General features: G+C 70.3%; 449 protein-coding genes, 11 tRNA genes, 2 other RNA genes and 5 pseudogenes (1 of these 467 cut by a window edge). 308 read left to right on the forward strand and 159 right to left on the reverse strand.

The window, feature by feature from the left end; translation table 11 throughout:
- On the reverse strand, positions 1–457 hold the 5' portion of the coding sequence (locus GB932_RS03800) for a sensor histidine kinase (RefSeq protein ID WP_231915986.1). 701 nt of this gene lie to the left of the window's left edge; 457 of the gene's 1158 nt are visible here — the first part of the coding sequence; its start codon is at positions 455–457; its stop codon lies off the left edge, out of view.
- A gap of 124 nt (positions 458–581) precedes the next feature.
- Here GB932_RS03800 and GB932_RS03805 point away from each other — a divergent pair, with 124 nt between their 5' ends.
- The 4 genes from GB932_RS03805 (at position 582) to ssrA (ending at position 3786) form a co-directional block, all read left to right on the forward strand.
- On the forward strand, positions 582–980 hold the full coding sequence (locus tag GB932_RS03805; RefSeq protein WP_156759377.1) for a hypothetical protein: 399 nt from the start codon (positions 582–584) through the stop codon (positions 978–980).
- Positions 977–2428, forward strand: coding sequence for a multicopper oxidase family protein (locus GB932_RS03810; protein WP_156759378.1), 1452 nt, complete (start codon positions 977–979; stop codon positions 2426–2428). The genes GB932_RS03805 and GB932_RS03810 overlap by 4 nt, the downstream gene beginning before the upstream one ends.
- 10 nt (positions 2429–2438) lie before the next feature.
- Positions 2439–3107 (forward strand): DNA alkylation repair protein, encoded by a 669-nt coding sequence (locus tag GB932_RS03815; protein WP_156759379.1) that lies wholly within the window; start codon positions 2439–2441, stop codon positions 3105–3107.
- A gap of 308 nt (positions 3108–3415) precedes the next feature.
- Positions 3416–3786, forward strand: a transfer-messenger RNA (tmRNA) gene (gene ssrA, locus GB932_RS03820).
- Positions 3787–3863: 77 nt separating this feature from the next.
- Here the strand turns inward: ssrA and GB932_RS03825 are convergent.
- The 3 genes from GB932_RS03825 to GB932_RS03835 form a co-directional block, all read right to left on the reverse strand.
- Positions 3864–4382 carry a hypothetical protein gene (locus GB932_RS03825; RefSeq protein ID WP_156759380.1) on the reverse strand — a complete coding sequence of 173 codons (519 nt, stop codon included), beginning with the start codon at positions 4380–4382 and terminating at the stop codon, positions 3864–3866.
- Positions 4379–5188, reverse strand: a complete 810-nt coding sequence (locus tag GB932_RS03830) for an inositol monophosphatase family protein (RefSeq protein ID WP_156759381.1) — start codon at positions 5186–5188, stop codon at positions 4379–4381. Before GB932_RS03830 ends, GB932_RS03825 begins: the two co-directional genes overlap by 4 nt.
- 134 nt (positions 5189–5322) lie before the next feature.
- A tRNA-Lys gene (locus GB932_RS03835) sits at positions 5323–5395 on the reverse strand.
- A 140-nt stretch (positions 5396–5535) separates the two neighbouring features.
- On the opposite strand from GB932_RS03835, the gene GB932_RS03840 reads away from it, so the two are divergent.
- The 4 genes from GB932_RS03840 (at position 5536) to araA (ending at position 10529) form a co-directional block, all read left to right on the forward strand.
- Positions 5536–6561: a LacI family DNA-binding transcriptional regulator gene (locus GB932_RS03840; RefSeq protein WP_156759382.1), complete on the forward strand. Its 1026-nt coding sequence runs from the start codon at positions 5536–5538 to the stop codon at positions 6559–6561.
- Between the two features lie 92 nt (positions 6562–6653).
- On the forward strand, positions 6654–8267 hold the full coding sequence (locus tag GB932_RS03845; protein ID WP_231915987.1) for an FGGY-family carbohydrate kinase: 1614 nt from the start codon (positions 6654–6656) through the stop codon (positions 8265–8267).
- 34 nt (positions 8268–8301) lie between these two features.
- Positions 8302–9000, forward strand: coding sequence for an L-ribulose-5-phosphate 4-epimerase (locus GB932_RS03850; RefSeq protein WP_156759384.1), 699 nt, complete (start codon positions 8302–8304; stop codon positions 8998–9000).
- A 23-nt stretch (positions 9001–9023) separates the two neighbouring features.
- Positions 9024–10529 (forward strand): L-arabinose isomerase, encoded by a 1506-nt coding sequence (gene araA, locus GB932_RS03855; protein WP_156759385.1) that lies wholly within the window; start codon positions 9024–9026, stop codon positions 10527–10529.
- A 61-nt stretch (positions 10530–10590) separates the two neighbouring features.
- Here the strand turns inward: araA and GB932_RS03860 are convergent, their stop codons facing one another.
- Genes GB932_RS03860 through GB932_RS03870 form a run of 3 tightly spaced genes read right to left on the reverse strand, consistent with a single transcriptional unit; the run spans position 10591 to position 14268 of the window.
- A complete protein-coding gene (locus GB932_RS03860; RefSeq protein ID WP_156759386.1) occupies positions 10591–11667 on the reverse strand; it encodes an ABC transporter ATP-binding protein in 1077 nt (358 codons plus the stop codon).
- Positions 11664–13214 carry an ABC transporter permease gene (locus tag GB932_RS03865; protein WP_197517292.1) on the reverse strand — a complete coding sequence of 517 codons (1551 nt, stop codon included), beginning with the start codon at positions 13212–13214 and terminating at the stop codon, positions 11664–11666. The genes GB932_RS03860 and GB932_RS03865 overlap by 4 nt, the downstream gene beginning before the upstream one ends.
- 1 nt (position 13215) lies before the next feature.
- Complete coding sequence (locus GB932_RS03870; protein ID WP_231915988.1) at positions 13216–14268, reverse strand: extracellular solute-binding protein; 1053 nt, start codon at positions 14266–14268, stop codon at positions 13216–13218.
- A gap of 273 nt (positions 14269–14541) precedes the next feature.
- Between GB932_RS03870 and GB932_RS03875 the strand changes: the two genes are divergently transcribed.
- From GB932_RS03875 to GB932_RS03900, 6 genes are all read left to right on the forward strand, one after another.
- Complete coding sequence (locus GB932_RS03875) at positions 14542–15882, forward strand: extracellular solute-binding protein (protein ID WP_156759388.1); 1341 nt, start codon at positions 14542–14544, stop codon at positions 15880–15882.
- Between the two features lie 59 nt (positions 15883–15941).
- On the forward strand, positions 15942–16862 hold the full coding sequence (locus tag GB932_RS03880; RefSeq protein ID WP_156759389.1) for a carbohydrate ABC transporter permease: 921 nt from the start codon (positions 15942–15944) through the stop codon (positions 16860–16862).
- On the forward strand, positions 16862–17788 hold the full coding sequence (locus tag GB932_RS03885) for a carbohydrate ABC transporter permease (RefSeq protein ID WP_156759390.1): 927 nt from the start codon (positions 16862–16864) through the stop codon (positions 17786–17788). Before GB932_RS03880 ends, GB932_RS03885 begins: the two co-directional genes overlap by 1 nt.
- 35 nt (positions 17789–17823) lie before the next feature.
- Positions 17824–19329, forward strand: a complete 1506-nt coding sequence (gene arfA, locus GB932_RS03890; protein ID WP_197517326.1) for an arabinosylfuranosidase ArfA — start codon at positions 17824–17826, stop codon at positions 19327–19329.
- An 84-nt stretch (positions 19330–19413) separates the two neighbouring features.
- On the forward strand, positions 19414–20670 hold the full coding sequence (locus tag GB932_RS03895; protein ID WP_197517293.1) for an FAD-binding protein: 1257 nt from the start codon (positions 19414–19416) through the stop codon (positions 20668–20670).
- Between the two features lie 13 nt (positions 20671–20683).
- Positions 20684–21688: a LacI family DNA-binding transcriptional regulator gene (locus GB932_RS03900; RefSeq protein WP_156759393.1), complete on the forward strand. Its 1005-nt coding sequence runs from the start codon at positions 20684–20686 to the stop codon at positions 21686–21688.
- A 20-nt stretch (positions 21689–21708) separates the two neighbouring features.
- On the opposite strand, the gene GB932_RS03905 is transcribed toward GB932_RS03900, so the two are convergent.
- Positions 21709–21966, reverse strand: a complete 258-nt coding sequence (locus GB932_RS03905) for a hypothetical protein (RefSeq protein WP_156759394.1) — start codon at positions 21964–21966, stop codon at positions 21709–21711.
- Between the two features lie 78 nt (positions 21967–22044).
- Here GB932_RS03905 and GB932_RS03910 point away from each other — a divergent pair, with 78 nt between their 5' ends.
- From GB932_RS03910 to ilvC, 6 genes are all read left to right on the forward strand, one after another.
- A complete protein-coding gene (locus GB932_RS03910; protein ID WP_156759395.1) occupies positions 22045–23463 on the forward strand; it encodes an alpha,alpha-trehalose-phosphate synthase (UDP-forming) in 1419 nt (472 codons plus the stop codon).
- Positions 23460–24260 (forward strand): trehalose-phosphatase, encoded by an 801-nt coding sequence (otsB, locus tag GB932_RS03915; RefSeq protein ID WP_231915989.1) that lies wholly within the window; start codon positions 23460–23462, stop codon positions 24258–24260. Before GB932_RS03910 ends, otsB begins: the two co-directional genes overlap by 4 nt.
- A gap of 144 nt (positions 24261–24404) precedes the next feature.
- Entirely contained in the window at positions 24405–26132 is a 1728-nt protein-coding gene (ilvD, locus tag GB932_RS03920; protein WP_231915990.1) for a dihydroxy-acid dehydratase, read from the forward strand.
- A gap of 44 nt (positions 26133–26176) precedes the next feature.
- Positions 26177–27982 carry an acetolactate synthase large subunit gene (locus GB932_RS03925; RefSeq protein WP_156759396.1) on the forward strand — a complete coding sequence of 602 codons (1806 nt, stop codon included), beginning with the start codon at positions 26177–26179 and terminating at the stop codon, positions 27980–27982.
- Positions 27983–27989: 7 nt separating this feature from the next.
- Positions 27990–28496 (forward strand): acetolactate synthase small subunit, encoded by a 507-nt coding sequence (gene ilvN / locus GB932_RS03930; RefSeq protein WP_156759397.1) that lies wholly within the window; start codon positions 27990–27992, stop codon positions 28494–28496.
- 42 nt (positions 28497–28538) lie between these two features.
- The gene (ilvC, locus tag GB932_RS03935; protein WP_156759398.1) at positions 28539–29564 is read left to right on the forward strand and encodes a ketol-acid reductoisomerase; all 1026 of its coding nucleotides are present in this window, start codon (positions 28539–28541) and stop codon (positions 29562–29564) included.
- Positions 29565–29627: 63 nt separating this feature from the next.
- Here the strand turns inward: ilvC and GB932_RS03940 are convergent, their stop codons facing one another.
- The gene (locus GB932_RS03940) at positions 29628–30401 is read right to left on the reverse strand and encodes a hypothetical protein (RefSeq protein ID WP_156759399.1); all 774 of its coding nucleotides are present in this window, start codon (positions 30399–30401) and stop codon (positions 29628–29630) included.
- A 52-nt stretch (positions 30402–30453) separates the two neighbouring features.
- Positions 30454–30843 (reverse strand): hypothetical protein, encoded by a 390-nt coding sequence (locus tag GB932_RS03945; protein WP_156759400.1) that lies wholly within the window; start codon positions 30841–30843, stop codon positions 30454–30456.
- A gap of 125 nt (positions 30844–30968) precedes the next feature.
- On the opposite strand from GB932_RS03945, the gene GB932_RS03950 reads away from it, so the two are divergent.
- The gene (locus GB932_RS03950) at positions 30969–31325 is read left to right on the forward strand and encodes a TraR/DksA family transcriptional regulator (RefSeq protein WP_156759401.1); all 357 of its coding nucleotides are present in this window, start codon (positions 30969–30971) and stop codon (positions 31323–31325) included.
- A 95-nt stretch (positions 31326–31420) separates the two neighbouring features.
- The gene (locus tag GB932_RS03955; RefSeq protein WP_156759402.1) at positions 31421–31879 is read left to right on the forward strand and encodes a hypothetical protein; all 459 of its coding nucleotides are present in this window, start codon (positions 31421–31423) and stop codon (positions 31877–31879) included.
- Positions 31880–31924: 45 nt separating this feature from the next.
- On the opposite strand, the gene GB932_RS03960 is transcribed toward GB932_RS03955, so the two are convergent.
- Positions 31925–32245, reverse strand: a complete 321-nt coding sequence (locus GB932_RS03960; protein ID WP_156759403.1) for a hypothetical protein — start codon at positions 32243–32245, stop codon at positions 31925–31927.
- Positions 32246–32346: 101 nt separating this feature from the next.
- Positions 32347–33651, reverse strand: a complete 1305-nt coding sequence (locus tag GB932_RS03965; RefSeq protein ID WP_156759404.1) for a DUF4190 domain-containing protein — start codon at positions 33649–33651, stop codon at positions 32347–32349.
- A gap of 419 nt (positions 33652–34070) precedes the next feature.
- Between GB932_RS03965 and rpsA the strand changes: the two genes are divergently transcribed.
- Positions 34071–35537: a 30S ribosomal protein S1 gene (gene rpsA / locus GB932_RS03970; RefSeq protein WP_156759405.1), complete on the forward strand. Its 1467-nt coding sequence runs from the start codon at positions 34071–34073 to the stop codon at positions 35535–35537.
- Between the two features lie 179 nt (positions 35538–35716).
- Here rpsA and GB932_RS03975 read toward each other — a convergent pair whose 3' ends face one another.
- Entirely contained in the window at positions 35717–39376 is a 3660-nt protein-coding gene (locus GB932_RS03975) for an RICIN domain-containing protein (protein WP_156759406.1), read from the reverse strand.
- Between the two features lie 319 nt (positions 39377–39695).
- Between GB932_RS03975 and GB932_RS03980 the strand changes: the two genes are divergently transcribed.
- Positions 39696–40190 carry a hypothetical protein gene (locus tag GB932_RS03980; protein WP_156759407.1) on the forward strand — a complete coding sequence of 165 codons (495 nt, stop codon included), beginning with the start codon at positions 39696–39698 and terminating at the stop codon, positions 40188–40190.
- Positions 40191–40195: 5 nt separating this feature from the next.
- Positions 40196–41098 (forward strand): hypothetical protein, encoded by a 903-nt coding sequence (locus GB932_RS03985; RefSeq protein WP_156759408.1) that lies wholly within the window; start codon positions 40196–40198, stop codon positions 41096–41098.
- 85 nt (positions 41099–41183) lie between these two features.
- Here the strand turns inward: GB932_RS03985 and GB932_RS03990 are convergent, their stop codons facing one another.
- On the reverse strand, positions 41184–43301 hold the full coding sequence (locus GB932_RS03990; protein ID WP_156759409.1) for an FAD/NAD(P)-binding protein: 2118 nt from the start codon (positions 43299–43301) through the stop codon (positions 41184–41186).
- Positions 43302–43367: 66 nt separating this feature from the next.
- Complete coding sequence (locus GB932_RS03995) at positions 43368–43871, reverse strand: hypothetical protein (protein ID WP_231915991.1); 504 nt, start codon at positions 43869–43871, stop codon at positions 43368–43370.
- 48 nt (positions 43872–43919) lie between these two features.
- Here GB932_RS03995 and coaE point away from each other — a divergent pair, with 48 nt between their 5' ends.
- The 18 genes from coaE to GB932_RS04085 all read left to right on the forward strand — a co-directional run bounded on the left by coaE (position 43920) and on the right by GB932_RS04085 (position 62566).
- Positions 43920–44537 carry a dephospho-CoA kinase gene (coaE, locus tag GB932_RS04000; RefSeq protein ID WP_156759410.1) on the forward strand — a complete coding sequence of 206 codons (618 nt, stop codon included), beginning with the start codon at positions 43920–43922 and terminating at the stop codon, positions 44535–44537.
- The gene (locus GB932_RS04005; RefSeq protein ID WP_231915992.1) at positions 44534–44857 is read left to right on the forward strand and encodes a cupin domain-containing protein; all 324 of its coding nucleotides are present in this window, start codon (positions 44534–44536) and stop codon (positions 44855–44857) included. The genes coaE and GB932_RS04005 overlap by 4 nt, the downstream gene beginning before the upstream one ends.
- 45 nt (positions 44858–44902) lie before the next feature.
- The gene (uvrB, locus tag GB932_RS04010; RefSeq protein ID WP_156759411.1) at positions 44903–46990 is read left to right on the forward strand and encodes an excinuclease ABC subunit UvrB; all 2088 of its coding nucleotides are present in this window, start codon (positions 44903–44905) and stop codon (positions 46988–46990) included.
- Between the two features lie 38 nt (positions 46991–47028).
- Positions 47029–47754, forward strand: a complete 726-nt coding sequence (locus GB932_RS04015; protein ID WP_156759412.1) for a DUF4129 domain-containing protein — start codon at positions 47029–47031, stop codon at positions 47752–47754.
- A complete protein-coding gene (locus GB932_RS04020; RefSeq protein ID WP_156759413.1) occupies positions 47751–48248 on the forward strand; it encodes a hypothetical protein in 498 nt (165 codons plus the stop codon). The genes GB932_RS04015 and GB932_RS04020 overlap by 4 nt, the downstream gene beginning before the upstream one ends.
- Positions 48245–49201, forward strand: coding sequence for an AAA family ATPase (locus GB932_RS04025; RefSeq protein WP_156759414.1), 957 nt, complete (start codon positions 48245–48247; stop codon positions 49199–49201). Before GB932_RS04020 ends, GB932_RS04025 begins: the two co-directional genes overlap by 4 nt.
- Positions 49198–50442 carry a DUF58 domain-containing protein gene (locus GB932_RS04030; RefSeq protein WP_156759415.1) on the forward strand — a complete coding sequence of 415 codons (1245 nt, stop codon included), beginning with the start codon at positions 49198–49200 and terminating at the stop codon, positions 50440–50442. Before GB932_RS04025 ends, GB932_RS04030 begins: the two co-directional genes overlap by 4 nt.
- Entirely contained in the window at positions 50439–50942 is a 504-nt protein-coding gene (locus GB932_RS04035) for a hypothetical protein (protein ID WP_156759416.1), read from the forward strand. The genes GB932_RS04030 and GB932_RS04035 overlap by 4 nt, the downstream gene beginning before the upstream one ends.
- Before the next feature lie 74 nt (positions 50943–51016).
- Positions 51017–53941 (forward strand): excinuclease ABC subunit UvrA, encoded by a 2925-nt coding sequence (gene uvrA / locus GB932_RS04040; RefSeq protein WP_156759417.1) that lies wholly within the window; start codon positions 51017–51019, stop codon positions 53939–53941.
- Between the two features lie 3 nt (positions 53942–53944).
- The gene (uvrC, locus tag GB932_RS04045; protein ID WP_156759418.1) at positions 53945–55852 is read left to right on the forward strand and encodes an excinuclease ABC subunit UvrC; all 1908 of its coding nucleotides are present in this window, start codon (positions 53945–53947) and stop codon (positions 55850–55852) included.
- Between the two features lie 33 nt (positions 55853–55885).
- Positions 55886–56764 carry an RNase adapter RapZ gene (gene rapZ / locus GB932_RS04050; RefSeq protein WP_156759419.1) on the forward strand — a complete coding sequence of 293 codons (879 nt, stop codon included), beginning with the start codon at positions 55886–55888 and terminating at the stop codon, positions 56762–56764.
- A gap of 132 nt (positions 56765–56896) precedes the next feature.
- A complete protein-coding gene (whiA, locus tag GB932_RS04055; RefSeq protein ID WP_156759420.1) occupies positions 56897–57877 on the forward strand; it encodes a DNA-binding protein WhiA in 981 nt (326 codons plus the stop codon).
- A 137-nt stretch (positions 57878–58014) separates the two neighbouring features.
- On the forward strand, positions 58015–58641 hold the full coding sequence (locus GB932_RS04060; RefSeq protein WP_156759421.1) for a superoxide dismutase: 627 nt from the start codon (positions 58015–58017) through the stop codon (positions 58639–58641).
- A 111-nt stretch (positions 58642–58752) separates the two neighbouring features.
- Positions 58753–59760: a type I glyceraldehyde-3-phosphate dehydrogenase gene (gene gap / locus GB932_RS04065; RefSeq protein WP_156759422.1), complete on the forward strand. Its 1008-nt coding sequence runs from the start codon at positions 58753–58755 to the stop codon at positions 59758–59760.
- A 103-nt stretch (positions 59761–59863) separates the two neighbouring features.
- Positions 59864–61078 (forward strand): phosphoglycerate kinase, encoded by a 1215-nt coding sequence (locus GB932_RS04070; RefSeq protein WP_156759423.1) that lies wholly within the window; start codon positions 59864–59866, stop codon positions 61076–61078.
- A complete protein-coding gene (gene tpiA, locus GB932_RS04075; RefSeq protein ID WP_156759424.1) occupies positions 61069–61857 on the forward strand; it encodes a triose-phosphate isomerase in 789 nt (262 codons plus the stop codon). Before GB932_RS04070 ends, tpiA begins: the two co-directional genes overlap by 10 nt.
- A 107-nt stretch (positions 61858–61964) precedes the next feature.
- Entirely contained in the window at positions 61965–62213 is a 249-nt protein-coding gene (gene secG / locus GB932_RS04080; protein ID WP_110589224.1) for a preprotein translocase subunit SecG, read from the forward strand.
- The gene (locus tag GB932_RS04085) at positions 62213–62566 is read left to right on the forward strand and encodes an RNA polymerase-binding protein RbpA (RefSeq protein WP_156759425.1); all 354 of its coding nucleotides are present in this window, start codon (positions 62213–62215) and stop codon (positions 62564–62566) included. The genes secG and GB932_RS04085 overlap by 1 nt, the downstream gene beginning before the upstream one ends.
- Before the next feature lie 72 nt (positions 62567–62638).
- Here the strand turns inward: GB932_RS04085 and pgl are convergent, their stop codons facing one another.
- The 5 genes from pgl to tkt all read right to left on the reverse strand — a co-directional run bounded on the left by pgl (position 62639) and on the right by tkt (position 69234).
- Positions 62639–63370 (reverse strand): 6-phosphogluconolactonase, encoded by a 732-nt coding sequence (gene pgl, locus GB932_RS04090; RefSeq protein WP_156759426.1) that lies wholly within the window; start codon positions 63368–63370, stop codon positions 62639–62641.
- Positions 63367–64371 carry a glucose-6-phosphate dehydrogenase assembly protein OpcA gene (locus GB932_RS04095; RefSeq protein ID WP_156759427.1) on the reverse strand — a complete coding sequence of 335 codons (1005 nt, stop codon included), beginning with the start codon at positions 64369–64371 and terminating at the stop codon, positions 63367–63369. Before GB932_RS04095 ends, pgl begins: the two co-directional genes overlap by 4 nt.
- A complete protein-coding gene (gene zwf / locus GB932_RS04100) occupies positions 64368–65915 on the reverse strand; it encodes a glucose-6-phosphate dehydrogenase (protein WP_156759428.1) in 1548 nt (515 codons plus the stop codon). The genes GB932_RS04095 and zwf overlap by 4 nt, the downstream gene beginning before the upstream one ends.
- A 119-nt stretch (positions 65916–66034) precedes the next feature.
- A complete protein-coding gene (gene tal, locus GB932_RS04105; protein WP_156759429.1) occupies positions 66035–67141 on the reverse strand; it encodes a transaldolase in 1107 nt (368 codons plus the stop codon).
- Positions 67138–69234 (reverse strand): transketolase, encoded by a 2097-nt coding sequence (tkt, locus tag GB932_RS04110; RefSeq protein WP_156759430.1) that lies wholly within the window; start codon positions 69232–69234, stop codon positions 67138–67140. The genes tal and tkt overlap by 4 nt, the downstream gene beginning before the upstream one ends.
- Positions 69235–69551: 317 nt before the next feature.
- Between tkt and GB932_RS04115 the strand changes: the two genes are divergently transcribed.
- From GB932_RS04115 to GB932_RS04125, 3 genes are read left to right on the forward strand one after another with little or no spacing between them, the layout of a single operon-like run.
- Positions 69552–70520, forward strand: coding sequence for a heme o synthase (locus GB932_RS04115; RefSeq protein WP_156759785.1), 969 nt, complete (start codon positions 69552–69554; stop codon positions 70518–70520).
- Between the two features lie 49 nt (positions 70521–70569).
- A complete protein-coding gene (locus tag GB932_RS04120) occupies positions 70570–72063 on the forward strand; it encodes an MFS transporter (protein WP_231915993.1) in 1494 nt (497 codons plus the stop codon).
- Positions 72060–73232 (forward strand): hypothetical protein, encoded by a 1173-nt coding sequence (locus GB932_RS04125; protein ID WP_156759431.1) that lies wholly within the window; start codon positions 72060–72062, stop codon positions 73230–73232. The genes GB932_RS04120 and GB932_RS04125 overlap by 4 nt, the downstream gene beginning before the upstream one ends.
- A gap of 60 nt (positions 73233–73292) precedes the next feature.
- Here GB932_RS04125 and GB932_RS19355 read toward each other — a convergent pair whose 3' ends face one another.
- On the reverse strand, positions 73293–74336 hold the full coding sequence (locus GB932_RS19355; RefSeq protein ID WP_231915994.1) for a COX15/CtaA family protein: 1044 nt from the start codon (positions 74334–74336) through the stop codon (positions 73293–73295).
- 228 nt (positions 74337–74564) lie between these two features.
- Here GB932_RS19355 and sufB point away from each other — a divergent pair, with 228 nt between their 5' ends.
- The 6 genes from sufB (at position 74565) to GB932_RS04160 (ending at position 79913) form a co-directional block, all read left to right on the forward strand.
- Positions 74565–75983 (forward strand): Fe-S cluster assembly protein SufB, encoded by a 1419-nt coding sequence (gene sufB, locus GB932_RS04135; RefSeq protein ID WP_156759432.1) that lies wholly within the window; start codon positions 74565–74567, stop codon positions 75981–75983.
- A 2-nt stretch (positions 75984–75985) separates the two neighbouring features.
- On the forward strand, positions 75986–77203 hold the full coding sequence (gene sufD, locus GB932_RS04140) for a Fe-S cluster assembly protein SufD (RefSeq protein WP_156759433.1): 1218 nt from the start codon (positions 75986–75988) through the stop codon (positions 77201–77203).
- Complete coding sequence (locus GB932_RS04145) at positions 77200–77526, forward strand: non-heme iron oxygenase ferredoxin subunit (protein WP_156759434.1); 327 nt, start codon at positions 77200–77202, stop codon at positions 77524–77526. The genes sufD and GB932_RS04145 overlap by 4 nt, the downstream gene beginning before the upstream one ends.
- 1 nt (position 77527) lies before the next feature.
- On the forward strand, positions 77528–78298 hold the full coding sequence (gene sufC / locus GB932_RS04150; protein ID WP_156759435.1) for a Fe-S cluster assembly ATPase SufC: 771 nt from the start codon (positions 77528–77530) through the stop codon (positions 78296–78298).
- Positions 78299–78308: 10 nt separating this feature from the next.
- On the forward strand, positions 78309–78638 hold the full coding sequence (locus GB932_RS04155) for a metal-sulfur cluster assembly factor (protein WP_156759436.1): 330 nt from the start codon (positions 78309–78311) through the stop codon (positions 78636–78638).
- Between the two features lie 126 nt (positions 78639–78764).
- The gene (locus GB932_RS04160) at positions 78765–79913 is read left to right on the forward strand and encodes a MalY/PatB family protein (RefSeq protein WP_231915995.1); all 1149 of its coding nucleotides are present in this window, start codon (positions 78765–78767) and stop codon (positions 79911–79913) included.
- Between the two features lie 18 nt (positions 79914–79931).
- Here GB932_RS04160 and GB932_RS04165 read toward each other — a convergent pair whose 3' ends face one another.
- Positions 79932–80459, reverse strand: coding sequence for a TetR family transcriptional regulator (locus GB932_RS04165; RefSeq protein WP_156759437.1), 528 nt, complete (start codon positions 80457–80459; stop codon positions 79932–79934).
- A gap of 53 nt (positions 80460–80512) precedes the next feature.
- On the opposite strand from GB932_RS04165, the gene GB932_RS19155 reads away from it, so the two are divergent.
- Genes GB932_RS19155 through GB932_RS04175 form a run of 3 tightly spaced genes read left to right on the forward strand, consistent with a single transcriptional unit; the run spans position 80513 to position 82388 of the window.
- The gene (locus GB932_RS19155; protein ID WP_197517294.1) at positions 80513–81109 is read left to right on the forward strand and encodes a biotin transporter BioY; all 597 of its coding nucleotides are present in this window, start codon (positions 80513–80515) and stop codon (positions 81107–81109) included.
- A complete protein-coding gene (locus tag GB932_RS19160) occupies positions 81106–81798 on the forward strand; it encodes an energy-coupling factor ABC transporter ATP-binding protein (protein ID WP_197517295.1) in 693 nt (230 codons plus the stop codon). The genes GB932_RS19155 and GB932_RS19160 overlap by 4 nt, the downstream gene beginning before the upstream one ends.
- On the forward strand, positions 81795–82388 hold the full coding sequence (locus GB932_RS04175; protein ID WP_156759439.1) for an energy-coupling factor transporter transmembrane component T: 594 nt from the start codon (positions 81795–81797) through the stop codon (positions 82386–82388). Before GB932_RS19160 ends, GB932_RS04175 begins: the two co-directional genes overlap by 4 nt.
- Before the next feature lie 12 nt (positions 82389–82400).
- On the opposite strand, the gene GB932_RS04180 is transcribed toward GB932_RS04175, so the two are convergent.
- From GB932_RS04180 to GB932_RS04190, 3 genes are read right to left on the reverse strand one after another with little or no spacing between them, the layout of a single operon-like run.
- Positions 82401–83414, reverse strand: a complete 1014-nt coding sequence (locus GB932_RS04180) for a glycosyltransferase family 2 protein (protein ID WP_156759440.1) — start codon at positions 83412–83414, stop codon at positions 82401–82403.
- A gap of 20 nt (positions 83415–83434) precedes the next feature.
- Positions 83435–84049 (reverse strand): hypothetical protein, encoded by a 615-nt coding sequence (locus tag GB932_RS04185; RefSeq protein WP_231915996.1) that lies wholly within the window; start codon positions 84047–84049, stop codon positions 83435–83437.
- A complete protein-coding gene (locus GB932_RS04190) occupies positions 84046–86511 on the reverse strand; it encodes a glycoside hydrolase family 3 C-terminal domain-containing protein (protein WP_231915997.1) in 2466 nt (821 codons plus the stop codon). The genes GB932_RS04185 and GB932_RS04190 overlap by 4 nt, the downstream gene beginning before the upstream one ends.
- Positions 86512–86688: 177 nt before the next feature.
- Here GB932_RS04190 and GB932_RS04195 point away from each other — a divergent pair, with 177 nt between their 5' ends.
- Together GB932_RS04195 and GB932_RS04200 are read left to right on the forward strand one after the other, a co-directional pair.
- Positions 86689–87438, forward strand: a complete 750-nt coding sequence (locus GB932_RS04195; protein ID WP_156759442.1) for a LytR/AlgR family response regulator transcription factor — start codon at positions 86689–86691, stop codon at positions 87436–87438.
- Positions 87435–88784, forward strand: coding sequence for a GHKL domain-containing protein (locus tag GB932_RS04200; RefSeq protein ID WP_156759443.1), 1350 nt, complete (start codon positions 87435–87437; stop codon positions 88782–88784). The genes GB932_RS04195 and GB932_RS04200 overlap by 4 nt, the downstream gene beginning before the upstream one ends.
- 64 nt (positions 88785–88848) lie before the next feature.
- On the opposite strand, the gene GB932_RS04205 is transcribed toward GB932_RS04200, so the two are convergent.
- The 3 genes from GB932_RS04205 to GB932_RS04215 form a co-directional block, all read right to left on the reverse strand.
- Complete coding sequence (locus GB932_RS04205) at positions 88849–89259, reverse strand: hypothetical protein (protein WP_156759444.1); 411 nt, start codon at positions 89257–89259, stop codon at positions 88849–88851.
- Positions 89260–89332: 73 nt separating this feature from the next.
- Positions 89333–91696, reverse strand: coding sequence for a glycoside hydrolase family 3 protein (locus GB932_RS04210; protein WP_156759445.1), 2364 nt, complete (start codon positions 91694–91696; stop codon positions 89333–89335).
- 281 nt (positions 91697–91977) lie between these two features.
- Positions 91978–94881 carry a glycoside hydrolase family 3 protein gene (locus tag GB932_RS04215; RefSeq protein WP_231915998.1) on the reverse strand — a complete coding sequence of 968 codons (2904 nt, stop codon included), beginning with the start codon at positions 94879–94881 and terminating at the stop codon, positions 91978–91980.
- 331 nt (positions 94882–95212) lie between these two features.
- Here GB932_RS04215 and GB932_RS04220 point away from each other — a divergent pair, with 331 nt between their 5' ends.
- Entirely contained in the window at positions 95213–96811 is a 1599-nt protein-coding gene (locus GB932_RS04220; RefSeq protein WP_156759789.1) for an ABC-F family ATP-binding cassette domain-containing protein, read from the forward strand.
- A 3-nt stretch (positions 96812–96814) separates the two neighbouring features.
- Here GB932_RS04220 and GB932_RS04225 read toward each other — a convergent pair whose 3' ends face one another.
- The 4 genes from GB932_RS04225 to GB932_RS04240 are packed head-to-tail and all read right to left on the reverse strand — an operon-like array spanning position 96815 to position 98847.
- The gene (locus GB932_RS04225; protein ID WP_197517332.1) at positions 96815–97669 is read right to left on the reverse strand and encodes an SURF1 family cytochrome oxidase biogenesis protein; all 855 of its coding nucleotides are present in this window, start codon (positions 97667–97669) and stop codon (positions 96815–96817) included.
- Positions 97666–97914, reverse strand: a complete 249-nt coding sequence (locus GB932_RS04230) for a hypothetical protein (protein ID WP_197517296.1) — start codon at positions 97912–97914, stop codon at positions 97666–97668. The genes GB932_RS04225 and GB932_RS04230 overlap by 4 nt, the downstream gene beginning before the upstream one ends.
- 8 nt (positions 97915–97922) lie before the next feature.
- A complete protein-coding gene (locus tag GB932_RS04235; RefSeq protein ID WP_156759449.1) occupies positions 97923–98288 on the reverse strand; it encodes a DUF3099 domain-containing protein in 366 nt (121 codons plus the stop codon).
- A gap of 43 nt (positions 98289–98331) precedes the next feature.
- Positions 98332–98847 carry a DUF4190 domain-containing protein gene (locus GB932_RS04240; RefSeq protein WP_156759450.1) on the reverse strand — a complete coding sequence of 172 codons (516 nt, stop codon included), beginning with the start codon at positions 98845–98847 and terminating at the stop codon, positions 98332–98334.
- Positions 98848–99008: 161 nt separating this feature from the next.
- Between GB932_RS04240 and fabG the strand changes: the two genes are divergently transcribed.
- Entirely contained in the window at positions 99009–99731 is a 723-nt protein-coding gene (gene fabG / locus GB932_RS04245; RefSeq protein WP_156759451.1) for a 3-oxoacyl-ACP reductase FabG, read from the forward strand.
- Between the two features lie 79 nt (positions 99732–99810).
- On the opposite strand, the gene serB is transcribed toward fabG, so the two are convergent.
- Entirely contained in the window at positions 99811–100449 is a 639-nt protein-coding gene (gene serB / locus GB932_RS04250) for a phosphoserine phosphatase SerB (protein ID WP_156759452.1), read from the reverse strand.
- Between the two features lie 96 nt (positions 100450–100545).
- Between serB and GB932_RS04255 the strand changes: the two genes are divergently transcribed.
- Together GB932_RS04255 and GB932_RS04260 are read left to right on the forward strand one after the other, a co-directional pair.
- Positions 100546–101343, forward strand: coding sequence for an ABC transporter ATP-binding protein (locus GB932_RS04255; protein WP_156759453.1), 798 nt, complete (start codon positions 100546–100548; stop codon positions 101341–101343).
- A gap of 108 nt (positions 101344–101451) precedes the next feature.
- Entirely contained in the window at positions 101452–101700 is a 249-nt protein-coding gene (locus GB932_RS04260; protein WP_156759454.1) for a type B 50S ribosomal protein L31, read from the forward strand.
- 62 nt (positions 101701–101762) lie between these two features.
- Here GB932_RS04260 and GB932_RS04265 read toward each other — a convergent pair whose 3' ends face one another.
- Positions 101763–102716 carry an exonuclease domain-containing protein gene (locus GB932_RS04265; protein WP_438616695.1) on the reverse strand — a complete coding sequence of 318 codons (954 nt, stop codon included), beginning with the start codon at positions 102714–102716 and terminating at the stop codon, positions 101763–101765.
- Between the two features lie 63 nt (positions 102717–102779).
- Here GB932_RS04265 and GB932_RS04270 point away from each other — a divergent pair, with 63 nt between their 5' ends.
- Complete coding sequence (locus GB932_RS04270) at positions 102780–103676, forward strand: alpha/beta fold hydrolase (RefSeq protein ID WP_156759455.1); 897 nt, start codon at positions 102780–102782, stop codon at positions 103674–103676.
- Here GB932_RS04270 and GB932_RS04275 read toward each other — a convergent pair whose 3' ends face one another.
- On the reverse strand, positions 103677–104138 hold the full coding sequence (locus GB932_RS04275) for an Lrp/AsnC family transcriptional regulator (protein WP_156759456.1): 462 nt from the start codon (positions 104136–104138) through the stop codon (positions 103677–103679).
- 72 nt (positions 104139–104210) lie between these two features.
- Here GB932_RS04275 and GB932_RS04280 point away from each other — a divergent pair, with 72 nt between their 5' ends.
- Positions 104211–105671, forward strand: a complete 1461-nt coding sequence (locus GB932_RS04280) for a DUF6421 family protein (RefSeq protein WP_156759457.1) — start codon at positions 104211–104213, stop codon at positions 105669–105671.
- Positions 105668–106735 carry a threonine aldolase family protein gene (locus GB932_RS04285; protein ID WP_156759458.1) on the forward strand — a complete coding sequence of 356 codons (1068 nt, stop codon included), beginning with the start codon at positions 105668–105670 and terminating at the stop codon, positions 106733–106735. Before GB932_RS04280 ends, GB932_RS04285 begins: the two co-directional genes overlap by 4 nt.
- Positions 106736–106742: 7 nt before the next feature.
- Here GB932_RS04285 and GB932_RS04290 read toward each other — a convergent pair whose 3' ends face one another.
- From GB932_RS04290 to GB932_RS04300, 3 genes are all read right to left on the reverse strand, one after another.
- Positions 106743–107222, reverse strand: a complete 480-nt coding sequence (locus GB932_RS04290; RefSeq protein ID WP_156759459.1) for an Lrp/AsnC family transcriptional regulator — start codon at positions 107220–107222, stop codon at positions 106743–106745.
- Between the two features lie 120 nt (positions 107223–107342).
- Entirely contained in the window at positions 107343–107906 is a 564-nt protein-coding gene (locus GB932_RS04295; RefSeq protein WP_197517297.1) for a histidine phosphatase family protein, read from the reverse strand.
- Between the two features lie 39 nt (positions 107907–107945).
- Positions 107946–108800 carry a Sir2 family NAD-dependent protein deacetylase gene (locus tag GB932_RS04300; protein ID WP_231915999.1) on the reverse strand — a complete coding sequence of 285 codons (855 nt, stop codon included), beginning with the start codon at positions 108798–108800 and terminating at the stop codon, positions 107946–107948.
- Between the two features lie 55 nt (positions 108801–108855).
- Between GB932_RS04300 and GB932_RS04305 the strand changes: the two genes are divergently transcribed.
- The 5 genes from GB932_RS04305 to GB932_RS04325 all read left to right on the forward strand — a co-directional run bounded on the left by GB932_RS04305 (position 108856) and on the right by GB932_RS04325 (position 113265).
- Positions 108856–109734, forward strand: a complete 879-nt coding sequence (locus GB932_RS04305) for a TrmH family RNA methyltransferase (protein WP_156759462.1) — start codon at positions 108856–108858, stop codon at positions 109732–109734.
- A gap of 41 nt (positions 109735–109775) precedes the next feature.
- Positions 109776–110690, forward strand: coding sequence for an FRG domain-containing protein (locus GB932_RS04310; RefSeq protein ID WP_156759463.1), 915 nt, complete (start codon positions 109776–109778; stop codon positions 110688–110690).
- A gap of 204 nt (positions 110691–110894) precedes the next feature.
- Positions 110895–111464, forward strand: coding sequence for a hypothetical protein (locus GB932_RS04315; protein WP_156759464.1), 570 nt, complete (start codon positions 110895–110897; stop codon positions 111462–111464).
- 129 nt (positions 111465–111593) lie between these two features.
- Positions 111594–111812 carry a hypothetical protein gene (locus GB932_RS04320; protein ID WP_156759465.1) on the forward strand — a complete coding sequence of 73 codons (219 nt, stop codon included), beginning with the start codon at positions 111594–111596 and terminating at the stop codon, positions 111810–111812.
- Between the two features lie 244 nt (positions 111813–112056).
- The gene (locus GB932_RS04325) at positions 112057–113265 is read left to right on the forward strand and encodes a hypothetical protein (protein ID WP_197517298.1); all 1209 of its coding nucleotides are present in this window, start codon (positions 112057–112059) and stop codon (positions 113263–113265) included.
- Here the strand turns inward: GB932_RS04325 and GB932_RS04330 are convergent.
- From GB932_RS04330 to GB932_RS04340, 3 genes are read right to left on the reverse strand one after another with little or no spacing between them, the layout of a single operon-like run.
- Positions 113237–113692, reverse strand: a complete 456-nt coding sequence (locus tag GB932_RS04330; RefSeq protein WP_156759466.1) for a hypothetical protein — start codon at positions 113690–113692, stop codon at positions 113237–113239. The two genes, GB932_RS04325 and GB932_RS04330, sit on opposite strands and share 29 nt — an antisense overlap.
- Positions 113689–114855 (reverse strand): hypothetical protein, encoded by a 1167-nt coding sequence (locus GB932_RS04335; RefSeq protein ID WP_156759467.1) that lies wholly within the window; start codon positions 114853–114855, stop codon positions 113689–113691. The genes GB932_RS04330 and GB932_RS04335 overlap by 4 nt, the downstream gene beginning before the upstream one ends.
- A gap of 32 nt (positions 114856–114887) precedes the next feature.
- On the reverse strand, positions 114888–115463 hold the full coding sequence (locus GB932_RS04340; RefSeq protein ID WP_156759468.1) for a recombinase family protein: 576 nt from the start codon (positions 115461–115463) through the stop codon (positions 114888–114890).
- A gap of 212 nt (positions 115464–115675) precedes the next feature.
- Here GB932_RS04340 and GB932_RS04345 point away from each other — a divergent pair.
- Positions 115676–116158: pseudogene (locus GB932_RS04345) on the forward strand (TrmH family RNA methyltransferase); the annotation flags it as partial.
- Here GB932_RS04345 and GB932_RS04350 read toward each other — a convergent pair.
- Positions 116131–116961 carry an SGNH/GDSL hydrolase family protein gene (locus tag GB932_RS04350; protein WP_156759470.1) on the reverse strand — a complete coding sequence of 277 codons (831 nt, stop codon included), beginning with the start codon at positions 116959–116961 and terminating at the stop codon, positions 116131–116133. The pseudogene GB932_RS04345 and the gene GB932_RS04350 overlap by 28 nt on opposite strands.
- Before the next feature lie 108 nt (positions 116962–117069).
- Between GB932_RS04350 and GB932_RS04355 the strand changes: the two genes are divergently transcribed.
- The 11 genes from GB932_RS04355 (at position 117070) to GB932_RS04405 (ending at position 130045) form a co-directional block, all read left to right on the forward strand.
- Positions 117070–118818, forward strand: coding sequence for a DEAD/DEAH box helicase (locus GB932_RS04355; protein WP_156759471.1), 1749 nt, complete (start codon positions 117070–117072; stop codon positions 118816–118818).
- A gap of 141 nt (positions 118819–118959) precedes the next feature.
- The gene (locus tag GB932_RS04360; RefSeq protein ID WP_156759472.1) at positions 118960–120054 is read left to right on the forward strand and encodes a VIT1/CCC1 transporter family protein; all 1095 of its coding nucleotides are present in this window, start codon (positions 118960–118962) and stop codon (positions 120052–120054) included.
- Between the two features lie 109 nt (positions 120055–120163).
- Positions 120164–120249, forward strand: a tRNA-Leu gene (locus GB932_RS04365).
- A gap of 262 nt (positions 120250–120511) precedes the next feature.
- Positions 120512–121630, forward strand: a complete 1119-nt coding sequence (pdhA, locus tag GB932_RS04370; protein WP_156759473.1) for a pyruvate dehydrogenase (acetyl-transferring) E1 component subunit alpha — start codon at positions 120512–120514, stop codon at positions 121628–121630.
- Positions 121627–122646, forward strand: a complete 1020-nt coding sequence (locus GB932_RS04375) for an alpha-ketoacid dehydrogenase subunit beta (protein WP_156759474.1) — start codon at positions 121627–121629, stop codon at positions 122644–122646. The genes pdhA and GB932_RS04375 overlap by 4 nt, the downstream gene beginning before the upstream one ends.
- Positions 122643–123896 carry a dihydrolipoamide acetyltransferase family protein gene (locus GB932_RS04380; protein ID WP_156759475.1) on the forward strand — a complete coding sequence of 418 codons (1254 nt, stop codon included), beginning with the start codon at positions 122643–122645 and terminating at the stop codon, positions 123894–123896. The genes GB932_RS04375 and GB932_RS04380 overlap by 4 nt, the downstream gene beginning before the upstream one ends.
- A 20-nt stretch (positions 123897–123916) precedes the next feature.
- Complete coding sequence (locus GB932_RS04385; protein ID WP_156759476.1) at positions 123917–125530, forward strand: carboxyl transferase domain-containing protein; 1614 nt, start codon at positions 123917–123919, stop codon at positions 125528–125530.
- A gap of 6 nt (positions 125531–125536) precedes the next feature.
- Entirely contained in the window at positions 125537–127495 is a 1959-nt protein-coding gene (locus GB932_RS04390) for an acetyl/propionyl/methylcrotonyl-CoA carboxylase subunit alpha (protein ID WP_156759477.1), read from the forward strand.
- A complete protein-coding gene (locus GB932_RS04395) occupies positions 127492–127998 on the forward strand; it encodes a MaoC family dehydratase (protein ID WP_156759478.1) in 507 nt (168 codons plus the stop codon). Before GB932_RS04390 ends, GB932_RS04395 begins: the two co-directional genes overlap by 4 nt.
- An 8-nt stretch (positions 127999–128006) precedes the next feature.
- Positions 128007–128822: an HpcH/HpaI aldolase/citrate lyase family protein gene (locus GB932_RS04400; RefSeq protein WP_156759791.1), complete on the forward strand. Its 816-nt coding sequence runs from the start codon at positions 128007–128009 to the stop codon at positions 128820–128822.
- A gap of 56 nt (positions 128823–128878) precedes the next feature.
- Entirely contained in the window at positions 128879–130045 is a 1167-nt protein-coding gene (locus GB932_RS04405) for an acyl-CoA dehydrogenase family protein (protein ID WP_156759792.1), read from the forward strand.
- A 67-nt stretch (positions 130046–130112) separates the two neighbouring features.
- Here GB932_RS04405 and GB932_RS04410 read toward each other — a convergent pair whose 3' ends face one another.
- Positions 130113–131450: a hypothetical protein gene (locus tag GB932_RS04410; protein WP_156759479.1), complete on the reverse strand. Its 1338-nt coding sequence runs from the start codon at positions 131448–131450 to the stop codon at positions 130113–130115.
- On the opposite strand from GB932_RS04410, the gene GB932_RS19560 reads away from it, so the two are divergent.
- The gene (locus GB932_RS19560; protein ID WP_306769929.1) at positions 131409–131741 is read left to right on the forward strand and encodes a ferredoxin reductase domain-containing protein; all 333 of its coding nucleotides are present in this window, start codon (positions 131409–131411) and stop codon (positions 131739–131741) included. The genes GB932_RS04410 and GB932_RS19560 overlap by 42 nt on opposite strands.
- A 15-nt stretch (positions 131742–131756) precedes the next feature.
- Here GB932_RS19560 and GB932_RS04420 read toward each other — a convergent pair whose 3' ends face one another.
- On the reverse strand, positions 131757–132413 hold the full coding sequence (locus tag GB932_RS04420; RefSeq protein WP_156759480.1) for a response regulator: 657 nt from the start codon (positions 132411–132413) through the stop codon (positions 131757–131759).
- Positions 132410–133540 (reverse strand): sensor histidine kinase, encoded by a 1131-nt coding sequence (locus GB932_RS04425; RefSeq protein WP_156759481.1) that lies wholly within the window; start codon positions 133538–133540, stop codon positions 132410–132412. The genes GB932_RS04420 and GB932_RS04425 overlap by 4 nt, the downstream gene beginning before the upstream one ends.
- A 142-nt stretch (positions 133541–133682) precedes the next feature.
- Here GB932_RS04425 and GB932_RS04430 point away from each other — a divergent pair, with 142 nt between their 5' ends.
- From GB932_RS04430 to GB932_RS04445, 4 genes are all read left to right on the forward strand, one after another.
- Complete coding sequence (locus GB932_RS04430) at positions 133683–134417, forward strand: ABC transporter ATP-binding protein (protein WP_156759482.1); 735 nt, start codon at positions 133683–133685, stop codon at positions 134415–134417.
- Positions 134414–135202: an ABC transporter permease gene (locus tag GB932_RS04435; RefSeq protein ID WP_156759483.1), complete on the forward strand. Its 789-nt coding sequence runs from the start codon at positions 134414–134416 to the stop codon at positions 135200–135202. The genes GB932_RS04430 and GB932_RS04435 overlap by 4 nt, the downstream gene beginning before the upstream one ends.
- An 88-nt stretch (positions 135203–135290) precedes the next feature.
- On the forward strand, positions 135291–136586 hold the full coding sequence (locus tag GB932_RS04440) for a M20/M25/M40 family metallo-hydrolase (RefSeq protein WP_156759484.1): 1296 nt from the start codon (positions 135291–135293) through the stop codon (positions 136584–136586).
- Positions 136587–136605: 19 nt separating this feature from the next.
- Positions 136606–137448, forward strand: coding sequence for an undecaprenyl-diphosphate phosphatase (locus GB932_RS04445; RefSeq protein ID WP_156759485.1), 843 nt, complete (start codon positions 136606–136608; stop codon positions 137446–137448).
- A gap of 313 nt (positions 137449–137761) precedes the next feature.
- Here the strand turns inward: GB932_RS04445 and GB932_RS04450 are convergent, their stop codons facing one another.
- The 6 genes and pseudogenes from GB932_RS04450 to GB932_RS04475 all read right to left on the reverse strand — a co-directional run bounded on the left by GB932_RS04450 (position 137762) and on the right by GB932_RS04475 (position 141114).
- On the reverse strand, positions 137762–138055 hold the full coding sequence (locus GB932_RS04450) for a hypothetical protein (protein ID WP_156759486.1): 294 nt from the start codon (positions 138053–138055) through the stop codon (positions 137762–137764).
- Positions 138056–138101: 46 nt separating this feature from the next.
- On the reverse strand, positions 138102–138458 hold the full coding sequence (locus GB932_RS04455; protein ID WP_156759487.1) for a hypothetical protein: 357 nt from the start codon (positions 138456–138458) through the stop codon (positions 138102–138104).
- On the reverse strand, positions 138455–138778 hold the full coding sequence (locus tag GB932_RS04460) for a hypothetical protein (protein ID WP_156759488.1): 324 nt from the start codon (positions 138776–138778) through the stop codon (positions 138455–138457). The genes GB932_RS04455 and GB932_RS04460 overlap by 4 nt, the downstream gene beginning before the upstream one ends.
- Before the next feature lie 266 nt (positions 138779–139044).
- Positions 139045–139857 carry a recombinase zinc ribbon domain-containing protein gene (locus tag GB932_RS04465; protein WP_306769935.1) on the reverse strand — a complete coding sequence of 271 codons (813 nt, stop codon included), beginning with the start codon at positions 139855–139857 and terminating at the stop codon, positions 139045–139047.
- A pseudogene (locus tag GB932_RS20640) lies at positions 139767–140057 on the reverse strand (integrase core domain-containing protein); the annotation flags it as partial. The gene GB932_RS04465 and the pseudogene GB932_RS20640, both read right to left, overlap by 91 nt.
- Positions 140058–140256: 199 nt before the next feature.
- A complete protein-coding gene (locus GB932_RS04475) occupies positions 140257–141114 on the reverse strand; it encodes a PAC2 family protein (RefSeq protein WP_156759490.1) in 858 nt (285 codons plus the stop codon).
- Positions 141115–141168: 54 nt separating this feature from the next.
- On the opposite strand from GB932_RS04475, the gene GB932_RS04480 reads away from it, so the two are divergent.
- The 10 genes from GB932_RS04480 (at position 141169) to GB932_RS04525 (ending at position 151303) form a co-directional block, all read left to right on the forward strand.
- Positions 141169–141867: an HAD family hydrolase gene (locus GB932_RS04480; protein WP_368732395.1), complete on the forward strand. Its 699-nt coding sequence runs from the start codon at positions 141169–141171 to the stop codon at positions 141865–141867.
- Positions 141864–142943 (forward strand): tRNA (adenine-N1)-methyltransferase, encoded by a 1080-nt coding sequence (locus GB932_RS04485; protein WP_156759491.1) that lies wholly within the window; start codon positions 141864–141866, stop codon positions 142941–142943. The genes GB932_RS04480 and GB932_RS04485 overlap by 4 nt, the downstream gene beginning before the upstream one ends.
- Before the next feature lie 9 nt (positions 142944–142952).
- Positions 142953–143903, forward strand: coding sequence for an FKBP-type peptidyl-prolyl cis-trans isomerase (locus GB932_RS04490; RefSeq protein ID WP_156759492.1), 951 nt, complete (start codon positions 142953–142955; stop codon positions 143901–143903).
- A gap of 41 nt (positions 143904–143944) precedes the next feature.
- Complete coding sequence (locus GB932_RS04495; protein ID WP_156759493.1) at positions 143945–145933, forward strand: helix-turn-helix transcriptional regulator; 1989 nt, start codon at positions 143945–143947, stop codon at positions 145931–145933.
- A gap of 32 nt (positions 145934–145965) precedes the next feature.
- Positions 145966–146226, forward strand: a complete 261-nt coding sequence (gene tatA, locus GB932_RS04500) for a twin-arginine translocase TatA/TatE family subunit (RefSeq protein ID WP_156759494.1) — start codon at positions 145966–145968, stop codon at positions 146224–146226.
- Positions 146227–146232: 6 nt separating this feature from the next.
- The gene (tatC, locus tag GB932_RS04505) at positions 146233–147060 is read left to right on the forward strand and encodes a twin-arginine translocase subunit TatC (RefSeq protein WP_156759495.1); all 828 of its coding nucleotides are present in this window, start codon (positions 146233–146235) and stop codon (positions 147058–147060) included.
- Positions 147061–147122: 62 nt separating this feature from the next.
- The gene (locus GB932_RS04510; protein WP_156759496.1) at positions 147123–148142 is read left to right on the forward strand and encodes a hypothetical protein; all 1020 of its coding nucleotides are present in this window, start codon (positions 147123–147125) and stop codon (positions 148140–148142) included.
- Between the two features lie 45 nt (positions 148143–148187).
- The gene (locus tag GB932_RS04515; protein ID WP_156759497.1) at positions 148188–150605 is read left to right on the forward strand and encodes a DEAD/DEAH box helicase; all 2418 of its coding nucleotides are present in this window, start codon (positions 148188–148190) and stop codon (positions 150603–150605) included.
- 54 nt (positions 150606–150659) lie between these two features.
- The gene (locus GB932_RS04520) at positions 150660–150917 is read left to right on the forward strand and encodes a type II toxin-antitoxin system Phd/YefM family antitoxin (RefSeq protein ID WP_156759498.1); all 258 of its coding nucleotides are present in this window, start codon (positions 150660–150662) and stop codon (positions 150915–150917) included.
- Positions 150902–151303 (forward strand): PIN domain-containing protein, encoded by a 402-nt coding sequence (locus tag GB932_RS04525; protein WP_156759499.1) that lies wholly within the window; start codon positions 150902–150904, stop codon positions 151301–151303. The genes GB932_RS04520 and GB932_RS04525 overlap by 16 nt, the downstream gene beginning before the upstream one ends.
- Positions 151304–151324: 21 nt before the next feature.
- Here GB932_RS04525 and GB932_RS04530 read toward each other — a convergent pair whose 3' ends face one another.
- Genes GB932_RS04530 through GB932_RS04540 form a run of 3 tightly spaced genes read right to left on the reverse strand, consistent with a single transcriptional unit; the run spans position 151325 to position 156373 of the window.
- Positions 151325–153403, reverse strand: coding sequence for a molybdopterin oxidoreductase family protein (locus GB932_RS04530; RefSeq protein ID WP_156759794.1), 2079 nt, complete (start codon positions 153401–153403; stop codon positions 151325–151327).
- Between the two features lie 5 nt (positions 153404–153408).
- Positions 153409–154953 carry an FAD-dependent oxidoreductase gene (locus GB932_RS04535; RefSeq protein WP_156759500.1) on the reverse strand — a complete coding sequence of 515 codons (1545 nt, stop codon included), beginning with the start codon at positions 154951–154953 and terminating at the stop codon, positions 153409–153411.
- Positions 154954–154981: 28 nt separating this feature from the next.
- Positions 154982–156373, reverse strand: a complete 1392-nt coding sequence (locus GB932_RS04540; RefSeq protein WP_156759501.1) for an MFS transporter — start codon at positions 156371–156373, stop codon at positions 154982–154984.
- A gap of 230 nt (positions 156374–156603) precedes the next feature.
- Between GB932_RS04540 and trmD the strand changes: the two genes are divergently transcribed.
- Genes trmD through GB932_RS04555 form a run of 3 tightly spaced genes read left to right on the forward strand, consistent with a single transcriptional unit; the run spans position 156604 to position 158286 of the window.
- Positions 156604–157293, forward strand: coding sequence for a tRNA (guanosine(37)-N1)-methyltransferase TrmD (gene trmD / locus GB932_RS04545; protein ID WP_156759502.1), 690 nt, complete (start codon positions 156604–156606; stop codon positions 157291–157293).
- On the forward strand, positions 157290–157865 hold the full coding sequence (locus tag GB932_RS04550) for a MogA/MoaB family molybdenum cofactor biosynthesis protein (protein ID WP_156759503.1): 576 nt from the start codon (positions 157290–157292) through the stop codon (positions 157863–157865). Before trmD ends, GB932_RS04550 begins: the two co-directional genes overlap by 4 nt.
- Entirely contained in the window at positions 157858–158286 is a 429-nt protein-coding gene (locus GB932_RS04555) for a molybdenum cofactor biosynthesis protein MoaE (protein WP_156759504.1), read from the forward strand. The genes GB932_RS04550 and GB932_RS04555 overlap by 8 nt, the downstream gene beginning before the upstream one ends.
- Positions 158287–158296: 10 nt before the next feature.
- Here GB932_RS04555 and GB932_RS04560 read toward each other — a convergent pair whose 3' ends face one another.
- From GB932_RS04560 to GB932_RS04580, 5 genes are all read right to left on the reverse strand, one after another.
- Complete coding sequence (locus tag GB932_RS04560; RefSeq protein ID WP_156759505.1) at positions 158297–158530, reverse strand: MoaD/ThiS family protein; 234 nt, start codon at positions 158528–158530, stop codon at positions 158297–158299.
- A complete protein-coding gene (locus tag GB932_RS04565) occupies positions 158527–158790 on the reverse strand; it encodes a DUF6457 domain-containing protein (RefSeq protein ID WP_156759506.1) in 264 nt (87 codons plus the stop codon). Before GB932_RS04565 ends, GB932_RS04560 begins: the two co-directional genes overlap by 4 nt.
- A gap of 143 nt (positions 158791–158933) precedes the next feature.
- Positions 158934–159416 carry a cyclic pyranopterin monophosphate synthase MoaC gene (moaC, locus tag GB932_RS04570; RefSeq protein WP_156759507.1) on the reverse strand — a complete coding sequence of 161 codons (483 nt, stop codon included), beginning with the start codon at positions 159414–159416 and terminating at the stop codon, positions 158934–158936.
- A 60-nt stretch (positions 159417–159476) separates the two neighbouring features.
- Positions 159477–160715, reverse strand: coding sequence for a molybdopterin molybdotransferase MoeA (locus GB932_RS04575; protein WP_156759508.1), 1239 nt, complete (start codon positions 160713–160715; stop codon positions 159477–159479).
- A gap of 30 nt (positions 160716–160745) precedes the next feature.
- A complete protein-coding gene (locus GB932_RS04580) occupies positions 160746–161999 on the reverse strand; it encodes a HesA/MoeB/ThiF family protein (protein WP_156759509.1) in 1254 nt (417 codons plus the stop codon).
- 149 nt (positions 162000–162148) lie between these two features.
- On the opposite strand from GB932_RS04580, the gene modA reads away from it, so the two are divergent.
- The 4 genes from modA to moaA are packed head-to-tail and all read left to right on the forward strand — an operon-like array spanning position 162149 to position 166005.
- Complete coding sequence (gene modA, locus GB932_RS04585) at positions 162149–162880, forward strand: molybdate ABC transporter substrate-binding protein (protein ID WP_156759510.1); 732 nt, start codon at positions 162149–162151, stop codon at positions 162878–162880.
- A gap of 49 nt (positions 162881–162929) precedes the next feature.
- Entirely contained in the window at positions 162930–163742 is an 813-nt protein-coding gene (locus GB932_RS04590; RefSeq protein ID WP_197517301.1) for an ABC transporter permease, read from the forward strand.
- Complete coding sequence (locus GB932_RS04595; RefSeq protein WP_156759511.1) at positions 163739–164875, forward strand: ABC transporter ATP-binding protein; 1137 nt, start codon at positions 163739–163741, stop codon at positions 164873–164875. Before GB932_RS04590 ends, GB932_RS04595 begins: the two co-directional genes overlap by 4 nt.
- A gap of 59 nt (positions 164876–164934) precedes the next feature.
- Positions 164935–166005: a GTP 3',8-cyclase MoaA gene (gene moaA, locus GB932_RS04600; protein WP_156759512.1), complete on the forward strand. Its 1071-nt coding sequence runs from the start codon at positions 164935–164937 to the stop codon at positions 166003–166005.
- Between the two features lie 998 nt (positions 166006–167003).
- Here moaA and GB932_RS04605 read toward each other — a convergent pair.
- The 6 genes from GB932_RS04605 to map all read right to left on the reverse strand — a co-directional run bounded on the left by GB932_RS04605 (position 167004) and on the right by map (position 174035).
- Positions 167004–167687: a sirohydrochlorin chelatase gene (locus GB932_RS04605; protein WP_156759513.1), complete on the reverse strand. Its 684-nt coding sequence runs from the start codon at positions 167685–167687 to the stop codon at positions 167004–167006.
- A complete protein-coding gene (locus GB932_RS04610) occupies positions 167687–168823 on the reverse strand; it encodes a uroporphyrinogen-III synthase (RefSeq protein ID WP_156759514.1) in 1137 nt (378 codons plus the stop codon). Before GB932_RS04610 ends, GB932_RS04605 begins: the two co-directional genes overlap by 1 nt.
- A complete protein-coding gene (gene cobA, locus GB932_RS04615) occupies positions 168820–170061 on the reverse strand; it encodes a uroporphyrinogen-III C-methyltransferase (protein WP_156759515.1) in 1242 nt (413 codons plus the stop codon). Before cobA ends, GB932_RS04610 begins: the two co-directional genes overlap by 4 nt.
- 1 nt (position 170062) lies before the next feature.
- Complete coding sequence (gene nirD, locus GB932_RS04620) at positions 170063–170452, reverse strand: nitrite reductase small subunit NirD (RefSeq protein ID WP_156759516.1); 390 nt, start codon at positions 170450–170452, stop codon at positions 170063–170065.
- A complete protein-coding gene (nirB, locus tag GB932_RS04625; protein ID WP_197517302.1) occupies positions 170449–173028 on the reverse strand; it encodes a nitrite reductase large subunit NirB in 2580 nt (859 codons plus the stop codon). The genes nirD and nirB overlap by 4 nt, the downstream gene beginning before the upstream one ends.
- Positions 173029–173252: 224 nt before the next feature.
- Positions 173253–174035 (reverse strand): type I methionyl aminopeptidase, encoded by a 783-nt coding sequence (gene map / locus GB932_RS04630; RefSeq protein WP_156759517.1) that lies wholly within the window; start codon positions 174033–174035, stop codon positions 173253–173255.
- A 251-nt stretch (positions 174036–174286) separates the two neighbouring features.
- Between map and rplS the strand changes: the two genes are divergently transcribed.
- The 6 genes from rplS to GB932_RS19370 all read left to right on the forward strand — a co-directional run bounded on the left by rplS (position 174287) and on the right by GB932_RS19370 (position 178591).
- Complete coding sequence (rplS, locus tag GB932_RS04635) at positions 174287–174637, forward strand: 50S ribosomal protein L19 (protein ID WP_156759518.1); 351 nt, start codon at positions 174287–174289, stop codon at positions 174635–174637.
- A 75-nt stretch (positions 174638–174712) separates the two neighbouring features.
- A complete protein-coding gene (gene lepB, locus GB932_RS04640; RefSeq protein ID WP_156759519.1) occupies positions 174713–175447 on the forward strand; it encodes a signal peptidase I in 735 nt (244 codons plus the stop codon).
- On the forward strand, positions 175444–176112 hold the full coding sequence (rnhB, locus tag GB932_RS04645) for a ribonuclease HII (protein WP_156759520.1): 669 nt from the start codon (positions 175444–175446) through the stop codon (positions 176110–176112). The genes lepB and rnhB overlap by 4 nt, the downstream gene beginning before the upstream one ends.
- Positions 176113–176145: 33 nt before the next feature.
- Positions 176146–176472 carry a DUF2469 family protein gene (locus GB932_RS04650; protein ID WP_156759521.1) on the forward strand — a complete coding sequence of 109 codons (327 nt, stop codon included), beginning with the start codon at positions 176146–176148 and terminating at the stop codon, positions 176470–176472.
- 134 nt (positions 176473–176606) lie between these two features.
- Positions 176607–176969: a YraN family protein gene (locus tag GB932_RS04655; RefSeq protein WP_156759522.1), complete on the forward strand. Its 363-nt coding sequence runs from the start codon at positions 176607–176609 to the stop codon at positions 176967–176969.
- Positions 176966–178591 carry a YifB family Mg chelatase-like AAA ATPase gene (locus GB932_RS19370; RefSeq protein WP_156759523.1) on the forward strand — a complete coding sequence of 542 codons (1626 nt, stop codon included), beginning with the start codon at positions 176966–176968 and terminating at the stop codon, positions 178589–178591. The genes GB932_RS04655 and GB932_RS19370 overlap by 4 nt, the downstream gene beginning before the upstream one ends.
- 119 nt (positions 178592–178710) lie before the next feature.
- Here the strand turns inward: GB932_RS19370 and GB932_RS20645 are convergent.
- Both GB932_RS20645 and GB932_RS04670 read right to left on the reverse strand, forming a co-directional pair.
- Positions 178711–179508 (reverse strand): annotated as a pseudogene (locus GB932_RS20645) (recombinase family protein); the annotation flags it as partial.
- Between the two features lie 239 nt (positions 179509–179747).
- The gene (locus GB932_RS04670; protein ID WP_156759524.1) at positions 179748–179993 is read right to left on the reverse strand and encodes a helix-turn-helix domain-containing protein; all 246 of its coding nucleotides are present in this window, start codon (positions 179991–179993) and stop codon (positions 179748–179750) included.
- A gap of 95 nt (positions 179994–180088) precedes the next feature.
- Between GB932_RS04670 and GB932_RS04675 the strand changes: the two genes are divergently transcribed.
- From GB932_RS04675 to GB932_RS04695, 6 genes are read left to right on the forward strand one after another with little or no spacing between them, the layout of a single operon-like run.
- Positions 180089–180319: a helix-turn-helix domain-containing protein gene (locus tag GB932_RS04675; RefSeq protein ID WP_156759525.1), complete on the forward strand. Its 231-nt coding sequence runs from the start codon at positions 180089–180091 to the stop codon at positions 180317–180319.
- Positions 180316–180444 (forward strand): hypothetical protein, encoded by a 129-nt coding sequence (locus GB932_RS19565; RefSeq protein WP_306769930.1) that lies wholly within the window; start codon positions 180316–180318, stop codon positions 180442–180444. Before GB932_RS04675 ends, GB932_RS19565 begins: the two co-directional genes overlap by 4 nt.
- Entirely contained in the window at positions 180441–180695 is a 255-nt protein-coding gene (locus tag GB932_RS04680; protein ID WP_156759526.1) for a hypothetical protein, read from the forward strand. Before GB932_RS19565 ends, GB932_RS04680 begins: the two co-directional genes overlap by 4 nt.
- Positions 180692–180961: a hypothetical protein gene (locus GB932_RS04685; protein ID WP_156759527.1), complete on the forward strand. Its 270-nt coding sequence runs from the start codon at positions 180692–180694 to the stop codon at positions 180959–180961. Before GB932_RS04680 ends, GB932_RS04685 begins: the two co-directional genes overlap by 4 nt.
- A gap of 46 nt (positions 180962–181007) precedes the next feature.
- A complete protein-coding gene (locus GB932_RS04690) occupies positions 181008–181667 on the forward strand; it encodes a hypothetical protein (protein WP_156759528.1) in 660 nt (219 codons plus the stop codon).
- Between the two features lie 19 nt (positions 181668–181686).
- A complete protein-coding gene (locus GB932_RS04695) occupies positions 181687–182412 on the forward strand; it encodes a hypothetical protein (RefSeq protein WP_156759529.1) in 726 nt (241 codons plus the stop codon).
- A gap of 140 nt (positions 182413–182552) precedes the next feature.
- Here GB932_RS04695 and GB932_RS04700 read toward each other — a convergent pair whose 3' ends face one another.
- Positions 182553–182801 carry a hypothetical protein gene (locus GB932_RS04700; RefSeq protein WP_156759530.1) on the reverse strand — a complete coding sequence of 83 codons (249 nt, stop codon included), beginning with the start codon at positions 182799–182801 and terminating at the stop codon, positions 182553–182555.
- Positions 182802–182911: 110 nt separating this feature from the next.
- Between GB932_RS04700 and GB932_RS04705 the strand changes: the two genes are divergently transcribed.
- From GB932_RS04705 to GB932_RS04935, 49 genes are all read left to right on the forward strand, one after another.
- Positions 182912–183334, forward strand: a complete 423-nt coding sequence (locus GB932_RS04705) for a hypothetical protein (RefSeq protein WP_156759531.1) — start codon at positions 182912–182914, stop codon at positions 183332–183334.
- The gene (locus tag GB932_RS04710) at positions 183331–183660 is read left to right on the forward strand and encodes a DUF3263 domain-containing protein (protein ID WP_156759532.1); all 330 of its coding nucleotides are present in this window, start codon (positions 183331–183333) and stop codon (positions 183658–183660) included. Before GB932_RS04705 ends, GB932_RS04710 begins: the two co-directional genes overlap by 4 nt.
- A gap of 72 nt (positions 183661–183732) precedes the next feature.
- Positions 183733–185235 (forward strand): ParB/RepB/Spo0J family partition protein, encoded by a 1503-nt coding sequence (locus tag GB932_RS04715; RefSeq protein ID WP_156759533.1) that lies wholly within the window; start codon positions 183733–183735, stop codon positions 185233–185235.
- A complete protein-coding gene (locus tag GB932_RS04720) occupies positions 185232–185495 on the forward strand; it encodes a hypothetical protein (RefSeq protein WP_156759534.1) in 264 nt (87 codons plus the stop codon). Before GB932_RS04715 ends, GB932_RS04720 begins: the two co-directional genes overlap by 4 nt.
- 145 nt (positions 185496–185640) lie before the next feature.
- Positions 185641–185880, forward strand: coding sequence for a hypothetical protein (locus GB932_RS04725; protein ID WP_156759535.1), 240 nt, complete (start codon positions 185641–185643; stop codon positions 185878–185880).
- Positions 185877–186911: an Lsr2 family protein gene (locus tag GB932_RS04730; protein WP_156759536.1), complete on the forward strand. Its 1035-nt coding sequence runs from the start codon at positions 185877–185879 to the stop codon at positions 186909–186911. The genes GB932_RS04725 and GB932_RS04730 overlap by 4 nt, the downstream gene beginning before the upstream one ends.
- Positions 186908–187621 (forward strand): hypothetical protein, encoded by a 714-nt coding sequence (locus GB932_RS04735; RefSeq protein ID WP_156759537.1) that lies wholly within the window; start codon positions 186908–186910, stop codon positions 187619–187621. Before GB932_RS04730 ends, GB932_RS04735 begins: the two co-directional genes overlap by 4 nt.
- A gap of 159 nt (positions 187622–187780) precedes the next feature.
- Positions 187781–188020: a hypothetical protein gene (locus tag GB932_RS04740; RefSeq protein WP_156759538.1), complete on the forward strand. Its 240-nt coding sequence runs from the start codon at positions 187781–187783 to the stop codon at positions 188018–188020.
- A 304-nt stretch (positions 188021–188324) separates the two neighbouring features.
- A complete protein-coding gene (locus tag GB932_RS04745) occupies positions 188325–188582 on the forward strand; it encodes a hypothetical protein (RefSeq protein ID WP_156759539.1) in 258 nt (85 codons plus the stop codon).
- Positions 188575–188766: a hypothetical protein gene (locus GB932_RS04750; RefSeq protein WP_156759540.1), complete on the forward strand. Its 192-nt coding sequence runs from the start codon at positions 188575–188577 to the stop codon at positions 188764–188766. Before GB932_RS04745 ends, GB932_RS04750 begins: the two co-directional genes overlap by 8 nt.
- Complete coding sequence (locus GB932_RS04755; protein WP_156759541.1) at positions 188759–189118, forward strand: hypothetical protein; 360 nt, start codon at positions 188759–188761, stop codon at positions 189116–189118. The genes GB932_RS04750 and GB932_RS04755 overlap by 8 nt, the downstream gene beginning before the upstream one ends.
- Positions 189111–189326 (forward strand): hypothetical protein, encoded by a 216-nt coding sequence (locus GB932_RS04760; RefSeq protein WP_156759542.1) that lies wholly within the window; start codon positions 189111–189113, stop codon positions 189324–189326. The genes GB932_RS04755 and GB932_RS04760 overlap by 8 nt, the downstream gene beginning before the upstream one ends.
- A complete protein-coding gene (locus GB932_RS04765) occupies positions 189323–189556 on the forward strand; it encodes a hypothetical protein (protein ID WP_156759543.1) in 234 nt (77 codons plus the stop codon). Before GB932_RS04760 ends, GB932_RS04765 begins: the two co-directional genes overlap by 4 nt.
- 581 nt (positions 189557–190137) lie before the next feature.
- The gene (locus tag GB932_RS04770; protein WP_156759544.1) at positions 190138–190482 is read left to right on the forward strand and encodes a hypothetical protein; all 345 of its coding nucleotides are present in this window, start codon (positions 190138–190140) and stop codon (positions 190480–190482) included.
- The gene (locus GB932_RS04775; RefSeq protein WP_156759545.1) at positions 190479–190640 is read left to right on the forward strand and encodes a hypothetical protein; all 162 of its coding nucleotides are present in this window, start codon (positions 190479–190481) and stop codon (positions 190638–190640) included. The genes GB932_RS04770 and GB932_RS04775 overlap by 4 nt, the downstream gene beginning before the upstream one ends.
- 354 nt (positions 190641–190994) lie before the next feature.
- The gene (locus GB932_RS04780; protein ID WP_197517304.1) at positions 190995–191774 is read left to right on the forward strand and encodes a hypothetical protein; all 780 of its coding nucleotides are present in this window, start codon (positions 190995–190997) and stop codon (positions 191772–191774) included.
- Positions 191775–191808: 34 nt separating this feature from the next.
- Complete coding sequence (locus tag GB932_RS04785) at positions 191809–192966, forward strand: hypothetical protein (protein WP_156759546.1); 1158 nt, start codon at positions 191809–191811, stop codon at positions 192964–192966.
- A 418-nt stretch (positions 192967–193384) separates the two neighbouring features.
- Complete coding sequence (locus GB932_RS04790) at positions 193385–193639, forward strand: hypothetical protein (protein WP_156759547.1); 255 nt, start codon at positions 193385–193387, stop codon at positions 193637–193639.
- Between the two features lie 2 nt (positions 193640–193641).
- Positions 193642–194106 (forward strand): hypothetical protein, encoded by a 465-nt coding sequence (locus GB932_RS04795; protein ID WP_156759548.1) that lies wholly within the window; start codon positions 193642–193644, stop codon positions 194104–194106.
- Positions 194081–195670, forward strand: coding sequence for a terminase large subunit domain-containing protein (locus GB932_RS04800; protein ID WP_156759549.1), 1590 nt, complete (start codon positions 194081–194083; stop codon positions 195668–195670). Before GB932_RS04795 ends, GB932_RS04800 begins: the two co-directional genes overlap by 26 nt.
- A 20-nt stretch (positions 195671–195690) precedes the next feature.
- A complete protein-coding gene (locus GB932_RS04805) occupies positions 195691–197061 on the forward strand; it encodes a phage portal protein family protein (RefSeq protein WP_197517305.1) in 1371 nt (456 codons plus the stop codon).
- Positions 197054–198268: a head maturation protease, ClpP-related gene (locus GB932_RS04810; RefSeq protein WP_156759550.1), complete on the forward strand. Its 1215-nt coding sequence runs from the start codon at positions 197054–197056 to the stop codon at positions 198266–198268. The genes GB932_RS04805 and GB932_RS04810 overlap by 8 nt, the downstream gene beginning before the upstream one ends.
- On the forward strand, positions 198268–198627 hold the full coding sequence (locus tag GB932_RS04815; protein ID WP_156759551.1) for a capsid cement protein: 360 nt from the start codon (positions 198268–198270) through the stop codon (positions 198625–198627). Before GB932_RS04810 ends, GB932_RS04815 begins: the two co-directional genes overlap by 1 nt.
- Positions 198628–198640: 13 nt before the next feature.
- Complete coding sequence (locus tag GB932_RS04820) at positions 198641–199558, forward strand: phage major capsid protein (RefSeq protein ID WP_156759552.1); 918 nt, start codon at positions 198641–198643, stop codon at positions 199556–199558.
- Positions 199558–199881 carry a hypothetical protein gene (locus GB932_RS04825; RefSeq protein ID WP_156759553.1) on the forward strand — a complete coding sequence of 108 codons (324 nt, stop codon included), beginning with the start codon at positions 199558–199560 and terminating at the stop codon, positions 199879–199881. The genes GB932_RS04820 and GB932_RS04825 overlap by 1 nt, the downstream gene beginning before the upstream one ends.
- Positions 199882–199892: 11 nt before the next feature.
- Positions 199893–200132, forward strand: coding sequence for a hypothetical protein (locus GB932_RS04830; protein WP_156759554.1), 240 nt, complete (start codon positions 199893–199895; stop codon positions 200130–200132).
- Positions 200133–200137: 5 nt separating this feature from the next.
- Positions 200138–200557 (forward strand): hypothetical protein, encoded by a 420-nt coding sequence (locus tag GB932_RS04835; protein ID WP_156759555.1) that lies wholly within the window; start codon positions 200138–200140, stop codon positions 200555–200557.
- Entirely contained in the window at positions 200557–200964 is a 408-nt protein-coding gene (locus tag GB932_RS04840; protein ID WP_156759556.1) for an AAA family ATPase, read from the forward strand. The genes GB932_RS04835 and GB932_RS04840 overlap by 1 nt, the downstream gene beginning before the upstream one ends.
- Before the next feature lie 9 nt (positions 200965–200973).
- Positions 200974–201477: a hypothetical protein gene (locus GB932_RS04845; RefSeq protein WP_156759557.1), complete on the forward strand. Its 504-nt coding sequence runs from the start codon at positions 200974–200976 to the stop codon at positions 201475–201477.
- Positions 201474–202007 carry a hypothetical protein gene (locus GB932_RS04850; protein ID WP_156759558.1) on the forward strand — a complete coding sequence of 178 codons (534 nt, stop codon included), beginning with the start codon at positions 201474–201476 and terminating at the stop codon, positions 202005–202007. The genes GB932_RS04845 and GB932_RS04850 overlap by 4 nt, the downstream gene beginning before the upstream one ends.
- A gap of 12 nt (positions 202008–202019) precedes the next feature.
- Positions 202020–203129, forward strand: a complete 1110-nt coding sequence (locus tag GB932_RS04855; protein WP_156759559.1) for a phage tail sheath subtilisin-like domain-containing protein — start codon at positions 202020–202022, stop codon at positions 203127–203129.
- 21 nt (positions 203130–203150) lie between these two features.
- On the forward strand, positions 203151–203558 hold the full coding sequence (locus GB932_RS04860) for a hypothetical protein (RefSeq protein WP_156759560.1): 408 nt from the start codon (positions 203151–203153) through the stop codon (positions 203556–203558).
- Positions 203555–204049, forward strand: coding sequence for a hypothetical protein (locus GB932_RS04865; protein WP_156759561.1), 495 nt, complete (start codon positions 203555–203557; stop codon positions 204047–204049). The genes GB932_RS04860 and GB932_RS04865 overlap by 4 nt, the downstream gene beginning before the upstream one ends.
- A gap of 29 nt (positions 204050–204078) precedes the next feature.
- On the forward strand, positions 204079–204300 hold the full coding sequence (locus tag GB932_RS04870) for a hypothetical protein (RefSeq protein ID WP_156759562.1): 222 nt from the start codon (positions 204079–204081) through the stop codon (positions 204298–204300).
- 15 nt (positions 204301–204315) lie between these two features.
- Positions 204316–207564, forward strand: a complete 3249-nt coding sequence (locus GB932_RS04875) for a phage tail tape measure protein (protein ID WP_156759563.1) — start codon at positions 204316–204318, stop codon at positions 207562–207564.
- Positions 207561–208055, forward strand: a complete 495-nt coding sequence (locus GB932_RS04880; protein WP_156759564.1) for a hypothetical protein — start codon at positions 207561–207563, stop codon at positions 208053–208055. The genes GB932_RS04875 and GB932_RS04880 overlap by 4 nt, the downstream gene beginning before the upstream one ends.
- 12 nt (positions 208056–208067) lie before the next feature.
- The gene (locus GB932_RS04885; protein WP_156759565.1) at positions 208068–208844 is read left to right on the forward strand and encodes a hypothetical protein; all 777 of its coding nucleotides are present in this window, start codon (positions 208068–208070) and stop codon (positions 208842–208844) included.
- Position 208845: 1 nt separating this feature from the next.
- Positions 208846–210033 carry a baseplate J/gp47 family protein gene (locus tag GB932_RS04890; protein WP_156759566.1) on the forward strand — a complete coding sequence of 396 codons (1188 nt, stop codon included), beginning with the start codon at positions 208846–208848 and terminating at the stop codon, positions 210031–210033.
- Positions 210030–210599, forward strand: a complete 570-nt coding sequence (locus GB932_RS04895; protein WP_156759567.1) for a hypothetical protein — start codon at positions 210030–210032, stop codon at positions 210597–210599. Before GB932_RS04890 ends, GB932_RS04895 begins: the two co-directional genes overlap by 4 nt.
- 4 nt (positions 210600–210603) lie before the next feature.
- Positions 210604–211053, forward strand: coding sequence for a hypothetical protein (locus GB932_RS04900; protein ID WP_156759568.1), 450 nt, complete (start codon positions 210604–210606; stop codon positions 211051–211053).
- A 1-nt stretch (position 211054) separates the two neighbouring features.
- On the forward strand, positions 211055–211297 hold the full coding sequence (locus tag GB932_RS04905; RefSeq protein WP_156759569.1) for a hypothetical protein: 243 nt from the start codon (positions 211055–211057) through the stop codon (positions 211295–211297).
- Between the two features lie 8 nt (positions 211298–211305).
- Complete coding sequence (locus GB932_RS04910) at positions 211306–211611, forward strand: GPW/gp25 family protein (RefSeq protein WP_197517306.1); 306 nt, start codon at positions 211306–211308, stop codon at positions 211609–211611.
- 11 nt (positions 211612–211622) lie between these two features.
- Entirely contained in the window at positions 211623–212015 is a 393-nt protein-coding gene (locus tag GB932_RS04915) for a hypothetical protein (RefSeq protein ID WP_156759571.1), read from the forward strand.
- Between the two features lie 65 nt (positions 212016–212080).
- A complete protein-coding gene (locus GB932_RS19570; protein WP_306769931.1) occupies positions 212081–212206 on the forward strand; it encodes a hypothetical protein in 126 nt (41 codons plus the stop codon).
- Positions 212206–213300 carry a peptidoglycan recognition protein family protein gene (locus GB932_RS04920; protein ID WP_156759572.1) on the forward strand — a complete coding sequence of 365 codons (1095 nt, stop codon included), beginning with the start codon at positions 212206–212208 and terminating at the stop codon, positions 213298–213300. Before GB932_RS19570 ends, GB932_RS04920 begins: the two co-directional genes overlap by 1 nt.
- Positions 213301–213311: 11 nt before the next feature.
- On the forward strand, positions 213312–213446 hold the full coding sequence (locus GB932_RS19575; protein WP_306769932.1) for a hypothetical protein: 135 nt from the start codon (positions 213312–213314) through the stop codon (positions 213444–213446).
- The gene (locus GB932_RS04925) at positions 213446–213853 is read left to right on the forward strand and encodes a hypothetical protein (RefSeq protein WP_156759573.1); all 408 of its coding nucleotides are present in this window, start codon (positions 213446–213448) and stop codon (positions 213851–213853) included. The genes GB932_RS19575 and GB932_RS04925 overlap by 1 nt, the downstream gene beginning before the upstream one ends.
- Positions 213837–214112 carry a hypothetical protein gene (locus GB932_RS04930; RefSeq protein ID WP_156759574.1) on the forward strand — a complete coding sequence of 92 codons (276 nt, stop codon included), beginning with the start codon at positions 213837–213839 and terminating at the stop codon, positions 214110–214112. Before GB932_RS04925 ends, GB932_RS04930 begins: the two co-directional genes overlap by 17 nt.
- A 510-nt stretch (positions 214113–214622) precedes the next feature.
- Positions 214623–215075 (forward strand): hypothetical protein, encoded by a 453-nt coding sequence (locus GB932_RS04935; protein WP_156759575.1) that lies wholly within the window; start codon positions 214623–214625, stop codon positions 215073–215075.
- 11 nt (positions 215076–215086) lie between these two features.
- Here the strand turns inward: GB932_RS04935 and GB932_RS04940 are convergent, their stop codons facing one another.
- The 3 genes from GB932_RS04940 to GB932_RS04950 are packed head-to-tail and all read right to left on the reverse strand — an operon-like array spanning position 215087 to position 216840.
- Entirely contained in the window at positions 215087–215377 is a 291-nt protein-coding gene (locus GB932_RS04940; RefSeq protein WP_156759576.1) for a hypothetical protein, read from the reverse strand.
- 29 nt (positions 215378–215406) lie between these two features.
- A complete protein-coding gene (locus tag GB932_RS04945; protein WP_156759577.1) occupies positions 215407–215565 on the reverse strand; it encodes a hypothetical protein in 159 nt (52 codons plus the stop codon).
- Positions 215566–215619: 54 nt separating this feature from the next.
- Positions 215620–216840: an HIRAN domain-containing protein gene (locus tag GB932_RS04950; protein ID WP_156759578.1), complete on the reverse strand. Its 1221-nt coding sequence runs from the start codon at positions 216838–216840 to the stop codon at positions 215620–215622.
- 65 nt (positions 216841–216905) lie between these two features.
- Between GB932_RS04950 and GB932_RS19580 the strand changes: the two are divergent.
- From GB932_RS19580 to GB932_RS04965, 4 genes and pseudogenes are all read left to right on the forward strand, one after another.
- Positions 216906–217013, forward strand: a pseudogene (locus GB932_RS19580) (ATP-binding protein); the annotation flags it as partial.
- Entirely contained in the window at positions 217011–217358 is a 348-nt protein-coding gene (locus GB932_RS04955; RefSeq protein ID WP_306769936.1) for a magnesium chelatase subunit ChlI family protein, read from the forward strand. The pseudogene GB932_RS19580 and the gene GB932_RS04955, both read left to right, overlap by 3 nt.
- On the forward strand, positions 217355–218500 hold the full coding sequence (dprA, locus tag GB932_RS04960; protein WP_156759580.1) for a DNA-processing protein DprA: 1146 nt from the start codon (positions 217355–217357) through the stop codon (positions 218498–218500). Before GB932_RS04955 ends, dprA begins: the two co-directional genes overlap by 4 nt.
- Positions 218501–218617: 117 nt before the next feature.
- Positions 218618–219520 (forward strand): tyrosine recombinase XerC, encoded by a 903-nt coding sequence (locus GB932_RS04965; protein WP_156759581.1) that lies wholly within the window; start codon positions 218618–218620, stop codon positions 219518–219520.
- Between the two features lie 168 nt (positions 219521–219688).
- On the opposite strand, the gene GB932_RS04970 is transcribed toward GB932_RS04965, so the two are convergent.
- A complete protein-coding gene (locus tag GB932_RS04970) occupies positions 219689–220192 on the reverse strand; it encodes a murein hydrolase activator EnvC family protein (protein ID WP_156759582.1) in 504 nt (167 codons plus the stop codon).
- Between the two features lie 321 nt (positions 220193–220513).
- On the opposite strand from GB932_RS04970, the gene rpsB reads away from it, so the two are divergent.
- From rpsB to GB932_RS05015, 9 genes are all read left to right on the forward strand, one after another.
- On the forward strand, positions 220514–221428 hold the full coding sequence (gene rpsB / locus GB932_RS04975; RefSeq protein WP_156759583.1) for a 30S ribosomal protein S2: 915 nt from the start codon (positions 220514–220516) through the stop codon (positions 221426–221428).
- A gap of 119 nt (positions 221429–221547) precedes the next feature.
- Positions 221548–222375, forward strand: a complete 828-nt coding sequence (gene tsf / locus GB932_RS04980; protein WP_156759584.1) for a translation elongation factor Ts — start codon at positions 221548–221550, stop codon at positions 222373–222375.
- 170 nt (positions 222376–222545) lie between these two features.
- Positions 222546–223268, forward strand: coding sequence for a UMP kinase (gene pyrH, locus GB932_RS04985; protein ID WP_156759585.1), 723 nt, complete (start codon positions 222546–222548; stop codon positions 223266–223268).
- 82 nt (positions 223269–223350) lie between these two features.
- The gene (frr, locus tag GB932_RS04990) at positions 223351–223905 is read left to right on the forward strand and encodes a ribosome recycling factor (RefSeq protein WP_156759586.1); all 555 of its coding nucleotides are present in this window, start codon (positions 223351–223353) and stop codon (positions 223903–223905) included.
- A complete protein-coding gene (locus tag GB932_RS04995; RefSeq protein WP_156759587.1) occupies positions 223905–224927 on the forward strand; it encodes a phosphatidate cytidylyltransferase in 1023 nt (340 codons plus the stop codon). The genes frr and GB932_RS04995 overlap by 1 nt, the downstream gene beginning before the upstream one ends.
- Positions 224924–225493: a DivIVA domain-containing protein gene (locus GB932_RS05000; RefSeq protein WP_156759588.1), complete on the forward strand. Its 570-nt coding sequence runs from the start codon at positions 224924–224926 to the stop codon at positions 225491–225493. Before GB932_RS04995 ends, GB932_RS05000 begins: the two co-directional genes overlap by 4 nt.
- A 100-nt stretch (positions 225494–225593) precedes the next feature.
- On the forward strand, positions 225594–226343 hold the full coding sequence (locus GB932_RS05005; protein WP_231916001.1) for an aggregation-promoting factor C-terminal-like domain-containing protein: 750 nt from the start codon (positions 225594–225596) through the stop codon (positions 226341–226343).
- A 6-nt stretch (positions 226344–226349) separates the two neighbouring features.
- Positions 226350–226643 (forward strand): Rv1322 family protein, encoded by a 294-nt coding sequence (locus GB932_RS05010; RefSeq protein WP_156759589.1) that lies wholly within the window; start codon positions 226350–226352, stop codon positions 226641–226643.
- A 13-nt stretch (positions 226644–226656) separates the two neighbouring features.
- Positions 226657–227370: an alpha/beta hydrolase gene (locus tag GB932_RS05015; RefSeq protein ID WP_156759590.1), complete on the forward strand. Its 714-nt coding sequence runs from the start codon at positions 226657–226659 to the stop codon at positions 227368–227370.
- A gap of 21 nt (positions 227371–227391) precedes the next feature.
- On the opposite strand, the gene GB932_RS05020 is transcribed toward GB932_RS05015, so the two are convergent.
- Positions 227392–228441, reverse strand: coding sequence for an AI-2E family transporter (locus tag GB932_RS05020; protein ID WP_156759591.1), 1050 nt, complete (start codon positions 228439–228441; stop codon positions 227392–227394).
- Between the two features lie 190 nt (positions 228442–228631).
- Here GB932_RS05020 and GB932_RS05025 point away from each other — a divergent pair, with 190 nt between their 5' ends.
- The 7 genes from GB932_RS05025 to GB932_RS05055 all read left to right on the forward strand — a co-directional run bounded on the left by GB932_RS05025 (position 228632) and on the right by GB932_RS05055 (position 239758).
- A complete protein-coding gene (locus tag GB932_RS05025) occupies positions 228632–230539 on the forward strand; it encodes a DUF8094 domain-containing protein (RefSeq protein WP_156759592.1) in 1908 nt (635 codons plus the stop codon).
- A 37-nt stretch (positions 230540–230576) separates the two neighbouring features.
- The gene (locus GB932_RS05030) at positions 230577–231530 is read left to right on the forward strand and encodes a co-chaperone YbbN (RefSeq protein WP_156759593.1); all 954 of its coding nucleotides are present in this window, start codon (positions 230577–230579) and stop codon (positions 231528–231530) included.
- Between the two features lie 7 nt (positions 231531–231537).
- Positions 231538–232710 (forward strand): cysteine desulfurase family protein, encoded by a 1173-nt coding sequence (locus tag GB932_RS05035; RefSeq protein ID WP_156759594.1) that lies wholly within the window; start codon positions 231538–231540, stop codon positions 232708–232710.
- An 18-nt stretch (positions 232711–232728) separates the two neighbouring features.
- Entirely contained in the window at positions 232729–233832 is a 1104-nt protein-coding gene (gene mnmA, locus GB932_RS05040) for a tRNA 2-thiouridine(34) synthase MnmA (RefSeq protein ID WP_156759595.1), read from the forward strand.
- Between the two features lie 42 nt (positions 233833–233874).
- The gene (gene ligA, locus GB932_RS05045) at positions 233875–236271 is read left to right on the forward strand and encodes an NAD-dependent DNA ligase LigA (protein ID WP_156759596.1); all 2397 of its coding nucleotides are present in this window, start codon (positions 233875–233877) and stop codon (positions 236269–236271) included.
- 169 nt (positions 236272–236440) lie between these two features.
- Positions 236441–237970, forward strand: a complete 1530-nt coding sequence (gene putP / locus GB932_RS05050; RefSeq protein ID WP_156759597.1) for a sodium/proline symporter PutP — start codon at positions 236441–236443, stop codon at positions 237968–237970.
- Between the two features lie 84 nt (positions 237971–238054).
- On the forward strand, positions 238055–239758 hold the full coding sequence (locus tag GB932_RS05055) for a long-chain-fatty-acid--CoA ligase (protein WP_156759598.1): 1704 nt from the start codon (positions 238055–238057) through the stop codon (positions 239756–239758).
- Positions 239759–239770: 12 nt separating this feature from the next.
- Here GB932_RS05055 and GB932_RS05060 read toward each other — a convergent pair whose 3' ends face one another.
- Positions 239771–240214, reverse strand: coding sequence for a MarR family winged helix-turn-helix transcriptional regulator (locus tag GB932_RS05060; RefSeq protein WP_156759599.1), 444 nt, complete (start codon positions 240212–240214; stop codon positions 239771–239773).
- A gap of 41 nt (positions 240215–240255) precedes the next feature.
- On the opposite strand from GB932_RS05060, the gene GB932_RS05065 reads away from it, so the two are divergent.
- The 6 genes from GB932_RS05065 to GB932_RS05090 are packed head-to-tail and all read left to right on the forward strand — an operon-like array spanning position 240256 to position 246539.
- A complete protein-coding gene (locus tag GB932_RS05065) occupies positions 240256–240459 on the forward strand; it encodes a hypothetical protein (RefSeq protein WP_156759600.1) in 204 nt (67 codons plus the stop codon).
- Positions 240460–240486: 27 nt separating this feature from the next.
- Complete coding sequence (gene gatC, locus GB932_RS05070; RefSeq protein ID WP_156759601.1) at positions 240487–240786, forward strand: Asp-tRNA(Asn)/Glu-tRNA(Gln) amidotransferase subunit GatC; 300 nt, start codon at positions 240487–240489, stop codon at positions 240784–240786.
- Positions 240786–242300 (forward strand): Asp-tRNA(Asn)/Glu-tRNA(Gln) amidotransferase subunit GatA, encoded by a 1515-nt coding sequence (gatA, locus tag GB932_RS05075; protein ID WP_156759602.1) that lies wholly within the window; start codon positions 240786–240788, stop codon positions 242298–242300. The genes gatC and gatA overlap by 1 nt, the downstream gene beginning before the upstream one ends.
- On the forward strand, positions 242300–243808 hold the full coding sequence (gene gatB / locus GB932_RS05080; protein ID WP_156759603.1) for an Asp-tRNA(Asn)/Glu-tRNA(Gln) amidotransferase subunit GatB: 1509 nt from the start codon (positions 242300–242302) through the stop codon (positions 243806–243808). Before gatA ends, gatB begins: the two co-directional genes overlap by 1 nt.
- A 21-nt stretch (positions 243809–243829) precedes the next feature.
- Positions 243830–245365 (forward strand): choline-sulfatase, encoded by a 1536-nt coding sequence (betC, locus tag GB932_RS05085; protein WP_156759604.1) that lies wholly within the window; start codon positions 243830–243832, stop codon positions 245363–245365.
- 7 nt (positions 245366–245372) lie between these two features.
- On the forward strand, positions 245373–246539 hold the full coding sequence (locus GB932_RS05090) for a glycoside hydrolase family 3 N-terminal domain-containing protein (RefSeq protein ID WP_231916002.1): 1167 nt from the start codon (positions 245373–245375) through the stop codon (positions 246537–246539).
- A 7-nt stretch (positions 246540–246546) separates the two neighbouring features.
- Here the strand turns inward: GB932_RS05090 and GB932_RS05095 are convergent, their stop codons facing one another.
- Entirely contained in the window at positions 246547–246753 is a 207-nt protein-coding gene (locus GB932_RS05095) for a methyltransferase (RefSeq protein ID WP_156759605.1), read from the reverse strand.
- 104 nt (positions 246754–246857) lie between these two features.
- Here GB932_RS05095 and dinB point away from each other — a divergent pair, with 104 nt between their 5' ends.
- From dinB to GB932_RS05110, 3 genes are all read left to right on the forward strand, one after another.
- Positions 246858–248120, forward strand: a complete 1263-nt coding sequence (dinB, locus tag GB932_RS05100) for a DNA polymerase IV (RefSeq protein ID WP_156759606.1) — start codon at positions 246858–246860, stop codon at positions 248118–248120.
- A 75-nt stretch (positions 248121–248195) separates the two neighbouring features.
- Complete coding sequence (locus tag GB932_RS05105) at positions 248196–248522, forward strand: hypothetical protein (protein ID WP_156759607.1); 327 nt, start codon at positions 248196–248198, stop codon at positions 248520–248522.
- Positions 248501–249079, forward strand: a complete 579-nt coding sequence (locus GB932_RS05110) for a nucleoside/nucleotide kinase family protein (RefSeq protein WP_156759608.1) — start codon at positions 248501–248503, stop codon at positions 249077–249079. The genes GB932_RS05105 and GB932_RS05110 overlap by 22 nt, the downstream gene beginning before the upstream one ends.
- A 7-nt stretch (positions 249080–249086) precedes the next feature.
- Here the strand turns inward: GB932_RS05110 and GB932_RS05115 are convergent, their stop codons facing one another.
- From GB932_RS05115 to GB932_RS05125, 3 genes are read right to left on the reverse strand one after another with little or no spacing between them, the layout of a single operon-like run.
- Complete coding sequence (locus GB932_RS05115; protein ID WP_156759609.1) at positions 249087–249572, reverse strand: DUF2017 family protein; 486 nt, start codon at positions 249570–249572, stop codon at positions 249087–249089.
- Positions 249569–249877: an ATP-dependent Clp protease adapter ClpS gene (gene clpS / locus GB932_RS05120; RefSeq protein WP_156759610.1), complete on the reverse strand. Its 309-nt coding sequence runs from the start codon at positions 249875–249877 to the stop codon at positions 249569–249571. Before clpS ends, GB932_RS05115 begins: the two co-directional genes overlap by 4 nt.
- Complete coding sequence (locus tag GB932_RS05125) at positions 249877–250218, reverse strand: metallopeptidase family protein (protein WP_156759611.1); 342 nt, start codon at positions 250216–250218, stop codon at positions 249877–249879. The genes clpS and GB932_RS05125 overlap by 1 nt, the downstream gene beginning before the upstream one ends.
- Positions 250219–250310: 92 nt before the next feature.
- Here GB932_RS05125 and GB932_RS05130 point away from each other — a divergent pair, with 92 nt between their 5' ends.
- A complete protein-coding gene (locus tag GB932_RS05130; RefSeq protein WP_156759612.1) occupies positions 250311–251519 on the forward strand; it encodes a DUF4232 domain-containing protein in 1209 nt (402 codons plus the stop codon).
- A gap of 58 nt (positions 251520–251577) precedes the next feature.
- Here GB932_RS05130 and GB932_RS05135 read toward each other — a convergent pair.
- The 4 genes from GB932_RS05135 to GB932_RS05150 form a co-directional block, all read right to left on the reverse strand.
- Positions 251578–251653 (reverse strand) — tRNA-His (locus GB932_RS05135).
- Positions 251654–251690: 37 nt separating this feature from the next.
- Positions 251691–252314 carry an oligoribonuclease gene (gene orn, locus GB932_RS05140; protein WP_156759613.1) on the reverse strand — a complete coding sequence of 208 codons (624 nt, stop codon included), beginning with the start codon at positions 252312–252314 and terminating at the stop codon, positions 251691–251693.
- Positions 252315–252344: 30 nt separating this feature from the next.
- Positions 252345–252417: transfer RNA gene (locus GB932_RS05145), tRNA-Arg, on the reverse strand.
- 40 nt (positions 252418–252457) lie between these two features.
- A complete protein-coding gene (locus GB932_RS05150) occupies positions 252458–252892 on the reverse strand; it encodes a hypothetical protein (RefSeq protein WP_156759614.1) in 435 nt (144 codons plus the stop codon).
- A gap of 219 nt (positions 252893–253111) precedes the next feature.
- Here GB932_RS05150 and msrA point away from each other — a divergent pair, with 219 nt between their 5' ends.
- The 4 genes from msrA to ettA all read left to right on the forward strand — a co-directional run bounded on the left by msrA (position 253112) and on the right by ettA (position 256575).
- Positions 253112–253657 (forward strand): peptide-methionine (S)-S-oxide reductase MsrA, encoded by a 546-nt coding sequence (gene msrA / locus GB932_RS05155; RefSeq protein WP_156759615.1) that lies wholly within the window; start codon positions 253112–253114, stop codon positions 253655–253657.
- Positions 253658–253806: 149 nt separating this feature from the next.
- Positions 253807–254331 carry a single-stranded DNA-binding protein gene (locus tag GB932_RS05160; RefSeq protein WP_156759616.1) on the forward strand — a complete coding sequence of 175 codons (525 nt, stop codon included), beginning with the start codon at positions 253807–253809 and terminating at the stop codon, positions 254329–254331.
- Positions 254332–254346: 15 nt separating this feature from the next.
- Complete coding sequence (locus GB932_RS05165; RefSeq protein WP_156759617.1) at positions 254347–254832, forward strand: DUF6993 domain-containing protein; 486 nt, start codon at positions 254347–254349, stop codon at positions 254830–254832.
- 60 nt (positions 254833–254892) lie between these two features.
- Entirely contained in the window at positions 254893–256575 is a 1683-nt protein-coding gene (ettA, locus tag GB932_RS05170) for an energy-dependent translational throttle protein EttA (RefSeq protein ID WP_156759618.1), read from the forward strand.
- Positions 256576–256710: 135 nt separating this feature from the next.
- Here the strand turns inward: ettA and GB932_RS05175 are convergent, their stop codons facing one another.
- From GB932_RS05175 to GB932_RS05195, 5 genes are all read right to left on the reverse strand, one after another.
- Positions 256711–257268, reverse strand: a complete 558-nt coding sequence (locus GB932_RS05175; protein WP_156759619.1) for a flavin reductase family protein — start codon at positions 257266–257268, stop codon at positions 256711–256713.
- A 19-nt stretch (positions 257269–257287) separates the two neighbouring features.
- Positions 257288–258313 carry a methionine synthase gene (locus GB932_RS05180; RefSeq protein ID WP_156759620.1) on the reverse strand — a complete coding sequence of 342 codons (1026 nt, stop codon included), beginning with the start codon at positions 258311–258313 and terminating at the stop codon, positions 257288–257290.
- A gap of 25 nt (positions 258314–258338) precedes the next feature.
- Positions 258339–259328: a putative oxygenase MesX gene (locus GB932_RS05185; RefSeq protein ID WP_156759621.1), complete on the reverse strand. Its 990-nt coding sequence runs from the start codon at positions 259326–259328 to the stop codon at positions 258339–258341.
- Between the two features lie 121 nt (positions 259329–259449).
- Positions 259450–260403 carry a LysR family transcriptional regulator gene (locus GB932_RS05190; RefSeq protein WP_156759622.1) on the reverse strand — a complete coding sequence of 318 codons (954 nt, stop codon included), beginning with the start codon at positions 260401–260403 and terminating at the stop codon, positions 259450–259452.
- A gap of 37 nt (positions 260404–260440) precedes the next feature.
- The gene (locus tag GB932_RS05195) at positions 260441–261349 is read right to left on the reverse strand and encodes a glycine betaine ABC transporter substrate-binding protein (protein ID WP_156759623.1); all 909 of its coding nucleotides are present in this window, start codon (positions 261347–261349) and stop codon (positions 260441–260443) included.
- Positions 261350–261454: 105 nt separating this feature from the next.
- Here GB932_RS05195 and GB932_RS05200 point away from each other — a divergent pair, with 105 nt between their 5' ends.
- Entirely contained in the window at positions 261455–262141 is a 687-nt protein-coding gene (locus GB932_RS05200) for a GntR family transcriptional regulator (protein ID WP_197517307.1), read from the forward strand.
- A 109-nt stretch (positions 262142–262250) separates the two neighbouring features.
- On the opposite strand, the gene GB932_RS05205 is transcribed toward GB932_RS05200, so the two are convergent.
- The 3 genes from GB932_RS05205 to GB932_RS05215 form a co-directional block, all read right to left on the reverse strand.
- The gene (locus GB932_RS05205) at positions 262251–263180 is read right to left on the reverse strand and encodes a glycine betaine ABC transporter substrate-binding protein (RefSeq protein WP_156759800.1); all 930 of its coding nucleotides are present in this window, start codon (positions 263178–263180) and stop codon (positions 262251–262253) included.
- Between the two features lie 118 nt (positions 263181–263298).
- Positions 263299–264261 (reverse strand): ABC transporter permease, encoded by a 963-nt coding sequence (locus GB932_RS05210; RefSeq protein WP_156759625.1) that lies wholly within the window; start codon positions 264259–264261, stop codon positions 263299–263301.
- A complete protein-coding gene (locus GB932_RS05215) occupies positions 264261–265577 on the reverse strand; it encodes a quaternary amine ABC transporter ATP-binding protein (RefSeq protein WP_197517308.1) in 1317 nt (438 codons plus the stop codon). The genes GB932_RS05210 and GB932_RS05215 overlap by 1 nt, the downstream gene beginning before the upstream one ends.
- A 419-nt stretch (positions 265578–265996) precedes the next feature.
- On the opposite strand from GB932_RS05215, the gene GB932_RS05220 reads away from it, so the two are divergent.
- Both GB932_RS05220 and sufU read left to right on the forward strand, forming a co-directional pair.
- The gene (locus tag GB932_RS05220) at positions 265997–267250 is read left to right on the forward strand and encodes a SufS family cysteine desulfurase (RefSeq protein WP_156759626.1); all 1254 of its coding nucleotides are present in this window, start codon (positions 265997–265999) and stop codon (positions 267248–267250) included.
- Positions 267247–267684, forward strand: a complete 438-nt coding sequence (sufU, locus tag GB932_RS05225; RefSeq protein ID WP_156759627.1) for a Fe-S cluster assembly sulfur transfer protein SufU — start codon at positions 267247–267249, stop codon at positions 267682–267684. Before GB932_RS05220 ends, sufU begins: the two co-directional genes overlap by 4 nt.
- Positions 267685–267690: 6 nt before the next feature.
- Here the strand turns inward: sufU and GB932_RS05230 are convergent, their stop codons facing one another.
- Positions 267691–268560 carry an acyl-CoA thioesterase gene (locus tag GB932_RS05230; protein WP_156759628.1) on the reverse strand — a complete coding sequence of 290 codons (870 nt, stop codon included), beginning with the start codon at positions 268558–268560 and terminating at the stop codon, positions 267691–267693.
- A 101-nt stretch (positions 268561–268661) separates the two neighbouring features.
- Between GB932_RS05230 and GB932_RS05235 the strand changes: the two genes are divergently transcribed.
- Positions 268662–269321 (forward strand): DUF8185 domain-containing protein, encoded by a 660-nt coding sequence (locus tag GB932_RS05235; RefSeq protein ID WP_156759629.1) that lies wholly within the window; start codon positions 268662–268664, stop codon positions 269319–269321.
- A 4-nt stretch (positions 269322–269325) separates the two neighbouring features.
- On the opposite strand, the gene GB932_RS05240 is transcribed toward GB932_RS05235, so the two are convergent.
- Together GB932_RS05240 and pepN are read right to left on the reverse strand one after the other, a co-directional pair.
- Positions 269326–269730, reverse strand: a complete 405-nt coding sequence (locus GB932_RS05240; protein WP_156759630.1) for a globin — start codon at positions 269728–269730, stop codon at positions 269326–269328.
- On the reverse strand, positions 269730–272294 hold the full coding sequence (pepN, locus tag GB932_RS05245) for an aminopeptidase N (RefSeq protein ID WP_156759802.1): 2565 nt from the start codon (positions 272292–272294) through the stop codon (positions 269730–269732). The genes GB932_RS05240 and pepN overlap by 1 nt, the downstream gene beginning before the upstream one ends.
- Before the next feature lie 142 nt (positions 272295–272436).
- Here pepN and GB932_RS05250 point away from each other — a divergent pair, with 142 nt between their 5' ends.
- The 4 genes from GB932_RS05250 to GB932_RS05265 are packed head-to-tail and all read left to right on the forward strand — an operon-like array spanning position 272437 to position 276708.
- On the forward strand, positions 272437–273663 hold the full coding sequence (locus GB932_RS05250; RefSeq protein ID WP_197517309.1) for a ferrochelatase: 1227 nt from the start codon (positions 272437–272439) through the stop codon (positions 273661–273663).
- Between the two features lie 23 nt (positions 273664–273686).
- Complete coding sequence (locus GB932_RS05255) at positions 273687–274184, forward strand: ribose-5-phosphate isomerase (protein WP_156759632.1); 498 nt, start codon at positions 273687–273689, stop codon at positions 274182–274184.
- The gene (locus GB932_RS05260) at positions 274184–275185 is read left to right on the forward strand and encodes an Fpg/Nei family DNA glycosylase (protein WP_156759633.1); all 1002 of its coding nucleotides are present in this window, start codon (positions 274184–274186) and stop codon (positions 275183–275185) included. The genes GB932_RS05255 and GB932_RS05260 overlap by 1 nt, the downstream gene beginning before the upstream one ends.
- A 14-nt stretch (positions 275186–275199) precedes the next feature.
- Complete coding sequence (locus GB932_RS05265) at positions 275200–276708, forward strand: amidohydrolase (protein ID WP_156759634.1); 1509 nt, start codon at positions 275200–275202, stop codon at positions 276706–276708.
- A gap of 61 nt (positions 276709–276769) precedes the next feature.
- Here the strand turns inward: GB932_RS05265 and GB932_RS05270 are convergent, their stop codons facing one another.
- From GB932_RS05270 to GB932_RS19175, 3 genes are all read right to left on the reverse strand, one after another.
- A complete protein-coding gene (locus tag GB932_RS05270; RefSeq protein ID WP_156759635.1) occupies positions 276770–277252 on the reverse strand; it encodes a Dps family protein in 483 nt (160 codons plus the stop codon).
- A gap of 149 nt (positions 277253–277401) precedes the next feature.
- Positions 277402–280230, reverse strand: coding sequence for an ATP-binding protein (locus tag GB932_RS05275; RefSeq protein ID WP_197517310.1), 2829 nt, complete (start codon positions 280228–280230; stop codon positions 277402–277404).
- A complete protein-coding gene (locus GB932_RS19175; protein ID WP_197517311.1) occupies positions 280227–280442 on the reverse strand; it encodes a hypothetical protein in 216 nt (71 codons plus the stop codon). Before GB932_RS19175 ends, GB932_RS05275 begins: the two co-directional genes overlap by 4 nt.
- 136 nt (positions 280443–280578) lie before the next feature.
- Here GB932_RS19175 and GB932_RS05280 point away from each other — a divergent pair, with 136 nt between their 5' ends.
- Together GB932_RS05280 and GB932_RS05285 are read left to right on the forward strand one after the other, a co-directional pair.
- Entirely contained in the window at positions 280579–281109 is a 531-nt protein-coding gene (locus GB932_RS05280) for a gamma carbonic anhydrase family protein (RefSeq protein ID WP_156759637.1), read from the forward strand.
- Positions 281110–281189: 80 nt separating this feature from the next.
- Positions 281190–281263 (forward strand) — tRNA-Gly (locus GB932_RS05285).
- 17 nt (positions 281264–281280) lie between these two features.
- Here GB932_RS05285 and GB932_RS05290 read toward each other — a convergent pair.
- Both GB932_RS05290 and GB932_RS19180 read right to left on the reverse strand, forming a co-directional pair.
- Entirely contained in the window at positions 281281–282537 is a 1257-nt protein-coding gene (locus GB932_RS05290) for a tyrosine-type recombinase/integrase (protein WP_197517312.1), read from the reverse strand.
- A 4-nt stretch (positions 282538–282541) separates the two neighbouring features.
- Positions 282542–283144: a hypothetical protein gene (locus GB932_RS19180; protein ID WP_197517313.1), complete on the reverse strand. Its 603-nt coding sequence runs from the start codon at positions 283142–283144 to the stop codon at positions 282542–282544.
- Positions 283145–283251: 107 nt separating this feature from the next.
- Here GB932_RS19180 and GB932_RS05295 point away from each other — a divergent pair, with 107 nt between their 5' ends.
- The 8 genes from GB932_RS05295 to GB932_RS05330 all read left to right on the forward strand — a co-directional run bounded on the left by GB932_RS05295 (position 283252) and on the right by GB932_RS05330 (position 286900).
- Positions 283252–283494 carry a helix-turn-helix domain-containing protein gene (locus GB932_RS05295; RefSeq protein WP_156759639.1) on the forward strand — a complete coding sequence of 81 codons (243 nt, stop codon included), beginning with the start codon at positions 283252–283254 and terminating at the stop codon, positions 283492–283494.
- On the forward strand, positions 283491–283808 hold the full coding sequence (locus GB932_RS05300) for a hypothetical protein (protein ID WP_156759640.1): 318 nt from the start codon (positions 283491–283493) through the stop codon (positions 283806–283808). Before GB932_RS05295 ends, GB932_RS05300 begins: the two co-directional genes overlap by 4 nt.
- On the forward strand, positions 283805–285049 hold the full coding sequence (locus GB932_RS05305; protein ID WP_197517314.1) for an AAA family ATPase: 1245 nt from the start codon (positions 283805–283807) through the stop codon (positions 285047–285049). Before GB932_RS05300 ends, GB932_RS05305 begins: the two co-directional genes overlap by 4 nt.
- A 65-nt stretch (positions 285050–285114) precedes the next feature.
- The gene (locus GB932_RS05310) at positions 285115–285264 is read left to right on the forward strand and encodes a hypothetical protein (protein ID WP_156759641.1); all 150 of its coding nucleotides are present in this window, start codon (positions 285115–285117) and stop codon (positions 285262–285264) included.
- Positions 285254–285508 (forward strand): hypothetical protein, encoded by a 255-nt coding sequence (locus GB932_RS05315; RefSeq protein ID WP_156759642.1) that lies wholly within the window; start codon positions 285254–285256, stop codon positions 285506–285508. Before GB932_RS05310 ends, GB932_RS05315 begins: the two co-directional genes overlap by 11 nt.
- Complete coding sequence (locus tag GB932_RS05320; protein WP_156759643.1) at positions 285505–285726, forward strand: hypothetical protein; 222 nt, start codon at positions 285505–285507, stop codon at positions 285724–285726. The genes GB932_RS05315 and GB932_RS05320 overlap by 4 nt, the downstream gene beginning before the upstream one ends.
- Positions 285723–285965: a hypothetical protein gene (locus tag GB932_RS05325; protein ID WP_156759644.1), complete on the forward strand. Its 243-nt coding sequence runs from the start codon at positions 285723–285725 to the stop codon at positions 285963–285965. The genes GB932_RS05320 and GB932_RS05325 overlap by 4 nt, the downstream gene beginning before the upstream one ends.
- On the forward strand, positions 285962–286900 hold the full coding sequence (locus tag GB932_RS05330; protein ID WP_156759645.1) for a hypothetical protein: 939 nt from the start codon (positions 285962–285964) through the stop codon (positions 286898–286900). The genes GB932_RS05325 and GB932_RS05330 overlap by 4 nt, the downstream gene beginning before the upstream one ends.
- 76 nt (positions 286901–286976) lie before the next feature.
- Here the strand turns inward: GB932_RS05330 and GB932_RS05335 are convergent, their stop codons facing one another.
- Together GB932_RS05335 and GB932_RS05340 are read right to left on the reverse strand one after the other, a co-directional pair.
- Positions 286977–287432, reverse strand: coding sequence for a hypothetical protein (locus tag GB932_RS05335; RefSeq protein ID WP_156759646.1), 456 nt, complete (start codon positions 287430–287432; stop codon positions 286977–286979).
- 51 nt (positions 287433–287483) lie between these two features.
- On the reverse strand, positions 287484–288143 hold the full coding sequence (locus GB932_RS05340; protein ID WP_156759647.1) for a hypothetical protein: 660 nt from the start codon (positions 288141–288143) through the stop codon (positions 287484–287486).
- A 273-nt stretch (positions 288144–288416) separates the two neighbouring features.
- Here GB932_RS05340 and GB932_RS05345 point away from each other — a divergent pair.
- The 6 genes from GB932_RS05345 to clpX all read left to right on the forward strand — a co-directional run bounded on the left by GB932_RS05345 (position 288417) and on the right by clpX (position 293139).
- Positions 288417–288485: transfer RNA gene (locus GB932_RS05345), tRNA-OTHER, on the forward strand.
- Positions 288486–288779: 294 nt separating this feature from the next.
- Positions 288780–288853 (forward strand) — tRNA-Pro (locus GB932_RS05350).
- Between the two features lie 74 nt (positions 288854–288927).
- Entirely contained in the window at positions 288928–290274 is a 1347-nt protein-coding gene (gene tig / locus GB932_RS05355) for a trigger factor (RefSeq protein ID WP_156759648.1), read from the forward strand.
- Positions 290275–290431: 157 nt separating this feature from the next.
- Positions 290432–291025 (forward strand): ATP-dependent Clp protease proteolytic subunit, encoded by a 594-nt coding sequence (locus tag GB932_RS05360; protein ID WP_197517315.1) that lies wholly within the window; start codon positions 290432–290434, stop codon positions 291023–291025.
- A gap of 23 nt (positions 291026–291048) precedes the next feature.
- Complete coding sequence (locus tag GB932_RS05365; protein WP_156759650.1) at positions 291049–291705, forward strand: ATP-dependent Clp protease proteolytic subunit; 657 nt, start codon at positions 291049–291051, stop codon at positions 291703–291705.
- A 162-nt stretch (positions 291706–291867) separates the two neighbouring features.
- Complete coding sequence (clpX, locus tag GB932_RS05370) at positions 291868–293139, forward strand: ATP-dependent Clp protease ATP-binding subunit ClpX (protein ID WP_156759651.1); 1272 nt, start codon at positions 291868–291870, stop codon at positions 293137–293139.
- A gap of 75 nt (positions 293140–293214) precedes the next feature.
- Here clpX and GB932_RS05375 read toward each other — a convergent pair whose 3' ends face one another.
- Positions 293215–293448: a hypothetical protein gene (locus GB932_RS05375; RefSeq protein ID WP_156759652.1), complete on the reverse strand. Its 234-nt coding sequence runs from the start codon at positions 293446–293448 to the stop codon at positions 293215–293217.
- Positions 293449–293450: 2 nt separating this feature from the next.
- Entirely contained in the window at positions 293451–296018 is a 2568-nt protein-coding gene (gene valS, locus GB932_RS05380) for a valine--tRNA ligase (protein ID WP_156759653.1), read from the reverse strand.
- Positions 296019–296152: 134 nt separating this feature from the next.
- Between valS and GB932_RS05385 the strand changes: the two genes are divergently transcribed.
- Together GB932_RS05385 and GB932_RS05390 are read left to right on the forward strand one after the other, a co-directional pair.
- Positions 296153–296497, forward strand: a complete 345-nt coding sequence (locus GB932_RS05385; RefSeq protein ID WP_156759654.1) for an ArsR/SmtB family transcription factor — start codon at positions 296153–296155, stop codon at positions 296495–296497.
- 2 nt (positions 296498–296499) lie between these two features.
- Positions 296500–297471: an SRPBCC family protein gene (locus GB932_RS05390; RefSeq protein ID WP_156759655.1), complete on the forward strand. Its 972-nt coding sequence runs from the start codon at positions 296500–296502 to the stop codon at positions 297469–297471.
- A 52-nt stretch (positions 297472–297523) separates the two neighbouring features.
- Here the strand turns inward: GB932_RS05390 and GB932_RS05395 are convergent, their stop codons facing one another.
- Positions 297524–298153 (reverse strand): pentapeptide repeat-containing protein, encoded by a 630-nt coding sequence (locus GB932_RS05395; RefSeq protein WP_156759656.1) that lies wholly within the window; start codon positions 298151–298153, stop codon positions 297524–297526.
- Between the two features lie 291 nt (positions 298154–298444).
- On the opposite strand from GB932_RS05395, the gene ileS reads away from it, so the two are divergent.
- Genes ileS through ndk form a run of 4 tightly spaced genes read left to right on the forward strand, consistent with a single transcriptional unit; the run spans position 298445 to position 303983 of the window.
- Positions 298445–301759 (forward strand): isoleucine--tRNA ligase, encoded by a 3315-nt coding sequence (gene ileS, locus GB932_RS05400; protein ID WP_156759657.1) that lies wholly within the window; start codon positions 298445–298447, stop codon positions 301757–301759.
- Positions 301756–303102: a bifunctional folylpolyglutamate synthase/dihydrofolate synthase gene (locus GB932_RS05405; RefSeq protein ID WP_156759658.1), complete on the forward strand. Its 1347-nt coding sequence runs from the start codon at positions 301756–301758 to the stop codon at positions 303100–303102. The genes ileS and GB932_RS05405 overlap by 4 nt, the downstream gene beginning before the upstream one ends.
- The gene (locus GB932_RS05410) at positions 303103–303513 is read left to right on the forward strand and encodes a DUF4233 domain-containing protein (RefSeq protein WP_156759659.1); all 411 of its coding nucleotides are present in this window, start codon (positions 303103–303105) and stop codon (positions 303511–303513) included.
- A gap of 53 nt (positions 303514–303566) precedes the next feature.
- Positions 303567–303983, forward strand: coding sequence for a nucleoside-diphosphate kinase (gene ndk / locus GB932_RS05415; RefSeq protein WP_156759660.1), 417 nt, complete (start codon positions 303567–303569; stop codon positions 303981–303983).
- A gap of 58 nt (positions 303984–304041) precedes the next feature.
- Here the strand turns inward: ndk and GB932_RS05420 are convergent, their stop codons facing one another.
- Positions 304042–304641 carry a vitamin K epoxide reductase family protein gene (locus GB932_RS05420; protein ID WP_156759661.1) on the reverse strand — a complete coding sequence of 200 codons (600 nt, stop codon included), beginning with the start codon at positions 304639–304641 and terminating at the stop codon, positions 304042–304044.
- A 275-nt stretch (positions 304642–304916) separates the two neighbouring features.
- Between GB932_RS05420 and GB932_RS05425 the strand changes: the two genes are divergently transcribed.
- Positions 304917–307298: an Rne/Rng family ribonuclease gene (locus tag GB932_RS05425; RefSeq protein ID WP_156759662.1), complete on the forward strand. Its 2382-nt coding sequence runs from the start codon at positions 304917–304919 to the stop codon at positions 307296–307298.
- A 40-nt stretch (positions 307299–307338) separates the two neighbouring features.
- On the opposite strand, the gene GB932_RS05430 is transcribed toward GB932_RS05425, so the two are convergent.
- A complete protein-coding gene (locus tag GB932_RS05430) occupies positions 307339–307614 on the reverse strand; it encodes a DUF4031 domain-containing protein (RefSeq protein ID WP_156759663.1) in 276 nt (91 codons plus the stop codon).
- 285 nt (positions 307615–307899) lie between these two features.
- On the opposite strand from GB932_RS05430, the gene rplU reads away from it, so the two are divergent.
- The 10 genes from rplU (at position 307900) to GB932_RS05480 (ending at position 314607) form a co-directional block, all read left to right on the forward strand.
- A complete protein-coding gene (rplU, locus tag GB932_RS05435) occupies positions 307900–308208 on the forward strand; it encodes a 50S ribosomal protein L21 (protein WP_156759664.1) in 309 nt (102 codons plus the stop codon).
- A gap of 15 nt (positions 308209–308223) precedes the next feature.
- On the forward strand, positions 308224–308481 hold the full coding sequence (rpmA, locus tag GB932_RS05440; protein ID WP_029149810.1) for a 50S ribosomal protein L27: 258 nt from the start codon (positions 308224–308226) through the stop codon (positions 308479–308481).
- Positions 308482–308612: 131 nt separating this feature from the next.
- Positions 308613–310133 carry a GTPase ObgE gene (gene obgE, locus GB932_RS05445; protein ID WP_156759665.1) on the forward strand — a complete coding sequence of 507 codons (1521 nt, stop codon included), beginning with the start codon at positions 308613–308615 and terminating at the stop codon, positions 310131–310133.
- Positions 310130–310981 (forward strand): glutamate 5-kinase, encoded by an 852-nt coding sequence (gene proB, locus GB932_RS05450; protein WP_156759666.1) that lies wholly within the window; start codon positions 310130–310132, stop codon positions 310979–310981. The genes obgE and proB overlap by 4 nt, the downstream gene beginning before the upstream one ends.
- Positions 310978–312234, forward strand: coding sequence for a glutamate-5-semialdehyde dehydrogenase (locus tag GB932_RS05455; RefSeq protein ID WP_156759667.1), 1257 nt, complete (start codon positions 310978–310980; stop codon positions 312232–312234). Before proB ends, GB932_RS05455 begins: the two co-directional genes overlap by 4 nt.
- Before the next feature lie 68 nt (positions 312235–312302).
- Positions 312303–312506, forward strand: a complete 204-nt coding sequence (locus tag GB932_RS05460) for a hypothetical protein (protein WP_156759668.1) — start codon at positions 312303–312305, stop codon at positions 312504–312506.
- The gene (nadD, locus tag GB932_RS05465; protein WP_156759669.1) at positions 312503–313102 is read left to right on the forward strand and encodes a nicotinate-nucleotide adenylyltransferase; all 600 of its coding nucleotides are present in this window, start codon (positions 312503–312505) and stop codon (positions 313100–313102) included. The genes GB932_RS05460 and nadD overlap by 4 nt, the downstream gene beginning before the upstream one ends.
- Complete coding sequence (locus tag GB932_RS05470; RefSeq protein ID WP_156759670.1) at positions 313099–314097, forward strand: hypothetical protein; 999 nt, start codon at positions 313099–313101, stop codon at positions 314095–314097. The genes nadD and GB932_RS05470 overlap by 4 nt, the downstream gene beginning before the upstream one ends.
- A 17-nt stretch (positions 314098–314114) precedes the next feature.
- Positions 314115–314477 carry a ribosome silencing factor gene (gene rsfS, locus GB932_RS05475; protein WP_156759804.1) on the forward strand — a complete coding sequence of 121 codons (363 nt, stop codon included), beginning with the start codon at positions 314115–314117 and terminating at the stop codon, positions 314475–314477.
- Between the two features lie 57 nt (positions 314478–314534).
- Positions 314535–314607 (forward strand) — tRNA-Ala (locus GB932_RS05480).
- Positions 314608–314673: 66 nt separating this feature from the next.
- On the opposite strand, the gene GB932_RS05485 is transcribed toward GB932_RS05480, so the two are convergent.
- Positions 314674–315606: an aldo/keto reductase gene (locus tag GB932_RS05485; RefSeq protein WP_156759671.1), complete on the reverse strand. Its 933-nt coding sequence runs from the start codon at positions 315604–315606 to the stop codon at positions 314674–314676.
- A 95-nt stretch (positions 315607–315701) separates the two neighbouring features.
- Here GB932_RS05485 and GB932_RS05490 point away from each other — a divergent pair, with 95 nt between their 5' ends.
- Positions 315702–316370, forward strand: coding sequence for a helix-turn-helix transcriptional regulator (locus GB932_RS05490; RefSeq protein ID WP_156759672.1), 669 nt, complete (start codon positions 315702–315704; stop codon positions 316368–316370).
- Between the two features lie 10 nt (positions 316371–316380).
- Here GB932_RS05490 and GB932_RS05495 read toward each other — a convergent pair whose 3' ends face one another.
- Positions 316381–316854, reverse strand: a complete 474-nt coding sequence (locus GB932_RS05495; RefSeq protein ID WP_156759673.1) for a tRNA (cytidine(34)-2'-O)-methyltransferase — start codon at positions 316852–316854, stop codon at positions 316381–316383.
- A 96-nt stretch (positions 316855–316950) separates the two neighbouring features.
- Here GB932_RS05495 and GB932_RS05500 point away from each other — a divergent pair, with 96 nt between their 5' ends.
- Genes GB932_RS05500 through fdhD form a run of 4 tightly spaced genes read left to right on the forward strand, consistent with a single transcriptional unit; the run spans position 316951 to position 321571 of the window.
- On the forward strand, positions 316951–318036 hold the full coding sequence (locus tag GB932_RS05500; protein WP_156759674.1) for a fatty acid desaturase family protein: 1086 nt from the start codon (positions 316951–316953) through the stop codon (positions 318034–318036).
- Between the two features lie 47 nt (positions 318037–318083).
- Entirely contained in the window at positions 318084–318365 is a 282-nt protein-coding gene (locus GB932_RS05505) for an Rdx family protein (protein WP_156759675.1), read from the forward strand.
- 46 nt (positions 318366–318411) lie between these two features.
- Positions 318412–320718 carry an FdhF/YdeP family oxidoreductase gene (locus tag GB932_RS05510; protein ID WP_156759676.1) on the forward strand — a complete coding sequence of 769 codons (2307 nt, stop codon included), beginning with the start codon at positions 318412–318414 and terminating at the stop codon, positions 320716–320718.
- Position 320719: 1 nt separating this feature from the next.
- Entirely contained in the window at positions 320720–321571 is an 852-nt protein-coding gene (gene fdhD, locus GB932_RS05515) for a formate dehydrogenase accessory sulfurtransferase FdhD (RefSeq protein WP_156759677.1), read from the forward strand.
- 77 nt (positions 321572–321648) lie between these two features.
- Here fdhD and GB932_RS05520 read toward each other — a convergent pair whose 3' ends face one another.
- On the reverse strand, positions 321649–322587 hold the full coding sequence (locus GB932_RS05520) for an epimerase (protein WP_156759678.1): 939 nt from the start codon (positions 322585–322587) through the stop codon (positions 321649–321651).
- Positions 322588–322731: 144 nt separating this feature from the next.
- Between GB932_RS05520 and GB932_RS05525 the strand changes: the two genes are divergently transcribed.
- From GB932_RS05525 to GB932_RS05565, 9 genes are all read left to right on the forward strand, one after another.
- A complete protein-coding gene (locus GB932_RS05525) occupies positions 322732–323652 on the forward strand; it encodes a hypothetical protein (protein ID WP_156759679.1) in 921 nt (306 codons plus the stop codon).
- A complete protein-coding gene (locus GB932_RS05530) occupies positions 323649–324839 on the forward strand; it encodes an acylneuraminate cytidylyltransferase (protein ID WP_231916005.1) in 1191 nt (396 codons plus the stop codon). Before GB932_RS05525 ends, GB932_RS05530 begins: the two co-directional genes overlap by 4 nt.
- Positions 324836–325708 (forward strand): N-acetylneuraminate synthase family protein, encoded by an 873-nt coding sequence (locus GB932_RS05535; RefSeq protein ID WP_156759680.1) that lies wholly within the window; start codon positions 324836–324838, stop codon positions 325706–325708. Before GB932_RS05530 ends, GB932_RS05535 begins: the two co-directional genes overlap by 4 nt.
- The gene (locus GB932_RS05540) at positions 325705–326943 is read left to right on the forward strand and encodes a DUF6716 putative glycosyltransferase (RefSeq protein WP_156759681.1); all 1239 of its coding nucleotides are present in this window, start codon (positions 325705–325707) and stop codon (positions 326941–326943) included. The genes GB932_RS05535 and GB932_RS05540 overlap by 4 nt, the downstream gene beginning before the upstream one ends.
- A gap of 245 nt (positions 326944–327188) precedes the next feature.
- Entirely contained in the window at positions 327189–330095 is a 2907-nt protein-coding gene (locus GB932_RS05545; RefSeq protein WP_156759682.1) for a LamG-like jellyroll fold domain-containing protein, read from the forward strand.
- A gap of 95 nt (positions 330096–330190) precedes the next feature.
- Positions 330191–336871 carry an RHS repeat-associated core domain-containing protein gene (locus tag GB932_RS05550; protein ID WP_156759683.1) on the forward strand — a complete coding sequence of 2227 codons (6681 nt, stop codon included), beginning with the start codon at positions 330191–330193 and terminating at the stop codon, positions 336869–336871.
- Entirely contained in the window at positions 336868–337272 is a 405-nt protein-coding gene (locus GB932_RS05555; protein ID WP_156759684.1) for a DUF6188 family protein, read from the forward strand. The genes GB932_RS05550 and GB932_RS05555 overlap by 4 nt, the downstream gene beginning before the upstream one ends.
- Positions 337273–337370: 98 nt before the next feature.
- Complete coding sequence (locus GB932_RS05560; protein ID WP_156759685.1) at positions 337371–337919, forward strand: hypothetical protein; 549 nt, start codon at positions 337371–337373, stop codon at positions 337917–337919.
- 57 nt (positions 337920–337976) lie between these two features.
- Positions 337977–338192, forward strand: coding sequence for a DUF2283 domain-containing protein (locus GB932_RS05565; protein WP_197517316.1), 216 nt, complete (start codon positions 337977–337979; stop codon positions 338190–338192).
- Positions 338193–338216: 24 nt separating this feature from the next.
- On the opposite strand, the gene GB932_RS05570 is transcribed toward GB932_RS05565, so the two are convergent.
- The 10 genes from GB932_RS05570 to GB932_RS05615 all read right to left on the reverse strand — a co-directional run bounded on the left by GB932_RS05570 (position 338217) and on the right by GB932_RS05615 (position 350265).
- Positions 338217–339068: a hypothetical protein gene (locus tag GB932_RS05570; RefSeq protein WP_156759686.1), complete on the reverse strand. Its 852-nt coding sequence runs from the start codon at positions 339066–339068 to the stop codon at positions 338217–338219.
- Between the two features lie 12 nt (positions 339069–339080).
- Positions 339081–339695: an NUDIX hydrolase gene (locus GB932_RS05575; protein WP_156759687.1), complete on the reverse strand. Its 615-nt coding sequence runs from the start codon at positions 339693–339695 to the stop codon at positions 339081–339083.
- 71 nt (positions 339696–339766) lie between these two features.
- Complete coding sequence (gene nagE, locus GB932_RS05580; RefSeq protein ID WP_156759688.1) at positions 339767–341704, reverse strand: N-acetylglucosamine-specific PTS transporter subunit IIBC; 1938 nt, start codon at positions 341702–341704, stop codon at positions 339767–339769.
- A 95-nt stretch (positions 341705–341799) separates the two neighbouring features.
- The gene (locus tag GB932_RS05585; RefSeq protein ID WP_156759689.1) at positions 341800–343443 is read right to left on the reverse strand and encodes an ABC transporter ATP-binding protein; all 1644 of its coding nucleotides are present in this window, start codon (positions 343441–343443) and stop codon (positions 341800–341802) included.
- Complete coding sequence (locus GB932_RS05590; RefSeq protein WP_156759690.1) at positions 343440–344390, reverse strand: ABC transporter permease; 951 nt, start codon at positions 344388–344390, stop codon at positions 343440–343442. The genes GB932_RS05585 and GB932_RS05590 overlap by 4 nt, the downstream gene beginning before the upstream one ends.
- 2 nt (positions 344391–344392) lie before the next feature.
- Positions 344393–345478, reverse strand: a complete 1086-nt coding sequence (locus tag GB932_RS05595; protein ID WP_156759691.1) for an ABC transporter permease — start codon at positions 345476–345478, stop codon at positions 344393–344395.
- 92 nt (positions 345479–345570) lie between these two features.
- Positions 345571–347187, reverse strand: coding sequence for an ABC transporter substrate-binding protein (locus tag GB932_RS05600; RefSeq protein ID WP_156759692.1), 1617 nt, complete (start codon positions 347185–347187; stop codon positions 345571–345573).
- A gap of 161 nt (positions 347188–347348) precedes the next feature.
- Complete coding sequence (locus tag GB932_RS05605) at positions 347349–348218, reverse strand: 3-methyladenine DNA glycosylase (RefSeq protein ID WP_156759693.1); 870 nt, start codon at positions 348216–348218, stop codon at positions 347349–347351.
- Positions 348219–348223: 5 nt separating this feature from the next.
- Positions 348224–349519 (reverse strand): M18 family aminopeptidase, encoded by a 1296-nt coding sequence (locus GB932_RS05610; RefSeq protein ID WP_156759694.1) that lies wholly within the window; start codon positions 349517–349519, stop codon positions 348224–348226.
- A gap of 32 nt (positions 349520–349551) precedes the next feature.
- Complete coding sequence (locus tag GB932_RS05615) at positions 349552–350265, reverse strand: SOS response-associated peptidase (RefSeq protein WP_156759695.1); 714 nt, start codon at positions 350263–350265, stop codon at positions 349552–349554.
- 390 nt (positions 350266–350655) lie between these two features.
- On the opposite strand from GB932_RS05615, the gene GB932_RS05620 reads away from it, so the two are divergent.
- The gene (locus GB932_RS05620) at positions 350656–351135 is read left to right on the forward strand and encodes a signal peptidase I (RefSeq protein WP_231916027.1); all 480 of its coding nucleotides are present in this window, start codon (positions 350656–350658) and stop codon (positions 351133–351135) included.
- Positions 351136–351150: 15 nt separating this feature from the next.
- On the opposite strand, the gene GB932_RS05625 is transcribed toward GB932_RS05620, so the two are convergent.
- From GB932_RS05625 to GB932_RS05640, 4 genes are all read right to left on the reverse strand, one after another.
- Entirely contained in the window at positions 351151–354576 is a 3426-nt protein-coding gene (locus tag GB932_RS05625) for an error-prone DNA polymerase (RefSeq protein ID WP_156759697.1), read from the reverse strand.
- Complete coding sequence (locus tag GB932_RS05630; protein ID WP_231916007.1) at positions 354576–356375, reverse strand: DNA polymerase Y family protein; 1800 nt, start codon at positions 356373–356375, stop codon at positions 354576–354578. The genes GB932_RS05625 and GB932_RS05630 overlap by 1 nt, the downstream gene beginning before the upstream one ends.
- Positions 356372–357085, reverse strand: a complete 714-nt coding sequence (gene imuA' / locus GB932_RS05635) for a DnaE2-dependent mutagenesis accessory factor ImuA' (protein WP_231916028.1) — start codon at positions 357083–357085, stop codon at positions 356372–356374. The genes GB932_RS05630 and imuA' overlap by 4 nt, the downstream gene beginning before the upstream one ends.
- A 285-nt stretch (positions 357086–357370) precedes the next feature.
- Positions 357371–358180: a putative endonuclease domain-containing protein gene (locus GB932_RS05640; protein WP_197517333.1), complete on the reverse strand. Its 810-nt coding sequence runs from the start codon at positions 358178–358180 to the stop codon at positions 357371–357373.
- On the opposite strand from GB932_RS05640, the gene GB932_RS05645 reads away from it, so the two are divergent.
- Positions 358094–358621 (forward strand): 2'-5' RNA ligase family protein, encoded by a 528-nt coding sequence (locus GB932_RS05645; RefSeq protein ID WP_156759699.1) that lies wholly within the window; start codon positions 358094–358096, stop codon positions 358619–358621. The two genes, GB932_RS05640 and GB932_RS05645, sit on opposite strands and share 87 nt — an antisense overlap.
- Positions 358622–358763: 142 nt before the next feature.
- Here GB932_RS05645 and GB932_RS05650 read toward each other — a convergent pair whose 3' ends face one another.
- Together GB932_RS05650 and GB932_RS05655 are read right to left on the reverse strand one after the other, a co-directional pair.
- Positions 358764–359801 carry an App1 family protein phosphatidate phosphatase gene (locus GB932_RS05650; protein WP_156759700.1) on the reverse strand — a complete coding sequence of 346 codons (1038 nt, stop codon included), beginning with the start codon at positions 359799–359801 and terminating at the stop codon, positions 358764–358766.
- Between the two features lie 6 nt (positions 359802–359807).
- Positions 359808–360446, reverse strand: coding sequence for a DedA family protein (locus GB932_RS05655; RefSeq protein ID WP_156759808.1), 639 nt, complete (start codon positions 360444–360446; stop codon positions 359808–359810).
- A 120-nt stretch (positions 360447–360566) separates the two neighbouring features.
- On the opposite strand from GB932_RS05655, the gene leuS reads away from it, so the two are divergent.
- Positions 360567–363134, forward strand: coding sequence for a leucine--tRNA ligase (leuS, locus tag GB932_RS05660; RefSeq protein ID WP_156759701.1), 2568 nt, complete (start codon positions 360567–360569; stop codon positions 363132–363134).
- A gap of 63 nt (positions 363135–363197) precedes the next feature.
- On the opposite strand, the gene GB932_RS05665 is transcribed toward leuS, so the two are convergent.
- Entirely contained in the window at positions 363198–365612 is a 2415-nt protein-coding gene (locus GB932_RS05665; protein ID WP_231916008.1) for a ComEC/Rec2 family competence protein, read from the reverse strand.
- Between the two features lie 2 nt (positions 365613–365614).
- Positions 365615–366226 carry a ComEA family DNA-binding protein gene (locus GB932_RS05670; RefSeq protein WP_156759702.1) on the reverse strand — a complete coding sequence of 204 codons (612 nt, stop codon included), beginning with the start codon at positions 366224–366226 and terminating at the stop codon, positions 365615–365617.
- A 154-nt stretch (positions 366227–366380) separates the two neighbouring features.
- On the opposite strand from GB932_RS05670, the gene holA reads away from it, so the two are divergent.
- Positions 366381–367415, forward strand: coding sequence for a DNA polymerase III subunit delta (holA, locus tag GB932_RS05675; protein WP_156759703.1), 1035 nt, complete (start codon positions 366381–366383; stop codon positions 367413–367415).
- Between the two features lie 56 nt (positions 367416–367471).
- Here holA and rpsT read toward each other — a convergent pair whose 3' ends face one another.
- From rpsT to GB932_RS05705, 6 genes are all read right to left on the reverse strand, one after another.
- Positions 367472–367732 carry a 30S ribosomal protein S20 gene (gene rpsT / locus GB932_RS05680; RefSeq protein ID WP_156759704.1) on the reverse strand — a complete coding sequence of 87 codons (261 nt, stop codon included), beginning with the start codon at positions 367730–367732 and terminating at the stop codon, positions 367472–367474.
- Positions 367733–367844: 112 nt separating this feature from the next.
- The gene (locus tag GB932_RS05685; protein WP_156759705.1) at positions 367845–368597 is read right to left on the reverse strand and encodes an alpha/beta fold hydrolase; all 753 of its coding nucleotides are present in this window, start codon (positions 368595–368597) and stop codon (positions 367845–367847) included.
- A 70-nt stretch (positions 368598–368667) separates the two neighbouring features.
- A complete protein-coding gene (locus tag GB932_RS05690; RefSeq protein WP_197517318.1) occupies positions 368668–370371 on the reverse strand; it encodes an ABC transporter family substrate-binding protein in 1704 nt (567 codons plus the stop codon).
- Positions 370372–370420: 49 nt separating this feature from the next.
- Positions 370421–372478, reverse strand: a complete 2058-nt coding sequence (locus GB932_RS05695; RefSeq protein WP_156759706.1) for an ABC transporter ATP-binding protein — start codon at positions 372476–372478, stop codon at positions 370421–370423.
- Positions 372475–373395, reverse strand: coding sequence for an ABC transporter permease (locus tag GB932_RS05700; protein ID WP_156759707.1), 921 nt, complete (start codon positions 373393–373395; stop codon positions 372475–372477). The genes GB932_RS05695 and GB932_RS05700 overlap by 4 nt, the downstream gene beginning before the upstream one ends.
- 1 nt (position 373396) lies before the next feature.
- Positions 373397–374380, reverse strand: coding sequence for an ABC transporter permease (locus GB932_RS05705; RefSeq protein WP_156759708.1), 984 nt, complete (start codon positions 374378–374380; stop codon positions 373397–373399).
- Positions 374381–374772: 392 nt separating this feature from the next.
- Between GB932_RS05705 and lepA the strand changes: the two genes are divergently transcribed.
- The 13 genes from lepA (at position 374773) to recO (ending at position 388486) form a co-directional block, all read left to right on the forward strand.
- The gene (gene lepA / locus GB932_RS05710; protein WP_156759709.1) at positions 374773–376623 is read left to right on the forward strand and encodes a translation elongation factor 4; all 1851 of its coding nucleotides are present in this window, start codon (positions 374773–374775) and stop codon (positions 376621–376623) included.
- Between the two features lie 42 nt (positions 376624–376665).
- On the forward strand, positions 376666–377307 hold the full coding sequence (locus GB932_RS05715; protein ID WP_156759710.1) for a DUF1990 domain-containing protein: 642 nt from the start codon (positions 376666–376668) through the stop codon (positions 377305–377307).
- Positions 377307–378527: a radical SAM family heme chaperone HemW gene (gene hemW, locus GB932_RS05720; protein ID WP_156759711.1), complete on the forward strand. Its 1221-nt coding sequence runs from the start codon at positions 377307–377309 to the stop codon at positions 378525–378527. The genes GB932_RS05715 and hemW overlap by 1 nt, the downstream gene beginning before the upstream one ends.
- Positions 378528–378594: 67 nt before the next feature.
- A complete protein-coding gene (gene hrcA / locus GB932_RS05725) occupies positions 378595–379632 on the forward strand; it encodes a heat-inducible transcriptional repressor HrcA (protein WP_156759712.1) in 1038 nt (345 codons plus the stop codon).
- A gap of 59 nt (positions 379633–379691) precedes the next feature.
- Positions 379692–380804 carry a molecular chaperone DnaJ gene (gene dnaJ / locus GB932_RS05730; RefSeq protein ID WP_156759713.1) on the forward strand — a complete coding sequence of 371 codons (1113 nt, stop codon included), beginning with the start codon at positions 379692–379694 and terminating at the stop codon, positions 380802–380804.
- On the forward strand, positions 380804–381532 hold the full coding sequence (locus tag GB932_RS05735) for a 16S rRNA (uracil(1498)-N(3))-methyltransferase (RefSeq protein WP_156759714.1): 729 nt from the start codon (positions 380804–380806) through the stop codon (positions 381530–381532). The genes dnaJ and GB932_RS05735 overlap by 1 nt, the downstream gene beginning before the upstream one ends.
- Before the next feature lie 28 nt (positions 381533–381560).
- Positions 381561–381908 (forward strand): HIT domain-containing protein, encoded by a 348-nt coding sequence (locus GB932_RS05740; RefSeq protein WP_156759715.1) that lies wholly within the window; start codon positions 381561–381563, stop codon positions 381906–381908.
- A gap of 46 nt (positions 381909–381954) precedes the next feature.
- Positions 381955–382971, forward strand: coding sequence for a PhoH family protein (locus tag GB932_RS05745; RefSeq protein ID WP_156759811.1), 1017 nt, complete (start codon positions 381955–381957; stop codon positions 382969–382971).
- The gene (ybeY, locus tag GB932_RS05750) at positions 382968–383435 is read left to right on the forward strand and encodes an rRNA maturation RNase YbeY (RefSeq protein ID WP_156759716.1); all 468 of its coding nucleotides are present in this window, start codon (positions 382968–382970) and stop codon (positions 383433–383435) included. The genes GB932_RS05745 and ybeY overlap by 4 nt, the downstream gene beginning before the upstream one ends.
- Positions 383432–384823 (forward strand): hemolysin family protein, encoded by a 1392-nt coding sequence (locus tag GB932_RS05755; protein ID WP_156759717.1) that lies wholly within the window; start codon positions 383432–383434, stop codon positions 384821–384823. The genes ybeY and GB932_RS05755 overlap by 4 nt, the downstream gene beginning before the upstream one ends.
- A complete protein-coding gene (gene era, locus GB932_RS05760) occupies positions 384816–385715 on the forward strand; it encodes a GTPase Era (protein WP_156759718.1) in 900 nt (299 codons plus the stop codon). Before GB932_RS05755 ends, era begins: the two co-directional genes overlap by 8 nt.
- A gap of 141 nt (positions 385716–385856) precedes the next feature.
- Complete coding sequence (gene leuA, locus GB932_RS05765; RefSeq protein WP_156759719.1) at positions 385857–387611, forward strand: 2-isopropylmalate synthase; 1755 nt, start codon at positions 385857–385859, stop codon at positions 387609–387611.
- 155 nt (positions 387612–387766) lie between these two features.
- Complete coding sequence (gene recO / locus GB932_RS05770; protein ID WP_156759720.1) at positions 387767–388486, forward strand: DNA repair protein RecO; 720 nt, start codon at positions 387767–387769, stop codon at positions 388484–388486.
- Between the two features lie 21 nt (positions 388487–388507).
- Here recO and GB932_RS05775 read toward each other — a convergent pair whose 3' ends face one another.
- Both GB932_RS05775 and GB932_RS05780 read right to left on the reverse strand, forming a co-directional pair.
- Positions 388508–389299 carry an isoprenyl transferase gene (locus GB932_RS05775; RefSeq protein WP_156759721.1) on the reverse strand — a complete coding sequence of 264 codons (792 nt, stop codon included), beginning with the start codon at positions 389297–389299 and terminating at the stop codon, positions 388508–388510.
- Between the two features lie 21 nt (positions 389300–389320).
- Positions 389321–389818, reverse strand: coding sequence for a glutathione peroxidase (locus tag GB932_RS05780; protein WP_156759722.1), 498 nt, complete (start codon positions 389816–389818; stop codon positions 389321–389323).
- 105 nt (positions 389819–389923) lie between these two features.
- On the opposite strand from GB932_RS05780, the gene dusB reads away from it, so the two are divergent.
- From dusB to GB932_RS05820, 8 genes are all read left to right on the forward strand, one after another.
- Positions 389924–391057, forward strand: a complete 1134-nt coding sequence (gene dusB, locus GB932_RS05785) for a tRNA dihydrouridine synthase DusB (protein WP_156759812.1) — start codon at positions 389924–389926, stop codon at positions 391055–391057.
- Between the two features lie 4 nt (positions 391058–391061).
- Positions 391062–392390: a deoxyguanosinetriphosphate triphosphohydrolase gene (locus GB932_RS05790; RefSeq protein WP_231916009.1), complete on the forward strand. Its 1329-nt coding sequence runs from the start codon at positions 391062–391064 to the stop codon at positions 392388–392390.
- Positions 392390–394234, forward strand: a complete 1845-nt coding sequence (gene dnaG / locus GB932_RS05795; protein WP_156759724.1) for a DNA primase — start codon at positions 392390–392392, stop codon at positions 394232–394234. The genes GB932_RS05790 and dnaG overlap by 1 nt, the downstream gene beginning before the upstream one ends.
- Positions 394235–394249: 15 nt before the next feature.
- On the forward strand, positions 394250–395032 hold the full coding sequence (locus GB932_RS05800; protein WP_156759725.1) for an ATP-binding cassette domain-containing protein: 783 nt from the start codon (positions 394250–394252) through the stop codon (positions 395030–395032).
- 97 nt (positions 395033–395129) lie between these two features.
- Positions 395130–395201: transfer RNA gene (locus GB932_RS05805), tRNA-Asn, on the forward strand.
- Between the two features lie 242 nt (positions 395202–395443).
- A complete protein-coding gene (gene speB / locus GB932_RS05810) occupies positions 395444–396391 on the forward strand; it encodes an agmatinase (RefSeq protein WP_156759726.1) in 948 nt (315 codons plus the stop codon).
- Positions 396388–396792 (forward strand): nuclear transport factor 2 family protein, encoded by a 405-nt coding sequence (locus tag GB932_RS05815; protein WP_156759727.1) that lies wholly within the window; start codon positions 396388–396390, stop codon positions 396790–396792. The genes speB and GB932_RS05815 overlap by 4 nt, the downstream gene beginning before the upstream one ends.
- 22 nt (positions 396793–396814) lie before the next feature.
- Positions 396815–398167, forward strand: coding sequence for a purine-cytosine permease family protein (locus tag GB932_RS05820; protein WP_306769933.1), 1353 nt, complete (start codon positions 396815–396817; stop codon positions 398165–398167).
- Between the two features lie 15 nt (positions 398168–398182).
- Here the strand turns inward: GB932_RS05820 and GB932_RS05825 are convergent, their stop codons facing one another.
- The 3 genes from GB932_RS05825 to def all read right to left on the reverse strand — a co-directional run bounded on the left by GB932_RS05825 (position 398183) and on the right by def (position 400412).
- Positions 398183–399076, reverse strand: coding sequence for an Lrp/AsnC family transcriptional regulator (locus GB932_RS05825; protein ID WP_156759729.1), 894 nt, complete (start codon positions 399074–399076; stop codon positions 398183–398185).
- Between the two features lie 124 nt (positions 399077–399200).
- Positions 399201–399737 carry a septum formation family protein gene (locus GB932_RS05830; protein ID WP_156759730.1) on the reverse strand — a complete coding sequence of 179 codons (537 nt, stop codon included), beginning with the start codon at positions 399735–399737 and terminating at the stop codon, positions 399201–399203.
- A gap of 108 nt (positions 399738–399845) precedes the next feature.
- Positions 399846–400412 carry a peptide deformylase gene (gene def / locus GB932_RS05835; RefSeq protein WP_156759731.1) on the reverse strand — a complete coding sequence of 189 codons (567 nt, stop codon included), beginning with the start codon at positions 400410–400412 and terminating at the stop codon, positions 399846–399848.
- A 131-nt stretch (positions 400413–400543) separates the two neighbouring features.
- Between def and GB932_RS05840 the strand changes: the two genes are divergently transcribed.
- The 3 genes from GB932_RS05840 (at position 400544) to GB932_RS05850 (ending at position 402323) form a co-directional block, all read left to right on the forward strand.
- Complete coding sequence (locus GB932_RS05840; protein ID WP_231916010.1) at positions 400544–401593, forward strand: DMT family transporter; 1050 nt, start codon at positions 400544–400546, stop codon at positions 401591–401593.
- A 13-nt stretch (positions 401594–401606) separates the two neighbouring features.
- Positions 401607–401681: transfer RNA gene (locus tag GB932_RS05845), tRNA-Ile, on the forward strand.
- A 144-nt stretch (positions 401682–401825) separates the two neighbouring features.
- Positions 401826–402323, forward strand: a complete 498-nt coding sequence (locus GB932_RS05850; RefSeq protein ID WP_156759732.1) for a DUF3145 domain-containing protein — start codon at positions 401826–401828, stop codon at positions 402321–402323.
- A 59-nt stretch (positions 402324–402382) separates the two neighbouring features.
- On the opposite strand, the gene GB932_RS05855 is transcribed toward GB932_RS05850, so the two are convergent.
- The 6 genes from GB932_RS05855 to aceE form a co-directional block, all read right to left on the reverse strand.
- A complete protein-coding gene (locus tag GB932_RS05855) occupies positions 402383–403624 on the reverse strand; it encodes a beta-ketoacyl-[acyl-carrier-protein] synthase family protein (RefSeq protein WP_156759733.1) in 1242 nt (413 codons plus the stop codon).
- A gap of 76 nt (positions 403625–403700) precedes the next feature.
- Positions 403701–403949 (reverse strand): acyl carrier protein, encoded by a 249-nt coding sequence (locus GB932_RS05860; protein WP_156759734.1) that lies wholly within the window; start codon positions 403947–403949, stop codon positions 403701–403703.
- An 81-nt stretch (positions 403950–404030) separates the two neighbouring features.
- Entirely contained in the window at positions 404031–405032 is a 1002-nt protein-coding gene (locus GB932_RS05865; protein ID WP_156759735.1) for a beta-ketoacyl-ACP synthase III, read from the reverse strand.
- Between the two features lie 34 nt (positions 405033–405066).
- Positions 405067–405990, reverse strand: a complete 924-nt coding sequence (locus GB932_RS05870; RefSeq protein ID WP_156759736.1) for an ACP S-malonyltransferase — start codon at positions 405988–405990, stop codon at positions 405067–405069.
- Positions 405991–406083: 93 nt separating this feature from the next.
- Complete coding sequence (locus GB932_RS05875) at positions 406084–407313, reverse strand: PucR family transcriptional regulator (RefSeq protein WP_231916011.1); 1230 nt, start codon at positions 407311–407313, stop codon at positions 406084–406086.
- Between the two features lie 72 nt (positions 407314–407385).
- A complete protein-coding gene (gene aceE / locus GB932_RS05880) occupies positions 407386–410115 on the reverse strand; it encodes a pyruvate dehydrogenase (acetyl-transferring), homodimeric type (protein ID WP_156759737.1) in 2730 nt (909 codons plus the stop codon).
- Positions 410116–410289: 174 nt separating this feature from the next.
- On the opposite strand from aceE, the gene GB932_RS05885 reads away from it, so the two are divergent.
- The 5 genes from GB932_RS05885 to rnpB all read left to right on the forward strand — a co-directional run bounded on the left by GB932_RS05885 (position 410290) and on the right by rnpB (position 413652).
- Positions 410290–410362: transfer RNA gene (locus GB932_RS05885), tRNA-Val, on the forward strand.
- Position 410363: 1 nt separating this feature from the next.
- Positions 410364–411095 carry a zinc ribbon domain-containing protein gene (locus tag GB932_RS05890; protein WP_156759738.1) on the forward strand — a complete coding sequence of 244 codons (732 nt, stop codon included), beginning with the start codon at positions 410364–410366 and terminating at the stop codon, positions 411093–411095.
- A complete protein-coding gene (locus tag GB932_RS05895) occupies positions 411092–411565 on the forward strand; it encodes a reverse transcriptase-like protein (RefSeq protein ID WP_231916012.1) in 474 nt (157 codons plus the stop codon). The genes GB932_RS05890 and GB932_RS05895 overlap by 4 nt, the downstream gene beginning before the upstream one ends.
- A complete protein-coding gene (locus GB932_RS05900) occupies positions 411531–413252 on the forward strand; it encodes a bifunctional 3'-5' exonuclease/DNA polymerase (RefSeq protein WP_156759740.1) in 1722 nt (573 codons plus the stop codon). Before GB932_RS05895 ends, GB932_RS05900 begins: the two co-directional genes overlap by 35 nt.
- 47 nt (positions 413253–413299) lie before the next feature.
- Positions 413300–413652, forward strand: an RNA gene (gene rnpB / locus GB932_RS05905) — RNase P RNA component class A.
- A 24-nt stretch (positions 413653–413676) separates the two neighbouring features.
- Here the strand turns inward: rnpB and ppgK are convergent.
- The 3 genes from ppgK to GB932_RS05920 form a co-directional block, all read right to left on the reverse strand.
- Complete coding sequence (gene ppgK / locus GB932_RS05910) at positions 413677–414432, reverse strand: polyphosphate--glucose phosphotransferase (RefSeq protein ID WP_156759741.1); 756 nt, start codon at positions 414430–414432, stop codon at positions 413677–413679.
- A 91-nt stretch (positions 414433–414523) separates the two neighbouring features.
- A complete protein-coding gene (locus GB932_RS05915) occupies positions 414524–414916 on the reverse strand; it encodes an RNA polymerase-binding protein RbpA (protein WP_156759742.1) in 393 nt (130 codons plus the stop codon).
- A gap of 197 nt (positions 414917–415113) precedes the next feature.
- Entirely contained in the window at positions 415114–415899 is a 786-nt protein-coding gene (locus tag GB932_RS05920; protein ID WP_156759743.1) for a glycerophosphodiester phosphodiesterase family protein, read from the reverse strand.
- 112 nt (positions 415900–416011) lie between these two features.
- Here GB932_RS05920 and GB932_RS05925 point away from each other — a divergent pair, with 112 nt between their 5' ends.
- The 5 genes from GB932_RS05925 to GB932_RS05945 all read left to right on the forward strand — a co-directional run bounded on the left by GB932_RS05925 (position 416012) and on the right by GB932_RS05945 (position 420939).
- The gene (locus tag GB932_RS05925; protein WP_156759744.1) at positions 416012–416782 is read left to right on the forward strand and encodes an SDR family oxidoreductase; all 771 of its coding nucleotides are present in this window, start codon (positions 416012–416014) and stop codon (positions 416780–416782) included.
- Between the two features lie 60 nt (positions 416783–416842).
- Positions 416843–418093 carry a sensor histidine kinase gene (locus GB932_RS05930; RefSeq protein ID WP_197517320.1) on the forward strand — a complete coding sequence of 417 codons (1251 nt, stop codon included), beginning with the start codon at positions 416843–416845 and terminating at the stop codon, positions 418091–418093.
- A complete protein-coding gene (locus GB932_RS05935) occupies positions 418090–418770 on the forward strand; it encodes a response regulator (RefSeq protein ID WP_306769934.1) in 681 nt (226 codons plus the stop codon). Before GB932_RS05930 ends, GB932_RS05935 begins: the two co-directional genes overlap by 4 nt.
- Positions 418771–418886: 116 nt before the next feature.
- Positions 418887–420200: an acyltransferase family protein gene (locus GB932_RS05940; RefSeq protein WP_156759746.1), complete on the forward strand. Its 1314-nt coding sequence runs from the start codon at positions 418887–418889 to the stop codon at positions 420198–420200.
- Positions 420201–420222: 22 nt separating this feature from the next.
- Positions 420223–420939, forward strand: coding sequence for a DedA family protein (locus GB932_RS05945; RefSeq protein WP_231916029.1), 717 nt, complete (start codon positions 420223–420225; stop codon positions 420937–420939).
- On the opposite strand, the gene GB932_RS05950 is transcribed toward GB932_RS05945, so the two are convergent.
- Positions 420840–421763: an AEC family transporter gene (locus GB932_RS05950; protein ID WP_156759748.1), complete on the reverse strand. Its 924-nt coding sequence runs from the start codon at positions 421761–421763 to the stop codon at positions 420840–420842. The two genes, GB932_RS05945 and GB932_RS05950, sit on opposite strands and share 100 nt — an antisense overlap.
- A gap of 74 nt (positions 421764–421837) precedes the next feature.
- On the opposite strand from GB932_RS05950, the gene GB932_RS05955 reads away from it, so the two are divergent.
- Positions 421838–424204 (forward strand): ATP-binding cassette domain-containing protein, encoded by a 2367-nt coding sequence (locus GB932_RS05955; protein ID WP_156759749.1) that lies wholly within the window; start codon positions 421838–421840, stop codon positions 424202–424204.
- A gap of 70 nt (positions 424205–424274) precedes the next feature.
- Positions 424275–425147, forward strand: coding sequence for an AraC family transcriptional regulator (locus GB932_RS05960; RefSeq protein WP_156759750.1), 873 nt, complete (start codon positions 424275–424277; stop codon positions 425145–425147).
- Here GB932_RS05960 and GB932_RS05965 read toward each other — a convergent pair whose 3' ends face one another.
- On the reverse strand, positions 425148–425579 hold the full coding sequence (locus GB932_RS05965; RefSeq protein ID WP_156759751.1) for a MarR family winged helix-turn-helix transcriptional regulator: 432 nt from the start codon (positions 425577–425579) through the stop codon (positions 425148–425150).
- 47 nt (positions 425580–425626) lie between these two features.
- Positions 425627–426526, reverse strand: coding sequence for a DUF2268 domain-containing putative Zn-dependent protease (locus GB932_RS05970; RefSeq protein ID WP_156759752.1), 900 nt, complete (start codon positions 426524–426526; stop codon positions 425627–425629).
- A gap of 133 nt (positions 426527–426659) precedes the next feature.
- On the opposite strand from GB932_RS05970, the gene GB932_RS05975 reads away from it, so the two are divergent.
- The 4 genes from GB932_RS05975 to GB932_RS05990 all read left to right on the forward strand — a co-directional run bounded on the left by GB932_RS05975 (position 426660) and on the right by GB932_RS05990 (position 428907).
- Positions 426660–427460, forward strand: coding sequence for a hypothetical protein (locus tag GB932_RS05975; RefSeq protein ID WP_231916014.1), 801 nt, complete (start codon positions 426660–426662; stop codon positions 427458–427460).
- The gene (locus GB932_RS05980) at positions 427457–427939 is read left to right on the forward strand and encodes a DUF1990 domain-containing protein (RefSeq protein WP_156759753.1); all 483 of its coding nucleotides are present in this window, start codon (positions 427457–427459) and stop codon (positions 427937–427939) included. The genes GB932_RS05975 and GB932_RS05980 overlap by 4 nt, the downstream gene beginning before the upstream one ends.
- 34 nt (positions 427940–427973) lie before the next feature.
- Positions 427974–428381, forward strand: coding sequence for a GNAT family N-acetyltransferase (locus GB932_RS05985; protein ID WP_156759754.1), 408 nt, complete (start codon positions 427974–427976; stop codon positions 428379–428381).
- A gap of 130 nt (positions 428382–428511) precedes the next feature.
- The gene (locus GB932_RS05990) at positions 428512–428907 is read left to right on the forward strand and encodes a hypothetical protein (RefSeq protein WP_197517321.1); all 396 of its coding nucleotides are present in this window, start codon (positions 428512–428514) and stop codon (positions 428905–428907) included.
- Between the two features lie 36 nt (positions 428908–428943).
- Here GB932_RS05990 and GB932_RS05995 read toward each other — a convergent pair whose 3' ends face one another.
- Complete coding sequence (locus tag GB932_RS05995; protein ID WP_156759756.1) at positions 428944–430206, reverse strand: GNAT family N-acetyltransferase; 1263 nt, start codon at positions 430204–430206, stop codon at positions 428944–428946.
- Between the two features lie 93 nt (positions 430207–430299).
- The gene (locus GB932_RS06000; protein ID WP_231916015.1) at positions 430300–430782 is read right to left on the reverse strand and encodes an HIT family protein; all 483 of its coding nucleotides are present in this window, start codon (positions 430780–430782) and stop codon (positions 430300–430302) included.
- Positions 430783–430855: 73 nt separating this feature from the next.
- On the opposite strand from GB932_RS06000, the gene GB932_RS06005 reads away from it, so the two are divergent.
- On the forward strand, positions 430856–431317 hold the full coding sequence (locus GB932_RS06005; RefSeq protein ID WP_156759758.1) for an NUDIX domain-containing protein: 462 nt from the start codon (positions 430856–430858) through the stop codon (positions 431315–431317).
- Positions 431318–431348: 31 nt separating this feature from the next.
- On the opposite strand, the gene GB932_RS06010 is transcribed toward GB932_RS06005, so the two are convergent.
- Positions 431349–431792, reverse strand: a complete 444-nt coding sequence (locus GB932_RS06010; RefSeq protein ID WP_156759759.1) for a GNAT family N-acetyltransferase — start codon at positions 431790–431792, stop codon at positions 431349–431351.
- Between the two features lie 160 nt (positions 431793–431952).
- Here GB932_RS06010 and GB932_RS06015 point away from each other — a divergent pair.
- A pseudogene (locus GB932_RS06015) lies at positions 431953–432552 on the forward strand (GrpB family protein).
- Here the strand turns inward: GB932_RS06015 and GB932_RS20650 are convergent.
- A complete protein-coding gene (locus GB932_RS20650) occupies positions 432454–432768 on the reverse strand; it encodes a PIN domain-containing protein (protein ID WP_368732397.1) in 315 nt (104 codons plus the stop codon). The pseudogene GB932_RS06015 and the gene GB932_RS20650 overlap by 99 nt on opposite strands.
- On the opposite strand from GB932_RS20650, the gene GB932_RS19375 reads away from it, so the two are divergent.
- The 6 genes from GB932_RS19375 (at position 432709) to GB932_RS06045 (ending at position 436565) form a co-directional block, all read left to right on the forward strand.
- Complete coding sequence (locus tag GB932_RS19375) at positions 432709–432879, forward strand: hypothetical protein (RefSeq protein WP_231916017.1); 171 nt, start codon at positions 432709–432711, stop codon at positions 432877–432879. The genes GB932_RS20650 and GB932_RS19375 overlap by 60 nt on opposite strands.
- 141 nt (positions 432880–433020) lie before the next feature.
- A complete protein-coding gene (gene trpS, locus GB932_RS06025; RefSeq protein WP_156759761.1) occupies positions 433021–434076 on the forward strand; it encodes a tryptophan--tRNA ligase in 1056 nt (351 codons plus the stop codon).
- A 50-nt stretch (positions 434077–434126) separates the two neighbouring features.
- Positions 434127–434663, forward strand: coding sequence for a putative immunity protein (locus tag GB932_RS06030; RefSeq protein WP_156759762.1), 537 nt, complete (start codon positions 434127–434129; stop codon positions 434661–434663).
- A 6-nt stretch (positions 434664–434669) separates the two neighbouring features.
- Complete coding sequence (locus tag GB932_RS06035; protein WP_156759763.1) at positions 434670–435512, forward strand: class I SAM-dependent methyltransferase; 843 nt, start codon at positions 434670–434672, stop codon at positions 435510–435512.
- A gap of 76 nt (positions 435513–435588) precedes the next feature.
- Positions 435589–435993 (forward strand): VOC family protein, encoded by a 405-nt coding sequence (locus GB932_RS06040; protein ID WP_156759764.1) that lies wholly within the window; start codon positions 435589–435591, stop codon positions 435991–435993.
- A gap of 74 nt (positions 435994–436067) precedes the next feature.
- Positions 436068–436565, forward strand: a complete 498-nt coding sequence (locus GB932_RS06045; protein WP_156759765.1) for a pyridoxamine 5'-phosphate oxidase family protein — start codon at positions 436068–436070, stop codon at positions 436563–436565.
- 9 nt (positions 436566–436574) lie between these two features.
- On the opposite strand, the gene GB932_RS06050 is transcribed toward GB932_RS06045, so the two are convergent.
- The 3 genes from GB932_RS06050 to GB932_RS06060 are packed head-to-tail and all read right to left on the reverse strand — an operon-like array spanning position 436575 to position 438311.
- The gene (locus GB932_RS06050; protein WP_156759766.1) at positions 436575–437264 is read right to left on the reverse strand and encodes an aspartate/glutamate racemase family protein; all 690 of its coding nucleotides are present in this window, start codon (positions 437262–437264) and stop codon (positions 436575–436577) included.
- Between the two features lie 22 nt (positions 437265–437286).
- Positions 437287–437784: a GNAT family N-acetyltransferase gene (locus tag GB932_RS06055; RefSeq protein WP_156759767.1), complete on the reverse strand. Its 498-nt coding sequence runs from the start codon at positions 437782–437784 to the stop codon at positions 437287–437289.
- Entirely contained in the window at positions 437781–438311 is a 531-nt protein-coding gene (locus tag GB932_RS06060; protein WP_197517322.1) for an NUDIX domain-containing protein, read from the reverse strand. The genes GB932_RS06055 and GB932_RS06060 overlap by 4 nt, the downstream gene beginning before the upstream one ends.
- A gap of 37 nt (positions 438312–438348) precedes the next feature.
- Between GB932_RS06060 and GB932_RS06065 the strand changes: the two genes are divergently transcribed.
- The 3 genes from GB932_RS06065 to GB932_RS06075 are packed head-to-tail and all read left to right on the forward strand — an operon-like array spanning position 438349 to position 439965.
- Positions 438349–438960: a GrpB family protein gene (locus tag GB932_RS06065; RefSeq protein WP_156759769.1), complete on the forward strand. Its 612-nt coding sequence runs from the start codon at positions 438349–438351 to the stop codon at positions 438958–438960.
- Positions 438953–439606 (forward strand): class I SAM-dependent methyltransferase, encoded by a 654-nt coding sequence (locus tag GB932_RS06070; protein ID WP_231916018.1) that lies wholly within the window; start codon positions 438953–438955, stop codon positions 439604–439606. The genes GB932_RS06065 and GB932_RS06070 overlap by 8 nt, the downstream gene beginning before the upstream one ends.
- Positions 439603–439965 carry an HAD family hydrolase gene (locus GB932_RS06075; protein ID WP_156759770.1) on the forward strand — a complete coding sequence of 121 codons (363 nt, stop codon included), beginning with the start codon at positions 439603–439605 and terminating at the stop codon, positions 439963–439965. The genes GB932_RS06070 and GB932_RS06075 overlap by 4 nt, the downstream gene beginning before the upstream one ends.
- Here the strand turns inward: GB932_RS06075 and GB932_RS06080 are convergent.
- The 3 genes from GB932_RS06080 to GB932_RS06090 form a co-directional block, all read right to left on the reverse strand.
- Positions 439882–440916 carry an alpha/beta hydrolase gene (locus tag GB932_RS06080; RefSeq protein ID WP_156759771.1) on the reverse strand — a complete coding sequence of 345 codons (1035 nt, stop codon included), beginning with the start codon at positions 440914–440916 and terminating at the stop codon, positions 439882–439884. The two genes, GB932_RS06075 and GB932_RS06080, sit on opposite strands and share 84 nt — an antisense overlap.
- Before the next feature lie 282 nt (positions 440917–441198).
- The gene (locus GB932_RS06085) at positions 441199–441684 is read right to left on the reverse strand and encodes a tetratricopeptide repeat protein (protein WP_156759772.1); all 486 of its coding nucleotides are present in this window, start codon (positions 441682–441684) and stop codon (positions 441199–441201) included.
- 165 nt (positions 441685–441849) lie between these two features.
- On the reverse strand, positions 441850–442997 hold a 1148-nt coding region (locus GB932_RS06090), incomplete at its 5' end, for an HNH endonuclease signature motif containing protein (RefSeq protein WP_231916019.1).

Raw genomic sequence — 442997 nt, forward strand, 5'->3', positions numbered from 1 at the left:
TCGCGACGCCCAGCGAGACCGCGGCCGCGACGAGCGCGACGTTCGTGAGCAGCTCGTAGCCGAGCAGGTAGTTCGCCCCCTGCCCCTCGCTGACGCGGAAGTACGCGGCCACGCCGACGAGGACGCCGCCCGCGCCGATGGCGAACCACGTGCGACCGACCTCGGCGCACGAGTAGAGCGCGGCCACCGCGGGAAGTGTGATCCCGATCGGCGCGAATCCGAGCGCGTAGTAGACGAAGATCGACAGGACCGTGATGGCCAGCATGGTCCGCGGCAGCCGTCGCCGCAGCAGCAGAAGCGCGCCGAAGAGGGCCGCGAACGCGAACGCCCACGGCGTCGGCCCCGGCGGCGCGGGATACGCGACGATCGTCACCGCGACCGCGAGGGCCATCGCGACCGCGAGCACGGCGTCGACGAGCCGCGGATCGACGGCGGTGCGGGACAGATCGGCTCTCACGCTATGCCAGCGTACGGGGCGCGCGCCGTCGGCGGTGTCGCCTGGAGGCGACATCGTGTGTCGAGATCCTGCGATGCGAGGTGACGCCCGTCGGCCGATGTGCGTGCGGGGATCCGTACCCAGCATGGATCTCATGACAGAGCACCTGCAGAACCCCGTCCCGAACCCCACCCCGCCGCGCCCGCACGGGCTCAGCTGGCCGATCATCGTCGGCCTCGGAGCCCTCGGGCTGCTGTGGCCCCTCAGCCGCGCGCTCGACCTCGACGGGGCGCTGCCGTGGATCCTCGTCATCGTCGTGATCCTCGCCGCATGGATCGGCGTCGTCGGCTTCGGCCGCGTGCCGCGCCCGGTCCTCACGCTCACCCTGGCCGGCGTGGGCGCGGGCGTGTTCCAGCTTCTCGCGTACGCGATCCTCGTCACGCCTCTCGCGCTGCTCTCGTGGTACACCGTCGGCGTCACGACCGGGCTCGGGGCGCTCAGCGGGCTCGCCGCGGCCGGCATCCAGAAGGCGCTCGCGCGATGACTGTCCGTGCGCAGCGCTTCACAGCGGGCGTGCTCGCCGCGCTCGCCGCGGCGGCGCTATCCGGATGCGGCCTCATGCCCAGCATGTCGTCCGTCGGCGACGCCGATTTCGACGCGCCGCTGCCCATTCCGCCCCTCGCCGAATCGCGTGTCGAGGACGGAGTGCGCGTGTTCTCCCTCACGGCACAGGAGGGCGAGATGGAGTTCATCGACGGGCACCCGACGGCGACGCGCGGGTTCGACGGCGACTTCCTCGGCCCGACCATCCGTGCGGAGCGGGGCGAGCGCGTCGCCTTCGAGATCGCCAGCGAACTGAGCGACGTCACGAGCGTGCACTGGCACGGCATGCACCTGCCCGCGGAGATGGACGGCGGCCCGCACCAGCCGATCGAGCCGGGCGGGACGTGGGAGCCGACGTGGACGATCGATCAGCCCGCGGCGACCCTCTGGTACCACCCGCATCCGCACGGATCCACCGAGCAGCAGGTGTACGAGGGGCTCGCGGGGATGTTCCTCCTCGACGACGAGCGCTCGCGCGCCGCCGAGCTTCCGAGCGCGTACGGCGTCGACGACGTGCCCGTCATCGTGCAGGATCGCGACATCGACCGCGACACCGGCGAGATGGATCATCGCGAGCTGCACGGCAAGGGGGCGGAGGTGGGACTGCTGGGCGACACGGTCATGGCGAATGGCGCGGTCGGCGCCTTCCACGACGTCACGACGGATCGCGTGCGCCTCCGGCTGCTGAACGGATCCACGGCGCGCACCTACGCGTTCGGCTTCGACGATCGCGACGTCGCACTCGTGGCGAGCGACGGCGGGCTGCTGCCCGAGCCCGTGATCCGCGAGCGCGTGCGCCTGAGCCCGGGGGAGCGCGCGGAGATCGTCGTCGAGATGGAGCCGGGGGAGCGTGCGATGCTGCGCTCGTTCGCGCCGGACCTCGGCACCGTCGCGGCGGGATTCGCCGCGGGCGCGAACGACGCCTTCGACGTGCTCGAGCTGCGCGCCGCGGACGAGCTCGCGCCGCGGCCCGCGCCGTCCTGGGAGTACGAGGACGTCGGCCTCGACGAGGCGGACGCCGTCGCGACGCGCCGCTTCGAGCTGAGCGGCCGGAAGATCAACGGGGCGTCGATGAACATGATGCGCATCGACGAGGTCGTCGAGCTCGGCGACACCGAGATCTGGGAGCTGCGCAACGACGACCTCAGCCCGCACAACTTCCACGTGCACGATGTGCAGTTCGAGGTGCTGTCGATCGACGGCGACGATCCGCCCGCTGAGCTGTCCGGGCGGAAGGACACCATCTATCTCGAGCCGCACCGTGAGTACCGCGTGATCATGCGCTTCGAGGACTACGCGGACCCGGAGGTGCCGTATATGTACCACTGTCACCTGATCCTCCACGAGGACGAGGGACTCATGGGACAGTTCGTCGTGGCGGAGCCGTAGGCTGGCGGACATGACGCAGCACACGGTCGACAGCGTCCGCGAGGCGCTCGCCGCGCTCGAGGATCCGAGGATGCGCGAGGTCAACGAGCGCCACGGCGATGATCACGGCGTCAAGCTCAGCGCCCTGCGCGCGCTGGCCAAGGAGATCGGCCGCGACCACGATCTCGCCCTCGCGCTCTGGGCGACGGGCGAGACCTCGCTGCGCCTCGTCGCGCTGCTCGTCTGCCGTGTGAAGGACTTCGGGGCCGAGGAGATCGACGAGATGCTGCGGGGCGCGCGGGCGCCGAAGGTCACCGATTGGCTCATCAACTACATCGCCAAGAAGTCGCGCCACATGGAGGAGCTGCGCGTCGCGTGGCTCGACGATCCGGATCCGGCGGTCGCGGCGGGCGGCTGGGCGCTCACCGCGACGAAGGCATCGAAGGCGGCCGACGGCCTCGACCTCGACGGGCTGCTCGATGTCATCGAGGCAGACATGGCGGGAGCGCCGGAGCGTCTGCAGTGGGAGATGAACAACACGCTCGCGGCGATCGGCATCGCGCACGCCGACCGGCGCGACAGAGCGATCGGGATCGGCCAGCGCCTCCGCGTGCTCGAGGACTACCCGACGCCGCCCGGCTGCACTTCGCCGTTCGCGCCCATCTGGATCCGGGAGATCGTGTCGCGTCAGCGGGCCTGATCGCTGACCAGCGCGCCGAGGTGCGCAGGGCGTGAACGGCGTCGTCCTCGTCGGCGAGCGCCGCGGGGATCCCGGCCTCGATGCGCGCGACGCGGTGGGCGATGATCGCGCTGATCATGTCGCCCGTCGTGCCTCCGAGTGCGCGATCCATGATCCCGCCCAGGATAGTCCTCGGCGGGAATGGACGCGCAGGCGCGGACGTTGTAGTCTGAAGTGCTCGGGATCATCCCGATCGATCGCGCGGTCGCCGCGCGATGGCAACTCCACAGCGTGCGACAAGCGGTTCCCTTCGCGAGAAGGATCACCACGGGGCTGATCGGTTTCGACAGCGTCTGCTGATCTGAGGGAAGCGGGCCGAGGATGCAGGGTTATCTCGTTAACGCCCCCTGCAAAACCAATAAGTGCCGAATCCAAGCGCACTGACTTCGCCCTCGCTGCGTAAGCGAGCCCGATAGTCCGTCAGACCGTGGCTGATCCCGACACGGACCCTGGCGTCATCTAGGGATCTTGCTGTGACGTGGTGTCGAGACGCGTCACGGGACTCTTCCTCGACTGGGCTCGTCGACCTATGTGTCTGTGCTGAAGGTCGGAGCCGAGCAGAACGCCTCCGCAGAATGCGCCCGGAGAAACCCCAGTGAAACAGTGCTGGACGGGGGTTCGATTCCCCCCAGCTCCACGACCGCTTCGCACGCTGTGACTGACCCCCTCGTTTCCTGCTCCCCGTAGGGATCGAGGGGGTTCTTCTCTGTCTCGCCGTCACCCGCGCCAGGTGACGAGGTCGAGCCCCTGCTTCGTGTCGGCGAGGGCGACCCAGCCGTCGGCGAACTGGTACGTCATGCCGTATTCGCCCTCGTCGAGGTAGTGCACCATCTCGGGGTTCTCGGTGAGGTACACGTAGTCGCCCTCGTCTTCGCGCAGCCAGCCGTTGTCCTCGAGGTACTGCTGCAGCTCCGCCGCCTCCTCGGCCTCGACGGGTGCCCAGCCGTACATCTGGGCGATGTCGGTGCCGTGCTCGTAGTCGCCCCACACGCACTGGATCCCGTCGGCCAGTTCGTGCGCGCCGATGCGGAACGCCTCGGACTTCGCCGTCCACCCGAGGGAGGAGAGCTCCTCGGAGAACGACGGCCGGATGATGGTCTCGCACGTCATCGGGGCAGGTGTCTCGTCTGCGGCGGGATCGACCTGCCCGGGGCCCGGCTGCGCGTCGCCGCTGCACGCCGCGAGCGTGAGCAGCAGGGCGAGGGGCGCGATGGCGCCGAGCCGGGCGGCCGTCATGGTGACTCCGGGGACAGTGCGCGGACGACCTCGTCGTGCAGGACGCCGTTGGTGGCGAGCGCGGAGAGGGTGTCGAGGGAGTCGGATCCCTCGACGGACGTGAAGCGGCCTCCGGCCTCGCGCACGATGGCGGCCGCGGCGGCGACGTCGTACTCCTTGACGTCGAACTCGCCGACGATCTCGAGGCGCCCCTCAGCGAGGAGCATGTACGCCCACACATCGCCGTAGGCGCGGTCGCGCCACACGCGATCCTGCAGGGCCAGCAGCGCGTCGAGCCGGCCGGCATCGCGCCATTGCGCGATCGACTGGAAGCTCAGCGACGCGTCGTCGATCGAGGCGACGTCCGAGACGGCGATGCGCCGCGGCTCGGGGTCGCCGTCCGTCCAGGCGCCGAGGCCATCGGCTGCCCACCAGCGGCGTCCGAGCGCGGGCATGCTGACGACGCCGAGTGCGATGGATCCGTCGATCTCGAGCGCGATCATCGTTCCCCAGGCGGGCACGCCGCGCAGGTAGTTCGCGGTGCCGTCGATCGGATCGAGGATCCAGCGGCGCGCCGCCGGGGCCGTCTCGCCGAACTCCTCGCCGAAGATCGCATCATCGGGGCGCTCGGCCTCGATGAGGTCGCGGATCGCGCGCTCCGACGCGAGATCGGCCTCCGTGACGTGCGAACGATCGGCCTTGCGGCTCACCTCGAGGTCCACCGTGTCGAACCGCGGCATCGTCTCGGCGTCGGCCGCGTCGGCGAGGCGCAGCGCGAGGGCGAGATCGTCGGCGAGGGACGGTGCACCGGAAGCGGGGAGGACCATCAGCACAGGCTATCGGAGCGCGGCGACACGAGAGTGAACGCGACGGGGTTCGCGGGGTCGTCCCCGCGGCCGATACAACGACACATCCCCCGGGAAGCGACGGCGTCGCGACCAGGGGGATGTCAGATGTGTCGTGCGCCCTCAGGGGCTCGAACCCTGGACCCACTGATTAAGAGTCAGTTGCTCTACCGACTGAGCTAAAGGCGCATGTTCTCGATCGCGGTGTTTTCCACGTCGTGAACCGAGGAATTACATTACCCACATCGCACTGCGGTCGCCAATCGAGGTGGTCGCCCGGCGTGTCTGAGCGCACGCTGAGCGGGGATGGGGTCGCTACTCTGAGGGCCATGCCGAGAACCAGACCGCCGTCGATGGCGGATGTCGCCGCCGAGGCGGGGGTGTCGCACCAGACCGTCTCCCGCGTGCTCAACGGGCACGCCTACGTCCGCGATGACACCCGAGAGCGCGTGCTCGCCGCCATCCGTGCACTCGGCTATCGGCCGAATCAGGCGGCACGCACGCTCGCGACGAGCCGCAGCGCGACGATCGGGATCGTCACCACAGGCACGACGCACTACGGTCCCGCGAGCACGGTCCTCGCGATCGAGGAGGCCGCCCGCGCGGCCGGATACTTCGTGTCGATCGCGGCGCTGAACTCGCGGGATTCTGGCGCGGCGGCCGCCGTCCTCGACCAGCTCATCACGCAGGGTGTCGACGGGATCGTCGTGGTGGCGCCGCTCGTCGACGTCGCGCGGCTCGTCGACGACGTGGCGCCCCGGATCCCGGTCGTCGTGGTGGCCGCGCGGCGCGACACGCCGGAGGGCTCCTCCGTGCGCTATGTCGCGGTGGACCAGCGCGCCGGTGCGGTGCGCCTCACGGCGCGCCTGATCGAGCTGGGTCATGAGCGCATCGCCCACATCGAGGGGCCGTCGGGGTGGTTCGACGCGATCGAGCGCTCCCGCGGCTTCGCCGATGCGCTCGAGGTCGCCGGTGCGCGGGGAGTCGTCATCCCCGCGGAGGGGTGGAGTGCGCAGCACGGCTACGACGTGGGCGCGCGCCTCGCCGACGAGGTTGCGGGTGGGGTCACGGCCGTGTTCGCGGGCAACGACTATCTCGCTCTCGGCGCGATGCGCGCGCTCTGGGAGCGCGGCGTGGAAGTGCCGGACGGCGTCTCCGTCGCCGGCTTCGACGACATCGACGGCAGCGGATTCCTCGTGCCGTCGCTCACGACCGTGCGCCAGCCGTTCTCGCGGTTGGGGGCCGCCGCAGTCGCGGGACTCATCGACGCGTGGGGCGGGGCGGACGCTCCGGACGCTGCGGCGATCGCGCCGGAGCTCGTCGAGCGCGACAGCACCGCACCGCCCACGAGGTGAGGGTTCCGTCCCGCATGTGTGAGCGCTAACATGTTTCCGACGGTCCGCACGGCGGACGCGGAGCGATGACGCGATGAGGGATGGAGCCGACGGTGGAGCAGCTGCAGACGGATGGCGCACGACGGGCGATCCGGGAGGGCGAGACGGCCCTCGGGATCGAGCTCGGGTCGACGCGGATCAAGGCGTGCCTGACGACGCTCGACGGGGCGACGATCGCCGCAGGCGGGCACGAGTGGGAGAACACGCTCGAGGACGGCCGCTGGACCTACCCGCTCCGGGAGGTGCATGACGGGCTGCGCGCCGCATACGCCGACCTCGCCGCCGATGTCCAGCGCCGCTTCGGCGCCGCGCCCGAGCGCGTCGGGGCGATCGGCGTCTCGGCGATGATGCACGGCTACCTTGCGTTCGACGCCGATCGTGAGCTGCTCGTGCCGTTCCGCACGTGGCGCAACGTCAGCACGACGCGCGCCGCGGCGGCGCTGTCGGACGCGCTCGACGTGAACATCCCGCTGCGCTGGTCGGTCGCGCACCTGCACCAGGCGGTCCTCGACGGTGAGGAGCACGTCGCGCGCGTCGCCCACGTCACGACGCTCGCGGGCTACGTCCACGAGCTGCTGACGGGGGAGCGGATCCTCGGCGTCGGCGACGCGTCGGGCATGTTCCCGATCGATCCCGACACAGGCGACTACGACGCGCGCCTGCGCGAGATCGCCGATGGCCTCCTCCACGAGGCCGGGGCCGCGCACCTGCGCCTGGCCGAGCTGCTTCCGAGCGTGCGTCGCGCCGGCCAGGCCGCGGGCCGGCTCACGGACGAGGGCGCGCGCCTGCTCGACGCCAGCGGGGCGCTCGCGCCCGGCGCTCTCGCGTGCCCGCCCGAGGGCGACGCGGGGACCGGCATGGTCGCGACCAACGCAGTGACGCCCCGCACGGGCAATGTGAGCGCGGGGACGAGCATCTTCAGCATGGTCGTCCTCGAGCGCCCCCTCGGTTCGCGCCACGAGGAGATCGACGTCGTCACGACGCCGGCGGGCGATCCCGTCGCGATGGTGCACTGCAACAACGGCGCGAGCGAGATCGGCGAGTGGGCCGGCGTGTTCCGCGAGTTCGCCCGTTCCCTCGGATCCGAGGCGTCGGCCGACGACGTGTTCGCGGCCCTGCTCTCGGGTGCGCTCGAGCGCGGCGCCGACGATGGCCTCCTCGCCTACAACCATCTCTCGGGCGAGCCGATCGCCGGCCTCGACGAGGGGCGCCCCGTCATCGCCCGCACGCCGTCGTCGACGCTCAGTCTCGGCGGACTCATGCGCGCGCAGGTGCGCGGATCTTTCGCGACGCTCAGCCTCGGCATGCGCACGCTCGCGGACGAGGGCGTCGCGATCGACGATATACGCGCCCACGGCGGAGTGTTCCGCACGGCCGGCGTCGCGCAGCAGCTGCTCGCCGAGGCGCTCGGCGCGCCCGTCACCGTCGGCGAGACCGCGGGCGAGGGCGGCGCATGGGGGGTGGCCGTGCTCGCGGCCTACGCCCGGGCCTGCGCGGACGCCGCACAGCCGGTCCTGTCGTCCTGGCTCGACGAGCGGATCTTCGCGGGCGAGCGGACGACGACGATCGCGCCCGAGGCCGACGCGGTCGCCGATCACGCCGCCTATCTCGACCGCTGGTCCGCGGGGCTCGCGATCGAGCGCGCCGCCGTGACCTCTATGAGCTGACCCTCCACCACTCGACACCACACGAGGAGCACGAATGAACGCACCCGCTCAGGTGCCCGCCGCGATGCGGCAGGCGGTCGACGAGGCGAAGGCGCGTGTCGCGCGCCTGCACGACGAGCTGCCGCGCTGGGAGCTCGTCGCCTGGACCGCCGGGAACGTGTCCGAGCGCGTCCCCGGCGCGGACGGCCACCCCGACCTTCTCGTCATCAAGCCGTCGGGCGTGCAGTACGACGATCTCGACGCCGACGCCATGGTCGTGTGCGACCTCGATGGCGCGCTCGTCGAGGGGACGCGCAATCCGTCGTCCGACACGGCGGCCCACGCGTACGTCTACCGTCACATGCCCGAGGTGGGCGGAGTCGTCCACACGCACTCGACGTACGCGACGGCGTGGGCCGCGCGCGGCGAGGAGATCCCGTGCGTGCTGACGATGATGGGCGACGAGTTCGGCGGGCCGATCCCCGTCGGCCCGTTCGCGATCATCGGCGATGACTCGATCGGCCGCGGAATCGTGGAGACGCTGTCGGGCCATCGCTCGACCGCCGTCCTCATGCAGAACCACGGGCCGTTCACGATCGGCACGAGCGGGAGGTCGGCCGTGAAGACCGCCGTCCTGCTCGAGGAGGTCGCCCGGACGGTGCACATCTCCCGCCAGCTCGGCGAGCCGCTGCCGATCCCGCAGCAGGCCGTCGACTCGCTCTACGACCGCTACCAGAACGTCTACGGCCAGTGACGGCCGCGAAAGGAAATCACACGATGACGAAGCCCTATGCGGACAAGCAGGTCTGGTTCCTCACGGGAAGCCAGCATCTGTACGGGCCCGAGACGCTCGCACAGGTCGCCGAGCAGTCGCAGGAGGTCGCGGGCACGCTCGACGCGTCCGACGAGATCCCCGCGCCCGTCGTCTGGAAGCCGGTGCTGACCGACGCACAGGCGATCCGCCGAGCGATGCTCGAGGCCAACGCCGACGACAGCGTGCTCGGCGTCATCGTCTGGATGCACACCTTCAGCCCCGCGAAGATGTGGATCACGGGCCTCGATGAGCTGCGCAAGCCCCTGCTGCACCTGCACACGCAGGCGAACGTCGAGCTGCCCTGGCAGACGATCGACTTCGACTTCATGAACCTCAACCAGGCGGCGCACGGCGACCGGGAGTTCGCGTACATCGAGACGCGCCTCGGCAAGGCCCGCAAGACCGTCGTGGGCCATGTCAGCGACGACCGCGTCGTCGGCGAGATCGCCACGTGGCAGCGCGCGGCCGCCGGCGCCCAGGCGGCGCGCAGCATGAAGCTGTGCCGCTTCGGCGACAACATGCGCAATGTCGCCGTCACGGAGGGCGACAAGACCGAGGCCGAGCTGCGCCTCGGCGTCTCGGTGAACACGTGGGGCGTGAACGAGCTCGCGGCGGCGGTCGACGCCGTCGACGAGGCGCAGGTCGACGCGCTCGTCGCCGAGTACGAGCGGCTGTACGACGTCGCCCCCGAGCTGCGCGCCGGGGGAGACCGTCACGGTTCGCTGCGCGATGCGGCCGCGATCGAGGTCGGGCTGCGCTCCTTCCTCGAGGAGGGCGGATTCGAGGCATTCACGACGAACTTCGAGGACCTCGGATCCCTCACGCAGCTTCCGGGCATCGCCGTGCAGCGCCTCATGGCCGACGGCTACGGCTTCGGTGCCGAGGGCGACTGGAAGACCGCGATCCTCGTGCGCGTCGCGAACGTGATGGGCGCCGGCCTGGCGGGCGGCGCGAGCCTCATGGAGGACTACACCTACGACCTCACGCCGGGCGACGAGCGGATCCTCGGCGCCCACATGCTCGAGGTGGCGCCGTCGCTCACGACGTCGAAGCCCCGCGCCGAGGTGCACGAGCTCGGCATCGGCGGCAAGGAGGATCCGGTGCGGCTCGTCTTCACGGCCGACGCCGGCCCCGCCGTCGTCGTCGCGATGAGCGATGTGCGCACGCGCTTCCGGCTCACGGCGAACGTCGTCGAGAACGTCGACGCGCCGGACCTGCCGAAGCTCCCCGTCGGTCGCGCGGTGTGGCGCCCGCAGCCGGATCTGCCCACGAGCGCCGCGTGCTGGATGGCGGCCGGCGCCGCCCACCACACCGTGATGTCGACGGCGGTCGGCATCGACGCATTCCGCGACTTCGCCGCCATCATGGGCATCGAGCTCGTGACGATCGACGAGTCGACGACGGTGCACGGCTTCCAGAACGAGCTGAAGTGGAACCAGGTGTACCACCACATCGCCGACGGCCTGTAGGCCGTTCCCGACGTACGCGCCCCGTTCCTCGCCGGTCGGCGGAGGGCGGGGCGCGCGTACGTCAGCCGGCGGGGTAGGCGAGGGCGGTCCCGCGCACGCGCACCGTCACGGCGTCGTCCTCCTCGGGGGCTCCGACGGCGGGGATCGACGCGCGCAGCTCCGCACCGTCGACCGAGATCGCGGCGATGGCCTGGTAACCGGTGAACGTGACGCTCAGCACTGTTCCGGGCACGCCGGCGCCCTCGCCGAGGCGAAGCTGCTCGGGGCGCAGGAGGAGGCAGACCTCGCTGCCATCCGCGGGTGCCTGATCGATCGCCCACACGGCGGGGACGGATCCGAGCACGCACCGCACGATGCCCACCGAGGAGTCGCCCCGGCTCGCCCAGCGTCCGGGGAGCAGGACGGCGTCCCCCATGAAGCTCGCCACCCATGTCGATGCTGGGCGGAGGAACACGCCGCGGGGCGTGTCCTGCTGCAGGACGCGTCCGTCGCTCATCACGGCGATCCGATCGGCCACAGAGAGCGCCTCGCGCTGATCGTGCGTGACGATGACGCCCGTCATCCCCTCGGCGTGCAGCCACTGGCGCGTCGACGCGCGCAGCTCGTCGCGCAGCAGGGGATCGAGGGCGCCGAACGGCTCGTCGAGGAGCACGAGGTCGGGACGCGAGGCGAGCGCACGGGCCAGGGCGACGCGTTGCGCCTGACCGCCCGAGAGCTCGTCGGGGAATCGACGTGCAGAGGAGTCGAGGCCGACGAGGTCGAGCAGTCTCCGCGCCTCCGGGTCGTCGGCGCGGCGCTTCGCGAGGCGGCGCGATGCAACGCTGCGCAGGCCGTAGGCGACGTTCTCGGCCGCCGTGAGGTGGGGGAAGAGCGTCGCGCCCTGCGGCACCCAGCCGACGCGCCTGCGTTCGGGAGGGATGTGGGTGCCGGACGAGGCGACGACGCGGTCGCCGATGCGGATCGTCCCGGTGACGGCGCGCTCGAGGCCGGCGATCGCGCGCAGGGCCGTGGTCTTTCCGCATCCGCTCGGTCCGACGAGCGCGAGCAGCTCGCCCGGGGCCGCGACGAGATCGATCTCGTGCAGGATCCGCTCGCTTCCGTATGCGACGGCGAGGCCGGAGACCGAGAGACCCGTCATGATGCGACTCCGTCTCGGATGAGGGGGGCGTCGTCGCGCGCGCCGACGCGCGAGAGCAGCAGGGCGGGGATCGCGGCGGCGACCAGGAGCGCGAGTGCGTACGGTGCCGCGGATCCGTATGCGTTCACCTCGGTGTGCGACCAGAGCTCGGTCGCGAGCGTGTTCGTGCCGGTCGGGCGCAGCAGGAGCGTCGCGGGGAGCTCCTTCATCGCGGTGACGGCCACGAGCAGCGCCGCGCCGGCGATGCCGGGGGCGGCGAGAGGGGCCGTGACGCGGCGCCAGACCGCGACCCGGCCGGATCCCAGGGTACGCGCGACCTCCTCGAGCCCCGTCGGCACCTGGTCGATGGCGCTTCGCACGCCGCCGATGGCCTTGGGGACGAACAGCACACCATAGGCGAAGGAGAGCACGCCGATCGACTGATACCACTGTGGAACCAGGGCGAGTGAGGCGAACACGAGCGACAGGCCCACGACGATGCCGGGTACGCCGAGGGGCAGCGTGCCGAGCGCGTCGATCGTCTGCACGGTGCGTCCGTGCCAGCGCGCGGAGAGGACGCCGATGGGCAGTGCCAGCAGGAGCGCGACGACGGCACCCGCGCCCGCGAGCGTCGCCGTCGCGAGCACGGCGTCGAGGAAGCGGCGCGGATCGACCGCCTGTGTCTGATCTGCCTGGACCCACCTGACGATGAGGGCGATCGCGGGCACCCCTGCCGCGAGAACGGGAACGGCGAGCAGCCATGCTCCGGCGATCGGCGCGAGCCGCCCGGGGGACACGCGGCCCACGCGCCCGGATCCCGTGGCGACGCCGTGCGCGCGGCGTCTCATCCACTGCTCGACGACGACGACGGCGAGCGCCACGAGGATGAGGACCGAGGAGAGGACGGCCGCATAGTCGCGGTCGAAGCTGGTCGAGTATGCCCGGAAGATCGCGGTCGTGAGAACGGGGAAGCGGAAGAGCGCGAGCCCGCCGAAGTCGCTCAGCGTGTACAGGCACACGAGCAGGGCGCCTGCGAGAACCGCAGGCCGGATCTGGGGGAGCGTGCCGACGAGGAATGCGCCCAGCGGGCCTCGCCCGAGCGTACGGGCGACGTCGTCGCGGTCGGCCGACGCGGCGTTCAGCGCCGCGACGGTGGGCAGGACGACGTAGGGGACGCCGACGAGGGTGAGCACGAACCACGCGGCCCAGAATCCCGACATCGAGGGGAACGCGGCGAGCCATCCGTAGGCGGCGACGTATGACGGCACGGCGAGGGGAATCGCGGCGATCGCCGCCCACACGCGGATCCCTCGGAGGCGGACGCGGGCGAGCATCCACGCGGTCGGGACGCCGATGAGCACGGCAGCGAGCGTGACCGACAGGGACAGGACGAGGGAGTTCCGCAGCAGCTCGAGGAGGCGCGGTCGCGTGAGCGTGGCGAGGACGCTGTCCGGTCCCGCCCCCGCCACGCGCACGACCAGGTAGATGAGCGGGATCGATGCCGCCGACGCGCAGCAGACCGCCGCCGCGACGAGCGCGGCGGGCGGCCTGCGGTGGGTCGGCGCCAAGTTACAGCAGGCCGGCCTCGGCGAGGAGCTCCTGCGTGGCATCGAGCGAATCGAGATCGCTGAGGTCCAGCCCCGGGTTCACGAGCTCATCGATCGCGGGCAGGCCCTCCGGCGCGTCGATTCCGGGAACGAGCGGGTACTCGTACGTGCTCTCGACGAAGTAGGTCTGGCCGGCGTCCGACAGGAGGTACTCGACGAAGGCGATCGCAGCCTCATCGCCCTCCGAGGGCGCGAGGATCGCGGCGCCCGTCACGTTCACGATCCCGCCCGCGTCGCCAGGGAGGAACTTCAGCTGCGCGCGCATCTCGTCGGCTCCCTGCTCGGCGGCGCGCTGATACCAGTAGTAGTGATTGATGAGGGCGAGATCGAGCTCGCCCGTGTTGACCAGGTCGAGAGTCGCGCCGTTCTTCTCGGTGAGCACGGGGCTGTTCGCCGCGATCCCCTCCGCCCACGCGAGAGCGGCGTCTTCGCCCTCGAGCACGCGCAGCGCGGTGATGAACGACTGGAAGCTCGCGTTGCCGGGCGGGAAGCCGACGCGGCCGGACCACTCGGGATCGGTCAGCGCGTCGACGGCGTCGGGGACGTCGCCCTCGGCGAGGGCCTCACCGTCGTACGCGATGACACGCGCACGACCCGTGACGCCGACCCAGGAGGCATCGGTCGACGTGAATCCCGCGGGGACCGAGGCGGCGGTCTCGTCGGGCAGCGTCGCGAGCAGATCGGCCTTCGCCAGAGCGCCCAGCGCGCCGGCGTCCTGCGAGAGGAAGACGTCCGCGGGCGTGTTCGCGCCCTCCTCGAGGAGAAGAGCGTTGAGCTCGGTCGTTCCGGCGTAGCGCACCTCGACGTCGATGCCCGTGTCGTCGGTGAACTGCTCGACGAGGGGAGCGATCAGCTCTTCGTCGCGGCCCGCGTAGAGCACGATCGACTGGTCCGCACCGGCGGAGTCGGACTGGTCATCGCCTTCTGCGGGCGCCGCGGATCCGCCGCAGGCGCTGAGGGCGAACAGCGCGGCGAGGGCGCTCGTCGCGCCGAGGGCAGAGGTCATGCGTCGCATGGGGGCTCCTGGTGAGGGGGAGGGGACACGCACCCCCGGGGAAGCCTGCTGCAGGGACGCGTCTGCACGAAGGTATAGTGAGGCTCACCTAACTTGCAAGTCGATCGCCGTGTCGACCGCTTTTCCGGCCCGGTCGAGGCGCGGGCCTGACGCCGCTCGCGCGCCTTGACATCGTTTCGCGCGGCGTGCACAATTGGTCCAACGCTGTTCTACAACGTTGTAAATCTCGACGAGACATCGGTGTCCCACACCGCGAGAGGACTGAACACAGCCATGAGGAAGAATCGACTTCTCGCTGCGGGCGGCACGGTCGCCGTCGCCGCAGCAGCACTGACCGCATGCTCCGGCGGAGCCGCCGAAGCCACCTGCACGAACGAGATCACGAACGACGAGGCCACCCAGGTCACGGTCTGGGCCTGGTATCCCGCGTTCGAGCAGGTCGTCGACCTGTTCAACGAGACCCACGACGACATCCAGGTGTGCTGGACGAACGCCGGTCAGGGAGCGGACGAGTACAACAAGTTCTCGACCGCGCTCGAGGCGGGTTCGGGAGCGCCCGACGTCATCATGCTCGAGTCGGAGCAGCTGCCGAGCTTCACGATCCAGGAGGGTCTCGTCGACCTGTCCGAATACGGCGCCGACGAGATCGCGGGCGAGTACACCGAGGGCGCCTGGCAGGACGTCTCGAGCGGCGACGGCGTCTACGCCATCCCGGTCGACGGCGGCCCCATGGGAATGCTCTACCGCCAGGACATCTTCGACGAGCACGGCATCGAGGTGCCGACCACGTGGGACGAGTTCGCCGACGCCGCGCAGCAGCTGAAGGACGCCGGCGCGCCCGGTGTCCTCGCCGACTTCCCCGCGAACGGCGGCGCCTACATCTACGCCCTCATGGCGCAGGCCGGCGCCGAGCCGTTCAGCTACGACGCGACCACCCCCCAGCAGGTCGGCATCGACGTCAACAGCGACGAGGCGAAGCAGGTCATGACCTACTGGAACGACCTCGTCCAGAAGGACCTCGTCGCGACCGACGACGCCTTCACCGCCGACTACAACACGAAGCTCGTCGACGGCACCTACGCCGTGTACGTCGCCGCCGCGTGGGGCCCCGGCTACCTCGGCGGCCTCGAGGACGCCGACGCCGACGCGCAGTGGCGCGCCGCCCCCGTCCCGCAGTGGGACCCGGAGAACCCCGTGCAGATCAACTGGGGCGGATCCACGTTCGCCGTGACGACCCAGACGCCGGAGGAGCGCCTCGACGCGGCGGCCACCGTCGCGAAGGAGATCTTCCGCACCGAGGAGGCGTGGCAGATCGGCATCGACGAGGCCGCGCTGTTCCCGCTGTGGAAGCCGGTTCTCGAGTCCGAGGAGTTCGCCCAGAAGGAGTACCCCTTCTTCGACGGCCAGAAGATCAACGAGGACGTCTTCCTCGAGGCCGCCGGTGGATACACCGGCTTCGGGTTCAGCCCGTTCCAGGTCTACGCCTATGACCAGACGAACGAGCAGCTGTTCGCCATGACCGAGGGGGAGAAGGACGCCGCGACGGCGCTCGACGACCTGCAGGACGTGCTCGTGCAGTACGCGACCAACCAGAGCTTCGAGCTCACCGAGTGACGATTCCGTGGGGCGGCCCGGATCGCCGGGCCGCCCCACGGCGACTCCACGGAGACACCATGACTACCGCCAACCTCACGGCTCCCGGGCGGAGCACGGGGCGGGGCGGGCTGAAGCGACAGTGGTACGGCTGGCTCTACGTCTCGCCGTTCCTCGTCATCTTCGCCCTCTTCCTCCTCATCCCGCTCGGGTACGCCTTCTGGATGAGCCTGTTCGAGTCGACCCTCGCCGGCGGCGAGAAGTTCACCGGACTCGCGAACTACGCTCGCGCCTTCACCGATCCCCTGTTCCTCGAGGGCCTCGGGCGCGTGGCGCTGTACGGGATCGTCATGATCCCGATGCAGATGATCGTCGCGCTCGTCGCGGCGCTCTTCCTCGACACCCTCGCGACGAAGCTCGCGAATCTCACGCGCCTCCTGATCTTCGTGCCGTACTCGATCCCGATCGTCATCGGCGCTCTCATGTGGAGCTTCCTCTACAGCCCGCGCTTCGGCCCGGCCGCGTCGATCTTCGGCCTGTTCGGGCTCGACGCTCCCAACCTGCTCGGGCCGGACACGATCTTCGGCGGCCTCGTCAACGTCGTGACGTGGCAGTGGTCGGGCTATTACATGATCATCATCTACGCGGCCCTGCGCTCGATCGATCCGTCGATCTACGAGGCCGCCCGCATCGACGGCGCGAACGGGCTGCAGACCGCGCTGCGCATCAAGATCCCGATGATCTCGTCCTCGATGGTCATGGTGCTCACGTTCGCGCTGATCGGGACGCTGCAGTTCTTCGTCGAGCCCGTCGTGCTCCGCGGCGTGGCAGAGGGATCCATCAACGCGTCGTATACGCCGAACATGTACGTGTTCGCGCTGGCGTTCAACTACAGCCAGTTCAACTACGCCTCGACGATCGCCTTCTCGCTCGGCCTGATCGTGTTCGTCGGGTCGTTCCTGTTCCTCTTCCTCACGCGCAAGCAGAGCGGACTGAAGTGATGTCCAGCACAACGCGCACAGCCGCGCACACGACCGTGACCGGAATGCCGAAGCGCGCCGGCCGCAGGCCCGGGGTCGGACGCACAGGCGGGCGGCGGATCGGATCCCACGTCCTCCTCGTGATCCTCGCGATCTACTTCGTCATCCCCCTGTGGTGGCTCTTCGTCGCCGCGACGAAGTCGACGCCCGAGCTGTTCGGGACGGCCCCGTTCTGGTTCGGCGACATCACCCACTTCTTCGACAACATCGCGGGGCTCTTCACGCAGAAGGGCGGCGTGTACTGGCAGTGGATCGGCAACTCGTTCCTCTACGCCTTCGGCGGCGGGATCGGGGCGATGATCCTCGCCGTCCTCGCGGGCTACGGGTTCGCGAAGTACCGCTTCCGCGGCCGCGGCGTCGTGTTCGGCCTCGTCCTCGGCGCCATCATGATCCCGCCGACGGCGCTCGCCGTGCCGACGTTCGTCCTGCTGAGCGACTACGGGATCATCAACACGCCGTGGGCGGTCATCCTGCCGTCGCTGCTCAACCCGTTCGGCGTCTACCTCATGCGCATCTACACGCAGGACGCGGTGCCGGACGAGATGCTCGAGGCGGCGAGGATCGACGGCGCGGGCGAGTTCCGCACCTTCTTCCAGATCGCGCTGCCGCTGCTGCGCCCCGCGATCGTCACAGTGCTCCTGCTCGCCGTCGTCGGCGTATGGAACAACTTCTTCCTCCCGCTCGTCGTGCTCACCGACGAGTCTCTCCTGCCCGTCACGGTCGGCCTCAACCGGTGGACGACGCTGTCGAACGCCGGCGCCGGCGGCGAGCAGGTCTGGAACCTCATCACATCGGGCGCCTTCGTCTCGATCGTGCCCCTGGTCCTGTCGTTCCTGCTCCTGCAGCGCTACTGGCAGGGCGGGCTCGCCATCGGAAGCCTCAAGTGACCACCTCAAAGGAGACGTACGTGCCCACCGCACACATGACCATCGATCCGCACTTCACGATCGGGCGGATCCAGCGCAACATCTTCGGCGGCTTCGTCGAGCACCTCGGGCGCCACATCTACTCGGGCGTGTACGAGCCCGGGCACTCGACGGCCGACGCCGAGGGGTTCCGCCAGGACGTGATCGAGCTCGTGCGCGAGCTCGGCGTCGCGACGATCCGCTACCCCGGCGGGAACTTCGTCTCGGGCTTCCGGTGGGAGGACAGCGTCGGGCCGCGCGAGGAGCGCCCCCGCCGCCTCGACCTCGCGTGGCATTCGACCGAGACGAACGAGGTCGGCCTGCACGAGTTCTCGTCGTGGCTCGAGAAGGTCGGCAGCGAGATGATGCTCGCGGTCAACCTCGGAACACGCGGCACCCTCGAGGCGCTCGACCTGCTCGAGTACGCCAATGTGCCGGCGAAGACGGAGCTCACGGATCAGCGCGTCGCGAACGGCCGCCAGGATCCTTTCGGGGTGAAGATCTGGTGCCTCGGCAACGAGATGGACGGCCCGTGGCAGCTCGGCCACCGCAGTGCCGACGACTACGGCAAGATCGCCTCGCAGACGGCGAAGGCGATGCGCCAGGTCGACCCGAACGTCGAGCTGGTCGTGTGCGGCTCGTCCAGTGCGCATATGCCGACGTTCGGCGAGTGGGAGCGCGTCGTGCTGCACCATGCGTACGACGACGTCGACTACATCTCGTGCCACGCATACTACGAGCCGAAGGACGGCGACCTCGACTCGTTCCTCGCGTCGGCGGTCGACATGGACTGGTTCATCGACACCGTGGTGCAGACGGCCGACCACGTCGGCGCGGTCAAGGGATCCGACAAGAAGATCAACATCTCCTTCGACGAGTGGAACGTCTGGTACCAGAGCCGTTTCCACGACGTCGACCAGATCAGCGGCGTCGAGGAGTGGCCGGTCGCACCGCGCCTGCTCGAGGACTCGTACTCGGTGATCGACGCGGTCGTGTTCGGCAACCTCATGATCTCGCTGCTCAAGCACGCCGACCGTGTCACGAGCGCGTCGCTCGCGCAGCTCGTCAACGTGATCGCGCCGATCGTGACGGAGCCGGGCGGCATCGCCTGGCGCCAGACGACGTTCTTCCCGTTCGCGCTGACCTCGCGGCTCGCGCGCGGCGAGGCGCTCGAGCTCAAGCTCGACGCGCCGACGTACTCCACGGCGCAGTACGGCGAGGTCCCGCTCGTCGACGCCGTCGCGACGCGCGACGCCGAGTCCGGCGAGGCGAGCGTCTTCCTCGTGAACCGCTCGCAGACGGAGACGATCGAGGTGTCGGTCGACATCGCGGGCCTCGGCGCCGTCGCGGTGCGCGAGGCGCACACGCTCGCCGACGAGGACATCCACGCGAAGAACACCCTCGAGGATCCCGAGCGGGTGGCGCCGTCGACCAACGACTCGGCGCGCGTCGCGGACGGCACGCTGACGATCTCGCTGCCTCCCGTGTCCTGGACGGCGATCGGGCTCTCATCCGCCGAGTGAGTTGATGCGCGAGCACGGCCGGCGCGGGCGATACGCTCGCGTCGGCCGTGTTCGACACCTGAGCACGGGCCGAGAGGAGACATCGTGAGCGGCGAACGCAACTGGGCCGAGAACCTGACCTACAGCGCGGAGCGGGTCGTGCGCCCCCGCACGGCCGGCGAACTGCGCGACATCGTGCGTGCGGGCGGCCCCCTGCGTGCCCTCGGCACCCGCCACTGCTTCAATGACATCGCCGACACGACCGGCGCACTCGTCTCGCTCGCCGACATGCCGCGCGAGATCGATGTGACGGCGGCCGGGGTCCGGGTGTCGGGCGGCGTGCGCTACGGTGACGTCGCCCCGGTGCTGGAGGAGAACGGGCGGGCGCTCGCGAACCTCGCATCGCTCCCGCACATCTCGGTGGCGGGCGCCGTCGCGACGGGCACGCACGGATCCGGCGATCGCGTGCCGTCGCTGTCCGCGGCCGTCCGCGCCGTCACGATCCTCACGCCGGACGGCGACGACGTCACGCTGACGCGGGAGGACGCCGACTTCGGCGGTGCGGTCGTGCACCTCGGCGCCCTCGGCATCGTCACCTCGCTCGAGCTCGACACCGAGCCGAGCTACCAGGTCGCGCAGCACGCCTTCGACGCGCCGCGGTGGGACGCGATCCTCGCGGACTACGACGAGGTGACGTCGCTCGGCGACAGCGTGAGCATCTTCACGACGTGGCGGGACCCGGAAGCGGCGGACCAGCTGTGGGTGAAGACCCGCGTCACGGGTGGAGCCGCGGGCGTCGACGAATCGGCGATCGCCCGCCTCGGCGCGCGGGCCGCCGACGGCCCTCGCCATCCGATCCCCGGCGTCGGGGCGGAGGCGTGCAACCCGCAGGGCGGCGTGCCCGGCCCGTGGTTCGAGCGGCTCCCGCACTTCCGGATGGACTTCACGCCGAGCGTCGGGGCGGAGCTGCAGAGCGAGTTCTTCGTCGCGCGCGGCGATGCGCCCGCGGCGATCGACGCGGTCCGCGGGATCGCCGACGTCATCGCGCCGCTGCTGCACGTCTGCGAGATCCGCTCGATGGCCGCCGACGATCTGTGGCTCAGTCCCTCGTCGGGCCGCGACTCGGTCGCGCTGCACTTCACCTGGCGCCTCGACGAGCCGGCCGTCCGTGCGGCCCTGCCGTTGCTCGAGGGGGCGCTCGCGCCGTTCGACGCGCGCCCGCACTGGGGCAAGGTGTTCACACGTCCGGGCGACGAGGTCGCGGCGCAGTACGTGCGCATGGACGACTTCCGCGCGCTGCGGGAGAAGCTGGATCCGGAGGGGCGCATGCAGAACGACTTCACGCGGCGCCTCGGACTCTGAGAGGACGATACCCATGGCGGTGACGCTGAAGGACGTGGCGAGCAGGGCGGGCGTGTCGATCAAGACCGTCTCGAACGTGATCCACGACTATCCGCACATCCGTGTGACGACGCGCGAGCGCGTCGAGCGCGCGATCGCGGAGCTCGGCTACACCCCGAACCAGACCGCTCGCAACCTGCGCTCCGGGCGCACGGGCGTGCTCGCGCTCGCTCTGCCCGACCTCGCGCTGAGCTACTTCGCCGAGCTCGCCGCGAGCGTGATCGCGGCGGCGGACGCCCGCGGCTTCGCCGTGCAGGTCGAGCAGACGGGCGGCACGCGCGAGCGCGAGATCGACCTGCTGAGCACGCCGCGCCTGCGCATGGCGGATGGCGTGCTCTTCAGCCCGCTCGAGATGGGGCAGGACGACGTGTCTCACCTGCAGGTGGGCTATCCGCTCGTCCTGCTGGGCGAGCGGATCTTCGACGGCCCGACCGACCACGTGACGATGCACAACGCGGAGGCCGCGCGCGCCGCGACCGAGTTCCTGCTCGATCGCGGCCGGCGCCGCATCGCCCTCGTGGGTGCACACGAGGGCGAGATCATCGGATCCGCCGGCCTGCGCCTCGCGGGCTATCGGGAGGCTCTGGAGTCGCGCGGCGTGCCCCTCGACGACCGCCTCGTCGCATCGGCTGGCGAGTGGCATCGCGTCGACGGGCAGCGGGCGACGCGCGAGCTCATCTCGCGGGGCGTCGCGTTCGACGCGCTGTTCGCGCTCAACGACACGCTCGCGTTCGGCGCGCTGCGCGCGCTCGAGGAGGCGGGGCGCTCCGTCCCCCACGACGTCGCCGTGATGGGCTTCGACAACGTCGACGAGAGCGGCTACTCGATCCCCGCGCTCACGACGGTCGACCCCGGGCGTGAATGGATCGCGCGCCGCGCGGTCGACGCCCTCATCGAGCGGATCGATGATCCGTCGGCGGATCCGCGCACGATGCTCGCGGAGTTCCGCGTGATCGAGCGCGAGTCGACGGGCGACTGACGCGGCGCCTCGGCTGCTCGCTACCTCTTCGCGGCGGTGGCCGCCTTGACGAATCGGTGCTCGCGGCCGGAGATGGGGGAGTCCTCCGAGACGGTTCCGCCGTGTGATGCTCTGCGGATGTCGAGGATCATGCCGATCGACAGGGCGAACGTGATCCCCCAGCTGAGCCACGCGAGGGCGACGCGCCACGTGAACGGCTGCGCGTCGGACCCCTTCAGCAGGGACCAGCCGCTCGTGACGGCGCCGATGATTCCCGTTCCCAGCAGGTACTTGCGCATGCGACCACCGTAGCGCGGATATGCGCGTTGCCCCACGAGCCCGCGCCTCAGTAGGCTGGCCTCGTCAGAAGGAGACACATGTCGCGAGCTGATCTTGTCGTCGTCGCCAATCGCCTGCCCGTGGACCGTGTCGAAGGTCCGGACGGCGAACCCGCATGGAGAAGGTCGCCCGGCGGCCTCGTCACCGCGCTCGAGCAGGTGATGCAGAGCCTCGACGGCGCGTGGGTCGGATGGGGCGGACAGCCCGATCTGCAGGTGGAGCCGTTCGAGTTCGACGGCAACCTCCTCGTGCCGGTCTCCCTCACTCGAGCCGACCTCCGCGACTACTACGAGGGCTTCTCCAACGGCACGATCTGGCCGCTCTATCACGACGTGATCGCGGCGCCCGAGTTCAAGCGATCCTGGTGGGACGCGTATGTGCGCGTCAACCGGCGCTTCGCCGAGGCCGCGGCCGAGCACGTCGCGGACGGCGGCTTCGTGTGGGTGCAGGACTACCAGCTGCAGCTCGTCCCGCAGATGGTGCGCGAGCTGCGACCCGACGTGACGATCGGCTACTTCCACCACATTCCGTTCCCCGCATACGCTCTCTTCGCGCAGCTGCCGTGGCGGCGCCAGGTGCTCGACGGCCTCCTCGGCGCGGACGTCGTCGGCTTCCAGCGCGTGGCCGACGCGGGCAACTTCCAGCGGTCGATCCGCCGCCTGCTCAAGTATCCGACGAAGGGCGACACCATCACGGTGCCGACCGTCGAGGACGAGTCCCGCGTCGTCGTCGCGAAGAGCTACCCGATCTCGATCGACGCCTCGCAGTTCATCGAGCTGGCGCAGCGCCCCGACATCATCGAGCGCGCGAAGGCGCTGCGCGAGCAGGTCGGATCCGAGAAGCTCATGCTGGGCGTCGACCGCCTCGACTACACGAAGGGCATCCGCCACCGGCTCAAGGCCTACGGTGAGCTCCTCGCCGACGGGCGCATCAAGGGGCATGAGGCGACGCTCGTGCAGATCGCCAGCCCCTCGCGCCCCGGCGTCGAGGCCTACCAGGACCTGCGCGACGAGATCGAGATGACGGTCGCTCGCATCAACGGCGACTATTCGACGGTCGAGAACACCGCGATCCGCTATCTGCACCAGGGGTACCCGCGCGAGGAGATGGTCGCGCTGTACCTCGCGGCCGACGTCATGCTCGTGACCGCGCTGCGCGATGGCATGAACCTCGTCGCCAAGGAGTACGTGGCGGTGCGGGGCGACAACACGGGCGTGCTCGTCCTGAGCGAGTTCGCGGGCGCCGCCGACGAGCTCGGGAGCGCTCTGCTCGTGAACCCCCACGACATCGAGGGCATGAAGGACATCATGATGCGGGCCGTCGAGATGCCCGAGGCCGAGCAGGCTCGCCGCATGAAGACGATGCGCAGGAAGGTGCTCGACAACGACGTCGAGAAGTGGGGGCGCTCGTTCCTCGACGACATCGACGAGGTGCGCCGCCGGAGGAACGCGTCGTGACCTCGGCGGGCGGCGACATCGACGTCGACGAGCGCCTCGACGCCCTCGCGTCGCGCGAGCGGATCCTCGTCGCCCTCGACTTCGACGGCACCCTCTCGCCGCTCGTGACCGATCCGATGGCGGCGCGCGCGACGCCCGAGGCGGCGCGCGCCGTGGCTGCGCTGGCGGCGACGCCGGGGACGACGGTCGCGCTGGTATCCGGCCGCAGCCTCCGCGATCTGCGCATCATCGCCGAGCACGACGACGGCTCTCCCGTCTGGCTCGCCGGATCCCATGGCGCCGAGCACTGGCGTCCCGCCGGGGCGCCTCCGCGCATGCGTCCGGTCGCGGGCGACGATGAGCGGCTCGCGGCGCGAAGCGCTCCGATCACGGCCCACGCACATGGCTTCGTTCAGGGCTGCGAGGGCGCGTGGATCGAGGACAAGGCGTTCGGTTTTGCCCTGCACACCCGCGTCTCATCGCCCGAGGTCGAGAACGACGCGCAGCGGCGTATCGACGTCTACATGGCCGAGTCCGCGCCCGAGTGGCGCCGCCGCACGGGCAAGCACGTGCTCGAGTTCTCGTGGCGCCACGAGGGCAAGGACACGGCGATCGCGGAGCTGCGTCGCGCGAGCGAGGCAGAGGCGGTCGTGTTCGCGGGCGACGACGTGACCGACGAGGATGCGCTGCGGTCGCTCCACGACGGCGACCTCGGCATCCGCGTCGGCGCGGGGGAGACCGCCGCGCACGTGCGTGTCGACGACATCCCGGCCCTCGCGGGGCTGCTGTCCGATCTCGCCGCCCGGCGCGCCCGCTGACGCCCCGAGCGGCGACACGCCGGGGCCGCCGGTGTGCTCACCGAGAGCGTGCTGCGAAGAGCATCCTGACCATCGCGCGCGCCGGTCTCGTTGCAGAACGCAAGCCGGTTCGGGGCGCCTGTCCTCTGGGAATAGACTGCGAACGTGAGTGAGAACGACAGCGTGAGTGAGAACACCGACGCCGGAATCGACATCAAGCCGCGCAGTCGCGTGGTCACCGACGGCATCGAGGCGACGACCTCGCGCGGCATGCTCCGCGCCGTCGGCATGGGCGACGACGACTGGGACAAGCCCCAGATCGGCATCGCGTCGAGTTGGAACGAGATCACGCCGTGCAACCTCTCGCTCGACCGCCTCGCGCAGGGGTCGAAGGAGGGCGTGCACGCGGGCGGCGGCTACCCGCTGCAGTTCGGCACCGTGAGCGTGTCCGACGGCATCTCCATGGGGCACGAGGGCATGCACTTCTCGCTCGTGAGCCGCGAGGTCATCGCGGACAGCGTCGAGACCGTCGTCATGGGCGAGCGCCTCGACGGCACGGTTCTGCTGGCGGGCTGCGACAAGTCGCTCCCCGGCATGCTCATGGCCGCCGCGCGCCTCGAACTCGCGAGCGTCTTCCTCTACGCCGGATCGATCGCCCCCGGCTGGGTGAAGCTCGAGGACGGCACCGAGAAGACCATCACGATCATCGACTCGTTCGAGGCCGTCGGCGCCTGCAAGGCGGGGCAGATGAGCGAGGCCGACCTCAAGACGATCGAGTGCGGCTTCGCGCCGGGCGAAGGCGCCTGCGGTGGGATGTACACGGCCAACACCATGGCGTGCATCGCCGAGGCGCTCGGCATGAGCCTGCCGGGCTCGTCGACGCCCCTGAGCGCCGACCGCCGCCGCGACATGTACGCGCACCGCTCGGGCGAGGCCGTCGTCGAGCTCCTGCGCAAGGGCATCACGACGAAGGACATCCTGACGAAGAAGGCGTTCGAGAACGCCGTGACCGTCGCGATGGTGCTCGGCGGATCCACGAACGCCGTCCTCCACCTCCTCGCGATCGCCCGCGAGGCGGGCGTCGATCTCACGCTCGACGACTTCACCCGCATCGGCCAGCGGTCGCCTCACCTCGCCGACGTGAAGCCGTTCGGCCAGTTCGTCGCGCAGGACTTCGACCGCGCGGGCGGCATGCCCGTCGTCATGAAGGCGCTGCTCGACGCGGGCCTGCTGCACGGCGACGCGCTCACCGTGACGGGCAGGACGCTCGCCGAGAACCTCGCCGAGCTCGACCCGGCCCCGCTCGACGGCACCGTCGTCCGCGATCTCGACAACCCCATCCACGCGACGGGCGGCCTGACGATCCTCGACGGATCCCTCGCCCCCGACGGCGCCGTCGTGAAGACGGCCGGCTTCGACGCCGAGGTGTTCGAGGGTCCGGCCCGCGTCTTCGAGCGCGAGCGCGCCGCGATGGACGCGCTGACGAACGGCGAGATCCAGGCGGGCGACGTCGTGGTGATCCGCTATGAGGGCCCCAAGGGCGGCCCCGGCATGCGCGAGATGCTCGCGATCACGGCCGCCATCAAGGGCGCTGGCCTCGGCAAGGATGTACTACTCTTGACGGACGGTCGATTCTCCGGCGGCACAACCGGCCTGTGCATCGGCCATATTGCACCCGAAGCGGTGGACGCAGGTCCGATCGCCTTCGTGCGCGATGGCGATCCGATCAGGGTCGATGTCGCAGCTCGCACTCTCGACCTACTCGTCGATGAGGCTGAGCTCGCCTCCCGCCGTTCCGGCTGGGAGCCGCTGCCCCCGCGCTACACCCGCGGCGTTCTCGCCAAGTACGCGAAGCTCGTGCGTTCCGCCGCCGTGGGCGCGATCACCGGCTGATCCGCCCCGTGCCGACCAGACGCCGAACCGACCAGGGAAGCACCATGCCCGCAGATCCCCTCACGGCCGTTCCTCGGCCGCCCGCCACATCCACCGCGAACCCGCCCATCCTCACCGGCGCGCAGGCCGTCGTCCGCTCGCTCGAGCTGCTCGGCGTCGACGACGTCTTCGGGCTTCCCGGCGGCGCGATCCTGCCCGCATACGACGCGCTCATGGGCGCGCACACGCTCAACCACATCCTCGTGCGCCACGAGCAGGGCGCCGGCCACGCCGCCGAGGGATATGCCGCCGCGAGCGGCCGCGTCGGCGTCGCGATCGCGACGTCCGGCCCCGGCGCGACGAACCTCGTCACGGCGATCGCCGACGCGTACATGGACTCCGTGCCGCTCGTCGCGATCACGGGCCAGGTCTTCTCGACGCTGATGGGCACGGACGCGTTCCAGGAGGCCGATATCGTCGGCATCACGATGCCCGTGACGAAGCACTCGTTCCTCGTGAAGCGCGCCGAGGACATCCCGCGCGCGCTCGCGCAGGCGTTCGAGATCGCCGGCACGGGCCGGCCCGGTCCCGTGCTCGTCGACATCACGAAGGACGCGCAGCAGAACGAGGCGCCGTTCATCTGGCCGCCGAAGTTCGACCTGCCCGGATACCGGCCCGTCACGAAGGCGCACGGGAAGCAGATCCAGGCGGCGGCGACGCTCATCGCCGAGGCGAAGAAGCCCGTGCTCTACGTCGGCGGCGGTGTGATCCGCGGCAAGGCGGCCGAGCAGCTCAAGGCGTTCGCCGAGACGACGGGCGCACCCGTCGTGACGACGCTCATGGCGCGCGGTGCGTTCCCCGACTCGCACGAGCAGCACCTCGGCATGCCGGGAATGCACGGATCCGTCCCCGCCGTGCTCGCGCTGCAGGAGAGCGACGTGCTCGTCTCCCTCGGCGCGCGCTTCGACGACCGCGTGACCGGCAAGGCGGCGCTGTTCGCCCCGGACGCGAAGGTGATCCACGTCGACATCGACCCCGCCGAGATCGGGAAGATCCGCGCCGCGGAGGTGCCGATCGTGGGCGATGTGCGCGAGGTCCTCGTCGATCTCGACACGGCGTACCGCTCGACGGTCGCGGGCGACCGCCCCGACTTCGCCGAGTGGTGGCAGTACCTCAAGGGGCTGCAGGACCAGTACCCGCTCGGCTACACCGAACCGACCGATGGCCTGCTCGCACCGCAGAAGATCATCTCGCGCATCGGCGAGCTGACGGGCCCCGAGGGCGTCTACGTCGCGGGCGTGGGCCAGCACCAGATGTGGTCGGCGCAGTTCATCAGGTACGAGCGGCCGAACTCGTGGCTCAACTCGGGCGGCGCCGGCACGATGGGCTACTCGGTTCCCGCGGCCATGGGGGCGAAGGTCGCGCAGCCGGATCGTCCCGTGTGGGCGATCGACGGCGACGGCTGCTTCCAGATGACGAACCAGGAGCTCGCCACGTGCGTGCTCAACGAGATCCCGATCAAGGTCGCGATCATCAACAACTCGTCCCTCGGGATGGTGCGCCAGTGGCAGACCCTGTTCTACGACGGGCGCTACTCGCACACCGACCTCAACACGGGCCACGACACGAAGCGGATCCCCGACTTCGTGAAGCTCGCGGAGGCCTACGGCTGCCTCGCGATCCGCGTCGAGCGCGAGGACGAGATCGACGATGCGATCCGCCTCGCCCTCGAGACGAACGACCGCCCCGTCGTGATCGACTTCGTCGTCTCGAGCGACGCGATGGTGTGGCCGATGGTGCCCCAGGGCGTCAGCAACAGCTACGTCCAGTACGCGCGAGACCACTCGCCGGCGTTCGATGAGGAGGCCTGAGCACATCATGTCGAAGCACGTTCTCAGTCTCCTCGTCGAGGACACCCCCGGCCTGCTCACGCGCGTCGCCGGCCTGTTCGCCCGACGCGGGTTCAACATCCACTCGCTCGCCGTGGGCGTGACCGAGGTCCCCGGCCTGTCGCGGATCACCGTCGTCGTCGACGTCGCGTCCCTCCCGCTCGAGCAGGTGACGAAGCAGCTGAACAAGCTCATCAACGTCGTCAAGATCGTCGAGCTCGACCCGGCGGCCTCGGTGCAGCGCCAGCACATGCTCGTGAAGGTGCGCGCCGACAACGCGACGCGCGGAAACCTGCTCGAGGTCGTGAGCCTCTTCCGGGCGAACGTCGTCGACTACGCGCAGGACTCGCTCGTGATCGAGATCACGGGCGATCAGGGCAAGGTCGACGCTTTCCAGAAGGCGATCACGCCGTTCGGCATCAAGGAGATCTCGCAGTCGGGCCTTCTCGCGCTCGGCCGCGGCCCCAAATCGATCTCCGAGCGCGCCCTGCGCTGATACGACCCGCAGACGAAATCGAAGAACAACAAGGAGCACAAAGTGGCAGAGATCCTCTACGACGCAGACGCAGATCTGTCGATCATCCAGTCCAAGAAGGTGGCGATCGTGGGCTACGGCTCGCAGGGCCACGCCCACGCCCAGAACCTTCGCGACTCGGGTGTCGAGGTCACGGTCGCGCTGCGTGAGGGATCCAAGTCGGCGCAGAAGGCGTCCGACGACGGCTTCGACGTGAAGTCGGTCGCCGACGCGACGGCCTGGGCCGACGTCATCATGATCCTCGCGCCGGACCAGCACCAGCGCACGATCTACGCCGAGGGCATCAAGCCGAACCTCGCGCCGGGCAAGGCCCTCGCCTTCGCGCACGGCTTCAACATCCGCTTCGGCCTCATCGAGGCGCCCGAGGGCGTCGACGTGATCCTCATCGCGCCGAAGGCCCCCGGCCACACGGTGCGTCGCGAGTTCGCCGCGGGCCGCGGGATCCCCGACATCATCGGCGTCGAGAAGGACGCCTCGGGAGCGGCGTGGGACCTCGCCCTCTCGTACGCGGCCGGCATCGGCGGCACCCGTGCGGGCGTCATCAAGACGACCTTCACGGAGGAGACCGAGACCGACCTGTTCGGCGAGCAGGCCGTCCTCTGCGGCGGCATGAGCCACCTCGTGCAGGCGGGCTTCGAGACGCTCACCGAGGCGGGCTACCAGCCCGAGATCGCCTACTTCGAGGTGCTGCACGAGCTGAAGCTCATCGTCGACCTCATGTGGGAGGGCGGCATCGCGAAGCAGCGCTGGAGCATCTCCGACACGGCTGAGTACGGTGACTACGTCTCGGGCCCGCGCGTCATCGACGAGCGCGTCAAGGAGTCCATGAAGGCCGTCCTCGCCGACATCCAGTCCGGCGCGTTCGCGAGGCGCTTCATCGACGACCAGGACGCGGGCGCTCCCGAGTTCCAGAAGCTCCGCGCCGAGGAGGAGCAGCACCCGATCGAGACGACGGGTCGCGAGCTCCGCGCGCTGTTCTCCTGGAAGAAGAGCGACGACGACTATGTCGAGGGCACCGCTGCGCGCTGATCGCCCTGAGCAGAACGCCCCGCACCGATCCCGGTGCGGGGCGTTTCGTCGTCCGGCGATGCATCAGCGGTAGACCTCGACGAACACCTCCAATTCGGCGTCGTCGGGGAGGGAATCGAGGTACGCGCGGTATGGGAAGGTGAACCCCGCTGCCTTCCAACCGAAGGAGTCGTCGTCGCATTCCACGATCTCGCCTTCCGCGCCGCGGATCACGGTCCTCGTGTCGAGCCAGAGCTCCCGGTCGTCGGTGCCGGCGCGGTGCACGATGGAGGCACTGAGCTGCGCGTCGCCGTCGCCGCGCTCGACCTCGAGAGGCGACACCTCGATGCGGCCGAACTCGGCCTCGGGGACGGCGCGGGCGTCGCGTCCGTCGAGCGACACCGTGATGGTCGGGTGATCGACGTCCGCAAGGTCCATCAGGTCGGCCGTTGCGAGGTTCCGCCCGGGACGGAGGGTGATCTGGTACGAGTTCGACTCGACGACGTCGCTGTTCAGGTCCAGGACGTTGAACACCACGTCGACGCGTTCGTACACGGTCCCGTCTTCGGGCATCTCGATGATCGCGGCGGCGTAGAGGTCGCCGGCGACGGGTTCGGTGTAGAACGAGAGCTGCTGGATCGTGCACGCGGGGAGGTCGGCACCGGGGTAGTCGGTCGCCCCCGGGGTCGACGACGATCCGCGGATCTTCCCTCGTCTCCAGAACACCGCGTACGCGATCGCCGAGAGCCCCAGGACGAACAAGGGGACCTCGACGATGAGCGTCGTGTGGAGGATGTAGACCGCCGCGATCGCGGCGATGCCGGCCAGGGCGATGAGCAGTCGGGTCGTCGTTCTCATGATTCCGTTCGGTGCGTGACGGTCAGTGAAGGAAGTGAGGGAACGGCTCCGATCATCCGGGAATCATCATGGCGATGAAGCCCGACACGATCGCGCCGGCGACGCCGATGGGGGGAGGGGGGAGCAGGGCGACCACGGCGACGAACTTGGCGATGCCTGCCCCGGTACGGTGGCGCTGCTTCTTCACGAGTCTGAGACTCACGAGGCTCGTCACGGCGAAGAGCGCCGTGATGGGCAGGGCGACCCATAGCAGGGCGATGAACCAGTGGTCGTCGAACCTCTGGATATACACGAGGGGGAAGACCGCCCCGGACAGGCTGACGAGCGCCAGAACAAGTGGGACGATCGCGTATCGTCGCCCCGCGTTGCCGCCTGCGGAGTCGGGGGAGGTGTTGTCGTGCGGAGGCGCAGGAACAGCGGTGGGATCGGTGATGTCGGACAACTCTTTCTCCGGCGCCGCACGACCGCGCGGCACGACCTACGACGTGTCCTCCAGCCTATCGGCGAGTTCGAGATTCTCGCCGGACCGGTACCGCTCGAGGGCGCGGCGGCCTACTGTGTCGGAGCATGAAGTCCGAACATCGCGCGGAGTTCCGCGCCCTCCTCGAGGAGCATCGCGCGTCCGTCGTGCAGGCGCGGCGTCGCGGCGGGGAGGATCTGAGCGAGCTGGCGAGCGCGCGATCGGCGGCGACGGCGGACGACGAGCACGATCCGGAGGGCACGACGATCTCGGAGGAGTGGTCGCGGCTGACCGGGATCGACGCGGAGGCCAGGGCCGAACTGTCGGCGATCGATGCGGCGCTCGCGCGCCTCGACGCGGACGAGTACGGCGTCTGCGTCTCGTGCGGGCGGGGGATCCCGGTCGCACGGCTGCGCGTGCGTCCGACTGCGACGATGTGCGTGGAGTGCGCTTCGCGACGCTGATCCGCTTGTCCACAGATTTCGCGGATCCGCGATATCCATCCACAATCGGGGGTTCTCGGCGGGCGGCGACGGCGAGAGGTCGTCAGGCTGGGCGCATGACAGACTTCGATTCCCTTCAGATGCTCCGCACCCGCCCGCTGACGGACGATCGCGACCTCGTCCGGCTCGTCTCGGCGCTTCTCGGCACGGCCAGCACGGCGCGTGTGTGGCTCCTGCTGCTCGACGATGAGATGCGCTCGACCGAGGTCCTGATCCCGATCGACGACCTTCCCGCCGACGCGGGCGCGGTCGTCGCGATGCCGAGCGATGGCCCGGTCGCGGCGGCCGAGATGCTCGGCGCGCGTGTGGCGGACATCGTGCGCGATGCGCCGGTGTCGGCCGTCGTCGTGGTGTGGGAGCGGCCGGGGGCGCCGGGCGCGCGGGCGGACACGCTCGCGTGGATCGACGCCATGCGCACCGCGTTCGCCTCCGATCCGCGCGCGCTGCGGGCGCAGCTGGTGCTGTCGGACGAGGGCGCACACGTGATCGGCGAGCCGGCGCGACGCGCGGCGTGACGGCGAGTGCCGCATAGCCCGGCGCGGATCGAGTTCGTGAGCGTGTCACGCCCCGACGCCGGGCGACGCCGCGAGGGCGCCGGGGGTCGCCGGCTCGGGCGTGACGAGCCAGACGAAGATCCCCACGGAGACGAGGAACATCACGACGGTCATGGCGTAGCCCACGAGCGCGACGATCAGCGCCGCGATGCTCGTACCGCGCCCGTCAGCGCGCTTGGCGAGCGCGACGATCGCGAACACGAGAGCCGCCGTGAGCGGGATCACGGCGAAGACCGTGAGGAACGGGACGAGCGATGTGCCGATCCCGACGATCGCGAGGACCAACGCACTGCGGGAGAGCGGCCTGCGCTGGGCTGCGTCGGTCATCGACCTCGTCATCGTGTTCGGATCGGATCAGGTTCTCCGCGGATGCCGCTGGGTCTGCCGGCGTGAGCCCAGCGGCATCATGCGGGGAAGTGGGGCGAGGCTCAGTAGCCCGACTGCGCGTACGCCTCGAACACGGCGTCCTTCGGCATCTCGAGGTACGAGTCGATGGTGAACTCGGCGGTCCCGTCGGCCGGGAGCACATCGACGGTGCCCCACTCGAGACCGATCGGCGTCCCGTCGGCGTCGCGCACGATGACGTCGATCTCGACGTAGTTGCGCTCGACCGGGGAGGTCGAGGTGACCTCTCCCGAGAGCGTCGTCGAGTAGTCGTCGGCCTCTGCCTCGATGTCGCCGACGGTGATGGCGCCGAACTCCGCGGCGGACACGGGCTCGCGGCCATACGCGTCGGTCACGTTCACGGCGACATCGTCGATCGCGTCGGCGTCGACATCGAGGAAGCTCGACGTCGCGAGCGCCGGGCTGTCGGGCATGACCGTGATGAGGTCGTAGCTCGAGTCGATGACGTCGCCCGAGGCATCGAGGAGATCGATCGTGACTTCGAGATCCTGGAACACGAGATCGGCGCTGCCGCTTTCGACGACGGCGGTCACATAGGTGAAGGTGTCGTCGCTCCAGAACGCCTGATCGGTGACGTCGACGTCGATGTCGGCGACGGTGGTCTCCGCCTCGGTCGCCCCATCGGCTGCGCCGTCCTCGGCGCCGCCCTCGAAGTCGCCGAAGTCGGGATCCTCCTCGAAGATCTCGGGGTTGTCCTCGATGAATCCGTCGAGGTCGTCCGCGGCGGTGCCGACGAAGGCGATGATCGTGAAGGTGAGGATGAGCATTCCGATGCCGACCAGCGTGCCGACGCCCGACACGATGAGCGCCGCGATGCTGAGGCCCCTGCCGTTCGCCTTCTTGACGAGTGCGACGATCGACAGGATGAGCGCCACGATGACGACGACGATGCCGAGGAAGACGGCGAAGGGGATGAAGCAGAGGATCGTGCCGATGATCGCGAGCACGAGCGCCGTGACCGCGAGCCCCTTGCCACCCTGCTTCGGGGCGCCGGCGCCGCCAGCCGATCCGTACGGCGACGCGGGCGGCGGCACGTGCGAGCCGGGGCCGCCATACGGTGCGCCGCCCTCGGGCGCCGCGCCGGGGTAGCTGGAGGACTGCTGCGGCCCGCCCGGGTACCCGTAGCCGGACTGCTCTGCGCCCGGCTGTGCGTACGGGGAGGCCGACTCGGCGGGCTGTGCGTACGGTGGAACGGGCTCGCCCTGCGGGGCGGTGGGGGCGGCGGGCTCCTGAGGAACGGCGGGCTCGGCCGGTTGGCCGTCCTCGTGCGGGACGGGCGGCATCGGCGGCTGTGCGCTCGGGTCGTGGGGCTGGTTGCTGTCGGACATGATGCTCCTGACTCTCGGTCGTTCACGTGTCGCATGCCGGGGGAGCAGGCCGCGCGGCCGGGACGAAGGCCGCACGAGTTCACGCGCCCTCTCAGGCTATCGATCTCGGCGCGGATCCGTGCGGACAGAACTGCCCATGTGTCGCGCGCCGCTGACAGTGTGTCGCACATCGCCGCCCGCGCATCTCGCCCGCGGTGGCCGCGCATCCCGCTCCCCGTCTGGCATCGCGCTGTGTGCGTCTGGTACTCTGAGCTGTCACGCGTGCGCGCGTCGGCGCGGCATGCCTGCGGGTGCGCCGTCAAGACTGCCGCGTGAAGTCGAAAACCCCATCCAACCGCTTCGGTTCCTGAAGATGCGTCGGCATGTCGCCGGCCGGAACCTGAGGCCCGAGTACACAACCCCTGAAGGCTAACCACTACATGACTAACGCAACGACCGCCTCGGCCACCACGCAGGTCGCGATCAACGACATCGGCTCTGCTGAGGACTTCCTGGCCGCGGTCGAGAAGACTCTCAAGTTCTTCAACGACGGCGACATCATCGACGGCGAGATCGTCAAGATCGACCGCGACGAGGTTCTGCTCGACGTCGGCTACAAGACCGAGGGCGTGATCCCCTCCCGCGAGCTCTCCATCAAGCACGACGTCAACCCCGACGACGTCGTCAAGGTCGGCGACCACATCGAGGCCCTCGTCCTCCAGAAGGAGGACAAGGAAGGCCGCCTGATCCTGTCGAAGAAACGGGCTCAGTACGAGCGCGCCTGGGGCGACGTGGAGCAGGTCAAGGAGAACGACGGTGTCGTCAAGGGCACGGTCATCGAGGTCGTCAAGGGCGGCCTCATCCTCGACATCGGCCTCCGCGGCTTCCTGCCGGCCTCGCTCATCGAGCTGCGTCGCGTCCGCGACCTCACGCCGTACCTCGGCCAGGAGCTCGAGGCGAAGATCCTCGAGCTCGACAAGAACCGCAACAACGTGGTCCTGTCGCGCCGCGCCCTCCTCGAGGAGACGCAGTCGGCGACCCGCGCCCAGTTCCTCAACGGCCTGCACAAGGGCCAGGTCCGCAAGGGCCAGGTCTCGTCGATCGTCAACTTCGGTGCGTTCGTCGACCTGGGCGGCGTGGACGGCCTCGTGCACGTCTCCGAGCTGTCCTGGAAGCACATCGACCACGCCAGCGAGGTCGTCGAGGTGGGCCAGGAGGTCACCGTCGAGGTTCTCGAGGTCGACCTCGACCGCGAGCGCGTCTCCCTGTCGCTGAAGGCGACGCAGGAGGACCCGTGGCAGGTCTTCGCCCGCACGCACCAGATCGGCCAGATCACGCCGGGCAAGGTCACGAAGCTCGTTCCGTTCGGCGCGTTCGTCCGCGTCGCGGACGGCATCGAGGGCCTCGTGCACATCTCCGAGCTGTCGCACAAGCACGTCGAGATGGCCGAGCAGGTCGTCTCGGTTGGCGAGGAGCTCTTCGTCCGCGTCATCGACATCGATCTCGACCGTCGCCGCATCTCGCTGTCGCTCAAGCAGGCCAACGACATGGTCGACCCGAACGGCACCGAGTTCGACCCGTCGCTGTACGGCATGACGACCGAGTACGACGAGAACGGCGAGTACAAGTTCCCCGAGGGCTTCGACCCCGAGACCAACCAGTGGCTCGAGGGCTACGACGAGGCGCGCGAGGCGTGGGAGCAGGAGTACGCAACGGCTCAGGCTCGCTGGGAGCAGCACAAGGAGCAGGTCGCCAAGGCCATCGAGGCCGAGGCGAACGCCGAAGAGGCCGCACCGGCCGGCGCGAGCAGCTCGAGCAGCTTCTCCTCGACCGAGACCGGCGGCGCCGGTGCTCTGGCCGACGACGAGGCTCTCGCGGCGCTCCGCGAGAAGCTCGCCGGCAGCTGAATCTCGGCTGACTGACAGCAGAACGGGCCGGATCCCCTCGGGGGTCCGGCCCGTTCCGCGTCTCCCCGCGAACGGGGTTCGCCGGGACTGTCCCGTTCGCCGGACCGGATCCGAGGGCCCGGTCCGGCGAACGGGGCGATCTCCGGAGCGACGGCCGAGCGCCCCCGGCCGAATCCGGATCACTCGCAGGCGAAGGCCCCGTACGGCGCCGTCGACCGATCCGTCACGGGTTCGCCGTCGACCCGCGCGGTGGCGAGGATCTCCGCCTCGCCGGCAGGCGTCTCGCTCATCCGCGTGCGGAAGGCCGTCGAGGCGCTGTCGCCGGGCTCGATGTCGTCGAATGTCCTCTCGCCATAGGCGGTGGACACCTCGATGTCGGCGGGCGCATCACCCGCGTTCGTCGCGGTCACGGTGAGCACGCCGTTCGGGCCGAGGCAGCGATGCGAGGTCGTCGTGGTGATCGACGGATCCGCTCCGACGCTCACCGTCACGGTCGTGGTGCTCGTCTCGGATCCGTCCGCCGACACCGCGGAGACGCGCGCCGTCCAGCCGTTCTCCTCCGACGGCTGCTCGACTGCGACGGATGCCTCATCGTCGACGGGGAACGCCTGCACGACGGGTGCGTCGGCGGCGCCGACCGTCACCTCGTAGGACGTCTCGTCGGGGGAGAAGCCCGCCACGGTCTCGCCTGCGACCCGCAGATCGGCGAGCGACGCCGTCGCGGCCGGTGACGCCACGGGCTCGAACAGCTCGACCTCCGAGACGATCATGTGCATTCCCTCGGCGGCATGCATCACGAAGCGCACGCCGGTGGCCATCATCGCGGGGAACTCCGCCGTCACCGTCGGCGCCCCGACGGAGGGGGAGTCGACCGCCTGCGGATCCTCCCATCCCGGCGCCGCGGACCACGCGCCGTCCGCATCGCGCAGCTCGAGGGCCATGGTCTCGGCCCAGCTCGCGCGTCCATCGCGCCAGAAGCGGATCGCGGCCTGCGCCAGCTCCCGCGCCTCGAACGTGTAGGTGAGCGTGCTCGTGGACTCCTGCGCGCCGCCCGACCAGTTCGACCATCCCTTGTCGTCGAGCACGCCGTTCAGTGTGCGCTCGGCGGGGTAGCCGGGCTCCGCGTAGCTCGCCTCGACCGCGACGCCGCCGTCCGCGGCGAAGCTGCGCAGCGTGCTGGTCGTCACGAGCACGGTCAGGCGGGCATCGAGATCGCCGCCGTCCGCGTACGCGACGCCGGTGACGGACACCTCGCCCACGGAGCCGAGCGCCGCCTCGTCGAGTGACGACCAGTCCCACTCGACGGGCACGCCGAACGCGTGCTCCGACGCGCCCACGCGGGCGGGCACCTCGTCAGGAGCCTGGGCGCGCACCGCGTCGAGGCCCGCGCCCTCGGCGACCGTGATCGACACGGGATCCGTCGCCGTCAGACCGCCGACGTCGACGTGCGCGACGACGGCGAACTCCTGCCCGTACGGGTCGACGGCCGCTCCCGGCACCTCGACGCGGCCCGCGGAATCCCACGCGGTCTCGTCGGGCATGTCCCATTCGACGGGGACCGCGGCGCCCGTGCCCCACGCGTACTGCGCGAGGACGGTGTCGGGCAGGTCGGGCGCGACGCCGGCCGTCGTGCGGGCGGCGACGGCGGATCCGTCGACGGGTGTCAGGTCGCGCGCCTCCCACGCCTGGTTCGCGCCGCCGTTCGATCCGTAGACGCCGACCGACGCACCGTCTGCCGTCGACGCGCCGCCGACCTCGAGCGCGAGCGCGAGCGACTCGTTCACGAGCGTGAAGGTGCGGCCGTCGGTCGTGTTCACGATCCAGCGCGTGGCCGGATCCGCGGAGGCCGCCTCGGGGGAGACCTCGCGCAGATCGGTTCCCTCGCTCGTCGCGCCGAGGATCCGCCCGTCGCCGTTCTCGAGCACGACGCGCCGCGTCGCCGCACGCTCGCCGGCCGGCACCTCGTGGGCCGTCCACTTCTGCGCGGACGCGGCGGCGGTCTCCTCGGTCGGGTCGCTGATGCTCGTCGCCGCACCGTCGCCGCCCGCAGTGAGCGCCTTGCCGCTCTGCGCGCCGACGAACTGGTAGCTGCGGCCGTCCTCGATGGCGGGCGCGTCGTCCGAGACGCCCGCGACGCCGTCGATGACGAACGTGGTGACCGACTTCGCGGGGACCGTCAGCGTGGCCGACGCGGATCCGCGGTCGATCGCGGTGGGGGATCCCTCCACGAGAGCGTTCGCCGCCGGGTCGTCGGCCGACGGCGCCTGGGTCGTGACGACCGGCGTCACCGTCGCGCCGTCCGCGATCTCGCCGAAGCCGGACAGGTCGAGGGTGATGCTCGACTCGTCGGTGCTCTTGTTGCGGTGCACGATCGTGGCGCCGGTGCCGTCGCCCCGAACGGCCGCCGTGCTGGAGGTGTCATCGATCGGGATGAGGCGATCGCCCTCGCGGATGAACTTCGTGAAGTTCCGGATCGTGTGGAACTTCGAGTTCGTCTCGACACCGCACGGCTCGACGGCCGACGGGTCGCCTCCCGCATCCGAGACGCGGCGGGCGGACTTCCACACCGTCTCGCCGCCCTCGTCATACGGCTCGCAGTCGAGGTCGATGAACACGGATCCCCAATTGAGGTCCTCGCCCTGCGGCTGCATGTTGTAGAGGTCCTCGACGGGCTGCCACAGCACCCACGCCGACGGCTCGAGCTCGCGCAGGTCGTCCATGATGCGTCCGGCGATGCCGAGGCCGTTCTCGATGTTCACGGGGTCGTAGCCGTCGACCCAGCTGCCCTCGATCTCGCTCATCCACAGCGGCGTGTCCGCCTGCTTCGCGAGGTCGCGCACGACGAGGCGCCCGTCCGTGCCGTAGGTGTGCACGTTCATGCGGGCGACCTCGTCCCGCGCCTCGGCGGGGTACGCCGCCCAGTTCGTCGCGAAGAGGCCCGGGTTCGTCTCGTCCATCGCCGCGATCCGGGCATCGGTGGCGGCGCCGTCCAGGGCACCCGCGAGGGCGCCGACGACGTCGACCTGGCGCTCGGGGCCGACGTGCATGCCCTCCTGGCGGCCGCCGACGGGCACGCCGTCCGCGAGCTGCGTACCCCAGTAGTTCGTGTTCGGCTCGTTGAACGGATCGATCGTCTCGACCTGGATCCCGTGCTCGGCCTCGAGCCGCTCCGTCACGTTCACGAGGTAGCGGGCGAAGGCCTCGTCGGCCTCCGGCTTCAGCTGCTCGTCGCCTGCGTCGAAACCTCCCGAGACGTATCCGCTCTCGGTCATGAAATACGGCGCGGAGTTCGCGAACGTCTCCCAGTGGGTGATCCGGTCGTCGGCGACGAGGCGGTCGACCCACCAGCGCTGCGTCTCGTCGGCGCTCAGGTCGTAGTGCGACGGGTCGTCCGCATCGAACTCCGCGAGGATCGTGTCGCGCTCAGCGTATGTCGTGGCCGCCCCGCCGTAGGTGCCGGTCGAGCCGTCGGGATCCGCCGCCCACCATCCATCGACCGCTCCTCCCGCCCGCAGATAGTCGTCGACGTCGGACGCGTTGCCGCCGCCGATGTTGTACCGGGCGATGTTGAGGTCGAGGCCGTCGTCGCCGAAGACCGCCTGGTACAGCTGCTCGCGCAGTTCCTCCGGATAGCCGCCCGTCGCGTTCGCGAACCAGACGAGACTCGTGCCCCAGCCCTCGAACTCATCGCCCGTGTAGGCGGGATTCGGCGTGAGCGTGACGGAGCGCTCGGCCGCCTCGGCCGACCCCGCTGCCGGGAGCACGGTGAGGCAGCCCGCGAAGAGCGCGGCCCCCGTCGTGAGCGCCGCGGCGCGCCGGAATGTGTGCGATGTCGGCATCGACACCGTCCCCTTTCGTCGTCGAAAGCGTCGCCCCGGCGGATCCGGGCCGACGCCGACGACATTACATGTTTACGCAACCATCGCGGAAGGTGCGGGGAGCCGGGGCAGGTGGGCGGGTCGTACGGTGCCCTGCCAGGGCGCGAGCCGTTCGTACGGAGATCCGCTCATCCTGCGGACTGACGGACGGTCTCGGATCCGTCGATTCGGCTCATGTCCGTCGTTTCGGCTCGCCCGCGGGAGCGACGCCTCTGACGCCGGGCGCAGGCCTGTGGATAACTTTCGACGCCCTCTCGTGATTTCCTCTACCGTGTTCGACATGCTCCGCACCGCCGCCTCGATCGCAGCCCTGGCGCTCGCCGCCGTCGCCCTCACGTCCTGCGCGAGCGAACCCGAGCCCGAGTGGACCGAGGAGGAGGCATACGCCGCGGCGGAGGAGACGTTTCGGGGGTACTGGTCAGTTGATGCGTTCTCTGACGACGAAGAAGCAAGAGCGCAGACTTTGGAGCACATCACCGGCGATCTTCGCGACCACTATGACGGCGATTCTGTACTTGATGGACACGATGTTCAGGCGCGAGGCGAGTCGATTATTCGCGAGTTTGAGACGACCGAGTATCGAACTGTGGGAGACCAGATCGTCGTTGAGGCGACCGCCTGTATTGATGACTCGGCCTATGAGCTCAATATTGACGGCAAGGGGTGGAAGGTGCCGCGTGAAGATCCGATCTATGGGGTGGAGCTGACCTTCGAATCGGTCGACAGCAAAATTCTCATCTCTCACTTCGATGAGACGGAGCTCGAAGGATGCTAGGTCGGGTGGCAATCCTGGTCGCCGTCGTAGTCGCCTCGCCGTTCGCTGACTCTCATGAGTTTCGACCGACCAAGGAGTGCAGTGTTGAGGAAACACGAGCTGGCCTCTGCGACGGAGGCGGCGAGGACCACCTCGACATCGGGGACGACGAGGAGTACGGGCCGCCGCCCAACCCGGCACCGCAGCCGGCGCCGGATCCGGGCGCGCCCGCCCCGCCTGTGCCGATCGGCGATCCCGGCGATCCGCAGGTGCCTGGTCAGCCCGACTCGCCACCCGGCGCCGATGACAACGGCGGGTGGCAGTGCCTCGACCCGGGGGAGGTCCCCGTCGGGAACGAGTGCGCGACGGATCCTCCGCCGGAGCCCGAGGAACCGGCCCCGGAGCCCGGCTCACCGGCGGTTCCTGACATCCCGCCGATCGTCGTCGAGGACATCGCCTCGTTCGCCCCGCAGCCGACGCCGCCCGTGATCGAGCCGCACGGCATCGCGATCATGCGCGCCCCGATGAACGTCGCCGTCTCGACCTCGACGCACACGGTCGGGGGCGAGCTGTTCGGTCTGCCCGTGTGGGTGACCTTCTCGCCCGAGTTCGCCACGATCGACTACGGTGACGGCACCGTCATCGACGTGTCCGCGTCGGCCCCGACCTGGGACGAGCTCGGGCAGGAGCAGCTCACGCCCACCGCGACGAGTCACACCTATGGCCAGCGCGGCCTCGTCACAGTGACCGTCGATGTCGCCTATTCCGCGACCGTCGACTTCGGTCAGTGGGGCGTGTTCCCCGTGAACGGCTACATCGTCTCTCCGGGAGACGGGGTCGCCGTGCGCGTCTACGAGAAGCAGTCCTATCTCGTCGACGGCACGTGTGAGGAGGATCCGACCTCGCCCGGCTGCGGGTCTGTCTTCTGAGTCGCGGCGCGCCAATCGAGGCCGCGACCGCGAGAGGACAGGCGTTGTGCGAGAGCACAGGATATGTCATGTGCTCTCGCGAAGATCATGTCCTTTCGCGGGCGAATATCCCATCGAGCACGCTGCGGGCGATCGCGTCGGTCTCGCGCAGCATGTTCGCGTCGGCGCCCGGCATCGGGCTGATCAGAGTGTCGTGGCGCGTCTCGTTCAGCGGGATGCCGGCCGCGTGCACGGCGGGATCGACGGACCCATCGGCCCGCACGAGCCGACCGGTCGCGGGATCCACGTCGATGCCGCCCGTGCGCACCGAGCCGCCGTCGCGAGATCGCACGGCGAACGCCCGCGCGCGGCCCGCGTCGACGAGCGATCGCACGAGCGGATCGGCCGACTCCGACACGTCATGCGCGCGCATCCACGCGTCCACCAGCACACGCGCAGCCAACTCCGAGCCGTCAACGGCGTCCGAAGACGCGACGAACCTCCGTCGCCCGGACAGCGCCTCGTCGTCTCGCTCCACCCGCACCCTCCCCGCCGGGCCGAGGAACCGCACGACGCCCGCACGCGCGAGGGCGAGCAGTTGGCGGTTCCGGAACGCGGGCGGGCCGGATCCCGCCATCCCGCCCACGGCGAACAGCGTCCGGAAGCCCGAGGCCCGCGACTCGGCGTCGAAACCGCCGAACGCCCCGACTCGGCTCGCGAATCCCCGCGCCGCCGACACCGACCACAGGGCCGCCTTCACGGGGGAGTCGGCGCCCCGCGCGGCCTCGGCGAGGTCGCGCGCGACGAAGTCCTCGGCCCACGCCTGGAACTCCGCAGGAGACGCATGCGACCGCCCGCGACCCGGGAACAGCTCCGCCTCGGCATCGAACATGTCGGACGGGTCACAGACGAAGGGGCGCGTCGCCTCGGCGAGCGCAGCGATCGATCCCTCGGCGGCCGCGATCGCGTCGAGCGCGCGCGGAAGGTCGATCGACCCCGGCCTCACCCGCTCGAGCGTCGTGCTGTGCGCGACGAACGCATCCCGGAGGATCAGCGGCCACATCTCCGCATCGAAGTCGATCGTTCGCGTCCTGGTGGTCCAGTCGATCGAGCTCAGGTGCGGGCGGATCGGCGCCGGGGGCAGCCCGCCGTACGCCGACTTCGCCCGATACGGCACCCCGCGATGCGAGGTGACATGCATAACCGGCTCGAGCCCCGACGCCATGTACCGCAGCTCGTGTCCGCGCTCGACGAACCGCCCACCGCGCCCGATCGTGACGAGCGCCATCGCGTCGAAGAAGCCCATCCCGAGGCCGCGCACGATCGCCGCCTCGCCCGCCGGCACATCGGCGAACGCCTGGTCGATCGGGCTGCCGGGGCGCACCCAGGCGAGCCCCGGATCCGCCGCGACGGCCCGCGCGATCGCCGCGTCGCCTCCCACGGGCGCGCAGTCGAGCCAGCCGGGCGCGAGCACGACCGCATCGGCCGCGAGCGTGACGCCGGACGCGAGCGCGAGCGCCTGTCGATCGCCGTCGTCGGACAGCGTGACGGCGCGATCCGTGCGGAGCGAGACCCGGAACCCCGCCCGCTCGGCGCGGCCTCGTGCCCATGCGAGGCACCACAGCAGGTACTCGCCGAACAGGGCGCGGCTCGGGTGCGATTCGGGGCGCTGCGACGAGAGCTCGTCGCGAAAGGCGTCGACGAGGCCGTCGCGCACCGGCACCTCGCGGAACGCCGCGACGTGAGCGGGATCCGCGAGGCCCGGCTCATGATCCCGGCTCGGTGCCGCCGATGGGAAGTCGCTCAGCGCCTCCGGCCAGAGGTCTTCGCAGTGCACGCCGGGCAAGCGGGGCTCCCTGACGTCGGCGCGCGAGCACTCGGCGCGCGCCGAGACCGACGGCTCCCGAGCAGCGGGGATCCGCGGCCCTGCGCCTCCAGCCGATGCGAGCGCGAGGCGGCACCACTCGTGCAGCGTCGGGCCGGGCACGACCGGGCCGTCCATCGTGACCGACGCGTCGGTGAACATCGTCACGGCGCCTGCGAGCGTGTTCATGCACATCTCGCGCGTCTGGTCCGTGCGCCACACGCGCCCCGCGCCCGGCTGCACGTCGTCGATCACGACGATCTCGAGCCCGTCGGCGTCGGGCGCGTTCGCGGCGATGCGCTCGAGCAGCGACACCGCCCGCGGACCGCCGCCGACGAGCACGATGCGGCGAGAGGTCATGCGTCCATTCTCTCGTCCGGACGAGATCTGTGCGTCCGGAGACGGCCGAGTGGGGCCGCGCCGGGCCTACGCTGACCGGCTGGCCGCGCGGCGCGAGCGGAGGTATCCCACGAGCCCGATCAGCGGCATCGCCACGAGGGCCGCCGCGCTCACGGCGTACAGGAGCCCCGCCCATCCCGCGTGGTCCCCGCCGCTGATCAGGAACGCATCTGCGAGGGCCATCCCGGGGCCGAAGGACGCGACGAAGTACGTGGGCGCGCCGGCGACGAGGATCCCCAGCATCATGATCGCGACGGTCGGCGCATCGGGGAGCAGCCCGGTCGCCGCGAGGACGAGGACCGCGATGGCGAGGGCGGGCCCGATCGACAGGAAGATGAGGACGGGAACCGTGGCGAGATGCTCGCCTGCGGCCTCCATGGCGGCCCGGATCTGGGGCAGGGTCCGGCCCGGAACGGCGGCCAGCGGATTCCAGAGGAGGATCTGCAGGCCGGCGGTCACGGAGTAGGCCGCGATCAGCGCCGCGCCGCAGATCGCGACGACGATCCTCGGGGTGCGCGGGGCGGTGGACATGGGGCCAGTGTTCCACAGCGGCCCCGCCCCGCCCGCTACTCTGGCGGCATGCCCCTCATCGCCCTCACCGGCGGGATCGCGTCGGGAAAGTCGACCATCGCGCGGCGCCTCGCGGAGCACGGTGCCGTCGTCGTCGACGCCGATCAGACGGTCCGCGACCTGCAGCAGCCGGGACAGCCCGTCTTCGCCGAGATCGTCGACGCGTTCGGTGCCGGTGTCGTCGCGCCCGACGGATCCCTCGACCGTCCCGCGCTCGGATCCATCGTCTTCGGCGATGACGAGGGGCGCGCGCGACTCAACGCGATCGTGCATCCCGCGGTGCGCGACGAGACGCGGCGCCGGTTCGCGGAGGCGTTCGCCGCGGACCCGCAGGCCGTCGTCGTGTACGACGTCCCGCTGCTCGCCGAGGCGCGGGGGACGGGGGAGTGGGACGTCGTCGTCGTGGCCCACGCACCGGCCGAGACGCGCATCCGGCGGATGGTCGACGACCGCGGCATGACGCGCGAGGAAGCGGCGTCGCGCGTGAGCAGCCAGGCAACCGACGACGAGCGCCTCGCCCTCGCCGATGTCGTGGTCGACACCGATGGATCCCTCGAGGAGACCCTGCGGCAGGCCGACGAGCTGTGGCGGCGGATCGGGACGATGACGGGAGGAGCCGGGGAGTGAGCACGGAGCCGATCGAGCGGAACGAGCTCCCGGGCGGCGACTTCGAGGGGCGCGCGCATGGATCGAGCGTGTCGATGTTCTTCGAGCGCGAGCTGCCCGCAGGAGCGGGCCCGCGCCTGCACCGCCACCCGTACGACGAGACCTTCGTGATCCAGGGCGGATCCGCCGTCTTCACGCTCGGCGACGAGGAGGTCGTCGGATCCGCGGGCCAGATCCTCGTCGCCCCCGCCGGCCTCCCGCACCGGTTCCGATCGCTCGGCGGATACACCGCGATCCACATCCACGCGAGCGATCATTTCATCCAGGAGTGGCTCGAATAGGGAAGACCGCCTCGTTTGTCGGTGGTCCCGCCTAGCCTGGATCACATGCAGACGACACGAAGCGTGCGCCCTTTCGAGGTGGTCAGCGAGTACGAGCCCTCGGGTGACCAGCCCAAGGCCATCCAGGAGCTCGCCGACCGCATCAACGCTGGCGAGACCGACGTCGTGCTGCTCGGCGCGACCGGAACGGGCAAGTCGGCGACGACGGCGTGGCTGATCGAGCGGATCCAGCGCCCCACCCTCGTGCTCGCCCACAACAAGACGCTCGCGGCGCAGCTCGCGAACGAGTTCCGCGACCTCATGCCGAACAACGCGGTCGAGTACTTCGTGTCGTACTACGACTACTACCAGCCCGAGGCCTACGTGCCGCAGTCCGACACCTTCATCGAGAAAGACAGCTCGATCAACGCCGAGGTCGAGCGGCTGCGGCACTCGACGACGAACTCCCTGCTCAGCCGCCGCGACGTCATCGTCGTCAGCACCGTGTCGTGCATCTACGGCCTCGGCTCACCGGAGGAGTACCTGCGCTCGCTCGTCGCTCTCCAGGTGGGAGAGCGATACGACCGCGACGCGCTCATCCGCCAGTTCATCAACATGCAGTACAACCGGAACGACGTCGACTTCTCGCGCGGCAACTTCCGGGTGCGGGGCGACACGATCGAGATCATCCCCGTGTACGAGGAGTACGCGATCCGCATCGAGCTGTTCGGCGACGAGATCGAGGCGATCCAGAAGCTGCATCCGCTCACGGGCGAGGTCATCGAGAAGCTGGACGCCGTCGCCGTCTTCCCGGCGACGCACTACGCCGCCGGCGCCGACACCGTCGCCCGCGCGATCAAGACCATCGAGGTCGAGCTCGCCGAGCGCCTCGCCGAACTCGAGGGCCAGGGCAAGCTGCTCGAGGCGCAGCGCCTCAAGATGCGCACGAGCTTCGACCTCGAGATGCTGCAGCAGATCGGCTTCTGCTCCGGTATCGAGAACTACTCGCGTCACCTCGACGGCCGCGAGGCGGGCGAGCCCCCGCACACCCTTCTCGACTTCTTCCCCGACGACTTCGTCATGGTCATCGACGAGTCGCACGTCACGGTTCCGCAGATCGGCGCCATGTACGAGGGCGATGCGTCGCGCAAGCGCACGCTCGTCGAGCATGGTTTCCGTCTGCCGAGCGCCCTCGACAACCGGCCGCTGCGATTCGACGAGTTCAAGGAGCGCATCGGGCAGTCGGTCTACCTGTCGGCGACCCCCGGGCGGTATGAGATGGGCATCGCAGACGGCATCGTCGAGCAGATCATCCGCCCCACCGGTCTCATCGACCCAGAGGTCGTCCTCAAGCCCACGAAGGGACAGATCGACGACCTCCTCGAGGAGATCCGCATCCGCGCCGAGAAGGACGAGCGCGTCCTCGTCACGACGCTCACGAAGAAGATGGCGGAGGAGCTCACCGACTTCCTCGACGAGCACGGTGTCCGCGTGCGCTACCTGCACAGCGACGTCGACACGCTGCGCCGCGTCGAGCTGCTCACCGAGCTGCGCCAGGGCGTCTACGACGTGCTCGTCGGCATCAATCTCCTGCGAGAGGGGCTCGACCTGCCTGAGGTGTCGCTCGTCGCGATCCTCGACGCCGACAAGGAGGGCTTCCTCCGCAGCGACACCTCGCTCATCCAGACCATCGGGCGTGCCGCCCGAAACGTCTCGGGCCAGGTGCATATGTACGCCGACACCGTGACCAGGTCGATGCAGCGCGCCCTCGACGAGACCAACCGACGCCGCGAGATCCAGGTCGCCTACAACACCGAGCACGGGATCGACCCGCAGCCGCTGCGCAAGAAGATCGCCGACATCACCGACGCACTCGCCAAGGAAGAGGCCGACACCGCCGAGCTGCTCGGGTCCCGAAAGAAGGATCCGCGTGTCAAGGACGGCGGGCGCGGGCGCGCCGCGACACCGGTGCGGAAGCACGAGGGGATCGCCGCCGAGGGGGCAGAGCAGCTCGAGGAGACGATCGCCGACCTCACTCAGCAGATGGTGGCGGCCGCCGAGCAGCTCAAATTCGAGCTGGCCGCGCGCCTGCGCGACGAGGTGCAGGATCTGAAATCCGCGCTCCGGCAGATGGAGAAGGCCGGCCACGCCTAGGCGACGGGCGGTCGCGGCGCGCGAATAGGGTGGGTGGCATGGGGGCGGATCCGGACACGACGACGCGGAAGCGGCGCGGACCGCCCCACCTAGCGGGTCTTGTCGGCGCCTGCTTCGCGGTCGTGATCCTCGCCGCCGCCTGGCAGGGGCGCCCGCTCCTCTCGCCGCCGTCGTTCGAGATCGAACGCGAGATCGAACCGCCGGCGCCGACGCCGGGCGGGCCGACAGCGTTCCCCGAAGGCGACGGCGAGGCGCTCTTCGACCTCTCCGAGCTCTTCGGTCCGGGAACCCCGCTGCGGATCATCCTGCTCGCGCTGCTCGCGCTCGGGGCGGTGATCCTCGTCGCGATGATCGTGCGGCGGCTCCTGCGCCTCAGATCGCGCGCTCGTCGCGACGGTGTCGCCGTCGACGCGATCGGATCAGGCGCCGAACCGGCGCAGGCCGTGTCCGCGCCCGTCATCAGGCGGGGCATCGACGGCGCCCTCGCCCGCATCGAGAGCGCGAGCGCGCCAGGTGACGCCATCATCTCCGCGTGGATCGGCCTCGAGGAGACGGCCGAGGACGCCGGCCGGGCGCGCGGCGCCGCCGAGACGCCCGGCGAGTTCGCGGCGCGGATCCTCGGCGAGCGCGCCGGCGCACACGACGACCTCCGGCGCCTCCTCGACCTCTACGAGCGGGTGCGATTCGGCGCATACGAGGCGACGGCCGCCGACCGCGCCGCGGCGCGCGAGAGCCTGATGCGGGTGCGCGAGGCCTGGACATGACGCCCGGCCAGCTGATCCGCGCGGCCGCCCTCGGCGGCGGCGCGATCGTCATCCTGCTCGTCGTCGGCGTCCAGGCGCCGTTCGCGATCGCCTGGGGCGGCCTCGTCGCCGTCATCGACATCGGCGTCGGGCACGCGCGGCGGTCCGACGCGCCGCCGCCCCTCGGCCTGGAGGTCCCCGATCGCGACGCCGGCAGACGGGGCGACATCCGGGCGTTCGAGTGGGCCGTCGACGATCGTACGGGCGAGCTCCGGGCATCGGCGCGCATCCGGGCGCGCGACCTCGTCCGCGGAGTGCTGGAGGCGCGCGGCGTCGACCCCGACGATCCCGACCGCCGCGGCGACATCGAGCGCCTCGCCGGTCCCGCCGCGCCCCGCCTGATCGACGCGCGTCCCCTCACCCTCGTCGACCTCGACGAGATCCTCCGTCACATCGAACACACGCAGCGCGACGCCGCGGCCTCGCCCACATCATCCGAAAGAGAGCTCGAATGACCGATGTCGCAGGCCCCGCACAGGCGATCCTCGAACGCGTCCGCACCGTCGTGGTCGGAATGGACGAACCCCTCGAGATCGCCCTCGCGTCGCTGCTCGCCGGCGGTCACGTGCTGTTCGAGGATGTGCCGGGGCTCGGGAAGACCCTCGCGGCGCGCAGCATCGCGAGCGCGATCGGCCTCGAGTTCCGGCGCCTGCAGTGCACGCCCGACATGCTCCCGGGCGACGTCACGGGGTCGTATGTCTACGAGCCGGGCAGCGGTGACTTCTCCTTCCGCGAGGGGCCGATCTTCACGGGCCTTCTGCTCGCCGACGAGATCAATCGGACCACGCCGAAGACGCAGTCGGCGCTGCTCGAGGCGATGGCCGAGCGGCAGGTCACGGTCGAGGGGCGGCGATTCCCGCTGCCCGAACCGTTCCACGTCATCGCCACGTCGAATCCGATCGAGTACGAGGGCACGTACGCGCTGCCGGAGGCTCAGCTCGACCGGTTCATGGTGCGCCTCGGCGTCGGGTATCCGTCGGCCGAGGACGAGGCAGGGATCCTGTTCGCGCGCGTCGCGCGCCAGCGCGAGGCCGCCGAGGTCGATCCCGTGATCGACGCGGCCGGGTTCCTCGCGCTTCAGCATGCGGTCGAGGCGCTGCACGTCGACGCCGACATCGTGCGCTACTGCGTCGATCTCACCCGCGCGACCCGCGACGATCCCGACGTCGCCGTGGGCGCCTCGCCGCGCGGATCCCAGACCCTCCTCCTGCTCGCGCGCGCCCTCGCCGCAATCGGCGGGCGCGCCTATGTGCGGCCCGACGACGTCAAGCGCGTCGCCGTCCCCGTCCTCGCGCACCGCCTCACCCTCACGACGCGCGCGTGGGCCGCCGGCACCTCGCCGGCGCACATCGTCGAGCGCGTCGTCCCGCAGGTCGCCGTGCCTCCCACGGTGGAATCGGCGTCGTGACGCACGGGCGCATCGGAACGGGCGTCGCTGCCGGCGCGGTCGTGGCGCTGCTGCTCGCGACGATCGGCCTGCTCACGTCCCGCGCCGACGTCGCCGCCGTCGGCCTGCCGCTCGCCCTCTGCGCCGCGATGGGCGCGGCGCGCGGCCGACCGGATCCCGAACCGCGCCTCGCGGTCGGCCCGCCCGCCCACGACGAGGCGGACGTCGTCGTCACCCCGATCCGCGTCGATTCGGAGGGCGAGACAGCGCACGTCGTCGTCTCGCTCGCACAGACGGCCCCGCGGCACGTCATCGTCGCGCCGGGAGAGACGATCGAGGCGCGCAGCAGGCCGCGGCACTCCGGCCCGTGGGTCCCCGTCGCCGCCACCGTCCGCGCGATCGACGTCGATGCGGGCGACGCGGGCGCGCACAGCGCCCCCGCGCGGAACCGCGACGCCGTCATGCCCATCGCACGCCCCATCGCCGCCCTGCCCGTGCCGACCCGCCTCACCGGCCTGCACGGAGCGCACCCCGGCCGCCGCGCCGGCCAGGGCGGAGACTTCCGCGACATCCACCCGTTCGCCCCGGGCGACGAGCTCCGCCGCGTCGACTGGAAGGCCACGGCCCGGCTCTCGCGCCGGGCGGGCGACCTGTATGTGCGCCGCGTCGACGCGATGAGCGATGCGTCGGTCGCTCTCGTCGTCGACGCGACCGTCGACGTCGGCGAGGTGGTCGGCACCTGGGCGACGGGCGATCCCGAGACGAGCGGCACCACGTCCCTCGACCTCGCGCGCGAGGCGGCGCGCTCGGTCGCGGCCGCCGCCGTCGCCTCCGGCGATCGCGTCGGCCTGATCGAGCTCGGTCGCGGCGGTCGCGTCGTCCGCGCCGGATCGGGGGCGCGGCAGCTCGCGCGCCTCGTGCACGAGATCTCGGCGATCGAGCCGCGCGATGCGTCCACGGCGACGCGGATGCCGCCCGTCGAGCGCGGTGCGATCGTGTACGTGGCGGCGACGTTCCTCGAGCCGGCGCCGGTCGAACTCGCGCTGCGGTGGGCGGCCGTCGGGCATCGCGTCGTGGCGATCGACGTGCTGCCGCGCACGGATCCATCGCGGCTCAGCTCCGCGGAGCTGCTGGGGCTGCGCGTCGTGCAGGCGCAGCGGGAGGAGGTCGTCAGATCGCTGCGGCACGCGCGCGTCGACGTCGTCCGCTGGCACGACGACGGTGCGCGGCAGCTCGACCTGCTCGCGCGGAGGCGCGCATGAGCGCGGCGCACCGCCTGCGTGCGCCGGCCGCGCTCCCGGGCATCGCGCCCCGGATCGCTCTCGCGGCCGCGGCGGCGGCCGGCGGGCTGCTGAACGAGGTGACGCTCTGGCAGGTCGCCGCCGCAGCCTGCGGGATCCTCGCCGCGATCGCCCGGCCCCTGCGCACGGGGTACCTCGTGGCGGCGCTCGTCGTCATGGCGCTCCTCCAGCAGGATCCGTCTCTCGCGCGGGCGTGCGCGGCCGTGCTGATCGTGCATGCGATCCACGTCCTGACATCCGCGAGCCTCGTCATCCCCGTCCGCGCGCGGGTCACCCTCCGCGCGGCGCGGCCGGGCGCGATCCGGTTCGTCGCCGTGCAGGCCATCGGGCAGGCGGCTGCGATCCTCGCCGTCGGGCTGCCCCCGGGGCCCGGCCTCGTCTGGCTCGCGCCCGCGGGCGCGGCCGCTCTCGGGATCGTCGCGCTCGCGTTCCATGCGAGCGCGCGCGGGCGGCGCGGGTGACGGATCTTCGAGTTCCCTGTGCGAAACGCTCGAACAAATGTCCACTTGTCGGTGATCCGCCCTAGACTTGTCGCGTGCCGATCATTCCCGTAGCCAGCGACCAGAAGATCACCGTGCGCGGTGCGCGCGTGCACAACCTCAAGAACGTCGATCTCGAGGTGCCGCGCGACAGGATGATCGTCTTCACGGGCCTCAGCGGCTCCGGGAAGTCGAGCCTCGCCTTCGACACGATCTTCGCCGAGGGCCAGCGGCGCTACGTCGAGTCGCTCAGCGCATACGCGCGGCAGTTCCTCGGTCAGGTCGACCGACCCGACGTCGACGCGATCGAGGGCCTCAGCCCCGCCGTGTCGATCGACCAGAAGTCGACCAACCGCAACCCGCGCTCGACGGTCGGCACGATCACCGAGATCTACGACTACATGCGCCTGCTCTGGGCGCGCATCGGCATCCCGCACTGCCCCGTGTGCGACGCGACGATCGAGCGGCAGACGGTCCAGCAGATCGCCGATCAGCTCATCGAGCTGCCGGAGGGCACGCGCTACCAGATCGTCGCCCCCGTCGTCAGCCAGAAGAAGGGCGAGTTCGTCGACCTCTTCCAGGAGCTCGGGGCGAAGGGCTTCTCGCGTGCGATCGTCGACGGCGATCTCATCCAGCTGGCCGAACCGCCGAAGCTCAAGAAGTCGTACAAGCACGACATCTCGGTCGTCGTCGACCGCCTCGTGGCGCGCGGCGAGAGCATCATCGGCCGCGTCACCGACTCGGTCGAGACGGCGCGCGACCTCGCGGGCGGCGTGATCCAGGTCAACCTCATCGACGAGTCCGGCGACGACGCGTGGCAGTCGTTCAGCGAGAACCTCGCGTGCCCCAACGGGCACCCGCTGCAGCTGACCGAGATCGAGCCGCGCACCTTCTCGTTCAACGCGCCGTTCGGCGCCTGCCCGGCGTGCTCCGGCCTCGGCACGAAGATGTCCGTCGACACCGACCTCATGCTCGCCGACGACGAGATGTCGATCGCCGACGGCGTGATCATCCCGTGGACGACCCAGGGCAAGGGGCTGTTCCAGTACTACGAGCGGCTCCTCGAGGGCCTCGCCGACGACCTGAGCTTCTCCCTGCATACACCGTGGGCGGCGCTTCCCGAGATGGTGCGTGAGGCGGTGCTCTTCGGGCAGGACTACAAGGTCAACGTGCGCTACAAGAACCGCTGGGGTCGCGAGGTGCGATACGCGAGCGGGTTCGAGGGCGTCGTGCCCTATATCGAGCGCCAGTACGCACAGGCCGAGTCCGACACGCAGCGGGCGCGATGGGCCGACTATCTGCGCGAGATCCCCTGCTCCGTCTGCGACGGCGCTCGCCTGAAGCCCGAGGTGCTCGCCGTCAAGGTCGCCGGGCGTTCGATCGCCGAGACCGCCGAGCTCAGCCTCGACGAGTCGATGGAGCTCGTGAACTCGATCGAGCTGACCGACCGCGAGGCCGCGATCGCCGCGCAGGTGCTGCGCGAGATCCGCGTGCGCCTCGAGTTCCTGCTGCGGGTGGGCCTGAACTACCTCACCCTCAGCCGCGCCGCGGGATCGCTCTCGGGCGGTGAGGCGCAGCGCATCCGCCTCGCCACGCAGATCGGCACGGGCCTCACGGGCGTGTTGTACGTGCTCGACGAGCCCTCCATCGGCCTGCATCAGCGCGACAACCGGCGCCTCATCGAGACACTCGAGGCGCTGCGCGACCTCGGCAACACCCTCGTGGTCGTCGAGCACGATGAGGAGACGATCGAGTCGAGCGACTGGGTCGTCGACATCGGGCCGCGCGCGGGCGAGGGCGGGGGAGAGGTCATCCACTCCGGCCCCTACTCCGAGCTCGCGAACGAGGAGCGCTCGCTCACGGGCGACTACCTGTCGGGCCGCCGCGAGATCGCCACACCGGCGAAGCGGCGCAGGATCGACAGGAAGCGCATGCTGCGCGTGGTCGGAGCGCGCGAGAACAACCTCCGCGACATCGACGCCGACATCCCGCTCGGTGTGCTCACGGCCGTCACGGGCGTGAGCGGATCCGGGAAGTCGACGCTCATCAACGACATCCTGTTCGAGGTGCTCGCGCAGAAGCTCAACGGCGCCAGGACGGTGCCCGGCAAGCACAAGCGCGTCACGGGCCTCGAGCACCTCGACAAGGTCGTGCACGTCGACCAGGCGCCCATCGGGCGCACGCCGCGCTCGAACCCCGCGACGTATACGGGGGTGTTCGACCGCATCCGCAACCTGTTCGCCGAGACGCCCGAGGCGAAGGTGCGCGGCTACCAGGCCGGCCGATTCAGCTTCAACGTCAAGGGCGGCCGCTGCGAGGCGTGCTCGGGAGACGGCACGCTGAAGATCGAGATGAACTTCCTGCCCGATGTGTACGTCGACTGCGAGGTGTGCGAGGGCAGGCGCTACAACCGCGACACGCTCCAGGTGCACTACAAGGGCAAGAACATCGCCGAGGTGCTCGAGATGTCGATCGCGGAGGCGGCCGAGTTCTTCGAGCCGATCCAGGCGATCCATCGCTACATGAAGACCCTCGTCGACGTCGGGCTCGGCTATGTGCGGCTCGGCCAGGCAGCCACGACCCTGTCGGGCGGCGAGGCGCAGCGCGTCAAGCTCGCGACCGAGCTGCAGAAGCGCAGCAAGGGCCGCAGCATCTACGTGCTCGACGAGCCGACGACGGGCCTGCACTTCGAGGACGTGCGCAAGCTCCTGCAGGTGCTGAACGGCCTCGTCGACAAGGGCAACACGGTCGTCGTCATCGAGCACAACCTCGACGTCATCAAGTCGGCCGACTGGATCCTCGACCTCGGTCCCGAGGGCGGCTCGGGCGGCGGCATGATCGTCGCGACGGGCACCCCCGAGCAGATCGCGAAGCACGAGACCAGCCACACCGGCGCGTTCCTCGCCGAGACGCTCGGCTACGTCGAGCGCCGCCGCGCCGGGGCGACGGGCGGGCGGGCGGCCGCGGCGCTCGCGAGGTAGCGCGTGGCCGACCAGCTCCCGTACAAGCCGCGGCCCGGCGAGATCCCGACGAACCCGGGCGTGTACCGCTTCCTCGGGCCGGAGGGGCGCGTGCTCTACGTCGGCAAGGCGAAGAACCTGCGCCAGCGGCTGTCGAACTACTTCGCCCCGCTCCACACGCTCCACGAGCGCACGCGCCGCATGGTCACCACGGCGACGAAGGTCGAGTGGACGGTCGTGCCGACCGACGTCGATTCGCTGCAGCTCGAGTACCAGTGGATCAAGGAGTTCGATCCGCCCTTCAACGTCAAGTACCGCGACGACAAGTCGTACCCGTTCCTCGCGGTCACGCTCGCCGACGAGGCCCCGCGCGTCATGGTGACGCGCAATCGGAGGATCCGCGGGGCGAAGTACTTCGGTCCGTACCCGAAGGTGTGGGCGGTGCGCGACACGATCGACCTCATGCTCAAGGTGTTCCCGATCCGCACCTGCAGCGACTCGTCGTACAAGCGCGCGATGCAGTCGGGCAGACCCTGCTTCCCGGGGCAGATCGGCAAGTGCGGCGGCCCCTGCTCGCAGCGCGTGACGATCGAGGAGCACCGCGCGATCGTCGACGACTTCGTCGCGTTCATGCAGGGCGGCGACGAGCGGTTCCGGCGCGACCTCACGGCGCGCATGAAGGAGGCCGCGGCGGCGCTCGAGTTCGAGCTCGCTGCGCGGCTGCGCGATCAGCTGGAATCGATCGACGCCGTCCTCACGAAGAGCGCGCTCGTGCTGCCGGAGGACGCCGATGCCGACGTCTTCGGCATCGCCGAGGACGAGCTCGACGCCGCCGTGCACGTGTTCGTCATCCGCGGGGGCCGCGTGCGCGGCGTCTCATCGCACGCGATCGACAAGGAGCTCGACATCTCGGGCGGCGATCTCGTCGACCAGGTGCTGCAGCGCGCATACGGCGAGGTCGGCGGCGCCGACGTACCTCGCAACGTGCTCGTGCCGGAGCTGCCGCCCGCCCACGACGAACTCGAGCAGTTCCTCCGCGACAGGCGGGGGGCGAAGGTCGAGATCCAGGTCGCGCAGCGCGGACAGAGGGCCGAGCTCGTGCGCAGCGCGACGCTCAACGCCCAGCAGGCGCTCGTGCGCCGCAAATCCCAGCGCACGAGCGATTACGCGACGCGCACACAGGCGCTCGCCGATCTCCAGGAGGCGCTCGGCATGAGCGAGGCACCCCTCCGCATCGAGTGCTACGACATCTCCCATCTGCAGGGGACGAACGTCGTCGGATCCATGGTGGTCTTCGAAGACGGCCTGCCGCGCAAGGACCAGTACCGGTCGTTCTCGATCACCTCGACGACCGACGACACCGACAGCATCCACCAGGTGCTCACCCGCCGCCTCGCACACCTCGACGAGCCGGCCGACGCGCCCGTCGACGCCGCCGAGCTCGCGACGCGCGACGAGGAGGGCGTCGTCACCGAGACGAGCCCGCGGCGGCGCTTCTCGTACCCGCCGCAGCTCCTCCTCGTCGACGGCGGGCAGCCGCAGGTGAACGCCGCGGCGCGGGCGCTGCGCGAGGCGGGCCGCACCGACATCGCGCTCGCGGGCATCGCGAAGCGCCTCGAGGAGCTCTGGCTGCCGGACGACGACTACCCCGTGATCCTGCCGCGCTCGTCCGAGGCGCTCTACCTCGTGCAGCGGCTGCGCGACGAGGCGCATCGATTCGCGATCCGCCATCAGCGCGCCCGGCGCCGGCGCGACATCCGCAGCGTCCTCGCGGACGTCCCCGGTCTCGGCGACGCGCGCATCAAGGCCCTCCTCCGTCACTTCGGATCCGTCGCGGCGCTCCGCGAGGCGACCGTGGAGCAGCTCGAGGAGCTGCCCGGAATCGGCTCGCGCCTCGCCCAGACGATCCACGCGACCCTCGCGCAGGGATGAACTGCGGGCTCCCCACCCGATAGTGTGACCACCGTGACCGACGACAGCGCAGGCCGGGGCGAGATCCTCATCGTGACCGGGATGTCCGGGGCGGGGCGGTCGACCGTCGCGAACGCTCTCGAGGACCACGGCTGGTACGTCGTCGACAACCTCCCGCCGCAGATGCTGAGCCCCCTGCTCGAGCTCGCGGGACGCGTCGGCGAGCAGCTGCCGCGCGTCGCGGCCGTCGTCGACGTGCGCGGGGGAGGGCTGTTCGCCGACCTGCCGGCGGCCGCACAGCAGCTGCGCGACGCCAACAACCTGCGCATCGTGTTCCTCGATGCGAGCGACGAGGTGCTCGTGCGGCGGTTCGAGCAGGTGCGACGACCGCACCCGCTGCAGGCCGATGGCACGATCCTCGACGGGATCCGGGAGGAGCGCCGGCACCTGCAGGCGGTGCGCGAGCGCAGCGACGTGACGATCGACACGTCGAACCTCAACATCCACCAGCTCGCTCGCCGCACGGCCGACCTCTTCGAGGACGACGACGCCCCACGGCACCGCGTGACGATCCTCAGCTTCGGCTTCAAATACGGACTGCCGGCCGACGCCGATCTCGTCGCCGATATGCGGTTCCTGCCGAATCCGTTCTGGAACGACGAGCTGAGGAATCTCACGGGCGAGGATGAGGCCGTCAGCGACTACGTGCTCTCGCAGCCGGGGGCCGCCGAGTTCCTCGACGCGTACGCGACGGCGCTGGGCCCCGTCCTCGACGGATATCAGCGTGAGAACAAGAGTCACTCGACGATCGCCGTCGGCTGCACCGGCGGGAAGCACCGCTCCGTCGCGATGGCGCTCGCGCTCGGAGCCCTGCTCGAGCGCCTGCCGGGCGTGCAGGTGCGCGTACGACATCGCGACCTCGGCCGCGAGTGAGCGCGAGGGCCGCCCCCCCTCCTTCATAGCCCGATCCGCTGGGAGTTCGACCACGGCCCGGCCGAGGGCGGCCGGTAGTCTGGAACACCCGCTCTGAGCCAGAGCGTGATGCCTTTTCGAGTGAGGAGATCCGTGGCACTGACCGCCGAAGTGAAGGCCGAGCTCATCGCCGTGCGCGACCCGCGCCCGAACGTACGAGTCGCCGAGACGACCGCGCTTCTGCGCTTCGCCGGAGGCCTGCACTCGATCGCGGGCCGCGTCGCCGTCGAGGCCGAGGTCGACGACCGCCGCCTCGCGCTGCGCACCGCGCGCGACATCGCCGAGATCTACGGGGTGCGGCCCGAGCTGGCGCACATCCAGTCGTCCGGTGCCCGCGACGGCGAGCGATTCGCCGTGAGGATCGTGAACGGCGGCGAGACGCTCGCGCGCCAGACCGGCCTTCTCGACATGCGCCGTCGCCCCGTGCGCGGCCTGCCGAACCGCCTCACGACCGGCAACCAGGAGGACCTGGCCGCCGTCTGGCGCGGCGCGTTCCTCGCCGCGGGATCCGTATCGGAGCCGGGGCGTTCGGCCTCGCTCGAGGTCGCCTGCCCGTCGGGCGAGGCGGGCATGGCCCTCGTCGGCGCGGCGCACCGCATCGGGATCGCGGCGAAGCAGCGCGAGGTCCGCGGCGTCCCCCGCGTGGTGATCCGCGACGCCGAGGCGATCCGCGGGATGCTGCTCGCGATGGGCGCGACGAGCGCCGCCGAGAGCTGGGATGAGATGCGGCAGCGCCGCGAGGTGCGCGCGGGTGTGAACCGCCTCGTCAACTTCGACGACGCGAACCTGCGCCGTTCCGCGCAGGCCGCCGTCGCGGCGTGCGCGCGCGTCGAGCGCGCTCTCGAGATCCTCGGAGACAACGTCCCGGATCACCTGAAGCAGGCGGGTGAGCTGCGGCTCGCGCACCGCGACGCGAGTCTCGACGAGCTCGGCCATCACGCGGATCCGCCCCTCACGAAGGACGCCGTCGCAGGCCGGATCCGTCGGCTCCTCGCGATGGCAGACAAGCGCGCCACCGCCGAGAGCATTCCGGGCACGGAGTCTGCCGTCCCGCCGCAGGTCGAGACCGCCTGACGCCGGTCGAGGCGCGCTCGTGGTCACGAGATGTCATGCGCGTGTGACCTCGGCCTCCGGCGTCACTAGGATGAGATCGTCCGCTCGAATCGCGGCGTGCGATTTTCGAGGATCCGGCACGAAGGAGAAGGCGACTGATGGCCAAGTACACTCTTCCCGAACTCACCTACGACTACGGCGCGCTCGAGCCCCACATCAGCGGCCGCATCATGGAGCTGCACCACTCGAAGCACCACGCCGCATATGTCGCGGGCGCCAACACGGCGCTCGAGCAGATGGCTGAGGCGCGCGAGACGGGCAGCTTCGGCTCCATCAACAAGCTCGAGAAGGACCTCGCGTTCCACCTCGGCGGACACACGAACCACTCGATCTTCTGGACGAACCTCACGCCGGAGGGCCAGGAGCGTCCGGAGGGCGAGATCGCTGCGGCGATCGACGAGCACTTCGGCTCGTTCGACGGCTTCCAGGGCCAGTTCACGGCCGCCGCGATGGGCATCCAGGGCTCTGGCTGGGCCGGCGTGTTCTGGGACTCGATCGGCGAGAACCTCGTGATCCAGCAGTTCTTCGACCAGCAGTCGCAGTTCGCCGCCGGCACGGTTCCGATCCTGCTGCTCGACATGTGGGAGCACGCCTTCTACCTCGACTACCAGAACGTCAAGGGCGACTACGTCAAGGCGTTCTGGAACATCGTCAACTGGGACAACGTGAAAGAGCGCTTCGACACGGCCCGCGAGAAGACCTCGGGCCTGCTCGTCGCGAACTGACCCGTGAGCCGGGCAGGCGGAGTGCGGATCCACCTGCCCGGCTCGTCCCATTCCGACCCGCAACACCCCATCAAGAGCCTCAGCACGAGGCAGACACCCAAGGAGACTTCAGTGTCCGCACGGATCGGTATCAACGGCTTCGGCCGCATCGGACGCAACTTCCTTCGAGCCGCGCTCAGCCAGGGCGCGGACATCGAGGTCGTCGCAGTCAACGACCTGACCGACAACAAGTCGCTCGCCCAGCTGCTCAAGTTCGACTCCGTCGGCGGCCCGCTCGGCAAGGACGTCACGTACGATGACGAGTCGATCACGGTCGACGGCACCCAGATCAAGGCCTTCGCGGAGCGCGACCCTGCCAAGCTGCCGTGGGGCGACCTCGGCGTCGACATCGTCATCGAGTCGACCGGATTCTTCACCAAGCCCGAGGACGCCGAGAAGCACATCCAGGCGGGTGCCAAGAAGGTCATCATCTCGGCCCCGGCCGGCGGCCCGGCCCCCACCTTCGTCATCGGCGTGAACGAAGACGACTACAACCCCGAGACGGATCACGTCATCTCGAACGCGTCGTGCACGACGAACGCGCTCGCGCCGCTTGCGAAGGTCTTCAACGACGCCTTCGGCATCGAGCGCGGCTTCATGATGACGGCCCACGCCTACACGGCCGACCAGAACCTTCAGGACGGCCCCCACAAGGACCTCCGTCGCGCGCGCGGCGCCGCCGTCAACATCGTCCCGACCTCGACGGGTGCCGCGAAGGCCATCGGCCTCGTGCTCCCCGAGCTCAACGGCAAGCTCGACGGCACCAGCTACCGCGTGCCGGTCCCCACGGGATCCATCGTCGACCTCACGCTCGTCACCAAGGACGGCCTGACCGCCGACGAGATCAACGCGGCCTACCGTGCGGCCGCGGCCGAGGGCTCGCTCAAGGGCATCCTGCAGTACTCGGAGGACCCGCTGGTCTCGAGCGACATCCAGCAGAATCCGCACTCGTCGATCTTCGACTCGGGCCTCACGAGCGTCAGCGGCAACCTGGCCAAGGTCTCGTCGTGGTACGACAACGAGTGGGGCTACTCGAACCGCCTCGTCGACCTCGCGGCGTTCGTCGGCGCGAAGCTCTGATCCGGCTCCCCGAGCCGCATCACCACACCAGATGATCGAACGCCCGTCCGCACCGCGAACCGCTTCGCGGGCGGACGGGCGTTCGCTGTAGATTGGCGAGAAGATGACCCTCCGTACTCTCGAATCCCTGGGCGACCTCGCGGGCAAGCGCGTCTTCGTCCGCTGCGACTTCAACGTGCCGCTCGCAGACGGCGCGATCACCGACGACGGTCGCATCCGCGCGGCGCTCCCGACCCTGCGCGCCCTGCTCGACGCCGGCGCGACGGTCGTCACGTCGTCCCACCTGGGGCGTCCGAACGGATCCCCCGATCCCCAGTACTCTCTCGCGCCCGTCGCGGATCGCCTCGGCGAGCTGCTCGGGGCGCCCGTCGCCTTCGCGACCGACACGGTGGGCGACTCGGCCGTGCAGACGGTCGCGGCCCTCGAGAACGGCCAGATCGCCGTGCTCGAGAACCTCCGCTTCAACGCGGGCGAGACCTCGAAGGACGACGCCGAGCGCCGTGCCTTCGCCGAGCAGCTCGCCGCATTCGCCGATGTCATGGTGTCCGAGGGGTTCGGCGTCGTGCACCGCAAGCAGGCGAGCGTATACGAGCTCGCGCAGATCCTCCCCAGCGCCGCCGGCACCCTCGTCGCCCACGAGGTGAGCGTGCTCGACCGCCTGCTCACCTCGCCCGATCGGCCGTACACGGTCGTCCTCGGCGGCTCCAAGGTGAGCGACAAGCTCGGTGTCATCGACAGCCTGCTGCCGCGCGTCGAGAAGCTCCTCATCGGCGGCGGAATGGCCTACACCTTCCTCGCCGCACAGGGACACGCGATCGGCAAGAGCCTCGTCGAGCCCGACCAGATCGAGGCCGCGAAGGGCTACATGCGCACCGCGGAGGAGAAGGGCGTCGAGCTGCTCCTCCCCGTCGACAGCCTCATGGCATCCGGCTTCGCGGCCGACGCCGCGTTCGAGAACGCGCCGAGCGACGCCCTCGAGGGCACGTCGATCGGCGCAGACGCGATCGGCCTCGACATCGGACCTGAGACGGCCGAGCAGTTCGCGGCGGCGGTCTCGTCCTCGAAGACGGTGTTCTGGAACGGCCCCATGGGCGTGTTCGAGTTCGACGCGTTCGCCGGCGGCACCCAGGCCGTCGCGCAGGCGCTCACACAGACCGACGGCCTCACGGTCGTCGGAGGCGGAGACTCCGCCGCGGCCGCGCGCAAGCTCGGTTTCGCCGACGACCAGTTCGGCCACGTGTCGACCGGCGGCGGCGCCAGCCTCGAGTTCCTCGAGGGCAAGAAGCTCCCCGGACTGGAGGTCCTCGGATGGGAATGACACGCACCCCGCTCATCGCGGGAAACTGGAAGATGAACCTCGACCACCTGCAGGCGGTCGCGCTCGTCCAGAAGCTCCATTGGAGCCTCAAGGACGCGTCGCACGACTTCGACGACGTCGACGTGACGCTGTTCCCGCCGTTCACCGACCTGCGCAGCGTGCAGACGCTGCTCGACGCCGACAAGATCCCGTTCGGCCTCGGCGCACAGGACCTCTCGGCGCACGACTCGGGTGCCTACACAGGCGAGGTCTCGGGCGGGTTCCTCAGCAAGCTGAACTGCGGATCCGTCATCATCGGCCACTCGGAGCGCCGCGAATACCACGCAGAGACCGACGAGGTCGTCGCCGCGAAGGTGACCGCCGCGCTGAAGCACGGGCTCGTGCCCGTGATCTGCGCCGGCGAGACGAGCGAGGACCTCGAGAAGTTCGGCGCGAGCGCCGTTCCCGTCTCGCAGCTCGAGATCGCCCTCGAGGGCGTCGCGAAGGGTGCTGAGATCGTCGTCGCCTACGAGCCCGTCTGGGCCATCGGATCCGGACAGGCCGCGACGCCCGAGCAGGCCCAGGAGGTCTGCCAGAAGCTCCGCGACGTCATCCGCGCGAAGCTGGGCGACGAGGCGGGCGACGCCACGCGCGTGCTGTACGGCGGCTCGGTGAAGTCGAGCAACATCGCGTCCTTCATGCGCGAGCCCGACATCGACGGCGCGCTCGTCGGCGGCGGCAGCCTGAAGGTCGACGAATTCAGCTCGATCATCCGCTTCCGGAAGCACGTCGGAGTCTGACCTTGTCCGCGAGTGCCGCCGCGTGGTTTCCGCGCGGCGGCACTTCGCGCATATACTGAGGGATTGTGCGACCGCCCAAGCGGCGTACGACGGAAAGGCCACATCGCGTGCAGATTCTCGAGTTCATCCTGCAGGTCCTGCTCGGCATCACGAGCCTCCTGCTCACGCTGTTCATCCTCATGCACAAGGGCCGCGGCGGTGGCCTCTCCGACATGTTCGGCGGTGGGATGTCTCAGGCCGTGAGCTCGTCCGGTTCGGCGGAGCGCATGCTCAACTACCTCACGATCATCCTCGCGCTCGTGTGGTTCCTGTCGATCGTGGGCCTCGGTCTCATCACGAAGTTCCAGGTGCTCTGATGGCCGGCGGCGCGAGCGCGATCCGCGGCACGCGGGTCGGATCCGGCCCCATGGGCGAGCAGGATCATGGGCACCAGGCCGATCGCACGGCTGTCACCTACTGGGACGCCCACGGCAACGAGGTCGTGAAGTTCTACGCGGCCGACATCGCGGAGGACGAGATACCCGAGGTCGTCGACCACCCGAAGTCCGGGCTCCCGGCGGGGCGCGACAAGAACGATCCGCCCGCGCCCGAGAAGCTGCAGGCCTACAAGTCGCACCTCGAGTACGTGAAGGAGCGCCGCTCCGACGAGGAAGCCGACGAGCTCCTCGAGGACGCGCTCAAGAAGCTGCGCGAGAAGCGCGGGCAGTAGACCGTACGAGCGTGAACGAAGATCGCCCCGTCCGATCGGACGGGGCGATCTTCGTTCACATGCGCGGGAAGATCAGCCGGCGGCGGCCTCGTCGGCGAAGACGATCGTCTCGATCAGGCCGCGGGCCATCGACGCGGGCGCGGCATCGGGATCCGGTCCCCGCCGCACCTTCTCGACGGCCTCGGCCTTGTCGGCGCCCGCGACGACGAGCCACACGCGCGCCGAGGCGTTGATGACCGGCAGCGTGAAGGTGACGCGCTCGGGCGGCGGCTTCGGCGAGTTCCGCACCGGCAGCACGACGGCGTCGACCTCGTGGATCTCGTCGCGGCCAGGGAACAGCGACGCGATGTGCGCGTCGGGGCCGACGCCGAGGAGGCACACGTCGAACGCGGGATACGCCCCGTGATCACCGCCGAACGCCGCGAGCTCGTCCGCGTACGCGCGGGCGGCGTCATCGAGGGATCCGTCCTCGATCGACCACGGCTCGTGCACGTTGACGTCGGGGACGTCGAGCGCGTCGAGGAGCGCGTCGCGCGCCTGCAGCGAGTTGCGCTCGCCGTCGGCGCGCGCGACGAAGCGCTCGTCGCTCCACCAGAAGTGCACGCGCGACCACGCGACCTCGTCGCGGTCGACGTGGGCGGAGACCGCGGCGAGCGTCGCGATCCCCATCGAGCCGCCCGTGAGCGACAGGTGCGCCTCGCCGCCCTCGGCCGTCAGCGGCGCGAGCTCGCGGATGAGCCGATCGCCCACGAGCGCCGCGAGGGAGCCCTTGTCGGGGCGGACGACGAACTCGGGCGTCGTCACGCCTGCTCCTCGGGATCCGACTCGGCGTCCGGCTCCTCGGTCGCCGCGGGGACGGCCGCCGCGCCGTTCGAGCTGACGGGAGCCGACAGCGCCGACCACCCGTCGGTGATGACGCGCCCGTAGAGGCGGTCGGGGTCGAGGCGCCGGAGCTCCTCCGCGATGCATTCGCGCAGCGAGCGCCGGGGGAGGAGCAGGTCGTGGTCGGGCTGGCCCGGCTGCGTGAGCACGGCGTGCGTCGACGAGCGTCGCTCGAGGACGATGTCGCCCGACGCACGCGTGAGGCGCACGGAGCGGATGCCGTGATCCCAGTCGCTCGGCCGCTCGTATCGCCATTCGACGGGCACGTCGAGAGCGAGGCCGAGCCACGCGGCGAGGAGCGCCGTCGAGGGCGAGGAGCTCGCGCCGCACACCTGCACGGCCGTGACGGTCTCGTAGGGCGGCTGCTCGAGCACGGCCGCGAGGTGCTCGCGCCACCGCGTCAGGCGCGTCCACGCGAGGTCGGTGTCGCCGGGGCGGTAGGTCTCGTCGAGGCGCTGCAGTCGCTCGGCCGCCTGAACCGAGGTCGACGAATCGGTGATGCGGCGCTGGGCGATCTTGCCGAGCGGGTCGAGGCCGGGCGCCTCGGGCGCCGTCTCGGGCCACCACACGACGACGGGCGCGTCGGGCAGCAGCAGTCCCGTGACGAGCGACTCGGCGTTGTTGGCCGCCTCGCCGTGGGCGCGGAGGATGACGACCTCGCTCGCGCCGGCGTCGCCGCCCACGCGGATCTGGGCATCCAGCCGCGAGGCGTCGTCGGGGTGCGTGACGAGCACGATGACCCGCATGGGGTGCTCGCGCGAGGCGTCGTTCGCGGCCTCGATGGCCTCCTCGACGGGGCGGTGGTCGCTCTTGATGATGAGCGTGAGCACGCGGCCGAGGGCGACGGCGCCGCCCTCCTCGCGTACGGATACGAGTCGCTTCGCGACCGTGCTGACGGTGGTCTCGTTCAGATCGATGATCACGGGCGCCTCCAGACGCGTCCATCCTGCGCGAGCAGGGCATCGGCCGACTGCGGGCCCCAGGAGCCGGGCTCGTACTGCTCGAGCGGCTCGTCCAGGCTCGCCCAGTACTCCTCGATCGGATCGAGGATGCGCCACGACAGCTCGACCTCCTCGTGGCGGGGGAACAGCGGCGGATCTCCGAGCAGCACGTCGAGGATCAGGCGCTCGTACGCCTCGGGGCTCGCCTCCGTGAAGGCGTGGCCGTAGCCGAAGTCCATCGTCACATCGCGCACGTGGGTGCCGTTGCCGGGGACCTTCGAGCCGAATCGCAGCGTCACACCCTCGTCGGGCTGCACGCGGATCACTAGCGCGTTCTGGCCGAGCTCCGACGACTGTCCGCGTGAGAACAGGTGCTCGGGGGCCTTCTTGAACACGACCGCGATCTCGGTCACACGGCGGCCCAGGCGCTTGCCCGTGCGCACGTAGAACGGCACGCCCGCCCAGCGGCGCGTGTCGATCTCGAGCTTGATGGCCGCGTAGGTCTCGGTTGCGGAGCGGGGGTTCATGCCGTCCTCGTCGAGGAAGCCGGTGACCTGCTCGCCGCCCTGCCAGCCGCCCGCGTACTGCCCGCGCGCGGTGGCCGTCGAGAGATCCTCCGGCAGCCGCACGGCCGCGAGGACCTTCTCCTTCTCGGCGCGCAGGTGCTCGGCGGAGAGGCTGATGGGCTCCTCCATCGCCGTGAGCGCGAGGAGCTGCAGGAGGTGGTTCTGGATGACGTCGCGGGCGGCGCCCACGCCGTCGTAGTAGCCGGCGCGGCCGCCGACGCCGATGTCCTCGGCCATCGTGATCTGCACGTGGTCGATGTGGTTGCGGTTCCAGATCGGCTCGTACAGCTCGTTCGCGAAGCGCATCGCGAGGATGTTCTGCACGGTCTCCTTGCCGAGGTAGTGGTCGATCCGGAAGATCGCGTCGCTCGGGAAGGCGGCCTCGAGCGAGTCGTTGAGCTCGCGTGCCGACTCGAGGTCGTGGCCGAAGGGCTTCTCGATGACGACGCGGCGCCAGGTCTCGCCGTCGGCCTTCTCATCGACGAGGCCCGAGTTCAGGAGCTGCTGGGCGACGACGTCGAACGCCTTCGGCGGGATCGAGAGGTAGAAGGCGTGGTTGCCCATCGTGCCGCGGTCGCGGTCGAGGTCGTCGACCGTCTTGCGCAGGCGTGCGAACGCGTCGGGGTCGTCGAACGCGCCCTGGACGAAGCGGATGCCCTGGGCGAGCTGCTGCCAGGTCTCCTCGCGGAACTCGGTGCGCGCGTGTTTCTTGACCGAGTCGTGGACGACCTGCGCGAAGTCCTCGTCGGCCCACTCGCGGCGGGCGAAGCCGACGAGCGCGAATCCGGGCGGCAGGAGACCGCGGTTGGCGAGGTCGTAGACGGCGGGCATGAGCTTCTTGCGGGAGAGATCTCCCGTGACGCCGAAGATCACGAGCGCGCTCGGCCCGGCGATGCGATTGAGGCGACGGTCGTCGCTGTCGCGCAGCGGATTGACGCCGCGCTGGATGGAGACAGGCATAGTTCCCTAGGGTCGCGGAATGGCGATGCGGACTCGTGAGAGGGGGAGCGGCCGCTGGCGGGCGGCCGCGGAACCGGGCCGGGCCTCCCGCTGGGGAGCGGAAGGCCCGGCCGACGGGATCAGCGCGCCGACTCGAGCGCGTCGGCGACCGTCTTCTGGAGGTCGTGCCACGAGGCGATGAACTTCTCGACGCCCTCGTCCTCGAGCACCTGCGTGACGTCCGCGAAGTCGACGCCCACGGCGGCGAGCTTCTCGAACACGCCGTGCGCGTCGGCGTAGTTCGGCGTGACGGCGTCGCCGGCGACCTCGGCGTGGTCGTGCGTGGCCTCGAGCGTCTTCTCGGGCATCGTGTTCACGGTGCCCCTCGCGACGAGCTCGGTCACGTAGAGGGTGTCGGGGAGCGCGGGGTCCTTCACTCCCGTCGACGCCCACAGCGGGCGCTGCACGTTCGCGCCGGCCGAGACGAGGCCGGCCGCGCGCTGCTCGGCGAACTTCTTCTCGAACAGCTCGTATGCGAGGCGCGCGTTCGCGACGCCGGCCTGCGACTTCAGCGCGAGCGCCTCGTCGGATCCGATCGCCGCGAGGCGCCCATCGACCTCCGTGTCGACACGCGACACGAAGAACGAGGCGACCGAGTGGATCGTCGACACGTCGATCCCCGCGTCCTTCGCCTTCTCGATGCCGGCGAGGTACGCGTCGATGACCTCGGCGTAGCGCTCGAGGCTGAAGATGAGCGTGACGTTGACGCTGATGCCGGCGCCGATCACTTCGGTGATGGCGGGGAGGCCCGCCTTCGTCGCGGGGATCTTGATGAGCACGTTCTCACGGTCGACGCGGGCCGAGAGGTCCTTCGCCTGCGCGATCGTCCCGACCGTGTCGTGCGCGAGGTCGGGGGAGACCTCGATCGAGACGCGGCCGTCGAGCGTGCCCGTCGCGTCGTAGACAGGGCGGAAGATGTCGCACGCGTCGCGCACGTCATCGGTCGTGATCGCGAAGATCGCGTCGTCGGTCGTCGCGTTCTCGCCCGCAAGCGCCGCGATGGCGTCGGCGTACGACGCGCCGTTCGAGAGCGCGCCGGCGAAGATCGTCGGGTTCGTCGTCACGCCGGTGACGCTGCGCGAGGTGATGAGCTCCGACAGGTTGCCGGAGGAGATGCGGTCGCGCGAGAGGTCGTCGAGCCAGATGCTGACGCCCTCGGCGGCGAGCTGAGCGGTGGGGGAGGTCATGCGTTCTCCTTCAGGGTCTCGCGTGCGGCCTGGACGACCGCTTCCGTGGTGATGCCGAACTTCTGGAAGAGGGTTCCCGCGTCGGCCGATGCACCGAAGTGCTCGAGGGAGACGGAACGGCCCGTGCTGCCGACGACAGTGGCCCAGGGCATCGCGATGCCGGCCTCGACCGAGACGCGCGCCGTGAGGGACGAGGGCAGGACGCTCTCGCGGTACTCCTCGGGCTGCTCGGCAAACCACTCGAGCGACGGAGCCGAGACGACGCGGGCGTTCACGCCCTCGCCTTTCAGCGCCTCGCGCGCCTCGACGGCGAGCTGCACCTCGGACCCGGTCGCGATGAGCACGACGTCCGGCGTGCCGTTCGGCGCCTCGGCGAGCACATACGCGCCCTTGCCGGTGAGCGAGGCCGACGCGAAGGTGTCACCCGTCGCCTCGCCCTCACCGCGCTCGTAGGTGGGAACGCCCTGGCGCGTCAGCGCGATGCCCGCGGGGCCGCCGCGGCGCTTCAGGATCTCGAGCCACGCATAGGCGGTCTCGTTGGCATCCGCGGGGCGGACGAACGCGAGGTTCGGGATGGCGCGCAGCGCGGCGTAGTGCTCGACGGGCTGGTGCGTCGGGCCGTCCTCGCCGAGTCCGATCGAGTCATGCGTCCAGACGAAGATGCTCGGGATGTTCATGAGCGCCGCGATGCGGACAGCGGGGCGCATGTAGTCGGCGAACTGCAGGAACGTGCCGCCGTAGGCGCGCGTCTTGCCGTGCAGCGTGATGCCGTTGAGGATAGCGCCCATGCCGTGCTCGCGGATGCCGAAGTGCAGCACGCGCCCGTACGGGTCGCCCTTCCACTTGCCGGTCGAATGCTCGGCGGGGATGAACGACTTCGCGCCGTCGATGGTGGTGTTGTTCGAGCCGGCGAGGTCGGCCGAACCGCCCCACAGCTCGGGCAGCTCGGGGGCGAGGGCGTTGAGCACCTTGCCGGACGCGGCGCGGGTCGCGAGGCCCTTGCCGGCCTCGAACACCGGCAGCGCCTGCTCGATGTCGGCGGGCAGCTCTCCCGCCTCGAGGCGATCGAACAGAGCCTTGCGCTCGGGGTTCGCCGCGGCCCACGCATCGAACCGCTCCTGCCACGCGGCCTGCGCCGCGGTGCCGCGCTCGACGAGCTCTCGCGTGTGCGCGATGACCTCGTCGGCGACCTCGAAGCTCTTCTCGGGGTCGAAGCCCATGACCTTCTTGGTCGCGGCGAGCTCGTCGGCGCCGAGGGCGGATCCATGGATGCCGCCCGTGTTCTGCTTGCCGGGGGCCGGCCAGCCGATGACGGTCTTGAGGACGATGAGCGAGGGCTTGCCGGTCTCGGCCTTGGCCGCCTCGATCGCCGCGTGCAGCTCGGCGATGTCCTCGACGTACTCGCCGGTCTTCTTCCAGTCGACCGTGAGCACCTGCCAGCCGTACGACTCGTACCGCTTCGCGACGTCCTCGGTGAACGCGACGTCGGTGTCATCCTCGATGGAGATCTGGTTCGCGTCGTACAGCGCGATGAGGTTGCCGAGCTTCTGGTGGCCGGCGAGCGAGCTGGTCTCGCTCGTGACGCCCTCCTGCAGGTCGCCGTCGGAGGCGATGACGTACACGAAGTGGTCGAAGGGGCTCTCGCCGGCGGGAGCCTCGGGGTCGAAGAGGCCGCGCTCGTATCGAGCGGCGTAGGCGAAGCCCACCGACGAGGCGAGGCCCTGGCCGAGCGGGCCGGTCGTGATCTCGACGCCGTCGGTCTCGCCGAACTCGGGGTGGCCCGGGGTCTTCGACTCCCAGGTGCGCAGCGCCTTGACGTCGTCGAGCTCGAGCCCGAAGCCGCCGAGATAGAGCTGCACGTACTGCGTCAGCGAGGAATGCCCCGCGGAGAGGATGAAGCGGTCGCGCCCCACCCAGTGCGTGTCGGCTGGATTGTGGTTCATCACGCGCTGGTAGAGCAGGTACGCCGCGGGAGCGAGGCTCATCGCCGTTCCCGGGTGGCCGTTTCCGACCTTCTCGACAGCGTCGGCTGCGAGCACTCGCGCGGTGTCGACGGCCCGGCCGTCGATCTCGTCCCAATGCAGTTCCGCCACGGGACCGCCTTTCGTGATGGGGTGAAGCGTCTCAGAGCGGTCGCTGCCTCGAGAGTGAGGTGGGTATCGATGTCGGACCGCGTCGACGCGCGTTTCGCGCCCCAGCATAGTGATTTCCGGGGACTGCCGCGTCATAGCGTGTCAGCGGATGACGCTCGCCCGGTTCCCGTCCGGCGACGGGCGTGTGACGAACACCGCACGTCGTCGCCGTGGGTGCTGTGAGCATGAGAGGAGCCTGATCGTCGCGGGGATCCGGCCTGCCCTAGAATGGGGTGGTTGCACACGGAGCACAGAATCAGGAGGCACCCGCGGTGTCGATGACTTCTCGCCCCGAGCCCGCGTCCGCGGAAGGACAGCGCGGTTCGGCCGGCACGGCGCCGCGCCGCAGCGTCTCCCGCACCCTCGCGGCATATGTCGCGCTCACGAAGCCGCGGGTCCTCGAGCTGCTGCTCGTCTCGACGGTGCCCGTCATGTTCCTCGCCGCCCAGGGGCTGCCGAACCTGTGGCTCGTCGTCGCCACCGTGATCGGCGGTGCCATGAGCGCCGGCTCCGCCGCGTCGTTCAACATGTACATCGATCGCGACATCGATGCGCGCATGAAGCGCACGAAGAACCGTCCCATCGTGACGGGCGAGATCACGCCGCGCGCCGCCCTGATCTTCTCGTGGGTGCTCGCGATCGTGCAGGCCGTGTGGTTCCTCGCGTTCACCAACCTGCTCACGACATTCCTGTCGGCGTTCGCGATCTTCTTCTACGTCGTCGTCTACACGATCCTGCTCAAGCGCCATACCGAGCAGAACATCGTATGGGGTGGGATCGCGGGCTGCTTCCCCGTGCTCATCGGCTGGACGGCCGTGACGAACTCGCTCGACTGGGCCCCGTTCGTGCTGTTCGCGCTCGTGTTCCTGTGGACGCCGCCGCACTACTGGCCGCTGTCGATCAAGTACGCCGCAGACTACGACGAGACCGATGTGCCGATGCTCGGGGCGACCCGTTCGGGCGCGCAGGTCGGGCTGCAGGTCGTGCTCTACGCGTGGGCGACCGTCGCGTGCTCCCTGCTGCTCGTCCCCGTCGCGGGCATGGGCCTCGTCTACACCGCCTCCGCGCTCGTGTTCGGCGCCTGGTTCATCTACGAGTCGCACCGCATGTACGCGATGTCCGTGCGGGCCTCGGCCGGTGTCGCCGACGGATCCGCCGCTCGCCCGATGCGCGTCTTCCACGCCTCGATCACGTACCTCACGCTCGTGTTCGTGGCCGTCGCGGTCGACCCGCTCCTGCCGTTCTGACGACCGGCCCGCCGGTCGCCGTGTCGGACCGCCGCGATAGCCTGATCCGGTGACGACCGCCGACGGATCCCCTCCCCACACCCGCACGATCACGCTCGATCACGGCGGCCGCTGGCGGGCGTTCTGGGCGAGCCTGTCGGTGGCGGCGCTCACGATCCTCGACATCTCGAAGGTCAATGTCGGCCTCGCGTCGATCGAACAGGCGCTCGGCGGCGGATCCACCGAGCTGCAGCTCGTCGTGTCGGGCTACATCCTCGCCTTCGGCCTCACGCTCGTCCCGTTCGGTCGGATCGGCGACCAGCGCTCGCGACGCACGCTGATGATCGCGGGCCTCATCGGCTTCACGATCGCGAGCGCGCTGTGCGCCCTCGCGCCGAACATCTGGATGCTCGTGATCGCGCGGTTCCTGCAGGGCGTCGCGGCCGGCGTGCAGATGCCGCAGGTGATGGGCACGATCCAGCAGGTCTTCACGGGGCGCGAGCGGGCCACCGCCTTCGGCTTGTTCGGCGCCATCATCGGGCTGTCGACGGCGTTCGGGCCGACGATCGGCGGCCTCCTCATCGCGATCGGCGGGCCGACCGACGGCTGGCGCTGGATCTTCTGGATGAACGTGCCGCTCGGCATCGTCGTCATCGCGATCCTCGCGAAGACCCTTCCCGAGGTGCGGCGGCCGAGCGGCGAGAAGCTGTCGCTCGATCCCATCGGGCTGACGTTGTTCGGCATCACGGTGCTGACGCTCATGGTGCCGTTCCTGTTCACGACCGGGTCGCCCGACGACTCGCCCCTGCGCTGGTGGCTGCTCGTGCCGTGTGTGCTGTTCGCCGCCGCGTTCCTCGGCTGGGAGCGCCGCTACGCGCGCCGCGGCGGATCCCCCCTCGTTCCGCTCGGGCTGTTCCGAGTCACCTCATGGCGCAACGGCACGATCCTGCAGTCGCTGTACTTCGCGGCCATGCCATCGATCTTCCTGCTGACGGCGCTCTACCTCCAGACCGGCCTCGGCGTCGCGGCCGTGTACGCGGGCATGGTCACGATCGGCTTCGCCCTGCTCAGCGCGCTCTCGTCCTGGCTGAGCGGCAAGCTCGTGCAGCGATTCGGGCGCGCGCTCGTCATCTTCGGCCTCGTCCTCGTCCTCGCGGCGACCATCGGCCTCGTCGCGATCGCGCACCTCGCGAGCGATGAGGCCACGCCGTGGCTCATGGCCGCGATCCTGCTCGTCGGCGGCATCGGCGGCGGCTGCGTCATCTCGCCGAATCAGACGCTCACGCTCGCCGAGATCCCGCCCGCAGAGGGTGGCCTCGCGGGATCCGTCGGCCAGCTGGGGCAGCGCATCGGCAACGCGATCGGGGCCGCGATCGCGCTGTCGCTGTTCTACTCGACGATCTTCCGCGAAGAGGGGTCCGAGACGCACTCGGTCGCCTACCACGACGCATACGGGAACGGGCTGCTCTCGGCCGCGCTGTTCGTCGCCGCCGCACTCGTCGTCGCGTTCATCGACCTGGGCGCACGCCGCCGCTCGGAGCGCTCCGGGGCGGGGGAGGCATGACCTCGGCGGCCCCGCCGCGCCCTCGCCGGCGCCGGACGGGGTGGATCATCCTGGCGTCCGTCGCGGCGGTGTTCGCGGTCGTACTGGTGATCGCGCTCGTCGTGATGCCGCCCGTGCTCGCACGCCAGGAGGCGGAGGCGCGCTACGCCGACGCCGTCGCGGCGCAGAACGCGACGGCCGAAGAGCACCGCGAGGCGCACGCGGCGTTTCGCGCCGCGGCGGATCCCGCGCTGGAGTCCCTCGCGCTCGCCGACGAGATCGTGACGGACCGCGTGCGCCCCTACGTCGGGGCGGGTGCGTTCGAGGCGGCGTCGGAGGCGGCCGGCGCCGTGCGCGACGTGGACGACCTCCCGGACGCGCAGGATCCGCCCGAGGCGCGGCCGGCCGAGCATCTCGACTCGACCGACGCGTATACGGCGGCGGCCGAGGAGCTCGAGGACGAGGCCGCGGCGCTGGCGGCGGATGCCGAGCGGCTGACCGCGTCCGCGGGTGCGTACTCGGAGCGCGGGCCGGCGCTCGACGACGCGATCGCGGACCTGCGCGCGACGATCCCCGACGAGACGGCTCGCCTCGAGGAGGCCAACATCTCCTCGCGGGCGATCGAACGCGTTCGGCTGCAGTACGCCGCCGACCTCGCCGCGACGAGCGACGACACCGTCGCGTACTACGTCGACGAGTACGTCGCGGCGGCGCAGGTCGTCGAGCGATCGCAGGCGACAGAGCTCGCCGAGAAGGAGGTCGGCGACGGACTGTATGAGACCCGCCTCGAGATCGAGGATTTCGTGCGCTCGATCGTGGGCGATACGCGCGTCGACTTCGACTGGGCGCCGATCGTGAACGGCCTCGGCGCGGGCGAATCGGCCGGCGGCTTCACGACGTGGTGGTACAGCGATGGCGGCTACGCGACGATGGAGCTCTCGCACAGCATCGCGGCCTACTGGCCGGACGCGCGCTTCGAGAGCCTCGTCGTGCACGAGGCCGGCCACGCCATCACCTCGCAGTGCCGCGACATGCTCGCCGACCCGTTCGATGGCGATGTGGAGCTGATGGCGACTGCGTGGGCCATCGGCATGGGCTACGACAACCCGTGGGGCAACGGCGTCGACTACTACTACGGGGGCGTGCCGCCGGCGGACGACCTCGTCGATGCGTCGAAGGCGTGCCGCTGACCCCATCCGCATGACGCTCGTCGACGGGTTTCGCGAGACGACCCGTCGGTTCCGGCCATGTCAACGGTGGGCGGCGGGGCGCTTCAAGCGCAGCACGACGACGACATACGCGGCCGCCGTCAGCGACGCGAGCACCATGTGGACCCCCACCAGGAAGGGAGGCAGCGCGGTGTTCGCCTGCCAGATCCCGACGAAGATCTGGATCGCGAGCGCGCCGACGAAGGCACCGGACCACGCGCGCGTCGGGAGATCGCGGGCCCAGGCGACGCCCGCGATGACGAGCGCGAGCACGGCCAGGGCGTAGCCGGGCCACGAGTGCACGTGGGCGAGCACGGAGGCATCGAAGCCGTCGCGCTGGACGTACTCGTCGCCCGAGTGCGGGCCGTTCGCCGTCGTCAGAACTCCGAAGGCGATCGTGAGCGCGAGAACGAGGGAGGTGATGTGCACGAGGATCGCGTACCCCCTCGGCACGGCGAGCTCGCGCGGGCCCGTCACCGCGCTCATCCGGACGAGGAAGGCGGCCGTGACGCACACGAGGGCGAGGGACGAGGCGTAGTGGAAGCCGACGACGAAGGGGTTGAGGCCCGTCAGGACGGCGCTGCCGCCCACGACCGCCTGCGCCATGACGCCGACGAGCACGATCCAGGCGAGCGTCAGCAGGTCTCGGCGGACGGGAGTGATGATCAGGGAGTGCACGGCGCCGGCGATCGCGGCGACGAGCAGAACGACCGACATGGGGACCGCGCCCGACGCCCCTGCCGCGGTGAACGCGACGTAGGCGCCGACCGCGAGGACGATACCGCCCACGGCGAACAGAACCGCGGGAAGGAGCGAGCGCCGGCCTCCGGCCGCGTGCAGCGCGAGCAGCAGCACGGCGAGCGCGAGGATCCCCACCAGGCCCGTCATCGTGCGATTGCCGAACTCGATGATGCCGTGGATCCCCATCGCCGCCGTCGGGACGAGTGAATCCGGCGTGCAGAGCGGCCATTCCGAGCAGCCGAGTCCCGAGCCCGTGAGCCGCACCGCGCCGCCCGTTCCGATGATCACGACCTCGGCGAGGAACGACAGCCAGGCGAAGACCTTGAGCGCGGGGGAGATCGGCATGGGAGGGGCTCCTGTACCTGCCCTGGGTGTTACGGCGATACCGACGAGGCCCCGGGCGAAACCTGTAGAATTGAGCGATGAAGGATTCCCACGCGCCGCGTGCGGTATCCGCGAACAGTCTAGGGGCGTGACCTGCGCCATCGATGAGGGTCCGACCACACCGCGTCCACTCCGACGCGGTGGAGCAGCTGACACTGTTCGAGACCCGTGAGGAGAGTGTGAGCCGACATGTCTGATGTGCTGATCGACCGCCCAGAACTCGAAGGGCTGGGGGTGTACGAGTTCGGCTGGCACGATTCCGATGCCGCCGGAGCCAGCGCCCAGCGCGGCCTGAGCGACGCCGTCGTGCGCGACATCTCGGCGCTGAAGAGCGAGCCCGAGTGGATGCTCAAGAATCGGCTCAAGGCGCTGAAGCTGTTCGACAAGAAGCCGATGCCGACGTGGGGCGCCGACCTCAGCGAGATCGACTTCGACAACATCAAGTACTTCGTCCGCACGACGGAGAAGCAGGCCGAGTCGTGGGAGGACCTGCCCGACGACATCAAGAACACGTACGAGCGCCTCGGCATCCCGCAGGCCGAGCGCGAGCGTCTCGTCGCCGGCGTCGCCGCGCAGTACGAGTCCGAGGTCGTGTACCACCAGATCCGCGAGGACCTGGAGCAGCAGGGCGTCATCTTCATGGACACCGATACGGCGCTGCGCGAGCACCCCGAGTTCTTCGAGGAGTACTTCGGCACCGTCATCCCCGCCGGCGACAACAAGTTCGCGGCGCTCAACACGGCCGTCTGGTCGGGCGGGTCGTTCGTGTACGTCCCCAAGGGCGTGCACGTCGAGATCCCCCTCCAGGCCTACTTCCGCATCAACACGGAGAACATGGGTCAGTTCGAGCGCACGCTGATCATCGCCGACGAGGGCAGCTACGTGCACTACATCGAGGGCTGCACGGCGCCGATCTACAAGAGCGACTCGCTGCACTCGGCCGTCGTCGAGATCATCGTGAAGAAGAACGCCCGCGTGCGCTACACGACGATCCAGAACTGGTCGAACAACGTCTACAACCTCGTCACGAAGCGCGCCGTCGCGGAGGCGGGCGCGACGATGGAGTGGGTCGACGGCAACATCGGCTCGAAGGTCACGATGAAGTACCCGTCGATCTTCCTCATGGGCGAGCACGCCAAGGGCGAGACGCTCTCGGTCGCCTTCGCAGGCCCCGGCCAGCACCAGGACGCCGGCGCGAAGATGATCCACATGGCGCCGTACACGCAGTCGTCGATCGTCTCGAAGTCGATCGCCCGCGGCGGCGGCCGTGCCGGTTACCGCGGCGAAGTCCGGGTCGACGAGAAGGCGCACCACTCGGCCAACTCGGTCGTCTGCGACGCCCTGCTCGTCGACACGCAGTCGCGCTCCGACACCTACCCGTCTATCGACATCCGCGTCGACGACGTCGTCCTCGGCCACGAGGCGACGGTGTCGAAGGTCAGCGAGGAGCAGCTGTTCTACCTCATGAGCCGCGGGCTCGAGGAGACCGAGGCCATGTCGATGATCGTGCGCGGCTTCATCGAGCCGATCGCGCGCGAGCTGCCGATGGAATACGCGCTGGAACTCAACAAGCTCATCGAGATGGGCATGGAAGGATCGGTCGGCTGAGGATGACGACTGGCACCACGGCGCCCGAGGTGGCGCAGGATCAGCACGGCCACATGGACCCGGCCCGCGCGCTCGTCGAGCCGCAGGACGCGGTCACGATCCCCGTCCAGACCCGCTCGGAGCGCCCGCGCTCGTTCGAGCCCGCCGACTTCGGCACCCCGACGGGGCGCGAGGTCAACTGGAAGCACACGCCGATCGCCCGCATCGCACCCCTGTTCGAGCCGGCGACGGTGAACGACGGCGTGAGCTATTCGTTCGCGTCGGGTGGCGAGTTCCAGGCCGCGGGGCTCCCGATCGGGCAGGCCCCGCGCGGCGAGTTCTTCGTCCCCGAAGACCTCACGTCGGCTGTCGCGTGGCAGGGATCCGCGGAGGCGCTCCACATCCGCATCCCCCGCGAGGTCGAGGTGTCCGAGCCGATCGTGCTCGACATCACCGGCCAGGGCGCCGAGCTGCGCGCCGACGGCCACCTCGTGATCGAGGCCGAGCCCATGTCGAAGGCGACCGTCGTGCTGCAGCACGCCGGCACCGCCCAGTACGCGCAGAACGTCGAGATCATCGCGCGCGACGGTTCGAACCTCACCGTCATCTCCGTGCAGAAGTGGGGCGACGACGCGATCCATGCGTCATCGCACCAGGCGCGCGTCGACCGTGACGCGTCGCTCACGCACTTCGTGATCACCTTCGGCGGCGGCGTCGTGCGCGTGAACCCGAACCTCGAGCTGTCAGGGCAGGGTTCCAACGGCGAGATGTTCGGCCTGTCGTACAGCGACGCCGGCCAGCACTTCGAGAGCCAGGTCTACCTCTTCCACAAGGGCGAGGCGACGACGGGCGATGTGCTGTACAAGAGCGCGCTGCAGGGGGCGACCGCCCGCAGCGTCTGGATCGGCGACGTGCTCATCGGCCCCGACGCGACGGGCACCGACTCGTATGAGGCGAACCGCAACCTGATCCTCACGAACGGCGCGCGCGCCGACTCGATCCCGAACCTCGAGATCAAGACGGGCGACATCAAGGGGGCCGGGCACGCGTCGGCGACCGGTCGCTTCGACGACGAGCAGCTGTTCTATCTGCAGGCGCGAGGCATCTCCGAGGAGGAGGCGCGGCACCTCATCGTGCTCGGCTTCCTCGCCGAGATCCCGCAGCGGATCCAGGTGCCCGATCTGCAGGCGACGCTCATCGCCGACATCGAGCGCGAGATCGCCGAGGGAGTCGCGGCGTGAGCGCCACGCGCGTGTGCTCGTTCAGCGAGCTCGAACAGGACGAGGCCCTGCGCGTCGAGGTCGACGGAACCCCGATCTCCGTCGTCCGCGACAGCAACGACGAGGTCCACGCGATCGGCGACACCTGCACGCACGGCGACATCTCTCTGTCCGAGGGCTTCGTCGAGGGCGACACGCTCGAGTGCTGGGCGCACGGATCCGCGTTCTCGCTGCGCACAGGCAAGCCCCTGAACCTCCCCGCTTACGAGCCCGTTCCGGTCTACGCCGTCCAGATCGACGGCGACGACGTGCTCATCGACATCAACGTGAAGAAGGAAAACTGACATGGCTGTTCTCGAGATCCGCGACCTGCACGTCACGGTCGAGACGGATGAGGGCATCATCCCCATCCTCAACGGGGTGAACCTCACGATCCGCAGCGGCGAGACCCACGCGATCATGGGCCCGAACGGGTCGGGCAAGTCGACCCTCGCGTCGACGATCGCCGGTCACCCGAAGTACTCCGTCACGAGCGGATCCATCACGCTCGATGGCGAGGACGTCCTGGAGATGGCGGTCGACGAGCGCGCCCGCGCCGGGCTGTTCCTCGCGATGCAGTACCCCGTCGAGATCCCCGGCGTGACGGTGACGAACTTCCTCCGCACCGCCAAGACGGCGATCGACGGCGAGGCGCCCTCGATCCGCCACTGGACGAAGGACGTCAAGGAGGGCATGAAGAACCTCCGGATGGACCCGAAGTTCGCGCAGCGCAACGTCAACGAGGGCTTCTCGGGCGGAGAGAAGAAGCGCCACGAGATCCTCCAGCTCGAGCTGCTCAAGCCGCAGATCGCGATCCTCGACGAGACCGACTCCGGCCTCGACGTCGACGCGCTCAAGGTCGTCTCCGAGGGCGTCAACCGCGCCAAGGACGCGACGGGTCTCGGCACGCTGCTCATCACGCACTACACGCGCATCCTGCGCTACATCAAGCCCGACTTCGTCCACGTCATGGTCGCGGGCCAGGTCGTCGAAGAGGGCGGGCCCGAGCTCGCCGATCGCCTCGAGAGCGAGGGCTACGCGGGCTACCTGCCCGAAGACGCCCCGATCGAGGCGTAGAATCGCCGATATGACTGCCACGCTCACCTCCGAGAAGTTCGACGAGGTCACCGAGGCGCTCAAGGACGTCATGGATCCCGAACTCGGGGTCAATGTCGTCGACCTCGGGCTGATCTACGACCTCGCATGGGACGACGAGAACGACGCCCTCATCGTCCATATGACCCTCACGAGCGCGGGCTGCCCGCTCACCGATGTGCTCGAGGAGCAGACGGCCCAGGCGCTCGACGGCGTCGTGGAGCGGTTCCGCATCAACTGGGTGTGGATGCCGCCGTGGGGCCCCGAAAGGATCACGGACGACGGCCGCGACCAGATGCGCGCCCTCGGCTTCGCGATCTAGATCGCGACGTCGGCACTGTGCGATCTGACCCATCCCGCCGAGACGGCCCGCAGAGGATTCTGCGGGCCGTTTCGCGGTGTTGCGCGCGCGGGCCGCGCCGGGGCATCGGGGGATAGGCTCGGATCCGTGACGACTCCTCTCGATGCCCTGCCCCTGGAGACCCTGCGCCGGCGTTCGAGCACGAAGTGGGCCACGCACCCGCATGACGTGCTGCCGCTGTTCGTCGCTGAGACGGACTTCGCGCTCGCCGAGCCGATCGAGCGGGCGCTCGCGGAGGCGCTCCGCATCGGCGACACGGGATACGTGCCGCCCAAGACGCGGTATCCCGAGGCGTTCACGACGTTCGCCGCGCGGCGCTGGGGCTGGCAGGTGGATCCGGCGCGTGTGCGGACGACGTGCGATGTGATGATGGCCGTCGCGGAGCTGATCCGGGCGGTCGCACAGCCGGGCGAGAAGGTGGTCATCACCTCGCCCGTCTACCCGCCGTTCTTCGATGTGCACGAGGAGTCGCGCACGCAGGCGGTCGACGTGCCGCTCGTGCGGGGCGACGCGGGATGGTCCCTCGACCTCGATGGCATCGATCGGGCGTTCGCCGACGGCGCCGTCGCGATCCTGCTGTGCAATCCGCACAACCCGACGGGGACGGCGCATTCGCGGGAGACGCTCGCCGAGCTCGCCCGCATCGCGGAGCGCCGCGGGGCGATCGTCATCAGCGACGAGATCCACGCGCCCCTCGCGATGCCGGGCGCGACGTTCACGCCGTTCCTCCAGGCGGCGCCCGAGGCCGAGCAGGTCGGCGTGTCGGTGCAGAGCGCGAGCAAGGCCTTCAACCTCGCGGGCCTCAAGTGCGCGCACATGGCGACCGCGTCGGACCGCATGACGACGATCGTGCAGGGCATCCCGATGGAGGTCGAGTGGCGCACGGGCCTGTTCGGCATCCAGGCGGGGATCGCGGCGTTCGAGGAGGGGGATGACTGGCTCGACGCGCTCGTCGCGCGCCTCGCCGCGAACCAGACGCTCCTCGTCGACCTGCTCGCCGAGCACGTCCCGGGCGCGGCGTATCAGCCGGGCGACGCGGGCTTCCTCGCGTGGGTGGACATGAACGCGCTCGGCTGGGGCGACGCGCCCGCGCAGCGGATCCTCGACGAGGCGCGCGTCGCGCTCGTCCCCGGCCTCTCGTTCGGCCTGGCGGGCGCGGGATTCGCGCGCATCAACTACGGCACCGGCCCCGAGATCCTCACGGAGGCCGTCGAGCGCATCGGCCGGCTCGTCTGAGGGGTCCGTCGGCCCCCGTCAGGGGGTGAGCGCGCGGATGCCCGCGTCGAAGTCGGCGAGCGCGCGCTCGTCGACGTCGCGCGGGTCGGCGTCGTAGGCGCCGATCGCCGCCGCCTGGATGCGCTGCTGCACGAGCGAGGCATGGCCGAGCAGGAACTGCTCGAGCACGGAGGCGTCACGCGACGGATCCGCGGATCCTGTGCGGGCGAGGGCGTCGCGCAGCAGCGCGTGCGCGGGGTCGGATCCGAGCGCGAGCGCCCTCGTGCCGATGACGACCTCGGCGCCGTCGCGATGGGAGAGGATCGCACGGCGGATCGCGCGCGCCGTCTCGGCGACGCCGGTCGCGGGGCCGGCCTCTCCGACGATCCGGTCGGCGATGGCCGCGAGCAGCGACTGCTTGTTCTCGACGTGCCAGTACAGGGCGCTCGGGCGCACGTCGAGCGCCGCCGCGAGGCGGCGCATCGTGAGATCGGGCAGCCCGAACTCGTCGAGCAGACCGAGCGCGGTGTCGACGATGCTCGTGAGGTCGTGTCCGTGGCCGCGCATGCTCATGACTATACTGAACGGCGTTCGATGAACACCGTTCAGGAAAGGTTCACATGGCCGACACATCACGCTGGGAGGCGCGCGACATCGCGCGCATCGCGGTCTTCGCCGGAATCATCATCGTGCTCGGTCTGATGGGTCCGATCCCGATGCCCGGCCTCGTGCCGATCACGGCGCAGACGCTCGGGGTCATGCTCGCGGGCGCGGTCCTCGGATGGCAGCGCGGCGCGGCTGCGGTCCTGGTGGTGCTGCTCCTCGTCGCGGTCGGCCTCCCCGTGCTCGCGGGCGGGCGCGGCGGCCTCGGCATCTTCGTCGGCCCGACCGCCGGCTATGCGATCGGCTGGATCTTCGGCGCCGCCGCCGTCGGATTCCTCGCCCACGCGGGCGCACGTCGCCTCACGTGGTGGCGCGTCGCGATCGCCTCCGTCGTCGGCGGCATCGTCGTCGTGTACGCGTTCGGGATCCCCGTGCAGGCGGCCGTGATCGGCACGACGTTCGGCGAGACCGTCCTCACGTCGCTCGTGTTCCTACCGGGCGACCTGATCAAGGCCGTGCTGACCATGGTTCTCACGATGCTGCTGTACCGCGCCTACCCGCCGGCGTTCCCGGCCTCCGTGCGGCGCGCCCGCGCGACGCCCCGCGCCTCGTGATCCGCGCCACGGGTCTCGGCGTCGAGGTCGACGGCGTTCGGATCCTCTCCGACGTCACGGTCGCCCTCGAGCAGCCGCGCATCGCGGTCATCGGGGCGAACGGATCCGGCAAGTCGACGTTCGCGCGCACCCTCAACGGGCTCGTGACGCCGAGCGAGGGCACGATCGAGGTCGAGGGGACCGACGTCGCGCGCGAGGCCCGTCGGGCGCGTGAGGTCGTCGGGTTCCTGTTCACGAACCCCGATGCGCAGATCCTCATGCCGACGCCCGTCGAGGACCTCGCCCTGTCGCTCCGCGCGGCAGGGGTGCCCCGCGGGGAGATCGACGACCGGGCGCGTGCGGCGCTCGAGCGCTTCGGCCTCGACGGGCACGCGGATCAGCCCGCCTACAGCCTGTCGGGCGGGCAGAAGCAGCTGCTCGCCCTCGCCGCCGTCCTCGTGCGCGCGCCGCGGGTGCTCGTCGCCGACGAGCCGACGACCCTGCTCGACCTCGGCAACGCGCGCCGCATGGCCGACCTGCTCATCGACGGAGACGCCGCCGCCGACCGCCCCGCCCAGACGATCGTCGTCACACACGACCTCGACCTCGCGGCGCGGTGCGACATCGCCCTGCGCTTCGCCGACGGACGGCTCGACGAGATCGGAGAGCCGCGCGACGTCATCGAGCGGTATCGCGCGGAGTTCGCATGATCCCGCTGCACCGTCCTGGCCGCAGTCCGCTGCATCTCACCCCGGCCGCGGCGAAGCTCGCGGGGCTCGCGGTGCTCGCCCTCGCGGTGTCGCTCTTCCCCCACACGCCCCTGACGGCGCTCGCGACGCTCGCGGCGACCCTCGGGCTCTTCCTCCTCGCCGGGCTCGGTCTGGGCGGGTGGCTGCGTCAGCTGTGGGCGACGAAGTGGATCATCGTCCTCCTCGCGTTGACGCAGATCATCTTCCTCGGCCCCGAGGCGGCGCTGATCGGGACGGTGCGCATCGTCGCGATCCTTCTCCTCGCCGCGATCGTCACCATGACGACGCCGACGGGGGACATGATCGAGGTGCTGAGGCGCGCGCTGTCGCCCCTGCGCCGCATCGGCGTGGATCCGTGGCGGGCGGCGTTCACGCTCTCGCTGACGATCGCGGTGATCCCCGTCGTCGCCTCGCTCGCCGCGCAGGTCCGCGACGCACAGCGTGCGCGAGGCGTGCGGCTCGGACCCCGCGCGATCGTCACGCTGCTTGTCCTCGCGCTGCGGCACGGCGACGACATGGGCGACGCACTCACGGCGCGCGGCGTGCTCTGAGCCGGCGACGGATCAGCTGAAGCCGACGACGCGCCGGGCGAACCGGTAGGCGAGCAACGACATCTGCCGCCCCGTCGAGCCAGGGAGGTAGCTGCTCGTGCCGATGACGCCGCGGCGCAGGCGGGTGTAGACCCAGGGGCTCTCACGCTTGATCTCGCGCCAGAACGCCTCGCGGGTCGCGAGGTGCTCCGGGGTCCCTGCGCGGACGAGCATCACCGAGGTGATGGCGCACAGCACCTCGACGTGGTGGAGCAGATAGGCGTGCAGTCCGGCGGGCACCGTGCCCGGCGCGGGGAGAGCGTCGAGCACGAGGCGGTTCACGCGCAGCTGCTGGTCGACGCGCCGCACCATGACGGCGTCGTTGACCGACTGGTCGTCGCGCCCGATGAAGTAGCGGTAGAGGTCGACGTCGAGATAGAAGAGCGTGCGCGAGTGCGACAGCGGCGTGACGACGAACAGGTTGTCGACGTAGAAGGTGTGCTCAGGCAGGGCGAGGCCCGACGCACGCACGAGGCTCGTGCGGTAGACGAGCGCGTGCATCATCAGGTACTGGCGCGCGCTGAACCGGCCGACGTCGTCCCAGTCGAAGACGCGCCCCACGGGCATGATCGACGAGTAGCGGGTCGTGCGGGCGCGCCGCCCGACCCGCTCGTGCACGTAGTTCGTCACGACCGCGTCGACGCCGCCGTCGCGCTCGAGACGCGCGAGGGTCGCGAGGAGGGTGACGAGCGCGTCCGAGTCGAGCCAGTCGTCGCTGTCGAGCACCTTCACATAGGTGCCCGATGCGACGGCGAGGCCCGCGCTGATCGCGCCGCCGTGCCCGCGGTTGTCCTGGTGGATCACGCGGAACAGGTCCGGCCGTCGCGCGGCGTACCCGTCGGCGATCGCGCCCGTCGCGTCGGAGGATCCGTCGTCGACGATGATGACCTCGATGCCCTCCTCGAACCTCTCGAGCGGGCCGCAGGCGCGGTCGAGGTAGGAGGCCGCGTCGTATGCCGGCACGACGACCGAGAGGAGGGGAGTCACAGTCTGATTCTGCCTCGGACTCACGCCGAGACCGCCTCCGACTCGGCGGGAACCTGGCGGAAGATCAGCTTGAAGATCGGGTAGAAGACCCAGAACGAGATCGCCGCGTTGATGATCATCGTCGCGACGTCGGCGACCGTCTCGCCCGTAGCGCCCCAGCCCCACCCGGTGATGAGCAGCTCGTAGATCGGCGCCTTGTAGAAGCCCTGCGCCGCGGCCGCGATGAAGGTGATCACGATGTAGGCGATCGTGTACCACAGCGCCGCCCACCAGATCGAGGTGTTCGATTTGAAGGTGATGCTCCGCTGGGCGAAGAAGTTGATCACCTGCGCGATGAGGATCGTGATCTGCACGGCGAGGAAGTAGGCGAGGCCGCCGCCGCCCTCGGGGAGGGCACCCTGCCCGTAGTCGAACATGTAGTACTGTCCGCCGTCGACCGCTTCGCCGACCGGAAGGACCTGGAAGCTCACGTTCATCAGATCCGTGTAGGTCTCGAAGCCCCAGCGGAACGCCGGCATGAGGACGAACTGGAGCAGCGTGACGCCGTTCGAGAGCAGAAGGAACATGGCGAACTTCGACAGCTCAGGGTGCTTCACCTGGAATCCGGCCCACCAGGTGCGTGTGCGCGAGATCAAGACTCTCCTCCGCTCAGGGACCGGAGACGCCGGTGCCCAGCTCGTTCGGATCGGCGCCCGCGCAGGAAGGCGGCGAGAACCTGTCCGAGGCCGCGCAGGGCGCGGCCGTTGATGATCGTGAGCACGCCGTCGACGAGCGCCGGGGACGCGAAGCCGCCGGACATCTTCGAGATCGCACGGAACGGCATGTTCAGCAGGAACAGCGTGTTGAGGTCGGGCGTGCCGCGCCGCTCGAGCGCGCGGCGCCGCCGGTCGAGCGCCCGGAACGCGAAGCGTCCGACCGCGCTCGGCGCGTGCTCGAGACGCAGCAGCGGATCGTTCGCGCGGATCTCGGCGGTCTCCTCATGCGCGGGGATCTCGCGGCCGAGGAGCGCGCGGAACGCGTCGTCGGAGACGTCGACGACGTCCGCCGCCGCATAGGCGGCGAGCGCCGGATCGGGCGTTCCCGCCTCGATCGTGCCGGCCACATCGATGCGGCCCGAGAGTCGGATATCGCGCACGCTCGCGCCGATGCGGACCTCGTAGGCGCCGCTCTCGACCTGCCACGACGCCGTCTCGACGTCGTAATGGCGGAGGGCGCGCTCGCCGAGCGGCACGGTCACGGTCCGGGATTCGCCGGGCTCGAGGGCCACCTTCCGGAAGCCGCGCAGTTCGAGCGCGGGGCGCAGGACCCCGCTGGCGTCGAGGCGCGAGACGTAGACCTGCGCGATCTCCGCGCCGGCGACGGATCCGGTGTTCTCGAGCGTGAACGTCGCCTCCTCCTGGCTCACGACGAGGTCGCGGTACGCGAAGGTCGTGTAGCTCAGGCCGAAGCCGAAGGGGAAGGCCACGGGGGCGCCTGCCGTCTCCGAGTGGCGGTAGCCGATGAACGGCCCCTCGCGGTACTCGGCCGCCGGCCCGGCGCTCGGGAAGCGCCGGTGCGCGGGGGTGTCCTCGAGGCGTACGGGGAAGGTCTCGGCGAGCTTCGCCGACGGCGTCACGGCGCCCGTCAGGACGTCGACGAGGCCCTCGGCGCCCGCCTGTCCGCCCAGCGCGGCGAACACGATCGCGTCGGGGGCCTCGGCCCACGGCATCTCGACGGCGCCGCCCGCGGCGAGGATGACGACGACCCGCTTCGCCGTCGCTCGCACGGATCGCAGCAGGTCGGCCTGGTTGCGGGGCAGTGCGAGGCTCTCGCGGTCGAGGCCCTCTGACTCGGCGGTCTCGGGCAGGCCGAGGTGGACGATCGCGACGTCGGCGCGGCGCGCGGCCGCGGCGGCCTCGGACTGGAGGGCGGGATCGGGTGAGCCGTCGCGGCGGAAGCCGCGCGCGAACTCGACGAGGTCGAGCGGGCTCTCGCCGACGGCTTCGACGAGCGTCGCGAGGCGCGTCGGGTTCACGAGCGAGGAGCCGGCGCCCTGGTAGCGGGGGTTCTCGGCGAAGTCGCCGATGACCGCGACGCGCGTGCCAGGGGCGAGGGGGAGCGCGTCCGCCTCGTTGCGCAGCAGGACGGCGCTCGCGGCAGCCGCGCGGCGGGCGAGGGCGTGATGCGCGGCGAGGTCGACGCGCGCGGTCTCGCGCGCCGTCGTGCGGTCGACGAGTGTCAGCAGCTCGGCGACGCGCGCGTCGAGATCGGCCTCATCGAGCCGCCCGTCGCGCACCGCCTCGACGATCTCGCGGGCCGACGTGAAGCCGGGCGACGGCATCTCCAGCGTCCCGCCCGCGGCGACGGCGGCGACGGCGTCGTTCCCGCCGCCCCAGTCGCTCACGACGGCGCCGTCGAAGCCCCACTCCTCGCGGAGCACGTCGGTCAGGAGGCGGCGGTTCTCGTGGGCGTAGACGCCGTCGATGCGGTTGTAGGACGACATGATCGCCCAGGGCGCCGCCTCCCGGACGACCGTCTCGAAGGCGGCGAGGTAGATCTCGCGGAGCGTGCGCTCGTCGACGACGGAGTCGCTCGCCATCCGCCGCAGCTCCTGGCTGTTCGCGGCGAAGTGCTTGGGCGTCGCGGCGACGCCCTGCGCCTGGATGCCCCGCACATACGCCGCGGCCATGCGCCCGGCGACCTCGGGGTCCTCCGAGAAGTACTCGAAGCTGCGCCCGCCGAGCGGGCTGCGCTTGATGTTGAGGCCCGGCCCGAGCAGCACGTCGACGCCCTGCGCCGACGCCTCGCGGCCGAGCGCTGCGCCGATCTCCTCGGCGAGGGGCTCGTCCCAGGTGTTCGCGATGCCCGCCGCCGTCGGGAAGCAGGTCGCCTCCTGCGAGCCGTTCAGGCCGAGGTGGTCCGCGGATCCGGTCTGCTTGCGCACGCCGTGCGGGCCGTCGGACAGCCAGAGCCGTTCGATGCCGAGGCGGGGGATCCCGCGCGTGCGCCACGTGTCGTGGCCGCTGAGGAGGGCCGCCTTCTCGAGCAGGCTCAGCTGCGCGATCCTGTCCTGGGTCGTCAATGCCGTCCGCTCCGATTCCGCCGCTGTGGATCTCACGCTGCTCTCCTCGCAGTTGTGCTCCGCCGACTGCTCTGCCGACGCGGTGTGGGCTCGAACCATCACAGCATCGCGTCGTGGCCGCGGAGGCGGCCCGTGCACGATCCGTCGATACGCGCCCACGACCGGCATCGTGCGACCGGCTTCGCACAGCGAGGCGGCGCTAGCATGATTCGCATGCCTGCTGAAGCGAGGGCGCCGCGCGGTCGCTCGACCCTGTCGATCGCGATCGTCGAGGACGATGACCGCGATCGCGAGCGCCTGCGCACCATGCTGCGTCAGTACGAGACCGACAGCGGCGTGACGATCCGACTGACCGAGTTCGAGGACGGCGCCGCGATCATCGAGGGGTACCAGCCCCTGTTCGACGTGATCTTCCTGGATATCCAGATGGGCGGCATCGACGGCATGCGCGCCGCCGAGGCGATCCGCGAGGTGGACGCCTCGGTGATCCTGATCTTCGTCACGAAGACGGCTCAGTACGCGGTCGGCGGCTACGCCGTGCAGGCGCTGAGCTACCTGCTCAAGCCCGTGTCGATGTTCGCCGTCGCGGGCGAGCTCGACCGCAGCATCGCGCAGCTGGGCCGCGCGGAGCAGACCTCGATCCTCGTGGGGCCGAGGTCGTCGCCTCGCCGGGTCGACGTCAACGACATCGTGAGCATCGAGAGCCGCCGCCACCAGATCCGGCTGCACACGGTCGACGAGCTGCTCACGTTCAACGCGACCCTGCAGGAGTTCGACGATCTGCTGTCCCCGCGCGGATTCTCGCGATCCCACAGCAGCTTCCTCGTGAACCTCAAGCACGTCGTGTCGATCGACGGCGACGAGTGCGTCATGACGACGGGCGACAGAGTGCGCATCAGCCGGTCGCGGAAGAAGCTCCTGCTCGAGGAGCTCGCGAACCACATCGGCGCCCGCCTCGTATGATCGAGCTCCTGCCGGACATCCCGCGGTGGTACACGGGCCTGGCCGAGTGGGGGGCGTCGCTCGTCTACATCCTCCTGATGAGGCGGCGATTCGCGCGACCGCGGACGATCCTGCTCGTCTCGGCGGCCCTGCCGGCGCTCATCGGGATCCAGCTCGCCGCGGATCTGCTCCCCATCGGACTGTGGATGCTCGGCATGGCCGCGTCGATGGCGGCCATGCTCGGATTCGTGGCGCTCGCCTGCGATGTGTCGGCCCGCGATGCCGGGTACCTGACCGTGCGCGCGTTCGTCCTCGCCGAGCTCGTCGCGTCGTTCGAGTGGCAGCTGTGGGTGCACTGGATGCCGGAGGTGCCGAGCCTCGCACAGGGGATGGGATCCGTCGCCGCGGCGCTCGGGCTGCTCGTCGCCTGCTACGGCGTCGGCTTCGTCGTCGCCTTCCGCATCGAACGGCGCAACTTCGCGTCGGGTGAGCGGCTGAACGTGAGCCGCCCCGCCCTCGTCTCGGCGGTCGCGATCGCCGTCGCCACGTTCCTCGTCAGCAACCTCAGCTTCGCCGTCTCGAGCACGCCGTTCAGCGGCTCGAACCCCCTGGACATCTTCTACATCCGCACCCTCGTCGACCTCGCCGGGTTCGTGGCGCTGTACACGCAGCAGGGCCACCGCAACGAGACGCAGCGGGCGATGGAGCTCGCGGAGACCGAGCTGGTGATGCAGCTGCAGCACGAGCAGTACCTGCAGTCGAAGCGGAACATCGACGAGCTCAACCGGATGCACCACGACCTGCGCTACTACGTGCAGGCGATCCGCGCCGAGGAATCGGCGGAACGGCGCTCCGAGTATCTGACCGAGCTCGAATCGAGCATGCGCGGCTACGAGTCGGAGATCAAGACGGGCAGTCGCGTGCTCGACGTGATCCTGAGCGCCAAGATGGAGAAGTGTCTGCAGGAGGACATCTCGATGACGAACGTCGTCGACGGGCGGGCGGTCGCCTTCATCGATCTTCCGCGCCTGAGCGCCCTCTTCGGCAACGCGATCGACAACGCGATCGAGGCGGCCAGGCAGGTCGATGACGTCGACAAGCGGATCCTGAAGGTGTCGGTGTTCACCCAGGGCGGGTTCGTCATGATCCGCATCGACAACTACTGGGACGGCGACGTCGAGTTCGTGCGCGGGCTGCCGCGGACGACGAAGGCCGATCGCGAGCGCCACGGCTACGGCACGCAGAGCATGCGCCGGATCGTCGAGGAGCTGGACGGCTCGATCACCTTCCGTCACGAGGATGACTGGTTCCAGGTGCGGATCCTGGTCCCGCGCCCGGTCGAGGGCGCGACGGGCGCGCCGGCGTGACACGACGACGCGGGGGCGGAGGCGCCGACGGCGCCTCCGCCCCCGCGTCCGGGGTGGTGAGGGACTACTCGGCGTCGGCGGCCGTCATCTCGCCGTCCTGATCCATGTTCCACTCGGCCCCGGTCTCCGCGGACGTCGCGGTCACCTGGAAGTCGGTGCCGTTCTCGATCTGGACCGTCGAGATGTACTCCGCGGTGGCGTCCGAGGGGTAATACGGCATGACCCACATGCCGTACTTCTGCGTCGGATCCTCGACATCGGAGGCGAGCATGATCTGATCCATCGGGTCGTCGACGGCCTCGATCTGCTCGTTGACGATGTCGACGCCGGCCTGCAGGTCGGCGACGAATTCGGCGCTCTCCTCGCTCGAGCCGCCGCCTTCGGCGCCGTCGCTCGAGCCGCATCCGGCGAGTCCGAATGCGCCCACCGCCGCGAGAGCGGTGACCAGGCCGAAGCGCGTGAGAGTGTCCTTCATGGTGTCCTTCTTTCTGTGTGGGATCCGGGACGGGGTGCCGCGGGTTCGTCCCGCGGCACCTCGTCCCGCTGTGTCACTGGATGGGCTGTCCGTCCGCGCCGAGCCCGAATCCGAACTCGTACGAGTTTCCCTCGGCATCGACGTACGGGGTGGTGTCGGCGACGTCCTCGAGGCTCGCCTCGACGGAGTCCATGTCCTTCGGCAGGGTGATCGGCAGGCGGCCTGCCGGCTCGTTCAGGCCGAGCGCGATGTCGAGGAACGCGGCGTCGCTGACGCCGGATCCCCAGAGGATCGCGTCGGAGTCCGCCTCGAACTCCGCCGGGATCGCGGCGCCGTTCGAGATCGACAGCAGCGTGACGACCGGGATGTCGTCGCCGCTGGCCTCCACCGCGTCGACCGCGCGCTCGAAGGCGTCGAGGTCGGCCTCGTTCGAGATGCGCGAGGTCGCCCCGAAGTACGAGCGGTTCTCCGTGCCGCCGTCCTCGAGAGCGTCGCCGCTGATCGACGTCCGGCGCACGCTGTCGCCGTCCGCCGTGTACTCGCGGTACTGCAGCGACAGCGGGTAGAACTCGCCCGTCTCCTGGTCGAGGCCGGCGCTGTCGAAGTTGGTGCCGTTGTTCGGGTTGTCCATCCCGACGAGCACGAGGTCGACGCCCGTGAGATCGGGGGCCGTGTACGAGACGACCTCGTCGTCGTCGTTCAGCTCCGCCTCGTCCGTGAGGACCGTGCCGAAGTAGTGCTCGGCGGTCTCGAGGTCGATCGTCTCGCCCTCGGTGTAGGTCGCCGGTCCGAACAGCCCGTCGTGGCCCGTGTCGTACGAACGCGGGATGTACACCGTGAGATCCTTCAGATCCTCGGCGGTCGTCCCCTCGGCGATCGTCCCGTCGGCGTTCTTCAGGACGACGACCGAGTTGCGCTGCGCATCGAGGCCCGCGTCGCGCGCGTCCTCGTCGCCGACGACCGACTCCGAGGCCGCGAGATCCTGATAGGCGCTGTCGTAGAGCCCGACGCCGAAGAGGTTCGTCAGGACGCGGCGGCCGGTGTCGGCCCACCGGTCCTCCGCGCTCTGCTCGAGCTCGCCCGCCTCGTGGGCGGCCTCCCACATCGCATACGCCTCCTGCACGGGGGCGATGTCGTTGTTGCCGCCGAACTGGTCGACGCCGGCCTTCAGGATCTCGAAGTGACGCTCGGCGACCGTGAGCTCGTCCGCGCCCCATGCGGTGCCGATGAGCGCATCAGGGTCGGTGCTGCCGCCCGCCGTGACGCCCCAGTCGGTGATGATCACGCCGTCGTAGTCGTTGTCGTCGCGGAGGATGCCGACGCGCGCCTCGTCGTATGCGCTGCCGGTCGCCTCGCTGTACGCGGGCTCGCCGTCGCCGTCGACGAGGATCGAGTACGACGTCATCACACCGCCGGCATCGATCGCGGCGAGGAACGGGGCCAGGTGCTCGTCGAGGTTGCCGCCGGGCAGGACGCCGTACTTGCCGGCGTTCGTGTGCGCCTCGCGGCCGCCCTCGCCGACGCCGTCGCCGGGGAAGTGCTTGATCACGGTCGAGACCGATCCCGTGCCCCAGCCGAGGTCCTCGCCGTCGTCGTCGAACGTGCCCTGGAAGCCCGCCACGTACGCCGCCGCCATCTCGCTCGCCAGGTCGGCGTCCTCGCCGAAGGTGCCGTTGATCCGCAGCCAGCGCGGTTCGGTCGCGAGATCGATCTGGGGGCTCAGCGCGTTCGCGAGGCCCATCGCGCGGTACTCCTCCGACGCGATCTCGCCGAACAGACGTACGGTCTCGGGGTCGAACGTCGCGGCCATGCCGAGCGACGACGGCCACTGCGAGACGCCGCCCGAGGCACCGGCGTAGCTGTCCGCCGCGTCGTGGCGGGGATCCGAGCTGAAGTTCACCGGGATGTACGGCGTCGTCTCGGAGACGAGCGACTCCACATAGGCCTGCATCTCGTTCGTCCAGGTGACGACCGGCTCGAGCTCGTTGCCGCCGGCGTAGAGGACATTTCGCAGGTACGACGCGTCGAGGTACTCCTGCTGCGCGTCGGTCAGCCCGTCTCCCGGCGCGCGCTCGTGGCTGCTGAAGAGCATGAGACCCGACACCTGGTCCGCGCTGAGCTGCGGCGCGAGGTCGGCCGCGCGCTCGGCGGGGGAGAGCCGCCAGTCCTCCCAGACATCGAGCTCGCCGTCGCCGTCCATGTCCTTGAACGCGAGCGTGTCGGCGCCGTCGGTCTCCTCGATCAGACCGAACGAGTCCTTCGCCATCGTGAGCACGGTGCCGCCCGGGTTCGTGACGACGACGATGTCGGTCGTCCCATCGGTCACCTCCTCCGTGGAGTAGGTGCGCTCGTCGTCGCCCGTCCCGGTGCAGCCGCTGAGAACCACGGCCAGCCCGGTCGTGAGCACGAGCCCGGATGTGATCGCTGACTTCCTCATCTATATCCCCATATCGTCATCGGTGGGTCGCCGTCGTCGGCGACGCAAGGGAACCAATCGCGCCCCGCCGCCCCTCGTCCGCCTCCGGGAGGCGGACGCCGGTCACGGTGCTGTGAGGCGAGACGTGCGGTGCGCTCCGAAAACGCTATGAGCGCGCTCGCCGTCGGGTGCGGGAGGACGCACGATCGGACGATCTCGCCGCACGATCCGTCGCACGCCCCGGCCGCACACGACAGCGCCCGGTGGCGAGATGAGCCACCGGGCGCCGCTGTGTGCGCGGGTCAGTCCGCGAGACGGACCTCGTCGGGTCCGCCGCGATGACGGCGCACGCGCCGAACGACGAGGATCACGCCGACGAGGACCAGCAGGCCGAGCAGGACGGTCACGCCGATCTGGATCCAGCGCCACATCGGCGGCTCGTAGTCGACCGTCGCCCCCGGCGTGAGCCCGTTCATCGCGTTCGAGTTCGCCACCGTGTACAGGATCCGGTGCGTGGCCGTGCGGATGTCCTGCTGCGCCGAGGCCGAGGCGGTGTCCTCGAACGACTTCGAGGGCGCGAACGCGAGCGTCAGGTCCGTGCCCGCAGCGATGCCCTGATTGGGATGCATGTAGCGGTACAGATTGAAGTCGGTGATCGCGAAGCCCTCGAAGCCCCACTCGCCGCGCAGCACGTTCGTCATGAGCGCCTCGGAGCCGCCCGCCCAGGTGGCGCCGATGCGGTTGAACGAGCTCATGACGGCGGTCGAGCCGACGGTCGTCTCCTCGATGGTGCCCTCGTCGTCCGCGATGTACGGCACAGGCATCTCGGCGTCCTTCACGACCATCTCGAACGGCTTCAGGTACAGCTCACGGATCGCCTGCTCGTTCGCCCAGACCGCGATGCCGTTGTTGACGCGGTTGGTCTCCTGGTCGTTCAGGGCGAAGTGCTTCAGGGTCGTGTAGAGCCCCTTCGTCGCCGCCCCGTTCGTGGAGGCGAGCCCCATCGCGCCGGAGAGGAGGGGATCCTCCGAGTAGTACTCGAAGTTACGACCCGCGAACGGCGAGCGGTGAAGGTTCATCGCGGGCGCGTACCAGCCGGCGACGTCTTTGAACAGCGCCTCGTTTCCGACCATGCGGCCCATCGCCTCGCTGAGCTCGACGTTCCATGTCTGCGCGATGAGGAACTCGGTGGGATACGCGGTGCCGTTGACCGAGGCGTTGATGAAGGACGAGAAGCCCGCGGGGCCGTCGAGCTCCGTCGTGAGCGGCTTCGCGATGCCGGGGAGCGCGCCCGTCTGGTACGCGCCGTTGAGGAGCAGGTCGGTCATCTCGTCGATCGTCAGGGAATCGAGCAGCTCCTCCCACTCGGGATCGTCCATGGGCTTCCCACGGAGGTTCACGAGGGTGAGATCGGTGCTCTCGCCCGTTGCGGGGGCCTCGGCATCGGGATCCGCCGCCGCCTCGACATCGTACGGGGCGAAGCCCTCGGCGATCGCGTCGTTCGCCGACATGAGGTCGGGCGTCGGCGCCGTCGGGAACGTGCCCGCGAAGTCGGCGCGCGACATGTTGAGGATCCGGCCCTCCTCGGGCGCGTCCGAGAACATCGCGGACACGTCGTCGAACTGGTTCGTGACCGGTGCCTCGTCGCTTGACCGGGGGCTCTCGGCGTCATAGACGATGTCCTCATCGACCGTATAGGCGACGGGATCCACACCGGCGGCCGGCGTGTGCGAGTCGGTGCGCAGCGAGAGCTCGTAGTCGCCGGCCTCGAGCACGTAGGCGAGCGCCTCCTCGTAGTCGTATGACGCCATGTCCTCGACGGCGAGCGAGACCGTGACCGTCTCGGTCTGCCCCGGTTCGATCACGCCGGTCTTCGCGAATCCGCCCAGCACGACCTCGGGCTTCTCGATCCCGCCGGGGGTGTAGGGCGCCGAGTAGAACAGCTCGACGACGTCCCGCCCCGCGGCCGCGCCGTCGTTGGCGACGACGACGTCGAACTCGATCCGCCCCTCGGCCTCGCCGAGGCGCTGGTCGGCGATCCGCCACGAGAACTCGGTGTAGCTCAGGCCGAAGCCGAACGGATAGACGACGGCCTCGTCGTAGTCGATGAAGCCCTCGGCGGCCGCCGTCTCGTAGTAGCGGTAGCCGACGTAGATGCCCTCCTGGTAGTTCACGAAGGGCGCATCGGGCGTCACGTCGGCGTTCGAGGCGAGCGCCTCCACCGCGGAGGCGGGGTACTCGACCTCGAGATCGTCGTAGACGAAGTCGCCGAAGTTCACGAAGCTCGGATCGGCCGTGAAGTCGGCGGCCCACGTGTCGACGGTGCGTCCGGACGGGTTGACGGCGCCGGTGAGCACCTCGCCCACGGCGCTGAAGCCGGTCGCCCCGGGCGAGCCGATGAGCAGGACGGAGTCGACGCCCGGGTTCTCCTGGATCGGCCCCATCTCGATCGTCGTCGATGCGTTCACGACGACGACCACGGTGTCGAAGCGCTCCGTCGCGAGATCGATCAGGTCGCGCTCGTCCTGGTTGAGCTCCAGCTGGTGCTGCCCGTCGACGTAGTTCTCGTCACGGCCCTCCATGTCGGTGGCGAGGTCGCCGCCCTCCCCGCCGGGGCGGGCCACGAAGACGATCGCCGCGTCGTCGTAGTCGGCGAAGCTGTCGGCGACGGCGTCGTACCCGGACACCGGCATCTCGCCGATGTCGTAGGTCGACACGTCCGGGCGGTCCATCTCGATGAAGCCGCGCGGGTTCTCCGCCGTGTAGGCGTCGAGCTCGTCGAGGACCGCGCCGTTCACCGAGAACCCGGCCTCTTCGAGCCCCTGGCGCGGCGTGACGGCGGTCGACGTGTCGACCGATCCGGATCCGGCGCCGCCGTAGACGGGGTTCGCGGCGGCGGCACCGAGCATGGTGACGCTCGCGCCCGCGTCGAGCGGCAGCGCGCCTGAGGCGTTCTTCGCGAGGACGACGCCCTCGGCCGCGATGTCCTGCACGAGGGTCCGCGCCGCCTCGTCGACCTCGTCGATCGAGCCGAAGTCGGCCGTGTAGTACTCGCTGTCCCAGTCGGCCGCCTCCTCGGCTGGGGTGACCGTGTACGTCCCGCCGCCCAACTGGGACGCCACCCAGTTGAACCCGACGTTCACCGCGACGTTCAGGACGATGGCGACCAGCGCCACGAAGGCGAGCACCGGGATCCAGATGCTCAAGAACCTCCTATTGGACATGGGACTCTTCGACTTCGACGTCGCGGAACTCACTCGGGGACTCCTCCTGTTCGGGACGACCATCGCCGTCGCCCCTCCTCACGGACGGACGCAGGGGCTGCCTCGCCGCTGTGCGCTCTCCGGCGCGCCCATGCGTCCAAGTCCAGCACGCTATGCGCTCGCCGCGGACCACGTGCGCGGCGGTGCACGTTCGGTCGAAACGCGCGCATGGGCGGATGCTCTCGCCCCGTCGGGCGGCCGGTCAGACACCGCGGATAGGATGGACAGCTGGCGCATTCGCGCCCGCCTCCCCGAGAAGAACGGATCCCCCTTCGTGCTTGCCGTCAGCGACCTCGAGATCCGCGTGGGTGCGCGCCTGCTCATGAGCGGCGTGACCTTCCGCGTCGGCGACGGCGACAAGGTCGGCCTCGTCGGGCGCAACGGTGCCGGGAAGACGACGCTCACGAGGGTGCTCGCGGGGGATCTCGTGCCCTCCGACGGCACCGTGACCCTGTCGGGCGAGCTCGGATACCTCCCGCAGGATCCCCGCACAGGCGACCCGGAGGAGCTCGCGCGCACGCGGATCCTCAACGCTCGCGGCCTCGGCGATCTGCAGGCGGGCATCGCGCAGGCGACCGACGACATGGGATCGGCGGATCCGGACGTCGCGGAGAAGGCGATGCGCCGCTTCGGCCGCCTCACCGAGCGCTTCGAGTCGATCGGCGGGTATGCGGCGGAGGCCGAGGCCGCCACCATCGCGAGCAATCTCTCGCTGCCGGACCGGATCCTCGACCAGCCGCTGAGGACCCTGTCCGGCGGCCAGCGTCGCCGCATCGAGCTCGCGCGGATCCTGTTCAGCGACGCCGACACGATGATCCTCGACGAGCCCACCAACCACCTCGACGCCGACAGCGTCGTGTGGCTGCGCGACTTCCTGAAGTCGTACCGGGGCGGGCTCATCGTCATCAGCCACGACGTCGACCTCGTCGGCGAGACGGTCAACCGCGTCTTCTACCTGGATGCGAACCGCCAGCTGATCGATATCTACAACATGGGCTGGAAGCACTACCAGCGCCAGCGCGTCGCCGACGAGGAGCGACGGAAGAAGGAGCGGGCGACCGCCGAGAAGAAGGCCGGCGCGCTGCAGCAGCAGGCGGCGAGGTTCGGGGCGAAGGCGTCGAAGGCGTCGGCGGCGCACCAGATGCAGGCGCGCGCCGAGAAGCTCCTCTCGGGCCTCGACGAGGTGCGCCAGGAGGACAGGGTCGCGAACATCCGGTTCCCGAAGCCGTCGGCATGCGGCCGCACGCCGCTCATGGCGTCGTCGCTCAGCAAGTCGTACGGTGCGCTCGAGATCTTCGCGGGCGTCGACCTCGCGATCGACCGCGGATCGAAGGTCGTGGTGCTCGGCCTCAACGGCGCGGGCAAGACGACGCTGCTGCGCATCCTCGCGGGGGTCGATGAGAGCGACACGGGCCAGATCGAGCCCGGACATGGGCTGAAGATCGGGTACTACGCGCAGGAGCACGAGAATCTCGATGTCGACCGCAGCGTGCTGCAGAACATGATGTCGTCCGCGCCGAACCTCAATGAGACCGAGGCGCGAAAGGTGCTCGGGTCGTTCCTCTTCACGGGCGACGACGTGCACAAGCCGGCGCGCGTGCTGTCGGGCGGCGAGAAGACCCGCCTCTCGCTGGCGACGCTCGTCGTCTCGAGCGCGAACGTGCTGCTGCTCGACGAGCCGACCAACAACCTCGACCCCGCCAGCCGTGACGAGATCCTCGGTGCCCTCGCGCACTACGAGGGAGCCGTCGTGCTCGTCTCGCACGACGAGGGCGCCGTCCAGGCGCTGAACCCCGAGCGCGTCCTGCTGCTGCCGGACGGTGTCGAGGACATCTGGAACAAGAGCTACATCGACCTCATCACGCTGGCGTAGGGCTCAGCGCCGCCCGTCGAGGATCGCGTCCTCCTCCTCGGCGTCGAGGTCGCGGCGCTTCGGTCGCTTCGCCCGCGGCGTGCGCGGCGAGGGTGCGTCGTCCTCGTCCTCATCGTCATCCGCGTCGTCCTCGCGACTAGCTCGGATCTCGGTTCGGATCATGTAGCCGAGGAACGCGAAGCCCATGATCGCGAAGAGGATCCACTGGATCGCATACGAGAGGTGCGGCCCGGGATCCTCCTCGGGGGGTGCGAGCGCCTGCGGCGCCTCGCCCGGCGCGGGATCCTCCGACACCATGATCGCGTATGCCGTCGTGACGGTGCCGTCTCCGGTGAGGGCCGCGATGGACGCGGCGTGGATCGTCGGCAGCTGGCCCTCTGGAGCGCCCCGGCCCGAGGTGGGGAGGGGCTCGCTCGGGCGCAGCCGCGCGATCACGGTCGTCTCGCCCTCGGGCGGAGCGGGGACCTGCTCGGCGCCCCCCTCGTATGCGGGCGGCACCCAACCGCGGTCGATCGCCACGATCCGGCCGTCCTCGAGCTGGAAGGGGACGATCACCTCATAGGCGCTCGTGCCGCCCTGCGCCCTGTTGCGCGCGAGCAGCTGCTCGTCCGGCAGGTAGCGGCCCGTGAGGGCGACGGGGCGCCACTCGTCGCCCGGGTCGAAGTCGTCCGTCCCGGCGATGAGATCAGCGAGCGGCACGGGATCCGCGTCGTAGTTCTCGGAGATGAGCCGATTCGCCTCTGCCCGCTGCTCGTTGCGCGCGAACTGCCAGTGGGACAGGACGGCGCAGACGATCGCGAACACGATCGCGACCGCGAGATAGGCCGCCCACCTCCCGGCGCGGGGCCAGCGCCTCACTCGGGATCCCCGACGGCGGGGGAGTCCGGCAGCGCGACGCCGGACCCGTCGACGAGGCCGTCGACCACGCGCACCGGAAAGGCGCGGGAGGCGAGGAAATCGCGCAGGTAGTCGACGTGCTCGGCGCATGCGAGCCACACCTTGCGGCGGTCGGCCGCGTGGATCTTCGGATTGCGCCACACGACGCTGTAGGCGGCGTCGTCGCGGCAGTCGGCGCGGGAGCACTGCGGCTGGTCCGGCGACATCCCGAGGATCATGGCGTGCCCCGATCCGTGTGTTCGTCGCCGTGGGTCTCGGCCAGGCGGATGACGCGCGGTGCGACGTCCGGCTCCTGCTCGGGCTTCGGCGCGTCGAGCGCGATCTCGGGACGCTCGGCCCCCGACGAGGCACGTGCGTGCGCCTGGTTCGCGAGCACGACCGCGATATACGGGAGGAACACCGCGCCGACGCCGAACAGGGCCGTGTGCCAGCCCCACGGCTGCACGGCGAACGCCAGCACGACGCAGACCGTGCGGATGAGCATCGTGATGACGTACTGCTTCATGCGCGCGGTCTCGTCGTCCTGCGGCGACTGCTCGAGCGACGTCGCGGACTGCGGGTGATTTCGGCGGAGCTTCACGGTCTCCCCAGCTTATTCCTCGTGGCAGGGGAGAGCCCGGGTGTCAGAGCGTCGACGCCACTCCGAGGAGGCTGAAGAGGCTGCCGAAGAGCAGGGCGGCGAGCAGGGCGAAGATCAGCGCGAGGCCGATGCACACATAGCCGATGATGACGCCCGTCATCGCCATGCCGCGGCCGCCCGTCTCGCCCTTCTTGATCTGCGCGAGCGCGATGTGGCCGAAGATGATCGCCAGCAGGATCGCGACGGGGGACAGGATGGCGATGATCACGCCGATCACCGGGATCCAGGAGAACATCCACGTGGCGGGCGCCACGAAGCTGCAGATCATCGACGTCACGGCGAGCGGGTTCGCGGGAGGCCCCGGGGGTGCGTAGACCGGTGCCGCATAGGCCGTCGGCGCGACATACGGCTGGACGGGCGCCTGCGGCGCGGTGGCGTAGGGCTGTGCGGGGACATGGGGCTGGCCGGGCGCGGCGGCCGGCGGCTGGGGCTGCCCATACGCGGGCGGCTGCGGCGCGGGCGGTTGCGGCGGGAATGGCTGCTGCTGGTCCTGCGACATGGTCGACGTCCCCCTCGTGATCGCGTACACCGCCAGGATAGCGGCGGCGCGCGGCGCGGGTCACTCGGGGCAGCCCGAGGATTCCGCGTAGGCTGATCGCCGGCCGTTTCCCGACGGCCCCGTTTCCCGACAGCACCACGCCCGAGAGCAGGAGCATCACGATGAACGCAGCAGCCACCGCCGACCGGGTCGCCCTCGTCACGGGCGGCAATCGCGGAATCGGGCGCGCGATCGCCGAGCGCCTCGTGCGCGACGGATTCCGCGTCGCCGTCACCGCCCGCTCGGGGGAGGGGCCGGAGGGCACGCTCACCGTGCGCGCTGATGTCACCGACGGCGCGTCGCTGGACGCGGCGATCGCCGAGATCGAGGGCGAGCTCGGCCCGGTCACGACCGTCGTCGCCAACGCGGGGATCACGAAGGACACGCTGCTCATGCGCATGAGCGACGACGACTTCGATGCCGTCGTCGACACGAATCTCGGCGGCGCCTTCCGCACCGTCAAGCGTGCGATCAAGAGCATGATCAAGGCGCGCCGGGGCCGCATCATCCTGATCTCGAGCGTGTCGGGCCTGCTCGGCGTCGCGGGGCAGGCGAACTACTCGGCGTCGAAGTCGGGTCTCGTGGGCTTCGCGCGCGCGATCACGCGCGAGCTCGGCGGGCGCGGCATCACGGCGAACGTCGTGGCCCCCGGCTTCATCGAGAGCGATATGACGGCCGATCTCGACGAGGCGACGCAGAAGGCGTACCGCTCGCAGATCCCCGCCGGGCGCTACGGCACGGGCGAGGAGGTCGCGGCGGTCGTCTCGTGGCTCGCAGGCGACGAGTCGGCGTACATCTCGGGCGCCGTCATCCCGGTCGACGGCGGCCTCGGCATGGGTCACTGACCCCCCAACCCTTCATTTCTGGCACATCTCCGGGTGGGAATCCGTGCAGGGACGTGCCAGAAATGAAGGGTTGAGGTTGTCAGGGGAGGAGCGGGATCAGCTGCGACAGGTCGACTCGCGCCGTCACCAGCGGGGCAGCCGCGCGGACCGCGGGCTTCGCATTGAACGCGATGCCGAGACCGGCCGCCTCGATCATCAGCAGGTCGTTCGAGCCGTCGCCGATCGCGATCGTGCGTCGCGGATCCACGCCGCGCTCGGCTGCCCAGGCCGTCAGCTGATCCGCCTTCGCCTGCGCGTCGACGATCGGTCCGTCGACGGCGCCCGTGAGGATCCCATCGGCCGCGGCCAGTCGGTTCGCGCGCCACACGTCGACGCCGAGGCGCGGCGCGAGCTCGTCGAGGATCTCGTGGAAGCCGCCTGAGACGACGCCGACGACGCCGCCCCGCTCGTGCACGGCCGCGACGAGGTCGGTGACGCCCGGCGTGGGCTCGATCCGGGTGAGCACGCGCGCGAACGCCGACGTGGGCACGCCCGCGAGCGCCTCGACCCGCGAGCGCAGGCTCGTCGCGAAGTCGATCTCGCCGCGCATGGCGGCTTCGGTCGCGGCCGCCACCTCAGCACCGCGGCCCGCCTCGTCGGCGATGAGCTCGATGACCTCGTTGCGGATCAGGGTGGAGTCGGCGTCGAGAACGACGAGGAAGCGCGCAGTCACACACACGAGGGTAGCGGCGCCGCCACGCGGCGACGCACCGACAGGCGTCCGTGCGGCGCGGCGACGCGCCCCGGCCCCGTGCGCATCGGTAGGATCTGGCCCATGACCTCCGTGCTCGAGATGAACGACGTCGTCGTGCGTCGGAATGGCCGCAACATCGTCGATGGGGTCTCGTGGACCGTGAACGACGACGAGCGCTGGGTCGTACTCGGGCCGAACGGCGCCGGCAAGACGACGCTCCTGCAGCTCGCCGACACGATGATGTTCCCCACGACGGGCACGGTCGACATCCTCGGCGAACGCCTCGGGCGCACCGATGTGTTCAGCATCCGGCCGTTCATCGGCTTCGCCTCGACGGCCCTCGCGCGGCAGATCCCTGCGGACGAGACGGTCCTCGATGTCGTCCTGACGGCCGCGTACTCGGTGATGGGCCGCTGGAACGAGCAGTACGAGAACATCGACGAGCGCCGGGCCCTGCGGGTGCTCGCGGAGTGGCGGCTCGACGCTCTCGCCGACCGCCTCTTCGGCACGCTGAGCGACGGCGAGCGCAAGCGCGTGCAGGTCGCTCGCGCCGTCATGACGGATCCCGAGCTGCTCCTGCTCGACGAGCCGACCGCGAGCCTCGACCTCGGCGCGCGCGAGGAGCTCCTGCAGCTGCTCGGCGGCTACGCGCAGGCGCCGGGGACGCCCGCCATGGTGATGGTCACCCATCACGTCGAGGAGATCCCCGTCGGCTTCACGCACGTCCTGCTCGTCCGCGATGGCCGCGCCGTCGCCCAGGGGCCGTTGCGTGAGACGCTCACCCGCGAGAACCTGCGGGAGACCTTCGGGCTCCCGATCGCCGTCATCGAGCACGCCGGCCGGTGGGTCGCGCGCGCCGAGGTGCCCGCCGCGCACTGAGGTTGCGCGCGGGCCGTCTGATAAGATCGGACGTCGGCGCTCGAGGTGCGCCGGCGTGAGCACGCTCGCGCGCTTCCCTCCTCACATGAACTTTCTCCAAGGACTGCCATGAAGACTGACATCCACCCCACGTACCAGCCCATCGTGTTCCGCGACCTCGGCTCGGGCGAGACCTACCTCACGCGTTCGACCGCGACGAGCGACAAGACGATCGAGCTCGATGGTGTCGAGTACCCCGTCATCGACGTCGAGATCTCCGCTGCGTCGCACCCGTTCTACACGGGCAAGCAGCGCATCATGGACGCGGCCGGCCGCGTCGAGAAGTTCAACCAGCGCTTCAAGAACTTCGGCAAGTAAGTCGCATACGCGAAGAGGGCCCTGCATCGCGCAGGGCCCTCTTCGCGTATGCGGGGCGGTCGTCAGCGGATCGGCCAGGATCCGTCGATCGTCTCGCCGGGGGCGATCTTGCCGATCTTGACGAAGTACTGAGAGAGGCTCTCGGCCTGCTCTGCGGCCCACGCGACCTGTGCCTCGTGCAGCTCGGCGACGGATCCCGGCAGCTCGGCCGCGTAACGGCGTGCCTGCGCGATCGCGACGCGCCCGGCGGCGATCGCGTCGGCCGAGGCCTCGTGTGCGTCGTCGAGCGGGACGCCATAGTGCGCGGCGACGATGTCGAGCGTGCGCTTGCCGCGGCGGTAGCGGTCGTGGCGCTTGTCGACGACGAGCGGGTCGACGATCGGCGACGGATCCGCGATCGGGGAGATGCCGTGCCGGATCGCCTCGTTCTTGAGCATCGACAGGTCGAACGGCGCGTTGTACGCGACGACGGGGATCCCCGCGGCGAACAGGGCGCCGAGCGCCTCGACGATCTCGCCGACGACCTGCCGCGCCGCGCGCCCCTCGGCGCGCGCCCGCTCGGTCGTGATGCCGTGCACGGCGGCTGCCGCGGCCGGGATCTCGATGCCCGGGTCGGCGAGCCAGTCGTGCGACTCGATGACCTCGCCCGTCTCGTCGAGCACGCCGACGCAGGCCGTGACGATGCGGTCGTTCGCGACGTCGACGCCCGTGGTCTCGAGGTCGAACACCGCGACGCGCGTGAACAGCCGCCCCGAGACGGGGGCGAAGCCGGCCGTGATGTCGTCGAATGCCATGCGGATCTCCTCGGAGGACAGGGGCGGCGCGTCGATCGCCAGGCGACCATCGGCGTCGATGAGCGCGGCGGGCGGCTCGCCGTGATGGGGGACGCGTGACGCGGATCGGCCGCCGGAGGAGCGACCCTTCGGCGGGCGGGGGATCCATGAGGACCTCTCGCCGGGATGTTCGAGATCCGCCAGCGCGAAGAGCGGCGGAGGATCGGGCCACGACGTCTTCATACCCCTAGAACGTACGGGGCGCCCCCGACATTCGGGGCGCGCCACGCCACATACACTCGGAAGGTGCCCGTGCCGTCTCCCTACGCCGACCAGCTCGATGCGATCCCCGTGACGGAGCGCATCGCCGACGTCGGCGGCGTGCGCACGGCGTACTGGGAGTACGGATCCGCCGAGGCCGCCGTGACGATCGTCGCGGTGCACGGCTTCCGCGGCGACCACCACGGCCTCGAGCCCGTCGTCGCGCAGATGCCGGAGGTGCGCTGGATCATGCCGGACCTGCCCGGCTTCGGGGCGACCCCTCCGATCCCCGGCAGCCCCCACGACCTCGCGGCCTACGTCGGCTGGCTCGACGCCTTCGCCCGCGAGGTCGCGCCGGGGGCGTTCGTCCTCGGGCACTCGTTCGGCTCGATCGTCGCGTCCGCGGCGGTCGCGGGCGGTACGCCCACGCCGCGACTGATCCTCGTGAATCCCATCGGCGCGCCCGCGCTCGCGGGCCCGCGTGGTGCCATGACGCGCCTCGCCGTGCTCTACTACCGGCTCGGCGCCTGGCTGCCCGAGCGGCTCGGCACGTGGCTGCTGCGCACCCGGATCGTCGTGCGGATCATGAGCGTCGCGATGGCGAAGACGCGCGAGAGGCCGCTGCGCCGATGGATCCATGATCAGCACGACCGGTTCTTCTCGGGATTCAGCGACCGCACGACGCTGCGTCAGGCGTTCGTGACGAGCGTGTCGCACGACGTGCGCGCATCGGCGGGGCGCATCACCCAGCCGACGCTGCTCGTCGCCGCCGTGCAGGATGACATCACGCCCATTCGGGCGGAGCGCGAGCTCGCCCGGCTGTTCTCGTCTGCCGAGCTCGTGGAGGTCGACGGCGTCGGACACCTCATCCACTACGAGAAGCCGCGCGAGGCGGCCGCGGCGATCCGCGCATTCCTCGACGAGTCTTCGTCGCGGTCGTGATCAGGCGCCGGCCGCGCCCACGGGGATGATCGGCCGGTTCTCGTAGTACGTCTGCAGGACGACCGTCGTGCGCGTGCTCACGTTCGCCGCCAGCCGGATGTCGCGCACGAGGTCCTCGAGGGCGCGGGGGGAGGGCACCCGCACGAAGAGCATGTAGGCGGCGTCGCCGGCGATCGAATGGCACGCCTCGATCGCGTCGAGGTGCTCGAGGCGCTCCGGCGCGTTGTCGGGCTGGGCGGGGTCGAGCGGGGCGATCTCGATGAACGCCGACAGGGGCGTGCCGACCTGCTCGGGATCGAGGACCGCCCGATATCCGGAGATCACGCCGCGTGTCTCGAGCCGCTTGAGGCGCGACTGCACGGCCGACACCGAGAGCCCGACGGCCTCGGACAGCTGGGAGAGGGTCGCGCGCGCATCGCGGGAGATCGCGGACAGGATCGCGTGGTCGACAGAGTCATCCATGAGTGTAAGAATATCGAGAGAAGCACTGTTCCGCAGGAAAAGTTCCGGATTGTCTCACGATCGGAGGTCCCGATGTCCACCATTGCCGCAGGCCGAGCCGCGACGCAGACCATCATCGGCGAGCCGGAGGTCGTCGAGGATGCGTCGCGGGCGGAGCACAGCGTCGCCTGGGCCCAGCTGAAGGGCGCCGCGATGGCGATCCGCGAGCTGCAGGCGGCCGACGGATCCGTGCCGGACGCCGCACACCACGAGGCCGCGGCCGAGCTCGTCCACGGGATCCTGTCGGGCATCCGCGCGCTCGCGCCGGCGTTCCCGCACGACGCCGACTACCTCGCGGCGTGCGTCGCGGACTTCGAGCGGTGGGCGGCGGGCGGTTTCGGCGTGCCCGACTTCCTCGATTCGCTCACCGCGTTCCAGCCTCAGCGGCACCGCGCCGACGGCATCCGCCACCTCGTCGTGTTCCCCATGTACACCCAGAACGGTTCCCGCGACCGCCTCGTCGAGGCGCTCATCGTCGAGGGGATCTGGCCGTCGTTCGTCGCCGCTCTCGAAGCGGGCGCGTACGGCAACGCGATGTTCGTGTCGCTGCGCCTGATCGACTTCACGCCCGGCTACGACACGAACTCGGCCGTCCTGTTCCCCGAGACGGTCGCGATGCGGGCGGTCCCCGCCTTCACGTGGGGCGCGATCTTCCAGGATCGCGAGGCCGCGCGCTATCGTCGTGTGACGCGCGCGGCGGCCGAGATCACGAAGCTCGAGCTGCCCGAGCGCGCCGCGGCGATGCTCGACGACCAGGCCCTGACGGAGCGCGCGTTCGTCATGTGGGACATCATCCACGACCGCACCCACATGCGCGGCGACCTGCCCTTCGACCCGTTCATGATCAAGCAGCGCATGCCGTTCTTCCTGTACTCGCTCGAGGAGCTGCGCTGCGATCTCACGGCCTTCCGCGAGTCGGTGTCGATCGAGCGCACGCTGTCCGCGCGGGTCGAGGCGGGGGAGGGGCTCACGGACGACGAGCGCGACATGCTCGCACACGCGCCGCTCGTGCAGTACGCCGTCATCTTCGACAGGATCTTCCGTTTCGCCCTGACCGGATCGCGCGTGCGCAACTACGACGGCCTCGGCGGGCAGCTGCTGTTCGCGTGGCTGCACCAGCGCGGCGTCCTGCACTGGACGGACACGCGCCTCGCGTTCGACTGGGAGGGTGTGCCCGACGCCGTGGTGGCGCTCGGCGATGCGATCGAGGATCTCTACTGGCGATCGATCGATCGCCCGAAGACCGCGCACTGGCTGGCCGCATACGAGCTCGTCAGCGGGATCGTCACGCCGCACCCGGCTTCCGTCTGGGCGCAGGGGCTGCCGCGGGATGTGCTGTCCGGCCCGCCGCGGGGCTTCACCGACGCGGTGCTCGACGACGAGTTCCCGCTCTCGATGTTCTTCGAGGCGCTGCAGAGGAAGATGAAGGCGGTGATCGACTCGACGGTCGGGATCCGAGGGACCGACGACATGGGACGGAACGACGCACGATGAACCCCCAGCACGACCAGGCCGTCCGCGGCTTCGCGAGCGACAACTACTCCGGCATCCACCCGGAGGTGCTCGAGGCGATCGCCGCCGCGAACGGCGGCCACCAGTCGGCCTACGGCGAGGACGCGTACACGGCCCGGCTGCAGGAGGTCATGCGCGCGCACTTCGGGGAGGAGTCGCAGGCGTTCCCCGTGTTCAACGGCACGGGCGCGAACGTCACGGCGCTGCAGTCGATGCTGCCGCGCTGGGGCGCGGTCATCGCGGCGTCGACGGCGCACATCCACGTCGACGAGGGGGGAGCCCCCGAGAAGATCGGCGGGTTCAAGCTGCTCACCGTTCCGACCGATGACGGCAAGCTCACGCCGGAGCTGATCGACCGCGAGGCGTGGGGCTGGGGCGACGAGCATCGCGCGCAGCCGCTGGCCGTCTCGATCACGCAGTCGACCGAGCTGGGAACGCTCTACTCGGTCGATGAGATCCGCGCCATCGCCGCGCACGCACACGAGCGCGGAATGAGGCTGCATCTCGACGGCGCGCGCCTGTCGAATGCGGCCGCGGCGCTCGGAGTCCCGCTGCGGGAGTTCACCCGTGACGCGGGCGTCGACGTGGTCAGCTGCGGTGGCACGAAGAACGGCGCCATGATCGGAGAGGCCGTCGTCGTCCTGAATCCGGACGCGTCGACGGGACTGCAGTTCTCGCGGAAGTTCAACATGCAGCTGGCCTCGAAGATGCGGTTCGTGTCGGCCCAGCTCATCGCGCTGTTCGAGGGTGATCTGTGGCTGCGCAACGCCCACCACGCGAATGCGATGGCCGTGCGGCTGCGCGCGGCGGTCGAGGCCGGCATCGCCGACGGGGCGATCCGCGGCGTCGAGTTCACACAGGAGACGCAGGCGAACGGCGTCTTCGCCACGCTTCCGGACGGAGTCGCGGACGCGCTGCGTGAGTCGTTCCGCTTCTATGACTGGGACGCGTCGCGGAACGAGGTGCGGTGGATGTGCAGCTTCGACACCCAGGAGGCCGACGTCGACGCGTTCGTCGCGGAGCTCGCCCGCCTCACCACCCGCTGAGGGGCGGTCAGCGCCGCGGCTCGCCGCGGGCGATCTCCATGAGGCCCGAGACGCGGTAGGGGATCGACTCGCTCATGACGAGGCGCGTCTCCGAGCGCTCGATGCCGCCGATCGCGAGGATCCGCGCGTCGACGTCGAAGAGGTGTCGGGCGTCGCGGCACGCGACGAGCGCGATGAAGTCGACCTGGCCGGAGACGCCGTGCACCTGCAGGATCTCGGGGACGCGCCGCAGCTCCTCGACGATGCTCGGCAGCCGGGTCTGGTCGACGCCGATCGAGATGAAGGCCTGCAGGGGGAAGCCGAGGGCCGAGGGGGAGATCGAGCGCTCGAACGACTGGAACACGCCCGCCTGGTCGAGGCGCGACATGCGGGCCTGCACCGTGTTGCGCGACATGCGCAGCTTCTCGGCGAGCGCCACGACCGTCGCGCGCGGGTCGGCGGCGAGCGCGGAGATCAGCTCGAGGTCGACGTGATCGAGGGTGGCCATAGTGCGAGACGCTACCACCAGGGATGACCTGTCGAACATCATTATGTTCAAGTGTTACCGGATCGACTGGGCGCCATGGTCAGCCGTATGCCAGAACGCGGCACGTACCGCGCGATCGCATCAGGATCCGTTGTAGCCGATCACACGCAGATCGGATCCCGTGAGCTCGATGATCTGCTGGGATCCGTTGGCGATGCGCTCGCCCGCCCGGGGGAGGCGTCCCTCGGAGGCGTGGCGCAGCACACGGCTGATCAGCCCGCCGTGCGCGACGGCGATCGCCGGTGCGTCTCCGGCCTCGTCTGCGATCTCGCGGAGCGTCGCGAGGGCACGGTCGAGCACCTCCTCGTTCGTCTCCGCCTCCGGCACGTCGACGCCGCCGGGGAAGCGCTCCCAGTACTCGGTCGCGAACATGCCCTCGGCGACGCCGTAGCCGCGCTCGCGCAGGCCGCCGCGCAGCGCGGGCTCGCCGAGGCCGATCGCGCGGCCGATGATCTCGGCCGTCTCCTGGGCGCGCAGCAGCGGGCTCGCGTACAGCCGCGCGTAGTCACCCCCGCGCAGGGCCGCCGCGGCGGCGTGCGCCTGCGTGCGGCCCGTGTCGTTGAGGGGGATGTCACTGTGTCCCTGGACCCGCCCCTCGCGGTTCCATTCCGTCTCACCATGGCGCACGAGAGCGATGATCGTCACGCGGATGAGCCTATCGGGAGCTGGTGACCTGCCCTGCACTCAGCCGCGAGTCGGCAGCTCCTCGGCGAAGCGGGAGAGGATCTGGGTCGCGCCGCCGTTGATCTTCACAGTCGCGCGCGCGTCGGCCTTCGTCGCCCCACGATTGACGATGATGACGGGCAGGCGCCGGCGTCGCGCGCGCTCGACGAGCCGGATCCCGCTGTTGACGACGAGGGACGACCCGGCGACGACGAGCGCGTCCGACGCGCGGACGATCTGCTCGGCCTCGCGGAACTTCTCGGCCGGGATGAACTCGCCGAAGAAGACGACATCGGGCTTGAGCAGCCCGCCGCAGACCGTGCAATCGGGGACGACGAAGTCGAGATCGGCGTCGGGGGCGACGTCGCCGTCGGGGCCGAGGGGCACGTTCTCGGGGATCGAGATCCAGGGGTTCTCGCGCTCGATGCGCTCCCCGATGTCGCGGCGGTCGAACACCTGGAAGCACACGGTGCAGAACACGCGGCGCATCGTGCCGTGCAGCTCGACGACGCGCGAGGATCCCGCCCGCAGGTGCAGCCCGTCGACGTTCTGGGTCGCGATGCCCGTGACCACGCCGGCCCGCTCGAGCGACGCGAGCGCCTCATGCCCGCGGTTGGGCTCGGCCGCGGTGAAGGCGCGCCACCCGAGGTGCGAGCCGACCCAGTACCGCCGCCGCGACTCCTCGTCCGAGAGGAACATCTGCGCCGTCATGGGCGAGCGCTTGGGGGCCCCTTCGCCGCGATAGTCGGGGATCCCGGAATCGGTCGACACGCCGGCCCCCGTGACGACGGAGATCCGCCGCCCCGCGAGCTCGTCGAGCGCGCGGTCGACCTCGGCGGAGACGTCGGGATCGGAGGAGGCACGCGTGTTCGACACGGTCTCGATCTTAGGGCGCATGCGGACCCTCAGCGTCTGCTGGGAGGATGGCGGGATGCACCTCGAACGGATCGACGACCCGGACGACCCGCGTCTCGCCGACTACCGCGACCTCACCGATGTCGCGCTGCGACGCGTGCTCGAGCCGGAGGGCGGGCTGTACATGGCCGAGTCGGCGAAGGTGCTCGCCCGCGCCCTCCGCGCCGGCCACGAGCCCAGATCGGTCCTGACCGCCGAGAAGTGGCTCGCCGACGTCGAGGAGTGCCTCGCGGGGCGCGACACGCCCGTCTACGTCGTCCCCGACGCCGTCGCGGAGCGGGTCACGGGCTACACGGTGCATCGCGGCATGCTCGCGGCGATGCACCGGCCAGAGCTGCCGGCCGTCGCCGACGTGCTGCGCGGTGCCCGCACGGTGCTCGTGCTGGACGGACTCGTCGACCACACGAACGTCGGGTGCTCTAAAGAGTCCACGCCGAAGCCCCGGCGAAGAAGGATCGCGGTGCTCGAGAACTTGGTCGATCACGCCAACGTTGGCAGCGCTTTCCGCAACGCTGCGGCCCTCGGTGTGGACGGAGTGCTCATCACTCCAGCCTGCGCCGACCCACTCTATCGTCGGGCCGTCAAGACGAGCATGGGCAACGTCTTCAACGTGCCATGGACACGAGGCCCGAAGATGCCGGAGATGCTTGAGACGCTCAAGGCCGACGGGTACACGACGGTGGCTTTCACTCTCTCGAACGACTCGATCACGCTCGACGAGTTGGTTGAGCGTGACCTCCCCGCGATCGCGATGATCTTCGGCACAGAGGGTGCTGGCGTGGAACCTCGGACGGCCAAGCAAGTCGATCTGCGGGTGAAGATCCCGATGGCAGATGGCGTCGACTCGCTGAACGTGGCAGCGGCGACGGCCGTGGTGTTCTATGCGACGCGGTAGTCATGGTTGAAAGTGTCAGGAAAGCGAGAGGAACCTAACGAATGCGAGGGGCAGACTTCTTCGGTCCGTGGGAGGGCAGTCCGGTCACGTCTTGGGAGACAGCCCTGAGTGAGATCGAGTCGGTCCTCAGGCGGACAGGGACGAGGCGCACCGTCGGTTGGCGCGGACAGGTCGATGCTCGGTGGAGCCTCCACAGCGGGCTCTACAGGAGATTGCTCGACGCGCGATCGGAGTCACAGCCGGCACCAGAGGAAGACGATCTCCTTCGGGCGGAGGAGAAGATCGCTCACTTCGTGCGGGGGAGCTGGCGTTTCGACCAAATGCCTTATCTGGAGTTGCTGGCGAACCTGCAACACTTCAGAGGTCCGACACGGATGCTTGATGTCTCGCTCAGTCCGCTGGTTGCTCTCTGGTTCGCCGTCGAGGAGCAGCATGGTGAGCTTGACGGTGCGGACGGGCGAGTCTTCGCGTTCGACGTCACGAATCGCCGCGTGCAATTGGACGAGAAATGGAGCACTTACGACATTCCTTGGCGTGAGTCAGGTACCAACACTCCGTGGTGTAGAGATCTGCCACTGCTGTGGAGGCCACCGTCCTATAACGAGCGCATCCCTGCTCAGCAGTCTGGCTTCTTGTTAGCCGGGGTGCCGAAGGTTTACGCCGGTGGGAACGCTCAGTATCGGAAGGCTCCCGGGACGTCGGGAGAGTTCTGGCGCATTGGCGAGGTACGGCGAGCCACCTCAGTCCCCACCAAGATGGTCGATCGCTCCGGAAAAGCTTTGCAGCAAAGTGCCGAGCCCACTCTGACGATTCGAATCGCGGCAGAAGCGAAGGTGGAGATTCGTCGCCGCCTTGAACGGGACTACGGGTACAACCCCGCAACGATGTACCCCGATCTGTTCGGCATGGCCGCCGAAGTACGTCAAGCTGTCGACAGTGCCGCGCTCTTAGGATAGATCGATAGCCGGGGAATCGAGCTTGTGCTGGTGTTCGGGACCGAAGGACACGGGCTCGAGCCGTAGGTGGATAGGGTGCTCGATCGGCGATTCACAATCCCGATGGCTGACGGCGTCGATTCGATGAACGTCGCGGCGAACTCGGCTGTGGCCTTCTACGCGACGCGGTCGACGAGCTGAGGCGGGGTAAGGACGGATGGCACCGTGGATATGACACTTTTAACTCAGATCGTTATCGCCGTGGCGACGCTTTTCGCGTCGCTTGGCGGGTACTTGCTCGCTGGTCTGAACGAGCGACGGCGCGACGAGAGAACTCATCTCCGTGCGAGCGAGTCTCGGCGCTTCGAACGTGTTGCCGAGCTGGACAACGAGAGTCACGCGTTCCAGCGGGATACGCTCTTGTCGCTGCAGGACGCATTGCAGAAGATGGCTCGCCTGACAGGCAAAGCGATGCACTTCGATCACATGCAGGCGCGTGAGGGAAAGTACACCCAACTTCCCGAAGGCCTCAGCGAAGAGATGCTCGCCGCCGAAGTCGAGGTAAGTCGGCTGACGGCCAGGGTCCGTGATCCTCAGGTGCGTGCCGCGGTCAAAGACCTCACCGAGCTCTCGGCTCACCTTTCAACGCTTCCTACCGATCTGCAGGGACTCACCGGCCACAATCTGGAGTGCCGCGGCAACGCGAAGCTGCGTGAGTTCGGGGACCGGTATCGCGCCGTGGCCGAGGTCGTCGGGGAAGCGGTACGCCGTGAGATCGACTGGCGACCCTCGTAGGTGACAAGAGGCGGGATGTTGAGTCGGCTGGTTCGAACAGCGGCTCGCGGGACTGTTGGCGGTGGTCACCGAGGTCCAGGGCGCTGGGCGGGAGGTGCGCGGACACTGATCGATCGGGAGAATAGAGCGATGGACAGCCGACTACTCCCCGAGCCCGACAGCGAGCTCGGCTGCTCCGAGCAACAGCTTGCCGGCATCCTCGGCGACCGCATGGCTGACTTCCGCGAGCACATGCTCATGAAGACCTACGCGATCGGAGAGAGCGGGCCCGTCTACTATCCGAGCGATGTGCATCGCTACGTCGAGCACATGCAGCCACCTCGGTCGGCTCCGCTGTCTCGTGGGTAGGTCGCGGCTCTGCTCTCGGCCCTTGATGAGTCTTCGTCCTGACCGGTCGGAGACCGACCGACGCACGGTTTCGTCTGAACTCTCGCAATCAGGAGTACTTCTTTGGCCACCCGCATGCGGACCCGGTCGATCCGCTCGGGATCCCTACCATGAGATCGGGCCGAACGCTCCCAATTCACCGCGGTTTCCGTGAGGGCCGGCGGAGCACGGACTCCACATTCAACGCCGATCAGAAGGACCGAGGATGAGTTCGAGCTACACATGGTTGCCCGACCACCATCTCGGCGTGGCGGCGGAGCTCGCGCACGCCGACGAACTCATCGGAGAAGTCGCCAGCCTCCTCTTCGACTATCAGACGCAGCCGGAAGGGATCATCCAGCTGCGAGAGGTGCCGATGATCACCCACAGTCAGACTGTCGTGGTGAGCATGTCGCCGATACCGCGCAAGGTCGTCCTCCTGGTCGCCGACGCCCTGGTCGTCCTGCGGAACGCGATCGAGCACACCCTGTTCGCCGAGGTTGAGTACCGCGATGGCACGCTCGACGAGAAGGCGGCTAAGGTCGTCGAGATGCCGGCGGCGCAGACCTACGATGCGTTTGACGCATGGGTGAAGGGTCGCGCGAAGAACGGGCCGCCGGCCCTGCAGCGGGGTAGTGAGTTGATCAAGCGCATCGAGGGGCTCCAACCGTTCCAGCGGACGGTGGGCTCGCATGATCACCCGATGGCGCTGTTAGCGCTGCACACGAACCACTCGAAACACCGAGCGCCGGCGGTCACGGCCGTCCGCCTCGCAGCGATTCATCGCGAGGACCGTACGCCGCCGTCGTTGACAGATGTCGAGCGCCGTCCGGAGGTGCCGTTGGAGGTCGGGGAGGTGATCGCGGAGACCCCCAGAGGTCAGCACATTCCTGTCGCGCTCTTCCCGACCATCGGCATCAACCGGCCCGGAACTGAGCGCTGGCCGGTGCTGATGAAGGAGCTCGACGAAGTCGCCACGTGGGTACGGACTCAGGCAGTGCCGCGGCTGATCACCGGGATCGAACCGCCGGCACCGGCCTTGCCTGTTCGGTACGAGATCTCGGTCGGCCATGACGACGAGCGCAGTGCGCTGTCTGCAGGGTCGACGGTGTCAGCAGCGCAGCTCCACAACGACCGTCTCGGGGCTGCGGCGGTGCGCCGGGACATGGTCGAGACCATCGGCAAGATGGACGATGCCCCGGGTACCGAGCAGATCGCGGCATGGCTGGAGAGCTTGTCGGACCAGGAGATGCTAGCTCGGATGCGACAGCTGAGACCCACAACCACCTACGAGCCGGAGATCGTGCTGAGCAACTTCGCCGTGCTCGAACAGATGCGCGACGATGCCCGTGTGTTCGAGCCTCCCGGTCGAGCAGGAGTAGATCCGCCAGCCTCAGGCGCGGTGCTCAGCCGCCAACGTCGTTTCCATCGATGAGCACAGCGAACTCGGAGTTGCTGAGCACCGTCAGCCCGAACTCCTGAGCCTTGTCCCGAACAGCCTCGTCGGCGGTGACGACGACCCACTCGGGGCTTAGCAGTAATTGGTTATCGTGCTCCTGCCCTTCGAGCGCGCACGCCACGACCAACGGGTCGGCGTTGCCTCTGTTGGCATATAGGTCGACGAGCCTGGTGTCTCCGGACGGGACGGTCGCCATGATCTGCGAGAGCCAATGGAGCACTCGCGGTGTGGTCGGATGCACGTTGTCACGCAGCGCCGCGATGTCAGGAAACCCGGACGCCTCGTGCATGACCTCTTCGGGGGTCACCGCGTTCTCCAGGAAGAACTTGCCTGCTCGACGTTGCCTGCCGAGTTGGCTGAGAGCGTTGGTATCGATCACGAACCGCTGTCCGAAGCCGCTCATTGGACAGCTCTCCGGAGGTCTTCGATCCGCGATGGCTTGAGGTGGTTCAAGCAGATGGATCGGCAGAACTCGCCCGCGGAGATGTCCCCGTTGTCGAGCGCGTGCAGCATCCGAACGGTGAGCTCCCTGCCGTTGTACTTGCGCACGGCGTTTTCGGGGTGGATCGGGCTGCGCGGTCCACCATTCGGACGGCTCTTGAACTCGCCGCGCAGCTGCTCCAGGTGGTTGCCGGCCGCTTCTGGGTCGATCATGCCCAGCCGCATCGCTCGCACCGTGACGGCACTCGCCGTCACCTTGAACTCGTCTGAGGCAGCCTTGATGGCATCTAGCGAGGTGAGTGCCAGCGCTCTCATCCGTTCGGCGGGCATGAGCATCGAGCCGGCAATGTCGTACTCGCGACCGGGGTCTGTCTCGGTGCTGCCTCCGTCCCACGTCATCGGGGCGAAGATGCGTCGCGCCACGAGCACTGTCATGAGCGCCAGGGTGAAGATGGTGCGGCCCACCGGCTCCTGGTCGTCCCCGTGGTCGCCACCAGCGAGGAAGATGTAGGGGACCTTGTTGTCCCGGACTGTCATCCCGCTGAACTTCACATGTGCCAGGCGCTGTGGCATGTAGTTCTGGACGCTGCGCGAGACCAGCACCTGGTTGGCCTCGAGGCGCTCGATCATCAGGTCGAGAGCTTTCTCCTTCGACCTGCACGCACGCAGACGTTTGTGCGAGAGGTCGAGCGCCGACATGAGAGCGGCCGCATCGGTGTCGGCGGAAGCTGTGTCATCGCGGAGCAGGCCGATGATCGTGTTCGGCTGCAGCGACGAGTCATGCTTGCGAAGGAGCTGCTGCTTGCGGATGAGATCCTTCACGATGAGCTCGACATCGCGGAGCTCCACCTTGGCGCGCGAACCGATGGAGAACGTATCCCTGCTGACGCCCGCGAGGAGCTTGGTCGTCTTCTTCTCCACCTGCTCCCGTACCAGCGCGATCGGCGCGAAGAACAGCGTGTAGGGGATGTCGCCCTTCCGTGCGAGGTCTACCAGGTCGGAGAACTTGATGCTCCCCGTCTGCAGCGCGCGCTCGTAGCCCTTGTATGTGCCCGCCACGGAGTTGTCGAGGAGCGTCGTGAACACCGCGTCGTCGATGGGGATCGTCGAGTGGCTGAGGAGCACATTGATAGCGATCGCAGCTCACCTCCGCTGGGTCACGATGATGCCTCTGTGGGTTTCTCGGCCTTTAGCACATTGTGCACCGTCCCGATTGAAACGCCGAACGACTGAGCGATGGCACGTAGCGTCTGCCCCTGGTCGCGCTGGTTGAAGATCGCGGCTCGCGTGGCACGATCTGCGACTCGCGGACGGCCCCCGACAGCTCCACCTTCGCAAGCTTCGTGCAGTCCGCGCTTGATCCTGTCGCTCAGAATCGAGCGTCTGATCTCGGTGATGTCGCGTACCAGTTCGCGAATGTCCGTCAGCTCGTCGTAGTCACCCGCATCGGAGCCTTCGAGAACTCGGACCGCGACGCCGTGCTCGATCAGGTCGATCAGTACCTCCCAGCCATCGACCATGCTCTGCGCCAGATCTCTGATCCTCCTGACGATGAGTCGGTCGCCAGTCCTGAGAGGTTCCAGCGCGGCGAGAAGCTGCGGCCGGTTCTCGATCCGACGTCGGCGGGATGACTCCTCCTCGAAGACGCACGCGCAGATCGGATTCAGCACCTCGTGCTGCCGTTCCACGTCGCGAGCGTCTCCGGTGACTCGCACCAAGCCTATGAGAGCCATCGTGCGCGGCTCAGGATCTGCCCTGCGGGACTCGACGCTGGCGGCGTCGACGAGATTTCGGCTCCCGAGGATCGCATACGTTTATTGAACACGATGCAGCGATCGCCATGCGTCGTCGCGTCGTGATTCGCCTCCTGACCAGGAGAAGGAGCCTTGCATGAGGTGCCGCCACGGCGTCTCGCGCGTTGCGTCCAGAGCAGCGGACGTCTCCAGAGCAGATCGCAACACCTCCCAACGTCGGCGCCGCGTTCCGCGGCGCGGCGGGCCTCGGGGCCGACGCCGTGCTCGTGACGCCGCGATGCGCGGATCCGCTCTATCGGCGCAGCGTGCGGGTGTCCATGGGCACCGTGTTCCAGGTGCCGTGGACGCGGCTCCCCGAGTGGCGCGCGGCTGCGGGCCCGACGGCGGGCGATCTGCTGCACGAATCGGGATTCCATGTCGCCGCCATGGCGCTGTCCGAGGAGGCCGTCGGGCTCGACGCCTTCGCGGCCGCCCGCCCGGAGCGCGTCGCGTTCGTGATGGGATCCGAGGGGCCGGGACTCGACCGCCACGCGCTGGCGGCCGCCGACACGACCGTGATGATCCCCATGGCCGGGGGCGTCGACTCGCTCAACGTCGCGTCCGCGAGTGCGGTCGCGCTCTGGGCGCTCGCGCACCCGCCCGCGGCTCAGGCGCCGCTGTCGCCTCCGATGTAGGGTCCCGCGTCGGGGCGCTTCGGCAGCACGCCGTCGCCCGACGACTGGTGCCGCAGGCGCCTCAGCACCCACGGCACGAGGTGCGTGCGCGCCCACACGAGGTCATCGCGCCGTGCGCCGCGCCACGTGCGCTCGGGGAGCGGATCCGGCCGCATCGGCTGCAGCTCGTTCGGCACATTCAGCGTGCGCAGCACCATGCGGGCGACCTCGTGGTGTCCGAGCGGGTTCAGATGCAGCCGGTCCTCCGCCCAGAATCGCGGATCCTGCACCTCGCCGAGCGCCCACAGATCCGCGACGAGCGCATCGTGTCGCTCGGCGATCGCGCGCATGTTCTCGTTGTATATCGCGATCTTGCCGCGGAACGGGCGGAAGACGGGGTTCCAGCCGACGTCGAAGCCCGTGAAGACGACGACGGCCGCACCGCCCGAGGACAGGCGGGCGACGCAGTCGTCGAACTGCACGGCGATCTCGTCGGGATCCGTCCCGGGGCGGATGACGTCGTTGCCGCCCGCGCAGATCGTGATGAGGTCGGGCGTCAGGGCGAGCGCCGGCTCGATCTGCTCGTGCTGGATCTGCCCGATGAGCTTCCCTCGCACAGCGAGATTCGCGTAGGCGAAGTCATCGACCTGCTGCGACAGCGCCTCCGCGAGCCGATCGGCCCAGCCCCGATTCCCGCCCGGCACGCCCGGCTCGGGGTCGCCGATGCCCTCCGTGAACGAGTCGCCGACCGACACGAGACGTCGCCACGGATGCGGCCCCTCGTTCGGCGTCTCCGCGCCCCTGGCGTCCGTATCCGGCGTCATCGCCACTCCTTCGTCGACTCGATGCAAGCCCTCCCACGATACGACCGCGCGGCCACCTGAGAGGTCGCGAAAGATCCTTGTCGCAGGTCGGGTCTATCGTGGTTGCTCGTGCTGAGTCCGTCCTATCCGCAGAGAGCCCCGAGGGGCACAGCGGGCAGGCTGCGCGCATGGCAGCAGGAGGCCCTCGACAAGTTCTTCGCCGAAGGCAAGCGCGACTTCCTCGTCGCGGCGACGCCCGGCGCAGGCAAGACCACCTTCGCGCTGACGGTGGCGCGCGAGCTGCGCCACCAGGGCGAGATCGACCGCATCGTCGTCGTATGCCCCACCGAGCACCTCAAGACGCAGTGGGCCGACGCCGCCGCCCGCACGAGCATCCGGCTGGATCCCGAGTTCAGCAATCAGTCGCCGCACCTCGCCCGCCACTACCACGGCGCGGTCGTCACCTATGCGCAGGTGGCCGTCAAGTCGTCCGTGCACCGGGACCTCGTCAAGGGCGCGCGCACGCTCGTGATCCTCGACGAGGTGCACCACGGCGGCGACGCGCTCAGCTGGGGCGACGCGATCCGCGACGCCTACCAGCCAGCCACGCGGCGCCTGCTCCTCAGCGGCACGCCCTTCCGCAGCGACGACGCCCCGATCCCGTTCGTCGAGTACCTGCCCGACGAGCAGGGCCTGCGCACCTCGGTCACCGACTTCGACTACGGCTACGGCCGCGCGCTCGCCGACGGCGTCGTCCGGCCCGTGCTGTTCCACGTCTACTCCGGCCAGATGAAGTGGCGCACCCGCATGGGCGACGAGCTCGAGGCGCACCTCGGGCAGGACAACACGAAGGACGTCACGAGCCAGGCCTGGCGCACGGCCCTCGACCCCGAGGGGCAGTGGATGCCCGCCGTGCTGAAGAGCGCAGACCAGCGGCTCACCGAGATCCGGCACCACGTGCCCGACGCGGGCGGGCTCGTCATCGCCACCGACCAGACCAATGCGCGCGCCTACGCCGAGCTGCTGCGGCAGATCACCGGGCAGCGCCCCACCGTCGTGCTCAGCGACGAGGCCGAGGCCTCGAGCCGCATCGAGCAGTTCTCTCAGAACACCTCCCGGTGGATGGTCGCGGTGCGCATGGTGTCCGAGGGCGTCGACGTGCCCCGGCTCGCCGTCGGCGTCTACGCCACCAGCTCCTCCACACCGCTGTTCTTCGCCCAGGCGATCGGCCGATTCGTGCGCGCTCGCCGCAAGGGCGAGGCCGCGAGCGTCTTCCTGCCGCAGGTGCCCGTGCTCATGGGCCTTGCGCACGAGATGGAGAAGCAGCGCGATCACGTGCTCGATCGCGGCGAGAAGGACGTCGACGGCCTCGACGACGCGCTCCTCGACGCGGCAGAGCGCGAGGAGAAGGCGAGCGACGAGCTCATGGAGGAGGAGTTCTCCTTCCAGTCCCTCGAATCGACCGCACACTTCGACTCCGTGGTCTTCGAAGGCCAGCAGTTCGGTCAGCTCGCCGTCCCCGGATCCGAGGAGGAGCTCGAGTTCATCGGACTGCCGGGGCTGCTGGAGCCCGAGCACGTGCACGACCTGCTCATGCAGCGTCAGGCGCGCCAATCGAAGCATCGCGAGGTGCGTGAATCGCGCGAGCAGCAGACCGGGTCCGAGCCCGAGCTGCCCGCGCCCCTGCATCGCACCCTGAAAGAGCAGCGCCAGCTGCTCAACAGCCTTGTCGGCGTGTACGCGAAGCAGACGGGCGATGCCCACGGCCAGGTGCACGCGTGGCTCCGCCGCACCTGCGGAGGCCCCGCCGTCGCCCAGGCGACCGTCGCCCAGCTCCAGTCCCGCATCGACCTGCTCCGGAAGCGCGTGCACCGGTAGGGGTCTTCCGTCCCTCCCTGTGCCCATGCGGATGCCCTTCGGGCCTCCGAAATGCTCCGCGCGCCCGTCAGGGGGTGCCGATAGCGTTCTCGTGACCCCGCGTCGGGACGCGCGGGCGAACGACCAGCCGAGGAGCACCGCGTGTCCGCGCCTTCCCCCGAACTCGATCCCGCCCAGGCATCGCCCGCCGAGCGTCGCCGCTGGGCGCGCTATCTCGCCGACGAGCGCGCGGAGGCCGCCGTGTATCGCCGCCTCGCGCGGCGCCGGGACGGCGACGAGCGCGACATCCTGGAGAAGCTCGAGGCGGCCGAGCGCCGCCACGAGGGGCACTGGCTGAGGTTGCTCGGGGGAGAGCCCGCCCGGCTGCCGAAGGCCGGGCTCACCACGCGGGTCACGGCCTGGCTCGCGTCCCACTTCGGATCGATCTTCACGCTCGCCCTCGCACAGCTGGCCGAGTCCCGCTCGCCGTACGACACGGACCCGTATGCGACGCCCGCCATGCGCGCGGACGAGAAGATCCACCACGAAGTCGTGCGCGGGCTCGCCGCCCGCAGTCGCCGCCGCCTGTCCGGCACCTTCCGCGCCGCCGTGTTCGGGGCGAACGACGGCCTCGTCAGCAACCTCGCTCTCGTCATGGGCATCGGTGCGACCGGCGCCTCGAGCGCGTTCGTGCTCTTCAGCGGCCTCGCCGGCCTGCTCGCCGGTGCCCTGTCGATGGGGGCGGGCGAGTTCGTCTCGGTGAAGTCGCAGCGCGAGCTGCTCGACGCCACGGAGCCGAGCGACTTCGCACACGACGGACTGCCCGACCTCGACCTCGACGCGAACGAGCTCGCCCTCGTCTACCGCACTCGGGGCATGCCGGAGCAGGAGGCCCTCGACAAGGCGCACGGGATCGTCGCGAACGCCCACGCGGGTCGCATGCCGGATCCGGTCGGCCGCGGCGACCGCCATGAGGTCGTCGGGGGAGCGTGGCGCGCGGCAGCCTCGAGCTTCGCCTTCTTCGCGACGGGCGCGATCATCCCGGTTCTGCCATGGATCGTCGGGCTCACGGGGCTCGCGGCCGTCATCATCGCCCTCGCACTCGTCGGGATCGCCCTCCTCGTGACGGGCGCGACCGTCGGCCTCCTCTCGGGAGCCTCGCCTCTGCCGCGGGCGCTGCGGCAGCTCGCCATCGGTTTCGGCGCCGCCGCCGTCACCTATGTGCTCGGGCTGCTGTTCGGGGTGTCCGTGGCGTGACGCGCCCGGGATCCACGGCTGATTCGCGACGGTGAACGGGCGGTGGTAATGTTGTCTCTCGGTTCGGAAAACGGGCGGAAACGCTCCGGAAGACGGATCGACACCCAATGCGCGGGTGGCGGAATAGGTAGACGCGCTAGCTTGAGGTGCTAGTGCCCGTATTAGGGCGTGGGGGTTCAAGTCCCCCCTCGCGCACGTAGGATCGAGATCCCCCTGGGGCCGGCTGAGCCGGGCCAGGGGGATCTTTCGTCGTGCCTGCCGCCGAGGTGCCACACCTGATCGAGGGAACCCTGCTCGCTCGGCCATCGTGACTGATCCATGGCGTCGAGTCTTCGCAATCTGCATAACTCGACGCAGGGGGATTGCTCGAAATGCGTCGCGGCGTTACCGTGAGCCTGAGCCCGCACCCGGGCCGACGAAGCGCCCACGAGGCGCGCGCGAACAAGGAGGTTCCGCGATGTCGATCGCCATGCCCGCACCCCGAGCCGAACTCGTCTCCGGCCTCGATGCGCCCCTGACGGTGCTGCGCGCCGACGGATCCCGGGAGGCGAGCGGGCTCCTCGACCCGCACCTCGCCGACATGGATGAGACGGCCCTGACCGACCTCTTCATCGACATGTCGATCGTGCGGCGCGTCGACCAGGAGGCGTTCGCCCTCACCCGCCAGGGCAAGCTCGCGCTCTGGCCGCCGCTGCTCGGCCAGGAGGCCGCCCAGGTCGGATCCGCCCGCGCCCTCCGCGACACCGACTTCGTCTTCGGCTCGTACCGCGAACACGCCCTCGCCATCCTGCGCGGGACGGGATTCGGCGGGTTCCTCGGCGTGTGGGAAGGGCATGCCTTCTCGGGCTGGGATCCGCACGCGCACCATGTCGCGACGCCGCAGATCATCATCGGCGCGCAGACGCTCCACGCCACGGGATACGCGATGGCGACGCGCATGGACGGCGCCGACGATGTGGCCGTGGCCTACTTCGGCGACGGCGCGACGAGCGAGGGCGATGTGAACGAGGCGATGGTCTTCGCGAGCGCCTTCCGTGTGCCCGTGATCTTCTTCTGCCAGAACAACCACTACGCGATCTCCGAGCCCGTGCGGGTGCAGTCGGGAACCCCGCTCGCCCTGCGACCGACGGGCTTCGGGATCCCCGCCCTGCGCGTCGACGGCAACGACGTGCTCGCCGTGCACGCCGCGACGCGCATCGCGATCGAGCGGGCGCGCTCCGGCGGCGGGCCGACGTTCATCGAGGCCGTCACCTACCGGATGGGCCCGCACACCACGACGGACGACCCGACCCGCTATCGCCGCGACGACGAGGTCGCGGCGTGGCGCGAGAAGGATCCGATCGTGCGCCTCGAGCGCCATCTCGACCGGATCGGCGCCCGCACCGATCGGATCCGCGAGGAGGCGCAGGTGCGCTGCGACGCCACCGCCCGCGAACTGCGCGACGCCGTCATGACGGCCGAGGCGCCGGATCCCGTCACGATGTTCGACCACGTCTACACCGAGCCCACGGCGCGCCTCGAGCGCCAGCGCGCCGAGCACCTCGCCTTCGCCGCCAGCATCGAGGGGGACGCATGACGACCAGCGAACTCGCGCTCGGCGCCGCCATCGGCCGCGCCCTCGGCGACGCGCTCGAATCGGACGAGAAGGTCGTCCTCATGGGCGAGGACATCGGGCGCCTCGGCGGCGTCTTCCGCGTGACCGACGGCCTGCAGGCCCGATTCGGCAAGAACCGCGTCATCGACTCGCCCCTCGCCGAATCGGCCATCGTCGGCACCGCCGTCGGGATGGCGTATCGCGGATACCGCCCGGTCGTGGAGATCCAGTTCGACGGCTTCGTGTACCCCGCTTTCGACCAGATCGTCGCGCAGGTCGCGCGGCTGCACTACCGCACACAGGGGCGCGTGCGCATGCCGATCACGGTGCGCGTGCCGTACGGCGGCGACATCGGCTCGGTCGAGCACCACTCCGAGTCTCCCGAGTCGTACTTCGCCCACACACCTGGGCTGCGGGTGGTGACGGCGTCGAGCCCTCAGGAGGCGTATTCGACGATGCGGGCCGCGATCGCGAGCGACGACCCCGTGATGTTCTTCGAGCCGAAGTCCCGCTACTGGGCGAAGGGCGACGTCGACACCGACCTCACGCGCGACCTCGACACCGCGGCGGTCCTCACGACGGGCCGTGACGTCACGGTCGCGACCTACGGCCCTGTCGTGAAGACGGCGCTCGAGGCGGCCATCGCGGCGTCGGATGAGGGCATCGAGCTCGAGGTCATCGACCTGCGCGCGATCTCGCCCCTCGACGTCGACACGGTGGCGGCGAGCGTCGAGCGCACGGGCCGCCTCGTCGTCGCCCACGAAGCGCCCGCGGAGGCGTCCGTCGCGAGCGAGCTGATCGCGAGCGTCGTCGAACGGTCGTTCCCCGCGCTCCGCGCCGCTCCCGAACGGGTCACGGGGTACGACACGCCGTATCCGCCGTCCGCGCTCGAGGGCGCCTACCTGCCGAGCCTCGACAGGATCCTCGACGCCGTCGACCGCACGCTCGGTCGGCGATCGTCGCGCACGGGCCTCGAGTACGCGGGAGGTGCGCGATGACCACGTTCCACCTGCCCGACCTCGGCGAAGGCCTGAACGAGAGCGAGATCGTCGCGTGGAAGGTCTCGGAAGGCGATGCGGTCGCGCTCAACGACGTCATCGCCGAGGTCGAGACCGCGAAGGCGGTCGTCGACCTCACGAGCCCCTATGCGGGGGTCATCCGCCGCCTCTACGCGGGCGAGGGCGAGACGATCGACGTCGGCGCCCCCCTCGTCGAGTACGACGTCGAGGGGGCGGAGGGGGCCGAACCCGAGCCGGAGGAGGGCCCTTCCGAGGGGTCCGATGCGGCTCCCGAGCAGGAGAGCGCCGTGCCCGAGGGGCCCGATGTCGCGCTCGGCCCAGACCATGCCGTGCCCGAGGTGTCCGGCGACGCCGCGGGCGGAGAACCCGACGCCGCGCCGGGCCGATCCGGTGAACCCGCGGGTGACGACGGCCGCGTGAGCGTGCTCGTCGGATCCGTCAAGGCCGATCGCGGATCGCGTCCCGCACGCCGTGCGCGCACGTTCCCACAGGATCCGTTCGTCCGCGAGAGCGGCCGGCCGGCTTCGTCGGCGCCCGCCTCCCGCCGCGAGCGAGTCTCGGGCCTGCGCCGCCGCACCGCGGAGGCCATGGTGTCGTCAGCCTTCACCGCACCGCACGCCGCGTGCTTCCTGCAGGTCGACGTGACCGAGACGATGCGACTCGCGGGCGACCTATCCGCCTCACCGCGCGAGGACGGGCCGTCGTTCCTCGCGCTCGTGTCGCGGGCGATCGTCATCGCGGCGGGCCGCACCCCCGGCGTCAACGCCACCTTCCACGCCGAGGAGCAGGAGATCGAGTTCCACGCCCACGTGGACCTCGGCATCGCCGTCGCCACCGACCGCGGCCTCGTCGTCGCGAGCGTCGATGAGGCCGAACGGCTCGATGCGGTCGAGCTGACGCACCGGATCGCGGAGCGGGCCGCTGCCGCCCGCGACGGGAGCATCTCGGCCGAGGCGCTCACGAGCTCGACCCTCACGGTCTCGAACGTCGGCGTCTTCGGCGTCGACGGGGGGATCCCGATCCTCAACCCCGGCGAATCCGCGATCGTCGCGATCGGCGCGGTGCGGAGGATGCCGTGGGAGCACGGCGGCGAGGTCGCGCTGCGCGACGTCTGCACCCTCACGGTGTCGTTCGACCACCGCGTCCTCGACGGCCGTGAGGCGAGCGGGTTCCTCCGCGACATCGGCGGGATGCTCACCCGGCCCGGCCTCGCCCTGGCGCGCGGCTGATGCGGACCGGAGGAGGCGACATGGGGGGAGAGCGGCTCACGACGGCGGTGGATCCGCACGGCGAGGCCGGCGCGCGCCGCGCGGACGCGATGCGCGCGCTCGTCGACGAGCTCGGGACGCGCCTCGCGGAGGCCGCGCGCGGTGGCCCCGAGCGCTCCCGCGAGCGTCACATCGCCCGCGGCAAGCTGCTGCCCCGCGATCGTGTCGACCGACTGCTCGACGTCGGCAGCCCCTTCCTCGAGCTCGCGCCGCTGGCTGCACTCGGCTGCTACGACGACGAGGCCCCGGCGGCGGGCGTCATCGCCGGGATCGGCGTCGTCTCGGGCCGGCGCTGCATGATCATCGCCAACGACGCGACGGTCAAGGGCGGCACCTACTTCCCGCTGACGGTCAAGAAGCACCTGCGCGCGCAGGAGGTGGCCCGCGAGAACCGGCTGCCGTGCATCTCCCTCGTCGACTCGGGCGGTGCCTTCCTGCCGATGCAGGACGAGGTCTTCCCCGATCGCGAGCACTTCGGGCGCATCTTCTACAACCAGGCGACCATGAGCGCCGCCGGGATCCCGCAGATCGCGTGCGTCATGGGATCCTCGACAGCCGGCGGCGCCTATGTGCCCGCGATGAGCGACGAGACCGTCATCGTCGCGGATCAGGGGACGATCTTCCTCGGCGGGCCGCCGCTCGTGAAGGCGGCGACGGGCGAGGTCGTGTCGGCGGAGGACCTCGGGGGAGGCGAGCTGCACGCGACCGTCTCGGGTGTCGCGGACCACCTCGCCGACGACGACGAGCACGCGCTGCGGATCGTGCGCGACATCGTCGCAACCCTGCCGCCGAGCCCCGCCCCGCCGTGGGCCGTCGCAGAGCCGCGGGAACCCGCCGTCGACCCCGCCACGCTCGGGTCGGTCGTGCCGACCGACCTGCAGACCCCCTACGACGTGCGGGAGGTCATCGCCCGCATCGTCGACGACAGCGCCTTCCACGAGTTCAAGGCGGGCTTCGGCACGACGCTCGTGACGGGCTTCGCGTCGATCTTCGGCCACCCCGTGGGCATCGTCGCGAACCAGGGCGTGCTCTTCAGCGAGAGCGCGCAGAAGGGCGCGCACTTCATCCAGCTGTGCGACCAGCGAGGGATCCCCCTCGTGTTCCTGCAGAACATCACGGGCTTCATGGTCGGGAGCGAATACGAGCGCGGCGGGATCGCCAAGCACGGCGCGAAGATGGTCACGGCCGTCTCGTGCGCCCGCGTGCCGAAGCTCACGGTCGTGATCGGCGGATCCTTCGGCGCCGGCACGTATTCGATGTGCGGACGCGCCTACGATCCGCGGTTCCTCTGGCTGTGGCCGAACGCGCGCGTGTCGGTCATGGGCGGCCCGCAGGCCGCGAGCGTGCTGTCGACCGTCAAGCGCGAGCAGATCGAGGCCGCGGGCGGCGTCTGGAGCGCCGAGGAGCAGGCCGCGTTCGAGGAGCCCATCCGCGCGCAGTACGAGAAGCAGGGATCGCCCTACTATTCGACCGCGCGCCTCTGGGACGACGGCGTCATCGATCCCGCCGACACGCGTCGCGTGCTCGGCCTCGCCCTCGACGTCGCGGGGCAGGCGCCGCTTCCCGATGTGCGCTACGGCGTCTTCCGGATGTGATGCGCCGTGTTCGACAGAGTCCTCATCGCCAACAGGGGCGAGATCGCCGTGCGCGTCGCCCGCACGCTCGACCGCCTGGGCATCGCCTCGATCGCGGTGTTCTCCGACGCCGACGCCGGGGCGATGCACGTGCGCGCCGCGACCGAGGCCGTGCGCATCGGGCCGGCGGACGCCCGCCGCTCGTATCTCGACGTCGACGCGATCCTCTGCGCCGCCCGCGAGACGGGCGCCCAGGCCGTGCACCCCGGGTACGGATTCCTCGCCGAGAGCGCCGCGCTGGCGCACGCCTGCGCGGACGCCGGGATCGCCTTCATCGGCCCGCCCGTCTCCGCGATCGAGACGATGGGCGACAAGATCCGCGCCCGCGCGGCCGTCGAAGAGCGCGGCGTCGCGACGGTGCCGGGCATCTCCGAGCCGGGTCTCGACGATGCGGCCCTCATCGCCGGCGCCGAGCGCGTGGGCTACCCGGTGCTCGTGAAGCCATCGCAGGGCGGCGGCGGCAAGGGCATGCACCGCGTCGACGACCCCCGCGATCTGCCAGGCGCGCTCGCGCAGGCGCGGCGCGAGGCGGCGAACGCCTTCGGCGACGACGCGCTCTTCGTGGAGCGCTTCGTCGCGCGCCCGCGCCACATCGAGGTGCAGGTCCTCGCGGACGAGGCGGGCGCCACGATCCACCTGGGCGAGCGCGAGTGCTCGCTGCAGCGCCGGCACCAGAAGGTCGTCGAGGAGGCGCCGAGCGCCCTGCTCACCCCCGCGCAGCGCGACGCGATCGGGAGCGCCGCGTGCGAGACGGCCCGCGCCGTCGGCTATGTCGGGGCGGGCACGGTCGAGTTCATCGTCTCGGGCGACCGCCCGGACGAGCCCTTCTTCATGGAGATGAACACGCGGCTGCAGGTCGAGCACCCCGTGACAGAGCAGATCACGGGCATCGACCTCGTCGAGCAGCAGCTGCGCATCGCGGCAGGCGAGACGCTCGCCTTCGCGCAGGACGAGGTGCGCCATGCGGGCCACGCGATCGAGGCGCGCATCTACGCCGAGGATCCGGCGGCCGGCTTCGCCCCGACGGGAGGCGCCGTTGTCGCCGCCGCGTGGCCGAGCGGCGAAGGGATCCGCGTCGACGCGGGGGTCGAGACGAGCGACGTCGTGTCGACGCACTACGATCCGATGCTCGCGAAGGTCGTCGCGCACGCGCCGACGCGGGCCGAGGCGATCGCCCGGCTCGACGACGCGCTGCGGCGCACCCGCGTGCTCGGCGTGCGGACGAACACCGCCTTCGTCCGGGCCCTGCTCGCCGATCCGCGCGTGCGCTCCGGCGACCTCGACACGGAGCTCATCGACCGCGAGGTGGGCCGGCTCGCCGCGATCGAGGTCCCCGACACCGTGCTCGCACGCGCGGGCCTCGCGCTCATCGAGGCCACGGCGACCGGCGACCGCGCGTGGGCCCCCGACGGCTGGCGCGTGGGCGGATCCGCCGGGGCGAGCGTGCGCCTGCGCGATGGCGACTCCGTCGCGACCGTGACCCGCGGTGCGATCCTCGCGCCGGGTGCCGGGGGCGCGCGCCGAGTCGACCTGCGGGTCGCGCGCGCGGGCGGGGTCGTGCGGATCCAGGAGCTGGCGCCCGGCGACGTCGTCACGGCGCCGGACGGGGAGATCTGGGTCGCCGACGAGTCGGGGACCTGGGGTGTCGAGGCGGCACGCCCTGCGCGCCGCCAGCGCGCGGGGGCGGCACCGACGCTCGCGTCGCCGATGCCGGGATCCGTCGTCGCCGTGCATGTCGCGGACGGAGACACGGTCGAGGAGGGCGCCGCGATCGTGAGCGTCGAGGCGATGAAGATGGAGCACCTGCTGCGCGCCCCTGTCGCGGGCGTCGCGCGCCTGCGGGTGGCGGCCGGCGACCAGGTGTCGCGTGGTCAGGAGCTCGCGACCGTGACACCCACGGGCGAACAGACAGAGGAGGCGACATGACCGAGCACGGAGACGCGCCCGAGCGGCGCGTGACGCAACGGGGGCTGTGGTTCGACGAGTTCGAGGTCGGCGTCGTCTACGAGCACCGGCCGGGGCGCACCGTCACCGAGGCCGACGATGTGCTCTTCACGACCATGACGATGAACACGCAGGCCCTGCACCTCGATGCGCACTGGGCCGCACAGACCGAGTTCGGCGAGCGCCTCGTCAACTCGATGTTCACGCTCGCGACGATCGTCGGCATGTCGACGGGGCAGCTCACGAACGGCACGATCGTCGCGAACCTCGGCTTCTCCGAGGTCGCGTTCCCGGCGCCGTTGCGGCACGGCGACACCCTCTATGGTGAGACGCGCGTGATCGACAAGCGTGCGTCGGCGTCGCGGCCGGGCCAGGGGATCGTGACGCTCGAACATACGGGGCGCGACCAGCGCGGCGAGGTCGTCGCCCGCGCGGTGCGCACCGTGCTCATGCAGGGGCGGCCGGACGGGCCGGGTGCGCTGTGAGCTTCGCGATGGGCCCCGCCCTGCTCTTCTGCCCCGGCGATCGTCCCGACCGCTTCGGCAAGGCCGCGGCGCGCGCCGACGCCGTCGTCCTCGATCTCGAGGACGGGGTCTCGGCCGCGGCGAAGGACGCCGCGCGAGACGCGGTCGTGAGATCACGCCTGGATCCCCAGCGCACGATCGTGCGCGTGAACCCCGCGGACAGCCCGCACCTCGTCGCGGACCTCGCGGCCGTCGCGCGCTCGCCGTATCGCACCGTCATGCTGCCGAAGGCCTCAGGGTCGTCCGATGTCGACGCGCTCGGCGACCGCGATGTCGTCGCCCTCTGCGAGACCGCGGCGGGTGTCGTGCACGCCGCGGAGATCGCCGCGCACCCGCGCGTCGTCGCGCTCATGTGGGGCGCGGAGGACCTCGTGGCCTCGATGGGCGGCACCTCCAGCCGCCGCGCCTCCGGCGAGTATCGCGCCGTCGCCGCGCACGCGCGCTCACAGGTGCTGCTCGCCGCGTCGGCCGCGGGCCGGGCGGCGATCGACGCGATCCGCACCGACATCGCCGACCTCGACGGCTGCCGCGAAGAAGCCGAGGACGCCGCGGCGAGCGGCTTCGACGCCAAAGCCGCCATCCACCCGTCCCACGTCGCCCCGATCCGCGACGCCTTCGCGTCGAGCGACGAGCAGGTCGCGTGGGCGGAGCGGATCCTCACGGAGGCGGGGACCCACGGCGGCGCCTTCCGCTTCGAGGGACGGATGGTCGACGAACCTGTCCTCATACACGCGCGCGGCATCCTCGCGCGCGCCCGCAGCGGGGCCACGAGCCCCCGACCGTGAAGGAGACGCCGATGTCGCTCATCACTCCCGTCCAGACGCCCGTTCCCGGCACCGAGATGCTCGAGCCCGAGCTGCAGGAGCTCGCCCGGCGCGTGCGCGACTTCGCCGACGACGTCGTCGCTCCGGCCGCCTACGAGTACGACACGCAGCGGCGCCTGCCGATCGAGATCATCCGCGAGATGGGTGATATGGGTCTCTTCGGGCTGCCGCTGCCCGCCGAGTACGACGGACAGGGGAAGAGCTACCTGCACCTCTGCGTCGCCGTCGAGCAGCTCGCGCGAGTCGATCAGTCGATCGCCGTCACGCTCGAGGCCGGCCTCGGCCTCGGCGCCATGCCGATCCTCCGATTCGGCACCGATGAGCAGAAGACGCGATTCCTGCCGTCGCTCGCGCGCGGCGAGGGGCTCGCGGCCTTCGGCCTCACGGAGGCCGACGCCGGATCCGACGCAGGCGGCACGAAGACGACCGCGACACTCGAGGACGGCATGTGGCGGATCGACGGCACGAAGCAGTTCATCACCAACTCGGGCACGTCGATCACGGAGATCGTGACGGTCACGGCGGTGACGGGCGAGCGGATCGGATCGGACGGCCGTCGCGGGCCCGAGCTGTCGACGATCATCGTGCCCGTGCCGACCGAGGGCTTCACGGCGCTGCCCGCCTACGACAAGGTCGGCTGGCACACCTCCGACACGCATCCGCTCGTGTTCGACGGTGTGCGGGTGCCCGAGGAGAACCTGCTGGGGGAGCGCGGGCGGGGCTTCGCGAACTTCCTCAGCGTGCTCGACGAGGGCCGCGTCGCCTTCGCGGCGCTGTGCGTCGGCGCCGCCCAGGGATGCCTCGAGCAGACCGTCGCGTATGCGAAGCGACGGGAGGTGTTCGGCCGGCCGATCGGCGACAACCAGCACATCGCGTTCACGATCGCGCGCATGCGGTCGCGCGTGGCCGCCGCCCGCGCCGTCATGCACGACGCCGCGCACCGCATCGACCGGGGCATGCCGTTCACGACAGAGGCATCGCTGGCGAAGCTCATCGGATCCGAGGCCGCCGTCGCAAACGCGAACGACGCGACGCAGATCTGGGGCGGCTACGGATTCCTCAACGAGAACGCGGTCGCGCGCCACTACCGCGACGCGCGCATCCTCACGCTCGGGGAGGGCTCGACGGAGGTGCAGCTCGGCGTCATCGCGCGCAGCCTCGGCTTCGACAAGGCGCTCGGCTGAGCCGGCGACGCGACGTGTGCGAATCGGCGAGCGGGAGCGGCTGAATCGGCGAGCGCGCCCCAGGTCGTCAGCCGAAGAGGGACCCGATCCACGCGATCAGCCGGCCGATGTCCCGGAACAGCTCGACCGCCTGGTTCCAGACGATTCCGATGGCGACCGCGACCATCCCGAGGGCGAGCAGGATGGCGCCCAGGGGCGCCTTGCGCGTCAGGCGTCGCCCGTTCCGCTTCGGCTCCGGGCGCCGCGGCTCGGGCACACGGCCGGTCTTCGACGCGGCCGTGCGCCCCGCACCGTTCGGGGCCGCGTCGCGCGGTGCGCGGCGCGGCGCGGCCTCTCGCCAGCGGCCCCAGCGGTCGATCTTCTCGGCGAGGGCGCGGAGGGCCTCGTCGGCGCGCCGCCACGACCGCGCATCGCCGCCGCCGAGGCCGGTGCGCGCATAGAGGAACAGCCAGTCGTCGACGATCTCGATGTCGTACAGGGCGGCGCGGTCGACGACGCGGGCCATGACATCGGGGGTGAAGAGGTACAGTGCGTCGGCCTCGTATCCCTTCGGGCAGTAGAGCGTGAAGTGGCGGTCGAAGTCTCCCTCGAGGCCGAGCCGCTGGTCGGCGTCGGGCGCCCACATGCCGGGAAGGCTCGTCGACAGCAGCCCGTTGGGCCTGCGCGCGTCGAGCACGATGTGGGGGAGCGGCGCCGGAAGGCGCAGCGCGGCGTATCCCCACGTCGTCAGGACCCTCGTGCGCTGGTCGCCTGAGCGGTCGAAGGTGTATCGCGCGATCTCGAACGTGGGATCCTCGGTGCGACGGACGCGGTGCTCCGTCGCCACCGGAACGCCGACCTCGAAGAGCATGCCAGGGCGGCGATCGGGCGGGCCGATCCGCGAGTGGTCGAGGGCGTTGTCGCGGGCGAGGCCCTCGATCCGGATCCCGTGCCGCAGGTCGCGTCGCCGGCGCCGGATGTCCTGCCCGCTCGTCCACCACAAGATGCCCCAGGCGATCACGGCGAGCGGCGCGAGGAGGAGCGAGTTCTCGAGCGTCGACGTGTCGCCGGATCCGAGCCAGTTCAGCACCTCGAGGACGAGCAGCAGCGGGATGACGGTCGCGGCGATCGCGCCGACGACGAGGAGGAAGAGCGCGAGGAAGGAGGCGACGAACGCGGTGAGGCCGCCGATGATGCCGAGGAGCACCCGCACGACGCCGGCCGTTCCCGTGCCGACCGTGCTGAGCCAGAGGATGCCGCGGACCAGCGGGCTGAGGACCGCGTAGGCGGTCGCCTTCAGACCCAGGCGCCGTGCGCGCTCGACCCCGTGGCGCTCCGCGTATGCGGCGATCTCGGATCTCGACGGCGCGGGCCGCTCGAGCGCGTGCGTGTCGAGGGCGGGCCAGGTCTCACGCACGTTCGTCACCGCCCCACGGTACCCGGGGCGGAGGCCGCGGCCGAACGGGGACGCACCGACGCCTACGTCAAGCTTCGGATCGCGAAGCCCGAGCTCGGGCGCGAGCCGCTCTACGACCTCGCGGCCCTGGGTGAGCGGCTCGCCCCCGAGGACATGCCGTCACGCCGCACCTACACGGTGCGGTCGATCGACCGTGCGCGACTGTGGCTGTCGGCCTACTGGGCCGCCGGGCGCGCGGAGGACACCTTCCAGGCAGAGAAGCGCGAGCCCGTCGGCCAGATCTTCGCACCCGAGAGCTGAGCGCGGGCGCCCCGTTCAGGGACGCAGGACGCCCGCGTGGAGCGCCCGCAGCACGGCCTGCGTGCGGTCGCGTGCCGCCAACTTCATGAGGATCGCGGAGACGTGATTCTTGACCGTGCCATCCGCGAGGTGGAGCATGTGCGCGATCTCGCGATTGCTGTACCCGCCCGCGACGAGGTGCAGCACGTCCTGCTCCCGCGCCGTGAGATCCTCGATGGGCGTCGCAGGCTCGGCCGGCTCAGGCCCCGTCCGCGCCGCCGCGCGCAGCAGCCGCTCGGTGAGCGCCGGCTGCAGCATCGTCCCGCCGGAGGCGACCGTGCGGATCGCGCGCACGAGCTGGTCGAGCGTGACGTCCTTGAGGAGGTAGCCGCGGGCGCCGGCGTGCAACGCACCGAGGACGAGCTCCGCGTCATCGAACGTCGTCAGCACGAGCACTGGCACGTCCGAGCCGCGACGAGCGAGTTCCTCGAGCGCGCCGATGCCATCCATGCGCGGCATGCGCAGGTCGAGCAGCACGACGTCGGGATGCAGGCGTTCGACGGCCTCGAGCGCCTCGGCGCCATCCGTCGCCTCGCCGACGACGGCGACGTCGTCGCTCACCTCGAGCAGCCCGCGGATCCCCTGTCGGACCAGCGTCTGGTCGTCGACGACGACGACGCGCAGGCTGCTCACGCGGGCACCTCCGCACGCACGCGGAGTCCGCCACCCGGGTGCCGCTCGAGCTCCAGGCGTCCGCCGAGCGCCTCGACGCGTTCGCGGATGCCGGTGAGACCATTGCCGGGACGGACGTCCCTCGGCGCGACCCCGTCGTCATGCGCGTCGAGCACGATGCGTCCGGTGACGGCATCCCGTGACACGTCGATCGTCAGATTCTCCGCCGCCGGCGCGTGACGGATCGTGTTCGTGAGCACCTCCTGGGTCGCCCTGACGAGAGCGGTCGCACGCTCGCCGTCGACCGACAGCCCGGGTGCGACCGACAGCAGGACCTCGGGGCGGGGGATGCCGGACACGACGCGCGCGAGCACCGCGTCGAGCGAGCCGTCGTCGTCGCGCACCGACGACACGGTCCGGCGCACGTCGGACAGGAGGTCCTTCGCGATCCCTCGCGCCCGCTCGACGTGCGCGAGCGCGGGATCCGCCGCGCGGTGCGACGCGATCTCGAGCTCGAGGGCGAGAGCCGTGAGCTGGTGCCCGAGGACGTCGTGCAGGTCGCGAGAGATGCGCAGACGCTCCTCGGCACGGGCGGAGCGCTCGAGAAGCGCGCTGGTCGCCGACAGCTCGACGTGCGCCTCGGCGAGCCGGCTCCGCGATCGCTCCTGGGCGCGCCAGATCCGCACGGTCAGCACGGAGACGACCTGGATCGCCAGATAGAACCCGGCGCCCACCACCTGATCGGCGATCGACTGCGGCGCCGCGTGCTCGTAGATCGCGACCACGTTGGCCGCGACGACGATCGCCGTGCCCCACAGCGGTAGCACGTAGCAGCTCAGCGCGGCGCCGAACACGAGGATGACGGCGGTGAATCCCATCGACCCCTGCAGCAGGAGCACGCTCGCGATCGCGAGCGCCTGCTGCACGCAGAAGACGACGACGGCGATGGCGCGCGGCCGATGATCCACGAGGATCGTCGCCGCGACGAACGCGAGGAGAAACGCGGCGAACACCGTCGGCCAGAGCCAGACCGGGCCCAGTGCGACGTCGTGCCCTTCGGCCTGCAGGACGAAGTACGGCACGGTCAGGACGGCGCACAGCAGCGCGATGAGCCCGACCAGAACGAGACCCGAGTCGATGCGACGCACCCCTCCACGGTATCGGGAGGGATCCCTGCCCACCCGTGCCGGAAGTCACGGGTCGAAGAGGTGACGACTGCCACGTCCTTCGCGCGCGCTCCGTCCGTAGCGTCGGACGCATGACGACGATCTCGAGCGACAGGGGGACGACATGGCGAACGCGATCACGGTGAGAGGCCTCAGCCGAAGCTACCGCGGACACGTCGCGCTCGATGGCATCGACCTCAGCGTGCGGGATGGTGAGACCCTCGGCATCCTCGGGCGCAACGGCGCCGGCAAGACGACGCTCGTCGAGACGATCGCCGGGCTCCGCCGAGCGGATGCCGGTGAGGTGCGGGTTCTGGGACTCGATCCTGTGCGCGACCGTGCCCGTGTCCGGAGCATCCTCGGCGTGCAGCTGCAGGACGCGCTCCTGCACTACTCGCTCACGGTCGCCGAGAACATGCGGCTGCACCGCTCCTTCCATCGCGACGGGGAGGACCCGGACGCGCTCATCGCGCGACTCGGACTGAACGAGGCGCGGCGCAAGCGCACACAGGACCTATCAGGCGGCCAGCGGCAGAGGCTGTCGATCGGAGTGGCGCTCGTCGGCCGCCCGCGCGTCGTCATCCTCGACGAGCTCACGACCGGCCTCGACCCGGATGGGCGCCGCGGCATCTGGGAGGTCATCGAAGGCCTCCAGGCCGACGGCGTCACCATCCTCCTCGTCAGCCACTCGCTCGACGAGGTCGAGCGGCTCTGCGGGCGACTGGTCATCCTCGACAGAGGGCGGATCATCGTGGAAGGGCCATCCGACGCGGTGCGCCGCCGAGCGGGGGAAGACGATCTCGAACGTGCCTTCCTCGCGCTGACGTCCGAACCGGCCGAGACGGAAGCACGATCATGAACGCGACCGGCTACGACATCCCGCGTCCGAAGGCGCCGGGGCTGCGCGCCTGGGGCCAGCTCACCGCGGCCGAGATGAGATCGGTCGTGCGCGACACCGCCGGCCTCATCGTCCCGATCGGCATGCCGAGCCTCTTCCTCGTCGCGCAGGGGATCTCGTCGAGCGACGAGGTGCTTCCCGACGCGGGCGGACGCGCCGTTCTCGAGATGGTCGTGCTGCCGCTGATGCTCGTCATGGTGATCGCCCTCGTCGGCGTCGTCAACATGCCGTCGTTCCTCGCGACCTATCGCAGAGAGGGGCTCCTCAAGCGCCTATCCGCCACACCTGCCCGCCCCGTCATGGTGCTCGGCGCGCAGGTGATCACCTCCTTCGCGCAGACGGCCCTCGGAGTCGGGATCGCACTCGCGATCGCCTTCCTCGTCTTCGGGATCCGCGGGCCCGTCGACGTGCTCGCCGCGATCGGTGTGCTGCTTCTCGTGTGCGCGGCCATGTACGGGCTCGGGATGATCGTCGCCGCGATCGCGCCCAGCGCGAACGCCTCCGTCGCGATCGGCCTCGTCGCGTTCTTCCTGCTCGGCGCCCTTGGGGGGATGTTCGGCGGCGCCGAGGCGCTCCCGGATCCGGTGCAGACGCTCGGCGAGTGGACCCCCTTCGGTGCAGGCGTCATGGCGCTGCAGCTCACGTGGCTCGGTGTCGCGCCGCCGGCGCATACGATCGTTGCGCTCACCGCGGCTGCCGTCATCGGCGCCGTGTGCGGTGTGCGCCTGTTCCGCTGGCGTCGCTGACGTCCGCGCGGCCCGCCGAGGCGCCCTCGGCCCGACACGTCGCCCCGCACTCGGGGGCGTGTCGGGCCGAACAGGTAGCGTGAAGCGCATGTCTGATTCGCAGCTGCCCGAGGTCGTCCGCGTCGCGCGCGACCTCATCCGCATCGACACCACCAACTACGGCGGCGGCAATGCGAAGGGCGAGCGCGAGGCCGCCGAGTACGTCGGCGACTTCCTGAGCGGGCTGGGACTCGCCCCCCAGTTCTACGAGCCGATCGAGCGGCGCACGAACGTCGTCGCCCGAGTCGAGGGGCGCAACAGAGACAAGCCGGCGCTCGTGCTGCACGGGCACCTCGACGTCGTGCCCGCCGTCGCTCACGACTGGTCGGTGGATCCGTTCGCGGGCGAGATCCGCGACGGGCTGCTGTGGGGCCGCGGCGCCGTCGACATGAAGAACATGGACGCCATGATCCTCACGGCCGTCGCCGAGCTGCTGCGGGCGGGGGAGAAGCCCGAGCGCGACCTCATCCTCGCGTTCTTCGCCGACGAGGAGAACGGCGGCGTCGAGGGATCCGCGCTCGTCGTGCGCGACCGGCCGGAGTGGTTCGCCGGCGCGACCGAGGCGATCAGCGAGGTCGGCGGCTACTCGATCCCCGTCGGCGAGAAGTCGGCGTATCTGCTGCAGGTCGGCGAGAAGGCCCTCATGTGGCTCACCCTGCGCGCCCGCGGACGGGCGGGACACGGCAGCCGCGTGCACCCCGACAACGCCGTCACGCGACTCGCCCGCGCGGTCGAGGCGCTCGGATCCGCGACCTGGCCGGTCGAGCTGACCGAGACGACGCGTTCACTCCTCGACGGGATGCGCGCGATCTGCGGTGACGACAGCGACGACCCGGACCGCATCGCGCGCGCGGCCGGGCCCGCCGAGGCTTTCCTCGCCTCGACCTGGCGCACGACCACGAACCCGACGGGCCTCGAAGCAGGGTACAAGCACAACGTGATCCCGGATGCCGCGACCGCGACGGTCGACGTGCGCGTGCTGCCCGGCACGGAGGATCGCGTGCTCGCCGAGATCCGCGAGATCGTCGGAGACGACATCGAGATCGAGACGTTCCACCGCGACATCGGCCTCGAGGTGCCCTTCGAGGGATCCCTCGTCGAGGCGATGGTCGGCGCGCTGGACCGCCACGATCCGGGCGTTCCCGTCCTGCCGTACCTGCTGGGCGCCGGCACCGACAACAAGTCGCTCGCGACGATCGGCATCACCGGGTACGGCTTCGCGCCCCTCAAGCTCCCGCGCGACCTCGACTTCACCGGCATGTTCCACGGCGTCGACGAGAGGGTCCCGCTCGACGCGCTCACGTTCGGCCAGCGCGTCCTCACGGACCTCATCCGCACCTACTGACCTCTCAGAAAGCACACGAATGCACATCATCGAGGCGATCGTCCTCGGCCTCGTCCAGGGGCTGACCGAGTTCCTCCCGATCTCGTCGAGCGCGCACATCCGCGTCGTCGGGGAGTTCCTGCCCTCCGCGGCGGATCCAGGGGCGACGTTCACGGCCATCTCCCAGATCGGCACCGAGCTCGCGGTCCTCGTCTACTTCTGGGCGAAGATCGTCACGATCATCAAACGGTGGGCGCTCTCGCTCGTCGGGAAGGTGCCGCGAAACGATCCGGACGCCCGCATGGGGTGGCTCGTCATCGTCGCGTCGATCCCGATCGGCATCCTCGGCTTCACACTGCAGGACTACATCCGCGACGTGTTCCGGAACCTCTGGCTCGTCGCCGTCGTGCTCATCGTGTTCGGCATCATCCTCGGCGTCGCCGACCGCTGGGGGGCGCGCCGCCGCGAGATGAGCGACGTCACCTACCCGCACGGCATCTCGATCGGCGTCGCCCAGGCGCTCGCCCTCGTCCCGGGCGTGTCGCGCTCCGGCGCGACGACGACGGCCGCCCGCGCGCTCGGCTACCAGCGCACCACGGCGGCCGAGTTCTCGTTCCTCATGGCGATCCCCGCGGTCTTCGGCTCGGGGCTGTACGAGCTGAAGCACGGCCTCGAGGAAGGCGATGTCGGACCCTATGGCTGGAGCGGCACGATCATCGCCACGATCGTCGCGTTCCTCGTCGGCTGGGTCGTGGTCGCCTACCTCATGCGATACCTGAAGACGGGCACGTTCATGCCCTTCGTGATCTATCGCATCCTGCTCGGAGCGACGATCATGATCCTCCTCGCAATGGAGGTTCTGACGCCGTTCGGCACCGCCTAGCTGCGGTGTCCAGGCAGGTTGTTGAGTCTGCTGATAGGTGGACCGCTGACCGCGGAGTGGTGCCGATGATAATCGTAGAAGCGCAACCAGCGCGGCAGCTGGGTCTTCCGCGCCCAGCTATTCGCGGTGTTCCGGTTCACCCCCAACTCGCGCGCCGCGAGCGTCACACTGCCCAACGACACCAGCAACGCCAGGACCTCTGCCCGGCGCTCTTCCTTCTCCGCTGAAAATGACACGGTGGTCGCAACCTCCCGAAACACGGGGTGTTGCGACCACCGTTAGAGCCCGCCGTGGTCTGCCACGGGGGCCCTCGTTATCGCTCAGGACCTGTGTCCTGTGCACCATCGCCCGGCGACGACGACGGATGTGAGCCGGTGGTCACACGCTCGGCTCGACGGAACATCACGATTCCGGTGATCGCGATGAGCGCCGCGACCGGGAGCCAGATCCACAGCATCTGGTACATGAAGGAATCGACGAGCCCCTGGTCTGTGACGAGCGACCTGATGAACGCGCCGAGCACAGCCCCGACGAACATTGCGACTTCAAACAGGATGAACAGGTTCAGCACAGCGTTCGGATCGTTGATTCGCTCCAGCGGCGTCATTCTTTGCTTCGTCACGCGCGTACCTCCTATCATCCGACTCAGGACGTCACCTGCAGACTCCGCTGGTGTCGATGGCACCGGTGATCCCCATCATCGCGAGGGCGCAGACGGCACCGGCCACCGGATTCGCCAAGCCGACCGGCAGGCAGACCAGTGCTTCGGACCCGAATGCGAGTACGAAGTTCGCAAGCCACTCCTCGAAGCAGCTCGTCATCGCCATGAACGTCGAATCGGAATCCGTCGTGCTCTCCTGGGCCTGCACCTGGAGCGTATTGTCGACGACAACGAACTCGGCGGCCTTGTTGTGCGAGCCATCCTTGGTCGCCAGTGTGGGTGAATCGAAGGACATCAGCTCTGAGCCTGACCCATCGGTGATCGTGACGTGCTGACCATCCTCGCTCACGTCGATCGAATCCCCTCGGCGAGTGAGAATGTGATGCCTTGTCCGCCCGTGGATGTCTCGACGACCTCGAACGAGCGCTCGACGCCATCGACGGAGATGGTGCCGACGTTCGGGTCAGTCACTGCCGCAGCCGGGGCCGCGGACGCGATCTGTGTGCCGCCGAGCACCATCGCCAGTGCGACGAGTGCCGACAGCATGACCTTGACGACGAGCGACCGGGGATTGGCACCCTCACGCGACGTTCGGATCGAGTCGATCGTGATGGCTTGTGCTGACATTTCTTCCTCGGTTGCATCGCTGTCGGCCGCGCGGGACAGCATGTGATCTGTGTACGCCGTTCACGCTATCGATCCGCGCGACGCGTGTCTGTCGCCTCTTTGGGGGACAAGCGCTTGCGAGAGCTTTCACATCAGGCCAAGCGCCTCGACGAGGTGTCGGACGAGAATCGCAGGGCGTTCGCGGCGTGGGCCGTATCGGGCGCGCAGATCGAGGACAACCATGGCCTACACGTCGTCGCCGAACCGGCGCGATCCAGGGCAGCCGATGTCGTGAGCGGCTGGGTGCTCGTGACGCTTGTGAGTAGGGCCTAATCCCTCGGCATGATGTGTGCAAGCCCTCGCTGCCGTCCGGGAGTCACTTCGATGCGCGTCACGAGGGATCGCACGAACTCGCGCTTCTCGTGAGGTTCGATCGCATCCCACTCGTCCATGATCGCGTTCGGGACCTCGACAGGCCGCGCTTCACGCACTTGCGCCTCGCGGAGCCGCGCACTCAGCTCAGCTTCCTCCTCGGCGTAGCGGTCGCGCAGACGCTCGTACGTTTTGAGCGGGATCCGAGTGTCGAGCATCGACTCGGCGAGCGCTTCCTGCCTGCGCGCCACCTCGGCGAGACGCTTGAGGATCGGCTTCGACGGATCCGCGGGCCGTGTCCCCGGCTGGGTCGCGAGCGCCGCCGCAGCGGCTGCGTTGACGCGCTCTGCATACTGTCGCAGCCACTTGAGCATCTCCTGGTCGAGGTGCGATTCGTCGACGTAGCCACCGACGTGCCGTCCCTTCTCCTCCCCGCCCTTGCAGCGGTATCGCTTCACCATGTTCGATCCGGACGTGTTGCCATGCATCTTGCTTCCGCAGTGACACCAGACGAGGCCGGAAAGGATGTAGTCGGAACGCTCGGTGCGACGGTAGACCCGGCGTCGCTCCCGCGCTTCCTGGTACGCGGCCCATTCCGATTCGGTGATGACGGGTTCGTGGATGCCGATCTTCGACTGGTCGCCGTAGCGGATGATGCCCGCCGCGAACCCACTGTCCAGGTGCGGTGTCCAGGCAGGTTGTTGAGTCTGCTGTTGGGTGGACCGCTGACCGCGGAGTGGTGCCGATGATAATCGTAGAAGTGCAACCAGCGCGGCAGCTCGTCGCGCCGCTCGGTCTCTGACGAGTAGAACCTCGCATACGCCCAACCGTCCGCGAGGGTGCGATGGAATCGCTCGATCTTCCCGTTCGTTTGCGGCCGGTACGGGCGCGTCCGTTTGTGTGCGATGTCGAGCCGAGCGCAGGCATCGCGCCAGGCGAACGACCTGTAGGCGGAGCCGTTGTCGGACTGCGCCCGCTCGATACGGGAGAGGCGATTGACACCGCAGCGGGCGAGAACGGCATGAACCGTCGACGGCGACAACCCCGGGCGTCCGGCGATCTGCGCCGGTCCGAGGCAGAGCCGCCAGCGCAACGCGACGACGCGACCCGTTGGAGGACTCAGCCCCGTGTCGGGAAACAACGTCCCCGGACATCACACCTAGAGCACGTCAGCCGCGCGGCGGGCGGCCCTTTCCGGGGCCGTCGCCGCGCAGGTACTTCTCGAACGCCTGCGCGATCGCATCGCCGGACGCCTCGGGCGAGTCCCACGTGTCGCGGGCCTCCTCCAGCTGGCGGATGTAGTCGGACATCTCGTCGTCGTCGGCGGCGGCCGCGTCGACCGTGGCCTCCCAGGTGGCCGCCTCGGTCGGCAGCGAGCCGAGCTCGATCTCGCGCGCCGTCATCTCGCCGAGTCGTTCGAGGAGCGCGAGCGTCGCCTTCGGCGAGGGGGATGCGCCGGCCACGTAGTGGGGCACGCTCGCCCACAGCGCGACGGTCGGGATCCCGGCCGTCTCCGCGGCGTCGGTCAGGACGCCGAGGATGCCCGTGGGCCCCTCGTATCGGCTGCGGTCGATCTCGAGCTGGTTGCGCAGCAGCTCGTTCTCGCTCGTCGCGTGCACCGCGATCGGGCGCGTATGCGGCACATCGCTCATCATCGCCCCGACCGTCACGAGCCCCGTGACGTCCTCCGCGAGCAGCGCGTCGATGAACTCGGCGGTGAAGCTGCGCCAGGCACGCGCCGGCTCGACGCCCCGGAGCGTCCAGAATCCGCGGGGATCCATCGGTCGGTGGAGCGTCGCCTCGGGCCAGTCGAGCGCGCGCCGACCCTCGCCGTCGAGGCGGAGCGTCGGTCGCGTGTACTGATAATCGAAGAACAGCTCCGGGTCCACGGACACGATCTCGATGCTCGGCTGCGCGTCGCGCAGCACGCCCACGGCCTGCGACGCCGCCTCGCCGGCGTCGTTCCATCCGTCGAACGCGGCGACCGCGACACGCGGGCCGAGCGCCTGCTGGGTGCTGTCGTCCACCGGGCTCCCTCCTGATCGGGTGTCCCACCAGGCTAGACCTCATAGGCTTATGCGGTGACTTTCACCGACACCGCGTGGCCCCGGGCCGTGCTCTGGGACATGGACGGCACGCTCGTCGACACCGAACCGTACTGGATCGCCGCCGAGGGGCCGCTCGTCGAGAGCTACGGCGGCACCTGGACGCACGAGGACGCGCTCCAGCTCGTCGGAAACGACCTCGAGGGCTCGGCGCGGATCCTGCAGGCGGCCGGCGTCGACATGGGCGTGACGGAGCTCGTCGAGCACCTGACGGATCGTGTCCAGGCGCAGCTCGTCGAGAAGGGCGTCCCCTTCCGGCCGGGCGCGCGCGAGCTGCTGCGCGGGCTGCGCGAGGCCGGCGTGAAGACGGCGATCGTGACGATGTCGCGGCGCCGCATGGCGGAGCAGATCGCCGGTCTCATCGAGTTCGACGCGTTCGACGCGATCCTCGGCGGCGACGACGTCGAGCGCCCGAAGCCGCACCCGGATCCGTACCTCGCCGGCGCACGCGCTCTCGGCGTCGACATCCGCGACTGCGTCGCGATCGAGGACTCGCCGACGGGCCTGCGCGCCGCCGTCGCGTCGGGCGCGTCGGCGATCGGCGTGCCCCACATGGTCGGCCTCGCCGACCTCGGCGCGCGCGAGCTCTGGCCGACCCTCGAGGGCCGCACCGTCGAGGATCTCGCCGCCGTGTGGCGCGCGCACCGCGCCGAGCTCGCGGGGGACCGCGCGTGAACGCCCTGCGCGGGCCGTTTCGGTACGGCGACCGCGTGCAGCTGACGGGCCCGAAGGGGAAGCTGCACACGATCACGCTGCGCGAGGACGGCGAGCTGCACACGCACCTCGGTGTGCTCGCCCACGCACAGCTCGAGGGGCAGCCCGACGGGTCCGTCGTGGCCAACAGCGGCGGGCACGAGTACCTCGCCCTGCGACCGCTGCTGCGCGACTTCGTCATGTCGATGCCGCGCGGTGCGGCGATCGTGTACCCGAAGGACGCCGCGCAGATCGTCACGCAGGCCGACATCTTCCCCGGCGCGGTCGTCGTCGAGGCGGGCGTCGGATCGGGCGCCCTGTCGATGTCGCTCCTGCGCGCCGTCGGCGAGAACGGGCGGCTGCTGTCGTTCGAGCGGCGCGAGGAGTTCGCCGAGGTCGCCCGCGCCAACGTCGAGACGTTCTTCGGCGAGATCCCCGCGCAGTGGGCGATCCACTTCGGCGACCTCGCGGAGGCGCTCCCGCGCGACGTCGAAGACGGATCCGTCGACCGTGTCGTGCTCGACATGCTCGCGCCATGGGAGGTGCTCCCGGCCGTCAGCGACGCGCTCGCTCCGGGCGGCGTCGTGCTCTGCTACGTCGCGACCGCGACGCAGCTGAGCCGCATCGCGGAGTTCCTGCGCGGGATGGGGGACTTCACCGAGCCCGAGGCCTCAGAGACGATGGTGCGCGGCTGGCACGTCGACGGGCTCGCGGTGCGCCCCGACCACCGCATGGTCGCCCACACCGGCTTCCTCCTCACGGCGCGGAAGCTCGCGCCCGGATCCGTCCCGCCCGAGGTCAAGCGCCGCGCGTCGAAGCGCAGCTACGGCGACGAGGACGAGGAGATCTGGACCCCGGGATCCGTCGGCGACCGCGAGATCACCGACAAGAACCTGCGCAAGCGCATCCGCGAGGCCGAGAAGGCCGCGCACGGCGCGCGACACGCCGCCGCGCTCCGCGCCGACGACTCGCCGAACGCGGCCTCCGCGGATGGCGGGGAGGGCGAGGCGCGCCCCGGGGACCCCGCGGTCGGCGTTCGACCGGACGAGATGCCCTAAACTGACCCGGTGCGCAAGACGACAGCCGTAGCCAGTGTTCTGGGCCTGACCGCCCTCGCCCTCGCGGGATGCTCGTCCGCTCCGCAGACCGCGGAGCAGTGCGGCCGCGAGGCGGTGACCGACCCCGTGATGAGCGCCGTGGAGGTGTCCGGAGAGCTCGGCGCGGCGCCGACCGTCGAGATGCCGCGGTCGTTCGTCGCCGACGGCACGGAGCACGCCGACGCGATCACGGGCGACGGCCCCGTCATCTCCTCCGCGAACCAGGGCGTGGTCTTCGATGCGACCCTGTTCGACGGCGTCACCGGCACCGAGGTTCCCATCACCGCGTACGCGGGCGATCAGACCCAGGTGATCGGCCTGACGAACGTCTACACCCAGCTTCCCGGCCTCGAGGATGCGCTGCAGTGCGCGACGGAGGGCTCGCGCGTCGTCGCGTCTCTCGGCGCCGACGGCATCGCCGAGTCGTACGCGCAGCAGATCGCGCAGTTCGCCGCGCAATACGGACTCGAGATCGACCCGGCGAACATGGTCGCCGTCGTCGACCTGCAGCGGGTCCTGCCTGCGGCCGCCGACGGCAGCCCCGTGTACAACGACGGCTTCGGCCTGCCGAGCGTCGTGCGCGCGCCGGGCGGCGAGCCCGGCGTGATCATCCCTGACGGCGACGCGCCGACGGAGCCGACGACGCAGACGCTCCTCGCGGGAGACGGCCCCGCGATCACCGAGGGCGACGCCGTCACGGTGCAGTACACGACCGTCTCCTGGTCGACGCGATCGGTCTCGACGTCGACGTGGCAGAGCGGCCAGCCCGCCACCGCGACGATCGCCGAACTCCCCGAGGGCTTCGCCGACGCGCTGGACGGCGCGACGATCGGCTCGCAGGTCCTCACCGTCGTGCCCGGCGCGGACGGCGACGCGACGGTCTCCGTGATCGACGTGCTGGGATCCGTGTCGGCCGGCTGATCCTCGCGCCGTTCCGACGCCCGTCGCCGTAGGATTGCGGCGTGGCACAGCGGATCCCCGCGGAAGAGCGGCTCATGAACCTCACGGTCGCCCTCCTGGGCACCGAGGTGGGGCTCGCGCGCGCGCAGATCTTCGACTCCGTCACGGGGTATGTCGAGCGCGTCCGGCAGGGCGCAGACGTCCTCGCACTCGAGCGCATGTTCGAGCGCGACAAGGGGACGCTCGCCGAGCTCGGCACGCGGATCGAGGTGATCGGCGACAGCGACAATCCGAGCGATATGCGCGGCGCGCGGTACCGGATCCCGCGTGACGACAACAGCCTCCCGGACGACCTCGAGTTCACACCGGCCGAGCTCGCGATCCTGAGCCTCGCCGCGGAGGCGTGGAGCGAGGCGACCATGTCGCACGAGGCCCGAGCGGGCCTGCGGAAGATCCGCGCGCTCGGGATCGATGTCGACGAGCCTATCCTCGGCTTCACCCCGCGGCTCAGCGCCCGCGACGCGTCGTTCGCGCCCCTGCAGGCGGCGATCGAGCGCGGCGCCGAGGTGCGCTTCGACTACCTGCGCCCGGGATCCCAGCGCGTCAGGAACCGCCGCGTCCGGCCCCTCGCCCTGGTGCAGTTCGAGGGACGCTGGCACCTGTACGGACGAGACGAGGGCGTCGGCGAGCCGCGGACCTTCCTGCTGAGCCGCGTGGTCTCCGAGGTGCAGGCGACGGGGGCGCGCTTCGACCCCGCCGAGAGCGCGGGTGCGCCCGACGCCGCGCTCGGCGGTCTGCGCGCCGTCGCCGCGGCGCAGCGCGCGCACATCGAGGTCTCGCCCGGATCCGAGGCCGATCTCCGACTCGGACGCCGCGCGATCCCCGGCGCGGCTTCGCAGGGAGTGGTCGTGCCCTATGTCGACGCGTACGTCCTCGCCGACGAGATCGCCTCCTACGGTCCGGACGCGCGCGTCGTCGCGCCGCCGGAGCTGCGAGACATCGTCATCGAGCGGCTGCGCGCCGTCCGCCTCCGGCATTCGCGCCCCGCGGACCCCGACGCCGCGGAGACCGCCGTGCCCGTGAAGGCGCGCCGGAAGCCGCCCATCGTGTCGTCCGAGCGGGTGCGCGCGATCCTCACCCTCGTGCCGTGGCTGCTCGAGCGCGGCGAGGTGCCCGTCGAGGAGGCGGCGCGCGAGTTCGACGTCTCGACCGCGGAGCTGCGCGGCATGCTGTCGACGCTGTCGCTCGTCGGCGCGCCCGCCGGAGGTTTCTACACGGGCGAGATGTTCGACCTCGACTGGGAGGCGCTCGACGAGCGCGACGTCGTGCGCCTGACCCGTGTGGTCGGGATCGAGCGCGTGCAGCGGTTCACGACGCGCGAGGCGGCAGCGCTCATCGCGGGCCTCCAGCTCATCGCCGCCGCACCGGGGGCGGCGGACGCGGACGCGATCGACGCGCTCCGGCGGAAGCTCGCTCGCGGCGCTGGAGGAGGCGCGATCGACGCCGTCGCGGTCGATTCGCCCGTCGACGGGCTGCGCTCCGCGCTGTCGCGCGCCGTGCGCGATCGGCGTGCCGTGCGCTTCTCCTACCGCCGCCCCGACGGCGAGCAGACGACACGCACGGTCGATCCGTCCGGCCTGCTGCTCACGAGCGGCGAGTGGTACCTGCAGGGGTGGTGCCACCTGCGCGAGGCGACACGCACGTTCCACCTCGAGCGCATGAGCGATCTCCACGTCACGAGCGAGCCGGCCGATCACGCGGGGGAGATGCGCCCCGAGCTGTTCGTGCCGGGGGAGGACGACGTCGTGGCGACGCTGCGGTTCCCCTCACGCCTGCAGCCGCTTCTCGCGGAGTTCCTCGAACACGCCGAGCTGTCGGAGGGCGGCGGACAGATGTTCGCGCGGATCCCCGTCGCCGACATCGGCATCCTCCGCCGCCTGGCGGCCCGGTCGGGAGGCGACCTCGAGGTCGTCGCACCCGCCGCCGCGCGTGATGCCGCAAGAGCATGGGCCGAGGCGGGAGAGAAACTGCACGCGTCGGCGTTACACTGAACCGACAGCTTCCGCCCCAGGATGGAGTCCGTATGCCTTTCGGAAATGCCGGTGTCTGGCAGATCCTGCTGATCCTCGTGATCATCCTGCTCATCTTCGGTGCGTCCCGCCTGCCCGCGCTCGCCAAGAGCATGGGCCAGTCCGCCCGCGCGTTCAAGGGTGAGATGAAGCAGATGAAGGACGAGGGCAAGGCGGAGAGCGAGGCCGACTCGGGCCCGGACGCGACCGGCGACCGGTCGGCGCCCGCGCCTCGGCCGAACGACGGCTCGTCTTCCGACACCACCACGCCGTAGTCGGCCGTGGCTGATCCCCTCACGCACGAGGGAGCACGGGGCGGCCGCGGCCTGCCGCGCGAGCGTCGGATGACCCTCGCGGGGCATCTGCGCGAGCTGCGCCGGCGCCTCGTCTACGCCGTCATCGGCCTCGCCGCCGGCATGATCGTCGCGGCGTTCCTCACCGACTGGATCATCGAGGCGCTCACCTATCCGATCTCGCGGGTCGCCGAGAACCTCGGCGACGAGGAGTTCACGAAGCTCACGTTCACGACGGTCACGGGCCCATTCGACATGCGCCTGCGGATCTCGTTCGTCGCGGGCCTCGTGCTCTCGGCACCCGTCTGGCTGTGGCAGATCTGGCGATTCGTCACGCCCGGCCTGACGCGGCGCGAGTTCTGGTACGCGTTCGGCTTCATGTGCGCCGCGATCCCTCTGTTCTTCGGGGGCGTCACGCTCGCGATCTTCCTGCTGCCCAACATCATCACGATCATGGCGTCGTTCTTCCCCGACGACATCGATCAGGTCGGGCAGATCTTCACGGCGACCGAGTACTACGCCTTCGTCTTCCGCACCTTGACGATCGTGGGCATCGGCTTCGTCACGCCCGTCTTCGTCGTCGCCCTGAACCTCGCTGACATCGTGCGCGGCAAGCAGGTCGTGCGCGCCTGGCGATGGGTGATCCTCCTGTGTCTCGTGTTCGGCATGTTCGCCTCGCCCCCGGCCGACATGGTCACGTTCTTCATCGTCTCGGCGATCATGTTCGTGCTCTACATGCTCGCGGCCTGCGTGTGCCTGCTGTTCGACTGGCGCAAGAAGAAGCGCCACCCCGAGCTGTTCGTCGAGTACAGCTGATCCGTGCGACACCGCCCGGTGCCGGAGGGCGCGGAGCCGGTCACGCCGTAGGCTCGGTTCCTATGCCCGCTGATCCCTCTTCGCCGGCCGGACCCGAACACCCACGCGCGCCGTGGGCGCGGGCCGCCCTCGTGCTCGCCCTCGTCGCCGTCTGCGCGCTCGTCGTCGCGTTCGCGGGGCCGTTTTTCGTCTTCGGGGAGTTCGCGGTCATCATCGTGATCGCGATCGCTCCCGTGCTGGCGCTCGGCCCCGGGGCCATCGCCGCCGCCGGCCTCGTCGTCGCGATCCTGCAGCGGCGCCGCCGGGGCGCGATCCTCGCGATCATCGCGGACGCCGTCGTGATCGTCGTCGTCATCGCGGCGGCCGGCCTCGCCGCCTATCTCGTGCATGGATCCGCTGCCCCTCAGACGGCGACGGTCGGCGAGCCCCGCGCGTTTCCGGGCGACGTCGACGGGCTTCCCGCGTTCGAGGGCGAGGGCGTCGCCGAGCTCGTCGACGCGGGCGCGTGGGCGCTCGAGGGGAACACGGACCACGCCGACGAGATCGCCGTGGGCGCCGTCCTCGAGGGGATCGACGACGAGCTCGTCTACTACGACGTGTGGGTGGATGTCGACGTCTACGACGCGTCGGGGGAGCTCGCGGCCACCGAGCGGGGCATCGTCTCGCTGACGCCCGGGCAGCGCTCCGTCGCCGTCGCGACATTCCGCGAACGGGAGATCCCCGACGACGCCGCGGAGACGGTCATCGCCATCGCGGGCTACCACGCCCGCGCCGATGCGCGGACGGCGGTGGCCGCCGACGTCGGGACGTATACGATCGCAGACGTGACGACCGCGACCGCGGACGACGTCACCCGGGTCACGGGAACGCTCACGAGCACGGCCCCCGCGATCGCCGATATCGACGCGGCGCTCGTCATCCGGAACGGCGACGGTCAGATGATCGCGGTTCGGCCGGACACCGTCCGCGACGTGCCCGCGCAGGCATCCATCGACTACGCGGAGGAGATCCCGGGCATCCTGCCCCGCGGCGCCACGGTCGAGGTCTTCGCGGGGCACTCGGCGTATTCGCCGGTGGAATAGCGCGCGGCGTCGCGCCAGGCGCCCGCGAGGTGGTGGGATGGACTCATGACCTCCGCCACGCCCGCCGAACGGTACGCCGAGGCGCGAGAGACCAGCGCTCATCCCGTCACCGCCGAATTCTCCGCCGCGCAGCGCTTCGAGCTCGATCCCTTCCAGGTCGCGGGATGCCGCGCCCTCGAAGACGGCTCGAGCGTGCTCGTCGCCGCGCCGACGGGCGCGGGAAAGACGATCGTCGGAGAGTTCGCGATCCACCTCGCGATGCGCTCGGCGGGTGAGAAGGCGTTCTACACGACGCCCATGAAGGCCCTGTCGAACCAGAAGTTCCGCGAGCTGCAGGAGGTCTATGGGGCGGACGAGGTCGGCCTGCTCACGGGCGATACGAACATCAACGCGCACGCTCGCGTCGTCGTCATGACGACGGAGGTCCTGCGCAACATGATCTACGCCGGATCGTCGGCGCTCGACGGCCTGCGCTACGTGATCATGGACGAGGTGCACTACCTCGCCGACCGGTTCCGCGGCGCCGTGTGGGAGGAGGTCATCATCCACCTCCCGCCGTCGGTGCGGCTCGTGTCGCTGTCGGCGACGGTGTCGAACGCCGAGGAGTTCGGCGACTGGCTCGGCACCGTGCGTGGCGACACCCAGGTGATCGTCTCCGAGACGCGCCCCGTGCCTCTCGAGCAGCACGTGCTCGCCCGCGGCGACCTGCTGCCGCTGTTCGACGAGCGCACGGGGGAGGCCGCCGCCGAGGTGAACCGCGAGCTGCTGCGCCTCGGGCGCGGGCTTCCGACGGGCGGCGGGGGATCGCGCCGCGGCCGCGGGCGGGGCAGGCCACAGGGGCCGCCGCGCGGCGGAGGCCGGCTCGACCGAGCGCACGCCATCGAGCTGCTCGAGCGCCAGCACCTGCTGCCCGCGATCTTCTTCATCTTCAGCCGCGTCGGCTGCGATCAGGCCGTCATCCAGGTGCGGCGCGCGGGGATCCGCCTGACGGATCGCGACGAGCGCGTGCGGATCCGTGAGATCGTGCGGCAGCGCACCGCGGCACTGCAGGACGAGGACCTCGGCGTGCTCGGCTTCTACGAGTGGGCCGACGACCTCGAGCGGGGCATCGCGGCGCACCACGCCGGCATGCTCCCGGCGTTCAAGGAGGTCGTCGAGGAGCTGTTTCAGCGCAAGCTCGTCAAGGTCGTCTTCGCGACGGAGACGCTCGCGCTCGGCATCAACATGCCGGCGCGCACCGTCGTGCTCGAGAAGCTCGAGAAGTTCAACGGCGAGGCCCGCGTGCCGATCACGTCGGGGGAGTACACGCAGCTGACGGGCCGCGCGGGCCGACGTGGCATCGACGTCGAGGGGCACGCGGTCGTGCACTGGACCGACGGTCTGGATCCGCACGCCGTCGCATCGCTCGCGTCGCGCCGCACCTATCCCCTGAACTCGTCGTTCCGCCCGACCTACAACATGGCGGTGAACCTCATCGACCAGTTCGGGCGGCGCACGGCGCGCGAGATCCTCGAGTCGTCATTCGCGCAGTTCCAGGCCGACCGCGCCGTCGTCGGCATCGCGCGCGAGGTCAGGCGCGCGGAGGAATCGCTCGAAGGGTACCTCGAGGCGATGCAGTGCCACCTCGGCGACTTCGCCGAGTACGCAGGGATCCGCCGCGAACTGAGCGACCTCGAGAAGAAGGCGCGCAAGGACCACACCGCCTCGAAGGCGCGGCAGGAGCAGCGCCGCCAGAAGATGGCGGGGCTGAAGAAGAGCCTGCAACGGCACGACTGCCACCGGTGCGGCGAGCGCGAGCAGCACGCGCGGTGGGGCGAGCGGTACCACTCCCTGAAGCGGCAGACCGACAAGCAGCGGCGGCAGATCGAATCCCGCACGGGCACGGTCGCGCGGCAGTTCGATCGCATCGTCGACGTGCTCGCCGAGCTCGACTATGTGCGGGTCGACGGCGACCAGGCCGCGCTCACCGACAGCGGGCGCACGATGAAGCGGATCTACGGCGACCGCGACCTGCTCGTCGCCGAGGCGCTGCGCCTGAAGCTGTGGGAGTCGCTGGATCCCGCATCGCTCGCGGCCCTCGCCTGCACCCTCGTCTATGAGCCGCGGCGCGGCGAGCAGAACGGCGACTTCGCGCTGCCGCGCGGGAACTTCCGCGAGGCCCTCGACCGCACCGAGCGCCTGTGGTCCGAGCTCGACGACCTCGAGCAGGACCACAGGCTGCCCGGCACGTCGCCGCTTGCGCCGGGCCTCGCGCAGGCGATGCACATGTGGGCGCGTGGTCAGCTGCTCGACCGCGTGCTCGGCTCGGCCGAGATGGCGGCGGGTGACTTCGTGCGGTGGGCGAAGCAGACGATCGACCTGCTCGACCAGATCTCGCTCACGGCCGACGGCGAGCTCGCCCGCACGTCCCGCCGCGCGCTCGACGCCGTCCGGCGCGGCATCGTCGCCTACACGGGGGTGTGAGGGGATTCGCGTCGCACCCTCGACCTCGCGTCGAGAATCAGATAATCTGATCTCATGAGAACGATCACCGCCACGTCTGCATCGAGAGGCTTCTCCGAGCTTCTCAGCGCGGTTGAGCACGGCGATGTGGTGACCATCGTGCGCGGTGGCCGGGCTGTCGCCGAGCTGCGCCCGATCGAGCGTCATACGCTGGCCGCACTGCGTTCTCGGCTGCCCGGAGAGCCGGTCTTCGACGACGCGATGGCGGCCGGCATCGCCGAGGCGACGAGCCTGCTGACGAACGAGGCGACGGATCCGTGGGACGACGACTGATCGTCGATACGAACGTCCTGATCGCGATCGAGCGCGGCGCATCCGACGCGTACGAGCGGCTGCGCGACGATGACGAGATCGCGATCGCGGCCGTCACGCGCGCCGAGCTGCTGCTCGGCGTCGAACTCGCCCCCGACGAGGCGACCGCTCGTCGTCGAGAGGAGCGCGTGACGGCGATCCTGGACGGCGTCGACGTGCTCGACTACACGGCGCGCACGTCCGATCATCACGCGATCCTGCTGGCGCACGTGCGCCGATCGGGGCGGCCGCGTGGGGCTCACGACCTCGTCATCGCGTCGCACGCGGTGGAGACCGGGCGCGCGCTGTTCAGCGCCGACGCGAAGGCTCGTTTCGGAGACCTCCCCGGTGTGCGCACGCTCGACTGAGCGGATGGGCGCTCGTTCTCCTCACGCGACCGCCTCGACCGTGACGACGGCGTTCTTGAACTCGGGCATCGCGCTGTGGGGGTCGGTCGCCGCGCTCGTCAGCAGATTCGCGCTCTCGGGGCCGGCGTAATGGAACGGCAGGAACACCGTGTCGGGGCGGATGTCGGGGCAGAGCCGGACATCGGCCTCGAGGGCTCCTCGATGATTCGACATCCGCACGCGGGAGCCGTCGGCGATGCCGCGGTCGCGCGCCGTGACGGGATGCATCTGGGCGACGAGCCGCGGGTTCGGGTCGTTCAGCTCGGCGACGCGGCGCGTCTGGGTGCCCGACTGATAGTGCTCGAGGATCCGCCCCGTCACGAGGCTCAGCTCCGAGCCGTGCGGCGTCTCGGGGCGGCGCGGCCGGACCGAGACGAAGCGCGCGCGCCCGTCGTCGTGAGCGAAGCGGTCGAGGAACACCCGCGGCGTACCCGACGAACCCTGCGGGTACGGCCAGTGCGCCGCGATCCCGGTGTCGAGGAGCGCGTGGGAGAGGCCGGAGTAGTCGCTCAGGCCGCCCGCGCTCGCGTGCGCGAGCTCGTCGAACACCTCGGCCGGATCGAGCGACCACGCGCCGGGCGCGTCGAGGCGCGCCGCGAGCTCGCGCATGATCCACAGCTCGCTGCGCGCGCCGGGCGGCGGGTCGACGGCCCTGCGCCGCCGGATGACGCGGCCCTCGAGGTTCGTCATCGTTCCCTCCTCCTCGGCCCACTGCAGGACGGGCAGCACGATGTCGGCGAGCTGCGCCGTCTCGGAGAGGAAGAAGTCGCTCACCACGAGCAGGTCGAGCCGGCCGAGCGCCGCGCGCACCTGCGAGACGTCGGGCGCCGAGACGACGACGTTGGATCCGTGCACGAGCAGCGCCCGCACACCTCCCTCGACGCCGCACGAGGCGAGGAGCTGCACGGCGGGGATCCCGGGGCCGGGGATCGATTCGGGATCCACGCCCCACACGCGGGCGACGTGGGCCCGCGCGGCGGGATCCGTGATCTTGCGGTAGCCGGGGAGCTGGTCGCTCTTCTGCCCGTGCTCGCGGCCGCCCTGGCCGTTGCCCTGCCCCGTGAGGGTGCCGTACCCCGAGCCCTCGCGGCCGACGAGGCCGAGGAGGAGCGCGAGGTTGATGGCGGCGGTCGCCGTGTCGGTGCCGTCGGCGTGCTGCTCGACGCCGCGGCCCGTGAGGACGTACGCCGAGCGAGCGCCCGCGAGCCGGTGCGCGATGTCGCGGACGACACCCGCGGGCACGCCCGTCACCTGCTCCGTGCGCTCCGGCCACCAGGCGGAGACGGAGCGACGCACGGCGTCGAATCCCGTCGTGCGGGCATCTACGTAGTCGCGGTCGTACAGTTCGTCGGCGATGACGACGTGGCACACGCCGAGCAGCAGGGCCATGTCGGTTCCGGGGGCGGGCTGCACGTGGGTCCCCGCGCCATCCGCGGTGAGCCGTGCCGTCGTCGAGCGGCGCGGATCCACGACGATCAGGCCGCCGCGGGCGCGGGCGCCCTGCAGATGCTGCACGAACGGCGGCATCGTGTCGCCCATGTTCGAGCCCATCACGAGCACGGCATCGGCCGTGTCGAGGTCGGTGAGGGGGAACGGCAGCCCGCGGTCGAGGCCGAAGGCGCGGTTCGCGGCCGCGGCGGCCGACGACATGCAGAAGCGGCCGTTGTAGTCGATGCGGCTCGTGCGCAGGGCGATGCGTGCGAACTTGCCCAGCTGATAGGCCTTCTCATTCGTGAGCCCGCCGCCGCCGAACACGCCCACGGCGTCCGCGCCGCTCTCGCGGCCGATCCGCGCGACCTCGCGCGCGATCCGGTCGAGCACCTCGTCCCAGCTCGCCTCGACGAAGGATCCGTCGTCCTGCCGCACGAGGGGCGCCGTGATCCGGTCACCGCGCGCGAGCAGCTCGGCCGATGTCCACCCCTTCTTGCACAGGCCGCCGCGATTGGTGGGGAACTCGCGCCCCGACACGGTGACCGGCGCCGGTTCGCCGGCCGTGGGCGTCAGCGTCATCGCGCACTGCAGAGCGCAGTACGGGCAGTGCGTGTCGGCTGCGGGGGCCACAGCCGTCATGCGGGCTGCTCCTGCATGTCGGCGAGCATCTCGGCGATGCGGGCGCGGCACCCGCCGCACCCCGTGCCCGCCCGGGTGCAGCGGCCGACATCCTCGACCGTCGTGCACTCGTGCTCGCGCGCGGCGTCCTCGATGGCGCCGGCCGTCACGGCATTGCACATGCACACGGTCTGGTCGCGTCCGCCGGCCGGGGCAGCCTGCTCGCCGACCGCGTCGAGACGCAGCAGCAGCGAGCGGTCGCTCGGCAGCTCGCCGCGGCGCTGGTAGAGCACGCTGAGCTCGGCCGCTGTGCGCGGCATGCCGACTGATACGAAGCCGTCGAGCACGCCGTCGGTCGTCGCCATCGCGACATACGTGCCGTGCTGCGGATCCGCCCACATCGCCACCTCGGGTGCGGTCTCGCCGTGTGGGACGGGGGCGAACGGATCCGCCGGGATCGCGCCCGCCGCGACGAGGTCGACCTGCGACGCCTTCATGAGCACGACGCCCGGCACGTCCTCCGCGTAGTCGTTCTCGGCGCGGTCGTCGAGCTCGGCGATCATCGACCGCGCGAGCCATTCGGCCTGCCGCCAGCCCGGCCCGACGAGCCCGCTCGCGCCGCCCGGCACCTCACGGTCGTGGAGGTGCGCGGCGGGATCGGCGACGTGCGCGACGTCGCCGATCGCGTGGATCTGCGGATCCGACCACGAGCGCAGCCGGTTGTCGACGAGGACGCCGCGTCCCGTGCGCAGCCCCGCGTCCTCCGCGAGGGCGGTGCGCGGCCGCACACCGCACGAGAGCACGAGCAGGTCGGCCTCGATGCGCTTGCCGTCGCCCGAGACGAGCGCCCGGAACGTGCGGCGGCCGGCGACCTCGTGCGTGACGATCGCCTCGGCGCGGGTGTGCGGAACGACCGTGACGCCCGCGCGGCCGAGCTGATCGACGAGGACCCGGGCCGAGCCGCGGTCGAGCTGGCGCGGCATCGGGATCGGGCCGAAGTGCGCGAGTTGGGGCACGGCGCCCGCGTCGGCGAGGAGCAGCGCGAGCTCGAGCCCGAGTACGCCCGCGCCGAGCACGGCCACGCGTCCGCCGGCGTCGACGACGCGCTTGACACGCTCGGCATCGGCGAGCGAGCGCAGCGCGCAGACACCGTCGGTGAGCGCGACGTCGAGGCCCGGCGCGGCCGGATCCGCCTGCTCGAGGCCGTCGAGCGTCGGCACATTCGCCTCGGCGCCCGTCGCGAGCACGAGGCGGTCGTAGGCGATCCGCCCGCCGCCGTCGAGCTCGACCTCGCGATCCTCCGCGTGGATCCGCGTCGCGCTGCGACCCGTGAGCACCCGCACGCCGCGCGAGGCGAGCTCGGCCGGATCCGCGATCTGCAGATTCTCGTGCGCGATCTCGCCCGCCGCGTACTCCGCGATCATGATCCGGTTGTATGGATCCTCGCTCTCCGCGCCGACGACCGTCAGATCGATGCGGCCCTGCTCGACGGCGGGGAGGAGCTCCTCCGCGAACCGCACGCCGACAGGGCCGAAGCCGACGAGCACCACGCTCGTCGGCAACGTCCTCTTCTGCATCCCCGCCACGGCGTCAGACGATCCGGCCGGCGAGCGAACGGCGCGGGATCAGGTAGATCACCGCGGTGAGGGCGCCGAGCACGGCATATGCGCCGATGAACCCGTAGAACGCCGAGGTGTATCCGCCCGTCGTCTGCTGCGAGAGGTTCAGCACCTGCGGCACCAGGAAGCCGCCGTACGCGCCGAGTGCGGAGATGATGCCGAGCGCGGCGGCGCCCTTGCGCTGCGCCCCGACCGCGTGCTCTTCGCCCGCCGTCGCGGCGCCGCGGGCCGCGAAGATCGCCGGGATCATGCGGTAGGTCGCGCCGTTCGCGACGCCCGTCGCGCTGAACAGCACGAGGAAGCAGGCGAGGAAGATCCAGAAGCTCGCGAGCGGGAGGGTGAGGACTACGGCGAGCGTCGCGACGATCATCGCGCCGAACGAGATGACCGTCATGCGCGCGCCGCCGAACCGGTCGGCGAGCTTGCCGCCGTAGGGGCGCGTGAGCGATCCGATGAGGGCGCCGAGGAACGCGAGCGACAGCCCGGCGCCGAGCACCTCGAACGTCGAGAACTCGGGGAACTGGTCCTTGATCAGCTTCGGGAACACGCTCGCGAAGCCGATGAACGATCCGAAGGTGCCGATGTACAGCAGCGCCATGATCCAGAGGTGGGGCTCCTTGAGCGCCGCGGCGGCGCCGGCGAAGTCACTCTTCGCGGTGGAGAGGTTGTCCATGAACTTCCACGCGCCCCAGACGGACACGAGGATGAACGGCACCCACAGGAAGCCCGCGAGGTGCAGGTTCAGCGTGCCGACCGCGCCGATCGTGACGGCGATCGGGACGATCAGCTGCGCGATCGCGGCGCCGATGTTGCCGCCGGCGGCGTTCAGCCCGAGGGCCCAGCCCTTCTCGCGCTGCGGGAAGAAGAAGGTGATGTTCGCCATCGAGCTCGCGAAGTTCCCGCCGCCGAGGCCGCCGAGGGCCGCGACCACGAGCAGTACGGGGTAGGGCGTCTCAGGGTTCTGCACGACGATTCCGAGCAGGATCGCCGGGATCAGCAGGAGCGCCGCAGAGATGATCGTCCAATTGCGACCGCCGAAGCGCGCGACCATGAAGGTGTAGGGAAAGCGCAGCGTCGCACCGACGAGGCTCGCGACCGAGATCAGCCAGAACTGCTGCGTCGAGGTCAGGGTGAAGCCCGCGTCGGGAAGCAGGACGACGACGATGCTCCAGAGCTGCCAGATCACGAAGCCGAGGAACTCGGCGAAGACCGACCAGCTGAGGTTGCGCTTCGCGATCGCGCGCCCCTCGGATTCCCACTGCGCGGGGTCCTCGGCGTTCCAGCCGTCGATCCAGCGTCCAGGGCGGACGGTGAGTCCTGCGGTCTCGAGCGGTGTGCTCGTCGTGCTCACGGGCGTTGCCATGGCGGCCTCCTGTGCGGGTGGGGATCGTGTGGTCCCGACGCTAGGGATCCGGTGTTTCGCACGGCGAGCCCGCCTCGTGTCGGGCGCGTCACCTTTCGATCACGCGCCTCCGCCTTGGTCGGGGAAGGCCCCGAAACACCGAGGAAACACGCCCATCCCGTCATTTCTGGCACATCCCGTAGCGGGAATCGGTGAAGGGAAGTGCCAGAGATGAGGAATAGCATCGAGGGATGCGCATCGACATCGTCACGATCTTCCCGGCGTTCTTCGACGTGCTCGATGTGTCGCTCATCGGCCGGGCACGGGGCACAGGGATCCTCGATGTGCGCGTGCACGATCTGCGCGACTGGACGCACGATCGCCACCGCACCGTCGACGACACGCCCTATGGCGGCGGCGCCGGCATGGTGATGAAGCCCGAGCCGTGGGGCGAGGCGCTCGACGAGATCCTGGGAGACGACGCCGTGCTCGTCGTGCCGACGCCTTCCGGCGAGGTCTTCACACAGGGCACGGCGCGCGAGTTCGCCGACGAGGGACAGCTCGTGTTCGCCTGCGGGCGGTATGAGGGCATCGATCAGCGCGTGCTCGACCACTACGCCGCCCGCGGGCGCGTGCGGTTCGTCAGCATCGGCGACTACGTGCTCAACGGCGGGGAGGTCGCCGCGATGGCGATGATCGAGGCGGTCGGCCGCCTCGTCCCTGGTGTGGTCGGCAATCCCGAGAGCCTCGTCGAGGAATCGCACGAGCTGGGCATGCTCGAGTATCCGATCTACACGAAGCCGGCGTCGTGGCGCGGGCTCGACGTCCCCGATGTGCTGCTCAGCGGCCACCACGGAAAGGTCGCCGAGTGGCGTCGCGAGCAGGCGATCGCCCGCACGCGCGAGAGGCGGCCCGAGCTGCTGGAGGGATCCGCCGAATGAGCCAGGCGGGGCATGCCTCGGGAGCACCCGGCGGATCAGCTGTGGGCGCGTCGCGGGCGCACGGATCGAGCGCCGCATCGCCCGGCGCCGGGAACGCCGTGCGCGCCGCCGTCATCACCGTGAGCGACCGCTCCGCCGCCGGGAAGCGGACGGATCGCGGTGGGCCCGTGGCGGTCGAGGCGCTGCGCGAGGCCGGCTTCGACACCGTGGAGGCGAGGATCGTGCCCGACGGCGCCGACTCCGTGGCCGAGGCGCTGAGGAGCGCCCTCGAATCGGGCGCGCGCCTCGTCGTCACGACCGGCGGCACGGGCATCGCACCGCGCGACCTGACCCCGGAGGGAACGGCCCGCGTCCTCGACCGGCAGATCCCGGGGATCCCCGAGGAGCTGCGCCGGATCGGTGCCGCCGTCGCTCCGGGCGGCCTGCTGTCCCGCGGCATCGCCGGCATCGCGGGCGACGCGATCGTCGTCAACCTGCCCGGCTCGCCGGGCGGCGTGCGCGACGGCATGGAGCTGATCCTCCGCGTCGCGCCCCACGCGCTCGCACAGCTCGAGGGAGGCGACCATGGGTGAGGTCCGGCGCGCGGCGCTCAGCGCGGATCCGATCGCCCTCGAAGACCACCTCGCCGCCGTCGACGATCCGCGCATGGGCGCCGAGACGAGCTTCGTCGGCCGTGTGCGCGATCACGACCCGGATGCGACCGGCGCCGTCGCAGCGCTCGAGTACACATCGCACCCAGACGCGGAGCGGATCCTCGGGGAGATCGCGGCGCGCGCCGCCGAGCGCACGGGATCCCTCGTCGCCGTGAGCCACCGCATCGGCCGCCTCGCCGTCGGAGACGCCGCCGTCGTGATCGCGGTCGCGTCGCCGCATCGCGCGGAGGCCTTCGACGCCTGCCGCGCAGTCATCGAGGACATCAAGCGCGAGCTGCCCGTGTGGAAGCGCCAGATCGAGGCCGACGGCACCACGGCCTGGAAGGGCATCGGGGGCTGACGGATCCGCGTCACCCGCCCGCGAAGGGCGGGAGGACGTCGATGGTCTCCGAGCCCGTGAGCGGGGCGTCGTCGTCGCGGCGGGCGCCGTCGACGAGCACGGCGCAGCGGGGGAGGACACCGCCGAGGCCCGGGTGATCGGCGATCAGCGCCGAGCGGAGGGCGTCGAGCGTCGTTTCGTCGCGGGTCTCCTCGGCCGCCCCAGCGGCCTCCTCGGCCGCGGCGAAGAACCGCACGCGGGTCACGCGTCCCAGCCCTTCGCGAGCGCCGTGACGGTCGAGATCGCGGCGCGCGCCGCGCCAGGGTCGTCCGAACGGCCCGCGGCGAGGCCTGCGAGGAACGCCGTGAGGGGGGCGGCGGGGCGCGCGACGCCGTGCGCCACGTCACGCGCGAGGTCGAGGACGAGCGGGATGTCGATGTCTCCGGCGTCGAGGCCGAGCTCGGCGCACGCGGCGCGCGTCCACTCGTCGAGCGCCTCGGGGGGCAGGTGTCGCTGATCGCTCATGGGGATCCTTCCGTCGCCCCGATCCTCCCACGCCAGGCGCCGAGGCGCTCGCGGCCGCTTCCCGAGTGCGGACGCGCCCTTTTCTGCCCGTGTCGGGGCGGAAGCGCACTCGGGACGCCGTGTGAGCCGCGCGGCGGCGGGCGTCACTCGCCGGGGCGCGTCCAGTCGCCGCTGCGGCCGCCCGACTTGGCGACGATGCGCGCGTTCTCGATGAGGGCGGAGCGGTCGATGCCCTTGACCATGTCGAGCACCGTGAGCGCCGCGACTGTGACCGCCGTGACGGCTTCCATCTCGACGCCCGTGCGATCCGCGGTGCGGCAGGTCGCCTCGATCGCGACACCGTCGCCGGTGATCTCCAGATCGACCGTCGCGCCGTGCACCCCGATGACGTGGGCGAGCGGCAGCAGATCGGGCGTCTTCTTCGCCGCCTGGATCCCCGCGATCCGCGCGACCGCCAGCACATCGCCCTTCGGGACGGTCTGATCGCGCAGCGCCGCGACGGTCTCGGCGGCGACGCGCACGAATCCGCGCGCTGTTGCGGAGCGGACGGTGGGCTGCTTCTCGGTGACGTCGACCATCCGCGCGTGGCCGGAGGCGTCGAGGTGGGTGAAGGCGGGGGAGCTCATTGCACCAGCATGACATCGACGGGCGCTCCCCGCCGGCGGGATCAGAACGTCCGAGAGAGCTCAGAACGGCGGCGAGAGCAGCACGACCTCGACGAGGTCGCCTTCTTCGACGGCCGACGTCTCGGCGGGGATGATCGCGTAGCCCTCTGCGAGCCCGAGCCCGCCGACGAGGTGGGATCCGGATCCGCCTGCGGTCGCGGGACGGACCCGCCATCCGCCGGCGTCCGCGCGGTCGACGACGATCGGCACGTGCTGGCGCCGCCCGGGTGGTGTGCGCCACGCCGTCGCCGCGGGAAGGCGGAGGCTCGCGCGATGGATCCGGTCTCGGCCCTGCAGGGCGAGGAGCGCCGGGCGCACGAACGCCTCGAACGAGACCGCGACGCTCACGGGATTGCCAGGGAGGCCGAAGAAGAGGGCGCCGCCGTCGAGCGTGCCGAACGCCTGCGGCTTGCCGGGCTGCATCGCGACCTTCGAGAAGCGGATCCGCCCGTCGAGTGCCTGCTTCACGGGCTCATAGGCGCCCGCGCTCACGCCGCCGGAGGTGATGATCGCGTCGGCGCCGGCATGACGGGCGAGGAGCGAGGTCAGCTCGAGGGGGTCGTCGCCGACGCTTGTGCGCAGGGCGACCTCGGCCCCCGTCTCGGCGACGAGGCCGGCGAGGAGCGTCGAGTTCGAGTCGGGGATCTGACCGGGTCCCGCCGCGGTGCCCGCCGGGACGAGCTCGGATCCTGTCGAGACGACGACGACGCGCGGCCGACGCGAGGCGCGCACCGTGGTGACACCCGCCGCGACGAGCGCCGAGAGCTGCAGGGGCCCGATGAGCGACCCCGCGGGCAGTACGACGTCGCCGGCGGCCATATCCTCGGCGCGACGTCGGATGTGGGCGCCGCGGGCGCGGGGCGCGGCCGTGACGACGGCGGCGTCGAGCGAGCCCGAGAGGCCGCCGGCCGTGTCCTCGAACGGCACGACCGCGTCGGCGTCGCTGGGCACGCGCGCGCCCGTCATGATCCGCGCGGCATCGCCGGCGCCGATCGGTGGATCGTCGGCGGATCCGGCCGGCACATCGCCCACGACGCGCAGGGCGGCGGGGGAGGAGGCAGCGTCCGCGACGTCCGCGAAGCGCACCGCGAAGCCGTCCATCGCGGAGTTGTCGAAGGCGGGGATGTCGACGGCGGCGATCGCGTCCTCGGCGAGCGTGCGCCCGGCCGCGTCGGCGGCGGCGACCGCCTCCGCGGAGAGCGGCGCCACGGCGTCGAGGATCCGCGTGAGGTGCGCGTCGACGGTCACGAGCTCGGTCATGGGGGTACCGTATCGCGGCTCGTTCGGACGCTACTCGGCGAGTGAGGCCCAGGCTCGCATTCCACCGGCGAGCGAGCGCGTGGTCATCCCGGCGCTCGCGAGCGCGGCGGTCGCGCGGGCCGAGCGGACGCCGACCGCGCATACCGTGATGACCTCGCGGTCTCCGGCGTCCGCGCGCAGGCGTGCGGCCGCGCCGTTCGGGTCCGCGAGGATCTCGCCGACGGGGAGCCAGACGGATCCGGGTATCGCGATCGTCGCGCGCTCGTCGGCTTCGCGGACGTCGACGATGAGGGGCGTTGCCGCTTGCGGTGCCGTCGATGCGCCGTCGGGCGTCGCGGACGCATCGGCTCGCGAGCCGTCGTCGACGCCGTCACCCGCCGTCGCGGCGCCGAGGAGCGTGACGAGCTCGCCTGCATCGATCGTCGCGCCGGCAGGCGTCGGCGCAGCGGCACTCCGCGAGCGCTCCGTGCGATCGGTCGCGGCGACTCCTCGTGAGTCGGCGCGCGCGCGCGCCGTCACTGACGGCCGGAACGGCACCTCGCGCGTCGACGAGCGCAGACCGTCGACGAGCGCGATGCGGCCGACGAGGGGATCTCCGATGCCGGCGATGAGGAGGATCGCCTGCGTCGCCATGAGCGAGCCGACCTGCATGACGAGCGCGCCGAGCACGCCGACGTCGGCGCAGGTGGGGACGTTTCCCGCGGATCCCGGGGGATGGAGGTCGGCGAGCCGCGTGGCGGGCACGCCGGCGGGCGGGCGCGACCAGAACACCGTCACCTGCGCGTGGAACTCCTGCACGACGCCCCAGACGAGCGGCACGCCGAGCGTGTCGCACGCGCCCGCGACGGCCTCGCGGGTATCGAAGGCGTCGGTCCCGTCGAGAACGACGTCGGCGCCCGCGAGGAGCTGGCGCGCGTTGTCGGGATCCAGGCGCTCGCATACGGGGATCACCTCGCACTCGGGCGCGAGATCGGCCGCCGCCCGCACGGCGCCGTCGACCTTGAGCGCGCCGACGTCGCCCACGCGGTGCATGATCTGCCGCTGAAGATTCGAGTGCTCGACGACATCGTCATCGATGACGGTGAGGCGCCCGATGCCCGCCGCGGCGAGGGCGAGGACGGCGGGGGATCCCAGCCCGCCCGCGCCGACGATCGCGACGTGCGCGGCCGCGAGGCGGCGCTGCCCGATCTCGCCCAGGGGGAACAGCACCGCGTGGCGCGCCGTGCGGGCGGCCTCGGTCGCGCTCAGGGTGGCGCCCGGTTCGACGAGCGGGGGAAGGGACACCCTTCGAGCGTACCCACGCGCCGAGGGCCGGGCGCCACCGCGCCCGACGCCCCGCAGCAGCCACGACACGCCTCTGCGGCGCGGCACGTCAGGGCGTGTCGTGGTGACCGCGGGGCGTGCCCGTGCCCGCTCTGTGGTGGGATGGCAGGATGCGCCGCGCCTGGATCGTCATCCTCGGAGTCGCCGCGGCACTGTCGCTCGCCGCGTGTGCGCCCGCGGGCGACGAGCGCGAGATCCGCGTGGCGGCGGCGGCCTCGCTCCAGGGCGCGTTCGACGAGATCGTCGCGGCATTCGAGGAGGCGCACCCCGGTGTGCGCGTCGCGCCCGTCGTCTACGACGGATCCAGCACTCTCGCGACGCAGATCGCCGAGGGCGCCCCCATCGACGTCGCCGCGTTCGCGGACGAACGGACGATGGAGCGCATCGCGGATCAGGTCGACGAGCCGCGGATCTTCGCGACGAACAGCCTCGTGATCGCCGTGCCGGAGGGCACGGATCGCGTCGCGACGCTCGACGACCTCGCGGATGATCCGCTCGACGTCGTCGCGTGCGCCCCCGAGGTGCCGTGCGGCGCGGCCACGCAGGAGGCCCTCGACGCCGCCGGCGTCGACCTCGTCGCGGCGAGCCTCGAGCAGAACGTCACGGCCGTCGCCCGGAAGGTCGCGACGGGCGTCGCGGACGCGGGGATCGTCTATCGCACCGATGCGGCGGCGACGGCCGGGATCGCGGCCGTCGAGGATCCGCGCCTCGACGAGGTCGTGAATCGCTATCCGATCGCGGCCGTCGCGGCGGCGGGCGACGACGCGCGGGCCTTCGTCGACTACGTCCTCGCCGGCGACGCGCAGGAGGAGCTCGCGCAGTGGGGGTTCGGCGCGCCATGATGAGGGAGAGGATCCGCCCGCGCGTGAGAACAGGGAGCCGACGACCACGATGATGCGCACCGCACCGCCCGCGCCGGCCGGCGTGCCGCGCCTGCTGGCCGTCCCGGCGGCGATCGCGCTCCTGTTCCTCCTGCTCCCGCTCGGAGCGCTCGTCGCCCGCGTCGAGTGGCCCACGCTCTGGGACGACGTCACGACGCCCGCCGCGCTCAGCGCGCTCGCGCTCTCGCTTGCGACCGCCACGATCGCGACGGCGATCTGCATCCTCGTCGGGATCCCCCTCGCGATCAGGATCGCGCGGGCGCGGCCCGCCATCGCGGCCGTGCTGCGGGTGCTCGTGACGATCCCGCTCGTGCTGCCGCCTCTCGTCGGCGGCGTCGCCCTGCTGTTCCTCTACGGGGGCTCGAGCCACGTCGGGGCGTGGCTCGAGCGCGCCGGCGTCGCCCTGCCGTTCACGACTGCCGCCGTGATCGTGGCCCAGGTGTTCGTCGCCCTGCCGTTCCTCGTGATCGCCGTCGAGGGATCCGTGCGCACGGCGGGGACCGACTATGAGCGCACGGCGGCGTCGCTCGGCGCGGGCCGCTGGACGACGCTGCGGCGCGTCACGCTGCCTCTCGCGGTCGACGGCATCGTCGCGGGCGTGATCCTCTGTTTCGCCCGGGCGATCGGCGAGTTCGGCGCGACGGCCCTGTTCGCCGGCAACGCACCCGGCGTGACCCAGACGATGCCGCTCGCGATCTACACCGCGTTCAATGGATCCGGCCTCGGCCAGGGGCCCGCCGTCGCGCTCGCGCTGCTTCTGCTCGTGACCGTCCTCGTCGTGCTGCTCGTCGTGCGATCCTGGCGCCCGGGCGGCGTCCGATGACGCGGCGCACGGGGCACGTGGTCTCCGGGCGCGTCGTCGTGCAGCGCTCGAGCCGGTTCCGCCTCGACGTCTCGCTCGACGTCGGGCACGGAGAGGTGCTCGCGGTGATGGGGCCGTCCGGCGCGGGCAAGTCGACGCTCCTGCAGGCGCTCGCGGGCGAGATCCGGCCGTCCGACGGCGAGGTCGCCATCGGCGATGCGACGTACTCGCATCGGCACGCGGGTGATCCGCGCCGCCGCGGCGTCGTGCTGCTGCGCCAGAACCCGCTGCTCTTCCCGCACCTCAGCGTGCGCGACAATGTCGCCTTCGGGCTCGAGTCGCGGCGCACGCCGCGCTCGCGCGCCCGCACGGAGGCCGACGAGTGGCTGTGGCGCGTCGGGCTGTCGGGAATGGGCGATCACCGCCCGCGCGAGCTCTCGGGAGGGCAGCAGCAGCGTGTCGCCCTGGCGAGGGCGCTCGCGACGAGCCCGCGCCTGCTCCTGCTCGACGAACCGCTCACATCGCTCGACCCCGCGACCGCGAGCGATATCCGCGGCCTGCTGCGGGAGCAGCTCGCCGTCACGCTCACGACGACGCTCCTCGTCACGCACGATGCCTTCGACGCCGCGGCCCTCGCGCATCGCATGATCGCCATCGAGGACGGCCAGGTGACGCAGCGCGGCGACGTGCGCGAGGTGCTCGCCCGTCCCGCGACGCGCTTCGTCGCGGCGGCGGCGGGCCTCAATCGCCTGCACGGCACGGCGCACGGCGGCGACTGGACGGGATCCGCCTTCGGGGTGCGCCTGCGCATCTCCTCTGCGGACGGCGGGCCTCGGCCCGCGGACGGCGAGGACGTCGTGGCCGTGTTCCGCCCGGCCGATGCCCGCATCGCCCGCGCCGAGGAGTCCACCTGGACTGGCGCCCTGCACCTCGCCCGCCACGACGCCGACGCCGACGGGACGGTGGGCGAGTGGCTCGCGCGCGTCGAGCGCCTCGAGCCGGCGCCGGGCGGCGCCCGCGTGCACGTCGCGCAGCCCGACATCGCGGTCGACATCCCGTCCGCGCAGGTGGCGGCGCTCGACATCGGCCCCGGCGACCCTGTGCGGGTCTCGATCGCGCCCGAGCACGTGCGCCTCATCGCCGGGGCATCCTGACGCGTGGAACACCCGTACCCTGGACGGATGGAGACACGTCGTCTGGCGGAGGCGCGCGCATGAGCGCCGTGCCGATCCGCCTCGCCGAGCGGGCGCCGTCGGCGCCGCGCACGGCGCCCGCCGACATGCCGACGTCGGGTCCTCTCGTCGACCGCTACGGCCGCGTGCACCGCGATCTGCGTGTCTCCCTGACCGATCGCTGCTCGCTGCGCTGCACCTACTGCATGCCCGAGCAGGGCAATGAGTGGCTCGCCCGGCAGAGCATCCTCACCCTCGATGAGATCGAACGCGTCGCGCGGATCGCGGCCTCCCGCGGCATCTCGACCTTCCGGCTCACGGGCGGCGAACCGCTGCTGCGCCGCGACATCGTCGCCGTGACCGAGCGCCTCGGGCGCCTCGAGACGCCTGATGGGCCCGTGACGATCGCGATGACGACGAACGGCATCGGGCTCGACAGGGTGCTGCCCGCGCTGATCGAGGCGGGGCTCGGGCGCCTCAACATCTCGATCGACACGATCCGCCGCGAGCGCTTCCACGATCTGACGCGGCGTGACAGGCTCGATGACGTCTTCGCGGGGATCCGCGCGGCCGCGGCCTCGCCGCTTCGACCCCTCAAGCTCAACGCCGTCGCGATGCGCGGCGTGAACGACGACGAGCTCGTCGACCTCGTGCAGTTCGCGATCGACAACGACGCGCAGATGCGCTTCATCGAGCAGATGCCGCTCGACGCGGGCCACACATGGGATCGCTCGCAGATGGTCACGCGTGACGAGATCCTCGAGAAGCTGTCCGCCCGTTGGTCGCTCGAGCCGATCCAGGGCCGCGGGGGCGCGCCGGCGGAGACATGGCGCCTCGACGGCACAGACCGCACGGTCGGGGTCATCGCGTCGGTGACGGCGCCCTTCTGCGGTGCGTGCGACCGGCTGCGGCTCACTGCCGACGGACAGCTGCGCAACTGCCTGTTCTCGAACCGCGAGTTCGATCTCGTGCCGCTGCTGCGCGGATCCGGATCCGATGACGAGATCGAGCAGCTGCTGCGCGGCTGCATCTGGAAGAAGCTGCCGGGCCACGCGATCAACGACCCGGGCTTCCTGCAGCCCGACCGCGGCATGAACGCGATCGGCGGCTGAGGGGCCGTAGACTGCTGCGCCATCGGTCGAGGAAGTCGACTCGTCGAAGGGGCATTTCGCTTCGCTGCCGGAAGCGCCGTTCGTCACACTGGCCGCGTCGCCGATGCAGCGCGCTGGCGACTGCTACTACATGCACAATGCTGACTACGCTCACGTGACCCGAGGGGAGGCGTCGGTGCACGGTTGGTGGGAGGTCGATCACGGTTCGTGTCCGGCAACGGCGCGCGTCACGGTCGATCTTCAGGCGCTATGGTGCAGTGATTCTGGGACGTGTCAGCGGACGACGATTTCAGAAGGTGTCCCTAGGGGGATCAAGCCGGGCACAGCGAAACGAGCGAATGCGCGAGACACATGCGCGTCGTCTCGTGGCCTGGCCTGGCGTGGAAGTGTGGATGTCGACCTTGATTGGCAGGTTGATCCGTTCGGCTGGTTCAACGGTACGCCGAGAGACATCGCATGCGAGCCGAGCCACTAGGAGACTCCGGGCGCGATGCCGGACAGTGGGTGAGGCTCAGCGATGGGTCCGTCTCATCTGCACGCGGCGTACGAGCGAGTTCCGCTGAGAGCGGTCTGTCGGTCACAGCTCTCGGGGTCACGTGTCATCTCCACGAGAAAGTCGTACGGGGCGACCGTTCGATATTGAGTATTGGGCTCGAGGAGTTTGCTGTTCTCTCAGACGGTCAGTATCTGGTTATTCGGAATGACCGCGGAGTGTCGATCGCGAGCAACTGGCGCGATGGCCATCGTATGCGGGAGACAATTGTCCGAGCCTCCATAGATGGCGCACTCCTTCCCGATGAAGGAGACGCGGCAGATCTCAACGAGCCACTCCCGTGGCATGAGTTCGCGCGTGCGCTTTCGGCGCAGGGAATCCGCGCCACCACAGCATCTCTGAAGTCCCTTCCATATGACGTCGTGCTGTCATCGGAGCTTCGCGAAATCCTGGATCCCTCCCAACTCAGCGGAAACTGAGAACTACCTCGATTCGTGGCGGGCCCTCATCCCAGCAGCGTCAGACCCTCGCGGTAGCGCTCGGCGACGATGGCGGCGACGCGCGGATCCGTGCCGACGGGCTCAGTCGCGACATCGGCGCCCGACGCGGCGATGAGATCCGCGAAGTGCCCCGGTGCGAGCACGTAGCTCGCCACGATGACGCGCTCTGCGCCGTCCGCGCGCGCCTCGGCGAGGGCCTCCGCGACCTTCGGGGTCGCGCCATATGCGTAGCCGACGGTGACGGGCGCGGTCACACGATCGGCGAGCGCGTCGCGCATCTCGCGCACGCGCTGCGCCGACTCGGGGCGCGAGGATCCCGCGGCCGCGAGGACGACGCGATCCCCCGGCCGCACGCCGGCCTCGCGCACGCGGTCGCCCAGCACATCGGCGAGTGCCGGATGCGGGCCCAGCGTGCCCGCCGCCACGACGTCCTCGCGCGACGACGCGGCGCGGCCGATGTCGACCTGCGTGTGGAAGCCCGGCGACAGCAGCAGCGGCACGATGACCCCCGCGCCCTCGAGCCCCGCCACGACCTCGTCCACCTGCGGCTGCTGCACGTCGACATACGTCTCACGCAGCGACACATCGCCGAGCAGCGCGGCCGCATCCCGCGCGAGGCGCGAGATGACGCGGCGGCCGTCGGGGGAGTCGGTTCCGTGGGAGCAGCAGACGAGAACGGGCGCGGGCATCAGATGTCCTTCACCGTCAGGCGGTACCCCCGCTTGACGACGGTCGTGATGAGATCGGGGAAGCCGAGGGCCTCGCGCAGGCGCGCGACCGCCATCTCGACGGCATGGGTGCTCTGACTCGACCGAGGCAGCGAATCCTGCAGATCGCGCCGGGGGATCACGGCGCCGCCCGCATCGAACAGCGCGCCGAGAACGGCCGTGCCGGTCGGCGAGAGCGGGAGGAAGACGCCCTCCAGCACGGCGCCGGCGCTGCGCATCTCGAGCCGCCCGCGCGGCGTGTCGAGGCCCGGGGCCCCGCGGCCGCCGAAGTGCGTCACGACGCCGCGGACGAGGGATCCGAGGCGGCCCCGCTCCGCGACGAGCGCCGGGATGTCGACATCGTGCAACGGCTGCACCGTGATCGGGCCCACGGCCGCCATGAGGAGCTTGTCGCGATCCGCGCGCTCGCGGATCTCGTCGAGCACGCCCGCGCGCTGCGCCTCCGCGAGCCACTCCATCGCGCCGGGCGCCGAGGTGAACAGCACGGCGTCGACGTCGCCGGCGGCGGTCGCGAGGACCGACTGCCGCACGACGGCGGGATCCGCGGGAGGACCCCAGCGGTAGACCGTGAGGCTCACGACGTCCGCGCCGCGGCCGCGGAACAGCTCGTCGAGGCCGTCGGCGCCGGATCCGTGGTGCTGCACGGCGATGCGCTTGCCCGCGACGCCCTCGGCGAGGAGGTACTCGCCCAGCTCGCGCGCCGTCTCCGATTCGGCGACCCAGTCGACGTCGAAGCCCGCCTGCTGGACCGCGCCGCGGGCCTTCGGGCCGCGCGCCACGATCTGCGCCCCCGAGAAGGCGCCGGCGAGCTCGTCGGCGAGGTCGGCCTCGTGGGCCGCCTCCATCCACCCGCGGAATCCGACGCCCGTCGTCGCGACGACGACATCGGGCGGCGATGCGATCAGCTCGCGCGTCGCATGGAGGAGCGCCTCGTCGTCGATGTGGGGGATGATCGTCAGCGCCGGGGCCTGGCGCACCGTGGCGCCGTGACGCTCGAGAGCGGCCGTCAGCTCGCCGGCGCGACGATCGACGGCGATGACGACCGTGCACCCGTCGAGCGCCGACGACAATCGGGGGCGGGGCGCGGCGTCGGTCATCCGGCGGCTCTCTCGTGCGCGGCGGTCTGCGCGTGCGCGGGGAGGAGCAGATCGGGACGGGCGACCTCGCCGATGACGATGACGGCCGGGTTGCGCACGCCCGCGTGCTGGGCGTCGGCGACGGCGTGCGCGAGGGTCGTGCGCGTTGTGCGCTGGTTCTCGGTGTGGCCGCTCTCGACGAACGCGACGGGGCGATCGCCGGGCACGCCGGCGGACAGCGCCTCGTGCGCGATCGCGCCGAACGCCTTCACGCCCATGAGGACGACGGTCGTGACCGACCGATCCTCGAGCGACGCGAGCGTCGCATCGGACACCCCGGACTGGCCGTTGATGATGTGCACGCTCGAGGCGACGCCGCGGTGGGTGACAGGGATCCCCGCCGCCTGCGGCACCGACACGGAACTCGACACGCCGGGCACGACCTCGACGGGCACGCCGGCCTCGAGGCAGGCCGAGACCTCCTCACCGCCGCGGCCGTAGACGAACGGATCCCCGCCCTTGAGCCGCACGACGCGCTTCCCGGCCCGGGCGTGCGCGACGAGGATCGCGTTGATCTCGTCCTGCGGGACGGGATGATGGCCCGGAGCCTTGCCGACGTGCACGATCTCGACGTCGGGGTCGAGCTCGTCGAGGACGCTCGTCGCCCCGAGGCGGTCGGCGACGACGACGTCGGCCTCGGCGAGGAGGCGGCGCGAACGCAGCGTCAGGAGGTCGACGGGGCCGGGGCCGCCGCCGACGAGGGCGACGGATCCCGCCGCCGTCTCGCGCACGCGACGCAGCGGCACGCGCCCGGACTCGAGCAGCTCCCGGACCGAGGAGTTCACGCGCGCCGTGCGGCGCGGATCCACTCCCGAGTCGCTCGTCACGCCGACGAGCACATCGCCCGCGCGGGTCTGCGACGTCATGCGGGCCGAGCCGTGGGCGCCGTCGGAGGAGTTCACGCAGAACGTGCGGCGCGCCTCGCACCAGGACACCACCAGCGCGTCGACCTCGGGGTCGCCCGTGGCGGTGTGCACGAGCCAGGCGCCGTCGACGTCGCCCTCGGCGACCGGGCGGGCGGACCAGGGGATGTCGTGATCGGCGACGAGCTGCGCGACCTCGGGGGAGAGCTCAGGGGCGACGACGCGCACGGAGGCGCGCTCGTCGAGGAAGCGGCGCAGGCGGCGCGCGGTCACGCTGCCGCCGCCGACGAGCACGACGAGGCGTCCGTCGAGCGATACTCCGAGCATCGTCGTCATGTCACGCCTCCTTCCACTTGATGAGCACCTGACCGTGGTCCACCGCGACGGGGTGGACCGCGATGTGGCGCTCATCCTTGCCCTGCGTCTCGACGACGGCGCCTGTGCGCAGATCCCATGCCTGCTTGTGCAGCGGAGATGCGATCGTGGGCGCCTCGGATCCGTCGGCGAACGCCTTGGTCCCGACGATACCCCGCGAGAGCACGTTCGCCAGGCCGTATGGGTCATAGTTCGACACAGCTCGCACCGTGCCGTCGACCAGCCGGAACAGGGCGATCTGAGTGTCGCCGAGGAGCGCGGCGCGCCCCCGCTCGACCATCAGATCGTCGAGCGCGCACACCCGCACCCAGGTCGTCCGAGCGGTCTCGGCCTCCTCGTCGATCGTCGTCATCGCCGCACCTCCAGCGTCGTCCCCGCGATCATCACGGCTCCGGATTCCTTCTCCTCGTCCGAGGCGGGCCGCACCTGACCGCGCTCGAGCACATATGCGAGCGACGGATCCGGCGTGTCCGGCGCGTTCACGAAGGAGTGGAATCGCGTGAGCTTGTCGGGATCCTTCAGGGTCGCCGCCCACTCGTCCTCGTAGGTGCCGACGTGCCGCGTCATCGCGCGGTCGAGGTCGTCGCAGATGCCGAGCGAGTCGTCGAAGATGACCTCGCGCAGGCCGTCGAGGCCGCCCTCGAGCTCCTCCACCCACGGCGCCGTGCGCTGCAGGCGATCGGCCGTGCGGATGTAGTACATGAAGAAGCGGTCGATCGCCCGGATCAGGCCGTCGTCATCGAGGCCCTCCGCGAGCAGCTGGGCGTGGCGCGGCGTGAAGCCGCCGTTGCCGCCGACGTACATGTTCCAGCCGTTCTCGGTCGCGATCACGCCGACGTCCTTGCCGCGGGCCTCCGCGCACTCGCGCGCGCAGCCCGAGACGCCCAGCTTGAGCTTGTGGGGCGAACGGAGCCCGCGGTACCGCAGCTCGAGCCGCACCGCCATGCCGACCGAGTCGAGTACGCCGTACCGACACCAGGTCGACCCGACACACGACTTCACGGTGCGCAGCGACTTGCCGTACGCCTGTCCCGACTCGAAGCCCGCGTCGACGAGCCGCTTCCAGATGAGCGGCAGCTGCTCGAGGCGCGCGCCGAACATGTCGATGCGCTGACCGCCCGTGAGCTTCGTGTAGAGCCCGAAGTCCTTCGCGACCTCGCCGATGACGATGAGCCCCTCGGGGGTGACCTCGCCGCCCGGCATGCGCGGGACGACCGAGTACGAGCCGTCCTTCTGCATGTTCGCCATGACGTGGTCGTTCGTGTCCTGCAGCGTCGCCGTCTCGCCCGCGAGCACGTGCTCGCCCACGAGGGTCGACAGGATGCTCGCGATCGTCGGCTTGCAGACATCGCAGCCGCGGCCGCGCCCGAAGCGCTCGATGATGGCGCTGAAGGTCGTGAGCTCCGCGACGGAGACCGCATCGAACAGCTGGCGGCGCGACATGTCGAAGTGCTCGCACAGCGCGTTGCTCACGGCCTTGCCGAGCGACGACAGCTCCTTGCCGACGATCTTCTTGACCATGACGAAGCAGGATCCGCACGTCGCGCCCGCCTTCGTGCACGCCTTGACCTCGCCGGCGTCCGCGCACCCGTCCTCGTGAACCGCCCCGCGGATCCGCCCCGCCGTCACCGACGAGCACGAGCAGACGATCGCCTCGTCGGGCAGATCGCCCGTCGGGGCCTCGACGCCGCCTTCCGGCATCAGGTACGCCGCCGGATCCGCGCCGAGCGGGCTGCCGACGAGCGGGCGCAGCGAGCCGTACGCCGACGCGTCGCCGACGAGGATTCCACCGAGCAGGGTCGTGGCGTCGTCGCTCATGACGAGCTTCTTGTAGACACCGCCGACGGGATCCGTGTAGACGACGTCGAGCGCGCCGGGGGCCGACGCCATGGCGTCTCCGAAGCTCGCGACATCCACACCGGAGAGCTTGAGCTTCGTCGACTCGTCGTAGCCGGGGAACGTCGCCTCGCCGCCCAGCAGGCGGTCGGCCGCGACCTCGGCCATCGTGTATCCCGGCGCGACGAGGCCGACGCAGCGGCCGTCGAAGTTCGCGACCTCGCCGATCGCGAAGACCGCGTCGTCCGATGTGCGGCACGCGTCGTCGATGATGACGCCGCCGCGCGGCTCGCAGACGAGCCGCGCCTCGCGGGCGAGCCGATCGTTCGGGCGCACGCCGACCGTGAAGATGACGACGTCCGCCTCCTCCCACGATCCGTCGCGGAACTCGAGGCCCGCGACCTGGCCGGAGCGGTCGGGATCGAGCCGGGTCGTGCGCGACTCGGTGCGCACGCCGATGCCGCGCTGCGAGATGAGGCGCCCCAGCACCTCGCCGCCCGCGCGGTCGATCTGCGCCGACATCAGGTGCGTGCCCGAGTGCACGACCGTGCAGTCCACGTCGAGGCCCTGGAGGGCGCCCGCCGCCTCGAGGCCGAGCAGGCCGCCGCCGACGACCTTGCCGACGAGCGGACGACCGAGCTGGGCACGGCGCGCCTCGACGAATGCAGTGAGGGTCTCGAGGTCGTCGATCGTCCGGTACACGAAGCAGCCGGGCAGATCGGCGCCGTCGACGGCCGGCCGGGCGGCGTACGAGCCCGTCGCGAGGACGAGGGTGTCGTAGGAGAACTCGGCGCGCGCCGCGGTGCGCACCGTCTTCGCCTTCCTGTCGATGTGCACGACGGGATCCCCCGTCACAAGCGCGACGCGCGGATCCTCGAGGTGCTGCCGCTCGAGCGTCAGCTCGTCGGCGCTCGTGCCCGAGAAGAAGGACGTGAGGCCCACCCGGTCGTAGGGGAGGCGCCGCTCCTCTCCGATCAGGGTGATCCGCCATTCGGCGTCGCTCCGGGTGAGGAGGCTCTCGATGAATCGGTGGGCGACCATTCCGGCGCCCACGACGACGATTCGACCGGGGGTCGGGAGGGATGTGCTCATTCGCAGCTCCTGCACGGGGGGTTCACTACAGTGAGCCCCACGGTAGGAACACGGTGTTTCGACCCGCGTCGCGGTCGGGTTTCCCCAGAGCGACGAATCCCTCACAACGCCAGAGGGGCGTTGTGAGGGATTGTGTCGATGGCGCCTGCGGCGCGTGGCCTCACAGCGCCAGAGGGGCGTTGTGAGGGATTGTGTCGATGGCGCCTGCGGCGACCGGGAATCCGCTAGTTCGCGAGGAAGGCGCGGTCCGTGAGGATGAGCGGCCCGTCCTCCGTGATGGCGATCGTGTGCTCGCTGTGCGCGCCACGGGATCCGTCCGCGCTGCGGAGCGTCCACCCGTCGCCGTCGTCCGTGACGAGTTTGTCGGTGGTCTGCAGGAACCACGGCTCGATCGCGATGACGAGGCCCGGCTTCAGCGGATAGCCGCGCCCCGCGCGCCCGTCGTTCGGGATGTGCGGGTCGCCGTGCATCGTGCGGCCGACGCCGTGGCCGCCGAAATCGGTGTTGATCGACAGGCCCGCGCCGTGCGCGACCTCCGCGATCGCGGCGGAGATGTCGCCGACCTTCCGGCCCGGCTGCGCGGCGGCGATCCCGGCCGCGAGCGCGCGCTCGCTCGTCTCGATGAGGGCGAGATCCTCGTCGCGCGGCGTCCCGACGACGAACGAGAGCGCCGAGTCGGCGACCCATCCGCCCAGCGAGACGGCGAAGTCGAGGGTGACGAGGTCGCCATCCTGGATCGCGTAGTCGTATGGGCGGCCATGCAGCACGGCGTCGTTCACGGACGTGCAGAGGACGTAGCCGAAGGGGCCCGAACCGAACGACGGTGCGTAGTCGAGGTAGCAGCTCTCGGCCCCCGCGCGGCGGATGAGCTCGTGCGCCCGCTTGTCGAGCTGGAGGAGGTTGGTGCCGACCCGGGTCTCGTCCCGGAGGGTCGCGAGCGTCTCGGCGACGAACCGGCCCGCCGGCCGCATCTCGTCGATCTCGGCCGGTGTACGCAGTTCGATCATGGAGGTCCTTTCGCGTGTCCTGCCATTGTCCCGCATGGATCCGCGCGGGGGCTGGGTGACGGCGTTCTCGCGGCCGCGGGGGATGTGGCAGAATGGACGCTCGTGCCGTGATCGGCGCGCCTGTGGGTGCGCCTGGTTTCGACTCTGCCACAGGGGAGTCGAGGATCCGCTTCTGCGGGATCTCACGAGCGCCGTACTCTCATCATTCCTCATCGCGGGCGACCTGTGGCGGCCGCAGGAAGCGAACCATCATGAACATCATCGATGCCGTCGACGCCGCGTCGCTCCGCAGCGACATCCCGGAGTTCGGCCCCGGCGACACCGTCAAGGTGCACGTCAACATCGTCGAGGGCAACCGCACCCGCGTCCAGGTCTTCCAGGGCGTCGTGCTCGGTCGCCAGGGCGACGGCGTGCGCGAGACCTTCACGGTCCGCAAGGTCAGCTTCCAGGTCGGCGTCGAGCGCGTCTTCCCCGTGCACTCGCCGATCATCGAGAAGATCGAGCGCGTCTCGCGCGGTGACGTGCGTCGCGCGAAGATCTACTACCTGCGCGGCCTGACCGGCAAGAAGGCGAAGATCCGCGAGAAGCGCGACAACGCCTGATCGTCGATTCGAATCTGCTGAACGCCCCGCGACGCCTGCGTCGCGGGGCGTTTCGCTTGTGGGAACCTGGAGCTGATGACAACCGAATCTGAGTCCTCCGCGTCGGAAGGATCCTCGCGGGGGCGAGGCCTCCTCTCCTTCCTGCGCGACGTCGTCGTGATCGTCGTCGTCGCGGTTCTCGTGTCGGTGCTGATCAAAGCGTTCGTCGTGCGGTCGTTCTACATCCCGTCGGCCTCGATGGAGGACACGCTCATGACGGGCGACCGGATCCTCGTCGACGAGCTGACCGTCGACTGGTCGGGGTACTCACGCGGCGATGTCGTCGTCTTCGAGGATCCGGGCGGGTGGCTGGGCGGCGCGACCGTCGACGGGCCGGGCGGCATCGCGGGAGCGATCGACTGGGCGCTGACGGCGGTCGGGATCTCCGCCTCGGATTCGGAGGACCACCTCGTCAAGCGCATCATCGGCATGCCGGGCGATCACATCGTCTGCTGCAACGCGCTGGGCCAGCTCGAGGTCAACGGCGCAGGCGTCGACGAGCTCGACTATCTGCGGCTGCCCGACGGCTCGACGCTCGCCTCGACGGACGACTTCGACGTGACGGTTCCCGAGGGATCCATCTGGGTCATGGGCGACAACCGCAATCGCTCGCAGGACTCCCGCTATCACAACCAGCAGCCCGGCGGCGGGTTCGTGCCCCTCGAGAAGATCGTCGGGCGCGTCGTGCTGCGCACCTGGCCGCTGTCGCACTTCGGCCCCCTCGAGCGCGAGAACGACGCGTTCGTGGGTGTGCCGGACCCGGCGGAATGACCCCCGTCTCGCCCACGCTCGATCTCGAGCGCGGGCTGCTCGAATCGTCGCCTGTCGTCTTCGGGCTCGACGAGGTCGGACGCGGCGCGCTCGCGGGCCCCGTCACGGTCGGCGCATCGGTCATCGACGCGGCGGTGGCGGCACGCCCGATCCCGGAGGGCCTGCGCGATTCGAAGCTCGTGACCGAGAAGCGGCGCCCCGACGTGGCCGAGCGCGCGGCGGAGTGGGTGCTGTGCACGACCCTCGGCTGGGCGACGCCCGGCGAGGTCGACGAGGTCGGGATCATCGGGGCCCTCGGCCTCGCCGCGACGCGCGCCCTCGCGGGCATGCGCGCGAAGGGCTTCGACCCCGCGGGCGGAGTCATCCTGCTCGACGGCAGCCACGACTATCTCTCGAGCGCCGCGCGCGCGAGCCTCGGCAGGATCGATGTGCGGACGGTCGTCAAGGGCGACCGCGACCGCGCCTCGATCTCGGCGGCGTCGATCGCCGCCAAGGTCGCCCGCGATGCGCTCATGGTCGACCTCCACCCGCGGCATGAGGAGTACGCGTGGGATCGCAACAAGGGATACGCGAGCGCCGTCCACCGCGCCGCGATCGACACACACGGCCTCACGCCGCATCACCGCCGCTCGTGGGCGATCGGTCCCGGCCCGGCGCTGTTCTGACGCGCAGGCGCCGCCTCGTAGGATGGGACGACCATGGATGAAGACGCCTTCGAAGAATTCGACCGCGAGCTCGAGCTGGCGCTGTACCGCGAGTACCGCGACGTCGTCGGTCAGTTCCAGTATGTGATCGAGACCGAGCGCCGCTTCTACCTCGCCAACGACGTCAACATCGTTCGGCACGACACCGAGCACGACTTCTACTTCGAGCTCACGATGCGCGATGTATGGGTGTGGGACATCTACCGCGCCGACCGCTTCGTGACGAGCGTGCGGGTGCTGACGTTCAAGGACGTCAACATCGAGGAGCTGTCGCGGCGCGACTTCGAGCTGCCGGACGACCTCTCCATCGGCAAGCCGTAACGTCGCCGGCCGACCAGTCGGGGCGGGGGTCAGCGTGCTCACAATCCGCTGATCCGCCCGAGTGTCCCCAGCGCCCGCGGAATCACGCGGGAGGTGCGGATCCGCCCGTCGGCCGATCCGGGCACCGTGGGGGAATGCCTCACAACACGACCCTCGGGCGCGCGGGGGAGCAGCGCGCCGCACGGCACCTGGCCGACGCCGGATACGACGTCGTCGATCGCAACTGGCGCTGCTCCGACGGCGAGCTCGACCTCGTGGCGGTGCGCCGCGACGTGCTCGTGATCGTCGAGGTCAAGACCCGCACGAGCCGGAGGTACGGCCATCCGCTCGAGGCGCTCGACGCGCGGAAGACCGACCGCCTCTGGCGGCTCGCGTTCATGTGGGCGCGGGCGCACCCCGACCTCGGGCGTGGCAGGCGCGTGCGCGTCGACGCGATCGCCGTCACGGGGCCGGATCCCGAGACGGCCGAGGTCGAGCACCTGCGGGGGCTGCGGTGATCGTCGTGCGCACGTGGGCGGTCGCCCTGACGGGGCTCCACGGTGCGCTGATCGAGGTCGAGGCCGACATCACGCAGCACAAGCCCGACTTCCGGCTCATCGGCATGCCCGACAAGGCGCTCGGCGAGGCCGTGCGGCGCGTGACGAACGCGTGCGAGAACAGCGGGCTGGCGCTGCCCGACCGGCGGCTGACGGTCAACCTCTCGCCCGCGAGCCTGCCCAAGCAGGGATCGGGCTTCGACCTCTCCGTGGCGCTCGCGGCCCTCGCGACGGACGGGCGGCTCGACCCCGAATCGCTCGCAAGGACGGTGCACGTCGGCGAGCTGGGCCTCGACGGCCGGGTCCGCGCCGTCCCCGGCGTGCTCCCGGCCGTGCTCGCCGCAGTCGAGGCGGGGAGGACCCGCGTGGTCGTGCCCGAGGAGAACCTCGCGGAGGCGGAGCTCGTGACGGGTGCCGAGGTGACGGCCGTGCGCAGCCTCGCGCAGGCGGCGCGCCTGCACGGGGCCGAGGTCGACGACGCCGTGCTCGAGGGCCCGGACCCGTCCCCGACCGCCGCCGCGCGGGCGGTGACGACGAGCGCGCCTCCGCCCGATCTGGCGGAGGTGGTCGGGCAGCCCGAGGCCGTCGAGGCGCTGCTCGTCGCGGCCGCGGGCGGCCACCACCTGCTCATGTCTGGCCCTCCGGGAGCGGGTAAGACGATGCTCGCCCGGCGCCTCCCCGGGATCCTCCCACCGCTCGACGACGCCGCGGCCCTCGAGGTCGCGTCCGTGCGCTCGCTCACGGGCGAGGCGATCACGTCGCTCTCGCGCACGCCGCCATTCGAGGCGCCGCACCACTCGGCGACGCTCGCCGCCCTCGTCGGCGGCGGATCCCGGCGCGCGAGCCCCGGCGCGATCGCCCGTGCATCGCGCGGGGTGCTGTTCATCGACGAGGTCGCCGAGGCACCGCGCTCGCTGCTCGACGCACTGCGTCAGCCCCTCGAGCACGGCGCGATCTCCATCCACCGCTCCGGGTTCACGGCCAGCTTCCCCGCCCGGTTCCAGCTCGTCCTCGCGATGAACCCGTGCCCGTGCGGCCAGTTCCCTTATTCGTGGTCAGTCGCCCAGGTGGGCAACACACTGAACCGATCTCGCCATGCATCCTTCCTTCGCCCGGTCGACGGCCCGATGTCGACGCGCTGGATGAGTTGCTTCAGGACGTGGTTCTGTCCCTCTGGGGTGAGGTCCCGGAATCCATCGACGAGCGCCGGCACGAGCTCGAGCAGGTCTCGTTTCGGTGTTGGCGCCGCGCGCACGTGCCGAGCACGTAGCCCAGCGAGCTCGCTGTTCAGCTGCGCTGCGGTGGCGTCGTATGCCTCCTGGCTGATCCTCTCGTCCACGAGTCGCACGGTGAGGCTCGCGAGTCGCGACTTCGCGTTGGTGATCATCCGTTCGAGCGCAGCCCGGTCCTCGATCGACCGCACGCGGTTCTCCGCCTCGACTCTCGCGGCCTCGCGCAGGCTCTCCGTCCGCTCGGGCAGCTTGGTCACCCAGTCCGTCAAGTATCGCTCGACGAGGTGGAGCTTCACCGACATCGGTCGAGCGCACTTCGCTCGCCCACGATGCGCCGTCCCACACTTGTAGTCGCCGACCCCGTCGCGACTCACCGACGTGAGATACATGCGCTCGCCGCAGAGGCATCGGAGGAGGCCGCTGGCCATTCTCCGCCGCCCCCGGGTGGGCGTGACGTTCGACGCGATCCGCGCGAGGAATGCGTCCCACAGGTCGGGGGAGATGATCGCGTCGTGCGCGCCCGGATAGTACTTGCCCTTCACGCGAATGAGGCCTGCAGCGAACCCGGTGATCATCGTCGCCCGGATCGACTTCTGAGACCACTCGTGGCCGCGCTTCGATCGGTGTCCCTCATCGTTCAGCCACCGCGACAGGGCCGCAGTGCCGACACCGGATACGTAGCGCAGGTAGGCCTCCCTCAACGCCGGTGCCTCGACCGGGTGCGGCGTGTACGTGTCACCGTCGCGCTCGTACCCGTACCGGTCCCCGCCAGATGGGAGGAGCCCAGCGCGCTGTCGGCGCTTGAGCGTCTCGGCCCACACTTCACCGATCGACTCGGACTGGAACGCGGCGTACTCGGTCATGACGCCTCGCGCGAATCGCCCGGATGCCGTGCTCGTGTCGATTGGCTCCGTCACCGATTCGATCCGCCCGCCCGCGAGCTTCACTCGGTCGTCGGCGAGAGCCCAGTGCAGCCGGTTCCTCGACAGGCGTGACCACTTCCACAGCACGATCACGTCCGCGCGTGCTTCCTCGACGAGCTGCAGCGTCTCGACCACACCAGGCCGCGTGTCCCACTTCCTGCCGCTCACGACATCGACCTTCACGTCCACGACGTCATACCCGCGCTCGCGGCAGTACTCGCGGCCGAGGTACTCCTGTGTCTCGATCGACTCGCTGTCTTCGCGCTCCTTTGACTGGCGGAGGTAGAGCACGGCGCGGTTCCCGGGGCGGGCGCTGCGGAGTGGGATCGGGGCGGGGATGTTCATATGACTTCCACCTTGCGAGTCGGAGGCCGTCGACGGTTCACGAGGACCGTGACTGGATCGTAATATCGCCTGCCCGGTGTGCCCGGGTAGCGTTCGTATCGAACATAGATTCGACAATCGGAGAGGGGTATCTGATGCGCGACGCGATGATCGTAGAGGCACGGAACGAGCTGCACCGGAGGGGTGGGGCGAGCGTGCGTGATCTCATCGTCCGCGCGGATCAACTCGGGGTGCCCTGGTCAGTTCTTGCTGTGCCGAGCCTGCGCCCGAGCAAGCAGATCGCCGGGGGCAACGCCTAGCCCGTCGGCGATCGCATAGAACGCAGCCAGTGGGATGTCGCGCGTCCCCTTGAGATACCTCATGAGCGTCTGCTTGTGCATGCCCGACGCGGCAGCCAGCTGATCGATCGTCATCTCAGCTGCGGCCCGCTCTGCGCGAATCTGCGCAGCCATCGCGAGCGACTCATCCTTGCCATCAGTGACCATGTGGATAGCATAATCACCACCCTGGATACCTGACAACCCCGTTCGGCGGCGTGTTGCGCCTTGACGGATACCGTACGGCGTGCTTGGGTATCCGTATGGATATCAACCGAGCAGCTAACGAGGCATCCCAGCGGATCTCAGCCGCGTTCACGAGGTCCGGGCTCTCGAAGAAGAAGCTCTCCGAGGACAGCGGCATCCCCTACGCGACCCTCGACCGTCGATTCCGCAACGGCGGAGGCTACACGCTCCGCGAGGTCTACGCGCTCGCCGCGGCCCTCGACGTGCCGACCTCGCAGTTCATCGTCGACGACAAGGTCTCGCCGTGAACACCGCGCCCACATTCGACGAGGCTCTCGCCGCAGCGCACGCGGTCTATGTCCGCGAGTGGTTCGACGCGCACCCCGAGGCGCTCGCCGCGGAAGCGCCCGCGCCGAAGGCGGTGGCGGCATGAGCGACCTCATTCCCGACGACATCGACACGCGGATCGCGATCAAGAGCGCCGAGCGCGACATCTCTACCGCGGGCGGCCGCCAGTACGGGCCTGACAGCCTGCACGAGCGCGAGGGCCTGATGCTCCGCATCGCCGCGGACGAGGTCATGGAGGGCCGGCCGCTCGCCGTCGTCCGATCGTGGTGCCTCCGTGCCGCACTGATCCGCGACGGGCTCGTCACGAGCGCCGAGCGAGAGGCGGCAGCAGCATGATCGCCCTTCGCTATGCGCTGCTCGTGTTCGCGGGGGTGTGCTTCGGTGTCGTCGGCGTGACGGGCATCGTCAACGGCGTCGCGCTGCTCGGTCTGATCGCGCTCGGTGGCGCGGCGTGGACGTCGCGGGCGCTGCGCGTGTGGCTCGGGCTCGCCGACGAGCCTGATCCCGCTTCCGACGTCGACGAGCACGCGGGCGCGTGCCCGTGTCGCGTCGATCACGCCGAGGCCGGCTTCGATGCCGATCGCCTCGACCGCCGGCGATAGCCGGCGCCCCTCCACTTGTCCTCCTGCCTGTCGAGGAGACCTGATCATGACCCATCTGCTGCAGCCGGTGCCTCTGGTGGCGCGCTGGCCGTTCCACGGTGACCTGCACATCGTCGTCGATGGCGCGTACGTCTACCTGCGTGCCGATGATGTCGAGCGGCTCGCCGGGATCCCTGCGTGGGGTGAGGGTGAGACCGTCATCGGTGACGAGTGGCCCGACGAACTCGACGGGACGCCGTTCTACCGCCTCGAGCAGGCGATCGCGAAGGTGCGCCGCCACGCCGACAGCGACACTGCGGCGGAGTTCGTGGCGTGGCTCGACGAGTCCCTGCCCGATCTCCTCGACCCGAGGACCGTCGCCGCAGCCCGCCCGCCGGAGTCGTTCACGCGCGGGATCACCGTCCGTCACGCGGCCCAGCGTCTCACCGCTGAGGGGCTGCGTGTGGGCAGGACGGGCCTGTTCGCGCACATGCAGCGCCTCGGCTGGGCGGAGCGCGCCGGCGACCAGTGGTCGCTGACCGGGCTCGCTCGCGATCGCGGGTGGGCGACGGTGCGGCGGATCCGTCACCCGGCACCGGGCAAGGGTCGGCACGGCGCGTACGACCAGATCTACATCCTCCCGGCCGGGCTCGAGCAGCTGCGTGCCGACCTCACTCCCGCGGATCCGCCCGTGCCGGCGGACACTCGCGTCCCCCTCTTCGACTGACCCCATTGGAGACCTCATCATGACGATCACGAAGACCTCTCGTGCGGGTGAGCCGCGCGGGATCTGCCCGCCGGATCACGCGCACGGCGCGACCTCGACCTGTTACCTCGGCCATCGGTGCGGCTGCGACGAGTGCCGTGAGGCGTGTCGTGCTCGGGAGCTCGCGCGGCGTACGGCGATCGCGTTCGGCCGGTACGAGCGGCGGGTGCCGGTGGAGCCGGTGCGTGAGCGGGTGCGGCATCTGATCGCGGCGGGCGTGCAGCTGCGCACGATCGAGCGCGGTACCGGCACGAGCCTGACGACGGTGATGTATGGGCCGGGCCCGCAGAAGACGATCGCGGCCGCGACGGCCCGCCGGGTGCTCGAGTACCTGCCGAGCCTGGACGACTACGCGGATCGGTCGACGATCGATGCTCGCGGCGCGCGGCGTCGTGTGCAGGCGCTGGTCGCGCTCGGTTGGACGCTCTCGGCCGTCGCGAAGCGCGCGGGCCTGTCGGGACCTGGTGTGTCGGACCTGACGCGCGCCGGGCACTGCTGGGCGGGGACCGCGCGCGCGATCCGCGACGTCTACGAGGAGATGTCGATGAGTCTCCCGCCGGCGGAGACGCGGATCCAGCGTCGTGACGTGTCGATCGCGAAGTCGATGGCGCGCCGCGAGGGGTGGGTGCCGCCGCTGGCGTGGGACGACATCGACGTCGACCCGCGCCCTGCTGAGGCGCGCCAGGTCGAGGCGGCCGCAGCATGAGCGTCGCGACCGACACCATCGGACAGCCGCAGCCGCAGCCGCCGGCTCGCTTCTGCGATCAGCATCCGGGCGGGTCGACCTCGCCGTGCGCGCCGTGCCGCGATGCGCGCCTCGAGCACATGCACTACTCGTACGAAGAGTCAGATGTCCTCGGTGCTGTTCGGGATCGCGTCGAGAAGCCAGCCGCTCTCGTCGTCGATCACGTAGTCGACGGGATCCATACCAGCGCGTCGTTCCAGGTGCTCCACGCGCGCGATGAGGGCGCGGATGACGAGCTGCTGATCGAGGACGAGAGTGTTCAGCTGCCCGATCGTGTCGATGAACTCGCGCCCCTTCACGTCCTTGCCGTACTGAATCTGTCGGGTGTACAGCCAGGTTCCAAGGTCCATTTCGAGGTCTCCGTTTCGGTAGGAGGTCCCGACGCCGGCGCGTCGAGTGACCCTGCGATGACCGTAGCGGACCCGCCTGTCTCGCCCGCCGATGACGACGAGGCTGCAGCATGAGCCCCGTCGTCCGCCCGCTCCGCGTCGGCGATCACGTGCGTGTCTATGAGGTCGACCACTCGGTGCCCGTGGAGCGGTATGGCGAGCTCGGCGTGGTGACGGGGATCTCCGCTGCGGGCGAACCGATCGTGCACTGCGACGACGGCTTCGTGGTCGTCCTCGGCTACCGGTATCGGGCACGCATCATGACGCGCCTGCATGACGACACGGGCCTGTCGACAGGCCGGTGGCGGGTGCGTCGCCGCGTGCACGTGTGGGCCGCAGGTCGGGCCGTCCAGTGGGATTGGGTCGCGGAGCCGATCCCCGCCCCCGGCGTCTTGCGCGAACGAATCCCGCGGACCAGCGATGTCTTCGACTGCTACCGCCACGGCCAGGCGGTCGAGTACGCGGCCCGCGAGGCGCGGGAGAACCTCCGATGACCGCCGACGAGAGCGCCGTCGACGTGCCGGCACGCGCCGCGGTGGGGGAGTCGACCGCGCTGACTGCTGCACGGCTGCTGGATTTCGAGCGCTCGTGCCGGGAGCAGCGGCTGCCGCTCGGCGCCCGCATCGAGCGGATCCGCGCCGAGCTCGGCACGTCCGAGGCGCACTACGTGATGCTCCTGAATCGCGTGATCGACACGACGCCGGCGCTCGAGCACGATCCGATCCTCACGCACCAGCTCATCGATGAGCGCCGCCGGCGGAACGCGCAGGCCCGCGGCCGCCGGCCGCGGATGCTCCTCGTCGACGAGCCGCCCTGCTGACCCGCCGCCCGCAGGCGCCCGCCCTCTCATCCTCTTCGACCCCTCGACCTCACTCCTGGAAGGACCCACCTCATGGCCATCACCTATGATCCCGAGGCCGCCGACATCGGCGAGCTCGTGAAGATCCCCGCCACCGACCTCGTCATCGACCCCAACGTCCGCAAGGACATCCGCCTCGACAAGAGCTTCGTCTCATCGATCCGCCAGTACGGCTTCGAGCAGCACCCTGTCGGGTGGCGCGACGACGACGGCCAGGTCCACATCACCATGGGCCAGCGTCGCGTGTCGGCCGCGCTCGAGATCGGTTGGGCTCTCGTCCCCGTCGTCGTCAAGCCCAAGGCCGCGGCTGAGGGGGATCGGGCGGAGGAGCTGCGGATCCTCACCCAGCTGCGCGAGAACGAACAGCGCGCCCCGCTCTCCACGAGCGAGACCAGCGAGGCGTATCAGCAGCTCGCCCTCTTCGGTGTCACCGAGGATCAGATAGCCCGCAAGACCAACAGCCCCCGCCAGAAGGTCACCACCGCGCTGGCCGTGGCGTCGTCGGAGCCTGCGACGCGGGCCGCGGCCGCGTACACGCTCACGCTCGATCAGGCGGCGATCATCGCGGGCTTCGACGGCGACGACGACGCGGTCACGCAGCTCACCGAGCAGGCCGAGAAGGATCCCGACCAGCTCGTGCACCTCGCCGCGCGGATCCGTGAGGACCGCGCCGACCAGGAGGTCATCGACCGCCTCAAGGGCGAGATCACCGCCGCCGGCCGCACACCGCTCACGGCCTGGTACGAGAAGGAAGACCTCGCACCCCGCGCCGAGATGTACATGCACCTGTGCCGCGCGGACGACCCGGACCGGAAGCAGCTCGAGGAGTCCGACCTCGACGGCCTCGAGGAGGTCTTCGGCTGGATCCGGCAGGGGCACCGTGCCGACGCCGACCGCGGCTACCGGATCGACTGGTACGTGGGCAGCTGGAAGAAGCAGGGCCTCGCCCAGCGGTACAACTCGGGCTCGACGCCGGTCGCGGTCACCGACGAGGAGAAGGAAGCCGAGCGGGAGCGGAAGCGCGCCAAGCGCGAGGCGAAGAAGGCGATGATCGCCGCGACCATCGTCCGCCGCGACTGGATCGCCGACACCCTCCTCGCCCGCGGCCAGAAGTACAAGGACACGCACCTGACGTTCATCGCCGGCGCGTTCTTCGGCGCGCTCGGTCACCTGCACTCCAACGAGTACGCCTCACAAGAGCTCGCCCGCAACCTCCTCGGCGACGCGGGACCCACCGACCTCGCGTGGAGCACCGACGCCGAGTCAGGAGAGCTCGTCTCGGAGCAGGCACGATTCGCGACGGCCCTGCTCACCCTCGACAGCGGCACACGCGTCGCGCTCGCCGTGGCGATCGCTCGCACGGAGGCGGTCGTCGGGAACGAGAAGGGCGATGCGTTCGGGCAGGATGCGCGGGCGTCGCGCTACCTGCGGACGCTCGCCGGCTGGGGCTACCCGCTCGCCGATGTCGAGAAGGCGATCGTGACCGCTGCGGACGCTCGCGTCGAGGCGGCATTCGACGAGGGGGCCGCAGCATGAGCACCTACAGCAAGCCGCCCCGGTCGCAGACGGTCTACCTGCACCTGCGTCCCGGCGCGTACCTCACAGATCTCACGATCGCGAAGATGGCGAAGTCGAAGGACGCTCTCGTCGAGCCGGGCACGGTCATCGTGAAGGCGAAGATCACCGTCCCGGGGAACTTCTTCGACGAGGCGACGCCGTACGTCGAGATCGAGTTCCAGCCCGGTGACGAGCTGCAGCCGGCCGAGGTCACGATCACGTCGGAGACGGACGCGTGAGCTCGTCGACGATCCATGGCCGCTCCCGCACCGAGGGGCGCGCGTACTGCGGGCGGAAGGCCAGCCGTGCGGAGTCGACGACGAGGTGGCGCGACGTGACGTGCGACGACTGCCACGCCGCCTCGCGAGCGGATGGGAACCGCTGATGACGACGATGACGCTCACCTCGACGGCCCCGGAGCACACGCGGACGGCGCCCCGCCCGCGGTCCGCCGTCTGGCGGGTCGGCGACACGTGGACGGATCCCGTGTCCCGTACCCGCTGGATCATCCGGACCCTCAACAAGGCCACCGGGGCGGTGGAGCTCGAGGCGGCGAACACGCTGCACTCCTCCTGGTGGGCCACGACCCTCGACCGACTCCCGAAGAAGGGAACAGCATCATGAGCAACGCGATCTTCGACGACTCCATCACCCATGGCACCCCGGAGGGCTACGACGCCGGCTGCCGCTCGGCCGGCGGATGCCCGGCGCGCACTGACCACGGCCTCACCTGCGCGGAGGCGAAGACGTTCGACGCCGGGAACTACCGGTACCGGCAGCTCCGCGGTCGCGGCCTCTCGCCCGCGGAGATCGCCGCGCAGTTCGACTTCCACGACGACCACGCCACCCAGACCCCACCGGCACCCGTCTCGAAGCCGGCCACGAAGCCGAAGCCGAAGGCACGCCCGAAGCCGCCCGCCCCGACGCCCGCACCCGACGTGCCCGAGATCGACACCGACACCAACGCCGCCGAGCCGCCCGAGCAGGCCGAGCCGGTGCGGGATCCGCGGGAGGCCTCGAACGCCGAGATCCGCGCATGGGCGCGCGACCGCGGCTACGACGTCAACCCGACGGGCCCGGTGCGGCGGGGGATCCGCGAGCACTACATCGAAGCCCACACGACCGCAGCAGACGCGCCGCGGAACGTGCCCGCCCCCGATCCCGATCTGGACGAGCTGACCGGCAAGCGCGGCATCCCCACCGACCCCGAGCCGGAGGCGCCCCTCGCGCCCGGAGGCATCGACACGGACGCCATCGAGGCCGGCGTCGACGACGTCACCCTCGAGCCCGCCAAGACGGACCGTCCTGAGTGGGCCGACGTCGCCACCAGTGCCGACCTCACCGCCGCACAGGACGCCCTCGCCCTCGAACGCGGCGCACACGTCAAGACCGCCCGCAGCCTCGCCCTCGTCCTCACCAAATGGGCGACCGCGCAAGACCGCATCGAACAGCTGCAGGCCGAACTCATCCGCATCCGCACCGACCGCGACGAGATCGCGATCGACTTCAACACCGCCAGCGAAGACCGAGCCCGCGCCCTCGACCGCGTCGAAACCCTCCACAACGAGAACATCGTCCTCCGCGCCGCCCTCGCCGACGCGAAGCGCGCTCGCCGCGGCTGGTTCGGCCGCAAGACGAAGGGAACGATCCGATGAGCGAGATGACGCACGCCGAGATGCGAGGCAAGGCACATGCCCTGAGATCCGCGATCGACAAGGCCCCGCCGCCGGCGGATGACCTGTGGCTGCGGGCGTTCGTGGAGAACGTGCGGGCGGGTGCTGACGCGCTCGAGCGGACCGCGGGGGCGCTCACCGACGTCGACCAGGATCTCGTCGAGGTCGCCATTCTCGACCCCGACACCGCATGGTCGAGCGTCGAGGTCGTCGAGATCCTCGAGCACGTGCGCTCGCTCCTCCTCACAGGCGGGCCGACCCCGGGCAGTTTCGGCACCGGTCGCGACGCGACCGGTGGGGCGAGTGTGGATCTGATCCGCCAGGCCCACGAGCGAGCCGCCATGCCGCGCCTCGGGAAGTCGATGGCGAGGGAGATGGACCGGGACATCGTCATGATCCGTCGCCTGGCACGCGCGCTGGAAGCCGCCGAGCGGTGGCGGGTGACCTGGCAGGAGGCTGCCGAGGAGAACGAGCGGCACGCGGACCAGATGCGGGCTGAGCGTGACGCGGCCGAGACGCGCGCGGGGGAAGCCGAGCGCGCGTTGGCCGATGCGACGGAGTGGATGCGGCGCTGCGACCTCGAGACCCGCACGCACGGCACCGAGTGCGACTGCTTCGGCCCGCGGAAGCCCGTCGAGACCACAGATCACGAGATTGGGGGTGCGTCGCGAACATGCTCGGAAAAGTCGTGAGAGATCTCTCGGACGAAGCGGTGATCGAGTGCGGCGTGGTCAGGCCGGGAACGCTCGGGTGGCAGCGCTGCTGGAAGCCCCGCAATCATGACGGACCGCACCGATGCCAGGGGTACCCGATGTACGGCGACTGGGCAGATCACGAGGTTGGTGACTCGGATGCTTGATCGCTATGTGCGCGAGAACATCGTCGCGTTGCAGGTTTTCGCCGACGATGGCCAGAGCGAGTTCAACGGCGTCGACGGGCGCACGCTTCACGCGCTCGCGCGGCGCAGACTCGTCTGGTTTGAGGTGGTTGACCCGTGGGCGAAGCACAAGCGTTACCGGGGCGGAGTGACGGCGAAAGGTCGTGCTGTGCTCGTCGAACACGCGGAACACGAGGTTGGGAGGGAGGGCTGATGTACCCCATCACGAGCTATCAGGTGACCCCGAACCTGTTCGGAGTCCCGCGATGGATGGCCGAGATCGACGGACAGCGCAGTCGTTTCGCCCGGCGTAGCTACTCGCGCGACCGGGCAGAGCGCAAGATCGCGCGCGACGAGAACCGCCTTCACGAGACCGGCCGCGAGTCCCTCATGCAAGGAGCCATCCTGCCGCTGACGATGCCCGTGCGACGTGCGCACGACCGACTGTGTCGCACCGTCGATCAGCGCCGTCGTATGCGTCGAGCGCGAGCCGTTCACGAGGTTGGGAGGGCTGAGTGATGGAAGCACGCGACTGGGAGCAAGAGCTGATCGATGAGCAGGCCGCCCTCGAAGTCGACACGACGGTGAAGGAAGTGGCGGTCATCCTGCTCACGCGGGACGTGACCGGCACGCCCTGGCTGGACTGGGACGTGTGGGCCGAGCAGGCGTCGGACGATGACCGCCTGGACGCTCTGCGCACAGCCGCGGCCGTTGTCGCCTACATGCGCGAGCACGAAGCCCCGGCCGATCACGAGATTGGTGGGTCACATGGCTGAGCGGCAGATCGTCGCGACACGGCTGACGCCGTTCCAGGCGCAAGTATGCATCGACGCCCTCGACCTCTACGTCGAGGGTGCGCAGGGGCAACAGACACAACGCGAGCTGCGTGAGGCTCGCGCCGCGAGGAAGAAGCTGGCCACTGAGCTTGCAGTTCACGAGGTTGGTGAGTCCCGTGGCTGACGCGCCTGACGTGTGGAGCGCGGACGTCCCGCCCGACCTGTCAGCGTTCCCGACCGTGCAGCACCGCATCGAGAAGGGTCGGTTCGTCTGCCCCGGCGACGAGACCGCCAGCTGCCACCAGTACCCGGCATGCGATCACGAGACGTGGCCGTGTGGCTGCGACTACGTCCCACACGCCGACTGCTGGATCAAGCCCTGGATCGACGGCAGCGACCTCGTCGACTCCTACGCCGGCGACGAGCCCTACCTGCGCGACGAGGACTTGCCCGACGGCGACGCCACCTGGACGTTCGAAGGCGACTACGTCCTCTTCGACTACGTCCTGGCGAGTCGGGAGGCGAGCGATGCCTGACGCACCGGTCGCCGTGATCCCGACCATCTACGCGCACCTCCACGTCTGCGACGCATGCGACGTGTGCGACGGACTGGGCTGTCTCGACAGTCACGGGCTCTGCACCGCCGTGAACCCCGACCAGACCGAGGGCTGCTTCCGCGAGCCGATGCACGCGGGGCTGCACACGTTCGAGATCAACCACGAGGTTCGGAGGGGAGACCGATGAGCGAGCCGATGACAGAGCCCGTGAAGCGCGAGATGACCAGTCCCACGTACGTGCTGCGTGGAGGCGCGTATCTCCTGGACGAGCACGCCGGGGTGCTCATCGATAGTGCCGGAAACTACTCGGCCAAGACGAGAGGCGACCCTCGGTCACTCGTCGCACTACTCCGATCGATCGCGGACGACATCGCGGACGACGTCGAGACAGCACAAGAGAACAGGGGTACACGATGAGCGACGAAGAATGCCGCCTCTGCGCTGCCGATGAAACTGGCGACCGGACGGTGCGACGGGGCGAGGACATCCCTCTGTGCGCGCGCCACTGGTCGCAGTGGGTGGGGCGGTACGTGTGGCCTTCCCCGGTCGAACCGCCGTGCAGCGCGCACCTGATTGCGGCCGATCACGAGGCAGGCGGCCAGCGATGACCCTCACCATGCCCACACGCGCTCGCCGCGGGCCCCGGAAGGGCGAGCGGATCGTGATCCCCGAGCTCGCGATGTTCTACGTCGTCTACTACCCGGAGGGCGCGTCGTGAGAGTGGAGAGGCGTCGAGCCGGACGCGCGATCCGCCGTCACCGCCGTTCCATCGCAGTCGCCAGAGCATTCGCCACCGACGTGGGCCTCGACCTCGCGCCCTGGCAGCTCGAGGTCTTCGCCGCCGTCGTCCGAGGCGAGCCGACGTATGTCATCGGTGGCCGACGAGGGGGACGGGCAACGGTCGAGCGCCTCACGGCCGACTACACGCCACAGGTCCGAGGCCCGCACGGTCTCCACGCCTCCACCACAATTCTCGACGAAGCCCGGAGGGCAGAACGATGAACACGACCGCCTACCGCACCGGCCAAGACGTCCGCGCCGCATTCGACGAAGCGACCGAAGCCTTCCGAAACCTCGGCGTCGCGCTCCGCGCGCACCTCGGCGGATGGCCCATCATCAGGAGCCCCCACGTCACGCCCGGTGACGTCATCTACGCAGACGGCGCCATCTACATGCACCCCCGCGACGCCATCCGACGCCGATACCCCGACACCATCACAGGCGCGCTCGCCACATCACTCGAATGGCAGCACTACGAGATCAACCGCGCCGCCGACGCCGCCAGGCAGCGCATCGACACGATGCACCCCGACCAGCCGATCCGAGAGGACCACCTCACATGAACCCGCTCGACCTCATGCTCTGGGCGCTCGCGTTCCTCGTCGTCGCGATCGTCGCCGCCATCACGATCGCGCTCGCCGTGGGCTTGTGCAACACGATCCGTGGCCGTCGGCGGCGCGAGGAGACGCGGCGCGAGATCTACAAGGGGAGGGGCGCCTGATGGCTGGGCTGCCGGAGTTCGCGACGACGTACGTCGTGTACTGGCCCGACGCGCTCGGGCCCGGCCGTGGCGTCCTCAAGGTCGGACGCTGCGCGCTGCGCCGTCGGATCGAACGGATGGTCGAGCGCGGCGCCCACATCATCGTCGAGGCGCGCGGCACCGACAAGACCTGGGAGCGCGAGGCGCTGCGGGTGCTGACCCGCTGGTTCCCGAAGGCGTTCCGGTGGGCGTTTCAAGCAGTCCCCTTCCTCACGCACGGGAAGGGATACACGGAGTGCTTCGACGTCGCGGAGTACGACCTGCAGTTCGCCCTCGAGCGGTGCATCGAGGGCTTCGCACGAGGAACGGAATGGAATGTCGAAGCAGCGAGTGATCAGCCCGGACGATTTGCAGTCGCCGGAGTACCTGCGAGTGCCGCACATCGCGAGGCCGACGGCCCTCGGCCTGTGGGTGCACACGGACGCGGCGGGGAGGACGGAGCTCATCCCGGAGGTGCTGGCCGGGAGGCTGTATCCGGGCGAGGCGGCGACGGAGATGGTGGTGAACCACCTGCTGCAGCTGGACGAGGCCGGATTCCTGACGATCTACCAGGCCGACGGCCGCGAGTGGATCGCCCTGACGAGGCCGCTGAGAGCGGACCGGAGGGGGACGACGGTGATGTCGCCGCCCCCGCCGAGCAGCGGCCCGGAGACCCCTCACATGGGATCCCGCGATATAACACGGGATCCCATGGCCTTGGGGCGAGCGGGCGCGCGCGAGGGCGAGCGGGCGGGCGTACGCGTACGCGAGAGCGCGCGAGAGCGGGCGCGAGCGGAGGTGAGGGCCGAGCAGGCGGCGCGAGCCGAGGCGTGGGCCGCGGTCGAGAGCGACCGCGAAGCGATGCCCGACCGTCCGGAACGTCCCATGCTGCTGGATGCTCCGCCGATCGGTTGCCCGGATCACCCCGAGGGGAAGCGCGGTCCCTGTGGTCCCTGTCGGGATGCTCGCCACAAGCGGGATGTCTGGCTACAGGAGCAGATCTACGGGCAGAAGCTCGCGGCGTACCACGAGCAGGCCGCCCGCCACGTCACGTTCGACGAGCCCGCCGGCGAGTGGGCGAACGACGACGGCTGGGATCCGGACGCCGCGTTCTGACGCCTGAGCCGGTGCTGACGACGAGGAGTCTCACGTGACCGATGATCGATCCTGCATCCGTGGCTGCACGACGAAGGATGCGCACTGGGCCGCCTGCCCGAACGCTCGCGCTGGCCACGACGATCCCACGGTCTGCCGGGGGTGTGCGCCCCGTCCAGCTGCCGACGGTGCCCTGATCTGCGAGCCGTGCCGGCGCACGATCCGCCGCCTCCTCGAGGATGCGGGCGACGCGGTCGGGCACCTGCGCAGCATCGCGGATCCGACGAAGGCCCGGGCGTTCGATGGCGTCGTCGTCCAGTCCTCGCGCCCCGACCTGCCGGCCCCCGTCGCCGCCGACCTGATCACCGCCTCGGACGACGTCGTGCGGGCCCTGCGCTCGTGGGAGTACATCCTCGGCGGCGACGTCCTCCCGCCGCGCGTCCCGGGCCTCGGCGCCGGCGCTGACGCGGCGACGGCTCACGCTGCAGCCCACGCATCGGCAGAGGTGATCCTCGAGCAGTTCGACGCGATCGCCAACGACCGGGACTCGATCCTCGCCCTCGCCGCGATCACGATCGACCGCAACGGCGGGGATCCGTACTGGACCGTCGCCGACGTCGTCGCACGCTGGCCGCTCGAGGAGCGCGGACGCACGGCCGACGCGCTGTGCCCCGAGTGCAACCTCCGCAGCGTGCGAATCTCGCCCCCTCGCCGCCGAGGAGGGCCGGAGCGGTACGCGTGCCTGTCGGACTCGTGCGACTGGGTCGCGACCTCCGATGACGACGGCGGCCTGTGGGCCGGCTACTTCGCCGAGGAGCCGCCCGAGGACGTCCGGGCCCACGATCCGCGTTGGCTCACCCTCGCTGAAGCCGCACGCCGAGCAGAGTGCACCACCGGCACCATCCGACGCCGAGCACGCCGCGGCCTGATCGCCACCGACGCCGGCCGCTACTGGGCCGCCGACGTCGACGCCAGCAAGCCCGTCACCGACACGGCGCCGTCGACCGACGTCACGACGCGGCGGGCACCCGAGCGGTGGCTCACCCTCGCCGAAGCAGCGGCCCTCGTCGGCCGGTCACTCCGCGCCCTGCAGACGTGGAAGCGCGCCGGCGACATCGCCGTGCTCGCCGGTCGGGTGCGCGAGTCCGAGGTGATCGCCGTCCGCGACCGCAAGGCCGCGGCACGCTCCGCCGGCGGAAGCCGCAGCGGATGACCTCTTGCACCACCTGCGCATCGACGTGATACGCTTCGCTTGCGCGATGATTGCGCTGAGGCTCGAACCCACGCGGTTCGGGCCTTTTGCGTTCCCGCGCCGTGTGGGTCACGTTGAGGGCCGACCGGGTGCGCACCATCGCATCCGGTCGGCGACACCCGGTGAGATGACACCCGCGCGTACGCGTGCACGCATTGGCGGTTCTCCCCACCCCTCGCCGATTAAAATCCGGGCCCTCGTGCGCCTTCCAGACCCCGCCCATCCACCGTTTTTCTCCCCGGGGTGACCAGGAATACCCGCTGGCAAGCCCCCGGAGCCCCCGAGAACGCGACAACAGGCGCTCGCCGGAACCGGTCATCGGTTCCACGGCTCGACCGCTCACAGCGCCTCCTGCGCCTGCCCGACCGGGAGGGAAGACATGGCCGACGAAGCCTATGGCGTCGAGCACCAGAAGCGCCGCGCCGAACTGCTCCCGACCGCGTACGGCACCCCGTGCCCGCGCTGCGGCGAGGTGATGCTCGAGTCTGACGAGCTCGACCTCGGCCACTCCGTCGACCTCGCCCTCGACGCGCACGCCATCGGCGACCGCATCGAGCACGCCAGCTGCAACCGCAGCGCCGGCGCGAAGCTCAAGTCGCGCCTCGAGCGATACAAGCCATCCCGGAACTGGTAGCCATGTTCGACCGAGACGCCGCCGAGACGATCCTCGAGGCCGTGCTGCTCGGCATGGAACCACACCGCGCTGCGCTCGCCGCGGGCATCACCGCCGAGGAGCATGCCGCCTGGATCGAGCAGGGCCGATCTGCTCACGTCGGGTCGACCGCGCTCGACACGCAGGAGGGTGCGCTCGTCGCTCAGTACGTGCGCGACCTCGACCGCGCGATGGCGCTGTCGGAGCTCGACGCACTCAAGCAGGTCAAGGACGGATCCGACGCGCACCGCTGGTTCCTCGAGCGCCGCTTCCCGAACCGGTGGGCGAAGACTCCCGCGGCGCTGTGGTCGCGTCCGCCCGAGCAACCTGCTGCCAGCGTCCCGACCAACCCCGACCAGCAACCAGACGACGACGCGGATGGCCGGATGGACGATCTGCGCCGCAAGCGCGAGGAGAAGCGACGTGCTGCAGGAGGCGACCCGGGATGAGCCGCTCGTCGGCGCGCAGACTCCCACGCACCTGCTGACGCCGACTGACGTCGCCTACTCGGACATCGACGCAGCGCTCGAGATCGCCGAGATTGTCGGCATCGAGCTGGACCCGTGGCAGGTCGACTTCCTCACGCATGGGCTCGGCCGCCGCCGTACCGTCGACGGTGGATCCAAGTGGGCCGCGTACGAGGCCGGCATCGAGCTGTCACGGCAGAACGGCAAGAGCGTCATCTTCGAGTTGCGCGCGCTGGCCGGCCTGTTCGTGTTCGGCGAAGAGCTGATCATCTACTCGGCGCACAAGGGCCAGACCGCCATCCAGGCGTACCGCCGCATGGTCAAGCTCATCGAGCATGCCCCCGACCTGAAACGCGAGGTCAAGGGCACGCCGTCGGCGAATGGCAAGGAAGCGATCATCCTCCACTCGGGAGCGATGATCCAGTTCCGGACCCGCACGCCCGACGGCGGCCGCGGCCTCACCGGTGACTGCGTGATCATCGACGAGGTCCAGGGCGCACGCGACGATCACGTGTCCGCGCTGATCCCTGCGATGGCAGCGAAGTCAGTCGAAGGCGACCCACAGATCTGGTACGGCGGATCCGCCGGCAAGCGATCCTCGACCATCCTGGGACGCCTTGTGCGTCGTCAACGGAACGAGCTCGCGTTGCGCGCCGAGGGCGGCCATCCGCAGGAGCGGCGCCTCCTCATGGCGCGCTTCGCAGCGGATCTCGACGTCGACGACCCCGCCGACCCGCGCGTCTGGGCTCGCGTGAACCCGGCCTACGGGAAGCGCATCGACCCGGAGTTCATCCAGCAAGAGTTCGCCGCGATGGGCGCCGACCTCGACCCGAAGAGGTTCGCGGCCGAGCGCCTCGGCGTGGGCGACTATCCACGCGAGGAGGGCGAGGACTGGGCGATCCCGCAGCGTCGCGTCGACGCGGCCGTCGACGAGCATTCCGAGATGGTCGGCCCGGTGATGTTTGCCGTCGAGGTGCGCATGGACCGCTCAAGCACGGCGATCACCGTCGCCGGGTGGCGCCCGGACGGCGCGAAGCACATCGAGTGCATCGCCGACGAGCGCGGCGTCGGCTGGGCTGTCGAGACCCTCAAGCGTGTCACGAGCGAGCACGACAACCTCGGCGTGATCCTCGACCCCGCCGGCCCCGCCAACACGCTCATCGGTCCACTCCGCGACGCCGGCATCCCCATGACGCTCCTCAAGGCATCGGACGTCACCGCCGCCTGGGGGAAGCTCTACGACGGATTCGAGGCCGACCCGCCCACGATCTACCACCGCGGCGGCCTCGTCCTCACCGCTGCGTTCTCTGCCGCTGAGACCCGCACCGTGCAGGGCTCCACCACCTGGCAGCGCTCCACGCCCGAGACCTCGGGCGCCGTGATCGCCGCGACATGGGCCGCGCACGGACTCGACATCGCGAAGAAGACCGAGCGCGCAGCCGTGTCGCGCCGAGCTCGACCGCAGCGCAACAGCGACACCGATCAGCCGCGCCACTTCCGTCCACGCCGCTCGGGCGGATTCGACCCGCGCAACTCCGGCTTCTGATCCTGGAAAGGGGCACTCGCATGGCCCGCCGCCCCGCACCCCGCATCCAGTCCCGCGTCGACCGCGCCCGCCGAGTGAGGGCCGAGTTCGTGCCGAGCTCGGCCGCGACGCGTGAGCGCGGGTACACGACGGAGTCGGCGGAGTCGTGGTGGACGGACCTCACGAACGAGCCCACCCCGGAGGTGCGTTGGCCCGAGTCGGTCCAGGTGTTCGAGAACATGGTGCGCCAGGACGCGCAGGCGTCGAGCGTGCTCAGTGCGATCGCGACGCCGATCATGCGCACCGGATGGCGCATCGATGGAACGGGCTGCGACCCCGACGTTGTCGCGCACGTGTCGCGCGATCTCGGTCTGCCGATCGTCGGCGAGGAGAACCGCGTCCCGTCTAGCCGCATGCGCGGTCGCTTCTCGTGGACCGAGCACCTCGCCGTCGTCGTCCCGGACCACCTGCAGTTCGGTCACGCCGTCTTCGAGCAGGTCTACTACCGGCCCCGCCCGATCGACGAGGGCGGCGACGGCCTGTTCCACCTGCGCAAACTCGGCTACCGTCCCGCCCGCACGATCGCGGCCTGGAAGGTCGCAGCCGATGGCGGCCTCATCGGCGTGCAGCAGCACGCCATGCAGACCAGTGGCGGCCGCCTCACCGGTTACGTCTCGATCGACGGAACAACGCTCCCCGTCGACCGGCTCGTCGTCTACACCCACCGCCGCAAGGGCGGCAACTGGATCGGCGAGAGCGTGCTGCGCCCCGCGTACAAGAACGTGAAGCTCAAGGATCGCTTCCTCCGCATCGACGCGCAGGTCGTCGAACGCAACGGTCTCGGCATCCCCGTACACACCGCCGCGGACAACAAACCCGATTCGCTCGATGCCGGTCTCGACATCGCATCCGGTGTGCAGGCCGGCGACAACTCCGGAATCTCCCTCGCGAAGGACGCGAAGTTCGAACTCCTCGGCGTCACCGGCTCGCTCCCGAACATCCTCGAGAAGGTCAAGTACCACGACGAGCAGATCAGCCGCAGCGTGCTCGCGCACTTCCTCAATCTCGGCAGCCAGACCGGCAGCTGGGCACTCGGCGCCACGTTCGCGGACTTCTTCACCCTGAGCATTCAGGCCGTCGCCGAGAACATCCGCGAGACCGCCACGAGGCACATCGTCGAGGACCTCGTCGACATCAACTACGGGCCCGACGTCGCCGCTCCGCGCATCGTCTTCGACGAGATCGGATCCCGGCAGGAGTCGATCCTCGCGGCCATCGCGCAGCTCATCTCCGCCGGCGTCATCCACGGCGACGAAGACCTCGAGAAGTTCATCCGCTCCACGCTGGGCCTCCCGCCCGCCACCGCAGCCGCGCTCGTCGCGGACAAGACCGAGGAGTCCACCGATGGGTGAGAAGTTCGCGAACCGCTACTGGGGCAGCCGGACACCCGCAAAGTCGAAGGCGGAGTTCTTCGGCGCAGTCACGACGCCCGCCCCCTCCGGTGAGGGCGACATCGCGACGATCCGGATGTTCGGACCGATCGACAGCTGGGGCGGCTGGTGGGGCGTCTCGACGACCGACATCGGCCAGGTGCTCGACGAGCTCCCCGACACGGTCGTGCGGGTCATCCTCCGCATCAACAGCCCCGGCGGTGAGGTGAGCGAGGCAGTCGCGATCCTGAACATGCTCCGCGCGCACAAGTCATCCATCACGGCGGTCGTCGACGGTCTCGCCGCGTCGGCTGCGAGCGTGATCGCGGCGGGGTGCGACGAGACCGTGATGAGCCCAGGCACGCAGATGATGATCCACTCGCCGTGGTCCATCGCCGCCGGCAACGCCACCGAGCTGCGCAAGACCGCTGATGTGCTCGACAACTTCGAGTCGACGCTCATCGAGATCTACAGCGGCAAGGCCGGCGCCGACCACGACTGGCCGGGGCTGCTCGCCGAGGAGACGTGGCTCAACTCGCAGGCCGCCGTCGACCTCGGCCTCGCGGACCGCATCGCGGTCATCCCAGACGCCGGTGAGACCGCAACTCCCGGAGGCGACCCCGACGACGACAACGACGACGTCGAGGACACGACGGACATCCTCGTGGCCTCGATCATCCCGACCCCGGTCGCGTCCGCGTCCGGCACCCCAACAGGAAAGGAGACGGCCGTGGCCTTCAGCGACGACCAGCTCAACACCATGCGAGCCTCCCTCGGGCTCGCCGACGACGCGGACGAGACGGCGATCATGTCGGCCGTCACGGCCCGCCCGACCCCGCAGCTCCCGGACGGTGTCGTCACCATCGACGCCAGCGCGCTCGACGAGCTCCGCACGCAGGCTCAGGCCGGCGTCGAGGCCCGCGCGCACCAGAAGCGCGAGGAGCGCGACCGCTACATCGACAACGCGATCAGCCGTGGCAAGTTCGCCGCTGCTCGTCGCGACAACTTCGTCAAGCTCTACGACGCGGACCCCGAGGGCACCCGCGCCATCATCGACGAGCTCGCGGAGAACACCATCCCCGTCGCCGAGGCCGGCTTCGACGCAGACGGCGAGACCGTCGCCGCGGCCGACGACGCAGCCGTCGCCGCATTCGCCGCCCGCATGGGCTTCACGAACGGAGCACGCTGATGACCGGCTACCTGCCCAAGCACAACCCGGGCGCGGCGATCACCATCCCCGCGACCGCCGCCATCACCGGCGGACAGCTCGTCACTGCCGCTGGGGAGCCCGCCGGCGCCGACGCGACGACCGTCATCGGCGTTGCCGCACGCGACGTCACCACCGGCGAGAACGTCACCGTCTACAGCGGCGGCGTCCAGCGCCTCGTCGCCTCCGCCGCGATCGCCCAGGGCGACCTCGTCAAGGCTGCCGCCGACGGACAGATCGCCGTCTACACGGCCGGCACCGACAGCACCGACACGCTCCTCGGCGTCGCGCTCGCCGCGGCCGCGCTGGGTGAGCTCGCCACCGTCAAGTTCCTGCGCTGAGAGAGAGACCTTCATGCCTACCTACGCACCCACCGTTCCGAGTCTCGACGGGAGCAAGCTCACCGTCGACTACCTGATGAAGAGCCCGCTGATCGTGCAGCGCCTCGTGCGCAGCATCGCCGAGCAGCGCCTCATCGGCGGTCACATCCTCACCGGCCGCGTCGACATGACCGGATCCGGCGCGGCCGTGTACGAGGTCGACGACCCGATCATGGTCGACGACGATCCCGAGGCCGTCGACGAGCTCGCCGAGTACAAGCTCGTCGACGACGCTGACGGAGACCCGCAGCTCGCCGAGGCGATCAACCGCGGGTTCGCTTCGCGCATCTCCGACAAGAACGTCTCGCGCAACCGCCTCGACGTCGTGGCACGCAAGCTTCGTCGCATGGCCAACCGCGCGGTGTTCCACTTCGACTCGCTCGTCATGTCGGCCGTCGGATCGTCCGTCACGCAGACGCAGGCCGCGGCTGCTGCGTGGAGCACCACCGGTGCCGACCAGTTCTTGGACCTGCTCCTGTCGGGCGCGACGATCGACGAGCAGAACGAGGGCTACGTCGCGAACACGGTCGTCGCCCGCCCCGAGAAGTGGGCGCGCCTGGTCGCCTCGATCGCGAAGACCTTCGCCGGAGCGGTCGGAACGCCCGACATCATCGGCAAGGGCAACGTGCTCGAGGTCGCCGGTCTCACCCTCCTCAAGTCGACCAACCTCCCCACGTCGACCGACGTGATGGTGCTCGACAACACGGCGCTCGGGTCGATCGGCTTCGAGCGTCTCGGCGGCGGCTACCTCGGCGAGGTGTCGGATCCGCTCGGCATCGAGACCAAGCAGTTCCGTCTCGAGGACCGCGACGGCTGGCAGGTCCAGGTGCGCAAGTCCGGCGTGCCGATGGTCCAGGAGCCGCGCGCTGCGGTGAAGGTGACGGGCGTCTGATGGCGCGCCGCAAGCCCACCGGCGAGTACGTCGGCAAGGAGGCTCTCACTCTCGTCCGCCGCAAGGACGGCAAGATCTCGTACGTCTACAAGGGCGACCCGGTCCCGGCCGGCGTCGACGACGACGAGCTGCTGCGCCTGCTCGACGATGGCTTCATCGTCGAGACCAAGAAGCAGAAGGCGACCCCTGCGAGCTCGACCGGGTCGAAGCCCGCCAGCACGCCGTCCTCGGGCGGCGGAGGCAGCACACCTGCGTCGGACGACGGAGGCGGCTCGCCCGCGTCGGACGGCGGCGGCGCATCCGCCGGCGGCGACACCAAGTAGGGACCCAGACGATGAAGCAGACGTACATCACGAACGTCCGCACCGTCGTCCGCGTGGACGGCGTGTGCCGCACGGTCGAGCCGTCCACGCACCTCCCGAACGGTGTCGCCGAGGCGGAGATCGAGCGCCTGCTGCGCTTCTCCGTCATCCGCGTCGCCGCGTCGGCGCCGACCCTCACGTCGGCCAAGACGACGGTGAAGCGCGCCAGCAAGAAGACGACGACCGACGAGTCGTCGACGACCGAGGAGTAGATCCGATGGCCCTGACGGGGATTGCCGGCGAGGTCACCGAGGCGATGGTCGGCGTGCTGCTCAAGGAACGTCCGGTGGACATCCTCGAGTACGAGTACGGCGATCCGCCGACGTCGATCTTCGAGGCGACGGTGCAGCAGATCGCTGCCGAGGTGATCCCCGTCACGGGCCCGGATCCGCAAGGATCCACCCGCGCGCTCGCTATCCAGTGCATCGCATACGGCGTCGCGTCGAACATCGAGTACGCCGAGTTCCCGGAGCAGCAGGGCGCCGGCGATCTCGGTCGCGGGTACTTCCTCAAGCGCAAGTTCGACGACCTCCTCAGCCGACTCGCCTCGCTGTCGAAGGATGGCAGCGCCGGCGGGTCGGTGAGTCGGGCTCGGTTCCCGGCACCGCGCCCGTACCCGGATCCGTTCCGGTGCTGATGGCGACCGTGCACATCGTGTGCGGGCCGCCGTGCGCTGGGAAGTCGACCTACGTCGCCGAGCACGCCGAGCCTGACGACGTTGTCCTCGACTGGGACGGCATCGTCACCGACCTCGGATTCCCGCCACGGCATCACCATGTCGACAAGTCGCTGCTGCCGGTGGTGATGGACGAGTGGCGCAGACGTCTCGCCGACGCGACAGCGGGCGACGGTGTCGTGTGGGTCATTCGTGCGAAGCCGCGCCGCGAAGTGCAGTCTCTCGCGCGCTCGCTCAAGGCCGACGTGATGGAGATCACCGCGCCGCTTCCGGTGCTCCTCGAGCGGGCGGCCGCGCGGCCGCACCCGGCGGAGCATCGACGTCTCATCCTCGCCTGGCACCGCCGGCGGGGCCTCCGCACCCAGTAGGGAGCCGCCATGGCGACGAAGAAGCCCAAGGGGCCCGAGACGAAACTGAGCGCCGAGCTCAACACGACGCTCGGCGCGAAGGTCCTCGCGGAGGCTGCGAAGCGTCTCGACGACCGGCCGCGGCTGCTCTCGCAGGTCAGCGGCTTCGCGCAGAAGTGGGAACAGGAAGTGTTCTCATCCGAGGGTGCCGTCGCCGGCAAGCGGTGGAAGCCGCTGGCCGCGTCCACGTCAGGCAAGGCTCTCGTGCGCACGGGGGAGCTGCTCCGATCCCTCACCGGCGCCCCCCGTCTCAAGAAGGCATCGGTCGATCTGACCGCCCCCGCGTATGCAGAGCACCTCAAGAAGGGTCGCTACGCGCCGAAATCAAAGGCGGGCACGGGGCGCCGTGGTGAGTGGTCGGGGCTCGGCGGGTCGATGCCTCGACGCAATCCTGCGCCGCGGCCGCCCGCGAAGCGCCTGGCGATTCTCACGAGCGAGCTGCTCGGCATGGTCACCCCGAGGGACTACACATGACCGTCATCGGTGGCGACGACATCGTCAGGGGCCTCGAGGCTCAACTTCGCGCGAACGTGCCCGCAGTGATCACGCTGCTCGGACTCACGGATCTCGGCGAAATCCAGACGTGGCAGATCGTCCCGGACGTGGACGCGATCGCCGCAGCCAAGCTGCCCGCGATCGCGATCGTCAGCCCCCGCGTGTCCGCTCAGCCGCAGCGCTCGAACAGCGAGTACTCGGCCGAGTGGCAGGTGTCGGTCGGTGTCTTCGCACGTGGCGACGATCACGAGCACACCCAGACGCAGATCCAGCAGTGGGCGAAGGTCGTCCGCGCCTCGGCGCTGATGACCCCGTCTCTGCCGGGAACCAAGATCCGGATCCGATGGGCCGGCGAAGAGTACGACCTCCTCCCGAACAAGAAGGACGCGCGCACGATCGCGGGCGCCGAGGTCATGTTCGACGCGTCCGTCGAGAAGGCGATCGACCTGACGGCGCTGCGAAATGACCCCCTCCTCATCTCTGTCCATCCAGACGTACAACCCAACTAAGGAGACCCCCTCATGGTGCGTCCTCAGGTAACTGTCAACATCAGCGGGGAGCTCCCTGTCGCCTCGCTGCCGACCGAGACCGGCACGCTGTTCTTCGTGTACGCCGGCCCGACTGGCCCGCTCACGCCGACACGCGTGACCTCGGTCGCGGAGGCCGAAGCCGCTGACGTCCCCACGGCGACCGCGCTGTGGATCGGCGACGCGCTCACGCAGGGCGCGCCGGAAGTGATCGTCGTGCGCGCGGAAGCGGTCGACCCCGGAGCGGTGACCGAGACGGAGTGGAACGTCGCTCTCGACCTCCTCACCCCGTCGCACGGTCCCGGTCAGGTCGCGACGCCCGGCGTCGCCGACACGGCCGCGTACACCGCGCTCCTCGCACACGTCGACGCGAACCCGCACCGGGTGGCGTTCCTGGACGTCGGTGAGGGTGACGACGCGACGACGATCTCGACCGCGGCCGCCGCGATCGCTGCGACCGCCGGAGCCGAGCGCGCCGGCGTGTTCGGCCCGTGGGTGTCCGTCCCCGGTTCCGGTTCGGCTCGCACCGTGCCCGCATCGGTGATCGCCGCCGGTCTCGCCGCTCGCGGCGACGCGACCGTCGGCAACTCGAACAACGCCCCGATCTTCGATCAGGGCCGCGGCGCCGGATCCGTCTCGGGCGCTCTCGGCGTCGTCACCGACTTCGGCGACACGGACGTCGACACGCTTTACGACGCCGGCGTCAACGTCTTCCGCGACGTGCTCGGCGTCGTCACGCTCACCGGCTGGAAGTCGGTCGGCACGGATCCCGTGTGGCGGCAGCTGAACATCGGCCGCCTCACCATGGAGGTCTCGGCGCGCATCTCGGCGCTCATGTACCAGTACCTCGGTTCGCCGATCGATGGCCAGGGCATCCTCCTGTCGCAGGTCGAGGGCGACATCGCCGGATACCTCCTCGACCTGTACACCGCCGACGCTCTGTTCGGCGCCACCGCCGACGACGCGTTCACGGTCATCGCCGACTTCTCGAACAACACGCCCACCACCATCGCCAACGGCGAGGTGCACGCCGACGTCGCGATTACGGCCTCGACCGCGGCCGAGCAGATCGTCATCAACGTCGTCACCTCGCTCGCGAGCTGACCGGAAAGGACACACAGAACCATGGGAACGAACTCTCAGGCGATCGTCTCCGTCAACCTCGACGGCGACTCGCTCGGCATCTGGGACACCCGGTCCGGCGGCGAGTCCACCGCGGCCGTCAACAAGTACCGCCCCGGCGGGTCCAAGAAGCAGGTCGTGGACGCCGGCCGCCCCGACATCAGCGATCTCACCGTCACACGACGCTGGGTCGTCGACCGTGACGTCAACGTCGAGAAGCGCCTCCGCAACCGCGTGGGCGTCGGCGTCGTCAAGGTCACCGAGCAGCCGACCGACGTCGACGGCGTCCGCTACGGCAAGGCCCGCACGTGGAAGGGGCGCGTCTCGAGCGTCTCCTCGGGTGACGTCGACTCGAACTCCGACGACGTCCGCATGATCACCCTCACGATCGTCTGCTGGGCCACCGCATGAGCGGTTTCGAGCACGACGACATCCACGTCGGCGAGACCCCGGCCGCGCCGACGTCCGGCCTCGCCGCACTTCGCACCCAGCGCGCGAAGATCAAGCAGAAGCTCCACCTCGACCTGCTCGTCCCTCGATACGACGAGCCGGTGTACGTGCGCTACATGCCACCCACCAAGGCGCAGATCAACCGCGTCAGCGACCGCGCCACGAAGTCCCGCGACAAGGACGCGCTCGCCGAGGCGATGCTGCTCGCGGAGTGCTGCCTCGGCGTCTTCCAGAAGGACGACGACGGTAAGCCGATCGGCGACCCCGACGACTGGCCGAAGTTCGACAAGGACCTCGCCGAGTACCTCGGCGAGCCGAGTCTCGACCGCGCGGCCGACGTGGTGCGGGCTTTGTTCTTCACGGACGGCGACATCATCGCCCAGGCCGCTGCGCTCACGAGCTGGGCGGGCTACGCCGAGGCGCAGGCAGTGGAGGACTACGAGGGAAACTGACCGGCCACCCGGCCGTACGCGCGGCCGCGGTGGCTTCCGTCTACGGCTGGGACCCGCTCGCGTTCCTCGCTCTCGAGGAGGACGACTTCCGGCTGGCGAATCTCATCGTCAGCGAGCAGTCGCGCCTCGAGGAGGAACGCGAGCGGGGCCGCCTCGACTACCTCGCGTCCAAGACTGCGTCGCTGACCGCGCAGTCGATCACGAAATGGCTCGGGAAGCATCTGCCGAAGATGCTTCACCTGCGCCACTGAGACGGAGGTGTCCGCGTGGCTGGAAAGGGCGTTGTCCTCCTCACGTTCCGCACGTCGGGCACAACGACGGCGGCGAAGAAGGCTCGCGAGGTCGGGACCAGTCTCGACAAGACGAGCACGAAGGCCGCCGGCGGCGTCAAGAAGCTCTCGCGTTTCGCGGGTGGGCTCGACGGCATCGTCGGCAGCGCGCTCCCCGTGCGCACCGGGCTCGGGTCGCTCTCGAGCGGTCTCGACGGGTTCGCCGACAACCTCGGCAAGAGCGGCTCGAAGATGGCCGGCTGGAAGGTCGCTGCCGCCGGTGTCGCTGCTGGACTCACGCTCGCGGCTGGCGCCTCGACGGCAGCGCTCTACAAGGTCGGCAAGGCGTTCGACGAGGTCGAGGATACGATCCGCGTCGGGACCGGTGCATCGGGGGAGGCCCTCGACGGGCTCGTCGGCAGTGCGAAGAACGTCGCCAACCGGGTGCCTGCTGACCTCAGCCAGATCGCCCCCGTCGTCGCCGACCTGAACACTCGCATGGGCCTGTCGGGCAACACCCTCGACACGGTCGCGTCGCAGTACCTCGAGGCGGGGCGGCTCCTCAAGCAGGACGTCGACATCCAGAGCACGTCGGCCGCCTTCACCGCGTTCAAGATCGAAGGCGACTCGGTCGTCGGCGCGATGGATTCCCTCTTCCAGGTGTCGCAGGCCACCGGTGTCGGGATGAATGAGCTCGCGAACGGGATCGCTCAGAACGCGCCGGCGCTGCAGCAGGTCGGCTTCGGATTCGAGGACAGCATCAGCCTGCTCGGCTCGCTCGACAAGGCCGGTCTGAACTCGCAGTCGATCCTCTCGGGCATGTCTCGCGGACTGGTCACGCTCGCGAAGGACGGCGAGCAGCCACAGGACGCGTTCAAGCGAGTCACGGCGGAGGTGCAGGGCTTCGTCGACAAGGGCGACCAGGCGGCTGCGCTCGATCTCGCAGGCAAGGTGTTCGGCACGCGCGGCGCGACGCAGTTCGTGGGCGCGCTCGAGTCAGGCGTCCTCAGCATGGACGACCTGATGGCCGCCACCGGAGCGACCGGCGACACAATCCTCGGCCTCGCTGAGGAGACGGCCAGCGCAGGCGAGTCCTGGAAGATCATCAAGAACAACGCCCTCACGGCTCTCGAGCCGATCGGTACGGCGATCTTCGACCTCACCAGTGGGGCGATGGCCGGTCTCGCGTCGAAGGCGCAGGAGCTGTCGCCGATCATCAGCGACGGGATCGGGAAGGCAGCGCGCTGGTTCAAGCGGCTCGGCGACACCATCTGGCCGATCATCAGCCCGGTGCTCGAGCTGTGGACGGCGTTCTCACCGCTGTCGCTGATCTTCTCGGCGCTCGAGCCGGTGCTGCCGCAGCTCGCCGAGACGTTCGGCCTGCTGGCCTCGGTCATCGGAGGCACGCTGTCGCGCGTCCTCCCCGACATCGTCGCCGCAGCCGCGCCCGTCGCTGAGATGCTGTCCGGCGCGCTCGCAGACGCCGCGATCATGCTGATGCCGATCGTCACCGAGGTCGCACAGAGCCTCGCCGGCGCACTGGGTACGGCACTCGTGGCCGTGGCGCCTCTGTTGTCGATGCTCGCCGAGGTCGCGGGCCAGGTGCTGATGATGGTCATGCCGCTCATCCCGCCGATCCTCGATCTCGGGCTGGCGTTCATGCCGATCATCACCAGCCTGATCCCGATCGTCGGAGCGCTCCTGCCTCCGCTGATTGACCTGCTGATGGCAGTGCTGCCGGTCGTGGTGGAACTCACGATGCCGATCACGGAACTCGCCGTCGGCGCGATCGGCCTCCTCGTCGGCTGGCTCGAAACGGCCGTCAACTGGATCTCGATCGGCATCGGGTGGATCTCCGACCTCGTGACGGGATCCGGCACGGCCCGGGACCAGCTGCTGTTCGTCTGGGAGGCGGTCAAATGGGGCTTCTCCAAGGTGTGGGAGTGGATCGACTCGAAGGTGTTCAAGCCGTTCCGTGACGGGATCGACCTCATCGTGCTCGGCTTCGAGGTAGGTTCCGACGCGATCGCGGTGGCCTGGGAGGGCATCAAGCTCGCAGCCGCAAAGCCGATCAACTTCGTCCTCGACACGGTCTGGAACAACGGCATCCGCTCGTTCTGGAACGACGTCGTCGGCACGCTCGGGCTCGACGATCTCGTCCTGCCGGAGGCACCCCTGGTGAAGTTCGCCGAGGGCGGCGTGATGCCCGGCTACACGCCAGGTCGGGACGTGCACAAGTTCTACTCGCCGACGGGTGGGCTCCTCGAGCTCAGCGGTGGCGAGGCGATCATGCGCCCGGAGTTCACGCGTGCTGTCGGTGGCCCGTCTGGCGTCGACCGTCTCAACGCGCTCGCCCGTCAGGGACAGTCGTTCGCGGACGGCGGCGTGTGGGGCGCGATCGGTGACTTCGGCGAGGGCATCTGGGAGACGGTCACCTCGGCTGCGTCGATCGCGTGGAGCTTCATCTCCGACCCGGCCGGGGCGATCCAGGAGCACATCGTCGGCGGCATCATCCGTCCTCTCCTCGGTGACGGCGGCAACATCTTCCAGAAGGCGATCGGCGAGCTGCCGATCATGCTCCTCGAGAAGATCGCCGGACTGTTCCCGTCCGCGTCCGCGTCCGCGCAGGGCTCGGCCGGGATGGGCTGGGAGGCAATGTGGGAGGTCGTCCGCAACGCCGACCCGAACCTGGTGATGACGTCGAACTACCGGCCCGGAGCGGTCACCGTCAACGGGGGCCAGTCGTACCACGCCCTCGGGCGTGCCATCGACCTGATCCCGGCCACGATGGAGACCTTCAACAAGGTCGCGGGCCTGTTCCCGAACGCGTCCGAGCTGATCTACACGCCTGCCGGATCCCGGCAGCTGCTCAATGGTCAGCCGTTCGCGGGGTGGAGCCCCGCCGTGCAGGCGCAGCACTACGACCACATCCACCTGGCGATGCATCAGGGTGGCGTCGTGCCGGCGCTCGCCAACGGTGGGCCCGTCCAGCCGGGCAGGCCGTACATCGTCGGCGACGGCGGGCAGCCCGAGCTGTTCGTGCCGGACTCGTCCGGCTACGTGTTCCCGGAGGTGCCGATGTTCACGGGCCAGTCGGCCGCGGACATCTCGGCAACGCTCGACGACGTCGATATCGAGGTCGGCCCCCGAGGTGACCGGACGATCGTCCGAGTCGTCACGCTCGACGGCCGCGTCCTCGGCGAGGCGGTCTTCGACGATGCCGCAGACGAGGAGGCCCGACTGTGAGTCGCGACCTCGACGTCTACCTCTCGCGTGCGATCCCGTCGCGGCCGTCCCTGCAGCTCAAGCTGATCGGCACGGACAAGCTCAGCGGCGGAGTCGGCGGATGGCAGGAGGTCTCGCGCAAGCTGCGCGAGCCGCTGCTCGTGTGGACGGAGCAGCCGCTGCGTACCTACACGCTGCCGCTGCGCTTCGACCGGTTCCTCCCGAACTGGGAGTACACGGTCGAGGGCGAGATCCGCGCACTACAGGACTGGGCATCGGCGGGGCGAGCTTCCTATCAGGAGTACGCCCCGCCGACCCTCGTCCGCGTCTCCGGCAACGTCCGCGTCCCGCTGTCGATCACGTGGGCGATCACGGGCCTCGACTGGGGCGAGTTCGTCACGAACGATCGGGGCGAGCGGATCCGGCAGGACGTCACCGTCACGCTCAAGGAGCGCGCCTACGCGCACGAGAAGGGCTATGCGGACGCGCTGCGACAGGCGCTCGGCGACTAGGAGGCGGGGCTCGTGAAGGCGAAGCTCATCTCGATCACTGGCCCGACCGGCCCCCGCCTCGACCTCGTGTCGGCCGCGTCGTCGGCGCGCGTGCGCACCACGATCACGGGCGCCTCGACGCTGCAGGTGCGCCTCCCCAAGGACCAGCTCACCGCAGCGCTCGATACCGCGCTGACCGCGGAAGCGGCGGGCCGCCGGTGGAGCCTCGCCGCGATCCGTCGTGCCGGCGACACCGTGCACCTCGTCTACGAGGACGCGGTGATCGCCGCCCTGCGCAACCAGACCGACCGCATCATGTGGCAGGTCGCACTCCCCGCCGCCGACATCATCACCCGCTTCTGCACCGAGGCCGGCGTGCCCGTCGACATCGATCCCGTCGTCGGTGAGGTACACATCGAAGGCGCCGGCCGATCCCTCCTCGCCGAGACAGACTCGTGGCGCGAGATCTCCGCGCTCGCCGCACGGATCGGCGGCCGGGCGTTCTCGGACGGGCGTCGCCTCATCGTCGCCCGCGACATCGCTCGCCTCGCCGGTGACGCCGTGAGGATCACCAGCTCACGCGGCCGGGTGCGCAGCGATATCGACTTCGCCCTCGACCGCGGACAGGTCGAGGCGCGCGCGACCTTCACCGTCGACACCGAATGGGACGTCGAGGCCGGCCACCCGGTGGACCTCCACGGGACTGGCCCGGCCGACGGCCGTTGGCTTGTCGCGGAGTGGACCAGAGACCTGCCGCTTGCCGGCACCGGCCGCGTGCGGCTGACCCGACCACGCACGATCGGAGAGTGACATGCCCTGGGAGCAGCTGCCCGTCCCTGTCGACGAGGGGACGATCATCCGGGAGATCCTCACCGGCCTGTCGGAGAAGATCCCTGGATGGGTGCCGAGCGAGGGCGCCCCAGAGGTCGCGCTCGCCGAGGAGGTCGGGTATCAGCTCGCGGTCGTGAACCGGGCCGCGGTGGCCGCGATCGATCACGCGGCCGCCGGCATCGCGGCCGCGTTCGGCTTCGAGCCAGTCGACGGCATCAAGGCAGTGCTACCGCAGGTGACGCTCACGGCGCAGCTCCCGCCATCGGCAGGGACGGCACCGTTCGACCGAGCCGTGACGGTGCCGGCCGGCTTCACGGTCACGGTCGGTCAGCAGCCATTCCTCGTGCCCGAGCAGATCACCCTCGTCGCCTCGTTCACCGAGGTCACATCGGGAGACTTCACGGGCTACTGGCGCGGCGACATCTCAGTCGACTTCCTCGCTCTCGACGTCGGCGACGAGTGGAACACCGGCGAGCTCGGCGAGAAGGCGACGATCCAGACCGTCTCGCCGATCATCGTCACGGCAACGCTGACGGCGCCGGCCACGGGCGGCGTCGGCGCGGAGACCCTGCCCGCATTCCTCACCCGATTCACCGCCTGGCTCGCGACGCTCAAGCCGGGCGGCGTGCGGGCCGAGGACCTCGCCCGGTTCGCGGCGACCGTCGAAGGCACTCAGCGCGCGCTCGCGCTCGACCGCTACGACCCGAACGACCCGGGCACGCCGGCGGATCGCACCGTCACGATCATTCCCGTCACTGCGACGGGCGCCGACCTCGACTCGTTCGCGCGCGACCGCCTGCTCGCCGAGCTCGAGGGCATCCGCGAGGTCGGCTTCGTCTTCAACCTGATCGACCCGAACAGGACCGCGGTCGCTGTCGACGTGACAGTCACCGTCGCGACCGGTCACGAGGCGACCGCCGTGCAGGCAGCCGTCGACGCGGCCATCACCGACGCGCTCTCTCCCGCGGTGTGGGGGACGGCCGACGGGGATCCCGCGACGTGGGTCGAGGCCGACACGCTCCGCACGCTCGACGTCGCCGTCGTCGTCGCGACCGTGCCCGGCGTCGCATCCATCGACGGCATCACCCTCGACGGTGGTGCCGCCGACATCGCGCTCACGACCCCTGGTGCCCTCATCGACGCGTCGATCACGGTGACCGCATCATGATCGCCACCCGCGTCCTCGCCGGGCTCGGCGCGTCGTTCCGCAGGCATGCAGGTGAGCACCTGTCGCCCCTTGTCGAGAGCCTCACCGGGGCCGTGGCCGAGACGGACGAGCTCGTCAGCCTCACACCGGACGGGTGGGCTGCCGCGTTCGACATTGACGGACCTCGCCCGGGATGGCTCGCGCAACTCGTCGGCATCGTCTCGGATCCGACGCTCACGACCGAGCAGCAGCGCGAGATCATCCGGACCCGCCCGAGCTGGTCGCGCGGCACGTACAAGGCGCTCGTCGCATCGATCAAGACCGGCCTCATCAACCTGCGGCGCGTCGTCGTCGACGAACGCGACACGGGCGCGTGGCACGCGACGATCAGCATCTACGAGTCGGACTTCGCATCCGGCACCACGCAGGCGACGATCATCGCGCTCGCCGAACGCCACCGCCCCGCCGGCGTCACGTTCGACTTCGTTTTCTACCCGCCGCACTCGTACGGGGACGCCGAGAACACGGCGGGCACCTACGACACCGCCGAGGCCACGGCGGGCACCTACGACACCGCCGAGGAGTAGACCGATGCCGACCGACACCAGCAAGGGCTTCCCATACCCGGAAGCCGCCGACCCCGACAAGCCGCGCCTCGACCTGCAGGCCCTCGCCGAGTTCCTCAACGCACTCCCCGGCGTCCGTACCGTCACCCAGTCGGAGCGCGACGTGCTCGTCGACCTGTGGCCGGGGATGCTGATCTTCAACTCGACCAACGGCCACCTCGAGATCAACAAGACCGGCACGGCCGGCGACTGGGAATGGGTCGTCGATTCGAAGCAGCCGATCCCGATCTCAGAGGGCGGTACGGGCCTCAACACCGCCCCGTCGATGTTCGTCCGTCTCGACACGATCACCGCCGATTCGCCGTTCCAGGCTTTCCCCCGCCCCGGCACGCAGGGCATCCTCCCGATCGACAAGGGCGGCACCGGCGACACGACCGACACGGACTTCGTCGCCGCGTTCGAGGCAGCCCTCTGACATGAGCGTCGACGACGTCATCCGACGGCGCCCACCAGCCGTGCCCCTCGAGCCCGTCAGCGGGATCGTCACGGCCGTCAGCGACGCCGGAATCCTCGTCACGCCGATCGGCCAGTCCACCGACCACCCGATCGGGCCATGCCGAGGCCCCCGCACGATCGACTCGACCCCGATCGCCCCCGGCATGCACGTGCTCGTCGTCTTCACGACGACAGGCCCGTGGATCGTCTCCGTCGACGGATAGGAACCGACATGGCAGTCACCCTCCGCCTCCCACTCGAAGTCAGCCAGACCGGCACTCTCCGCACTCTCACCCAGGACAGCCCCGCCGACCTCGTCCAGTCGATCCGCTCACTCCTCTCCACACCCAGAGGAGAGCGCACCGCACTCCCGGACTACGGCATCGTCGACCAGCTCGGCGCCGTCGACATCGACGCCGGCGACATCGCCCAAGCGATCGTCGACTGGGAGCCCCGCGTCCAAGAACCCCGCATCACCGAGATCGCCACCGCGCTCGCCGCGGGGGCGTCGTTGTCGACGATCACCGTCGTCGTCTGAAAGGAGCCGCGATGAGCCTCACCACCCGCATCAGCGATCTCGCGACGCGCATCGGCCAGGAGTTCAAGGCCCGATTCGGCCCGAATATCGGCTCCTACGGGACGGTCATGGTCAAGGAGAGCGGTGTGACCGTGTCGGGGGTCACCGGTCGCAAGGTCGGCGGACTCCTCGACCTGCACGCGACCGTGTCCGGCGTGACCATACCGGCAGGTGGCTCGGTCGTCGTGGGCACGCTCCTGACTGACTACCGTCCGTGGTCGTTGGCGTACGGCAGCCTCCTCATGTCCGGCGGTTCGTCCGACGGATATGTCCGCGCAGCTGGCAACGGTGAGCTCAGGATCTACAACACCTCAACGACGGACTACACAACAGCGACCCTCCACCTGACGTACCCGACGTCGTAGAACGCGCGATCTCGAGCCGTCCCGACCGGGACGGCTTTTCTCATGCCCGAACACGAGGAGCAGTGATGTCGAAACAGGACCGCGAGGCCGAGGTGCTGGCGCTGCAGAAGCGCGCACTCGACCCGGACGACGAGTATGACGGATCCGACGCGATGGTCCGTCCCGACGGCGACCGCGGGGAGGCGGACTGATGAGCAGCGTCTACACCGAGACTCGCCTCACGAGCGACCACAGCGCCCGCACGCGCGGCGTCGGCGGTGTGGTGTTGCATCACGGCGCGACGACGAGCGTCGACGTGATCATCGGCCTGATGATGCCCGGCGGTCGCACGGTGTCCGCGCACGCGGCGATCCAGGATGGCCGGATCGTGCAGACGGTCCCGTCGAACCGGCGCGCCTGGTCGCTCGGCGACGCGTACTGGGATTCGTGGGCGATGACGTGCGAGTGCGCGAACGACGCCGGCGCCCCTTCGTGGACGCTGAGCTCGGCGACGCACGAGTCGATCGCGCAGTGGGTCGCGTCCGCGGCGCAGGCGTTCGACTTCTACCCGCGCCGCGACGGACCGTCCGCGACGTGGACCGTGATCGGGCACCGCGAGGTGTACACGATCCACGGAGGCTCCTACGCGACGGCCTGCCCCGGCGGCATGGATCTCGCGTGGATCACCCGCCGCGCGCAGCAGATCCTCGGATCCGGCGACGGGCCCGGCGCGATCGGCGGCGGGGGAGGGTCGACTGAGCCGACGTGGGCCGGCTATCCGATCCGTGAGATTCAGGAGCGCCTCGGCGTGCACGGCTACGACACGGCCGTCGACGGGATCTACGGCCCCGACACCGAGCGGCAGGTGCGCGCCTTCCAGGCGGCGGCAGGTCTCGCCGTCGACGGCGACGTCGGACCCGCCACGTGGACCGCCCTCAAGAAGGACCCCGCGAAGCGTGACCCGGCGGCCCCGGCCGCGCCGAGCACGCCGAGCTCGCCGAAGGCGCCGGTGTTCCCGCTGCCGAGCGACTGGTACTTCGGTCCCGAGTCCGGCCCGCGCGAGTCCGTCAGCGGCCACCACGGCAACCGGCACGGCACCGCCGCCGAGATGCGCAAGCACCTGTGGCGCTTCCAGCAGCGCCTCGAGGATCGTGGCTGGCTGTTCCCGCTCCACGGATCCGATGGCCTCTACGGTGACGAGACGCGTGAGAACGTGGTCGCGTTCCAGCGCGAGAAGGGCCTCGCCGTCGACGGACTCATCGGCCCCGCCACGTGGAAGGCCGCCTGGGAAGCACCGGTGACGTGATGCCCGCCGGCATGAAGACGTTCGTCGCGATCGTCGGCCTCGTCGCGCTCGGCATGTCCGCCCTCGCGGTGTGGTCGGCCGTCCGCGCGATCGCGTTCTTCGCGTACGTGCTCGCGGTCGTCTTCGCTCACGGGGGTGCTGCCTGATGCCGGAGTGGATCACAGAACTGATCCCCGTCGCGCCGTGGCTCGCCGTCCTCGCCGGCGTCGTGTGGTTGGGCGTGAAGGCGCTACCGATCGTCCGGAAGGTCGGGCACCTCGTAGACGATCTCGCGGGCGAGCCCGCGCGACCCGGCGTGCCGGCCCGCCCGGGGCTGATGCAGCGCATGGAGACCGTCGAGCACCAGACACGCGAGATCCGCCATGAGGTGTTCCCGAACAGCGGGCAGAGCCTCCGCGACGAGGTGAACCGCCAAGGCGAGCACCTCCGCAGTCAGGGCGAGAAGCTCGACGTCGTCCTCGACTGGCAGACGAAGCACGAACAGAAGAGCGACGCGACCGTCGCGCGCATCGACAAGCTCGAGAAGGAGAGCGACCATGACAACTGGACCTGACACACCGAACGTCCCGGACCCCGCGGCGGCACCGACGATCCCCGGCCCTGTCCGCACGACCGCGTACGTCATCGGCCTCGTCGTCGGCGCCCTCGCGACATCGACGATCACGACCGCGGGTGCGCTGGCCTCCGCGGGCGCGATAGACGGCACGACCGGCCTCGTCGCCTCGGTGATCGCCGGTGGGATCGCATCCGTCGTCGGCACGATCGCCGGCGGCCTCGGCGTCGCGTACCGTCCGACCCGCCCGACAACGTGACCAGCGCCGTCGCTGAGATTCGCGCGCCGGTCCGATCCGTGTGATTCCGCGGGTATACGTCTGAACCGGCCCGGATTCGCGCGCCGCGCGGCAAGCATGATCTCGCCCCTCCTGGGTGAGCCCTCGACACCTCCACGGTGGCGGGCTCCCCGGGAGGGGCGATTCTTTGCATTCCAGGCGTCACACCATGTTGCATATGAGAGTAACGCTGTGTTACACTTAAGGGGTCGGGGAGGTTCCCCGACAGGAGGGAGGATCCGGTGGAGATCATCGGCCTCTTGACCGCCCTCATCAACATGGTGACGGCGATCATCCTCTGGCAGACCGCGAAGCGGAACCGCCGCAAGCGGGACTGACAGAGGCGGGGACCTGGAAGCCGCTAGCATCCAGGTCCCCGACCTCCCCACATCATACGAGGAGCACCATGGAAACGCTCGGATGGATCATCAGCATCGTCGCCCTCGCGGTGAGCGTCACGGCACTCGTCATCGCAGTACGTGGAGCACGGCGATGAACTACGAGGATCAGCTGCGCGACGCCGACCGCACGATCCGGAAGGCAACCGAGGGGCGAGACTCTGCGATCATCAGCGCCGCGGCCGCGGGCATGGCGAAGACGTCCATCGCAGAGATGGTCGGGCTCTCGCGCATGCAGGTGCACCGCATCGTCGCGGCGGCGGAGGCGAGCGATGCCCGCCCGATGCCGAAGACGATGGGCTACCGGATCACGGTCGAGACGGATGAGCGCTTCACGCTCGAGCGTGCCAGCGAGATTCAGGGCGCGCTCCTGCGGTACGCACCGCACGTCGTGCCGGGGGACCGGACGACGATCCTGCTCACGCTAGACACGATCTCGTCTGACCTGCAGCTCGCGGCCGCATCGGTGATTCGGGATGTTGAGGAGCGAGCGGGCGTCGATGTCGTTGCCTACCGAGTCGGCCCGTCGGCGGCCAGGCGCGACTAGGGGATCGAAGCTCAGTATCGTCCGCGATGCTGCCCGCCGGCGCTCTCGCGTCCGACCTCGATCCAGTTCGTCGCGCCGGGGATCTCCCAGAGCGCGTCGACGAGCGGCCGCACGAGTGGGTCGTTCTCATGGAAGCCGGCCCACGTGCCTGCGACCTTCGCGAGGATGTCACCGCGGCCGCCTGCGAGGCGCTGCAGCTCGTGCACGAGCACCTCGGGCATGGTCGTGTATTGCTCGCGGCTGATCGTCGCGGAGAGGGCGATGTCGAGGCGGGTGTCGTCGGTGAGGTGCTCGCGGGGCATGCACGGATCCTAGGCTGGGCGTCCGACACTCACAGGTCGACGATCCCGTCCCCGTCACCTGGGTGCTCGACGTGCGGCCACTCGATCCGGCGACCGCACGCGGGGCACTCGTCGCCACCCTCCTGCGGCCGCATCACGACGCGGCAGTCTGGGCAGTGGGGCTGCGCGGCGACGTCGAGATCATCCATGGGGAGAGGCTACGCGGCGAGGCGCGGACCGTCGACGTCACCAGCGGTCATGCATCAGTCCTCCCCCCACATTGGCTCCTCGCGCGCGTTCACCCGCACATCCTCGACGTCTTCTGCCGCATCCGTCGTCGCAGGTTGCGCTCGCCGCGGGTGCAGCGGGGGAGTGGTGGAAGGGCGTTCAAACCAGTCGTCGGAGAGCTCGTGCGCTTTCTCCGCGTGGACGGTGATCTGCGCGGCGATCAAGCTGCCTTTGACCTTGAGCCAGGCGGCCGTGGCCTGTCCCTGGTCTGCGAGGTGTCGGATGGTCGGCAGGAAATTCTCGCTCATGCTCGGCGTCATCTGACCCACCTGCTCTCCGTCGATGCGCACCTCGACGTACGCTTTCGGTTCCGCGCGCGCGGGAGTCGTGCGTTCCTCGACGAGCGTCCCGATGGCGAGACTCTCGCTGCTGGCGAGGTACTCGCCGATCACATCGAGGTGGTTCTCTTCACCGCTGACCTGGACGGCGCGGCCCCACGGCAGCAGGCTGTACGGGCTCTCGGGCGGGTTGTTCGTCGGCGCGAGCATCCCAGGAGGATTGAGCGCGAGCGTGATTCGAGCGTGCCCTTTCACCTTGCCCGTGTCCCACGTCTCGCGCTGCGTGGTCCACACGCGTGCACGCGTCACGGGGGCGACGCCGGCCGCGACGAGCTGCGCGAGCGGCTCGTGATAGTCGGCGGCGTTCTCCCGCTCGAGGTATCCGACGTGCTCGCCATTGATGAGCACCATGACGGCATTCGAGTCGTACTTGTTCGTCGGCTCGGGGAGTAGCTCAGCGGCTACGGATTCGAGTTCGATCTCTTCGTCGACGCGAGGGCGCCGGCCGATGGCTCGCCAGAGCGCGTCGATGCGAGCGAACTCGCCAGCGACTTCGACAGATGGCCACCCATCGGATCCCATGAGCTCGTACGACATCTGCGGCCTCGCCTTTCGCTGACGAGGTGACCGCTTCGACGTCGCCGAAGTAGGCGCATGCATGTCGGCGGCAATTGGCGCGGCAGGGGCAGGCGCCCCGAGTGTGACAGCGCCTGGGGGCGGAAGCTCCTGCCCGGCGGTGCTCGAGGAACGGCGGTTGGGCTCTGGCTTCACGAGTGCGAAGAAGTAGACGAACGCGGCCACGATCACGATCCAGATGAGCCACGGCCCCGCGGCCGGGATGCTCCCGAGCAGGCTGGCGGTGATGACGGTGAGGATCCAGAACAGCCAGGCGGGCATGCCGAGGGGATAGCGCTTCATGCCCGGGAGCATACCGAGTACCCGGGAAGGACTGCGACGAGTAATGGAATCGTCCGTGCGGCGAGTTCGGCGTCGCGGGCGGAACCTGCACCTGCTCGCCGACCGAGGTGCGCCGGTACGCGAGCAAGATCTCGGGGCCGCTGCTCGACCGGGTCGACATCGACCTGCGGATGCGCCGGGTCTCGCGCCTCGACGACGGCGGATCCGGCGTGTCGAGCCAGGAGGCTCGGGGGCGAGTGCGCGCCGCCCGCGAGCGCGCGGCGGCGCGGCTCGCCGAGACGCCATGGCGCACGAACGCCGACGCGAGCGGATCCTGGCTGCGCGATGGCCCCTGCGCTCTGAGCGGACCGGCGCGGCAGACCCTCGACGGCGCCCTGCATCGGGGGCTGATCACGCTGCGCGCCTACGACCGCGTGCTGCGCGTCGCGTGGACGATCGCCGACCTCGCGGGGCGCGCGGCGCCGAACCCGACGGACGTCGGCCGAGCGCTCTTCCTCAAGAAGGGGGTGTCAGCATGAGCCGCCCGCCGCTGATCGCGCCCGCCGCCCTCGACGCCGCCCGCGCGTGGCTCGGCGAGGAGCGGCAGCCCGAACGCGTCGCCCGCGTCGCCTGGTCGGTGCTCATCGAGCCGGGTGACCGCGTCGCGGGCGAGCGGATCGCGCGACTCGGCGCGGCGGGCGCCCTCGATGGTCTCGCGGAGGCGGCGCGCGGAGGAGACCGCGAGCTCGCGCAGGCCGTCGACCGCTGGCGCTCCCGCTGGGATCCCGCGCTCGTCACGGCCGCGATCGCCGAGGGCGCCCGCCGCGAGATGCGGCTCCTCGTGCCCGGCGATGCAGCGTGGCCGGAGGCGTTCGACGTTCTCGGCCCCCACGCGCCCGTCGCGCTCTGGGTGCGCGGGGATCCCGCGGCCCTCGTCGGCGCAGCGACGATCGGGATGGTGGGGGCGCGCGCCGCGACCCCATACGGCGAGCACGTCGCCGCCGATATCGCGGGCGATCTCGCGGCGGGTGGCGCGACGATCGTGTCGGGCGCCGCCTACGGCATCGACGGGGCCGCCCACAGGGCGGCGCTCAGCGCGGGTGGGCGCACGGTCGCCTTCGTCGCGGGCGGCGCCGACCGCGTGTACCCCGCCGGCCACGCGAACCTCTTCGCCCAGATCGCCGAGACGGGCGCGGTCATCGCCGAGTGCCCGCCCGGCACCACGCCCACGCGGTGGCGATTCCTCGCGCGCAACCGGCTGATCGCCGCCGTCTCCGACGCCACGATCGTGGTCGAGGCGGGCGCGCGCAGCGGCAGCATCAACACGGCCTCGCACGCCGCGTCGCTCGGACGGCCTCTCGGGGCCGTTCCCGGGCCCGTCACGAGCTCCACTTCGGCGGGGTGTCACCGGGTGCTGCGCGAATACGACGCCGTCTGCGTGACGAGCGCCGACGACGTGCGCGAGCTGATCGGCGCCGCGGGCGAGCCCTCGCTGCCGGCGTACGAGTCAGCCGAGGCCGTGCGCGTCGCCGATGCGCTCTCGCGCCGCGTCCCGCGCGATGTCGACGCCATCGCGCGCCGCAGCGGCCTCGCACCAGCCGACGTCATCGCGACGCTCGGCCTGCTCGGCCTGCAGGGCACCGCCGAGGCACAGCCGGACGGATGGGTGTCGACCGTGTGAGGCGCGCGCCCACCACGACCCCTCGGTCTCGGGCAGGCCAGCCGCCTTCGTCGTGCACTCGATCAGCCGCGGCGCGCCGCGGGGGTGCGCGCCGTGCGCCCGCGGCATCCTGAGATCATGCTCCTGTCCCAGGCATCCCACGCGTTCACGGCGCATCTCGCCGAGGTGCGCCGGCTGTCGCCTGCGACGGCGCGGGCGTATGCGGCCGACCTCGCGGATCTCGCCGGCGCGATCGGCGACATCGAGCTGCACGAGATCGACCTGGAGCACCTGCGGGACTGGCTGTGGCGGGCGTCGCAGCGCGGCGACGCGCGGTCGACTCTCGCGCGCCGCACCTCCTCGGCCCGGGGGTTGTTCCGGTGGGCGCTCGACGCTGGGCACGTCGACGCGGATCCGAGCCTGCGGCTCGTGACGCCGAAGCGCGGGCGCACGCTGCCGAAGGTCGCGAACGCCGGCGGGCTGGACGAGATGCTCGCCCGCGCGGCGGTCGCAGCGGGGGAGGGCGACCCCCTCGCGCTGCGCGACCACGCGATCCTCGAGCTGCTGTACGCGTCGGGGATCCGCGTGTCCGAGCTCTGCGGCCTCGACGTCGACGACCTCGAGCTCGGCCGCGCGACGGCCCGCGTCCTCGGCAAGGGATCCAAGGAGCGCGTCGTGCCGTACGGCGCGCCTGCGCGGCGCGCGATCGAGGCGTTCCTGACCCGCGGCCGGCCCGCGCTCGCGGCGCGCGCCGACGCGGCGACGCCCGCCGCGTTCCTCGGCGCGCGCGGGGGGCGGATCGGGCCGCGCACCGTGTACGACCTCGTCGCCCGCACCGTCGGCCCGATCGTCGGTTCCTCCGCCGTCGGTCCGCACGCGCTGCGCCACTCGGCCGCGACGCACCTGCTCGACGGAGGGGCCGACCTGCGCGCGGTGCAGGAGCTGCTCGGACACGCGAGCCTCGGCACGACGCAGGTTTACACACACGTCTCGAGCGAGCGGCTCAGCGCCGCCTATCGCCTCGCCCATCCGCGCGCCTGAGCCTCCGTGCCTGATCCTCGCCCGCGTCGCGCGAGGCGAGCCGCGCAGCCAGGCGTTCCGAGGAGAGGCGGATTCACCGAGAGTCCCGCCGTAGCTCGGATTCGGCCTAGTGCCGACCGATCGGCCTCATCTCGGAGCGCCCCACCGCAGTCCAGGCATCTCCGCGCCTCAGCAGCAGGGGAGGAGGACCGGGCGCTCGAGCGCCCCGAGCAGCCCGAGTGGGTCGATGTACTCGCCGTCGAGGCGCGCGCCGAGGTGCAGCGCGCCGGGCGGAGTGTGTCCACCAGAGGCGAGCGTGCCGACGACGGACCCGCGCGCGACCGGATCCCCGGCGGACAGCTCGCTGTCGACGGGCTCGAGCGTCGACACGAGGCCGCCGCCGTGGTCGATCGTGATCAGGGGGCGGTCGACGACCGTGCCTCGGAACGCGACGACGCCGTCGTCGGGCGCGACCACGTGCTCCCCGGAGACCGCGATGTCGACGCCCCGGTGGCCGGGGCCGTATTCGTGCGACGGACGCTCGAACGGAGCGATCACCTGCGCGACGCCGCCCGGCCAGACCCAGCGGGGCCGCGCGTCCGGCGAGGCGAGCGCGGGCGCCGGAGCCGCGCACAGCGCGGCGAGGGCGAGGGCGGCGAGAACGGCGAGGAGGCGGGTGAGTCGGCATCGCATACGGCCACGGTGGCGGATCCGCCGCCGCGGTGTGGGTCGCAGCCTCGCGATTGTGGATGGATATCGCGGATCCGCCGAATGTGGACACGCTGAGTCCCGCGTCCGCGCGCGGATCGCGGCGGATCATGCTGTTACACTGGAACCCGCATCCCGGCCTCCGGGATGACTTCGCGTGCCTCAGCGACTCACGTCGTGTCTGCGCTCCCTCCGGTCCCTCCTCGCGAGGGTGGGAGTGCGTCGGGCACCAGGCTCGCCAGCGCATCGCTGGCATCTCAACCGCAGACGGCGCGCTCGCGCGCCCCGACACAAGGAGAACGGCACATGGCCGTCGTCACCATCCGCCAGCTGCTCGACAGCGGCGTTCACTTCGGACACCAGACCCGTCGGTGGAACCCGAAGGTCAAGCGCTTCATCCTCACGGAGCGCAGCGGCATCCACATCATCGACCTCCAGCAGTCGCTGGGGTACATCGACAGCGCCTACGACTTCGTCAAGGAGACGGTCGCCCACGGCGGCACGATCCTCTTCGTCGGCACGAAGAAGCAGGCCCAGGAGGTGCTCGCCGAGCAGGCGACGCGCGTCGGTCAGCCCTACGTGAACGAGCGCTGGCTCGGTGGCCTCCTCACGAACTTCCAGACGGTGTCGAAGCGCCTCGCGCGCATGAAGGAGCTCGAGGAGCTCGACTTCGACGACCCCGCCGGCTCGGGCTTCACGAAGAAGGAGCTCCTGCTCAAGAAGCGCGAGCTGAACAAGCTGCACAAGTCGCTGGGCGGCATCCGCAACCTCACGAAGACGCCGTCCGCCCTCTGGGTGGTCGACGCCAAGCGCGAGCACCTCGCGATCGACGAGGCCCGCAAGCTGGGCATCCCCGTCATCGGAATCCTCGACACCAACGTCGACCCCGACGACCTCGCGTACCCGATCCCCGGCAACGACGACGCGATCCGCTCCGTCGCGCTGCTCACGCGCATCATCGCCGACGCCGCGGCCGAGGGCCTGCAGCAGAAGCACAACCCCGAGGGCGACGCCGACGCCGAGCCGCTCGCCGAGTGGGAGCGCGAGCTTCTCGCCCAGGGCGGCGAAGAGGGCGACGCCCCCGCCGCCGAGCAGGCAGCCGACGAGGCCCCCGCGGCTGAGGAGGCTCCCGCCGAGGAGGCTCCGGTCGCCGAGGAGGCTCCGGTCGCCGAGGAGGCACCGGCCGACGAGAAGCCGGCCGAGGCTCCCGCAGCCGAGTGACCGTCGCGAGGGCGGGTGCCGACTCGGCACCCGCCCTCGTTCTCGGCGCCACACGCGCCGCACATCTGAATCACGAATCACACCTCCGGTACACCACCGACACCAAGGGGAAGCCACTCATGGCAAACGTCAGCATCGCCGACATCAAGACGCTGCGTGAGCAGCTCGGCACGGGCATGGTCGACACGAAGAAGGCGCTCGAGGAGGCCGAGGGCGACCTCGAGAAGGCCATCGAGATCCTTCGCCTCAAGGGCGCGAAGGGCAACGCGAAGCGCGCCGACCGCGCCGCGACCGAGGGCCTCGTCGCCGGCACGACGCGCGACGGATCCGCGACGCTCGTCGAGCTCGCCTGCGAGACCGACTTCGTCGCGAAGAACGACAAGTTCATCGCCCTCGCCGACACCGTCCTCGAGGCTGTCGCGGCCGCGGGCGCCGACGGCGTCGATGCCGCACTCCAGGCCGACGCGAACGGCAGGACCGTCGAGCAGACGATCGCCGACGAGGCCGCAGTCCTCGGCGAGAAGATCGAGCTGCGCGGCGCGTCGACGCTGAAGGCCGACGCGTTCCAGATCTACCTCCACAAGACGAGCAAGGACCTCCCGCCGCAGGTCGGCGTCGTCGTCGCCTACTCGGGTGACGACGCCGAGACCGCGCGCTCGATCGCGCAGCACATCTCGTTCGCCGCACCTCAGTACCTCACGCGCGACGAGGTCCCGAGCGACGTCGTCGAGAAGGAGCGCGAGATCGTCACGGAGATCTCCCGCAACGAGGGCAAGCCCGAGGCCGCTCTCCCGAAGATCGTCGAGGGCCGCGTGAACGCGTTCTTCAAGCAGGTCGTCCTGCTCGACCAGCCGTACGCGAAGGACAACAAGCTGTCGATCCAGAAGGTCGCCGACGCCGCGGGGATCTCGATCTCCGGCTTCGCGCGCTTCAAGGTCGGCGCCTGACGCGAAGCGCCTGACGACGAGGGGCCCGGGATCCGCGAGAGCGGCCCGGGCCCCTCGGCGTCTCCGACGACGCCCCCAGGGCGTCCGCACAGCCAGCCGACGGACCCTCTGCGCTAGCGTGGGGGACGCTGCAGACAGCCCGAGACAGGGCCCGAGAGAAAGAAGTCATCGTGACCAGCGACGCCCCCGCACCCAGCCGCCGTGTTCTGCTCAAGCTCTCGGGAGAGGCCTTCGGCGGCGGCCAGATCGGCGTCGCCCCCGATGTCGTCGGAACGATCGCGCGTGAAATCGCGGAGGCCGCACAGGAGGTGCAGGTCGCGGTCGTCGTCGGCGGCGGCAACTTCTTCCGCGGCGCGGAGCTCTCGAAGAGCGGCATGGAGCGCTCGCGCGCCGACTACATGGGCATGCTCGGCACCGTCATGAACGCCCTCGCTCTGCAGGACTTCCTCGAGCAGGCCGGCACCGAGACCCGCGTGCAGTCGGCGATCGAGATGCGCCAGGTCGCCGAACCGTACATCCCGCGCCGCGCAGAGCGCCACCTCGAGAAGGGGCGCGTTGTGATCTTCGGCGCGGGCGCCGGGCTGCCCTACTTCTCCACCGACACCGTCGCGGCGCAGCGCGCGCTCGAGATCCGCGCGCAGGAGGTGCTCGTCGCGAAGAACGGCGTCGACGGCGTCTACACCGCCGACCCGCGCCTCGACGCGAACGCGACCAAGCTCGACCACGTCACCTACGGCGACGCCCTCGTGAAGGGGCTCAAGGTCGTCGATTCGACCGCCTTCAGCCTCTGCATGGACAACGGCATGAACATGCGGGTCTTCGGGATGGAGCCGGCCGGCAACGTCACGCGCGCCCTCCGCGGCGACCAGATCGGCACGAGCGTCACGCGCTGACGCGGCGCGCCGCTCCCCGCGCGCGGGGAGCGGGTTCGCCCGTCGATAGAATCTCGTAAGTCCCTCAACGAATGGAGTTCCCGTGATCGCCGATGTTCTCGCCGAGGCCACGAGCCGCATGGATCGCGCTGTCGAGGCCGCGAAGGAAGACTTCGCCACCGTGCGCACGGGGCGCGCCAACCCCCAGATGTTCCAGAAGGTGCTCGTCGACTACTACGGCACGCCGACGCCGCTGCAGCAGCTCGCGTCGCTCGCGAACCCCGAGGCCCGCACGCTCGTCGTCGCCCCCTACGACAAGTCGGCCCTCAGCGCGATCGAAGAGGCCATCCGCAACATGCCGAACCTCGGCGCGAACCCGTCGAACGACGGCGTCGTCGTACGGCTGTCGATGCCGGAGCTGACCGAGGAGCGCCGCAAGGAGTACGTCAAGCTCGTGCGCGGCAAGGCCGAGGACGCGCGCGTGCGCGTGCGCGGCATCCGCCGCCAGGTGAAGGACGACCTCGGCGCGCTCAAGGACGAGATCGGCGAGGACGACGTCGTGCGCGGCGAGAAGGAGCTCGACGCGCTGACGAAGAAGCACGTCGACCAGATCGACGAGGCGCTCACACACAAGGAAGCCGAGCTGCTCGAGGTCTGATGGTGACCGGAGCGCCCGACGATGATCAGCGACAGGACGATCCTGCCGCCGATTCGTCGCGCGACGGCGACGACGCGACGGCCGGGTCGCTGCACGACCGCCTGAGCAGCGCGCGAGACGACTTCGAGCACCGCGTCGATCGCGCGCGCGATCAGTTCGACGCGACGAACGAGCGCATCAAGAAGCGCACCGGACGCGACCTCTTCGCCGCCATCGGGGTCGGGGTGCTCGCCGCCGCGGCGGTGCTCGCGTCGCTCCTGTTCGTCAAGTGGGCGTTCGCGATCCTCGCCGTCGGCATCGCCGCGCTCGGCGTGTTCGAGCTCACGCGCGCGCTCCAGGCGCGCGGGCGCCGGATCGACCTCGTTCCGCAGCTCATCGGCGCCGTCATCATCGTCAGCGCGGCGTTCTGGTTCCCGACCGCCGTGCATTGGACTGCGGTGTTCGTGACGCTCGCCGTCATCATCGTGTGGCGCGTGCTCGTGCAGATGTCGGCGCGCGATGGCCGGGTGTATGCGTCGATCTTCAGCGACATCATCGTCGGGTGCTTCATCCCGCTCTACGTGCCGTTCCTCGCGAGCTCGGCGCTCGTGCTGGTCCGTCAGGACGGCGGCGAGATGTGGATCATCGCGTTCCTGCTGGTGGTCGTCGTGGCAGACACCGCAGCGTACGCCACGGGCCTCTCCTTCGGCAGGCACAAGATGGCGCCGCGCATCAGCCCCGGCAAGACCTGGGAGGGCTTCGCGGGGGCGGCCGTCGTCTCGAACATCGCCGGCATCGCCGCAGCCATCTTCCTTCTCGGGATCCCGTGGTGGACGGGCATCATCATCGCGCTCGCGCTGCTCGGATCGGCGACCATGGGCGACCTCGGCGAGTCGATGATCAAGCGCGACCTCGGCATCAAGGACATGAGCTCGTGGCTGCCCGGCCACGGCGGCGTGCTCGATCGTCTCGACAGCATCCTGCCGTCGGCCGTCGTGGCGCTCGCCCTCTTCCACTTCCTGTCTCCCCTGGGGGCCGCATGAGCGACGAGACCCCGAACGCCGCGACCGGCGCGCCGTTCACCCGTGCACAGGGCCGGCAGCGCGGCTATGAGCCCGCGGCGGTGGAGGACTTCCTCGCCGCGGCCCGGGCGTCGTTCCAGGCCGGTACTCACGCGGTGACGAGCGAGTCCATCCGCACGGCCTCCTTCCCGCTCGAGCGCGGGGGGTACGACGTCGCCGGAGTCGACGCCGCGCTGGCGCGCCTCGAGGACGCGTTCGCCGAGCGCGAGCGCGACGCGCGGATCCGCGAGGCGGGAGCCGAGGCATGGGTCTCCGACGCACGCTCCGAGGCGCAGGAGCTCCTCGCGCGGCTGACCAGGCCGCAGGGTCGTCGATTCGATCGGGTCGGCTGGTTCCACGCGGGATACTCGGTGGCCGAGGTCGACGCCGTCGCGGCGCGCGTCGCGCGCTACTTCTCACAGGGTGACCCCGTGACGGCCGATCAGCTGCGCTCGGCGGCGTTCCACACCCAGCGGGGCGGATACCGCGAGGAGCAGGTCGACGCCGTCCTCGACGCGGTCGTCCGAGTCGTGCTCGCCGTCCGTTGACGGCCGCCCGGCGTTCCCCGCAGAATCAGATGTCTCGTTCAGGTAACAATCGGGTAGACTTTCGATCACTGTGACTTCTGCGAACAACGAGAACCGGCCCATGACCCGTCGCCAGGCACGCGCCATCGAGCGCTCGGCCGTCGCGGAGGCGCGGCGCTCCCACCGGGCGGTCGCGGTCGCGGACCGTCGGCGCTCGCACTCGGCTCCGTCCGGCTGGAGCGCGAAGCGCATGACGGCGGCCGTGTTCGGCGGCATCGCCGCGGTGGGCTTCCTCGCCGCGTCGATCGCCCCGGTCGTCGGGACGCAGATCGCGCAGGCGAGCCAGGACCCGTCGCTGTCGGCCTATGCGTCGGCCGCCGACGAGGCGCAGCTGTTCGCCGCTTCGGAGAAGGGGGGGACGCTCGCGGCGCTCTCGACCGTCTCGTACGAGGCCGAGCTGCGCACGCCCACCCCGACGCCGACACCGGAGCCCGAGCCGGCCCCTGCCGGTGTCCCGGAGACGCCGACGGACGACGGCGGCGGCGAGCAGGCGCTCCCCGCGCCGTACCAGCCGCCCGCACCCTACGCCGGCGGGGGCGAGCCCGCCGACTGGATGGCGGCGGCCGGCATCGCGGAGTCCGATTGGGGCTACGTCGACTACATCGTCAGCCACGAGAGCGGCTGGAACCCGAACGCGACGAATCCGTCGTCGGGCGCCTGCGGCCTCGTCCAGGCGCTGCCGTGCAGCAAAGTGCCCGGAAACGGCTACGACCCGGTCGACAACCTGCGCTGGGGATCCGGATACGCGATCGGCCGCTACGGCAGCTGGGCGAACGCCTACGCGTTCTGGACGTCCAACCACTGGTGGTGACCCCGGGTGGGGAGGAAGGGCCGGTCGCGCCGGCGCCCTGATGGCCGCGCCGCGGGCGAGTCCTTCGACCGACTGCTCTCGGGGTGGCGGCGCACGGAGGTGCGTCGCGGGGCCGAGTGGTCCGTGCAACCCGTCGGGCCCGGCAGATCCGACAAGCCGTACACCTGCCCTGGGTGCGGCCGCACCGTCGAACCCGGCGCCGCGCACCTCGTGACGTGGCGCGAGGACGGAGTCCTCGGCGCCCGCGCCGACCTCGAGGCCCGCCGCCACTGGCACTCCCACTGCTGGAACATCTACTGACGAGGAGGCCCGTGTGGAGATCCGCGGAGCGACCCAGCTGCCCGCCCGGCGCGAGGACATCGAGCTGCGCACGTCCGACGGCCTGACGCTCGTCGGCGAGCTCGCTCTGCCGCTCGAGCGCGACCCGGTGGCGACGCTCGTGACCCTGCACCCGTTGCCGACGCACGGCGGATTCATGGACTCGCATATCATCCGCAAGGCCGCGGCGCGGCTTCCCGCCCTCGCGGACCTCGCGGTGCTGCGCTTCAACACCCGCGGCACCACGTCGCCGCGCGGCACGAGCGAGGGCGAGTTCGGCGACGGCGTGGCCGAGCGCGCGGACGTCGAGGCGGCCATGCGCTTCGTGGCGGAGCGCGGCCTGCCGGATCCGTGGCTCGTCGGATGGTCGTTCGGCACCGAGCTGACCCTGAAGTACGGGCGGGAGCACCCGATCGTCGGCGCGGTCCTGCTCTCTCCGCCCCTGCACCGCACGACACCCGAGGAGCTCGCCGCGTGGGCGGGCGAGGAGCGCCCCCTCGTCGCGCTCATCCCCGAGCACGACGACTTCCTGCGGCCGCCCGAGGCGCGTGAGCGCTTCGCCTCCGTGCCGAACGCCTGCCTCATCGAGGTGGAGGACGGCAAGCACCTGTGGGTGGGGGAGAAGCAGACGACGCGCGTGCTGAACGAGATCGTCTCGCTCGTCCGCCCCGAGGCCGCGCCGCTTCCCACCGAGTGGCCCGACGCCTGACGCGGCGCGGGCGCTGCCGGATCAGCGCTCGTTCATGCGCGGGATGAGCACCTGCCGGTAGACGATGAGGATGCTCGCGGCGACGGGGATCGCGATGAGCGCGCCGAGCAGGCCGAGCAGCGTACCGCCCGCGAGGGCCGCGACGACGACGACCCCGCCCGGGACCGACACTGCGCGGCTCATGATGCGCGGTGAGAGGACATACGCCTCGATCTGCATGTAGACGAGGTAGTAGATCGCGGCGATGAGCGCCGTCGTGGTGTCGCCGACGCTCGGCAGCAGGCAGACGAGCACGATGATCGTGGATCCCGTGATCGTCCCGACGAGCGGGATCATCGAGCCGAGGAACGCGATGACCGCCAGCACCATCGCGAACGGCGCATCGATGATCGAGAGGAAGATCGCGCTGAGCAGGCCGTTGGTCGCCGCGAGCGTGACCTGCCCCATGACGTAGTAGCCGACGGAGTCGGTGATCTGCTCGGCGATGTGCTGGAAGCCCTCGCGCTTGGTCGCGGGAACGATCTGGTAGATCGCGCTCTTGAGCGACGGCGTCGACGCAGTGAGGTAGATCGTGAGAATCAGGATGATGAGCGCGCCGAAGAGTCCGTTCGCGACGCCGACCGTGACGTTGACGAGGCTCTCGCTGATCGAGAAGATGTTGGCGGTCAGCCACTCGTTCACGGCGTCGAACAGCACGGGGACGTCGAGGTTGGGGAACGTGGCGCTGATCCACGTCTCAAGGTCGGTGTCCCACGCCGAGCGGTTCAGCGTGAGGGTGATGCGCCGCACGAGCTGCGAGATCTGGTCGATGAGGACGGGGACCACGATGAGGAGGATCCCCGCGAAGATCGCGAGGACGCCGACGATCGCGATGAGGACCGCGGCCCAGCGGGGCAGGCGGCGGCGTTCGAGCCACGAGACCACGGGATCGAGGCCGAGCGAGAGGAACAGGGCCGTGCCGACGTAGAGCAGCACCGTCGACATGCTCTCGATGCTCTGCAGGAGGACGACCGCGAGACCGACGCCGAGCGTGGCGATGAAGCCCAGGCGGAACGGGTTGTGGATCTTCATGAAGCTCCTGCGGGAGACGGACGCGGTGCGGGCGGGTGACCTCTGCCGAGAGTACCCGGCGCAGGCCTCGCGACGCGGACAGCGCGCGGGAAGCAGGACGACACCGATTCCCAGGAGGCGTCGTTAGTCTGGGAGATCTGCGAGGTCGGCGGCTGGGCGCCGCCGACACCCGAACGAGGAGAATTGATCCGTGCGATTTGTATGGGCGGTCGTCGCGTTTCTGGCCGCCGTGGGACTCATCGGCGCGGGAGTCGCGCAGCTGACGGTTCTGCGCGGCCCCGACACGATCACGAGCCAGATCGAGGCGCCGGACGCCGAGTCGCGGTACACCGTGATCGATGCGGAGGTGCTGCGCGCCCACCCCGGGCAGCAGGAGCTGCGGATCACCGGCACGGACGAGGAGATCTTCGCCTCCTACGGCCGCACCGCCGACATGCAGGCGTGGCTCTCCGACACGACCTACAACCACGCCGTCCTGCGGGAGGATCCCGCTGAGGGGGAGTCTCCCGTCGAGACCACGCTCGTCGAGCCGACGAACGAGTATGCGGACACGGGCGAGCGCGTGTGGTGGAACCCCCGCGACGCGGATGTCTGGGTCCAGCAGATGACGGCCGACGACGAGCTCGTGGAATCGTTCTCCCTGCCCGACGGCATGAGCCTGCTGATCGCGACCGACGGCACCGAGCCCGCACCGTCCGACATCAGCGTCACGTGGCAGACGACCGTGACGACGCCGTGGGCCGGCCCGCTCATCGCGCTGGGCTGTCTCGCGCTGCTGATCGGCCTGATCTTCTGGATCGCCGGATTCGTGCACCTCCGTCGCCGCCGCGGCCCGCGCCGCAAGGGTTCGAAGGCCGCGCGTGGGCGCGCCGGGTCGACCGGGCGGAAGGAGCTCGCCGCTCCCGCGAAGACGGATGCCGGCGAGGAGCAGGCCGCCGCCGACGAGGCGGGCGAGGCACCGAAGGGCGACGACCAGGAGGATGCCGCGAAGAGCACGAGCGCGGCGACGCGCCGAGGCGCACGCCGCACGCTCCTCGTGATCCCTGCCGTCGCGATCGGCGGTGCGATGCTCGCGGGCTGCTCGCCATCGGCCTGGCCCGACTTCGCGCCGAGCCCGACGCCGACGCCGGAGCCCACCGAGGCACCGGACACCGAGACGCCTGCGCTGACCGACGCCCAGGCGCAACGGATCGTGTCCGGCATGGCGCAGGTGATGTCCGACGCCGATGAGAACAACGACGCCGAGATGGCGGAGAAGCGCCTCACGGGCGCCGCGCTCGAGATGCGCTCGACGGCCTATGACATCCGAAAGGACGTCGAGGACTACGCGATCCCGACCGCACTGCCCGACGGCGAGGTCAGCGTGCTGCTCCCGCAGGCGAACGACGGATGGCCGCGCACCGCCCTCATGGTCGTGAGCCCCGAGGACGGCGGCGACGATGCGGGGACCCCGACGGTCCTGATGGCGACGCAGTCGAGCCCGTGGGAGACCTACAAGGTCTCGTACATGGGGTCGATCGCCGCGAGCACCGAGCTCCCTGAGCTCGCCCCCGCCTGGCTCGGCGCCGCGCTCGTGCCGCCGGACTCGTCGTTCCTGCAGATCGCGCCCGACGAGCTGGCCGAGGCGTATGCCGACATCGTCGGGGGCGGCGAGGACAGCGAGTTCGCCGAACTGTTCGACCTCGAGACGGATCCGTTCCTGACGGCCCTGGACGAGAAGCGGAAGACCACGCGCGACACGTTCAACGAGACGGCCGAGGGCACCGCTGAGATCACCTTCGACCAGCGCGCGGGAGACACCGACGCCGTCGCGCTCGCGACGTTCGACAGCGGCGCGATCGTGTCGGTGTCGATGGGCGACTCCGAGACGCTCGAACCGACGGACGAGGACGGCGTGATCAAGATCCCCGACGCGCCCGAGATCCAGCACTTCGTCGGCGAGGACGAGACGACGACGGGCCTCACGACGAGCTACGAGAGCCAGCTGTTCTTCTATGTGCCCGCCAAGGCATCGGACGAGCCGATCCGCGTGCTCGGATTCTCCTACGGTCTCGCGGGTTCGGAGCTGCTCCCCGAGCCCGAAGAAGAGGAAGAATAGAGTCCGCACATTCTCCGACGACCACGAAAGGTGATCGATGTCTGACGCCTCTCTCGGTTCCGCCCTGCGCGGTGCCGTCGACCTGTCCTCCCTGCGCAACCAGCCGCCGGCCCCGCGTCCCGGCGCGCCGTCGGGCGGTGCGGGCGCCGCTCCCGCGCCGGCAGGCGGCGAGCCCGAGGTCGTGATGCACGTCGACGATCAGACCTTCGGCCGGGTGATGGAGCTCTCGACGCAGTTCCCGGTCGTCGTGCAGCTGTGGGCCGACCAGGTGCCGCAGACCGTCAGCCAGGGCGAGGTGTTCGAGCGCGCGGCCCGCGCCTACGGTGGCCGCATCGTGCTGGCCCGCGTCGACGCGTCGCGCGCGCCGCAGGTCACGCAGATGTTCCAGCAGAACGGCTGGCCCATGACGATCGGCGTCATCTCCCAGCGGCCTGTCCCGGTGCCCGACCAGGAATACACCGAGGAGCAGGTGCAGGACCTCTTCGATCAGGTCCTCCAGCTCGCCGCGAACGCCGGCGTCACGGGCAGGGTCGCGACCGGTGGCGATGATCCGACAGACGAGCCCGCGGAGCCGACGCTGCCGCCCCTGCACCAGGAGGCGTTCGACGCGATCGAGCGCGGTGACTACGCGGCGGCGGCCGTGGCGTACGAGAAGGCGCTGGCGGAGAATCCGCGCGACGGCGACGCACAGGCCGGACTCGCCCAGGTGACCCTCCTGCGGCGCGTCGACGGCGCCGATCTGCAGGCGGCGCGCCAGGCGGCGGCCGATGCACCGGCCGACGTCGACGCGCAGCTCGCCGTCGCCGACCTCGACATGGCCGGCGGCCACGTCGACGACGCGTTCGATCGGCTCCTCGATGCGTTCGCGGCCCAGACCGGTGACCCGCGCACGCGCATCAAGGATCGGCTCATCGAGTTCTTCGGTCTCGTCGGCCAGGCGGATCCGCGCGTGATCGCTGCGCGCACGCGGCTGACGAACCTGCTGTTCTGACGCGCGGATGCCGTACCTCGACCACGCCGCGACGACCCCGCTGAGGCCCGAGGCGCGCGCGGCGTGGATCGAGGCGCAGGCGACGGGCAACCCGTCGTCTGTGCACGCCGACGGCCAGCGCGCGCGGCGGATCCTCGAGGACGCGCGCGAGCGCGTCGCGGCGGTGCTCGACTGCGATCGCCTGGAGGTCGTGTTCACATCCGGCGGCACGGAGGCGATCAATCTCGCCCTCAAGGGGCTGTGGTGGGCGCGGCGCGAGGGCGCGGATGCCGTGGTGCTCCCGGACGGCGAACATCACGCGACGATGGACGCGGCCGAATGGCTGCGGGCCGCGGGCGCCGAGGTGCGCCCTGTCCCGCTCGACGGGTTCGGGCGGATCCGCGCCGACCGCTTCGCGGACGAGCTCGCGGGGGGCGCCGCGTGGGCGACGGCGCTCGCGGCGAACAACGAGGTCGGCACGATCAACGACGTCGACGCCCTCGCCACGGCATCCGCTGCCGCGGGTGTGCCCCTGCACATCGATGCGGTGGCCGCGTTCGGACACACGCCGGTCTCGTTCCGGTCCTGGCGGGGCGACGCGCCGCCCGGCGCCGGGCTGGTCGCGCTGAGCGTCAGCGGGCACAAGGTCGGCGCGCCGGTCGGGACGGGCGCGCTCGTCGTCGCGCGCACGGCGGCGCTCTCTCCGCTCCTGCACGGCGGCGGCCAGCAGCGCGGCCTGCGGGCCGGCACGCAGGACGTCGCGGGCGCGAGCGCACTCGCGGTCGCCGTCGAGCTCGCGCAGCGCGAGCGCGCCGCGGAGAGCGCGCGCCTCGCGGGCCTGCGCGCGCGCCTGATCGCCGCGCTGGGCGCGGATCCGCGGATCCGGCTGCTCGGAGACCCGAACCGCCGGCTCGAGGCGAACACGCACCTGCTGCTGCCGGGCGCGTCCGGCGAGTCGGTGCTGTATCTCCTGGACATGGCGGGGGTATCGGCCTCGACCGGATCCGCGTGCCAGGCCGGCGTGACCGAGGCGTCGCACGTCGTGGAGGCGATGGGGATCTCGGGCGCCGCGCCGCGCCAGGTGCTGCGGCTCACGATGGGGCGCTCGACGACGGCGGAGGACGTCGACGTCGCCGCGCGCGCCATTCTCGACGCGTATGCGCGGCTCGTGCCGCCTGGCGCGGATCCCGCGGCCAGCTGAGGGTCATACACTCGCACCATGCGAGTTCTTGCGGCGATGTCCGGCGGCGTCGATTCGGCGGTGGCGGCCGCGCGCGCCGTCGACGCAGGCCACGATGTCGTCGGTGTGCACCTCGCTCTGTCGCGCGCCGGCGGCACGCTGCGCACGGGCAGCCGGGGGTGCTGCACGGTGGAGGACGCGATGGACGCACGACGCGTCGCCGACCGGCTCGGCATCCCCTTCTACGTGTGGGACTTCTCGGAGCGCTTCCGCGACGACGTCATCGACGACTTCGTGGCCGAGTACCGCGCGGGCCGCACCCCGAACCCCTGCATGCGGTGCAACGAGCGGATCAAGTTCGCCGCGCTCCTCGAGCGCGCGCTCGAGCTCGGCTTCGACCGCGTGTGCACAGGGCACTACGCGACGCTCGTCGACGGCGCGGACGGCCTCGAGCTGCACCGGTCGAGCGAGGAGGCGAAGGACCAGTCGTATGTGCTCGGCGTCCTCACGGCCGAGCAGCTCGCCCACACGCTGTTCCCGCTCGGCGAGACGCCGTCGAAGGACCTCGTGCGCGCGGAGGCGGCCGAGCGCGGGTTCTCGGTCGCGAAGAAGCCCGACAGCTACGACATCTGCTTCATCCCCGACGGCGACACACGCGGCTACCTCGCCGAGAAGGTCGGCGCCGAGCCGGGGGAGATCGTCGATCGCTCGGGCGAGGTCGTCGGCGAGCACGACGGCGCGCACGCCTTCACGATCGGCCAGCGTCGGGGCCTGCGCCTCGGCACGCCGGCCCCCGACGGCAAGCCGCGGTTCGTCCTCGAGGTGCGGCCCGTCTCGAACACGGTCGTCGTCGGGCCGAAGGAGGCGCTCGCGGTCGCGGAGATCTCGGGCGAGCGGTTCAGCTGGGCCGGCGCCGCGCCCCGGGATGCGCACGAGGAGTTCGCCTGCGAGGTGCAGATCCGTGCGCACGCGGACCCGGTGCCGGCCGTGGCGGTCGTCAGGGACGGTGCGCTGATCGTCACGCCCGACGAATCGCTGACGGGCGTGGCGACAGGCCAGACGGCCGTGATCTACGTGGGGACCCGCGTACTCGGTCAGTGCACGATCGACCGCGCCGTGAGCGCCGCACCCGTCTCAGCGTGACGGGGCCACCGTTTGTCAGGGGTCCGAAACTAGAATCGACGCGTGGATTCCGACGCATCTGACCTCTCCCTCGCCGCCGCTCGTGCGGAGGCCGACGACCTCATCGCGCGCATCGACCGCGCGCGCGAGGCGTACTACGGCGCCGATGCCTCCGAGGTCGACGATGAGACCTACGACGCGTGGATGCACCGCCTCGAGCGGCTCGAGGCCGCGCACCCCGTGCTGCGCGGGCAGGATTCGCCGACGCAGACGGTCGGGGCGGCCGCACAGACGGGGCTCGACACGATCGAGCATGCCGAGCGCATGCTCAGCCTCGACAACGTGTTCTCTCCCGACGAGCTGCGCGAGTGGTGCGTCAAGACCTCGGACGCGGCGGGGCGGGCGATCCGCTGGCTGACCGAGCTCAAGATCGACGGCCTCGCGATCAGCCTCCGCTACGAGCGCGGCGAGCTGACGTCCGCGGCGACCCGCGGCGACGGGCGCGTCGGCGAGATCGTCACCGAGAACGCGCTGCGCGTCGCCGGGATCCCCGAGCGGCTCGCGGGTGAGGGGCACCCCGAGATCGTCGAGGTGCGGGGCGAGATCTTCATCCCGGTCGAGCAGTTCCACGAGCTGAACGCCCTGCAGGCCTCGCTGCGGGAGCGCGCGGTCGCGGAGGCGCGTGAGCGGTGGGAACGCGTGCGCAGCGCGACGAAGAAGCCATTCGACGACGAGCGCCAGCGCGTCTCCGCCGAACGCCGGTTCCCGGCCTTCGCGAACCCGCGCAACGCGGCGAGCGGCGGGCTGCGCCAGCAGCTCGACAAGAAGGAGGGGCTCGACCTCGAGGCGGGGCGCGCGCGGATCGGATCGCTGCGCCTGTACGTGCACGGCATCGGCGCCTGGCCGTCGCCGCCCGTCGCGGCGCAGAGCGATGTGTACGGCCTGCTGGCCGGGTGGGGGCTGCCGACGAGCCCGCACCTGACGGTCTGCGACACGGTCGACGAGGTGCTCGCCTTCGTGGCGCGCTACGGCGAGAATCGCCACTCCGTCGAGCACGAGCTCGACGGCATCGTCGTGAAGGTCGACGAGCTCGCTCTGCACGACGAGCTCGGCGCGACGAGCCGCGCGCCGCGCTGGGCGATCGCGTACAAGTACCCGCCCGAGGAGGTGCAGACGCGCCTGCTCGACATCCGCGTCGGCGTCGGCCGCACGGGGCGCGCGACGCCCTATGCGGTCATGGAGCCGAAGCTCGTCGCCGGCAGCGTCGTGCGCCAGGCGACCCTGCACAATCAGGAGGTCGTCGTGCAGAAGGGGGTGCTCATCGGCGACACCGTCGTGCTGCGCAAGGCGGGAGACGTGATCCCCGAGATCCTCGGCCCGGTCGTCGAGAAGCGCGACGGATCCGAGCGCGCCTTCGAGATGCCGCGCGCGTGCCCCGAATGCGGCACGCCGCTGCGCGCCATGAAGGAGGGCGACATCGACCTGCGGTGCCCCAACGGCGAGGACTGCCCGGCGCAGGTGCGGGGCCGGGTCGAGCACATCGGGTCGCGCGGCGGCCTCGACGTCGAGGCGCTCGGCGAGGTCACCGCCGCGGCCCTCACGCAGCCGGCACCTTCATCGGAGACGGGAGAGACGGTGCCGCCCGTGCTGCGCACCGAGGCAGGGCTGTTCGACCTCACACTCGAGGACCTGTTCCCGATCGACGTCGTCGTGCGCGATCCCGAGACGGGGCAGCCCCGCGAGGACAAGGAAGGCAGGGTCAAGCCGCGCGCTCCCTTCCGGCGTCGGCGCAAGGTCGCGGGCAAGGACCCGGATCCGGCGTTCGATCCCGAGGGGCCGTTCGACGGCGATGCGACGCACATCGTCTCGGCCCAGGCCCTCATGCTCCTGGAGGAGCTCGAGAAGGCGAAGTCGAAGGATCTGTGGCGCCAGATCGTATCGCTCAACATCCGCCACGTGGGGCCCGTCGCCGCGCGCGCCGTCGCGCGGCACTTCGGGTCGCTCGAGGCGATCCGATCCGCGAGCGTGGACGAGCTCGCGGCGGTCGACGGCGTCGGCGAGATCATCGCGCGGTCGCTCCTGGAATGGTTCGAGATCGACTGGCACCGCGAGATCGTCGAGCGGTGGCAGCGCGCGGGCGTGTCGTTCCGCATCGAAGGCCACCCCGGTCCCGGCGCCGCACAGACGGTGGGCGGCCCCCTCGATGGCCTCACCGTCGTCGCGACGGGATCGCTCGACGGCTACACGCGCGACGGTGCGAAGGAGGCGATCATCGCGGCCGGCGGCAAGGCGGCGTCGAATGTCTCGAAGAAGACCGATTTCGTCGCGGCGGGCCCTGGCGCCGGATCGAAGCTGGCGAAGGCGGAGGACCTCGGCATCCCGATCCTCGACGCGGCGCAGTTCCGCCTGCTCGTCACGGAGGGTCCCGACGCGCTCGACGCGCCTGACACGAGCGCATAACGTTCCTCTCACCCGGCTTGCGATCCTGGAAAGAACCTGTGTAGCGTAACCAGGCCTGCGGGAATGCCGTGGGCGAGACCACATGCTCGTCGCCGGCGGAAGCCGGCCGGGGGTGCGGGCGCCGGAACGGCGTCCCGCAGCCCGATCGGGCGGAGGACCACACCCTAAGATGTCAGACCATACTTTCTTCATCATCGCGCTGGTCATCTACTTCGCGGCCATGATCGGCATCGGCGTCTATGCGACGCTGAAGACGAAGAGCCACGAGGACTACATGCTCGGCGGCCGCAGCCTGCCGCCGGCTGTCGCCGCGCTCAGCGCGGGCGCTTCGGACATGTCCGGCTGGCTCGTCATGGGCCTGCCCGGCGCTCTCTACGCGACGGGCCTCATCGAGGCCTGGATCGCGATCGGGCTCACGATCGGCGCCTATCTCAACTGGAAGCTCGTCGCGCCGCGCCTGCGCGCCTACACCGAGGTCTCGAAGAACTCGATCACGGTGCCCAGCTTCCTCGAGAACCGCACGCGCGACAGGTCCCACGTGCTGCGCATCGTCGCGGGCGTCGTCATCCTCGTGTTCTTCACGCTGTATGTGTCGAGCGGCATGGTCGCCGGCGGCAAGTTCTTCGAGAGCGCGTTCGACGGCGACTACCTCACCGGCATGTTCCTCGTCGGCGGCGTCACGCTGCTGTACACGCTGTTCGGCGGCTTCCTCGGCGCGACCTACACCGACTTCGTGCAGGGCATCATGATCTTCGCCGCCCTGCTCATCGTGCCCGTCCTAGCGATCGTCTCGATCGGCGACCTCGGCCAGGTCGCCGAGGGCATCACGACCGTCGGCGCGGCCAACCTCGACTGGTTCGGCGGCGGCCTGTCCGCCGCGACGTTCCTCGGCATCATCTCGTCGCTGGCGTGGGGGCTCGGCTACTTCGGCCAGCCGCACATCATCGTGCGCTTCATGGCGCTGCGGACCCCGGGCGACGCGAAGGTCGCCCGCCGCATCGGCATGGGCTGGATGATCCTCTCGCTGCTCGGCGGCGTGTGCACGGGCCTCATCGGCATCGCGTGGTTCAGCATCAAGGGCGTCGACCTGCCCGACGCCGAGACGGTCGTGCTGGTCCTCGCGCAGAACCTCATGCACCCGCTCGTCGCCGGCCTCGTGCTCTCGGCCGTGCTCGCGGCGATCATGTCGACGATCTCGAGCCAGCTCATCGTGTCGTCGTCGGCCCTCATCGAGGACGTGGCGCGCCTGGTGCTGAAGAAGGACGTCAAGGAGTCGGCGCTCGTCTGGCTCGGCCGCGCGGCCGTGCTCGTCATCGCCGTGATCGCGATCCTCATCGCGCTCGACTCCGACTCGTCGGTCCTCGACCTCGTCGGATTCGCCTGGGCGGGCTTCGGCGCCGCGTTCGGCCCGCTCATCCTGCTCGCCCTGTTCTGGCGCAAGCTCACGAACGTGGGCGCGATCGTGGGCATGATCGCGGGTGCCGCGACGGCGTGGATCTGGGGCAAGGCTCTGACGGGAGGCTTCTTCGACCTCTACGAGATCGTCCCGGGCTTCCTGATCAACCTCGTGCTCGCCGTCGTGGTCAGCATCGCCACGCACAAGGCCGATTCGAGCGACGACAAGGAGATCCAGAAGGAGTTCACGGACACCGGATCGATCATCCTCGCCGATGTCAAGAAGGCCGGTCAGTCGGCCTGACCGACACCGTCCGAGGCGCCCCGTCGAGCATCAGCTCGGCGGGGCGCTTCGCGTCCGCACGCACAGCGCGCGGTGGCGCATACGATGGCGTGTGTGACTGACGCGTTCGATCCTCCGCGCCCCTGGACCCGCTCCTACGCCCCCGGCGTCCCCGCCGACCTCCCGCCGATGAGCGGATCCCTCATGGATCTCGTCGCCGACTCGGCCGCAGACTATCCGGACGCGCCGGCCCTGGAGTTCTTCGGCCGCGTCACGAGCTATGCGGATCTCGCGGCGGCGATCGAGCGCGCGGCGGCGGGCCTGCACGCGCACGGCGTCCGGAAGGGCGACCCCGTCGCGCTCGTGCTGCCGAACTGCTCCCAGCACATCATCGCGTTCTACGCCGTGCTGCGCCTCGGCGCGATCGTCGTCGAGCACAACCCGCTCTACACGCCGCGCGAGCTGCGCAAGCAGTTCGAGGATCACGGCGCGAAGCACGCCATCGTGTGGAGCAAGGTGGCCCCCACGCTCCAGGAGTTCCCGAGCGATCTCGCGGTCTCGACGCTCGTGTCGGTCGACGTGACCCGCGGAATGCCCCCGGTCATGAGCGCCGCGCTGCGCCTGCCGATCCCGAAGCTGCGCGAGATGCGCGCCCAGCTCACCGAGCGGGTGCGCGGCGCGATCAGCTGGGAGGCGATCGTCGGCTACGCGCCGCTCGACGCCTCGGTTCCCGGCCCCGGCACCGACGACATCGCCATCATCCAGTACACGAGCGGGACGACGGGCGACCCGAAGGGCGCCGCCCTGACCCACCGCAATCTGCTCGCGAACGCGGCGCAGGCGCGTGCGTGGACGCCCGACGTCGCCCGCGGCGAGGGCACCGTCGTCTATGCCGTGCTGCCGATGTTCCACGCGTACGGGCTCACCCTCTGCCTGACGTTCGCGATGTCCCAGGCGGCGCGCCTCGTGCTGTTCCCGAAGTTCGACCCCGACATGGTGCTCAAGGTCACGAAGAAGCGCCCCGCGACGGTCCTCCCGCTCGTGCCGCCGATCGCCGCGCGCCTGCTCGCGCGCGCCCAGGAGACGGGCGTCCCGCTCGAGGGCACCGGAATCGGCGTCTCGGGTGCCATGGCCCTCGACGACGCGCTCGTCGTGCCGTGGGAGAAGGAGACGAATGGCATGCTCGTCGAGGGCTACGGCCTCTCGGAGTGCTCGCCTGTGCTCATCGTGAACCCCGTCTCGGACGACCGGAAGGCGGGCACGATCGGGCTGCCGCTGCCCGGCACCGAGTGCCGCGTGGTCGACCCCGAGGATCCGTCGACCGACGTCGCCCCCGGAGAGGCGGGCGAGCTGCTCGTGCGCGGCCCGCAGGTGTTCGACGGGTACTACGGGCGCCCCGAGGAGACGGAGCGCGTCTTCTCGGACGGCTGGTTCCGCACGGGCGACATCGTCGAGATGGACGACGACGGGTTCTTCACGGTCGTCGATCGCATCAAGGAGCTCATCATCACGGGTGGGTTCAACGTCGCGCCGACCGAGGTCGAGATCGCGCTGCGCCAGCACCCCGCGATCGATGACGCCGCCGTCGTCGGCCTGCCGGGGAAGAACGGCGAGGACGTCGTCGCTGCGGTCGTCCTCGACGGGCGGAGCGATATCGACGCGGACGAGGTGCGCGAGTTCGCGAAGCGGATTCTCACGCCCTACAAGGCCCCGCGCCGCATCGTCGTCGTCGACGAGCTGCCGAAGTCGATGATCGGCAAGGTCCTGCGCCGACAGGTGAAGGAGCAGCTGCTCGCGACGGCGGAGTGACTGCCGAGCAGGTCATGCGACCGACTGGCTCCCCGCGAACGGCGCCAGGGCGTCGCGGATGCGGGCGAGTTCGTGCGGATCCAGCCCGGTGCGGGCCATGACCGCGCCGGGGACGTCAAGCGCTCTCTCCCGGAGGGCCCTGCCCTCGTCGGTGAGGGTGATGTCGAGGTGACGCTCGTCGTGCGGCCGCCGTGCGCGCCGCACGAGGCCCTGCGTCTCGAGCCGCTTCACGAGCGGGGACGTCGTGGCGGGCTCGAGGGCGATCGCGTCCGAGAGATCCGTGAGCGATCGCGGCGACCGCTCCCACAGCGCGAGCATGACGAGGTACTGCGGGTGCGTGACGCCGAGCGGCTCGAGGATCGGTCGGTAGATCGAGACGATGTTGCGCGCGGCCGTCACGAGCGCGAAGCACAGCTGATTGTCGAGGAGCAGGAGGTCGTCGCGAGGATCCGTCACACTGCGATCCTATCGCGCGAAAAATTAGTACACTAAGGGTTATGACACACACGAAGAAGTTGCGCGAACGGATCCGCGAGGCCGGCGGCTTCTACGAGTGGGCCAACGAGACCCTCATCCGCATCGCCGGCCCCGCACAGGTCGGCCCGTACGGGCCGTCACCGACGCCGAAGTGCGAGCACTGCGGAAAGCGCAGGGAAGAGCACGTGGCGGCACCCGACGGGAGCCTGCGCTGTCCCGAGTGACCCGCGCCGGACGCGTAGACTGGCGTGGTGTCTGAAATCACCCCCGATCTCGTGCGCCATCTCGGCGTGCTCGCCCGGATCAAGCTGTCCGACGAGGAGGTGACCAGCCTCACCGGCGAACTCGACGCCATCGTCGAGAACATCGCAAAGGTGAGCGAGGTGGCCACCGACGACGTCGTGCCGACGAGCCACCCGATCCCTCTCGAGAACGTGTTCCGGGCCGACGAGCCCGGCGACATGCTCACGACCGAGCAGGCGCTCCAGAATGCCCCGGATTCCGACGATGGGCGCTTCCGCGTCACCGCGATCCTGGGGGAGGAGCAGTGATGGCCGACCTCACCCGGCTGGCCGCGGCGGATCTCGCCGCGAAGCTCGCCTCCGGCGAGGTCTCGAGCGTCGAGGCGACCCAGGCGCACCTCGACCGCATCGCGCAGGTCGACGGCGACGTGAACGCGTTCCTGCACGTGTCGGATCACGCGATCGACCAGGCGCAGCGGATCGATGACGCACGCAGGGCGGGGGAGCAGCTGCCCGAGCTCGCCGGTGTCCCGCTCGCCGTCAAGGACGTCCTCGTCACGACCGACATGCCGTCGACGTCGGGATCGAAGATCCTCGAGGGCTACATGTCGCCATACGACGCGACGGTCGTCGCGCGGGCGCGCGCCGCCGGCCTCGTGCCCCTCGGCAAGACCAACATGGACGAGTTCGCGATGGGCTCGTCGACGGAGCACTCCGCGTACGGCCCCACGCGCAACCCGTGGGATCTCGACCGCATCCCCGGCGGATCGGGTGGCGGGTCCGCCGCCGCCGTCGCCGCGTTCGAGGCGCCCCTCGCACTGGGGAGCGACACCGGCGGATCCATCCGCCAGCCCGCCCACGTCACGGGAACCGTCGGCATCAAGCCGACCTATGGCGCGGTGAGCCGCTATGGCGCGATCGCGCTCGCGTCGAGCCTCGACCAGATCGGCCCCGTGTCGCGCTCGGTGCTCGACGCCGGTCTGCTGCACGACGTCATCGGCGGACACGACCCGCACGACGCGACGAGCCTCGAAGGCGCGTGGCCGTCGTTCGCGGCCGCCGCGCGCGAGGGCGCGACCGGCGAGGTGCTCACGGGCCTGAAGGTCGGCGTCGTGAAGGAGCTGCCGGACAGCGGCTTCCAGCCCGGCGTCGCCGACTCGTTCCGCGCCTCGATCGCGATGCTCGAGAAGGCGGGAGCCGAGATCGTCGAGATCAGCGCCCCCCACTTCGAGTACGCGATCGCGGCGTACTACCTCATCCTTCCGGCCGAGGCCTCGAGCAATCTCGCGAAGTTCGACTCCGTGCGCTTCGGCATGCGGGTCGACGTGCCGGGCGGCACGGTCGAGGACGTCATGGCCGCGACGCGCGACGCCGGCTTCGGCCCCGAGGTCAAGCGCCGAATCATCCTCGGCACGTACGCACTGTCGGCCGGCTACTACGACGCCTACTACGGCAGCGCGCAGAAGGTGCGCACGCTGATCCAGCGCGACTTCGCGAACGCATTCGCCGACGTCGACGTCATCGCGTCGCCGTCGGCGCCGACCACGGCGTTCCGGCTGGGCGAGAAGCTCGACGATCCGCTCGCCATGTACGCGAACGACCTGGCCACGATCCCCGCGAACCTCGCGGGCGTGCCGGGGATCTCGATCCCCTCCGGCCTCGCATCCGACGACGGTCTGCCCGTCGGGATCCAGTTCCTCGCCCCCGCGCGCGAGGACGCGCGGCTCTACCGCGTCGGCGCGGCGCTCGAGGCGCTGCTCGAGGACGACTGGGGCGGGCCGCTGCTCGACAGGGCACCCGCGCTGACAGGAGGGACGCGCTGATGGCCGCGCTCATGGACTTCGACAAGGCGCTCGAGCTGTTCGAGCCCGTCATCGGGCTCGAGGTGCACGTCGAGCTGAACACGAAGACGAAGATGTTCTCGTCGGCGGGCAACCCCGCGAACGAGGAGTTCCACGCCGCCGCGCCGAACACGCTGATCGCGCCCGTCGACCTCGGCCTGCCCGGGTCGATGCCGGTCGTCAACCGCGAGGCCGTGCTCAGCTCGATCAGCCTCGGTCTCGCGCTCGGCTGCTCCATCGCGCCGTCGAGCCGCTTCGCCCGGAAGAACTACTTCTACCCGGACCTCGGCAAGAACTACCAGATCAGCCAGTACGACGAGCCGATCGCGTTCGAAGGATCCGTCGAGGTCGAGCTCGCCGACGGCACGCTCGTCGAGGTGCCGATCGAGCGCGCGCACATGGAGGAGGACGCGGGCAAGCTCCAGCACCAGGGCGGATCCGCCGGGCGCATCCAGGGCGCCTCGTCGTCGCTCGTCGACTACAACCGCGCGGGCGTTCCCCTCGTCGAGATCGTCACGAAGCCGATCTTCGGCGCCGAGGAGCGCGCGCCCGAGCTCGCGAAGGCCTACCTGCTGACGATCCGCGACATCGCCCGCTCGCTCGGCATCAGCGAGGCGCGCATGGAGCGCGGCAACGTGCGCTGCGATGCGAACGTGTCGCTGCGCCCGCGCGGGGCCTCGACGCTCGGCACGCGCACCGAGACGAAGAACGTCAACTCGATGCGCTCGGTCGAGCGTGCTGTCCGCTACGAGATCCGCCGGCAGGCGGCGATCCTCGCGGACGGAGGCACGATCACGCAGGAGACGCGCCACTGGCACGAGGACACGGGAGAGACCTCGCCCGGCCGCCCGAAGTCGGACGCCGACGACTACCGCTACTTCCCGGAGCCCGACCTGCTGCCCGTCGCGCCGAGCGAGGAGCTCATCGAGCAGCTGCGCGCGCGCCTGCCCGAGGCGCCCGCAGCGAAGCGCCGTCGGCTCAAGGCCGAGTGGGGCTTCACGGATCTCGAGTTCCAGGACGTCGCCAACGGCGGGCTGGTCGACGAGGTCGAGGCGACGATCGCCGCGGGCGCATCGCCCGCCGCGGCCCGCAAGTGGTGGACCGGTGAGCTCACGCGCGTCGCGAACGCCGCCGGCCGCGAGGCCACCGGCATCGTCAGCCCCGCCCACGTCGCCGAGCTGCAGAGGCTCATCGACGAGGGCACGCTCACGGACAAGCTCGCGCGCCAGGTGCTCGAGGGCGTCGCGGCAGGCGAGGGATCCCCGCGGGAGGTCGTCGACGCACGCGGGCTGGCCGTCGTGAGCGATGACGGCGCCCTCATCGCCGCGATCGACGAGGCGCTCCGGGCGCAGCCCGATGTGCTCGAGAAGATCCGAGGCGGCAAGGTGCAGGCCGCGGGAGCCGTCATCGGCGCCGTCATGAAGGCGATGAAGGGGCAGGCCGACGCGGCGCGGGTGCGGGAGCTGATCCTGGAGCGTGCGCAGGCCTAGGTTCCGTGGCATCGTGAGGGAATGACATCGCACCGGCCGAACATCGTCCTCATCCAGGCCGACCAGATGGCGGCGCAGGCGCTCGGCGCCTACGGCGACGCGGCGGCGAAGACGCCGAACATCGATCGGCTCGCGCAGGAGGGGGCGGTGTTCGACCGCGCCTACTGCAACACGCCCCTGTGCGCGCCGTCGCGCGCCTCGATGATGACGGGCCTGCTCCCGTCGCAGATCGGGTGCTTCGACAACGGCGATGACTTCGCCGCGTCGTTGCCGACATTCGCCCACCGGCTGCGGGCGGCGGGCTACCACACGGCGCTGATCGGGCGGATGCACTTCATCGGGCCCGATCAGCAGCACGGCTTCGAGGAGCGCCTGACGACCGACGTCTACCCGGCCGACCTCGACATGGTGCCCGACTGGACCCGCCCGCTGGATCAGCGCCTGCAGTGGTATCACGATGCCGACGCCGTCTTCGCGGCGGGCGTGTCGACGGCCAGCGTGCAGCAGGACTTCGACGACGAGGTCGGCTTCCGCGCCTTCCGGCACCTGGCCGATCGCGCGCGCGTCGACCAGGCCTCGGGGGAGCGGCAGCCGTTCCTCATGGTGACGTCGTTCATCCATCCGCACGACCCGTATGAGCCGCCGCGCGCGCACTGGGACCGCTTCGACGACGTCGAGATCCCGGATCCGGCGCACCCCGAGGTGCCCGACATCGCACAGGATCCCCACACGCACCGGCTGCGCGCGATGAGCGGCTTCGACGTACGGGAGCCGTCGATCGACGATGTGCGGCGGGCGAGGCGTGCCTACTACGCGGCCGTCAGCTACATCGACGATCACGTGGGGCGCATCCGCGACCGGCTCGACGAGCTCGGCCTCGCCGACGACACCGTGATCATCGTGACGAGCGATCACGGCGACATGCTCGGCGAGAAGGGACTCTGGTTCAAGATGTCGCCGTACGAGCAGTCGTCGCGCATCCCGCTCATCGTCGTCGGCCCGGAGCAGATCGTCCCGCCGGGGCGGTTCGAGACCCCCGTCGCGCTGCTCGACCTCATGCCGACGCTCCTCGAGCTCGCGGGCGTCCCACCCGTGGAGGCGCCGGGAACGTCCCTGCTCGAGACGGCGCGACGCGAGGGCGTCGACGCGGGCGAGGGCGCCGATCGCGAGATCGTGATCGAGTACCTCGCCGAGGGCACGTATCGTCCGCAGCTGACGCTCGTGCGCGGGAGCCTCAAGTTCGTCGCGTGTCCCGGGGATCCCGACCAGCTCTTCGACCTCGAGGCCGATCCGGACGAGCTCCGGAGCCGCGCTGACGACCCGGAATATGCCGAGGTGGTCGCGCAGCTGCGCGCCGCGCTCGACGCACGCTATGATCTGGATCGCCTCGAACAGCGGGTTCTCGCGAGTCAGGCGCGCCGGCAGGTCGTCGCCGACGCGCTCACGCGCGGTCGCGCCCAGCACTGGGACCACGAACCGCCTCCCGAGCAGCGCTACGTGCGCGGTGACTTCTGGAACGCGCTCGAGTACGGCACGATCTCAGATCCCGAGAGGTGATCCGGTCGTGCGGGGCGTGAGCGCGCGGGGAGCGGCGATCGCGTCGGCGTTCCTCGTGACGATCGCCGTCTCGGCATGTGCGCCCGAGCCTGCCGAGGAACCGACGCCGGCCCCATCGGCGTCGGCGAGCGCGTCCCCGATCGCGACGCCCACGCCCACGCCGGTCGCGACGCCGCCGACGGCCGCCGCCGACCTGGTCGCCGAGATGACGGTCCTCGAGAAGGCGGCCGCGGTCGTGATGGGCTACGCGGCGGGAACCGACCCGGCGGCGCTCGCGGGGTATGTCGCGGCCGGCCCCCAGGGGGTGATCCTCATGGGCGACAACGTGCCTGCGGATCCCGACGCGCTCGGCGCGCTCACCTCCGCGATCGCGGCGACAGCGGATCCGCCCCCGCTCATCGCGATCGACCAGGAGGGCGGCGTCGTCTCCCGCCTGCCGTGGGACGATCTCGCCTCGGCGCGCGACCTCAAGGGCGCGGATCCCACGGCCATCGAGGAGGCGTTCGCGGGCCGCGGCGAGCTGCTCGCGGAGGCCGGCGTCACGGTGAACTTCGGAGTCGTCGCCGATGTCCCACGAGGTGACGGATCCTTCATCTTCTCGCGGGCGTTCGGCACGGATCCGAGCGCGGTCGCCGACGCGATCGCGGCCGCGGTGCGGGGAGAGGACGACCTCGTGCTCACGACGCTCAAGCACTTCCCGGGGCATGGGGCGGCGGAAGGCGATTCGCACCACCTGATCCCGGCGACGAACCTGGGATATGACGCGTGGCGCGCGGGCGACGCGCTGCCGTTTGCGGCGGGGATCGACGCGGGTGCGGAGCTCGTGATGATGGGCCACCTGCGGTTCACGGCCGTGGACGACCGGCCCGCCTCCCTGTCGCCCGAGTGGTACCGCATCCTCCGCGACGAGCTCGGCTTCGACGGCGTCGCCGTCACCGACGACCTCGGGATGCTGCTCTCGTCGGGCGAGGCCGCGTACGCCGACCCTGCCGGCAACGCCGTCGCCGCGCTCGCGGCCGGCGCGGATCTCGTGCTCATGGTGGCCGGATCGGATACCGGCACGGCGGGCGCGATGATCGATGGGATCGCCGAAGCGATCCACGACGGATCGCTCCCCGACGAACGGCTCGACGAGGCGGCCGCGCGCGTGCTCGCGCTGCGGCTCGCGTCGTAGCGATCCGCTAGACCCGGCGGAACTCCGGTCGGTCCGTCCCGGGCTTCAGGTGTGAGATCAGCGCACCTTTGGCGATCTCGAGCGTCGGATAGGCGCCGATCTCGCGGCGGTCCGACATGACGACGTGGAACAGATCGTCCTCATGACGGATCGAGCCGACGGCCCCCGCCTTCCCGTATGCCATCCACAGCATGTCCATCTGCGTCGCACTCATGGCCATTCCTCTCGTGAACCACGGTCCACACTGGGCGTGTGGCTCATACGGTACGCCGTCCGCGGCGCGGCTTCCAGCCCCGTCGGCGGGGGAGAATGGAAGCCATGAGCAGGCAGGATGGATCCGGCAGACTCGTCTCGCGCGCGGGCGCGGACGATGCCGGCGCGCACATCCTGCACGTCGACATGGACGCCTTCTACGTCGCCGTCGAGACCCTCGACGATCCCTCGCTCGCGGGGAAGCCGGTCGTGATCGCGCATCCGGACGGCCGCTCGGTCGTCTCGAGCGCGTCGTACGAGGCGCGCCGCTACGGCGTGCGCTCGGCCATGCCGATCGGGATGGCCCTGCGTCTGTGCCCGCGCGCCATCGTCGTCCCGCCGACGTTCGAGCGCTATCGGGAGGTGTCCGCCCGCGTGATGGAGGTGTTCCGCAGCATCACGCCGCTCGTCGAGCCGCTGTCGATCGATGAGGCGTTCCTCGATGTGCGCGGCGCGCGGCGTCTCTGGGGCACGCCCGGCGAGATCGCAGTGCTGATCCGTCGCCGCGTGCGTGAGGAGATCGGGATCACGTGCAGCGTGGGCGCGGCCGCGACGAAGCACGTCGCGAAGATGGCGTCGACGGCGTCGAAGCCGGACGGGATGCTCTTCATCCCCGCGGCGCGCACGCAGGAGTTCCTCGATCCGCGTCCCGCGGGATCCATGTGGGGCGTCGGGCCGAAGGCCGCGGAATCGCTCGCATCGCGCGCGATCCGCACCATCCACGACGTGCGCTCCACGCCCGTCACGGCGCTCGCACGGATCGTCGGAGCGTCGCAGGCGCAGCGGATCCACGACCTGGCCCACGGGCGCGATCCGCGCGGGATCGAGACGACGCGGACGGAGAAGAGCGTCTCGCACGAGGAGACGTTCCACACCGATGTGACGGATCCGGAGATGCTGCGCGCGGAACTGCTGCGCCTCGCCGACCGGGTCGCGGTCCGGCTGCGGAGAGGCGGGATGGAGGCGTCGGGCGTCGCGATCAAGCTGCGCTTCAGCGACTTCGCGACGATCACCCGATCCCAGGCCCTGTCCGAGCCGACGGCGGTCGGGCAGCGCATCGCGCAGGTGGCGCGGGACCTGCTCGCGGCCGTCGACCTGCGGGCCCCTGTCCGGCTCATCGGAGTGCGCGCCGAGCGCCTCGTGCCCGCGGGATCCGCGGCGGTCGCGCTGTGGGACGACGACGGCGACTGGAAGCAGGTCGAGGGGGCGCTCGACCGTGCCTCCGCGCGCTTCGGGGCGGGGTCCGTCACGCGCGCGTCCGCGCTCCCGAACGAGCGGCGCGCGCGGCACGTGCCGGCGTACGATCGACCGCCTGAGGACAGCGACTGAGCAGGCGGCGACCGAGCAGGTGCCGTCGCCCACGGAGCGGGTGCTGCAGGCGACCGAGCAGGTACTGTAGGTGCCATGCCCAACATCGCGATCGAACTCGGCAAGCTCAGCGGCAACCTCGGCGTGACGGCAGCGTACGGCGAGCAGCAGGACCTCGACGGCGTCAAGGTGCTTCCCGTCGCGGCGACCTGGTCCGGCTTCGGCGGCGGATCCGACGAGGCGGGCAACGGCGGCGGCGGAGGCGGCGGATTCTCCGTGCCGGTCGGCGCATACATCCGCCGCGGATCCGAGTTCCGCTTCGCGCCGAACATCGTCACGCTCCTCGCGACGCTCACGCCGTTCGTCTTCGTGGCGGGCCGCGCCCTGGGGTACGTCATCAAGTGCCTCAAGAAGAAGCGCTGACGACGACGCTGAGCGCGGCCGCGATCGACGGAGTCGTCGACGCGGCCGTTCGCGCCCTCACCACCGCACCAGGGGCGTCCCGGCGCATCGTGATCGACGGGCGCAGCGGATCGGGCAAGACGACGGCCGCGCACCGCATCGGGCGTGCCACGTCGGCGCGGGTCGTGTCCCTCGACGAGTTCTATCCCGGCTGGCGCGGGCTCGAGGCCGGGACTGCGATCGCCGAGGAGCTCGTCCGCACCCACGCGGAGGGCCGCGTGGGGGAGTACCACCGGTGGAACTGGGACGCGGGCGAATGGGATCCCGAGACGCGGCGTGTGGATCCCCGCGTGCCGCTCGTGCTCGAGGGATGCGGGAGCCTCACCGCGTCGACGGCGGCGCGGTCGGCCGCGGCGATCTGGATGGACGGCGACGCGTCCGTCAGGCGTGCGAGCGCGCTCGCACGCGACGGCGAGACGTTCGCGCCGTTCTGGGAGGTGTGGGCCGAGCAGGAAGAACGACACATGGCCGCGCACGACCCGCGCACGCTCGCGACGATCGACGTCGACGTGGCGTGACGCACGATCAGCGGTCGGTGCGCTCCTCGGCGACCTGCACGAGCCCCTCGAGCCGGTAGCCGAGCCAGTCGTACAGACCGTAGCTCGGGTCGTCCTCGTCGTGATCGGAGTCGTCCGTGATGCCGAGCCGGCTCGCGAGCACGAGCCGCAGGGCTGCGAGCGTGCGCATCCAGGCGTCGAGGTGGCCGCCCTCGATCGACACGTCGACGGGTGCGAGGGCCTCGTCGAGGGTCGCGTCCTCGATCTGGGCGAGGTCGCGCTTCACGGTCGCTGCGTCGTGGGCGCGCCGTCCGAGGAGGTCGCCGCGCGTCACCTGCTGGAATTCGCGAGAGGCCTCTGCGTCCTCGGGGTAGGCGTCGGGAGCGAGCCGGGCGAGCGCCGGGTCGCCTGCCGGATCCTCCTCCGTCACGAGGGTCTCGAACTGCGTCACGAGATCGCTGAGGTGCGTGGCCTCGATCCGCGTGAGGGTGAGGATCACGAGTGCATCGCTCATCGCGGCGCCTTCCGTACGGTGGCCCACAGGCCATAGTCGTGCATGGCCTGGGCGTGCAGCTCCATCTGCTCGCGCGCGCCCTCCGCGACGACCGCGTGGCCCTCGTGGTGCACGGCGAGCATGAGCTGCGTCGCGCGCTCCTGCGAGAAGCCGAAGTACTCGCGGAACACCCGCACGACGTAGCTCATGAGGTTGACGGGATCGTCCCAGACGACGGTCTGCCACGGCACGGCCGCGGCGGGCGCGGAGATCCGTTCCGTCTCCTCGTCGAGGCCGGGACGCGCGAACACGGTGTCGGCGGCCATCAGGCCCACCCCAGCTCGTGGAGTCTGTCGTCGTCGATGCCGTAGAAGTGCGCGATCTCGTGCACCAGCGTCGTGTGCACCTCGTCGCGGAGCTCGTCTGCCGTCTCGCACTGCGCCAGGTGCGGCTCGCGGTAGACGATGATGCGGTCGGGAAGCTCGCCCATGCCGTACCGGCCGCGCTCCGTGAGGGCGAGCCCGTCGTACAGGCCGAGGAGGTCGAGGGATCCGTCCTCCGGGCGATCCTCGACGACGAAGATCACGTTGTCGAGCCCATCGACCATGTCGTCGGGGAGCCGATCGAGTTCGTCGACCACGAGGGCTTCGAACTCGTCCGCTTCCATGCCTCGAGTCTATCGGGGCGCGGCGTGCCGACGGTCGGAGGAGCATGCTTGACGCCCCAGCCGGCCCGGCCCGCGCGTGTCAGACTGAGCCGGTGAAGACGACGGCGAGCTGGGAGGACACAGCGGAGCGAACGCGATCCGAGGTCGCGCCGGGGGACAGGTCGAACCGGTGGGCAGGGTGGGTGGTGTTCTCGATCATGGGCGCCCTCGCACTGGTCGCCGCCGACCTCCTCCATCGCGCTCTCGCGTGGCGCGGATCCGCCGAGATGTGGCACGCCGTCGAGACATGGGTTCCGACCCTCGTCCCGGCCCACGCGGGCTACACCGTGGATCCGTGGCCGGCGCTCATCTGGGTGATGCTGCTCGGCACTCTCGTCTTCGTGTCCGCTGCGTTCGCGACGGCCATCCTCACTCTGGTGTGGGAGCGGCCGTGGTGGGCGCGGCTGCTGCCGCTCTGGGGTGCCGCCGTGCTGACCGCCGTCGTCGTGGCGGGGCTCGCACAGGCCGGCGGGTGGCTCCTGCAGGTCGAGACCTTCGGTGGACGCGGCGGCTCCCACATCCGGATGTTCGTGTTCCCGGCCCTGGAGGAGGCGGTCCGGTGGGGGCTCCTGTGGGGATGGATCCCCGCTCTCGCGACCGTCGTCATCCGCCCACCGCGGCCGACCGGTCGGGCGCGTCGACGCGCGCTGTTCGTCGCGGTCGCGCTGCTCGCGGCGGCCGCGGTGGCGGGTGCGTGTCTCGTCGCCGCGACCCGCGGGGCGGCGCTGTCCGCGCAGACCGCCGTCGCGCAGCCGGCAGCGAAAGCGGAGACGACAGAAGACGATGCCGTCGACATCGTGACCGCTCCGACATCTCCGCCGGCGGAGGTCGCAGCGACCGCGGCGCCGGACTTTCCCGGTCGCTGCGCCGAGGACGACGTGGAAGTCGTGATCCTCGGCGTCGACGCGGCGACCGGATCCCGCTTCCTCGCTCTGGAGGCGCGCAACACGTCGGATATGGCCTGCGAACTGCAGGGCGCGCCTGATCTCGCGTTCACGGATGACGCGGGGGATGAGATCCTGCCCGTAATCGTCACCTCGGAGCGAGTGGGGTCGGGGCCCGCGCCGGATGCGCCCGTGACCGTCGCGCCCGGGGAAGCCGTGCGTGCGGATCTGAGCTGGCGTGCTCCCACGGGCCGACCGGGCGGGCTCACGGTGCTGATGGCGCCATGGCCGGGTGCACATCGCGTGTCCGAAGTGGAGACGCTCGACGTCGTCGACGGTGCGGAGATGGCGCTGACACCGTGGTACGTGGAGGAATGAGGGTTCCCGGCGAACGGAGAAGGCCCGTTCTCTCGCGAGAGAACGGGCCTTCTCGATATGGGGTGGCTGACGGGGCTTGAACCCGCGACCCCCGCGACCACAACGCGGTGCTCTACCAGCTGAGCTACAGCCACCATGTCCCTGCTCGCGCAGGGCAACCCGACTATTTTGTCACAGGTTCGAGGCGAACTCGTTCACGACATTCTCAGCAATCGCCTTCGCCTCGTCGGTCGTCGGGCCGGGCTCCGCGACGAAGGCCGCGCGGCGGTAGTACCGCAGCTCGCGGATCGATTCCCGGATGTCCGCGAGGGCCCGGTGGCCGCCGTTCTTCTCGGGGGATTGGAAGTACACGCGGGGCATCCATCGGCGCGCGAGCTCCTTGATGCTCGACACGTCGACGTTGCGGTAGTGCAGGTAGCCGTCGAGCTGCGGCATGTACTTCGCGAGGAACATCCGGTCGGTCCCGATGGTGTTGCCCGCGAGCGGCGCCTTGCGCTCCTGCGGCACGAAGCGCTTCACGTACTCGAGCACTCGGCGCTCCGCCTCGGCGAGCGGGACGCCCTGGGGGATCTCCGCGTCGAGGCCGCTCGCCGCGTGCATCTTCGTGACGAACTCGCCCATGTTCTCGAGCGCCGCGTCCGACGGCTTGATGACGATCTGGAGGCCCGGGTCGAGGACCGTGAGGTCGAAGTCCGTGACGATCACGGCGATCTCGACCAGTTCGTCGACCGCGGTGTCGAGCCCCGTCATCTCGCAGTCGATCCACACGAGCCGGTCGTTGTCTGCTGCGCTCACCGCGCCCCTCTTCTTGTTCGTCGTTTCCTGTCCCCCAGGGGTGAGTCGAACACCCGGCCCTCGAATTAGAAGTTCGCCGCTCTGTCCGCTGAGCTACTGGGGGTTGTTCGTTCCAGCTTACCGGCGACCTTCTCGAGGGTGTGTCAGCGTTCCCTCGCACGGGCCTCCCACTCGCGCTGGTATTCGCGCCGACGGCTTGTACAGAGGTCGCACCGGCATCCGCGGCGCCCCTTTGCGCCGCCGCCGTGCGCGTTCCGACGATCGCGTGACTCGACGTCGACCTCTCGAACCTCGAGACCGAGATTGAGGAGGTGCTTTCGGAAGCGACCTCGCTCGGCGCTTCGTCGCCGGTGGCAGTTCGCGCAGACCACCTCGCACTTCGCGATCTCCGACAGGATCGTCTCCCAGCTGCGCGTCGACCCACCCACCGCCTGCGAGATGTTGAACCGCTTGCTGTGCCCGGGCAGGTGATCGAAGTCGAGAACGATGGGATCGGATTCGCCGCAGTCGCAGCACGGATGCTCGCGAAGGTAGGACATCAGCCGAACGAAATTGCGGTGTCTGTGACGCGCCTGCACCGCGCGACGATGGTCGGGATCTCGTATCATGTCGTCCTCCTGGTGACGGACAGCTTGCCGCGCAGCACTGACATTCCACGGGGCCTCTGCCGCCGCACCTCTGCGCCGATGCGTTGGCTGGCAGTCTCCGTGGTGTCGGGGCGCGCCTCGCCCGCTCGGCGTACCGTGGAGAGGTGCGGTCGTGCGGGCCGCAGATCACGCGTGCAGGGAGATGAGCACATGCAGACTTTCGTGCTGGCAGGCGGATGCTTCTGGTGCCTCGACGCCGCCTATCGGGCGCTGAGAGGCATCGAGGACGTCGTCTCGGGATACACAGGCGGTCAGAGCGCCGAACCGAGCTACGAGCAGGTATGCACCGGGACGACGGGGCACGCCGAGGCTGTGAGGGTGACGTTCGACCCGGATGTGATCCCGGCCGACGTGATCCTCGACGCGTTCTTCACGATGCACGACCCGCGGCAGCTGAACCATCAGGGTGCGGACACGGGCACGCAGTACCGCTCGGCGATGTTCCCGGCCGACGACACGCAGCGCGAGGTGTTCGAGCGCGCGCGCGAGCGCGCGACGGATCTGTGGGACGCGCCGCTCGGCGACGCCGAGGGCGCCCTCGTCACGACGATCGAGCCGCTCGGCGAGTTCTGGAGCGCGGAGGACCACCACCAGGACTTCTTCGCCAAGAACCCCGGGCAGGGCTACTGTCTCGCCGTGGCGGTGCCGAAGGTCAACAAGGTGCGCGCGAGGTTCTCGGAGTACCTGCGCGATTGAGGCCTCCGGGCCGCAGTCAGCGTGCTCACATTCGCGGATATCGCCGTTTTTCTCCACATCGCCCCGTCTCGCCCAGCGCGAGGCGGGGCGATCTTGTCAGTCTGTTCCCGCCGGCCGATTCGCGGCCGGGTGGAGAGAGGACGGACCCCATGACCGAGACCATCACGATCACCGGCAACATCGCGACAGAGCCGACCGCGCAGGCATCGAACGACGGCGTGATGTACACGCGCTTCCGCGTCGCGTGCACGCCGCGCCGGCGCAACCCCGAGACGGGCGAATGGAGCGACGGCGAGTCGAACTGGTACACCGTCTACGCGCACGGATCCCTGGCGCAGAACGCCATCAAGTCGCTCAGCAAGGGCATGCGCGTCATCGTGCACGGCGCCCTGAAGGTGCGCGACTGGGAACGCGACGAGCGCCGCGGCACCAACGTCGACATCAACGCCGAGTCGCTCGGCCCCGACCTGCGCTGGGGGAAGACGACGTACACGACGACATCGACGGGGCGCAGGCGCGACGACGAGCAGTCGGCGATCCCGGGCGAGCCGCCGGCCGCGGACGCGGACTGGGGTGTCGGCGTGCTGCCGGAGGTCGAACCGACCGACGTCGGTGACGACACCGCGTCCGCCGACGCCCCGAGCGAGCAGGAGGGGGCGCTGAATCCGTTCTGATCGTAGGGTGAGGGGGTGAGCTTCCGCCCGTCGCGCCTGATCGTCGTGCCCGCCCTCCTCGCCGTCGCGTCCCTCGTCGCGTGCGCCCCGGAGACAGGCGAGGCCGAGCCGACCCCCGATGCCGCGCCGACCGCGACCCCGACGCCGAGCGAGACGCCGGCACCGGAGCCCGTGAAGTTCTCGCCGGACGGCAGCGCCGAGGACAACCTGCCGGTGTTCCAGCAGGCGATCGAGCGGGCCTGGGCGTCCGACGGGCGCGCCCAGGGGCGCACCTACGTCGACATGCTCGCGGAGGTCGGGTTCGACATCTCGGAGATGCAGGTCAGCAAGGATCTCTCGACGGTCGGCAACGCCGCCGAGACGATGATGGTGTCGGTGAGGTGGAGCGACTCGGCCTGCCTCGTCGGACAGTTCGGCCCCGACACGCCCGAGCCCGTGGCGACGGTGCTCGAGCCCGTCGACGGGGTCTGCCTGCCCGGTGAGACCGCCGCGATCGAGTGATCTCCCGCTCGCCGGAACGGGCCGGGAACGGGCCGTCGGCACCGTAGACTGGGTGCCAACATGGCTGAGTACATTTACCAGATGGTCCGCGCCCGCAAGAAGGTGGGCGACAAGCTGATCCTCGACGACGTGACGATGTCGTTCCTTCCGGGGGCGAAGATCGGCATGGTCGGCCCGAACGGCGCCGGCAAGTCGACGATCCTGAAGATCATGGCCGGTCTCGACCAGCCGTCCAACGGCGACGCGACCCTGACTCCCGGGTTCTCGGTCGGCATCCTCATGCAGGAGCCCGAGCTCGACGAGTCGAAGTCCGTCCTCGAGAACGTCCAGGACGGCGTGGGAGAGATCAAGGCGAAGATCGATCGCTTCAACGAGATCTCGAGCCTGATGGCCGAGCCCGACGCCGACTTCGACTCGCTGCTGGCCGAGATGGGCACGCTGCAGGAGGAGATCGACAACGCCGACGCATGGGATCTCGACGCGCAGCTCGAACAGGCCATGGACGCGCTGCGCACGCCCCCGGGCGACGAGCGCATCGAGCACCTGTCGGGCGGTGAGAAGCGCCGCGTGGCGCTCTGCAAGCTCCTCCTCGAGAAGCCCGACCTGCTGCTCCTCGACGAGCCCACCAACCACCTCGACGCCGAGAGCGTGCTGTGGCTCGAGCAGCACCTGCAGCAGTACCACGGCGCGGTGATCGCGATCACCCACGACCGGTACTTCCTCGACCACGTCGCGCAGTGGATCGCCGAGGTCGATCGCGGCCGCCTCTATCCCTACGAGGGAAACTACTCGACCTACCTCGAGAAGAAGTCCGAGCGCCTCCAGGTGCAGGGCAAGAAGGACGCCAAGCTCCAGAAGCGCCTCAAGGACGAGCTCGAGTGGGTCAAGTCGAACGCGAAGGGCCGCCAGGCGAAGTCGAAGGCGCGCCTCGCCCGCTACGAGGAGATGGCGGCGGAGGCCGAGCGCACCAAGAAGCTCGACTTCGAGGAGATCCAGATCCCCGCGGGTCCGCGACTCGGCAGCATCGTCATCGATGCGAAGAAGATCGAGAAGGGCTTCGACGACCGCACGCTCATCGACGACCTCAGCTTCAGCCTCCCGCCCAACGGCATCGTCGGCGTGATCGGCCCGAACGGCGTCGGCAAGACGACGCTGTTCAAGACGATCGTCGGCCTCGAGCCGCTCGATGGCGGAGACCTGAAGATCGGCGAGACCGTCAAGCTGAGCTACGTCGACCAGACGCGCGGCGGCATCGACCCTGACAAGACGCTCTGGGAGGTCGTCTCCGACGGGCTCGACATCATGATGGTCGGCAAGACCGAGGTGCCCTCGCGCGCGTATGTGTCGAAGTTCGGCTTCAAGGGCCCCGACCAGCAGAAGAAGGCCGGCGTCCTGTCGGGCGGCGAGCGCAACCGCCTCAACCTCGCGCTCACCCTCAAGCAGGGCGGCAACGTGCTGCTGCTCGACGAGCCGACGAACGACCTCGACGTCGAGACGCTCCAGTCGCTCGAGAACGCGCTCCTCGAGTTCCCCGGCTGCGCCGTGGTCGTCACGCACGACCGGTGGTTCCTCGACCGCATCGCGACGCACATCCTCGCCTACGAGGGCACCGAGGAGAACCCCGCGAAGTGGTACTGGTTCGAGGGCAACTTCGAGGCATATGAGGAGAACAAGATCGCGCGCCTCGGCCCCGACGCCGCCCGCCCGCACCGCGCCACCCACCGCAAACTCACCAGGGACTGAATCGAGCCGCCGGAGGGGCGACGCGATTCCGTTGTCCTTCTGGGCGGATCCGGCTTCGCCGTCCGCCTGACCTCTCCGCCACACAACGCCCCCGGATCCGACGCGGATCCGGGGGCGTTGTCGATGATCGGACGATCAGATGGCGGATCCCTCGTCGAGGCGGTGCCACGTGCGGTTGTGGTGCACCAGGGGACCGGCCTCGTGGTCGGCATCGCGCGCGATCGACCCTTCGAGCGCGTGGGCGACGATGACCGTGGATCCGCCGGCCTCGAGCCGATTGACGATCGCCGCACGCGTCCACGCGCGCACCCCGTGGTACAGGGGCTCGCCGGTGTCGAGGCGCGTCCAGCGCTCGCGATCCGCGAACCTGTCGGCGCCGCTGGTGGCGGCGAGCTCGGCGAGCTCGAGGTCGCCCGCGTCGAGCAGGTGCACGACCACGGAGTCCGCGGCGACGATCGACGCGCTCGCCGATGACAGGGCGGAGACGGAGAAGATCAGCAGCGGGGGATCGACGCTGATCGAGGCGACCGAGCTCGCCGTGAGGGCGACGGGGCCGTCAGGGCCGTGCGCCGTGATCACCGCGACGCCCGAGGGGTGGCCGCGGAACAGCGACTTGAAGCCCTCCGCGTCGATCGGCGCCGGGGGAGGCTCGGGCGCGGTCCCCGAGACGGGGGAGGTGAGGAGAGTCGTCATGATGCGTGATCCGCCTCGCTCACGAGAGCTCCGCGCGGACGATCTGCGCACCGGCGGCGAGCGCGATCATCTTGTCCCGTGCGACATCCTGCGCCATGGGTGCCATGCCGCAGTTCGTGCTCGGGCGCAGCCTGTCCGCGTCGACGAACGGGAGGACGCTCCGCAGAGTCGCCGCCACCTCCTCCGGTGTCTCGACGCTGTCGCTCGCGACGTCGATCGCGCCGACCATCACGTTCTTGCCGCGGAGGAGCTCGATGAGCTCGACGGGCACGCGCGAGTTGTGGCGCTCCAGCGAGACGGTGTCGATCGTCGACTGCTGCAGCAGCGGGAACGACTCCTCGTACTGGCGCCACTCGGACCCGAGCGTGGCCTTCCAATCATTGTTCGCCTTGATGCCGTAGCCATAGCAGATGTGCACGACCGTCTCGGCGCGCAGCCCCTCGGCGGCGCGCTCGAGCGTCGCCACGCCCCACTCCTTCAGGTCGTCGAAGAAGACGTTGAAGGCGGGCTCGTCGAACTGGATGACGTCGACTCCCGCGGCCTCCAGCTCCTTCGCCTCCTGGTTGAGGATCGTCGCGAACTCCCAGGCGAGCTTCTCGCGGCTCCCGTAGTGCCGATCGGACAGGGTGTCGATCATGGTCATGGGTCCGGGGAGCGCCCACTTGATCGGCCGATCGGTCTGTGCACGGAGCGCCTTCGCGTCATTGACGAAGACCGGCTGCTCGCGCTCGACCGGCCCGACGACGGTCGGGACGCTCGCGTCGTAGCGGTCGCGGATCCGCACCGTCTCGCGCTGGTCGAAGTCGACGCCGCTGAGGTGCTCGATGAACGTCGTGACGAAGTGCTGACGTGTCTGCTCGCCGTCGCTGACGATGTCGATTCCGGCGTCGAGCTGCTCGTCGGCCGCCAGGCTCAGCGCGCGTCGCTTTCCTTCGGCGAGCTCCGCGCCTTCGAGCTTCCAGGGCGACCAGAGCGTCTCGGGCTCCGCGAGCCAGGCGGGCTTGGGCAGGCTGCCGACGATCGAGGTGGGAAGAAGCGTGTTCATCTGTGATTCTCCGTGTCGAGTCCGGTCAGACGGTGTGACCGGCGGCCCACTGGTCCAGAACGCTCCGGTAGGGCTTCATGAAGTGCTCCTCGGTGAACCTCCCCTGCTCGGCGCCCAGCCGGCTGCGCTCCTCGCGGTCGTACGAGACGTCGGGAACCGAGTAGTCGGGATTGTCGAGGCTCGGCCGATACACCTCGCCGGCCGCCGAACGGGCGTTGTAGATCTCCGGGCGGTAGATCTTCTGGAACGCCTCCATCGTGCTGATCGTGCCGATCAGGGCCAGATCGGAATGATCGGCCGTGAGGTCGCCCTGGTGGTAGAACGCCAGCGGCGCGGCGGAGCCGCGCGGCATGAAGTACCGCACCTGCTGGCCCATCTTGCCGAAGTAGAGGTCCGTCAGGGAGTCGGCGTCGTGCGCGTACTCCCAGCCGAGGACGGAGTGCTGGTAGGCGGTCCGACGGTACTCGCGACTGGTCGAGACGCTGATGCACACGACGGGCGGCTGTGCGAACCGCCTGCGGTACGCGTCGGAGGCGACGAAGTGCTGGAACAGCTTCCCATGCAGGTCGCCGAAGTCGCTGGGGAGGCCCGGCTCGGTGGCCGCCGCCTTGTGTGCGGGCAGTACGACGCTGAAGTCGTAGTCCCGGACATACGACGAGAAGTTGTTCCCCGTGATCCCCAGGATGCGATCGCCCGTCTCCTTGTCCAGGATCGTGACGTCGAGCACCTCGATCAGCGGGACGCCCGCGCCGTCTCCGGCGTCCAGGTGCAGATCCACCGAGACGATGTCGAGCTCGACGGCGTAGCGATCCCGACGCGGGTTGTCCTGGTCCGCGAGGTCGTTCACGCGGTCGTCGATCATCGTCAGGACGTTCCGCAGGTTCTGCCTGCGCCCCTCGCCGCGGGCCAGGTTCGCGAAGTTCGTCGTGATGCGCGAACCGGACGACGGGGTGTAGTCCTCGTCGAAGCGGGTCGTGCTGATGCTGAACGTCAGGTCGGTAGCCGTCGTCGTCATCCGATGCCTCGATTCCTCGTGGTGAGCTGCGGGGGTGGATTCGCACCCGGTGAACTCACTGTAGGCAGGGCAGGCGGTTATAGCCTCATCGGAATGCTTCGGCGCTGGAGATAGCCAACCCCTATGTCAGCAACTCGACGCCGAAGCCGGCGACGACATCGCGCATCTCGGCGACGAAGCGCTCCGCCTGCCCCGTGAGCGGCATGGACGTGTGTCCGATCCATCCGATCTCGATGCGCTCGTCGACGTCGAGCGGGATGGCGACGATCGAGGGGTCCAGGTCGTCGGAGACGATGCCGGTGGAGATCGTGTAGCCGTCGAGGCCGATCATGAGGTTGAAGATGGTGGCGCGATCGCTCACCCGGATGTCCTGCTTCGACGAGCGAGTGGAGAGGATCTCCTCGGCGAAGTAGAACGAGCTGTTCGCCCCCTGGTCGAAGGTGAGACGCGGCAGGTCCTCGAGATCGTCGAGCGTGACGCGCTCGCGTGCGGCGAGCGGGTTCGTCCGAGCGATGAAGATGTGCGGCGTGGCGCGGAACAGCGGGGTGAAGGTGAGGCCGGATTCGCGGAGGAGCTTGTCGATGACGTTCCGATTGAAGTCGTTGCGGTAGAGCACCCCGAGTTCGCTGCGGAGCGTGCGGACATCTTCGATGATGTCCCAGGTGCGCGTCTCGCGGAGCGTGAAGGCGTACTCCGCGGCATCCGAGCCCCGCACCATCCGGACGAACGCGTCGACGACGAACGAGTAGTGCTGCGCGGAGACCGCGAGGAGGCGGCGCGACGGCGGGCGCCCGAGGTATTGCTGCTCGAGCAGTTCGGCCTGCTCGACGACCTGGCGGGCGTAGCCGAGGAACTCGGTACCGTCCTCGGTGAGGGTCACGCCGCGGACCGAGCGCAGGAGGAGGGCGCGGTCGACGCGGCGTTCGAGATCCTTCATCGCGGCCGACATCGTGGGCTGTGAGACGTAGAGCAGGTCGGCTGCCGCGCTGATGGACCCCTCGGCCGCGACCTCGACGAAGTACCGCAGCTGCTGCAGGGTGATGCCGTTCACCGTCCCGATGCCGTCGCGTGCCATAGCCACAAGCTATCTCACGGACATGTCGACCAGAGGCTCAGTTGGCGATGAGCGTCTCGTATGCGTCCGGATTCTCATCGATCCACTGAGCGATCGCCTCCTCCTCCTCGCCTGGCTCGTAGTCGTTGATGACGAGGTCCTCCAGAGAACTCCACTGGTCGTCGGTCAGCTCGAATCCGGCGAAGTACTCGGCCGCGTCGGGGTGCTCATCAGAGAAGCCTTTCGTGGCGTAGGTGCGCATCGTCTCAGGGTCGCCCATGCCTCCCCGAGGGTCTTCGAGAATCTTCAGGTCGAAGGAGCCGTTCGCCCAATACGGGCGCCACAGTGTGACGACGATGTCCTCCTCGTTCGCGATCGACTCCTCCAGCTGCGCGAGCATCGTCGCTGTCGAGGAGGTGACGAGATCGAAGTCCTCGTCGAGGTCGTACTCCGGCATCGCGACCGTCTCCGTCTGCTCGGTGAGGCCTGCGCTCGGCTCGATGCCGATGATCTGTCCGTCGAACAGGCTCGGATCTGCGGCGAGGTCCTCGATCGAGTCGACGTCGGTGTAGCTCGGCACCGCGAGGAAGTTCTGTGCCTGGTCGTAGAAGGTGCCGAGGTCCTCGATATCGTCGCCATACTCTTCGACGTACGAGGCGTGCGTGACGTCGGGCCATGCCGAGGGGTAGATGTCGATGTCGCCGGCCGCGAGACCCGTGTAGAGGATGGCGGCCTCGGTGAGTTCCTCCATCTCGACCGCATAGCCGAGCTTCTCGAGCTGGTCCTTCGCGAGATAGGCGGTGATCAGGGTGTCGGTCCACGAGGGGATGAGGCCGATCGTGACGGTTCCCTTTCCTCCCGCCCCGTCGGGGCCGCTGGTCGTGGATTCCGTGCTGCTGCACCCGCTGAGCGCCAGGATCGTCGTGGCGAAGCTGGCGAGGAGGAGTTTCGTCGTGCGGTTCTGCATGTGTGCACCCTCATCTCGATTACGCTTGTGATCTGTGATCACACACGATCGTACGCGAAACGCGACAGATGTGCTCGTCGCGGTCGGGCGCCTACAATGAAGACCATGTCGTTGCCGTCCCTCGCGCCGAGTGCGCGCATGGGTGAGCAGGTCGTCGAGGCGCTGCAGGCGGCGATCCTCAGCGGCGACCTCCCGCCGGGAACTCGGCTGCGGATCCGTGACGTCGCCGAGCAGCTGGGAACGAGCGTCATGCCCGTGCGCGAGGCGATGACGCGACTCGAGGAGGCCGGCCTCGTCGAGTCGCTGCCATACCGGGGGGCGATCGTGCGGGCGTTCTCGCCGGACGAGATGCTCGATGTGTACGACGTGCGGTCCATGCTGGAAGCCGAGGCGGCGAGGCGGGGCGGCGAGAATGCCGACGAGGCGCTCGTGAGTCGGATGGTCGCCCGCTATGCGCGCGCGAGAGACGCGATCGAGGTCGGGAATCATGTCGCGTTCCTCGACCGTGACGAAGAGTTCCTCCAGGAGCTCTACGCCGCCGCGGGGAACCTGGTGCTCCTGGAGACGATCCGCAGCCTGTGGCGTCGAAGTCGATCGTTCAAACTCTTCGGTGTGAGAGGCGAGTCGGCAGGCGATCCGTCGACGCTTCTCGGCTACCAGGACGACCTGATCGAGGCCGTCAACCAGGGCGACGGCGCTCTCGCGGCGCGCGTGGTCACCGAATCGATCGGTCGAGCGACTGCCGCGATTCGCAACGGACTGCGCGGCACCGGTGCGGGGACGACCGATTGACCGGGGTCGTCCCGAAGGGCGGACCGGGCCGCGTAGAGAGTCCTGAACGATCTCGACGAGAACGGCCCGCCCCGGGGAGGGACGGGCCGTTCCGCGATCCGAGAGTCGATCAGTCGGTGACGATCGTATCGAACGCGTCCGGGTTCGCTTCGAGCCACTCCTCGATCGCGGCGGACTTGTCGTCCTCGCCCTCGTAGGTGTTCACGACGGTGTCCTCGAGCGATCCGTACTCGTCGTCGTCGAGCTGGATTCCGGCGATGAGTTCGGCTGCCTCAGGGAACTCCTCCGAGAAGCCCTCCGTGGCGAGGAAATGCAGAGCCTCTGGCTCGCCCATGGCGCCCATCGGGTCCTCGAGATCCTTGATGGGGAACTCCGAGTTCGCCCAGAACGGCCGCCACAGGGTCACGACGATGTCCTCTTCGTTCGCGACGGCCTCTTCGAGCGTCGCGAGCATCGTCGCCGTGGATGAGGTGACGAGGCTGTACTCGTCCTCGAGCTCGTACTCGGGCATCATGACCGTCTCGGTCTGCTCGGTGAGACCGGCGCTCGGCTCGATGCCGATGATCTCGCCGCCGAACATGTCGGCGTTGCCCGCGAGGTCTTCGATCGAGTCGATGTCGGTGTACTCGGGGACGGCGATCGTGAGCTTCGCGTTCTCATAGTAGGCGCCGAGATCCTCGAGCTGGTCGCCGTACTGTTCCATGTACGACGCGTGGGTGGTCTCCGACCACGCCGACGGGTAGACGTCGACGTCGCCGCCCGCGAGGCCGGTGTAGAGGATCGCGGCCTCCGTGAGCTCCTCGAATTCGACGGTGTAGCCGATCGCCTCGAGCTGGTTCTTGAGCAGCCAAGCGGTCGAGAGGCCGTCGGTCCACGCCGGCAGGAAGCCGAGCGTGATCGTGCCCATCTCCTCCGACGCGCCGCTGTCGCCGTCCCCACCATTCGCGGCGGGCTCCTCGCTGTCCGTCGAGCAGCCGGCGAACGCGAGGCTCCCGGCGAGTCCGATTCCGATGATGCTTGCGAGCTTGCGCTTCTTCATCATGATGATGATTCCTTTCTTCCCGTGCCGAGGGCGACGGGGGTTGGGATCCTCCCGAGCAGTTCCGCCCGGAGCGAGCCGGGTCGAGCCCGCCCAGGATGAGGTGGTGATGGCGTGGTCAGAAGCTGGCACGACGCGGGCCGCTCGCCTCCAGCTTCTGGGCCTCAGCGACCGCTGCTTCGGCGTCCGCCTTCGCGTTCCGCACAGCGGCGCGACGTCGGCTCATCGCCCCCAGAAGCGAACTGCGGTAGTCGGCTGGATTGCCGAGCGCCGCAGTGACACGGTCGAGGTACACGGCGAGGATGACAACGCTCAGGCCCGCCTCGACACCGAGGCCGATGTTGAGCGTCGAGATCGCCGCGACGACCTCCTTGCCGAGGCCATCGGCGCCCGCCATGCCGGCGACGACGGCCATCGACAGGGCGAGCATGATGACCTGGTTGATGCCGGCCATGATCGTCGGCGTCGCGAGGGGGAGCTGGATGCCGCTCAGGATCTGACGTGGGGCGGCGCCGAACGCCTGCCCGGCCTCGACCGTCTCGGAGTCGACGCCGCGGATCCCGAGCTCCGTCATTCGCACACCTGGGGGCAGTGCGAACAGGATGGTGGCGAAGACGCCCGGCACGAAGCCGATGCCGAAGAACGTGACGGCGGGGATCAGGTAGACGAATGCGGGCATCGTCTGCATGAAGTCGAGGACCGGTTTGATGATCGCGCTGAACGCGTCGTTGCGTGCCGCGAGGATGCCGAGCGGTATGGCGACGACGATGGCGATCAGCGTCGCGACCAGGACGAGCGCGAGCGTGAGCATCGCGTTCTCCCACTGATCGACCGCGACGATGATGAGGAAGGTGATGACGGTGCCCACAGCGAGCTGCCAGGAGCGTGCGAGCCAGCCGATGACCGCGAGGAGGATGATCATCGCGGGGATGGGCGTGACGACGAGCGCGTCGGACAGGCCCTCGACGAGCCACTTGGTCACGATCGTGATGAGATCGAGGAGCAGCTTGAAGGTCGCCTTGAACCAGTCGAGTGCGATCTCGGCCCACTCTCCGAGCGGGATCCGGAAGTTCTCGAACATCAGCGGGCCTCCTCGCTTCCGACCGCGGGCGATTCGACGGGGCGGCCGTCCTCGCTGTCGGCCAGAACCTGGTCGATGACGGTCGTCGGCACCGGCTGCACCGGGAGCGAGATCTCCTCGGTCGCGCCCGGCCCGGGGCCGAGCGCCGCGAGCAGGGTCATCCGGGGGATCACGCCGACGAGCCTGCCCGCCGCGTCGGTCACGGCGACCGCGAGCTTGGACTCGACGGCCGGGATGAACAGGTCCATGAGCACATCGTCGATGCCCACGGTCACGGCGTCGTCCTTGACGACGCCCTCGATCGACCGCTCGCCCTTGCGCACGAGCCGGAGCGCGTCGCGATCCTCGAGCGTGCCGAGCAGTCTCCGGTCGCGGTCGACGACGTACACGGCGCTCAGGAACGAGTCGCGCATCGTCTTGAGCGCCGTCCGCGGTCCCGCCGTCGACGGGACGACCGCGATCGGCTTCTCCATGACGTTGCCGGCCGTGAGCACGCGGGCGCGGTCGACGTCCTGCACGAACTGCTCGACATAGTCGTTCGCGGGATCCGTGAGGATGTCCTCTGGTGTGCCGATCTGCACGATGCGGCCGTCGCGCATGACCGCGATGCGGTCGCCGAGGAACATCGCCTCGTTGAGGTCGTGCGTGATGAAGATGATCGTCTTCTGCAGCTTCTGCTGCAGCTCGAGCAGCTGCTCCTGCATCTCGCGCCGGATCAGGGGGTCGAGGGCGCTGAACGCCTCGTCCATGAGCAGGATGTCGGTGTCGGCCGCGAGGGCACGGGCGATGCCGACGCGCTGCTGCATGCCGCCCGAGAGCTCGCTGGGGAGCTTCTCGCCCCAGCCGCCGAGGCCCACGAGCCCGAGGATCTCGTTCGCCTTGTCGAGCCGCTCCGGCCGTCCCACGCCCTGCAGTTCGAGGGGGTAGGCGACGTTGTCGGCGACCGTGCGGTGCGGGAGCAGCGCGAAGTGCTGGAACACCATCGAGATGTGGTCGCGGCGGATCGCGCGCAGCTTCTTCTCGGAGATGGAGGTGATCTCCTGGTCGCCGATCGTCAGCGTGCCCGCTGTCGCCTCGAACAGGCCGTTGATCATGCGGATCAGGGTCGATTTGCCCGATCCCGAGAGCCCCATCACCACGAAGATCTCGCCGCGCTTCACCTCGAATGAGGCATCGATGACGGCGGCGGTGACGCCGTCGAGGTCGTCCCGCGCGGATCCCGCGCGGAGCCGGTCGACTGCTTCCTGCGTGCGGCGTCCGAAGACCTTGTACAGGCCATCGGCCCTCACCAGCACGTCGTTCGTATTCTCTGTCACGTTCTCCTGCGACGAGCGCGTCTCGAATGACGCAACGTTCGCGCTCGGCCCTCGGGTTGGCGGATCGTGAGTGATCGACCCCAGCGGCCGTGTCGGACGCGACACCGCGGGTCGAGGAGCAGGAAGCCGGGTTGCGTGTCGACATTCCTACATTCCTGACGTGTCCAGGTTAACCGGATCCGCGCGTGACGCCGTGAGCCGGCGCGCCTTCTCGTCATCGGCTGTCGATCGATCGACGCCGCACGGGGCGCGAGAGGCGGAGAATCACGCGGCTGCCGGCGGCTCGGGTGCGTTCCGCGCCGGCCGCCGGACGTTATCGAATCGTGAGCGCATGACGGGCGGTTCCGCTCGGCGACGCCACGGCAGCGGGGATGCGGGAAGATGGAAGGACACCCCTCGGCCCACAGGGAGATCACTCGATGCCCACACCCCTCGGCGCGCCCGTGCGCGCGGACTTCCCGTACTTCCAGGCGCACCCGCACTCGGTGTACCTCGATACGGGTGCGACGTCGCAGCGGCCGGCGGCCGTGCTCGACGCGGAGACCGACTTCGTGCGCAGCGACTACGCCGCCGTGCATCGCGGATCCAGCATGGCCACGGGCGAGGCGACGTGGGCGTTCGAGAACGCGCGTGAGCAGGTGGCGGGCTTCGTCGGCGCGGGCGAGCGCGAGATCGTGTGGGCGCAGAACGCGACCGACGCGCTGAACATGATCGCCCTGGGCATGGCGGACGCGTCGGCGGGTCTCGGCGACGACCGCTTCGCGCTCCGCGCGGGAGACGAGATCGTCGTGACCGAGGCGGAGCACCACGCGAACCTCATCCCGTGGCAGCGCCTCGCCGCGAAGACGGGAGCGACCCTGCGGTGGGTCTCCGTCGACGACCGCGGCCTGTGGACGATCGACGCCCTGCGCGAGGTCGTCTCCCCGCGCACCCGCGTGATCGCCTTCGCGCACGTGTCGAACGTGACGGGGCTGATCGCTCCGGTCGCGGACATCGCCGCGCTCGCCCGGGAGGTCGGCGCGCTCACGGTCCTCGATGCCTGCCAGTCGGTTCCGCATATGCCGGTCGACCTCGGCGGCCTCGGCGTGGACTTCGCCGTCTTCTCATCGCACAAGATGCTCGGCCCGACGGGCATCGGGGCGCTCTACGGGCGGGCGGAGCTGCTCGACGCACTGCCGCCCGCCCGCACGGGCGGATCCATGATCACGGTCGTGTCGATGGAGCAGGCCGACTTCCTGCCGGCCCCGCACCGCTTCGAGGCGGGCACGCAGCCCGTGAGCCAGGCGGTCGGCTTCGGCGCCGCCGCGGCGTACCTGCAGGGCCTCGGGATGGACGCCGTCTTCCGCCACGAGCACGAGATCGCGGCGGCCCTCGTCGAGGCGATCGAGTCCGTCCCCGGCGTGCGCCTCATCGGCCCCGCGGCGGGGCAGCCCCGCGCGGCCCTCACCAGCTTCCTCGTCGACGGCGTGCACGCGCACGACGTCGGCCAGCTCCTCGACGACAGGGGGATCACCGTGAGAACAGGACACCACTGCGCGCAGCCGCTGCACCGCGCGCTCGGGACCGCCTCGTCGACGCGCGCGAGCGCCGGCGTGTACTCGACCCTCGACGACGTCGAGGCGCTGCGGGTCGCGCTCGGCGACGTGCGCGGCTTCTTCGGAGTCGACCGATGAGCGGGCTCGAGGCGATGTACCAGGAGCTGATCCTCGACCACGCGAAGACGCCGGAGGGCAAGGGCGACCCCTCGGGGCACCCGTTCACGCACCACGAGCTCAATCCGTCGTGCGGCGACGAGATCACGCTCGGCATCACCGTCGAGGAGGGGCGCATCGCGGGCCTCGACTGGGACGGCCAGGGCTGCAGCATCTCGATGTCGTCCGCGTCGATCATGAGCGAGCTGCTCACGGGAGCGAGCCGAACGGACGCCCTCGCGCGCATCGAGGAGTTCCGCGAGATGATGCGCTCGCGCGGCAAGGTCGAGCCGAGCGAGGCCCTCGGTGACGCCGCGGCGTTCCAGAACACCGCCAAGTACGTCATGCGCGTGAAGTGCGCGATGCTCGCGTGGGTCGCCCTCGAGGCCGACCTCAAGGCCTCCCTCGCGGCCTGACGCGCCTCAGCGGTCCGCGGGCGTGCGCGCCATGATCTCCTGCGCCACGCTCGCGACGAGCGCGCCTTCCCGGGTGAAGATGCGACCCGTGTTCATGCCGCGACCGCCCTGCGAGGTGGGGGAGTCGGCGACGTAGAGCAGCCATTCGTCGACGCGCGCGAAGCGGTGCCACCAGATCGCGTGGTCGAGGCTCGCCGAGCGCAGGCCCGGTGTGCGCCATGCGACGCCGTTCGCCCGGAGAGTCGGCTCCTGGATCGTGAAGTCGCTCATGTAGGCGAGGATCGCGCGGTGCAGCGCCGGGTCGTCGCCCAGGCGCTCGCGGATCCGGATCCACGTCGCCTGCTGCGGCGAGGGATCGGGGACGTCGAGGAAGATCGCGCCGTCGACGTGGCGCGCCTCGATCGGGTTCGCGCGCAGGAGCCGCGCGGCGTCGCCCAGCTCCTGCTCCGCCGACGGCACGTCCTCGGGCGCGGGGGCGTCGGGCATCGCGACCTGGTGCTGCATCCCCGGATCGTCGTCCTGGAACGAGATGATGCCGCTGAAGATCGGCACCCCGCCCTGATACGCCTGCACGCGCCGCCGCGAGAACGAGCGGCCGTCGTGGATCCGCTCGACGGCGAAGGTCGTCGGCAGCGTGACGTCCCCGGGGCGGAGGAAGTAGCCGTGGAGCGAGTGCGGGGAGCGATCGCCCGCGACCGTCCGCGTCGCCGCCGTGACGCACTGGGCGACGACCTGGCCGCCGAACACGCGGCCCGTCGGCATCGGATGCGAGCGGCCGACGAAGATGTCCTCGTGTGTGCGGGCGCCCGTCTCGTCGAGTTCGAGCACCCCCATGAGCATGCCGATCGGGTCGATCGGGTATTCGATGCCGCTCATGGCGCTCCTCTTCACGGTGACGGTCCCGGCCTGCGGCGACGGCGCCGTCTCGAAACGACACGGAGGCGTCCGCCCAGGCGCGCCTCAATAGTCTAGGGAGCGTGAGCGAACGACTGGTGCTGGCGGATTCCGGATCGGCGCGCGACGCCCTGACCTTCTCGGGCCGCGCCGCGCGCGTCGGCGACGAGGGCGTGCGCGTGCAGGCGCGCGGGGGCGTCCTCGCGATGACGGCGGCCGCGCTCGCGCCTCAGGGCCTGCTCGACCGCACACCGACGGTGCTCGCGATGCGGGTGCTGCGCGCGGATCCGGAGCTCGAATGCGACTTCGTCGTGTCCGCGCTCAGCGAGACCGACGACGCGGCCCAGGTCGGCCTGCCGGATCAGGCGATGGCCCCGGCATGGGCCGGCGTCGCGCCGCCCCGCGCGGGTTGGGAGCGCACGGGCGAGCTCGACGCGGCGACGCTCGCCGCGCGCGCCCAGTGGGGCATCGCCGCCGTGGCGCACCAGGTGCCGACGAACGCCGGTGAGGACGCCGTGCGCGCCGTGCGGGGATCCGTGTGGGGCCAGCCCGACGAGGAGCTGGGCGGCCTGCCGCTCGGGGTCGCGTTCGCGGCCTTCTCGTTCGGGTTCATCGCCGGTGAGGAGCGGGTGCCCGTGTTCACCTCGGGCCGCTGGACGCGCGTATCCCTCGCGCGCGGTCACGTCCTCTCGCGCGGGCCCGCCGTCTCGGGCCTCACCTCGGTGCGCGCGACGGGATCCTGATGAGCTACTTCTCGAACGTGTTGACCATCGCGTGGGCGGCGCGCTCGAGGTAGTCCCACAGCGTCGCCTCGTGCACGGGGGAGAGCTCCGCCTCGTCGACGGCGGTGCGCATGCAGCGCAGCCACCGATCGCGCGCGTCGGGGTTCACGTGGAAGGGCATGTGCCGCATCCGCAGCCGCGGATGCCCGCGCTGCTCGCTGTAGGTCGTCGGCCCGCCCCAGTACTGCTCGAGGAACATCAGCAGCCGCTCGGCCGCCGGGCCGAGATCCTCCTCGGGATACATCGGCTTCAGGACCTCGTCGCGCGCGACCTCACGGTAGAAGACGTCGACGATCCGGCGGAACGTCTCGCGGCCGCCCACCTGCTCATAGAAGGGGGGCGGCCCGCCGGTCGGCTGGATCTCGACCATCACTCGTGCGCGTCCGCCTCGGCGTCGCGCGTCTGGGCGGCGAGCGCGCGCTCGACGCCCGCGAGGTTCTCCGCCACGATGCGGCGCAGGGCCGCGGGCGCGTCCGCGTGCTCGCGCAGCCAGGAGCGCGTCGCGTCGCGCAGCGCCGTATCGGCGAGCGGGGCGGGGTAGAGCAGCTCGATGAGATACGAGGCGATCTGGAAGGTGCGCTGCTCCCAGATCGGCAGGAGCATCTCGAAGTAGCGGGGCACGAAGGCCACGAGATCGTCGCGCGTGGCGGGGTGCACGAAGCCGGCCGAGGCCGAACGGACGACCGTGTTCGGCAGCTCGTCGCTGTCGATCAGCGCCGACCACTCGGTTTCCTTGCTCTCGAATCCGGGCAGGGCGGCGCGGGCCTGAGCGGCGAACTCGCCGCCCTTCGCGGTGTTGTCCGCCGCGAGCGCCTCGTCGATCTCGGAGCGGCCGATGGCGCCGCCCGCGGCGAGAGAGACGAGCAGCTGCCACGAGAGGTCCTGGTCGATCTCGAGGCCCGGCAGCTCCAGCGATCCGTCGCGCAGCTGCCGCACCCGGTCCCAATGCTCCTGGCGCGAGGCCGAGAGGGCGAACGCGGTGGCGAGCTGGAGCTGCATGTCGCCGCCGGGGATCGCGTGCTCGAGGAGGTGCCACAGCCCGTCCGCGACGCGGGCGCGCTGGGCGTCGCGCGTGTCGGGTGCGACATAGGTCTGCGCGGCGAGGCGCACCTGCGCGAGCGTGGTCCGCACCGTCGTCGACTCCGACTCGGATCCGAGGCCCGACAGCACCAGGTCGATGTAGTCGCGCGCCGCCATCTCGCCGTCGCGGGTCATGTCCCACGCGGCGCCCCACACGAGGGAACGCGCGAGGGGATCGGCGATGTCGGCGATGTGCGCGATCGCCGTGCGGAGGCTCTGCGCGTCGAGGCGGATCTTGGCGTAGGCCAGGTCGTGGTCGTTGAGCAGGACCAGCGCGGGCCGACGCCGGCCCGCGAGCTCGGGGATCTCCGTGAGGTCGCCGTCGATGTCGACCTCGACGTGGTGCGTGCGCTCGAGACGCCCGTTCCGGAGATCGAAGAACCCGATCCCCATGCGGTGCGGGCGGATCGTCGGGTAGTCGGCCGGGGCCGTCTGCGTGACGGCGAAGCGGGTGATGACGCCGTCGACGTCATCGTCGATGACGGGCGAGAGCGTGTTGACGCCCGCCGTCTCAAGCCACCGCTTCGTCCACGTTCCGAGGTCGCGGCCGCTCGTGCGCTCGAGCTCGACGAGGAGGTCGTCGAGCGTCGTGTTCTGGTAGGCGTGCTTCCGGAAGTACGCGCCCACGCCGGCGAAGAACTCGTCGATGCCGACATACGCGGCGAGCTGCTTGAGGACGGATCCGCCCTTCGCGTACGTGATGCCGTCGAAGTTGACCTGCACGTCCTCGAGGTCGGCGATCTCGGCGACGACGGGGTGGGTGGACGGCAGCTGATCCTGCTTGTACGCCCAGGTCTTCTCCATCGCGTTGAACGTCGTCCACGCGCCGGTCCACTCGGTGGCCTCTGCGGTGGCGATCGTCGACGCCCACTCGGCGAACGACTCGTTCAGCCAGAGATCGTTCCACCACTTCATGGTGACGAGGTCGCCGAACCACATGTGGGCGAGCTCGTGCAGGATCGTGACGACGCGGCGCTCCTTGACGGCGTCGGTGACCTTGCTGCGGAAGACGTAGGCCTCCGTGAAGGTGACGCAGCCGGCGTTCTCCATGGCGCCCGCGTTGAACTCGGGCACGAACAGCTGGTCGTACTTCGCGAAGGGGTAGGGGACCCCGAACTTCTCCTCGTAGTACGCGAAGCCCTGCTTCGTCTTCTCGAAGATGTAGTCGGCATCGATGTCGTCCCAGAGGCTCCGGCGCGCGAACACGCCGAGGGGGATCGTGCGCCCCTCGCTGTTCACCAGCTCATCCCGGATCTCCTCGTAGGGGCCCGCGACGAGGGCCGTGATGTACGACGAGATGCGCGGCGTCGGCTCGAAGCCCCACGTCGCGGATCCGCCCTCCTCGTGAGGGATGGGCTCGGGCGTGGGCTGGTTCGAGACGACCTTCCACTCCTTGGGGGCCGTCACGGTGAACTGGAACGTCGCCTTGAGATCGGGCTGCTCGAAGACGGCGAATACGCGCCGCGAGTCGGGCACCTCGAACTGCGTGTAGAGGTAGGCCTCGCCGTCGACCGGGTCGACGAAGCGGTGCAGTCCCTCGCCCGAATGCGTGTACTCGCAGTCGGCGTCGACGATCAGCTCGTTGGTCTCCTCGAGCTGGTCGAGCACGATGCGCGCATCGGCGTAGACGTCCGACGGCTCGAGCTCGCGTCCGTTGAGGGTGACCTCGCGCACATCGCGTGCGATGAGGTCGATGAACGTGGTCGCACCGGGCGTCGCGTCGAATCGCACCACGCTGCGCGAACCGAACACCTCCTCGCCCTTGGTGAGGTCGAGGGCGATCTCGTAGCTGCGGGTGGCGACGACTCCCGCGCGCTCTTCCGCTTCGACGCGAGTGAGGTTCTCTCCAGGCACTGTGGCTGCTCCCATGAGTTCGTCCGGGGGATCCGCCCACGCGCGGTTGGCGGCGCAGGCAACTGGTACAGCCTACGTTGCTCGGCTTCGACCTGGATGAGCGCTGAGCCTCGCGCCGCGGATTCGGTGCGAAAATGGATCCGTGACAGTCGACGCGACGCGCTCGCCAGAGCAGACAGACCTGACCGTTCTCTACGCCTCGCCCGCGGCCGCCACCGGCGCGCCGTTCGTCGAGACCCCGACGGCCTACGATGCGGTCCTGCTGGCGAGCTTCGGCGGCCCCGAGGGGCAGGACGATGTGATCCCGTTCCTCCGGAACGTCACGCGCGGCCGCGGGATCCCCGACGAGCGCCTCGAGGAGGTCGCGACCCATTACCGCCACTTCGGCGGTGTGAGCCCGATCAACGCGCAGAACCGCGAGCTGCTGGCGGCCCTGCGTGACGAGATCGCCCGCCGCGGCCTCGACCTGCCCGTCTACTGGGGCAACCGCAACTGGGCCCCGATGCTCGACACGGCCGTCTCCGAGGCCTACGCGGATGGGCACCGCACCGTGCTCGCGCTCGCGACGAGCGCCTACAGCTCGTACTCGAGCGACAGGCAGTACCGCGAGGACATCGCGCGCGTCCTCGGATCCGGCGACGGCGGGACCGGGCTGGGCGACGGCGACGACCCCATGACGATCGACAAGGTGCGGCTCTTCTTCGACCACCCAGGCTTCGTCGAGCCCTTCTACGAGGGCATCCGCGACGCCGTGACGGCATGGCTCGACGAGGGCCGACCCGCCCGCGAGATCCGCCTCCTCTTCTCGACCCACTCCGTCCCGACGGCCGACGCGGAGCGCTCCGGCCCGCGCGATGTCGACTTCGGTGAGGGCGGTGCCTACGCCGCGCAGCACCGCGCCGTCGCGGCACACCTCGTCGCGCGGCTGCACGACGAGGTCCCCGGGGCCGCCGACGTGGACTGGACTCTCGTATACCAGTCGCGATCGGGCCCGCCTTCGCAACCGTGGCTCGAACCCGACGTGAACGACGTGATCGCCGGCCTCCCCGGCGAGGGCATCACGGCCGTCGCCGTCGTGCCGCTCGGCTTCGTGAGCGACCACATGGAGGTCATGTGGGATCTCGACAACGAGGCGAAGGAGTCGGCGGAGGAAGCGGGCCTCGCGTTCGCGCGCACCCGCACCCCCGGATCCCACCCCGCGTACGTGGCGGGTCTCGTCGATCTCATCGAGGAGCGGATCCACGGCACGCCGGCCGCCGAGCGCCCGCACGTGACCGCCCTCGGGCCGTGGTTCGATGTGAGCCGCGCCGGCAGCGACGAGAACGTGCGCCTCGGCTTCCGCCCGGCCGCCGCGGGCATCGCGCCCTGAGCGGATACGGCAGAATCGACACCATGCGCATCCATATCGCGACGGATCACGCCGGCCTCGAGTTCTCCACGCAGCTGCAGGAGCACCTGATCGAGCAGGGGCACGCGGTCGTCGACCACGGACCGGATCACTACGACGCCCTCGACGACTACCCGGCGTTCTGCATCCGCGCGGCCCAGGCGGTCGTCGACGATCAGCGCGCGGGCGTCGAGGCGCTCGGCGTCGTGTTCGGCGGATCCGGCAACGGCGAGCAGATCGCCGCCAACAAGGTCGAGGGCATCCGCGCCGCGCTCGTGTGGAACCTCGACGTGGCCGAGCTCGCCCGTGAGCACAACGACGCCAACGTCATCTCGATCGGGGCGCGCCAGCACACGGTCGAGGAGGTGTTCGACTTCGTCGACCGCTTCGTCGCGACCCCGTTCCCCGGCGACGAGCGTCACGCACGTCGCATCGCGCAGGTCGGGGCCTACGAACGGGACGGCGCGTTGGTCGACGGCCCCGCTCCTCGTGAGCGGAACTGATGCCCGAGGGGCATTCGGTCCACCGCATCGCCCGCCAGTTCGACCGCAACTTCACGGGGCGGCCCGTGGCCGTATCCAGCCCGCAGGGGCGCTTCGCAGACGGCGCGGCGCTCGTCGACGGGCGCGAGATGTCGCGGGCGATGGCGGTCGGCAAGCAGATGTTCCTCGAATTCGACGGCGACCTCTGGCTGCGCGTGCACCTCGGGCTCTACGGTGCGTGGGACTTCGCGGGCGAGATCCTCGTGGATCCGACGATCGCATCGGCGAACGGCCGCATGGGCCAGACGAACCAGCGCGGGACCGACCTCGGTGTTCCGATCCTCGACGATGCCGGCGAGAACTCCCTCGCCTCGATCGGTGCGCCGCGGAGGACGCGCGGGCACGTGCGCATGTCGGAGCAGACCAAGGGCGTCGACGACGGCGCGGAGCTCGAGTGGCCGCCGCCCGTGGTCGGTCAGGTGCGCGCGCGGCTCATGACCGATGTGACGTGCGCCGACCTCCGCGGCCCGACGGCGTGCGCGGTCGAGACCCCCGAGCAGATCGACGCCGTCATCGACCGGCTGGGGCCGGATCCGCTCGTCGGCGACCCGCGCGAGAACGAGGAGCGCTTCGTCGACGCGGTCAGGCGCCGCGGCGTCGCGATCGGCCAGCTGCTCATGGATCAGGCCGTCGTCAGCGGCATCGGCAATGTCTACCGAGCTGAGATCCTGTTCCGCGCGCGACTCGATCCGCACACCCCGGGCAGGGCCGTCCCCGAGGAGGTCGTGCGCGGTCTCTGGCGGGACTGGGCAGCGCTGCTGCGGATCGGTGTCGAGACCGGCCAGATGATGACGATGGACGGTCTCACGGGCGACGCCTGGCGTCGCGCGATGGCGAGCCGCGACGACCGCCACTGGGTCTACCACCGGACAGGCCTGCCGTGCCGCCGCTGCGGAGCCGAGATCGCGCTCGAGGAGATGCAGGCGCGCAAGCTGTACTGGTGCCCCGGCTGCCAGACGTGACGAGGCGGGGAGACATGCACATCGGAGAGAACGTCGACGTCATCGCGAACGCGCGCATCGCGGGGGAGGGGCGCGAGCTCCTCGCGCACCCGCTCGCCGCGCGCGACGGGCTGTTCGACCTGTGGATGATGCGCGGCCGCATCGCGGACATCGCGCCGGCTCGAGCGATCCGCGCCCGCGGTGCCGTCCTCGACGCGGAGGGCGCGTGGGTCGTCCCTGGGCTGTGGGATCACCACGCACACGTCCTGCAGTGGGCGCTCGCATCGACGAGGCCGTCTGTCGAGCACGCCGGCTCGGCCGAGGAGGCGTCGGCGCGCGCCGCGGAGATCGCGCCCCAGCCCGACGGGCGCCGCGTGCTGTCGCGGCTGGCCTGGGCGCTCTGGACGGAGGAGCCGACGCGCGCGGTGCTCGACGCCGTCACAGGGCATGTGCCGACCTACCTGCTGGGCGTCGACGTGCACTCCGTGTGGATGAACGAGGCGGCGTTCCGCAGGGAGGGCATCGCCCCGACCGAGAGCGGGCTCGTTCGCGAGGCGATCGCGTTCGAGGTGATCGACCGGCTCGACGACGTCGAGGGATCCGTCGCAGATGCTGCGCACGCGGACGCGGCCCGTCGGGCGGCCGCACGCGGCGTCGTCGGAGTCTGGGACCTCGAGTTCGGCGAGAACCACGCGCCGTGGCGGCGGAGGGCCGACGCGGGCTGGGACGCGCTGCGCGTGTTCTCGAACGTGTATCCGGACGGCCTGGACGCCGTGCTCGCGCAGCGGCTCGAGACCGGCGATCCCCTGTCGCAGAACCCGCTCGTGCGCCTCGGGATGCTGAAGGTGATCGGCGACGGCGCGCTCGCGAGCCGCACCGCCGCGACCTCGCATGACTACGACGGGCACCCGCACCATCGCGGGGCGCTCGCGGTGACGCCGGCGGAGATGGCGGAGCTCGTCGCGCGCGCGGCGGCCGGCGGCATCGCGACGACGATCCACGCGATCGGCGATGCGGCGAACACGGCGGCCCTCGACGCGTTCGCGCGCTGCGCCGTCCCCGGTCGCATCGAGCACGCGCAGCTGCTCGGGGCGACCGACATCCCGAGGTTCGCGAGGCTCGGCATCGACGCGAGCGTGCAGCCCCAGCATCTGGTCGACGACAGGGATCTCGCCGACGGGCTCTGGGCGAGCCAGCCCGCGCGCCCCTATGCGCTGCGCGATCTGCGAGACGCCGGGGCGAACCTCCTGTTCGGGTCCGATGCTCCCGTGTCGCCGCTCGATCCGTGGATCCAGATGTCGGCGGCCGTCTTCCGCACCGACGACGACCGCGATCCGTGGCAGCCGGGCCAGGCGCTCGATGCGCGCACGGCCCTCGCGGCCTCGACCGAAGGCGGGAGCGGGGATCCCGCGGCGATCGAACCGGGCGCGGTCGCCGATCTCGCGATCGTCGGGCACGATCCCCTCGCCGCGACCCGCGATGAGCTCCGCGCGATGCCCGTGAACGCGACGATGATCGCGGGTCGTCTCACCCACGTGGCGTAGCCCGCTCACACACTCGGCCCCGCCGCCCGAGGGGCGACGGGGCCGAGTGCGCTGCGTCAGATCACTCCGCGACGTGCGCGACGAGGAACCAGCGGTCCTTCTCGAGGCCGGCCTTGATGCCGATCGCGATGTCCTGGCTCGTGAGGTCGATCTCGTCGAGGCCGTCGATCGCGGCATCGAGGTCGGCGATGACGGCGTCGATGTCCTTCACGATGCCCGCGATGACCTCGGTCGACTGCGCGAAGCCGGCGGGCGCGCCCGTCGCCGACACCTTCTCGGCGACCTTGTCGATGCGCGCATCGATCGGCAGGCCCAGGGCGACGATGCGCTCGGCGGCCTCATCGGCCCATGCGCCGGCATGGTCGACGAGCGTGTCGAGGAACTCGTGCACGCCGACGAAGTTGGCGCCGCGGACGTGCCAGTGCGCCTGCTTGCCGTTGACCGTGAGGGCCTCGAGCCCGAGGACGATCGGGGAGAGGAACTGCGAGCTCGCGGCGGCGACGGTCGGGTCTGCGGCGGTGGTGGCGATGGTGGTCTTGGTCATGAGGATCCCCTTCTCGTTCGAGGCGGGATGATCTGCTCCCGCGTCGATGTCAACGGTACTCGCCTGACGGCCGCGCGCAAGCAAGGCGAGCCTCGGCTGAATCAGCCCGTGACCTGGGAAAAGAGAGGCTCACCTCAGTGAGGTGCGCCTTACCTGCGAGCGCTGCCACGGCGGGCCGCTTCGGTGCGATTGGCGGCGCCGAGCTTCCGGAGCACAGCGGAGACGTGCACGCTCACCGTCTTCGCGCTGATGAAGAGGCGCTCGCCGATCTCGCGGTTCGTGAGGCCGTCCGATATCAGGTCGAGCACCTGCGACTCGCGCGCCGTGAGCGGGGAGCCGGCGCGGGCGTGCGACGGCGAGAGCCCCGCGTCCGCGGCGAGCGCCTCGGCGCGGCGGGCCAGCACGGTCACGCCGCGGGCGCGCGCGTCGCCGAGCGCCTCCGTGAGCGCCGCGCGGGCGCCGTCGCGGTCGTCGGTCGCGAGGAGCGCCTCGGCGAGCCGCAGCCACGCATAGGGCCGCACGATGACGGGGCGAGCGGGGACATCGGGGCGGGCCACGACGTCACGCCAGGCGGCTGGGTCGTCCATCGCCTCGGCGGCGATCACGGGGATCCAGGCGGCCGCCGATGGCCACCAGGAGAAGCTCTCCACGTGGGAGCGCAGGCGTTCGCGCTCCCGGGGGACGTCGACGAGGCCGTCCCGCCCCGCCAGAGAGATGGCGCGCGACACCGACCAGCTGAACGGGAAGACATACGCGGCATCGATATGGCCGCCGTACCCGACGAACAGCTCCTGCGCCGACGTCCACGCGGCCGCCGCGTCGCCGCGCAGGACGGCGATCTCCGTGCGCACGTGCGCGACCGACAGCCGCGACTGCTGGTCGATCGACATCAGGGAACGGAAGGTCGCCTCACCCTGGGACATCACCGCTGCCGCCGCGTCGGCGCCGTCGGTCCACACGAGCATCGAGGCCTGAGCGCGGATGAGATATGAGCGGAAGGTCGATGGCGGCGACAGCGCGAGGGAGCCGTCGATGAGGTCCTGCGCCTCCTGCCAGCGCCCGAGGGCGATGAGGGGATCGACGGCATTCCCTGCGAGGATCACGCCGGAGGTCCGGTCGATTCCGCGGCGGCGCGCTCCCGACATGCCCTCGCGGGCGATCGCGAGGGCGCGCTCGTGATCACCCGCCCGCTCGGCGAGGTCGGACGCGTTGACCCAGTAGCGGATCATGGCCGCCGAGTGCTCGTCCGCGAGCGAGCGGGCGCGCTCCATGCCGGCGAACGCGTCATCGATCAGCCCGAGCGATCCGCGCACGCGCGCGCCGATGTTGACGACGATGGACTCGAGCAGGGGATCTCCGAGCTCCCGCGCGAGAGCGGCGCCTGCGTCGGCGCGATCCCGCGCCTCCTCGATGTCGCCGATGAGCATGAGCTGTCCGGCGAGAGATGTGACGGCGGAGGCGCGGAGCGCCCGCGTCTGGGCGGTCTCGTCGACGGTGTCGAGGATGTCGAGGCACGCTCGATAGGCCTCGATCCCACCCGCGCGGGCGAGCAGGCCGAAGACGCGGCCGCGCGAGTGCCGCAGGTGGGCTTCGTCCACGGTTCCCGGCGTCACCCGAGCGAGCGCGGTGTCGATCAGCCGCAGCGCGCGGTCGACCTCGCCGGCGTTGCGGAGGTGCGCGGCGGTGCGCCCCGTGAGCTCGTTCCGCGTCATCCCCGCGATCCGGTCGGCGTCGGGCACCGCGTCCCAGAGCGCGAGCGCCCGCTCGCCGTGCTGCGCGGCCGATGCGAAGGCGAACGACGCGCGGGCGGCGCGCATCGCCTGGATCCAGGCGGGGAAGGCGTGCGCCGCCTCGCGGGCGCCCTCCCAGTGCGCGGCGAGGGCGGCCAGGCGCCCCTCGTCTGCCGCATCGCGTGCGATGGTGTCGGCGTACCTGGCGTGGAGCTGCTGCAGCTCGCCCGGCATGACGTCGCCGAGGATCGCCTCGCCCACGAGCGCGTGGCGGAACGCGCAGTCGTCGCCGTCGAGGACGATGAGGCGCTCCCGGGCCGCCTCCCTCAGCGCCTCGTCCGGATCGCCGACGGCGCCGTCGAGGACGCGGATCAGCAGCTCGTGCGGCACGCGGATGCCGCCGACGGCCAGGTGGCGCAGTACGCGCTGCGCGTCGTGGGACAGCCGCTCGTAGCGGACGAGGAGGAGCTCGCGGAGCCCGTCCGACAGGGGAGCGTCGCCGCCGAGGTCCACGACCTCCTCGACGTAGAAGGGGACGCCGTCGCTGCGCTGCACGAAGCGGTCGAGCTCCGAGGGGGACGGCGTGCGGCCGCTGAGGGCGACGGCGAGCAGGCGCACCTGCTCGCGGCCGAGCCGTTCGAGGGTCACCCGCGTCGCGTGCCGGTCCCGCGACAGCTCGCGCAGGAACGCGCGGGCGGGATCCGTCCGGCCCACGTCCTCCGGTCGCGCCGTCATGATGAGGAGGACGCGCGCGGCCGGCGGGACGCGCACGAGGGATCGGATGACGGCGAGGCTCGCGGGGTCGACCCAGTGGAGGTCCTCGATCGCGAGCACGAGCGGGCGGTCGCGCGCGGCGTCCTCGAGCAGCAGCGCGATCGCCTCGTTCACCTGTGCGGCGGTGGAGTCGCCCACATCGCCGTCGGACAGGTGCGGGAACAGCCCCTGCAGGGCGCGGTAACCCGCCCCCGTGATCCGTCGCAGCTCGTCGGGGTCCCGCTCGGTGATCAGGGGGCGCAGCGCGCCGGCGATCGACGCATAGGCGGCGCCGTCGTCGACGCAGCGCCCCTCCGCGACGCGCACATCGGGGCGTCGCTCGGCGAGCTCCGCGAGCAGTCGCGACTTACCGATCCCTGCCTCGCCCTCGATGAGGGCCGCGCGCAGAGGGCCGTCGGCGGCGGCGGCGAGCGCACCATCGAGGGCGGCGAGGGCGTCGTCGCGCCCGACGAGCGGAGCGCGTGCGGGGGTCACGCCGCCATTCTGCCAGCGACGCGCGCGAGCGCGGCACGCAGCCGGGCACGCAGTCGGGCACGCAGCGACGGCCCGCGGCGCGCCGGCGCTGCGAGATCCGTCCGGTCGTGCATCGCACGCTCGTGGATGAGGCGCTCTGCGGCGATGCGGCGCTCGGCGGTGCGCACGTGCTCGTCGTACTGGATGAGGGCGATGGTCGGGTTCGCGTACATGATGACTCCTCGGTGGATGTGATTCCACAGTCCGCTCTGAGGAGGGGCGGGGGCATCGGACGGATTCCCTATCTTCCGTGGCCACGACGATCTGAGGCCCCCGCATTCGGGCACCGGCGTGGGTAGGGTCGGGTCCATGACGGTCTCAGAGCTGGCCACGGTCCGCGGATTCCAGGGCGCCGAGCCCGCCCTGGACGACGGTGTGTACGTCGCCGAAGGGGCGCGGATCATCGGCGACGTCCGCATGGCGGAGTCGTCGAGCGCGTGGTGCAACGCCGTGCTGCGGGGTGATGTGTCGTCCATCACGATCGGCCGCGGCAGCAACCTCCAGGACAATGTGACGGTGCACGTCGACGCGCAGCACCCCACCGTGCTCGGCGAGTTCGTCTCCGTCGGACACGGCGCGGTCGTGCACGGGTGCGAGATCGGCGACGGATCGCTCATCGGCATGGGCAGCGTCGTGCTGTCGGGCGCGCGCATCGGCGCATCCTGTCTCGTCGCCGGGGGAGCCGTCGTGCTCGAGGGCACCGAGATCCCGCCGCGCTCCCTCGTCGCCGGCGTGCCCGCGAAGGTGCGCCGCGCCCTCACCGACGAAGAGATCGCCCGGATCCGCGGCAACGCCGAGCGCTACGTCGGATATTCGAAGGAGCACGCCCGAGAGGCGTGACGCGCCCGGGCGACCGGCCGGTTCCGGAGCACGCCGACGGATCCGATAGACTCTTCCGAGTCGCCTCCCGAGGCGGCCGCGGGGATGTAGCTCAATGGTAGAGCCCCAGTCTTCCAAACTGGTCACGCGAGTTCGATTCTCGTCATCCCCTCCACTGAAGAAAAACGCTGGTCAGTGCTGGTTTTCGTCCGCCTCAATGGCATTCGCTCCGTCGGCCGTGATGGTGTTTCGTGCCAGCCGCGTGCCATTAGGGCTGTCGAAAGTGGCCCCTGCGAGGGCATCCATACGGTGTGCGAGCTGGTCGGCGCGTTCGGCCGCGACGTGCTGATAGATCATCGACGCCGCCGCGGTGCGGTGTCCTGCGCGCGCCATCAGCTCGCGTGTCGTAGCTCCCGACTGTGCGGCGAGTGTGAGGCCAGCATGGCGCACGTCGTGCACGTGGAACTGGGGTGCCCCGACCTTCTTCGCTGCCTTGCGCCACGCGTTCTGAAGTGATCCGCGCGTGAACGGGTTCCCGTTGCGTCCGACGAACATCGGCGACTTGGGGAATCGTCCCGCACCCGCAGGCTGTGCGTCGTCGTCATGGAATCTCGTCGGGGCGGCGAGGTGGTCGCGAAGGATCGCCGCGGTGCTCGGCGGGAGCGTGATCGTGCGACTCTCTCCTGTCTTTGTCGGAGTGATCTTCACGGCACCGCCGACGGTCACGGCCTGGCGTTCGACACGGAGCGTTCCATGCTCGGCGTCGAAGTCGCCACGCTGCAGCGCGAGAAGCTCGCCGAGACGAAGGTGCGCGCCGAACTTGACGCGCAACGGCGCGTGATACCAAGCGGGCATCGCGTCGACTATCCTCGCGAGCGTCTCGGGGGAGAGGTAGGGACGTTCCTCCGCCTTGGCGACGCCAGCGCCGACGATCCGACACGGGTTCTCCGCGATCATGCGATCCTCGACGGCTGTCGCGAGGATGCCGCGCAGGAGTGCGTACGCCTGGCGCAGGCGAGCACTGCCGGGGGCGCGTTTGCTCGTGCTGCGCTGTGCCGTCTCGCGCCCATGCTTGGCGTGCCAGGCGCGCACCTCACGAGGTGTGATGGCGGATACGGGCATTCCGTGAAAGTGCGCCAGGTCTCGCGCGAGAAGGTCCTCGTACAACTCCTTCGTGCGCTCGGCGAGGTGGCCGCGTCTGCCGCCGTTGTCGATCCATCCGCGGGCGAACACGTCGAAGTGCTCGGCGCCGTCGCGGTGGTCACGGTAGACACCTCGGAGACGGTCAGCGCGCACCTCGGCGAGGTGGTCGAGCGCTTCCGCCTTCGTGGCGAATGTGCCCGGTGCGGTCATCGGCTTGCCGCGCGGGTCGGGATAGCGGGCCTGGTATCGGCCTGACGGGAGCTTGCGGACGGATCCGAAGTCGAGTCGGTTCTGTTTGCGAGCCATGTCGTCAGCTCTCCTTGGTCTGTGTGGCGTTCGTCTCGGGGCGGCGCGCCCTATTCCTGCGCCACTCGGCCAACTCGCGAAGGAGCTTCTTCGCCATCGGGAGACCATTGCCCTCTGCTGACCCGTACGCTTGCGCGAGGGCCTCCCGAATGTTCGGAACTCCCCGCGCCTGGAGGTCGTCGACGAGGTTGCCGAGGGTGCCATAGAAATCGTCGATGTCATCCTGAGTTACACCGCGTTGCCGCCGGTCGGGACGCATGGGTACTCGCGGCTGTGTCATGGCGCCTCCGGCCTCTCTCTGTCCGTCAGCGAGGTTCTGAAGGACGCCAACCGCTTCTGTCCCCGATCCGCGCCCGAAGGCGCCTCCGGGCATCATCGCGCCTAGTGCGCGGGCGACACGTTCGCCCGGAATGCACGCTAGGAGCTTCTGCGTCATCGGCACTGCCTGCCGATCGGTCAGGTTGATGATTCTGATGCTCGTAAGTGCGGGGCGTCCGGCGACGAGGTCGACGGTTGCGTTCAGTGCGTACTCGGGTCGCCACGGTGCCCGGAAGCCCTGAATGAGCCACCCGTGCTGGTTGTCCAATGTGATCCGCAGGTCTGCCATGACCATAGTGTAACCCAAAACATGCTCCAGGGGTACAGAAGTGGGCTTTGCTTGCGTCAGGACGTCGCGAAGAAGGCGTCTCAGGCACCTGATTGGAAGGTAAAGCCATGGTCATCAAGCTCTCGGAAACTGCCGTCGAGAAGAAACGCCGTGAGGCGGCACAGTTGGCGATCCGTGAATACGACGCCGTAGACATCCCCACGGCAGCCTCAGCCGTTGGGCTCGCCCCTCGTGTCATTCAGGAGAAGGTCGCCGAAGGCGGAATCCCGTCGTTCCGTATCGGCCGCTCGATCCGCATCCCGACGTCGTACCTGCGTGACCTGCTCATGATCGAAGCGAGCGAGAAGTGAACCCCGCCGCGACCCCGGTAGCCGACCCCCTCACGCCCACGATGCGGCAGGCCCTCGCCGAAGTGCACCAGCTTCGTCGCGAGTCGGGGCGGCTGTGGCTCCGCGCTTACGCGCCAGAGGTCCGGCAGGAGTTCCTTCTCGACCGTCTCGCCCGAGTCGCCGAGCTGGAAACGCTCGACGAGCGTGGCGACCTCGATGACTACTGGACGCGCGTCATGGGATCGCTCGGCCAGTCGATGGGCGACATCCGCCAGCCGGTAGAGATGTTCGTTCCTGTCGCGCACCTCGACGAGCCCGAAAGAAGCGCGGCATGAGCGCCGCCGTCGAGATGAACGCCAGACTCGCCAGAGCGCGCGAGATGGGTTCCTACGACGACCTTTCCGAGCGCGACACCTCCGGGGTTTTCGTAGGTGCGAGCCGGTTCGACGCGGAATGGCTCATGAGTCAGAACTTTCCGCCCATCTCATACGTGATCCCCGGAATCCTGCCCGAGGGGCTATCGATGCTCGTCGGAGCCCCGAAGGTCGGCAAAAGTTGGTTCGTTCTCGACCTCGCGTGCGCGGTGGCTACTGGTCGCGACGCTCTCGGCGCTATCGCTGTCGGCGACGCCCGCCCGGTCCTCTACCTAGCACTGGAGGACGGCCAGAGGCGCCTTCAGGATCGCATTCGGGCACTCGGCGCTCCCTGGTCAAGGAACCTCGTGTTTGAGGTCTCAGCGGGCCGTGACGAGGTGCTAGATCACATCCACGAGTTCATGGAACGTCATCACGAACGTAAGCCCGTCGTATTCCTCGACACGCTCGGCAAGGTCATGCCGCCCGCCACGGCAGGGGAGACCGACTATGCACGCGACTACCGCGTGGGCGGTGCCCTAAAGGGGCTTGCGGACGACGTGCCGGGAGCTGCGATCGTCGTCGTGCACCACACCCGCAAGGCCATGTCAGACGACTTCCTCGACTCGGTCAGCGGCACTCAGGGTCTCGCCGGATCCGCCGATACGGTCATCGTCCTCCGCCGCGAACGGACGAAGGTGAACGGCGTTCTCTCGGTCACCTCACGCGATGCGCCCGAAGGGGAGTATCAGCTGATTTGCGATGGCGTTCGTTGGATGCTCGATGGTGACGATCTCGCCCAAGCGCGTGAGGCGCTCGCCGAGTCGCGGGCTGTAGGGAATCTCGGGGATCGATCCGCCGAGGTCCTCCGCTACGTCAATGACAACCCCGCCGGGGTGCGGGCCGCAGACGTAGAGGCCGCTCTCGATATTGCGGATGCCCGAACGCTCCTCGGACGTCTGTACGACTCGGGCCGGATCCAGAAGCCCGCACGTGGTCTGTACACCCCTGTTGCAAGCGTTGCAAGCGTTGCAAGTGCCGAGGGGAGCGGCTCTGCCGATGCAACACATGCAACGGATGCAACACCGCCTGGGCGGGACGCAACGTGCGCAATTGACGGATGCGACGCTCCACCCGTGCCCGGCAACTACGGGACGTGCAAAGACATGGGCGATGAGCACCTCGTGTTCCGCTCCGACACCGAAGCGGGGGTGCTCCGATGAGACCGCGCCCTCAGCCGCCAAAGCCCGCGAGCCGATCCGGCCTGCGTCATTCGATCACTCACGACGTGCGCGATGTGCTCGCGCGCATCCCCGACGACGCGTCAGTCGCTATCGCTCAGAACGCGCTCTATCCGGCGGGCATCGCCATGCCGTACCCGGTCGTCGAGTCGTGGCTCGACGAGATCCGCAACGAAGGAGAACCCCATGACCAGTGACAACGCCATCACGGCGCCCTCGCGGATCATCGATCCCACCCTGTGCGACGAATGCGGCCACGAGCTGACGCTCACGCGCGGCGCCCTCGCGGCAGGGCTCAGGCACCCGCTCTGCGCCCTCAGAGGCACGCTCACGGCCTCCGCGACCGTCGATGATGCGGAGGCCCTCGCGGTGCGCTCGTGGCGCGTGCAGACCGTGCGAGAGCGGCTCGCCCGAGCCCGCATGAAAGGGGCTCGATCATGACCGCCAGACAGCGCGACGCATTCGGCAGGCCGCTCACTGCAACGCTCGTCGCTGCCGACGCTTGCCCCGACTGCAACGCCGACGTGTCGGTCGTCGAGATCGAACCGGGCGTGTACAAGGGCACGATCCTCCACGACGAGACATGCCCGTACCTGAGTGCCCGAGAGCAGCGCATCGCGAGAGCACGCGAGGGACTGCGCGATCGGGGGCTCCGATGATGATCTCCACGATCGACCCGCGCGACATCGCCAAGCGATCGGCCTACCCCATGGAGCGAGTGCGCGAAGTGCTCGACGGCCTCGTCAATAAGGGCGTCCTGCGCGAGTACGGCGGGATCTACTTCCGCGCCTCGACCGATCAGACCCGGCACGAGATCGAGGAGTACCTCACGCATGAGATCCGCCTCGGATTCATGCTCGCCGCCGTCAACACGACCACGAACGGAGACACGAAATGACCAGTCAGAAGTACGCCACCCTGCCCGAATCGATCTGCCGGACCTGCGGCGACAAAGTGCGCGCCGGGAGCGGCGAGAGCGACGGCCTGCGCACCGTCGACGAGCGCGGGACTGTCGTCCTCCTCGCCGAGGCCGACCGTCCGGGCGGAGGTCGCGTGACCGACCCGCCGCACGCCTGGACTCGCACCTGCGCGCGCTGCGCAGGGATGACCGACGCGGAGATCGTCGGCGAAGTGACCGGGCTCGACGACACGACCACTCGTGACGTGCTCGCGATCACGCACCCCGTGACGGCCGAGCGAACCCTCACGATGGTTATCGACGGGCTGCGCGTCCCCCATGTCACGGCCGAGACGCTCACCGAGCGGACAGGCTCGCGGTGGGCGCACCTATCCGCGGAAGACCGTCGCGAGATCCGGGCACAGGTCATCCGTTGGCGCCCGCGCACCGGCCTCCACGAGGACACCGAAGGGCGCGGTTCGTGCGCGCTGTGTGGCGCCCAGCGGGCCGAGAGGTGGCTCGACGACGCGGAGCCGCTCAACTGGGACGACGGCTCGCCTGCCGCCCTGTGTGGGCCGTGCGGCAGCGTGTGGAAGCGGCGCGGGCGGCCAGGCCGCGGAGCATCCCGACGCCTCGCCGCCGTCGGCATCGAAGCCTCAACTGGCCTGAGCTTCCTGGGGCTCGACGAGACCGACGACGCCGAACGGTTCCGCTGCTACATCCAGGTGCCAGACGCGAGCCCAGACGAGGGATACGCCGAACCGTGGGCGTACTCGCCGAACGTCGCCGACTTCCGCGAGGAGACGTGGACCGCGCACCCGTCTCTCGCGCCCGAGACCGACCGCGAGCGGTTCGAGTCCCTCCGCGCCGCAAGAGACGCGGAGAACGCCGCGCAGAGGTCGGCGCAGGCCATCCCCGCCTGGACCCTCGCGTAGCGCCGATACGACGAACGCCCCCGAGAGCTGACCAACTCGGGGGCGTTCCTCATCCCGCAAGGAGGGTAGCGGGAACCTAGGCAGGATCGTCATCGACCCCCGCGACCAACTCGCGACCATCGCGGAACGTGAGCACCTCGGCGACAAGCTCGTCGATCTCACGATCCGTCTCTAGCGACACCTCGGTGCGCGTCGGCGCATCCAAGCCGTCGAGCGCCGCCTGACGCTGCATCACAGCAACCGCCGCCCGCACGGCGCCAGGACGCTGCTCCAGCGCATCCGCAAACGCCTGCTTCCACAACGCCTCGCCCCGCTCACGCGCCAGCTCGCGGAGCTGCTCACGATCCGGCTGCGGAACGTCATCGAAGAAGTTCTTCACCGCACGATGAGCACCCGGCGCGTCGCTGAAACCGACCTGATCGGCGATCTCCTCCCATGTGAACCCGGCCACGCGTAGTGACCAGGCTTCACTGGCTCGGCGAGCGGCGTCCGCTTTCACCGGTGTCTTTGGCAGCTGGTTGGCACGAGGCATGTCTCTATTTTAGCTTGTGATCAGGTATTTAGCCTCGTGTCGCGAATGCGGCTATTCGACGCCGTCGAGGAAGATGAACGCATCGGGGTCCATGACGGCAGCGATTCGCCACGTTCCGCCGGGGGCGTCTTCGGTGGGGACCGACACGCAGACGTTGCCGTCGGCTTTCGCGCCGGGATACATGACGCCGACGTCGCGGAACGCGTTGGGCATCATCACGATGCAGGCTGTGCCGTACAGGTAGGGGTAGCTGTTCCCGCCCGCGGTGACATAGGTGATGTCGAGAGAATCGACCGGCGATGCACCCTCAGGTTGTGATTCCTCGACCGCTTCGACGTGGAACGGCGCGACGATGTACGAGTGTCCATCGTCTGGCGCGGGGTTGTACTGGTCGTGCGGCTGAATCGTGTTCTCCCAGCCGTTCGGGTCGCTGGCGCCGACGGCGAACTTCCACATTGAATCGCTCGCGTACTGCGTGAGCGTGTCGACGGGGATCGGATTCTCGCGAGTGCCCGCTGCGGGCTCAGGGTCGGGCGTCGGGGTCGGCGTTGACGTCTCCACAGGCTCCTGCATCGGCGTCTGCGCTTCCTCCGTCTCGGAAGCGGCTGGAACGTCGACAGGCTCCTGCATGGGCGGACTCGTGCATCCGGTCAGCGCGAGCGTCGTTGCTGCGAGCGCGAACAGGGCGTTGCGGGCGTGATTGGTGCGCACGGGGTATTCCTTTGTGATCGGCGAGCGGACAACTCGCGGTGCTGTGGGCCGTCACACTACTCGGCAGGGGCGACACTGCGGAACCATCCCGATCGCCCAAACCTCGCGAACATGCGGAGGGTGAATCCCCGCGTTTCGGGTGCCGCGTTTTCGAATCGGCAGGGGTAGGGGGCGTGCCACCCGCGTGCCATAAGGAGTGGCACGAAGGTGATTCAGCCTGCTACAGGATGCAACGTCGACGAGGGGGCTTGATCAACTCCTGCCTGACATCGTGGGGATGACGGTTCACGCCGGTACCAGTCTTCCAAACTGGTCACGCGAGTTCGATTCTCGTCATCCCCTCACGTAGCCGAGGCTCCTGCTCGTCGCATAGCGACTTCGCAGGGGCCTCGCGTCGTATCGGTCGCGGGGGCGTCCCCCGGTGTCGCCGTCGGCAGTCGGATGGCGTTCACGCCGGCAGCACAACGCAGTCGATCTGGGGGCCGACGCGGCGGCAGGCCCGAAGTTCTGCGGGACACGCGCCACGCCTCATCCGGATCGACTGCATCGTGTTGTCGAGGCCGCCTGTGAGGAGCGGGGGCTCGCGTCGGCTAGACTCGTCGAGGCCGTTTCGTGTTCCCGATCGTGCGGAATCCGCGGGGCGTAGCTCAGCTTGGTAGAGCGCCCGCTTTGGGAGCGGGAGGTCGCAGGTTCGAATCCTGTCGCCCCGACATCCGGCCCACCCCAGACCTCAGCCCGTGGCGCAGCTCGTCGTGGGCGACGCAACAAGGAGAAGCGAACCAGCATGGTGAACACCACCGTCGAGAAGCTGGGCCCGACGCGGGTCAAGCTGCACATCACGGTCACGCCCGACGAACTCAAGCCGAGCATCGACCACGCCTACTCGCACATCGCGAAGGACGTCGAGATCCCGGGCTTCCGCAAGGGCAAGGTGCCGGCTCCGATCATCGACCAGCGGATCGGTCGCGGCGCCGTCATCGAACACGCCGTGAACGAGGGCCTCGACACGTTCTTCCGCGAGGCGGTCGTCGAGAACGAGCTCCAGATCCTCGGTCGCCCGCAGGCGGACATCACGACGTGGCCCGCCGAGAAGGACTTCTCGGGCGATCTCGAGGTCGACATCGAGGTCGACGTCGCGCCCGAGTTCGAGGTCCCCGACCTCGAGAACCTCACCGTCACGGTCGACGCCGTCGAGGTCGACGACGCGGCGATCGACACCGAGCTCGACGAGCTCCGCGCGCGCTTCGGCACGCTGGTCCCCGTCGACCGCCCGGCCGCGAAGGGCGACTTCGTGGAGCTCGACCTCGTCGCGACGATCGGCGATGACGAGATCGACCGCGCCGAGGGCGTCTCCTACGAGGTCGGCTCGGGCGAGCTGCTCGAAGGCACCGACGAGGCGATCGACTCGCTCACGGCGGGCGAGGAGACGACGTTCCGCTCCAAGCTCGTCGGCGGCGAGCGCGCCGGCGAGGAGGCCGAGGTCCAGGTGGCCGTCAAGGCCGTCAAGGAGCGCGAGCTCCCCGAGGCCGACGACGACTTCGCCCAGATGGCGAGCGAGTTCGACACGATCGCCGAGCTGCGTGAGTCGCTCGCCGAGCAGGCGAAGCAGAAGAGCACGTTCTCGCAGGGTTCGGCGGCGCGGGACAAGCTCGTCGAGCAGCTCCTCGAGGCCGTCGAGCTGCCCGTTCCCGCCAGCGTCATCGAGGACGAGGTGCATCGCCACCTCGAGCAGGAGAACCGCCTCGAGGACGAGGAGCACCGCGCCGAGGTGACCGAGGCCAGCGAGAAGCAGTTCCGCACGCAGCTCCTGTTCGATCGCATCGCCAAGGAGCTCGACGTCCAGGTCTCGCAGGACGAGTTCACGCAGTACCTCATCCAGGCCTCGAGCCAGTACGGCATGAGCCCGCAGGACTTCATCCAGGCGCTGCAGCAGGGCAATCAGCTGCAGGCGATCATGGGCGACGTCGCGCGCAACAAGGCGATCTCCGTCGTGCTCGGCAAGGCCGAGGTCGTCGACACGAACGGCGACGCCGTCGACCTCACGGGCTTCGTCCCCGCCGAGGACGACGAGGTCGACGAGGTCGACGAGTCGGATGAGTCGCCCGAGGACGGCGCAGAAGACGCCAAGTGATCTGATCCGATCACGTGCCGAGAGGGCCGCTCGCCAGCATGGCGGCGGCCCTCTCGCCGTGTCACGACACCGCACCGTATGCCCACGGCGAACACGGCCGGAGCCGCACGAGGCCGCCGGTAGTGTCATATCGACGCCACACCCGAATGGAGTGAGAATGCCTGAACCGCTGATGGCACAGAGTGTCTTCGACCAGCTGCTGAAGGACCGGATCATCTGGCTGGGATCCGAGGTCCGCGACGACAATGCGAACGAGATCTGCGCCAAGATCCTCCTGCTCGCCGCCGAGGACCCGAAGAAGGACATCTACCTCTACATCAATTCGCCGGGCGGGTCGATCACCGCCGGCATGGCCATCTACGACACCATGCAGTTCGTGCCGAACGACATCGTCACGGTGGGCATCGGCATGGCCGCCTCGATGGGACAGCTGCTGCTCACGAGCGGCACGAAGGGCAAGCGCTACATCACGCCCAACGCGCGGGTCCTGCTCCACCAGCCGCACGGCGGCTTCGGAGGCACCGCGAGCGACATCCAGACGCAGGCCCAGCTCATCGTCGCGATGAAGAATCGCCTCGCGGAGATCACGGCGGCGCAGACGGGCAAGACCGTCGAGCAGATCAACGAAGACGGCGACCGCGACCACTGGTTCACGGCCGAGGAGGCGCTCGAGTACGGCTTCGTCGACCACATCCGGGAGAGCGCGACCGACGTCGCCGGCGGCGGCGGCACCGAGCGCGAGTCGAACTGATCAAGCAAGGGACTTCTCTGACGATGCACACTCCATACACCCCCACGCCCCAGGGTCTGCAGGTTCCGTCGAGCCGCTACATCCTCCCGCAGTTCGAGGAGCGCACGGCGTACGGCTACAAGCGCCAGGATCCGTACAACAAGCTCTTCGAGGACCGCGTGATCTTCCTCGGCGTGCAGGTCGACGACGCGTCGGCCGACGACGTCATGGCGCAGCTCCTGGTGCTCGAGAGCCAGGACCCCGACCGCGACATCATCATGTACATCAACTCGCCCGGCGGCTCGTTCACGGCCATGACGGCGATCTACGACACGATGCAGTACATCTCGCCCGAGATCCAGACGGTCGTGCTCGGGCAGGCGGCGTCGGCGGCCTCGGTGCTGCTGGCTGCCGGCGCACCGGGCAAGCGACTCGCGCTGCCGAACGCGCGCATCCTCATGCACCAGCCGGCGATCGGCGGATCCGGTCACGGACAGGCGTCCGACATCGAGATCCAGGCGGCCGAGATCTCGCGCATGCGCACCTGGCTCGAGGAGACGATGGCGCGGCACACGAACAAGTCGGCGGCCGAGGTCCACAAGGACATCGACCGCGACATGATCATCGGTGCGCAGGAGGCCGTCGAGTACGGCGTCGTCGACCAGGTGCTCACGACCCGCAAGCGCGGGCCGGTCAGCTGACCCCGACTCCCGCGCACGCACCGCGCCCCGCCCGGTCCTCCGGGCGGGGCGCGGCGTCGTCGGGCGACGCGCCGGGACCGGCGACACTCCGCTGCGTTCGTCTGTCGGAGGCCTGGACTAACCTGGAAGAACACCGCGACCAGACCTCGAGGGAGTGATGGCATGGCCCGAATCGGCGAAAGCGCCGACCTGTTCAAGTGCTCGTTCTGCGGAAAGAGCCAGAAACAGGTACAGCAGCTGATCGCGGGCCCCGGCGTGTACATCTGCGACGAATGCGTCGAACTGTGCAACGAGATCATCGAAGAGCGCATGGCCGAGTCGGCCGGCGACGGCGAGGTCGCCGAGTTCGATCTGCCGAAGCCGCGTGAGATCTTCGACTTCCTCGCGGAGTTCGTGGTCGGACAGGATCGCGCCAAGCGGGCCCTGGCCGTGGCCGTCTACAACCACTACAAGCGCGTGCGCGCGGGCGGCGAGCTCAAGTCGGCGGATGAGAAGGCCGAAGAGATCGAGATCGCCAAGAGCAACATCCTCATGCTCGGCCCGACCGGCTCGGGCAAGACCTACCTGGCGCAGACGCTCGCAAAGCGGCTGAACGTCCCCTTCGCGGTCGCCGACGCGACGGCCCTCACCGAGGCCGGCTACGTGGGCGAGGACGTCGAGAACATCCTGCTCAAGCTGCTGCAGGCCGCCGACTACGACGTCGCGCGCGCCGAGCAGGGCATCATCTACATCGACGAGGTCGACAAGATCGCCCGCAAGGCCGAGAACCCGTCGATCACACGCGACGTCTCGGGCGAGGGCGTGCAGCAGGCGCTGCTGAAGATCCTCGAGGGCACGACGGCGCAGGTGCCGCCGCAGGGTGGTCGCAAGCACCCGCACCAGGAGTTCATCCAGATCGACACGACGAACGTGCTGTTCATCGTCGCGGGCGCCTTCGCGGGCCTCGACGACATCGTGTCCTCGCGCGTCGGGCGCGCGGGCGTCGGCTTCGGCGCACCGCTGCAGTCGAAGAACGGCAACGAGGCGCTGTTCTCCGAGGTGCGACCAGAAGACCTGCACAAGTTCGGGCTGATCCCCGAGTTCATCGGGCGACTCCCCGTCATCGCCGCCGTCGAGCCGCTCGACCAGGATGCCCTGGTCGACATCCTCACGGTGCCGCGCAACGCGCTCGTGAAGCAGTACCAGCGCATGTTCCACATCGACGGCGTCGAGCTCGACTTCGACGAGGAGGCGCTCCGCGCCATCGCCGATCTCGCCGTGGACCGCAAGACGGGCGCCCGCGGGCTCCGCGCGATCCTCGAAGACGTTCTCGGGCCGATCATGTTCGAGATCCCGTCGAACACCGACGTGGCGAAGGTGCTCGTGACCCGCGCCGCCGTCGAGGACGGCGCCGCTCCCACTGTCGTGCTCCGCGAGCGTCGCAAGTCGGCCTGACGCCGGCGCCGCGCGCCACAGACGATGCGGCCCCCGGTTCCGTGAGGATCCGAGGGCCGCGTCGTCCGTGCGACGTCAGTCCATCGGATCGAACGTCGACACGGTCGCGGCGCCGTCCGCGTCGACGGTCACCTCGATCCCGCTGTCGAGCTCGGCGATGGGACGCGACTCGAGCCACGTGAGGGTCCACATGGGCAGGGGGCCCACGCGCGGCAGCGCCGCCTCGACCCTCGCGATCTCGTCGCGCATGACCGCCGGGATCGTCGGCGGGGGATCCCCGCCGGCCTGCCATCGGGTGCCCAGCTGCATGATCAGGCCTCCTGTTCCTCGAGTGCGATCGAGGTTACCCGCAACTCGTCTCCGGGGGTGAGAGCCAGCTCGGCGATGCGCCCGACTGCTCGCAGATCGGCCTCGGCGAGGCGCAGGAGCGCGATCTGCGCCTCCGGCGCCGTGATCTCGGCCGACGCGACCGGCGTGCGCTGCGAGGCCTTCGCCTCGGTCTTCGCCCGACGCACGCCGATGAGCGCCTGCGAGGCGGCCGCGAGGACCTCGGGATCCCCGCCGAGCTCCGATGGCGTCGGCCACGCGGCCGTGTGCACGGATCCCTCCTCGAACCAGCTCCACGTCTCCTCCGTCGCAAAGGAGAGCACGGGGGCGAGCAGGCGCAGGAGCGTCGACAGGGCGGTGCGCAGCGCGACGGCGGCGGACGCACCCGCCGGGCCGCCCTCGTAGGCGCGCTCCTTCACGAGCTCGAGGTAGTCGTCGCAGAACGTCCAGAAGAACGCCTCCGACACCTCGAGCGCGCGGGCGTGGTCGTATCCGTCGAGCGAGGCCGTCGCCTGCGTGACGACGCGGTCCAGCGCCGCGAGCATCGACAGGTCGAGCGGCTCGGTCACCGTCGCGCCCTCGGGCGCCTCGAAGCCCAGCGCGAACTTCGCCGCGTTGAGGACCTTGATCGCGAGCCGGCGCCCGATCTTGATCTGCGTGGGGTTCTGCGGGTCGAACGCGGCGTCGGTGCCGAGGCGGCTCGACGCCGCCCAGTAGCGCACGGCGTCGGATCCGTGGGCGTCGAGGATGTCGGCGGGCGTGACGACGTTGCCCTTCGACTTCGACATCTTCTTGCGGTCGGGATCGACGATGAAGCCCGAGATGGCGGCGTGGCGCCACGGGGCGCGGTCGTCCTCGAGCGCGCTGCGCAGCAGGGTCGAGAACAGCCAGGTGCGGATGATGTCCTGGCCCTGCGGGCGGAGGTCGAATGGCGCGACGAGGTTCCAGAGCTCCTCGTCGGCCCGCCACCGGCCCGCGAGCTGCGGCGTGAGCGACGACGTGGCCCACGTGTCGAACACGTCGGTCTCGGCCTCGAATCCGCCTGCGACGCCGCGCTGGGCCTCCGTGTAGCCCGCGGGCACGTCGCTCGAGGGGTCGACAGGGAGCGTGTCCGCCGCGGGGACGAGGACGCGGTCGTAGTCGCGTTCGCCGTGCTCGTCGAGGCCGTACCAGACGGGGATCGGCACGCCGAAGAAGCGCTGGCGCGACACGAGCCAGTCGCCGGTGAGTCCGTTCACCCAGTTCTCGTAGCGCACGCGCATGAACTCGGGGTGCCAGTCGATCTGTTCTCCGAAGGCGAGGAGTCGTGCCCGCAGCTCCTCGTCGCGGGCGCCGTTGCGGATGTACCACTGGCGCGTCGAGACGATCTCGAGCGGGCGGTCGCCCTTCTCGAAGAACTTCACGGGGTGGGTGAACTGCTCGCCCGTGTGCACGAGCTCGCCCGACTCGTCGAGGAGCTCGACGATGCGCTTCTGTGCGCTGAAGACGGTCTTGCCCGCGAGTTCGGCGTAGGCGGCCGTGCCGCGCTCGGTCGCGATGACCTCGGGCGCGTCGGCGAGCACACGGCCGTCCCTGCCGATGATCGTGCGGTTCGGGAGGTCGAGCTCACGCCACCAGATGATGTCGTTCATGTCGCCGAACGTGCAGATCATGGCGATGCCGGATCCCTTGTCGGGCTGCGCGGCCGTGTGGGCGAGGACGGGGACCTCGACGTCGAAGAGGGGGGTGCGCACGGTCGAGCCGAAGTGCGGCTGGTAGCGCTCGTCGTCGGGGTGGGCGACGAGGGCGACGCAGGCGGCGAGCAGCTCGGGGCGCGTCGTCTCGATGAGGATGTCACCGGATCCGTCGGTCTTGTGGAACGCGAGGCGGTGATAGGCCGCCGGGCGGTCGCGGTCCTCGAGCTCGGCCTGCGCGATCGCCGAGCGGAAGTCGATGTCCCACAGCGTCGGCGCCAGCGCCTGGTAGGCCTCGCCGCGCTCGATGTTGCCGAGGAACGCGAGCTGGCTCGTGCGGATGGTCTCATCCGAGATCGTGCGGTAGTTCTGGGTCCAGTCGACCGAGAGCCCGAGCTGGCGCCACAGCTCTTCGAACTTGGCCTCGTCCTCGACCGTGAGCTTCTCGCAGAGCTCGGTGAAGTTCCGGCGGCTGATGGGCACCTGGTCGGCGGCCTTGATGTTCTTCGTCGTGCCCTCGAAGGGCGGCGCGAAGTCGGGGACGTAGGGCAGCGTCGGGTCGCAGCGCACGCCGTAGTAGTTCTGCACGCGGCGCTCCGTGGGGAGGCCGTTGTCGTCCCATCCGATGGGGTAGAACACCTGCCTGCCGCGCATCCGCTCGAAGCGCGCCGTCACGTCGGTGTGGGTGTAGCTGAAGACGTGACCGATGTGCAGCGATCCCGAGGCCGTCGGCGGGGGAGTGTCGACCGAGAAGACGCCCGCGCGGCCCACCTGCTGGGCGGCGGCGCGGTCGAAGCGGTACGTGCCGTCCGACTCCCAGCGCTCACCCCACTTCGTCTCGAGTCCCTCGAGTTTGGGCTTGTCGGGCATCTCGGCCATGCGCGGAACTCCTCGCGATATGTGCGGCACGGTGTCTGCGTGCCAGATGTGGGGGATCTCGCGCCAGTGTACCTGCGCCCGGATCCGAGAAAGAGGGTTGCGCCCGCCGGGGCGTCGCGTTAATGTTCAACCAAATGGTTGTACAAGACGAGTTGAGCGATGCCGAGGTCGACCGGATCTTCCGGGCCCTGGCTGATGCGACGCGCCGCGACATCGTGCGGCGCGTCCTGACAGAGGAAGCCGCAGTGAGCGATCTCGCGGCGGCGTACGACATGTCCTTCGCGGCCGTGCAGAAGCACGTCGCCGTTCTCGAGGAGGCGGGGCTCGTGTCGAAGCATCCCCGCGGCAGGCAGCGTTTCGTGCGGGGCGAACCCGAACGGATCCGCCGCGCCCAGCACCTCCTCGCCGCATATGAAGACATCTGGAGGGCGCGGATCTCGCGACTCGACGCCCTCCTGGACGAACCGAAAGGAAACTGACGATGCCCATCACCTCGATCGACACCGATCACGAGACCCTCACCACGTCGATCGTCGCTGACTTCGCGGCGAGCCGGCAGCGCCTCTGGGATGCCTACGCGGATCCGCGCCTCATCGAGCAGTTCTGGGGCCCCGAGACGTACCCGGCGACCTTCACCCGACACGACATGTTCCCCGGCGGCCAGAGCCGCTACTCCATGACCGGTCCCGAAGGCGATGTCGCCGCGGGGTACTGGGAATTCCTGTCCGTCGACGCACCGAACTCGTTCGAGGTGCTCAACGGGTTCGCGGGCGAGGACGGCGAGCCGAACCGCGACATGCCGTCGATGCGCATGGAGTTCGCCTTCGAGGACACAGGCGACGGCTCGCGCCTCACGGTCGTCACCCACTTCAACAGTCTGGAGGAGCTCGAGCAGCTCGTCGAGATGGGGATGATCGAGGGCACGACGTCCGCGATGAGCCAGATCGACGCCGTCCTCGCTGACCTCAGGACCTTCGCCGCCGACATCCCGACGCACATGCAGAAGCTCTCGGACACGCAGGTGCGCGTCTCGCGCGTGATCCGCGGATCCGTGGAGGACGTGTGGCGCGCGCACCACGACGTCGAGCTGCTGCGGAAGTGGATGTACGGGATGGACGGGTGGGAGCTCACCGAGTGCGTCCCGCCCGCGGGGAAGGGCTCGTCGACGCGCTACCGCTGGGTGCCGGGCGAGGGCGTCGACGGCGAGGCCTTCAGCATCATCGGCGATGTGCTCGATTCGGATGCGCCCCACAGGCTCGTCCACACGGAGCAGATGGAGGGGTACCCCGGCACGACGATCAACGAGCTCACGCTCACGGCCGTGCCCGAGGGCACCCTCCTCGTCTACGTCATGACGTACGAGAGCGCCGAGGTCCGCGATCAGATCCTCGCGACAGGCATGACCGACGGGATGGAGCTCAGCTACCAGCGCCTGGACGGCGTGCTCGCCTGACGGCGACGGAGCGGGGTGCGCGGCGGGAGCCGTGCATCCCGCTCCGCGCGCGTCACGCCTCGACGCGGATCCCCAGAGCGTCTGCGAAAGCGGCCGCCATCGCGTCGGCCTGCGCGGGGGCGACCGTGGCGCCGCGCAGGCTCTGGATGTTCCGGATGCGCGCGATGTCGGCGCCGCGCAGGTCGAGGCTCTTCGCGCGCATCTCGCGCGCGTCGAGCTCGCCGATCTCGCAGCCCTGGATCCGCGTGTCCTCGACGGTCGCGAGCGGCATGTCGAGCGAGCGGATCCGGCTGTTCGCCAGCAGCACGCTCTCGAGGCGGGCCCCGGCGACCGTCAGGTAGTCGACGCGCACATCCTCGAGGATCACGTCGGCGACGCGCGCGCCCTGCAGGTCGAGCGCGCCGATGCGCCCGCCGCGGATGCGCACGCGGCGGAGCGACGCGTCGCGGAGATCCAGGTTCGGGCACACGAGGCCGTCGAAGGCGACATCGATGAGCGTCGCGCCGCGCCCCGCCACGTGGTCGAGCGTCGCGGGCAGGACGACCCACTCGGTGAGATGGGCATGGGCGATGTCGACCTCGCCTGCCCAGGTGAGGTCCGTCGCATCGAGTTCGGCGTGCGCACCGGAGTCCGAGGAGTGCGCGCGGCGCGCGGGGAGGTCGGGTGGCGAGGGGGCGCGCATCAGGCGACCGCGGTGTCGGAGAGCGTCACGGGCCCACCCTAGCGCCGTCGTGCGGAGCGGGCCCGCGCGGGGTAGAATCTCATCGCAACAGCATCGATCCGGCCATCACCGGGGAGCTCGCGGAAGAACGGCTGCTCGCAGCCCAGTAGAACCGCGCGGGGCAGGCCCGTCACAGCTGCAGTGAGAGGGGCATCGCGCGCGATGCAACGCGGGGTGGTACCGCGGCCCCTGCCGGGCGATCGGCAGAGCGTCGTCCTCGCAGTTCGTGACATACGAGACTGCTGGAGTGAGATGACCTACCCGAAGAGCGCGTTCGGCCCCGCCGCGGATGCCGTCACCCCCTCGCCGCGCTTCCCCGAGATCGAGGAGGAGATCCTCGAGTTCTGGAAGCAGGACGACACCTTCCGCGCGTCGATCGCGCAGCGCGAGGGCGCCGACGAGTGGGTCTTCTATGACGGCCCGCCGTTCGCGAACGGCCTGCCCCACTACGGGCACCTGCTCACGGGATACGCGAAGGACCTCTTCCCGCGCTTCCACACGATGCTCGGGCAGAAGGTCGATCGCGTCTTCGGCTGGGACACGCACGGGCTCCCGGCCGAGCTCGAGGCGATGAAGCAGCTCGGCATCACGGAGAAGAGCGAGATCGAGCAGATGGGGATCGACGCCTTCAACGCGAAGGCGCGAGAATCGGTCCTCGCCTACACGCGGGAGTGGGAGGACTACGTCACCCGCCAGGCGCGCTGGGTCGACTTCGAGCGCGGGTACAAGACGCTGAACGCGAGCTACATGGAGAGCGTCCTGTGGGCGTTCAAGCAGCTGCACGACAAGGGCCTCGCCTACGAGGGATACCGTGTGCTGCCATACTGCTGGCGCGACCAGACGCCGCTCAGCAACCACGAGCTGCGCATGGACGACGACGTGTACCAGGACCGCCAGGATCCCTCGGTGACGGTGACGTTCCCCTTCGCGGGCGACAGGGCGGCGGCGCTCGGCCTCGACGGCGTCGCGGCGCTCGCCTGGACGACGACCCCGTGGACCCTGCCGACGAACTCCTCGCTCGCCGTCGGTCCCGACATCGCCTACGTCGTGGTGCCCGCCGGCCCCGACGGGGCGAAGGAGGGCGCGCGCGGATCCGCCTTCCTCCTCGCCGAGGACCTCCTCGCGGGCTACGCGAAGGACCTCGGCTACGCCGAGGTCGACGACGCGCGGGCCGCCGTGACGAAGCGCCTCGCCGGCGCCGAACTCGCGGGCGTGCGTTTCGCGCCCCTGTTCGACTACTTCGTCGACGCCGAGGCGTGGGGAACCGAGAATGCGTGGCAGATCCTCGTCGACGACTACGTCACGACGAGCGATGGCACGGGCGTCGTGCACCAGGCCCCCGCCTACGGTGAGGATGACAAGCGGCTGAACGACGCCGCGGGCATCCCGACGATCGTGTCGCTCGGCGACGATGGGCGCTTCCTCGACATCGTGCCGGACTTCGCCGGCGATCTGTGGCTCGACGCGAACATGGACATCGTGCGCCGCCTGCGCGGCGACGGTCGCCTGCTGCGCCTGCAGTCGTATGTCCACAGCTACCCGCACTGCTGGCGCTGCCGGAACCCGCTCATCTACAAGGCCGTCTCGAGCTGGTTCATCCGCGTGACCGAGTTCAAGGACCGCCTCGTCGAGCTGAACGAGCAGATCACCTGGGCGCCCGAGAACGTCAAGCACGGCCAGTTCGGCAAGTGGGTCGAGGGCGCGCGCGACTGGTCGATCAGCCGCAATCGCTTCTGGGGCTCGCCGATCCCTGTGTGGAAGTCGGACGATCCGAATCACCCGCGCGTCGACGTGTACGGCTCGCTCGATGAGATCGAGCGCGACTTCGGTGCCCTGCCGCGGAACGAGCAGGGCGAGGTCGACATGCACCGCCCCTACATCGACGAGCTGACGCGCCCGAATCCCGACGACCCGACGGGGACGAGCACGATGCGACGCATCGAGGACGTCTTCGATGTGTGGTTCGACTCGGGATCAATGCCGTTCGCGCAGGTGCACTACCCGTTCGAGAACAAGGACTGGTTCGACTCGCACGCGCCCGCCGACTTCATCGTCGAGTACATCGGCCAGACCCGCGGGTGGTTCTACGTCATGCACGTGCTCTCGGGCGCGCTCTTCGACCGCCCCGCCTATACGGGCGTGTCGTGTCACGGCATCGTGCTCGGCAGCGACGGCCAGAAGATGTCGAAGTCGCTGCGCAACTACCCCGACGTGAACGAGGTGCTCGACCGCGACGGATCCGACGCCATGCGGTGGTTCCTCATGTCGTCGAGCGTGCTGCGCGGCGGCAACCTCTCGGTGACGGAGGAGGGGATCCGCCAGGGCGTGCGGGAGTTCCTCCTGCCGCTGTGGAACTCGTGGTACTTCTTCTCGACCTACGCCAACGCGGCCGGCGGGCAGGGGGGATCCGGGTATGAGGCCGAGCGGTCGACCTCGTCGTCCGATGTCCTCGACCGCTACATCCTCGCCCTGACAGGCGAACTGGCGGACGCCGTGAAGGGCGACCTCGAGCGCCTCGACTCGACGACCGCGTCGGCGCGCCTGCGCGACTTCGCCGAGGTGCTGACGAACTGGTACATCCGCCGCTCGCGCGACCGCTTCTGGGAGGGCGTGACCGACGACCCGGCGAGTCGGCAGGCGTTCGACACCCTCTTCACCGTCCTCGAGACGCTGTGCCGTATCGCGGCGCCGATGATCCCGCTCGTGTCGGAGCGCGTGTGGCAGGGCCTCACGGGCGGCCGCAGCGTGCACCTGACCGACTGGCCGGCCTCGGCCGAGTTCCCCGCGGCGTCCGACATCCGCGAGGCGATGGACGCCGTGCGGGAGGTGTCGAGCGTCGCGAACGCGCTGCGCAAGAAGGAGAAGCTGCGCGTGCGCCTGCCGCTGGCATCGCTCACGGTCGTGGCGCCCGGATCCGACGGGCTGAGCCGATTCGAGGACATCCTGCGCGACGAACTGAACGTCAAGCGCGTCGAGTTCGACGAGCTGGGCGCCGACACTGCGGAGCGGTACGGCATCTCACGCCGCCTCACGGTCAACGCGCGCGCGATGGGACCGCGCCTCGGAAAGCAGGTGCAGCAGGTCATCAAGGCGTCCAAGTCCGGCGATTGGAGCGAGGCAGACGGCGTCGTGACGGCGGGTGGGATCGCCCTCGAGCCGGGCGAGTTCGAGCTCGCGCTCGACACGTCCGGCCGCCCGGCCGGCGAGGCGATCGCGACGCTGCCGGGCGGCGGCTTCGTGATCCTCGACACCACGACGACGCCCGACCTCGAGGCGGAGGGCCTGGCGCGCGACCTCATCCGCGCCGTCCAGGACACGCGAAAGTCGGCCGGCTTCGAGGTGAGCGACCGGATCCACCTGCAGCTCATGTTCGCCTTCGCCGACGACCGCGCCGCCGTCGACCGCGGGTGGGACGCCGCGGACGTCGCGGGGGAGACCCTCGCCGTCTCGCACGAGATCGACGAGGGCACCGCGGGCGCGGAGTTCGAGCAGGTGATCCCGGCCGGCAAGTACGCGAACGCCGGTGATGTGACGATCGCCGTCGCCCGGATCGGGGGCGCCCTGTGAGCGGCTCAGACATCCAGCGCGCCGACGCGGTCTACGCGAAGCTCCTCGCCCGTGCCGGCGAGGCGTGGGTCGAGCCGCGCCTCGAACGCACGGCGCGCCTGCTCGAGTTCCTCGACGACCCGCAGCACACCTACCGCGTCGTGCACGTTACGGGCACCAACGGCAAGACATCGACGGCGCGCATCATCGAGTCGTTGATCCGCGCCCACGGTCTTCGCACCGGGCTGTTCACGAGCCCGCACCTCGTGCGATTCACGGAGAGGATCCTCATCGACGGCGAGCCGATCGCCGACGACGCGGTCGCCGACGCGTGGGACGAGATCGAGCCGTTCCTGCCGCTCGTCGACGCCGAGCTCGCGGCCGATGGGCAGAACCCGCTGACGTTCTTCGAACTGCTCACGGCGCTCGCCTTCGTGGCCTGCGCCGACGCGCCCGTCGACGTCCTCGTCCTCGAGGTCGGCATGGGCGGCGCCTGGGACTCGACGAACACCGCCGACGGCGACGTCGCGGTCATCACGCCCGTCGACATGGACCACGCGAGCCGCCTCGGAAGCACCCGCGAGGAGATCGCGGAGGTCAAGGCGGGCATCATCAAGCCGGGCGCGCACGTCGTCTCCGCCCGGCAGGAGCCCGGTGTCGCGGCGGTCCTGCGGCGCGTCGCCGCGGAGAAGGGCGCAACGATCGCCTTCGAGGGCGACGAGTTCGCCGTGACGGGCGATGTGCTCGCCGTCGGAGGACAGCTCGTGACGATCCGTGGTCTCGCGGGGGAGTACGACGAGGAGTACCTGCCCCTGTACGGCCGCCACCAGGGCGACAACGCGGCCCTTGCGGTCGCGGCCGTCGAGTCGCTCATCGGCGGCGGCGCGCAGCGGATCGCCGGTGACGTGCGCACACAGGGCTTCGCCGAGGTCGCCTCGCCGGGGCGGCTGCAGCTCATCGGCACGGAGCCGACCGTGATCGTCGACGCGGCGCACAACCCGCACGGCGCGCGCGCCCTCGTGAGCGCGCTGCGCGAGGCGTTCGACTTCGACGAGTGGGGCGTGGTGCTCGGTGTCATGGCGGATAAGGACATCGCGGGCCTCATCGAGGCGCTGAAGCCCGTCGCGACCCACCTGTTCGCCACGCAGTCCGACTCCGAGCGCTCCGCGCCCGCCGATGAGGTCGCGGACGCGGCGGAGGAGCTGGGGCTGCGTCCGACTGTGCACGCGAACATCGCCGAGGCGATGGACGCGGCACGCGAATGGGCCGAGGAGGGGGAGCGGCGCGCGATCGTCGTCGCCGGATCCATCGTCCTCGGCGGCGAGGCGATCGCCCTCGCGCGCGTCGAGGAGTGGAAGGCCTAGATGACCGCCGCCGCTCCCCGCGCCCGCCGCTATCGCACCCTGCCCGAGAAGATCGGATCCGTCGTCCTCGGGTTCGAGGCGATCGTCGTGTTCCTCGCGGGGCTCGTCATCTTCGGCCTGCGCGCCCTGCCCTCCTCGGTGCCGCCGTGGTGGGGGATCGTCGCGGGCGCCGTCATGCTCGTCGTCCTGCTCGCCCTGAGCGGGGCGCTCCGGTGGCGATGGGCGCGCGTGACCGGCTGGATCCTCCAGGGCGTGATCGCGCTCGGCGCGCTCCTCGTTCCCTCGATCCTGCTCGTGACGATCATCTTCGGCGCGATGTGGGCCTACGCCATGATCGGCGGTGCGCGGATCGAGCGCCGGGTCCAGGCGCAGCGCTCCGCGGCGGGCGGCGACCTCCCAGACACGCCGTAGCGTCGCCGCGATAGGTTCGGTGCGTCCCCTCCCCGACACAGGAAGGCTTCCCCATGGCCACAGAAGAGACCCTCGTCCTCGTCAAGCCCGACGGCGTCGCGCGCGGCCTGACCGGCCAGATCCTCGCCCGCATCGAGGCGAAGGGATACGAGATCGTCGACATCCGCAAGCTCACGCCCGGCCGCGAGGTGCTCGCCGCGCACTACGCCGAGCACGAGAGCAAGCCCTTCTACGAGCCGCTCGTCGAGTTCATGTCGTCCGGCGATGTCGTCGCGGTGCGCGTGGCGGGACATCGCGTCATCGAGGGCTTCCGCTCGCTCGCCGGCGCGACCGAGCCGACGACGGCCGCGCCGGGGACGATCCGCGGCGACCTCGGCCGCGACTGGGGCCTCAAGGTCCAGCAGAACCTCGTGCACGGCTCGGACAGCCACGAGTCGGCGGCGCGCGAGCTCGCGCTCTGGTTCAGCTGACCACGCGACAGACGAACGGCGCCCCACGAGATGCGGGGCGCCGTTCGTCGTTCCGGCGTCAGCCGAAGAGCTGCTCGAGCAGCGGCAGCCGCACGGCCGCGAGGACCGCGATGACGACATACGACACGGTCGCGAGGAGCGGAAGCCACGCCATGAGCGAGTCGGCGGCCTTCCGCGCTCCCGCCGGGAGCGGGATCGCGCCGATGCGCACGCTGTGCAGCAGCACCGCGTAGAACGACGGGATCGTCACGACCCAGGTGGCCATGCACCAGGGGCAGAGCGTGCCGATGAAGAAGATGCTCTGCCAGATGAGCCAGCACACGAAGCCGAATGCGAACGTCATGCCCACCGTGAAGAGCACCCAGAACCATTTCGCGAAGCGGGCGCCGGCGAGGATCGCCATCCCGACGACGACCGGCGCCATCCAGCCGACCAGGCCGATGAGCGGGTTCGGGAAGCCGAAGGCGGACCCCTGCGCCGAGTCGAGGTTCGCGCCGCACTGCACGAGGATGCTGAAGTCGCAGCCGGCCACGTGCGTCGGATCCTCGAGGACTGCGATCTTCTCGAGCGTCAGGGCGAACGCCGCGCCGATGCCGACGATGCCGGCCACGACGAGCCAGATGGCGAGAGCGGTGGGGCGCTTCTGCGTCTGCTGCATGGATCCAGTCTCCCATCGAGCGGGCCGATGCGACGCGCCGAGGGCCGGGAGTGCCATGAGAATGCGCGGATCGACGCCAAGGTGAGATAATGACTCTGGATCCTCGCCGCGCACGCGCCCCGGGGAGCCTGAGAAGAAGACTTCGGAGCAACGGATGCTCCGCGCGACCAGAGCCGACCAGGCCGGTCGCTGACCAGTGAGAAGCTGCTCCGCCACGCGAGAGTCAGCACGATTTCCACGGGTGAGAGACCGCCCGTGCAGGGAGTTCGCCAGAGATGGCTGAAGACAACAACGACACGACACCGCAGGCCGACACGACGACGGGGGAGCACGCGCCGACACCGGCTCCGGAGCCGCCCGCGGCGCCGGCCGATCCAGACGGCCACGCCGCCGACGCGCCGACAGAGGGCGCCGAATCGGGCGGATCCGAGGCCCCCCGCGCCGTCTCGGGCGGCGGCACGCCCGCCCCCGATGAGGCCCAGTCGGAGGAGCCCGTGATCCCCACTGCGGTCAGCCTCGGTCTGCTGCCCGAGAACTTTGTCTCGCGCGTGTCGACGGCGCTCAGCTTCTACGCGCCCGACGTGCGCCTCCTCCCGCAGCTCGAGGAGCTCGACCTTCCGCAGCAGGAGGACGAGCGCCAGGACGACGGCGGCCGTTCGTCGCGTCGTCGCCGGCGCCGTGGCGGATCCGGATCGGATGACAGCGGCGACTCCGCCCCCCGCAAGCGCGTCGTGGAGGTCATCGACGAGCCGCAGCGGATCAAGGGATCCACGCGCCTCGAGGCGAAGAAGCAGCGTCGCCGCGACGGTCGCGACGCGGGTCGGCGTCGGACCGTGGTCACGGAGGCCGAGTTCCTCGCCCGCCGCGAATCCGTCGATCGCCAGATGATCGTGCGGTCGAAGCAGAGCCGCACGCAGATCGGGGTGCTCGAGGACGGCGTGCTCGTCGAGCACTATGTGGCGCGCGCACAGGACGCGTCCCTCATCGGGAACGTGTACCTCGGCCGCGTCCAGAACGTGCTCCCGAGTATGGAGGCCGCGTTCGTCGACATCGGGCGGGGCCGCAACGCCGTGCTCTACTCGGGCGAGGTCGACTGGGACGCCGTCGAGACCGGCAACCAGCCCCGCCGCATCGAGCTCGCGCTGAAGCCGGGCGACAAGGTGCTCGTGCAGGTCACGAAGGATCCCGTCGGCCACAAGGGCGCCCGCCTCACGAGCCAGATCTCGCTGCCGGGCCGCTACCTCGTGTACGTGCCGGGCGGATCGATGAACGGCATCTCGCGCAAGCTCCCCGACACGGAGCGCTCGCGCCTCAAGAAGATCCTCAAGAAGGTCCTTCCGGAGTCGGCGGGCGTCATCGTGCGCACGGCGGCCGAGGGGGCGACCGAGGAGCAGCTCACGCGCGACGTCACGCGGCTCGCGCAGCAGTGGGAGCACATCCAGAAGCAGGTCGAGAAGGGCACGGCCCCGAACCTGCTGCACAGCGAGCCCGACCTCCTCGTGAAGATCGTCCGCGACGTCTTCAACGAGGACTTCCAGAAGATGATCATCCAGGGCTCGGACGCGCAGAGCACCATCGCGAACTACCTCGAGTCGGTCGCTCCCGACCTGCTCGAGCGCGTCGAGGAGCACGCCGGCGACGGCGACCCGTTCGACGAGCACCGGATCACGGAGCAGATCGAGAAGGCGCTCGACCGCAAGGTGTGGCTGCCGTCTGGCGGGTCCCTCGTGATCGACCGCACCGAGGCGATGACGGTCATCGACGTGAACACCGGCAAGTTCGTCGGCTCGGGTGGGAATCTCGAGGAGACGGTCACGAAGAACAACCTCGAGGCCGCCGAGGAGATCGTCCGCCAGCTGCGCCTGCGCGACATCGGCGGCATCATCGTCGTCGACTTCATCGACATGGTGCTCGAGTCGAACCGCGATCTCGTGCTGCGTCGCCTCGTCGAGTGCCTCAGCCGCGACCGCACCAAGCACCAGGTCGCCGAGGTGACCTCGCTCGGTCTCGTGCAGATGACGCGCAAGAAGCTGGGTCTCGGGCTGCTCGAGACCTTCAGCGAGCCCTGCGACGTGTGTGCGGGACGCGGCGTCATCGTGCACCACGACCCCGTCGCGAAGCACCGCCCGAACGGCGGTCGTCGCACACGCGGAGGATCGAGCGGCGGCTCGAGCGGCGGATCGAACGGCGGCGGGAAGTCGCGCGGCGGGTCGCAGAAGGGCGACCACGCGAGCCAGAAGGACGAACCGGCCGCCCCCGTCAACACGGAGGGTGCGAAGTCGGCCCTCGCGAAGATCGCCGCATCGACGATCGTGAAGGACGACTCGCCCGTGGCCGATGCACCGCGCGCGACGCCGGCCGTCGCGCCCGCGTCACTCGACCAGCTCGCCGGCGTGCTCCCCGAGGGCCCGCGCGGCGCAGACGGAGCGGGCGATCAGCCCGAGGAGCGCCAGCGCAAGCCGCGCCGGCGCCGCGCGTCCGACAAGGGCGGATCCACGGCGCCCAAGAGCGAGCCCGCGAGCCTGCTCGACTCGGTTCTCGACGCGCTGCCGGAGCCGAAGGCCCCTGGCCAGGGGCGCGGTCGTCGACGCGTCACGACGGCGGCCCTGCAGGGCACGGCCGTGCCGGTCGGCCCGACGAGCGACGACGCGAGCTGACGTCGCCTCGGCGGCCCCGCGGCATCGCCGCGGGGCCGCCTCAGCGCGCCGCCGGGCGGTCCTTCGCGCGCACGCGGAGGCCCGACGCGATGAGCGCGCGGGTGAGCTCTCCGGCCGAGACCCGTCGGGCACCGGCGGCGACGAGCCGCTCGAGCGACTCCTCGGGGACGTCGTAGTGATCGAGGTCGAAGGCGCGGCGCGGGATGTCGTTGCGCGCCGCGAACGCGTGCAGCTCTCCGAGGTCGCGGTCGCTCACAAGATGCGACCACATGCGGCCGTGTGCGGGCCAGAGGGGGCTGTCGACGAGGATCACCATATGCGCCAGCATAGAACTGCGGGCGAGGGGCGGGCCCGTTCGTGCGACGCGCCGCCGCCCGTGATTCGGAGATTCCCGAGGGGATCAGGTAAAGTGAACCGTTGGTGCGTCCCCTGTCGCGCGCTCTCCCACTGGCGGCGCGACGGAAACAACGTGGATGCACCCCGCACATCCAGTGCGGCGCAGACAGTGAGTGCCACGCTCGGTTCCCTCGGAGCACGGCACCCAGACTTCCCGTGAGATTCGGATGGCCCCAGGGCTGTCCCCAATGAAACAGGTATCAACGTGGTTTACGCAGTTGTTCGCGCCGGTGGCCGGCAGGAGAAGGTCGAGGTCGGCTCGGTGATCACGCTCGACCGTGTCCAGGCTGCCGAGGGTGAGTCGATCGAGCTGCCCGCCGTCCTCTTCGTCGACGGCGACAACGTGACGACCGACGCCGACGCGCTGTCGAAGGTCACGGTCACGGCCGAGGTCCTGAACGACCTCCGCGGCCCGAAGATCGTCATCCAGAAGTTCAAGAACAAGACCGGTTACAAGAAGCGCCAGGGCCACCGTCAGGAGCTCACGCGCGTCAAGGTCACCGGCATCAAGTAAGGCGGAGAGGCTGACATGGCACATAAGAAGGGCGCGAGCTCCACTCGCAACGGTCGTGACTCGAACGCGCAGCGCCTCGGCGTGAAGCGCTTCGGCGGTCAGGACGTCAACGCAGGCGAGATCCTCGTCCGCCAGCGCGGAACGCACTTCCACCCCGGCGCGAACGTCGGCCGTGGCGGAGACGACACGCTGTTCGCCCTCGCGGCGGGCGCGGTCGAGTTCGGCAACAAGGGCGGCCGCAAGGTCGTCAACGTGGTGGCCGCAGCCGAGTAATCGCAGGCATCACACGCAATCTGCATCCGGAACGGGGGCGGGCTGAAGCTCGCCCCCGTTCTGCGTAGCGCCGGTGAGTCGGCGCACATCATCGTGGGGTCATCGTGCCCCGAAGGTCGAGAAGAGGCTCCATGGTCACGTTCGTGGACGAGGTCACCCTGCACCTGCGCGCGGGCAGCGGCGGCAACGGCTGCGTGTCGGTGCACCGTGAGAAGTTCAAGCCGCTCGCCGGCCCCGACGGCGGCAACGGCGGCGACGGCGGCGACATCGTGCTCGTCGCCGACACGCAGACGACGACCCTGCTCGCATATCACCACTCGCCGCATCGCCGGTCCGAGAACGGTGGCTTCGGGATGGGCGATATGCGCTCCGGCGCGCACGGCGCGACCCTCGAGCTGCCCGTCCCCGTCGGCACGGTCGTGAAGGATCCGTCCGGCGAGATGCTCGTCGATCTCGACGAGCCGGGCATGCGGTTCATCGCGGCGCCCGGCGGTCAGGGCGGCCTCGGCAACGCCGCACTGTCGTCGCCGAAGCGCAAGGCGCCCGGCTTCGCGCTCCTGGGGACGCCGGGCTGGGAGGGCGACCTCGTGCTCGAGCTCAAGACGCTCGCCGATGTCGCGCTCGTCGGATTCCCCTCCGCGGGCAAGTCGAGCCTGGTGGCGGCCGTGTCGGCCGCCCGCCCGAAGATCGCCGACTATCCGTTCACGACACTGCACCCGAACCTCGGCGTCGTGCAGGCGGGCGACGACCGGTTCACGGTCGCGGATGTCCCGGGCCTCATCGAGGGGGCGAGCGATGGCCGCGGGCTCGGCCTCGAGTTCCTGCGCCACGTCGAGCGCTGCACGGCACTCGTGCACGTGCTCGACTGCGCCACGCTCGAGCCGGGGCGCGACCCCCTGAGCGACCTCGAGACGATCAGGCGCGAGCTCGGCAATTACCCCGTGCCGGAAGGGCAGATCCCGCTGCTCGAGCGTCCGCAGCTGGTCGTGCTGAACAAGATCGACGTGCCGGAGGCCGAGGAGCTCGCCGCGTTCGTGCGCGCCGACATCGAGGACCTCGGCTATCGCGTCTTCGAGATCTCGACCGTCGCGCGCCGAGGACTGCGTGAGCTCACCTTCGCCCTCGCCCAGATCGTCGAGGAGCATCGCGCCGCGACGGCGACCGACGAGCCACGCGAGCGCGTGATCATCCGCCCGAAGGGCTCGCAGCGTGAGTTCACCGTGACGGCCGAGGGCGGCACATACGGCACGACCTTCCGCATCCGCGGCGAGAAGCCCGAGCGATGGGTGCAGCAGACCGACTTCCAGAACGACGAGGCCGTCGGATATCTCGCCGACCGCCTCGAGAAGATCGGCATCGAGGACGCGCTCGTCCGCGCGGGTGCGGTGCCGGGTTCGCCGGTCGTCATCGGAGACGACGACGGCATCGTGTTCGACTGGGATCCGTCCCTCAGCTCGGCGGCCGAGCTGACGCAGGCGCCGCGCGGAACGGATCCCCGTCTCGAGGGCAATCGTCGCCGCACCACGTCCGAGCGGCGCGACGCCTACAAGGCCAGGCAGGATGCGCGCACGATCGAGCGCGCACTCGAAGAGGAACGACGGCTCGCTCGCGGAGACGAGTCGGCTTTCGAAGGGATGGATGATACCCAGTGACGGCACAGGCACGTCAGGATCTGGCAACTGCGAAGAGGATCGTCGTCAAGGTCGGCTCATCGTCGATCAGCGGCGACGCATCGTGGCGCATCGACATGCTCGCGGACGCGATCATCGAGGCGCGATCTCGGGGGCAGGAGATCATCCTCGTGTCGTCGGGCGCGATCGCGACCGCGGTGTCGCTCATGGATCTGGGCACGGGCAAGCCGACCGATCTCGCGACGCAGCAGGCGGCGGCGGCCGTCGGTCAGAACGTCCTCCTGTGGCGCTGGCAGTCGAGCCTCGATCGCTTCGGCGTGCTGGCGGGGCAGGTGCTGCTGACGCTCAGCGACCTGCAGAACAGCACGCCGCGGAGCAATGCACGACGCGCGATCGACCGCATGCTCACCCTGGGCGTGCTGCCGATTGTGAACGAGAACGACACCGTCGCGACGCACGAGATCCGCTTCGGCGACAACGATCGCCTCTCGGCCCTCGTCGCCCACCTCATGAAAGCCGACGCCCTCGTCCTCCTCAGCGACATCACCGCCCTGTACACATCGCCACCGGACCGCGAGGGTTCGCGCCCGATCGACACGATCGCCGCCGATGACGACCTGCGCCAGTTCGAGTTCGGCGGCAAGGTCGTCAACAGCGTCGGCACCGGCGGTGCGGCCACGAAGGCCACGGCCGGGAGGCTCGCACAGGAGCACGGCGTCGGCGCTCTCGTGACGAGCGCCGACAACATCGCCGACGCGCTCGCGGGCCACGACGTGGGAACCTGGTTCGCGCCGGCCGAGACGACGCACCCCAAGACGGAGGCGATCTCCGTCATCCTGCAGGACGACGAGCACGAGGAGCACCAGTGACCCCCACCGACGCACCCGAAGCCCGCTTCGCCCTCGCCAAGCAGGCCGCGCGCGGCGTGGCCCGCCTGACGAGCACTCAGAAGTCCGACGCGCTCCACGCGATCGCCGACGCGCTGCTCGCGAGCGAGGCGAAGATCGTCGCGGCGAACGCCGAGGACCTCGCCCGCGGGCGTGAGAAGCAGATCGGCGACTCGCTGCTCGACCGCCTGGCGCTCTCGCCCGAGCGCATCGTCGCCCTCGCCGATGCGACGCGCCAGGTCGCGGCCCTGCCGGATCCCGTCGGACAGGTCGTGCGCGGCGAGCGCATGGCGAACGGCATCCGCCTCGAGCAGCTGCGCGTGCCGTTCGGCGTGGTCGGCGCGATCTATGAGGCGCGCCCGAACGTGACCGTCGACATCGCGGCGCTCGCGCTCCGATCGGGCAACGCGGTCGTCCTCCGGGGCGGCAGCGCCGCGATGAGCTCGAACATGGCGCTCGTATCCGTCATGCGCGACGCGCTCGCATCGCAGGGGATCGACCCGGAGTCGATCCAGACCGTCGACGAGTTCGGCCGCGACGGCGCCAACGCCCTCATGACGGGGCGCGGCTTCATCGACGTGCTCGTGCCGCGCGGATCCGCGGGCCTCATCGAGACGGTCGTGACGCAGTCCACCGTCCCGGTGATCGAGACGGGCGCCGGCAACGTGCACGTCGTGCTCGATGCGTCGGCACCCGACGACTGGGCGCGCGACATCACGGTGAACTCGAAGACCCATCGCGTGAGCGTGTGCAACTCGGCGGAGAGCGTGCTCGTGCTCCGCGAGGGCGCCGAGCGCCTCGTCCCGCTCGTGGTCGGCGCGCTGCAGGCCGCCGGCGTGACGGTGCACGGCGACGAGACCGTCCAGGCCCTCGCGGGCGACATCGTGCCGGCGACGGAGGAGGACTGGGGCACCGAGTACCTCAGCCTCGACGTCTCGATGAAGGTCGTCGACACGCTCGACGAGGCGATCGACCACATCGACCGCTACAGCACACACCACACCGAGACGATCGTCACGGCGGATGTGCGCAACGCGGAACGGTTCCTCACCGAGGTCGATTCGGCGGCCGTCTACGTCAACGCGTCGACGCGCTTCACCGATGGCGGAGAGTACGGTTTCGGCGCGGAGGTGGGCATCTCGACGCAGAAGCTCCACGCGCGCGGGCCGATGGGACTCCCCGAGCTCACGAGCACCAAGTGGGTCGGACGCGGGTCCGGCCAGATCCGCCCCTGACGGGGGCGGTGCCCCTCAGGCGATAGGCTGAGGGGCGACGATTTCCACATCATTCGAACGGAGTCAGGATGCACATCGCCTCCGCGCTTGCGACCATCGCGGCCGAGTCCGAGCACCACGGCAATGTGGCGCTCGAGACGCTTCCCTACGGGATCGTGGCGATCGCCGTCTTCGGCGTGCTCGCGCTCGTCGCGGCGTCGTACCGCAACGTCGCGAACCGCCATGCGGATCCGGTCCCGCACACGGACGAGAAGCACTCGGCGGGCCAGTGACCGAATCGTCGCGATCCGTTCGCATCGGTGTGATGGGCGGAACGTTCGACCCCATCCACCACGGCCACCTCGTGGCCGCGAGCGAGGTCGCGACGAGCTTCGACCTCGACGAGGTCATCTTCGTCCCCACGGGGACGCCATGGCACAAGCCCGAGGTGTCTCCCGCGCAGCAGCGCTACGAGATGACCGTGATCGCGACCGCGTCGAACCCGCACTTCACGGTGAGCAGGGTCGACGTCGATCGCGCCGGCCCGACCTACACGGTCGACACGCTGCGCGACCTGCACCGCGAGCGACCCGGAGCGGAGTTCTTCTTCATCACGGGTGCCGATGCCGTGGCGCAGATTCTCAGCTGGCGCGATCATCATGAGCTGTGGGAGCTCGCGCATTTCGTCGCCGTCACCCGCCCCGGCCACGACCTCGACATCAGAGATCTCCCGGAAGATCGCGTCAGTGTCCTCGAGATCCCGGCGCTGGCGATATCGTCGACTGATTGCCGGGCTCGCGTCGAAGGGGGATCGCCCGTGTGGTATCTCGTTCCCGACGGCGTGGTCCAGTACATCGCCAAACATCACCTCTATCGGAGCAGGGCATGAGCACATCCGGCGAGCAGGGAAGCAGGCCGCTGACACGACGCGAGCTGCGTGAGCTGCGCGCGAAGGGCGGCGAGAGCGCCGTTCGCGAGGCCCTCGACGCGGCTGCCGCGGAGCAGCCCACCGCCGCGCCGGCTCCTCACGTCGTCGCGAGCGTTCCGCTCGAGGCCGAGGAGCCGCGTGCCCTCACGCGCAAGGAGCTCCGGCGGCTGCGCACCAACGAGGTGCCGATCGTGTCGCCCGAGGGCGCCGTGGATGCCGCGGAGTCCGAGGACATCGCGGGGGAGCGTCACCCGCAGTCCATCGAGGCGATCGTCGTGCCCGACGACGAGCAGTCGCATGACGATGAGGCGACGGATGACGCATCGAGCGAGCCCGCGCACGAACCCGTCGACGACGTTCCGGAGCGGGCCGCCGAAGGCTCAGGTGAGCTCGCCGAGGACAACTCGGGCGAGGTCGACGGCGATGTGATCACCGCTGAGGATCCTGCGCCGGCCGCTGAGGATACGCCGGACGAAGCGGACGCGAGCGATTCGACGGCCGACGAGTGGGCACCGGAGGGCGTCTCCGATGCTCCCGCGCTGAGCCCGACGTTCGGCGCCGGCGTCGTCGCACCGCGGGGCGAACCGGATGCCGCGTCGTTCGACGACCTCATGGAGCAGTACGCGACGACCTCGCCGAGCTCGATCATCATGACGAGCTCGCACCGTCTGCCCGAGGGCCTTGGCTCGCAGGGTGCCGCGAAGGGCACGACCGACGGCCGAGAGGTCGACGCGGTCCTCATCGACGGCGAGCTGCCGGCGAGTTCGTCGCCCACGCCGATCGCCGCCTCGTCCGCCATCTCCACGCAGAAGAGCGCGCACGAGGTCCTGCGCCCGCCGACGCCCGAGAAGGGGCGCGGACTGCTCTTCGGCCTCGGGATCACGGCGGGCGTCCTCGGGATCCTCGCCATCGGAACGCTCGCCACCCTCTACTTCACCGGAGTCTTCAACTCGTGAACCCCTCTTCTGTCGACATGCTCCAGACCGCCGCGACGGCGGCCGACAAGATGGGCGGCGAGGACCTGGTCGCGCTCGACGTGTCGGTGCCGATGCCCCTCGCGGACATCTTCCTCGTCGTCACCGGGCGCTCCGAGCGGAATGTGGCGGCGATCTCGGACGAGATCGAGCGCGAGCTCCACCAGGCCGGGCACAAGCTGCTGCGGCGCGAGGGCAAGGCGCAGGGCCGCTGGATCCTGTGCGACTTCGGCGACCTCGTCGTGCACGTCTTCCACCGCGAGGAGCGCGAGTACTACGGCCTCGAGCGTCTCTGGAAGGACTGCCCGACCGTGCCGTTCGAGCTGCCGACACGCCCGTCGGACGCGTCGGATTTCGCCTGAACTCGAGAGCTGTTGTAGGCTGTATGAGTTGCCCGCGAGGGAAGCGAAACTGAAAACGGGTCTGTGGCGCAGCTGGTAGCGCACCTGCATGGCATGCAGGGGGTCAGGGGTTCGAGTCCCCTCAGATCCACCGATTCGAGAGGCCGCCCCCGTCACATGACGGGGGCGGCCTCTTGTCGTCGGGGCGGGAGTCAGCTCACGCGGGCGGGGCGATCGCGTCGAGGGCGGCGAGATCCCCATCGGTCAGGCGGATGGATCCCGCCGCGATGTTCTCCTCGAGGTGGCGGATGTCGCCCGTGCCGGGGATGGCCAGGACGTTCTCGCCCTGATGCAGGGTCCAGGCGAGCCGGATCTGGGTCGGCGTCGCGCCGTGGGCCGCCGCGATGTCCGCGACGACCGAGGCGCCCGTCACGTCTGCGGCGCCGCCGGGCACGGCATGGGGCACCGCGCTCCCCATTGAGAAGAACGGGACGAACGCGACCCCGTGTGCGCGGGCGAGCGCCAGCACCTCGTTGTCCGCCCGCTCCGTCAGGCCGTACCGGTTCTGCACGCTCGCGATGGGCGCGATCGAGTTCGCCTCGGCGAGCTGATCCGCCGAGACGTTCGAGACGCCGATGCTGCGCAGCAGTCCGGCGTCACGCAGTTCGAGGAGGGCGCCGACGTGATCCGCGACGGATCCCACCTCCTTCTCGAGCCCGGATCCCCAACGGAGATTCACGAGGCCGAGTGCGTCCACTCCGAGCTGCCGGATGTTCTCCTCCACCTGTTCGCGAAGCTGTGCGGGCCGTGCGTAGGGCTCGAACTCGAAGGCGGACGAGCGGCCCCGCGACGGGCCGACCTTCGTCGCGATGAGGACGTCATCAGGGAACGGCGTCAGGGCCGCGCCGATGATCTCGTTGGCGGATCGGGTGGCGACGAAGTAGAAGGCGGCCGTGTCGATGTGGTTGACGCCGAGCTCGACGGCGCGGCGCACGACGGCGATCGACGCGCCGCGGTCGCGCGGGCGCTCGTCCCACGGCATGCCGGTCAGGCGCATGGCGCCGAATCCGAGGCGGCTGACGGCCTGGTCGCCGATGGTCCAGGTGCCGGCGGCGGCTGCGGTGCGGGTGATGGTGTCATATGCGGTCATGCCGATACTGTGCGGCGCAGGGCGCGGGAATCTCTCACGATGGCAGGTTGTTGTCATGGGAGTCGGGCGGGCGCGCCCGCGGGCAGAGTGGGGTGATGTCGACCATGACGCGAACGAACGACTCGGTCGTCGTGGTGCGCGGCGAGCAGGAGGTGTTCCGGCGTGCCGGGCGCCTCTTCGAGAACGCATCCGAGATCACGTGCGCCGCAAACGACCTCGCCGGCTGGGGATGGCGCCAGGGCGGCGACGGGGAGACCTTCGCCTACGCGCCCCGCCCGGATGCACGGGTGCGCAAGCTCTTCCGCAGCAGCGCGCTGCTGGACCCCGGGTGGGACGCGCGGATCGCGGCGATCCGTGCGCAGCCGGGCGATGCGGAGATCCGCGTCACGACCGAGGAGGTGAACGAGACGATCATCATCGACGGTCGGGTCGCGATCCTCGCGGGTGACCGGCGGATGGGGGAGCGCGGTTACAGCATCCTCACGCTGCCCGACACGGTTCACGGGGTGGCATCGCTCTTCGAGTCGGCCTGGCGGTCGGCGACGGATCTCGACGTCTACGACGCCGAGATCGCGGGGATCCGGATGCTCGCCCCGCGTGTCCTCGACCTGCTCGGATCCGGCGTGAAGGATGAGGCGGCGGCCCGCATGCTCGGGCTGAGCGTGCGCACCTATCGACGCCGGGTCGCCGAGCTCATGACCGCACTCGGGGCCGATTCCCGCTTCCAGGCGGGCGTGCGGGCGCGCGAGCTGGGCCTCGTCTGACGGCCCGGCGTCACGCGCCGCCGGCGAAGCCGTTCTGACGCCACGCCTCGTAGGCTGCGATCGCGGCGGCGTTCGAGAGGTTGAGCGAGCGCGCGGCGGGGACCATCGGGATCCGCACGCGGTCGGTCACGCCCGCGTGACGAAGGGCCTCATCCGGGAGGCCCTCGGGCTCGCAGCCGAACAGGAGGGCGTCGCCCGGCTCGTAGGCGATGTCCGCGAAGGATCGCTCCGTGTGCCCAGTGAAGGCGTAGACGCGGCCGGATCCGTGCGCGCCGACGTGCGCGATCGCCGCGTCGAGATCGCGGTGCACCCGCACCCGCGCGAGGTCGTGATAGTCGAGCCCCGCTCGGCGCAGCTTCGCGTCCGAGAGGTCGAAGCCGAGCGGCTCCACGAGGTGGAGGGTGCTGCCCGTGACGGCCGCCAGGCGGATCGCGTTGCCGGTGTTCGGAGGGATGCGCGGCTCGTGGAAGACGATGTGGAACACGGTCACCCACCGTAGTGCGCGCACCTGAGGATGCCGCCGTCACATTCGCCCGTCGCACCCGTCACAGGCGTAGCCTCAGGGGAAGGAGATGCGATCATGGGCACCATCCGCAGCACCGTTCCCCGTGGCGCGCGAGACGCGGGCGCGAATGACTACACGGCGCTCGCGAAGACCATCCGCGAAGGCGGCTATCTCCGGCGCCGCTACGGCTACTACTGGACGAAGATCATCGGCCTGACGCTCGCCCTGGCCGTCGGGATCGCCGGGTTCATCTGGATCGGCGACACGTGGTGGCAGCTGTTCACCGCCGCCGCCCTCGCGATCCTCTTCACGCAGATCGCCTTCCTCGGCCACGACGCCGCGCACCGCCAGATCTTCGTCTCGGGCCGCTGGAACGACTGGATCAGCCTCGTGCTCGGCGACCTGCTCGTCGGGATGAGCTACGGCTGGTGGCGGCACAAGCACACGAGGCATCACGCGAACCCCAACATGGTCGGATCGGACCCCGACATCGAGCTGCCCGTCATCGCGGTCTCGGGCGAGGAATCCGAGCGCCGCCGCGGCCCCATCCTGGGGTGGCTGCGCGCGCACCAGGGCCTGTTCTTCTTCCCGATCCTGCTGCTCGAGGGCGTCTCGCTGCACGCCTCGGGCGTGCGTCGCGTCGTCAGCCGCGCGCACCTCGACCGGCGCTGGATCGAGATCGCGATGCTCGCGGTGCGCCTCATCGGGTTCACGGTGCTCGTCTTCCTGGTGCTCTCGCCCGGGATCGCGGCGACGTTCCTCGCCGTGCAGCTGGGGGTGTTCGGCTTCTACATGGGGGTCGCGTTCGCGCCGAACCACAAGGGCATGCCGATCGTGCCGCGCGGCGCGAAGATCGACTTCCTGCGCCGACAGGTGATGATGAGTCGCAACATCCGCGGCAGCCGCCTGCTCGACACCGCGATGGGCGGCCTGAACTATCAGATCGAGCATCACCTGTTCCCGTCGATGCCGCGCCCGCACCTGCGCCGCGCCGCGCCGCTCATCGCGGAGTACTGCCGCGAGCACGGCGTGCCGTACGCGCAGACGACCCTGTTCGCCTCGTATGCGATCGTCGTCCGCTACATCAACCGCGTGGGCCTCGGCGAGCGCGACGTGTTCACCTGCCCGCTCGTCGAGCAGCGCAGCCACCTCGTGCCCTAGCGGTGCGACGCAGCACTCCCGACCGATTTCGCTGGCATCCTGGATCCATGCCGACGCCCCGAATCGAGATCACCTTCTGCACACAGTGCCGATGGCTGCTGCGTGCGCAGTGGTACGCGGGCGAGCTGCTGCAGTCGTTCCCGGACGAGATCGGCGAGATCGCGCTGATCCCCGCGACGGGCGGCGTGTTCCGCATCGATGTCGGCGACGAGCGGGTGTGGAACCGAAAGCGTGACGACGGCTTCCCCGAGATCGGCGAACTCAAGCGGCGAGTGCGCGACGTCATCGCGCCGGGGCGATCACTGGGGCACACGGATCGCACCGAATAGCGGGTGGCGCGGCCCGCACGCCCCTCACGCGTCATAGCATGGCCGCATGGTGACGAGGCCCCCCGAACATGACATCGACGAGTCGAAGATGACCGTCGGAACGCCCAAGAAGCAGGCGGTCGGCGTGCCGGCCGTGCTGCACTCGCTGAAGATCTCCATCGATCAGATGGGCGTCGCGCGCAGCGCCGAAACGTTGCTGCGCGTGAACCAGAAGGACGGCTTCGACTGTCCGGGATGCGCCTGGCCCGAGGAGGACAAGCGCCACATCGCCGAGTTCTGCGAGAACGGCGCGAAGGCGGTTGCGGAGGAGGCGACGGTGCGTCGCGTCGGCCCCGAGTTCTTCGCCGCGCACTCGATCGACGAGCTGCGCGGTCACGACGACTGGTGGCTCGGCCAGCAGGGCCGTCTCACGCACCCGATGATCCTCGACGAGGGGGCGACGCACTATCGCCCCGCGTCGTGGGACGAGGCACTCGACCTCATCGCCGAGGAGCTGCGGGGGCTCGACGACCCCGACGAGGCCGTGTTCTACACATCCGGACGCACGTCGAACGAAGCGGCGTTCATGTACCAGCTGCTGGTGCGCGGCTTCGGCACGAACAACCTGCCCGACTGCTCGAACATGTGCCACGAGTCGAGCGGATCCGCGCTCGGTGAGACGATCGGCATCGGCAAGGGCACCGTGTCGATCACCGACATCCACGACGCCGAGCTGCTGATCGTCGCGGGCCAGAACCCGGGCACCAACCACCCGCGCATGCTGTCGGCGCTCGAGAAGGCCAAGCAGCGCGGGGCGACCATCATCGCCGTGAATCCGCTCCCGGAGGCGGGCCTGCTGCACTTCAACAACCCGCAGACGCCGCGCGGCGTCATCCTGGGCGGCACGCCCCTCGCCGACGACTTCGTCCAGATCCGACTCGGCGGCGATCAGGCGCTGTTCCAGGCGATCGGGAAGCACCTCATCGAGGCGCACGGCGACCACGGCGGCGTGCTCGACATCGATTTCATCGAGGCGCACACGTCCGGCTACGACGCCTACGCGGCGGGTGTCGCCGGCGCGTCCTGGGCGGATCTCGAGACCGCGACGGGCCTCACCGAACAGCGCATGCGGGCGATCGCCGAGCAGGTGCGCGCGTCGGGCAAGACGATCGTGTGCTGGGCGATGGGGCTCACCCAGCACAAGCACTCCGTGGCGACGCTCCGCGACGTCGTGAACGTGCTCCTGCTGCAGGGGAACATCGGGCGCCCCGGCGCAGGCGTCTGCCCGGTGCGCGGCCACTCGAACGTGCAGGGCGATCGCACGATGGGGATCTACGAGAAGCCGGCCGAGGCGTTCCTCGCGGCGCTCGACGACGAGTTCGCCTTCCGTGCGCCGCGCGAGCACGGCTTCGACACGGTGCAGGCGATCCGGGCGATGGACGCCGGGCGGGTGCGGGTCTTCCTCGCGGTCGGGGGCAATTTCGTCTCGGCCACACCCGACACGGCCGTCGTCGAGCGCGGCATGGCGCGGGCCGACCTGACTGTGCACGTGTCGACCAAGCTCAACCGCTCGCATGTCGTGACGGGGCGGCGGGCGATCATCCTCCCGACGCTGGGCCGCACCGACCGCGACCGCCGCGGCGCGGGGGATCAGCGCGTGACGGTCGAGGACTCGATGGGGGCCGTGCACGGATCCCGGGGGCGCCTCGCGCCGCCGTCGGACGACATGCTCAGCGAGGTCGCGATCCTCGCCCGCCTGTGCGCACGCGTGTTCGCGGGCCGCGACGATGCGCCGCGCGCCGACTGGGCGGGGCTCGAGAACGACTACCGCACGATCCGCGAGCACATCTCGCGCGTCGTGCCCGGCTTCGAGCGCTACGAAGAGCGGATCGAGAAGGGGCGCACCTTCTACCTGCCGAACGCGCCGCGCGACGCCCGACGCTTCGCGACGACGTCGGGGCGGGCGATGTTCACCGCGAACCCCCTCGAGTACCCCAGGATCCCCGAGGGGCGGCTGCTGCTGCAGACCCTGCGCTCGCACGATCAGTACAACACGACGATCTACGGCAAGGACGACCGTTATCGCGGCATCCACGATGGCCGTCGGGTCGTGCTCATCCACCCCGACGACATCCGGGAGCTGGGATTCACCGAGGGCGACATCGTCGACCTCGTCTCGGAATGGGGCCCCGCCGACGCCGTCGAGGAACGGCGCGCCGAGAGCTTCCGGCTCGTCGGATACGACACACCCCGCCGGAACGCCGCGGCGTACTATCCCGAGACGAACGTGCTCGTCCCGCTCGAGTCGTATGCGGACGTGAGCGGGACGCCGACGTCGAAGTCGATCGTCGTCCGGCTCGTGAAGCGGGCCTGACGTGGGTCGGATCACGGCGCGGCGGCCCGTGACGCGCATCGATCTCGGATCGGATCCGCGCCGCCGGCCGGACGCGCTCGCGGTCGAGGAGCCCCTCGAGATCCGCGTCGGCGGGCAGCCGCTGTCGGTCACGATGCGCACACCGGGGCACGACGTCGAGCTCGCGACGGGATTCCTCCTGTCGGAGGGCGTCGTGCGCGACGGATCCGGCATCGCGGCGGCGATCCACTGCGGCGGGCCGGGCGCAGGCGGCGAGGAGAACACCTACAACGTGCTCGACGTCGCTCTCGCGCCCGGCGTCGCGCCGCCGACGCCGGAGATGGCGCGCAGCGTCTACATGACGAGCTCGTGCGGAGTCTGCGGCAAGGCGTCCATCGACGCGGTCCGCACCGAGTCGGCTCACCCCGTCGGGTCCGATCCGCTCGAGATCGACGCGTCGATGCTCGCGACCTTCCCCGACGCGCTGCGCGCGCGGCAGGCGGCCTTCGAGAAGACGGGCGGGCTGCACGCCGCGGCGCTGTTCGACGGCGCCACAGGCGAGCTGCTCGTCGTGCGCGAGGACGTGGGGCGTCACAACGCCGTCGACAAGGTCGTCGGCTGGGCGGCGATGGACGGGCGGATCCCTCTCGCCGGCCACGTGCTCATGGTGTCGGGACGCGTCGCGTTCGAGCTCGCGCAGAAGGCCGTCATGGCCGGGATCCCGATGATCGCCGCGGTCTCGGCCCCATCCTCGCTCGCGGTCGAGCTGGCCGCCGAGACGGGCCTCACGCTCGTGGGCTTCCTCCGGGGATCGCACATGAACGTCTACGCGGGCGAGCACCGGGTGCGCGTCCCCGCGAGCGCGGGCACCTGATCCGCGAGTGCACAGGAGCTGCGCGAGCGCACACGATACCTCGTGCGCTCTCGCGGAGACCTTGTGCGTTCGCGTGCTCAGCGACGCACCAGGTCCGCGAGGGCACCCGCGAGGTCCGGGAAGCGGAACTCGAAGCCGCGGTCGGCGAGCACGCTCGATGTCGTGTGGCGCCCGGTGAGGGCGAGAAGCGGATCCGTGCGCAGCGCGATCGCGGCGAGGCGCAGCACGAACTCGGGTGTCGGGAGCGCGATCGGCTGGCCGACGGCCTCGCGCAGGCGCCGCATCAGCTCCGCGTTCCGCACGGGGTGCGGTGACGCCGCGATGACGGGCGCATCGGGCAGACTCAGCTGCGGATCGAGCCCGAGGCCGGCTCGGGCGATCCGCAGCCAGTCGGCGATGTGGATCCAGCTGAACCACTGCGTCCCCGCGCCGATCGGCCCGCCGAACCCGAGGCGCGCCGGCAGGAGCAGACGGTCGAGTGCCGGGGTGTGGGCGTCGAGCACGACCGAGGTGCGGATCGTCACGCGGCGGGCGGCGTGTGCGTCGCGGCTCGCGGCCTCCCACGGCACGACGACGCCGGTCATCTGCGGGAGCCCGTCGGTCGGATCGGGCGTGCGCTCCGTGATGCGCTCATCGCCCGTGTCGCCGTAGATCGCCGTCGTCGACGCCTGGAGCCAGTGGTCGACGGGCCGCTGGCGCCGTCGGGAGGCCGCGACGAGCGCCTCGGTGGCCCGCACGCGCGAGTCGCGCAGCTCGCGGATGTTCGCTTCGGTCGGCCGGCAGTCGACGAGCTTCCCGGCGAGGTTCACGACGGCGATCTCGCCGTCCGCTTCGAGTGCGTGCGCCCACGACGCCACCTTCCGGGGATCCCAGCCGATCTCGACCGCGCCGGGCGGCGGCCCGCCCGAGAGGCCGGGCGCGCGCGTGAGGATCACGACGTCGTGTCCGTCGCGCACGAGGTCGGAGGTCAGGGCGCGCCCGAGGGATCCGGTGCCGCCGGCGATGACGATCTTCATACGCGCGAGTCTGCCACGCGCCCCGACGGTTCACATTCGCTTCATCCCCGCGTCACCGCGGTGGGTCGAGCCGTTCACCGCGGTGTCCGACCCTGTGCGGACGGGCTCACGTGAGCCCCCGCCCACAGAGCTTCCGGAGGATGCATGCCGAAGGCCGACGCCCCCGTCGCCTGGGTCGAGTCGCCGCTGCAGATGATCGGCGCCGCCGAGTGGGCGCACGCCCATGGCCAGCGCGTGGATCTCGCGGGTCGGCTGGCCGTGCAGGTCGAGGAGACGGCGTCCGAGCTGACGACACGGGGCGCGCTCTTCGGTGCGCAGGCCGGTTACTACGGGATCCCCTGGGGAATGCTGCGTCGCCACGACCACTGGCTCGTCGGGGACGGATTCTCCGGCCAGTTCCGGCTCGCGGTGGCGCTGCTGCGCCCGCGGCGGATCACGTTCCTCGATGACGGGATGAACGCGGTGGCGTTCGCCGACGCTCTCACGGGCGCCCGTGAGTACTCGCGACCCGGCGTGGCGGAGCGGGGGCTCACCCGCCGGGTCGCGCCTCTCGCCCTCGATGCCGTCCGCCTCCGCGCGGCCGCCGGGGCCGTCGACGTCTTCACCGCGTTCCCCCTCGGGGACGAGCGCACGCGTCGGCTCTCGGACCTCGGCGTGCGGGAGGAGATGCACGCCTTCGAGTGGCTGCGTGCGACGCGACCGGCGCCGGGCACCGCCTCCGCACTGCCCCACGACCGCGTGATCCTCGGCAGCGCGCGCGTCGTCGACGGGCATATGTCGCAGTCGGAATACCTCGGGTGGGTGCGCGAGGAGGCCCGGCGCGGGGCGGCCTGCTACCTGCCGCACCGGCGCGAGGGCGATGAGATTCTGCGCGAGATCGAGCGCATCGATGGGGTGCGGATCGTGCGCACGGGGCTCCCGATCGAGATCGTGCTCGCCGGGAGCGCGCGCCCGCTCGAGATCGCGACCCAGCGCTCGAGCGCCGCCGTCACGCTGCGCCGGGTGCTGGCGGGAACCGCGAGCGTGCTGCGCGTGGCGGGGGCGCGACGGGAGGTCGCGCGGTGAGAGGGGAGGCCGTCGCGATCATCCCGGCGCGGGGCGGATCGCAGGGAGTGCCGCGCAAGAACATCCTCCGAGTCGGCGGCATCCCGCTCGTGGCGCGCGCCGTGCGCGCGGCGCAGCGAGCGCGCGGCATCGATCGCGTCGTCGTGTCGACCGACGACGACGAGATCGCCCGGATCGCGGGGGAGTGGGGCGCCGAGATCGTGCGCCGGCCGGCGGAGATCGCGGGCGACGGCGCGTCGTCCGAGTCGGCGCTGCTGCACGCCCTCGACGCCCTCGAGGATCGGGGCGTCGTCGTCGAGGTCATGGCGTTCCTGCAGGCGACGAGCCCGTTCATCCCCTCCGATGCGCTTGCGGAGGCCGTCGCGCTCGTGTGCCGCGGCGACGCCGACAGCGCGTTCGCGGCACGGGAGTCGTACGAGTTCTCCTGGGCGGCCACGGATGGGGGCGCCGAGGCGGTCGCCCACGACGCGGCGCACCGCCCGCGGCGGCAGGACCGCGACCCGCTGTTCGTCGAGACGGGCGCCTTCTACGTCATGAACGCGCGCGGGTTCCGCGCGGCGGCGCACCGCTTCTTCGGCCGCACCGTGATCGTCACTGTGCCCGAGCACCTCGCGATCGAGATCGACTCGCCTGTCGAGCTCGCGGCGGCGCGGGCGCTCGCGGCGCTCCATGACGATCCGGCGGACGCGATCGACGTCGACGCCGTCGTGACCGACTTCGACGGGGTGCACACGGACGACACCGCGTCGGTCGCCGAGGACGGCACCGAGGGCGTGCGCGTGAGCCGCTCCGACGGCATGGGCGTCCAGCTCCTCCGAGAGGCGGGGATCCCCGTGCTGATCCTGTCGACGGAGACGAACCCCGTCGTGTCCGCGCGGGCGGCGAAGCTGCGCGTCGATGTGATCCAGGCGTCGGACGACAAGCGCGCCGCGCTCGAGGACTGGGCCGCGCGCGCCGGGATCCCGCTGTCGCGGATCGCCTATGTCGGAAACGACGTCAACGACCTGGGTGCTCTGGAGGCGGTCGGCTGGCCGATCGTCGTCCCGGACGCCCACCCGCTCGCCACCGCGAGCGCCCGCATCGTGCTCACCCGCGAGGGCGGGCACGGAGCCGTTCGCGAGGTGGCCGAGCGCGTGCTCGCCGCTCGCGCGGCGGCACAATCACCACGAGAAGGGATGCGCGCATGAGCGTCACCATCGGAACACGTCAGATCGGCGGCGGGGCCCCCGCCTTCGTCATCGCGGAGATCGGCCTCAACCACAACGGATCGGTCGAGCTCGCGAAGCAGCTCATCGACGTCGCGGCCGACGCGGGAGCGGACGCCGTGAAGTTCCAGAAGCGCACGCCCGAGATCTGCACGCCCGAGCACATGCGCGACACGCCCCGGGACACGCCCTGGGGCACGATGACCTACCTCGAGTACCGCCATCGCGTCGAGTTCGGCCGGGACGAGTACGTCGAGATCGGCGACCACGCCCTCATGCGCGGCCTCGAGTGGTTCGCGTCGCCGTGGGACGTGCCGAGCGTCGCGTTCCTCGAGGACCTCGGCGTGGCATGCCACAAGGTCGCCTCCGCGAGCGTCACGGACATCGAGCTCCTCGAGGCGCTGCGCGACACGGGCAAGCCGATCATCCTCTCGACCGGCATGTCGACGATGGAGGAGATCGACCGCGCCGTCCAGGTGCTCGGCACCGACGGTCTCGTGATCATGCACGCCACCTCGACGTACCCCATGGAGCCGGACGAGGCGAACCTGCGCATGATCCCGGTCCTGCGCGACCGCTTCCCCGGGGTGCCGATCGGCTACTCGGGCCACGAGCGCGGCCTGCAGATCTCCCTCGCGGCCGTCGCCGTGGGCGCCGTCGCCGTCGAACGCCACATCACGCTCGACCGCACGATGTGGGGATCCGACCACGCCGCGTCGCTCGAGCCGGGCGGCGTCGCGACCCTCGTGCGCGACATCCGGATCATCGAGGCCGCGCGCGGCGACGGCGTCAAGCGCGTCTTCCCGGGCGAAGAGGCGCCGAAGGCGAAGCTGCGGCGCGTCGGGGCGTGACGGAGGCCGTCGGGCGGCCGCTGCGGATCGCGGCGGTCGCCGAGACTGACTCGTACGTCAAGTGGGCGGCCGCCCTCCTGGGGACGGCGCGCGCCGACGGACGACTGATCGTGCTTGACACGGAGCTCGTCGTGAGCGATGCGCAGCTCGAGGCGGCGCTCGCGGGAACGGGGCTGCCGGCCGAGCGCGTGGCGCGGCGTGAGTACGCGGCACTCGCCGACGCGCTGCGGGGAGCGGACGTCGTGCTCGCCGCCTCCCGCGGACCCGTCGCCCGTGTCGTCGCGCGGGTCGCGGCGTCGCTCGAGCCGCGCCCCGTCATCGCCACCGGGCTGCCGGGCATCTCGATCCCCGCGACGTGGCTCGCGCTGCATTTCCGGCGCGAGTGCGACCTGTTCATCCTCCACTCCCACCGCGAGCTCCGCGCCTTCGGCGAGCTGGCGGCGGAGCGCGGGATCGATCAGAGGTTCGCCCTCGCGACCCTGCCGTTCGCGCGGCGCGTCGCGGGCGGGGTGCGCCCCGACGGCACCGGCACCGACCTGGTCTTCGCGGCGCAGGCCATCGTTCCGCGCGAGCGCGCGGACCGCGAGCGGATGGCGCGGATCCTCGTGCGCGCGGCGCGGGCGGATCCGTCACGCCTGGTCGTACTGAAGCTGCGCGGCAGACCGGGCGAGCACGAGACGCACCGCGCGGACGACGCCTATCCGGACATCCTCGCGGGGATGGCCGACGTGCCGCCGAACCTCGTCACCTCGTACGAGCCGATGGCGCGCGCGCTCGAGACGGCGGAAGGACTCGTCACCGTCAGCTCGACGGCGGCGATCGAGGCGGCGGCACGAGGCGTTCCGGTCATCGCGCTCGATGCGTTCGGCGTCGACCCGTCGCTCATCAACGTCGTCTTCGCGCGCAGCGGGCTGCTCGCGGGCGAGGACGACGTCGTCGCGCGGAGGTTCCGGCACCCCGATCCGGCCTGGTTGCGCGACAACTACTTCCACGATCCGCGCGACGACACCTGGGAGGACGCTCTCGAGGATCTCGTCGTCCGTCGCCGGGAGGGTGCGCTCGCGTCGCGTCCCGCCCCGCGCGCGCTCGGCGGCCGGGCGCGGGAGGCATGGGATCGCCGCATCGCGCTCGGGAACCGCGACCGGGCGATCGCCGGGCGCATCGCCTATCTCGTGGGAGCTCCGGCCCGCCGCTCGCTGCGCGTCCTGCGCCGGCTCACCTCGCGCTCCGCGTGAGGGTGTCACCGTCCTTGAACGCGTCGCTTTGCATGATTGATCACTGAGCGGTCCCTGAGAGAAAGCTGTGATGGTACGGTGCTGAATGTCGGCGGTTGTGGCGCCGCGTTGGGCGTCATGGAGGGGCCGTGTTCTCAGTAGGATCTGATGGTGTTACGGCCAGATCTCGCCGTCCCTGGGTGTGGGGATCTATCGCACTGACCGCGGTCGTCGTCGCGGGGTTGGGGTGGTGGTTCGTCTCCGACGTGACCACTCCGGAACCGATGCCGGAAGAGAGGGCGATCGATTGCACTCAGACGATCGCCGATTCGGACGACGAGGCCGTGATGATCGCCGCTTCATGTGGCACGGAGGTCGAGATCGCTTCCGAGAGGACTCCATGGGAGACCTCGTGGGCGATGCCTTCCGGGGAGCACCGGCTCGAAGTCTCCATGGTGCCGACGCGGACCGAGGTGAACGGTGAGTGGCAGGAGATCGATTCGTCGATCGTTACCGATGACTCGGACGGGACACTGAAACCCGTCGCTGCTCTGTTCGATGTGCGTCTGAACCCGGGTGGTGTGCTGGGAGAGAACGTTCCGTTGGGTGTCATCGAGCGCGACGGGGCGTCGATGGCGATCACCTTCCCGCTCGATCTCCCTGTCCCTGCTGTCGACGGCAGCCGTGCTATCTATGCGCTGGACGACGGCATTCGGCTGATCGTGACGATGTTCAGCGACGGTTCTGGTTTCGTGCCGGTGATCGAACTCGAATCCCCGGCGGCGGCGGAGCGCTTGAAGGAGCTTCTTCTGGGAACGGGTGTGACGTTCGGCCTGGAGCTGTCGGAGGGCCTGCGCATGGAGTCCCAGGATGGCGGCGCAGTGGATGTCGTGGACGCCGACGGAGAAGCGATGTTCACGGCGCCGCCTCCCGTGATGTGGGACTCGGCTGGCGGTGACGTCGAAGCGGATGGTGCTGCCGGAACATCGGGGCCGGTGGATCGGCTCATGCAGGCGGCTGTCGGTGACCGGGTCGCGGAGATGGGTGTGAGCGTCACTGACAACTCGATGACCGTGACGATCGACGAGGCGATGATGTCGGATCCGGAGACGGTCTGGCCTGTTCATCTCGATCCCGGCTTCAGCGGCAAGGGGCCTGGTCAATGGCTTGCGGTGCGTACCGGCGCATACACGAATACGTTGTACAAGTGGGGTGACACGTCGACCACGCGCCGCGGCGAAGGAGATGGTCGGTGCGACGCGTATCCTCTGTGCCCGGCGAACTGGACGCAGCGTCTCGTGTGGCAGTACGGCGGGCTGTCGGGGATAGCCGAATTGGACGGCTCGGATATCACGTCCGCGAAATTTCGTGTCAACGGCTGGTACTCGGCCACCTGCAATCCGACGGTGACCGAGCTGCATGCCGTGGAGCCGATCTCTTCGGCGACGAAGTGGGGAGACCTGCACTGGAACTCGGAGACGCGGATCTCGTCGCGCAACGAGTACCACAGTGCGGAGTGCGGCGGTCAGGGGTATCGGGAGTTCGGCGCATTGAAGGCGTTGAGGCTCGTCGCGGATCTGAATCTCTCCACGATCACGCTCGGGTTGAAGGCTCAGAACGAGACGACGATCAACCTCGGCTGGAAGAGGTTTCGCGCGGATGCGACGCTCTCGGTGACCTACAACCGGAAGCCCGACACTCCGTCGGGGGTGCGGGTCCTGGTCGGTTCGACGAACGTCGGCTGCGCGACGGGTGCGGACCGACCCGTGATATCGACGACGACGCCGAAGATATCCGCGATCGGGAGAGACCCTGACGGCACATCGGTAAAGATGGTATTTCGGGCATTCCAGGCGTCCAACGGCACGAAGGTGTGGTCGCCGGCGTACACAGCCTCGCTTCCGAGCGGGCAGCGCCACACGCTGCAGGTCGCGAGCGGCAACCTGGTGAATGGGCAGATCTATCGCCTGACGGCGAAAGCCCACGACCCCGGCGGACTCGAGTCCGTGACCGCCGCGCGGTGCGAGGTGGAGATCGACACGAGCAAGCCGGCCTCCCCAGCGATCACGCCTGCGCTGGGCGGGACCGGAGTTCAAGCCGTGTACCGTCCCGACGAGGAGCGTGGGGGCGTCGGACGGACAGGGAGATTCACGTTCTGGCGAGAATCAGAGTCCGACGTCGTGTCGTTCATGTATGGCTTCGACGATGCGAGCATGACCAGGACAGTCGATGCATCGTCCCTGGGCAAGGCGAACGTCTGGTTCACGCCCACAGCGTCAGGTCCTGTGACGCTGTATGCGGCGTCGAAGGACGCAGCCGGGAACGTGTCGGGAACGACGAGGTATACGTTCGATGTCGCCGCTCCGACGGAGGATGCGATCTGGACGCTGGATGAAGATGCGGATCTGACCGCGGAGGGCACCGGCGAGTCGGGCGAGCGGCGGCCACTCACCATCGACGGCGCGACGCGACCGACGGAATCGGGACCGTTGGCACTGTTCGGCTCCCGCGACGGCGATCAAGCGCTCGTCTTCGACGGCGTCGACGACGCCGCGTGGACGGAGAACGGACCCGTTGTGGATACGACGAAGTCGTTCGCGGTCTCGGCGCATGTATGGCTGGACGCCGCGGATATCGATACAGGACGGACCTACACGGCCGTCGCGCAGGACGGATCGGATCGTTCCGGGTTCTATCTGTCGTACCGGCCGAGCTGTTCTGCGACCGGCGGCGACGCGGGGAGCGGCTGTTGGACGTTCCGGATGTCGGACAACGACGGATCGGGCGGGGGAGCGAGCCCCGAGTCGCCCGTGATCGTGCGACCGGATCAGTGGGTGCATCTGCTGGGTGAATATGACGCTGTTGACAAGACGTCGCGACTTTGGGTATGCGAGGCAGGCACGCCCGAGAATCCATCGCGAGGGGAACCCATCGGCCCGACAGAGGTGACTCGGACGGCGACGCCGTGGGCAGCGAACGGGGCGTTCAGCGTGGGGCGAGGCCTGTACGGGGGTGCGCCCGTCGATTGGTGGCCGGGCAAGGTCGACAACATCCGCGTGTTCTCGGGCGAGATCGTCGACGAGGCGAAGATCCGACGGCTTTGTCAGGGCGCGGAGGCGACCGACTTCTCGACGGGCGACACAGCGCTTGATCCGACGGAGGTCGAAGACTGATGCGCTCGAAACGGGGGACAGCAGCGTCGTCGCGTCACCGGTGGTTCTCGGCCGGGGCGGTTGTGCTGACGGCAGTGCTCGCGGTGAATGCTGCGGTGACGGGTGCGGATCGTTCCACGGCAGCGGCGGTATCGGAGGACGACGGGCTCGTCGAAGAGACCCGCGAGGACAACTTCGACCAGGTCGTCGCCGACCTCGTCGACGAGACGGTGCATCCATCTGCCCCGATCGACGTGTCGGCAGAGGAACCCGCGGACCAGGGCGCTGCGCTCGATCTGCCGTCGAAGCTCCCGACAGCGGACGAGGCGACCGTCCGAGTCGGAGCAAACGATGCCGACGACAGGGCCCGGGAGGACATCGGCGGGCTTCCGGTGATCGTCTCAGCACCTGACGGTGGGGATGCTCCGGATGCGGTCGATGTGCGGGTTCTCTCCGAAGAAGACGCGGCGGCGACGGGCGTATCCGGTGTCGTGATCGAGGTCGAAGACACATCGGAAGGCGCGGAGCCGGGGCGCGAGGTCGAGCTGGACATCTCGTACGCGGACTTCTCCGGTGCGGCCGGAGGCGATTGGGCATCGCGTCTGCAGATCGTGTGGGTCCCCGAGTGTGAGGATGATGCGCGCCTCGGTGTGGAGTGTCGCATCCAGCCACTGGACACGGTCAACGACAAGGACGCGCAGACGATTAGCGCGGTCGTGCCCGTCATCGTGACCGACGAAGAGGAGCCGGCGCCCGCACCGACGCCAACACCCACCCCGGAGCCGACGCCGACGGAGATCGCGACCCCTGCTCCGACGCCGCCGGACGCCCCTGAGCCGACACCAACACCAATCCCGGAGCCCACATCCACCCCGACGCCAGAGGCGGGCGCGGCCCGTTCGGCTCCGACGGATGCGTCGGATGAGTCAGACGCAGGATTCGCCGCGGTCACGGAATCTGCGAACTCCGACGAGGCATCCGCGATTGGCGCGGTCGCCGTCACGACGACCGTCTCGGGATCCCACGGAGACTGGTCGGCGACGAGTCTCTCCCCGACATCGACCTGGGGATCAGCGGGCAACACCGGCGGATTCACCTGGACGTACCCGTTGAAGGCTCCGCAGGCCGTTGCCGGGCCAGCACCGGAACTGTCGATCGGGTACGACTCCGCCGTCTCCGACGGGAAGGTGCCCTCGGCGAACACCCAATCGGGGCTTCTGGGCGAGGGCTTCGTTCTCGGCGACAGCTTCGTCGAACGCGTCTACGTTCCCTGCAGCGATGACGAAGTCGCCGGGAACAACGTCGACCTGGACGCGCCGGATCTGTGTTGGGGAACGGAGAACGCGACCCTCTCGTTCGACGGTTCGTCGATGGAGCTGGTGAAAGACGCCGACACGGGCGAGTGGCACACACGACAAGAAGAGGGCTTGCGGGTCGAGCATGTCGAGGCGGGTGGCGCGGCCGGCGAGTACTGGAGGCTCACCACTGTCGATGGCGTCGTCTACACCTTCGGCCAGGTCGCCGCCTCGAACTCCGCGTGGACTGTCCCGGTGTACGGAAACCACGCGGGTGAGCCGTGCCACGCGGCGGAGTTCGCCGACTCGCGGTGCGACCAGGTGTGGCGGTGGATGGTCGACAGCGTCGTCGACACCACGGGCAACTCGATGTCGTACACGTACGAGACCGAGCAGAATCACTACCGTCCGTTCTACGGAACGGCGAACGTCGCGTACACATCGGGCGGTCATCTGACGCGGATCGACTATGGCACCCACCCCGATGACGGCGTCTCGGCCGCTCCAGCCCGGTTCACGCTGAGCTACGCGCCGCGCTGCATCACCGATCTTGCGGATGCGTCGTCGTGGTGCGGTTCGGGCCAGACATCGATGACCGCGAACCACTGGCCGGACACGCCCGTGGATCTCGCCTGCGCGGCGGCCGACCCGTGCGAGGTGTACACCCCGACGTTCTTCGACAGGGCCAGGCTGTCGAAGATCGTCAGCTATGCGCATGACGGGTCCGCGTACAGGATGATCGACGCCTGGACGCCGACGCAGAAGTTCGTGCCGCAGGGCGACGGCATCGGGCTCGACGGCGCGGAAGGCGTGATGCTGCGGCTCGAGAAGCTCCAGCACGTCGCACACGCAGGTCCGGCGGCGGACATCACTCCGCCGGCCGTGCTGTTCACCTACACGGCCCTCGAGAACCGCGTCGCGGCGCCGGATCTCAGCGACGGGTTGTGGCGGCACCGCGTAACCGGAGTGCGTACGGAATCCGGCGCCACGATCGGCGTCTCGTACCGGACGGAGTGCTCGGAGACGGACCAGCCGTCGTCGGCGGCGAGCAATGCGAAGCTGTGCTTCCCCGTGAAGTGGTCGGTCGGCCCGATCTCCCCGAAGCGCACCGACTACTTCCACAAATACGTCGTCGACACGGTCGTGGAATCCGGCTCGACCGTCATCGACGGGTCGACGGAGCTGGTCACGGGGTCGCTCCCGGTCGCGACGAAGTACGTCTACGGCGGCGGCGCGAAGTGGGTCCAGCCGACGGGACCGCTCGTCGACGATGCGGAGCGAACCTACTCGGAGTTCCGCGGTTTCCGGACGGTGAAGACGATACTCGGGACGGAGGGGCAGCAGTCCTCGACCCAGCGCACCTACTTCCGTGGCGCAGGCGGCACGATCACCGCAGGCTCGTCGACGAACCCGATCACCGTGGACGACGATGAGGACATCTTCGCGGGCCAGGTGTTCTCGACCGTCGAGCTCGACGGCACTGCGAAGGTGTCCGAATACGTGACGACCCCGGGCGATCCCGTCGTGGTCGCGACGAGCGCACACGATTCCTCGTTCACTGCGACGCGGATCCCCGCACAGACGACGTACGGATACATATACGCGAAGGACGGGACGACGGCCGTGCAGCGGACCCAGTCGATCGCGACCTTCAACGCCGACGCACAGGTCATCGCGGTGGACGACAGAGGATATCTTGCGACGACGAACGACGACCTGTGCACGACGACGTCGTATGCAGCGTCCGGTGATGACGCGCTCGCGAGTAGGAACCTCGTCGGACTCGCCTCAAGCACCGAGACGGTCTCGAAGTCCTGCGGGACGGCGGTATCGCGCCCCGACGATGTCGTGGCGGCGTCGCGGTCGGCGTATGACGCCCGTGGGCTCCTCACCACGAGCGAGGTCCTCGACCCGACGGATGGTTCCGGCTGGCAGACGACGAGCACGATGACGTACGACACACGCGGCCGACCACGGAGCGTGACGGATGCCATGGGGAACGTCACGTCGACGTCGTACGAGAGCACGGCCGGCGGCTTCACGGCATCGACGACGGTCATGAACGTGCTGGGCCATACCGTTGCGACGACGTTCGACCCTCTGCTGGGCGTTCCCACATCGACGGTGGACCAGAACGGCAAGGTCACGACCGGCGCATATGACGCGCTCGGGCGCCTCGTCGAAGTGAGGTACCCACAGCACGCGGGACTCTCGTTGCCTTCGGTGACGTACGAGTACGTCGTGCGAGCCACCGGACTCAACGCCGTGGTCACGCGTACAATCGCGGCTGATGGTGACCACCATCGCGTGAGCGTTGAGCTGATGGACGGACTGCTGCGCCCGTTCCAGACGCAGACGGAGAGTGTCGATACGGGCATCGATCGGAGCGACGACATCGCCACCCGTGGCCGGCTCGTCGCGCAGACCTACTACGACTCCGCAGGTCGTATCGACACGGTCACGCAGCCGTGGAATGTCGCCGGCGCACCGTCCTCGACGCCGCAGGCGGGCATTGTGGTTCCGCCCGCCCAGACGACCTACGCTTACGATGGCGCAGGACGCGTCGTGGACGAGGTGTTCTGGATCGGCAACACGTCTGATCCGGCGAACGAGCAATGGCGCACGACGACCGTCTACGACGGTGACACGACCCTCGTGATTCCGCCGAACGGTGCGAGCCCGACACTGACGAAGACCGATGCCCGCGGGCGGACTGTCGAACTGAGGGAGTTCGAACGCGACCCGATCGCGCAGGCGGCCGCCGACTCGGAGCCGGACGTGCGTGCACTCGCCTCGCGCACGACGACGTACGGGTACACGCCGGACGGACAGATCGCGACGCTCAAGGAACCCGGCGGCGCGACCTGGGCGTACGAATACGACTGGGGCGGCCGACAGATCCGCGCGGAGGATCCGGACGCCGGTTCGTCGACGATCGCCTACGACGTGCTCGGGCGTGTGTCGACGGTCACCGACGGGGCCGGGGAGAAGCTGGCATACACGTACGATGCGCTCGGCCGAACGACGAGCGTTCGCGACGACTCCGTAACGGGCCCGGTGCGTGCGTCGTGGGAGTACGACACAGTGCAGAAGGGCCTGCTCACGTCGTCTACCCGAGTTATCGACGGCGCGAGTTACGTCGACGAGATCGCGTCCTACGACGACGCCTACCGCCCGACGCGGACGACCACGGTGCTGCCGGATACGCCCGCGTTTGCGGCTCTCGGAGCGAAGTCGTTCTCGACCGACTACGAGTACACATCTGACGGCCAGCTGTCGCAGGTGACCTATCCGAAGGTCACGCGGGCCGCGAGCGACGGTGGGGCGGACGCGACGGTCCTGGGGCCGGAGAAGGTGTCGACGTTCTACGACGACGCCTCGCTGCCGTCGTGGATGAGCGGAGGCTTCGGCTGGGGCGTCTACGTGGCGGCATCGAAGTTCACCGCAGAAGGACGCCTCCAGGCGATGGACCTCGGGAACACGTACGGCACGGCGGTGTCGTACCAATACGAGGACGGCACCAAGCGCCTCTCGCGTATCTCCACCGACCGCGCCGGCATCGATGGCACCGAAGTCGACATGTCGTACGCGTACGACCCGTCGGGCAACGTCACGAGCATCGTCGATGCTCCGACGCGTGCGACGTTGGCGACAGCGGACGGCCGTGACCGCCAATGCTTCGAGTACGACGGATACGCCCGGCTGACGCTCGCGTGGACGCCGGGGATCGACGAGTGCACGACCGCACCGACGAACGCCGGCATGGGCGGTGCCGCCCCGTACTGGGAGACATACGCGTACGACATCGCGAACAACCGCACGGAGCTCACCACCCGCGATGTCGCCGGCGTCACGACGGTCTCGGCGTATGACTATGGATCGGCGGCGCATGCGCACGCGGTGACGAACGTGACCGCCACCGTGGGAGAGACTGCCTCGACGACCAGCTACGAGTACGACGGGGCCGGCCGCCGCATCTCCGACAGCAACCCGGATGCCGACACGGGTGCCGCATACAGCTGGGACGCGGAGGGGGAACTCGTCGGAGTCGCGGGCGACGCGTACACCTACGACGCCTCCGGGACACGACTCATTCGTTCCAGCGGTGGGGTGACGACGGTCTACCTCGGCGGTCAGGAGGTGCAGATCTCCGAGGACGGCGCGGTCAGCGCGACGCGCTACTACTCGTTTGCGGGGAACACCGTTGCGGTCCGCACCGACCGTGGCCTCGGCGGTGTCACGTCGCTGGCCACCGATCACCACGGGTCCCCAGTTGCATCGATCCCAGCGACGGGGAACCCGTCCGTGACGCCGGTGGGCCGCTGGTATTCGGGCCCCTTCGGGGGAACGCGCGGTGACGAGGCGATCCCGGGTGACCATCGGTTCCTCGGGGCGGTTCGCGACGCGTCGGGTCTGACGATGCTGGGGGCGCGGTTCTACGACGAACAGGTCGGGGCGTTCATCAGTGTCGACCCGCTGCTGGACATGGCGAACCCCGCGCAGTGGAACGCGTACGCCTATGCGAACTCGTCGCCGGTCACGTTCTCGGACCCGAGCGGCCTGATGGTCAAGATGACGAGGGCCGATGGCGGCGGCGGTGGCAGCAGCAGGGCGGCCTCGAGCTCGGCTTCCATGGGCACCTACGGCTCGACGAACGCCCCGGTGAAGAGCTTCTGGGGAGGTCTCGCGGCAGGTGTGAGCAGTGCGTGGAGCACGGTGTCCGATGCGGCGTCGACTGCTGTGGATTGGGTGTCGGACAACCAGTCCGTGATCATCGGGGCCGCTGCGGGCATCGTGGTCGGTGCTGCGACCACGGTGGGCTGTCTGGCGGCGACCGGGGGTGTGGGGAGCGTCGGGTGTGTGATCGCGGGCGGGATCGCCGGCGGTGCGGTGCAGGGTGCGGTGACGAACCTGTGGGATACGCAGGTCACGCGTACCCGGGAGTTCACGTGGGGATCCCTCGCGGTCGACACGGGCGTGGGGGCCGTGCTCGGTGGCGTGTTCAGCGTGGCGGCAGCCGGGGTGGGTGTGTTCGTCGCGAAGGCGGCGGCGCCCGCGGTCAAACAGCTCGCCGCGGCGCTGAAGGGCGCGCTGAAGCCGTCCGCGCCGAAGCCTGCTGCGGCGCCGAAACCGGCGGGGTTGGGGGTCGCCGCCGACGCGCCAGCGCCTGGCGGAGCGTCCGGAAGCATTGCAAACAACGGTATGTCAGATGGCGATCGTCTATTCGTGGCTGCCGGGCGGGGAGCCACGTACGACATCCCGACGGGCTGGAGTCAGCGGATGGCTGATAATGGCAAGGGACTTGTGTTTCAACGGACCGGTGCAAGCGGTAATGCGGATATGATTCGGATCATGGATCCTACGGTGAGGTATCAGGCGGGCTACGTGCGCGTGTATAACTCCTATGGGCAACCCACAGATGTTTTTGGAAACCCGGGCCCAGCCTCCGCGACTCACATTTCGCAAGATTATATTGGCGAATGGCCGGGGTGGCCCCGATGATCGATATCTCGAAGGTCGGTGACCGTTGGGTGCTCCCTGTTGTTGGTCAGCTTGTGGCTCAAGTCAGTGTGGACTACGCCGTCACGTTGTGTTTAATTAACAACGTCGCGGTGCGAATTGAACAGCAGTTCGTTATTTCGACCAAAAATGGGGAGGAATATACGATCATCCCTGCGGGAGATCTTAGCCAGCTTGCACCGGTGCTCACATTGGCGCGATCAATATTGACGGAGGGCTTCGCGTTTGAGGATGGGCACCTTGAATTGGTCTTCAATGATGGCGCGCGCGTTTTTGTGCCTTCGAGCCAAGACTACGAGCCATGGGAAATTGTTGGCCCCGCCCATATGCGGATCATCTCAGCTCCGGGGGGTGAGCTCTCGGTTTGGCTTCCCAATAGCTAATGAACATTGTGATAATGGGTTCATGCTGAATTTCCTTGATGTGCTCGAAGAAGTCGATCCGTGGTAATCATGCATCGATTCTTTAGGCCTGATTTCTGATGGTTGTCGGTAGGCGCTTCGTCTCAGATTTCGAGGCTACGATCTCGGACCGTGTCGTCGATCCGCAGTACAGTTTCACCGCCGAGGGCGGCGGGTCGCGAGCGGTGATGGTGGCGGTGGAGCCGTGGCGCAACCCCGGATGGACCGCCACGTTCGCGGCGCCTGATCCGGGCCGTCGCGCTCTCAGCATGCTGCTCGAGACTCCGAGCCGAACGGGGCTCTGTGTCGTGGAACGCGGCACGGCCTTCTTAGGTGACGTTCTCGAGCCCGATGGATTCAAGGTCGTTGCGACTCCGGGCCCCGTGGTGGCTGCTGAGGAACTGGTGACTGAAGGAGTGCTCCTGCTGGTCACGCCATGGGCGATCACTGCGGTCGGGCACGCCGGTGTGCCGTGGTCGACGAGGCGCATTGCGATCGATGGCGTGCGGGTCGATGAAGCCAGTCACGGCTGGGTTCGGGGTGTCGCAGATCCCGGAGACGACGAGCCTCGCGACTTCGCGATCGATCTGGCTTCAGGGCAGGCGGTCGGTGGAACTCCGACCACCTGATCGACGGCGGGTGACGAGGAACCGCGGCGGGGCGAGTCAGGCGGAGGGACACGGTTTGTGAATCTGAGCTGCGACCCGGAAGCGGATGCTGCTTACGCCGACATCGTCGACGACATTGGTGTTCGCGGTGTCGCTAAGACAGTCTCGGTCGACTCAGCCGAGGTTGAGGGGATGATGAACATGGGCTTCGACCACGAAGGGCATCTTGTAGGTATCGAGATCCTCGATGCTCGCAGATATTCGGCCGCCGAGATTCTCGGCGAAAGTGTATGATCCTGCTGACTTTCTCGCGGCCCGTCAGCAGCCGAGCTCGCTGCGCAGCCGCGCGATGTGGCGCGCCGTGATGTCGTCCTCGGCGACGCCCTCGTCGAAGCGCGGCTGCTCGCGGATGACGCGGAACGGCACATCGGGCACGGTGCCGCACGGGCGCACGTCGAGGTGGGTCGTGTCGAAGCCCGATTCGTGCAGCTGCGCCGACATGTCGTAGTCCTGCCCCGAGTCGCCCGCCGTGAACCACCAGCGGGGCGGATCCATGCGCGCCGAGATGAGCTCGAGCGCGCGGCGCGCGCCGAGGGCCTTGCCGCTGGCGACGTGCTCGACGTCGACGGAGATGACCGTGGGGTAGATCGTCATCGATGCGGCGAGGCCGAGCCGGTCGATCTCCTCCTCGAACGCGGCGACGATCTCGGTGCGACGGGACACGAAGGTCTCGTTCGGCACCTCCACGTGCTGCTCGAGAGAGATCATCGTGCGCTTCGTCTCATCGAAGAAGATGACGTCGTCGAAGCGCGCGGCGATCTCGCGCCCGGCCTCGACGAGCGCGGCGGGCGGCGCGATGTCGTCGTCGCGATGGGTCTCGCCGACAGCGACCGCGCCGCCGGCCGACGCGAGGGAGAACCACGTGCCGCCCTTCTCGCCGACGCCCCACACGGGGTCCTCCGGTGTCAGCCCCGCCTCGGCGAGCCGGGGGATCACGCGCTCGGCGAGGAAATCGGTCGAGCGTCCCGTGTTGAACACGACGGGGCACCCGGCCTGCGCGATCGCCACGAGATCGGGCGCGAGGGACGGCACCCGCAGCGTGCGGGTCTGGGTGCTCGAGAGGGGGCCGTCGACGTCCAGCAGGAGGCCGAGGGCGGGGGAAGCTGTCACCGGGCCATTCTGTCAGCTCAGCGGAACCTCGCGCGCGACGTCCCACGGCTCCTCCCAGCCAAGCCGGGCGAGCACGCGGTCGAGCAGACCCGCCGTGAAGCCCCACACGAAGCGCTCCTCGCCGTCGACGTGCAGGAGCCAGCCCGGGCCGCGGCGGATCTCGCGGCCCTGGCGGATCGTCCACGTCACGCGGTTCGCGGGATCCACGAGATCGGCGACGGGCGCGCGGAAGACGGCCGACGACTCGGCCGCGTCGACGGGGCGCACGGGCGTCGGCTGCCGCCACCACCCGACCACAGGGGTGACGACGTGGTTCGAGAACGGCAGCGGCTGGTCGCCGAGCCGCCCCAGCACCTCGACACCGGCCGGATCGAGGCCGGTCTCCTCCCACGCCTCGCGGAGGGCGGCGGCCTCCGGGCCGTCGTCGCCGGGATCCACCCGCCCGCCGGGGAACGCGATCTGGCCCGCGTGCGAGCGCAGCGTCTGCGCGCGCGTCAGGAGGAGGACATCGAGGTCCGCCGAGACCGCGGCGTTCTGCGCGCGGTGGTCGGCGGGCAGGCGGTCGAGCACGCCGAACAGGATGAGGACCGCGGCCGCGCGCGCGTCCTCGACGTCGAATGCACCCATGGCGGGCGGATCCCAGATCGGCTCGGGACCCGCCCGCTCGACGAGCTCGCGCAGCTGCGTGTAGGCGGTGCTCAGCGGAACTCCACGGTGGCGTTCTCGTCGTTCAGGACGACGACCGGGGTGATCGTCGGCAGCCCGGCGGCGCGGATCTTCTCGAGGTCGACGCGCAGGAGCGGCGTCCCCTCATCGACCGTATCGCCGGTCTTCACGAGGTTCTCGAATCCGTCGCCGCCCATGCCGACCGTCTCGAGGCCCACGTGGATGAGGATCTCCGTGCCCTCGTCGGTCACGATCGCGACCGCATGGCCCGTGTCGAACACATGGCCCACCCGGCCGGGTGCGGGCGCGACGATCGTGTCGCCCGTCGGCTCGATCGCGAGGCCGGGCCCCATGATCTGCTCGGCGAACGTGGGATCCGGGACAGCGCTCAGCGGCTTCACGGCGCCGGCGATCGGCTGCAGCAGCGTGAGGACCTGGTGCGCGGTCGCCGTCCGGATCGTGTCGGTCGCCGGGGTCGCGGCGGGGGCGTCGATCGCCGGCGGCACGAGACGGCCGGACATGATCGCCACCATCGCGTCCTTGACGAACTGGACCTTGACGCCGTAGATCACCTGCACGGAGGTCCCGCCCGGCTTCATCGTCCCCGCGGCGCCTGCGCGCTTGAGCGCGGCCTCATCGACCGCCGAGACGTCGGCGAGCTCCATGCGGAGTCGGGTGGCGCAGTTGTCGAGGCTCGCGATGTTCGCGGATCCGCCGAGCGCGTCGATGAACCGCGCGGCGGTCGCGGCGAACTTCGCGTCGCCGACCGGGGCGTCCGCGCCCTCGTCGGCGAGCTCGTCGTCGTCCTCTCGGCCGATCGTCTTCAGCTGCCACTTCTGGATGACGAAGGTGAAGACGAGGAAGTAGATGACGAACCAGGCGACGCCCATGATGAGGAGGATCCAGGGGTTCTGCGCCATCGGGTTGTTCCATCCGAGCCCGAGGTCGATCGCGCCGGCCGAGAAGCCGAAGCCCATGCGCGTCGGGAGCAGCGCCGTGATGAACATCGAGATGCCCGTGAACACCGCGTGGATCGCGTACAGCACGGGCGCGAGGAACATGAACGAGAACTCGAGCGGCTCGGTGATGCCGACGAAGAACGAGGCGATCGCGGCCGAGAGCAGGATGCCCGCGGCCGCCTTCTTTCGCGTCGTCCTCGCCGTGACGTACATCGCGAGCGCGGCGCCCGGGAGGCCGAACATCATGATCGGGAAGAACCCGGACATGTACTGGCCCGTGACACCGTATGTCCCCGTGTTGTTGAGGAAGTTCGCGAGGTCGTTGATGCCGGCGACATCGAACCAGAACACCGAGTTGAGCGCGTGGTGCAGCCCCAGCGGGATGAGAGCGCGGTTGAAGAAGCCGTACAGGCCGGCGCCGACGGGCCCCAGACCGACCATCCACTCGCCGAAGCCGACGAGGGCCTGGTAGACGAACGGCCAGACGAAGAAGAGCACCGCTGCGAGGACGAGCGACATGCCGGCCGCGACGATCGCGACGGCGCGCTTGCCCGAGAAGAATCCGAGCCAGTCGGGCAGCTTCGCGTCCTTGAAGCGGTTGTAGGCGAACGCGCCGATGAGACCGCAGAGGATGCCGGTGAAGACGTTCTGGATGTTGCTGAACGCCGGGTCGACCTTGTCGACGAGGTCCGGATCCGCGCCGACGTCGAATCCGAGGAACTTCGCGACCGTCATCGGTGAGAGCAGGACGGTCACGACGAGCCAGGAGACCAGACCGGCGAGCGCCGAGGTCCCGTCGGATTTCCTGGCCATCCCGATCGACACGCCGATGGCGAAGATGATCGCGAGATTGTTGAGGATCGCGCCGCCGCCCTGCAGCAGGAAGGTGGAGACGACGCTCTGCCCGAGCGTGTTCTCGATCCAGTTTCCGAATCCCATCAGGATCGCCGCGACGGGCATGACGGCGATGGGCAGCATGAGCGATTTGCCCAGGTTCTGCATGAACTTCATCGGGTGCTCCGACCTCGAGGATGACGGGTGATGACGTGAAGATATCGGCACCGGGGCGCCCGCGACAGGGGGTGCGCGGAACGCCCCGGCGCCGATCAGATGCGGCGCCGCCGCTCGCGTCGGGCGGCCTGCTCCGCGGGATCCGGGACGGGCAGCGACGCGATGAGGCGCCGCGTGTAGTCGTTCTGCGGATCCCCGAGCACGTCGGCCGTGCGCCCCTGCTCGGCGACGCGTCCGTTCCGCAGAACCGCGATGCGGTGTGCGAGCATGTCGACCACCGCGAGATCGTGCGTGATGAACAGGCACGCGAAGCCGAACTGCTCCTGGAGGTCCTGGAACAGTTGGAGGACGGTCGCCTGCACGGACACGTCGAGTGCGCTCGTCGGCTCGTCCGCGATGAGCAGCTTCGGGTTGAGGGCGAGGCCGCGCGCGAGCGATGCGCGCTGTCGCTGACCGCCCGAGAGCTCGTGCGGGAAGCGCCGGGCGAAGTCGCCCGGGAGGCGCACGGCCTCGAGCAGCTCGACCACGCGATCCTCCGCGTCCTCGACGCTCGACGCCTCGCCGTGCACGATGAGCGGTTCCGCCACGCACGCACCGATCGTGAGCAGCGGGTTGAAGCTCGACGCGGGGTCCTGGAACACGAAGCCGAGGTCCTTGCGATGCGGGCGCAGCTGGCGCTCGCGCACGCCGTTCATCTCGACGCCGAGCACCTCGAGGGATCCGCCCGTCACCGTCGTGAGGCCCGCGATGGCGCGCCCGATCGTCGACTTCCCGGAGCCCGACTCGCCGACGAGGCCGAGGACCTCGCCGGGGCGGATGGTGAAGTCGACGCCCTGCACGGCGCGGAAGCCGTGTGCCCCGAACCGGCCGGGGTACTCGATCTCGAGCCCGCGCGCCGTCACGAGCGGTGCGGCCGATGGGTCGCCTGTCCAGGTGCGGTCGGCGATGTCGAGCCGGGGCACGGCCGCGAGCAGCGTCTTCGTGTACTCGGCCTGCGGCGCCGCGAACAGCTCGTCCGTCGGCGCCGTCTCGACGACGTCGCCGCGATACATGACGCACACGCGGTCGGCGAGGTCGGCGACGACGCCCATGTTGTGCGTGATGAGGAGGATCGCGGTGCCGAACTCCTCGCGCACGACGCGCAGCAGGTCGAGGATCTCGGCCTGCACCGTGACGTCGAGGGCCGTCGTCGGCTCGTCGGCGATGAGCACCTTCGGCCCGAGGGCAAGCGCCTGCGCGATGACGATGCGCTGCTTCTGTCCGCCCGAGAACTGGTGCGGATAGTCGTCGACGCGCTTCGTCGGATCCGGGATCCCGACCTTCTCGAGGATCTCGATGGCGCGTGCCCGCGCCGCCTTCTTCGAGATCTTCTCGTGCGCGCGCAGGCCCTCGGCGATCTGCCAGCCGACGGGGAAGACGGGGTTGAGCGCCGTCATCGGCTCCTGGAAGATCATCGCGGCCTCGGTCCCGCGCAGCTCGCGCAGGCGGTGGCCCGAGAGGGTGACGACGTCGGTGCCGTTCACGATCACGGCGCCCGTCGTCGTGGCGGTCTCGGGCAGGAGGCCGAGCAGCGTGCGCGCCGTGACGGTCTTGCCGGATCCGGATTCGCCGACGATCGCGAGCACCTCGCGGTCGCGGATGGCGAGATCGATGCCGTGGACGACGTGCACGTCGCCGCCGTCGGTCGCGAAGGTGACGTCGAGATCCCGGATCTCGACGGGGAGCTGATCGGCGCTCACGCGGCGACCTCCTTGTCCTGTCGCGCGGCGCGTCGGCGCGTGCGCAGGCGCGGATCCGCGAGGTCGTTGAGGCTCTCGCCCACGAGCGTGATGCCCATCACGACGAGGACGATCGCGATGCCGGGGAAGACGGCCGTCCACCAGCGGCCCGCCGTGACGTCCTCGACGGCGCGGTTGAGGTCGTAGCCCCACTCCGCAGCCTGCGTCGGCTCGATGCCGAAGCCGAGGAAGCCGAGGCCCGCGATCGTGAGGATCGCCTCCGAGGCGTTGAGCGTGAAGATGAGCGGCAGGCTGCGCGTCGCGTTGCGGAGCACGTGGCGGAGCATGATGCGCCACGTGGACGCGCCGACGACGCGCGCCGACTCGACGTACGCCTCGCTCTTGATCCGCACGGTCTCGGCGCGCACGACCCGGAAGTACTGGGGGATGAAGACGACGGTGATCGAGATGGCGGTCGCGAGGATCCCGCCCCACAGCGTCGACTGCCCGGCGGAGATGATGATGGCGGCGACGATCGCGAGCAGGAGCGACGGAAACGCGTAGACGGCATCGCAGATGACGACGAGCACGCGGTCGAGCCACCCGCCGAGATAGCCCGAGACGACGCCGATGAGGATGCCGACGAACAGGCTCATGACGACCGACACGATGATCACGAGGAAGGCCGTGCGGGATCCCCACAGCACGCGCGAGAAGACGTCGTAGCCGGCGATCGTCGTGCCCCAGATGTGCTCCGCCGACGGCGGCTGGCGCGGCGTGAAGGTGCCGGCGTCGTCGGCGAGCTGCGCGTAGCCGTAGGGCGCGATGAGGGGCGCGAAGGCGGCGACGAGCACGAACACGGCGCAGATCGCGAGGCCCGCGATGAGCATGCCGCGCTGCAGGCCGACGGCCTGGCGCACATCCTTGACGACCGGGATGCGGTCGAGGAGCGGGGTGGTGGTCGTCATCGTCAGTACCTCACCCTCGGGTCGATGAACGCCGCGATGATGTCGACGATGAAGTTCGTGAGCGCGACGATGACGGCGAGCAGCGCGACGATGCCCTGCACGGCGACGAAGTCGCGGGCCTTGAGGAACTCGCTCAGCTGGTAGCCGAGACCCGCCCATTCGAAGGTCGTCTCCGTCAGCACGGCGCCGCCGAGCAGCAGCGCGATCTGCAGGCCGATGACCGTGATGATCGGGATGAGCGCCGGCTTGTAGGCGTGTGTGCGGACGAGGCGGAACTCGCTCACACCGCGCGAGCGGGCGGCGTCGATGTACGGCATCGACAGCGTGCCGATGACGTTCGTGCGCACGAGGCGGAGGAACACGCCCGCCGTGAGCAGGCCGAGCGCGAGCCCGGGCAGGAGCGCGTGGGAGAGGACGTCGCTGATGAGCGGCCAGCTGCCCGTGCGCAGCGCGTCGATCAGGTAGATGCCGCTCGCACCGTCGATGCGGCCGAGCTGCAGCTCGACGCGCGGCGAGGCGCGGCCGGAGCTCGGCAGGACGCCGAGCCACACCGAGAAGACGAGCTTGAACAGCAGGCCCGCGAAGAAGACGGGCGTGGCGTACATGAGGATCGCGAAGACGCGCAGGACGGCGTCGCCCCAGCGGTCGCGGATCGCGGCCGCGAGCATGCCGAGCGGGATCCCGACCATGAAGGCGACGACGAGCGCGTAGATCGCGAGCTCGAGGGTCGCGCCGCCGTATCGCAGCAGGATCCCGGTGACGGCCTGTCCGTCGATCGTCGTGCCGAAGTCGCCGCGGGCGATGCCGCCGATGTACTCGGCGTACTGGACGATGAGGGGCCGGTTGTACCCGGCGGCCTCGATGCGCTCCGCGAGCTGCGCCGGCGTGAGCTGGCCGCCGAGCGCGGCCGTGATGGGGTCGCCGGTGACGCGCATCATGAGGAACACGGTCGTCACGAGGATGAAGATCGTCGGGAAGATGAGGAGGAATCGGATCAGCACATAGCGCCAGAGCGATGTGCCGCCCGATCCCTTCTTCGCCTTCGCAGGGGCCGCCGATGCGCCGGCGGCGAGGGTGGGTTCTGCCACGGGGAGTCCTTGTGGGATTTCGGGCGGAAGACGGATCCGGGGCGGCTCGCCTCGTGGACGAACCGCCCCGGACCGACGTCGTTCCGGCTGGGTCAGCGCGTGATCGACGCCATGCGCAGCTTGAACGAGGCGTCGAGCACGATGCCCTCGACGTCGCTCGCGGACACGGCGACCTGGGCGCCCTGCAGGTACGGGACCGTCGAGAGGTCCTCGGCCACCTTCTGCTGGATGTCGCCGAGGAGCGCCTCGCGCGCGGCCTGGTCGCCCTCGGACGCCTGGTCCGCGATCATCTGGTCGACCTCCTCGTCGGCGTAGTGGTTGACGAGGAAGTTCTCCGAGCGGAAGAACGGCGTGAGGTAGTTGTCGGCGTCGGAGTAGTCGGGGAACCAGCCGAGCTGGTACGCCGGGTACACGTCGGAGACGCGGTCGTCGGAGTACTGCACCCACTCCGTGCCGGCGAGGGTCACGTCGAAGAGGCCGTCGGCCTCGAGCTGCTGCTCGATCAGCGCATACTCGTCGGCCGAGTTCGGCCCGTAGTGGTCGGGGCTGTACTGCAGCGACAGCGCGATGGGCGTCTCGACGCCGGCGTCGGACAGGACCTTCTCGGCGGCCTCGGCGGACGGGGCGCCGTCGCCGTCGCCGTACAGCTCCTTGAGCGGCTCGGTCGCGCCGGCGAAGCCCTCGGGGACGTACGAGTACAGCGGCGTGTACGTGCCGTCGTAGACCGTCTCGCTGAGCGCGTCGCGGTCGATGAGCGACGCAAGCGCCTGGCGCACGGCGAGCGCCTTCGCAGGATCCGCGTCGTCCGTCTGGGCGCCGTAGGGCTGCGTGTCGAAGTTGAAGACGATGTAGCGGATCTCTCCGCCGGGGCCCTCGTGCACGGCGAGGCCGTCGTCGCCCGAGAGGTCGTCCACGTCGCTTGGCGACAGGCTGCGGTAGGCCACGTCGACGGATCCGTCCTCGACGGCGAGCTTCAGGTTCGACGACTCGGCGTAGTAGTTGATGAGAACGCCGTCGTTCGCGGCGGGGGCGACGAGGCCCTGGTAGTTCTCGTTCGGGGTCAGCTCGATGAGCTCGTTGAACGTGTAGTCGGTGATCGAGAACGGCCCGCCGAACGCGTTCGCCTCGACGATGTCGTCGTCGGGGGTGACGGCGTCGGCCGCGAAGGTCTCGTCGTCGACGATCGCGCCCGGGAAGCTCGTGAGCACGTGGGGGAACGTCTGGTCGTCGGCGTTCTTGAGGTGGAACACCGCGGTCAGCCCGTCGGGCGTCTCGACGGAGTCGAGGTTGCCGAGCAGCGACGACGGCCCGTTCGGGTCGGCGATCGCGAGCTGGCGGTCGAACGTGAACTTCACGTCGCTCGACGTGAGCTCGTTGCCGTTCGCCCACGTGAGGCCCTCGGGGAGCGTGACGGTGAACTCGGTCGGCCCCGTGAACTCGGCCGATTCGGCGAGGTCGGGGACGACGTCGGTGCTGTCCGGCGCCGTGTTGACGAGGTACGGGAACACCTGGGTCTGCAGGGTGAGGGATCCGTTGTCGTACGAGCCGGCCGGGTCGAGGTGCGTGACGGAGTCGGTCGTGCCGACGATGATCTGGTCACCGGCGGCGCCGCCGTCGTCGGTGCTCGCGCAGCCGGCGAGCGCGATGGCTGCGACGGCGGGGACGGCCACGGCCAAGGCGCGCCTGCGCGCATGCGTCGTGAGGGTCATGGGTGCCTCTTCTCGAAGATGCTGTGTGCTGTCCGTCACCACGGGTCGGTGACAGGGATCTTTCAATATTCACACAGCGTACGGTCAGTGAGGGCTCGAAAGCGGATATCCACGCCATCCTGATTGAGCAGAATGCACTCGGGTGGGTGTGGCGCGGGACATTATGCGACGGGTGTCGAAGTCGGCGCCCATGCGTCGAGGAGCGCGTGTCGCAGGCGGTCGGCGCGGTCGGCGAACGCCCGCTGACGGCGCACATACTCGGCCTTCCCCTCGGGTGTCTCGATGCGGACGGGGTCGAATCCGAAGCCCCGGAGGTCGTAGGGCGCGGCCTCCATGTCGAGGCGTCGGATGTCGCGGGCCAACTCGAACGCGTCGAGGAGGAGCGCACCCGGCGCGAGGGGCCCGAGCTTCACGGCCCACTTGTAGACGTCCATCCCGGCGTGGAGGCAGCCGGGCTGCTCCCGCTCCTGCTGGCTGTCGCGGTCGAGCATCCGGCGGTTGCGGGGTACCGCGTCGGGGGTGAAGAAGCGGAAGGCGTCGAAGTGGGTGCACCGGAGCTCGTGCGCCTCGACCAGCCGGTCGGTTCCCGCCTGGCCGAGGCGGAGCGGCTGCGGATGGCGGTGCACCCGCTGCCGATAGACCATCGCCCACTCGTGCAGTCCGAAGCAGTCGAACTGCCCCGGGCGCGACGCGGTGCGGCGCAGCATGATCTCGATGAGCCGCGCGAGGCCCGGCTTCTCGCGCGCGAAGCCGTCGGCGTCGGGCGTGAGGGATCCCTCGCGGCGCCCCGCGCGATAGCCGCGCCACGCGGCGCGCGGGGTGTCGACCGCGTCACGCAGCTCGATGCCCGCACCGGGGTGCCAGCGGCGCAGCTGCGACGGCTTGTGCGAGTAGTACGTGAACAGGAAATCCCACACGGGGTGCTTCTCGCCCCGCTGCGCGCGTTCGCGATGGGCGGCGGTGAGCGCGTCGGCCCGATCCTCGTGGAGCCGTTCGCGCTCGCGCCATTCCTCCCGGTCGAGTTCGGTCATTCGGTTCAGCGGGCGAGGATCACGCTCATGGCGCGCGACAGGTACCAGGGATCCACGACGGCCGCGAGCTCGCGGGCCGAGTGCATGGACAGGATCGGCGCGCCCACGTCGACCGTTCGGATGCCGAGGCGGGTCGCGGCGATCGGGCCGATCGTCGAGCCGCAGGGCACGGTGTTGTTCGACACGAAGTCCTGTGTCGGCACGCCCGCCGTCGCGCACGCCGCGTTCCACGCAGCCGCGCCATGGGCGTCCGTCGCGTAGCGCTGGTTCGCGTTGATCTTGAGGATCGGCCCGCCGCCGGCGATGGGCTGATTCGCGGGGTCGTGCTTCTCGGAGTAGTTCGGGTGCACGGCGTGCCCGACGTCGCTCGAGACGTGGAGCGATCGCGCGAAGCTGCGGGCGCGGTCGTTCGCCGTCGCGCCGAAGGAGCCGAGGATCCGCGTGAGGACCTCCTCGTGGAAGGGACCCGCCGCGCCGGAGCGCGAGGCGGATCCGATCTCCTCATGGTCGAAGGCCGCGAACATCGCGATGTGATCGTTCGGCCGTGCGTCGAGGATCGCGACGAGACCCGCGTGCGTCGACAGGAGGTTGTCGAGGCGGCCGCTCGCGAACAGCGCCTCGTCGGCACCGAACGTGCGCGGGGGCTGGGTATCGGCCGCGACGATGTCGAAGCCGCCGATCTGGTCGGCGTCGACGCCCGCCTCGCGGGCGAGCACGGCGACGATGTCGGCGGATTCCGCATCGCCGAGGCCCCAGATGGGCGCCGTGTGGCGCTGCTTGTCGAGGGTGAGGCCGTCGTTCACCTGGCGGTCGAGGTGGATCGCGAGCTGCGGGATCCGCGTGAGGGGGCCCGTCCGGACGAGGTGCTCCGCGCCGGCGAGCGTGACGACGCGCCCCGCGAGCTCGAGCTCGCGGTCGAGCCACGAGTTCAGCAGGGGGCCTCCGTACACCTCCCAGCCGAGCTGCCACCAGCCGCCGGCGCCCGTCGTCGACGGCTTCGGCTTGAGCTTGAAGCTCGGCGAGTCGGTGTGCGCGCCGACGATCGCAAACGGCGTCGTCGCCGCGACGGCATCGGGCAGCGCGAACGCGATGACGGACCCCTCACGGACGACGGCGTAGCGCCCGCCCGGCTCGAGGCGCCAGGCGGCGGACTCGTCGAGCGTCTCGAAACCGGCCTCTTCGAGGCGGCGGAGGCTCTCGGCTGCGGCGTGGTACGACGACGGAGAGGCCGCGACGAATGCGGCGAGGTCGGCGATGTGCTGGCGGGCGTCGTGCGGAATCGGAGAGGTCACACCGTCCATTGTCGCGCGGATCGGCCGGGAGCAGTCGGAGATCACTCGGCGACGGGCTCGATGAGGGTGGGGGCGTCGTTGCGCACATTGCCGACCGCCCGGTCGACCTCGTGCCACGCGAACGATTCGGCCACTCGCGGCGCGTCGTCCATCGCCGCGTCGAGGACGTCGCGCGGGTTCTCGGCGGCCGGATCGAGCCACGCGTCGGCGTGGTCGGCGTCGAGGAACACGGGCATGCGATCGTGCACGGAGGCGAGGGCGCCGACACCGGAGCGGGTGAGGATCGTGAAGCTGAGGATCCATCGCTCCGGGTCGTCATCGGCGCGCCCCGCGTCCTTCCACCACTCGTAGAGGCCGGCGAAGAGCATCGGCTCGCCGCCTTCGGGGTGGATGAAGAGCGGCACCTTGCCGTCGTCGGACCTCTTCCACTCGAAATAGCCGGTTGCGGGGACGACGGCGCGGCGCTTCGCGAGCGCCGGGGTGAACATCCGCTTCTGCTCGAGCTCCTCGGCCCGCGCGTTGAAGGTCCGCTGGCCGATCGAGAGGTCCTTCGCCCATCCGGGGACGAGACCCCAGCGGGCCGCCTCGACGCGGCGGGAGGGCGGGTCGGTCTTCGCCGAATCGAGCACGATCGCGGCGCGCTGCGTGGGGGCGATGTTGTAGCTCGGCTCCGGCAGGTCATCGGCGATGTGATCGGCGCGCAGTTCCCCCACGAGCTCGCTGCCGACCCTGGCCACGACGAATCGTCCGCACATGCCTCGACCCTACGACGCAGGCGCCTCGCGCGGGCGTCGGATCGTTCGAGTGGCCCCTGCGCGGGCGTCGGACCGACTTCGAGGTCTCTGCGCGGATGTCGGACTGCGAGCGAAAACGTGGTGGGATTCGCCGTCTTGGTGCGGGAATCGGCGTAGGAATCCGACGCTCGCGCCGGGGTCATCGATCCGGTTCCGACGCTGGCGCACTGCCGTCGCTCTGGCTCCGACGCTGGCGCGGGCGGTGAGCCCGGATCCGACGTTCGTGGGCATGGCGGGTGCGATCTCGGCGCGGATGGCGTTCAATGGATGAACGGCAGGTGAACAGAAGGTGTCGTGTTCGTGTCGCGCGCGGATGCGACTCGATTCGGGAGGGGGTGCGTCGTGTCGACGATGACCGTGTCGCAGGCGCCGATGCTGCTGCGCCCGTCGATTCCCACCCGGCATCGTCGCCTTCTCACGGTGCTGCTCGCGGCCGCGACGGTCGTGCTGCTCGGCGCGGCGTCGACGGCGCTCCTCTCGTCTCTCCGCATCTCCCCGCTCGTGGTCGTCTCGGGGTCGATGGAGCCGTCGCTGCCGATCGGGACGATCGTGTACTCGCAGGCGGTCGACGCGGAAGCCGTCGAGGTCGGGGACGTCGTGACGACGGATCGCTTCAACGGACCCGGGACGGTGACGCACCGCGTCGTGTCGATCGAGCGGTCACCGGAGGGTTCCGCCGTCCTCACGCTCAAGGGCGACGCGAACGCGGGCGTCGACCGCGAGACCTACGAGGTGGACGAGGTCGGCGTCGCGCGGGTCGCGCTGCCGTATGCGGGGCTGCCGCAGCTCTGGATCCAGGGCGTGCTCGGCATCGACCCGCTCGCCGGCTGACGGCTCGCCTGACGCTCAGCGGAAGTCGCGGGAACGGTGTCCGACGCCGACGCGGAGGTCTTCGAATCCGTCGGCGACGATGTTCACGACGCCCTCGGGCGATCGTTCGAGCATGCCCCGGACGATGAGCGCCGGGCTGTCGCGCACGAGGCGTCGATAGCGCGTCCAGACCCCGACGGAGCACACGACGTTCACGAGGCCGTGCTCGTCCTCGAGGTTGAGGAATGTGACGCCCGACGCGGTCGCCGGACGCTGCCGGTGGGTCACGAGCCCCGCGACCTCGACGCGGCGCCCCGACTCGTGCGTGCGCAGGCCGGTCGAGGTGAGCACGCCACGTGCGTCGAGGGCGCCGCGGAAGTGGGTGAGCGGATGGTCGTCGATCGAGAGGCCCGTCGCCCACAGGTCGCTCGCGAGGCGCTCGTAGCTCGAGGGATCGGCGAAGAGCGGCGGCTGCACCGACAGCGCCGTGCCCGGCAGGAACTCGGGGTGGTCCTGCGCTGCGGCGCCCGCGAGCCAGATCGCCTCGCGCGTGCGATGCCCGAACGGCTCGAACGCGCCGGCCGTCGCGAGCGCCTCGAGCTGCTGCTCGGCGATGCCCGTGCGGCGCACGAGGTCGGACATCGAGACGAAGGGGCCCGCGCCCTCGCGCTCGGCGACGATGAGCTCGGCGGTGCGCTCGCCGATCCCCGTGATCCCCGCGAGGCCGAGGCGCACCGCGAAGCCGCCGTCGCGCCGGTGCGCGGCCGACTCGTCGGGCGCCGAGGCGTCGAAGGGCGCTGGCTCGCTCGCGACGTCGGCGGGGGCGTGGTCGGCGAGACACCCCGCGCGGCCCGTGGGCGCCCGGCACGCGGGATCCAGCGGCTCGAGCGTCTCGCCCGCGCCGGAGCGCAGGATGTCGGGGCGGCGCACCTCGACGCCGTGGCGACGGGCGTCGGCGGTGAGCGTCGCGGGGGAGTAGAACCCCATCGGCTGCGAGCGCAGCAGACCCGCGAGGAAGGCCGCGGGGTAGTGCAGCTTGATCCAGCTCGACGCGTAGACGAGCAGCGCGAACGAGAGGGAATGCGACTCGGCGAAGCCGAAGTTCGCGAACGCCTGGATCTGCGCGTACAGCTGCTCGGCCTGCTCGTCGGGGATGCCGTTCGCGGCCATCCCTGCGAAGAGCTTCTCCCTCAGGCTCTCGATGCGCTCCTGCCCGCGCTTGGATCCCATGGCCCGCCGCAGCAGGTCGGCGTCCTCTCCCGTGCAGTCGCCGATCGCCATCGCCATCTGCATGAGCTGCTCCTGGAACACGGGGATGCCCTTCGTGCGCCTCAGGACGGGCTCGAGCTTCGGGTGCGGGTAGGTGACGGGCTCGACGCCCATCTTGCGGCGGACGAACGGATGCACGGCGCCGCCCTGGATGGGGCCGGGGCGGATGAGGGCGATCTGGATGACGAGGTCGTAGAAGCGGCGCGGCTGCAGGCGCGGGAGCAGGCCCATCTGCGCCCGTGATTCGACCTGGAAGACGCCGATCGAATCGGCGCGGCAGAGCATGTCGTAGACGGCGGGCTCCTCGCGCGGGAGCTCGCGCAGATCGAACCGCTCGCCCGTCGCGTCGGCGATGATGTCGAAGCAGTGCTGCAGGGCCGCGAGCATGCCGAGGCCGAGCAGGTCGAACTTGACGAGGCCCATCCAGGCGGCATCGTCCTTGTCCCATTGGATGACGGTGCGCCCGGGCATGCGCGCGTGTTCGATGGGGACGACCTCGCCGACGGGGCGGTCGGTGAGGACCATGCCGCCCGAGTGGATCCCCAGGTGGCGCGGTGTCTGAAGGAGATCCTTCGCGGACGCGAGCACCTGGTCGGGGATGTCGTGGTCGGGGCCGGATTCGAGGGTGGCGCCCCAGCGCTCGACCTGGCGCGACCAGGCGTCCTGCTGGCCGGGTGAGTATCCGAACGCGCGCGCGACGTCGCGCACGGCGTTCTTGGGGCGGTACTGGATGACGTTCGCGACCTGGGCGGCGCGTTCGCGCCCATAGCGGTCGAACACCCACTGGATGATCTCCTCGCGCCGGTCGCTGTCGAAGTCGACGTCGATGTCGGGCTCCTCGTCGCGCATGGCCGAGAGGAAGCGTTCGAACGGCAGCTGATAGTAGATGGCGTCGACGGCGGTGATGTCGAGCAGGTAGCAGACGGCGCTGTTGGCGGCGGATCCGCGCCCCTGGCAGAGGATGCGGCGGCGGCGGGCCTCGGCGACGATGTCGTGGACGATGAGGAAGTATCCGGGGAAGTCCTTCTTCTCGATGACGTCGAGCTCGTGCGCGATGCGGTCGCGGTCGGCGGGGGACAGGTGCGGGTAGCGGCGGGGGACGGCGCCCCAGACGAGCGCGCGCAGGTACGACATCGGCGTGTGCCCGTCGGGGACCGGCTGCTTCGGCAGGGCGGGGCGCGCCGCGCGCAGAGGGAAGACGAGTTCGTCGGCGAGGTGCGCCGTGCGTTCGACGGCCCCGGGATAGCGGGAGAAGATCCGTGCCATCTCGTCGCCGGAGCGCAGGTGCGCCGAGGCGTGCGCGGGCATCCAGCCGTCGAGGTCGTCCATGCTGCGGGTGGCGCGGATCGCGGCGACCGTCTGCGCGAGGGGCGCCTTCGCGGGGGTGGCATAGTGCGCGCCGGTCGTCGCGACGAGGGGCAGGCCCGTGCGCTCGGCGAGCAGCGCGAGCGCGTCGTTGCGGTGATCGTCGCGCGGATCGCCGTGATGGGTGAGCTCGACGAAGACGCTGTCGCGGCCGAAGAGGGCGATGAGGCGGCGCAGCTCGTGCTCGGCGGCGCTGAGCTGTTCGTCGGGCGAGGCGTTCCGGCGCAGCGCCTGCCCGACGGCGCCCTTGCGGCACCCGGTGAGCACGGCCCAGTCGCCTGCCGCCTCGTCGCCGAGCTCGTCGAGGTCGTAGACGGGGCGCCCCTTCTCGCGCCCGCGCAGCTGTGCGCGCGTGATGGCGTGGGAGAGGCGGTGATAGCCCGGGGCGCCGCGGGCGAGCACGAGCAGGTGCGCTCCCGCGGGATCTGGGAGGCCCTTCTGCGGCGCGGGCAGGTCGAGCGAGAGCTCTGCGCCGAACGCCGTGCGCACGGACGTGTGCTCGGCGGCCTCGGCGAAGCGCACGATGCCGTAGAGGCCGTCGTGGTCGGTGATCGCGAGTGCGTCGAGGCCGAGGCGCTCGGCCTCCTCGACGAGATCCTCCGGGGAGGAGGCGCCGTCGAGGAACGAGTAGGTCGAGTGCGCGTGCAGCTCGGCGTAGCGCACGCTGCTGGCGCCGCGCGAGATGGCGGGCGGTTCGTAGGCGGCGCGCTTGCGGCTCCACGCGGGGCTGTCGCCGCCGTCGGCTGCGACGGGGCGCGGGTCGGGGCGGCGCCCGCTGAGCGTGCGCTCGAGCTCGTTCCAGGGGATCGGGGGGTTCTTCCAGCCCATCAGGCGTACCTGCCTTCCAGCCACCAGGCGCCGTGTTCGAGCACCGCGAGCCACGCGGATCCCTCGTCGTCGACGAGCTGGAAGCGGTGGGCGCTGCGGGCGCGGGCGGGATCCCACGTGCGCTCGACGACCGGCCAGGGGCCGGCCCAGCGGGCGATGCGCCGCCCATCGACGGCGGCGGGCGGCGCCGTGAGGAGGCCGCGTTCGTCGACGGCGACGGGCGCGCCGCCCGCGCCGGTGACGCGCACGGGGCGGGGTTCGTGGAACACCTCGGTCGGCAGCGGCGGCGGGAGGGAGCCGGGCCAGGGGAGGTCGCGGCGGCGTGCGGGTGCGGCGGCGTCGCCCCAGGGGCGGAGCGCCTCGCGCTCGGCGAGCCATCGCCCGCCGCCGATGGCGGGGGTGAGCACGCCGCGGTGGCCGAGCGCGCTCTGCACGCGCGTCATCGCGTGATGGGTGCGCTCGTCGGGGCCCTGCCCGACGAGCGCGGGCTGGTGGCCTGCGGCGTCGTCGACGGCATCGGGTTCGATCGCGATGCGGCAGATGCCTCCCGTGAGGGCCGGGGCGTCGCGGGAGGGCTGCAGCTGCCAGCGCACGCGATCGACGACGCTCGCGGCATCGAAGCTCTGCGGGTGCTGCCAGACGCGCTCGCTGCGGCCGCCGAGATCGCTCTCGATCGTGATGCGCACGGCCGTGCAGACGAGGCCGGCGGCGCCGAGCCCGTCGCAGAAGGCGTCGGCCGTGCGGCGCACCGCGAAGGCGACCTGCTCGGCGAGCTCGAGGGGAGGCTCGAGGTCGAGCTCGCGCGCGAGCTCGGGCGGCGGCACGCGCGGGACGACGGTGCGCGAGTCGGCGCCGGCGGCGAGGTCGTGCAGGCGGGCGCCGCGGGGCCCGAGGCGGTCGTGGATGCGCCCGGCGGGGAGCGCGGCGAACTCGCCGAGCGTCTGCACGCCGAGGCGGGCGAGGAAGAGGGCGAGCTCGCCGTCGCCGAGGGCGGAGGTCGGCAGCGGGGCGAGGAACGCCGACGAGCCTCCGGAGGAGACGACGCGGATGGCGTCATCGGGAGGGGCGGCGCGCGCCGCCTGCTCGGCCGTGAACAGCCCGTCGGCGACGCCGGCTCTGGCCTCGGCGAGGCCGTCGTCGGCGAGGGCGCGGAGGAGGGCCTCAGCCGCCGCCCGCTCGCCGCGGTAGAAGCGTGCGGGCCCCCTGGCGCGCAGGGCGGCGACGCCGGGGCGGAGCGGCTGGACTCCGGGGGTGAGCTCTTCGAGCCGCGTGAGCACGCGGTGGAAGGCGCGCTCGTCGCGCCCCTCGTCGGCGGGGAGCAGGCGCAGCCGAGAGCAGGCGCCCTGCGCGTCGCGTCGCCGCTGCCCGCGGCGGACGCCCTCGGCGCGGGCGGCGGCGGAGCAGGTGACGATGCGCCCGTCGTGCACGATCGCGAGGGGATCGTCGGGGGAGACCCGCTCGTTCTCGGGGGCCTCGCGCGCCTGTGTGCGCAGATGGGCGGTGATCGGCCAATCGGGCAGCCACAGCACGATGGCGCGCTCGGGGGCGGCTCCGCCAGCTGTGGGGTCAGGGGCGGCGGTGCCCCGAGCAGCCTGTTCGGGGGCGGCTCTGCCATGTGCGGGGTGCCCGCCTTCGACCTCGCCGTGCGCGGCGCGCTCGGACATGGCGCCGCCGTGCGCTGTGGCGCGGTCGGAGGTCGCGTCGCCGTGCATGGCGCGCTCGAAGGCGGCGCCGCCGTGCACGGCGCGCGTCGGAGGAGCGGGGAACGGTGAGCTCGCGTTCGGAGACGATACGATCATGCGCCCACCGCCGTGAGGTGCCCGTGCCGGCGGGGGCGCGCCGCCGCGAACGCGGAGACGCGCTCCACGCCGCCCGAGGGGCCGGGGAGCAGGACGCGCACGGTCTGCGACCGGGGCATGCGCCTGCCCGCGGCGGCGATCGTCACGGCGCGGGAGGTGAGGAGACCGTGCCCCTGCCCGATGCCGCCCCATTCGGGCTCGCTCATCGTGAGCGCGGCGTCGACGCCGGGCCAGGCGCCGGCGACGAGCAGGGCGCTGCCGCGATCGCGCAGGCGGGCCTCGAGGCGCGCGACCTCGGCCGAGGTCGCCGGGCCCGGAGGGCGCACGGCGACGAGGGGGAAGACCTCGGCGGCGGACGACGCGGCCTGCAGCCAGCGCTCACCCGGGCGGGGGATGAGGGCGAGGCGCGAGAGGTCGACGCCGTACCCCTCTGCCGCCTCGGCCGAGAGGTCGGGCATGCCGACCACGGCGCACCACGACCCCTCCCGGGAGGACGCGCCGAGCAGGGCGAGGAGGAGGCCCGCGGAATCGGGCAGCGCGTAGCTCGCACCGGGGCGCAGCCCTCCGGAGGGGAAGAGCGGCGCGAGGGCGTCATGGACGGGCAGGGCGTCGACCTGCGCCGTGCGCCGCTGCATCTGGCCGATCTGCGCGCGCAGGCGCGAGACCATCGCCGTCTGATCCGCCTCCACGGCGGCCTGCATGACTGCCATCTCCACGACCCCATTCTAGAAACTATGTTCGAGTAAGCCAAGCGATGTTCGAACACTAGTTCGAACCCCTGACAAACGAACGAGCGGGGGCGGGCGACCCGCTCCAGAGTGCCCTTGCGCCCTTCGAGGGCGACGAGAGGGCGCAAGGACACTCGGGAGCGTGGTGTCAGTCGCGGGGCGCCGCCTCCGGGCGCGCCCGCTCCCGAGTGCGCTCCCGCCCTTTGGCACGCGCCGGAGGGCGCGGCGGCACTCGGCAGCGTGGCGTCAGTCGCGGGGCGCCGCCGATCAGGACCGCTCGAGCTTGCGGCGCACGCGCCGCGGCACCTCCTCTGGCAGTTGGAACACGTGTCGCGACGTGAGCCGCACATACGACCAGCCCGCCTCCTCGTACCGCGCGAACCGCTCGATGTCGCGTTCGAACTGCGCGCGATCCAGATGGCCCTCGCCCTCGTACTCGACGGCCAGCCTGCTGCGCGGATAGGCCAGGTCGGCGGCGCCGATGAACAGGTCGTCATCGTCGTACACGTCGTAGTCGAGGGCGGGCTCCGGGAGCCCCGCGTCGACGATGAGCAGACGCACCAGCGTCTCCGGGCGAGACGATGATCCGGTGCGTGCGCGCTCGAGAGCGCGGCGCAGTCTCGGTGCCGCGCGCCAGCGATGGCCGTCGAGAGCTTCGGCGAGCGTCTCGCGCGTCGCATAGGGATCCGTTCGGTCGAGCGGGACGAGGCCTCCCGGCGAGCGCGGGACGCGGAGCAGGTGGTCGGTGGCCGCCACGAGGTCGTACTCGTCGAGGAGAGGGCCCAGCGTCGCCCAGGTCAGCGCCGGATCGGCGATGCGCAGCCCCTGGATCCGGTACACGTGCCGAGGCGCGCCGATGCGCATTCCGCGGATCCCCGGTCGTCGCGGCGGGGTCCGCGGATAGTCGACTCCCACATACAGCTCATCGTGCAGTCCGACAGGGAGCGGAACGCCGCCGATGAGCGCCGCGGTCGGGCCGACGAAGTAGGCATGCTCGGGCATGATCTCGGCGTAGGCGCGGATCCGTCGCCACGCATCCGCGCGCTCGGCCTTCGGGCCGACCGCCCCGCTGGGCATCGTCTTGAGTGTGCGCACTCCGCGAAACGGGATGGTCATCCCGGGGTTCCGCAGCCGTTTCGCGGCGACGACGTCAGGGAGAGACTCGCTGCAGCCCTCACGCCCCTCGAACCGTTCGATTGCGTTCTCGCCTCGACGGGCTGGTTCGGCGATGATGTGCTGTGGCTCGCACCAGCCGACGATGCGCCCTTTCGCGCACTGATCGGATCCGTCGAGCGCGTTTTCCCCGCCTTGCGCCCGTACGACGGGGCGCACGCGGAAACCGTCCCGCATCTGACGATCGGGGACGGCCGCCCACATACGGAGCTGCGTGAAGCGGAGCGGGCGATCCAGACGCGCCTGCCGCTCCACGGTCGCGTGGAACTCCTGACACTTCTCGTCGAGCAGTCGGACGCGACCTGGCGCACATCGGAAGCCTTCATGCTCGGGCGACGACGGTGACGAAGAGCCTCCCGAGTGCGCAAGTGCCCTGCGCCGCGCTGATCAGGGTGCGGCGGCACTCTCGAGGGAGCGCGCCGGCGTGGCGTCGTGCGGGAGCGTGCGGCCCGGGCGCATGTGCACCCGCAGGGGGCGCGCGGCGCTCTCAGCCGAGCAGGCCCACGCGCTCGAGGCGCTTCGCGAGGCCCGCGCCGTCGTGCGACGCGACCCACGGCACGCCCGCGGCGGAGTGGTCGTCGACCGAGGTGCGGCCGCCCGCGAGGACGGCCTCCGCCGCGGTCAGGCGGCGGATCGCCACCCCCGCGACCGACGACGGATGCTCCGCCGTGAACTGCGTGTAGATCTCGTCGTCGTGCTGCCCGTCGTCGCCGATGAGCAGCCACTCGACGTGCGGGAACTCCTCGGCGAGGCGGCGCAGATTGTCCTCTTTGTGGGCGCGGCCGCTGCGGAACCAGCGGTCGTGCGTCGGCCCCCAGTCGGTGAGCAGCATCGCGCCCCGCGGGAACAGATTGCGGTGCAGGAACCGCGTCAGGGTCGGCGCGACGTTCCATGCCCCCGTCGACAGGTACAGCATGGGGGCGCCGGGGTGCTCGCGCATGACGCGCTCGAGCAGCACCGCCATGCCCGGAACCGGCTGCCGAGCGTGCTCGTTCAGCACGAACGAGTTCCACGCGGCGAGCAGCGGGCGCGGCAGCGCCGTCACCATGACGGTGTCGTCGACGTCGCACACGACGCCGAAGCGCACGGCGGGGTCGACGACGAAGATCCGAGCGTCGACGGGAGCGCCGCCCTCGACCGACATCTGGAACGTCTGCCAGCCGGGCGCGAGATCCGCCGGGAGGACCGTGTCGATCACGCCGCCGCGATCCGCGACGATCTCGTGGTGAGCGTCGCCGATCCGCACGGTCACGGTCGCGAACGCGACGGGGATCCCGACGAACGAGCGCCAGCCGCGGACGCCGTCGCCGGATCCGCGGCTCGCGAGCGGCGGGAGGATCAGCACGCGACCGACGACGCGGATCCAGCCGTCTCCGCCGTATCCCGGGAACGGCACGACCTGCGGCGTGCGCCCGGATCGGCGCGCCATGCGCTCGCGCCAGCCGTGGAAGCGGCGCTCGATGCGGGCGACCCAGTGGATCTTCGCGGGGAGGGCGCGATCGGAGCGCGCAGGGCGGGAGGACATCGCCCGTCAGTCTTTCATGTGTCGGTGCTCGAACCAGTGCAGGAGCTTCTTCCCGCCGAACACGACGAGGAGGCCGAGCACGATGATGCCGAAGAACGCGTACCCCGCCCAGTGCGCGCTGTCGGCGAGCTCACGATACGTCTCGGCCGCGCCGGCCGCGATCGCGATGTAGATCGTCGACCACAGCACACAGGCCGGCAGCGTCCAGGCGAGGAACTTCCGGTACGGATACCCGGACATCCCGACGGTGAGGGGGACGAGCGAGTGGAGCACGGGGAGGAAGCGCGAGAGGAAGATCGCGATGCCGCCGCGCCGACGCAGATAGGTCTCGGCGCGGGCCCAGTTGCGGGCGCCGATGCGGCGCCCGAGCCACGAGTGCTCGAGACGCGGCCCCGCCCAGCGGCCGATCGCATAGCCGATGCTCTCGCCCGCGATCGCCCCTGCGACGATGAACGCGCCGAGGATCACGGCCTCGACGGCCGAGGTGACGCCCATCGCGCTGACGATCACGATCGTGTCGCCGGGGACGATGAGCCCGACCAGCACGCTCGTCTCGAGCATGATCGCCACAGAGGCGATGAGGATCCGCAGCCAGGGCGCCACGCCCTGCACGACGTCGAGGATCGCCGTCAGGACATCGTTGATCACGTCCCCGATCCTACGGCCGGTGGGCCGTGTCGGCGGTGCGCGGTACCCTGGAGTCTCCTCAGATGCGCGCGGGCACGCCCCTGCGCGCGAGTCTTCCGACGATAGGCCCCATTCGACGTGTCACAGACCACCGTTCCCGAGAATCCCGCGCCCTCCGAGGTGCACGACGTCCACGCCGTCCAGGCGAAGTGGCAGGAGTACTGGGAGCGGAACGAGACGTTCCTCGCCGGCGACGACGGCGACAACCGTCCGCGCAAGTATGTGCTCGCGATGTTCCCGTACCCGTCGGGCGACATGCACATGGGCCACGCGGAGAACTACCTCTACAGCGACATCATCGCGCGCTTCTGGCGCCACCGCGGCTACAACGTGCTGCACCCCATCGGCTGGGACTCGTTCGGCCTGCCCGCCGAGAACGCGGCGATCCAGCGGGGGGCGGATCCGCGCGAGTGGACCTACGACAACATCGCGCAGCAGCGCGCGAGCCTGAAGCGCTACGGCGTCTCGTTCGACTGGTCGCGCGTCCTGCACACCTCCGATCCCGAGTACTACCGCTGGAACCAGTGGCTGTTCCAGCAGCTGCACGACCGCGGCCTCGCATATCGCAAGGAGAGCCCGGTCAACTGGTGCCCGAACGACCAGACGGTGCTCGCGAACGAGCAGGTCGTCGACGGGCGGTGCGAGCGCTGCGGCGCCGAGGTCGTGAAGAAGAACCTCACGCAGTGGTACTTCAAGATCACCGACTACGCCGACCGCCTGCTCGACGACCTCAACCAGCTCGAGGGCGCCTGGCCGAGCAAGGTGCTGCAGATGCAGCGCAACTGGATCGGCCGCTCGGTCGGCGCCGACATCGACTTCCGGATCGAGGGCCGCGACGAGCCCGTCACGGTGTTCTCGACGCGCCCCGACACGCTGTACGGCGCGACGTTCATGGTCGTCGCGCCCGACAGTGCGCTGGCGGCCGAGCTCGTCGCCGATGCGGATCCGGCGGTCAAGGCGCGCTTCGAGGAGTACCTCGCGGCGACGCAGAAGGAGACCGACATCGAGCGGCAGTCGACCGACCGCGAGAAGACGGGCGTGCCGCTCGAGCGCTTCGCGATCAACCCCGTCAGCGGCGAGCGCCTGCCGATCTGGACGGCCGACTACGTCCTCGCCGACTACGGGCACGGCGCCGTCATGGCGGTGCCCGCCCACGACCAGCGCGACCTCGACTTCGCCCGGAAGTACGACCTGCCCGTGCGGGTCGTCGTCGACACGACGGCGCCCATCACGGGGGCGATCCCGGTGATCGAGACCGACGAGGACGGCAACCTCATCGATCCGGATCCGCTGCCGAGCCCCATCGAGACGGGCGAGGCGCTCGCGGGCGAGGGCCGCCTGATGAACTCGGGCGAGCTCAACGGCCTGTCCAAGCGCAACGCGATCGCCCGCGCGATCGAGATCCTCGAGAAGCGCGGCACGGGGCGCGCCGCGAAGCAGTACCGTCTGCGCGACTGGCTCATCTCGCGCCAGCGCTTCTGGGGCACGCCGATCCCGATGGTGCACACGTCCGACGGGCGCATCGAGAAGGTGCCCGCGGAGCAGCTGCCCGTCACGCTGCCGCAGGCGAAGGATCTCGACCTGAAGCCGAAGGGGTCCTCGCCTCTCGGCGCGGCGACCGACTGGGTGACGACGACGGATCCCGTGACGGGCGAGACGGCGCTGCGCGACGCCGACACGATGGACACCTTCGTCGACAGCTCGTGGTACTTCCTGCGCTTCCTCTCGCCGCGCGACGAGACGGCCGCGTTCGATCCGAAGAGCGCCCTGCGCTGGGCGCCCGTCGACAGCTACATCGGCGGCGTCGAGCACGCGATCCTGCACCTGCTGTACGCGCGGTTCATCACCAAGGTGCTGTTCGACATGGGGCACGTCGACTTCACCGAGCCGTTCTCGAGCCTCATCAACCAGGGCATGATCCTGCTCGACGGCACGAAGATGTCGAAGTCGAAGGGCAATCTCGTCGAGATCACCGACGAGATCGCCGCGCACGGGTCCGACGCCGTCCGCGTCGCCCTCGCCTTCGCCGGGCCGGTCGAGGACGACAAGGACTGGAAGGATGTGCACGCGGCCGCCGCGACGAAGTTCCTGGCGCGCGCGGTGCGCGCGGCGGGCGACGTCACGAGCGCCACGGGAGTCAAGTGGGCCGACGGCGACACGTCGCTGCGGCGCGTGACGCACCGGCTCCTGGCCGACGCTCCGGGCCTCGTCGAGCAGACCAAGTTCAACGTCGTCGTGGCTCGCCTGATGGAGCTCGTCAACGCGATCCGCAAGACGATCGATCAGGGCGCCGGCGGCGCGGATCCGGCCGTGCGCGAGGCCGTCGAGGCGACGGCCATGATCCTCGATCTGTTCGCGCCGCACACGGCCGAGGAGATGTGGGAGACGCTCGGCTACGAGCCGTCGGTCAGTCAGGTGTCGTGGCGCCCGGCCGACCCGACCCTCCTCGTCGAGGAGGACGTCACGGCGGTCGTCCAGGTCAACGGCAAGGTGCGCTCCCAGCTCACCGTCTCCGCGAAGATCGACGCGGAGTCGCTCGAGAAGCTGGCGCGCGATGACGAGAAGGTGCGGCGCTTCGTCGGCGACAAGCAGATCGTGAAGGCGATCGTGCGCGCCCCGAAGATCGTCAGCCTCGTCGTGAAGTAGGCCGCGAGGAGCGGAGGAGGGCGTCTCGAGCGGGCGCCCTCTCTGCGGTGATCGACGCGCGGCTCACCGTCGTTCCCGCCAGATCCGGAGGCCGTCGGTCGCGCTCACGAGCACGAGCCCGTCGGTGTCCGTGCGGGCGACGCTCGCGCCCGCACGGGCGAGCGTCGCAAGCAGGTCGGGATGCGGGTGCCCGTAGTCGTTCTCGCCGACGCCGATGAGGGCGACACGGGGACGCGCGCGGAGGTACAGCTCGGCGAGCTGGTCGCGGCTGCCGTGATGCGCGACCTTGACGACGTCGAACTCGCCCGCGAGGGCGTCGGACGCGGAGAGGACCCGCTGCGCGCTCTCGGAGAGGTCGCCGAGCAGGAGGGTGCGCGGGATGTCGGGCCCGGTCAGTTCGATCACGAGGCTCGTGTCGTTGCCCGCGTCGAACGCGCGGGTGTTCTCGGCGGGCCAGAGGATCCGCCATGCCGCGTCGCCGAGCGATCCGTGCATCCCCGCGTGGCCTTGGCGAACGTCGTCGCTCGCGTCGTGCACGGGAACGATGTCGTCGTCGGGTGCGAACGGCCCGTGGATGATCGTCCCGGCACGGTCGGCGAGCACAGAGAGGGCACCGACGTGGTCGATGTCGAAGTGGGTGAGGAAGACGAGGTCGACGCGGTCGATGCCGAGCCGGTCCAGGCAGGCGTCGAGGGCGTCGGGGTCCGGCCCCGTGTCGACGAGCGCGACGCGCCCCGCGGAGCGGAGGAGGATCGCGTCGCCCTGTCCGACGTCGCAGAGCGCGACCGACCAGTCGCGCGGCATCGCGAGCGGTGCGATGCCGCCGTGCCAGGCGACGACGCCGGATCCGATGCCGATGGCGACGGCGAGGACGCCGACGCTCCCGCGCCGGATCCCTCGCATCCACGCATGATCCGGCAGCCGGACGACGGCGAGGACCGCGCAGGCGCCGAAGCCGGCCAGCACGAGGAAGCCCCACCATCCCTCGTGCCACGGCAGCCGCGAGGCGGGGAGCGCGGCGAACGTCGTGGCGGTCTGAGCGACCCATGCCGACGGTGCCCACGCGATCGCGGCCGCGCCGAGGGCGAGCGGCTCGATCGGCTGCGCGAGGCACGCCACGAGCCCGAGCACCGTCGCGAGCGGCGCGGCGGGACCCGCGATCATGTTGGCGACGACGCCGTACAGCGCCACCTCCGGCGCGAACAGCACGATGATCGGGCCGCACACGATCTGCGCCGCGAGGGGCACCGCGATCCCGAGCGCGACGGCGCGCGGCATCCAGCGACCGAGGCCGCGCGCGAGGGGCTCGGCGAGGAGCAGGAGCGCGCCGGTCGCGCCCGCCGAGAGCAGGAAGCCGAAGTTCGTCGCGAGCCACGGATCCGCGCCGACGAGCAGCGTCACGGCGAGCGAGAGCACGGCGACGCCGGCCCCGCGCCGGCCGAGCAGCAGCGCCAGCATCGCGATCGCCGCCATCGCGCCGGCGCGGATCACGCTCGCCTCCGGGGTCACGAGCACGACGAATCCCGCGAGCACGACGAGCGAGCACGCGACGCGCGTACGGCGCCCCGCACCGCAGGCGGCGCAGAGACCGAACGCGATGCCCACGACGAGCGCGCAGTTGCTGCCGGAGACGGCCGTCAGGTGGCTGAGCGACGACGCCTTCATCGCGGCATCGAGCTCGTCGGACACGCCGCTCGTCTCACCGACCGAGAGGCCGGGCAGGAGCCCCGCGCCGGGCTCGGGGAGCCCCCGGACGACGTCCTCGACGAAGCCGCGCCGCAGCGCGCTCGAGATCGCGAGGACGTGGGCGGGCGGTGAGCGCACATCGACAGCATCGGCGACGACGACCGAGACGGCGGCATCGCCGGTGCCGGTCGGCCGCGCACCGCCGGTCACCTCGACGCGCGCCCCGAGGTCGAGCCCGTCGGGAGGCGCTCCTCCGCGCCAGATCACGCGCACGGTCGCCTCCCCGGCATCCGTGTGGGCGGATCCGTCGAAGCGGACGCCATCGGCCGACGGCTCGACTTTGGTCGTGACGTCGACGACGAGCGACGACACCCGCCCGTCGAGCTCGGCGGCGCTCGCCTCCCGCACGGGGTGTGCGAGGGCCGCGTGGCTCGCGGCGACGGCGGCCGCGGCGAACGCGATGCCCGCGAGCGCGCCCCACGGGTGGAACCGGACGAGTGCGCCCGCGAGTGCATCCTGGCCCGGACTGAGGCCAGGCACTCCGACGGCGAACAGCAGCGACACCGCCGCGGCGCCCCACGATGCGACCGCGACCCCCGAGGCGACCTGCGGCGCCAGCACCGCGGAGAGTGCGGCGGCCCAGGCCGCGAGCGCGACCGGCAGCAGGCGCATATCGCGCGCGGACGATCCGCGCCGCGCCGAGCCGTCCGCCTCGTGGCCAGGACCCTGCTCGGCGGGGAGCATCCGCGTTCCGGTCGTTCCCTCGCCCGGGCGCCGTCCGTTCCCCGGCACGTTCACACCGTCGCCTGTTCCCGCACCGACTCGAGGACGGAGGGGCCGATGCCCGACACTGCCAGGAGGTCATCGACGGATCCGAAGGGACCCTCGGCCTGCCGCCAGTCGATGATGCGCTGTGCGAGGGCGGGTCCGATGCCGGTGAGGGTCTCGAGCGCGGCGCCGTCGGCCGTGTTGATGTTCACGAGAGCGGGGGTCGCCGCGCCGCCCGGGGCGCCGGCGGCGGGATCCTCTCCCTCGACCGGCACGACGAGCTGCTCGCCGTCGGTGACGGGGCGGGCGAGGTTCACCCCGGCGGAGGCCGCGTCGCTCGCCAGTCCGCCCGCCGCCGAGATCGCGTCGACGACGCGCGCACCCGCCTGCACGACGTACAGCCCGGGGGAGCGCACCGCGCCGGACACGTGCACGTAGACCGCGTCCGCCGGCGCGGCGCTCGGCGCGGCCGTCGCGATCGCCGCGTCGCCCGCGATCTGCTCGACGGGCGCGCTCGCGCTGCGCCAGATGCCGATCCCGACCGTCGCGGCGAGTGCGACGAGCACCAGGAGGATCGCGGCGCCCACGCCGAGCCGCGCGCGGGGTGACGCGCGCCGATAGGCCTCGAGATCCGACATGGCGGCGACGCTACGGAATCCCGCCCCAGCCCGCCGCGCGGGATCCGCGGATCCTCAGATAACTCCGCGGATCCGCCGCCTGTGGACACGCTGAGGGGCGCCGGATCTCCGCAGCCCGCGGAGGAACGTCAGACGTCGCGGCTACGCTGGATCCATGGCCGCACGACGCTCAGGATCCGCGAAGAAGCCGTCTGCGATTCCTCAGCTGTCGTGGCGTGAGCCGCGGGCCGCGCCGATCGTGCTCGTGTCGGGGCCCGAGGAGGTCTGCGCCGAGCGCGCGACGGCCGCGATCCGCGATGCGCTCAAGGGCGATGACCCCTCGCTCGAGGTCACCGACCTCCGCGCCGACGACTACACGGCCGGCACCCTGCTCGGCGTCACCTCGCCGTCGCTGTTCGGCGAGCCCCGGCTCGTGCGCGTCGGCGGCGTCGAGAAGTGCTCCGATGCGTTCCTGCAGGAGGCGCTCGCGTACCTCGAGGCCCCGCAGGAGGGCGCGACGGTCGTGCTGCGTCACACGGGCGCGAGCGTGCGCGGCAAGAAGCTGCTCGACGGGATCCGCGGGGGCGCGGGCGGCGGCGTCGAGGTCGCGTGCCCGGCCATCAAATACGACCGCGACCGCGAGGCGTTCGCGGCGGGCGAGTTCCGGCACGCGGGGCGGCGCATCGCGCCGCGGGCGCTCGGCGCCCTGACGCAGGCGTTCTCGGGCGACCTCGCCGAGCTCGCCGCCGCATGCCAGCAGCTGCTGCAGGACACGACCGGCGACATCGATGAGAAGATCGTGGACCGCTACTACGGCGGCCGGGTCGAGACGAGCGCGTTCGACGTCGCCGACGCGGCGATCGCCGGTGAGTACGGGCGTGCCCTGCTCACCCTGCGCCATGCCCTCGATTCCGGTGCCGATCCCGTTCCCCTCGTCGCCGCCTTCGGGATGAAGCTGCGCACGATGGCGCGGGTCGGCGGGCGCCGTGGGCCATCCCGTCAGATCGCGCAGGAGCTGAAGATGACCGATTGGCAGGTCGACCGCGCACGGCGCGACCTCCAGGCGGGCTGGTCCGAGCGCACGCTCGGCCTGGCGATCCAGGCGGTGGCGCGCGCCGACGCCGAGGTCAAGGGCGCGTCCAGGGATCCGGTGTTCGCGCTCGAGCGCATGATCACGGTCGTCGCGACCCGCGCCCCCTTCGGGGCGTAGCCCGCAACGCAGAAGGCCCGCCCCCACAGGGACGGGCCTTCTGCGTGGTGCTCAGCTCAGAGCGCGGCGATCTGCTTCGCCAGGCCGCCCTTGCGGTTCGCGGCCTGGTTCTTGTGGATCACGCCCTTGCTGGCGGCCTTGTCGAGCTTCTTCGAGGCCTTCGCGAAGGCGGCCTCGGCGGCGCCCTTGTCGGCGGCCGAGATGGCCTTGCGCGTCGCGCGGACGAGCGTCTTGAGCTCGCTCTTCACGATGCGGTTGCGCTCGCGCGCCTTCTCGTTGGTCTTGATGCGCTTGATCTGCGACTTGATGTTTGCCACGTCGTTACAGGCTTTCGTTGGTGATGTGCGTCGGATGTTGTCGACCGACAGTAGAGGGGCTGCCGTTCGACGTGTGCGGGTGTGGGACCCCCACGCAAGCCAAAGCACAATGTTACCAGGTGGGACCTGGGATGCCTGACCGCGCGACGGACGCCACGGCGAGGTCGATGAGCGCGTTCGCGACCCGGGGCCGCATCGCGGTGAGCAGGTGCGTCGTGCGGGGCACCACGATGAGCTCGGCGCGCGGCACCAACCGGGTGAAGGTGCGCTCGTTCACGCGGAGCTGATCCCATTCGCCGTTCACGAACCAGACGGGCGGCGTGCGGGCTTGGATCCGGACGAGGCAGCGCGCGAGCGTCAGCTCGGCGAGGCTCGCGAGGACGCCGTCCTCGGCGCCGAGCGCGTAGCCGCCCGCCTCGAGGTCGGCGCGGGTCTCGGGCGGCAGCTGCGCGTCGAGGGCGCGCCGGATGAACCAGCGGCCCTGGCCCGGCAGGCGCAGCACACCGCGCGCCATGAGGCGGTACGCCGTGAGGCCCGCGCCGCGCGGGAAGGCCGTGCAGCAGGCCCCGACGAAGGCCGCCACCGGGGGAGCGGCGCCCGCCCTGCCGACGTAGGCCGTCGAGAGCAGCCCGCCGAGCGAGTGCCCCACGAGGACGACGGGGCCGCGCTCCGCCGCGCGAGCGACGGCGCGGTCGATGGATCCGATCGCCTCGTCGAGCGACCACGGCTCGCCCAGACGCGTGCCGTGGCCCGGCAGGTCGACGGCCTCCGCCCGGATGCCGCGGCGCGCGAGGTGCGCGAGCTGCGCCCGCCACATCGTCGCCGAGGTGCGGATCCCGTGTACGAGGACGACCTGGGGATCCATGCCGCCAGCATACGAGAGCGGGGCCGGCGCACTGGCGCCGACCCCGCGATCGTGATTCAGAGGGAGAGGATCACTCCGCCGCCCAGCCGAAGTTCTCCACCGGCTGGATGCCGAAGAGGTCCAGGCCCGTGTAGGGCTCGGGCGTGAGGTTCGCCAGGCCGTCCTTGACCGTCATGATCGACGGACCCGAGTAGAGCGGCAGGATGCCCCACGACTCGGCGATGAGGTCCGCCTCGAGCTCCATCGCGGCGGGGATCTGTTCCTCGGGCGTCGCGAGCGCCTCGACCTCGTGGATGCGATCGTCGAACGACGAGTCCATCGTCGCCGACAGGTTCAGGCCGCTGCCCTCGCAGTACAGCTGGCACATCCACATGACGCCGTAGGCGTCGCTCGACGAGAAGCCGAGCATGACGAGGTCCCAGTCCTTCTCGCTGAGCGTCGTCGAGAACTCGCTCGGCGCGCGCTGGTCGAGCTCGAGCTCGAAGCCGACCTCAGCCAGCTGCTGCTGGACGACGCGCCCGCGCGCCTCGGTGATCGGGTCGTCGCCGAAGGACGGCAGGCGGCCCTCGAAGCGCACGCCGTCGCGCTCGCGCACGCCGTCATCGCCCATCGCCCAGCCGGCCTCGTCGAGGATCGCGTTCGCCTCGTCGACGTTGAACTCCCAGCCGGCGTTCGCCAGCGCGTCCTCATAGCCCTCCTGGTACGGGTAGAGGTTGAGCGAGCCCGCGGGGTCCTCCGTGTAGTCGAGGCCGTCCCACATGACCTCGGTGATCTGCTCGCGGTTGATCGCCATGAGCAGCGCCTGTCGCGTCTCGAGGTCGGCGAACTGCTCGCGCTCGGCGTTCAGCTCGATCAGATTCGTCGCGGCGCGCGCGGCGCGATAAGTCGTAACCCCGTCCATGTCGGCGATCTGCTGCATGCGGTCGGCGGTGCCCGTGCCTACCATGTCGATCTCGCCGTTGCGGAAGGCGTTCATCGCGGCGGTCTCATCCATCTCGCGGAACGTCATCTCGTCGAGCATCGGCTCGTCGCCCCACCAGTTCTCGTTCGGCTCGAACGTGATGACGCGCCCGTTCTTGTCGAACTCCTTGATGGTGTACGGGCCGGCGCCCCACTCGGGGTGCGCCTCCTCGAGATAAGCCTCGTTGAACTTCTCGGCCGTGTCGACGGCGGGGTGCACGACGTTGAAGAACAGCGCGTCGACCCAGGCGAAGGTGCCGTCGAAGGTCACGACGGCCTGCTTCTCCGTCTCGCCGGCCTCGACGGAGGCGATGTTGCGGTAGCCCTCCGTGCTGTTCGGCACGTAGTCGCCCTCGCCGTTGTTCGCGATCCAGGTGTTCTCGATCGTCTTCCAGTCCATCGGCGTGCCGTCGTTGAACTCGGCCTCGTCGGTGAAGGTCAGGGTGAGCACCGTGTTGCCGTCGACCTCCTCGACGGTCTTCTCCGAGACGTAGGCGGGGTTCGGGTAGGCCTCGCCCTCGGGCGTCGAGAGGATGATCTGGGGGTTGTACCAGGTCCAGACCGTCTGCGTGTCGACCTGCCCATCGCTGTGCATGGCGTTCATCTGCGGCGAGATCTCGCCGATCGCCCGCACGACCGTGCCGCCCTGCTGCATGTCGGCGCGGTCGACGGGGTTGTAGTCGGCGCCCTCGATGGTCCGGGGGGCTTCGTCCCCGCCGCCTTCGGAGGGCGTCGAGCCGCCGCAGGCCGTGAGGGCGAGCGAGAAGCTCGCCGCGACCGCGGCCGCTGTGAGCCACTTCGTCTGCTTGTTCATTGGTGCTCCTTTCGCGCTTTCGCGCTCTGGGTGGGACTGAGGGGGAGGCTTATCGGTGGTGGCACGCGTTGGTGTGAACACCCTCGCGTCCCGTGAGCTGTGGGGCCTCGCCCTCACAGCGAGCCCTGCTCGCCATATCCAGAGTCTGGTACAGCGGGCAACGGCTCACGAAGGGGCAGCCCGAGATCTTGTCGGTCGGGCTGGGAAGATCGCCCGTCAGGACCACGCGCTCTCGTGCGCGCTCCACATGCGGGTCGGGGATCGGGATGGCCGAGAGCAGCGCCTGTGTGTACGGGTGCTGCGGGTCATCGAACACCGCGTCGACGTCGCCGAGCTCGACGAACTGGCCGAGGTACATGACCGCGACCCGGTCGGCGAGGTGGCGCACGACCGAGAGGTCGTGGGCCACGAAGAGGTACGACAGGCCGAGGCGGGCCTTGAGCTCGTCGAGCAGATTGATGACGCCGGCCTGGATCGACACGTCGAGCGCCGAGACGGGCTCGTCGAGCACGAGCACGAGCAGGCGCGGCTCGGTCGCGAGCGCGCGGGCGATGCCGATGCGCTGCCGCTGGCCGCCCGAGAACGCCTGCGGGAAGCGATCGCTGTGCGCCGGGTTGAGGCCGACGAGCCCCATGAGCTCGTCGACGCGCTCGTGCGTCGCGTCCTTGCTCGTGCCGATCGTGAGGAGCGGCTCGGCGATGATGTCGAACACCGTCATGCGGGGGTCGAGCGCGCCCATCGGATCCTGGAACACGATCTGGATGTCGCGGCGCATCTCGCGCTCGTGGCGGGACGAGCGGATGTCGTTCACGCTCGTGCCGTTCACGACGATGTCGCCGTGCTCCTGCTTCGCGAAGTCCATGATCTGGAGGAGGGTCGTCGTCTTGCCCGAACCGGACTCGCCGACGATCGCGAGCGTCTCGCCCTCGCGGATGTCGAACGTGACGTCCTTCACGGCGTGCACATCGCCGACGCGCCGCTTCACGAGCGCGCCCTTCATGAGGGGGAAGGTCTTCGTGAGGTTCGTCACAGCCAGGGTCGCGGCGCGCTCCTCGCGCGGCACCGCTTCGAGGGCGCTCTCGGGGATCGGCGGCGGGGGGAACACCGCGGAGCCGTCGATCGCGCCGTCGCGGATCTCGTCGGCGCGAATGCAGGCCGCGAGGTGCTCGCCGCCGCCCGCGACGGGCGCCAGCTCGGGCTCGCCCTGGCGGCACGCGGCCGTCGCGATGGGGCAGCGGTCGGCGAAGGGGCAGGCGTCGGGCAGTCCGATCAGCATGGGCGGATTGCCCTTGATCGGGATGAGCGGCTGCTTCTCCTTCTTGTCGACGCGCGGGATCGCGCCGAGCAGGCCGATCGAGTACGGCATGCGCGTGTCGTCGAAGAGGTCGTCGACGGGGGCGTGTTCGACGGGCTTGCCCGCGTACATCACGAGCACGTCGTCGGCGACGCTCGCGACGACGCCCATGTCGTGCGTGATCATGATGACCGCCGCGCCCGTCTCCTTCTGGCCCTTCTTGATGACGTCGAGGATCTGCGCCTGGATCGTCACGTCGAGCGCCGTGGTGGGCTCGTCCGCGATGATCAGCTTGGGGCGGTTCGCGATCGCGATCGCGATCACCACGCGCTGCCGCATGCCGCCCGAGAACTCGTGTGGGAAGCTGCGCATGCGCGCCTCGGCGTTCGGGATGCCGACGGTCTTCAGCAGCTCGATGCCGCGCTGCCACGCCTCCTGCTTCGACATCCCCCTGTGCGCCGTGAGGGTCTCGACGAGCTGGTCGCCGATCGTGAACACGGGCGTGAGCGAGGTGAGGGGATCCTGGAAGATCATCGACAGCCCGTTGCCGCGGATCCGCGACATCTGCTTGTCGGTCTTGCCGAGGAGCTCTTCCCCGTCGAAGGTGACCGAGCCGCCGATGGCCGCGTTCTCGTCGAGCAGGCCCATGATCGCGAGCGAGGTGACCGACTTGCCGGAGCCCGACTCGCCGACGATGCCGATCGTCTCGCCGGGGTGCAGGTCGAAGGTGACGCCGCGCACGGCGTCGACGCGGCCGGCCTCGCTGGCGAAGCTGACCGTCAGGTCGCGGACGGAGAGGATGGGATCTGTCATGCGCGGCCTCCTGCCGCCGAGGTCGGATCGAGGGCGTCGCGCAGGCCGTCGGCGATGAACGCCATCGAGACCGTCAGGAGCGTGAGGACGAGCGCCGGGAACGCGAACACCCACGGCGCGGAGGTCACGAGTGAGGAGCCCACGCCGATGAGCGAGCCGAGGGAGACGTCGGGCGTCTTCACGCCGAATCCGAGGAACGACAGGCTCGTCTCAGACTGCACGGCGCTCACGACGCCGAGGGTGAAGTTGATGATGAGGAGCGAGCCCATATTCGGCAGCATGTGGCGCAGCACGATGCGGAAGCCGCCGACGCCCATGTAGCGGGCGGCCTGGATGTACTCGCGCTCGCGGATCGACAGCGAGAGCGTCCACACGGTGCGGGCGAGGATCATCCAGCCGATGAGGATCAGCATGAGAGAGAGCACGAACCAGTCGCCGCCCGAGCCTGTCGTCACGAGCGCGACGAGCAGGAAGCCGGGGACCGCGATCATGAAGTGGATGACGGCGAGCACGACGCGCTCCCACCAGCCGCCGAAGTAGGCGGCCGAGGCGCCGAGCACGGCCGAGATGACCGTCGTACCGGTCGCGACGACGAGGGCGATCATCAGGGAGCGCTTGAGCCCCTCGACCGTCATGGCGTAGATGTCGTTTCCGGCGCCTGTCGTCCCGAACCAGTGCTCCGCGCTCGGGGGATCGGAGAGCGCGAGGAAGTCGAGCTCGACGTGGTCGTACTGCTGCAGGAGCGATCCGAAGAGCGCGAAGAGGACGAGGAAGGCGAAGATTCCGAGGCCGATCGTCGCCGGGAGATTCCGGAAGAAGCGGCGCGCGTAGAGCTTCGTCTTCGACATCGGCTTCGAGCGCTCGATGCCCTCGGCCTTCGCAATCGGCGTGGTCTGGGGGTCGGTGGACATGGTCATGTCAGTTCACCCGCACTCGGGGGTCGAGGGCCACGACCGCGATGTCGGCGAGGATCGCGCCGATCGCGGCGAGGAGGGCACCGAAGGCCGCGATCGCGACCGTGCCGTGGATGTCGTTCTTCGCGATCGTCTGCACGAAGTACTCGCCGAGCCCGTGCCAGCCGAAGATCCGCTCCGACAGGACTGCGCCGAGGAACACGTTCGGGATCGTGAACGCGATCTGCGTCGCGATCGGGATGAGCGAGGTGCGCAGTGCGTGGCGCCGGATGGCGGTCTGCTTCGTGAGGCCCTTCGCGCGCGCCGTGCGCACATAGTCGGCGCTGATGTTGTCGAGCAGGAGCGAGCGCTGCAGGAAGTGCGTCGTCGCGTAGCCCACGAGCGCCATCGCGATGGTCGGCAGCACGAGCCGATGCAGCGTGTCGAACACGGCCTCCCACCACGAGTCGATGCCGACGCCTGAGGGTCCCGTGACGAAGAGCACGTTCCGCCCGGCGAGCCCGTTGATCCACACGGCGAAGATCACGAAGCCGAGGGCCGCGACGATCGGGGGGATGTTCATCGTGATGATCGAGGTGAACTGCCCGATGCGATCGGCGAGCTTGTACTGGCGGTTCGCCGTGTACACGCCGAGCGCGATGCCCGCGACGGTCGCGATGATCGTTGCGCCCGTGACGAACTCCGCCGAGATCCACATGCGGTAGGCCATCTGTGCGTTCACGTTCTGCCCGTCGGGGGCGACGCCCCAGTCCCAGCGCAGCACGATGTTCGTCAGCCAGGTCCACCACCTCTCCACGAGGGGGACAGAATCGCTGAGGTTCCGCGGCTCGAGGAGCGCGGTGATCTCGTCCGGTGAGAGGGGAGGGCGTCGACCGATGAAGTTGCTGCGCGGATCCAGGAAGTTCCACGCGAGCACATAGATGAGGTTGGTCGACACCACGATGATGGCCAGCCACGAGATGAGGCGGCGCGTCAGGTATCGGAACAAGGTGTCAGTGAGCTTTCTCGGCAGGAGCGTCGGGCTGAGACGTGACTCTAGCCCGCACTCGTGCTCTTCGGCCAGAGGGGTCGCCCCTGGAGGAAAAGCGTTATCAATCTGTTTCAGTATGAACTTTTCGTTCGGAGATCCCGGTGCGAACAGTGCACCCTGCTGGGCATCGCCGTCGATTCCGCCGATCATCCTGCGCTTCCTACCTGGATGTCTCGTGCACGTGTTGAGCAGATTGCACGGCCTCGCGCGCGCATGCACCCGGGTCCGCGCGACAGGATCGAGCGAGGCGGATCATGTTTCGATCGTGTGAAGATTCCGGCTCCGGGGGCGCGCCGATGCGTCTGCGCGCGCAGGGTCCAGCCGCGGCGGACGCGTAGACTGATGCAGATATGTCGCCCCGTGCCTCCCAGACGCTCGCGCCCGCCGCCACGCCGCCCGCGCGCCTGCGCAACTTCTGCATCATCGCCCACATCGACCACGGCAAGTCCACGCTGGCCGACCGCATGCTGCAGCTGACGGGCGTCGTGGCCGATCGCGAGATGCGCGCGCAGTACCTCGACCGCATGGACATCGAGCGCGAGCGCGGCATCACGGTCAAGAGCCAGGCGGTGCGCATCCCGTGGGAGGTCGACGGCGAGACGTTCGCGCTCAACATGATCGACACCCCGGGGCACGTCGATTTCTCGTATGAGGTGTCGCGCTCGCTCGCCGCCTGCGAGGGCGCGATCCTCCTCGTCGACGCGGCGCAGGGCATCGAGGCCCAGACGCTCGCGAACCTGTACCTCGCGCTCGAGAACGACCTCACCGTCATCCCGGTGCTCAACAAGATCGACCTCCCGTCCGCGGATCCCGAGCGCTTCGCGAAGGAGCTCGCCGACCTCATCGGCGGCTCTCCGGACGACGTCCTGCGGGTCTCGGGCAAGACGGGGCACGGCGTGGACGCGCTCCTCGACCGCATCGTCGGCGACATCCCCGCACCCGTCGGCGATCCCGACGCGGCCGCGCGCGCCATGATCTTCGACTCGGTCTACGACTCCTATCGCGGCGTCGTGACGTATGTGCGGATGATCGACGGCCAGCTCTCGCCGCGACAGCGGATCCAGATGATGTCGACGCGCGCGACGCACGACCTGCTCGAGATCGGTGTGTCGAGCCCCGAGCCGACCCCGTCACAGGGCCTCGGCGTCGGCGAGGTGGGCTACCTCATCACGGGCGTGAAGGACGTGCGCCAGTCGAAGGTCGGCGACACCGTCACCGACGCGCGCACACCCGCGACCGAGTCCCTGCCCGGCTATGTCGAACCGAAGCCGATGGTGTTCTCGGGCGTGTACCCGATCGACGCGAGCGACTACCCCGTGCTGCGCGAGGCGCTCGACAAGCTGAAGCTGTCGGACGCCGCCCTCGCCTACGAGCCCGAGACGTCGGTCGCGCTCGGCTTCGGCTTCCGCTGCGGCTTCCTCGGCCTGCTGCACCTCGAGATCATCACGGAGCGCCTGCGCCGCGAATTCGACCTCGACCTCATCACGACGGCCCCGAGCGTGATCTACACCGTCACGACCGAGTCCGGCGAGCAGATCGTCGTCACGAACCCCAGCGAGTACCCCGATGGGAAGATCGGCGCGGTCACCGAGCCGGTCGTCGAGGCCTCGGTGCTCACCCCCAAGGACTTCGTCGGCACGGTCATGGAGCTCTGTCAGGGCCGTCGCGGCACGCTGCAGGGCATGGACTACCTCTCGGAGGAGCGCGTCGAGCTCAAGTACACGATGCCGCTCGGCGAGATCGTGTTCGACTTCTTCGACCAGCTCAAGAGCCGCACACAGGGGTACGCGAGCTTCGACTACGAGCCCTCGGGATCCCAGGAGGCCGACCTCGTCAAGGTCGACATCCTGCTGCAGGGCGACCGCGTCGACGCCTTCAGCGCGATCGTGCACCGCGAGAAGGCGTACTCCTACGGCACGACCATGGCCGAGCGGCTGCGCAAGCTGATCCCGCGCCAGCAGTACGAGGTGCCGATCCAGGCGGCCATCGGCGCGCGGGTGATCGCGCGCGAGACGATCCGCGCGATCCGCAAGGACGTGCTCGCCAAGTGCTACGGCGGCGACATCAGCCGCAAGCGAAAGCTGCTCGAGAAGCAGAAGGAGGGCAAGAAGCGGATGAAGATGGTCGGCCGCGTCGAGGTCCCTCAGAACGCCTTCATCGCCGCTCTCTCGGGCGATGTCGAGTCGGCAGGCAAGAACTGAGATCCCCGCGGGGACGAATCCGAGGCAGTGAGGGTGAACAGCATGCGCAGGGCGACCTTCCGAGACCAGACGGTCGACTATGCGGCGGTCGGCGCCTCCCAGGCGGCCGACCTGCTGCAGTATCCGCCGGAGCGCTCGATGCCCGCGGTCGGATCGTGGCGCATCGGGAGCGGTGAGGAGCGCTTCCGCAAGGCGGCCGAGGACCTGCTGTCGTGGCGCGTCATCACGGGGGCGGGCCTCGAGGTCACCGATGTGCGTCCCTCGTCGGATCCCGGATACACGGGAGTGAGCTTCGACGTCGACGGCACGCCCGTCGTGCCCGCCCAGCGGGAACCCGACCAGCGGTTCACCCCGGACGGCATCGCCTACGTCAGCGCGGGCGCGACCGCCCACGTGCACGGGCGGGCGCGCGGGCGCCGGGCCGACGGGGACTATCGCGTGATCTTCGTCGCGGAGGAGGAGCGCCGCGTCGCGTTCGCTCTCGGCACCGTCGCCGCGACGATCGTGAGCGGCGAGGTGCTCTTCAGCGTCGAGTGGCGCGACGACGACGAGGTGTGGTTCGAGGTGCGGGCGTTCGACATCCCCGTGCAGTGGTCGTACCGCCTCTTCCGCGGTCTCGTGAAGCGCCGGCGGCGCCTGCTGAACTCCGCGTACCTGCGCGCGGTCTCGCCGCTCTTCGCCTGATGCCGGGCGCTCTGCCGCTCGGCGATCCGGCACCCGCCGACGGCCTGCTGCCGGACGCGGTGGTGCCGCGCGAGGACGTCGACTTCGGCGTGTACCTGCACGTGCCCTTCTGCCGCGTGCGGTGCGGCTACTGCGACTTCAACACCTACACGGCGACCGAGCTGCGCGGGGCGCGGCAGGATCAGTACGCCGACACGCTCCTGCGTGAGATCGACCTCGCGCGCGGCGTGCTGGCCGGGGCGGCTCCGCTGCGGCCCGCGCGCACCGTCTTCTTCGGCGGCGGCACGCCGACGCTCCTCCCCGCGGGCGATCTCGCGCGCATGCTCGACGGCGTCCGCGACGCGTTCGGGCTCGCGGATGGCGTCGAGGTGACGGTCGAGGCAAACCCCGACACCGTGACCGACAGGGTCGCGGACGAGCTCGCCGCGGCCGGCGTGACGCGCATGTCGATCGGGATGCAGTCCTCGGTTCCACACGTCCTGGCGGCCCTCGACCGCACGCACACACCGGCGAATGTCGGATCCGCCGTGCGGGCGGCGCGCCGATCGGGGCTCGACGTGAGCCTCGACCTCATCTACGGCGCCCCCGGCGAGGGGATCGACGACTGGCGCGCCTCGCTCGACGACGCCCTCGCACACGAGCCGGACCACGTGTCGGCCTACGCCCTCATCATCGAGGAGGGCACGAAGCTCGCCCGGCGGATCTCGCGGGGCGAGGTGCCCGCGCCGGACGACGACCTGCAGGCCGATATGTACGAGCTCGCGGACGACCGCCTCGCGGAGGCCGGATACTCCTGGTACGAGGTGTCGAATTGGGCGCGCGGCGAGGCCCACCGATCGCGCCACAACCTCGCGTACTGGCGCGGATTCGACTGGTGGGGCTTCGGACCGGGCGCCCACAGCCACGTCGCCGGGCTGCGGTGGTGGAACGTCAAGCATCCCGCGGCGTACGCGCAGCGGCTCGCCCTCGGCGCGTCGCCCGCGGCCGGCCGCGAGACCCCGGACGCCGGACAGCGCGCCCTCGAGCGCGTCCTGCTCGAGACGCGGATCCGCGAGGGCATGGCCGTGGCGGCGCTGCCGACGCCGGGCGCGCGCGCCGCCGTCGCGGGGCTCATCGCGGACGGGCTGGTGGAGGGATCCGCCGCGATCGCCGGGCGCGTCGTCCTGACGCGACGCGGGCGCCTGCTCGCCGATGCCGTCGTGCGCGCCCTCACCGAGTGAGCCCGCAGGGGCCAGAGAGTAGAATTGGCACTCGAACGGATGGAGTGCCAGCACGAGAGGAGCGCAGATGGTCACCGACCGGGGTCTGCAGGTGCTGCGCGCGATCGTGCGCGACTTCGTCGACACGCACGAGCCCGTCGGCAGCCGCGCCATCGTCGAGCGGCACGCCTTCGGGGTGTCCGCCGCGACGATCCGCAACGACATGGCGCTCCTCGAAGAAGAGAATCTGATCGCCCAGCCCCACACGTCGTCGGGTCGCGTCCCGACGGACAAGGGCTACCGCGCGTTCGTCGACCACCTCTCCGATGTGCGTCCGCTGTCGCGCGCCCAGCGCACGGCGATCGAGGCCTTCCTCGCGGATCCCGCCGATCTCGACGACCTCCTCGCCCGCACGGTGCGCCTGCTCACACAGCTCACGGGCCAGGTGGCGCTCGTGCAGTACCCGTCGTTCGCGCGGGCGACCCTCACGCATGCGCAGCTCGTAGCGCTCGATGCACGGCGCCTGCTCGTGATCATGGTCACCGACACGGGCCGCGTGTCGCAGCGCATCGCGATCCTGCCCGCCGAGCTCGCAGACGCCGATGCGGAGGCCGTCTCATCGCGGCTCGCCCCGCTCATCGTCGGCCACCCCGTCGGCGACGCGGCCGAGCGGGTCGAGGTGGCCGCCTCGGGGCTGGCCGATCCGCAGACGCCGCGGGATCGCGCGCTCCTCGCGGTCTTCGCCGCCGTGTCGGAAGAGCTCGACGAGTTCCGGCAGAACCGCCTCGTCATGGCCGGCGCGGCGACGCTCGCGCGCCGCGAGGACGATTTCCGGGGGAGCATCCACCCGCTGCTCGAGGCGATCGAGGAGCAGGTCACGCTGCTGCGGCTCATGAGCGAGATGGCGGCCGACGACAACGGTCTCGCGACGAGCATCGGGCGCGAGAACGCGGCCTTCGGGCTCGGCGAGGCGTCGATCGTGGCGAGCGAGTACGACGCGACGGTCGGCCGCGCGCGGGTCGGGCTCATGGGGCCCACGCGCATGGACTACCCTCGCAACCTCGCGGCGGCACGCGCCGTCGCGCGATACCTGACGCGGGTGCTCGAAGAAGACGAGGCCCGGTGAGTTTCCGGCCGACGGCCGGTGAGTGAACCCGATCGCGGATCTCCGCGGAAAGGCGAGAAGTGGCAGACCACTACGAGGTGCTCGGCGTGTCGCGCGAGGCGAGCGACGACGAGATCAAGAAGGCGTATCGCAAGCTCGCGCGCCGGCTCCACCCGGATGTGAACCCGTCGGACGAGGCGGCGGAGCAGTTCAAGAGCGTGACCCACGCCTACGAGGTGCTGATCGACCCCGAGCAGCGCCGCCGCTACGATATGGGCGGCGACACCGGCGGATTCGGGGGCGCCGGCTTCGGCGGCTTCGGCGACGTGTTCGAGGCGTTCTTCGGGGCTGCCGGCGGCGGATCCCGCGCGGGGCGGCCGCGATCGCGCCGCGAGCGCGGCGAGGACGCCCTCGTGCGCCTCTCGCTCGAGCTCGGCGACGTCGTGTTCGGCACCCACCGCGAGGTGGAGATCGACACGGCGGTGCTGTGCGAGACCTGCAGCGGCTCGTGCTGCCAGCCGGGCACGCAGCCCGAGCGCTGCGATGTGTGCGGCGGATCCGGCCACGTGCAGCGGCAGGTGCGCAGCCTGCTCGGCAACGTCGTCACGCAGCAGCCCTGCGGATCCTGCCAGGGCTATGGCACGCGCATCGCCAACCCGTGCGCCGCGTGCCAGGGGCAGGGGCGCGTGCGGTCCCGGCGCACCGTCGGGCTCGACATCCCCGCCGGCGTCGAGACGGGTCTGCGCCTGCAGCTGCCGGGATCGGGAGAGGTCGGCCCCGCGGGCGGCCCGAACGGCGACCTGTATGTGGAGGTCCACGTCGAACCGCACCCCGTGTACAGCCGCGACGGCGACGACCTGCTCGCGACGCTCGAGGTGTCGATGACCGACGCGATCCTCGGGACGACGACCTCGATCGACGGCCTCGACGGCGCCGTCGACCTCGAGGTGCGTCAGGGCGTGCAGTCGGGCGATGTGCTCAAGATCGCCGAGCGCGGCATCACGGGCCTGCGCAGCAAGCGGCGCGGCGACCTGCGCGTCGCGATCCAGGTCGTCACGCCCACGAAGGTCGACGGCCGCACGCGCCAGCTGGTCGAGGAGCTCGCCCAGCGCACGAAGGCGCCGGAGCCGCGCCTGTCCGAGCACCAGCAGGGCCTGTTCTCGAAGATCCGCGACAAGTTCCGCGGGGCCTGATGGCCCTGCACTTCGTGCACGATGACGCGTCATCGGCGGGCGTCGGGGATCTCGTGGCCCTGACGGGCGCCGAAGCCCACCACGCCTCGTCGGTGCGCCGCGTGCGCGTCGGAGAGCGCGTCACCCTGACGGATGGGCGCGGCGCGTGGCTCGACGGCGAGGTCGCCGAAGCGCAGCCGAAGCGCGTCGACGTCCGGATCCTCGCACGCGAGGTGCGAGAGGCGCCGTCCCGGCGGATCCTGCTGGCGCAGGCGCTCGCGAAGGGCGACAGGGACGAGCTCGCGGTGCAGGCGGCCACGGAGCTCGGCATCGACGGGATCGTGCCGTGGCAGGCGTCGCGCAGCGTCTCGCGGTGGCACGGCCCGAAGGCCGAGAAGGGGCGCGCACGGTGGGCGGCGATCGTCCGCGAGGCCGCCAAGCAGGCGCACCGCGCGTGGATCCCCGAGGTCGAGCCGGTGCGCACGACCGCGGAGCTCGCCTCTCGTGCCGTGGGCGCCCGCATCGTCGTGCTCGACCCGTGGACCGATGCGCGCCTCTCTCTGCTCGGCGACGACGGCGGCGACATGCTCCTCGTCGTCGGACCCGAGGGCGGCATCGCCGACGAGGAGCTCGCGGCGTTCGACGTGGCGGGGGCGACGCGAGCGCGGCTCGGCGACAGCGTGCTGCGCACCTCGACGGCCGGGCCCGCCGCGATCGCCGTGCTGAGCGCGGCGCTGGGCCGCTGGTGACGATCGCCGTCACCGTAGACTGGCGGATATGAGCGAGCCGACCGTCTTCACGCGCATCCTGAACGGCGAGATCCCCGGCGACATCGTCGCGGAGACCGATCGCGTCTTCGCGATCACCGACATCAACCCGCAGGCGGCCGTGCACGTGCTCGTCATCCCGAAGACGCAGGAGTACCGCGACGTCTCGGAGCTGGCCGCGGGCGACCCGGCGCTGCTCGCCGAGCTCATCGCCGTCGCGAAGTCCGTCGCCGCCGAGAAGGCCGACGGCGACTTCCGCCTCATCTTCAACACGGGGGCGGGCGCGGGACAGACCGTGTTCCACGTGCACGCCCACGTTCTCGCGGGCGATCTGGAGGAGAAGAGCCTCATTGGCTGACACACCGAACCCGACCACCGTCACGATCCACGCCGACGGCGTCGCCATGGTGCAGCTGCTCGGCCCGCAGGACAAGCTCCTGCGCATGGTCGAGAGCGAGCACCCCGACGTCGATGTGCACGTGCGCGGCAACGAGATCACGCTCTCGGGATCCGAGGACGCCGTCGGCGCGGCGCGCGCCCTCGTCGACGAGCTCCTCGAGATGACCCGGCGCGGCCACGACCTCGGCCCCGCCGATGTGCGGGCATCCAATCGCGTGCTCCAGGAGTCCGGCGAGCGCCCCAGCGAGGCGTTCGGCGAGGCGATCCTCGCCACGCGCGGCAAGACGATCCGAGCCAAGACGATGGGCCAGCGCGACTACGTCGACGCGATCGACCAGAACACGATCGTGTTCGGCATCGGACCGGCGGGAACCGGCAAGACCTACCTCGCCATGGCGAAGGCCGTGCAGGCGCTGCAACGGCGCGAGGTCAGCCGGATCATCCTCACGCGACCGGCCGTGGAGGCGGGGGAGCGGCTCGGGTTCCTGCCCGGCAGCCTCACCGACAAGATCGACCCGTACCTGCGCCCCCTGTACGACGCCATCAACGAGATGATGGATCCCGAGGCCGTGCCGAAGCTCATCGCAACGGGCACGATCGAGGTCGCCCCGCTCGCGTACATGCGCGGGCGCACCCTCAACGACTCGTTCGTCGTGCTCGACGAGGCGCAGAACACGACGCCCGAGCAGATGAAGATGTTCCTCACGCGGCTCGGGTTCGGCACGCGGATGGTCGTCACGGGCGACATCACCCAGGTCGACCTGCCCGGCGGCACGAGCGGCCTGCGCGTCGTGAACAAGATCCTCACCGACGTCGAGGACATCCACTTCGCCCAGCTCACGAGCGCCGACGTCGTCCGCCACACCCTCGTGGGCCGGATCGTCGACGCCTACAGCGCCTATGACGAGAAGCGCACGGCGCACCGGGCGGAGCTCGACGAGGCGCGCGAGTTCGCGAACCGCGCCGAACGCCGTCGCGGCATGACGCCGCGCGACCGATCCCCGAAGCGAGGACGCTCATGATCGAGATCAACAACGAGTCAGGGGTCGACGTCGACGTCGACGCCCTCCTGCGCCTCGCGCAGCACGACCTCCGCGAGCTCCACGTGAGCCCCGACGCCGAGCTCGCGATCGTGCTCGTCGACGAGGGCGCGATGGAGCAGCTGCACGTGCAGTGGATGGACGAGCCGGGCCCGACCGATGTGCTGAGCTTCCCGATGGACGAGCTGCGCCCCGGATCCGCCGACATGCCCACCCCGCCGGGGCTGCTCGGCGACATCGTCGTCTGCCCGCAGGTGGCGGAAGGACAGGCCGAGACCGCCGGCCACTCGCTCCTCGACGAGATGTTCCTGCTGACGACGCACGGCCTGCTGCACCTGCTGGGCTACGACCACGCTCTCCCCGACGAGGAGCGCCGCATGTTCGCACTTCAGCGCGAGCTGCTGACCTCATTCGCGACGAGCGAGAGGCGGCGTCGCCGCGCATGATCGAGGCCCTCCTCATCATCGGCGCGATCGTCCTCGTCGTTCTCGCCGGCTTCATGACGGCCCTCGACTCCGCCCTCTCGGTGACGTCCACGGCCGATCTCGTCGACATGGCGGCCGAGGGGCGCAGCACGCGCTCGCTCGCTCATATCGCGCGTGATCGCGATGCGCACGACAACGCGATCACGCTCCTCCGAGTTCTGTGCGACGTCGGGGCCGTCGCGCTCATGGCCTCGGCGTTCTCGCTGATCTTCGAGAGCGACCTCTGGGGCGTCCTCGTGACGGTCGTCGTCATGACGATCCTCATCTACGTCGTCGTCGCGTCCGCGCCCACGACCGTGGGGCGCCGCTACGCCGAGGGGATCCTCGCCGTCGGTGCGCCGACGATCCGCGGGGCGCGCATCGTGCTCGGCCCGATCGCGCGACCGTTCGCGGCCGCGAGCGCCAGGGTGATCCCCGGCGCCCGGCGGCGCGGCTTCGAATCCGAGGAGCAGCTGCTCTCCATCGTCGACGAGGCGGCCACGCACGCGCTCATCGAGGACGACGACCGCGAGCTCATCCACTCGGTCTTCGACTTCACCGACCAGATCGTGCGTGCCGTCATGGTGCCCCGCACCGAGATGGTGACGGTCGACGCCGACGCGACGGCATCCGGGGCGGTCGACGAGTTCCTCTCGAGCGGACTGTCGCGCCTCCCTGTCGTCGACGGCGACGTCGACAACGTCGTCGGCGTGCTCTACCTGAAGGACCTCGTGCAGCACGCGTTCCGCGAGACGCCGGGGTGGCGCGTCGCGGCGGTGCGGGCCTTCGCGCGCCCTGCCCTGTTCGTGCCCGAGCAGATGCGCGCCGAGACGCTCCTGCAGCAGATGAAGGCGGATCAGGTGCACGTCGCGCTCGTCGTCGACGAGTACGGCGGGATCGCGGGACTCGTGACGCTGGAGGACCTCCTCGAGGAGCTCGTCGGCGACATCGCCGACGAGTACGACGCGCGCTCGAACGAGGTCGTCGACCTGCCGGACGGCAGCTTCCGCGTGAGCTCGGCGCTCGGCGCCGAGGAGGTGGGCGAGCTGTTCGGGATCGACATCGACGACGAAGACGTCGACTCGATCGGCGGGCTCATGGCGAAGACGCTCGGGCACGTGCCGCAGCCGGGCGAACAGGTCGAGGTGGCCGGGCTCGTCCTCACCGGCGGCACCTCGCGCGGGCGGGGGCGCGGCATCGCGACGGTCTTCGTCGACCGCACGCCCGCGCGGCGCGCCGTTGACGACGTCCTCGGGCGCAGCCCCCGCACGGGCGAGCTGACGCTGCCCGACCCCGACGACCTCGACCAGGCCTCCGGCTCCCGCCGCGGGCAGAAGAAGACAGGCAGGAAGGGCGGACACGATGAGTGACGCACAGCGATCCGGATTCGTCACCTTCGTCGGACGGCCCAACGTCGGGAAGTCCACGCTCATGAATGCGCTCGTGGGGGAGAAGGTCGCGATCACGAGCGAGAAGCCGCAGACGACGCGGCGCGCCATCCGCGGGATCCTCAACCGGCCCGAGGGCCAGCTCGTCGTCGTCGACACGCCGGGCGTGCACCGTCCGCGGACGCTCCTCGGACAGCGGCTGAACGACCTCGTCGAGTCGGTGCTCGGCGACGTCGACGTCATCGCGTTCTGCGCGCCCGCGAACGAGAAGGTGGGCCCCGGCGACCGGCGCATCGCGGAATCGCTCACGGGCTACCCGCGCGCGAAGAAGGTCGCGCTCGTGACGAAGACCGATGCCGCGAGCCGCGACCAGGTCATGGAGCGGCTCATGGAGGTCGACGCCCTGCGCGACGACTGGGCCGCCGTGATCCCGCTCTCGAGCGAGACGGGCGATCAGCTCGACGTGCTCGCAGGCGAGGTGCTCGCGCTCATGCCCGAGGGGCCCGCGCTGTACCCCGAAGGTGTCGTCACCGACGAGTCGATCGAGGATCGCGTCGCCGAGGCCATCCGCGAGGCGGCGCTCGAGGGCGTCCGCGACGAGCTGCCGCACTCGATCGCCGTGCAGGTGCAGGAGATCGCGGGGCGCGACGGCGACCCGGATCTCACCGACGTGTTCGCCGACATCGTCGTCGAGCGTGACAGCCAGAAGGCGATCATCATCGGGCGCAAGGGCGCCCGCCTGAAGGACGTGGGCTCGCGGGCCCGCGCCGAGGTGGAGCCGCTCATCGGAACGCGCGTGTTCCTCTCCCTGCACGTGCGCGTCGCGAAGGAATGGCAGCGGGACCCCAAGCACCTCGGGCGGCTCGGGTTCTGAATCCTCCCGCGTGGTATCGTGGGCGGGTGCGACAGTTCGGTCTGCTTCTCCTTATCTGCCGCGACGAGACCTCGTAACAAGGCCCCTCTCGTCGCGGAGCTTCGCGTGGCCCCTCCCACGTTTCGAAGGAACGAGAAGACGATGAAGAACAACCAGAAGCCGAGCGGCATGCCGATCCACAAGTACGTGCCGTTCCACGACCAGATCACGGTCGACCTCCCTGACCGCACGTGGCCGACGAAGCGCATCGAGCAGGCGCCCCGCTGGTGCGCCGTCGACCTGCGCGACGGCAATCAGGCGCTCATCGACCCGATGACGCCCGATCGCAAGCGGATCATGTTCGAGCTGCTCGTGAAGATGGGCTACAAGGAGATCGAGGTCGGCTTCCCGTCGGCGAGCCAGACCGACTTCGACTTCGTGCGGCAGCTCATCGAAGAGGACCTCATCCCCGACGACGTCACGATCCAGGTCCTGACCCAGGCCCGCGAGCACCTCATCGCCCGGACCTACGAGTCGATCCGCGGCGCGAAGCAGGCGATCGTGCACCTCTACAACTCGACGAGCGTGCTGCAGCGGGAGGTCGTCTTCCGCACCGACAGGCAGGGCATCATCGACATCGCTCTCGAGGGTGCGCGCGCGTGCAAGAAGTACGAAGAGACCGTCCCCGAGACGACCGTCTACTACGAGTACTCGCCCGAGTCGTACACCGGAACCGAACTCGAGTTCGCGGCAGAGATCTGCAACCGCGTCATGGAGGTCCTCGTCCCGACGCCCGAGCGGAAGATCATCCTCAACCTGCCGGCGACCGTCGAGATGGCGACCCCGAACGTGTACGCCGACTCGATCGAGTGGATGAGCCGCCACCTCGATCACCGCGAGAACGTGATCCTCTCCCTGCACCCGCACAACGACCGCGGCACCGCCGTCGCGGCCGCGGAGCTCGGATACATGGCCGGGGCCGACCGCATCGAGGGCTGCCTGTTCGGCAACGGCGAGCGCACCGGCAACGTCGACCTCGTCGCGCTCGGCATCAACCTGTTCACGCAGGGCATCGACCCGCAGATCGACTTCAGCGACATCGACCAGGTCAAGCGCACGGCCGAGTTCTGCAACCAGCTCCCCGTGCCCGAGCGCAGCCCGTGGGCCGGCGACCTCGTCTTCACGGCCTTCAGCGGATCGCATCAGGACGCGATCAAGAAGGGCTTCGAAGCGATGGCGCAGACGGCCTCCTCGCGCGGCGTCGCCGTCGACGAGATCCCCTGGGCCGTCCCGTACCTGCCCATCGACCCGAAGGACCTCGGGCGCAGCTACGAGGCCGTCATCCGGGTCAATTCGCAGTCCGGCAAGGGCGGCGTCGCCTACTTGCTGAAGACCAACCACAAGCTCGACCTGCCGCGCAAGCTCCAGATCGAGTTCTCGAACGTCGTGCAGGGGCACACCGACGGCGAGGGCGGCGAGGTCACAAGCGACGACATCTGGAACATCTTCCAGGACGAGTACCTGCCCTCCGGCGCCCCCGACACGAGCTGGGGCCACTACGAGCTGCTCGGCACCACGACCACGCACACCTCCGACGGCGGCAGCGAGCTGCGCGCCACGCTCCGCGACGGCGACGAGCAGGTCGTCGTGACTCGCACGGGCAACGGTCCGGTCGCGGCGTTCCTCGACGTCATGCGCGAGCGCGGGCACGACATCACGCTCTACGACTACACCGAGCACACGCTCAGCGCATCAGGCGACGCCGAGGCGGCCGCCTACGTCGAGCTGCAGGTCGACGATCAGCGCCTCTGGGGCGTCGGCATCGACGGCGACATCGCAACCGCCTCGCTCAAGGCGATCGTCTCCGCCGTGAATCGGTCGATCCGCGTACGCGACGGGGAGCTGGTCGAGGTCTGACCCCTCACACCCCGCTCCGCGGGTGTCTCCCCGGCGCCGCAGTCCCCCCGGCCGCGCCTTCGGCGGGGCCTCCCCGCCAGGCCCGATGCCGGCGGCGCCGGGGAGACACCCGCTGCGCTTCGTCTCCGTCCTCGATGCTGCGAGATGATGGATAGGTGCCCACATACCGCGACGACGCTGTCGTCCTCCGCACCCACAAGTTGGGGGAGGCCGACCGGATCCTGACGCTGCTCACGAGGCAGCACGGCAAGGTCCGCGCAGTGGCGAAGGGCGTGCGCCGCACGTCGAGCAAGTTCGGCGCACGCCTCGAGCCGTTCATGGCGGTCGACGCGCAGCTGTACATCGGCCGCAGTCTCGACATCGTGCAGCAGGTCGATCAGCTCGGCGCGTACGGCGCGGCGATCGCCGCCGACTACGACCGTTTCACCGCCGCGAACGCGATGGCCGAGGCGGCCGAGCGGCTCGTGGGCGAGGGCGACCCGCAGCCTCAGCAGTTCTTCCTGCTCGTCGGGGCGCTGCGCTCGCTGTCCCGGGCGGAGCACGACCCGGGCGCGACGCGCGACTCGTACCTGCTGCGCGCCCTCGGCCTCAGCGGCTGGACCGTGCAGATCGACGCCTGCGCGCGCTGCGGGCTCGCCGGCACGCACGGGCGATTCTCCGCCCAGGCCGGCGGCGTCGTGTGCGAATCGTGCGCGCCCGCCGGCACGCCCCGCGCGGATCCCGACACTCTCGGCGTGCTCGCGGCCCTCCTCGAAGGCGACTGGCCGACGGTCGACGACGCGGATCGGGCGACCCTCGACCGTGCGTCCGGCCTCGTCGCCGCGTACGCGCAGTTCCACCTCGAGCGCGCGATCCGATCGCTCGGGAGAAGGTGACAGCCGCGGCGCGACCCGTTGTCAGGCCCTGTCGATCGCACCGCCGTAGCGGCGATCGCGGGCGTGGAACGTCTGAATGGCGCGCCAGAGGTTCTCGCGCGTGAACTCGGGCCACAGCGCGTCATCGAACACCATCTCGGCGTACGACGCCTCCCACATCATGAAGTTGCTCGTGCGCGTCTCGCCACCCGAGCGGATGAACAGATCCACGTCCGGCATGTTCGGCAGGTAGAGGTTCTTCGCGACCATCTTCTCGCTGATCGCCGACGGCCTCACGCGCCCCGCCTGCACGTCCTCGGCGATCCTCCGCATCGCGTCGACGACCTCCCATCGCCCGCCGTAGTTGATGCACATCGCGAGCGTCATCGTCGTGTTGTCGCGCGTCAGCTCCTCCGCGGCCTGCAGGTCCTTGATGACCGAGCCCCAGAGCTTCGGGCGCCGCCCCGCCCACCGCACGCGCACGCCCCACTCGTTCAGCTGGTCGCGGTGGCGATGCAGCACCTCGCGGTTGAAGCCCATGAGGAAGCGCACCTCGGCAGGGGAGCGCTTCCAGTTCTCCGTCGAGAAGGCGTAGACCGAGAGATGCCGTACCCCCGCCTGCACGGCGCCGGCGATGACGTCGAGCATCGCGTCGACGCCCACCCGGTGGCCGTCGGTGCGGGGGAGACCCTGCCTGTTCGCCCAGCGCCCGTTGCCGTCCATCACGATGGCGACGTGGTTCGGCACCGGCCCCGCGAAGGCGGGCGGCTCGAGGCCCGTCCAGTTCAGCGGCTTGAACGGCACGGCGTCCGGGTGCGTGTACGGCTTCGGCATCCTGCCATTATCCCGGCTGGGTCAGGACGCCACATGCTCCTCGATCAGGCGGACGATCGCGGGATCGTCGGGGACGGTCTTCGACCGGAACCGGCGCACCTCGCCCGACGGCAGCACGAGGAACTTCTCGAAGTTCCACGCGACGGGGCCCGCGAGACCCTTGCCGTCCTTCGTCTTCTTGAGCGCCTTGAACAGCGGGGCGGCGTGCGATCCGTTCACGCGGACCTTGTCCGCGATCGGGAAGGTCACGCCCCACGTCGTCGTGCAGTATTCGACGACCTCGTCCGTCGAGCCGGGCTCCTGCCCCATGAACTGGTTGCACGGGAAGCCCACGACGGTCAGGCCGCGGTCGCCGTAGGCGCGCTGCAGCTGCTCGAGCTGCTCGTACTGCGGCGTGAAGCCGCACTTCGACGCGACGTTCACGACGAGGATCACGCCGTCGCCGTAGTCGGCGAGCGTCTTCTCGGCGCCGTGTGCGTCGGCGAAGGGGATCGTGCGGGGATCGGCTGCGATGCTCATATCCACAGGCTACGTCCGCGCGGGATCCGCGCAGGCGATCGGTGAGAAGATGGATCCGTGACGATCGCACTCGAGACAGCGCCGCGCGACGCCCGCGTGCGCGCCATGCCGCCCCTCGTCATCGGCCCCCTCCGCATCGACGTCCCCGTCGTGCTCGCGCCGATGGCCGGCGTGACGAACATGGCCTTCCGGCGCCTGTGCCGCGAGTACGGCATCGGCCTCTACGTGACCGAGATGATCACGACGCGCGCGCTCGTCGAGCGCAACGACGTGACGATGCGCCTCATCAGGCACCACGAATCGGAGACGCCTCGATCGATCCAGCTCTACGGCGTGGATCCGCGTTTCACGGGAGAGGCCGCGCGCATCATCGCGGCCGAGGACCACGCCGATCACATCGACCTCAACTTCGGCTGCCCCGTCCCGAAGGTCACGCGGAAGGGCGGCGGATCCGCGCTGCCCTGGAAGCGCGACCTCTTCCGCGACATCGTGAAGAGCGCCGTCGACGCGGCGGGCGACGTGCCCGTCACGGTCAAGATGCGCAAGGGCATCGACGACGACCACCTCACGTTCCTCGAGGCGGGCCGCATCGCAGAGGACGTCGGAGCCGCCGCCGTCTCGCTCCATGCCCGCACGCTCGAGGAGTCGTATTCGGGAACCGCCGACTGGTCGGCGATCGGCGAGCTGAAGCAGCACGTGACGAGCATCCCCGTGCTCGGCAACGGCGACATCTGGAGCGCCGACGACGCCGTGCGCATGGTGGACGAGACCGGCTGCGACGGCGTCGTCGTCGGTCGCGGCTGCCTCGGGCGGCCCTGGCTGTTCGGCGAGCTCGCGCGCGCCTTCGGGGGCGACGCGCCGGTCGTCGACGCGAGCCTCGCCTTCGTGGCACAGGCGTTCCGTCGGCACGCCGAGCTGCTCGTCGAGTTCTACGAAGACGAGCTGCGCGGATGCCGCGACATCCGCAAGCACGCGGGCTGGTACTTCAAGGGATACCCGGTCGGCGGTGAGATGCGCGGCCGATTCACGAAGGTCGACTCGCTCGCGCAGATCGACGACCTCATCGGCGACCTCGACCTCGACGCGCCGTACCCCGGCGAGCCCGTCGAGGGCCCACGCGGCCGGTCGGGCCGGGCGCGGCGCCCCGTGCTGCCCCAGGGGTGGCTCGACTCGCGCGCGATCGACGTCGCCGAGACGGCCGAGCTGCAGGACGCGGAGCTGGACACCAGTGGCGGGTGAGCGCGTGCCCGGCCAGACACCCGCCGGGTACTCCGATCACGACACGCAGCGCTTCGTCACCGAGCGGCACCGCTCCGCCCGCGGCCACTTCGCCCGCGACCGCGCGCGCGTGCTGCACTCGGCCGCGCTGCGCCGGCTCGCCGCGAAGACGCAGGTGCTCAGCCCCGCGAGCGACGCCGACTTCGCCCGCAACCGCCTCACCCACTCCCTCGAGGTCGCCCAGGTCGGTCGCGAGCTGGCGATGGCGCTCGGCCTCGACGAGGACGTCGTCGACGCGGCCTGCCTGAGCCACGACCTCGGCCATCCGCCGTTCGGCCACAACGGCGAGAAGGCGCTCAACGCGTGGGCCGCGGACATCGGCGGCTTCGAGGGCAACGCCCAGTCGCTGCGCATCCTCACGCGCCTCGAGGCGAAGGTGCTCGACGGCGAGACGTCGGTGGGCCTCAACCTCACGCGCGCGACGCTCGATGCGACGTGCAAGTATCCCTGGACGATCGACGAGCCGGTGCCCGATCCGGGCGGCCGCCTGAAGTTCGGCGTGTACCCCGAGGACGAGGAGATCTACCGCTGGATGCGCGAGGGCGCCCCCGAGCGGGTGCGCTGCATCGAGGCGGAGGTCATGGATCTCTCCGACGACATCGCCTACTCGGTGCACGACTTCGAGGACGCCGTCGTCAACGGGTACGTCGACGTCGCGCTGCTCGCGGATCCGATCGAGCATCACCCGCTCGTCGGGAAGATCCAGGCGTGGGTCGGATACGACTACAGCCGCGAGGAGCTCGCCGACGCGCTGTACCGCCTCACCCGCCTGCCGATGTGGCTGACGTCGTTCGACCGCTCGCGTCAGGCGCTCGCCCGCCTGAAGAACCTCACGAGCGACCTCATCGGGCGCTTCGCGAGCTCGGCCGTCGCGTCGACGCGGGCCGCGTATCCGGCCGAGACGCTCACGCGCTACGGCGCGCATGTCGTCGTGCCGCGCGATGTCGAGGTCGAGATCGCCGTGCTCAAGGGCATCATGGGCGCGTCGATCGTCACGATCGACGCGCGGCGCAGCGTGTACGCCGAGCAGCGGCGCGTGCTCACCCGCATCGCCGACGCGCTCTGGGCGGCCGACACGCTGTGGTCGTCGGGCGCAGACCAGCTCGATCCGGCCTTCGCCGCGGACTTCGTGCATGCCGCGACAGACGCCGAACGCAAGCGCGTCATCGTGGACCAGGTCGCGAGCCTCACCGATCAGTCCGCGGTCGCGTGGCACGCGCGCCTCGTGGGCGACATCGACCCGGCGGAGGTCGGCATCCGGATGCGGGCCGCGCAACCGGCCGAGGCGCTCTGATGCCGCGGATCCGGCAGGCCGACATCGACGAGGTGAAGGCCCGCACCAACATCGCCGACATCATCGGCGAGCGCGTCGCGCTCAAGTCGGCCGGCATCGGCTCGCTCAAGGGCCTGTGCCCGTTCCATGATGAGAAGAGCCCGAGCTTCAATGTGCGGCCGAGTCAGGGGTTCTACCACTGCTTCGGCTGCGGCGAGTCGGGCGACGTCTACACCTTCCTGCGCGAGATGGATCACCTCACCTTCGCGGAGGCCGTCGAGAAGGTCGCGCAGCGCATCGGCTTCCAGCTGACGTACGAGGAGGGCGGGCCGGCGCCCGAGACGAGCGGCCGCACGCGCCTGTACGCGGCGCACACGCAGGCGGCGGCGTACTTCCGTCAGCAGCTCCTCTCGCCCGAGGCCGAGCAGGCGCGGGCGTTCCTCGGCCAGCGCGGCTTCGATCCGGGCGCGGCCTCGCACTTCGGAGTCGGATACGCGCCGAAGGGGTGGGACGGACTCCTCACCCACCTGACGGGCCAGGGGTTCTCGCGCGACGAACTCGTGACGGCGGGCCTCGTGTCGACGAACCAGCGCGGGGGCGTGTACGACCGCTTCCGAGGCCGCCTCGTCTGGCCGATCCGCGACGTGTCGGGGCAGACCATCGGCTTCGGCGCGCGCCGCCTCTTCGACGACGACAAGGGGCCGAAGTACCTCAACACCCCCGAGACGCCGATCTACAAGAAGAACCAGGTGCTGTACGGCCTCGACCTCGCCAAGCGAGACATCTCCCGCGGCGACCCGAAGCGCGTGATCGTGGTCGAGGGCTACACGGACGTGATGGCGTGCCATCTCGCGGGCCTCACGACGGCGGTCGCGACGTGCGGCACCGCGTTCGGCAGCGAGCACATCCGCACGCTGCGCCGTGTGATGGGCGACGACTCCGCCACGGGCGAGGTGATCTTCACCTTCGACGGCGACGAGGCGGGGCAGAAGGCCGCGCTGCGCGCATTCGCCGACGCCGACCGCTTCTCGGCGCAGACGTTCGTCGCGGTCGCACCCGACGGGCTGGATCCGTGCGATCTGCGGCTGCAGCGCGGCGACGCGGCCGTACGCTCGCTCCTGGACCACCGCGCGCCGATGTTCGAGTTCGTCATCGACCGGAAGCTCGCGGGCTTCCCCCTGACGAGCGTCGAGGGTCGCGTGGGTGCGCTGCGGGCGGCGGCCCCGATCGTCGCGGAGATCCGCGACCGCCTGATCCGTCCCGGATACGAGCGGGTGCTCGCCCAGCGGCTCGGCATGGATCCGACGGACGTGCATCGCGAGGTCGAGAGCGCGGCCCGTGGCGAGTCCCGGCGCGAGGAGCGCGCCGCGCCGGCGGACGCGGGATCCGCGGCACGACCCGCGACGACGCTCGCGTCGCTTCCCCGTACGCGCGACGTCGCGATCGAACGCGACGCGCTCACGGGGATCCTGCAGTACGGTCACCGCATCGATGCCGCGCTCCTGCAGCGCGCGCTCCACGCGGCCTTCCGCACGCCGGCGCTCGACGCCGTGCGCGGCGCGATCGCGTCGGTCGACCGCACGAAGCCGGGGTGGGGGCAGGCCGCGATCGATCAGCTGCCGCAGGCGCTGCGTCAGCTGGGCGGCGAGGTGCTCATGCGCGACTTCCCCGCGCGCGACGAAGAGCATGCGGCGCTCTCGGCCAACGATCTGTGCCGCCGGATCATCGTGCGCGCGCTCGACGCCGAGAAGCAGGAGCTGCTCGGGGCCGTACAGCGCGTGCAGCCCGAGTCGGAGGAGGGGCGGGCCGTGCGCATCCGATTGCGGGATCTCGACCAGGAACGGCGCCGTCTCGTCGACGAGTGAGGGCAGGATGGAACCATGCGCATTCCCGAGCTGACCGATTGGGCTGTCCGCGCCGATGACCTGAGCGTCTCGCGGGGCCGGGGGCCCGACGCAGTGCGTGCCGTCGACGGCGTCACCGCGGAGCTGCCGTACAGCGGCGCCCTCTGTGTATCGGGGTCGACCGGATCGGGGAAGTCGTCGCTCGCGGCGGCTCTCGCCGGTGGGCGGCGCGACACGCGGATCGTCGGCGGTTCGGCGACGGTGTGCGGCGTCTCTGCGCGGCGACCGGGGAGGGCGCGCAGTGTGCTGACCTACCGCGTCGGGTACCTCTCTCAGGACGCCGGCCCGGGGCTGGATCCCGACCTCACGGTGGGCGAGTCGATCGTGCTGCCGATCGTCGCGCGCGAGCCGAAGGTCGCCCGGCGCGGCCTCGAGGTGCGCGTGTCGAACCTGCTCGACGAGGTGCGGCTGCCGCTCGGCGCCTCCGGCAAGTTCCCGCACGAACTGAGCGCGGGCATGCGGCAGCGCGTCGCGCTCGCGCGCGCCCTCGTGATGGATCCGCGCCTCCTCATCGCCGACGAGCCGCTGACGGGCATCGACGTCGAGGTACGGCATGTCGTGCGCGATGCGATCCTGCGCCGGCGCGCGGAGTGGGGCATGGCGGCGTTCGTCGTGACGAACGACTCGGCCTTCGCCGACGAGATCGGCGCCGACCGGATCGTCCTCGACCAGGGATCCGTCGTCACGACGCGGCGCGCGGGGGAGGACCCCATCGTCACGCCGGGGGCGGAGGACGCCCTCGCCTTCCTGGAGGCGTGACGGCGCCGACGCGACGCGCCCGGATGCAGGCCCGGTTTCGAAGACGGCGCGTGCGTTTGCTAAGCTGTTCGAGTTGCGCGACGCGCAGCGGGAATGATCCTCGGTAGCTCAACGGCAGAGCAGCCGGCTGTTAACCGGCAGGTTATTGGTTCGAATCCAATCCGGGGAGCGAACAGGCCTCCACCCTTCGGGGTGGGGGCCTTCTCCGTATCCGGCGAGATTCCGCGGGCTGCGACGCGGCGCGTTCAGAAATCCTGTCTCGCAGTCTTTCTGATGGACACGAGCGGAGGATCCGCCGACTCCGGTGCGCAGAAAGCCAGTGATCGCCGCCTTCTACTGGACTTCTTCGCTTGCCGCGGTGAGCCGCACGCGCCTACGATCCGGGGAGATCCGATACCAGGAGGCTCCGCCATGACCGATCCCATCGGCCCCGTCGACGCATCCGTCGTCCCTCGCTATGCGGGCATCGCCACCTTCGCGCGCCTGCCCCGCATCGACGAGGTCGACCGCGCAGACATCGCCGTCGTCGGCGTTCCCTTCGACAGCGGCGTGAGCTATCGGCCGGGCGCGCGATTCGGTCCGTCCCATGTGCGGGAGGCGTCGCGCCTCCTGCGCCCGTTCAACCCCGCGCAGGGCGTGGCGCCGTTCGCGTCGCAGCAGGTCGTCGACGCGGGCGACATCGCTGTGAACCCCTTCGACATCGACGACGCGATCCGCGCGGTCGACGAGGCGGCGACCGCGCTGCGTGCGGGAGGCACCCGGCTGGTGGCGCTCGGCGGTGATCACACGATCGCCCTGCCGCTCCTGCGCTCCGTCGCCCGCGACCACGGCCCCGTCGCGGTGATCCACTTCGACGCCCACCTCGACACGTGGGACACCTACTTCGGCGCACCCGTCACGCACGGAACGCCGTTCCGCCGCGCGAGCGAAGAGGGCCTCATCGATCGGACCGCGAGCGTGCACGTCGGCACGCGCGGCCCCCTGTACGGGGAGTCGGATCTGCTCGACGACGAGCGCCTGGGGTTCGCGATCGTGACGAGCGAACAGATCGAGGAGGACGGCGTCGAACGCGCGATCGAGCGGATCCTGTCCCGCGTCGGCGACGCGCCCGTCTACATCTCGATCGACATCGACGTCCTCGACCCCGCCCACGCGCCGGGCACGGGAACCCCTGAGGCCGGCGGGCTCACCTCGCGCGAGCTGCTGCGCATCGTGCGCGCCCTCGCCGGTCGCCCCATCGTCGGGGCCGACGTCGTCGAGGTCGCCCCCGCATATGACCACGCGCAGCTCACAGCCGTCGCGGCCTCTCACCTCGCGTACGAGCTCATCAGCGCGATGGCGCCCAGGGAGACGCGATGAGCATCCGGACGCCCGGCGCGGCGGAGGTGCGCGCCGCCGCCGCGGCCATCGTCGACGCGTTCGCTGCGAACGACGGCGAGCGCTACTTCGCAGCCTTCGCCCGCGACGCCGCCTTCGTCTTCCATCCCGAGCCCGCCCGGCTCGACGACAGGGCGAGCTATGAACGGCTCTGGGAGTCGTGGCGCGAGAGCGGCTGGGCCGTCGTCGCCTGCGACTCGGAGGACGTCCTCGTGCAGGCCTTCCCCGGCGGCGCCGTCTTCAGCCACACCGTCGCGACGCGCATCAGGACCGCCGACGGCGAGGAGGCCTATCGCGAGCGCGAGAGCATCGTCTTCCGCATCGACGACGATCGCCTGGTCGCCGTCCACGAGCACCTCTCGGCGATCTCCTCCGCCGAGTGACCCCCCAGACAAGGAGACGATGATGTCATCCGAACGCAGGCGCGAAACCCCCGCTGACGCCACCGGACCCGTCACGGGCACGCTCGCGACGCCGAGAGTCGGCATGATCTGGCTCGCCGCCAATCTCGTCGTGACGACGCTGCTCACGGGCACGCTCTTCGTGCCCGGCATCGACTACGGCGGCGCGATCGCGATGATCGTCGTCGGCACGCTCGCCGGTGCCGCGGTCCTCGCGGCCGTCGGGAACATCGGCACACGCACGGGACTGCCCACCATGGCGCTCACGCGCGGATCCTTCGGCACGCGCGGAAGCCTGCTGCCCCTCGCGGCGAACGTCTTCGTCCTCATGGGGTGGAGCTGGGTGCAGGCGATGCTCGCGGGCGTCACAGTCGACGCCCTCGTCTCGCAGCTGACCGGCTACTCGAACCCCGTGCTGTTCTCGGTCCTGTGCCAGGCGATCGTGGTCGTGCTCGCGATCTTCGGCCACGAGGGGATCGCCCGCGTCGAGCCCTGGCTCGCGGTGCTCATGCTCGTCGTCATCGGGTGGATGTTCATCCAGGGGTTCCGCGCGTTCCCGCCCGCAGAGTACTTCGAGATCCGGCCCACCGGCGAGCTCACGCACGTGTTCGTGCTCGACATCGTCATCGCGACGGCGATCTCGTGGACCGTGCTCTCGGCCGACTTCAACCGGCTCGCGCGCACCTCGCGGGCGGGGATCGTCGGATCCGTCGCGGGCTACGCGACCTCGACGATCGTGTCGATGTCGCTCGGCGCGACGGCGTTCGCGTACATCCTGCTCTCAGGCACGGACGCCGCCCAGTTCGACCCGACTGCACTCGTCACCGCATTCGGTGCTCCGATCGCGATCGTGATCTTCATCTCGGTCATGGCGACGAACACGATGGTCGTGTACGGCATGACGACGTCCGTCATGAACTCGCTTCCGGGCCGCCAGCCGCGCTTCCTGCCCACGGCGCTCGTACTCGGCGCCGTCTCGATCGCAGGCTCGATGTGGCTCGCGCTGCTCGACCAGTTCACGACCTTCCTCGTGATGATCGGCGCGTTCTTCGTGCCGGTGTTCGCGATCATGATCGTGGACTATTACATCATCCGACGCTCGTCATACAGCGCGGACATCCTCCGCGCGACGGGCGGCCGCTACTGGTTCGTGGGCGGAGTGAACCCGATCGCGATCGCGGCCTGGCTCGTCGGCGCCGTCGTGTCGTACCTGCTCACGTATGTGTGGCCGAGCCCCATCGGGGCGACGGCGGCGGCCTTCGTCGTGACGTTCCTGATCTACCTCGCGGCGATGCTCCCGTTCCGTGCGCGGTCGCACACAGAACGCAGCGTGCACCTCGCCGCGGTGCCGGACTGACGCACGGCCCGCCGCTCATGCGCCGGCGGGCCGCAGGGCGCGGGCGTAATCCTCCTTCAGGACCGCGAGGTGGAGCCAGGTCTCGACCCGCGCCACGCCGGGCAGGGAACGGAGGCGCTCGAGGCTCTCGAACAGCGCACCGGCCGTCGGCCCGACGAGCGTCGCGACCGCATCGAACCTCCCGAGCGTCCGGGCCGCGAAATCGACTCCGCGGTCCTCGCGGAGTGCGTCGAGCACCGCCTCGTCGTCGGCGTCGAGGGTGAGCCCGACGCCCATCGAGAGCTGGCGATGCGCGAGGCCGCGCGCCTCGACGGCGCTGATGGTGATGACGCCGCCGGTGACGAGGCGGCGGACACGCGTGGTGACGGCGGACGGAGACAGGCGCACGGCCTCGCCGAGCGCGCGGTAGCTCATCCTGCCGTCGCGTTGAAGCAGCTCGATGAGCGACATGTCGGTGTCGTCGATCACCAGGTCGCCCCGGTACTCCGATACGAAGAAGCCCTTGATGACCGCGACGTAGATGAGCGTGCTGATGTCGGTGACGTCTGGCAGCCTGCGGATCTCGGCGAGGAGCGCGTGGAGATCCGGCGTCGAGGCCGCGCGCACCTCGGTCACGAGGTCGAATGCGCCCCCGACGGCGGAGACGAGGACGGTCTCGGAGACACCGCGCAGATGCGCGGCGACCGGCTCGACCGATCCGTCCGTGCGGATCGACACGTGCGCGAGCACGTGGTGACCCAGGAAGGCGGGATCGACAGCGGCGACCACCCGCACGGCGCCGCCTGCCAGCAGCTCGTGCAGGCGAGCCGAGACCGTGGCGCGAGAGTGCCCCAGGCGCATCGACAGCGCGTGGATGCTCGCACGGCCGTCCTCCTGCAGCGCCCGGATCAGGTCCGCGTCGAGGTCCATCGTCCCCGGTCTCCTTCCCGGCACGGATCGCGCGCGATCCGGAACAGACCGCGAGTCTCGCGCGCCTGCCTCCGCGCGGCAGGGGCCCGCCATGCGGCGAGGCCCTGCCGCACGGTTCGCGGCGTCAGCGCGCGGCGCCTTCGAGGCTTCCCTCGACCTGCACGACCTCCATGCCGTTCGGGTCGGACGCCTCGAAGACGATGCACTGGATGACGTCGTCGCCGTCGGCCCACGACTCGGCGCTGGGGGAGTAGTAGCTGTACCAGAGCGCCTCCGACTCCTGGAACGGAACCCCGACGAACTTCTCGAACTCGGCGTCGCAGCGGGGGCCGGCGTCCTCCTCGATCGCGGCGTCGCCCGGCCATTCCTCGCCGAGGTCGAGCGAGTACTCGTAGTAGAACTCGTAGTCGTGCGGGTCGGCGCAGGGGACGATCTCGATGTCGTAGATCTCGTCGCCGGTCGCGTCGGGCTCGAGCAGGCAGTCGCCGACCTTGATGTCGAAGACCGATTCGGTGCCGCTCTCGGTGACCTCGTCCGTCTCGGCGTCGCGCTCGGCACCCCCGAGCAGGGAGCTGATGCTGCCGCACCCGGCGAGGGAGGCGGCGAGGAGGAGCGCGCCTCCGACGGCGGCGAATCGGGCGGCTCGGTGCTGAGAGAACATGCGGTATCCAGTCTGTGTCGCTGTGTCGTGGCGGGAGGGGACAGTCGCCCGCCGCGAGTGACGTTACCGGATCCGGCGCTGGATGCCCCGTCGGAATCGTTCGGGCCCTCAGGCCTCCAGGTCGTCGATCCCCGGGGTCCAGCTCGCACCGGGAACGCCCCATCGGCGCTTCTTCGCGATCTTCTGCGCGGTCTTCCAGTCGCCGTCTCCGAGGCGGTCGATGTAGATCACACCGTCGAGGTGGTCGAACTCGTGCTGCATGATGCGCGCGCGCCACCCGGACACCTCGAGCCGCACAGGCTCTCCCTCGATGTCGGTGCCGGTCACGATCACGCGATCCGCGCGCCGCAGCGGGAAGCTCTCGCCGGGGAAGGACAGGCAGCCCTCCGACTCGGTGTCCTCGTCGGGGTCGCCCGGCTCGGGCGGCGTCATCCACAGCTCGGGGTTGATGACCTCGCCCCGCCAGGGGTTCCCGTCGTCATCCTCGTACGTGTAGGTGTAGATCCGGAGGCCCACGCCGACCTGCGGAGCCGCCAGGCCGACGCCGGGCGCGGCGTCCATCGTCTCGTACATGTCGGCGACGAGCGTGCGGATCTCGTCGGTGATCTCGTCGACCTCGGTTGCGGGGGCGTGCAGGACGGGGTCGCCCCAGATGCGAATCGGCAGGATGGGCATTCGACCAGGCTACCGAGGCGTCCTGCGAGATCCCGCGCCACGCGTCGTCCTGCTGGGGATATCCCCCGGGCACACCGGACGCGCCCCGCCTTTCACGCGATCCGGCATCTCGGCCCACTAGTGTGAGGGCCGTGACGTGGGGAGAGCCGATCAGCGCGACGGCCGAGGTATCGCCGGACGATCTCATCGGCCTGTTCGACAACCCGGGACTTCTGCTCGGCATCCCGCTGGCGATCGCCGGGGCGGTGTTCATGTCGCTCGGCGCGCAGTATCAGAGCCGCGGCGTCCGCAAGGTCGAGCATCTCGCGGGGAAGACCGGGCGCACGGGCCTCAGCGCCTCCCACATCGTGAGCCTGCTGCGGCGCCCCTCCTGGGTGGTGGGCACCCTGCTGCTCGGCGCCGCGATCTTCTGCCAGCTGTCCGCGCTCGCGATCGCCCCGCTCATCGTCGTGCAGCCTCTCGGGGCGATCTCCCTCGTGATCACGACGCTGCTCAACGCGCAGGCCACCGGCCACATCCCGACCAGAGCATCCCTGACATCGATCGGGCTCTGCCTCGGCGGCATCTTCGTGTTCGTGGTCTTCGCCGCTCTCTATGCGGTGGAGCATCCTCTCGACGACACGCAGCTGCTCGTGCTGCTCGTGATCCTGCTCGTCGTGCTCATCGTGGTCGGCACGGCGTGGATCATGTTCCGGACGCGGGCGGGCGCCCTGTTCTACATCACCGGCGCGGGCATCCTGTACGGCTTCGTCGCGACGCTCGCCAAGGTGATCATCAAGCGGATCCAGGACGGCAACGTCGACCTGCTCACGCTCGCCTGCGCCATCGCCCTCGCGGCCGCGGGCGTCGCCGGCGCGTACTTCGTGCAGACGGCCTACTCGTCGGGGCCGCCGGACCTCGTCATCGCCGGACTCACGGTCGTCGACCCGATCGTCGCCGTCGTCATCGGCGCGACGCTCCTCGATGAGGCCGCCCGTGCGCCGCTCTGGACGATCATCATCTGGACCCTGGCGGGAGCGGTCGCGACGGTCGGGGTCGTGCTCCTCGCGCGCCATCACCCGCAGGTCGTGAGCGAGAGCCAGGAGCTCCCGATCCGCCGGGGGAGCGACGGCGGCACCGCCGCCGCGGATCGCACAAGCGACAAGCGCACCGACGACGAGGATCGCGGCGACTACCGATAGGCTCGATGCGCCCGGGGCGGTAGCCAAGATGGTCAAGGCAACGAGCTCATAACTCGACGATCCGTGGGTTCAAGTCCCACCCGCCCCACGCGAATTCGCGAGTGTGCCGCGCCTGCTTGTCTTTCCGGGCCGCGTGGGACACAATACGAGGGAACAGCCGAATACGTCAGATCGCCAGATCAGCGCCGTTCAGGTACGGAGGGGAAGCCGCACCTGACGAAACGGAGAGATCATGGCGACACCAGTTGCGCGCGGAGTGGTCTTCATCCACTCGGCCCCGAAAGCGCTGTGCCCGCACCTCGAGTGGGCCGTCGGGCGCTCCATCGGCAAGGCCGTGAACTTCGCCTGGCAGGATCAGCCGGTCCTCGGCGGAGCCCGACGCGCCGAGTTCGTCTGGGACGGCCCGGCCGGCACAGGCGCCGCGATCGCGACGGCGATCCGCGGCTGGGAGCACCTGCGGTTCGAGGTCACGGAGGAGCCGACGCCCCGTTCGACGGGCGGGCGCTGGATGCACACGCCCGATCTCGGGATCCATTTCTCGCCCATGGACGCCGCGGGCAGCATCGTGGTGCCCGAGGAGCGGATCCGCGCGGCGCTGGAGAACCTCGACCCGCTCGAGATGAGGCGCGAGCTCGACACCGCGCTCGGCAGCGCCTGGGACGACGAGCTCGAGATCTTCCGCACGGCCGGGGACGACGCGCCCGTCGTGTGGCTCCACAAGGTCGGCTGACGCCCGCACAGACCAACGGCGGCCCCCGGAGAACACTCCGGGGGCCGCCGTGATGCGGCTCAGCCCTCGTAGGACGCGAACGCGGCGACCGCGTTGTGTCCGCCGAAGCCGAAGGAGTTGCTGATCGCGAGCTGGGGGCCGTCGCCGAGCGGCTGCGGAGCGGTCGACAGCTGGAACGGCACGTCGGGATCCTGCTCGGTCATGTTGATCGTCGGCGGGGCGACGCGGTCGCGGAGCGCCAGGACGGTGTAGACCGCCTCGAGAGCGCCGGTGCCGCCCAGCAGATGGCCCGTCGAGGCCTTCGTCGCCGAGACGGGGATGTCGTCGACGCGGGAGCCGAACACCCTCTTGAGAGCGACGTACTCGTTGGGATCTCCGACGGGGGTGGAGGTCGCGTGGGCGTTGATGTGCGTCACATCGTCGGGTGACGCGCCGGCCTGCTCGAGCGCCTGCTCCACCGCGCGCGCCGCACCGGCGCCCTCCGGGTCGTTGCCCGTGATGTGGTAGGAGTCCGCCGTCACGCCGCCGCCGACGAGGTAGGCGTAGATCCGCGCGCCGCGTGCACGGGCGTGTTCCTCCGTCTCGAGCACGAGCGCGGCCCCGCCCTCGCCCATGACGAATCCGTCGCGGTCGATCGCTCCGGGTCGGGAGGCGCCCGCGGGGTCGTCGTTGCGTCGCGAGAGCGCCTGGGCCGAGGCGAACGACGCCACCGTGATCGGATGGATCGCCGACTCGGCGCCTCCGGCGATCACGACGTCGGCCAGGCCGTCCTGCAGGTGCTGGTAGGCGTTCCCGATCGACTCCGTGCTGGAGGCGCAGGCGCTGACCACCGTGCGGGCGAAGGCCTTCGCGCCGAACTGCAGCGAGAGGTTGCCCGCCCCGGCGTTCGGCATGAGCATCGGGACCGTCAGGGGCATCACGCGCCGGGGTCCCTTCTCGCGCAGCGTGTCCCATGCGTCCAGCAGGGTCCATACGCCGCCGATGCCCGTGGCCCAGTCGATGCCGAGGCGCTCGGGCGCGACGTCCGGGGCGCCGGCGTCCTCCCATGCCTCGCGGGCGGCGATGAGGGCGAACTGCGTCGACGGGTCGAGACGCTTCGCCTCATGACGAGGCAGCACCTCTGCGGGCCGAACGGCGGCCTCCGCGGCGAACGTGACGGGGAGGCTGTACTCCTCGACCCAGTCGTGCTCGAGGGTGCGCGCGCCCGATACGCCGTCGAGGAGGTTCTTCCAGTTGTCCGCCACGGTGCCGCCTAGGGCTGATGTGGCGCCCATACCGGTCACGACGATGCGCTTGGTCATTCGAGGTTCCCTTGCTCCGAGTTGTTCAGCGATGACGGGGCGCCGCGCCGCTCATGCGACGCGACGCCCGCATGTCTCACTCCGCGTTCGACGTGATGAAGTCGACCGCGTCCTTCACCGTCTTGAGGTTCTTGACCTCGTCGTCCGGGATCGTCACGCTGAACTTCTCCTCGGCGTTGACGACGATCGTCATCATCGAGATCGAGTCGATGTCGAGGTCGTCGGTGAACGACTTCTCCAGCGCGACCTCGCCGGCGTCGATTCCGGTCTCGTCGGTGATGAGCTCGGCCAGGCCCGCGAGGACCTCATCGGTGTTGAGTGCCATGGATTCTCTCCTTGATAGTGGCTGTTCGGGTTCGGTTGGCTCGGGAAACCGCCACTCAGTCTATGGGTGACGGGGCTCCGTTCACGGCAGGACGACGACCTGCGCGGCGTAGACGAGGCCCGCGCCGAAGCCGATCTGCAGCGAGAGGCCGCCCGAGAGCTCGGGTCGCTCCTGCAGGAGGCGATGTGTGGCGAGCGGGATCGACGCGGCGGACGTGTTGCCCGTCGTCTCGACATCGCGCCCGATCGCGACGCTCTCAGGCAGGCCGAGCTGCTTGGCGAACTCGTCGATGATGCGACCGTTGGCCTGGTGCGGCACGAACGCGGCGAGGTCCTCGGCGCGGACGCCCGCGTCATCGAGGGCCTTCTTGGCGACCTTCACCATGTCCCACACCGCCCAGCGGAAGACGCTCGGCCCCTCCTGGCGCAGCGTGGGCCACTCGGCCTCGCCGTCGCGGAACTCGGTGAGCGTGGCGTTCATGCCCACGAGCGCGGCCTTCGAGCCGTCGGATCCCCACTGGGAAGCCGAGACGCCCGGCGTCTCGCTCGGCCCGAGAACCGCGGCGCCCGCGCCGTCGCCGAGCAGGAACGAGATCGAGCGGTCGGTCGGATCGACGATGTCGCTGAGCTTCTCCGCGCCGACCACGACGGCGTAGGTGGTCGCGCCGGTGCGGATCAGCGCGTCGGCCTGTGCGATGCCGTAGCAGTACCCGGCGCACGCCGCGTTGGTGTCGTACGCGGCGGCCGGCGTGGCCCCGATCGCGTCGGCGACGACGGCCGACATGGACGGCGTCTGCTGCACGTTGCTGATCGTGGCGCAGATGACGAGCCCGATCTGCGACGGGTCGATGCCGGCCTTCTCGACCGCCTCCTTCGCGGCGGCGATCGCGAGATCCGTCGCGCTCGTGGTCTTGTCGGCGCGCGTGCGCGTCACGATGCCCGTGCGCTGGCGGATCCACTCGTCGCTCGAGTCGATCGGGCCCACGAGGGCGTCGTTCGGGACGGGGTTCTCGCCGCGCGCGGCACCCATCGCGAGGATGCGGGAGTGAGCGTGGGTGGGTGCTTCTGTGAGGACGGGGGTCATCTCTTCTTCTTACGACTCTTCCTGCGGCCGGCGATCAGTGGGCGGACTCGGCGAGCAGGTCGCGCGCCGCGGCCAGGTCGTCGGGGGTCTTGACGGCGACCGCCGGTGTGCCGCGCAGGCCCCGCTTGGCGAGGCCGACGAGCGCGCCCGCGGGGGTGAGCTCGACGAGACCGGCGACGGACGCCTCGGCGAACGCGGCCATGCAGAGGTCCCAGCGGACGGGATTCTGCACCTGGTGCACGATGAGCTCGAGGGCGCGCGCACCGGAGGTCACGATGCTCCCGTCGCTGTTCGTCCACAGCGGCAGAGTCGGGTCGGAGACGGCGTCGATCGCGTCGACGGCGCTCTGGAGCGCCGCGCGCGCGGGCTCCATGTAGCTCGTGTGGAAGGCGCCGGCGACCTGGAGCGGGATCACGCGCGCGCCGCGCGGTGCGGCCTCGGCGAGCACCGAGAGACCCTCCCGGGATCCGGCCGCGACGATCTGGCCGCCGCCGTTGTGGTTGGCGGGGGAGAGGCCGGCGTCGGAGATCGCAGCGAGCACCTGGTCCTCGACGCCGCCCACGACCGCGCTCATGCCCGTGTCTGCGAGCGCGGCGGCCTCGGCCATCGCGCGGCCGCGCGCGCCGACGAGGCGCATGCCGTCGAGGTCGCCGATGACGCCCGCCGCCACGAGTGCGGCGATCTCGCCGACGGAGTGGCCGGCGACGCCGCCGAACGCGGCGCGCTCGTCGGATCCCAGCTGCTGCCAGGCCAGGAGACTCGCGGCGACGATGAGCGGCTGGGCGACCGAGGTGTCGCGGATCGCGTCCGCGTCCCATTCGGTTCCGGCGGCGACGAGGTCGACGCCCGAGGCCTCCGAGTAGCTGTCGAGGCGCTCGCGCGCGCCGTCGATCTCGAGCCAGGGTGCGAGGAATCCGGGGGTCTGGGAGCCCTGTCCGGGGAATGCGGCGACGATCACCCGATCCATTCTTCCCCCGTCCGTCCGCCCGGGGCTGGCGCCGCTCTCACAAGAATCGGGCATCGCATTGTGCGAACCCCACGAAGCGGGCCATCAGCGGCGTTCGCCGCGCCGCGCCGCGTGACGGCGTTTGAGCGATTCCGACGAGCCGATGGATCCGAGGATCAGCGACGTCTGCAGGATGAGCGCCTCGCGCGGGCCCGTGGCGTCCCAGCCGATCACGTCCGTCACCCGCTTGAGCCGATACCGCACGGTGTTGGGGTGCACGAACAGCTCGCGGGCGGTCGCCTCGAGGGAGCGCCCGTTGTCGAGGTAGCTCCACAGGGTCGTCACGAGGTCGGTCGAGTGCCCCTCGAGCGGGCGGTAGATGCGCTCGATGAGGGTCTGCTTCGCGACGACGTCTCCGGCCAGTGCGCGCTCGGGGAGGAGATCGTCCGCCTCGACGGGCCGGGGAGCCCCCCGCCACGACGCCGCGACGGCGAAGCCGGCGAGCGCGGCGCGGGCGCTGCGGCTCGCGTCGACGAGCGCGTCCATCGTGGGGCCGATCACGAGGTGCCCTGTGCCGAAGAAGGGCTCCAGCTGCGTCGCGATCTCCCGGAAGCTCAGCGCGTCGTCGTCGGGCGCCGCCTCCTGGCCCGGCGCCTCCGCGCGGCCGAGCACGAGCACGAGCCGCGAGCCCTGCACGCCGATGAGCACATCGACGCCGAGCTTCCTCGCGCGACGGCGCACCAGGTCGACATCGAACGACGGCGGCGTCGTGCCCACGAGCACGCACACCTCCCCGTGGCCGTGCCAGCCGAGAGCCGCGATGCGGCTCGGGAGCTCGTCGTCGGTCTCGCCCGTGAGGATCGTGTCGACGACGAGAGCCTCGAGTCGCGCGTCCCACAGGCCACGCGACTCCGCGGCGCGCGCGTAGACATCGGCGGCGGTGAAGGCGACGTCGCGCGAGTAGAGCAGGATCGCCTCGCGCAGGTGATCCCCGCGGCCGGCGACCTTCTCCTCTGTCACGTCGACCGTCACGCGCACGAGCTGCAGCGTCTGCTGGAGGCTCACGCTGCGCAGCAGCTCCCGCGGCGCCGCCGCGAAGATGTCGGCCGTGATCGTCGGCGCCTCGCTCGGATCCTGGTACCACTCGATGAACGAGGTGATGCCGGCCTGCGCCACGAGGCCCACGGCGGATCGTCGGGCGGGCGGCATCTCGGCGTACCAGGGGAGGGTCTCCTCGAGGCGCCGGAGCGTCGCGGTCGAGATGTCGCCCGAGATCCTCCTGAGCCACGCGAGGGTGGCCTGCTTGTCCATCGTTGCGCGCGTGCTGTCGGTCATGTCACTCCCTCGTGGGACAGCGGGGCGAGGCTCCGCGCTGGGAGCCTCGCCCGGTCGAGTGTCGGCGACGTATCAGGCGTCGCCGCCCTCGTTGCCCGAGGTGCCGGCGTTGACGTCGTGCAGGCGGTACTTCTCGATCGCCTGCGCCAGGACCGAACGGTCGACCTTGCCCTGCTCGGCGAGCATCTGGAGCGCCTTGACCGTCATCGACGCGCCGTCGATCTTGAAGAACCGGCGCGCGGCGGCGCGCGTGTCGCTGAAGCCGAATCCGTCCGCGCCGAGGGTGCCGTACGGTCCGGGGATCCAGGGGCGGATCTGGTCCTGCACGCCGTGCACGAAGTCGCTCGTCGCGACGAAGGGCTGCCCCTCCGCGTGCCGCAGCTTCTCGGTCACATAGGCGGTCTGCGGCTCGTCCTCGGGGTGCAGCAGGTTGTGCTCGTCGACAGCCAGGCCATCGCGACGCAGCTCGTTCCAGCTCGTCACCGACCACACGTCGGCGACGACGCCCCAGTCGTTCTTGAGCATCTCCTGCGCCTCGCTCGCCCACGGCACGCCGACGCCCGAGGCGAGCAGCTGCACGCGGGGGCCGTCGCCGGATCCCTCGGACACGCGGTGGATGCCGCGGACGATGCCGTCGACGTCCACGCCCTCGGGCTCCGCGGGCTGCTTCATCGGCTCGTTGTACACCGTGAGGTAGTACATGACGTCGGGGTCGGGGTGAGTGCCGCCGTACATGCGCTCGACGCCCGACTGCACGATGTGCGAGACCTCGTAGCCGAAGGCGGGGTCGTACGACACGACGGCCGGGTTGGTCGACGCGAGGAGCGGCGAATGCCCGTCTGCGTGCTGCAGGCCCTCGCCCGTCAGGGTCGTGCGGCCCGCGGTCGCGCCGATGACGAAGCCCTTCGCCATCTGATCGCCCGCCGCCCAGAAGGCGTCGCCCGTGCGCTGGAAGCCGAACATCGAGTAGAAGATGTAGACCGGGATCAGTGTCTCGCCGTGTGTCGCATACGACGTGCCCGTCGCCGTGAACGCCGCGGTCGCGCCGGCCTCGTTGATGCCGACGTGCATGATCTGACCCTCAGGGCTCTCCTTGTAGGCGAGCAGCAGGTCGCGGTCGACCGAGAGGTAGTTCTGGCCGTTGTGGTTGTAGATCTTCGCCGACGGGAAGTACGAGTCCATGCCGAAGGTGCGGGCCTCGTCGGGGATGATCGGCACGATGCGGTTGCCGAATCCCTTGACGCGCATGAGGTCCTTGAGCATCCGGACGAAGGCCATCGTCGTGGCGACCTCCTGGTTGCCCGAGCCCTTCTTCGGCAGCGCGTAGTCCTTGTCCTTCGGCAGCTCGAGCGGCACGTTCGTCGTGCGGCGCTCGGGCAGGAAGCCGCCGAGCTGGCGGCGACGCTCGCGCATGTACTGGATCGTGTCGTCGCCCTCGCCCGGGTGGTAGTACGGCGGGCGGTACGGGTCGTCCTCGAACTGCTTGTCCGAGACGGGGATCTGCATCGTGTCGCGGAAGAGCTTGAGGTCGTCGAGCGTCATCTTCTTCATCTGGTGGGTCGCGTTGCGGCCCTCGAAGTGCGGCCCGAGGCCGTAGCCCTTGATCGTGTGGGCGAGGATGACCGTCGGCTGGCCCTTGTGCTCCATCGCGGCCTTATAGGCGGCGTAGACCTTGCGGTAGTCGTGTCCTCCGCGCTGCAGCGCCCAGACCTGGTCGTCGGTGTAGTTCTCGACGAGCTTGAGTGCGCGGGGGTCACGGCCGAAGAAGTTCTCGCGCACGAAGGCGCCGTCCTCGGTCTTGAACGTCTGGAAGTCGCCGTCGGGCGTCGTGTTCATGAGGTTGAGCAGCGCGCCGTCGAGGTCACGCGCCAGCAGCTCGTCCCAGCCGCGGCCCCAGATGAGCTTGATGACGTGCCAGCCCGCGCCACGGAAATAGCTCTCGAGCTCCTGGATGATCTTGCCGTTGCCGCGCACCGGACCGTCGAGGCGCTGCAGGTTGCAGTTGATCACGTAGGTGAGGTTGTCCAGGCCCTCGTTCGCCGCGACCTGCAGCTGACCGCGCGACTCGACCTCGTCCATCTCGCCATCGCCCAGGAACGCCCAGACATGCGAGTCGGCGACGGGCTTGATGCCGCGCGCCTGGAGGTACTTGTTGGTCATCGCCTGGTAGATGGCGTTGATCGGACCGAGGCCCATCGACACCGTCGGGAACTGCCAGAAGTCGGGCAGCATGCGCGGGTGGGGGTACGACGGCAGTCCGAGCGGTGCGGCGGACTTCTCCTGGCGGAACCCGTCGAGCTGCTGCTCGGACAGGCGGCCTTCGAGGAAGGCGCGGGCGTACATGCCGGGGGAGGCATGGCCCTGGTAGAAGATCTGGTCGCCGCCGACGGCGTCGTCGAGGCCGCGGAAGAAGTGGTTGTGGCCCACCTCGTAGAGCGATGCGGCCGACGCATACGTCGAGATGTGGCCGCCGACGCCGACGCCGGGGCGCTGCGCGCGGTGCACCGTGATCGCGGCGTTCCAGCGGATCCAGTGGCGGTAGCGGCGCTCCAGCTCCTCGTCACCGGGGAACTCGGGCTCGTCCTCGGCCGAGATCGTGTTGACGTAGTCGGTCGTCGGCACCATCGGCACGCCGAGGCGACGCTCCTTCGAACGGCTCAGCAGGCTGAGCATGACCTCGCGGCCGCGCTGCGAGCCCTTCGCGTCGACGAGCTGGTCGAGGGATTCCTGCCATTCGGCGGTCTCCTCCGGGTCGCTGTCGACGGCACCCTGCGAGTACGGATCCTGATCGTGAACTGCCACCGGGGGACCTTTCGTCGTGCGGGCAGATCGTGCCCGGAAAACTGGATCGGCGCGCACGGAGGCGCGCACCGGGTGTGGCCGGTGCGTACCGCACGCATCTGGGCCCAGCCTAACGACAACGCGGGCAGGGCGTTGCATCGGCCCGGACACGCATCCGCGTAGACTCGAGGGCACGGGTCTTTAGCTCAGCTGGTAGAGCACCTGGTTTACACCCAGGTTGTCGTCGGTTCGATCCCGGCAGGACCCACGTGAAATCCGCTCCCTCCGATCAACGACTTCTCCTCGACCTCGTCGACCTCGACGTCGCGCTCCGGCGTGCGGAGGACGCGCGAGCGAATCCGCCCCAGTCCGCCCGCGTGAAGGAGCTGATCGCTCAGCGGAACGAGCAGGGGCGCGAGCTGGTAGCGCGCACCAACCAGCGCGACGATCAGCAGATGGAGCTCGCGCGCCTCGAGAGCGACATCGACGTGGCGCGGAAGCGCCGCGATCGCGACCGTGAGCGGCTCGACAAGACCGCGATCGCGCGGGACGCCCGCGCGCTCGAGAGCGAGATCGCGTCGCTCGACGCACGCATCGACTCCCTGGAGACGCGCGAGCTCGAGATCATGGAGGCGCTGCAGCAGGCCGAGGCGGCCGTCGCGGAGCAGCAGGCGCTGCTCGACGAGACCACAGCAGAGGGCCAGCGACTCAGCGCCGAGGGCAAGGCCGCAGTGCAGAGGGCGACCGACGATGTCGCCGCTCTCACGCGTGATCGGGCCGCAGTCGCCGCGCGGATCCCCGCCGATCTCCTCGCCGACTACGCGCGCATCGGGAAGCGCGCCCCCGGCGCGGGGCATTTCCAGCAGGGCACCTGCGGGGGATGCCACATGTCGATCTCGCCGCGCGACCTCGCCGCCCTCAAGACGCTGGCGGACGACGAGGTGGCCCACTGCCCGGAGTGCGGATGCATCATGGTGCGCACTGCGGAGTCGGGCCTGTGACCTCCGGAGCGCAGCTGATCGTCGAGGCCGACGGCGGGTCGCGAGGCAATCCGGGCACCGCCGCGGGCGGGGCCGTCGTCATCGACCCGGCCACGGGCGAGGTGCTCGTCGAGGTCGGCATCTTCATCGGTGTCGCGACGAACAACGTCGCCGAGTACAACGGCATGATCGCAGGCCTCGAGGCGGCGTTCGAGCGCGAGCCCGCCGCCGTGCACGTGCGGATGGACTCGAAGCTCGTCGTCGAGCAGATGTCGGGCCGCTGGAAGATCAAGCACCCCGATATGCAGGTGCTCGCGCGCCGCGCCCACGAGCTGATCGCGGGCCGGCGCGTCACATTCGAGTGGGTGCCCCGGGGCGACAACAAGCGCGCGGACGCCGCCGCGAACGAGTCGATGGACGCGGGCGCCAGCTTCCGCCGCGACCTCGACGCGCCGCATGCCGGGCGGCCGAGCGGTGTGCGCTTCTCCTGATCCCCTCCGCGCCGCGCGCCTGATCGCGCTGGGCCGTGCGGGCGGCCGCATCGCGGCCGTCGCCCTCGACGACACCGGCGAGGCCGCCCGCATCGACGTGCCTGTCGACGAGGCGCCGGCCTGGATCGCCGATGTCGAGCGCGCCGGCGGCCCCCGCTGGGTCTGGAGCGACACCCGCGACTGGGCGACCTGGCTGCTCGCGCACGAGACCACCGTGGCGCGATGTCATGACCTGCGGCTGAGCCACGCGATCCTCGCCGCCGCGGAGGGCGGGGCCGCGCCGTCGGCGTGGGACGCGATGCCGGACGCGGCCCCCGCCGACGACGGGCTGTTCCGGATCGAGCCGTCGGGTCCGCGCCTCGACGGGATCGACGAGACCCTCGCGGAATGGGGGCGGCAGGCCGCCGCGCTGCGCGCCTCGCCGCGTTCCGCGGGCCTCCGGCTGCTCCTCGCCGCCGAATCGGCGGGATCCCTCGTCGCGGCGGAGATGCACGCCGCCGGGCTGCCCTGGGACGTGCGCCGACACGAGGAGATCCTCACAGACGAGCTCGGCGCGCGCGGCACGGGCGGGCGGCCCGAGAAGCTCGAGGCGGTCGCGGCCCGCGTGCGGGAGGCGCTCGGGGATCCGTCGGCGAACCTGGACTCCCACCTGCGGCTGCTGCGGTCGCTGCGCGCCGCGGGTGTGCAGGTCGACTCGACGAGCAGATGGGAGCTGTCCGAGCACGACCATCCCGTGATCGAGCCGCTCCTCGAATACAAGCGCCTCTCGCGCCTGCTCAGCGCGAACGGGTGGGCGTGGCTCGACGAGTGGGTCTCCGGCGGCAGATTCCGCCCCGTGTTCGTGCCGGGCGGCGTCGTGACGGGCCGATGGGCGTCCTCGGGCGGGGGCGCGCTGCAGCTCCCGCGCCAGCTGCGCCCCGCGGTGCGCGCGGATGCCGGCTGGCGCATCATCGACGCGGACGTCGCGCAGCTCGAGCCGCGGGTTCTCGCCGCCATGGCCCGCGACGAGGACATGGCGCGCGCCGCGGCCGGCCGGGACCTCTACGAGGGCATCGTCGCGTCGGGCGCCGTCGCGACGAGGTCGGAGGCCAAGATCGCCGTCCTCGGGGCCATGTACGGCGCGACGACGGGCGACTCGGGGCGGCTCGTTCCCCGGCTGCGCCGCGTGTTCCCCGCCGCGATGCGCCTCGTCGACGACGCGGCGCGTTCGGGCGAGCGGGGCGACACGGTCGCGACGTGGCTCGGGCGCACCAGCCCGCCGCCGGGCGATGCCTGGCACGAGCAGCAGTCGCGCGCATCGGCCATGGGGGCGTCCGGCGCGGAAGAGGCCCGTGCGCGACGTGCGGCGCGCGACCACGGACGGTTCACCCGCAACTTCGTCGTGCAGGGGACGGCGGCCGAGTGGGCGCTCGCGTGGATGGCGGATCTGCGGCTCCGCCTCGCGGCCCTGCCGCCCGTCGAGGCGTCGGAGGCGGCCCCGCGCTCCGGATCCCTCTTCGGCCGACGTGCGCACCTGGCGTTCTTCCTGCACGACGAACTCATCGTGCACGCCCCCGCGTCGCTCGCCGACGCGGCGGCCGAGGCGATGCGAGAATCGGCCGCCGCCGCAGGCCGGACCCTGTTCGGCGACTTCCCGATCGACTTCCCCCTGGATCTGCGGGTGTCGGACGGCCTCGAAGCCCACTGACCGGCGGCGTTCCGGCCTCCCGCGAGCGGATAGACTGGGGGTGCGAATGGGTCGGCCGGGCGGTCGCGTCGCGCGTCAGCGCGCCGAGGAACGTCCGGGCTCCGCAGAGCAGGGCGGTGGGTAACACCCACCCGGAGAGATCCGCGAGAAAGTGCAACAGAGAGCAGACCGCCGGCTTCGGCCGGTAAGGGTGAAACGGTGGTGTAAGAGACCACCAGGGGCCGTGGTGACACGGCGCGCTGGGTAAACCTCGCCCGGAGCAAGACCAACAGGGGACGCTGAGGCTGCTCGCCGAGTCCCCGGGTAGGTCGCTGGAGCGGCACGGCAACGTGTCGCCGAGAGAGATGGCCGTCCAGGGAGTGATCCCAGACAGAACCCGGCGTACAGGCCGGCCCATTCGCATGAACCGGCCTGCTCCCGGTGCTCAGCCGAGGACGAGGCTCGCGGCGCCGATGATGCCGGCGTTGTTGCGGTGCTCTGCCGTGACGATGGGGGCGCGCGTCTCGATGCGCGGCAGGAACTTCTCGGGGTTCTTCGACACGCCGCCGCCGACGATGATGAGGTCGGGGGAGAAGAGGAACTCGACGTGGTCGTAGAACTCCTGGAGGCGCTTCGACCAGTCCTTCCAGGAGATGTCGTCGCGCTCGCGCGCGGACGCCGATGCCCACAGCTCGATGCTCTCGCCCTTGCGCTCGAGGTGTCCGAGCTCGGCGTTCGGGACGAGCTTGCCGTCGAAGAGGAAGGCCGAGCCGATGCCCGTGCCGAGCGTCGTCATGATCGTCAGGCCGGGCTGGCCCTTCGCGGCACCGAACTTCAGCTCGGCGAGGCCGGCGGCGTCGGCGTCGTTCACGAAGTGGATGTCGCGGCCGAGCGTCTCGCTGAACAGCTTGTCGGCGTCGAGGCCGATCCAATCGTCCGAAACGTTCGCCGCCGACAGCGTGACGCCGTTCTTCACGATGGCGGGGAAGCACACCCCGATCGGGAGGTCCGCCGCGTCGGGACCGAGGAGCCCGACGAGCTCCTTCGCCGTCGCGAGGACGTCGGGGGGCGTCGCGCCCTTCGGGGTCGGGATGCGGACGCGGTCGCTCACGAGGGAGCCCTCGGTGAGATCGACGATGCCGGCCTTCATGCCGGTCCCGCCGATGTCGATTCCGATCGCGCGCTCAGGTGCCTTCGTCATGACCGACAGCTTACGGGGATCCGCCGGCGAACGACGACGCCGAGCATTCCGACAGCGGAATGCTCGGCGTCATCGAGCGTCACACGCGCCGTCAGGCGCTCTTCTTGCTCTTCGTGTCCTTGGTCGGGTCCTGACCCTCGCCCCGGCGCTCGCGGATGTACTCGAGCCGGTCGGCCAGGAGCTGCTCGAGCTCGGAGACGGACCGGCGCTCGAGGAGCATGTCCCAGTGGGTGCGCGGCGTCTTGTCGTTCGAGCGGTCGATCTCGGCGGCGCCCTTGGGCGTCTGGAGAACGGCCTCGGCGCCGCAGGTGCGGCACTCCCATGCGGCCGGGGCCTCGGCGTCGGCCGCGAACATCAGGGTCGTCTCACGGCCACAGGCGCTGCAGAGGTACGTGTGCTCCTTGCGCTCCATGAACACGACGCCCTCTTCGCTCTGAAGGCTCTGGGCGCCGAGACGGATACCGCGAAGGCTTCGATCTGCCATGTTCGTGTCCTCTCGTCGGGTGTCAGGTCTAACGTCCTGCGCTGGGCGGATCATCCGAAATCCGCGGTGGACGGATCCTTTCCCAGCAGATCCCCAGTCGGTCCCGGAACGGCGCCCCGGGCGGGGAGAGGCACCCTCTTCACGCGCAAGCTAGCGCGGTGCGGGTCCCTGGTCAACGGGTGCCCGCGAAGCAGTCGTCAGCGCAGGGTCTCGAGGGCGAGATCCGCCCGATCCGTGACGATCCCGTCGACGCCGAGATCGACGAGACGGCGCATGTCCGCGGGCTCGTTCACGGTCCAGACGTGGACCTCGACGCCCTGACGATGGGCGGCGTCGAGGAGGCGGCGCGAGGTGACGGCCACGACGCCCTGGCGTTCGGGGACCTGCAGCGCGTCGACCCCCCGCAGTGCGCGGGCGACGAGGCCCTCGAAGGGCAGCAGGGACGCGAGGACGGCGCCGAGCACGACGCCGCGGCCGCCCGAGGTCGCGGGCTCGCCGCCCGCCGCGCGCGCGGAGCGCAGCGCCCGGCGCCGGCGCGCGTCATCGAAGCTCGTGAGGAGCACGCGGTCGGCGTGCGGCGCGACGAGGCGCCCCGCCGGATCCGCCGCCGCGTCGGCCTTCACGTCGATGTTGAACCGCACATCGGGGAATGCATCGAGCGCCTGGGCGAGCGTGGCGAGCCCGCCGCGGTCCGCCATGAGCGACTCGAGCTCCGCGAGGGGGACCTGCGCGATCCGGCGCGGATCCCCGACCACCCGCGCGAGGTCGCTGTCGTGGAAGAGGACGACCTCGCCGTCGGCCGTCAGATGGCAGTCCGACTCGACGTACTCGGCGCCAGCCGAGTGCGCGGCCGCGATCGCGGCGAAGGAGTTCTCGACGATCCCGTCATCGCGCATGTCCGGTGTCACGAGGCCCCGATGCGCGAGGACACGCGGATGGTCTGCTCCCCGGAGATAGGCGTGCCGTTCGGCGGGGCTCGTCATGTCGCGAACCTATCACCGCGCCCGCGCACCATTGGCCGCAGCCTCCACGGCGGGCGATCGGGCGCGTTATAGGGTCGGAGGACCCGCTTCTCGCACCACTCCAGGAGTCACCGTGTCGCAGCCGCTTCCCGCCGGATCCCTCGCAGGCAAGACCGCCCTCGTCACCGGATCCTCGCGCGGCGTCGGCGCCGACACGGCGCGATACCTCGCCGCCGCGGGCGCGAACGTCGTCATCAACTTCCGCAACAAGGCGCCACGCGCCGAGAAGCTCGCGCGCGAGCTGCAGGAGCAGCACGGCGTCGGCACGCTCGTCGTCGGCGCCGACCTCACCGACGCCGACCAGCTCGCCTCGATGATGGCGACCGCGAAGGACGCGTTCGGCGGGCTCGACCTGCTCGTGCTGAACGCCTCGGGCGGCATGGAGCAGAACATGGGGGAGGACTACGCGATGCGGCTCAACCGCGACGCGCAGGTCGGCGCCCTCGACGCGGCGCTCCCGATCCTCGGTGCCGGCTCCCGGGTCGTCTTCGTCACGAGCCACCAGGCGCACTTCATCCGCACGACGCCGACGATGCCCGAGTACGAGCCCGTCGCGCTGTCCAAGCGCGCCGGCGAGGATGCGCTGCGCGCGCGGATCCCCGAGCTCGCGGAGAAGGGCGTCGAGTTCGTCGTCGTGTCGGCCGACATGATCGAGGGCACCATCACGGCGACCCTGCTCAACCGCCTCAACCCCGGCGCGATCGACGCGCGCCGCGAAGAGGCGGGCACGCTCCTGAACGTCGCCGAGTTCGCGGCCGAGATCGCCCAGGCCGCCATCGATCCGATCCCGGCCGACAACGAGCGCATCTGCGGCGATGTGTCGAGCTTCACCCCGATCGACTGACCCGCAGGATCCCTCCACGGGGTGATGCGGACATCGCGCCGGGCGTGGCACGATCGCGCCATGCCCGAACACGCACGGTCCGATCACGCACCGACCCCGGACGGCGTCCCGGCGCCGCCGGCGCGGAAGGGCGCGCTGAGCCGCTGGGCCACGACCCATCCCCGCGCGGTCTGGTACTCGATCTCGTCGACCATCGCCGTCGTGCTCTACGCGGTCGCGGCGCCGGTGGGGGCCGTGATCTACGAGATCCCGGTCGGCGTCGCCCTCGCGCTGCCCCTGGCTCAGGTCGCGGCCCTCGTCGCGATACGTCGGTATCCCTGGGTGGCGATCGTCGTGTTCGCCGTCGCCGGCGGCGCCGAATCGCTGTCGATGGCCGATGGCGCCATGCCGTGGCCGTGGAACGTCACGATGATGATCGGCTTCGTCTTCCTCACGGGAGCGACCTGGACGCTCCATGACTGGCGTCGCGGCCTCGCCGCCTACCTCCTGCCGGGAGTCGCGATCACGCTGCCGATCATCGGATCGTTCACCGCGTCGTCGCTTCCGAGCGCCATCGTCGCGCTCGCCGTCGGTCTGCTCGCGTCGGTCATCGGCTGGATCCTGTCCGACAGGATCCGCATGGCCGGCCGGCTCACGCGCGAGCGCGAGGTGAGCCAGGCCGAGACGGAGCGTCGCCTCGTCGCGGAGGAGCGCCAGCGGATCGCTCGGGAGATGCACGACGTCGTCGCGCACGGCCTCTCGCTCATCCAGGTGCAGGCGACGTCCGCGCCGTATCGCGTCTCGGACGCCGGCCCCGAGGCGTCGGCCGAGTTCTCCGACATCGCGCGAGCGGCACGCGAGTCGCTCGGAGAGATGCGGCGCCTCCTCGGCGCCCTGCGCGGTGACGACGAGGCGGGGGAGCGGGCGCCCCAGCCGACGCTCGACGATCTGGCGCGGCTCGTCAGCGAGACGGAGCGCGCGGGTGCCGACATCGGCCTGAGCATGGCGCCGCCGGATCCCGTCCCCGCGCCGGTGGGCGTCGCCGCGTACCGCATCGTGCAGGAGGCCATCAGCAACGCCGTGCGCCACGCACCCGGATCCCGGATCGACGTGGCCGTCGGCGGAGCGGGAGCAGACGCGCTCCTCATCGAGGTGCAGAACGCGCCGGCTCCGGAGGCCGCGGATCCGGCGGCGCGCGGATCCGGACATGGGCTGGTCGGCATGCGCGAACGGGCCGGTCTTCTGCGAGGATCTCTGCAGGCGGGGCCGACCGCGGCCGGGGGATTCCGGGTGGCGGCGAGCCTCCCGCTCGCCGAAGAGGAGGCCGCGTGACGTCTGAGCGCATCACCGTGCTCATCGCCGACGACCAGGCGATGGTCCGGGCGGGATTCGCCGCCCTGCTCGACGCGCAGCCCGATCTCCGGGTGATCGGCCAGGCGCCCGACGGGGCCGAGGCGGTGCGCCTGTCGCGCGAGCTGCGGCCCGACGTGATCCTCATGGACGTGCGCATGCCCGTGCTCGACGGCATCGAGGCGACGCGGCGGATCCTCCAGCCCGACCGTCCCGCGCCGCACGTGCCGCGCGTGCTCATGCTCACCACGTTCGACATCGACGACTACGTGCACGAGGCGCTGCGGGCGGGCGCGAGCGGCTTCCTCCTCAAGGACGCGCTTCCCGAGGAGCTCGCGCAGGCCGTGCGGGTGATCGCCGGGGGCGAGGCGCTCCTCGCCCCGAGCGTGACGCGCCGCCTCATCGAGCGCTTCGCCTCGTCGCGCGACGACTCCCCGTCCCGGGCCGCGCTCAGCCTGAACGGGCTCACCGACCGCGAGCGCGAGGTGCTGACCCTCGTCGGGCGCGGGCTCGCGAACGCAGAGATCGCGGCAGAGCTGTTCATCGGCGAGCAGACCGTGAAGACGCACATCGGCAAGCTGCTGCAGAAGGTGCCGGCCCGCGACCGCGTGCAGCTCGTGATCACGGCGTACGACGCCGGCCTCGTCGCGCCCGCCTGAGCGCGCCTCCCTCTCCGGTAGGGGGGTCCGGCCGCCGGAATCGCTCCGCAGACCGATGTGCTCGGTGCGGGCGGCGGCTTACCTTCTCGGTGTTCACGACACCGTAGGGAGCTCTCATGGCCGCTGTCACGCATCCGCACGACGCCAGCATCGACGTGCTGCGCGCCGCGTGCACGATCGTCGTCGTCGCGCTGCACGCGACGATGGCGGGCGTCATCGTCACCGGAGGGCAGGTGTCGTTCGACAACGCGCTCGAGGAGCCGTGGTTCGCCCCCGTGAGCTGGCTCGTGCAGATCATGCCCCTGTTCTTCCTCGCCGGGGGAGCGACGGCCGCGGTGTCGTTCCGGCGCGGATCCGCCGGATCCGCAAGCGGGTTCGTCGCGCGACGCGTCCAGCGGCTACTCGGCCCGGCGTTCGCGGCGACGCTCGCGATCGCGGTCTCGCTCGCGGCGCTCGGTGCCGTCGGCGTGCCGGACGCGCTCGTCGAGGAGGCGGGCTTCCGCCTCTCGCAGCCGTTGTGGTTCCTCGGTGTCTTCCTGCTCGTGCAGTCGCTCGTGCCCACGATGCTGCGGGCGCACGATCGGCACCCCGTCGCCTCCCTCGTCGCCATCCTCGCGGCCGTCGTCGCGGTCGACGTCACCCGCGCATGGTCGGGCATCGAGGGCGTCGGCTTCGCGAACCTCCTCTTCGTCTGGCTGCTCATGCAGCAGCTCGGCTTCCTCCTCGCCGACGGGCGCTTCGCGGCGCACACGGTCCGCGCGCGCCTCGGTCTCGCGGCGGGGGCCCTGATGATCACGGCGTCGCTCGCGCTGGCCGGGGCGTTCTCGCCCGATATGTACACGAACCTCAACCCGCCGACGTCGGCGCTCGTGCTGCTCGGTTTCGCTCAGGCCTGCGTGTTCTCCGTGCTGCAGCCGGCCCTGCGGGGACTCGCGCTGCGGCCCCGCATCGGCGCCGTCACGGGGTTCGTGAACCGCCGCGCCATGGAGATCTACCTGTGGCACATGCCGGCGATCGTGGGCCTCGCGGGCCTGCTCGTGGCGGCCGCGCTCGTCGCCGGCGCCGAGCCGGCCGCCGTGCACTCGCCCGCGTGGTGGGCGACACGACCCGCCTGGATCGCAGCCGTCGCCGCGGCGACCCTCGTCCTCGTCCACCTCGTCACGCGGCGACCCATCGTCCCGCGGGCCGCGACGTCGTCGCCGTGGCGCGCGGCCGGCGGATCGGTCCTCGCCGTGGCGAGCATCGGCGTCGTGTTCGTGCTCGGCCTCGACGTCGAGGCCGCTGTCATCAGCCTCACCCTCGCCGCGGCCGCGATGCGTCTCACGCGGGGAACGGTGCCCGTCGGTGTGACGCGCTCAGGGGCGGCGCCCATCGGGGGATATCCCCCGATGCGAATGACGAGCCAGTCGGATGCCGCTGTCGCGGCCTGAACGAAAGGATCAGTACGTGGACATGCTCCTGGACTCCCTCCTCGCGCTCGCGGCATCGCCGTGGATCTACCTCATCGTGTTCGCCCTGGCGGTGCTCGACGGGCTGCTGCCGCCTGTGCCGAGCGAGACGGTCATCGTCGGCGCGGCCGCCCTCAGCGCCTCGACGGGACGGCCGGATTGGGCTCTCATCGCCATCGCGGCCGCCGCGGGCGCCTTCACGGGCGACAACCTCGTCTACGCCATCGGCCGCGCGGTCGGGACGACGCGCTTCCGCTGGATGCGGACGGGGCGGGCGCGGCGCGCGATCGACATGGCCGAGCGGGGGCTCGCCTCCGGCGGGGCATCGGCGATCTTCGTGGCGCGCTACATCCCCGTCGGGCGCGTCGCCGTGAACCTCACGGCCGGCGCCGTGCGCTATCCACGGCAGCGGTTCGTCCTGCTCGCCCTCGGCGCGGCCGCCACCTGGGCCGCCTACTCCGTTGCGATCGGAACGGTCGCCGGACGCCTCGTCGAGGACCAGCCGCTGCTCGGCGTCGCGGTGGGCGTCGGGCTCGCGATCGTCGTCGGGGTCGTCGTCGACCGGCTCCTCGCCTGGCGGCGCGCCGCACGCGCGAAGGCGGTGCGGCGCCGTGCGGGGGATCAGGATCCCAGCAGCAGCGCGGCCGCGAACAGCACGGGGACGCAGCCGAGCGTCGTGAGGAACACCGTGTCGCGCGAGAGCACGTACCCCACGCCGTAGCGCTGGGCGTAGTTGAAGACGTTCTGCGCCGTGGGCAGCGCCGCGAGCACGACGACCACGTAGAGGGCGTGGCCGTCGAGGCCGAACGCGAACCGGCCGAGGAGATATGCCGCGATCGGCATGCCGACGATCTTCAGCGCGGTGGCGAGGAGCGCGTCGCGCCGGGTGCCCTTCGCGGTCAGGACGCGCTGGCCGTGCAGCGACATCCCGAAGCTGATGAGGATCACCGGCACGGCGGCGTTCGCGACGAGGCTGATGGGCTCGTGCACGATCGGCGGCACCTCGATGCCGGTGAGGGCGACGGCCAGCCCGAGCAGGGATCCGATCACCATGGGGTTGCGGAACACGCGGGCGATCGCGCGCCACCACCTGGTCTCACCGCTCGAGATCGCGTCGAGCACCGCGAGGGTGATCGGGGTGAGGGCGATCTGCTGCATGAGGATGATCGGCGCGGAATAGGCGGCGTTGCCGAGCAGGTACGTCGAGATCGGGAGGCCGACGTTGTTGCCGTTGACCTGGCCCGCGGACAGGGCGCCCATGACGGTGTCGCCCCACTTCCGGCGCCAGGCGAGCTTCGCGATCAGGCCGTAGACGACGAAGATGACGGCCGCGGCGGCGGCCGAGGCCGGAAGAAGCGACGAGAACAGCATCGCCACATCGGCGTCGCTGAGCACGACGAACATCAGGAAGGGGTTCAGGACGAAGAACGACAGGCGCCCGAGCACGGCGCCGCCGTTCTCGCCGAGGAGGCCGATGCGCCCGATCACGTAGCCGGTGAGGATCGCGACGCCGACGACGGCGAACCCGGTGAGAGCGCCCGTCATGCCGACGGCGGGCGGCGCGGCGGCGTTCGGGTCATACCTCCCATCTCACCACGGCTCGTGCGACGATCGAGTCCATGGCCGACACGACCGTTCATCCCGCAGACCGCCACGACACGATCCGGGTGCGCGGCGCCCGCGAGAACAACCTCCGGAACGTCGACCTCGACCTCCCGAAGCGACGCCTCACGGTCTTCACAGGCGTGTCGGGATCCGGCAAGAGCTCGCTCGCGTTCGACACCATCGCGAGCGAGTCGCAGCGCATGATCAACGAGACGTACAGCGCGTTCGTCCAGGGGTTCATGCCGCAGCTCGCGCGCCCGGACGTCGACTCGCTCGAGGGGCTGACGACGGCGATCCTCGTGGACCAGGAGCGGCTCGGGGCGAACATCCGCTCGACGGTGGGCACGGCGAGCGACGCGAACGCGCTGCTGCGGACGCTGTTCAGCCGCCTCGGCGATCCGCAGATCGGGCCGCCGAACGCGTTCTCGTTCAACACGCCGTCGGTGAAGGCGACGGGGGCGATCCTCGTCGAGCGCTCCGGCACGGCCAAGCGCGAGCGCGCCGAGTACAACCTGCTCGGCGGCATGTGCGCGGGCTGCGAGGGCACCGGCCGCGTGAGCGACCTCGACGTGACGGAGCTGATCGACGACTCGCTCTCGCTCAACGACGGGGCGATCACGATCCCCGGATACAAGCCGGGCGGGTGGAGCGTGCGGATGTATGCGGAGTCGGGGTACTTCGACCCGGATGCGCCGGTGCGCGACTTCACGGACGAGCAGATGCACGATCTCCTGCACAAGGAGGAGACGAAGGTGCGGATCGCCGGGATGAACCTCACGTATCAGGGGCTCGTGCCGCAGGTGCGCAAGTCGATCCTCTCGAAGGATCGCGAGCAGCTGCAGAAGGCGATGCGCGCCTTCGTCGACCGCGCCGTCGCCTTCCAGGCGTGCCCCGCGTGCGGCGGCACGCGCCTCGCGGAGCCCGCGCGGACGTCGAAGATCGGCGGGATCCACATCGGCGAGGCCTGCGCGATGCAGGTGACCGATCTGCTCGCCTGGGTGCGGGCCCTCGACGAGGCGGGGGCGGGCCCGGTGCTCGAGGCGCTCGATGCCCTGCTGGCGTCGTTCGTCGAGATCGGTCTCGGCTATCTCTCGCTCGACCGCGCATCGGGCACGCTGAGCGGCGGCGAGGCGCAGCGCCTCAAGATGATCACGCACCTCGGTTCCCCGCTCACCGACGTCACCTACGTCTTCGACGAGCCGACGGCGGGCCTGCACCCGCACGACATCCGGCGCATGAACGATCTGCTGGTGCGCCTGCGCGACAAGGGGAACACGGTCCTCGTGGTCGAGCACAAGCCCGAGACGATCGAGATCGCCGACCACGTCGTCGACGTCGGGCCGGGTGCGGGCGCGGCGGGCGGGGAGGTCTGCTTCACGGGATCCGTCGCGGAGCTGCGCTCCAGCGGGACGATCACGGGGCGCCACCTCGACGACCGGGCGCGCGTGAAGGACGCGGTCCGCGCGCGGACGGGGGAGATCGCGATCCGCGGAGCGTCGCGCAACAACCTGCGCGGCGTCGACGTCGACATCCCCACGGGCGTCCTCGTGGCCCTGACGGGCGTCGCCGGATCCGGCAAGAGCTCCCTCGTCGACGAGCAGCTGGCCGGCCGCGACGGGGTCGTGTTCGTCGACCAGAGCGCGATCAAGGGCTCCATCCGATCGAACCCCGCCACCTACACGGGGCTGCTCGACCCGATCCGCAAGGCGTTCGCGAAGGCGACGGGGACGAAGCCGGCCCTGTTCAGCTCGAACAGCGAGGGCGCCTGCCCGACCTGCAAGGGCAACGGCGTGATCACGACCGAGTTCGGGTTCATGCAGGGCGTGACGACGCCGTGCGAGGACTGCGGCGGGCGCCGGTTCACGGCGGATGTGCTCGAGCTGCTGCTCGCGGGGAAGAGCATCGCGGACGTCTTCGACATGTCGGTGGCGGAGGCGCGCGAGTTCTTCTCGGAGGGCGAGGCGCGCCTGCCGGCCGCATCGCGGATCCTGCAGCGCCTCGATGACGTGGGGCTCGGCTACATCAGCCTCGGCCAGGCGCTCTCGACCCTGTCGGGCGGCGAGCGCCAGCGGCTGAAGCTGGCCGCGCAGATGGCGGAGGGAGCCGACATGTACGTGCTCGACGAGCCGACGACGGGCCTGCACCTCGCGGACGTCGAGAAGATGCTGGCGATGCTCGACCGGCTCGTCGACGGTGGCACGTCGGTCGTCGTCATCGAGCACCACCAGGCCGTCATGGCGCACGCCGACTGGATCGTCGACATGGGCCCGGGCGCCGGCCACGACGGCGGAACCGTCGTCTTCGAGGGCACGCCGGCCGATCTCGTGGCGGCGCGTTCGACCCTGACGGGCGAGCACCTCGCGGAGTACGTCGCGGGCTGACCGCATCGGTCCGGAACGGTCGGGTGTGCGGGGCGCGGCCCCGAGCAGACTTCTCTCGGAAGGGAGCCAGATGCTCGCAGCGCTGAACGACGTGAGCGATGCCGTGGAGGCGTCGCTCGATGCGGCGATCGACCTCGCGGCCGTGGCCACGCGCCACGGCACGACGGAGTATCACCTGCGGCGGATGTTCTCGTCGCTCGCGGGCATGCCGGTGTCGGAATACGTGCGTCGCCGCCGCATGACGCATGCGGCGGCGGACGTGACGGGATCTTCGGACGGCCTGCTCACGATCGCGGTGCGGTTCGGATACGGGTCGGCCGAGGCGTTCTCGCGTGCGTTCCGGGCTGTGCACGGCATCACCCCTGGCGACGCCCGTCGCTCGGGAGGCCCCCTTCTCAGTCAGCAGCAGCTCAGGTTCCGCCTGAGCGTGGAAGGGAGTTCACCCATGCAGTATCGCCTCGTCGACCACGGACCGGAGCGCTTCGCCGGTCACGCCGTCCGCGTGCCGCTCATCCATCGCGGAGAGAACGCGCGGATCCGGGAGCACATCGAATCGCTGCCGCCGTCGGAGCACGCGCGCCTGAAGTCGCTGAGCGCGGCCTCCCCGGGCGGGATCCTCCAGGTGTCGGACGATGTCGATCCCGATGGCCGGGAGGGAACCGAGCTGACCTATCTGCACGGGGTCGCGGTCTCACCCGAGTCGCCCGTTCCGGAGGACCTCGACGTGATCGTCGTCGCCCCGGGTCCGTGGGCGGTGTTCACGACGGACGGTCCGCACCCGGACGCCCTGCAGTCGGCGTGGGCGGCGACGGCGACGGAGTGGTTCCCGTCTCAGCCGTGGCGGCTGCGCCCGGGGCCGTCGGTCGTGTCGATCCTCGACCACAGCGCGGACTTCACGTCGGCTCGCTGCGAGCTCTGGATGCCGGTCGAGCGCGACGGGTGATCAGGGCTGCAGCTTGCGCAGGGCTGCGATGAAGGGCTCGCGCTCCTCGGGGTCGAGGGGCGCGAGCAGCTCCTCCTGCGCCGCGCGGGCGGCCGCCCCGATCTGAGCGACGCGCGCCTGCCCGTCCGGGGTGATCCGGACGATCTTGCGGCGGCCGTCGCCGGGATCCGGTTCGCGCACGACGGTCGCCTCCGCCTCGAGCTCGTCGACCGTGACGGAGAGGTCGGCGCGGTCGAGGTCGGCGAGCTGACCGATCGCGACCTGGGGGAGCGGCCCGTGCTCGACGAGCACCGAGAGGACGCGCAGGTGGTAGCGGCGCGCGCCGATGGCGTCGAGCCGATCGGTCACGATCTGGTGGGCGCGATGGCGTGCGCGGGTGAGCAGCCACGACGGGTTCTCGGAGAGATACGGGAGAGCGTGGTCGGTGGTCATGCATTCCAGAATAGTTGGTGTGAACCAACGATGCGCCGAGAGGTTCGTCAGGTGGAAGGTGTGGATCCGAGCCGGGGGAGTGCGACGCGGAGGATGTCCGCGGCGGGCGTGCGCAGGCTCTGCGCCGCCGTCGCGCCCGTCGCCTCGAGGAAGGCGCGGACGATTCGGACGCCCGCGCCGTAGCCGGCCCCGGTCGGAAGCCCGACGGGGGAGGCGCCGAAGAGGCGCGCCGAGGCGTCGCCGAGGACCCACGCGGCGAAGTCCTGCATGCCCGTGACGTCGAGCCCGCCCACGACCTTCGCCAGGACCTCGTCCGTGCGGGCCTCGTCGGGGACGAAGTGCGTGTATCCGGTGTCGCCGTGCAGCTCGGCGGCGAAGAGGTCGGCGAGCCCCTCGGCGACGACGTGCTCGCCGACCGTGACGGTCGCCGGATCCCAGGCGACGCCGCCGGGGGAGTAGCGCAGATTGTGGTGCAGCTCGTGCGCCGCGATGGCCTCGATCCGGCCGAGGACGCGTAGGGTCGGCCAGAGCGTGAGGACGATGTGTCCGCTGATGCCGCCGAAGGCCGAGAGGCCCTGGACCTCGTCCGTGAAGTGGGCGTTGGTCGGGTCGCCGAGCACGAGCAGGACCGTCAGATCGGGCACGGCGAGGGCGGGATCCGCGGATCGCAGGGCGGCGATCGCGTGCTCGAGCGCGCGGGTGGTGCGCGCCCACACATCGGCGGCGACGAGGGCGTCGAGGCCCTCCCGCACACGATCCGGATCGGCGTCGGGCGGGAACCCGAAGCTTTGGCGGTGCACCTCGGCCAGATCGGGGCCGCCGGGGACGAAATGATACATGCCCGCCATCGGCCGCCACATCTCGCGCAGGAGGTCATCGCGGTCGGCCGCGGGAGCGTTCAGGACGCGCGCCATCGCGGACGCGGTGTCGATCATGGTGACGGTCATGGGATCCGACGGTAGGGGCTCACGCGGCGTGAGGGTCAACGGCGGCGCGCGAGGATCAGCGCGGATCCGAGGCGCGGCGTCTCAGCGGGTGATGGGCGTGCCGCGGGACGGCGCAGGTCGATAGGGTCATCGTGTGAGTGCCGATTCGCCCGAGGGCCGCCCATCGGCCGTTGTGCTCGGCGCCTTCGGTGCGTCGGATCCCCTCGAACGGCTCGTCGGCGGACGAGGCCTCACGTGGCGTTCGGGCGACGTCGTGCTCCGGCCCGTCGATGGCGACGCGGAGGCCGAGTGGAAGTCCGAGCTGATCACGCGTCTCGCGGCCTCGGAGGCGTTCACCGTCCCACGCCCGATCCCGGCTGCCGGCGGCGGCTGGGTGCGCGAGAGCTGGCAGGCGATCGAGTGGATCCCCGGCGCGGCCGACGAGCGGCGGGTCGACGATGTGGTGCGAGCAGGCGCCGCGTTCCATGAGGCGATCACGGGGGCGGAACGGCCGGGGTTCCTCGACGAATCGACCGATGCGTGGAGCGTCGCCGACCGGATCGTGTGGGAGGAGGTCACCCGCCCCGACGACGCCACGCTGGCGAGGCTGGCGGGGGAGTACCGAGCGGTCGACGCGCCCTCCCAGATGGTCCACGGCGACCTGCTCGGCAATGTGCTGTTCTCGGAGGGGAGGCCTCCGGCGATCATCGACTGGGCACCGTATTGGCGCCCGACCGGATACGGTGCGGCGATCGCGGTGGTCGATGCGGCGTGCTGGCACGGACTGCCGCTCGCACGTCTCGCGGAGGACCACGGCTATGGGCAGTGGCGGCAGCTGCTGCTGCGGGCGCTGGTGTTCCGGATCGCGACGCTGATCCTGCTCGGGCATTGGGATGAGGCGCAGATCGCACGGCACGCGCCGATCGTCGATGCCGTGATCGACGGGGCGCGGTGACCTCGCCCGGGCTGGCCGAGTGGCCGATCGGCGTCGCCGATGATCGGGTCCGCTCTGAGGTGTCCGCCGTCATCGGCGACGGCGACGACGCGTGGATCCGGGCGTCGCGGGACGTCCTGTGCTGGCGGGTGAAGACGCGCAGCGGTTTCGTGGTGGGCGACGACGACCCTGTGCGCGCCGGAGCGCGGCAGACGATCACCTTCCGGATCCTGGGTGTGACGATCCGCGAGCCGATCAAGGTCGTCGAGGTGCACGCATCGGACGCGCGCGTGGGCTTCTCGTATCGGACGCGGCCGGGGCACCCGGTGTCGGGAGAGGAGGCGTTCATCGTGTCGCGCGACGGCGACGCGGTCGTCCTGACCGTGCGCTCGCTCACGGCGCCGTCGCCGCGTCAGCCGTGGCGCGCGGCGTTCCCCCTCCTCCGGATCGCGCAGGCCATCGTGCGGAGGCGCTATCTGCGGGCGCTGCGGGTGGGGTGAGCGGGCTGTTGGCGGGGACCGTAAGATGATCCGCATGGCATCAGCTCGCGTGACGACCGACCTCGCCGAAATCGATCTCGACCTCGTGCATCGCTGGCTCTCGGAGGACGCGTTCTGGGCGATCGGTCGCAGCCGTGCGACCGTCGATGCGGCGGCGCGGGGATCGCTGAACTTCGGCGCGATCGACGCCGCCGAGAATCTCGTCGGATACGCCCGCGTCGTGACAGACCGGGCGACGTTCGCGTGGCTCTGCGATGTCTACGTGACCCCCGCGGCGCGAGGATCGGGGACCGGCCTCCTGCTCGCACAGTCGGTCGTCGCGGCGCTGCGGCCGATGAACCTGAAGCGTGTGCTGCTCTCGACGGTCGACGCGCACGGGCTGTACGCGAAGGTCGGCTTCGACGCGTTTCCGACGCCTGAGAGGCTCATGCAGCTCGCGTGAGGTCGGTCGCTGGCGGCTCCGCTCGCGGGTGATGCCGGAAAAGAAGCCCCTGCCGGGATCGAGACCGGGGTCGCGGGAGTCGCCTGCATAGTCACGCACCGAGTGCGGCTGCCGTGTCAGGATCGACACCATGACGCGCTACATCCGGTATCGAGGAACGCATGTCAATCGTCGCGGAATCAAGCCAGGGGTATTCGCGCTGGTGAACGGGCTGGTAAGGGACGGCAGACTGAGTGAGTCCGAGCTGTCGTGGTGGCGAGAAGCGAACAGCTGGTACGAATCTCGATACACGGATCCATCGAACACCGATCCGTCCGTATATGATCCGCTGCTCAATCCCCAGGCCACGTCGTGGTTTCGTGCCGATGCAGAGCACCTCATCGAGCGCATAGGGGAGTACCTCGAGGTGCTAGACACGTATGGGATCGAGCACGAACGAACGGAGTCGTCCAACCCGGGGAGGATCATCTTCGAAGACGATGTGCAAGTCGTCGTGGTTCCCTCCGCGCACTCAGGTTGCGCGTGAGCCCGACATCGATCCTGAGGAGCAGAGCCGCGCCTCTCAGTCGATGAGGTGGAGCAGGTGGCTCGCCTGGGCCTCGGTTGTGCCTGGTGGATTGCGACGAAAGCCGTTGCTTCCCGGGAGGAGCATGGCGAGCCAGAACGCCGCCCAGAGCGGGCGGTAGGCGCGCATTCGTCCTCGCTGCTCCTCGTCCAGCCCGACGGCCGAGGCGAGATCGTCTGCGTTGAATACGCCGGTGGGACGGCCGGCGATGTGCTCGACGTGATCCGCGAGCTCGTAGGCCGGGTCCGTGAGGCCGCCATCCTCGAAGTCGACGAGCCGGCAGCGTTGGCCATCCCAGAGGATGTTAGCGGGATTGAGGTCGGCGATCCCCAGCGCGTCGAGGCGTGGCGTGGGAAGGGATCCGGGATGTGAGAGCCATCTACGCGCGGCGCCGACCGCTTCAGCGACCCGAGCGGCGTCCTCGCAGGGGGAGTAGTCGTGCGCTTCGCTGAGCCACTCGCTGAGGGCGAGAGGAAGGATCGAGGGGCCATATCGACGCTCACCGATCCCCGCCGCGGTGGCATGTTCGCGAGGTATGCCGTAGAGGCGGCGAAGTGTCCGCCCCAATGACGCCAGCTGTTCCGGGCTGAGAGGCCCGTTGCCCAGGGGCTTCCCTGGCAGGCGCTGCATGACCACGACCGGATGCCCGTCGACGATCTCTCGCCTCAACGGACGAGGCGCGAGGCCCGGCGCGTGCTCCCAGATGAGGTCGAGGCATGCCCACTCGCGGTCGGCTTCGCCATCTGACCAGCTGAGAAACCTCTTGTGCACCTCGGATTCGGTGAACTGGAGGTCGTGGGTCTGTGACGGCGTCGTAGGTTCGACCGGCGTCCGCACCATGAAGACGTCGATCGGATCCTCGGCGTCGACGGCGAAGCCGTGGCGCTCGTAGAGCCGGCGGGCGGCGCTTCCCTGGAGGACGTTGAGCCGCACGACGCGGCCTTCTCGGTCCGCACCCGTGAGCTCGTGCACCAGCACCTCTGTGCCGATCCCGCGGCCCTGCAGGTGCGGGTCCAGGTAGAAGTGCTCGAGCCAGTCGCCGTCGCCAGCGGAGCGCATGGCGATGCATCCGGCGAACGCGCCATCCACCTCGATGATCCGCGTACAGGTCGGGTCGAAGCCGTCACGCAGCCGCTGTCGCACGCGATGCTCGTCGTAGCGGCCGAGGCGCTCCAGATCGGCCCGGAGCACGACCGATCGCAGCTCGGCGATGGGTTCGACGTCGTCAGAGGCTGCGGTGCGGAGAGACCACTGGGGCATTCGTGGACCTTATCGTGCGGCGGCGCCAGGATCCGCAGCCAAGGGCAACGGGGGAGCAGGCGAGATCCTCCGCGCTCACGGCAGACCAAGGAGTCACTCGAAGTCGAACGTGATGCCGAGCGCGGCCTTGAGCCTCAACGCGAACGCCTCTCGATCCGTTGGAGCAACCCATCGCGCGTCATCCTGCCGCTGATACAGGCGGTCATTCTCGTAGCGCGGGAATACGTGCACGTGGAGGTGCCACACATCTTGATTCCCGGCCGGCTCATTGTGCTGTCGGATCGACGTGCCGTCGCACTCATACGATGCGCGGATGCCGATGGCCACCCGCTGGGTCAGCTCCCACACCGCGTGCCCGTCGGCGGGGGACAGATCGTAGATGTTCTCGACGTGCGCACGCGGGATCACAAGGACGGCGCCGGGATTGCCCGGCCACCACTTCGGGGCGATCCGGGCATACGCGCGCTCGGTGACGGCGACGACATCAGACGGTTGGTTGTGCTCGTCGAAGACGCCCCGCTGGAGCTGGCAGAACGGGCAGGAGTAGCCCTCCGGCTCATGGGACGTCGCGTGCACACTCGATCGTCCCACGACGGGGGAACCATGCGCACGTCGATGTGGAATCGCATCGGACCGTACGCTGGGGCACATGCCGATCTCGCCCTACGTCAGTTCGATGCGCGAGCGGATCGGACATGATCTGCTTCTCCTTCCCGCCGTGTCCGCGGTGATCCGGAACGAGGACGGCCAGGTCCTGCTGGCGCGTTCACACGCCGACGACCGATGGGGGCTCATCGGCGGTGGACTGGAGCCCGGCGAGGACCCGATCGAAGCAATCGCCCGCGAGATTCTCGAGGAGCTCGGCGTCGAAGCGAACGTGGGAGATGTCATCGGCGCGTACGGCGGAGAACAACTGGTCATCACGTACCCGAATGGAGACCGCTGTGCATATGTGACGACGGCGTACGCGTGCCGGCTCTTATCCGATGCGGTGGTCCTCGAGGCGGAGGAGCTGCATGACGTGGCCTGGTGTGATCCCGTCGGCATCACGTGGCTCGAGACCCAGCCCTATGTGCCTCGCATCTTGGCCGATGCAGGGATCCGACCCTGAGACGAAGGCCTCGGACACCGATGGTCGCCAATCACTCCGGTGCTGGCATATACCTCAGAACGTTCGTGTCGCGGCGCTCGAAGCCTGCGGATTCGTAGAGCCGCAGTGCCGACTCACGCGACGGGCGAGAGGTGAGATCCAGCGTTCGAAGACGTCGACGATCCGATTCGGCGGTGATCGCTTCGAGCAGCAGGCGGGCGATACCGCACCCGCGTGCCCGGTGATCAACAACGACGTCCTCGACGATGCCGCGCCAGCCGGTCACCAGAGGGAAAGTCACAAGAGTCGCCATTCCAACCATGCGTCCCGCGTCGTGCGCGACGAAGAGATCCACACCTGGCGCGTCGAGCATGGCGTGCACGCGGTCGGAGTCGAAGGCGGCGGTCGACGACAGCTGGGAGAGGAGAGCATCCACCCGTCGAAGATCGTCGCTCGTCAGGGTCTGAACGATCGCAATATCGATGTCGTCTGTCATGCCGCGAGCCTATGCGAGGGCAGGGGTCACGGCTTCGAACTGACATAATGCGCATTATCGGTAATACCGCCCAGGAGCGGTGACATGCGAGCATCCGCGGGATCCGGCCACGCGCTTGCTGCGTTCGGCGTATCCCTCGAGCCTCGGAAAGGCGCCGTGAATGACGGGCAACCCAGCCGCCCTGTGCGCGTACGATCCCGCGTGGCCCGTGCGTGCCGCGAAGCTTCTCTGCGACATCCGCGCTCAGCTCTCAGATCGCACCGGTGCCGACGTGGCGAACTACGAGCACATCGGATCGACGTCGGCGCCCGGGCTCGCGGCGAAGCCGGTCATCGACCTGCAGGTGCGCTTCCTGCCGTTGCCCGACGACAAGGCCCTCACGTCGCGCCTCCTGCCGCTCGGGTGGCATCGGGCGTATGGATCCACCCCGCCTCCCTCGTAATATATCAGGATGTTCCGCGCGGCACCAGCCAGGTGGATACCGCAGTCTGGCGCAAGTCGATCTTCACTCGCCCCCGGTGACGTCATCCTCCACGTGCGGCGCGACGACTCGCCGTGGGCCGATTTCATGGTGTGGTTCCGCGACTGGCTGCGCGCCCGCCCGGCGGAGCGCCGACGATACGATCGCGTCAAGCGGGCCCTCAGCGCTCAGAACGCCGGCCTACCCGACTACGACAACTACACCCGGGCGAAGACGGCGTACTTCGACGTCGTGCAGGAACGGTTCGAGGCGTGGGCGACACGCTCGCGGCCCGAGTGATGATCGTGCGCGCCACTCCCCCTCGCACGGATCGAACCCCGTGAAGGCGAGCTCCCGTGCTGCGCTCAGCATTCGGGCGTCATGTGAGGCGACCACCACGCCCTCGATCCCCGAACGCAACGCGGTCGCCAGACGGATCGCATCGAGGGTGCGCACGTGCGGAGCGATCGCCTCGGCCTCCACGAGGATCCCATGATCCACCGGAACGAGCGCGATGAAGTCGAGGACCTCGTCGCGCTCGTCGAACGACATGGCCTCGCGCCTCACCAGTCGCGTCAGCCGTATGTCGCGCGCGCGAGCTCCTCTCCCCTATGTTGGATGACGTGATGATCCGTACCGCAATGTGGTGGTGGCCGACCGAATAGGCGGCCGCCGATCCTCACGACCCATCGAGCCGCCTTCGGGCGGCTCGAGTTGCGTGCGTCAACGGCTCGTGCGCGCCTGAGGGCTCTACCCCCAGGAGTGCGCATGACCAGCAACACTCTCGATACCGCGATCGAGCGCAGCGAGCAGGCGGCGGCATCCATCGAGCGGACGCCGGAACGACACCGGATGCTGACGGGCGACCGACCAACCGGTGATCTCCACATCGGTCACTACCTGAGCAGCCTCCGGAGCCGTGTCGCGCTCCAGGATCGCGGTGTGGATTCCTTCGTGCTCATCGCCGACTACCAGGTCATCACAGATCGGGAGTCGGTCGGCCGGATCACGGACAGCACGCTGTCCCTGCTGACCGACTATCTCGCCGCCGGCCTCGACCCCGCCCGGTCGACGATCTTCGCGCATTCGGCGGTGCCGCAGCTGAATCAGCTGATGCTGCCCTTCCTCAGCCTCGTCACGCAGGCGGAGCTGCAGCGCAATCCGACCGTCAAGGATGAGCTCGCCGCCAGCAACCGCCCGCTCTCGGGCCTCCTCCTCACCTATCCGATCCATCAGGCCGCCGACATCCTGTTCTGCAAGGCCGACGTCGTCCCGGTCGGGAAGGACCAGTTGCCCCACGTCGAACAGGCCCGGGTCGTCGCGAGGCGATTCAATGGGCGCTACGCCTGTGGCGTCGAGATCTTCCCCGAGCCGGTCGCCCTGATCAACGACCAGCAGATCGTCCTCGGCACCGACGGGCGCAAGATGTCCAAGAGTCGCGGCAACGTGATCCGGCTGGCCGACACCGAGGACGAGACCGCCAAGGTGATCCGGAAAGCGCGAACGGACTCCCAAACGACGATCAGCTACGACCCTGAGCGACGCCCAGAGATCGCGAATCTGCTCACGATCGCGTCTGGCTACACAGGGCGAACGCCTGCTGTCCTCGCGGACGAGGTCGGAAGCGGCGGAAGCAGCGCCTTGAAGCGCCTCGTGACCGACGCCATCAACGAGGGCCTCCGCACCCATCGCCAGCGCCGTGGGATCTTCGCAGACGACCGCGCCCAGCTGCTGGAGATCCTCCGCGATGGGAACGCTCGGGCGGAGGCGGTCGCCGCGAGAACACTCGCCGAGGTGCGGGAGGTCATGGACATGACCTATTGATCTCGCGCGGCGCCCGCACCGAGGACACTCCTCCGTGCGATCCTGACCAGATGCCGTCCTCGCAGTCACTGAGCGAAACCGAGCGTCGCGTCGTCGCGCTGTGGGCGGCGGAGTGCGCCGAGCGCGTGCTGCACTTGTTCGAGGTTGAGGCTCCCGACGATGATCGTCCGCGCGATGCGATCGCCCGCACCCGCGCGTTCTCGGCCGGTGACCTCGACGCCGCCGGTGAGATCCGTCGACGGTTCGTCGCCGGCCGTGCCGCGCACGCCGTATCCTCGCCGGGCGCGGTCGCCGCGGCGCGTGCGGCGGCGCAGGCTGCGGGCGTCGCGCACATGGGCGCGCACGCGCTCGGCGCCGCCGCGTATGCCGCCAAGGCGATGTCTCACGCCGCGCCGACGGATCCTCGTTCCGTCGATGACGAGATCGATTGGCAGCTCGGCGCGATGACGGCCGACGTCCACCGCGCTCTCGCGGCCCTGCCGCCGCTCGGGCAGGACACGGCGGGCCCGCTCGGTCCCGGACTTCTGACCCGAGGCATCCTCGGATCCACGATCCGCCGGCTGCAGTCCTCGCTCGCGGTAGCGTGATCTCTCGTGACGAACAACGACGTGCGGATCGACTGGGATGACGCACGCGAGGTGAGCCGCGCCAATTGGGATGATCGCGTCGACGTGCACCTGCGCGGCTACGGGATCGAGGCGTTCGACGACCCCGCGCACCTGTCGACGGTCGTCGTCGCCGATCTCGCCGCGCTGGCGCGCGTCCTGCCGGGCGGCGTCGACGGCCTCGATGTCTGCCACCTGCAGTGCCACATCGGGACCGACACGATCTCTCTCGCCCGCGCCGGCGCCCGCGTGACGGGCCTGGACTTCTCGCGGCCCGCCCTCGATGCCGCGGCGGCACTCGCCGACCGTCACGGGCACGTCGTGCGGTGGGTGCAGTCCGACGTCCTCGACGCCGCGGACGCGATCCAGGATGAGTTCGACCTCGTCTACACGAGCATCGGGGCGATCTGCTGGCTCGACGACCTCGAGCGCTGGGCGCGGCAGGTCGCCGCACTCCTCCGCCCGGGCGGCACGTTCTTCATCCGCGACGGTCATCCCGTACTGTACGCGCTCGACGAGACGGCCGACAGCCTGGAGATGCGGTACAGCTACTTCGGCGACGGCCGCGCGCAGACGTGGAACGACGGCGGCACGTACGCAGGAGAGGGCTCCGTCGAGCACACCCGCACCTATGAGTGGCCGCACCCGCTCTCCGAGATCGTGAACGCCCTGATCGGGGCGGGCCTGACCCTCCGCCGCCTGGACGAGGGGCGCACGCTCCCCTGGCAGTTCAGCCCGCGCATGGTGCCCGCGCCCTCCGGCTGGGCATGGCCGGCGCACGAGCGGGACATCGTGCCGTGCACCTTCACGATCATCGCGACGAAGAGCTGAGCTCGCTCCGGAGCTCGTCGTCGTCATGCCCGCGGGCCGCAGGGATCGGTTCTCGTGATCCCCTACCCTGGCCGTCATGACGACTGACATGCCGCTCATCCACCATTCCGGGATCTACGTGTCGGACTTCGATGCGAGCGAACGCATCTTCACGGCGGCCTTCGCGACCCTCGGGGTCGTCGCCGGCGAGGTCATCGACGGGGGCATCGAATACTGGCGCGAGGGGGCCGACACTCCCTCGTTCTTCGTCGAGCGCGCCAAGGGGCCATATGCCGTGACGCGACGCCTGCACGTCGCGTTCACGGCGCCGGACCGCGAGTCGGTCGACCGCTTCCACGACGCGGCCGTCGCGGCGGGCGCCCGTTCGAATCACGCCCCTCGCGAGTGGCCCGAGTACGCCGCGTACTGCGCCTTCCTGCGAGATCCGGACGGCAACAACATCGAGGCGCTCGTGAAGCTCGCCGACCTGTCGCCGAACTGAGTGCAGGGGGTGTACGCCGCGGAGGTCGCGACGGACAATGGTGCCGTTCGCCCCGTTCCGACCAGGGAGAGACCGTGGACACCGCCGAGATCACCCGCATCCTCACCCAGCCGTACAGCGAGCAGCTGCTCGCTCGCGACATCCTCCGCATGGCGTACGTCGCGAAGGACGGCACGCCCCGCAATGTGCCGATGGGATTCGTCTGGAACGGATCCGAGATCGTCGTCTGCACGACCACGAACGCCCCGAAGCTGCGGCACCTGCGGGCCAACCCCGGTGTGGCGCTCACGATCGACACCGAGGACTTCCCGCCGAAGATCCTCCTGATCCGCGGGAACGCCGACCTCGAACTCGTCGACGGGATCCCCGATGAGTACATGACGACCAACAACGTCATGGGCATGACGCCCGAGCAGCGCGCCGAATGGGAGAAGGAGGTCCGCTCCCTCTATCAGCAGATGTTCCGGATCCGGATCACGCCCACGTGGGCGAAGCTCATCGACTTCGAGACGACGCTCCCCTCGGCCGTCGCGGAACTCATCGAGGAGCGCGCGGCGCGCGAGGGCGCGTGACGGATCCCCTCACCTCATCGCGCGATCGACGATCGCCTGCGCGTGCAACGACGTCGAGGCGAACGAGGGCGCCGAGACGTCGCCGGGTCGGATGAGGAGCTCGATCTCGGTGCACCCCAGGATCACGCCCTCCGCACCATCGGCGAGGAGAGCATCGATGATCCCACGGAAAGCCTCGCGGGAGTCGTCGCTCACGATCCCCCGGACGAGCTCCTGGAAGATCACACGGTCGACCACGGCGCGCCCCGCGGCATCGGGGACGACGGTCTCGACGCCTCGCGCACGCATGCGCTCGCGATAGAACCCCTGCTCCATCGTGAACCGCGTGCCGAGGAGGGCGACCCGCGACAGCCCCGCCGCACGGATCGCGTCGGCCGTGACATCGACGACGTGGACGAACGGCACATCGATCGCGTCCTCGATGGAGCGCGCCACCTTGTGCATCGTGTTGGTGCACAGCGCGATCACCTCGGCGCCGGCGCGCACGAGGGCTCGGGCCTCGTCAGCGAGCACCTCGCCCGCTGAATCCCACTCCCCCGCGATCTGCATCCGTTCGATGTCCGCGAAGTCGACGGATCCCATGACGCAGCGCGCCGAGTGGAGGCCGCCGAGACGATCGCGGACGTGTTCGTTGACCAGCCGGTAGTACAGCGCCGAGCTCTCCCAGCTCATCCCGCCGATCAGACCGATTCTCTTCATGGATCCCTCCCTCGCGCCGCGCTCAGAGCGCGAGACGCATCTCGATCTCGTCGCCGAACGGCGGCAGCTCGTACGGCACCCGCGTGCCGGTGTCGCGGAAGCCGCGCCGCCTGTAGAAGGCGATCGCACGCGGATTGTCGGCGTGGACGTGGAGCGTGAGCGTGCGCCCCTCCTCGCGCGCCCAGGCGACGATGCCGTCGAGGAGCGCATCGGCGACACCGCGGTTCTCTCCGCGCGCGGCGGGGTCCACGAAGACGCTCACGAGGACGGGGCCGAGCGCGTCGTCGACGTAGCCGCGCATGATCCCGAGCCATGTGCCGTCATCGGCGACGGCGGCCAACCCGATGTTCCGCCCCTCGCCGTTGCGCGCGGCGCGGGCGCGCCAGTCGTCGTCGCACAGCTCCCGCGCGTGCGCAAGGGTCTCGCCGTATGCGATCGGCGTGTCGGCGAGCATGCGCAGGCGGATCTCTCGGAACGGCCGCCAGTCGTCGGCGCCGATTCCGCAGATGTCGAAGGTCATGCGCCGACCCGCTCCGCGAGGAGGCGCACCCGCTCGTCGAGGCGTGGCCGGAACGATTCCAGGCGCGGCACCCACGGATCCGCCATCTCACCACCCGCGACGAGTTCGTCGAGCTCGTCGAGCGTGATCCATCGGAATCCGGCGACCTCGTCCGGATCGGGCACGACCGCTGGATCGTCGCCCGCCGAGGCGGCGTAGAGATCGAACAGGGCCGACTCCTCGACGAAGCGCCCCACCAGCTGGAGCTCATCGCGCGGGACATCGATGCCGGTCTCCTCCGCGAGCTCGCGCGCGGCCGCCTCGTCGCTCGACTCGCCCGCAAGCGCGCTGCCCGCGGGGATCTCCAAGCTCAGCGCGAAGGTCTTCCCGGCAGCGCGCCGCGTCACGAGGATCCGTCCGTCGGCGCGCACGGCGCACACGCTCGCGACGACGTGGAAGGATCCGGAGGGGATCTCGTCGCCCCGGCGGTGAGTACGGCCGCTCGGCGCGCCTGAGCGGTCGGTGAGGTCCCAGAGCTCGGCTGTCATGCGGTCCACGCTAGCGACCTCCTGGTTGACTGGGGTGATGCCCTCGAAGTACGACATCCTGACCTTCCTCAACGATGGCCCGCCGCCGGGCGCCTCGCCGTGGGTCGTGGAGCCTCAGGCGGTGCCGATCGATGTCATCGATCCGGATCCGCGATGGCCGGCCGCGTTCGACGGCCTCGCCGAGCGGGTGCGGTCAGCGCTCGGCGCGCGAGTGCTCGATATCACGCATATCGGATCGACGGCCGTGCCGGGGCTGCCGGCGAAGCCGATCATCGACATCGACCTGATTCTCGCGGATCCAGCGGAGGAGGACGTGTGGGTGCCGCCGCTCGAGCGGGCCGGCTTCGTCCTGACCGTGCGGGAGCCCTGGTGGCACGAGCATCGCGTGATGAAGGCCGCGGATCCGGCGGCGAACCTGCACGTGTTCTCCCCCGACGCGCCCGAGCCCTGGAAGCACCGCATCTTCCGGGACCACCTCCGGCGCGATGCGCAGGATCGCGAGCTGTATGCGCGTGCCAAGCGCGACGCCGCGGTCGCCTCGTCGGAGGCCGGCGAGACCGTGATGGCCTACAACGCTCGCAAGGAGAAGGCGGTCCGGGAGATCTATGCCCGGGCGTTCCGTGCGGCGGGACTGAGCGAGCATGAGTGAATCCGGCGCGTCAGCGGCGCCGGCGCCCCCGGCCTCGCCGCGGATGAGCGCGCCGATCGTGCGCGACGCCTACGCGGCCCGCGCCGATGAGTACGTCGACCTGCTCGGATCCGTCGACGCGATGTCGCCGATCGACCGGGATCGGATCGGGAGGTGGGCGGAGGGGGTCGTCGGGCGGATCCTCGACGCGGGCTGCGGTCCGGGGCACTGGACCGCGTTCCTGCACGATCAGGGGCACACGGCCTGGGGGATCGACCTCGTCCCCGGATTCATCGACAGAGCGCGGGCGGCGTTCCCCGGCGTGCGGTACCGCGTGGCATCGATACACGACCTCGACGAGCCCGATGGAACCTTCGGCGGAGTGCTCGCGTGGTACTCGCTGATCCACGCGGAACCGGATGACGTGGCGTCAGCGCTGCGGGAGGTCGCGCGGATCCTGCGTCCCGGTGGATCCCTGCTCATCGGATTCTTCGACGGCGAGGTGCGGGACGTCTTCCCGCACGCCGTCACCCCGGCATATCGCTGGCCACGCGCCCTGATGCGCGGGCTGCTCGAGGGCGCCGGATACGAGATCGTCTCCGAGGAGTCGCGGACCGATCCCGGAGCCCGCCCGCACGCGGCGATCGAGGCTCGGGTGCGGGCGTGACCCGGACCCGCGCGGTCCTCTTCGACCTCGACGGCACCCTCGTCGACCAGGAGTCCGCGTTGAGACGCGCGGTCGCGGAGTGGGGCGCAGAGCTGTCGCTGCCGGAGAGCGGGCTCGTCGATCGCTGGCGGAGGATCTCGTCCCGCCACTACGCGCGATATCAGGCCCGGGAGATCTCGTTCGCGGAGCAGCGGCGCGAGCGCGTGCGGGAGCTGCTCGGGCGGGATCTCGACGACGCTGGACCAACTGGCGATCCCCTGACCGGGCGCGTTCTCTCAGCCGGTGCCGTCGCGGCCGAGCGTGTCGTCGACCCACCGGGCGAGGCGTCGATAGGCCTCTTCTCGTGCCTCGTGGCGTGAGAGGAACACATCGTGCAGGGCGCCGTCGATGCGGACGATCGTCACCACGGGGCCGAGCTTGAGCGCCGCGCGCGCCACGTCGTCGACGGTGAGCACCGAGTCGGCCGTGGCGAGTTCATCGGACCAGCGGAGCGGTCGCGCCGAGCGCGCGGACAGGAGGACGCAGATCGGAGCGTCGATCGCGAGCCCATCGGCGACGAGGCCGTGCCCCACGAGCACGGCGTGCAGCCATCCCGCGTGCACGGGCATCGTCTGGTCGGGCCGCCAGTCGAGGTTCACCTCGACCGGATCGTCCGGATCCGCCGACTCCTGCTGTGCGCGGGCGTAGAACCCGAAGTCGACCTGCGGAGCCCGATCGAGGGGGTGGCGGCGCGCCTGCAGGCCGACGAGAGGGGCGATCGTCTCGCGCTGATATCGCGGGAGCTGGAACTCGAGCCACGGGCTGTTGAGGATCAGCGCGGAGGCGACGCCGGGATGCCTGTCGGCCCACAGGCTGAGGGTCAGGCCGCCTGTCGAGTGCCCGATGAGGGCAAGACGGCGGTCCGGGCGTCCGCGTTCTGGATCCCATCCCATCGCGCCCAGCGCTGCGGCGATGTCGTCGTCGTAGGTCGCGAGGTCGTCGATGAACCCGGGGGTCTGCCCGTCGCGCAGGCTGCGGCCGTACTTGCGCAGGTCGAGGGCGAAGAATCGCGCGCCACGGGCGGTGAAGAGTCGCGCAAGACGCTTCTGGAAGAAGTAGTCCGACCAGCCGTGGATGTAGAGCACGTCGACGTCGTCGAGCGACGGGGCGCCGTGGAGAAGTCGGTGGATCCGAGATCTCATCGGGGGCAGCGCGCGGACGAGCGTGGCGACGAGCTCGCCTTCATCGTCGGATCCGAGCGGCAGCGTGAGCTGCTCGAACTCGTCGCCCAGCACGTCGGGGCGCCATTCCGTCGCCCCCGTGTCGTGCATGGCGTCAGCATAGCGACGGAGACGGTGAAGGTGAGAGATCGATCGGCGCGACTTGGGGGCGAGACTCAGCGGTGACACTCGGCGGTGACATCCGGTTGTGACGATCTTGGCGACCCCGTTCGGAGCGGCGGGGCGAATCTCTCTGGCGACTCGGCGGGCGACTCAGCATGGCGAAGCGACGGGGCGACTCGGCGGGGCGAAGCGACGGGGCGACTCGACTCGTTTCGACGAGGTCGTTCACGGCGCGGGCCGGAATCGCGGCGACGTCAGAGCGTGGCGAGGTCAATCCCCGGTGAGCGCGGCGGCATAGGCGCGGACTGACCGACGGTAGCGGGGCAGCGTCGGCTCGACGGCCTCGATCACCGCACGGAGGGCCTCGCCGTGACGCCCTGCGGAGTGCAACGCGAGGGCGAGGAAGACGGAGGGTGCGGCGCCGACGGTGTCGTGTGCGGGCGCGTTCCGGAGCATGGCGATCGCTTCGTCGGTGCGGCCGAGGTTGCGGAGCGTGGAGGCGTGTTGGATCGTCAGCTGCGCGGCGCGTTCCGGATCGATCTCGGCGAGCCCGGCGGCCGTCGCGGCCGCGTACTGCGTGTCGGCCTCGGCTTCGCGCCCAGCTGAGTCGAACGCGCCGCCGAGTTCGAATGCGCCGATCGCCGGATGCGGGGCCTCGGTCACGAGTGCGCGCATCCGGTGGACGCGCTCGTCGTCGGACGCATCGGCGTCGTCCCACAGCTCGGAGACGCGACGCTCCCAATCGGATGAGGTCATGGACTCAGCGTACGTCGCGGGTGCTCCGCACCGGCATGGGGGCGGACGTTTGAGAACGACGTGTGCGGTGACGGCTCGAAGTCAGAGCCGGGGCAAGCCGAGACGCCGCCCGGCGAGGTCGGGTCTCGGTTCTGTCCTCGAGGCGCAGCACGCTGCGGGCGCAGGTCATGGCCTCTCGAACCACGCGGGCTCGTCCAGCTGATCCCACCACCCCGCGGCGGGATCGGTGATCTTCCCGCTGGCGATCGCCTCGCCGAAGGCGAGTTCGTGGAGCTCGTCCTCGGTGAGGGCGTTCATCAGCGTCTCCATCCGGGCATCGGCGCGCTCCTCGTCATCGTCGCGCCTGTCCTGTGCCCGGGCCTGCTGGATCTTCCGGTTCCGGTCATCGCGACCGGCATCTTCGACGCGCTTGGCCGCGAACGCCCGTGCCACGCGTGCCCGCGCGGTGATGTCGCGCATCATGTCCCGCCACGGATCATCGGCCAGCACGTCCCCGGTCGCCTCGTCGACGTGCATGTCGCCGGGCTGCGCGTCGCTGGACTGCACGTCGCCAGGCTGCACGTCACCGTCCTGCGTTTCGCTGGGCTGCGCATCGTCGACGTGCATGTCGCCGGGCTGCGCGTCGCGATCTCGCGCGTCGTTCACTGCCGGGACGGGATCCTCCGCCGCGCCGCGTGGTCTCTCGCTGCCCGGCGCGTGCTCGGGGATGTCCTGGAAGAACACCCGCCCCAACGGCTCGTCGCGATACACCCGCCCGGCGGGGCTGGTCCACTCCAACACCCCGCCCTCCACCTGCTTCAGGCCCCACCCCGAGTTGTGCTTCATCACGTGATGCGCCTCACACAGATGCGCCATGTTCGAGATCTCCGTCAGCCCGCCGCGGGCGTACTCCCGCGAATGATCGATGTCCGCCTTCCGCGCGGGCGTGGTGCACCCCGGGAACCGGCACGTCACATCCCGCCCGATCAACGCCCGTCTCTGCGCCGGTGACGGCCGATACCTGTCCACCGCGATGACCCGTCCCGACTCCGGCCGGACGAACAGCCTGTCCCACCCGGAGGCCCCGCCCGCCACGCGCCGCGCCGCGTCGGGGGCGATGATCCCGCCCTCATCGACCCTCGCCGTCCCGGCATCCGGATCGAGGATCTGCGAGGCCGGGATCGTCACCTGCACCGCCGCCTGGATCCGGTCCAGCCCCACCCCGGTCCCGGAAGCATGCAGCTCGTGCCCCGTCGGCGCCGAGGTGAGGAGGATGTCGGCGAGGATGTCCACCCGCAGCTGATCCATCGACCGCAGATCCGTGGCCGCCACCA

Source organism: Microbacterium karelineae (assembly GCF_009745985.1).
Classification (GTDB): domain Bacteria; phylum Actinomycetota; class Actinomycetes; order Actinomycetales; family Microbacteriaceae; genus Microbacterium; species Microbacterium karelineae.

What these genes read in the sequence shown, in the direction of transcription:
- GB932_RS05055 (WP_156759598.1), top strand. Translation starts at nt 238,055, where the DNA reads ATGGCGTGTGTGACTGACGCGTTCGATCCTCCGCGCCCCTGGACCCGC.
- GB932_RS05685 (WP_156759705.1), bottom strand. Translation starts at nt 368,597, where the DNA reads ATGGATCCCCAGGTCGTCCTCGTACACGGGATCCGCACCTCGGCGACG.
- nagE (WP_156759688.1), bottom strand. Translation starts at nt 341,704, where the DNA reads ATGAAGTTCATGCAGAACCTGGGCAAATCGCTCATGCTGCCCATCGCC.
- GB932_RS04895 (WP_156759567.1), top strand. Translation starts at nt 210,030, where the DNA reads ATGATCGCCACCCGCGTCCTCGCCGGGCTCGGCGCGTCGTTCCGCAGG.
- GB932_RS05650 (WP_156759700.1), bottom strand. Translation starts at nt 359,801, where the DNA reads ATGTCCTCCCGCCCTGCGCGCTCCGATCGCGCCCTCCCCGCGAAGATC.
- GB932_RS05375 (WP_156759652.1), bottom strand. Translation starts at nt 293,448, where the DNA reads ATGCAGCTGGGCACCCGATGGCAGGCCGGCGGGGATCCCCCGCCGACG.
- msrA (WP_156759615.1), top strand. Translation starts at nt 253,112, where the DNA reads ATGCAGACTTTCGTGCTGGCAGGCGGATGCTTCTGGTGCCTCGACGCC.
- GB932_RS04820 (WP_156759552.1), top strand. Translation starts at nt 198,641, where the DNA reads ATGCCTACCTACGCACCCACCGTTCCGAGTCTCGACGGGAGCAAGCTC.
- GB932_RS04085 (WP_156759425.1), top strand. Translation starts at nt 62,213, where the DNA reads ATGGCCGGCGGCGCGAGCGCGATCCGCGGCACGCGGGTCGGATCCGGC.
- GB932_RS04900 (WP_156759568.1), top strand. Translation starts at nt 210,604, where the DNA reads ATGCCGACCGACACCAGCAAGGGCTTCCCATACCCGGAAGCCGCCGAC.
- GB932_RS05095 (WP_156759605.1), bottom strand. Translation starts at nt 246,753, where the DNA reads ATGAGTGCGACGCAGATGGACATGCTGTGGATGGCATACGGGAAGGCG.
- obgE (WP_156759665.1), top strand. Translation starts at nt 308,613, where the DNA reads ATGGTCACGTTCGTGGACGAGGTCACCCTGCACCTGCGCGCGGGCAGC.
- dprA (WP_156759580.1), top strand. Translation starts at nt 217,355, where the DNA reads ATGAGCCGCCCGCCGCTGATCGCGCCCGCCGCCCTCGACGCCGCCCGC.
- GB932_RS04920 (WP_156759572.1), top strand. Translation starts at nt 212,206, where the DNA reads ATGAGCAGCGTCTACACCGAGACTCGCCTCACGAGCGACCACAGCGCC.
- GB932_RS05105 (WP_156759607.1), top strand. Translation starts at nt 248,196, where the DNA reads ATGCCCAACATCGCGATCGAACTCGGCAAGCTCAGCGGCAACCTCGGC.
- GB932_RS05000 (WP_156759588.1), top strand. Translation starts at nt 224,924, where the DNA reads ATGAGCGACGAGACCCCGAACGCCGCGACCGGCGCGCCGTTCACCCGT.
- GB932_RS05945 (WP_231916029.1), top strand. Translation starts at nt 420,223, where the DNA reads ATGCTCCTGGACTCCCTCCTCGCGCTCGCGGCATCGCCGTGGATCTAC.
- GB932_RS05775 (WP_156759721.1), bottom strand. Translation starts at nt 389,299, where the DNA reads ATGCCGAAGCCGTACACGCACCCGGACGCCGTGCCGTTCAAGCCGCTG.
- GB932_RS05940 (WP_156759746.1), top strand. Translation starts at nt 418,887, where the DNA reads ATGGCCGCTGTCACGCATCCGCACGACGCCAGCATCGACGTGCTGCGC.
- GB932_RS05670 (WP_156759702.1), bottom strand. Translation starts at nt 366,226, where the DNA reads ATGTCGGATCTCGAGGCCTATCGGCGCGCGTCACCCCGCGCGCGGCTC.
- GB932_RS04310 (WP_156759463.1), top strand. Translation starts at nt 109,776, where the DNA reads ATGCGAGGGGCAGACTTCTTCGGTCCGTGGGAGGGCAGTCCGGTCACG.
- GB932_RS04855 (WP_156759559.1), top strand. Translation starts at nt 202,020, where the DNA reads ATGGTGCGTCCTCAGGTAACTGTCAACATCAGCGGGGAGCTCCCTGTC.
- GB932_RS05745 (WP_156759811.1), top strand. Translation starts at nt 381,955, where the DNA reads ATGGTGCAGCTGCTCGGCCCGCAGGACAAGCTCCTGCGCATGGTCGAG.
- GB932_RS05200 (WP_197517307.1), top strand. Translation starts at nt 261,455, where the DNA reads ATGTCGTTGCCGTCCCTCGCGCCGAGTGCGCGCATGGGTGAGCAGGTC.
- GB932_RS05605 (WP_156759693.1), bottom strand. Translation starts at nt 348,218, where the DNA reads ATGACCGAACTCGACCGGGAGGAATGGCGCGAGCGCGAACGGCTCCAC.
- GB932_RS05965 (WP_156759751.1), bottom strand. Translation starts at nt 425,579, where the DNA reads ATGACCACCGACCACGCTCTCCCGTATCTCTCCGAGAACCCGTCGTGG.
- GB932_RS05505 (WP_156759675.1), top strand. Translation starts at nt 318,084, where the DNA reads ATGCCGACGCCCCGAATCGAGATCACCTTCTGCACACAGTGCCGATGG.
- GB932_RS05850 (WP_156759732.1), top strand. Translation starts at nt 401,826, where the DNA reads ATGGCGACACCAGTTGCGCGCGGAGTGGTCTTCATCCACTCGGCCCCG.
- GB932_RS06055 (WP_156759767.1), bottom strand. Translation starts at nt 437,784, where the DNA reads ATGACCTTCGACATCTGCGGAATCGGCGCCGACGACTGGCGGCCGTTC.
- GB932_RS04745 (WP_156759539.1), top strand. Translation starts at nt 188,325, where the DNA reads ATGGAAGCACGCGACTGGGAGCAAGAGCTGATCGATGAGCAGGCCGCC.
- GB932_RS05485 (WP_156759671.1), bottom strand. Translation starts at nt 315,606, where the DNA reads ATGACCGCATATGACACCATCACCCGCACCGCAGCCGCCGCCGGCACC.
- GB932_RS04845 (WP_156759557.1), top strand. Translation starts at nt 200,974, where the DNA reads ATGGCGACGAAGAAGCCCAAGGGGCCCGAGACGAAACTGAGCGCCGAG.
- GB932_RS05265 (WP_156759634.1), top strand. Translation starts at nt 275,200, where the DNA reads ATGCACATCGGAGAGAACGTCGACGTCATCGCGAACGCGCGCATCGCG.
- sufB (WP_156759432.1), top strand. Translation starts at nt 74,565, where the DNA reads ATGTCTGATGTGCTGATCGACCGCCCAGAACTCGAAGGGCTGGGGGTG.
- GB932_RS04685 (WP_156759527.1), top strand. Translation starts at nt 180,692, where the DNA reads ATGATCGCCCTTCGCTATGCGCTGCTCGTGTTCGCGGGGGTGTGCTTC.
- GB932_RS19175 (WP_197517311.1), bottom strand. Translation starts at nt 280,442, where the DNA reads ATGTACGCGAACCCGACCATCGCCCTCATCCAGTACGACGAGCACGTG.
- GB932_RS04905 (WP_156759569.1), top strand. Translation starts at nt 211,055, where the DNA reads ATGAGCGTCGACGACGTCATCCGACGGCGCCCACCAGCCGTGCCCCTC.
- GB932_RS05560 (WP_156759685.1), top strand. Translation starts at nt 337,371, where the DNA reads ATGGTTGTCGGTAGGCGCTTCGTCTCAGATTTCGAGGCTACGATCTCG.
- GB932_RS04680 (WP_156759526.1), top strand. Translation starts at nt 180,441, where the DNA reads ATGAGCGACCTCATTCCCGACGACATCGACACGCGGATCGCGATCAAG.
- GB932_RS05390 (WP_156759655.1), top strand. Translation starts at nt 296,500, where the DNA reads ATGCCCATCACCTCGATCGACACCGATCACGAGACCCTCACCACGTCG.
- GB932_RS04830 (WP_156759554.1), top strand. Translation starts at nt 199,893, where the DNA reads ATGAAGCAGACGTACATCACGAACGTCCGCACCGTCGTCCGCGTGGAC.
- GB932_RS05195 (WP_156759623.1), bottom strand. Translation starts at nt 261,349, where the DNA reads ATGCAGAACCGCACGACGAAACTCCTCCTCGCCAGCTTCGCCACGACG.
- GB932_RS05735 (WP_156759714.1), top strand. Translation starts at nt 380,804, where the DNA reads ATGGCCCTGCACTTCGTGCACGATGACGCGTCATCGGCGGGCGTCGGG.
- GB932_RS05500 (WP_156759674.1), top strand. Translation starts at nt 316,951, where the DNA reads ATGGGCACCATCCGCAGCACCGTTCCCCGTGGCGCGCGAGACGCGGGC.
- GB932_RS04795 (WP_156759548.1), top strand. Translation starts at nt 193,642, where the DNA reads ATGTTCGACCGAGACGCCGCCGAGACGATCCTCGAGGCCGTGCTGCTC.
- GB932_RS05255 (WP_156759632.1), top strand. Translation starts at nt 273,687, where the DNA reads ATGCGCATCCATATCGCGACGGATCACGCCGGCCTCGAGTTCTCCACG.
- GB932_RS05035 (WP_156759594.1), top strand. Translation starts at nt 231,538, where the DNA reads ATGCCGTACCTCGACCACGCCGCGACGACCCCGCTGAGGCCCGAGGCG.
- fabG (WP_156759451.1), top strand. Translation starts at nt 99,009, where the DNA reads ATGAACGCAGCAGCCACCGCCGACCGGGTCGCCCTCGTCACGGGCGGC.
- GB932_RS04915 (WP_156759571.1), top strand. Translation starts at nt 211,623, where the DNA reads ATGAGCCTCACCACCCGCATCAGCGATCTCGCGACGCGCATCGGCCAG.
- GB932_RS04575 (WP_156759508.1), bottom strand. Translation starts at nt 160,715, where the DNA reads ATGACCGAGCTCGTGACCGTCGACGCGCACCTCACGCGGATCCTCGAC.
- GB932_RS04690 (WP_156759528.1), top strand. Translation starts at nt 181,008, where the DNA reads ATGACCCATCTGCTGCAGCCGGTGCCTCTGGTGGCGCGCTGGCCGTTC.
- dusB (WP_156759812.1), top strand. Translation starts at nt 389,924, where the DNA reads ATGCCGCCCCTCGTCATCGGCCCCCTCCGCATCGACGTCCCCGTCGTG.
- GB932_RS04815 (WP_156759551.1), top strand. Translation starts at nt 198,268, where the DNA reads ATGACCGGCTACCTGCCCAAGCACAACCCGGGCGCGGCGATCACCATC.
- GB932_RS04515 (WP_156759497.1), top strand. Translation starts at nt 148,188, where the DNA reads ATGACCTCCGCCACGCCCGCCGAACGGTACGCCGAGGCGCGAGAGACC.
- GB932_RS04445 (WP_156759485.1), top strand. Translation starts at nt 136,606, where the DNA reads ATGCACATCATCGAGGCGATCGTCCTCGGCCTCGTCCAGGGGCTGACC.
- GB932_RS04605 (WP_156759513.1), bottom strand. Translation starts at nt 167,687, where the DNA reads ATGCCCGCGCCCGTTCTCGTCTGCTGCTCCCACGGAACCGACTCCCCC.
- betC (WP_156759604.1), top strand. Translation starts at nt 243,830, where the DNA reads ATGACATCGCACCGGCCGAACATCGTCCTCATCCAGGCCGACCAGATG.
- GB932_RS03995 (WP_231915991.1), bottom strand. Translation starts at nt 43,871, where the DNA reads ATGTCCACCGCCCCGCGCACCCCGAGGATCGTCGTCGCGATCTGCGGC.
- GB932_RS05875 (WP_231916011.1), bottom strand. Translation starts at nt 407,313, where the DNA reads ATGACCGACAGCACGCGCGCAACGATGGACAAGCAGGCCACCCTCGCG.
- GB932_RS04720 (WP_156759534.1), top strand. Translation starts at nt 185,232, where the DNA reads ATGAGCACCTACAGCAAGCCGCCCCGGTCGCAGACGGTCTACCTGCAC.
- GB932_RS04695 (WP_156759529.1), top strand. Translation starts at nt 181,687, where the DNA reads ATGACGATCACGAAGACCTCTCGTGCGGGTGAGCCGCGCGGGATCTGC.
- GB932_RS04565 (WP_156759506.1), bottom strand. Translation starts at nt 158,790, where the DNA reads ATGAGCGATCAGCGACACCTGCCCCCCGAGGCGCTCGACGAGTGGACG.
- GB932_RS05175 (WP_156759619.1), bottom strand. Translation starts at nt 257,268, where the DNA reads ATGACGACTCTCCTCACCTCCCCCGTCTCGGGGACCGCGCCCGAGCCT.
- GB932_RS03875 (WP_156759388.1), top strand. Translation starts at nt 14,542, where the DNA reads ATGAGGAAGAATCGACTTCTCGCTGCGGGCGGCACGGTCGCCGTCGCC.
- GB932_RS03880 (WP_156759389.1), top strand. Translation starts at nt 15,942, where the DNA reads ATGACTACCGCCAACCTCACGGCTCCCGGGCGGAGCACGGGGCGGGGC.
- GB932_RS05210 (WP_156759625.1), bottom strand. Translation starts at nt 264,261, where the DNA reads ATGTTCGAGAACTTCCGGATCCCGCTCGGAGAGTGGGCCGAGATCGCA.
- GB932_RS04385 (WP_156759476.1), top strand. Translation starts at nt 123,917, where the DNA reads ATGGGGGGAGAGCGGCTCACGACGGCGGTGGATCCGCACGGCGAGGCC.
- GB932_RS03960 (WP_156759403.1), bottom strand. Translation starts at nt 32,245, where the DNA reads ATGACCGACGCAGCCCAGCGCAGGCCGCTCTCCCGCAGTGCGTTGGTC.
- GB932_RS05240 (WP_156759630.1), bottom strand. Translation starts at nt 269,730, where the DNA reads ATGGTCGAGATCCAGCCGACCGGCGGGCCGCCCCCCTTCTATGAGCAG.
- GB932_RS04280 (WP_156759457.1), top strand. Translation starts at nt 104,211, where the DNA reads ATGTCCACCATTGCCGCAGGCCGAGCCGCGACGCAGACCATCATCGGC.
- GB932_RS19180 (WP_197517313.1), bottom strand. Translation starts at nt 283,144, where the DNA reads ATGGCAGACCTGCGGATCACATTGGACAACCAGCACGGGTGGCTCATT.
- GB932_RS06060 (WP_197517322.1), bottom strand. Translation starts at nt 438,311, where the DNA reads ATGACAGCCGAGCTCTGGGACCTCACCGACCGCTCAGGCGCGCCGAGC.
- GB932_RS06065 (WP_156759769.1), top strand. Translation starts at nt 438,349, where the DNA reads ATGCCCTCGAAGTACGACATCCTGACCTTCCTCAACGATGGCCCGCCG.
- holA (WP_156759703.1), top strand. Translation starts at nt 366,381, where the DNA reads ATGGCCGCACGACGCTCAGGATCCGCGAAGAAGCCGTCTGCGATTCCT.
- GB932_RS04395 (WP_156759478.1), top strand. Translation starts at nt 127,492, where the DNA reads ATGACCGAGCACGGAGACGCGCCCGAGCGGCGCGTGACGCAACGGGGG.
- gatB (WP_156759603.1), top strand. Translation starts at nt 242,300, where the DNA reads ATGGCCGCGCTCATGGACTTCGACAAGGCGCTCGAGCTGTTCGAGCCC.
- GB932_RS03805 (WP_156759377.1), top strand. Translation starts at nt 582, where the DNA reads ATGGATCTCATGACAGAGCACCTGCAGAACCCCGTCCCGAACCCCACC.
- GB932_RS05915 (WP_156759742.1), bottom strand. Translation starts at nt 414,916, where the DNA reads ATGGCAGATCGAAGCCTTCGCGGTATCCGTCTCGGCGCCCAGAGCCTT.
- GB932_RS04670 (WP_156759524.1), bottom strand. Translation starts at nt 179,993, where the DNA reads ATGGTCACTGATGGCAAGGATGAGTCGCTCGCGATGGCTGCGCAGATT.
- GB932_RS05330 (WP_156759645.1), top strand. Translation starts at nt 285,962, where the DNA reads ATGACCAGTCAGAAGTACGCCACCCTGCCCGAATCGATCTGCCGGACC.
- uvrB (WP_156759411.1), top strand. Translation starts at nt 44,903, where the DNA reads ATGCAGACGACACGAAGCGTGCGCCCTTTCGAGGTGGTCAGCGAGTAC.
- cobA (WP_156759515.1), bottom strand. Translation starts at nt 170,061, where the DNA reads ATGACGACGATGCTCGGAGTATCGCTCGACGGACGCCTCGTCGTGCTC.
- GB932_RS04015 (WP_156759412.1), top strand. Translation starts at nt 47,029, where the DNA reads ATGGGGGCGGATCCGGACACGACGACGCGGAAGCGGCGCGGACCGCCC.
- GB932_RS05690 (WP_197517318.1), bottom strand. Translation starts at nt 370,371, where the DNA reads ATGAACAAGCAGACGAAGTGGCTCACAGCGGCCGCGGTCGCGGCGAGC.
- GB932_RS03975 (WP_156759406.1), bottom strand. Translation starts at nt 39,376, where the DNA reads ATGCCGACATCGCACACATTCCGGCGCGCCGCGGCGCTCACGACGGGG.
- GB932_RS05640 (WP_197517333.1), bottom strand. Translation starts at nt 358,180, where the DNA reads ATGCCCAGCGGGGCGGTCGGCCCGAAGGCCGAGCGCGCGGATGCGTGG.
- GB932_RS19355 (WP_231915994.1), bottom strand. Translation starts at nt 74,336, where the DNA reads ATGCCGATCTCCCCCGCGCTCAAGGTCTTCGCCTGGCTGTCGTTCCTC.
- GB932_RS04995 (WP_156759587.1), top strand. Translation starts at nt 223,905, where the DNA reads ATGGTGACCGGAGCGCCCGACGATGATCAGCGACAGGACGATCCTGCC.
- GB932_RS05960 (WP_156759750.1), top strand. Translation starts at nt 424,275, where the DNA reads ATGCTCGCAGCGCTGAACGACGTGAGCGATGCCGTGGAGGCGTCGCTC.
- GB932_RS05990 (WP_197517321.1), top strand. Translation starts at nt 428,512, where the DNA reads ATGACGCGCTACATCCGGTATCGAGGAACGCATGTCAATCGTCGCGGA.
- GB932_RS04265 (WP_438616695.1), bottom strand. Translation starts at nt 102,716, where the DNA reads ATGAAGACGTCGTGGCCCGATCCTCCGCCGCTCTTCGCGCTGGCGGAT.
- GB932_RS04375 (WP_156759474.1), top strand. Translation starts at nt 121,627, where the DNA reads ATGACGACCAGCGAACTCGCGCTCGGCGCCGCCATCGGCCGCGCCCTC.
- GB932_RS03860 (WP_156759386.1), bottom strand. Translation starts at nt 11,667, where the DNA reads ATGACGGGTCTCTCGGTCTCCGGCCTCGCCGTCGCATACGGAAGCGAG.
- GB932_RS04760 (WP_156759542.1), top strand. Translation starts at nt 189,111, where the DNA reads ATGCCTGACGCACCGGTCGCCGTGATCCCGACCATCTACGCGCACCTC.
- GB932_RS05460 (WP_156759668.1), top strand. Translation starts at nt 312,303, where the DNA reads ATGCACATCGCCTCCGCGCTTGCGACCATCGCGGCCGAGTCCGAGCAC.
- GB932_RS04715 (WP_156759533.1), top strand. Translation starts at nt 183,733, where the DNA reads ATGGCCATCACCTATGATCCCGAGGCCGCCGACATCGGCGAGCTCGTG.
- GB932_RS04610 (WP_156759514.1), bottom strand. Translation starts at nt 168,823, where the DNA reads ATGACCGACGCCGCGCCCCGCCCCCGATTGTCGTCGGCGCTCGACGGG.
- GB932_RS05270 (WP_156759635.1), bottom strand. Translation starts at nt 277,252, where the DNA reads ATGACCAAGACCACCATCGCCACCACCGCCGCAGACCCGACCGTCGCC.
- GB932_RS05575 (WP_156759687.1), bottom strand. Translation starts at nt 339,695, where the DNA reads ATGGGTGCATTCGACGTCGAGGACGCGCGCGCGGCCGCGGTCCTCATC.
- moaA (WP_156759512.1), top strand. Translation starts at nt 164,935, where the DNA reads ATGAGCGCCGTGCCGATCCGCCTCGCCGAGCGGGCGCCGTCGGCGCCG.
- GB932_RS04380 (WP_156759475.1), top strand. Translation starts at nt 122,643, where the DNA reads ATGACCACGTTCCACCTGCCCGACCTCGGCGAAGGCCTGAACGAGAGC.
- GB932_RS05625 (WP_156759697.1), bottom strand. Translation starts at nt 354,576, where the DNA reads ATGGGCTGGAAGAACCCCCCGATCCCCTGGAACGAGCTCGAGCGCACG.
- GB932_RS05510 (WP_156759676.1), top strand. Translation starts at nt 318,412, where the DNA reads ATGGTGACGAGGCCCCCCGAACATGACATCGACGAGTCGAAGATGACC.
- GB932_RS05125 (WP_156759611.1), bottom strand. Translation starts at nt 250,218, where the DNA reads ATGGAAGCGGACGAGTTCGAAGCCCTCGTGGTCGACGAACTCGATCGG.
- GB932_RS05535 (WP_156759680.1), top strand. Translation starts at nt 324,836, where the DNA reads ATGAGCGTCACCATCGGAACACGTCAGATCGGCGGCGGGGCCCCCGCC.
- GB932_RS05695 (WP_156759706.1), bottom strand. Translation starts at nt 372,478, where the DNA reads ATGACAGATCCCATCCTCTCCGTCCGCGACCTGACGGTCAGCTTCGCC.
- GB932_RS05800 (WP_156759725.1), top strand. Translation starts at nt 394,250, where the DNA reads ATGCGCATTCCCGAGCTGACCGATTGGGCTGTCCGCGCCGATGACCTG.
- GB932_RS03925 (WP_156759396.1), top strand. Translation starts at nt 26,177, where the DNA reads ATGCCCGCAGATCCCCTCACGGCCGTTCCTCGGCCGCCCGCCACATCC.
- clpX (WP_156759651.1), top strand. Translation starts at nt 291,868, where the DNA reads ATGGCCCGAATCGGCGAAAGCGCCGACCTGTTCAAGTGCTCGTTCTGC.
- GB932_RS19570 (WP_306769931.1), top strand. Translation starts at nt 212,081, where the DNA reads ATGTCGAAACAGGACCGCGAGGCCGAGGTGCTGGCGCTGCAGAAGCGC.
- ettA (WP_156759618.1), top strand. Translation starts at nt 254,893, where the DNA reads ATGGCTGAGTACATTTACCAGATGGTCCGCGCCCGCAAGAAGGTGGGC.
- era (WP_156759718.1), top strand. Translation starts at nt 384,816, where the DNA reads ATGAGTGACGCACAGCGATCCGGATTCGTCACCTTCGTCGGACGGCCC.
- GB932_RS04890 (WP_156759566.1), top strand. Translation starts at nt 208,846, where the DNA reads ATGCCCTGGGAGCAGCTGCCCGTCCCTGTCGACGAGGGGACGATCATC.
- GB932_RS05970 (WP_156759752.1), bottom strand. Translation starts at nt 426,526, where the DNA reads ATGACCGTCACCATGATCGACACCGCGTCCGCGATGGCGCGCGTCCTG.
- GB932_RS04205 (WP_156759444.1), bottom strand. Translation starts at nt 89,259, where the DNA reads ATGAAGGACACTCTCACGCGCTTCGGCCTGGTCACCGCTCTCGCGGCG.
- pdhA (WP_156759473.1), top strand. Translation starts at nt 120,512, where the DNA reads ATGTCGATCGCCATGCCCGCACCCCGAGCCGAACTCGTCTCCGGCCTC.
- GB932_RS04320 (WP_156759465.1), top strand. Translation starts at nt 111,594, where the DNA reads ATGGACAGCCGACTACTCCCCGAGCCCGACAGCGAGCTCGGCTGCTCC.
- tal (WP_156759429.1), bottom strand. Translation starts at nt 67,141, where the DNA reads ATGACCTCCCCCACCGCTCAGCTCGCCGCCGAGGGCGTCAGCATCTGG.
- GB932_RS05590 (WP_156759690.1), bottom strand. Translation starts at nt 344,390, where the DNA reads ATGACGACCACCACCCCGCTCCTCGACCGCATCCCGGTCGTCAAGGAT.
- ppgK (WP_156759741.1), bottom strand. Translation starts at nt 414,432, where the DNA reads ATGACGAAGGCACCTGAGCGCGCGATCGGAATCGACATCGGCGGGACC.
- GB932_RS05955 (WP_156759749.1), top strand. Translation starts at nt 421,838, where the DNA reads ATGGCCGACACGACCGTTCATCCCGCAGACCGCCACGACACGATCCGG.
- GB932_RS04555 (WP_156759504.1), top strand. Translation starts at nt 157,858, where the DNA reads ATGGGTGAGGTCCGGCGCGCGGCGCTCAGCGCGGATCCGATCGCCCTC.
- GB932_RS06085 (WP_156759772.1), bottom strand. Translation starts at nt 441,684, where the DNA reads ATGACCTCATCCGATTGGGAGCGTCGCGTCTCCGAGCTGTGGGACGAC.
- GB932_RS05555 (WP_156759684.1), top strand. Translation starts at nt 336,868, where the DNA reads ATGATCGATATCTCGAAGGTCGGTGACCGTTGGGTGCTCCCTGTTGTT.
- rpsB (WP_156759583.1), top strand. Translation starts at nt 220,514, where the DNA reads ATGGCCGTCGTCACCATCCGCCAGCTGCTCGACAGCGGCGTTCACTTC.
- GB932_RS05930 (WP_197517320.1), top strand. Translation starts at nt 416,843, where the DNA reads ATGCCCGAACACGCACGGTCCGATCACGCACCGACCCCGGACGGCGTC.
- GB932_RS04860 (WP_156759560.1), top strand. Translation starts at nt 203,151, where the DNA reads ATGGGAACGAACTCTCAGGCGATCGTCTCCGTCAACCTCGACGGCGAC.
- GB932_RS04290 (WP_156759459.1), bottom strand. Translation starts at nt 107,222, where the DNA reads ATGGCCACCCTCGATCACGTCGACCTCGAGCTGATCTCCGCGCTCGCC.
- GB932_RS04935 (WP_156759575.1), top strand. Translation starts at nt 214,623, where the DNA reads ATGAACTACGAGGATCAGCTGCGCGACGCCGACCGCACGATCCGGAAG.
- GB932_RS04910 (WP_197517306.1), top strand. Translation starts at nt 211,306, where the DNA reads ATGGCAGTCACCCTCCGCCTCCCACTCGAAGTCAGCCAGACCGGCACT.
- araA (WP_156759385.1), top strand. Translation starts at nt 9,024, where the DNA reads ATGACGAAGCCCTATGCGGACAAGCAGGTCTGGTTCCTCACGGGAAGC.
- GB932_RS19575 (WP_306769932.1), top strand. Translation starts at nt 213,312, where the DNA reads ATGAAGACGTTCGTCGCGATCGTCGGCCTCGTCGCGCTCGGCATGTCC.
- hemW (WP_156759711.1), top strand. Translation starts at nt 377,307, where the DNA reads ATGCCGGGCGCTCTGCCGCTCGGCGATCCGGCACCCGCCGACGGCCTG.
- GB932_RS05740 (WP_156759715.1), top strand. Translation starts at nt 381,561, where the DNA reads ATGAGCGAGCCGACCGTCTTCACGCGCATCCTGAACGGCGAGATCCCC.
- GB932_RS05320 (WP_156759643.1), top strand. Translation starts at nt 285,505, where the DNA reads ATGACCGCCAGACAGCGCGACGCATTCGGCAGGCCGCTCACTGCAACG.
- GB932_RS05315 (WP_156759642.1), top strand. Translation starts at nt 285,254, where the DNA reads ATGACCAGTGACAACGCCATCACGGCGCCCTCGCGGATCATCGATCCC.
- modA (WP_156759510.1), top strand. Translation starts at nt 162,149, where the DNA reads ATGCGCCGCGCCTGGATCGTCATCCTCGGAGTCGCCGCGGCACTGTCG.
- GB932_RS03825 (WP_156759380.1), bottom strand. Translation starts at nt 4,382, where the DNA reads ATGACGGCCGCCCGGCTCGGCGCCATCGCGCCCCTCGCCCTGCTGCTC.
- rpsA (WP_156759405.1), top strand. Translation starts at nt 34,071, where the DNA reads ATGACTAACGCAACGACCGCCTCGGCCACCACGCAGGTCGCGATCAAC.
- GB932_RS04440 (WP_156759484.1), top strand. Translation starts at nt 135,291, where the DNA reads ATGTCTGATTCGCAGCTGCCCGAGGTCGTCCGCGTCGCGCGCGACCTC.
- GB932_RS04700 (WP_156759530.1), bottom strand. Translation starts at nt 182,801, where the DNA reads ATGGACCTTGGAACCTGGCTGTACACCCGACAGATTCAGTACGGCAAG.
- speB (WP_156759726.1), top strand. Translation starts at nt 395,444, where the DNA reads ATGACCGATCCCATCGGCCCCGTCGACGCATCCGTCGTCCCTCGCTAT.
- GB932_RS05620 (WP_231916027.1), top strand. Translation starts at nt 350,656, where the DNA reads ATGACCGTGTCGCAGGCGCCGATGCTGCTGCGCCCGTCGATTCCCACC.
- GB932_RS04210 (WP_156759445.1), bottom strand. Translation starts at nt 91,696, where the DNA reads ATGAGGAAGTCAGCGATCACATCCGGGCTCGTGCTCACGACCGGGCTG.
- GB932_RS04930 (WP_156759574.1), top strand. Translation starts at nt 213,837, where the DNA reads ATGACAACTGGACCTGACACACCGAACGTCCCGGACCCCGCGGCGGCA.
- GB932_RS05305 (WP_197517314.1), top strand. Translation starts at nt 283,805, where the DNA reads ATGAGCGCCGCCGTCGAGATGAACGCCAGACTCGCCAGAGCGCGCGAG.
- GB932_RS05820 (WP_306769933.1), top strand. Translation starts at nt 396,815, where the DNA reads ATGTCATCCGAACGCAGGCGCGAAACCCCCGCTGACGCCACCGGACCC.
- hrcA (WP_156759712.1), top strand. Translation starts at nt 378,595, where the DNA reads ATGGTCACCGACCGGGGTCTGCAGGTGCTGCGCGCGATCGTGCGCGAC.
- map (WP_156759517.1), bottom strand. Translation starts at nt 174,035, where the DNA reads ATGATCGAACTGCGTACACCGGCCGAGATCGACGAGATGCGGCCGGCG.
- GB932_RS03940 (WP_156759399.1), bottom strand. Translation starts at nt 30,401, where the DNA reads ATGAGAACGACGACCCGACTGCTCATCGCCCTGGCCGGCATCGCCGCG.
- putP (WP_156759597.1), top strand. Translation starts at nt 236,441, where the DNA reads ATGTCAGACCATACTTTCTTCATCATCGCGCTGGTCATCTACTTCGCG.
- ybeY (WP_156759716.1), top strand. Translation starts at nt 382,968, where the DNA reads ATGATCGAGATCAACAACGAGTCAGGGGTCGACGTCGACGTCGACGCC.
- sufC (WP_156759435.1), top strand. Translation starts at nt 77,528, where the DNA reads ATGGCTGTTCTCGAGATCCGCGACCTGCACGTCACGGTCGAGACGGAT.
- GB932_RS05230 (WP_156759628.1), bottom strand. Translation starts at nt 268,560, where the DNA reads ATGAGCGGCATCGAATACCCGATCGACCCGATCGGCATGCTCATGGGG.
- GB932_RS03850 (WP_156759384.1), top strand. Translation starts at nt 8,302, where the DNA reads ATGAACGCACCCGCTCAGGTGCCCGCCGCGATGCGGCAGGCGGTCGAC.
- GB932_RS06030 (WP_156759762.1), top strand. Translation starts at nt 434,127, where the DNA reads ATGCCGTCCTCGCAGTCACTGAGCGAAACCGAGCGTCGCGTCGTCGCG.
- GB932_RS04710 (WP_156759532.1), top strand. Translation starts at nt 183,331, where the DNA reads ATGACCGCCGACGAGAGCGCCGTCGACGTGCCGGCACGCGCCGCGGTG.
- GB932_RS04155 (WP_156759436.1), top strand. Translation starts at nt 78,309, where the DNA reads ATGACTGCCACGCTCACCTCCGAGAAGTTCGACGAGGTCACCGAGGCG.
- sufU (WP_156759627.1), top strand. Translation starts at nt 267,247, where the DNA reads ATGAGCGGGCTCGAGGCGATGTACCAGGAGCTGATCCTCGACCACGCG.
- GB932_RS06080 (WP_156759771.1), bottom strand. Translation starts at nt 440,916, where the DNA reads ATGCACGACACGGGGGCGACGGAATGGCGCCCCGACGTGCTGGGCGAC.
- GB932_RS05825 (WP_156759729.1), bottom strand. Translation starts at nt 399,076, where the DNA reads ATGGACCTCGACGCGGACCTGATCCGGGCGCTGCAGGAGGACGGCCGT.
- tatA (WP_156759494.1), top strand. Translation starts at nt 145,966, where the DNA reads ATGCCTTTCGGAAATGCCGGTGTCTGGCAGATCCTGCTGATCCTCGTG.
- GB932_RS04350 (WP_156759470.1), bottom strand. Translation starts at nt 116,961, where the DNA reads ATGACGCCGGATACGGACGCCAGGGGCGCGGAGACGCCGAACGAGGGG.
- GB932_RS04805 (WP_197517305.1), top strand. Translation starts at nt 195,691, where the DNA reads ATGGCCCGCCGCCCCGCACCCCGCATCCAGTCCCGCGTCGACCGCGCC.
- GB932_RS04725 (WP_156759535.1), top strand. Translation starts at nt 185,641, where the DNA reads ATGACGACGATGACGCTCACCTCGACGGCCCCGGAGCACACGCGGACG.
- GB932_RS04940 (WP_156759576.1), bottom strand. Translation starts at nt 215,377, where the DNA reads ATGCCCCGCGAGCACCTCACCGACGACACCCGCCTCGACATCGCCCTC.
- coaE (WP_156759410.1), top strand. Translation starts at nt 43,920, where the DNA reads ATGCCCCTCATCGCCCTCACCGGCGGGATCGCGTCGGGAAAGTCGACC.
- GB932_RS05220 (WP_156759626.1), top strand. Translation starts at nt 265,997, where the DNA reads ATGCCCACACCCCTCGGCGCGCCCGTGCGCGCGGACTTCCCGTACTTC.
- GB932_RS04955 (WP_306769936.1), top strand. Translation starts at nt 217,011, where the DNA reads ATGCGCCGGGTCTCGCGCCTCGACGACGGCGGATCCGGCGTGTCGAGC.
- GB932_RS06050 (WP_156759766.1), bottom strand. Translation starts at nt 437,264, where the DNA reads ATGAAGAGAATCGGTCTGATCGGCGGGATGAGCTGGGAGAGCTCGGCG.
- GB932_RS05470 (WP_156759670.1), top strand. Translation starts at nt 313,099, where the DNA reads ATGAGCACATCCGGCGAGCAGGGAAGCAGGCCGCTGACACGACGCGAG.
- GB932_RS05360 (WP_197517315.1), top strand. Translation starts at nt 290,432, where the DNA reads ATGCCTGAACCGCTGATGGCACAGAGTGTCTTCGACCAGCTGCTGAAG.
- GB932_RS04330 (WP_156759466.1), bottom strand. Translation starts at nt 113,692, where the DNA reads ATGAGCGGCTTCGGACAGCGGTTCGTGATCGATACCAACGCTCTCAGC.
- GB932_RS04200 (WP_156759443.1), top strand. Translation starts at nt 87,435, where the DNA reads ATGATCGAGCTCCTGCCGGACATCCCGCGGTGGTACACGGGCCTGGCC.
- lepA (WP_156759709.1), top strand. Translation starts at nt 374,773, where the DNA reads ATGTCGCCCCGTGCCTCCCAGACGCTCGCGCCCGCCGCCACGCCGCCC.
- GB932_RS04025 (WP_156759414.1), top strand. Translation starts at nt 48,245, where the DNA reads ATGACCGATGTCGCAGGCCCCGCACAGGCGATCCTCGAACGCGTCCGC.
- GB932_RS05645 (WP_156759699.1), top strand. Translation starts at nt 358,094, where the DNA reads ATGCTCGGGCATGATCTCGGCGTAGGCGCGGATCCGTCGCCACGCATC.
- GB932_RS03885 (WP_156759390.1), top strand. Translation starts at nt 16,862, where the DNA reads ATGTCCAGCACAACGCGCACAGCCGCGCACACGACCGTGACCGGAATG.
- GB932_RS06010 (WP_156759759.1), bottom strand. Translation starts at nt 431,792, where the DNA reads ATGACAGACGACATCGATATTGCGATCGTTCAGACCCTGACGAGCGAC.
- GB932_RS06040 (WP_156759764.1), top strand. Translation starts at nt 435,589, where the DNA reads ATGACGACTGACATGCCGCTCATCCACCATTCCGGGATCTACGTGTCG.
- GB932_RS04430 (WP_156759482.1), top strand. Translation starts at nt 133,683, where the DNA reads ATGGCGAACGCGATCACGGTGAGAGGCCTCAGCCGAAGCTACCGCGGA.
- GB932_RS04540 (WP_156759501.1), bottom strand. Translation starts at nt 156,373, where the DNA reads ATGGCAACGCCCGTGAGCACGACGAGCACACCGCTCGAGACCGCAGGA.
- GB932_RS03830 (WP_156759381.1), bottom strand. Translation starts at nt 5,188, where the DNA reads ATGGTCCTCCCCGCTTCCGGTGCACCGTCCCTCGCCGACGATCTCGCC.
- GB932_RS05410 (WP_156759659.1), top strand. Translation starts at nt 303,103, where the DNA reads ATGACCGCCGCCGCTCCCCGCGCCCGCCGCTATCGCACCCTGCCCGAG.
- dnaG (WP_156759724.1), top strand. Translation starts at nt 392,390, where the DNA reads ATGCCGCGGATCCGGCAGGCCGACATCGACGAGGTGAAGGCCCGCACC.
- GB932_RS05985 (WP_156759754.1), top strand. Translation starts at nt 427,974, where the DNA reads ATGGCATCAGCTCGCGTGACGACCGACCTCGCCGAAATCGATCTCGAC.
- rnhB (WP_156759520.1), top strand. Translation starts at nt 175,444, where the DNA reads ATGACCCCCGTCTCGCCCACGCTCGATCTCGAGCGCGGGCTGCTCGAA.
- GB932_RS05865 (WP_156759735.1), bottom strand. Translation starts at nt 405,032, where the DNA reads ATGACCCCCGTCCTCACAGAAGCACCCACCCACGCTCACTCCCGCATC.
- GB932_RS04070 (WP_156759423.1), top strand. Translation starts at nt 59,864, where the DNA reads ATGACCCTCCGTACTCTCGAATCCCTGGGCGACCTCGCGGGCAAGCGC.
- GB932_RS05335 (WP_156759646.1), bottom strand. Translation starts at nt 287,432, where the DNA reads ATGCCTCGTGCCAACCAGCTGCCAAAGACACCGGTGAAAGCGGACGCC.
- GB932_RS04950 (WP_156759578.1), bottom strand. Translation starts at nt 216,840, where the DNA reads ATGAAGCGCTATCCCCTCGGCATGCCCGCCTGGCTGTTCTGGATCCTC.
- GB932_RS04825 (WP_156759553.1), top strand. Translation starts at nt 199,558, where the DNA reads ATGGCGCGCCGCAAGCCCACCGGCGAGTACGTCGGCAAGGAGGCTCTC.
- GB932_RS05700 (WP_156759707.1), bottom strand. Translation starts at nt 373,395, where the DNA reads ATGACCATGTCCACCGACCCCCAGACCACGCCGATTGCGAAGGCCGAG.
- arfA (WP_197517326.1), top strand. Translation starts at nt 17,824, where the DNA reads ATGACCATCGATCCGCACTTCACGATCGGGCGGATCCAGCGCAACATC.
- GB932_RS04790 (WP_156759547.1), top strand. Translation starts at nt 193,385, where the DNA reads ATGGCCGACGAAGCCTATGGCGTCGAGCACCAGAAGCGCCGCGCCGAA.
- GB932_RS04305 (WP_156759462.1), top strand. Translation starts at nt 108,856, where the DNA reads ATGCACCTCGAACGGATCGACGACCCGGACGACCCGCGTCTCGCCGAC.
- GB932_RS04230 (WP_197517296.1), bottom strand. Translation starts at nt 97,914, where the DNA reads ATGTCGCCGGACCAGCCGCAGTGCTCCCGCGCCGACTGCCGCGACGAC.
- GB932_RS03900 (WP_156759393.1), top strand. Translation starts at nt 20,684, where the DNA reads ATGGCGGTGACGCTGAAGGACGTGGCGAGCAGGGCGGGCGTGTCGATC.
- GB932_RS04970 (WP_156759582.1), bottom strand. Translation starts at nt 220,192, where the DNA reads ATGCGATGCCGACTCACCCGCCTCCTCGCCGTTCTCGCCGCCCTCGCC.
- GB932_RS05900 (WP_156759740.1), top strand. Translation starts at nt 411,531, where the DNA reads ATGCCGGGCGGCCGAGCGGTGTGCGCTTCTCCTGATCCCCTCCGCGCC.
- GB932_RS04340 (WP_156759468.1), bottom strand. Translation starts at nt 115,463, where the DNA reads ATGGCTCTCATAGGCTTGGTGCGAGTCACCGGAGACGCTCGCGACGTG.
- def (WP_156759731.1), bottom strand. Translation starts at nt 400,412, where the DNA reads ATGCCCATCCTGCCGATTCGCATCTGGGGCGACCCCGTCCTGCACGCC.
- GB932_RS04775 (WP_156759545.1), top strand. Translation starts at nt 190,479, where the DNA reads ATGAACCCGCTCGACCTCATGCTCTGGGCGCTCGCGTTCCTCGTCGTC.
- GB932_RS04520 (WP_156759498.1), top strand. Translation starts at nt 150,660, where the DNA reads ATGAGAACGATCACCGCCACGTCTGCATCGAGAGGCTTCTCCGAGCTT.
- nirB (WP_197517302.1), bottom strand. Translation starts at nt 173,028, where the DNA reads ATGAGCACATCCCTCCCGACCCCCGGTCGAATCGTCGTCGTGGGCGCC.
- GB932_RS05205 (WP_156759800.1), bottom strand. Translation starts at nt 263,180, where the DNA reads ATGAAGAAGCGCAAGCTCGCAAGCATCATCGGAATCGGACTCGCCGGG.
- tsf (WP_156759584.1), top strand. Translation starts at nt 221,548, where the DNA reads ATGGCAAACGTCAGCATCGCCGACATCAAGACGCTGCGTGAGCAGCTC.
- GB932_RS03955 (WP_156759402.1), top strand. Translation starts at nt 31,421, where the DNA reads ATGACAGACTTCGATTCCCTTCAGATGCTCCGCACCCGCCCGCTGACG.
- imuA' (WP_231916028.1), bottom strand. Translation starts at nt 357,085, where the DNA reads ATGGCAGTCATGCAGGCCGCCGTGGAGGCGGATCAGACGGCGATGGTC.
- GB932_RS05630 (WP_231916007.1), bottom strand. Translation starts at nt 356,375, where the DNA reads ATGATCGTATCGTCTCCGAACGCGAGCTCACCGTTCCCCGCTCCTCCG.
- GB932_RS05325 (WP_156759644.1), top strand. Translation starts at nt 285,723, where the DNA reads ATGATGATCTCCACGATCGACCCGCGCGACATCGCCAAGCGATCGGCC.
- GB932_RS04175 (WP_156759439.1), top strand. Translation starts at nt 81,795, where the DNA reads ATGATCCCGCTGCACCGTCCTGGCCGCAGTCCGCTGCATCTCACCCCG.
- GB932_RS05615 (WP_156759695.1), bottom strand. Translation starts at nt 350,265, where the DNA reads ATGTGCGGACGATTCGTCGTGGCCAGGGTCGGCAGCGAGCTCGTGGGG.
- GB932_RS05020 (WP_156759591.1), bottom strand. Translation starts at nt 228,441, where the DNA reads ATGAAGATCCACAACCCGTTCCGCCTGGGCTTCATCGCCACGCTCGGC.
- GB932_RS05385 (WP_156759654.1), top strand. Translation starts at nt 296,153, where the DNA reads ATGGTTGTACAAGACGAGTTGAGCGATGCCGAGGTCGACCGGATCTTC.
- GB932_RS03810 (WP_156759378.1), top strand. Translation starts at nt 977, where the DNA reads ATGACTGTCCGTGCGCAGCGCTTCACAGCGGGCGTGCTCGCCGCGCTC.
- GB932_RS04965 (WP_156759581.1), top strand. Translation starts at nt 218,618, where the DNA reads ATGCTCCTGTCCCAGGCATCCCACGCGTTCACGGCGCATCTCGCCGAG.
- GB932_RS04650 (WP_156759521.1), top strand. Translation starts at nt 176,146, where the DNA reads ATGGATGAAGACGCCTTCGAAGAATTCGACCGCGAGCTCGAGCTGGCG.
- GB932_RS04240 (WP_156759450.1), bottom strand. Translation starts at nt 98,847, where the DNA reads ATGTCGCAGGACCAGCAGCAGCCATTCCCGCCGCAACCGCCCGCGCCG.
- moaC (WP_156759507.1), bottom strand. Translation starts at nt 159,416, where the DNA reads ATGAGCTCCCCCGCCTTCACCCACCTCGACGCCTCCGGCCACGCGCGG.
- GB932_RS04460 (WP_156759488.1), bottom strand. Translation starts at nt 138,778, where the DNA reads ATGCTGTCCCGCGCGGCCGACAGCGATGCAACCGAGGAAGAAATGTCA.
- rpmA (WP_029149810.1), top strand. Translation starts at nt 308,224, where the DNA reads ATGGCACATAAGAAGGGCGCGAGCTCCACTCGCAACGGTCGTGACTCG.
- GB932_RS04400 (WP_156759791.1), top strand. Translation starts at nt 128,007, where the DNA reads ATGGGCCCCGCCCTGCTCTTCTGCCCCGGCGATCGTCCCGACCGCTTC.
- GB932_RS05855 (WP_156759733.1), bottom strand. Translation starts at nt 403,624, where the DNA reads ATGACCAAGCGCATCGTCGTGACCGGTATGGGCGCCACATCAGCCCTA.
- valS (WP_156759653.1), bottom strand. Translation starts at nt 296,018, where the DNA reads ATGGCCGAGATGCCCGACAAGCCCAAACTCGAGGGACTCGAGACGAAG.
- GB932_RS06070 (WP_231916018.1), top strand. Translation starts at nt 438,953, where the DNA reads ATGAGTGAATCCGGCGCGTCAGCGGCGCCGGCGCCCCCGGCCTCGCCG.
- GB932_RS05995 (WP_156759756.1), bottom strand. Translation starts at nt 430,206, where the DNA reads ATGCCCCAGTGGTCTCTCCGCACCGCAGCCTCTGACGACGTCGAACCC.
- GB932_RS05395 (WP_156759656.1), bottom strand. Translation starts at nt 298,153, where the DNA reads ATGCGCGCCCCCTCGCCACCCGACCTCCCCGCGCGCCGCGCGCACTCC.
- trpS (WP_156759761.1), top strand. Translation starts at nt 433,021, where the DNA reads ATGACCAGCAACACTCTCGATACCGCGATCGAGCGCAGCGAGCAGGCG.
- GB932_RS03980 (WP_156759407.1), top strand. Translation starts at nt 39,696, where the DNA reads ATGCTCCGCACCGCCGCCTCGATCGCAGCCCTGGCGCTCGCCGCCGTC.
- GB932_RS04705 (WP_156759531.1), top strand. Translation starts at nt 182,912, where the DNA reads ATGAGCCCCGTCGTCCGCCCGCTCCGCGTCGGCGATCACGTGCGTGTC.
- GB932_RS04810 (WP_156759550.1), top strand. Translation starts at nt 197,054, where the DNA reads ATGGGTGAGAAGTTCGCGAACCGCTACTGGGGCAGCCGGACACCCGCA.
- GB932_RS04840 (WP_156759556.1), top strand. Translation starts at nt 200,557, where the DNA reads ATGGCGACCGTGCACATCGTGTGCGGGCCGCCGTGCGCTGGGAAGTCG.
- GB932_RS05420 (WP_156759661.1), bottom strand. Translation starts at nt 304,641, where the DNA reads ATGCAGCAGACGCAGAAGCGCCCCACCGCTCTCGCCATCTGGCTCGTC.
- ilvN (WP_156759397.1), top strand. Translation starts at nt 27,990, where the DNA reads ATGTCGAAGCACGTTCTCAGTCTCCTCGTCGAGGACACCCCCGGCCTG.
- sufD (WP_156759433.1), top strand. Translation starts at nt 75,986, where the DNA reads ATGACGACTGGCACCACGGCGCCCGAGGTGGCGCAGGATCAGCACGGC.
- GB932_RS04750 (WP_156759540.1), top strand. Translation starts at nt 188,575, where the DNA reads ATGGCTGAGCGGCAGATCGTCGCGACACGGCTGACGCCGTTCCAGGCG.
- GB932_RS05190 (WP_156759622.1), bottom strand. Translation starts at nt 260,403, where the DNA reads ATGGCACGCGACGGCATCGGGACGGTGAACGGCATCACCCTGCAGCAG.
- GB932_RS03905 (WP_156759394.1), bottom strand. Translation starts at nt 21,966, where the DNA reads ATGCGCAAGTACCTGCTGGGAACGGGAATCATCGGCGCCGTCACGAGC.
- GB932_RS04740 (WP_156759538.1), top strand. Translation starts at nt 187,781, where the DNA reads ATGCTTGATCGCTATGTGCGCGAGAACATCGTCGCGTTGCAGGTTTTC.
- rsfS (WP_156759804.1), top strand. Translation starts at nt 314,115, where the DNA reads ATGCTCCAGACCGCCGCGACGGCGGCCGACAAGATGGGCGGCGAGGAC.
- GB932_RS04405 (WP_156759792.1), top strand. Translation starts at nt 128,879, where the DNA reads ATGCTCGAGCCCGAGCTGCAGGAGCTCGCCCGGCGCGTGCGCGACTTC.
- GB932_RS04260 (WP_156759454.1), top strand. Translation starts at nt 101,452, where the DNA reads ATGAAGACTGACATCCACCCCACGTACCAGCCCATCGTGTTCCGCGAC.
- tpiA (WP_156759424.1), top strand. Translation starts at nt 61,069, where the DNA reads ATGGGAATGACACGCACCCCGCTCATCGCGGGAAACTGGAAGATGAAC.
- GB932_RS04550 (WP_156759503.1), top strand. Translation starts at nt 157,290, where the DNA reads ATGAGCCAGGCGGGGCATGCCTCGGGAGCACCCGGCGGATCAGCTGTG.
- nirD (WP_156759516.1), bottom strand. Translation starts at nt 170,452, where the DNA reads ATGACGACGATCGACGAGGAGGCCGAGACCGCTCGGACGACCTGGGTG.
- GB932_RS05755 (WP_156759717.1), top strand. Translation starts at nt 383,432, where the DNA reads ATGATCGAGGCCCTCCTCATCATCGGCGCGATCGTCCTCGTCGTTCTC.
- GB932_RS05260 (WP_156759633.1), top strand. Translation starts at nt 274,184, where the DNA reads ATGCCCGAGGGGCATTCGGTCCACCGCATCGCCCGCCAGTTCGACCGC.
- GB932_RS05005 (WP_231916001.1), top strand. Translation starts at nt 225,594, where the DNA reads ATGACCCGTCGCCAGGCACGCGCCATCGAGCGCTCGGCCGTCGCGGAG.
- GB932_RS03815 (WP_156759379.1), top strand. Translation starts at nt 2,439, where the DNA reads ATGACGCAGCACACGGTCGACAGCGTCCGCGAGGCGCTCGCCGCGCTC.
- GB932_RS05430 (WP_156759663.1), bottom strand. Translation starts at nt 307,614, where the DNA reads ATGGTGATCCTCGTCGACAGCCCCCTCTGGCCCGCACACGGCCGCATG.
- GB932_RS04595 (WP_156759511.1), top strand. Translation starts at nt 163,739, where the DNA reads ATGACGCGGCGCACGGGGCACGTGGTCTCCGGGCGCGTCGTCGTGCAG.
- GB932_RS05185 (WP_156759621.1), bottom strand. Translation starts at nt 259,328, where the DNA reads ATGACGACGACGGCTACCGACCTGACGTTCAGCATCAGCACGACCCGC.
- GB932_RS05830 (WP_156759730.1), bottom strand. Translation starts at nt 399,737, where the DNA reads ATGTTCTCTCAGCACCGAGCCGCCCGATTCGCCGCCGTCGGAGGCGCG.
- GB932_RS04770 (WP_156759544.1), top strand. Translation starts at nt 190,138, where the DNA reads ATGAACACGACCGCCTACCGCACCGGCCAAGACGTCCGCGCCGCATTC.
- GB932_RS04435 (WP_156759483.1), top strand. Translation starts at nt 134,414, where the DNA reads ATGAACGCGACCGGCTACGACATCCCGCGTCCGAAGGCGCCGGGGCTG.
- GB932_RS06005 (WP_156759758.1), top strand. Translation starts at nt 430,856, where the DNA reads ATGCCGATCTCGCCCTACGTCAGTTCGATGCGCGAGCGGATCGGACAT.
- GB932_RS05815 (WP_156759727.1), top strand. Translation starts at nt 396,388, where the DNA reads ATGAGCATCCGGACGCCCGGCGCGGCGGAGGTGCGCGCCGCCGCCGCG.
- GB932_RS04165 (WP_156759437.1), bottom strand. Translation starts at nt 80,459, where the DNA reads ATGCGCGGCCACGGACACGACCTCACGAGCATCGTCGACACCGCGCTC.
- GB932_RS04765 (WP_156759543.1), top strand. Translation starts at nt 189,323, where the DNA reads ATGAGCGAGCCGATGACAGAGCCCGTGAAGCGCGAGATGACCAGTCCC.
- GB932_RS04655 (WP_156759522.1), top strand. Translation starts at nt 176,607, where the DNA reads ATGCCTCACAACACGACCCTCGGGCGCGCGGGGGAGCAGCGCGCCGCA.
- GB932_RS05160 (WP_156759616.1), top strand. Translation starts at nt 253,807, where the DNA reads ATGACCGAGACCATCACGATCACCGGCAACATCGCGACAGAGCCGACC.
- GB932_RS04035 (WP_156759416.1), top strand. Translation starts at nt 50,439, where the DNA reads ATGAGCGCGGCGCACCGCCTGCGTGCGCCGGCCGCGCTCCCGGGCATC.
- GB932_RS05600 (WP_156759692.1), bottom strand. Translation starts at nt 347,187, where the DNA reads ATGACCCTCACGACGCATGCGCGCAGGCGCGCCTTGGCCGTGGCCGTC.
- GB932_RS05295 (WP_156759639.1), top strand. Translation starts at nt 283,252, where the DNA reads ATGGTCATCAAGCTCTCGGAAACTGCCGTCGAGAAGAAACGCCGTGAG.
- GB932_RS03910 (WP_156759395.1), top strand. Translation starts at nt 22,045, where the DNA reads ATGTCGCGAGCTGATCTTGTCGTCGTCGCCAATCGCCTGCCCGTGGAC.
- GB932_RS05920 (WP_156759743.1), bottom strand. Translation starts at nt 415,899, where the DNA reads ATGACGAGCCCCGCCGAACGGCACGCCTATCTCCGGGGAGCAGACCAT.
- GB932_RS04325 (WP_197517298.1), top strand. Translation starts at nt 112,057, where the DNA reads ATGAGTTCGAGCTACACATGGTTGCCCGACCACCATCTCGGCGTGGCG.
- GB932_RS04275 (WP_156759456.1), bottom strand. Translation starts at nt 104,138, where the DNA reads ATGGATGACTCTGTCGACCACGCGATCCTGTCCGCGATCTCCCGCGAT.
- GB932_RS05180 (WP_156759620.1), bottom strand. Translation starts at nt 258,313, where the DNA reads ATGAACACGCTTCTTCCCACCTCGATCGTCGGCAGCCTGCCCAAGCCC.
- GB932_RS05860 (WP_156759734.1), bottom strand. Translation starts at nt 403,949, where the DNA reads ATGGCACTCAACACCGATGAGGTCCTCGCGGGCCTGGCCGAGCTCATC.
- GB932_RS04450 (WP_156759486.1), bottom strand. Translation starts at nt 138,055, where the DNA reads ATGACGCCGCTGGAGCGAATCAACGATCCGAACGCTGTGCTGAACCTG.
- GB932_RS03870 (WP_231915988.1), bottom strand. Translation starts at nt 14,268, where the DNA reads ATGCGACGCATGACCTCTGCCCTCGGCGCGACGAGCGCCCTCGCCGCG.
- GB932_RS04255 (WP_156759453.1), top strand. Translation starts at nt 100,546, where the DNA reads ATGACCTCCGTGCTCGAGATGAACGACGTCGTCGTGCGTCGGAATGGC.
- GB932_RS19155 (WP_197517294.1), top strand. Translation starts at nt 80,513, where the DNA reads ATGGCCGACACATCACGCTGGGAGGCGCGCGACATCGCGCGCATCGCG.
- GB932_RS05715 (WP_156759710.1), top strand. Translation starts at nt 376,666, where the DNA reads ATGCGCAGGGCGACCTTCCGAGACCAGACGGTCGACTATGCGGCGGTC.
- GB932_RS04590 (WP_197517301.1), top strand. Translation starts at nt 162,930, where the DNA reads ATGATGCGCACCGCACCGCCCGCGCCGGCCGGCGTGCCGCGCCTGCTG.
- GB932_RS04115 (WP_156759785.1), top strand. Translation starts at nt 69,552, where the DNA reads ATGACTTCTCGCCCCGAGCCCGCGTCCGCGGAAGGACAGCGCGGTTCG.
- GB932_RS05290 (WP_197517312.1), bottom strand. Translation starts at nt 282,537, where the DNA reads ATGGCTCGCAAACAGAACCGACTCGACTTCGGATCCGTCCGCAAGCTC.
- GB932_RS04125 (WP_156759431.1), top strand. Translation starts at nt 72,060, where the DNA reads ATGACCTCGGCGGCCCCGCCGCGCCCTCGCCGGCGCCGGACGGGGTGG.
- GB932_RS04925 (WP_156759573.1), top strand. Translation starts at nt 213,446, where the DNA reads ATGCCGGAGTGGATCACAGAACTGATCCCCGTCGCGCCGTGGCTCGCC.
- GB932_RS05610 (WP_156759694.1), bottom strand. Translation starts at nt 349,519, where the DNA reads ATGGACGGTGTGACCTCTCCGATTCCGCACGACGCCCGCCAGCACATC.
- GB932_RS04060 (WP_156759421.1), top strand. Translation starts at nt 58,015, where the DNA reads ATGGCCAAGTACACTCTTCCCGAACTCACCTACGACTACGGCGCGCTC.
- dinB (WP_156759606.1), top strand. Translation starts at nt 246,858, where the DNA reads ATGAGCAGGCAGGATGGATCCGGCAGACTCGTCTCGCGCGCGGGCGCG.
- GB932_RS04945 (WP_156759577.1), bottom strand. Translation starts at nt 215,565, where the DNA reads ATGGATGATCTCGACGTCGCCGCGCAGCCCCACTGCCCAGACTGCCGC.
- GB932_RS05525 (WP_156759679.1), top strand. Translation starts at nt 322,732, where the DNA reads ATGCCGAAGGCCGACGCCCCCGTCGCCTGGGTCGAGTCGCCGCTGCAG.
- rplS (WP_156759518.1), top strand. Translation starts at nt 174,287, where the DNA reads ATGAACATCATCGATGCCGTCGACGCCGCGTCGCTCCGCAGCGACATC.
- GB932_RS05780 (WP_156759722.1), bottom strand. Translation starts at nt 389,818, where the DNA reads ATGAGCATCGCAGCCGATCCCCGCACGATCCCCTTCGCCGACGCACAC.
- clpS (WP_156759610.1), bottom strand. Translation starts at nt 249,877, where the DNA reads ATGGCCGCCGACACCGTGTTCGCGCGTCCCGGCCTCGACGAGGAGACG.
- gatA (WP_156759602.1), top strand. Translation starts at nt 240,786, where the DNA reads ATGGCCGACCTCACCCGGCTGGCCGCGGCGGATCTCGCCGCGAAGCTC.
- GB932_RS04780 (WP_197517304.1), top strand. Translation starts at nt 190,995, where the DNA reads ATGTCGAAGCAGCGAGTGATCAGCCCGGACGATTTGCAGTCGCCGGAG.
- GB932_RS05280 (WP_156759637.1), top strand. Translation starts at nt 280,579, where the DNA reads ATGACGGTCTCAGAGCTGGCCACGGTCCGCGGATTCCAGGGCGCCGAG.
- tig (WP_156759648.1), top strand. Translation starts at nt 288,928, where the DNA reads ATGGTGAACACCACCGTCGAGAAGCTGGGCCCGACGCGGGTCAAGCTG.
- GB932_RS03950 (WP_156759401.1), top strand. Translation starts at nt 30,969, where the DNA reads ATGAAGTCCGAACATCGCGCGGAGTTCCGCGCCCTCCTCGAGGAGCAT.
- GB932_RS04850 (WP_156759558.1), top strand. Translation starts at nt 201,474, where the DNA reads ATGACCGTCATCGGTGGCGACGACATCGTCAGGGGCCTCGAGGCTCAA.
- GB932_RS04730 (WP_156759536.1), top strand. Translation starts at nt 185,877, where the DNA reads ATGAGCAACGCGATCTTCGACGACTCCATCACCCATGGCACCCCGGAG.
- GB932_RS05520 (WP_156759678.1), bottom strand. Translation starts at nt 322,587, where the DNA reads ATGAAGATCGTCATCGCCGGCGGCACCGGATCCCTCGGGCGCGCCCTG.
- GB932_RS05425 (WP_156759662.1), top strand. Translation starts at nt 304,917, where the DNA reads ATGGCTGAAGACAACAACGACACGACACCGCAGGCCGACACGACGACG.
- GB932_RS03990 (WP_156759409.1), bottom strand. Translation starts at nt 43,301, where the DNA reads ATGACCTCTCGCCGCATCGTGCTCGTCGGCGGCGGTCCGCGGGCGGTG.
- GB932_RS05490 (WP_156759672.1), top strand. Translation starts at nt 315,702, where the DNA reads ATGTCGACCATGACGCGAACGAACGACTCGGTCGTCGTGGTGCGCGGC.
- GB932_RS05030 (WP_156759593.1), top strand. Translation starts at nt 230,577, where the DNA reads ATGTCTGACGCCTCTCTCGGTTCCGCCCTGCGCGGTGCCGTCGACCTG.
- ileS (WP_156759657.1), top strand. Translation starts at nt 298,445, where the DNA reads ATGACCTACCCGAAGAGCGCGTTCGGCCCCGCCGCGGATGCCGTCACC.
- leuA (WP_156759719.1), top strand. Translation starts at nt 385,857, where the DNA reads ATGAAGAACAACCAGAAGCCGAGCGGCATGCCGATCCACAAGTACGTG.
- mnmA (WP_156759595.1), top strand. Translation starts at nt 232,729, where the DNA reads ATGCGAGTTCTTGCGGCGATGTCCGGCGGCGTCGATTCGGCGGTGGCG.
- GB932_RS04510 (WP_156759496.1), top strand. Translation starts at nt 147,123, where the DNA reads ATGCCCGCTGATCCCTCTTCGCCGGCCGGACCCGAACACCCACGCGCG.
- GB932_RS04865 (WP_156759561.1), top strand. Translation starts at nt 203,555, where the DNA reads ATGAGCGGTTTCGAGCACGACGACATCCACGTCGGCGAGACCCCGGCC.
- GB932_RS03965 (WP_156759404.1), bottom strand. Translation starts at nt 33,651, where the DNA reads ATGTCCGACAGCAACCAGCCCCACGACCCGAGCGCACAGCCGCCGATG.
- zwf (WP_156759428.1), bottom strand. Translation starts at nt 65,915, where the DNA reads ATGCCTGTCTCCATCCAGCGCGGCGTCAATCCGCTGCGCGACAGCGAC.
- GB932_RS05950 (WP_156759748.1), bottom strand. Translation starts at nt 421,763, where the DNA reads ATGACGGGCGCTCTCACCGGGTTCGCCGTCGTCGGCGTCGCGATCCTC.
- GB932_RS04735 (WP_156759537.1), top strand. Translation starts at nt 186,908, where the DNA reads ATGAGCGAGATGACGCACGCCGAGATGCGAGGCAAGGCACATGCCCTG.
- GB932_RS04835 (WP_156759555.1), top strand. Translation starts at nt 200,138, where the DNA reads ATGGCCCTGACGGGGATTGCCGGCGAGGTCACCGAGGCGATGGTCGGC.
- GB932_RS03840 (WP_156759382.1), top strand. Translation starts at nt 5,536, where the DNA reads ATGCCGAGAACCAGACCGCCGTCGATGGCGGATGTCGCCGCCGAGGCG.
- lepB (WP_156759519.1), top strand. Translation starts at nt 174,713, where the DNA reads ATGACAACCGAATCTGAGTCCTCCGCGTCGGAAGGATCCTCGCGGGGG.
- GB932_RS05065 (WP_156759600.1), top strand. Translation starts at nt 240,256, where the DNA reads ATGACACACACGAAGAAGTTGCGCGAACGGATCCGCGAGGCCGGCGGC.
- GB932_RS04285 (WP_156759458.1), top strand. Translation starts at nt 105,668, where the DNA reads ATGAACCCCCAGCACGACCAGGCCGTCCGCGGCTTCGCGAGCGACAAC.
- GB932_RS04675 (WP_156759525.1), top strand. Translation starts at nt 180,089, where the DNA reads ATGGATATCAACCGAGCAGCTAACGAGGCATCCCAGCGGATCTCAGCC.
- GB932_RS05365 (WP_156759650.1), top strand. Translation starts at nt 291,049, where the DNA reads ATGCACACTCCATACACCCCCACGCCCCAGGGTCTGCAGGTTCCGTCG.
- ndk (WP_156759660.1), top strand. Translation starts at nt 303,567, where the DNA reads ATGGCCACAGAAGAGACCCTCGTCCTCGTCAAGCCCGACGGCGTCGCG.
- GB932_RS04020 (WP_156759413.1), top strand. Translation starts at nt 47,751, where the DNA reads ATGACGCCCGGCCAGCTGATCCGCGCGGCCGCCCTCGGCGGCGGCGCG.
- GB932_RS04195 (WP_156759442.1), top strand. Translation starts at nt 86,689, where the DNA reads ATGCCTGCTGAAGCGAGGGCGCCGCGCGGTCGCTCGACCCTGTCGATC.
- GB932_RS05115 (WP_156759609.1), bottom strand. Translation starts at nt 249,572, where the DNA reads ATGAGCGATGCACTCGTGATCCTCACCCTCACGCGGATCGAGGCCACG.
- trmD (WP_156759502.1), top strand. Translation starts at nt 156,604, where the DNA reads ATGCGCATCGACATCGTCACGATCTTCCCGGCGTTCTTCGACGTGCTC.